Below are 461,373 nucleotides of genomic sequence, written 5' to 3'. Positions count from 1 at the left end.
TCCTTCATCTGCTGCAGGTTTGCCCGGATACACAGGGGCTTGCAGTCCACATGGAGAAATACCTGGCAGGAGGCGGCCAGGGGCTTTAAGCTGTCCATGATTTCCTGGAGAAGCACGCTGACTCTCACTTCGGAGAACACCACCTCGGCGTCCATGGATTCCAGCCGGGATATCATCAGGATATCGTTGATAAGCCCGGTCATTCCGGCTGCCTCCTTTTTGATTCTCTTTGCAAAATCCAGCTTCATGCCCTCATCCTGTATCATACCGCTCTCCAGCAGTTCCGCATAGCCCTGGATGGAGGTGATGGGAGTCTTGAGCTCATGGGATGCATTGCTGAAAAATTCCTGGCGTATCTGCTTTTCCTTTTCTATCTGGCTTAAATATTCCTTCACGTCCTTTGACATGTTCATAATGGTTTCGGCAATCACGTTGATTTCAGGGTACTGGCAGCTTTCAAACTGAAGCTCCGTGTAATCCCCCTTTACCTTCATCACTGCTTTTGAGATATTGCGCAGAGGCCTGGTGACCGATGACACAAAGCGCCGGGTGGTCACCACGGAGCAGGCCATGGCCATGAGGAAACTTAAAATGGCTGCCGGAAACAGCATGGGAAGGTATTCCTGCATGCCGGAGTAGGGAACGGCCAGCCGGAGTACCATGTCCGAATAATCAGACCGGCAGGCCACATAGAGCATGGTCTTTCTCAGAGTGGTGGAATAGCGCCTGGCATACCCCTCCCCGTGCTCCACGGCTGCCCGCACTTCCTCCCGTCCCAGGTGGTTGTCCAGGTACTCTGCGTCCGCGTCTGAATCCGTTACAACTGTACCGTCTGTCCTTATGAGGGTCACCCTGCTGGAATCCTGGTCCGTAAACGCCTCCAGCCGCTCCATCTGCTCCATCAGGTCCCTGTCATAATCCAGAATGCTGTCCACGGCCTTAATGGTGTAGGTCATATCATTTTTGGAATTTCTCAGCATCATCTCGCTGCTGGCAATATAAAAGATGACGCTGTTAATACACAGCGCCGCCAAAAGTACCAGGATAAATCGTTCCAATAATGCCTTACGCATATCTTCCTCCTTGGTTTCCTGTCATGTTGTCCCACCTTGTTTATTTCACCCGGCTGCCGCAGCCGGTCACTTCACCATACGGTAGCCCACGCCCCGGACTGTCTTGATACAGCCGCCTCCCTCTTCTCCCAGCTTCTGGCGAAGGGTGCGGATGTGCATGTCAAGGGTCCTGGTCTCTCCGTCGTACTCGTATCCCCATATGCGGTTGAGCAGTTCATCCCTGGTCACCACCCTGGACTGGTTTTCCAGCAGGTAGACCAGCAGTTCAAATTCCTTCAGGGTAAGCTCTGTCAGGCGGCCGCCGCTGGACACCTCCCTGGTCTTCCGGTTGACCTGGATGCTCTGGTAGGACAGCACATCCCGGTCTTCCTCCCGCTTCGTCCTGCGCAGCAGGCTGCGGATGCGGGCCGACAATTCCAGCACTCCAAAGGGCTTTACCATGTAATCATCTGCCCCGCAGTCCAGGCCCACCACCTTGTCAAGCTCCTTTTCCTTGGCGGTCAGAAGCATGATGGGCACATACTTAAGCTGCTCCGTATTCCTTACCTCCTTGATGGCCTCTGTCCCGTCCATCCCCGGAAGCATCCAGTCAAAGATTGCCAGGTCCGGCTTTTCCTCCCTCATTCTGGCCAGGCCTTCCTCTGCTGTCTCAAACCCCTCCGCTGCATAGCCAAAGCCCTCCAGGGCAATTTTCAACAGATTCCTGATGTTTTCGTCATCCTCTATAATATAAATCCGTTCCATTATCCAAATACCGCCTTTCCCGGCATACCAGCCTATGTAAACAGCATACCAGACAGAAGTAAAATCCACCTCATGGGAATGTAAAACTTGTGTAAAGCTTTTCCCGCTACAGGACTTCCTTATACACCCGCAGCACATTTTTATAGAACACAGCTTCTATTTCCGAGGCTGTAAAGCCCTCCTTTTCCATGGCATCCGCCAGCATGGGCAGTCTGCCGGCGTCCCTCATCTCCAGCGTTCCGCTGATTCCGTCAAAATCAGAGCCCAGTCCGATACAGCCAATGCCGCCAATATTCCTTATGTGCTTCATGTGCATAACCATGTCGGATATGCGGCTGACCGGTTCTTCCCCCGGTCCGAAATCCCGCAGGAAGGCGGTACAGTAATTGATGCCCATAACGCCTCCCCTCCCGGCCAGAGTACGTATCATGTGGTCTGTCAGATTCCTTGGATGGGAGGCAATGGCCCTGGCATTGGAATGGCTGGCCACAAGGGGCTTTCCGGTATGCCGGAACACATCCCATATGCCCGCGTCATTCAGGTGGGAGATATCAATCACCATCCCCAGGCGCTCCATTTCCTCCACAAAGGCGATTCCGGTATCCGTAAGACCATGCTCTGTATCCGGCGCCATCCTGAAGGTACCGTCCTCCCGGGTTATCCTGGCATTGGGATATGCCAGTTCGTTGGGATAGTTCCAGGTCAGTGTCATCATGCGCACCCCAAGCCGGTAAAAATCCCGCAGAAACGCGGTTTTGCCCTGGCAGGTTCCGCCTTCCTCCACCGTGATGAGGGCTGACATCTTTCCCTGCTCCCAGTTCCTGCGGATATCCTCATAGGACCTGACGATTCCTATGATATCCTCATGGGCCTCCATCTCCAGGTAAAAGGTGTCCAGAAGCTCCATGCAGTATTCAAAGGGCCTTCCCATGGCTTGTTCCAGATTGACATACAGGGCAAAATTCTGCAGCCCGTAATCCCCGGCCTGCATCTTTCTCAAATCCAGCATCAGCTGGTTTTCAAGTATGGATACCCTGCCTCCCTTCTTATGGTCCTTATAAATTTCCGCGATGGTATCGCAGTGCATATCCACAACCTTCATAACCCCTGTCCTCTTTCCTGTTCTTTTGTATTCCCAATTTATTCCCGCGCAGCCGGAAATATTCGGTTCCCCCACACTATGTTCCAGTCTATACTGATTGTCTGCTTCTGTCAATCGGCCGGATTTGCCCCTGAAAGGATTTCCCTTGCGCGGCTGATTGCATCGTCAATGCGGGGCGCTATGTTCTCCCTTCCGATTTCCCTGTCAAATCCCGCCTTCTCCATCACGGACATGGGCTGCTCGTTTACATGGGAGAGAATCATGGCAATGCGGGCCTTGCGGCACCTCTCATTCAGCTTCTTAAGGCTGTTCAGTGCAGTGGCATCCATGGCCGGAACACTCCTCATCCGCAGAATCAGCACCTTCTTGTCCGAATCCAGCGGAATCTGTCCGATTTTGTCCGCAGCGCCAAAGAACATGGGTCCGTTCACCTCAAACACCATGGCCTGTCTGGGCACCGGCTTCAGGTCAATGCGCTCCCCGTCCGTGCTCTCCTCGTAATCCTCTGCATATTTCCATCCGTATATGTCAGATACGTCCGCCATGCGTTTCATGAACAGCAGACAGGCAAGGGCCAGTCCCACGCCAATGGCCATGACCAGGTCAAACACAACGGTGAGGAAAAAGGTCAGCACCAGCACTGCGGTGTCGCTTTTGGGAGCAGTCCGCACCACATCGGCAAAGGAGCGCCACTCACTCATATTATAGGCCACCATAAACAGGATGGCTGCTATGGCAGGCATGGGTATCAGGGCGGCATAAGGCATGAGAAATACCAGAATCAGCATAAGCACAGCCGCATGGACCATGCCGGCCACCGGGCTGCGTCCCCCGTTCTTTATGTTGGCGGCTGTTCTCGCAATGGCGCCTGTGGCCGGAATGCCCCCAAAAAGCGCTGACGCCGCATTGCCCACTCCCTGGGCCACCAGCTCCATATTGGAATTATGCTTTCCGCCTATCATTCCGTCTGCCACCACGCAGGAAAGCAGGGACTCAATGGCTGCCAGCACAGCTATGGTAATGGCGTCCGGCATTACCTTCTGCACCAGACCAAAGCTGACAGCAGGCAGACGGAAGGCGGGCAGTCCGGAGGATATGGTATACAAATCCCCTATGGTGTTGACCTTAAGGTCCAATGCCTTTACAAGCACCGCTGCCGTGGCAACGGCAATCAGGGACGGCGGCACCTTTTTAAAGAACCTGGGCCACAGGATGAGAATCATCAAAGATACGGCTCCCACTGCCAGGGCCTGAGTGTTCAGGGTGCCTATGCAGGTGATGACCTGCATAAGCTTCTCCATGGTCTCCACCGGTGATTCCCGGAAGGTAAGTCCCAGAAAATCCTTAATCTGCCCGATGAAAATAGTCACTGCAATTCCGGTGGTAAATCCGGTGGTAATGGTATACGGAATGAACCGAATCAGGCTGCCCAGACGCAGGAAGCCCATGATAATGAGAATGAGGCCTGCCAGGATGGTGGCCACTGCCAGCCCTTCCATTCCGTTCTTTATGACGATACCTGCCACAATGGTGGCAAAGGCCGCTGTGGGTCCTGCTATCTGCACCTTGCTGCCGCCTAAAAACGAGATGACAAACCCGGCTATGATGGCTGTATAAAGCCCCTGTTCCGGTGTGACCCCTGAAGCCAGGGCCAGGGCAATGGACAGGGGAAGTGCAATGATGGCCACAATAACTCCTGATACTGCGTCTTTTGTGAATTGTTCCTTTGTGTACTGTTTCATGGACAGAAACAGCTGGGGTGTAAGCGTCTTCATTTTAACTTTATCCTTTTCGTGTTTATAAAATGTTAATACTTTTTTAATATAGCGAAAGGACGGCCCCATATCAATTGTTTTCCGCCATGTTTCCAATCTAATACAAAAGCAGCTGCCGGATTCAGTCCCGGCAGCTGTTCATCATTCGCTTCTCAGTGCGTCTATTGGGTTCAGATTAGCCGCGCGGCTGGCCGGCATATATCCGAACAGCAGCCCGATTCCAACGGATACGCTGAAGGATATGATAACGGCTGATAAGGTGGGGGTGGCCGACACTCCCACGGCAGCTCCCACCACGGTGGTGGCAACACAGCCCACCAGGATTCCGATAACGCCTCCCATGGAACTGGTCACCGCCGCCTCAATAACAAACTGCCGCATAATAGTTCCCTTATCCGCCCCCAGGGATTTGCGGATGCCGATTTCCCTTGTCCGTTCCGTCACTGATACCAGCATGATGTTCATGACGCCCACACCAGCCACCAGCAGGGAAATGCCCGCTATACCGCCTAACATGCCGCTCATCATGGCAATCTGCTCATTCAGGGAATCCAGCATCTCACTCATGGCCGTCACACGGTACAGGTCCTCATCCTTAAAGGTTTCGTACAGGAAATTCTTGATAACCGCAGTGCACTGGTCCGCCTTATTGGTGTCAAGAGCCGTGAATGTGTAGTTGTTAATGTTTGCATTTCTGGACATCTTCACAGCCACGCTGTAGGGAATCCACACAAAATCATCGGTTCCCCCGTCCTCCATGTTATCCTCGTCCTGTGCCTCCGCCACACCTATGATTTTAAAGGCGTAGCCGTCTATCTTAAGGGTCTGCCCAATGGCGTTCTGCGCACTGCCGTAAAGCTCATTTGCCACATACGCGCCTATGACGCACACCTTTTGCCGGGAGACAATATCCGAATAGGCGATGTTCCTGCCCGTCTCCAGGTCATAGGACTTGATTTCCAGATACTGTTCACTGCGGCCCGCCACGGATGTGGATGTCATGGATTCATCCCCGTATTTGATGGTGGAGGACAACGTCACATTGGGACTCAGTTCCCCGAACAGGTCTGTATGTTCCTCATAAAATGCATACATCCGGTCCACATCCAGGGAGCGGGAGGCCAGGTTGGTTACATTTACATTAATCTGGTTCACTCCCATACTGGCAAAGCTTTCCACCACGCTGCCCATATATCCGTTGACCAGACTTACCAGTATGATAACCGCGGCCACGCCGATGATGATTCCCAGCATGGTCAGGAATGAACGCATCTTGTTGCCCCAAATGCTTTTCAGGGCCAGCTTAAATGATTGCAGCATAGTCTTTTACATCTCCGTCAAAATTAATCTGCCCATCCTTTATCCTGACCACCCGCCTGGCTTCCATGGCAATGGCATTATCATGGGTAATCATCACAATGGTGTTTCCCTCCTCATTGAGCTGTTTGAGGAATCCCAGCACATCACGGCTGGTCTTGGAATCCAGGGCTCCGGTTGGTTCGTCAGCAAGTATCAGGGAAGGATTTCCGGCCAGGGCCCTGGCAATGGACACTCTCTGCTGCTGGCCGCCGGAGAGCTGGTTGGGCATGTTCTTCCATTTTTCCGTCAGCCCTACTTTTTCCAGGGAAGCCATGGCACGTTCCCTGCGCTCTGCATTCCCCACCCCTGCATACAGAAGAGGAAGCTCCACATTCTCCAGTATGTTAAGCTTGGGCAGCAGGTTGTACTGCTGAAAAATAAAACCAATCATCCTGTTGCGGATGCGCGCCAGCTGTTTGTCATCCATGATTCCCACATCCTCGCCTCCCAGAAGATATTCGCCGTCCGTGGGCACATCCAGAGCTCCTATGATGTTCATGAGGGTGGACTTGCCGCTTCCCGACTTGCCTACAATGGCCACAAACTCGCCCCGGTCTATCTTCAGGTTGATATCGTCGTTGGCCCGCACCTCTTCCCCTCCAAGATAATATATCTTATGGATATGTCTCAGCTCAATGAGAGCCTCTTCCTGACTGGTTTTGTCCATCTGCCACCAATTCCTCTCTGTCCTGTTCACGTCCCATTCAGGCCGGACTTACGTACGTAACGTTTTCTCCGCCTGACGGTTACCTGCCCGGTCTAACGGTTTCCTCCGGTCCCTCCGCGGTTTCCTCCCCCGCCGGACCCGCTGCGGTTTCCGCCGCCCATGTTTCCGCCTCCGCCGGGCGGACCGCCCATGCCGCCGTCCATCATCATCATGACGCTGCTGGTGCTGTTTTTGCTGGATTCAGACACATATACCACGTCGCCTTCCGAAAGGCCGCTTATGATTTCCACATATGTATCGCTTGCCAGACCTGTCTCCACCTTGACGGAACGGAATCCGGCAGGCACAGGTCCCTGCTGTTCAGTCACTGTGTCGTCCTTCACATAGACCTGGTTGCCTCTCATCAGCGCATCCACCGGTATGGCCAGCACATTATCCGCTTCCTCCAGGGTTATGACCCCGTCCACATTCATACCGGGCAGCAAATCCCCCATGTCATCCAGGGTAACGGTCACCGGATAGGTGCTTACCCCGTTGGAGTAGGTGCTCTCCAGGCTTACATTGGTCACTGTGCCTGAAAATGTCTGACCCTCAAAAGCGTCGGCCGCAACCTCCACCTTCTGGCCCACCTTTACCTTCTTGATATCCAGCTCATCTATGGACATCTCAAATGTCAGGCTGGACAAATCATAAATGGTGGCCAATACTGTGGTGCTGGAGCTGTTCTTGGTTATATTGTCTCCCACCTTAAAATTCTTTGTAATAACCTGACCGGAGATAGGCGCCTTTATGGTGTAATTATCATAGCTGTCCTGGGTGCTGTCCAACTTGTTCTGGGCCGACTCCACGCTCTCCTCCGCCTTGTCCAGCGCATCCTTGTAATTCTGAATCAGTTTATCCGCTGATTTATCTGTCATCTTAAATACAGGTGTTCCCCTGGTAACATAGTCGCCTACATTTACCAGAAGTGATTCCACCTCCACGCTGGCTGACAGGTCGGCATTCATGGTAGTGTCCACTGATGCCTCAAACACCCCATCCTCACTGCCTGTAAATTCCCCAATCCTGGCCGTGGCTTTCATGGATGTGGTCAAACCTCCGGGGTTCGGAACCAGTATGGTAACCACCCGCACCAGCCGTCCGCCTGTCAGGACGGTTTCCTGGTTTGCCACTGCCTTAACCGTTCCCGCCGCCTGTTCCCCCGTATCCGTCAGGGTGACTGCCGCAGGCATTCCGGCTCCTATAACAGCTGCTTCCCCGGATAAAAAAGGGATTCTTATTTCCATCACGTCATCGCTGTAAACGTCAGCCAGCTTGGTGTTGCCGCTCACCTTATCCCCGGGGCTGATATACAGTTCCTTGATATATCCTGTGTCGGTGGCTTTGTATGTGTTTCCGCTGTAATCACTCAGGGCGTCATTATAATCTTCCAGGGCATCCTCATAGGAGGACTGGGACCTGGCCAGGGAATTAACTGAGCTGGTCAGCTGGGACTCCATGCTGGACTTGTCAATTTCATAGAGCACCTGGTCCTTCTCCACCTGGTCTCCCTCTTCAAAGCCAGCGGACAATACCTCTCCTTCCACCATGGAAGTAATGCTGTATGTGTCTTTGGCCTTAAGGGTTCCCGATGAGGACAGTTCCGAGGTAATATCCCTGCGTTCCACCGCAGCCGTATTATGGGACTGTGCCTGGGCAGTGGCTGCCTTTGCCTTCATGCCTCTTAAGGTCATGGCCCCGGCGGCCCCGGCTCCCAGTATCAGCAGGAACACAACGGGCTTTACCCATTTTTTCTTTCCGTTTCCGCCCTTCCTTACCTGGGCAGCGGCTCCAGGCGCTGTATCTTTCTGAATTTTGCCCGGAGAGGGCTTTAAAAAGCGCAGGATGCCTTTCTTCTTCTCTTCCATACCGCACCTCACCCTTAATATTCTATGGCGTCAACTGCTGTGTAGCTGCTGCCGCTCTTATTGCATACCATGACCACTTCGTCTCCTACCTCTATGCTGCCATAGATGGAAAACAGGTATTGAAGCTCCGAGGAATTCAGGCTGATGGTGAGATATCCGTCCTCGTCAATTCCATCCTCCCCAAAATCACCGTCCGAATTGTCGTCATCAATCTCCAGGCGGATGGATGTGGGGGTCATCACGTCCGTGGACTTATAATAAATGTTCTTAACCTCGCCCTTTAACAGCACATAGGCGTTGTTGCCCTCCAGGTCATCGTCATCCCACCCCCTGGTGGTGTAGGCCCATATGGTCCTGGACTTTACATTGTAGTAGACAACGGCAAAGCCTGCATCCTGCTGGGATGTCTTCACTGCCTCCAGTGTGCTGGCTGTTCCGTTTAAAAACACATTGGCGTTTTCCGAACCGAAGGGCACGGACTGAATTACGCTGAAGCCCTTGCGCACCAGGATGGGTCCCTTGCGCTCATCATCCAGGATGGTAATGGGATTGATTTCCCCGTCAGAGTTAAGCTCGCAGTCCAGAACAGTCCCGTATATCTCGCTGCTGCCCTTTTTCTTAGTCTTCAGCAGGTTGTAGAATATGTTCATGCAGTCTGTCTGGTTCAGCACTTCCTCCGGCTGGCGGTTCACCTCCTCGTTCAGTTCCAGATAGTTGAATCTGGAAATGCGCGAGGATGCCAGGTCTCCGGTGAAATCCTCGTCTGAATAGCCCAGCATGGTCAGCAATGCCTTCACCGCGTCCTTATATGTAATGTATTCCTCCGGCTTAAAGAGCCCTCCCAGGAAACCGGTCATCCAGCCCTGGGACGCCGCTATGCGGATATAGACGGCATCCGGATGGGTGCCCGGCACATCCGCAAATACGGACACGCTGGAGGCAGGAAGGTTTTCCCGGTAGCTGGAGGCATTTACCAGCATCCTGGCAAAATCACCTCGGGTCACCTGTCCCGTGTAGTCCGTCACATTCAGAATGCCGGTCAGGTTCACCACCTGTTTTCTCATATCAAAGTTTGCGGATGATGTATTGGCCATAACGGTCATAGGCAGAGCTGAGGTCACTGCAGTAACAGCTGCCAGGGAACCGCATATGTAACGGCAGGCTGCATATGGTCTTTTCATTGCTTTTGCTCCTCTCAAATCAATGGTGTTATCCTTTATTTTTTAATACTCTATCACAGTAATGTGTTCATTTTGTGATAAGGGAACAAAATCAGCAACTAAAAAATGCCTGTGAACGCACAGATGAATTCCGGCTTTCCACAGACATATTTTCTGGTTTTCGTCATTGACAACTACATTAACGGGGCAATAAGGCGCATAAGACGTCCCAGCTTCTTCCCCATCCAACTGTAATTTTTGCAGTCCTCCATGGTGATAAGACTGCATTTTTTAAGTGTTTCCTCGAAATCCCGCTCCACGTCAAAAACCACCGGATTCCGGTAAATGTAGGCCGCGCATTCAAAATGCAGGTACAGGCTTCTGAAATCCAGATTAATGGTGCCAACCACCGCCTTCTCATCATCGCTGACAAATACCTTTGCATGGACAAATCCCGGGGTGTATTCGTAGATTTTCACGCCGGCCCGCGTCAAATCGGGATAATAGGTCCTGGCCAGCATGTAGGCATACTTCTTATCCGGTATATGGGGCATAATCAGCTTTACGTCAATGCCCCGCTTGGCAGCATAACTCAGGGCATTGACCATCTCATCGTCCAGAATCAGGTAGGGCGTCATAATATGGACATAATTCCTGGCCTGGTTCAGGATATCCAGATAGACCCGCTCTCCCACCTGCTCACGGTCCATGGGACTGTCCCCATAGGGCAGCACAAAGCCGGAATGGTCCGCGGCCAGGGGATGCTCATAGTCTGCGGGAACAGCGTATTTCCCATAATTCTCCGGCTGTTTTTCCGTCACGTTCCACATCTGCAGAAACATCATGGTAAAGCTCTGAACCGCATCTCCCTTCAGCATGATGGCCGTATCCTTCCAGTGACCGAACCGCACCTTGCGGTTAATGTACTCGTCCGCCAGGTTCACTCCGCCTGTAAAGGCCGTATGTCCGTCTATGACCACAATCTTCCTGTGGTCCCTGTTATTCTGATAGGTAGATAAGGTGGGCTTAATGGGCGAGAACATCTTGCAGCGGATGCCCTTTTTCTCCAGCACCCTGGGATAATGGTACGGCAGGAGCATAAGGCAGCACATACCGTCATACATGACCCTGACCTCCACTCCCTCCCTAACCTTCTCCTCCAGCACCTCCAGGATACTGTCCCACATGTATCCCCGCTCCACAATAAAATATTCCATGAAAATAAAGTGCCGGGCCCCCTTAAGCTCCCTCATGAGCGCCTCAAACTTATCCTCTCCCAGAGGAAAGTATTCCACATGGGTGTTGCCGTAGGCGGGATACCCTGCATGGTCCTTCATGTAGTCAATGAGGTGGCTGCTTCTCTTGCTGGCCTCCCTGATTCGCTCCTGGACCGCCTCATCCTGCCTGAGATAGGGAGCTGTGTCCCCTATGGTTTTCTTCAGGCGGCGGGCCAGAAGCTTTGTCTGGAACTGCATCTGCACAAAGATGTACAGCAGGACGCCAAACACCGGAATCACCAGAACCGGCACAATCCAGGCCAGCTTAAAGCTGGAGTTAATGGGTTCATTGAAAATATAGATGATGACAGCCGCACTCAGAAGGATGGATATGGCGTATACAATGTGCATGTACTCTTCCAGCCACCGGAAGGCTCCAAACAGAATTCCCACCTGTATGGCCATGAACAGAACCACAAAGGCCGTCCTTCCAAATATAATCCGGAATAATCCCCTTAGTTTCTTCATCCTGTCCCTTTTCTCCTCTCGCGTCGCTTAAAAACCCCTGGCAAAAAACCGGCCTCGGCCGGTGTGACTCACGAAAGCGTGTCAGAAAATTGCGTTCCGCCAGCTGTGCGTCCCACTTTGTGGGAAACGCCGGGAATGAATTTTCAAACACGCTCAGGGGTAATCCTTTGTCTTTATACGGCCGTTTCAGCCCTTTGTGTACCGGTGAAAATCTTACTGTCCAAATCAGCAATGGTCACTTTCTCTAAATATGCCTGACAGCACTGGTTCAGCTCTCCATAGAGCTCATCCATAATTCCTGCCATGCCTGACGATATGAGACAGGCCATGTGAGGATTGCCGCTTTTCCAGGAAGCAGCCACAAAGGGCGTATCCAGGGCCTCAGCCACCATGGACAGATTCACGTCCCTGCTGTCACGGTGGAACAGATAACCGCCGTCCACCCCTTCCTTTGTCTTCACAAGGTCCGCCTTCTTAAGCTTTGCCATGACCTTACGTATCCTGGCAGCATTGGTACAGACATTCTCTGCAAGTCCTTCGCTGGAATACACAGTCCCCTTGTGATTCAAAAAAACCAGCGCATGCACCGCAATGGTAAATTCACTTGTCACTTTTCCGATTCCCCTTTCCTACCTGTAACAGCCTGCTGCTGTCTTACCCTAAATCATACCATTTTTCACAGGAAAATGCACTTGTTTTTTCATATCATACATTATATCACAGCCTGTGCAGCGTCAACTCCCGCTGACCAGACCCAATCATGAGCCAAACGGAATGATTGCCTCCCCGGCCGTTCCTTCCGTTGTTCCCGCTGTCTGTCCTTCCTGATTGTTTTCTCCTGCATCTGCCTGGGGCTGGTCCCCTGCAGACGGCAGGGCAGCTGAATTATGCTGTATCTTAGCGGGCTTTGCTTTGTAGGTACTGGTGTAAAGAAAGGTTTCTTCCTCCACCTGACCGTCTTTTGTGAGAATGCGGTATGATTTCCAGACCGAGCCCGGCTGGGCCTGCTCCACTATCTTCTCTTCCCCGTATGCCAGTTCCGGGTTTTCCTCATAAACAGGCTCCGGCGGTTCCAGGTCCCTGACCTTTTCTGAACGCATGGAAATGCGTTCATTCTCTTCCAGCAAGGGCAGACCGACAATGGAAAGCTTCAGCTGTTTTCCGTCAAAGGACGCCCTAAGGCCAATGGCAGTGTCCTGGGTATTGACAAATTTAAGGTCGGGTCCTGCATAGCCGTCAAAACTAACCATGGCATCCTGTCCCCTATCAATATAACTGGGCGCAAAGCTGTGGAAATTCCGCTCCGTTGTCTTGTATCCTGAATTGATGATGGCATGGTACAGCGTGGTGGAAACCTGGCACACGCCGCCGCCCGGTTCCTCTATCAGGACACCATTCCTGTAGGCACCGGCGGGCTGGTAGCCCTTTTCGCTGGTGCGGTTGCCTGTGGCCAGGTTAAAGGAGAATTCCTCCCCGGGCTTTAACACCACACCGTCTATGGCATCTGATGCAAGACGGATGTTCTGGTTCCTGTTCTTATTATCCGTTGTGGTGGTGGTAAAGGTACCAATTACCTTGTACTGGTCCCTGGCCTGGGCAGCCGTCCGTTTGGGCGCTATGGAATCAAAGGCCGCCTGGATTTCCGTCCGGAACTCACCCTTTCTGGCTGCCTCCATCAGTTCCTCCACCAGCTGCTCCTGCTTCAGGCTGCGTCCATACTGTTCCTGGGTATAGCGGTAGGTCTTTGCGTCCTTGTCAAAGGATTCCATCTGGGAATCCGCCGCCCCCCTGTCCCATTTTTGGGCCAGCTCCGCTGCCTGTCCCGCAAATGCCTGTTCCAGACGGTCATAATCCAGCTCATAGCTCTGGGGCTTATCCCTATCCGCGTGTTCTATGGTTTCAAGTATTTTATCCAGCTGGGGACCTGTGAGGTCTTCCAGGGCAATGCTCTCTTCCCCATCCCGGACCTTCATATCCCAGCGGTATGCCTCCCTTATCTTGGATGCAGCCTGTTCCATGGTCAGTCCGTCCAGCTTTATATTTCCAACCGATACGTTTCCCAGACGTCCTGAATCCAAAGCTCCTGTCATTTCCGTGCTGCCCGGTGTTTCTATGCTTACCTGGGCTCCTTTGGCCTCCCGTCCCCTTTCCCTGATTCGTGCTGCTGCTCCGTAGATTATGACAGCCGCAGCCAGAGCTGACAGGAGCCATGCCTTACGGACCGTTACTCTTGTCCTTCTATGGTATTTTCTTCTTATGGCTCTGGCTCTGCTTCTGTTCATCTTTCTATCTCCGTTTTCCTTCCATTGTCTGTTCTATGATATTTTTCATCATGTCCTCGTTCAGCTGTCCGCTGGCGTATCCGAATACGTTTCCGTCCCTGTCAATCATAAACGTGGTGGGATAAGAATAGATGCCGTATGCGCTGAACAGCTCGCCCGTGGTATCCATGAGCACCGGATATGTGTATCCGTTTTCCTCCAGGAATTCTTTGATTCCCTCTTCCGATTTTTCATTGCCATATCCCGGTCCGGCCACCCCCAGTACAATAAGGGCGTCATCCCCTTCCGTATCATAGGTTTCGTATATTTTCTGTATATCCGGCATCTCTGCCCGGCAGGGCGGACACCATGTGGCCCAGAAATTTAAGAATATGGTCTTTCCCTTGTAATCTGACAGGGAATGGGTATTGCCGTACTGGTCCTTAAGCGTAAAATCAACGGCTGGAAGCACATCCTGTTCTCCGGCGCCGGACTGGTCCGTCCCATTTTCTTCCCCTGCATTTCCGTCTGCTGCATTGGCTTTATTTGTATCCGGTGTGTCAGACGGATTCACTGCACCTGCGGTCTTTTCTTCAGCGGTATCTGCTTCTTCTGCCCCATCTGCGGTTTTGGTTTGAGCCTTAATACCTTCTGTTTCAGATTCGCTGTCACCGGATTCGGACTCCGTATCAGCAGCCGCCGGGGTTTTGCCGCCCTTTCCCGGCTCCTGGCTGCCCTGGACCGAAGACTGGGACTGGAACCTGGAAAGGTATCCTGTCACTGCATTCATTCTTCCGGTAAACATCAGAAGGCCCATGAAAATCATCAGGATTCCTCCCACCTTCACCGTGTATTTCACCACATTGCCATGGGTCTTAAAGAATTCCAGCAGAGAAGTGGTGAACAATCCCACTGCAAGGAACGGCAGTACAAATCCCAGTGTATAAACTCCAATCAGGCCAAAGGCCAATGCCTTTGTACTGGCAGATGCCGCCATGAGAAGAACGCTTGCAAGGGCCGGTCCCACACAGGGCGTCCATGCAAAACTGAAGGTAAAGCCCATAACCAGGGCAGTCACCGGCGACATGGCCAGCATATCCAGCTTGAAAGGCAGCCTGTGCTCCTTTCCCATGGCTCCGCTCTTACCAAAAAATCCCAGTTGATAAAATCCAAAGAGCACCACCAGGATTCCTCCCACCCTGGCAAAGAAAAGCTGGTTGCTCTTAAAGAAGGTTCCCAGGGTGGAGAATCCCAGTCCCAGCAGGAAGAAGGCAAAGCTGACGCCGATGACAAAACAGAGCGTGTGAAGCATTACCTTGCTCCGTTCATAGTGCATGCGGCCGTCCTCACCGCGCTTCCCGGTACCGCCGGAGAGATACCCGATGTATAAGGGTATGAGGGGCAGGACGCAGGGAGAGAAAAAGCTGACCAGTCCCTGTATGAATACCGTCAGAACCGGTACGCTGATATCGAATGAAAATCCCATAGGTGTGTCTCCTTTTTATGTGTGATGTTTTGTGTCATATATTCTATCTTTTTTTGTGACATTGTCATACTGCAAATAAATCATTAAAGGCCTCGCTCATGGTCGGATGGGTGTAGATGGTATCCCTCAGCACCTGATATGGCACCTTTGCATCCATGGCAAGCTTAATCAGATTAATCATCTCATAGGATTCCTGGCAGAACAGGTGGGCTCCCAGAATTAGTCCTGTCTCCTCATCTATCACTGCCTTAAGCAGCCCGGCCGGCTGTTCCAGCACCTGGGCCTTTGGAATGGCTGCCGCCGCCAGTCTGGCTATCTTTACCTTATAACCCTTTTCCACTGCCTCTTTTTCACTTAATCCCACTCTGGAGAAAGGCGGAATCAGGAAAACACTGTAAGGCACAGCGCCTCTTTTCTTCAATGTGTAGCTTCCATCTCCCAGAACCTTGGACTTCACGATTCTGAAATCATCCAGGGAAATGTATGTAAACTGCAGTCCGCCCCTCACATCGCCCATGGCATAGATATGAGGCGCTGTGGTGGTCAGGGAATCATCCGTTACAATCCCGCCTCTGGGTCCTACCTGGACACCGGCTGCTTCCAGATTAAGTCCGGCTGTATTTGGCCTGCGCCCTGTGGCTACCAGGACAGCCTCGGCCTCCAGCTTCTGAACTTCCTTTCCTGTATCCACAACCACCAGGGCCCTTCCTTCGGCCTGTTCCAGCGCCTTTACCCTGACCCCGGTCATGACATGGATGCCTCTGGACTCCAGGGACTCCCTGACAGCTCCTGCAATTTCCTCATCCTCCCTGGGAAGGAATACATCTCCATCCTGAAGTATGGTCACTTTTGAGCCAAAACTTGCATATATGGAAGAAAATTCTACGCCTATGTAGCCGCCGCCGATGATAACCAGCCTGGCCGGCAGCCGGGTCAGGTTCAGAAGGCCTTCGCTGGTGTAAACATAGGGATTTCCTTTCAGTCCCTCGATGGGAGGTATGAAAGCGGATGAGCCTGTATTAATAAATATCTGCTCTCCTTCCACCTGGAAGGTCCTTCCGTCTTTCTCCACTTCCACCACATGAGGTGACTGGAAACTGGCGGTTCCATCAATCACTGTAATGTTGGGGCTGCTGTCCAGTTTCTGGTAATTCTTTCCCCGAAGCCGCGCTGTCAGGTCTTCCTTCTGCTCCATGGCTGCTTTATAGGCTGCGGCCTTCTCCTCAAAGGATCCGCCCTTGGCCGCTGCCAGCCCTGCCCTGTACACCAGTGATTTGGTAGGAATACAGCCCACATTAATACAGGTACCGCCATACATTTTTGAAGACCGCTCTATAAGCGCCACCTTTTTCCCGGCCGCCCCAAGAGCTCCTGCCATGGTCTTTCCGCCTTTTCCAAAGCCGATTATAACTGCATCGTATTTTGTCCTGTTCTCCTTCATATTCTCCTTCATCGCTATTCTCCTTATCTATATGTAATATCGTTTGTTACAGTTCATACTGTAACTATACATGATACAGTTATCTTTGTCAAGCATTTTATTTGACTTATTATCGGTTCATGTTACGGCTGATTGTATCCGGCAAAAAGTACTGGCCATCAGTAAACATCAACCTGCCGTTAAGCCATCCTCTTCTTGAAAAATGCAGACACAATATCCCAACTGCCAAAGGAGCTGTCCGCTTACATCGTTACTGCAAGCGGACAGCTCCCTTTCTGTCTGTCACATATGTTAGCCACACAAGGTTTTAAACCCTGCCGGACTCTGCTTTCTCAAACCTCTTAATCTTCCAACGCCTGGCGGATATCCTCAATAATATCATCGGCAGACTCCAGTCCAACGCTGAAACGAATCATGGACGGGTCCACGCCCGCCTCCACCAGCTGTTCATCCGTAAGCTGACGGTGGGTATGGCTGGCCGGATGAAGCACAGCTGTCCTGGAATCAGCCACATGGGTTTCAATGGAGCACAGCTTCAGCTTATCCATAAACACGGAAGCCGCCTGACGCCCGCCCTTTAAACCAAAGGAAATAACGCCGCAGGTGCCCTTCGGCATGTATTTTTGGGCCAGCTCATAATACTTATCCCCCGGAAGTCCCGGATATTTCACCCAGGCCACATCCTCCCTGGACTGAAGATAGGAAGCCACCTTAAATGCGCTCTCACAGTGTCTTGGCATCCTTAAATGAAGGGTTTCCAGGCCAATATTGATGAGAAATGCATTCTGCGGGGACTGGATGGAACCCAAATCCCTCATAAGCTGGGCTGTGGCCTTCTGGATATAGGCCAGCCTGCCAAATTTCCGGGTATACACAATGCCGTGATAAGACTCGTCAGGCTCTGTCAGACCTTTGAATTTGTCATGATGGGCCTCCCAGTCAAAGTTGCCGCTGTCCACAATACATCCGCCCACCGTAGCTGCATGGCCGTCGATGTATTTTGTGGTACTGTGCGTGACAATATCCGCCCCCCACTCAAAGGGACGGCAGTTAATGGGGGTTGCAAAGGTATTATCCACAATCAGAGGCACCCCATGACTGTGGGCAAGACGTGCAAACTTTTCAAAATCCAGCACGGTCAGGGCGGGGTTGGCAATGCTCTCCGCAAATACCACCTTAGTGTTTGGCCTGAATGCCTTTGCCAGTTCCTCCTCGTCTGCATCCGGATTCACCAGGGTGCACTCCACTCCCATTTTGGGGAAGGTAACAGTGAACAGATTGGTGGAACCGCCGTATATGGTGGAGGAGCTGATTACATGGTCTCCTGCCTGGCAGATATTAAGGATTGCATAAAATGTGGCTGCCTGACCTGAGGAAGTGAGCATGGCTCCCACGCCGCCCTCCAGCTGGCAGATTTTTGATGCCACTGCGTCATTGGTGGGGTTCGCCAGCCTGGTATAGAAATAACCGTTCTCCTCCAGGTCAAAAAGACGGCCCATCTGCTCGCTGGTTGTATACTTAAAAGTTGTGCTCTGGTAGATAGGAAGCTGTCTGGGCTCGCCGTTCTTCGGCTCCCATCCTCCCTGTAAACAGATTGTGTCTAATGATTGTCTGCTCATATTTCCTGTATCCTCCTTATGGTCAGGTTCTGAATGGTAATTTAGATGGTAATGAGATTGTATTCCTTATTGCCAAGTCCCAGCTTCACAGCGTGGTCAATGCAGGTCTCCCAGTTTGTATCCGGATGTGTATTGATGAAATGGTCATGGCTATGATGGTCCTGTTCCGCCAGGAAACTTCCGGCAAGCACGGGCTGGCGGTTTACCGCATCCACGCAGGCCATATCCAGGGCTACCGGGTCAAATGAGGCAAACATACCCACGTTAGGCACAATGGGGGCATCATTTTCCGAATGGCAGTCACAGTTGGGGGATACGTCCACCACCAGGCTCACATGGAAATTAGGGCGTCCCTTCAGCACTGCCAGGGAATATTCGGCAATCTTCCGGTTCAGGATATCATTGGCCTCATCACACATGGAATCCACTGCGTCTACGGGACAGGCGCCGATGCAGCGTCCGCATCCAACGCACTTGTTTGTGTCAATGGAAGCCTTGCGTTCCCGGACCGTGATGGCGCCGTGGGCGCAGTTTCTCTGACAGGCGCCGCATCCAATACATGTATCCGTATGTACAAACGGCTTGCCGGCATTGTGCATTTCCATCTTACCGGCTCGGGAGCCGCTGCCCATGCCCAGGTTCTTAAGGGTTCCGCCGAACCCGGTGGCCTCATGGCCCTTAAAATGGGTCATGGAAATGACGATATCCGCATCCATGATGGCCCGGCCAATCTTTGCTTCCTTTACATACTCTCCGTCAATGGGAACCAGGGCTTCATCCGTTCCCTTAAGGCCGTCGGCAATGATAATATGACATCCCGTGGTAAAGGGATTATAGCCATTTTCATAAGCAGCGTCCAGGTGGTCCAATGCATTCTTTCTCCGCCCTACGTAGAGGGTATTGCAGTCGGTCAGAAATACCCTGCCCTTCTGGGACCGGATTAAATCCACCAGAACCTTGGAATAGTTGGCACGCAGATAAGCCAGGTTTCCAGGTTCACCAAAGTGAATCTTGATTGCAGTGTATTTGTTGTTAAAGTCAATATCCATCATGCCGGCCTTTTTCACCAGTCTCTCCAGCTTCTGCAGGAGATTTTCCGTAAGTGTGGTCCTCATGTTGGTGTAATATACATTTGATACTGCCATGATGTCCTCCTTCTGATTCATTATCCCGTTTATTATACTTCAAACCCTCCATTTATTCAATCCTGTATGTGACGGCACCATGCCTAAATTTTCCTCAGCCAGCATTTCCTCCCGGTATTACAGATATTCTGCACATTACAAAAGACCCTGCACAAAGCAGGGCCGTTTATATGATTCCATGAATTTTAAATAACGTAACCGTCTAAATCCCTTTCTGCTTCTTGCGGTAAATCAGATAGGAGTACACACTTGGAATCAGGACCATTGCCATGAAAACAAGAAAGAACAAAGACGCCAGATGAAAAAAGCCCATAACCAGCATCAGTATGCCCCCTGCCGTCCATACATACCCTGCCATGCGGTGGGTTCTGTTCCAGTTATCTTCATCTGCCAGAGTCCATGGAAGCTTGATGCCCATAGTATAATTCTGCCTGCATTTGGGCAAATAATTGCCTGCCGCCACAAACATCAGTGCTATGGGGATGCTTACCAGACTGCCCACGTCAATGTCCATACCGATTCCGGACAGGACAATCACAAACTGGACCATTACGGCCAGCAGAACCACGAACCACCGCGAAATCTGTTTTAATTCCATGGAACGGTTGATATTCTCCCGTTTGGGGTCAATCCGGTAAATTACATTTACCATGGCTGCCATGAGAAGCATAAAGGCAGGTATGCCAAACGCCGCCATGTTGCGGCTGGAATAACCGTTGACCACATTGTCCGAACCCCAGTGGGTGGGAACCTGCTCCGGCAGGCGGTTATAAAACAGCAGGGAAATAAGAAAGGGCACAAAGGCCAGCATCCAGTATAATATATCCCACTTGGATATTTTTCTGTTAATCTTCTTCATGTTTGTCTTCCTCCATTAATGAATGCAGCCAGGAAAGGACTTCCTGGAATACGGTGGTATTCAGCTCATAATAAATATATTTTCCTGATTTCCGGTCCTCTATGAGACCTGCCTGCCTGAGTATGTTCAGGTGGTGGGAAATGGTGGCACCGGTTGTGTCAAAATGCTCCACAATCTGCCCCGCGGTCATGCTTCCCTGCTTTAACAGATTGAGTATCTCCCGGCGGGTGGGGTCGGACAGGGCCTTAAATGTATCACCAAAGGACATGGACGGCATGCCTCCTTTCGCTTTGCCTGATTTTGTACAGGGTAACTTGCTTATACAGAGTAACTTGCGGCACCGGTTCTTTATCTGGTGTATCATCATTTAGATATTTTTCTAAATATCTAAATGTATTATACCAAACCTTCTGATATATGTCAAGAAGGAGGAAAACATAATGCGTTCCGGTTATATATCCCGGGCATATGTTTTCCTCCCACGCTGTCAGCCCCAGCTGATAATCCAATGGATACAGGCTTTTGGGTTACTCTGTCTGGTTTTCCATCTCAACCGCCAGTTTCAGATTGGCTTTCTCATATTCATTAAAAAGGGTTGTATCAAAGGTATCGGCAGGACACTCACCTGAATACCATGTAAATGTACTGAAAAATTCATTCCAGAATTCATTCTTAAAAATATATCCATGACGGGCGTAAATTTCATTGCGGAACACCGGTATCAGCTCCGGCCTCCAGCTTATCTGCTGCATTTCTTCCATGGAATAATATCTGGTGCCGGAATCAAAGACAGGAGAATCATAGTTACCGGGAACTTCTCCCACAGGATATATGCCGGCTCCGCCTTGCTCCACTTCCTTTTTATAGGCCGATATAACATAATGCAGGGCCTCTGGCGTAGGGGCCTTGGCATCCGCCTTGCAGATACCAAGATAATCCCATATGATTTCGTTGGACAGGAACTGGTATCCCGACGATACCTTTTTCAGGGTCACAATGCTTTCCAGATTAAACTGGCTGTATCCGTCTGAAAGGCACCATATCCTGTATTTTCCGCTATCCGTCTCACCTCTGGCGCAAAAGAAGCTTCTCATGTTGGTATCGCCGTGTTCGGCATAATACCGGTCATACCGGGGCAGATAAACCCACTGAAGACCTGTTTTCATACGGTCAAGCGTCAGGCCGGTCTTCTCTGCCAGGAACGCGTCAATCTGTTCTGTTTCCAGCCTCACCATGTCCGTATAGAGCTCTGGCTGTCCAACGGTTTCCAGATACATATCCCGTTCATCCTCTGTAAGCTGGGGCTGTTCCAGGCCGGCGCCTGAATAAAACACTTCATCCAGGTTAATATATTCCGGACTCCGGTAATCAGACAAAAGAAATCCATAGTTGTCAGCCCGGTTCAGATATTCCTCAAAGCCGCGCAGCTCCTCTTGCGTCAGAGGACGCTTTGGCACGTCCGCCGCGGTCTGGTCCGCAGCACTGTCCGGCGGGCGGGAGTCTTCCTGGCTGACAGAGCCGGCCGTATGATTGTTTCCTGATGCTTCTGTATTATCCATGTCCCCGGTTTCTGTGCGGCATGCCGCCAGACCCAGCATGGCGGACAGCACGGTCAGGGCCAGCATACCCCTTAGACACCTGGCTGCCATGCATTTCTTTTTATTATATTTCATGTAAACCTGTCCTCCTCACTGTCTGAATCAGCGTCAGCCTGCCCCTGCTATTCCCTGACCCACGCCGCCTTGCAGGCCCGTTTTGCCTCATACATGGCATCATCCGCCTTCTTTAACAAAATGGCCGTCTCCATGCCGTCCTCCGGATAAAAAACGTATCCGGCTGAAAAACGAACCGGGATATGCTCCTTGTTTCCCAACTCCACCGTACATGTTTCCATGGCTTTTATGAGACTTAATTCGTATTCCATTAATTCCTCTTTTGAGGTGCATCCGTAAAGGAACAGGGCAAACTCATCCCCGCTGAGACGGGCTGCAATGCACTGACGGCTGCCGCAGCTTTTTAACAGGGCTGCTATGGCTGCCAGATACCGGTCCCCGTTTTCATGGCCGTACCTGTCATTGACCTGCTTCAGGTTGTCTGCATCGGCCATTAGCATCATGCCGCGGCCCAGTTTTTCCGGTTCCTCAAACAACTGTTCCATACGGCAGTAAAATGCCCTTCTGTTGTACATGCCTGTCAGAAGGTCAATGTCCCGTTCCCTCTCTATCTTTTTCTTTTCCCTGATGTCATCCGTGACATCCACTATCATGCCCAGCACGCTGTTCTCCCGTTCAAAGGATTCCAGACGGATATAACCCGGGGCAGTGCCCTCCAATTGATATATCCCGTTCTCCCGGTCCAGGGGATGATTCCTGAGTTCGCCCAGCTTCTCCTCAAACAGATGATGGTCTGCCAGAAGTTCTTCTGCTTCCTGCTCCTTTAGCCGGAGGATATCCGCCAGACGGGTGGTTGCCATAACACGCTTCATGTCGCGGTTGTATTCGTATACACCTATGGGTACTTTGGCCATTTCCAGAATGCGGGATATTTTGTTGGTGGTATCCAGCAGACTTTCCACCATTTTGTTTATCTGGAAGCTCAGTTCCCTGAATTCGGGCGTACTGTCCACCTCCACACGGGTGTCCAGGTTTCCTCCGGTTATTTTCCCCAGTTTCTTTTGGATGGAGGATATCCCTGTTAAGATATAATGGTCCATGTCCCTGGATATAAACAGAATCATCAGCAGCGATATGCCCATAAGGTATGCTGCTACCATCAGGGTGCTGCGGTTTACTTCCCGGTACAGGGATGCACTGGTTGACGACAGGCCCAGTATGGCGGAGCTGCTCCGTCCGAAGACGCAGTAGCTGTCTTCGCTGTTTATGACTGCCCTGACTCCCCGGTCGGTAATGGATAGCTGTTCTGGGTGAAGCCCGATTTCCTGGATTTGTTTTCCCACCAGGCTTTCGTCCGTGGACCCCAGGATGACGCTGCTTTCCGGGTCTATGGCGTATATGGTGGAATCCTTTTCTGAGGTCACCAGGGAAAATATGTAGGAAAGCTCGGTCCGCTTCATGGAATCTAAAACCGTTGTGGGCTCTAACCCTACCTGGATAATGCCCTTCCGGTCTTCACGCCAGACCGCTGCATACTGCATCAGCTTTCCTTCTGCCGTGTTGGGGGTTATATCCTGGCACATCTGAAGATGATAGTCCTTCAGCATGGGCAGGAAAAACTGCATCTGCCGGCCGGAGCTGAAGTTTAGGCCAAAGTATTTGGGTTCGGAACCAGCGTAGAGATTTCCCTGGGTGTCAAACAGGTGAAACTCGTCTACCTGCAGCAGGCGGGCTATCTTTTGCATCTCCTGCTGGTCTTTTGTAACCTGGGGACGGTCCTGTAGGATGTAGGCAATGGCTTTGGCGCGGATAAAGCATTGCTCTTTTAGGTTTTCTCTTTCTTTTTCCGCCTCGTTTTCGTTTTGGTCCAGGATTTGGCCAACCTGCCAGAACATTTCCCGGGCGCTGGTATACATTTCGTTTCGGGCGTTGTGGATTTCTACATAATAGTTGATAAGGAGAGTGATTAACATGGCTGTCAGGATTACCATACACAGACGCTTGCGGATAATTTGCTTCATTTACCGGCACCCTCCTTTTTCTTTGGGTTGATGGGTACATTATATTATGCCTTAAATTATAGGATAGCATATTTGGGGCGGGGGAACAAGAGGGTGGACAGGGATAATATAGGGATAATAAGCATACGGCAAAAAAGGCCCCGGGAAAGAGAAAGGTCTCTTCCCCGGGGCTTTTTCGGCCGCATATCTGCCCGGCTCATTGCTATAGCATTTTTTGCATCTCGTCCGCTACGAATTGTACTTTGGTTCCTACTATTACCTGTACAGAGGTCTTGCTTGGCCTCATGACGCCTGCTACGCCTGCGGATTTTATCTTTTTCTCATCTACTAATGTGTAATCTTTTATCTCTAATCTCAGTCTTGTAATGCAGTTATCCAATGATACGATATTTCCCTTGCCGCCTAATCCTTCTAATACAATGGCAGCCACCTTGGTGAAATCGTCGTTTGCCAGTACAGCTGACATTTCCGCATCTAAATCTTCTTTCTCACGTCCCGGTGTCGGAAGGTCGAATTTGGTGATAACAGCGCGGAATACTACGTAGTAAATAACTGCGAATACAACGCCCTGTACCAACAGCATGAATGGCTGGTTGGCCATTGGCAGCCTGCAGCTGAAGATGAAGTCAGTGACGCCTGCGCTGAAGCAGAAGCCTGCAGTCCAGTGGAATGCGGCTGCTACTGCTACGGAGATACCGGTCAGAACAGCGTGTACAAGGTACAGTCCGGGAGCCAGGAACATGAAGGAGAATTCCAGGGGCTCGGTTACGCCGGATACAAAGGATGCAACTGCGCCTGCAATCAGGATACCTGCTGCATACTGCTTCTTCTCCGGCTTTGCTGTCTGGTACATTGCAAATGCTGCAGCAGGAAGACCGAACATCATAACCGGGAAGAAACCTGCCTGGTACATACCGGTTACGCCCTTGATTCCGCCTTCTGCGAAGCCCCAGAACTTGTTGATGTCGGCAATGCCGGCAATATCAAACCAGAATACTGCGTTCAGTGCATGATGCAGTCCGGTGGGAATCAGGAGACGGTTTGCAAATGCATAGATACCAGCGCCTACAGGGCCAAGTCCCATGATGTGCTCGCCAACCCACACAAGGGCATTGAACAGTGCCGGCCATACAAAGTACAGGATGGCGGACTCTGCAACCATTACAAAGGAGGTAACGATGGGCACACAGCGCTTTCCTGAGAAGAAAGCCAGTGCGGTGGGCAGCTTTGCGCTGCTGAACTTATTGTAGCAGACAGATGCCGTGATACCGGAAATAATACCGATAAAAGCATTGTCAATCTTGGAGAAGGCCAGAGGTGCTTCCTCAACTCCCATCATAGTGGCAACAACGCCGCTGTTAAGTACAGTGGTAACGGTCAGGAAGGCAACCAGACCTGCAAGACCTGCTGCACCGTGCTGGTCCTTTGATAAACCGATTGCCACACCAACTGCAAACAGCATGGGCAGCTTGTCGATTACGGCGCTTCCAATCTTCACCAACGCAAAACCAATTACCTGGATAATACCGGTTACGTCACCGCCCTGCATGGTGGAAGGACACATGGCATAGCCGATACCCATCATAATAGCTGCAACCGGCAGAACGGCAACAGGAAGCATGATGGCCTTACCTAGTTTCTGCAAATACTTCATCATAACATAAATCCCCTTTCTTTTTTAGAGACTCCTTCTATACTTTTCCCGTAGGAGTACTCTGAATTACATTTTGATAAATACTCTATTCAAACCCGTTCCCGGGTTTAAATCACTGTTGTTTGTTTCCCGGACCAGCCTGCCGGCTGGTCCGCACCCGCATATCCAACGGACCGGACATCAGGCATCTGCGGACAGGACAGCCTCCACTTCCTTCATGGCGTCCTCTTCGTCCGGTCCTTCTATACGGAAGATGACCTCATCTCCAGCCACTGTATTCATGGCCATGATGCTCATGACATCCTTTCCGTCCGCCCTGCGGTCCCCGCAGATGATTTCCACGGAGGAGCTAACGCGCAGCATCCTGACCATAAGCATGGCGGCCGGTCTTGCGTGAAGCCCCATTTCGTCTTTTAAGATAAAGCTCCGCTCAATCAACTCATACCCACCTTTATTCGTTACAGTTTGATGATGGCGGTCTCCCCTGCCTTTGCTTCCATCCCGGACACACATTCCATCTTCGGGAACTGGGGCGTATTGCAGATGATGACCGGTGTGGTTACATCATAGCCGGCTTCCTTAATTTTATCTATATCAAAGTCCAGAAGAAGGTCGCCCTGCTTTACCTTATCTCCCGCAGCCACATGGGCCTCAAAATACTGTCCCTTAAGCTGTACCGTGTCCAGTCCGATATGGATAATCAGCTCTGCGCCGTTGTCCGTCTGCATGCTGATGGCGTGTTTTGTGTCAAATACCATGGTCACCAGTCCGTCTGCCGGCGCAACCACCCTGCCGTCTGCCGGCACGATTGCTGTTCCCTTGCCCAGAATCTCCTGGCTGAAGGTGGGGTCGGCTACCTGGCTCATGGGAATGGCTGTTCCGTTCACAGGCGCTGCAATTATCTTCTCTTCCTTTTCTTCTCCCCCGAATAACTTCTTAAATGTTCCAAACATCCTTACTGCTCTCCTTTCATGTCCACTCAGGGACCCTGCAAAAAAATTATTTAGTCCTGATACGTTTGATGTGCAGGGCCAGGTAAGCCACTTCCTCCTCTGTCACCTGATGCCCGTACTGCAGCTTGATGAGCGCCTGTATCTTCTGGCTGCAGGCATATTCCTCCGGATAGAGACGGTCGATGACCTCCTGGAATTCCAGGTTATCCAGATTCATATGCTCCCCTGTAAATACCCGCTGTGCCAGAAAGCGCAGATGAGTGATGAACCTCTCATAGCTGAGGGACTGCTCATCCAGCTCTATATTGAAATACTCCCTGACCACCTCCGATACCTGCTGTATCAGATTGGTGATTTTAATTGTATCACCCATGGGCGCATCATACTCTGCATTGACGATGTGCAGGGCAATGGAAGCTGCCTCGTCCACCGGGAGCTTTACTCCCAGGTCCCTTTCAATCATGGCAATGGCATATTCGCCAATCAGGTATTCCGCGTGGTAAAAGCTGCGGACCTCCCTGATTAAGGGATTGGAAAACATCATCTTTTGTTTGTAACGTTCCAGTGCAAAATTTATATGGTCCGTAAGGGTGATATACACATTTGGGTTAATGGGTCTGTTGAGGACCTCTTTGGCATAACTGATGATTTCTGCTGAAATCTGTACATGCTCCATGGGAAGATTCACAAGCAGTTCCTTAAACCTATCCATGGTGTTCTGACTCTCCAGGCGGAATATCTTCTCCACCTTCTCCTCATCAATAGGACTGCCTTCCTTTGCCTTAAAGCCAACGCCTCTTCCCATGACGATAATTTCCCTGCCCTCTTCATCGCAGGTACTCACTACATTATTATTAATTATTTTCGCTATTTTCATAATTGCTCCTGATGAAAACAAAAAAACCAACTTTGTTAAAGAGACCCATCTACGCGTACACGCGGGTACTCATCATCCCCTTAACAAACTTGGTTTTGCCTGCCGAACAGTAACAATCCTTATTAATTATTTAATTGTAACTTCCAAAGATTTACTTCACTAACAGCATCATAGCAAATCTTAAGATAAAAGTCAACAATATTTTATATAATTTTTATATTTACCCCCACTCCCCTTGTCACAATTCCCCACACAACCCTTGTCAGGACTTGACATACATGTAAATAATACCTGTGACAGCCAGATAAAACCAGGTGGCCGGGTTGGAAAACCAGGTGGTGAAAAAAGACAGCATCATATACATGGCAATCTGTGCATAAATCACATGGCCCGCAGGACATGTCATCTTCCGCCTGCGCCTTACCAGCCAATAGCATGCAGCCCCCAAAAGCCCGCCAAAAAGCACCATGCCAAAGACGCCGAAATCATAGTAGGCGTCATAGAACAGGGTAAGGGTGGTCAGCTCCTTTTTGGTCACAAAAAGCGGAAAGCTCACCAGGACCGGAAACAGGAACTTAAGGCCTGTCAGGGCCCAGACCGGAAACAGCATGCGGAGCCCAAAGCTGTGGGAGGCCAGCTGCTCCACCAGACAGTTGAAATTATCGTAGTTATTGGCAATATACATATAGGGCTGTGTAATAAAAATGGGCATGCGGCTGTTCTTCATCTCAAAAATGCCGTTCAGGTATTCCACGCTGTGGCTGCGCATAATGGTCAGCAACAGGTAGGCCGGAATCATGCAGGCCATCAGAACACCCACATAGACCAGGCTGAAGGTGCCGCTCATGGAAATATAGGTAAACGCAGCCATGCCCACTGCCAGTATCAGCTGGAACCTGGACACGCAGAGCACCGGTACGGCCAGGGACAGCACCACCAGAAGCAGTCCCAGCCAGAAGCCCTGGTCCCTGGTCAGTCCCCTTCCCCTGCGGGATATCATAAGGCTGTAAACCACAAACAGGCTGGGCACCAGCACACAGGACACCGTAAAATAGTGTACTCCGCTGACATGAAAATAGGAATAGGCATGGGGCACACCGTATGAAAACAGCGGCACAAAGCCCAGCTTCCACGCCTCAAAGAAAAAGGCGAGGAAGGACACGGCCACCAGCCCTGCCATGGAATGAAGCAGCCTCTTAGCCTGCAGCGGCGATTCAGCCGAGGCGTAAAAGCGGTAGACAGACTGCATGTCCGCAGCGCTCCAGCCGTCATATATCCGGTGCAGCACCTCAAAGGCAATCCAGAAAGCAGCCACAGCCAGGCCCAGGCAGACCCATGTCATGACGCTCCAATCCGTCTGAAGCCGGCTGAGCTTAAAGCAGGAAATGCCCTGTCCGCCCACAAAAAAGAGGCAGAAAAGCCCCCTCAAATGAATCAGGTTGCCTGTCTCCCTGTAATCCTTGCCATACAGCCACAAGGCTGCTGTAATTAAAACCAGCCCAGACAGCATATAAAAATGCTGCCGGGCCAATATAAAGCTTATGATATAACAAACCAGATAAACTGCCATTAATCCGTAACCTTCTCCACAAAATCTCTCATGTATTGTTCTATTTCTGCTGCTGTGGCAAAGCTCATGGCCTTGTCAGCCACTGCCTGGAGTTCCTCTGCACTGTACTGTGTAACCATCTTTCTGGCCTTCAGGATGGCGGACGCGCTCATGCTGAACTCGTTAAGTCCAAATGCCAGAAGCAGCGGAATCATCATTGGGTCGCTTGCTGCCTCGCCGCACATGCCTACCATTATGCCGGCCTCACGGCCGCAGGCAATGATATGCCGTATGCTTCTGAGCACTGCCGGGTTAAAGGTGGAATACAGATAGGACACCTTTTTATTGCCCCTGTCAACCGACATGGTGTACTGGGTCAAATCATTGGTGCCGATACTGAAAAAGTCCACTTCCTTTGCAAAGATATCTGCAATCAGGGAAGCTGCTGCTGTCTCCACCATGATGCCCACCTGGATGTCTTTGTTGTATGCAATGCCCTTTTCATCCAGTTCCTTCTTGATTTCCTCCACAAGAGCCTTAGCCTGACGGTACTCCTCAATACAGGTCACTAAGGGAACCATAATCCGGATGTTGCCGAATGCGCTTGCCCTTAAAAGCGCCCTCAGCTGCGGCTTATACACATCCTCCCTGCGATCCAGGCAGAAACGGATGGCCCGGTAGCCCAGGAATGGATTCTCGTCCTTTTCCAGGCCCATGTATGGAATCTCCTTGTCGCCTCCGATATCCAGTGTGCGGATGATAACAGGCTTGCCGTTCATGGCAGCAGCCACCTTCTTATAGGCCTCAAACTGTTCTTCCTCCGTAGGCATGGCACTCCGGTCCATGAACAGGAACTCAGTGCGGAACAGTCCGATACCCTCGCCGTCATACTGCAGTACCTTGTCCACGTCCTCAGGCTTTCCGATGTTAGCCACGATTTCCACCTGCACGCCGTCCTTGGTGACGGACGGTTTGCCGATATACTGCTCCAGCTCCTTCTTTTCCACCAGGAACTGCCTTCTCTTTTCCTCGTAATCAGCCATCACAGTCTGGTCCGGGTTCACATACACCTCACCGGTGCTGCCGTCCAGCACCACCTGGTCCCCGTCCTTCACGCCGTCCAGAAAGCCGGTGACAGCTACCACGGCCGGAATCTCCAGAGCCCTTGCCAGGATTGCGCTGTGGGAGGTCTTGCCGCCCAGCTCCGTGACAATACCGGTCACATTGGCCGGATTAATTCCGGCTGTCATGGACGGAGTCAGGTCCTTCGCAACAATAATACTACCCCCGGGCAGGGATGAGATGTCCACGGACTGGATTCCCATAAGCATCTGCTGCATACGTGTCTTGATGTCGCGCATGTCCGTTGCCCTCTGCTGCATCAGTTCGTCTCCCATGGAGGCAAACATATCCGCATACATATTGCACACATTCTCAATGGCAAACTCGGCGTTCACATTGTCGTTCCTTATGGAGTTCTCAATCTCGCCTGTCAGCATAGGGTCTGCCAGAAGCATCATATGCCCCTGCATGATTTCAGCTTCCTTCTCTCCCACTCTGGTTGCCAGGTCCTCAGCCAGCTTTTCCGTGGCTTTCATGGTTTCATCCAGCGCTCCCTTAAAACGCTGCACTTCCCCTTCCACATCGCTTACGGTCTGTCTGGCAATCACCAGTTCGGCCTCCTCCACAATCACTGCTTTTCCAATCCCGATTCCAGCAGAAGCGCTTGTTCCCTTGTACATACTCTTGTACCTCCTTATTAAAAATTCATTTATACTCACAACCTTTGGTTGCCGTCAATCTACTCTCCTAACCCGGCCTCCACAATACCAACCATGGCCTCCAGTGCTTCCTTCTCATCTGGCCCCTCGCAGACGAATTCAATCTCGTCTCCAGATTTCACGCAAGCTCCAAGGACGCTTAATACACTCTTGGCATTGGCCGTGGTGGTGCGCACCTTGAAGGATATTTTTGATTTATAGCGCAATGCCTCCTTGCAGAGGACTCCCGCCGGCCTCAGATGCAGGCCGGACGGATTCTTGATTACTGTTGTTTTGCTTACCATTATACCTCTCTCCTTGCTTTTTGTTACTGACCGGGTTCTGCCTTGGACGTGCTGGCAGGACCTTCTGATGTCTCACGTTCCGTCTCATCCCGGCTCTCATCCCCGCTGGCCGTGGTACTGTCGGCAGACGGTCCTTTTTCCGTCACCGTCACCTGGATGCGGTCGTAGCTGACCAGTTCATAGGCATCTCCCAGCTGGAAGGTAATCTCCCCGCTGTTCTCTCCCGGAACCATGTCCTCCACATCCATCTCAGCGCCTAATGCGGTAACCGAAAGCTGGTCCAGGTCTTCCTTCAGACCTCTGATAACCAGGTTCACAGAATCCCTGTCATACTGATATTCATAATCGCTGTGGGCTCCCACCCGCTTAATCTGGCTGGTCCTAAGCTCAAATGTCCTGCTTTCCAGAGCCTCCACCTTGATGACAACCTTCACCTCATTGGATGACTCGTCCGAAAGGGAAACACCCTCCGGCAGGTACTGGCTGATGTCGATGGTAACTTCCTTATCCCCTGTGGCTCCGTCCATATTCAGCTCAGAGCTTGGAATCGTAATGGAATTAATGCTGGCCAGGTCGGATTTCAGTCCGTTGACAGCCACTGAATTGCGGTTGCTCTCAATCCCCGTATACCGGTATCCGTCCGCAACCCTGCCCTCTGTCTCAAAATTCAGGACAAGGCTCTTGCGTTTCAGAATAGGCATTGTATAATCCACACTGGAACGGCTGAATGTGACGCGCTCATCGGTTGGTATCTCATTCCCATTGGCGTCAAAGCACACCACAGGAGCGCTGTCTGCCAGGTTGGAGTCTGCTCCGTCCACATCAATCACGATTCCCACCGCGCTGATTTGGCCCACCACAGACATGGGGCCGCTGACATAGATATAATTGGGTGAAACAGAAGGAATGCCCTTGTCGTATCCCTCGGCCACCTCCCCTACCACCTTTGGCGTGAGTTCAAAGGGCTTGCGCTGCAAATCCTCTGTCTTAACGCGGATAACCCCCGGCTTTGCCACCGGTGTCTCCAAAAGCCGCTTGTTGTTCTTGACCTCTATCTTCACCGGCACTGCGCCTGTGGGCTCATATATATCAGCCAGGTCAATATAGGCCCTGAAGTCAGATGAGCTGATGCCCGCCTTATCCAGTGTCCTTACACGGTAGCTGACCGTAACAGTCTCCTTATCCGTCAGAAGTTCATATGTCTTGCCGTTGGAGGTCAGGATGCCCTCGTTGACAATATCCAGCGGAACTTCCTTTGAATCCGAGTCTTCCGGGTTGTTGATGTTCACCACTGCCAGCCAGACAAAAAATGCCAGGAAGACAGAAAGTACTTTAAGCCCAATATTGTTAGACAGCTTTTTTTCCATTCTTCAGCCTTCCCTTCCATATTTTAAATCGGTTCAATGAAACAGTCTCCTCTTTGACATTGGAAAGTACCTTTTTGAGGCTTTCTGCATCTGGTATCCTGGACAGCATTCCTCCTTCTGCTACCGATACCCTTCCGGTTTCCTCCGACACCACGATGGTAATGCTGTCCGTGGCCTCGCTTACGCCCACAGCCGCCCTGTGGCGCGTGCCCAGGTCCTTGCTGATGCTCATGTTATCGGTCAGCGGCAGATAGCAGGTGGCAGCCGTGATGCGGTTGCCCCGTATAACCACCGCCCCGTCATGAAGGGGCGTGTTGTGTTCAAAAATATTAATAAGCAGCTGGCTGGTCACCAGCCCGTTAATCTCGATTCCCGTCCTCTCTATCTCCTTCAGGGAAGAACCCCGTTCAATCACCATCAGGGCGCCGGTCTTTACCTTGGCCATCTCAAAGGTGGCCCGGACCAGCTCGTTGATGGTCTTGTCGTTAAAACCCTGGTTATCCTTGCCCTCGTCAAAGGAAAAGAGATAGGACATATAATTGCGGCTTCCCAGCTGTTCCAGGGCCTTTCGCAGCTCAGGCTGGAATATGACCAGAAGGGCTGTCACCGCAATGGTGGTGGTATTCTCCAGAATCCACAATATGGTGGTCAGATGAAGCACGGCGGCAAACAGCACAAACACCAGGATAACCAGAAGTCCCTTTAACAGGTTCCAGGCCCTGGTGTTCTTAATCCACACCAGAAGTTCATAGACCAGAAAGGAAATAATCACGATTTCCAGAATATTTCCCACTGATATCCTTGGCAGCAGCGACAGCCAGGATGTCACCTTTACCAGCAGTTCCGCCATACTCTCACCTCCTTACGTTCACTTTTTTTCATTAATACGAGTTTCTCTCCCTTGTGCCGCGTTTATGGGTACTGATTTTCTGTACCTTCACATCCGGGGTGCTCACGGTCATCTTGGGCACCGCTTTCACATAATAATAATAGTCGTCGTCCTCAAACTGCACATATTCGGTCCTGGTATAATCCACGGACAGGACAAAAAAATTGAATACAGCCGCTATGGCTGCCGATAAAACCAGTCCCAGAATCATCTGTCCCACGGGAACAGATACCCCGAACACAAAATCCCCCACAAAAATGGCCAGAAGCTCCGCCACAGAGCCCGCCACAATGGCAACCACCCATGCATAATCCATGGACAGCCTGCGTATAAGGTACACCACGATGATGCCCACCGCACAGGTGGCAATCATAACCATCATGGTCTGGTTAAAGAGCACGGATTTGAGAATCTGGCTGTACTTCTGAACAATGTCCACAGAGCCGTCGCTGGCAGCCAGGATGCCTGCATTCTGCTTCACATATATGAGCAGGTAGTACAGGAACACGCCGCAGCCAACGGGAATCACGGAAGCCAGGCTTCCTCCCAGTCCCACCAGCAGGGGGACCACATAGGGAATCTTAAACAGGAAGGCAAGGGGCGTTAAAACCATCAGGTAACTGTCCCCGGGCTTGAATCCGTAATAGAGGATGGCAATGGTCAGTATCAGCACAATGGCAATCAGGGCCATCTCCAGCGAAACCGCGTATACATGGGCAATCATCAGACAGCCCGCCAGGAACACAATGGCTCCGTAGGGCAGAAATGCGCTGACCAGACAGACCGGAAGAATAACCAGAGGGCTTTTTAGCTTTGCCATATATCCGATATTCGTATTAAGGCTTATGACGGTGCAGAGCGCAAACAGGAAGCGCACCACCGGCTGTATTCCGTAACTGTAGCGGTTGTAAAATCGTTTCAGATGTTCTTTCCATAGCAGAAGACTTGTCATCGAACCCTTCCTCCTCTGTTGTCCTTGGTCCTGTCGGTCCTGTCTTTGTTGTCATATTTCTTGACCAGGTGTCTCAGTCTGGATGCATACATGGTCTGGGAACGCGACGCATAGTCGTATCTTCTGGAATATACAATCCAGGTCACCAACAGGTAAAATACCAGTCCCCCCACATAAAGGATTCCCCAGTTCCTGCCGCACTCCAGCAATTCTTCTATGCTCATGCCGCCCAGCAGCACGTCCAGTTTGTAGAGTATCCACAGAAGCAGAACCAGCAGATAGCAGAAGGTATAACCGAAAAAGGAGCGGAACATCTGTCCGCCGACATAATCCTTTTTAAAATAACGGTTAATGGGAAATATCTTCCTGCCCTCATTCTTTTCAAATATGGCCAGACCAGTCATATATCTGACCTTTTCTTCGTTCAGCATACAGGTACCTCTTACGCTTTTTCATAACATATCAATTTAGTATACCACAACTTTTTCAGATTTGCGACACTATAAATCAATTTTTATGATTTTGTAAGGAACTGGAATTCAGCTTAAGAAACCAGGGGAACCGGCGCCATCATACGCCCCCTTCCCCTGGGCGGCACTCCTATTTTCCCACCAGCACCATCACGGTCCTGGGACGAATCCTGAATCCTCCGCCCTCCAGGGGACCTGGAGCCGGCAGCTCCTCCCAGGTATCCGCGGCCACCTCCCATGCCATTGCGCCGGGAAGGGCCGGCAGCTCCACGTCCAGGGCCTCCCAGTATGCATTGGAAGCAATGTACACGGTCTGCGGGCCTTTTCCTTCCTCCTGTCCGGCAAACATGACTCCCACATATCGCTCATACTCCGCAAAGGAGCTGCACCAGGGCTTTACCCCGTGAAAGCTCACATCCGGAAAGCCGCAGGCCCCGCCGCTCACATTGGCCCGTACCAGACGGTGGGTCCTGCGGAACCGTATCATATATTGGAAAAACCGGAATATATCCTTATATTGCCCCAGCCTTCCCCAATCCAGCCAGGAAATCTCATTGTCCTGGCAATATGCATTGTTATTGCCGAACTGGGTGTTGCAGAACTCATCTCCTGCCAGGAACATGGGCGTTCCCCGGCTGCACATGAGAAGGGCGCACGCATTGCGCACCATGCGCCGTCTCAGTTTTTCCACCTGAGAATCCTCTGTCTCCCCTTCTGCGCCGCAGTTCCAGCTGTTGTTGTCATTGGCACCGTCCGTATTGTTCCATCCGTTTGGCTCATTGTGCTTTACATTATAGGAGAACAGGTCGTAAAGGGTAAATCCGTCATGGCAGGTAATAAAATTCACGGAAGCGTTCTTCCTGTCACGGTCCGCATAGATATCCCGGGAACCGGCGATGCGCAGGGCGGCTGCCTGGGCCATGCCCCCGTCTCCCTTGATATGGCGGCGCATGTCGTCCCTGTACCTGCCGTTCCACTCCGCCCACCGGTTCCAGGACGGGAAGGTGCCCACCTGGTAAAGTCCGTCTGCATCCCAGGCCTCGGCTATGAGCTTTACATCGCCCAGAATGGGGTCAAAGGCAAGGGCCTCAAGCAGGGGAGGCTTGCTCATGGGAGCGCCGTCCTGGCTGCGTCCCATAATGGAAGCCAGGTCAAAACGGAACCCGTCAATCCGGTAGGCCGTGACCCAGTAGCGCAGGCAGTTGACAATCATCTGCTGTACAATGGGGTGATTGCAGTTCATGGTATTGCCGCAGCCGCTGAAATTGTAGTAATATCCCTCAGGGGTCAGCAGATAATATATATTGTTGTCAAATCCCTTAAATGAGAAGAAAGGCCCGTCCTCATTCCCCTCCGCCGTGTGGTTGAACACCACGTCCAGGTAGACCTCAATCCCGTGCTGGTTGAACACCCGGATTAGTTTCTTAAGTTCATTCCCCTCCCGGTTGTACTCCGTTCCGGCAGTGTAGCTGGTGTTGGGCGAAAAGAAGCTTACTGTGTTGTATCCCCAGTAATTATAAAGCTTCCGGCCGTCCACCTCCCGGTAATCCTGCATCTCGTCGAATTCAAATACAGGCATCAGCTCCACCACGTTCACGCCCAGTTCCAGGAGATAAGGGAGCTTCTCCATCAATCCCTCAAAGGTTCCGGGATGAAGTACGGCCGAGGAGCCATGCATGGTAAATCCCCTGACATGCAGTTCGTAAATAATTAAATCCTCCATCGGGGTCAGGGGCTGTGCCATATCCGCCCAGTCAAAATCATCCCTGACCACCCTGGCCTTATAATGCTGGCAGCCCGGCAGCGGGTCCCCCCACCGGCTCTGTCCTGTCACCGCTTTGGCGTAGGGGTCCAGCAGATATCTGGTCTTGTCAAATATAAGCCCCTTTTCCGGTTCATAGGGGCCGTCCACCCGGTACGCATACTCAAATTCACCGATATCCAGCTGGAATACAATCATGGAATACACATTGCCGATGCGGTAATGCTTTGGAAAGGGAAGGACCGCGTAGGGCTCCTCCTCCGTCCGCCTGAACAGGAGCAGTTCAATGGACGTGGCCCCATGTGAGTACACCGTAAAGTTGACGCCTCCCGGTATGGCGGTAGCGCCGTTTATCTCATAGAACCCGGGCCTGACCGCATATCCTTCCACATAGTCCATGGGCACCAGGTGAACGGTGCGGGGCAGGGCCAGGTGGTCCAGGCAGTCCGGCCTTAAGGCCTTCTTATCCTTTTCCCTGCCCTTATCCTGTGTTTCGGTCTTTATACGGCTGGCCACATTCTTTCCCTTTTCCTCCATACATTCCTCCTATAAGCACCTGCTGTCAGACTGTTTCAGGCATTGTATTAACAATATACAACATCCCCGCCCATATTACAAGACTTGGAAAAGCCGCCGGACCCAATCTGGCCCGGCGGCTTTTCCCCTCCTGTCATTTTCTCCTCTGCGGAGTGCTGCCTCTGACAGTATTCCTTCTTAAATTTAATTCTGATACCTCTCCCATTTTATCTTTTCCATGGGCAGTTCATCCAGTTGATACGCAGGCGCCTCTGCCGCCGGCATTCCAAGGGCCAGGATGGCCTCCAGCCTGTAATGTTCCGGAAATCCCAGGCATTCCCTTACGTATTCCTCCGTGGTCTTTCCGTCCGCGTCCCTCAGCCTTCCCTGGACCCAGCAGCTGCCAATCCCCAGGCTGGATGCCATCAGATGCATGTTTGCCATGGCCACGGAACAATCCTCAATCCACACGTCCTGCTCCTTTTCATCGCCAATGACAACTATGGCGCACTGGGCCTGCCTGAGCATGCTCGCGCCTCCTGCCCTGCATCCGGAGAGAGTGTCCAGGGTCTGCCTGCTGCGCACGGCGATAAACTCCCAGGGACGTTTTGCCTTGCCAGACGCAGATAAAAGGCCTGCCTGCAGCACTTTTTTAAGGTCTTCCTCCGGAATCGCCTCATTGCTGTAGTTCCTGATGCTGCGCCTCTTCCTCATAATCTCTAATAAGTCCATGGTCCCTTCCTTTCTGCCGGTGCATACCGCGGCTCCGGCTTACAGCTTCATGTAAGCTTCCAGCACATCCTTCATATCGCAGACCATGCCGTAATCCGCAATATTGAATATCGGCGCGCTTTCATCCTGGTTGATTGCCACAAACAGCTTGGTGTCTTTTATGCCTTCCGTGTGCTGGATGGCTCCGGATACGCCCAGGGAGATGCAGACCTTGGGCCGTATGGTGAATCCGGTCTGTCCAATCTGGTGCTCAAATGGAATGAATCCGGTATCTGCCAGCGGCCTGGTGCCTCCGATTGCAGCTTCCAGCTTTTCGGCAAACTTTTTTAAGAGCGTAAAGTTTTCCTCGCTCTCAGCGCCGCGTCCGCCGACCACCACAACCTCTGCTGCCAGGATGCTGTCCGTATCGCTTAATGCAGGCGCGCTCGACATTACCTGAATCCCGGATTCCGGGAGGGCGATGTCTTTATAATATACAACATCCGCCCTTCTGCCCTCCTCCGCCTCATAGGGAGTGTACACGCCGGGCCTTACTGTCATCATCTGGGGATAGACCCCTTTCTTTGTCACAATGGTGACAAATACATTTTCCCCAAAGGAGGGCTTGTTCTGCTTGATGTAAAAGCTGCCGTCCTCCCTGGTGTCCACGGCTAATTCCGTGCAGTCCGCCGTCATACCGCAGCCCAGACGGGCAGCCACTCTGGAAAAGACGGAGCGGCCTGTGGGAGTGGCCGGAATCAGCACGCTGGAAGGTTCCATGCGTTTCAGCATTTCCGCCATCACCTGGCTTACCGCGTCATCCTGGAACAGGCAGTCCCTGTCTGTCTCCACCACATATATCTCATCAACCCCAAGCTGTTCCAGCTGGGCCACCAGGTTCTTACCGTCCCTGGCCAGGACAGCGGCCTGTATCTTTTCACCGGTGGTTTCCTTGATGCAATGGGCTGCGCGGACCAGTTCTGCCACAACGGGTTCTAAATTCCCATTATAATTTTCTGCAAAAACACAAATTCCGTTCGCCATCTATTCTTTTCCTTTCTCAATCTCAATCAGCTCCTTGAGTCTGGCCGCCAGCTCCTCCGGCGTGCCCGTAAGCATCCGGGCTTTTCTGGTGCTCTCAGGCTGGAATGAATCCGTTACCTCTGTGGGAGAGCCGGGAAGGCCAATCTCCTCCGCCGCCAGCTGAAGCTCTGCATTGGTATATACCTCCAGGGGCTTGTTCTTGGCCGCCCTCTTGGAGCGCAGGGTTGCCAGACGCGGCTCATTGCTTCCGAAGCATATGCTCACCAGGGCAGGCAGGGACGCCTTAATCTTCCACTCCATGCCCTGATACTTTTTCACAGCCGTGATACAGTCCTTGCCGCCCTCATCGTATAAGAGTCCCTGTACCTCAGCCACATGGGGGATGCCCATATATTCCGCCACCATGGCACCCACCTGTCCGGTGGCGCCGTCCGCAGACAGCGCACCGCTTAAGAGCAGGTCAAATGTTCCATATCTCTCAATGCTTTTTGCCAGCACCCTGGCCGTTGCAATGGTATCTCCTCCTGCAAGACACCGGTCCGTGATGAGGCAGCTCTCATCGCATCCCAGAGCCATGGCGTCCCGTAACGCCTTCTCAGCATCAGCCGGTCCCATGGTGAATACGGTCACCTTGCCGCCTGTCTGTTCCTTTAAAACCATGGCAGCCTCAATTGCGTTCAGGTCCGCAGGGTTAATCATGCCCTCTGAACTGGAACGAATCAGGGCATGGGTCACGGGGTCCACGGAAACATCATTGGAAACAGGAACCTGTTTTATAAGAACCGCTATATCCATATTTTCTCCTCTCCGCTGCCTTCTTATTTTAACAGACGCTCAAATGCCCAGTCTTCCAATAGCGGTGTCTTCTCCCCCCGCATAATGAATTTTGCAAGGTCCCTGCTGGCAGCCGGCGCCTCGATAACGCCGTTGCCGCCGTAACCGGTTGCCAGGATATAGCCCTCCACCGGCGTCTCGCCTAAAATGGGAAGGAAGTCCTTTGGCTCTGCACGGTATGACAGCCAGGATGATACCAGTCCGCTGTCCACAATGCCCGGCACCCTGCACTCCAGCTGGTCTAACAGGAAATCAATAAAGTAATCGTCGGTTCCGCCTGTGGCAGGAAGCTTGTCCGGATTCCACTGTCCCGCATGCATGGGATTGTTCAGGTCCATGGAAAGATGGGACTTGCAGATAAAGATATTGTCTCCTGCGCGGAGGGCGTAAAAGGCCGGATATTTCAGCACCGGGAAGGTATATCCTAATTTCTTTCCAGGAGGGCATAAAAAGAATGCTTCTGCCTTTGTATGCCAAATCGGCACGTCCATGCCCACCATCTCGCCGGTAAATTTGCTCCATGGACCGGTACAGTCCACCACATAGTCAAATTCGTATTCCTGGCCGTCGTTTGTCTTAAGGCCTTTAATCTTATTTCCTTCTTTCAGAACCTCCGTCACCTTCACGCCGGTCCTGATAACGCCGCCGTTCTTCTGCATCTTCTTTGCATAGGTATTGGAAATCATGGTTCCGTCAAAGTATCCGTCATCCTGTGTGTAGCCTGCGCCCAGGATATTGTCTGTGGAGATATCAGGAAGGATTTCCTTAATCCTGTCCTTGTCCGTTATGTACTCGCCTGTATAACCGGCTGCCTTTGCCAGCGCAATGCCGGTCTTAATGGTAGCCTCTACCTTCTCGTCGGTTGCAACCACCAGGGTTCCTGTCTTGTCAAACCCGGCAGAGCCCTTTTCCTCTGCTTCCATCTTCAGATATGACTCAAAACCATATAACCTTACGTCCCAGTATCTGTTTCTCAGCGAATCATCAAAGAGACATACGGTTCCTGCGGACTTGGCCGTGGAAGCCCCGCCAATGGTATCCTTCTCAAATACAATGACCTCAGCATTGTCATAAAGGCTCAGATGATATCCGAGACATGTTCCTGAAATACCTCCGCCAATAATACCAATTCTTTTCTTTTCCATAACATTACCTGCCTTTCACATTTTATTTTTATTGTTTTTTACAGTGCTTATAGATTGTCTGCGCGAAGGACTGTCTCCAGCAGCACCCTGCATCCCAGCCCAATATCCTTTCCCTCTGTAAACTCATGTCTGGAATGGCTGATTCCGCCCACGCTCGGAACAAATATCATTCCTGTGGGGAAAACCGTTGTCATGAGCAGCGAATCATGGAAGGCCCCGCTTGGGACTTTGGCATACGGAATATCCAGTTTCCTGACGGACGCCTCAACGGCATCCCTTACCCATTCCGTCATCGGCGCAGGCTCATGGTAGGAGAACCGGTTGAAGCTGTACTCCTCCCCCATCTCCCGGCAGATTTCATCCAGGCATTCCCTCAGTTTCTGCTCTATGGTCTCCATAATTTTTTCATCCTGGTCACGTATCTCCAGGTGGAAGCCGGCCTCCCCAGGAATTACATTCACGGAGTTGGGCACCACCTTCATGGTTCCCACGGTGGCAACTGTAAACGGATTGCCGTACATGGCCACTATCTCCGGAACCTGGGCCACGAATCTGGCGGCAGCCACCAGCGCATCCTTTCTGTCCTCCATCACCGTGCTTCCCGCATGGTTGGCCTCTCCCGTAACTTTGATTTCAAACCGGCTCACCCCTGCAATGGATGTAACCACGCCCACGGGAATCCGGTTCTTGTAAAGGGAGGCCCCCTGTTCCACATGAAGCTCCAGGAAACAGTGTACTGATTCAGCGGACCTCCTGGCATTTCCCAGGTCCGCCACCTTTAATCCGCAGGCCTTAAGCACATCCTCTCTGGACTGGCCGTACATGTCCTGGTCTTCCCCGCTGACGTGAAGGTCCTGGCCGCACATGGCGCCGCTTCCCAGCATACCGCTTCCGAACCGGAAGCCTTCCTCATCCGTAAATACCACAACCTCCAGGGGATGGCGCAGCTTTCTGCCGCTCTCAAGCAGCGTCTGGCACACCTCCAGTCCGGCCACGCAGCCCAGGGCCCCGTCATACCTTCCGCCGTCCGGCACCGTGTCCAGATGGGAGCCTGTCATAATAGCCGGCAGGTCCGGGTCCTCTCCCTCCAGTCTGGCAATCAGGTTTCCGGCTGCATCCATTCTTGATTCGATTCCCAGTTCCCGGAAATATCCTATAAAAGTCTCCCGTCCTTTCCTGTCCTCCGGCGAATAGGCCATACGGGTGAATGTCCCGTCTTCCTGGGCCCCGCATTGGTACAGTTCTTCCAGCCGGTTAAGAATCCTGTCTAAATTGATATCCATTTAACCCCTCCTTGCTTCCGATTGTTGGCAATCTTGTACACGCCCTATATTTCTTTTCTGTACTTCTTATCTATATTGCACATTATAGATAATATTTTAACGGATTACATCGGAGCAAACAGATAAAAATAGAGAGATAATTTATCTAGTCTGGATAAACTATCTCTCCTGCCTCTATATGAAGTCCTTGTTGTAATTCTCTATCATTTTATACACCACCAGACCAATCCGCACAGCCAGCACCTCGTTGGCATTGTCAAAATCAATTCCGGTTATTTTTTCTATCTTTTCAATGCGGTAGACAGCGGTCTTATAGTGCACGTAAAGGTCCTGGGCTGTCTTGGAAAGGTTCAGGTTCCGGTCCAGGTACGCCCTCAGGGTAATAATCAGGTCATCCCTCTGGGGCTTTTTATAGTTATAAAGCTTCTGAAGTCCCTCCGGCACATACTCCAGCAGCATGGACGGGTCGCTTAACTGGCACAGCAGCTTAAATATACCCAGGTCCGCAAACAGCATAATCTGGGGGCTGCCGTCCTCCGGCGTCTCTCCCGCCACATCCACAAACATAAATGCCTCGTTAGCCTCTTTAAAGCTCTCCGGAAGATTGATGATGCCGTCCACCACTCTCCCTGCCCCTGCCTTAATCTTGAGATACTTGTTATATCTAGCCACATCCCCCTGGACCTGTTCCGCTATCTTTTTAATGTTTTTGCGGTATTCTTCCTGGGTCTGTTCCCGGTCCACCTCCTGTATCACTACAATCTTATCAAGGTCGTTATGAATTTTAGCTTTGGATATACGGCTCCGGATTAAATCGCTCAATACATCGATATCCTTTACCTTTGCCTTAAAATCCCCTCTGGCCATGCTCTCGTTTGTCATTCCGAATACAATGACCCGGTAGCTGCCGTTGATGTCAACCCCCAGAAGGCTGGTATTCTTCTGAAGCTCTCCCATGGAATGTATTTTTCCGTTCAGAATATTGTGTATAATATCATTCTGGAACTTCTTCTCCAGTTCCGTCACCGCATACTGCCTGGAAAATTCAAACCGCAGGGCCGTGATGGCGCTCTCCGCGGCAATGCAGTCCATGGTCCCAAAGGGCTGGTTTAACTCTGTCACTACCAGGTATATCTTTTCCCGGAAACTCATCTTTACCTGAATCAGACATTGGGAAACCTCCCCTGTCTGTCTCATATAGGTGTAGTTTGAATAAGTACCCGGCTCAAAAGGCACTGCGTCCCTGCTGACAGCAAATTCCCTGGACGCCTGGTCCGTGGCTGCCAGACAGGACAGGTTCTGGTTGAAAACCGCCACCGGATTGCGAATCAGCTTTGACAGCACATCCAGTATCTCATCCACCCCTTTTCCCGTGGAATCAGGCGCAATGGCCAGGGCGGCGAAATTGTCATGGGTGGTCTTAAAATACTTAAGCCTGGTTACCTCCTCGTTGAACAGCCGTTCCATAATCAGGCTCATGATATCCCTGAAGGAAACCTCAAAAGGAACCTCCAGAACCGGGATGTCATGTTCCTCTGCAAAGGCAAACAGCAGCTCAATCTTGGTGTCTGCATTGTCCACCTCTCTGCCCCGCTTTAACACAAGGGCGCTGACGCTCTTTCTTGTCAGCTCGTTAATATATGTGCGGAATTCTTCTACCGTACAGGACCGGAATGCATACAAACCAGTCAGCAGAACCTCGCCTCCGTCAATAAACTTTACAATGTCCGGCGCCTCGATGATTGTCACGCCTTTGATTTCCCTGTCCAGTCCCCTGCTGCCTCCAAGTACCTTTATTTCCTTCATTTCATCTGTCAAAAGAAGTTCTCTTACCGTTAATCCCATCTTCATCCCCACCGCCTTTATTTGCCCGGTCAACGTTACCATTCATTATAACACGAACAGACACAGACGCATACAAGTATTCTTGCGCCTGTGTCTTTTCTATATTTATATGTTATGCCAAAACCTTTTCTTTCGCCAGCCTTTCCATGACCACCGCTGCCTTGGCCAGGTCGCTGTATCTGGTAAACTCAACCGGACAATGACTCCGTCCGTCCTTGCTCGGAACAAACAGCATGACCGTGGGAAGCACCTGCCCGATTTCCAGGGCATCATGGCCTGCGCCGCTTAACATGCGCCTGCAGCTGTAGCCCCGGCTCCTGCACTCTTCCTCCATCACGTCCAGCATTTCCTTTGAAAGCTCCACCGGTGTAATGGTCAGCTTATTCTCCATGTCAAAGCTGCCGCCGTACTCCTTTACAGCCCGTTCCAGGGCTTTTCTTATCCTGGCTGCAATGTCGTTTATGTTGTCGTTATTCCTGGAACGGATATCCACGGTAAACTCCGCTGTATCCGCCACAATGTTCATTCCCCCCGGTATGGTATTCACATATCCCACGGTGGCAACGGTTCCGTCCGCCTTTTCCCTGGCCCAGTCCGCGATTCTGGAGATAACCTTTGAAGCTGCGTCCACAGGGTCCATCCTCATATCCATGGGAGTGGTTCCCGCATGGTCGGCCCTGCCGTGTACGGTCACCATGTACCGCTGGATGCCCACAATACAGTCTACCAGCCCTATCTCGGTTCCTTCCGTGTCCAGGACCGGTCCCTGCTCAATATGCGCTTCCAGGAAGCAGCCAATCCTGCCCTTCTCCCAGACAGCCTCCCCAATCCGCTCCGGGTCCATCCCGTATTCCTTCATGGCTTCATAGATGGATATGCCGTCCTTATCCCGGAATTTCTTGGTGTATTCCACGTCCCGGTGCCCCAGGATGGCTCCTGAACCAAAGTATCCTGTTCCGAACCGGGTTCCCTCTTCATCGCAGAACCCTGCCACCACAAAATCCCTTTTGGGCCTGATTCCCTCCTCTGTCAGGAGACGGGCCACCTCAATGGCGCATATAACGCCCGCTATTCCGTCGTAATCCCCTCCGTTGTACACAGAGTCATAGTGGGAGCCCATCATGACGCAGGGAGCGTCAGGGTCTTCGCCCTGCAGTACCCCAAACACATTGCCGGCAGCGTCCTCCCGCACCTGCAGCCCGCTCTCTGTCATCAGCTCCTTCAGATACTCCACGGCCTGTCTGGCTTCTTTTGTGAACGGAAGTCTGGTGCAGCCGTTCCCCGGTGTTGCAGTATACTGTTTTAAATGCTCCAAATCCCTGGCAATTCTGCCTGTTATATCCTCAATTACCATTCCTATACCCTCTCTGTTCTTTTTTGGGAACGCCCTTCCATTCCCTCTATTTTATTTCTTTTGACTTCTTTCTGTCTATCACATATACCTTAAACGGCGAGTACAGCATGGCCGCTACCAGCAGGATAAACCCGGACAGGCACGACCCGTCTCCCGGCATCCTAAGCTCTGTCAGAATCAGGGCAAACGCCGCCAGGATGGCTGCAAAGGCCACGGTCAGCCTGCCCCCCTTTGTCTTAAAAAACTTCTCTGTCTCCATACAGTATCCTCTCTTTCCCCCTGTGCTGCCTGCGTGTCATGAGACAGCCACTGTCAGAAACACAATTATACCGATTGCCAGCGTCATAATGGTGGTGAAGGGAATGATTCTCTTCAGCACCTGTCCCTCGCTGCCCAGGATCCCCGCCGTGGTGGTCCCCAGGATGATATTGCTGGGGCTGATGGCGCTTCCGATGGAACCGCCCGCTGTCTGTGCTCCCAGGATTGGCGCCTGGTTCAGATGAAGCAGGCCGGCAGTGGTTACCTGGAATTCCCCGAAGAGAATATTGGATGACATATTGCTTCCGGTCATGAAGGACCCCACCATTCCCACCAGGGGAGCCAATATGACGTAGGTCTTGCCAAGAACCCTTGCAATTCCGTCCGCCAGCACGCTGGTCTGCCCGGTTCCTCCCATGATTTTGGACATGATGACCAGACCGATGATGGCGATTCCCGAAGGCATGGACATGGTTACGGAGCGCACAAACACACGCTTAACCCCTCCCGGCCGAATCCATCCGTGCCTTCCAAAATATACCAGTCCCGCAATGGATGACAGGAACAGGAACATGCTTGCATGGGTGAAGGGCCGCAAAGGCGAAAAAAGTTCCGATGCCTGGTTCACAAATCCATACCCGGTGGATGTCTCCGGAAAGGAAAATCCAATGGACACCTGGTTCAGCAGATGATTCACCGGAGGTACCACCAGCACCACCATGGTGACCGCGGTCAGCAGGATATAGGGCACAAAGGCCTGCACCAGCGTCATGTCAGCCGGCGCCCCGTCCGATGTCCCGGCCGCGTTCCTGCGGTCCATCAGCCGGCTGTCTTCCACGCTCCACTCCTGCCTGTACATCTTCATCCTGCCTATCAGGAACAGGGCCACCAGGGATACGCAGGCCGGAAGAAAGCAGGCAATGGTTGTATTAACCCTGGTCAGAAGCAGTTCTCCCCCGCCCTGAATCAGGGACAGGATGAGAAGGGCGGGAAGCCCTTTCTTTACAGCCTTTCCTTTTCCGTAAAACCAGCAAATCACCAGGCCAATCACCACATTCCACATCCAGATGAACACCCCTGCCCAGAAGGCTGCCGCCAGATAATCCGGTGTTCCGGGCACAAGTCCCGTGGACATGGCAAGGGCATCCCAGGCAGCTGCCAGGGTTCCGAAGGTATTGCCCCACGCCTGCCCCAATAAAGGTATGATGACCGCAAATACAGGAACCACGCCGATGCCCATGAGCAGGGGCGCTCCCACTGCCACCGGTACACCGAAGCCTGTGATTCCCTGGAGAAAGCTCTCCAGTATCCATCCCAGGGCCAGAACCATCAGAAGTTCGTTGGGCAGAAGCTTTCTCATCCCGTTGCGGATTACAAGAAAGGCACGGGCCTCATCCGCCACCTGGTACAGAAGAATGGCAGTCCATACAATCAGAAGGATAATCAGCGCGCTCCATATGCCTTTTGCGCTCTCGGCTGCCAGCAGCCTGATATCCGCTTTATAGAATACAATGCCGGTAACAATCGTGATGGCCAGTCCCACGGGGGCTGCTTCCGTAGCCCCCCACTGGAACCGGATCATTAACAGCAGCAGGACAATGATTGGCAGACATGCCATTATCCACATAAACAGATTTGTTGGTATGTTCATAATTTATCTCCCGCCTACTTATGTATTACTGTTCCTGTCCTTCCGGCAATTCCCTCCGCCGCCTTATCAAGCAGGGTTATCAGGGTACGCCTGCCTTCGCCTGACTGGGCAAAGCGGATGGCTGCCTCGATTTTTGGAAGCATGGACCCCTTGGCGAACTGTTCCTGGGCAATGTATTCCATTGCCTGGGCCACCGTAAGGTCGCTGAGCCACTCCTGGTTCTCCCTTCCGAAATTGATGGCCACCTTTTCCACGGCCGTCAGGATGATGAGGTAATCAGCCTCCAGCTCCGCTGCCAGCAGGCTGCTGGCATTGTCCTTGTCAATGACTGCGTTGACGCCTGAGAGCTTTCCGTTGTCATTGACCACCGGAATCCCTCCTCCTCCGCAGGTTATGACAATGTGGCCGGCATCCACCAGCGTCTCTATGGTTTTCAGCTCCCGGATTTTCATGGGCATGGGGGAAGCCACTGCAATGCGGTAGCCCCTTCCCGCGTCTTCCATGCAGGGAATCCCGTTTTCCATGTTCTTCTTTGCCTCTTCCTCAGTCAGGAACCGGCCGATTGGCTTGGTGGGATTGCGGAACGCTTCATCCTCCGGGTCCACCTCCACCTGGGACAGAATTGTGGATACCTTTACATCCATGTTTCTCTTGTACAGCTCGTATTTAATGGCATTCTGCAGGTCAATTCCGATATACCCCTGGCTCATGGCCACGCATGTAGGCAGCGGCGTTTCCTTATAATCCTCATAGCTGCAGGCCAGCCGGTCCATGGCATTTTGAATCATCCCCACCTGGGGGCCGTTGCCATGGGTGATAATCAGGTCCATGCCCTGCTGCACCAGGTCCACGATTACCTCAGCCGTCTTTGCCACTGCCTGCTTCTGTTCTTCTATATCCCTGCCCAGGGCGTTGCCGCCCAGAGCAATCACAACCCGTTTTTTATCCATAAGCCCTCTCCCTTATTTAGTCCTGACTCAGTCCAAAGAAAACCCCAATTTCTTTGCATATGCCGCAACAGCCTTTTCAAAGCAGGCCACCGGCGGGTGCACGGTGCCGGCTCCTATCTGGCCGTAGCCGGCCACCTTGTGGGCAATCCCCGTGTTGATAACCGGTGTAATGCCTTTTTCCACCACCAGTCTGGCATCGATTCCAAGGCAGGTCCCCTGGAAATTCCAGTTAGGTATAATGAAGTTGGGATTCCTGTCAATGGTTATCTCCGTCATCTCTGTGCTGGTGCGCAGCGCGTCCTCGTACCCGCCGGCTCCCACAAACCTGGTAACGGCCGGGGCGGCAATCATGGCCATTCCGCCTACGCCGAAGGTTTCCGTGATGGCGCTGTCTCCCATATCAGGACAGGCGTCCTCCCCGTCATACCCGGTAAAGTAAAGTCCCTGGGGCGTGTTGACCGGAGCCGTGAACCACTCATCCCCCATACCGCTGATACGGATACCGAATTCCACGCCGTTCCTGCACATGGCGGTGACAATGGTGCCGTCCGTAACCTGTCTTGCCGCGTCCATAACAGCCTTGCCTGTGGCCATCATGATATTTAAGAAGAACTGGTCTGTGTCGGCCAGGAATTTTATAACGTCGTAGCGGTCCTTCTCATCCATCTCCATCCTGGTGATTACCGGGCTCACCTCTTTCAGGAAGGCCAGGGAAGCCGCAATGTTCCTCTGATGGAATTCATCTCCCATGGCAATTGCCTTGGCCACAAGGGGATTCACATTCAATCCTCCCATGGAACGGATGGCCTTTCCAAGGGTTGGTCCCAGCACATCCCGCATCCACAGCAGACGGTCAACCACTTCTTTGGAATAGGCTCCGAATCTCAGCACCTTTCCTATGCCCTCGTTCATGGTACAGTAAGCCTCGTTGCCGTGGGTCTGGTTCTCAACCACAAACACAGGCATGTTGGCGGAGGTAATACCGCCCATGGGGCCCACGGCCTTTACATGGTGGCAGGGAATAAAGGTCACTTCCCCGGATGCAAGCAGCTTTCTTGCCTCCTCCTCCGTGCCGGCCCATCCCTCAAAGAGGACTGCACCCACGCAGGAGCCCTGTACCGGGTCCGGCATGTTTTCAAACCGGATGGGCGGCCCTGCATGGAGAATCACCTTGCCGTCATTCAGCTCCCGAATCACTGACCTGGCCGGCACCACATCCTTAATTACCGGCTGGCTGGCCACCACCCTGGCGATAACCGAGCGGTTGGCCTGGTCGATATCCGTCTCAGGACAGCTTCTAAGGAAATTCAGCATTTTTATAAGCTCCACATTGCCGCCTGCCGGAGGCGCCCAGTCATACTGAACCACGTCGCATCCAAAGTGTTCAATGACCTCAGCAAAGCTCTTAAGGCCCGCATTGATGACCCTTGGCTTCTGAGACAAAAGCTCCAGCAGTTTCCCGGACGCCTCTGTCTTCTCAATCCCGGCCACTTTCCTGGGACGGACAGCCTTTTCCGGCTCGTCAAAATCCAGGCCAATGGCGCGGACAGCCGTATGTACAGCCAGCTTATTGTTTTCGCACACAATGACGCCCGCTTCCTTCAGCGTATCCACAGCCTTGTCATAGCCCTGGAAGTCCCTTCTTGTTCCGCAGACAGTTGCCACGAAGAACAGCTTCCGTCCTTCTTCCTTTGCCCTATCCCGCAGACGGGTGATTGCCGGAAGAAGGGCTCCCGCCATATCCTCATGGGAACCGTAGCCCAGCATGATATCCAGAAGAATCACGCCTGTGGACGGGTCGTCGATGGCTTCCTGCATGCACTCAATGCGTTTGGCAGGGTCAATCATGGGGTGCGGCTTGCCCTGGGTGTATACATCGTCTCCCAAATCCACCACAATATGTCCGTCCGTCTTCAGCATAAAGCCTTCCGCCTTCTGGGGCGGCACCTTAAGGTTCAGGGCATCCTTAATCAGCATGGCTGCTTCCCCTGCCAGGGTGCCTCCTGAGTAATAGGCCTTGATGGTTTTCTTTTCCTCTGCCTTAAAGAAGCAGGAGCTGTCCGTCTCCACGGTTCCTTCCCCGATTTCCTGTCCCCTCACCAGTCCCACAGCCAGACGGGCCGCTTCATCCAGGGTATAGGCATGGTAGAAGTTTTCCTCATGGTACTCCGGCTTTTCACCCAGGAACAGGGTGACCACCGGCTTCTTAAAGCTGCTCAGGCGGTCGGAAATCCGGTCCCGCACCGCCTTTGCAGGCGGCTTGGATATGATAATCAGCACCTTTACGCTGTCATCCTGCTCCATGGCCTCAATCATATCCATCATGGTGATTCCGCCCACCTCAGTGGACAGGTCCCTTCCTCCGGTGCCAATGGCGTTTTTTACGCCCTCGCCCAGACGGTCTATAATCGTGGTCAGCTCCTGGATGCCGGTTCCCGACGCACCGATGATTCCGATGGGCCCCGGAGCCACATGGTTGGTAAATGCAATGGGAACGCCCTGGATGATGCCTGTGCCGCAGTCCGGCCCCATAACCGCCAGACCTTTTTCATGGGCCTTCTTTTTTAACTGAATCTCATCCTCCAGCGTCACATTGTCGCTGAACATAAACACGTTCATGCCCTCGTCCAATGCCCGGTCCGCCTCCAGCGCAGCGTAAGCGCCTGGTATGGAGATAACCGCAAGATTGGCATCCGCAAGCCTGCCCAGAGCCTTTTCCCAGGACCGCACTGCCTCTGCTCCCTTTTTATCCGACTCTGCAGTGGACTGCTTCTTGAAGAAGGCTTCCACTTCCTCCATGATTCCGTCCAGCAGTCCCTCGTCCTCCACATCGGCAACCACCACCATATCATTGGCTGATGCCTCCTCCAGCTCGCCGGTGCTGAGACCGCTCTGTCTGTATATGTCTTTATTGGCAGGCGTCGCCATCATGATGGAAACCTTCTTTACACCTTCTATGGCGGAAATCTGGTTGGTCAAAAGCATGAGGACAACAGAATCATGGTAACTCCCCTTTTTTACTATGGTTTTTAACATACGCTTCCCTTCTCCTTATTCGGCAAACCTGTTTTTGTGGTCGTACTTGTCAAAGTGTATATCATCGCTCTTCAGATACTCATAAATCTCATCCACAATCTCCACGCCGCCTGTGGCATAGGCTTTATCCCGCCTCATGACAGCGCGTTCTCCCGGATAGTAGACCTTTCCAAAGCCCTGGGCGGCCGGCATTTCTCCCAGCTCGTCAAGGGACTGGGACATGGACGCTTTAAACGCATCCAGGCCCACAAACCTGGACGGGTCCATGACAATGAACATCTGTCCCAGTTCCCTGCCCTTGGACAGGTCATGGTACATGGAGCTTACGTGCTTGCCGAAGGGAACCCCCAGGAGCACGCCGCAGAAGATGTCTACCATCATCATAAGCCCGTATCCCTTGGCGCCCTCAATGGGAACCAGGGCATTCACAAGGTTGGGGTCCGTAACCGGCCGGCCTTTCTCATCCACTGCCCAGGTATCCGGAATGGCTTCATGCCGGGAACGTTTATCCAGTATCTTGCCCCATGCCTGGACCGTGGTTGCCATATCAAAGACAACGGTCCTGTCGTCCGCCGTTGGAGCTGCAAAGGAGATTGGATTGGTTCCGTAATAAGGCTCTGTCCCTCCGTAGGGCACCGCCATTGGGTCTGACTGGCAGAATGCAATGGCCACCATGTTTTTCCTGGCTGCCATCTCCGTATAGTAGCCAATGGAACCGCTGTGGGATATATTGCGGATGCCCACCACGGCAACCCCTGCCTTTCCGGCCATCTCTATGGCTTTTTCCATGGCCAGGACCGATGCCACATACCCGCAGCCATTGTCCCCTTCAAAGACAGCGGAGCACGGCCCGGTCTCCTTCCATTCAAATTTGGGCTCAACCGTAATTCCGCCCTTGGCTATCCTCTCAGCGTAATACTCCACCCGCACGGCGCCGTGGGAGTGATAGCCTCTTTCATCAGACCAGGTAAGAATCTCTGCCGTCTTATCCGCATGGTCTTCCTTAAGCCCTGCCTGCATCAGTTTATTTTTCATTAACCCCTTTAATTCATCATGGGAAAGCTTCATATCTACACCCCGTTTATTTTCATTTTTCTTTACAGCTGTACGTCTCTGTTGCAATCCTTGGAGTAAATGTACGCAAAATCCTCTTCGCGTCCCACTGCGTAGCATGCCTGGGGGCAGTATGCATCCAGGAACATGTAATCTCCTGCTTTTACCGGCACCCAGTCGCTGTCGGCCCTGTACATGCCCTTGCCTGACAGGAAATACATTCCGTGCTCCTGAATATGAGTCTCGATATAGCCGTGGGATGCGCCCAGCTTGAATTTCAGGATGTGCATGTTCATGTCAAACCCGAAGTTGCCTGCTGCGGGAAGGAAATCCTTGATGTGGCAGTTCTCCATGCCCTCATACTCCACCCATGGAAGGTCATTGGCATTTCCCACCACGGTAAATGCACTGTACCCTTCGATTCTCTCGTATCTGCGCTTGTATACATACAGCTTTGCTTCCTTGCCGCTCTTGTTTTCAAAGGAAACCTTGTTGCTCTCCGGTGAGTAGATGTAACCGCCCTGGGTGAGGACTGCTTCCTTGTCTTCGTTCTTCACAGTCACTTCGCCGGACAGCACATAGAGGAATGTCTCCAGACCCTCGCCGCCGATTCCTGTGTTTTTTCCATTTTCCTTTACCGTAACCAGGTAATCCGCAAAGGTGGCTCCCATGGCCGGGGAGCCCAGAATGGTGACATCGCAGTTCTCATAACCGGGAATGCTGTTCTTAACCAGCCCGTCCGGCTCCAGCAGCACATAATTTTCCTTCTTGATTACGGAACGTGTTGTCAATAATTCCTCGCGGTATCCTATCTGTTCATTTAAATAACTCATTTCTACTTCCTCTCTTTCATTCTTTTTGGGCCGTTTCGGTCAGCTTTTTTATAATTACATTATTGCAAAACAGCCTCTTTATTTCAATTATCTAATTAGGCAAATCTTCCTATGATTTTTATCCATTTTATACCCTATTGCTAAATTTTTAACGCCCCTCTTTTTTGAGGTTCCGTGCTATAATATCTTTAGTTAAATTCAACTGTTGCCGAAAGGAGAAAACCATTATGCCGGAAAAGAAAGAGATAAGCCTGGACCATCCTTCTTATCCAAAGTATGCAACTATATATTCGGAAAGGGGCACGGAGGCAAAGGCCTCTGTCCTTTATTTCCACGGAGGCGGTCTGCTGTACGGACACCGGGAGGATTTGCCGGACCTCCACATCCGGACCCTGACCCATGCAGGATATATCATTATTTCCTACGATTATCCCCTTGCCCCCGCCGCAAAGCTGGATACCATAATAGGTGATGTATGTTCCTCCATCACCCATTACATCAATAATCCCGAACTGTACTGCGGCCAAAAGCTGCCCTTCTTCCTGTGGGGCCGTTCCGCCGGGGCATATCTCTGCCTTCTGGCCGCTGCCCGGGGAAACCTTCCCCAGGCTCCTGCGGGAATCCTCTCCTATTACGGATACGGATTCCTGTGTGATAACTGGTTTCAGACGCCCAGCGAATATTACAGGTCCCTTCCGGCTGTGGATGCCTCCTGCCTGGAACAGACAGGAGGCGTCCCTCACACCGCCGGAGCCCTGGACACCCACTACAGCATCTATGTATATGCAAGACAGGCAGGCGCCTGGCGTTCCCTTCTGTATGAAGGCCGGGAAAAATATTTCTATCTGGACTACACCCTGCGCGCCTGCACTGCACTGCCCTGTCCTCTTTTCTGCGCCCACAGTACGGGGGACACCGATGTGCCTTATGCAGAATTCCTGGAACTGTCAAACCGTTTCCATCCGCGGCAGTTCATTGCCTCCTGCGGCAGCCACGACTTTGACCGGGATGAGGGCAGCCCCTTTACGAAGCAGCTGCTGGATGAGACTCTGGCATTCCTGCATTCGAACATCAGCTCTCCCGGCTCTGGAAAATAGTCCCTGTACAAAAGGGCTTTGCGCTCTTCATGGTCTTCATCAGGAAGTAATATACCAGTCCTGTGGGAAGGAGACTCACATACCAGGACAGCTGGACTATGACCAGAGAGCAGAGGGAGCCGATGATGATGGCAATGATGGCCGCCCAGTTGACTCCCTTAAACACGCCCTGTTTGTCATACATTTGATTGATGTCCAGCTTCTTCCTCCGGAGAATATAGTAATCCACCGCCATCACTGCAAAGATGGGCCCCAGGAACGCGGAGTAAAACTGGGTAAACAGGCTCAAACCTGCGGCGGAATCATCGGTTACCAGCTTCCACGGCATACAGCAGGCAGAAAGTATTCCCACCAGTACAGTGGCGTGGGACCATTTCATGTGGAATGACTCCATCAGCACATAGGATGGGGGAACAATGTTGTTCAGCACGTTGGTGGTAACCTGGGCAAATGCGATAAACAGCAGTGTCACCACAGTGAGGAACTTGCTTCCCATGGTTGTTGAGAACACCACAACCGGGTCGCTGTTGCCGGTTGCCGCTGTCACAAGAAGGCCGATAAGTCCCATGAACAGCGTTACAGGCAGAATGGCTATGGTGTAGATGCTTCCGGTAAAGGCGGGCCCCACTTTTTCCTGCAAGTTGCGGGAATAATCGGATGCATTGATAATCATGGTGGAATAGATTCCCAGGAAGGAGGTGGTGGCTGCCCAGAAAGGCATGCCCCAGGTCCCCTTGATTCCGGAAAATACATCGTCAATCTCAGTTGCAAACTGTGTCCTGACCACATACAGCATGTAGGCCAGAATAGCAATGATAAAAACACAGGAAATATTTTCCAGCCACTTGATGCCTTCAAATCCCTTGATGGCCAGGGCAACCTGCAGCATGGTGAACAGGGCATAGACCAGGGGAAGGTTGCTGAATCCGAACAGGATGCTCAGACAGCTGTTGATGGCTCCTGCTCCCACCCAGCTCTGGAACCCGAACCAGATAATGGCGGGAATGCCTCTCAGCAGTCCGGGCACCTTGACCCCGGTGGTGCCAAAACTGCTTCTGAGCTGTATGGTATAGGGAATGCCGTATTTATGTCCGCAGTTGCCGATAACCACCAGCGCAACCGCAATGACCAGACATCCGATAACCATGGCCAGAATGGCCTGACCCACTGTCAGTGCTCCAATCAGGCCGGCGCCCATGGAAAAGGTGCCGATGGACACGCACCCTCCCATAAAGCTGGCCGCATAGGAAACAGGCCCCATAATACGTTTTTTCGCAGGCTGAAGGTCCGGGTCCACATTCTTAACCAGTTCCGGATTCAGATTCATATTTTCTACCATATTGCTTATACCTCCTCCTTTTCCACATAACAGGAACTCACTGAAGTCTCCTGACCAGGGTTCCCACGCCTTTTTCTGCTGTAATCCTTCCGTCCTCAGCCACAAGATTGCCGCGGATAATGGTGCATACAGGCAGCCCCTTTCCCTTCATCCCCACAAACGCGGAAATCCTGTTTACGTAGAGAAGGGAATCACTTGTAATCTCCCACTCTTTTTCCGGGTCCAGAATCACCAGGTCCGCATCAAATCCAGGGCGTATATCCCCCTTTCTGCCGTATATGCCAAATGCTTTGGCCGGGTTCAGGGCCATGGCCCTTGCAAGCACAGCCGGACTCAGTCCCCGCTTTGCGCAGCCCTCGCTGAAGGCAACCTGGAATCCGCTCTGGATACCGCTGATGCCTCCCCAGACATCAAATACATTCTCAATCTTATTGCCCAGAATCTCCTTGAATTTTTCATCATAGGAGCAGGGCGAGTGGTCGCTGGCTATGCCGCTGAAGGTTCCGTCCTCCACATAGGCCCACAGGCGGTCCACGTCCTCCCTGGAGCGCAGGGGAGGCGCGCATTTAAACAGGGGACCCTTTTCCAGCACATCCCGGTCCGTAAGGCTCAGATAATGGGAGCATGTCTCCGCCGTCACATCATAGCCCTCTTGCTGGGCCTCCTTTATCTTCTGCGCCACATCAGGGCTGCTCACATGGCAGATATGTAATTTGCATCCGGTTGCTTTGGCCAGCTCAATCATATCCACGGTTGCAACCATCTCCGCAATCACAGGCCTGGAATCCAGAAATCCCTGCCAGTCCATGCGCCCTTCCCGTTTCATCCTGGCTTCCTGCCATTTAATCATGGAAAAATCTTCGCAGTGAAAGCCGGCGCGGCCTCCGAATTGTTTGATTCGCTCCATGGCTTCATAGGCCTGCCCGTAGCTTAAGGAGCTGTAATCCGGCGACACAGGCCCTATGAATGACTTAAAGGCAACGCAGCCCTTCTCATGGAGTCCTTCCAGTTCGTCAAAATTATCCGGCACCAGACCGCCCCAGAAGCAGTAGTCCGCATATGCATTGCAGTCCACCTTTTCCACCTTCCGGTCAAAAATCTCCGCATTTGTCATGGCCGGCTCGTTCTGCAGAGGCATGTCGATAACCGTGGTGTAACCGCCCACCGCAGCAGCGGCAGTGCCGTGTTCGTAATCCTCCCTCCACTCATAGCCCGGGTCGTTGAGATGGGCGTGGGTGTCAATGGCTCCCGGAAATACATAGTTTCCTTTTGCGTCCACTACCCTTGCCGCCTCCGGCTCCTGGTCCGCAGCGAGTATGGCTGCAATCCTGCCGTCCTTTACACCGATATTCCCCTCCTCCACTGTCTCCGGGGTGACAATCCTTCCATTTTTCACTAACAAATCATACATAAGCTTTGCCTCCTGTTTACTTCTCCAAAGAAGTTCCTTTCCTGAAACGGCAGCAGGACGGCATGTGCTTCATGCATAGATAGTACACCAGTCCCGTGGGTATGGTTGCCGTGAAAAAGGAAACATCCACATTGATAAGTCCAATGACCGCGCCCACTGCTGTTGCTATGATGGCAGCCCAGTTAATGCCTGCATGTTCTCCATTGTCATCGTAGAGGTCATCCAGCGCCTCCCCTTCCATCCGGCCCCTGTGCAGGATATAATAATCCGTAATCAGCACAGCGAAAATCGGGCCGAAGAAAGCGGTATAAATTTTAACGAACAAATCCAGCCCTGCCGCGGAACTGTCATTGGTCAGAATCCAGGGACAGGTGCATACGGCCAGGATACCCACCAGGATAACGGCTGTCCTGTGCTTCATCTTAAACGCATCCATAAATGCATAGGCCGGCGGCACCACGTTGCTGGCCAGGTTGGTTGTCATCTGGGCAAACAGGATGAATCCAAGGGTTGCCACCAGCAGGACCTTATTGTGCACCATCTGGGAAAAGGCATTGATGGGATTGGCTATCCCTGTTGCGGTGGAAGCCATTGCGCCGATAAGCCCCAGAAGAACCGTGGTGGGAACCATGGCGATAAAGTAGGCAACGCCGCGTTTTCCCACGGAATAGCCGCCTTTCAGCTCCCTGGAATAGTCTCCCGCATTGAGCATGACCGTGGTGCTGTTGCCGAAGAATGCAATGATGGCAGCTACAAATGGCATTCCCCAGGACCCCTTTCTGCTGACCAGCTTATCGCCAATCACGCCGCCGTACTGGGTCACGCACACAAACAGCATGTAGAGCATGGCGCTGACAATAACCACGCCCCCGATATTCTCCACCCATTTAATTCCATGAAACCCCTTTACGGATAATATTATCTGTATCACCTGGAACAGCAGGAAGTACAGCACCACATTGTCATATCCGAATATAGCAATGGATATCTGGTTGATGGCGGAGCCGCCCAGCCAGGTCTGGAAGCCATACCACACAATAGCCGGAAGCCCACGAATCATCACAGGCACAATGTTTCCCTTTGTACCGTATGCGCTCTTAAGCTGGACCGCATAGGGCGCGCCTGATTTGTAGCTGAAACGGTCATTTGCACAGATGCCGATAACCAGTATGGTGGAACCAATCAGCACTGCCATAAATACCTGCATCAGGTTCAGCCCCTTGTCTAACTGGGCGGAACCCATGGTCAGCGTGCCGATGGAGATACATCCTCCCAGCCACAGCATCAGGTAGGACCCCCACCCCATGATGCGGTCCTTGTCCTGAATCGGCGCCAATGAATCTGATTGCTGTTTTACCTCATTCTTTACATCACTCATAATGTCACCCTTTACTTTCTTCTCCCTTTGTTAACAGCCCTGTACCGGAGTCACGTATTTTCCATAGCCCGAAGCGTCTTCCCTGAAGGTTCCCCCGGCCGCAACCGTCCGGCCGCGGATGATGGTGCACACAGGAGCGCCTTTCCCTTCCAGACCGTCGAAGCAGGACACATGCCCCTTGGTCAGCAGCTCTCTCTGATTGCATTTCCAGGCCTTCTCCGGGTCAACAATAACAATATCCCCGTCAAATCCCAGCTCAAAGGCCCCCTTACGGCCGTAAAGGCCGAATACCTTGGCCGGATTGTAATCCATCACCCTGGCAATCAGGGTGGGGCTTAAGCCCTTCCGGTTCACCACCATGTCAAACATCATGGGCAGGAAAAACTGAATGGAATTAAGGCCGCCCCATGCATGCCAGATATCCTTTGTGGCATTGTCCTTTTCCTCATCCGCAGCCGGCGAGTGGTCGCTGCCCACGCAGGACAGGGTGCCGTCCAGAACATAATCCCACAGCCGCTCCATGTCCTCCTTTCTGCGCATGGGCGGTGTGCACTTGGCCGGAGCGCCCTTCTCAAAGACAAAGTCCTCTGTAAACCCAAGATAGTGGGGACAGGTCTCAGCCGTAATGGGGAGCCCTTCATGGATGGCATCCTTAACCGCCTGCGCCACCATGGGATGGCTCACATGGCAGATATGCACCCTTCCCCCTGTGGCCCTGGCCATATCAATGACATTTTTGGTGGCAACATACTCGGTCCAGACATCATGGGCATCCAGGAAATCCCTGATTTTTTCTTCCCTTGTCCTTCCGGTTCTGGCCTTGGCCTCCTTTTCACGTTCCAGAACCTGGCCGAACTCCTCACAGTGGAAGCCGCACAGGGCTCCGTATGGTTTTAGGATTTCCAGCGCCTTTCTCACATTTCCCATGTTTACAGTGGGGAACAAATCGCCGTTGGGACAGGTAAATCCCTTAAATGCAGCCACGCCGCAGCGATGTAAATCCACCAGGTCGGCCATGTTGTTCTTCACCGAACCGGGCCGGCTGTCATAGTCACCCACAATACCTCCCCACAGGGCAAAATCCACATAGGAGTGCTTGCTGATGCGTCCCATCTTCAGGTCAAATATCTCCTTGTTCATCAAAGACGGTTCATTGTTCAGAGGCATGTCTATCAGGCAGGTGCAGCCCGCTGCTGCCGCCGCCCTGGAGCCGGTTTCAAAATCTTCCCTGTATTCAAATCCCGGTTCATTTAAATGGGCATGACAGTCAATGATTCCCGGGTATACGTAGCATCCCTTTGCATCAATCACTTCCTTTGCCTCCGTCTTTTCCCCCGGTGCAAGAAACGCGGAATAGACTCCGTCTTTCACTGCAATATCGGCTTCATAAATCCTGTCGGGGGTTACCAGCCTTCCGTTTGTTACCACTAAATCGTACATTTTACCCTCCTTACAAACTGTAAACCGTTGACCGTTTCAATACTTACGTTGTATTTTATTTGATACACAGTCATAAAACAATGACGAGAAAACGGGGAAAAATCCTATTTTTTTGTCTACCATGTATAAAAATTTCATATTTTGAAATTTGTTTTTGTGTTTTTTATAATAATCTGGTAAAATCTATTGTTGAGGCATTGTTACAAATGCATTAAACAACAAAAATAGCGTTTCCGCCATGGAGCGGAAACGCCATTATGTTAAAACCATTCTATTTTATTGTATATCTATTTAACACTGGGAGAAACCTGATGAGCCATGCAGTCACAGCCATTACCACATACGTGGAACAGCAATTGAGCCTGTATCCTTCCTGGACCGTCCACTCGGTCTACAAAAAAACAGTAAATATCCGGTCCGGAGAACAGCTTCTGGCTCTCCAGGCAGCCTCTTCGCCCATGTCCCCCATCAGCATGATAACGGACATGGATGCACAATGCTTTGAGGAGCTTCCTGTTCAGCCGGGGCAGCCGGTGTCCTTTACCGGCAGCCGGCTTCTCATATCCTCACCGGAACGCCCTGTAACCTTTCTGTACCGGCCCGGAAAAGTCCTCTGCACCCAATTAACCTCCCCTCCCGGGGAATTTCCCTGCAGAGAGCTTCTCACGCGGGTCCGCCAGGCCGTCGCCGGTTCACAGGCAGGCATATTCCGGCTGCTGTTCAGCGATGTCCGGGACGGCAGCGGGATAAAGGCAGGGGAAGAAGGCCGCCTCATTCTGACTGCGGCCCAAAACCATATCCGCCAATGCAGCATATGCCTGGAACAGGACATGTACCAGGCAGCGGCCCAAAACCTGGCAGGGCTTATAGGACTTGGAATAGGGCTTACGCCAAGCGGAGATGATTTTTTATGCGGAGTCCTGGCGGGACTCACCTATTGCGGAGAGGAAAACCATCCCTTTGCCCTGTGTCTTTGCCAAGAGATAGCAGCCCGCCGGTCTGACACCAATGATATCAGCCGCGCTTTTTTGGACTGCTCCGTACAGCGCCACTTCAGTCCGGCTGTCAGCAGCCTGATTGGCCTTCCTTCTTCCGAAACAATTCTGAACGTATTTTCGGGCATCGGGCATTCCTCCGGTATCGACACCTTATGCGGGATTGCATATGGGCTTTCCATGGGGAACTGCATATAGGCCGCGGCCGGCCTGTGCATGTATTACCGCCTTGTAAGGACAGAATCAATCAGGCCGTACTCCAACGCCTCACTGGCGCTCATGAAATTATCCCGTTCCGTATCCCTGGCGATTTCTTCCACGGAACGGCCTGTATTGGCCGCCAGGACCCGGTTCAGGCGCTGCCTGCTTTTCTGCATATAATCCGACATGATTTTGATGTCGCTGGCAGGGCCCTGGATTCCATTTCCATGGATGGCCGGCTGGTGTATCATGATTTCAGAATTAGGAAGGGCCATGCGCTTTCCATGGGTTCCGCCTGCCAGCAAAAAGGCCCCGAAGCTGGCTGCCAGCCCAAGGCAGATGGTTGACACATCGCATTTAATATACTGCATGGTGTCATAAACAGCCCAGCCCGCTGTCACGGAACCTCCCGGACTGTTGATATACAGCTGTATATCCTTGTCCGGGTCAGCGGATTCCAGAAACAGCATCTGGGCTATTATCAGGCTGGCCGACGTGTCATTCACATCCTCCCCCAGAAAAATAATCCGGTCCGACAGAAGCCTGGAATATATGTCATAGCTTCTCTCTCCTCTTCCCGTCTGTTCAATTACATAAGGTATGGTGCTCACGCCGCAATCCTCCCCGATAATTTTCCATACATTCCGGATACGGAAAAACAGGATATATTATGCATCTGTATCCGTTTCTTGGCAGGCACATGGATTCCCCGCTTTCTGTAGGTTCCCGGAGGACACCCATATACCTGCTTAAAAGCAAGGGAAAATGCCTGCTGGGACTGGTATCCCGCATCATAAGAAATCTGTGCGATGTCCATATCCGTATCCACCAGCTTCTCTGCCGCCAGGGTAAGCCTGCGCTCCTGCACATATTTATAAATCGTGCACCCGGTTTCTTCCATGAACATCCGGTTCAGATGGAACCTGGAATAACCTGCATGCTCTGCTATCTGCTCCAGGTTCAGTTCCTCCTTTAGATGTCCCTCAATATAATCAATAACCTTTCCCACTATATCCTTTTGTTGTTTCATTATGCCACCTCCTGGTCTGGTTCATTTTATTATAGCAGGAGAAATCCGGGTTGTCTTAATAAAAAGTGCGTTTATGCTGCCTTTTTTCCGCCAAAAAACCGGGGCAGGATTTTTAACTCCCGCCCCGGTCATTATCTGAAAACCATAGATTCAATTTAATACAGCTTTGCTCCCGCAGGAATCCTGTCATCCACCATCAGAAGATGCAGACGTTCCTGGCCCTCTTCATGATGAACCGCAGAAATCAGCATACCGCAGGAATCAATGCCCATCATTGGACGGGGAGGCAGGTTCGTAATAGCGATGGCTGTCTTTCCCACCAGTTCCTCGGGCTCATAATACTCATGGATTCCGCTTAAAATCACACGGTCCTCACCGCTTCCGTCGTCCAGCACAAACTTGAGAAGCTTCTTGCTCTTTGGCACTGCCGAGCACTCTTTTACCTTCACAGCCCTGTAGTCGGACTTTGCAAAGGTCTCAAAATCCACAAAATCCTTAAACAGTGGCTCTATCTCTACCTTTGAAAAATCAATATCCTTTACCGGCTCCACGGCCTGCGCAGCAGGTGCAGCCGCCTTTCCTTCCTTCTTGGAAGCATCGGAACCGCCCAGCGTCTTCATCGTTGGGAGCTTTTTCGCTCCTGCTGTAAAGAGCTGTAAGATGATTTACATTTCTTTAAATCATTACAATATTTTCTTTAGCAAGCTGTACTAAAATAACCAAATTCGCAGCCTTTTTTGGTCATATATTAGTCATATTAAATTTTTTTGGTCAATTGCCTAGCCCTCAAATCAGAGGACTCTTTTCTATATTATATTGTTGTTTCTAAAACACATCCATGTTCTTGGCAAGTTTCTCCAAAGCCTCTCTAGTAACCTCCGGATTTGCCTCCGCATAAATGTTCATGGTTGTGCTGACATCTGCATGTCCCATTACTTCTTGAATAACTTTTACATTGGTTTCGTTCTCACAAAACCTCGAAGCAAATGTATGTCTAAAAATGTGACATGAAAACCTGGGCAACATTATAGGTTCTCTCTTCTTTTTCTTTGCCTCTACCTCTTCTTCGGCATTGTGAGTATCAACGATTCTCTTGATTGCACGATTTACTGCCTGCGGATTATGTGGATTTCCAAACCGATTAGTAAATATAAAGTTTGTCATTCCATCAACCTCTGCAACACAAAAACCTTCTTCCTGCTGACGCTGATATTCAGACTTGAGCACTTCATACACCGGTCCCATCATTGGAATTGTCCTTATTCCTGCTTCTGTTTTAGGTTCTGAAACCCGAAACTCACACTTAAATGAATTGTCAGATCTTGTGTAATAAGTAAGACTATGGTTAATATTGATTGTTCGTTTCTTCATATCAACATCGTCCCATCTGATGCCTATTGCCTCACCGATTCTGCATCCAGTTCCAAGCAGAAATACAAAAAACGGATACCAATGGAAGAAAAACGGATTCTTTGCAACATAATCAATAAATTCTCTCTGTTGCTCTACTGTCAGTGCTCTTCGACTCTTTCTAGCACCACCGTTTCTTTTTTTCACCTCGGCATAAGCTCCATTTACAGGATTTCTTCTTATAATATCATCTCGTACTGCCAGCTCAAATGTAGGTCGCAATACAGTATTGATACTCTCCAAAGTATTTACCTGCAATCCCTTGTTCGTAATCAAATCCGTATAGAAAAATAAGACATCAGAATACTTCACATCCTTAATCTTTTTCTTTCCGAACGTATCCCTGATAAAATGATCCCATGTATATAAGTAATTTGCTTTTGTAGTGCTTCGCAACTCCGTCTTGGTAGAAATATATCTATCAAACAAAAAATTTACATCTGCACTTCCAGCAACATATACATTTAACCCGTCCATCTGGTCACGAACAAGTTCGTCTTCTTTCTGCCTAAGTGTTACAAGAGATTTCGCATATATCGTCCTTTGTTTTCCCAATGGATCAGTATAAATATATGAATACCTACCATCAGTTTTACGATAATGCTCTCCTTTTCGTAATACTCTTCCTTTACCATCTTTTCTACAAGCCATCTTTTCTCCTTTCTCAAAAAGAAAAGAGCCTGCATTACTTCTGGTCAGCCATTAGTTTCTCTAACACTGCCATTTTAACTACTTGCGTCATAGTCATGTTATGATTTTTGGTGTATTCAAGCAGCAATTCATGTTCTTCACCATTCAGTCTGATTGTAATCCTCTTATCAGCAGGATTTTCAGCCTTTGGTCGTCCCATCTTTGCCAATATATCACCTCCATCTGAACATAGTATACTTTATGTCAGACATAAAGTCAAGTATATTAATGCAAACTCTTTCATATTCTTTTCAATTTATTTGTAGAATTCCTCGTCTTCTATATGAAATGTCTCCAGATATTCATCAAGAATATCAAGGTTCACAAGCACCAGTCTATTCATCTTATAACATGCTTTCGCATCCTTAGCTAACTGCTGGAACTTTGATAAACTCATTGAGTACATCTCTGCACCCTCTGGATATCTGACAAATCTCTTGTTATTTGTTTTCTTCGTTCTGTTATCCATTTTGTTTCATCTCCAATTCCTCTAATACCATCTTGCGTGCTACAGGTAACAGATTAAGCTGCATTATCATCGCTCTATCCATTGCTTCCCTAATCTCCGATTCTCCCGGAATGTACCCCGACTTAAAACGGACACATCCCTTATTTAAAGTTTGAATATCCTCCGGCATAAAATCAGATCTGTTGCTCAATGAGTGCCCTCTTATTTCTGAAGGCTCAACTATCACATGCACAGGATTATCTTTCAGTTTTGATGATAATGGAACAACTGAAATCTGAGGTGCACCACCATGATTACTTGCATCACACGAGACTACAATTCCCGGTCTTATTCCCCCTTGCACACCATGCGGATTTCGACCAAAATCTGCATATACAACATCAAACTTTTTATATTTGTCATATCGTTTTTTATTCTTATTCATAATCTAAAACCCCCTTAACTGCATAGCCAGCCTGCCATCATCTACTGTAACAATAATTCCTCCGGCAGCCTGAACTTGCGCTACTTTTATAAATGCGTCAATAAGATTGTCTGTAATAACACTCATGTTTGCGACTATTACACCATCTACCTGCTTTTTTCTAATCTTATCCACAATCTGATGCCACTGTCTGTCCACATCATTCTGTGAAAATCCATGTCGGCGTTCAGTGCCAACAATCATGTATTCTTTATTTTTTACATACTCATGAATATATTTACTCTGCTTGTCCTCTAAGCGATCCACTATATCCAATGGTGCACTTACTGACAGATACTCTATACATTCAATCGTCTTTTTCTTTCTTCTCATAGCCAAACCTCCTATGAAACAAGCATCTCTGCATTATCAAGCATCTCGTTAAATATCTTTTGAAAATATGCCTTCCTGCTATAATCCATTAATTCCAACCTAGAGTCTATTGAATTTTCTTTCTTACCCTCTGCCACATTCAGGATTGTATTAGCATCTACTTTGAAATAATCAATTATCTTAAATAGATTTGTGATACTTAATGCACGTTCTCCATTCTCATACTTTTTGATAGTTGACTCACTAATACCAAGCTCAGCAGCAAGGGCTTCTTTTGTAAGATTTCTTTGGATTCGTAACGACTTAATCACGATTCCAACTTGATAACCATCATATTTCATCGCTATATCCTCCATCGTCCTTTGCCATTTCTCTTAACATCTCTACAGCTGCATCTTCTGTTTCATACTGACCAAGCCACTTCCCTCTCGAATCATGTACTACTGTTCCGAATGCAGTCTGCGTAAATCTGCAATCCTTCACAGCCGGGACTTGTTTGTCCCGACCGGAATGAATTTCTGTTGTCGATCTACCAAAGGACTCCTTTAGCATCCAAAGTCCTCTGCATGAGATACAGTAATTGGCACTGGACCGACTTCAAGAGAATAGAGCCATATGCCCATATCTGTGATGGTCTTCACAAATTCCTCCAGATCATAAATGTCATCGGTGATCTCATTCAGGCTTCTGACTACTACAACCTCAAAATCTTCCTCTTTAAGTGTTGCAAAGAAAGCATTCAGTGCTTCTCTGTCATAGTCCCTTGTCATTGAGCGATCACAATACGCATCATTTATTATTACTCCATTAGGTATTGCCTGATCACGCATACTTTCAACCATCTGGACTACATTGAGTTCCGCTCTGCGTGACTTTACAAATGCAATACCCTTTGCAAGCTCCTGATTATCTGTACCTTCGTTTCCTACTAAGTTAAAATCTCTTTTTTTCATTTTGTTATCTCCTTTACGATTTCGTATTGGAGAGTTTTGGCGCCTCCACTCTCGTGGTGTGCTGTATCTCAAGCACAAGTATATTGTAATCTGCCACACCTTAATTGCCGACCGTGTACAGGCGACAATTATGTCGTGTAAACACGACAATCACTTTTCAACTGACACGCTTTTCATTGCTTTCATCATTGCAAGACACTGTCTTATCTGCAATTCATCCATATCTGAAAGAACATCCATTGCCTCAGATAATAGTTCCGACTTTTCTTCATTCTTTCCATACATTATGAAATCAACAGATACACCAAGTACGATTGCTAGATTATCTAATGTCTGTGTCTTAAAATCTCCACCATTTTCAATCGCAGATAATGCTTGTCTGCCTATACCTACTCTATGAGCTAACTCATCCTGTGATAATCCTATCTCCTTTCTTCTATCAGCAATTCGTATTCCTCTCTCATAATCCTTTTCTCTTGTCTGTGCTTTACTGCTCATAAATCCTCCTTGCCGCCCTTGGAAACGAACAAGTCGGATTACCTTTACAGCACAAAAAGACGCACGAGGAAACCAGTATCATAAATACTGTTCGTTTCCCCTGCGTCTCTGGTGCTTCCATCTTTTGATGTGCCCTTATCAGGTGGGCTATAATTTAATTTTCAATCGTTATATTCTGAAAGTTCCATTCTCAGAATGTTCCTTCATCATTCCCTCGGAATACTTCTTGAGTATCATCACTCGCTTGCATCTGTCACACTTAATTCCAATATTCTGAAGTGCCACAGCGGAATCATCACCGCATACAAAATATTCCATCATTAACTTGTTGCATTTTTTACATCTAATTTCTATAACATTTTCTTTGTTCAATTCAGTTCGCTCCTTATTCATACAAAATCATCAATCTACAATTCTGTACTCGTAAAGGAAAGGGAAATCACCTTTGCAAGCCTTTTGCCGAGAGTTCCGATGAATGTCTGCACATTCCCCGGCTTTGCTGATCTAAAGCCAACTGATATGAATTGTGCTGTAAGCACACAATCACATCAGGCTCCGGCTCTTTCCATAAACCACATATTGTTATCTTCATAGAAAAGGAATATTTCCTTTCCATCTACCACGCAGGTATAACGCTCTCCAACGCCACCAGCCCTTGTACTGGCTGCTCTACGCTTGTCTTTTACTCGTGTAATCTCATACTTTCTGCCATCTTCCCATGTTATCTCTTTGGGAATGAGCAGTCCGTCCTTTGAAAACTCTGCAAGTACATCAACATATACCTTATTGCTCAATGTAATCACCTTCCTTACAAGATTGCTATTGCTCTGGAAGCATCCATCTTCCTTGCTATATAGCCTTTTTCTTCTAATATTTTCAGATGTGCATAAACACTTGAAGTCGATGCCACCCCTACCATCTTGCATATCTCCCTGATAGTAGGAGCATAGCCATTCACACGCTGATATTGCATAATGCTTTCATACACATTCTGCTGCTTCTCCGTCAATGGTGCTCTGTCTACCAGATTAATTCTTGCTGCTTCGCTCATGTTCCGCCTCCCTCTTCTTTACTCTATTGGCACTTCTCGTTGCTAACCTGAAAAGTACCCATGTGGATGTACTGTGTGTTCTTCTTTTGCATTGACTGCCGACAGAATCCTGTCCCGGTACATAAGCCCTCTCTGTATGCTGTAAAATCCAAATCTTCTGCGAATCTCATCCACAGCATTATCCATCTTCATCTGCTTTTCCCGTTTCTCCACACTTGAGAACAAATCTATCTGCTCCCAATAATTATCTGTTACCAGATCTGCACCTCTGACACCAACACTACGGATTGGTTTGCTCCAGTTATAGTTTTCCTTAAATATCTGATATGCGTATGCAGCTATTTCTCCGGTAATATTTGTCGCATGGTCAATCTTTTTATGACGGGTAAAAGAGAATAATTCATTATCCCTGACACTTATCTCAACCACTCTGCACCGGAATCCATTCTCACGAAGTCTTGCTGCAACACTCTCAGCCAGAATATAAAGAACAATCTTTACATCCTCATCGCATACTAAATCCTTTGGTGTCGTTGTGCTGTTTCCCACCGATTTGATTGGAGCGTGGGTATTCTCCAGCTTGACAGGTGAATCATCATAGCCATTAGCAAATGACCATAAGATACTGCCCATCTTTCCAAGGTGACTGTTAAGCACATCTTCATCTGTTCTTGCAAGATCACCTATGGTTTTAATACCAAATAATGCAAGCTTTCTGTTCGTACTTTTGCCAACGTATAGAAGATCTGCCACCGGAAGCGACCAAGCCTTCTGCTTAAACTCACTCTTATACATAGTAGTGATAGCATCCGGCTTCTTGTAGTCAGAACCCAGCTTTGCAAATATCTTATTGAAAGAAACACCAACACTCACTGTGATGCCAAGCTCTGACTTCATTCTCCTGCTGATTTCCTGTGCGATAAGCAATCCATCCCCTTTAAGGGAACTGCTTCCTGTCACATCAAGCCAGCACTCATCAATCCCATATGGTTCCTGTCTGTCCGTATATTCTGCATATATCTCATGAGCCATCCTTGAGAACCGAAGATATAAGTCCATTCTTGGTGATACAAATGTTATGTCCGGACAGACCTGCTTTGCCTGCCAGAGTGCCATTCCTGTTTTCACACCGTACTTCTTGGCAATATAGTCAGCTGTTAAGACAATCCCATGTCTTGCCTCCGGGTCTCCGCCTACTGCCAATGGCTTTCCTGCAAGCTCAGGATGATGCAAATGTTCAATCGAAGCATAACAACAGTTGATATCTGAATGAAGTATTACCCTGTCTCCCATCTGCATAACCTCCTGTATTTAATCAGTCTCTACCATAACCTTTAGTCCAAGTATATGAGTAATGTTTCTTACAGTGCATAGTATAACCCCAAGAATAATCGACTGTCAACGGACATATGTGTCCTTTTTCTCATTATATTGGATTTTTAGCTTGAATAATTGGTACTGTTGCTATATACTATGGAGTGAAAAGAGACATTAGAAATCAACAAAATGAAAGAAAAGAGGCGTATTTATGTACTCAATCGGAGAAATCATTTCATCATATAGAAAAAAGAAAGGCTTGCTCCAGCAGGATCTCGCTGATGAATTAGCTAAGGAAGGTGTTACCATTTCCTACAAAGCTATATCTAACTGGGAAAGAAATCTTGCTGAACCAAGCGTTACCATATTTTACAAGGTGTGTAGAATCCTTGGTATTACTAATATGTATGAAGCATATTTTGGAGTAAATCCTGCTGATCCTTTTTCATCACTTACTGATGAAGGCAGGGAAAAAGCTATGGATTATATTAATCTTCTCCATGCGTCCGGATTATATGAAAAGCAGACTGCCAAAATTATTCCGTTCCGCTGCATTGATATTTTTGAAAATGCTGTATCAGCCGGAACCGGTAACTTCCTTGTAGACGGACCAAAAGAGACTGTATGTATAGATGAATCTATCTTACCGGAAGATACTACTTTTGGTGTCCGTATCAGTGGCGACAGTATGGAGCCTGAGTTTTCTGATGGTCAGATTGCATGGGTATTACAACAGGAATCTGTTGCTAATGGAGAAATCGGCATCTTCGCTCTAAACGGAGAAGCCTACATCAAGAAATTGCAAAACGATAAAGACGGAATCTTCCTTATCTCGCTTAATGAAAAGTATGCACCTATCCCCGTCGGAGAAGATGATCGTTTAGATATATTTGGTAAGGTTCTCGGAAAATGTAATCCTGCTGATATTGCTAAGAGTTACAAATAAGACCAGTGCCAATTAATGCAAGTCCTTTTTATTGGACACATGTTCTTGCATAATTAACACTAAGAAATCAGAATCTGAAAGAAGGAATTTTTATGGCGGTTGTCAACAATATCAAAGAAATCCGTGAGCAGCGTGGCATCTACCAGGATGAACTTGCTGAAGCTACCGGATACTGTACCAAAACCATCGGTCGAATAGAACGTGGGGAAAGCACCCCATCCGCAGAGTTTATGCTGCGGATTTCAAAATACTTTAATATGATGGTGGAAGATGTCTTCCATGTAGAAGATTGAGCTGGGCACATGATACCCAGCTCTATTACTATCTACTTTCAACATAAATTTTAAAAAGCGACGATTTTCGCAATCGTCGTCAGACTGTTCCTGTTGGGCGGTCTGACTTTTTTAACGATAGTGCAAACATCGTCAGAATTTGTCTGCGGTCAGGTTGTATCATAGCGGCTCCCTCCAGTAAGCCGCCGTATCCGCCAGCGTCAGCACGTCATTCCCTTTGAGGGCAAAAGAAACGGCGCCCTGATCTTTCAAAACCGCCGATAGAGCATCACATTTCTAAAATGAGCGCACGAAATTATCTGCCCCAGTCAACGTTTTTTTTCTTTCCCCGGACGGGGCAGATAACTTATTATGCAGAGCAGAGCGGAGCCGATGTGCGCTAATCGGTTCCTTGTACTTTCTCCTTCAGCTTTCGGAAAGATGTATCACTGATGGCGTGTTCAATCCGGCAGGCGTCTTGTTCCGCTGTTTCCTGATCGACGCCAGCAGCGATAAACTGCTCCATAAAAAACAAATGGCGTTCATAGATTTTCTCGGCAATCTCCCGACCTATGACGGTCAGATGAAGGAACCCATCATCATCCATGGTCAGAAAACCTCCATTTTTCAAAACGCCTACCGCATGGCTGATACTCGGTTTGCTAAAGCCCATGTACCGGGCAAGGTCAATGGAGCGGACCATGCCTTGCTTCTTTTGGAGTATCAGCACAGCCTCCAGATAATCCTCCCCGGACGCATGAATCTTCATCGTAGCCTCCTTTTAGGCGGAAAGCTGCTGTTCTGCGTTCCACATGGCAGCGTACTTTCCATCCTTTGCTAACAATTCTTCGTGTGTACCAGCTTCGGTGATCCGACCATCGGAAACCACCAGAATCTGATCGGCATTTTTTACGATGGATAGGGTATGTGCGATCATCACCACGGTTTTTTTCTCTTTCAGTAGATTCGCAATCGCCTGCTTTACCGCCAATTCATTCTCAATGTCTAGGGAGGCCGTCGCCTCGTCAAGCAGCAGGATCGGGCTGTTTTTCAAAATGGCACGTGCTATGGAAAGGCGCTGGCGTTCGCCGCCGGACAGGAGATTTCCATTTTCCCCAATCGGCGTATCATAACCCCTCTCCATCTTGCGGATAAAGCCGTCACAGTTTGCCTCTCGGCAGGCCACTTCAATTTCTGCGTCCGTAGCATCCGGACGGGCATGGCGGATATTCTCCCGCACTGTATCATCAAACAGGAACACATCCTGGTCCACCATAGAAATCTGGTCTAATACCCGTTCCGCAGCTATATGATTGATCGGTCTGCCTCCTATGGAAATCGTGCCGCCAGATACTTCATAGTATTTTGCAATCAGGTTCAGGATGGTAGACTTGCCGGAGCCGGAATCCCCCACAATGGCGGTCAGCTTCTGATCCGGCACAGTAAAGGAAGCCTGTTTTAACACCGGTTCCCCAGGAACATAAGAAAAGTTCACATGGTCAAATACAATCTCATGGGAGGCTGCCTGTAGCGGCTCCATGCTGCCGGTTTCTTCCGGTTCCTTCATCACAGCCATGATTTTATTTTTCGAGATCATCAGATTCTTATAGCTGGTGAGGTCTACAAAAATGGAATTTGCCAGCTTCGCACAGAACAAAGGCAGCATACAAATCAAAAGATAGGACACGGTATCTAAAGTTCCGGCTGCCCAGGGGCCATAGGCCGTCCAGATCACAACCGGGCAGGACAGCCAGCTCAAAATACCAAATCCCGCACCTATCGGGAGAACCTTGGCTTCATACACAAAGCTGATCCTGCTAAACTCCTGCATGGCATGGATCACGGTTTTGTTTTTCAGACCGCCAACGCCATAGGCCCGGAAAGTCTGGATACCGGATACATACTCCACAATGCTGCTGACATTCTCTGCACAAATATCGTTCTTCTCTTTGCCATACTTCGCTACCTGCCGGAAAGAAAGCCACAATCCGGGGATCAAAAGCAGGTCGGCAATCAGGAGGATCAGCCCGGCTGGAAAGTAGATCGTCATCACAAAAACAATCAACATCAGCGACAGGGCAAAGCTCTTTGCAATGTCCCCGATCTTATGGGTCAGAATTTTTTCATAGTTATTTACATCACTGGTAATGGTGTTGATATAATCGCCTGTCTGCCCTTGTGTAAACCGGGAAAGCGGGATACGCTTGAGATGGTCGCCCATAAACAAGCGGATATTTTTACTGACTTTTGCGCCGCCGATCTGTGCTTTGGTATAGCCATAGCTGTATATCAAAATACGGAGCAGAAAGATAAATGCAATAACACCTGTCAGGACCAGTACACGGTTCATATCAAACTGACCGTCCCATAAAAACCGCATGACGGAATAAAGCAGCATAAACAGGCTACCAGAGAACAGTCCCTCCAGGACAGTCCCTGCAACGCCAATATAAAACTCCCGGTTCTTCTTCCATACGTTATTTGGATTCATTCTGCCCGCCTCCTTCCAGTTGATAAGTAATTCCCCTCGCTGTTTCGTAGTCCTCCCATGCTTTCCGATAATAAGCGTTCTCTTTCCGCACTTCCTCATGGGTACCGACGCTGGTGATCGTATGATTCTCTACCACCGCCACACGGTCGCACATTTTCAAGGCGCTCAGCCTGTGCGCTACCACAATGACCGTCCTGCCTTTGCAGAGGTTCTGAATGGCCTTATCAATTTCCATCTGATTTTCCGGGTCAGAGGCGCTTGTCGCTTCGTCCAGAATCAGGATGGGAGCATTTTTCAAGATCGCCCTTGCAATAGCAATCCGCTGTTTTTCCCCACCGGAGAAACGGGAGCCGAAGCTGCCTACCTTTGTGTCATAACCATCCGGCAGCGACATGATGAAGTCATCAATCTGCGCCTCCCTGGCGGCAGCCCGTACTTCCTCCAGGCTGGCGTCTGAACCCATGCGGATATTTTCCAGTACACTGTCACGGGTAAGGAATGTCTTTTGAAATACAATGGCAATATTCTTCAGGATGGTATCGTAGTTCAGTTCATTCACGTTGATCCCGCCGATCAGCACCTCCCCCTCCTGCACATCATAAAACCGGGAGATCAGTTCAATCACGGTACTCTTGCCCGCGCCGGACTGTCCCACAAGTGCCATGCGTTCCCCATCCCTGATCTTGAGGTTGACGCCTTGCAGGACATCCGTTTTCCCATCGTAGGAAAAACGCACATTCTTAAGCTCAATATCATGGTTTTCCGGGAAGTCCATTCCGCCTTCATAAACAGGAACGTCCAATATTTCTTTTGTTTTGGTAATGGCACCCAGGACATTCGCAAAGTTTGTCCCCAATTCCTGCAAAGGCCGGATCTCCGTCAGATACATGGAGCCGACATAGACGAACAGCAAAAATGCACTGGCCGCCAGGGAGCCTTTCAGAAAGAACATCCCGCCCAGGGGAACCATCAGCAACATCCCACATTCGATCAGAACCACAAAGGTTGCGTAAGGAGGCCCCATTCTCCGGGAGGTTTCATTCCACATGGCATTCTCTTCCTGGATCGCACCGGAAAATTTCTGGAACGATTTGCTCCCCATGTTGTACGCTTTAATCAGTTTCATACCGCTGATATACTCGATCATAACGGAATTGAGCGTTGTAATGGATCGGTTCGCCCGGTCCATCAAATCGTCCGTATTCCGAAACATAACCCCCATTACCACAACGGCCAAAATCAACGGCACCAGGGAAACCAGTGCCAATGGGATATTTACTGTCATCAAATAAATGAAAATTGCTACCGGCCCTACCATATAGCACACAAGGTCTGGAAGGTTATGGGCTAAAAACAACTCCAGCTTTTCAATATCTTCATTCAGAACCGTTTTAATATCCCCGGTCCGCCGCTCATTCAATGTACCAAGGGGGACTTTTGCCAGATGTTCCGCCACCATGCAGCGCACCTTGAACAAAGCACCGTAAGCACCTTTATGGGCCGCCACACCGGAACACCCGAATAAAACAAAGCGCAGGGCCACAGAAACGGAGATCATCATTACCGTCTGTACGACAAGCTCTTTTGTGCAGATATGCTGGAAAGCGGCATCAATCAGGCGATAAATCCCGATATACGGGACAATGATACACAGGCCGCTTGCCATGGCCAGCAGGATTGCCAGCAGCAGCCAGATTTTTTGCTCACCGGCCCATTGAAGCAGCAGTGCAATCCTGTTTTCTTTTTTCTGTTTCATCACTTCACATCTCCTTTCTCTCTGAAACAGAGAACAGTTCCCGGAGCTTTTGAAGGGAATCCATCACAACAGGGATGTCATCCGGCATTTCCCCTTCATCAAAATGCAGGACACGGGAGCAGGTACGGCAGACAAATTCAAAATCGTGGGTGACAATAAAAATGATTTTCCCCTGTTCGGATAACCGTTTTATCAGACCTGCTACCTGCGCCATGCTGTCAAAGTCCAGGCCGCTGGTGGGTTCATCGAACACCAGCAAATCTTTTCCACAGATCATGCTGACTGCCACAGCCACACGTTGCTTCTGTCCACCGGAAAGCGTGTTGGGATGGCGTTCCCGGTAGGCTGTAAGCCCCAATTCCTTCATGGTTTCCTCTACTAAATCTTGATCCGGGTTTCGGATTCCGAAGGAACATTCTGCCCCCACACTCTCCGCAAACAATTCATAGTTCACATCCTGCATAACCATATAAGAGCGTTTCAACCTCGCCTTGTGTTCCATCGGCTGGTCGTCCCAAAGGAACGCGCCTTCACAGTCTTTATGAAGCCCACACAGGGCGCGGGAAAACGTGGTCTTTCCGGCTCCATTATGACCGACCACCCCAATGACTTCCCCCTTTGCCGCAGAAAGAGCAATCTGGTGTAGAATCGTCCGTTTTTTATAGCGCAGAGTAACATCATGGAGTGCTAATGTGGGAGAGGAAACAGGCGGATGACTGGCCGGAGGGAGCACCCTTGCCAGATCAACCGCCCGCAGCCCCATGTGTTCCCGTTCGGTTTCGGGCAGCCGGAGAAATTCCTCCGGCGTGAAAATCCTTGCTATTTCTCCATCTTCCAGATAAACAATGCGATCTGCCAGCTCCATCAGATAATAGAGTCTGTGCTCCGCAATCAAAATGGTTTTCCCCTGGCTTTTTATCAGCCGCAGATGTTCTTTCAATTCCTGGATAGAAGCCATGTCCAGATTCGAGGATGGTTCGTCCAGCAGATAGATTTCCGGGTTCATGGCATAGACAGACGCAAACGCGATTTTCTGTTTCTCCCCACCGGACAATTCAAAAATATTGCGGTTCCGTAGCTTTTCAATATGCAAATCTTTTGTTGTCTGTTCTACCCGTTCCTCCAGTTCCTTTACCGGCCTGGCTTCATTTTCAATTCCAAACGCAATCTCACTGTCCGTATCCACATTGAAAAACTGCGTCCGGGGATTCTGAAAGACGGAGCCCACCTTTGCGGCGATCTGATACATGGGCAGGTTGCTGATTTCCTGTCCGTCCACCAGCACACGCCCTTGAAGTTCTCCCTGGTAAAATTGTGGAATCAGGCCGTTTACCAGCCTTGTGACCGTTGTTTTTCCACACCCGCTACGGCCACAGAACAAGACACATTCCCCGTCTGCAATTTTCAGGCTGATTCCATGCAGACCGCCATGCTCCTGTCCCTCATAAGAAAATGATACATTTTCAAATTCAATCACCCGGTCACACCTCCCCGCATACATAATTCAAAAATAAAGAAAGCAACAGCAATCAACATCGCCATCCAATCTGCAATCCCGCATTTTATCTGGACAAGGCAGGTCCGGGGATTGGGATTCTCAATCCCGCGAGTAACAGAGGCAATGGAAAGCTCGTCCGCTGCTTTGGAGGCCATCATCATCAGCGGCACATAAATACACTCTACCGTCATCCCCGGATGGGAAAGGAATCCGCCCAGGGAGGGCGATACATCCCGCATCCGCATGGCGTCCTTAACAAAATGCCAGTCCTCCTGGATAGTTGGAATATAGCGCAGCATGACCGCAAATGTAATGACAAATTTTTTCGGGGCATGGATGCGGTTCATGGCAGATAAAAACTCGCTGACTTTCGTTGTGGACAGGACAATCCCTGCCAGCATCCCACAAGCATAAACTTTATGGTACAGTCCAAGGAACGCAACAAACATGGTCCGTAGCGTCCCCGTCATGGCCGCCATGATCCAGACCGTCAGTACACAGACCACGGCATAAAAGCAAACCCCTTTTATGGAATATTTCCACTTTCCGCAAAGCACTCCCAATACAGCAATCAGCAGGACAAGTGCAAACTGATACGAAAGGGAAGGTGCGAACATGGAACACAGTACGCACATTAAAATAAGAAAGAGCTTGGCCCGCGGGTCAAGCCAAAGCCCTTTCTGGACGGTGTTACCCATCATGCTGTAATACCTGCTTTTTCAAACTGCTTCTTCAGCATTTTGCAGCCCACAAATGCACTGATAGAAGCTGTTACAAGGAGAGCGGCAAACATGGCAATAAAGATTCCCGCGTTTGCGGTCGCCTGCATGGTGTCGATATAGCTTTGCTCGGTTCCATTTCCCAACATGGTCTGTGCCCAGCCCTGGGGATCAGCGAAGAAAACAAGGTACGACCCTGTTCCGCCCAGGGAGAAAAGGATATAGGACAGGCTGTTGATTTTCTTGCTCTTGTACTGCTTTGTACCGGCGACAAAATCCGCTACGACGGCCATAATGAGATAGCCCAGCGCAAACGCCCAGTGCATACCGGTGACAAACCAGATGATGGCCATTATAACGCCCATGATCGTGATACTCCAGCGCTTATGTACTTTTGCGATCATCAGCAGATAAACCGGCCCGGCAAGCAGAGCACTCCCGGCGGGCATGAAAAAGGTCAGCATCGGGTTGGTAGCAAAAAAGACGCCACCCACCATGATGAATACGAACAAAAGTGCGGTGAAAATCCCTGTTGTTACTAAGTCCTTGACGGACAATCCTGCCTTTGCATTTACTTGATTACTCATATTTTTTCCTCCTGCTTCAAGAACGGTTGACCTACCGCCTGAAATCTGTTATATTATGATTAGTTGCTGCTAACCACGGTCTATATGATACTAACTTTCCGGGCGGTCTGCAATACGTTCCGGGCATCTTCGTCCTTTCATTGCAAAGCTCCGTCCAATCGTTTCAAAGGAGGCCGTCATTTGAACAATAGCATTATTGCGGATTACTATGAGCCGCTTTTAACAGATAACCATTTTATCCCGGTAGATAGCAATAACCGCTTCAATTCTGCCGGACAATGCTGGCGGTTATCGCCTGAATTTGGGGAAGGCCTTTACTGGGTCTATGCGAAAAAAGACCTGTACGACATTAAAATCCACGATTTCTATTTTCACGAAGATTTCTTCATGGAATTTAACCTGCCAGAAGCCTTAAGCATTACCCAGTATGAATCTATCTCCGGGGAGGAATTAAATCCCTATCGGCAGATGTCTGCCGGATGTATTAAAGCCTTTATCGGCGGTTATAAGCCATACAAGGCGCTGATCCACAAAAAAATCCCCATCCGTTCCATCGGTATCGAAGTCATGCCGGCATACTATGAGGATTATCTCCAAAAGCAATATCCAGGGGATTATATCAGCCCGCTTGCAGCTTTCCGGCAGATCGATCAGACAACAGATTTCCCAGCTATGGCTAAATTGCTCCATGAAGTAAAGGTCTACCGTGGGGATGGGATTGCCGCAGGATTATTCTATGAAGCGAAAGTAGCCGAGGCCGTATCTCTTGTCGTGGAAGAACAGAAAAAAATTCTGTCCCGTAAAGAGAAACGTTTGTCCGAGCAGGATGTGGCGCAACTGAAAAATGTGATTGCTTATCTCAATGACCACTATGCTTTTGATATTCCATTAGAACGTCTTGCAAAAATCGCCTGTATGGGAACCACTAAGCTGAAAACATCTTTTAAGCAGCTGCAAGGCTGCACGATCACAGAGTACATTCAACAGCGCCGCATGAGCCAGGCAGAGCATTTGCTGATCGATACGGATTTCACAATGGGACAGATTGCGGAAATGATCGGTTACTCTACTTCTAGCCGGTTTGCGGAATTATTTCGCAAGAGTACAGGCCTCCTGCCGATTGAATATCGGAAAATGGCTCAGCAAAAATAAATTCACAATGTAATGCCACGACAGATCACTCTACAACGGAGTTTCAGTCGTGGCATTTTTCTGCTTTTCTTTACGGATATAGCCATTTTCCCCTTTCCAAATTGTAGTATTAGTAGAGAGAAAAATAGAAGGTAAGGCTTGATAACAAGCACAGCAAGCGAGTACCCGCTTGCGATTTTTCGTATTTTCAGATCTCTTGACCGAAAATGAAAAATGTTTGTTGAGATAATCTCAAACTCTTATGAAGAATGGAGGCAGCGCATGGCGAACCGGAAACGGAATATCCAGATGAATTTTTATGTCACAGAGAATAAAAAACGGCTCATAGATGAGCGGATAAAACTGCTAGCCTCCCTATTCGATTGTCAATGTACTTGATGAAGGAGGAAAACTTGTCCTTCTTATTAACACTGACAAAAAAAGCAAAAAACAGGCGCATCAAATGAAACTTTATCAAAAATATTTTCCGAGCTGCTTTAAGCCACGGCGGATACTGTCTCGAACACGGCTTGAATCTACACCTTCTACTTCGGCAATTTCATTTACCGTCATTCCCAGATAGTATCGGGCATAAATTCGCTTTGCCTGTTTCTCCGGCAGCTTCATCACAGCGGCATAGACCTGCTCCTGAAACTGTTTTTCCTCCAGAAGCATCTCCGGTGTCTGCGGCTTCAACAGCACTGCATTTTCAATGCCATTCTCGCAATCCAGAGAATACTGTGCTTTATAACGATACATCTTTCGCTCATACGCAGCCTCCGCACGTTCAGCTGCTCGAATAGTCTCCATTACTTCCTCTGTCACATCTACAAAAAAGTCTGTTGTATAAACATCAGGATAAAGCTCCCGAAGGTTAATTTTCTTCATTATGTACCTCCATTTCGATTCACGGGTGATTGACGGGTGAATCGAATGGAGGTGGGGAACGGCAGCGACGTACTTCGGGAACTTTCCCGAAAAATCGACAGCAAAAAGCGCCAGCTCCACACAATGGGAAACTGGCGCAACAAGAACAGTCATTATTATGCTGAATCACATGGAACGATAATGCCGATGCAATGCTATACTTGCCCGGAGGAGGGGCAATGCTTTTTTTAATTGATGTAGATCATGGGAGCTTTGAAAAAGCAAAAGAGACACGGCAAATAACCTCCAAGCGGCTACCGTGTCCCTGCAAGTCGTCATTAGTTTGTGTAAACGCAAAGAAACGGCGGCTCTGAAATTGTCCTTCAAAACCGCCGATTGAGTTCAAACCTTAAAATAGCGCACGAAATTATCTGCCCCAGTCAACGGTTTTTTTCTTTCCCCGGACGGGGCAGATAACTTATTATGCAGAGCGGAGCCGGTGTGCGCTAATCGGTTCCCCGCATTTTTTCCTTTAACTTCTGAAAGGATGTATCACTGATTACATGTTCTATCCGGCAAGCGTCCTGCTCCGCCGTTTCTCTGTCTACGCCAGCAGCCACAAGCTGCTCCGTAAAGAATTGATGGCGTTCATAGATTTTCTCTGCCACCTCCCGGCCTATATCGGTCAGGTGGAGAAATCCATCCTCGTCCATTGTCAGAAAGCCGCCATCCCGCAGAACGCCCACCGCATGACTGATACTCGGCTTTGAAAAGCCCATGTGCCGAGCAAGATCAATGGAGCGGACCATGCCCTGCTTCTTTTGAAGAATCAGCACAGCCTCCAGATAATCCTCCCCGGACGCATGAATCTTCATCGGTTCCTCCTTTATGCAAGGCTCCAGCCGGAAGCCTTTTTACGGATATTTACAAAATCCTGATAAATCCCGGCTTTTGCCATAAGCTCGTCATGGGTTCCCTGTTCGCTGATCCGTCCATCAGAGATCACCAAAATCTGATCTGCCTGACGGATGGTATTCAGGCGGTGTGCAATCACAAGTAATGTTTTACCCTTTACCAGCTCATTGATTGCCTCCTGGATATAGCTTTCATTATCGGTATCAACACTTGCAGTCGCTTCATCCAGAATGACAATCGGTGCGTCCTTCAAAATGCATCGGGCGATAGAGATTCTTTGCTTTTCGCCGCCGGACAGAGTAGCGCCGCCTTCACCTATGACTGTCTGGAATCCATCTGGCAGCGCCATGATAAAATCATAGCAGCGGGCTTTTTTTGCAGCCTCATAGACTTCTTCCTCGGTAGCGTCCGGTTTACCCATGCTGATATTGTTGTAAATGGTATCCTGGAACAAGTACACCCTTTGGAAAACCATGCTGATCTGTTCCATCAGTTCGGCGAGAGGTATATCCCGAATATCTGTACCGCGGATTGTCACTTTGCCGGATTTCACATCCCACAGCCGCGCCAGAAGGTTCGCAATCGTGGATTTGCCACCGCCAGACGGTCCCACAAGTGCGGTCATGGTATTCTTCTGCATAGAGAAGCTGATGTTGTGCAGGACTTCCTTGTCCTGATAGGCGAAGCCCACATCGCTAAATTGTACTTCTGGCTGATCTGGCTGTGCCTGTGACAGAATATGTTGATTTCCGTTATCGGGAAGTTCGGGCTCGTCCAAAACAGCTTCAATGCGGTCTAATGCGGCATTCATCACGGTCAGTCGGGTTGCTTCTCCATAAAGAGCTTTCAGAGGTCCAAAGAGATCAAAGACAAACAGCAGCACGCCCAAAAGATAAGCCAGGGAGAGTACGCCTTCCTGATGTAAAAAAACGGATAAACCGAAGATAGCGGCAATACCCACGCCATAGAGAATGTTTAAGCCAGTGGTCCACGGTGTCATTTTCTGCTCAAACTTCGTATTGACATCCCTTGATTTTTTGAAGTTTTCCGTTAATTCGTCAGATTTTTCTCCGAGCAGATTGTAACTTTTGATAACCCCAATTCCTTCAGCAAAAGACAAGACCGCATCCGTCAAATTCTCGCTTTGGTTTTGACGCCCGACAGCCTCCTTGAAGGAAACCTTATTCATATATTTTGCAACCAGTGATGCCAGCAAGGTAATGATTACCGCAATCAGCCCAAGTCTCCAATCCAGTACGAACATAAAAACAGCTAAAACCAAAGTAGACAGCATATAGCTCATCATGTTGCCAATGGTACTCATAGAAACTTCCTCAATGAATACCATATCCGTACTGAGAACAGAGCTGATTTTGCCAATATTCCCCGATGTAAAGTAACCCATCGGCATTTTTCTTAAATGATTTCCCAACTCCATCCGTTTATCAGCAAAGATCATAAATCCAGCGGCACTTTGCAGACGGTCGCTCAAATAGTGAACCACTGTCTGAACCACTACAACAGCTAATAATCCAAGTCCGACAAACAGACAGGTCTTTCCAGTCAGCGTATTATCAGCAAACCCGGCCAAGACGATAAACGCCATGAAGATCGGCATTTTGGAGAGAATGGACTCGACAAATGCACATAGAAATGCAGCCTGAATACGGCTTTTATACCTCCCGGAGAGGTTCAGGATTCTTGAAATCAATGCAAACATTTATCTTCCCTCCTTTGCAGTAGATACTTTCCACTCGGTGCTGTCCTGAGCCGCTTTCCACAACTTTTGGTATTCTGGGCAAGCTTGAATCAACTCCTGATGTTTTCCGGTTGCCACCATCTTTCCGTGATCCATAACGCATATTTGATCTGCGTTCATTATAGCGGGAAGTTTGTGAGCGATAACTACCAAGGTTTTTCCCTCCACCAGCTCCGCAATAGCAGCCTCCATTTTTTCCTCATTTTCTGGATCAGCATAGGCCGTGGCCTCGTCAAGCACTACAATCGGGGCATCCTTCAATATTGCCCGCGCCAGGGAAATCCGCTGGCGCTGCCCCCCGGAAAGCATTTTCCCCGCATCGCCCGCCATGGAGTGAATACCTTGCGGCAGCTTTTCCAGAAACTCCATACACTGGGCTTTCTTCGCCGCCTGCATTACTTCCTCATCGGTAGCATCCAAACGTCCAAGACGGATATTTTCCAGCAGGGAGGTGTTAAACAGGTACTGATCCTGAGCCACATAGGAAATGCGGCTGTTCAATGTCTCCAGGCTCATATCACAAAGTTTCTGCCCGCCAATGGAAATGCTCCCTTTCTGCGGGTCATAGTAGTGGATCAACAGTTTTGCAAGGGTGCTCTTGCCAGAACCGGATTCACCAACTAGGGCAGTTTTTTGTCCTGCTTGTGCCACAAAGGTAATATCGTGGAGGACTTCGTTTTCCGCTATTATCGGTTTCCCATCTGGGCCAGGCTGTGTCGTCTGATACGCAAAGGAAACATGATCGTAAGAAATGTTAAAATCCTGTCCGTGGAAATCATCCTCAGCAGCTTGCAGCGGTGCCGTATTTAACATCTGTTCAAGTGCCGTGATCTTATAATTCAGATTCGGAATCGTCTCCATAAAGCCCAGTGCTTTCAGGAGAGGAATCCCAATGCTGAGGGAAAGGCAGAGGACTAAAATCAAATCAGGTAAAGTGCTTATGCCACAGAGAACAAACCATGCCCCAAGAGGCAAAGTCAGAATAACAGTGCAGGGCAGTAGACTTCCGTATATCGCCATCCAGGGCCAGGCGGCCTTATACCATGCCAAGGTATAATCCCGATAGTCCGTTACATCCTTGCGGAAGTTCTCGTAAGATTCACTCTCCCGGTTGAAAACCTTGACAACCTCCATACCATTGATGTACTCAATGATCGTGTTGTTCATTTTCTGTGCAGACTGATAGTAGGGACCCATGCGCTTCATTCCAACAGAGTACATAATGACCATGGAGAGCAGGCTGATCGGGATAGAGGCCAAAGACATAAGAGCCAGTTTCCAGTCCGCACAAAACATAGCAACATAAATCATCAGCGGGATCAGTAAATTTGCGATACCCTCCGGGACTGAATGAGCAAGGAGCAATTCCAAGCTGTCCACATCATCGACAAACAGCTTTTTGATTGTCCCTGTCCCTTTTTCCTCCACAATGCCAAGGGGAAGTTTCTCAAACTTCTTTTGCAGAGATACCCGCAGCCGGAACAATGTGTTATATGCTGCTTTATGAGAAATTGATAATCCCCATCCATAAAAAAACGCCTGCAAAACAAGACAGATCAAAACCCCTATAACACGGAATAAAACAAATTCTGTTTCAACAGAATCGCCAATAACCAATGGCGAAATGACCTGATAGGCCAGCACAAAAGGCAGGATGCCCATAAGAACGCTGACCAGTACGACAACCGTGGCCACATACATATTTTTCTTATATGGCCCTGCGTACTCAAAGATTTTTTTGAACATAAGCCCTCCTTATATTGAGCCGTACTGTCTGTGCTTCAAAAACAAGAGGCCGCCAAAGTAAAGCGGCCTCTTATCATTATCTTTCTGTCCAGTCAAGGCGGCCCTGACATTCATAATTTCTAAAATTCACTGGCGGATTCGGAAAAAATCCAAAACCTTTTTACTGCCGGATTCGTCCAATGGATAGCTTTCTTTTACTTGCCCTTTTTCCATATGGACTACATACGAACATCCCGCCATCACCAACTCCGGATCATGCGTAATAACAAGAAGCGTTTTGCCCTGATCCGCGAGTGACTTCAAACTCCGCGCAACTTCCCGCATATGTTTGAGATCAAGCCCGCTTGTTGGTTCGTCAAACACAATGATCTCCCGGTTACTCACAATGGCAGACGCAATCGCTACCCGCTGTTTTTGCCCGCCAGAAAGAGAAAGCGGGTGCCTGTCTTTATATTCCAGCAGATCAAACTGTTTAAGGACTTTATCCACAACAGTTTCATCCTTGTTGTCCATGCTCAGAAGCACTTCATCCGCCACGCTTTCGGTAAATAGCTGATGGCTGGTATCCTGCATTACCATGTAGCAATGTTTGAGCCGGGCTTTCCAATCAAGGGTTTTCCCGTCAACCTGCAAAAAGCCACACTTCTTTTCCAGTCCGCAAATACAGCGGGCCAGAGTAGATTTTCCAGCGCCATTCAGACCGATAATGGCAATCGTTTCTCCAACAGGCAGTTCTGCACTCGGAATATGGAGACTTTCCGGTTCCCGCTTTTTATACGCAAAGCAAAAATTTTGAAATTCCATATGTTTAGCTGTATGCGCCTGATACTGATTCGCAGGCTTCAACTTCGAGAGAGAAAACGGCCGCAGCCCCATTTCTTTTCGAGTGCCATCCGATAAGCTGTCAAATTCAGCAGGCGTGTATTCCCGTTCAATCTCCCCATCTTTTACATACAGCACACGATCTGCAAGATCGTGAAGGTAGTAGAGGCGGTGTTCTGCAATCAGAATTGTTTTGCCCTGCTTTTTCCAGAGGCTCAGGACCTGCCGCAGGTCATCAATAGCAGCCATATCCAAATTAGAAGATGGTTCGTCCAGGACCATAATTCCCGGCAGCAATACACTTGATGAAGCACAGGCTATTTTTTGCTTTTCGCCTCCGGACAGAGCAAACACGCTTCGCCCCATCAAATCTTCAATATGATAATCGGAAACTGTCCGGTCAATCCTTTTCAGGATATCCTCCTGAGGATAGCCTAAATTTTCACAAGCAAAGGCTAATTCACTATCCGTATCCACGTTGAAAAACTGACTTTTGGGATTCTGGAATACAGATCCCACCATAGCAGCCAATTCATAAAGCGGCGTATCTGATACGCTTTTTCCGTCCAGAAGGACATCGCCCTCTAAATTGCCCTCGTAATAATGAGGCACCAGCCCGTTTACCAAACGGGTAATCGTTGTTTTCCCACAGCCGGATTCTCCCGTGAGTAAAACAAATTCCCCTGTGTTTATGGTGAGATTGACATTTCTAATCCCTCCGCCGCTGGATTCTTCACCATAAGAAAAAGAAACATTTTGAAAATCTATCATGGCAAAATCCCTCCTGCGGAAATTATCGGGGAAGCAATCGCCCAAAACACTACAAAGCAACAAAACAAGATCAGAACCACATCGGCAAAATTGAATTTAAGCTGGCAAATGTTTGTGCGTTTGACAGGAGCGCCGAGGCCACGGGTAATTGCCGCAGCGGAAAGTTCCTCACCGATTTTCACGGAGCAGGTAATCATCGGGATCAGCTTATACTCCAATATTTTTGAAGATTTTTTCCCTCCAAGTTTAATCCCACGCATTTTCATAGCGTCACTGATTGCTTCTGACTCCTGAAAGACAGTTGGAAAGAAGCGGAACATGACCGTTAAGGGGATCGTCACTTCTTTAGGCATATGGATTCTTTCCATGCCGGAAATCAATTCACTGACCGTTGTTGTTTTCACTGCATAGGCAGCAATCGCAACACTGGGAAGGATTCGGCAGAAGAATCCGGTTGTAAACAGAACGAGGAAATTCAATATCCCCGTAAGGTGCGGCAAAACATAAATTTGAACAGCATAAAAAGCAGAAAACACAGCAATATAGCCCACAGCTTTTACACATTGCTTCGAGGTAAGCAGCAATATAGCCGGAACCGTACAAAGAGCAAGGCGGATCAGCCCCATAGCTTCTCCGCCTGTTCCGCCCATGACAAAAATGCTTATGATGAAGATGAGCAACAGTTTTGTACGCGGATCGAGCCGTAACCCTTGTTCTGTTTTTTTGCTGAGCAGAATTTCCCGCGCCATTATGCAATACCGGCACGCTGGAAGTGCTTTTTGCAAATGGCTTTCCCAATCATACCTCCGACAAGGCCAAACGCAAAGCAGGCAACCAGCAGAATAGGCGCAATCCACATAGGCATATATGTATTAAGGGTAGCTGCATATTCAGCGCCGTATCCTTCAGTCAACATTACCATATAGCTTTCACGGTTCAGGAAAATGGGAGCAAAGTTGCCAAACACCCAGATGCTGAACACACCGCAGGAAAGAACTGTACTCTTTGCACTTTTGTAGTCCGCCTTTTTCAGGATCACGTCGGCCAACAGGCCGCCAACGAGACCAGTTACCATGGTAAGATAGCCGTTGCCGAAGAACACCATGATTAGGCCAATCAGGAAACCCATGATTGCAGTCATCCCGAATTTTTTAGCCTTTGTAACATACAGCATATAGGGGATGCCGCCAATCAAAGGGCACAGCACCGCCATCAGCGGAATAAAAATGGGGATGAAGCCAAGCATCGCCACCAGCATAACAATCACGACATAGATGACGGTGTAGATGCCGATAGTAATTAAATCTTTTCCCTCAAGCCGGGAACTTTTTTTCTGGGAACTCATACCAGTATCCTCCTTATCTCTGAGAAAATGAAAATGTGGTGTGGTTAGCTTCTTCTAACCACACCACATATAATAACAATTTGCACCCACGATTCCAACCCAAAACCAATTTTATTCTACCCAAAATCAGTATTTTTGCGTTTATCCAATCGTAGCTTCTGCTTTATAGTTTTTCGGATTCACTCCGTATTTCCTTTTGAACGCCGCTGCGAAATTGCTCGCTTTTGAATATCCCACCAGTATAGCCACCTGGCTGACATTCAAATTACTTTCTAACAGCAGGCTTGCCGCCTTTTCTAACCGCTGGTCGATGACATACGCATGAACCGATGTTCCGAACAGGGAGGAAAAGCCCTTCGTCAATTTTGAAGTGCTGATATTGACCTGCCGCGCCAATTCCTCGCAGCTCGGAGCCAGGGCAAGCTGGCTGTCAATAATTCGCTTTGCCTCTATGATGGAATCTCGGTCACTTCTGGAAATTGCAACGTAGGTTGACGCGAGAATACTCAGCTCCAGGACCTCGCTCAAATATACCGATAGCAGCTCAAAGACCTTGCTTTCCAGAAACAGGTATCCCAACCCGCCACGATATTGCGTGAAGTCTTGCAGCTCCGCAAAAATGTGTTCCATATAGGGCGTGATATTCACCTTTGATATGCCGTCCAATAATTTTTTCCGATAGACCTCGATCTCACCAGCCTCAAAGTAGTCATTCAGAATCTTATAGAAATAGGATAGAGGTATTTTCACATTTTTGAAAAGGAAATCGCTCTTTTTAGAATAGCACATATATTCCATTTTCCCGTGGCCGCGATAAATACAGGATTCACCCTTTTGTATGCTGGCACTTTGCCGGTTGTCTGCAATATTCCAGGAAACACCGTCATTGAAGCAGAACAGCATTTGTATGTATTCTTCACTGCTCACTCCCTGCACGTTCATATCCGAAAAGTAATTCATTCTCCAGTCTGAAACAACTGCTCCCTGTTTCGTGACGATCTGCGAAATCTGACCGGTTCCCATGTCTGCCGGAATATCTATGGTGATCGTCTGCGGTGAATTAGAGAGCAGATCACGATAAAGATTATTCATGTATTGATTTGTCATGTATGAGCGCCCTCCTTATGGTTAGTCAATGCTAATCATAGTTTACAACACCAACCTGGAAAAGTCAATTTGTATTCCTTGTGTATACCGCAGAATCCATTTCACATCAAAACATCGTAGATACCACTTCAATGCTATTTCAAAAACGTAGTGGCAATTAATTTACGAATTATGCCTACTCATCGTACATTTTTATCCTTTTGCATTATTATTTCTTTGTTCTTATTATCATTTGCAGCATTATCTCTCAAATAATTTTCAAATGCATCTGCATTATACTGATACTCCTGCGGTTCAGCGACCATCGGTGAATATACAATCTCTGCTTCCACTCGCTCAGCTTCTGCCCTCTCCGGTTCCGTCTGTTCCTGCACCTTAGCATTCTCCATATGCTTTTCCTTATCAATCTGCACATTCATAGCCAGATTATCCAGCTTATCAATCGAAGCATCCAGATGAAGCTCCATTGTTACAAGCATCTTTTTCACGGCTTTCATAGGTGCAAGCACCGCCTTTGTAATGGGATGTTTCTGCTCTTTCTGTGAATAATCCACCTCCGGCTTGTCAGCAAAAGTGCGGAATGCATTGACTGCTGTCTGCCCTGCTTCACGAAATCCTTTTGCAAGAAGTGCTGTCTTTGCTATATCCTTATCCGTGGTCTTGATTGCACCTCTTACATTCTCTCGGATATCAAGAAGTTTTTTCTTAATTTCTAAGAACTCAGACACCCTGTATAATGCAGCTCTTCCCTTTGCCTTTGCTTCATCAACTATGCTCTTTGCTGTAGATTTGACCTGTGCTTTCACTTCCAATACCTGTGACTTTATCTGCTCACATCTGGCATTGAGTCGCTCCTGTGCTTCTGACAATGCCTTTTTAGCATTATTGACAAGGGTATCCTCATGCATTTCTTTAATCTGGTTCTGCATATTGGTGAGTTCTTCCGTCATGGAATCAATCTTTTTCTCCAGTCCATCCACATAGCTGCATATCTCAAATACATCGTTTGCCTGCTCTTTCATGGCATTCTTCTTTAATAAGTCGAGAAGTTCCCTTATAACCTCCTCATTGGTAAGTGTTTTTCCTGCTTCCATATCCATTCTGTTTCCTCCATTCTGTAAATGGGGCAGCCTTGGCCGCCCCTGTAACATGATTACCAATTATCGAAAGGGCGTTGCCTCTTTGTCCTTCTCTTTATCGGGATTGCCATGATGTTTCTCGGCACTCTCCCTCGCCTTTTCGTTGCTCTTATCCTTTGCTTTCTCATATTCAAAGATAATCTCATTGTAGAGTTTTTCCCTAAAATCCTTCGTGACCGGATAACAGACATCCTGGTAGATTGGCTTGCCCTGCTCATCCACCTGCTTTGTCTTATATGAGGGCATTGATACAAAGATTTTCTCTTTGCCCTGCACGATATTGATGTTATTTACGATGAAACTGTTTTCAAAATAAATACGTGCAAGTCCCTTGATGTTACTGCCTTCCCTCTCATAAGGTGTCACAGTTACGGAAAACTCAGGCATTTCCTGTGTTCTGTCCTGCTTCTGTATCTCCTCTTTCTCCGGTTCCTTGATTCTTGCATAAGCATCAAGGATATTGGTATAGAGTTCCTCTCGAAATTCTGCTGTGATAGGATTGCACACATCCTTATAGATTACGCCATTGCTTTCATCACGCTCATTGGAGCGGTATCTTGGCATGGATACGAAAAGTTCTCCTTTGTCCTTATTCTCAAGGATTGCGATATTGGTGATCTTAAATGAATCACCGAATACCACTGTTGCAAATCCTTTGATATTGCTGCCCTCTTTTGCCCTTACTTCGTTTACCTTAATTGAATACTTCATATGCTATTCCTCGCTTTCTTTTTGTTCTTTGTTTTGCTCCGGTATGATAAACTCACACCAAAGCTGTTCTATCTGTTCACAAGACAATCTGCCATTTAACCAGTTGCCAAGTGTAACGACCATTCCGTCCTGCTCATAGTAGAGCCACTCCTGTGTTTCAATGTTCCCCTCATACACGATGGTCACATCAAAATCAGGCATAAATAATCCTTCCTCTGCATCCCATACACAGGCTATTCCCTGTCTGAGTGTCAGATTCAGGCTTTCGACATACACAGACCAGCCGCTTACGACTATCTGAAATTCATCATCAATCTCTGCAATATCATCCTCGATGTCAATTAGCTCTTCCATTTCTGCTACTGTCTCTTCTATCTCTCCTAACCGGTATCTCTTATTCATCCATCACCGCCTCCTTATAAATGCATCTGACCACAAAACGCATGGTTCCTTTTTGGGAACAGGTAAAAAGAGTTAATTCTTTTTCTGTACCCTGTATCTTGATGCTGTTATCATACGGATTTACTATCTCTGTCTTTGTTACCTCATAGATATGCTTCAGCCCCTTTTTGTCGGTTATCATCACTTCATCGCCTATGGATATCTGACTTAGTGGTGTAAAAAATGCGCCATATCTGCTGCCGTTGTGACCGCACAATACACAGTTGCCACTCTCACCGATTCCTGCTGTTTCTTCTATATGACCAATCCCGGCATTAAGTACTTTACTTGTGGTTCCCTCCATTACCGGATACCTGATATCTAAGCCCGGTATCTCAATGATGCCGATAACACCGCCTTCTTTAAGAATGGCTTCATCCTCTTTACTAATGGAGGTTTGCTCTTCCTCCACATCTGTTTCTTCATCGTAATCATCCTCCAATGTCTGCTCAAATTCACTTATGAGCTGTTCTGTCTGTTTTTCTCCGGTTGCCCGCCAGAAAAAAGGGACTGCCATAATGGCAATCCCTGCTGTAATCAGTAGTCCTGCGACCACTTTTCTTATGCTCATATTATTCACTCTCCTATCGTGTTCTGCCCTCTCTGTCGGCTGAATAAGTGCCTTTATCCTCAGCTACAATTGCTGCAGCTTCCATCCTGTCATCTGCTTCTCTTTCTTCCTCCGGTCCGCTCAGGTCTGCATCCACAGCCTTTGCGTTCTCAAGGTCAAGCTGGGCATTCAGTTCACACTGTCTTGCCAGCTTTTCTTCCAGCTCCGTGCTGTATGCAAATGGCTTATCATACTCAGTCTTTGATGCTTCAAGGTCATTCTGGTACTGCTCAATCTTCTTTTCTAAGAAATCAATGTTCTCATGGAGTCCATTGAACAGGTTTTCAAGCTTCACCATACTGCCGACCGGACTGGTGGAAAGCTCTGCTTTATACTCTGTCTTTCCACGAAGCACCATATAATTGATGTCAAGGAAGTTCTTTTCCACAAGCAGCTCAAATCCATGGAATTTACCGATTGCAGTTGTCTCTCCGGTCTTACACTTGCTGATTGCTTCAAGCATCATGGTTCCACCATCCACACGCTCAGTATAAGTTGCTTTGCCTATGGTAATGGCAAATTCTGGATTATCAATCAGCTCCTTATCCCTTGCCTTTACATCCTCACGGACATTGGCAAGCTTTTCTGTTGCTGTCTTAATGAGCTTCGGGTACTTAATCATAAAGTTGTCCTGAAGTCCATATCTCTGATTGTCATAGGATGCCTTTAAGAGCTTTAATCTCTGGACATCATTGTCAATCTCCATCTTTTCCTTGATCAAAGGATTACCGGTGGCAACCGCCTTAATCTCTGCATAGGAAAGTGTTGCCTCGTCGATATCCTCGCAGCTTCGGCTTACCGCCTTGCTTGTCATTACCTGACTGATGAATCGCTGCTTATTCTCAACCAGCGACCAGTTGTATGCATCAAATGTTCCTTTGGTGACATATCTGTAGATTGCCACCTCTTCATTTTCGTTGCCCTGTCTGATACCTCGTCCTTCCCTCTGTTCAATGGAGGAAGGCTTCCAAGGACAGTCCACATGATGCATTGCAACAAGGTGTGTCTGCACATTGACACCTGTTCCACACTTATCTGTTGAACCGATAAGAACTTTCTTTTTACCTGTCCTCATCTCCTTAAAAAGTGCATCCCTCTGTGCATCTGTCTTGGCATCATGGATAAAAGCTATCTCATCTGCCGGAATACCATACTGGATAAGAGTTTCCTTCAGATAATCATAGATGGTAAAGTCCTTATCCGGTCCCGGTGTGCCGATGTCCGAAAAAATAAGCTGACAGCCTATATGACCGTTGGCATTTCCTTTCTCATATTCCTTCCAGACATTTTCTGCTACCTTATTGAGCTTTCCATCCTGATTGTTTGGTGCATCCTTATCAATCAGTCTTGCATCTGTTCCGAGAAGTCTTGCCTCATGGGTAATCTTCAGGAAGTTATCCACGCTTGGATCAACTCCACCGCCTCTGATACGCTCTGCTCTCACAACAAAGTCTTCCATGACCTGCTTTACATACCAGTCAGGCTCCGACTCCACAATAATAGGCTTACCGCCACGAAGAGCCGGTACATCAAGGTCAAGCATGTCTGCAGTCTGCACATCAGCTACTTCACGGAAGATATTCATAAGCTCCGGCAGATTCGTAAACTTATTGAATCTGCTCTTAAAACGGAATCCGCTTCCCTCTACTGTAAGCTCAAGTGCTGTTGTCACTTCACCAAAGTTCGCTGCCCATGAGTCAAAGTGATAAATCCCCATCTCTTCAAGTGCCGCTTTCTGTAAGTAAAGCTGCATGACATACATCTCACACATGGTATTGGATATCGGTGTACCTGTCGCAAATACAATGCCTCTGCCATCATTTATCTCTGATAGATACTGGCATTTAAGCTGCATATCCGTTGACTTCTTAGCTCCGCTACTGCTGATACCTGACACATTATTCATCTTGGAAAAAATTGCAAGGTTCTTAAAATTATGTGCCTCGTCTACCATGATAGAATCTACACCAAGCTCCTCAAAGGTAATGAGGTCATCCTTCCTGCTCTCATCAGATAGAGATTTCAGCTGTTCCTCCAGCTTTTTCTTCTGGCTTTCCATCTGTTTTACAGTCCATCGCTCTCCGTTACGCTCCTTCATCTCATCAATCGCATAGCTGATTTCATCAATCTGCTCGTTAAGCATTCTCTCCTTTCTCTCTGCTGAGATTGGAATTTTCTCAAACTGCGAGTGCGACATGATGATACAGTCATAGTCACCTGTTGCAATCCTTGATACGAACTGCTTCCTGCGGCTCTTTTCAAAATCACGCTCTGTGGCAACCAGGATATTTGCTGACGGATAAAGCCTTAAAAACTCTGATGCAGTCTGCCCGATAAGTGGCTTTGGAACAACCATGATTGTCTTATTGGCAAGTCCTAGTCTCTTCTGCTCCATGCAGGCAGCCATCATCTCAAAGGACTTTCCGGCACCGACACAGTGTGCAAGCAGTGTGTTTCCTCCAAGAAGGATTCTAGCCACTGCATTTTTCTGGTGTGGCTTTAACTCAATCGCCGGATTCATTCCCGGAAACTGTAAGTGACTTCCGTCATACTCACGCAGACGGATGTTATTGAATGTCTCGTTGTAATACTCCACATATTTCTGTCTTCGCTCCGGCTCTGCAAACAGCCATTCCTTGAACTTCTCCTTGATCATGTTCTGCTTTTCCCTTGCAAGCATTGTCTCATTCTTATTGACTTCGTAATGATATTTGCCATCTCCGTCATCAATCCTGTCCCTGACGGTTACAGTCTTTAGATTCAGCGTATCCTCAAAAATAGAATAAGCATCCATGCGGCTTGTACCATAAGTCTTAGTAGCTGCCACTGAATGCTTATCCATACTCTTATTCTCGATGAACCATTCCATGCTCATCTTATTTAAGTGTACCTGAATGCCTGTATTGTAAAACTGGCTTCTGACTGCTCTTGCACGCCTTGGTGTATTGAGAAGCTCATAGATAAACTGCTCATAATCAAGCGGCTCAATCCATGTCGTACCAATCTTTACATCAATATCCGAGGCTTCAATCCACTCCGGCTGCACCTTTTCAAGTGCTGCCACATTACCTGCAAATCTTTCTGCCTGCGGATTGCCTGTATCCGCTGCCATAGCCTTTGCTACACGAAGCTTGTCTCTCACATTGCCGGAAAGATACTCGTCTGCTGTCTCCCAGCCGATGTCCGGATTATTCTCGTTGTAGCGGTCGGGATTTAAGAAAATCAATCCATCCAGCTCTTCCACAAGAACTGCCCTTCTAAGCTCTGCCAAAGCATCATCACTTAGCGTTATCTCATCCGTTGCCTGTCCGGAATTTTCTGCAAGCTCTTCCTTTGCATTAGTAATATCCGGCTCATAGATAGAAAGCATATAGGCAAGATTTACATATCCAAATTCATTGACGGATACATTTAATGCTTCCACAGCAGTCTCAACCCTGTCTATGACAGTCTTTGCCTTAATCGTCTGCTTATAAAACATATCCGCTTTTTTCACCTCCCCGTCTTCATTTACTTCTTCAAGACTACAAAGAAGTGGGTAATCGCTGTCATCTCGAAATGCTATTCTGTTTGCTTTTGAAGTAATGGCTCCATACTGCTTTACGAAGGCATCATATTTTACATTAAGAAGTCTCTGCTTATCAGAAAGCTCCTCCTCGCTGCAGCCATCCATTTGGATATCAATCAGATCTCTTGTTATCTGTCTGATTTTATCAAGGCTTCTGATTCGCTCCTCGGCAGTCTGTGATACTTCTTTTCTTACCATCTCGGAATTTTCCCTGTAATAGAGCTTTCCTTCAAAAAATGTGTAAGTGTAGTTTCTCACATCCGGATCAGCAGGTATAACCTCCTCTGTCTGCTCCGCCTCATCTGACACTCTCTCAAAATCTGTAATCTGTGCTTTGATATTACTGATAGCTTTGTTTAATGCTTCATACATATTGAAGTTCTCGTCATTATTCACACAGACTGTATATCTGCTGTCCTGTCCATAAATCCTTGTATCATATTCCATAGACCCAAGCATCATTTCAGGATGTTCTGCAAAGTAAGAATTGACCGCTATGCCGTTTTCTGTCATACCAAGGTGCACCCAATCCGGCTCAATATCAATCTTTCGCTCCCTCTTCTGCAGAAACAGAATGTCTGTTGTCACCTCTGCTCCCGCATTTGTCTTGAATGCAGTATTAGGAAGCCTTACCGCTCCCACAAGCTCAGCCCTCTCTGCAAGGTACTTTCTGATGGTAGGATTGGCTTTATCAAGTGTTCCTTTCGTGGTAATCACCGCAACCATGCCTCCCGGTCTCACCTGATCGAGTGCTTTTGCCATGAAATAATCATGAATACGGAAATTATATTTGTTGTACTTTGGATCAAATACCTTGTAATCACCAAATGGCACATTTCCAACAACCACATCAAAGAAGTTATCCGGATATGTGGTATTCTCAAATCCTGTGATACTGATATTGGCATTCTGATAAAGCTGCTTTGCAATTCTTCCTGAAATGCTGTCAAGCTCCACCCCATACAGCTTACTTCTCTGCATAGGCGCCGGCATACTTCCAAAGAAGTTACCGATACCCATAGATGGCTCTAATACATTGCCGCCTCTGAAACCAAACTGGACAAGTGCCGAGTTCATGCACATGGCAATCTCCGGTGAAGTGTAAAAGGCATTGTTTACTGTTGCCCTAGCTGCACCGTATTCCTCATCAGATAAAAGGTCTTTCAGCTCTGCATATTCTTTGCTCCAGCCTGCGTTTTCCTCATCAAATGCCTGTGACAGTCCGCCCCATCCGACAAACTTCGACAGAACTTTCTGTTCCTCCGGTGTGGCAAGCCTGTTTTCTGATTCAATCTGCTTTAAAGTACGGATTGCATCCATATTCCACTGGTATCTGGTCTTGGGACCGCCTTTTTCCATTTCCCAGAGATTATAGTGGAAGTTGTGCTTCGTCTGCCCGGCAACATTCTTCTCATTTTCAAGACTTTCTACTTGCTGTACTGGTTCCTGCTTTGGTGTAAAATCTACAGTTTCCTGTGATTCTGTATCAGCCTGAATATCATCCACAGATACTGATACCACATCATCTGAAACTACATGTCCATTCTCATCAATCTTGGTTTCCCAGCCATTCGCTATTGCTCTTTTCCTGGTTTCAAGACGATTGGCTTTTACACTATCCTCGATATCAAAGAATCTCTTATAGACCGGATTCATCTTATCCCTGTCAGCCTTCTGCTTTGTCTCCTGATAATACTTCTTCTGGTCTTCTCCGCAGTAAAATGGCTGTTTTACCATATAGGATAAAATCTCGTATAACTCACGCCAGTCGAGAGCACCTTCCTTTCGCACACCATTCCTGTTCTTATAGCTGATCTTCACATATCCGCTTCTGATTGAGTACTCCACAAGACCATACTTATTGTTGGAATATGCTTTTCTTTCTGCATTATCTGTCCCTAATGCAATATCCCTGATAAGGTCAAGTTTATTGGGCATAAATGCAAAATCAGACTGCACCACATCCATAAGGAATGCCCTAAACGGAGTGTAGCAGCTGCAATCTGTTACAAGAATCTCCGCCGCATCACGCAGGTCTTCATCAAGCTCATCAATACGCTTGGCATAATCAATCGGTGTAATATACTGAAGCTCTGATGGATCTTTTTCAGTTGTTTCAGCTTCTATCTCTGCACCATATTCTGCATGTGTTACCATGCGGTCTTCATCGGCAGTTTCCTGTGGTGTCATGCCTTTTGCACTTACATAATCTCTGTTAGAAGCATAGCTCTCCGGCTCATCCGGTATTGCATAATCATCAATCTCTGATTCTGCCTCCTCCGGTTCCACTTCCCGGTATTCGGCATCAATGACCTCATCATCCTCACGGAGTCCGTCCATCGCAAGCTCATCAATACGAGGTGTCTCAGGCTGGTATTCCCCTGTAAGAATAAGGACACCAAGCTCTTTTTCGATATCTTTCCATGAAACATATCCTTCAACCTCTCCATCCTCATCTCGCCACTGAAAACGCAGTCCGTTCCCATGAAATGTGTCATATCCGTGCAGTCCCAGTCCGTCAACCGGCCAGCCTGCACCTCCCTGACCATATTCTGCTTTGATACGCTTTGCTCTGGTTCCTGCATCAATCTCTGTTTCAAAAATCTTGCATACCCTGCCCTTACCACCGATAAAACCTGTACCTCTCATAAGCACCTGTTTGATATACTCACTTGGTACTGTTGGAGACTTTTTGGGATTCAGGTAATTGTATTTACCTGCTAATGCAGCTTTTCTGTCCTGCTCGAACTGACGCATAAACTGATTATTATTTTCATCCTCAGTATGAATGGTGCCAATGCTTGCCTGCCCGTTCTGGTCGAAAAAAAAGGAAGCCTGTGTATATTCGGCTTCCTTACTAACACCCAATGAATTGATTTCATCAAGTTCCCTATTCAGTTCTGTATCATCTGATTCTAGTGGAATCGCATCACTATCTGATGGAGTACCACTTCCTCTGCCTGCATCTTCGCCTGCTCTCTTATCTTCCACATCTCCATTGTCGATGACGGATTCTGTGGCTTGTGCTTCGCCAGATACTGCATCTCCAGCTGGTCGTACAACTGGTTCGCTTCCTCCTCTACTGCTGCCATCTTCTCGTACATCTTCCCGAATCTCATCAGAGTCTTGTATCTTGCCGGCTCGTTCTCCTGAAGATAACTCATCGCCATCCTTCCGTACTTGCCCAGCTTCGTGAGATCCTCCGTCTCGTCCGGCATCTCTATCTGCGGATAAAGCAGTCCGTCCACTTCCTTGTAAGTCATTTTTTCTAACATATCCAATTCTCCTTTCGCTCTCGATTGCCTTTAAGTTACGACTAAATTCTCTAAGAACACTACAGGAGACATCGCATACAATGGAACCAAGACGGTAAATGATCTCTTCGTCTTTGATATTTACGATCTGACTAAAATCCTGTTCTTGCACAGATAAGTCAAATCCGCATCTCGTCCCTACAGCATACATGACACTTGCATATACAAGCTGCTCCATGTCCATTTCCTGCTGTAAGCCATTGCGTTTCTTACTTTCTTCCTTTATCACACTACCTGATAGCTGCATAAGCTCGGTCATTCGGTCTCCGAACTCTTCTTTTATTATAAGCCAAACATCTGTTCCTGTAAACTGTTTTAATATATTTTTTAGAGACTCCCTGTCGCTGTTATCGTACTGCTCAATCTGACCTTCTGACACAAGAAAATCCACATAATCCTTAAGATTTTCTCCCTCAAGGTCCCATGTCAGTTTGACATTCTTCCCTCCGGTATCACTGATATCAAAGATATATCTCATGCGTGGATTCAGTGCCCTTGACGGGAAGATGGCGCAGCCTTTCGCACCACGCTTTACATATCTTCCCACCTTTTTCCAGGTATCATAATCTGCCATGAGTGTGCTTTTTTCCGGAGGTCTCTGAGCTGTTACCATAACGATATTGTCAAATTCATAGCGGTATAACTGACCTGCGACCTTTAACACATCCTTCCAGTTCTTTTCTGATCTGGTGATGTTACCAATTTCAGAATCGTATATCGCTTTGACCTTCATATCAACGCCCATACCTTTGTCCTCCTCTACTTAAACATCTCTGCAAACAATCCCTTAAATTGCTTTAACTCATCCTTATCCAGCTCGATTGCAAATTCATTGTCGATTGCCTGTTTTTCGCATTTATCCTTTTTCTTTGCAATCTTACGCACCACACGAAGCAGTACATAGCACTCTTTTGACTTTACAATGCTCTGTTTAAAGGTCAGCTCATCCTCATCGACTGACTTCTGCGTCTGATAGATAATCTCTTTTAACTTATCATTGATACCATCTACTTCCTCAAGGGAAATAATAACGGATGCCTTAGAAGCACCCGATCTGTCCCACTCCTTATGAAGTTCCTTTACTAAAAACTCCATGTTCTTAATTACTGTTGTTGAATCACTTTTCATCTTGCTCTTCCTCCGTTTTCTTTTAATGAAGAAGGGAGCTGACCTTCGCTGATAGGCGCAAAATCAACTCCCTTCATGTCCTCTGCTCCAAGGACTATCTGCTCTGCATAATACATATCCATTGCCTTATTGATGGCATCGTCAATCGACTCTGCCTTTACTTTCTGTACTCGTGAAAGCACTTCTTTTATCTCAACATCAAATTCCTGTTCCATATGATATCGCCTCCTGTAAAAATCTCATCACCGGCTCTTTTCTTCCTTTACCTGTCTTTCCTTAAAGCCCTTATCGTACTTTCCATCTTCCAGCCTGTCGTAAAAACAATCCTCTTCAATCGTTCCGAAATCCTCATACATCTGGTGAAGGAAGTCATTCTGCAGCTTCTTTGGTACATCATCATCCTTTGACATATCCTGATAAAAATAGAACTTCTGCTTTAGCTTTGCCCTGTAATCATAGATATCCTCTATCTTTTCCGGTGTGCCATACTCTCTTTTATATGCCTTGAAATTCGTGGTTGAGAGTGTGGAACCAAGATAAATGCCATGCTCCCACGCTACCCCGATTGTGGTATTATCCTTTGAAGGCTTCTCTTCCTTCGGATAACGCTTATACTCTGTCGCACCAAGGGCGATTGTAAGAGAACCTGACTTCATATCCATCACCACAAGATTTCTTGGTGATAATGCTTCAAGCACCATGTAATCATGGTCATTGAAGTTATGGAATGTCTGTCCCCTTTCAAATAATCTGTCCACACTTTCATAATGCAGGTTAAAATCATCTACCCAGCCCTTATCGGTCATTCCAATCTCCTTAAGCTTTGCAACACATTCAGAAGAACTGGCTTCTTTATCAAACCGGAATTCCTTGGAATCGTTATAAAATCCCTGAAGAAAGTGTCCCAGCTGAATATCATCCAGACAGAATCTCGCAGATACCGTTACATTTGCTGCCCTGTAATACTCTGTGAAGTTATCTGCTTTACCAAGCGTCCTTCCAAGCTGCAACAAATTGTCTGCAAGCTCTGACATGTCATCAACTGCTATAAAACTCTTATAATCATCCAGAGTCATCAGCATATTTGTCTCTGTTCCCCTGTCGTTTTCTGTTACCAGTATCATATCTTTTAAATCCATTCTTACCTCCAGTCTCAGAGAGAGACTATGCCCTCTCTGCAAATTTCCTGTTATGGTCTTCCTATCACAACAATCTTTCCTGTGCTTGCCACATCCCGGTAAACCACACCAAGACTTTCATTAAGTGCCTCTACCACTTTGCCATTTCCGACATATACTGCCACATGGCTGATGTTCTTATATCTTCCATTGCTTGTAAAACTATAAAAGATAAGGTCTCCCGGCTGTAACTCATCAAAGGAGACTGTCTTTCCGGCTTCATCCAGTCCCTGTGCCTCCGCTGCCGCTGTGGTTGCACCGCCGAAACTAATATCCACGCCTGCATCCTTCCATGAATAATAGGCTAAGGAGCTGCAGTCATAATAGTTACCGCTGTCTCTTAAATCCTGACTATAAGGGAAGCCAACTCTGTGAAGTGCATAGGAGCAGACTGTTTTCTGCCTGCTGTCTGTAATTCCACTAAGGATGGCATTGATTTCATCCTCAGTCATGGAGCTTACTCCCGGACTTCCGCCTCCGCCGCCACTTCCGCTTCCGGCATATCCAAGCTGTCCCATAAACTCCGGACTCATGATCTGCTCAAGCATTTCCACCTGATCAGAATTAAATCCATAGACCGAAATCATATCTCTGTACGATTTCAGTGTGACATTCACATACAGAACCGACTTCGTGACAGTAGTTACATTACCGTCTGCATCTGTTTCTTCCACATCCTTTGTTCCTGTGCTTGTGGTGTATGAACACATATCATTTACTACTGCCTGCAGCCAGCCTTTTGAAATGTCATTCATGACTGTTGCAGTATCTCCGATACCATGCTTGACCATATAGACTGCCATGATGTCATAGTAATTGCTTGGGTTTTCTTCCATACCTTCATAATCCACATATACAAGCTCTCCAAGGTCATATCCGGTATGCTCATTCACTTTCGTATTCACATCCCGGTTAAACTCCTGCACATAAGCACTCGTTACTGTCTGCACGGTATCTCCTGATTCAAGTGGTGGCAGAAATAAAGCAAATGGAGAATTGTAAAGGATTGCTATCACCGCTATAACCGGAACAGCAATCATGGCAACTACAAGAACAAGTAACAACAGCACCAATCCGATAATCGGTGCAGCTGCCTTTACCCAGGTAATCGCTTTTCGCACAATCAGATCCTTTACCAGCTTTGCCACGCTATCCGTCTGATTCTCCTGTGCTTTCATCTTATCTAGAAAGAACTTTATCTTCCTGCTCCGGTTGGTCATCTTTTCATCCTTGACCTCTATGGACACACCTGCAGCATATCCGGCTGCCATGCCGATTGCAGTTCCTACTCCCGGTGCAACCGCTGTTCCTGCCGCTGTAGCAGCTGTCTTTGTAGCAGTTTTTGTTGCAACCTTGGCAGTAGTCTTTGCTGTTTCTTTTGCCGTCTCTTTAGCTACAGTCTTGGCAGTATCTTTGGCAGCTTTCTTTGCTGTCTTTTTTGCCAGCTTCTTTCCTGCCTCTACCTTCTTGATACGCTTCTTTGCCTCGGCTGCCGCCTTTTTCCTGAAAAGTGCAGCCCCCTTAGAAGCAGTTCCGGTAACAGGGCGGCTTGCTTCATATGCAAGATATGCTGCCTGCGATACCTCCTGCCCGCCTTCCATCTGCTCTGTTACTGCCCCGGCTGCAAGTGCACCTGTTCTTCCTGCAATGTGAAGATTGGTATTCTTGGTCTTGATTGAAGTTCCTGACTCTCTGATGTTACGCTTAAACTTAGAAAGACCTTTATCCTTAGCCTCCGACTGATGAATGGTACTCTTGCGATAGGACTTCTTTTTATCATCAGATACCTTTGCGCCGATAGTCTTAGGACCTCTCTCTACTGTATAGATGTTGCTGCCTTTAATCTTAGCTCCCTTTGGTTCGTGGGCATGAATCTTGGCTTTCTCCTTGGTGTGAATGATCATCGGCTTGTCATCCACTTTCTTTATCTTCAATGTTCTCACCTTCTTTCTCTCAAAATGCAAAACAGCCACCCAGCTTCCCGGATGGCTATGCTTTGAGGTCGCAAATTGCGACCTCTATCAACATTATTCGACATTGTTCTGCATTTCACGCTTCTTCTGTTCTGCAATCTTCTCATGAATGTTGGTATTATACAGCCTGTACAAATCTGTATCCTTACTAATCTGATTATCAAATGGAATCACCACAGAGCCACACTTGATAAGCCCCATTCCCGATGCGGTATTGGTTACAAATCTAAGCTGTGCCTCTGATACTCCAATAACCTCTGCCATCTTGGAACTGTCTGTATTCGCCTGCTTTAAAAGTGCCACAAACTCTGAGTTTGCAAGCATTGTAGTTGCTGTGTAATTCTGCAACAAATCGACGACATTCTGCGTGATACCGGTACAAAGACCTCCCTGCTTTCTTACCTTCTTCCAGAGCTGCTGCAAGTATTTTGCAGAATACTCGGAATTAAGCAGGACATGGAACTCATCAATATAGAGCCATGTTGCCTTGCCTCGCTTACCATTCTCAACAATTCTGTTCTGAATGGACTCCATCATAACAAGCATTGTGATAGGACTAAGCTCTGTACCTAAGTCCCTGATACCATATACTGTAAATCTGTTATCCACATCCACATTTGTCTGGTGATTGAAGATATTTAGGGAACCATTTACAAAAAGCTCTAGTGACAATGCAATGTCCTTTGCCTCGTCCTCCGGCTGTGCCATAAGGATATCGTAAAAATCACTCATCACCGGGATATACTTCTCTTTGCTTCTTGCAATATCGATATACAGCTTTCTCACACAGCGGTCAATGATTGACTTCTGTCTTGAATTTAAGCTGTCCCCGATACACTGCTCACAAAGTCCAAGCATGAACTCGCCTTTTTCTCTTACCATTCCCTTGGAATCATTCGGATCAAGGCTCCATACATCCATCTCCAGCGGATTCACATAGTTATCCGTGTAAGTAGACATATTTACTACAGTTCCACCATAGGTCTCAGCAATATCAAAGTATTCGTTCATTGGGTCTATGACGATTATCTCATCATCTCCCGACAAGAATACGCTGCCCATCTCCATCTTACAGAAGAAGGATTTACCGGAACCCGGCACTCCGAAAACGAAGCCATTTCCGTTGATAAGTTTCTTTCTGTTGCCGATATTCACATTCTTGCTGATCTGGTTGATACCATAGTAATTGCCTGTGCTGTCATTAAGCTCCTGCACATTGAATGGCATAAGCACCGCAAGTGACTGGGTAAGAAGGGTACGCATTGTCTCCACCTGTCTTACACCAATCGGAAGCGCTGTGTTGATTGCCTCCCTCTGCTTTAAGTAGTGTGTATCAATCGTGCAGCTGTTACGCTTTCCGATAGTCTCCACAGTCTCACATACACTCTCAAGCTCCTTCTTGCTTTCTGCCATAAGAATAATGGTAACTCCTACGAAGAAAAGGCACTGGTCATTCTCACGGACATCATCCATGATTTCCTCAATCTCCTTTTTCTCCGTTCTCTTTGCATATGAGATTTCCGTAGAAAAATCGTTATTCTTATTGCGGACTCTCTGCTGCTTAATGATATCCGACTCAATACCAAGGTATTTCTTCTGAAGCACCTTTGTAGTCAAATCCTTTGGCACAGGCACCACATCAATGCTCGTGATGGAATGAACCGGAAGGGAAGTAATCTCATTGATGAATCTGTCTGATAAACTGCTCGGATACTTTTTGATAAAAAGTGCCTTGCAGAATTTACTCTCATCCTCAAAATGGTCCGGGAAATATTTCACCATTCCATTACATAGATCATTTCTAAAATCTGCCCCGACCTTCTTAGCCTTTTTGATATTAAAATCAAAGCTGCCCTCATCTCCAAGATGATAATAGTCATAGAGCACTTTCAGTCTCTCATTGCCATTAAGTGGTACAATCTCTGCACCAAGCTCAATGAAAGCCTTGTGTATCGTTGCCTCAAGAGTTGCAAACTGTGCCTTTGCCTCCTCGAAGTTCTTTCTCTCAATCGTGATCGTCAGGTATCTCTCCTGCTCAATCCCCTGTCTGCCCTCAATAATCTTCTCTTCAATGATGTCATTGTAGATACTTCTATAATTATTGAAGCCATCGTTTTTCTCAGCAATCAGAACCTTATCACGGAGTTCATCCATGTTTTTGTTCTTATTGTTGATCGTAATCTTATAATTACAGTCCAGCGAATTTAAGAACTTACAGTATCTCTCGAAAATACCGATCTGCTCATCCTCGGTTGCTGTCGTGTAATTGATGTCCTGAAAGCGGTAGCATTTGGAATACTTATTTTTGCTTACTTCAAAAATGCCGTTTTCAGCCACCGCCATAATCTCTATGGTTTCCTGAATGGATTTAGGTGTCTTATACAAAGGCTCACTCGCCTTTTTCAGTAACTTAAATCCGTCTGTAAATAAACCCATGTCTCTAACCTCGCTTTCTTATAATGAAAGCCCGCCGGGAACTTCACCCTGCGGGCTGTGTTCCCGACCTTGCGGTCAGATACTATTCGTTTCTAATGCATTGCCTTATATGCTGCAATGCCTGCTACTGCCGCCACAATGACTGCGACAAGTCCAAGCAGCATGTTTCTCGTCTTTTTCTTCATTGCTTCAAACTCCTCCTGCTTCTTTACAGCCGAATCAGCTGTTACAGTCTCCGGTTCAGCCTTTCTGCCTTTCTTCTTTACCTGTTCATTCTGCTCTACTTCTAACTGCTTTATTGCAGGCTCTCCTTCTGTTGATACATAGGTAAGTGCCTTGTTTCCAAACATAAAATGCAGTTTCTTTCCCATATACTCGTAGAAATTCATCCCGTTAAAGGAATAGAATCCGCCAAGTGCAATCGGTGCCACACAGGGAATTGCCACATAAGCAGAACCCGTAAGACCGATATACTTGTAAAGAAGAAGGACGATACCGCCACCGACTACTACGCTTGCAATAGAAAATATAAGCTGCCTTGCAGTAAGTCCCATCGCAACCGATTCCTGATAGCGGTCAATATCCTTGTTTACTTCGATTACCATTGTCCCTGCCTCCTATCTTGATAAATCCTTTGTCTCCGGCTTTCTTGTCATTCCAATATTCGCCTCATACTTATCCATTCCATCCGGACACAGTTCTCTAAGCTTATCTACATTGAACAGATAAAGCGGATATTCGCAGAAACCACTCCTTTGCGTAAATCCTGTAAACTCTCCAAGGTCGTTATCTGTAATAAACTTTTCAATATCCGGCATGTCATTCACATTCAGATATCCGCAGTAATTTGGTGCTGCAACCGACAAATTCACAGTCACATCCCCAAAAGGTTCCTCATATCCATCTTCATTACACATAAGACCAATAAACATTGCCCTGTTATTCATATACTGCTGGATATCAAATGTCACCTGCGTTTCTCCGGTTATACTTGAATTATAAGTAACCTGTTTCTTTTCATTATCCATTTCTACCTCCTTCTATAATCCAAATGCCTTGCTTGTAAGTGTCTGTGCACCCTTCACGCTTCCAACAGTCATTGCTATCGTAAATGTCATTTCACACAGATATATAAGCGTCTGTGCCCAGTCAGCATAACTTCCTGTAAATGCCGGAAGCCCTGCATTGATAAATGCATTACATACCACAATCGCAAGTGCCATCGTTACTGCCTCAAACGCACACGAAAGAAAATATTTGCAGTAGGTAGCCATTGTATGACTGACCATTCTGTTTCCTGCCATCGTGGAGCAGGCAATCGCACCGAGCGGCACAATAATCAGTATCTTTAAGAACCTGAAATACACTGTGTAAATGATGAAAAATCCACAGATAATAATGATGATTGCAAGCAAAGCTGTAAGTATCAGCATTACTAGACTTTCACCAAATCCAAGTTCCTTAATGATATCTGCCTGTGTACTGTCAATAGCAAGCTGTGTCGTTGTCCCGGCAGATATAAGTCCTACCAGATTTCCTATGGAAGTAAAAAACGCTTTCATGATCGTGACATTATTTGCAACAAACCATTCTGCAAGTCCCAGTCGGATAAGCATACGAAATATAGACTCAAACCTCATCTCATCTTTTACATCTATGCTTTCCGAGCAGAAACCGATAACAAAGAACAGCACAACGAGGGATGAACCGACCGCTACAAAGACCGGCTCAATACCCTCAATAACTGCCCAAGGACCTCCGCCCTTGAAACTGACCGGTGACTGTCCAAGCATTGCAAAGACCAGGGATATCTGATTGTTCCAAAACCCAAACACCGCCTCAAGAAGTGCAAGGATCTTGTCTCCAAGCTTAAAAATATCCATACTTGTTATTCACCTCTTTCCTTTTACTAAAAGGGGAACTTTTTCCCCCATCTTAGAAGCCTAAGAATGTCAGTACTGTTGAAATACCAGCCATCATGACACCTGCTACAATTCCTTTCAGTGCAGAGTTCATGGTAGATGAATCCTGCTGCTGGTAGGCTTGTGCGAACTCCATAACATTCTTTGCAAGAATAATGACACCAACCGCACCAATGACTGCAATGATAAGTGTCTTTAAATTCTCAAGCGGCTGTGTTACTGCGGAAGTACCTGTACCTGCTGCAAAACAGGTAGTGCTCATAAGCATCACTCCCATAAGTGCTCCGGATAATGCCGGAACGAATCTCTTTTTTAAGTGAATGAATCTACTCTTCATGCCTTTCTCCTCCATCTGATTGTTGTTTGTTGTTGAAATAACCTGTTCTTTTCTCATGTTGTTTAATCTCCTTTTTTGAAGTGACAGAAGCGGAAAAAGCCAGAAAGGAATACACATATTCCAATCCGGCTAGCTTTCCGAACGGAATATATGCATTCCTTTCTGTCCTGTTGATAGTTACTCTATGATAATCAGGCAATGCCTGTTGTACTGGTTAATCGGGCTTTCCCCGATGCGTTTTTGCTGTGACCATCTCCTTTCAAGGTATGAAAAAAAGCACCTTAACCATATGGCTAAAGTGCTAATTTACTCTCAAATTTGCTTTATTCTAAAAGCATTCCATCAATTATTGCAAACTTTGTCTTAAATATAGATCTATTCTGGCAATATCGTAATATGACATCCTGTACATAAGGTCTTGTACAATAACTGTCTACCACAATCTGTTTATCTTCCTCTTTCTCTATCCTCTTAAATATGCCTTTTGCATTCCAATCCGTCTTTACAGCATCTACTAAATCATTACTCATCTCAAGATGTGATAAAATCGTGGAATTCAACTCGGTTTCTTTAATTTCAGATATTTGTCCATAGTCATTAAGTTGCTTCAATTCTCTCTTAATTGCCTCCGTGTAACTTGTCATATTATTATCTCCTATCAATAAGTATTCAGGTGTTACATCTAGTGCCTTTGCTAGTTGTAAAAGATTATACGCACTTGGCTCTTCATTGAGTCTACCTTGTTCATAACGTCGTATACTCTGAACAGATATATTTGTTATCTTACCCAGCTCTTCCTGTGTATAGTTTCGTATATTACGCAACTCTTTTAATCTATCTGCAAAAGTCTTTTCCGTATTCATCCTGTACCTCCAATATAAAATAATTTCTGTCTTTTGTAACTGCTCACATGTTAGTAGTCCAATAAGCTGAAGCATACCATGTGAGCAAATTATATCATATACTCTGTAATATATCTAAAAACATTACTGCTTCTTTCGATATGAACTCATCTTCTCCACAGTAACCTCCGGATAAAAGTAAGTAAGAATCGTTGCCTTCGGAACTCCTGCCGCAAGTGCCTTCTTCACTTCCTCTTTCTGCTCCGGTGTATATGACCAGTGCAGCATTCGGTTTGTGATTGTATCCTCCCACTTAGGCTTTTCCCTCTCAGGATTCCTTACAGGCTTAGTACCAGCACTTCCATTAGAAGAGTTAGCACATTCTGTAGTATCAGACTTCTGTGACTCATCGACATACTCAAGCTCATTTGCCTGCTCCCTGTCAATCTTTGCTTTCTGCTCTGCCTCATCCTGCATGGAGAATCTTCTGCTTAACTCCGCATCACCAAGCATCATAAACTGCTCATAGGTAAGAGAATCTATATACACATTCTCGCCCTTATCCCTCAGCTTTTCATAATACTTAACTGCCTTGTCTGAAAGAATCTCAAATGGCGGACCGATAAGATTATCTGCTCCTCTTATCTGATGAACATAAGGCTCTCCCTTGCCATCTGCTGTCTGGTTAAACATCGGATGATTGAATGGTATGAACTTATTATCCATGATAGGATCAAATCCTCTAATAAAGATAATGCACTTTTTGTTATCTAGTTTTCGGACTTCATCCGGTGTGAAAAGTTCTCGACCTAAAACATCATAATTTCTTGAAGAGCTTCCCTGTCTGCCCTTTGTCTCTCCACTTGACTTCTTATCAATCGTGCCTTTTCCAAGCAGCTCTGACACATACTTGTGCGTACTCTGCTCGTTTCCACCGAGATAGATGAAAGTATCGCAGTTGCCGGGAATTGTCTCCCAGGTATCTTTGAAAAGTGCCTTTAACTGGGCAAAGTTCTGAATGATAATAATACTTGAAATCTCACGGCTTCGCATTGTCGATAACAGGGAACAGAAGTCATCGGGCAATGCGACATTCGCAAATTCATCTAACATAAATGTCACATGGATTGGCAGCCTTCCACCACAATTAAAGTCTGCCTGATAGTACAATTCCTGAAATATCTGCGTATAAAGCATACCGATAATAAAGTTATAAGATTTGTCACTATCCGGGATTACACAAAAGAGTGCTGTCTTTGTCTCCCCATCTCCGTTTACACCAATACCGATATCGGACAGATTAAGCTCATCTTTGGAGAGTAATCGTAAAACCTGCTTATTTTCAAGAAATGCAAGTCTTGAGTTGGCACTGATGATAATGGAACGGACGGTATCTCCTGCACCTCTCATACATTTGTTGTACTGCTTGACTGCCAGATGATTGGCTCCGAGTGGGGAACTTTCCTCTAAAAACTTCATACGCACATCCAGCTTTGATGCCTTCCCCTGCTCTGTAACCTCTGCCTCTCCAAGAAGTTTAAGTACTGTCTCAAAGTTTCTCTTTGCCGGCTGTACCTCCAGCCACACATAATAAAAGATAGCCTGTAAGAACAATCCTTCCGCTTTTTCCCAAAACGGATCACTTGGTGTCGCTCCCTTTGGTGTCGTATTGCTGATAAGGTTTGTAATCAGCTTGACCACATCTGTTTCCTCTCTGATATAGGAAAATGGATTGTAACAGTCTGATTTATCCATCTCTAACAGATTAATGACTTTCAGGTTATATCCGTTATTTTTTAACATCTGCCCGCAGCTTCTAAGGATTTATAGCGATAGGTAAAGCTTTGATGTTATCTCCACCTTTTCCCCCGCTCTACACCGTACGTGAAACTTTCGCTTCATACGGCGTGCCATCGTGCTTTTGTAAATCATAGATTATCTATATTGATTGGTAACCATAGTTACGTCTGATTTTGTTCAGTCTATTTCTTTTTGATTCTTCTAGCTTCAGCTTTGCTAATTGGATTTTTGCTTCATTGATGTTGTCATTGAATATCAAATTAAAAACTCTTGGTTCTACAAATGCGATATTTCCATGCTTATTCGTTCCACCTTGAATCAGTGGTATTTTCCTTATGCATTTCATATCATTGGCATTTAATTTCTGACCTGTTATATAACAATTCCCTTGTTGAACTACAAATGCAGATATACGATTATCATTAAATTCAACAGATTCATTGGGGTCTCTGCCTCTTGCAAGTGCTTCAAATTCTAATTCAGTAACTTTTTCCAGATTGCTATGAATTTTCTCTCTTCCTTTAGCTGTGTAATTCGTTGTGTCTTGTGAGAAATTCATAGGACTTTTGTGACGTACCGCCGTAATAGGCAGTAATGTCTGTGAACCTATTTTTACAATCTTTGTTTCATCTCTGATTCCAGTTGCCTTTCGCTGAAATTCGATATCTGTTTCCCTAAATGGGACTGTTTTACTGATATCTCTTAGACGTATTCTAATGGTCGGTAAAAGAGCGTAACTCACATCCGTTAAGTTGTTATAAACATTTGTTGCAATACTGTAATAATTCTGTATACCTCTCACCGCTGAATTATAATTCTCTATGGCTATATATGAGGTATGCTTTTGGATGTTAATAATCTTAGCTTTCAGGTTAGTTTTGGCTTTCCTGATTGCCTTGTCGCTCATATCTGTTTTTGCAATAAATCCGTATCTTGTTTTCCCTTTTGGTACAACCTTAATCTTGAATCCTAAATATGTTGACGAGTTTTTCTTCATATTGATTACTTTGGATTTCTCTGGGCTGACATCTAGCTTCAACCTTGTTTTCAAGAAATCAACTGTAGCATAATACCATCTTTGAGCTTCATCATATGTCCTGCACATAATTTTAAAATCATCTGCATATCTGACTATGAATCCATCTTTTAAATTGGTGTAATTTCTTGCATAAGAATAAAAACTCTTTTTGGATTTGAATCTTTTTGGTTGGTATGTTTCCCATTGGTCACTTACCCACCAATCCAATTCATTCAACACTATCAAAGACAGTAGCGGACTAATAATGCCACCTTGTGGCGTTCCTTTCGTCGGAATTCCTTCTCCCTCTATCTCTGATTTTAGGATTTTGCTGATAATACAAATCAGCCTTTTATCTCTGATACCTAATGTCCATATCTGTTTTAATAACTTTCCGTGGTCAACGTTGTCGAAAAATCCTTTTATATCAACATCAACGCAATAGTAATGACGAAACATATTAACCATACTCACAGCTCTGCTAATTGCATGGTCTGCTCCTCTGTTAGGACGGAATCCATAGGAATGATTATGGAACTTTGGTTCACATATTGGCTCTAACACTTGCAGAATGCATTGTTGGACTAGCCTATCCCATATACAAGGAATTCCTAGAGGTCGCTTTTTATCACTACCTGGCTTTGGAATGAACACTCTTCTTACTGATTTTGGTTTAAAATCATCTAACATAGTTCTAACTGTATCAATGACTTCCTTATCTGTAAGAGTTTTAATATCTTCAATGGTTTTCCCATCAGTTCCAGCAGTATTACTACCACTGTTTGTTTTCAGATTACGATATGCTAAACGAATATTTTCTTCTGAACCGATAATCTCTAGTAACTTGTAAAAATTGTTACCATTTTTGCTAGCTGCGTATAGGGAATCGAATACTTTTTGCATATCATAGTATTCGTTATAACGTAGCTTGGCTTTCTTTAGCATGGTCTATATCCTCCAATCTAGGAGTGAGTACATCTCTTAGTCTTACACGAACCCATACCAATTCGATTTTGATTTACTAATTACACGACTAGAGGTCTTCCCTCCACCACTTATTATCATGGCTTCATAGGTACCATACCTCCGCTTTCACTGACATAATCTCCCTTATATCACTTGCGTGATTTTCCCGTTCGATACGCTTCACAGAAAGTAAATTCTCCACGTTGTCAGCTTCCAACGTTCCGAACACATTATCTTTAACATATTACCCTTAGGTTTCTTCTATGAGCCTGCTAGCTTGCCATTGCCTTTAACAATGCATGGACTTTCATAAAGGCGGAGTCTTACTCACCCACACTAGCGACACTATTTGTGTCACTATGCATTTCTACATAGTCCCGATATAGACCCGTACATTCGAAGATTCGTCAGAAGAGTTTGTCTGCTCCCCATTCTAACCATAGATAACTTATAGACCTCCGGCATATCAGACACACCGCCCACCTCTGGGTAGCTTTCGTCAGCCTAACTGTTACGGTGCCTTTCTGCCGACTTCACCGAGCTTCTTACATTTCAATGTTTACTCATTTTCATGCAAGTCGGAGGATTAAGGATGCCTTTCGAGGCGTTACCCTGTCATTCGACAATTCATGTGTTCAGTTCTCCAGTTGAACTGAATTCTATATAATTTATAATTCAGCGCAAACTGTGCCATTGCTTTTCACAACGGAACGTTGCGCACCTCCCTTTGGATCGGTACAGATAAAGGAACAGTTATGCGGCATCTGCATCAGATTCGGCTTTACTTCATAAAATGTTTTTCCTGCTCCGGAACCACCACAGATAAGGATATTTCCATTGAGCTTGAGTCTCCTGAAATCCAGCGACATCTTCACATTCTGGCTGAGTATCCGGTTGAAATTTTCATCCTTATCTGCAAGTATCTTGTTGACCTGCTTCGGATTTTCAAATCTTGCCGTACCAAATTCCTTACCGGGCATATAGTTTCTCTGACTGGTATAATACATGACAATAGCCATCGCATAGATACCTAATGCAATGGCTACTGCTTTTACTGTATTGGAATTGTAATAGTTGGCAAAGGGAACAGCACATACCTCATTGAATCTGTCCATAAATTCATTAAAGGCAATCCCTTCCGTCCACGCACCATTTATCAGATAACCAAGATACCCGGCTAACACTGCACCCACAAGAATGAATATCAGTGAAGGCTTTTTCTTTGTTGTCTGCATGGGCTGCTACCTCGCTTTCTTCGTGGTAACAGTTTTCTTCTGTGCTGTCTTTTTCTGCTGCTTCTGTACTTTCTCGTAACGCTCCCTGACAGATGACTCCACCTTGTCATAGTGAGTATAAAGCTCGGTTCCTTTCTGAGTTGTCACCACACGATTCTGCTCATCGTAAAGCTTATAATCCTTGGTTGAATCAAGGAAGGTAAGCATTGTCTTTCCACCATGAATCTCCATGATGTTTTCCTTACGGAGCCATACATATTTTGCCTCTTCTCCCCATGTGCCGGGAACTCTGGTCTTAACAGCATGGTCATTCTCTTCTATAATCAGCTTCTTGCTGATAGTCACATCTGACAGGTTCGCATTCTTTGATGCCGCAACCGCCCTCATTCTCTCAGCAAGGTCCTGATAGCCTCTGACACGGTTGATAAATGCATCCTTGTCCATCATGACTGTATGGGTGCCATCCTCATTCTTACTGCCAAGCACACCGATTGTCTCAAGCTGTCTGATAACACTTTCAGCCTGCTCACCATTGATACTGAAATTCTCCTTGACCTGATCCACACTGATAGCTTTCTTTTCCATTGCAAACATTCCGACCTTTTCGATCAGTCCGTCAATGGCAGAATTTACCTTATCCCCTTCTATCGTGTGGCTTTTCTCGTTTCCCTGCTGTTTCTTCAAAAAATCCATCAGCTTGCCAAGGGATTTTTCATCTCCATTCTTCAGATAATCGTCAAATGTGGCAATCTTGCCAAACTTGAGTTTCTGTATCATCATATTCACACGTGGAACTGCCTCTGTATGAAAGATTACCTCACTCAGTCCGTCTTTCCTGTTGCAGTCCGGAAGTACTGAATAGAGTATTCCATACTTCTTTGCCATCTTTTCAACCTTTTTCATATCTTCGGTATTAAACTGTAACACCTGTAAATCGCCACCTTTTAAGATCAGCTTTCTCATGGATGTCTTGCCAAGTGACTTTTCATAATCAAGCATCCCTTTTAAGAAATCTATTGCCTTCTGCATGGCAGCAATGCCGCCGCTTCCTACCTTCATGGCAATCTCAATGCCATCATAAGCTACACGGATGATCTGCACCGCTTCCTGAATCTCTTCTGCCATTATCGCACCTCCACTTTCTCTCTGACTGTTGTTTTAAGCGTTTCTGTCTCTGTAGTACGGATTTCCTCGGCTGATACATCAATACCATAAGCAGTCAAAATATCTGCCAGATGATTGATTGCTTTCTCCTCCTCGACACGATACATTTCAAGTGCCACAAGCAGGTTTTCCACCTGTTCCACCCATGCAGGCTTCATATCATATTTAGCCCTGTATGTGACCATAATCTCGTCCGACTCAGCCTTATCCGCTGAATGTGCCAAAGCTTCAATAAGAGAAATCGTGTCTTCCTTGCTGCCGCTTCTGAATGCGAACTGGACAACAAAGTTTTTCTCTTCCTCTGTAAATTGATGCTCCACACCATTCATCTCTGTTACTGCTTCATTTACTACTGCTAAATTCATAAGTTCCTCCTAATCTGCCATGCTGTTTTCAAGCACAGCAATCTCAATGATCTCCTTCATCTTTTCCGCTGAAATGTTGTTGTTTATAAGCTCTACAAGCTGTGACTCAGTAAGTCCCTTTTCTATTGCACTCTTAATCTGCACAAGCTGCGCCGGAACAAGGTCTCCCGATGCAACCAGCTTTACAATGTCTGCCCTTGACTTTTTCTTAAATGACAGTCTTGCAAAAAGGCTCACCACTCCGCTGTTGTTGCTCTTTCTCACACTTCTCTCAATCGGAAGTCTCTGCACCACATTTCCAGTACCATCAACTACCGGAATCTGATAATAGACCGGAATCCCGTTTGCCACAGCCTGCATATTCTGAGGAACTGCAACTGTATCAACCATCTTTTTATCTGCCTGTGATACGGACTGGCTTTCCTGCGGCTCTGCCTTACTTTCTGCTTCTTTTTTATTCTCTGTGGCAACACTTATGATCTTATCTTCCAATGACTCTATTCTGTCTCCCATACGCTTCATCTCCTTATCCTTTTTCTCAATATCATCCCTGAGTCTTGCAATCGTACTGCTTGCCTTATTCAGTTCATTCTGCTGACTGTTGATAAGAGCATCCTTATCCTGATTCTCCTTGACCAGACGCTCCCTGACTTCCTCGTCATCTTTGGACGTTTCTATTTCAGAAAGCTTCTTATTCAAGGCATCATACCTTTCATTCTGATGATTTATCTTTGCAACCACTTCATCCATCTGAGAAATAAGTGCTTTCACATACTCAGACTCTTCCGGAATCTGTTTCTTGACTTTATTCAGCTGTTCCAGAACTTCCTCATATAATCGTCGCATGGTAATAGGTTTTTCCCCTTTGTCCATAACCTCCTTAATTGTCTGAACAGGTACACCCTTTTCATAAAATTCAAGGGACACCTGCATCTGATGAACCGAATACTTGGTATTCTTGATAATATCAATCACATCTTTTGGAACATCCTTGTGCAGACATTCCGATAAAATCTTCATCTGTTCAATGTCGTATGACTTATTGAGATAAAGGCTGATCTCCTCCTCTTTCAGTCCATATTCATAATCACTTTTTACAAGAGCAATCGTATCTTCACTAAAATGCTTATTTCGGAGAAGCTGCAATTTTTTCTCGATTGCTATCGCACTAAGCGGTTCTCTGTTTTCTTCCATATATGCCTCCTAACTACTAAAAAAACAGCCTAACGTTCTGGCTGCTCTTTCCTGTCTCGTATTGTCTCTTTGTTGTACTGTGCATCTTTTCCATCTGATACGCTGTCTGGAATAAGACTCTTCCATATAGATTTACCAATATTCAACTCTTTGAATACTGCCCTTTCTTTTGCACATGCTTTGGAATACTCCTCTTTATAATGTTTACGCAGTGCTTCCACCTCTTCAAGGTTATATCCCTGTGATAAAAGCTTCTGTTTCAAAGTTTCCCATTGCAGATGCTCATCCGTAAAAAATTCATCTCCCTGGAGGAAAGACTTCTCAGCAGGTTCTAACTCTTTCATATCATCTGCTATATCAAAAAGTTCTCGACTTCTCTCCCTAGCCTTATAAATGCGGCTTTTCTCTGCTGAAACTTCTTTTCTTTTATCTGTCAATGAGCTGATTACACTGACAAGCTCCTCTGCTGAATGAATGTCATGATTTACAAGGAACAAATACTCCTCCTGCAGTTTATGCATCTTACGGATATCATCCTTATACTTCCATACCTGACTGTATGGCTTCTTTTTCAGCTTTCCTATCCGGTATAGCTTTGCATAGTATCTCTTTTGAAGCCCCGACATCTTTGCCCTTCGGTATCTTCTCACCTTACACTTACAAAGAACCGGTTGTACTTCTTTCTGCTGTTCCCGGTAAAATGAAATATCCTCTTTTTCTATCCTTTCCCGGATTACCTCATCAGAATACATGTCACCTAATGTCTTACATCTGCGAAATCTCGTCATTCCTTGTGGCTTTACCGCCAGATACTTTCCCTGCTTGACCTCATATCCTTTGTCAGATAACAGCTCCAGAAACTGCTCATAATTTCCTGCCTGCAGTATGCAGGAATCCAGGTCTCTCTTAATCATATCTGCCCATACAAAACTGCCTTCACGATATTCGCTCCAGTCCTTATAGCTTTCATGCTCTTTTTCCTTACTGCCATCATCAACATCAATGATCGAAAGACCATATTCCTGACACAGCTTATTCGTGATTGGCTGGATATACTTTGCCCAGTCTCCTTTTTCATAGCGATACTTTTTCCCATCCACAAAACTCACACTGTTAAATACAATGTGTGAATGAACATGTGCTGTATTATCATGCACCACATATACTGCCTCATATGATTTTCCAAGATACTCTTCCACGAATCTGCGGGTTATCTCAAATGCCGTATCAGGATTCACTTCATCTTCCTTAAATGAGAGAATGATATGATATCCCTGCCTTTTATCAACTTTTCCAAACTTCCGTTTTGTAGCTTTCATCTGTTCAAAAGCAGAATCGACCTGACAGTTGATTGCACCAACGAGCCTTCCATCCTGTGTTTTCTCCGGATTCATCACATAATCAAGAGATCTCTTCAGATGTTTTCCGTGAAAATGCCCACCACAATCCTTCATATTAAGGATTTTACTGATTGCCAATCTTTACCACCGCCTCATCTACCTTCTGATTCAGTTTTCGCATATAAGCTATCAGCTGTGTCTTATCTTCCTTGGAATACAGCCCGGCATTATTGTTAAATACTATCTGGTTGATATTTATTCCAATTCTGTTGACTTCATTAATGAGTTCCTTCAGAATCTTCCTTACTTCCGGATAATCATTTGGTTTCTGACTGATAAGAAGACGGATATACTCAGCCTCATTCATTCCATTATCACATGCCTTTTTTGCAAGCATCTTGGCTTCCTCTGGCATTAGTCTTAGTGTTTTCCTAATACAATGAACTTTATCTGCCATAGACTCACCTTCCTCTCTTACCCGTACTATAACCCTTAATTCCTTCTGCAACTGTCACCGCAGCTTTTTCCAAATCATCCCTGCTACTTAGATGGCTAATGAATGATTCCACCAAAGCAGCCGCCATTTCATCAATCTCCTTTGCATAACAGGTCTTTTCAAACAACCTGTCCAGCCTCTTTTCATCTGCTTTCAAACTGTCATACTTATCCTGAAACTCACTGTAATCTTTAAAATCCTTTGGATCATTCCTGTGTGCATCAGCATCAAGTATCAGTTCATAGTTCCATTCACAAACAGTATCTATAACATCATCTATCGGGTATGGTTCAATTTCACCATTCTCCTCAGCTACATCCTGTCTGTACATCTTCCCATCAGAATCTATGCCAATAGCATAATCATGACCTTCCATATAGTTAAGCAATATTGCAGCATCTTCTATCGAAGGGTTAAGTAAGATATCAAATGTGTCTGCCCAGGCAATCAGTTCTTCTGGTTTTGAAAATAGCGTAACTTCTGCATCCATTGCTTCCTTGCACCTCCTTATCCGTGTTTAGTAAATATTCACCAAAGCTCCAGTCTCCAGTTAGTCCCCGGCGACTGCTAGATACGCATTAGAGACATCTCTGTCCTAATGCCATCTAGTTAGGGAGAAAATCTCCCTAAAACCCTCTGTTTATGAAAGTGGGGGCGCTTTTTGCCCCCACTTTGCTACTTTGGGGGCGCTTTCTGCCCCCACTTTGCTATTTTGGGGGCGCTTTCTGCCCCCACTTTTATATTTACTTTCGTCCGGATTTTGTCGTGTCCAAATTGTGGGGGCACTTTTTGCCCCCACTTTGACATTTTGGGGGCGCTTTCTGCCCCCACTTTGCTGTTTTGGGGGCGCTTTCTGCCCCCACACATCAAAATCCGATTTCTCATGCCCTGACTGGTTCATCTGCTCTCTGATTCATCTTGTTCAGATTAAGCTTTGCCGCTACAAGCCACTCGTTGTAATCCTTATATCCGGCAGGTGGCGGACAGTCTTCTACCTCATATCCAAGCTCATAATACTTTCTCATAAGTTCAGCTGCTGCTTTTCTCCCCGGCTCATCTCCATCAAGGCAGAACCGGATTGAAGTAATCTGCGGATGTTCCCGAAGAAAAGTCTCAAGTGGGGCATCTGCAAGCATCCCAAGTGCCAGTTTATTCGATTCGTAATCTGTGAAAATATCCACATAACTCATAAGGTCGATTGCAGCCTCAAATACTACAAGCTCTGTACTGTTTTCATTTACCACATTAAATCCATAGTTCTTATCATTGCCTATGACATCACACTTGAATGGCTTGCCCTGCTTATCAAACACTCCACGCATACTTGCAAACCTTGTCACTCCATTCTTATCGTTTCCCTTGAAAACAACATTATGGTAATGCCTGCTCTCATAAATCAGTCTTTCTTTTAAAAACAGATCTATGACTGCCCTGCTGATTCCTCTCTCCTGATTCAGATATGAAATAAGATAGGAATTATCTCCTGCCGGTCCTGGTAGTACAAACGGCTTTCTCTCATCAGCCTGCTTTTTCGCTACCTGATGAACAAGAGGCTGCTTTACAGGCTTCTCAATTCTTCTGTACCCTGCAAAATCTAAAAGCCAGAACACAGCCTCTTTTACACTCATTCCACAAAATACCCGTAAGAAATCTATCTGTGAGCCGCCATTGTTGCCTTTGTCAAACTGCCTTGACCATCTGTACCAATGGCTTCTGTTATAGATACGGATGGAATCCATCTCCTTTAAAGTGTGGTATTTGCCAATCCTCTTTACTGTATACCCAAGGCTTTCAGCAACTGCACACAGGTCAACACTCTTTGCTATGGCAAGCTCTTCATCCGTAAATCTTCCATCCATGCTTTCACCTTGCCTTTCCCTGCTCTGCTACAAGCGGTGACTTGATATCAAGTGTCCGATAATCAGTGCTCAGGGTAATCTTAGGATTATCAATCATGCCTTTTTCCCTGAAACTGAAAAATTCACGATTGTCTCCACCAACTATGATATGGTCAATGAGCGGTATTCCCATCAACTCACACAGCTTGTTCATGCGGTCCGTCATCATCGTGTCTGCCTTGCTTGGGAATACGTTCCCGGATGGATGACAATGAATTAACATCATGCTTGCAGCATTGCTTAAGATACTTGATTTAAACAGTTCTCTCGGATGTGCCATTGCCTCATTTAAAGAGCCGACACTTGCAAAATGCACATTGATAGGTTTCAAATCTGACCTTAGATTGACCACACACACTACTTCCCTGTCAAACTGGCACATACAGTCTCCCATGACAGCAGCTATATCCGCCGGATTGTTAAAGGTGTGCTCCGAATAAATCGGAGCATCCTTTACAAGTCTTACCGAAACCACATCGAGCTTGAAGTCATTCTTCTTTGGCATCAGACACCGCCTCCTCTCCAAACTCGACACGGATAACAAAGTCACCTTTCTGGCTGTTTATGAGAGCAATGAGTTCTTCCATTGTAAGTTCCTGCTCCATAACTGCCTCCTATCTAGACTTTTCCTTCGCATCATATACAAGGGGAGGTTCTGCAACGATACCATCAAGCCTCTTGTTCGGTGTATCAGTTGCAAGGGTGAGTTTTCTTAAATCCTTATCATAGTGATATACCTGATTGGAAAGTCTCTCGTCCAAAGACACCTCCTGCATATTTACCTCGACTACCATCTGTGCAAGCATCTCAGGGCTTCCCATATCTGAAGATACTGCAATAACCTCATGCACGCTCGAAGGGAGAATATAAAGGTCACTCTCTAAACTCTCTGCCAGCTCATGAAGCTCATTCTCATAAAGCATGGATGCTGCACCATTGATACCCTTTTCATTGGAAATCACCCACATCGTCTGTTCCGGTGGGATCTCAGATATCATCATCTCTGCAATCTCCTGTGGCATCCCATCCCTTGCGAACATTTCTCTTATAATGTCATTCATGCTACGAACGACAGGCGGGAAGAGTCTTCTCGTGTTTTCCGCTGCACACTTAAAGAGCTGTTCCTCACTCATTCCAAGTCTTTTTGCAAATTCATTTGTAATTTTTGAACTCTGCACCGCATCCTTATCGGCACTGATAATCACCTTGTACACAATAGAAAGATCCTGGAACTCCCTGTGAGGCACCTGTTCCAAAAATGTTTTATTCTGCTCTGTATTGATGAGCTGGAATACAATCTTCTCGTTTGCATCCCTGATAATGCTGTCCACATCAACAACCGGAGCCTGCTCATATGCCCTTTCCATAAAGTCACATGCAGCCATAAGTGTTTCCTCAAGATCACTACAGTCCTGATACTTCTTATACATGTCATTGATATAAATCGTAGGCGAAATATTCCTTCCTTCTTCTCTTAAGATGATGCCATCAAGAGTCACATTCACCTTTTCCACGGGTTCTGCCACAAGCTCCATTCCTTTGAACTTCTCTGGCATATAATCCATAAACTTTTCTTTTACTACTTCCTTAAAAATCTCGTAATTCATCATATTACGGTTCCTCCTTAATCTAAATTGTCATATAAAATTCCTTCATCATCGGGATTATTGTGTTCTCTGTAACTGTTGTCTTCTTCGATTCCCCTATCAAAAATGGTATGAGATTTTCTTTTCTTTCTGTAATAATTCTTGAGAAACATGCACTTTCTACAGTTCTCACAGAATAATTCTTCTGGCGGAATACCAAGTGCCTTTGCAATCCTGTTCAACGTTCCCGTCTTTGGAACTCTTGAACCATTTTCGTATTGGGCAATTCTTACATCACCTCTATTTTCAAAACCACTTTTCTCGCCCAGTTCCCTGAGTGTCATTTTTTGTCGTTTTCTGTAATATCTGATTCTTTCTCCTACCACTGCTTGTCCTCCAAATCAAAAAAGCGGAGAACATAAGTCACTGGCTTACATTCCCCACAAGGTTAATTGTTACTGTTTATTCTTTTTCTTTCTTCCACGAAGTCCGACTCCAACACCTGTAATAAGTGCAAGTGCACCGATTCCAAGATAAAGAAGCGGATTTGCATTGTCGCCTGTCTGTGGAAGCTTAGGCTCTGTCGGTACATTGGCAAGCTTAAGAGTTGCTACAACAACATCCGGTGCATTGTCATCATATCGAAGAGTTACATCGTGAGCTGTTTCATCAAGGATATATCCGTCAGCTGCTTTTGTCTCAACTACTGTATAATGGATATCTTCCTTAAATGAACCATCCTCATTGTAAGTACAGATAGGAAGCTCCTTGCTCTCTGCATGACCATTCTTGTCAGTAGTGAGTGTATCAAGCACCTTTCCGTCCTTATCCCTTACTTCAAATACAACACCCTCGATCGGCTTTCCGGTTACTTTGTCAGTTTTCTCAATGACAATCTTACCGACTGCCTGCTCATCCTTCATGGATACCTTCTGGATTTCTGCTGTCTCCTTTACTTCAAAGGTTACATCACTTGCCACCTTATATCCATATGGTGCAGATTCCTCTCTGAGTGTGTACTTTCCGACAGGAAGTCTCTCAATCATATGAGTCTTTCCTGCCTCTGATGTCCAGCTCTCAACAAGCTTTCCATCAGCATCAATAACCGAAAGCTTTGCTCCAGGCAATTCTTTCTTGCCTGTGATATCAGTCTTTGAAATTTCTACCTTGATCGGTGCATTTTCAAATGCTGCCTTAAACTCGATAACCTTTACCTTATCTCCCTGATATGAAGCATCCACATCAAAAATCTTATCAGACTTCACATAGCCCTTTGGTGCCTCAATCTCTTTGACATAATACTGTCCAAGCGGAAGGTCAGAGGTAAATGTTACTTTGCCATCCTTTCCAGTAACACCTCTCTCAATCTGTGTATCTGCTTTGACAATGACTTTTCCATCTTTATTTACGATATCCTCTTTCGCAAATAAGCCGAATACTGCACCTTCAAGAGCATTCTTCGTCTCTGAATCAGTCTTTGTGACAGTAATCTGCACCTTCTGTCTCTCATTGGTTACATCCATTCCCGCAAATACAACCTTTGTATTCTGGTCGATATAAGAAAGGTCTGCATCAATCGGTGTATCATCCAGCACAAATCCATCTAATGTCTTTGTCTCTACAAGATAATACTTGCCAAGTGGAAGGTCATCAATTCTTGCAATGCCCTTATCGTTCGTAACAATGGTTGCTACCTTGTCACCAGCTTTGTGGTATACAGTTCCAAGTCCGTCTGCACTTACGATATCCTCTTTTGCATATACATCAAAGGTTACTCCTGCGAGACTATCCTTGAAGTAATTGAAAATGAAATCATACCAGTGTCCCTTCATAAGAGTGGTATCTGTTACAAACTCACCATCCTTGTTGATTACGATAGAACCTGTCGGAACCTCGTCCTTCATCTCGACATGCTGCACATCGCCTGTATCCTCTACTGTAAACTGAATATCGGTTGCTTTCAGGTATCCGTATGGAGCAAACTCCTCACGAAGTGTGTAAGTCTCTCCTACGACAAGTTTCTTGATCACATGTGCTTCCTTGGCATCAGATGTCCAAGTGTCTACCACATTTCCATCCTTATCAAGTACAGTAAGTGTTGCACCTGTAAGCTCTGCACCACTTGTGATATCTGTCTTTGTAAACTCAAAGGTTGTAGGAGTGTTTTTATACTCGCTGTTATATACAGCAGTCTTAACATCCTGTCCCTGATATTTTGTATCAAAGTTTACTGCTTCCTCATTTGTCACATATCCGGCTGGCTTTACAAGCTCCCTTGCAACATATTTTGCGAATGGATAATCCTTAACAAAAGCAATCTTTCCATTCTCATCAGATGTTGCCTTCTCAAGAAGTGTGCCTTTCTCGATAATAACTCTGCCATCAGCATTCTTGATATCCTCATCTGCATAAAGACCAAATACTGCACCTGCAATCGGTGTGTTATCTTCTGCATCAAGCTTAGTCACTGACATATCAAGCTTCTGTCTGTCATCTGAGAAAGTAAGGCTTTCCTTGATAACAGGTGTCTTATCATCCACATATGTGAATGTCACTTTCTGCTCATTCGGATTTAATACATATCCGTATGGAGCTTCCACTTCCACAACTCTGTACTGTCCAAGAGGAAGATTCTTAGCTGTTGCCTTTCCATCCTTACCTGTTGTAAGAGTTGTCACAAGGTCTCCCTTGCTGTAATACTTAATGCGGTTTCCGTCTGCATCCTTCTGGTTGTCTGCTGTGTAAATATCCTCGGCAGCATAAACTTTGAATTTTGCTCCGGCAAGTGAGCCTTCCTTATAAACAAACTCTTTCTCATATGAGCTTGCAAGAAGTCCACCCTTGAATCCGTCAAGTACCTCTCCCTTCTTTTCTACAGTCAGCTCTCCGACTGCAGGGGCATCGGAATATTCCACTGTGATGATGGCATCATTTGTATCACCATCTGTCTCAAATGCTGTGTCAGTATCAACAGAAATGTTGACATACTTATCATTTACAACATATCCAAATGGTGCAGACACTTCCTCAATGCGGTAGTTACCGATTTTAAGTGCTTCCGGTAAGATTAAATCTCCGTCCTCATCAGTAAAGAATGAAGTATGCTCTACCTTTGACGGATAAGTTGTGTACTGCTTTACATATTCGTTCTTATCAATATTAAAGATCTTAAACTCTGCGTTTGGTACAAGTACTGTCTGCTTTGTATCGGAATCCTTCTTGATTACACGAAGCTTTGCTGTAAACTCTCTGTCCAAGAAAACTCTCCATGTCTGAGGCTCTGTTGGATGATTCTCCTTTATCTTTACCTCAAATGGCTTGATTGTCTTCATGTTATGCGGAGTCTTTGATTCAACTACCACATAAGTTCCATAAGGAATTGCAATGGAAACTGCATGTCCCTTATCATCGGATGTGATTGTTGTTGCTCCGTTTTCCCCGATTACCACAGGAGTAGCCTTATCAAAGTCATAACTTCCATCTGCCTTTACGGATAAAGAAGATTTTAAGTATGCTGTGAACTCTGCACCTGCAAGCAGTCCTGCTTCAGTATCATCGCCATTGTCAGATACCTTGATAAGCTGGAATGGCTGCTTGATGACCTGCTCTGCTGAGGTTGTGCTTCTTGATACCTCTGCTACTAAGTCGCCCTCGTAGTCGCATACCACATCATGCTCCTCTTCGTCTAAGAGATACCCTTCTGATGGAGTAATCTCTTTTACATAATAGTTTCCAAGGTAAAGATTATTAACCTCTGCTTCGCCATTCTTATCTGTTGTAAGTGTTGCTACAAGGTCTCCTGCCTTGAATACGACTCCTGTTGCTCCGTCCGGATGCACGATATCGTTTCTCGCATAAAGACCATAAACTGCACCTTCAAGGCTTGCATCTCCCTGGGCTGCTGCCTTGCCTGATTCCTTGTCTACCTTGTAGATATGAATCTTTGCTGTGGTTCTGTCATTTACAAATGTGTAACTGAATGATGCCTTTGCCTGTGTTTCAGGTAATACATTGAAATTGAAGCTGTAAACATCTTTACTGTTTCTGATATACGCATATGGTGCCTGTGTCTCTTGGATATAATATCCGTTAGAGATTGGCAGATCCACGCTGTAGCTTGCCTTTCCGTCCTCACCTGTAGTTACTGTCTCAAGAGCTGTACCCTTTGTGACGATAACCTGTCCGGCATAGTTTTTGATGTCATTTCCGGCATAAAGTGTGTACTTGCCACCATCAAGAGGGTTCTCTGTGTCAGAGTCCTTCTTTACGACAGATACATCCGCTTTCTGTCTTGTATTCTCAATCGTAGTTGATTCATACTGTACTGTCACAGTCTGGTCCTTATACTCAACTGCTACTGTCTGAGGTGTGGTATTGATTGTATACCCGTCAATGCTCTTAATCTCAGTTACCACATAAGTTCCAAGATGAAGGTCAGATAATACCACCTGTCCGTCAGTTCCTGTTGTAAGGCTTTCTGCCACAACATCGCCAGCACTATACACCTTTGTACCATCTGCCTTATAGATATCTGCTCCGGCAGTTACCTTAAAGGTTGCTCCGGAAAGCTTCTTTTTCTCATAAGTGAAATTGCTTCCATTCCATGAGCTAAGCACCTCACCCTCTTTATAGATTGTGATTGCTCCAAGCTGCTCTTTATCTGTTGCAGAGATTCCCGTTGTCTGTCCTGCTTTTACAGTAAGTGTATGAACTGTACCGGAAAGGACATATCCCTTTGGTGCGGTAATCTCTTTTACATAATAAGTGCCTGCGACAAGTGCAGCTGACTTTGCATATCCGTTTCCATCTGTTGTCATGGTCTGTACTCTGTTTGTGCATCCGCTGTCAGAATAGATTCCATAGACTGCACCGGAAAGCTTCACTCCGCTTGACTCATCTGTCTTTGTAAGTTCACCATATCCGATGTTCTCTGTCTTGACCTTGATATATGCTTTGACAGGATCTGCTGTCGGTCTTTCAGAAATAAACTCCTGATATCCGCTCTTTCCTGTAAGCCAGAATACACAGCTTGATGTTGTCTCAACCTTGCCAGCATTGGATGTGAATGTTCCTGTTGTAGCTGTAGTATTCACGCTCATTGAAGAGATTGTAATACTGTTGCCATTCTTATCAACAGAATATCCGCTGATGCCAAAATCAAAATCCGATAAAACACCATTGCTGTCAGATAATGTTGTTTCAAATCTCTGACTTCCCTCATTCCACTTTAATTCATAAGTTGGTGCCTCACTGGTTCTGCGTGATGCAAAACTTGGAAGCGTTGCATTGTAGGAACTGCTGATATTGTCTCTGAGCCTCTCATAATAGCTGTATGAAGAATCAGGACTTGGTGCTGTGTTACAGAGCTTTCTTGCTGCTGAATCACCACTTCCAGTTCCAAAGATATCTGCTACAATAACCCATACCATTGCCTGTGTTGCGATATATTCATCACACTGGCTGTTGCTTGGTGCCGCCTTTTGTGTACTGTTAAACCCATAATAAAGGCAGTAACTTAAAAGCTTTCTCTGCTGTGCTGACATTGATGTGCTCGCATCATCGTAGCTGTTCATAAGCTGACCGCCATCTGCTCTTAATCCGAAATTCATACAATATGCAGAATTTCCGTCAAGAATTGAATACAGAATCTTGCCATGATTATATCCGGGCTTCAGCTCACTTACTTCTCCGGAATTTTTGACTGACGCATTCCAGAACGCAATATTTGCCTGCGGACTGGCTGCAAATGCTGTTGTTCCATTCGTAAAGAGTGTTCCAACCAGTGTGAGCATAGCCATAAATCCTGCCATAAAACGCTTTAGTTTCTGTTTCATGTGCTCTTTCCTCCTTAATTTACGCATAAAAAAGAAAGACATAAGTTTATGGCTTACATCTTTCTTCCTTCTGCTTCTATTCGTTTTTATTTATCTGTGACATCGAAACTCGTAATAGTCTGTGCCGCCTGTCGTGTAAACTCCATCATAACTGATGTAGAATACCGGATCTGTTTCCAAAAGTAACATACTTGCAATATATTCTGCGATTGCATCCTCAGATGATAACCGCTGTCCATCAATGGTACTTGCTTTGTTGAGGTCTGTCTCTACAAACACACTATAATAAGAGCCTTCCATACCATCGTAAGGATAATACTCATTGTACTCTTCCTGCGTGATACTGCCGTCATTCAAATGATTCTGTAAATTCTGCTGTGTGGTAATCATCCCTCCTGCCTGACACTTTGCTGTTGCAAGTGACACAACATTCTGTGGACTGTACGCCACGGATGCAGGCTGTGAATTGCTCACATTGTCTTTCGGACTGTCTGTAGTCTGACCACCATTACCTGCATTACTCTGATTTCCGCCAGCTTCCTCATTATCATTTACAGAAGCTTTCTGTTCCGGCTCGTCATTCTGCTTTGGCTTTTCTTCCTGCCTTGAAGCAGTTTCATTATCAGTGGACCGGTTATCTTCCTTATCAGTCTTCTCTTCTGAATCTTTAACCTCGGCAATATCTTTCTCTGTCTCTTCACTTCCAGCTTCGGTTGTGACCTCTGTGACAGCTTCCATTGCCATTGCTACTTCTTCAGTTGGCTTTACGCTTTCCGTTTGTTTCTCTGTCTGATTATCAGCCTTTTCCTTACCACCATTACAGGCAGCCATTGAAAAGACCAGTACTGCGGATAATAAGATAATACTTATCTTCTTCATAGTAATCACCCATCCCTTCTCCGCAAGAGGGACGGGCTTTGTGTTCCGTGCCATCCACCCTTGCGGTGAACTATTTATCTGTAATGCACGGGACACATAGGACTGTCCCGTATTCTGTGCATCTTAAACTCCTTTCATTATACCAGCTCTCTTATTTTAAAGAAATACTGCATAAGTCTTCTGTTTTTCTTGTAATTTAAGAATAAACCCTTTACCTGCATACGCTCACCTCCTCTCAGAATGTGCCCATTCTTACGAATGAAAGAAATATCCTTGCCACCATAGCGAATAGAAGAAGAATTATCCTGGCAAGTCCTAAGACCAGCTTCAACGCTCCAAGAATTATCCTTAATATCCACTTGAGTATCTCTAAAATTACTGTTCCTACGGCTCCCATAACTCTTCTCATAATAATCAGTCTCCTTTCGACATCCATCCCATTGCAAGTCCTGCAACATCTGCATCGTCCATAACATCTTCTGTAGGTTCTTGTGCTTCACTATTGGCTGCCTGCATTATTACCGGCTGACCAACATTCATCCCGGATATCACTCCGCCTAACAGCCTTATGACCTCTTTCCTAGCCTCATTGGTTGCTGCTTCAATGACTTCTTCCTTAATGTCATCAATATCTTCTGACCGGATATATTCAGCCCTCTCTTTTTCCTTCTTCTTGATAACAAAAGTTTCTTTTCCATAATTATCAATGTAAAACTGAATCGCATCTATAATGAACTGGTTCTTAGATTTGAAAATCTTCGGATCAAGGTTCTGAATCACATCATTGATTTTCACATGCTGAGGATTGCTCATGTTGAGGCGGACAGAAGTTTTTACTTCATATTCAAGTCTTCTTCCCATCATCTGCCTCCTTATGATAATCGCTTAGTGCTTTTAAGTCCCATTGTGGCAAGCTGCTCATATCCTCTTGCATTTGCCTTTACATCAAGGTTATAGGAAATGTTCTTAGCATCATGACTACCAAAATTCTTCATCACAACTGCCCCGCCTCCGACAAATACAATCGGTGTAGTCTTTAAGTTATACCCAAACTCACGGATTGAGTTATATACCTTATCAACAAAATCCTCTATCTCTGCCTTAATAATGGCAAAGTATTCATCATCAATATCTGACCTGCCATATCGCATGATGTTCTGTATCTCTGACTCGTCTACCTCTCCGTTAAGTTGTCTTACACACTGTTCATTGATAGAACGCATACAGGTAATAAGACCTTTTGGTATCGTCACACACTTTGATTCATCCGGTGACTTGTTGATTACCGGCATAATGTCGATTGTCCAGCTACCGATATCTACTATCAGCGTTTTCTTTGCCATTGTAGGAATCTTGTCCACTACTGCTGCATAACACTGAGGGAATACTGCCACATCATCAATTTCAATATAATACGGCTCATTCTCATATTTGAAGCTTACACGCTTATTCTTTGTCAGGTACTTAATAAAATCATTCTTCTCTGCTCCAAACCTTGTAAGTGGAAGTCCTACTGCAAGGAATACCTTTGCCTCTGCAAGACCTCTTCTTTTAAGTTCCTTAGCAACTGCTGCAAGAGTGAGAAGATAAAAGCTGTCATCTTCGACCTTTGTATCCTTTACTTCCTGCCTCACAGTTCCAACCTTATAGAACTTTCCTTCATACTCAAGTACATCGCCGAAAAGTGCCGGAGTTGTTGTAATCTCCTTAACTCCTGTAACAAATACCTGAGAGATTGTTTTCATCATTGACCAACCATGATCAATGCCGATTACTTCTAACTTGTTATTCATATGTTTTGCACATCCTTTCTTCTTAAACAGCCACTTGAACATCTTAACCACCTACTTTCCTATCAGCTTTCGCATACAAGGAAAACAATAACCATTCCCTTGATAATATGGACATCCGACACATTCCGTCGGAAGTTTCTGTTCTTTTTTCTTAGATGGTTTACAACATGTTCCATTGGCACATCTGTTGTTATGTCCCCAGAAGAATCTACAATGCATACAATCTTTTAATTCTCTTTCAAGCTTTTCTTCTGGAGATACAAACCTGCGTTTCTTATGCTTATCTCTTTTTTCAACTGTTCCCACCAGAGCTCTCCTCCCTTCCAAGGAGTGATTGCTCTCTTATCTGTTCCATTGTCCTGTCCGACTCTCCTGCCGTCCTAGCTAACGAATACAATACGATAAGAACAATAATTATTAATGCTATGCTAAATCCCATCACCACTTTATCCTCCTTCAAATTAGTTGCCATATAGACAGAATTTGAATTTGGAAGTGATATAGTCTACATGGCTATGCTTAACGCTAAGCATGTAGGTACACGCCAGTCTTCTAGACTCCTATATCGCCCCGTGTACAAAGAGGTGTTCTCACCTCCGGGAGTTACAGACGAGCCACAAAATGTGTTTCACGACGCCCTTCTGAATTATCAGAAGCACTATCTCCTCTTTTAGCCTTTTGAGGATAAGGACAAACTTCTCGCCCTCTGTGGTTGATTATCCTTACGCAACATGCCGGTCTACGCTTCGCTTCGGTCCGCGCAGAGCAGAGATCCACCGGATCTCTTGCGCCCTTTTACCAGATTTCCATCCAACTTCTCACCCTTCATCTTTCGATCCATCAGGCTACTAATATGATAGCTGTGACTTTCATCTTCCAGGTACATGCCCCGTAAATTTACTACCTACAGATACTCTGCAGTGCAAACTACTTTGCAAATCTGTAACTGATTATTAAATTGTTCATCCCAAGTTTTTCTTGGAATGTCCATATATTACATTAGTTTCTATAATGCCGAAAGTGACAATCACGGGTCTTTTTTATCAAAACAGGTACTATTGTGGTCTTTTTTATCTTCGCTTGACAATTTATTCCAAATATGTTTGGGCAATGGTCTTGTTGGTTCCTTAAATTTTTCCAAATACATCTCAAAGATATCAGTGTTAATCAACGCTGAATTTCCAACCTTATACACTGCCCCTGCTTCAGAAGCCAAAACCATAATCCTTGATTTACTTATGCCATAAATAATGGCACCCTCAGTAGCATTTACATATTTTTTCATAATGTCTTTTGTATCTGAATAGAACTTATATGAGTTACTCATTCAATTCACCTTCTTCCTGCCCATATAACGGCTCTTTCAAAGGTCTTGCAGGTTGTCTGAATTGCTCCATATAATTATCAAATATTTCCAAATTGATTAACACAGTCCCCCCTGTTCCCTCATTTATTTTATATGTTGCACCTGCTGCTCTAGCCAACTCGATAAATCTATGTCTGCCAATACTGTATATAATTGAAGCTTCTCCAATTCTCGCAAACTTTTTAATTATCTGCTTATTTGTTCCCGGCACTTTATATATGTGTTTCATAAACTCATCAAACCTTTCCTTTTTTACCAAATGAATACGGGTAAGCTTGTATAAAGAACTTGCAGCCTTAGCTATATATTCAGTTTCCTCAACACTAAATCCATATTCATAAGCCACCTCTTCGACCTTTATGTATCTTTTTATTACCTCCCCACCATGAAGATAAGCCCTAACATCTGGCTGTAATTGTGTTACCATCCTTTTCACCTACTTATAAAATTCATCATCAACTATATGGAATGTCTCAAGGTACTCATCAAATATTATTAAATTCACAAGTACTAACTGACCTAACTTATAGATTGCTTTGGCATCCTTAGCCATTTGCATAAACTTTGATACGCCCATATGATACATTTCTGCTCCTTCGCTATATCTTACAAACTTTGTATTACCATTCTTCTTAAATTCCTGATATGCCTTTGTGTGTTCCATGCTATTCTCCTTTCGGTATTTCAATTGTTCCTATAACGCAAAAAGAGGACATCTTCTAAATTTCTTTAGAAAATGTCCTCTAAGTAATACAATCTTTAATTTTTCAGACTAAGCAATCTGTACTAACCTGTACTAATCTTTTTTTGACTATGCCAAAAATTGGTCAAATCTTAGTCAAAACCCCTTGACCAACTATATATTTTAGTACATCCAAGTGCTGAAACCCTTGATTTTCCTGCATTCTTACTTATCAATAGACTTCATTGTTGGGAACAGCAGAACGTCCCTGATTGCCGGTGAATCCGTCAGCAGCATGACCATACGGTCAATACCGAATCCGATTCCTCCCGTAGGAGGCATACCTACCTCCAGGGCATTTAAGAAGTCCTCGTCCGTATGGTTGGCTTCCTCGTCCCCCTGGGCCAGAAGCTCTTCCTGGGCTTTGAACCGTTCTCTCTGGTCAATGGGGTCATTGATTTCAGAGTAAGCGTTTGCCATCTCCCAGCCGTTCATAAAGAACTCAAAGCGCTCCACATAATCCGGGTTGCCCGGCTTTTTCTTGGTCAGCGGGGAAATCTCCACCGGATGGTCCAGAACAAAGGTGGGCTGAACCAGGTGCTCCTCTGCAAACTCCTCAAAGAACAGGTTCAGGATATCGCCCTTCTTATGGCGTCCTTCGAACTCCACACCCTTTTCCTTGGCAGCGGCCCTTGCCTCCTCCAGGGTATGAATCTGGTCAAAATCAACTCCGGCATACTTCTTAACCGCATCCACCATGGTGATGCGGGCAAAGGGCTTGCCTAAATCCATCTCCACGCCCTTATAAGTAATGGTGGTGGTGCCCAGTACCTCCTGAGCCACAAAACGGTACAGCTTCTCGGTCAGGTCCATCATCCCGTTGTAATCCGTATAAGCCTGATACAGCTCCATCAGGGTGAATTCCGGGTTATGTCTGGTGTCCAGACCTTCGTTGCGGAACACACGCCCAATCTCATATACCCTCTCAAGCCCGCCTACAATCAGCCTCTTCAGATAAAGCTCCAGGGATATGCGGAGCTTTAAATCCTCGTCCAGGGCATTGAAGTGAGTCTCGAACGGCCTGGCGGCAGCGCCGCCTGCATTGGATACCAGCATAGGGGTCTCCACTTCCATGAAGCCCTGGCCGCCCAGATATTTCCGGATGGCTGCCAGAATCCTGGAACGCTTGATAAAGGTATCCTTTACCTCCGCATTCATGATTAAGTCCACGTAGCGCTGGCGGTAACGCATATCCGTATCCGTCAGGCCATGGAACTTCTCAGGAAGCACCTGGAGGCTCTTGGAAAGAAGGGTTACCTCCGTTGCATGAATGGATATCTCGCCTGTCTTGGTGGTAAAAGCAGTTCCCTTTACGCCCACGATATCGCCGATATCCATTTTCTTGAAATCCTTGTAAGGCTCCTCACCCACGCTGTCCCTGGCCACATAGACCTGGATGTTGCCTTTTAAATCCTGTACATTACAGAAAGAAGCCTTGCCCATGACGCGTTTGAACATCATACGGCCTGCAATGGCTGCTTCCTTCCCCTCCCACTGCTCATAGTTATCCTTGATATCCATGCTGTGGGCAGTCACATCATATTTTGTAATCTGGAAAGGGTCCTTTCCAGCTGCCTGAAGCTCCGCCAGCTTATCCCTGCGCGCCTTCAGCACATGATTTAAATCTGTATCTGCCTGATTAACCTTCTGCTGTTCTCCCACGTCCTTAGCTCCTTTGTGTCAGATTTATGAAACCCTCTGGATTTCCAGCACCTTATACTGGATATCCCCTGCCTGGGTTTCCACGTCTACGCAGTCACCCACTACCTTGCCAATCAGGGCGCGGCCTACCGGTGACTCGTTGCTTATCTTATTCTGCAGGCTGTTGGCCTCAGTGGAACCAACGATATAGAACTCCATCTCCTCGTCATACTCCACATCCAGAAGCTTTACCTTACACCCGATATTAATCTTATCCAGGTCGATTTCATCCTCTACCACGACCTCTGCATTCTTAAGAAGCTTCTCCAGTTCCTCGATACGCAGTTCAATGTCCCTCTGCTCATCCTTGGCCGCATCATACTCTGCATTCTCGGACAAATCACCCTGCTCTCTTGCTTCCTTAATTTTCTGCGCAACTTCTTTTCTCTTGACAACTTTCAGATTCTGCAGTTCATCTTCGTACTGTTTGAGTCCGGCATATGTCAAAATATGTTTCTTATCTGCCATCTTACCCGCTTCCTTCCTTACATTCTTAATTTATGTTGATTTCACTTGAGTATCATTCTTAATGTCCACACATTCTGAGTATTATATAGGAAAATGTGTCCATTGTCAAGATTGGATTTTCCTGTCCAGAAGCTCTATGAATCCCTCCAATGTCTCCACCTGGTTGATTTCATTCCTGAGCGTTGCTGAGTGGGGCATTCCTTTTGTATACCAGGCCATATGGCCTCTCATCTCCCGCATGGCAACCCCCTCCCCCTTGAACCGGACCAGCATGCGCCCGTGCCTCAGAATCATGGCCTTTATCTCAGCCATGGACGGACCGGGCAGAACCTGGCCGGTATCCAGATAGTGGTTAATCCGGCCGAACAGCCAGGGATTTCCCTTGGCTCCCCTGGCCACCATGATGCCGTCGCACCCTGTCTCCTTAAGCATCCTTCCGGCGTCCTCCGGCGTAAAGATATCCCCGTTTCCGATAACAGGTATCCTTACAGCCTCCTTTACCCGGCGGATGATGTCCCAGTCCGCCTTTCCGGAGTAGTACTGCTCCCTGGTGCGCCCATGGACAGCCACCGCAGCAACGCCGCAGCTTTCCGCCATTTTCGCAAATTCCACTGCATTGACAGAGAGGTCGTTGAATCCCTTGCGGAACTTCACGGTCACAGGCTTTTTTACGGCCTTCACCATGGCAGTCAGCACCTCCTGGGCGCGCCTGGGATTTTTCATCAGAGCGGAGCCTTCGCCGTTGTTGACGATTTTCGGCACAGGGCACCCCATGTTTACATCAATATAATCATAGGGCCCTTCCTCCAGCCTGGCTGCAATCTCCGCCATAATATCCGGCTCCGACCCAAAGAGCTGCACTGCCGCCGGCCGCTCGGCCGGGTCTATCTGAAGCAGCTCCCTGGTATTCCTGTTGTTGTACAGTATCGCCTTTGCGCTGACCATCTCAGTCACCACGCATCCGGCTCCCTGTTCCCGGCACAGCACCCGGAAGGGCAGGTCCGTGACGCCTGCCATGGGCGCCAGTATTACATTATTCTCAAGAACCGTATTTCCAATCCTCAGTTTCATTTAATCTTCCCCGTCATCCTCTATATCTATGTCCTCGCCCAGGAAAAATGTCCTGTAATACAGTTCCAGCGCTTCCAGCATTTCTTTTTTCTCTTCCTGGTACTGCTTGATTTTAAGGACGCTTCCTATCTCGTCAAAGAGATAATCCGTTTCCTCTGAGGTCACCCTGAATTCCAGGTTTCCTTTTTCGTCAAATTCCATGGTCAGCACGCCGCCCACATCCTCTGTATAGAGCACGCACATGATTTGGAGCTCATCCCTTATGGACTGGGGCAGGGATTTAAAATCCTGGTTAAAATAATATTTCTGTTCATAGGAATTGGCTCCGCAGAGCACTGTCGTATCCTTCATCTCATCTCTCCACAAAAGTCCGCTGCCTGTGACAGGCGGCGGACTTTCCATTCTATCATTGTTTATGTTCTCACATTCCCGGATTAACGAATCAGCATCTTGGCTATCTCGTACTGCTCTTCCGGGATGTCCTTTGTCATGTTCAGGGCTTCCTGGATATCGAAATCCACAAACTCACCGTGCTTATAGGCTACCAGGCGGTTGCTCTTGCCTGCGGCCAGAAGCTCTGCTGCCTTGGCGCCCATGATGGAGGCGTATACCCTGTCCTTGCAGGTAGGCGTTCCGCCGCGCTGCATGTGGCCCAGGATGGTGGCCCTTGTCTCAATGCCCGTGGCAGCCTCAATACGCTTTGCCATGGAGCCGGAATGGCCGATTCCCTCTGCATTGATGATGATGTTATGTTTCTTGCCACGTCTGCGGTTGTCGATAATCCGGTTAATCAGGGCCTGCTCATTGCCGTCGTAGCGCTCCGGCAGAAGGATGTCCTCCGCACCGTTTCCGATGCCGCACCACAGTGCGATGTATCCGGCGTTGCGCCCCATAACCTCCACGATGCTGCACCGCTCATGGGATGTGGATGTATCACGAATCTTATCAATTGCTTCCATGGCCGTGTTGACAGCCGTATCAAAACCAATGGTGTAATCGGTGCAGGCAATATCCAGGTCAATGGTTCCCGGAAGGCCGATTGTATTGATGCCCAGGGCGGACAGCTTTCCCGCGCCCCGGAAGGAACCGTCGCCTCCGATGACCACCATTCCGTCAATGCCATGCTTTCGGCAGATATCAGCGCCCTTCTGCTGGCCTTCCGCTGTGGTGAATTCCTTACATCTTGCCGTGTAAAGGATGGTACCGCCGCGGTTGATGATGTCAGACACGCTGGTGGACTCCATGTCCACGATTTCCTCCTCCAGCAGGCCTGCGTATCCACGCATGATGCCCTTTACCTTAAGGCCCTTATTGATAGCAGTCCTTACAACCGCGCGGATTGCCGCGTTCATTCCCGGCGCATCGCCTCCGCTGGTAAGTACTCCAATGGTTTTCACTGCCTTTGCCATAGCAATTTACCTCCTTGTATTAAGCACATGCAAATTCCGCCTGTGCTGACGTTGCTCTCAATCATTCATTCTCTCATCTATACCCAACGCTATTCTAATTCATTTTCCCCAGCTTTTCAAGACCTTTTTCTACGACTTTGACATTTTTTTCACCAAGTCCTTCTCCCAGGTCTTTCAAAAGTCCGGGCGTAACCTGGACATTCCAGTTGGCCGGAAGGACTTTCTTGGCCCTCTCCTTCTGGAGGTAAATGACCACCCGGTCCTTTCCCTCGCTGGACCGCAGGGAGGTAAGCAGACGCTGCTCCCCGGCCTGATACGTCTCCATATCCGGGAACTGGAGCCACAGCTCCTTAGGTATACTCTCAAAGGGAATCACCTGCTCGCACACCAGTTTTCCCACCGGGTCATCGCCAATGGATACCCTTCCTTTGATAAACAGCTTGGAGTCCTCGGTGAACAGTTCCCGGTTGGCCTCATAATCCCTTGGAAACACAATGACTTCCACAGGTCCCAGCAGGTCCTCCAGGGTGATAAATGCCATGAGCTGGTTGGTCCTGGTGGTCTTCACGGTCTTGCCTGCCACCAGCCCTCCTATCACTGCCCTGGATCCGTCCTCCACCCCGGCCTTGTCCGTCTCCTCATCCACAATAAACTGGGCGGAGGTGGCTGTTATATTCCTCCTCCATGTCTCCTCATAGTCGTCCAGAGGATGGCCGCTGATGTAAACTCCCAGTATTTCTTTCTCAAAAGCAAGAAGCTCATCCTTTGAGTATTCCCCCACATCGGGAAATGTAATCTGGAATTCATTCCTGTCTTCCTCACCAACAATGTCAAAAAGACTTAACTGACCCTCGAACATGGACTTTTTCTCCCTGGCCTTAACCTCCAGCATGGTGGGAGCCACGGCCATCTTCTGCCGTCTGGTGCCCGGCAGCGTATCCAGGGCGCCTGACTTGATGAAATTTTCCAGGGTCCTTTTGTTTACCTCCTTCATGCTCATACGCCCCACAAAATCCTCCATGGAACGGAAGGGACCGTTTTTCTCCCGCTCCGCCAGGATTACCTCTGTCACTGGTTTGCCCACGCTCTTGATGGCGGACAGGCCGTAGCGGATGGCGTCCCCTGACACGGAGAAACCGCTTTCTCCCTCATTGATATCCGGAGGCAGCACGGGAATGCCCATCATCCGGCGGCAGGTCAGCACATACTCGGAAAATTTACTTACATTATCCATGACCGATGTCATAAGGGCGGCCATGAATTCCCTGGGATAATAGTATTTCAGATAGGCCGTCTGGTAGGAAACCACTGCATAGGCGGCTGCGTGGGACTTGTTGAAGGCGTACTTTGCAAAGTCAATCATCTCGTCATAGATATGGTTTGCCGTCTGCTCGCTGATTCCATTGTCCACACAGCCCCTGACCCCTTCCTCCCGGTTGCCGTATACAAAGTTCCGGCGCTCCTTTTCCATGACAGACGTCTTTTTCTTGCTCATGGCGCGGCGCACCAGGTCGCTGCGTCCCATGGTGTATCCGGCCAAATCACGCACAATCTGCATAACCTGCTCCTGGTATACAATACAGCCGTAGGTGGGGCTTAATATGGGCTCCAGCTGAGGGCAGTCATAGGTGATGGAAGCCCTGTCGTTCTTTCCCTTCAGGTATTTGGGTATAAAGTCCATGGGGCCGGGGCGGTACAGGGAGATGCCTGCTATGATATCCTCCAGGTTCTCCGCCTTAAGCTCCTTCATAAAGCTTTTCATCCCCGCGCTTTCCAGCTGGAACACGCCCTCGGTCCTGCCTGTTCCGATGGATTCAAGTACCTTTTTATCGTCAAAGTCAATGTGGTCAATGTCAATGGATATGCCGTAGTCCTTCTCGGCCAGCCGCACCGCGTTCTGTATGACGGTAAGGGTCCGCAGGCCCAGGAAATCCATTTTCAGAAGTCCCAGCTCCTCGATGGTGGTCATGGTAAACTGGGTGGTGATGGTACCGTCAGAGGCCCTGGAAAGGGGTACAAACTCGTCAATGGACCTGCTGCCAATCACCACCCCGGCCGCATGCATGGAGGTATGCCTGGGCAGTCCCTCCAGACGTCTGGACATGTCGATGAGATAATGGACCTGCTCATCCTCATTGTAGGCCTTCTTAAGGTCCGGGTTCATGGTCAGGGCCTTGTCCAGCGTCATGCCCAGGTCCCCGGGAATCATCTTGGCGATGGTGTCGCACAGGGAATAGGGCAGGTCCAGCACACGCCCCACATCCCGGACAACGCCCTTTGCAGCCAGGGTACCAAAGGTTACAATCTGCACCACCTGGTCCTTGCCGTACTTGCGCACCACATAGTCGATTACCTCCTGACGCCGTTCGTAGCAGAAGTCAATGTCGATATCAGGCATGGACACACGCTCCGGGTTCAGGAAACGCTCAAAGAGAAGGTTGTAGCGCACCGGGTCTATGTTGGTGATTCCCAGCGTATAGGACACAATGCTTCCTGCTGCAGAGCCCCGCCCCGGCCCCACGATGATGTCCCGGGAGCGGGCGTAATTGATGAAATCCCACACAATCAGGAAGTAATCCACATATCCCATGGAACGGATAACTTCCAGCTCATAGTCCAGGCGGCTGCTCAGGGTGCCGTCATCATCCGGGTACCGCGTCTGAAAGCCCTCCCTGCACAGATGGTTTAAGTAGGTCCAGGAATCATAGCCCTCCGGAACTTCGTATTTCGGAAGCTTGGTAACCCCGAACTCAATCTCCACATTGCAGCGCTCCGCTATCATATGGGTATTTTCAATGGCCTCAGGCGCATAGGGAAACAGGGCCCGCATCTCGTCCTCTGATTTGCAGTAATACTGGCCTCCCTCATAGCGCATCCTGTCCTCATCCGCCACCTTCTTGCCGGTCTGGATGCACAGAAGGATGTCGTGGGCCTTCTCATCCTCGGCATAGGTGTAGTGGATATCGTTGGTTGCCACCAGCTTAAGGCCCGTATCCCTGCTCATGCGCATAAGGCCCTGGTTTACCAGCTTTTGGTCCGGCAGCCCGTGGTCCTGAAGCTCCAGGAAGAAATTGTCCTTTCCGAATATGTCCACATACCGGCCGGATGCCCTGACCGCCTCCTCATACATTCCCCTGGTCAGGTAGCGCTGCACCTCCCCTGCCAGACAGGCGCTGAGCGCAATGATTCCCTCGTGGTAGGTCCTTAAGACCTCGTAGTCCACCCTGGGTTTATAGTAAAATCCGTCCACGAATCCTTTGGACACAATTTTCATCAGGTTTTCATAGCCCCTGTTGTTCTCCGCCAGCAGCACAAGGTGGTAATACCGGTCCTCGCCGCTTACTGTCTCCCGGTCAAAGCGGGACCCCGGGGCCACATAGACCTCGCATCCCAGAATCGGCTTGATGCCGGCTTCCCTGGCTGCTTTATAAAAATCAATCACGCCATACATCACGCCATGGTCCGTGACAGCCATGCTGTCCATGCCAAGCTCCTTTGCCCTGGCTGTCAGCTCCTTGATTTTACAGGAGCCGTCCAGAAGGCTGTATTCCGTATGGACGTGCAAATGGGTAAATGCCATTCCCTATTCTCTCCTTATCGTTTCGGTATAAATTGCCGTTCGAGTAACAGTTTATCATAAATCCGGATAAAAGAAAAGAGAACCAGGCAAGTCCTGCCTGATTCCCATTATCTATCTCTCCAAACAAACGGACTGGTAGTTACTGGTTTTTCAGATACTTCTCAATTTCAGTTACAGCTGCCTCCTCATCCTTTCCGTCGGCTTCCACCAAGATGGATTCGCCCGCGGTCAGACAGAGAGTCATCATTCCCATGATGCTCTTGGCATTCACACGCTTTGCCTCTGCTTCCAGGTAAATCGCGCTTTCGTACTGACTGGCTACCTGCACCAACATAGCTGCCGGTCTTGCCTCAAGTCCTGATGCCAATTCAACTGTAATCAATTTCTTTACCATAATAATCCTCCTCATTCCTTTGAATGGTTCACAGCCCCTGATACGTTCCAATGGTCATGTTCCAATCTGGCCGCATCCTGACTGCCATTCCGGTGCCCGTACTGATTCGTACTTGATAAAACTATTGCAAACTTGATGTATTACGGTCCGGAAACTGCTGCCGCAGTTCTTCGGCCATAAGGCTTAACTTCCTCAAACGGTGGTTTACGCCTGATTTACCCACAGGCGGTTCCAGGGCCTCCCCCAATTCCTTTAAGGTTGCCTCCGGCCGTTCCAGCCGTATGCGGGCCATCTCCTGAAGGTTCTCAGGAAGACCCGAAAGACCGGCAACAGACTGGATGAAACGGATGTCCTCTATCTGTTTTACCGCAGCTGACACGGTCTTATTGATATTGGCAGTCTCGCAGTTGACCTGGCGGTTCACGCTGCCTCTCATCTCCTTGACAATGCGGATATTCTCCAGCTCCATAAGGGATACCGGGGCCTCCATCACGTTAAGGATGTCCACAATCTGGCTGCCCTCCTTGATATAGACTACATAGTACTTCTTTCTCAGCACTATCTTGGCCTCGATATCAAAAGTGGCGATGATGTTCTTAAGCTGCTCCGCCTTAGGTTCAGTGGGACACACGATTTCAAAGTGGTAGAACTTCTCCGGGGCGCTGATGGAGCCGGCCGCCAAAAAGGCGCCACGTATGAAAGCCCGTCTGCAGCAGGCATTCTGAAGCACCACATTCCGAATCAGGGAAAGGTTTTCGCCGATTTCCCCCTGGGAATTGATGAGTTTCACTGCCTGCAGGACCTTGAGGGCTTCCTCATGTTCCCTGACTGCTACGATGTATGTCATGCTCCGCCCGGGGTTCCCCCCTCTGCGAATCGAGACATCAGTTCTTATATTAAATGTTTTTTTCAATAATGTAAAGTACTTTCTTGCAACTGCCACATTTTCCGTATGGATTTCAATCCAAAAATGGTCTGAAGCCGATATCTTTACCCTTCCGCACAGGCTCAGGATTGCTGCTGTCTCTGCTATCTGGCAGTGGCGCGCCCCAGGCATCTGCCTGGACAGCTCGTCTTTTACGTTGGAAGAAAATGACATGTCTGCTACTTCCTTTTATTGTCTTTGTCGATGTCCCTGTGTTCTATTTTAATTCCATATTCAGCCTTGGCAGCCAGATAACCGTAGAGGGCCTTGGCAACCGTCACGGAACGGTGCTTGCCGCCGGTGCAGCCGATTGCCACCACCAGCTGGTTCTTTCCTTCTTTAATATAACCCGGCAGGAGGAAATCCACCATATCATAGAGCTTGTCCAAAAACTGCGCGCAGGCGCCTCCCTGCATCACATAATCCCGGATGACCTGGTCCTCCCCTGTCAGGGGGCGCAGCTCCTCCACATAATAGGGATTGGGCAGAAAACGCACGTCAAAGACCAGGTCCGCATCCTCCGGAATGCCGTACTTAAAGCCAAAGGATAAAACCGTGACAAACATGTTGCTGTACTCCTGGTGTTTCAGGAATATCTTTTCCAGCTCCTGCCGCAGCTCCCTGGTAAGGAGCTTGCTGGTATCAATGATGAAATCCGCGTCCTTCTTAAGGAAGGCCAGCTTGGCCCGTTCCTTTTCAATTCCCTTGTCCAGCCTGCCTGTCCCGGCCAGGGGGTGGCTGCGGCGCGTCTCCTTGTACCGCTTAATCAGGACCCCGTCATTGGCGTCCAGGAACAGTATCCGGTAATCCATCCCCAGTTCCTTCCATCCCCTGAATATAGCATCCAGCTGGTTCAGTTCCTCGCCGCTGCGGATATCTATGCCCAGGGCGGCCTGGCTGATGTCGCTGCCGGCCGCTGCCAGCTGGGCAAATTTATCTACCAGGGATATGGGCAGGTTATCCACACAGTAGAACCCCAAATCCTCCAGCATTTTCAGTGCAATTGTCTTGCCTGCCCCGGACATTCCGGTTACAATTACAAGCTTCATCCATCCACCTCGATTACGTATAATCGGCCTTGCGGTCAGAACTCGCCCCAGCGCTTGACTTCCATCTCAAGCTCCACGCCGGACTGTTCCATGACTGTTTTCCTGATATGCCCGCACAGGGCCATGACATCGGATGCAGTGGCGTTTCCGCCGTTGATTACAAAGCCGCAGTGCTTCTCCGATACCCTGGCTCCGCCCATGGCGTATCCCCTGAGACCGGCATCCTCTATGAGCTTTCCTGCAAAATATCCGCGGGGACGTTTGAAGGTGCTGCCTGCGCTGGGATATTCCAGGGGCTGTTTCTCCCTGCGCCTGTCTGCCAGTTCCTTCATCCGGGCCTCAATGTCTGCCCGGCTGCCCGGCTTCAGCTGAAAGGACGCCTCCAGCACCGTATATCCCCGGTCGGGAATACAGCTGGTGCGGTACCCCAGTTCCAGTTCATCCAGGGAGAGCTCCAGAACCTGTCCCTGATTCGTCATAACCCTGGCTGATTTGAGGATATCCTTCATCTCAGAACCATAGGCCCCTGCGTTCATCACCAGGGCGCCGCCTACGCTGCCGGGTATGCCTGCTGCAAATTCCATACCGGTCAGGCAGTGGTCCCGGGCGGCCCGGGCCGCCCGGGCCAGAAGTTCCCCTGCCCCTGCATGGATGACAGTTCCCTCTGTTCTGGCATGGGACCAGTTTCCTTCCATGGCAATGACCACGCCCTTGATTCCCTTATCGCTGACCAGGAGGTTGCTGCCATTTCCCAGCACCCTCCAGGGAATACCATGCTCATTGCAAAGGCAGATGACCTTTCCCAGCTCCTCTTCATTGCCGGGGCATACATAGGCCTCAGCCGGTCCCCCGATGCGGAAGGTGGTGTGACTGCTCATGGGTTCCATGAAGCGGCACACCGCCCCCTCTGATACAAGCACCTCTTTCAACATATGTTCCAGATTCAAAATACATTCCTCGCTTAAGACTTAATTTTCCTGGCCCTTTCCAAGATTGGCCTGTACCCGGTTGTACAGCTCCTGGGCTGCGTTGTAGCCCATCTTCTTCTGGCGGTAGTTGACAGCCGCGGACTCCACGATAATAGCCAGATTACGTCCCGGACGGATGGGAATGGTATGGCAGACCACCTGGTTGCCCAGGAATTCCGTATACTGGTCTTCCAGGCCCAGCCTGTCGTATTCCTTATCCTTGCTCCAGTCCTCCAGCTTGATAACCATGTCAATGGACTGGGTATCCTTAACGCTCTCCACACCGAACAGGGTCTTCACATCAATGATGCCGATGCCCCGCAGTTCAATGAAATGCTTGGTGATGTCAGGCGCGCTTCCAATCAGGGTGTCATCGCTGACCCGGCGTATCTCCACCACATCATCCGTCACCAGACGGTGTCCCCTCTTAATCAGTTCCAGGGCAGCCTCGCTCTTGCCGATGCCGCTTTCGCCCATAATCAGGACGCCCTCGCCGAATACGTCAATCAGCACGCCGTGAATGCTGATGCAGGGGGCCAGCTTCACATTGAGCCAGCGGATGATTTCTGCCATCAGAGCAGAGGTGGTCTTATCGGACACAAGGCAGGGAACGCCATAGTAGTTGCAGAATTCCAGCAGGTCCTCATCCGGCTCCTGGTCGCGGCTGAACACCAGACAGGGAATCTGGCTGGATGTGAGCTTATCGTACATCCGGCGCTTCTGTTCCTGGTCCATGGTATTAATATATGCCTGCTCCACGTATCCGATGATTTGAACCCGCTCTCTGTCAAAGTGGTCAAAAAATCCCGTAAGCTGCAGGGCCGGGCGGTTCACGTCCGGATGGGTCAGCACAATCTTGTCCGTGTCAATCTCCGGCGTGGTGTTTTTAAGCTTCATTTTCTCAATTAATTCCGATATGGTTACTCCATGCATGATGATACCCCCTTGACCTGGTTTTACTTCTCGTTTAACTTCTATCATACTATCATAATTTGATGCGGTTGTCATGTGTTTTTATCGCTGTCCTTCCAGATTCTGGAAGTCCGCTTCTGTCCCGTTCTCCGGGCCTGTGCTGGTGCCGGGCCGGTCATTATTCTGTGAAGGGGCCTGCCCGCTGGTCCGGGGGCTGCCCGTCTCCGGGTGGAAGAAGCGGTACACGGACTCAGCCGACCTGCGGTTCATCTGGGGCGTCTGCTCCAGGTCCTCCACGGAGGCGCTTCTCACTGCCTCTATATCCTTAAAATGGCGCATAAGGGCCTTGCGCCTGGCCGGTCCGATGCCGGGAATGTCATCCAGGATGGATTTCACCTGGCCCTTCCCCCTCAGGCTCCTGTGGTATTCAATGGCAAACCGGTGGGCCTCATCCTGGATTCTGGTGATAAGCCTGAATCCTTCGGAGTGACGGTCAATGGGCACCTCCACATTATTATAGTAGAGTCCCCTTGTTCTGTGGTTGTCATCCTTCACCATGCCGCACACAGGAATGGAAAGCCCCAGCTTATCAAGGACCTCCAGGGCTATGTTCACCTGGCCCCTGCCGCCGTCCATCATGATTAAATCCGGGAACCTGGTAAAGCTGCCAAGGCTTACGTCAGCCCCCTTTTCCTTCAGTTCCTCCGTCTCCCTCATGCCGTGGGAGAATCTGCGTGTCAGCACCTCATTCATGGATGCGTAGTCGTTGGGGCCCTGGACGGTCTTGATGCGGAATTTCCTGTAATCGCTGCGCTTGGGCCTGCCGTCCTCATATACCACCATGGAGCCCACGGATTCCACGCCGCTGGTATTGGAGATATCATATGCCTCCATGCGGCGGATTCCGCCAATGCCAATCAGCTCCCCAATCTGGTTCAGGGCTCCGATGGTGCGAAGTTCTTCTTTCTTAATCCGCTCCTTATCCTGGGACAGCACCAGGGCTGCATTCCTGGCCGCCAGCTCCACCAGCCGTTCCTTTTCTCCCTTTTTCGGAACCACCAGCCTGACCTTCTGCCCCCGTTTCGCAGACAGCCACTGGCTGATGACCTCCTCGTCCCCCAGAGGATGCTGGAGCCACAGCTCCCTTGGTATAAAGGGCGTACCCGCATAAAACTGCTTTACAAAGCTGTCCAGAATCTCGCCCTCATTTTCAGCCATGGCAGCCGATATATGGAAATGGTCCCTGCCTATCAGCTTGCCCTCCCGGATAAAGAACACCTGTACCACCGCGTCCTTCTCATCCCTGGCCATGGCCACAATATCCCGGTCCTCCATACCGCTGCTGGTAATCTTCTGTTTCTGCGCCACCTGCTTCACGCTGTTTAGCAGCTCCCTGTACTCAATGGCCCGCTCAAATTCCAGGCTGTCGGAGGCAGCCTGCATCTTTTCCTGAAGGCTCTTTATGAGAGGGTCGTATCTGCCGTTCAAAAAGTCCAGGGCCTGGCCGAAATTGGACTGGTATTCCTCCCTGGAAATATATCCCTGGCAGGGGGCGTCGCACTGCTTGATGTGGTAATTGAGGCACGGACGCTCCTTTCCCGTATCCTTTGGCAGGTTCCGGTTGCAGGTCCTGATCCGGTACAGCTTGTGTATTAAATCCAGCGTATCCTTCACGGCCCCCGCGCTGGTATAGGGACCAAAATAACGGCTTCTGCCGTCCTTTTTCATATCCCTGGCAAACAGGAGGCGGGGGAAATCCTCACCCATGGTTGCCTTGATATAGGGGTAGCTTTTATCGTCCTTCAGCATGGTGTTGTACCGCGGCCTGTGCTCCTTAATCAGGTTGCACTCCAGCACCAGGGCTTCCAGCTCGGAATCCGTCAGGATGTATTCAAACCATGCAATGTGGGACACCATCTGTTCAATCTTTGCCGTCTTATTCCTGCTGCTCTGGAAATACTGCCTGACACGGTTTTTCAGGCTGATGGCCTTGCCCACGTATATAATCTCATCCCTGTCATTATGCATAAGATAAACTCCCGGGCTGGCCGGGAGTTTCTTCAGTTCTTCCTCTAAATCAAACAATACCTTTCACCATCCCTTTCATATGGCTTTATGCCCCGCTGTCCTCTGCTTCTGCATTCTCTGTGCCTGCCTGCTCTGCCGCCGCATCCCCGGCGCCTGCATTCTCCGCAGCAGCTCCGGCCTGTTCTGCGGCAGCCCTGGACTGGGCTATGTGCTCATCCTCTTTGGCGGCCGCCTCCGGGGTCAGCAGTCCGCCGTAGTGATAGCTGACCCCTGCGTCCCAGAGAATCCACTCATCGTAGCCTGCATCGTAAACAGCCTGTATCTGCTGTCTCACCTGTTCATCGCCATATTTAATATAATGCTCCAGATAGGAGGCTGTAAAGTCCTGAAGCCACGGCCTTACCACGGCCTGGGGCGCGTCTTCCTTTGCAGATGCAGCCAGAAGCTCCCTGGAACCATTCAGTGCATTTAATATTGTATCATAAGGCTGGGTATCCGGATACTCTATTCCAAAATTTCCCGGCCCGTAATGGGATGGATAAATCATGGGACATATATAATCCAGCTGCTCCGCCATGTCCTCGTATTCCTGGCCCACGGCAGCCGCATCCTCCTCGCTGCGCATGATGGTGCCAAACACATCAGCAGAAACAAAGAGTCCCTCCTTTGCCAGCTCATCATGTGCATAGCTTATGAATTCCGTTATTGCCTGGGTCTTATCACGCCCCTGTGTATCTGCATCGTCAAATACAACATCGTTCATGGTCCTGTCCACTGCAAACCGGATGTAATCGAACTGAATCTCATCAAATCCTGTTTCACCTGCTTTTTTCCCCACCTCGACCAGATAATCCCAGACTTCCCTCTTATAAGGATTTACCCATGCAAGGCCCTTATTATCCCGGTAAATCCTGCCATCCGCCACATGAAGGCTCCACTCCGGCTTCTGCTCCGCCAAATAGGGGTCCCTGAAAGCCACCACCCTGGCAATGGTATAGATTCCATGCTCCTTAAGCTTTGCCATGAGCGCCGGCATGTCCTGGATAAAAACCTGGCACGCCCCAATGTCATCCACGGTTGGGGAATCCATGGCATAGGTAATCCTTCCCTGGTCATCCTTTACATCAATGACCACTGCATTGAGCTCCGTCCTGTCTATCTCCTCTATGATTTTATCCATCATATCGCCGGTGCCGGCCACATAGGCGGACACATAGATGCCCTTTACCTTCACCGGGTTCCTGGGCGGATATGAAGAAATGGTGATGACGTCTGAATCGGCCGCCTCAGCCTCTTTCGTCTCCTGCCCTTCCTGTCCGGCCTGCTGCTGCGCTTCAGACTGGGCGGCCCCGTTCCGTGACCTGGTCATCTCCTTTGCCGGTTCATACCGGGAACATCCTGTCAATGCTAGGATTAATATGCCCGCTGCTATCCACCTTTTCATACGTAACCTCTGTCTTTCTCAATTATCTTATGATTCCTGGAAAATACCATTTCCATTCTTAATCTATATCAAAAAGGCAAATGCCTGTAAGTTCAGTGAATCAGACATAAACATCCGTTCGTTCCCACTATGATACCATATTCTTCCTGTTTTGTATATAAAATATGACTTTTTTGTTACAAATTCATTAATTTCTCCCACTTTTTGTAAATCTATCCTATTCCTTCAGTCAATAAAAAACGCCCGGACAGCAGCTGTACGCCATTGTCCGGACGCGCACCGGCCGGCAGCCGGAACGTATTTTACCGTAATCCATGAATCACTTTGCCATGAATCAATTTACCATGAACCAAATATGCCTAGGCCTCTGCCAGGTGTCTCTGAAGAGCAGCCCTTACAGCTCCCTTGCCGGCAATCAGCTCGGCAAAAATGCTCTCCACATATTCGCCCAGTCCTGCCTCGTACAGGTCCACTCCGAATATCCTGGCGTCGCTTAATATAGGCTGCAGCACCTGGTGTACATTGCAGGCTTCTCCTACCTTAACGCCCTGAAGCTTCTTTGCCAGTTCCTCATACATGGGGTCCGGGCTTACGGTAAAGGCATTGCCCTCATCATCCACTCCTAACAGATAACGGCACCATCCGGCCTGAACCATGGGGATGAACTTAAGGGACTTCACATCCAGCTCAGGTCTTGCCATATACTCCTTGATAGTCTCTCCGAAACGGATGGACAGCTTCTGGGAGGTATCGCAGGCGATTCTCTGGGGCGTATCAGGCATGAATGGATTTGGAACACGAATCTGTAAAACTTCGTCAATGAACTTCTCAGGAGAAAGGATGCCCGGATTCGTAACCACAGGAAGTCCTTCCTTATATCCAATGATTTCCACCAGCTTCACCAGGTCCGCGTCCTTCATCTCCTCGCTGATTTTGGTATAGCCCAGAAGGCAGCCATATACAGCCAGGGTGGTGTGAAGCGGATTCAGGCAGGTGCATACCTTCATGCGCTCCACCTTTTCAACCGTATCCCTGGTAGTGAACATAACGCCTGCCTTTTCAAGCTGCGGACGTCCGTTGGGGAACGCATCCTCAATAACCAGGTATTCGGCCTCCTCTGCATTTACAAAAGGAGCCACATATGTGTTCTTGCTGGTGACAATGCTCTCTGTATCCGTGAAGCCGGCCTCCTCCAGCATTTTCTTTACGCTGTCATCCGGACGTGGGGTGATTTTATCAATCATGCTCCATGGGAAGGAAACCTTGGCCGGATTCTCAATGTACTCCAGGAATCCCTTATCAGCCCTGCCGTTCTCCGTCCACGCCTTTGCATAGGCATCCACAGCCGCATACAGCTTATCGCCGTTGTGGGAGCAGTTATCCATGCTTACCAGTGCCAGAGGAGCCGCCCCATGGGTATATCTCCAGTAGCACAGGGCTGCCAGCTTGCCGATATAGCTGTCTGCCAGCTCCGGGCCAGCCTCAAAATCAGCTGCTACGTCCGGGCGGAAGGAGCCGTCTGCCGAAGTAATGCTGTAGCCTTTTTCCGTGATGGTAAAGCTGACCATCTGCAGGGTAGTGCTGGCAAAGATATCCTTCAGCCGGTTCCAGTCAGCCTCATCCTGACGGTCCACGGTCAGGGATTCCGCAAGGCTTCCAATCACGGTCTTCTCAATGGTGCCATTGGCTTTCAGCGTAACCAGGAGGCTTAAATCATCCTGAGGCCTGTATGCCTTCTTGATGATTTCATAGTCATATCCTTCAGCCACAATGATACCGGTTTTTTCCACCCCATCGTTCAGCAGCTTCTGCTGACGCGCTGCCGGAAATGCGCGGAAGATATTGCCTGCACCGAAATGCACCCACTGCGGGCATTCCCTGGTAGCTGCCTTCATGGCTTCCCTGTCAAACTTCGGAAGTTCTATTCCCGCTGCTTCCCACTCTTCCTTATTTCTCAGTTCACTGTCTAATAAATGCATAACCATTCCCTCCTGTGTTCGTTGATTTCATGATTTAATATTACCACCCGGAGGGCGAATAATCCATATCCCTTTTTGTTCAATGCATTGCAAAACTTGCTGTCAGCATCGCCTGTTTTGTTAAAAACAATGGAGCCTGCATTTCACAGAGGGTTTCACACATTAAAAAAGACCAGCATCCGTGCCGGTCTCTCCTGATAATAACTGCTGAACTTCAAAAAATACTGCGTCGCTGCTGAATCACCGCTGATACTGTACCACCGCTGAAACATTGGAATTCTCTGTCTGGTCAAACAAATCATCCCCGTTAGCCGCCATTGCATTCACCAAAATCAGCGTCGCCGCAAGCATGGCCCATGCAAAGCCGCCCAGTACCTTCCTGACCTTCATTCTACTCTGCCTCCTGGATTCATAAGCCTGATAAATGAAAATTACATGCTTAGTTTCACTCCGTTATCCCATTATACAAACTTTCATGAAAAAAGCAAGTCCTTTTCCTCTTACACTGTCTTACATTTTCCTTAAAAGCCCTGTATTTCAACGTTCTTTCCTGCCTTAGAATTTTTTTCCAAAAGGGGGAAATAACCGGATTCCAGCGTTTATTAAATAGATTCTAAAGAAAATGAAGGGCAATGGGGCAATGGATTCTGTCCCTCTGATATCCATCCATCCCCTTCTCCCCTTACGGACAAATGGTATTTTTCACCTTTTTTGTAGGCATATTCTGCATATCCGGGAAATGAACCATTTTTTTAGGTAAACTAAAATTACCTTATTTTTCTAGTTACATAATATACACGTAAGAAAAGAGGATACACCGTGATTACATATGAACCTTTTTGGAACACGCTCAAGAATTCTGATGAATCCACCTACACCCTGATTTATAACCATAACCTGTCAAGCTCCACCATAGACAGGCTCCGGAAAAATAAACCTTTAAGCACCACGACGCTCAATGACCTCTGCCGCATCCTGGATTGCGATATCAATGACATCATATCCTATAAACGTTCTGAAAATGACCAGTTTCTTTAGAAGGGCTCCTTTCCCTTTTCTCCTTTTCACTGTGCGAGTCCCTTTTCAGGAAATACTCTGGACGGTATTATGAACCCATAGGAATTTCTGCTCCTGTTTATCACCCTTATTTTATAAACGGCTCCAAACGCTGTACCAGTACAGGTCCGCAAATCAATCCGTCCATTGCCTGCTCCGCTCTTAAAAAATATTCTGCAGACTTGTGACGTTCAAGGTCTTCCTCGCTTTCCCACCGTTCAATCCAGGCCGCAACACCGGATTCTTCCACACCAATCTCATAGCTGAGGCAGCCTGGCGCCCGGCGTGTCTCTTCCATCAATGCCAGAGCAATTTCCCGTAATTCGTTCATCTTACCGGCAGCAATACGGCAGCGGATGTGTAGACAAAACATAATCCTCCCTCCTTTATTCTTAATATTAAATACGGGCACAAGCAACAAAGTGATTCGGCGACACCTCACAAAGCGGAACATCATATTTCATGCAGTCTTCACAGACATTGGGGCAGCGCGCAGCAAAACGGCATCCGGGCTTTGGATTGATGGGACTGGTCACCTCCCCTTTGATTACCCGTCTGAGTCTGTCCTCCGGCAGGATACTCGGTTTGGGGATAGAGCTTAACAATGCCTTTGTATAGGAATGCATAGGATTATCAAACAGTTCCTTTGACGGCGCCCGTTCCACGCATTGCCCCAGATACATTACCATAATGTCATCGGATATATGCCTGACCACGCTCAGGTCATGGGTAATAAACATATATGTGAAACCTCGTTCCTCTTGTAAATCCATTAATAGATTTAATATCTGAGCCTGAATTGATACATCCAGGGCAGAAACAGGTTCGTCACAAACAATGAATTCCGGATTAACCGCCAAAGCACGGGCTATACCGATGCGCTGTCTGCGGCCGCCGTCCAGCTCATGGGGATATGTATTCACCAGACGCTGCGCCAGCCCCACTACATCCATCAGCTCATGTACTCTGGAATCCCGTTCACTCTTCGTTTCACAGGTTTTACACACAAGAAGGGCTTCCGCAATCAGTTCACTGACCGTCATCCTGGGATTTAAGGAAGCATAGGGGTCCTGGAAAATCAGCTGCATGTTTGACCGCATCGCGTCCATTTTCCGCCTGCTCAGCTTCGTTATATCTGAACCCCCATATATAATCCGTCCGCTGGTAGGTTCCAGCAGACGCAGGACAGCTCTTCCCAATGTTGACTTGCCGCAGCCTGACTCTCCAACCACGCCCAGTGTCTTCCCCCTTTCCACCCGGAAACTTACATTATCAACCGCGTGTACCATTCCCTTAGGACTTTTAAAATACTTTTTCAACTCAATCGCTTCAATTAAAGGTTCAGTCACTGCTTTTCCTCCTTCATCTGGTCAAAATCCGGCGTGTCATACATATGGCACCGAATCATGTGGGAACCAATCCAAACCGGGACCGGGGCCTGTTTCCGGCATTTTTCCATACGCCTCTGACAACGGTCGGCAAATGCACAGCCCCGGTGAATCTGCGTCGGGTCCGGCATCATACCTGGAATTGGACAAAGCCTGGGGCTGTCGCAGTTGAGGTCCGGAATGGAGCCGAACAGGCCGCTGGTATATGGATGATGTGCCTTACCAACAAAAAGATTGGCAGTGGTGCCCATCTCCACAATTTCTCCGGCATAAATGACAGCTACCCTGTCGCATGTCTGAGCTACCACACCCAAATCATGGGTGATAAGCATCATCGCAGTATTAAGCTTTTCCTTTAAATCACGCATCATCTCCAAAACCTGCGCCTGAATTGTCACATCCAGCGCCGTCGTAGGTTCATCCGCCAGAATCAGCTTAGGCCCGCAGACCAGAGCCATGGCGATGACCACACGCTGCTGCATTCCGCCAGAAAACTGGTGAGGGTATTCATGACGCCGCTCCGGACTGATTCCAACCATCTGAAGAACCTCATCCACCCGCTGATTCCGCTGCTCCTTTGACATTGAATCATCATGGATTTTCAAAACCTCTCCAATCTGCTCCCCAATACGGATCACCGGATTCAGGCTGGTCATCGAATCCTGAAATATCATGGCTATATCTTTTCCTCGTATTTGCCGCATTTCTGTCTGGGAGACTTTAGCCAGGTCTTTGCCCTCAAATAAAATCCTTCCCTGACAGATTTTCCCGATGCGCTCCGGCAGAAGACGCAGGATGCTCAGGGCCGCCGTTGTTTTCCCTGCTCCTGTCTCTCCCACAAGCCCAAACGTTTCGCCCCGGTTTACGCTGATGTCTAATCCCCTGACGGCGTGAACCACGCTCTCATCAGTGAAATAATCAACCGCCAGGTTTTGAATCTCAAGCAATTTGTCTTCCATAATCCCCTCTCCTCTCAGTTCTTTAATTTAGGGTCAAGCGCATCTCTAAGTCCGTCTCCCAGCAGATTGAGGGAGAGCACCGAAATAATAATCGCGCAGCCGGGAACCATAATAAGATAAGGATAATAGAGCATCAAATCCTTTGCCTCTGATAGCATTGCCCCCCATTCCGGTGTGGGAGACGGAACCCCCAATCCCAGATAGCTCAGAAAGGAGATATTTAGAATCGTTTTGGCCAGATTCAGCGTAGCCTGAACCACAATCGGTCCAAGAGCATTAGGAATAATATGTTTGACTATAATGCGCATATCCCTTGTTCCCAATGCCTTGCATGCTTCTATATACAGTGAATCCCGCTGTGTAATAATGGCGGAGCGGACAATTCTCGCAAACTGGGGCGTACTTGAAATCGCCATTGCGATTAAAAGATTCTGCGTCCCTGCCCCCAGAGCAGCCACAATAATCATCGCCATGAGAACGTGCGGTATAGCCAGGAATACATCCATAATCCTCATAATAAAGTTGTCTATTTTACCGCCGTAATAACCGGACACAGACCCCAATAAAATCCCTATTGTTACAGAAATAAAAATAGCCCCAAATCCAAGTGAAAGTGAAATGCGGGCACCATAGATAATCCGCGCGAAAAGGTCGCGTCCAAACTGGTCCGTGCCTAAAAGATGTCCGCTGCCAGGGGACAGCAGGCGCTCGGAGATGTTCTGTTCCAGGGCATCCACCTTATAATCCACCAGCAGAGGGGCGCAGAGTGCAATGAGAATAATAGCCGACAGTAAAAACAAGCCGAGCACAGCTGTTTTATTTTTGCGGAAGCGGTTCCATATCATCTGGATTTGACTTCTTTTTACAATCTGCTGCGCCGCAGTAATTTCGTTTGTCATATCAGTCTTCCTCTCAAGATTTTGCATACTGTGACCGGATTCTCGGGTCAATAAACGCATACAGTATATCTACCAACAAGTTCACAACACTGATTGAGATTGCAGCCAAAACCACAATGGTTACAACCGTCGGTGAATCTTTGCAGCGGACCGACGTAATCAGCAGGGTTCCCAATCCAGGTATTGAGAAAACGGACTCAGTAGCCATAGCTCCGCCCAGCATCCCTCCGAAATCCAGGCCAATCAGCGTAATTACCGGAAGCAAGGCATTTCTCAGCGCATGGTTCATGATAACAGAGCCTTCACTGGCCCCCTTGGCCCGGGCGGTTCTGATATAATCAGAACGTATTACCTCCAGCATGTTAGAGCGTGTCATGCGCAGCAGAGATGCCGTCATTGCAATAGCCGAGGTAATTGCCGGAAGAATAAAGTGTTTCCATGAGCCGATGCCGATAGATGGAAGCAGGCCCAGTTTAAGAGCAAATACTACCATCAGCATAAGGCCCAGCCAGAAGGTCGGCATGGATGTAATCAGCATGGACAGAACCGTTATCACACGGTCCGGGATACTGTACTGCTTAACTGCGGATATGATGCCAATGGGCACTGCCACGCACACCATAATAATCATTGCCCAAAATGCCAGATTAATCGTAACAGGAATTCTCGGCCCAATCTCCAGCCATAAATCACTTTTCGTGCGGTAGGATATGCCGAAATCGCCTCGTACCGCCCCCTTTATATAACGGAAATACTGAACCAGTATACTGTCATTCAGTCCCAGTTCTTCCCGCAGCTCCGCAATTTCTTCCTGGGTAGCGCTGGCTCCCAGGGAAGCACTGGCCGCATCACCGGGAGTCAAATCCATAATCAAAAAAATCAGAAACGATATGCCAATGATAATCGGAATCATCATCAGAAGTCTTTTTCCAATGAATCTATACATAGGTGCCTCCTCTTTGAAAAATACCCCCTGTCTGTCTATTTCCGAAATATGCCAGCAGGGAGTATCCTTTTTAAATTTCAATGCTGCCGGACTGGATATCCGGTCCCGGGCGGCTTACTCCCAATACCAGTCAATGGAATACATGATGGACATGGAGTTAGCCGTTACCCCCTTTAGGCTGGAATTGGCCACCACGTTGGTGTAATTGGCATATAAAGGAATATAGGGGGCCTCGTCCCGGATAATCCCGGCAAATTCCCTATATGCATTCTCCATTTCCTCTGCGCTGGAGGCATCCCGAGCCGCCTCCAGAAGCCTGTCAACCTCAGGATTATTATATTCTGCATAGTTTGTCTGTGTCTGAATCTGCTCTGAATGACATAACTGAGGCATAAATGTTGCGTTATCCTGGGCCAGCAGGGAGTACATATTTATATTCATTTGATAATCGTGTTTGGTATTAACCGATTCAACCATGGTGGCATAATCCGTCACATTTAAGTCTACCGTGATGCCTGCTTTTGCCAGCTGACCCTGAAGAACCTGGGCAATATTGTAATAAATTGGCCGTTCCTGGGTCGTGTGCAGGCTTATAGTCAGACCATCCGGATATCCGGCCTCATTCAGAAGAGTCTTTGCCTTCTCAATATCGTATGCAGTATCCTGGAAATCAGAGGGGGTACCCTTGGCATTCCAGGCCAGAATGTTGGTGGAAACAGAGCCGTATCCCTGCTCACATGCCGTCAGAAGCTCCTCCTTGTTGATGGCATGGCTGATGGCCTGGCGGACGCGGATATCGGAGAGCACCTCATCAGTTGTATTCAGAGCCAGATAGTAGGTTCCGGCTATCAGCTCGGAATACAGTGACAGTTTGTCATTGGATTCAATGTTCGCACGATGTATCTCATCTACACTGTACACCAAATCAACCTCCCCTGTCTCCAGGGCAATAATAGCCGCATTGCTGTCATTTACGACCTTATACACCAAATCCTTAAAGGCAGGCTTATCGCCCCAGTAATTATCATATCGCTCCAATACTATCTTATCGCCGGTGGTACGGGAAACAAACTTAAACGGCCCCGTGCCAATGGGTGTTTCCAGTAAATCCACATTGGGGTCTTCCGCCGTTGTCTTGTCCAGAATCAGGGAACCCCGCGGACTGAACAGGCATTCAAGCGCCGCGCTGTTCGGCTGGGAATAATGCAGGGCAACTGTGTAATCGTCTATTACCTCCACATCAGTCATATATAAGTAATATTTGGACATCCGTTTATTGGCCGCATACCGGTTCAGAGTATATTCGACATCCTCCGCCGTAAAGGCTTCACCGTTATGGAAGGTCACACCTTCCCGCAGCTTGAAAACAATTGTCAGCTGGTCATCAGAAATCGTATACTCGGTTGCCAGGCAGGGCACATAGTTACCTTCGCTGTCAATCGTCATCAGATTGTCATAGATATTCACAAAAATCTGTTTTCCTGTCAAATCCGTGGATAAATCCGGTACCAGTTCACTGGGTTCCGTAATACCTACAATCACTAAATCGCGTTTTTCTGAAGTTTCTGCAGCAACAGACGGCTCAGAAACGGTATTGGCCGCCGTACTTCCCCCGGAAGCGGCAGCTCCGGTGCCATTCCCCCCGCACCCGGATACCATTCCCAATATCAGGACTATTGTCAATAACTTACTGCTTCTTCTCATATTTTGTTCCTCCTCCCAAACTTTCATATTTTCCGCCGCTCCAATCGGCTGCTTTTAACGGTGGAAACTCCCGGCTTCTCCGGCATCAAAATGGGGGTTCCATTTTAAATACTTCCACAGGACCATCCATCAGTTCACCTGCTGCTCTGTCAAAGGACTGAAAATAGGTCTGCGACTCATGAATATCCACGCTTTCCTGATTTTTCCAGCGCTCAAAAAAGATAAACGTATCCGTCTTTCCAAGCTCTGGTCCCATATCGTAGCTGATATTGCCCTTTTCCAGGCGTGTTTGTTCCACGGAAGTCCTGGCCAGTTCCAGAAATCTATCCCCGCATCCATGTTTTATATGGAACCGGACCAATGTACATATCATTGTTTTTTCTCCTCCCAACCGTAGATTTTCGTGCCTGCCAGCACCTTTTCACACCGCGCCATCATCTCATCAATAATCGCAGCCACCGGCTTGATGGAGTCAATCATCGCAACTCCCTGTCCCGCCAGAATCGCACCCTCATTCTCAATATCACCTCCCACAAAGGCTTTTTTTGAGGAACCACTGGTCATCTGGTCAACCAGCACAGCCGCATCCCTTGGCCTGTACTCCGCCTCAGCCTCCAAAACACGTTTTGCCAGATTGTTGTATATCTGACGGCAGGGTGTGGCTGTGGTGGAACCGGTAATCACCGTATCCATATCCCCGGCAGAGAGCAATGCCTGCTTTGCCTCACTGCTGATATCCGCCTCCTCTGACGCAAGAAAACGCGTACCCATTTCCACTGCCTCCGCTCCCAAGCAAAAGGCAGCCGCCATACCCCGGCCATCTACAATTCCGCCGGAAGCTATAACCGGCGTCTCAGTTGCGGAGACAGCCATGGGAACGAGAATCATGGTGGACTGCGCTGTGTTAATACCACCGCCTTCCCAGCCCTTCACAATAACGGCATCCGCACCGGCCAGGCTCACGGTTTCCACGTCCTGTCTGGTAAATACCTTGGCAATAATCTTTAATCCCAGCTCATGCCATATAGTAAAATATTTTTTGGCAAATTCAAAATCCACATCCTGCAATGCATCCAGATGGATTACCGGCGGCTTCTCCTCACGAATCAGCTGGGTCAGCGCGTCCAGATTCTGGTCCTTTGCCAAAATAGCGTTGAAGCCAAAGGGCCTGTCCGTCATAACTTTTACCATGCGAATCTGCCGGCGGATAAAATCATAATCAGCAAACGCAACACCCAGAACGCCCAGGCCTCCTGCCTTCGACACAGCTCCAACCAGAGGTGCCGTTGCAGCCCACGCCATAGGGCCCTGAATAACCGGCTTTTCAATTCCCAATACTTTGCAAATTCGGTTTTCTCTCATCTCACATATCCTTTCTGCTGTTAACCGTAATCTCTCGATAGCTTTGTGTGATTTCCGTTATAGCTCTTTCCGCCGGCAAACGCTCCCCGCTGGAGCCGGAGGCATACCCCACCGCGTCTGTCCGTTCAATGGACGCACCGGCGGTCGCTGCATTGTAGAACGGGTTTCCATGGCTCAATACCATCACCTGCGGGTTGACAGCATGAGCAGCCTCACAAATCTGCTGGACCTTCTCAACCGCCGCATTCAGTCTTTCCTCCGGAGAGACTCCCTGAAATTCAGGTCCGTCATCCAGAATCATGGCGCCCACAGAGTCCGCTCCGGCATCCGCCATAGCTGCCGCTTCACCGGGTGAAACTGCCCATCCCAGTGTAAACATGCCGCGTCCACGGGCCTTTGCAATCAATGCAAGCTCCCGTGAGAAACCCAAACCCGACTGCTCCAGGCGCTTTGCAAACGCGTCTCCATAGATACCGGCAAATGGTTCATTCATCACACCGCAGCAGTTTACTGACTGCACGGCATCCAGAAGCCGTTCCAAGTCAACTGACGGGTCATGGGCTCCTAACCCTAGAATAATTGGGGTATCGCGTACCAGAGGCGCAATCTGTTCTGCGGCCTCCAGCGTAATCGCATTCGCATCGTAATAGGGCAGGGTAAAAATCATCGAAGGCAATCCTCGCATTCTCAAAACAGCGGTAGAATACACGGCAATCAGGTCCGCCCCTCCCCGCTCTCCGCTGACAGCGCTCAGGCCGCTGCCGCTGCCCAGCATCAAAATACTCTGATTCTGCCTGATGCGCTCCTGCAGCCGCCGAATCACCTGTTCTCGTTTATAATTGATGGACAAACGAATCACCTTTCCTCTGATTGTTTATTTTATTTCAAGGAAGCGGGACTTCCTTTAATGCCTGAACTGCTTGGCGTATTGGTATTTCAATGGGAATCCGCTCTACGCTGGAAGCGCCAAGAAAGCCTACGGATTCCGTGTGATTGTATATATATTGGGTATCCTCAGGGCTGGATATGGGTCCTCCATGGGCAAACACAATCGTATCCGGACTTTTCTCCCGCAACGCGGCAGTCATAGCATTGACACGGTCGGCGGCAGCCTCAAGCGGGAAATCTTCCGCGGAACGGCAGCCGATGCTTCCGCCCTTAGTCAGTCCCAAATGGACAATCATCACATCCAAATCCGCCTCCCCAATCAGACGGGCTGTATCCTCGTCATAGCAATAGGCCAGAGTATAAAGACCTGCCTTCTTTGCCAGAGTCAGGGTTTCAATTTCTTTTTTCACCCCCATTCCGGCAGCCTCCAACTGTCTGCGCACAATGCCATCCAGGCAGCCAGTGCCGGGAAAGTTCATGACAGCAGAAAATCCATAGAATTTCAGCAGTTCCAGAAATGGACGCATCTCACGGGTGGGGTCACTGCCGGATATTCCTGCAATAACAGGGGCCCGTTCAATTCTGGGCATCACCCGGCCAGCCAGCTCCAGCACTGCGTCATTGGCATTGCACAGCGCAATATCGCCGGAAGAGGAGGAATTGCCGTCCATACGCAGCATTCCGGAATTATAAATTCCAATCATATCCGCCCCGCCCAGTTCAGCATAACATCCGGACATCCCGGTGCCCGCCGCTGTAATAAGTACCGGATGACCAGTTGCCAGTACATCGGAAACAAGTGCTTTAACATCTTCTCTGGTATAATATCTGGACATTTTTCATCCCCCTATTCCAATTTAGTTAATGTTTGACTGCGAAGGCTCCGGACATAGGCCAGATTCGTATGACTGCCCTTCTGCCATCTGCCGGCCAGCATCTCGGTCAGCAATTCCGCCATAAGCTGCGAAAATTCCCTGTCATTGATATGACGGTCCACTATAAGGACCTCCAGATTCTGGTTTTCTCTATCCTTCAGCGTATTCTCCAGGCCGCGGCAGAATGAAATGCTTCTGGCCGACACCTCCGGTCTCTTTTCATCCCCAAGCCAGAGCACCCCCGGCTTCCCCTCCCCGTTGTCCTTACAATCGTTGGCGCACCATCCACGCATGGGAATACACAGTACCGCCGGCGCACAGGCCGGATTAATGCGGCGGGCAAATTCACACCCAATCTCGTATGCCTCCTGAGTATTGATTCCATAGTTAACCACGGAAGCGTTATGAATATACTTCCCCCGGGTTCCCGCTTCCTCAATTAAGTGCCGCGGTACAGGTTCGTCATCCTCAAACAGAAAGAAGTCTGCCCCTCCCAGGGATATTACCTGAGGAATTTTACAGTCCGCCGCACTGCACAGCCTGGACGGCCCCGCGGTATCGCGTGTGCCATAGAGGTCGGAAACCACCTCATGTGTGGTAATGTCCAGCACTCCGCAGAGAAGCCCCTCCCGAATCATGTCCTCAAACGACCTTCCTCCGGAGCCGGTGGCATGATGAATGATTACATCGTATCCATTTTTTTCCATGTACTGGGCAGCATTTACCACACAGGGAGTGGTGACGCCGAACATCATGCAGCCCACCAACGGCTTATTTTCCTCTGGGTCCGGTAATGGAGCTCCCGCCATTCCTACAATAGCGCCAGCTGCATTGCTCAGGATTTTGCGGGTAACCCGATTCAGTCCGGCTTCCGCAACAGAGTACATTACACAGATATCTCTAGTTCCGGCATATGAACGCAGCTGGCCGTTGATTGTGCTAAGCATCATTTTAGGAACGCCTATAGGTAATGCCCGCATTGCCGTGGCTGCAATTGTCGCGCCCATAGAGCCCCCGAAAGCTATAATGCCGTCGCACAAGCCTTCCTGATTCAAACGTACTACTGTCCGTGAAGCGGCCTCCGCCAATGCCTGGGCGCGGTGGCTGCGGTCCATCTGGTAAAACTGCTCCATTGGAAGGTCCACTGCCTTTAAAACCCGGGATAAACCGATATCAGCCCATCCAACCTCACCCCCCACACTCAATTCCAGAATGGCGGGACTGCCGCCGGCAGCCGCCACACGGCTTGCCAAATACTGTATCTCTCTGCCTTTGGTATCCAGAATTCCCGCTACAATAATATTCGGAGCTGTCATTGTGTTCCTCCGCTGCGGATTGTGGTCATTTTAAATCGCTGTGCAGCTTCCTTAATCGCTTCCTCCACCGGAAGCCGCTCAATGATGGAGCCGCCCAAAACTCCCACTGCCGGCGTTTCCTGGTAAAACCGCTTGGTGGAAGACGCAGATATCACCGGTCCTCCGTGGATAAGCACAAACATGGACTGTTCTTCCGCTTTAGCGGCCTTTGCCAATTCTTTAGTCAGTGTGATGGCCTCGTCTTCCGTATATGCAGATTCAATTCCGATGGTCCCGCCGGAGGTAACGCGGAAATCGCATACCAACACATCTGGTCCTGCCCGGCCAATCAGCCGTGCGCCGGCCGTATCATATGCATAGCCAACTGTAAAAAAGCCCATTTCCTGTGCCATATGCAGGACCTCTGCTTCCCGCATACCCCCCATCCCTGCATCCTCAAAGTCATTTCGTTCACGGTTGATGAAATATCCTGTAGAAGGGGAATTGGCCACAGCAGATACTCCCATCTGATGCAACGATTTCAGCAGGTAATGGGAATCAATTGTGGGGTCGCTTGCACTGATTCCTACACAAACAGGAATATTTTTTACATGAGGCATTATCTTTTTCGCCCTGGCCAGAACCTTCTCATTCGCATTGGCATAAGGCATAATCGCAGCAATAGAGGAAACAGCATCCACCCGAAACAGACCTGCTAAATCAATGCTAATCATATCCGCGCCGCCGGCTTCTGAAAATTTTGCTGTGATTCCCATTCCTACGTCCGCCACTACAATTGGCTGCTTCCGTTTTATACACTGCTCAAGATTCGCCCGGATTTCTGTTCTGCTAAACTGTACCGCCATCTCTTTTCTCCTTTTCTCTCGTTATTTTTCAGGATATCCAAAAGCTTTAAATGCCGCTCTGAGTTCCTGATACTGATTTGCTGCGTCCCCAGGTGACAGTCCGTCTACAACTGCCTGTACCGCCTGCCTCATGGCAGTCGCTCCTGCCGTGGGCCCCATCGGATGACCGTGTATTGCTCCTCCTGCCCCCAATATCATATCCATGCCGTTTTCCTGCACATAACGCCAGACAGTACCCGGATGGACACCGCCGCCAATGACCGGCATGCAGGGCCGTATACTGCGCAGCGGAAGCACCAGTTCATGAATCTGCCGTATATACTTTGAATATTCCAGAGGATATCCACCATAAGGAGTATTAACCACCTGCATATCAATACCGCTAAGACGCGGAAGACGCGCCGCCGCAATGGGACTGCTCATGCCGCTTTCTATTCCCTCATAAAACATTCCCGCACCTGCGCAATGTCCCAGTATAGGCACAGGACACTTTTCCGCAACCTCCTGGACAACGCTGTACCCTACAGCGGCAAAATTAATCATGATTGCCTGAGCCCCCGCATCCAGCACCGCATTCAGGTTATCCAACACTCTGCTGGCCCCATCGGTTATATTTACCGCATAGAGACTCTGTTTTCCGGTTTCCTCAAATGCGGCTTTGGAAGCTTTCTGATATGCTCTCACCCGGTCCGCCGGCCGGCTGAATACCGTGCTGCCCAACAATTCATCGTCTTTAATGATATCCAACCCACCCTTAGCCGCTTTATAGAATATCTCCGCCCCCTGTTTCGGTGTAATACCTGTACATGGCTTAATCATGCTGAGAAGCAGCGGTCTGCCATAAACTCCAGTTATACTTCGAATCCCCTCTATACCGAACTTGGGACCGCAAAAGGAATCCAGCATACGGTCCGTGAATTGCAGGTCAACCAGTTTAGCCTGGCTGGAAGTGGAGGCGTCATTGCCCAATAGCATTGTCAGCAGCCCAGGAAGCCCCTCACCGATGTTTTCACTCGGAAAGGCCAGTTGAATAAAATAACTGATTTCATCTTCCTTTCGCTGTGTGGAAAGCTCGCAGGGAGGGCAGTCCAGAATACGTATCACACGCCCCATATACCGTTCCTGCATCTCGTTCGTGATTCCAGGAATTTTAACCCAGGTACCAACAGTCTGGCCAACGGCAAATTTAGTCGCTTTACCCATCACATCTGTATCCCTTGACAGTTTCATGTAATAGGTTGCCAGAAGAAAATCCCTTAATTGTATTTCCTCCGGCAAACAAAATAACTGCATATCCAACATTAAATACCTCTGCTCCGAAACAATACCACGCTGTCCGGCCAAAGCACCGGCAGGCCGAAGCATGTTTCATCTTTTTTGTATCTGTCAATTTACTCCTTACAATTACAAGTTTACAAAATATCCAAAATATGTACAATATTGAAAAATTTTTCATTCACTTTATCCAAATTATCCATTCAAAATAACTTTTTATTTTATCTGCCATCATTTTTTTATCATCTGTATCCAACACAATTATTGTTATAATCTACCATGTAAAAACAACTGCAAAAAAGTTTCGTCTATGGAATAAAATGGAATTTAGGTATATTGACATATAGTCTAAATAACGACTATAATTTAACCAATAAAGGAAAGGGGTAATGCAATGGCGTCAAACTCATTTGAGCAATCACTGAATTTAATTATAAAAGCAGCTCATCTGCACTATATTCAATCGCTCTCCCAAAGTGAAATCGCAAAGCAATTGGATATCTCGGTTCCCACTGTATCCAGACTCATAAAAAAAGCCAAACAGCACGGTATAATAAAGTTCGTGATACCGGAAGCCTATTCCGAGTGCCTGATACTGGAAGATTTTCTCCGCAGCACACTGGACATTCGGGACGTTATTGTCTGCCCTGCACGGTCGGACACTGAAAACATAAAAAAGGATGTGGCTCTGGAAGGTGCCAGATATCTGCAGCGCCTAATCACAGAAAATGATACACTGGGCATCGCCTGGGGACGCACTATCCGGCTGCTTATCAATTATTTAAATCCATGCCTGAAAAAAAATGTCCCGTTTATTACTCTGCACGGAAGCATCACAGAAAGCGACGCAGAACTGGACCCGGCTGCGCTGTCAAATCGTATCGCCATGTCATTCGGAGGAGGCAGACATATGCTCTATTCAGAAGGACTGTTAAGTGATTGCACGGTTCTGGAAACACGCAAACAGGAGGTCCAGGTCAAAAAAGTCCTTGACTGTTTCAAAAAGTGCACAATCTCAGTCAGCGGGGCAGGCTCTTTTTATCCATTTCTGGATTCCCCAATTCCAAAAATGCTGACACCGGAGCAGATTAGTGAACTTGCATCCCTGGATGTTTACGGTGATTTGATGCTCCATTTCATCAACAAGGATGGAAATGAATGCAACAGTTCCCTGAAAAACAGCCATCTGGGAATTGATTTGGAAACCTACAAAAAAATCCCCACTAAAATCATCGTGGCCGCCGGAGCCTTTAAAGCCCGGACCATCAGAGCCTTTGTCAAAGGCGGATATGTAGATGTGCTGATTATCGACCAGACGCTGGCCCGGGAACTGACCCATCAGATTAAATCCGCAATAGACGCCGATTGAAAAATTTTTCTTTATTGTGTTCTCCCTTTTTTCCTCCTATAATGAGCTTGCATACAGCGCTGTATTACATACAATTTAAAGGATTTTAATGGGAGGTTCAAAATGGAAAACCAGAAACGGATTGTAGATGGTCCCAGCTTCGGTTACTCTCTGTTTGTCATGTCCGCCGTGTTTTTCAGCATTATGTACCCCGCACTGCGTTGGGGGGCAAAAATCAATGCGCTTTTCCTAATCGGCTGGGCTGTGGCCATACTGCTGTGTATCCCTGTGGGGGCTACCTATAGGGAACTGGAGGCCGGTCTGATTGTCAACTGTTCAAAGGCGATTGTACCAGCCATGATTGTGTTGTGTGTGGGCGCGCTGGTAGGAACCTGGAATGCAGCCGGAACCGTGCCTGTCATCATCAGTTTGGGGGTCCGGTCAATCTCACCACAATTTTTTCTTCCCACAGCATTTCTTCTATGCGTTATAACCACGCTAATCACCGGTACCTCCTGGGGAACCTTCGGTACTGCTGGTCTGGCGCTGGCTGGTATCGGTGTAAGTCTGAACATAGACCCGGTTGTTACGGCCGGCGCAGTCTGCGGGGGTTCATTTTTCGGGGATACAATCTCCCCTTTGTCTGACAGTCCAAACATAGCAGCCGCTGTGTCCGGTGTAAACCTTTTTACAGGTATCCGCCATCAGGCGAAGGTTACTATACCATCTGCTCTAATCTGCATGGCATTGTACTTTTTTGCCGGTTTTCAATACAGGGGCGGCGGCACGGACAATTCCCTGATTCGGACTGTTGTCTCCTGTATTGATGAAAATTTCAAAACCGGTATGGCTTCATTTCTTCCCATGCTTTTTGTCATTGTGCTTCTTGTTTTTAAAATGCCTTCCATACCTGCGATTTTAGGCGGCGGTATCTTTGGCGGGGTGGTAGCGTACCTGTATCAAGGCGTCTGCCCGGCAGATATTATCTCCTACTTTTGGAATGGTTATCGGATTGATACCGGTGTTGCATTTGTCGATACATTGCTCAATCGTGGCGGAATAACCAGCATGACCAACACGGCAATCATGTTCTTTTTTGCATTCGGCCTGTTCGGAATTCTGAATGCAGCCGGTATTGTAGATGCTTTTGTGAAACCGATTGTCAACCGCCTGCATTCCAAGCTTAGTCTGGTTGCTGCCACCGTGCTTATGTCTGTCTTAGGCACTCTGGTCGGAGCTTCAATGAATTTCGCCTATGCCTTTGCCGGAAATATCATGGCGCCAGTCTACGAAGCCCGCGGTCTGGAAAAAGAAAATTTGATGAGGGCACTGGGTGTGGGATGTACCGCTATGACAGTACTGATTCCCTGGAGCTTAAGCGCTGTTGTAGCCTCAGAATTTCTGGGTGTCACCACAACTCAGTTAATCCCTTATAATTTTTTTGTTTTTGTTACACCCGCTGTTCTGCTGCTGCGAACATGGTCTGGCAGCGATACAAAATGGACTTCTGAAACAATGGGAATTACACCTCATTCAGATAAATAATGCGGCAATTCCGTTTCCAGCCGTTCAAGCCTCAAAAAAAGCCCTGGAGGAAAATCCTCCAGGGCCGCCCGGCTTCACAGTTCCATAAAAAACCAATACCTCATATTTCCTCAATCAGTTCAATGCACACAGCATAACCTAACGGCTCCTTGACGCAATGGCAGAAGCCATGTCCACCACCGCCTCCTTTTTCTCCCTGGCATCATCCTCCCAAAGTTCATAGAACACCCCTTCCTGTTCCCAGGAAATCAGTATACCGTGGATATCGGAATTTTCCACTGTCTTTCGTATCGTCAGTACCACCGTGTCATTCTCTCCTGCCAGAATCTCACGCTGTTCCATCCCCTGCTGGTCCAACACATAATTTTCCGAAGGTCCTCCTGCTGCCTCCAGGGAAGCCCACGCAATGGCATCAGACTGTGTGGTTTCATCATGAAACAGAATCTGTATGGTATTATCATCCTGCTGAATGAAGGATGGGTCACTGCATAACCCCTGGTCTTCCGGCAGTTCCAGGCGCAGAACAGGGCCTTCTGCATCTTTCTGGTTCCGGGCGTTTTCCTGGTTCCGGGCGCTTTCTGATTTAAGTGTATGTTCCGATATGGTCTCATCCTTTGTCCCGCCTTCTCCCGGCATCTCCTGTCCCGGCGCCTTGCTTACATCTGTCCCCTGTACGGATGATTGGACGCTCCCGGTTCCCTGACCTGATGACCGGAGCGCCGCAGTCCCCTGCTCTGCTCCTGTGCCGGATGAACATGCGCTGAGATTAATGCCTGCCGCGGCGGCTATCATTGTAACATACAAAATAAATTTCTTTTTTCTCATATTGCAGCTCCTTGCATCTTTTTATCCCGTTCACCTACAGGATACCATATTTTCGCATTTCATGCTTTACTTTTTTCGCCACAGCGGCAATCTCATTCCCCACTCTTCCGCCCCCGGAATCCCGATATTAAAAGAGGCCGCCCGGAACCATTCCGGGCAGGCCCTGACATTCATCATACGAGCGCTGGCTTATTCATATATAAAACCATTTAATCCATAGACAATCCCATTTCCGGAACAATCTCCTTCCATCCGCATCCCCGGATGGGAACCATATACCCTTGTGGTAAAGACCTCCCGGCCTTCGTTTACAAATAGTTCCAGCGAAGTGGTGTCTGAAAAAATATGCAAATCCGTAAGCCGCTCCAGCCGGACGCTCCGTCTGGTCCTGCCGCTTCCGCTGCCTCCCATATCCAGGGTCAGCAGGCCATTTTCATAGGATAAGGTCACATCCTCTCTGACAGTCAGGCACATGTTATGGCAGGTTACAAAGGATATGCATCCTTCAAACACAAGCCCCGGCTCCACGCCCTTTGCAAGCTCCCCAAAATCGTAATCCCTTCTGTCCCTGCGAAGCTCCTGCATCTCCTCCAGAGGCTGCTGCAAAAGGCGCCCTTCCCTCATACGGAGCTGCCGCGGCATGGTAAGGGCATGCTGCCATCCGGCCTTCACCGTTGGATTGGTGTAATCCGCATCCGGAATCCCCATCCAGCCGATTAGAATACGCCGCCCCCTTTCATCCAGAAAGGTCTGGGGCGCATAGAAGTCAAATCCCCTGTCCACCATTCCAGGCAGCTGGGATTTCAGTTTGCAGGTATTTTCCCTGAAATCATAGTCCAGGCAGAAGACCGTACACTGATGCACATTCTGGTACTCTGTACCCATCGGCTTCACGCCCTGGGGACAGCAGACCAGACAGAGCTGCCCGTCCAGGGAGAACAAATCCGGACATTCCCACATATAGCCAAAGTCTTCGTCTGTAGTAATTCTATTAAAATACTCCCATTTTTTTAAATCCTTTGACCGGTACAGGAGGACCATTCCCTTGCTGTGCACATCCCTTGCCCCCAGTACCATATAATAAAACTCCCCTTCTTTATACACTTTAGGGTCCCTTATGTGGCAGCTCATGTCAGCCGGGTAATCGTCATGATTCATCACCAGTTCCTTGGCAGAAAAATGATATCCGTCCCGGCTGGTAATATGAATGGTGTTGCTCACCCGGCCGCCCATGATATAATCGTAATCATCCCGGTCAAACAGCTTCACATTGCCTGTGTAAAAATAGTGAATGGTTTTGTCCTCCACATAAGCTGAACCGGAATATACGCCATGGGCGTCCATGTCCTGGTCCGGAAAGAGAACCGGCTCCTCCTGTTTATAATGGATGAAATCCCGGGTGGTATAGTGACCCCAGAGCTTAATCTCCCCTGTAGGCTCAAAGGGTGTATACTGATAATAAATATGGTACAGTCCCTGAAACTGGCAGAGACCATTGGGGTCGTTCAGCCAGCCGGTTTCAGGCATCAGGTGGTAGGCCAGGCGGCTGTCATCCGCCTTGACCCTTTCCCTGTACTCCCTGTTCTCCCGGTACCATGCTTCATAATCCTCCCTGCGGACCTTTTCATATTTTTTCAAGCTTCTTCCTCCTTACCGCTGCCATGTTTATTCTGTCTTCACTGCCTTTACCGCCACATCTCCGGCATCTGCCTGTTCACCCGGATATACGGTCACATCCAGATTCCCGCCCTCAGGCAGAATCATCATAGTCTGGGGATTCATTCCCTTTTCCCGAATCAAGTCCAGGTCAGCGGCAATCAGTTTATCGCCTTTCTTAACCTTATCTCCCTGTGAGACAAAAGCCTCAAATCCCTGTCCATCCAGCTGCACTGTATTGATTCCGATATGGATGAGCACCTCCACACCTGTCTCAGATGTGATTCCCACTGCATGCTTTGTGGGAAACAGCAGGCTTACGGTACCATCGCACGGCGCACACACCATACCCTCCGCCGGGTTAATGGCCACGCCATTGCCCAGGGCCTTGGATGCAAAAACCGCATCCGCCGACTGCTCCACATCCAGGACCTGGCCTTTCATTGGAACGTAAAGCTCGGTAATGGTTTCCCGGCCCGCCGCTGCCTTCTGAACCGCTTCTCTTCCCTCAGTTTCTTTCCCTTCCGTTTCTCTTCCTTTTGTTTTACTTCCCGTCTTTTTCTCCGAACCGTCCTGCTGGTCAAGGGCAAACTTTTTCCAGAACACCATGGTAAGGGCAAAGGAAACGCCCATGGACAAAATGATTCCAATAGCAAAATTCATATAGTGGTCAGGCTTCATGGAGATAAAACCCGGAAGTCCTGCCGCGCCCAATGCCTGGGCCAGAGTCTTGGTGGCTGCCAGATAGGCGCTGCCTGCCGCTGAACCGGCCATGGCTGCATAAAATGGATACTTCAATTTCAATGTCACACCGAACATAGCCGGTTCCGTGATGCCTAACAGGGCAGAAATACCGGAGGCGGAACAGATGGATTTCATCTTATCATTCTTTGTCATGAGCAGCACTGCCAGAACAGCTGCTCCCTGGGCCACATTGTTCATGCTTGCAGTTGAGAAAATGAAGCTGCCGCCCGTATGGGCGCTGTCAGCCAGAAGCTGGGTCTCAATGGCAATAAAGCTGTGGTGCATACCGGTCATGGTAATGGGGGCATACGCAAACCCAAAGAGAGCTCCGCCCACAGGCCCCAGTGTATTGTACAGCCATGTGATGCCGGCAGCCAGCAGATTGCCGGCCTCCCTGAGCACAGGTCCCACGCAGATAAAGGTCAGGAAAGAGGTTACCAGGATGGATAAAAGAGGTGTTGTCAGGTTATCCAGCCAGGATGGCGTCACCTTGTGCAGCCGCTTTTCAATATTGGCAAGTATCCATGAAACAGCCAGAACAGGAAGTACAGTTCCCTGATATCCGATGGCAGCTATCTGAAAGCCGAAGATATCCCATACCGGCGGCTGTGCCAGACCAATCTGGTATGCATTCAGCAAATCCGGGTGGACCATAATCATGCCCATAGCAGCACCCAGGAACGCATTTCCGCCAAACTTCTTAGTGGCGCTGAAGCCAATGAGTACCGGCAGGAACGTAAAGGGAGCGTTTGCAAAGGTGTTGATGGCCGAAGCCAGTCCCTGCCACACGGGATACAGTTCAATAATGGACTGCCCGTTTATAAGCGGGGAGGTCAGCAGGTTGTTAAGTCCCATGAGAAGACCGCCTGCCACTATGGCCGGAATGATGGGCACGAAAATATCGCTGAGCATTTTAATAAAACGCTGGACCACATTCCCCTTTGCTTCTTCTTTTTCCTCCGGCTTTTCTTCCAATGCCCCCAGCTGCTTCTGTACTTCATCGCAGACCATATTCACCGTACCGGAACCAAATATAATCTGGAACTGGGATTGTGTGAGAAACACACCTTTTACCCCTTCCAGGTCGCTGATTGCCTCCTCGTCCCGCAGCTCATTGTCCCTGAGCTGGAAACGAAGTCTGGTGGCACAATGGGTAACTGACTTAATGTTGCTTTTTCCGCCTACGTACTGAATGACCAGGCTTGCTGTTTTTGCATAATCCATCCTATTACCTTCCCCTCTTCTCAACTATGTTTTCCTACACGTTTTGGTATCGGTTCCATACTTATATAATAAGACTTTAAGTCCCAAAAGTCAATATTTTATTGGCACCGGTTCCATTATTCAATGTAAAAAAATAGATTCGAAATTTGTGCACTTTTCACAATTTCTCTTCTATTTCTTCCTGTACACTCGAAACCCCTTTATTCTTTCACGCTCCCGCCTTCAATCATCCTGTAATCCACTATCTGTTTTTTTGGCACCGGTTCCTGGTGTATCATCTTCAGAATGGTCTCCGCCCCCAGATAGCCCAGACCGTAGGAGTCAAATCGCAGGGTTGTCAGTTCAGGCTTTAACAGGGTACTCTCGTCATATCCCCCGAAGCCTGCCACGGAAACATCCTCAGGAATCCTCAGCCCCCGCTCTCCCAGAACATGGTATGCCCCAAAAGCCAGGCGGTCCGTGGCGCATATGATTGCATCCACCGGGCCCTGGTCCAGGATTTCCTCTGCCATACGGATTCCGCTGGCGTAGCTGTAATCCCCGGTGGCCGTTACCACATCTTCCACGCCGCATCCATTCAGACCGTCCAGCACACCCTGCTTACGGTTGATACCCACAGCCACATCCAGAACGGATACTCCCATGTATCCAACCCGGACCGGGCCGGCCTTTCCCACACGGATTCCCATGGCTTTTCCCGCCCCGTAATCATCGTGGACAATGCAGATTCCCCCGTCATGGTCCTGGGCCAGCACCACCACAGGCACAGGACTTCCCTGAATCAGTTTTCTGTGCTCCTCTGTGATGGTAATGGCGCTCAGTATGATACCATCCACCTTCAGCGTAATCAGTCTCTGGATGTTCTTAAGTTCCAGGTCCACGCTGTGGTCTGAATCCTTAATCAGGGTTTCATATCCCTGCTCCCTCAGATAACGTCCAATGCTGGTCACCACCCGGCTGGAAACTTTGGAATTAAGGGTAGGAAGAACCACCCCAATCACATTGCTTTCCTTGGCCTTTAATCTGGCAAACGCATTGGGCTCATAGTTATACTCCCTTATGATTTCCTGAATCCGTTCCCTGGTGGATTCCTTTACACTGCCTCCGTTAAAATATCTGGATACCGTACTCTTGGTAACCCCTGCCATATTGGCGATATCATCCATGGTAATGTTTCTTGGTGACATTTCCATCCCTTCTCTTTCATTTGTTGTCAGTCCCGGGAATACGACAGACGCAGTCTCCCAGCATACCCTGTATATCGGGCATTCGGACAGCTGCGTCTGCTTACCTGCTATCTCTTAATTATTAGTATATCAAAATTGAGGCATTCTGTCCTCTGTTATCGCAAAAATACCCCGGTCTTTTTATATCGAACCTTTAAATAACCTGGCTTCCAAAGGGCATTAACGCCAGTTTCGCCAATTTGAACTGCTGAAGGCCAAAGGGTATGCCCACTATGGTAATGCAAAGCAGTACCCCGATAATGGCTGACTCAATGGCCAGCAAAAGACCGGAAACCAGCAGCCAGATAATATTAAGGAGCAGGGATGCCGCTCCCCCGCCGTAGACCACTTCCTTTCCAAAGGGAAAGAAGCTCAGACCTGCAAATTTAAAACACTGAAGCCCTACCGGTATTCCAATAATTGTTATACACCACAGGCAGCCTGTCAGCAGCCAGGATAAGCCGCTAATACATCCGCCGAATATAAACCACAATACATTTCCAAGGCATCCCATATACGTCACCTTCCCTCCTGTTCTGTTTCCAGGGTCTGCTGCATCTCCCGGAGACGTTTCCGTATGCCGCCCACCTGGCGTCTGGCCTCTCTTACCTGGTTCAGTGCATCCCCTATCTTGGACTGTACCATCCAGTCAGCTATGATACCGTCAAAAAAGTAATCGGCAAACGTCAGGAAACTCCCCACATCCATCTTCAAATCCCCGGTCAGGTTCACATCCAGCAGCTCTTTCTTTAGTCTGCGCAGATGTCCCCTTGCCACATTCATAGCTGCCTGGGCATCGTCCATACGGTTATGCTTGAACATGGTGCTAAAGAATCCTCCGCCCAGCATATCCCATATTCCCCAGCTGCTGGCCTTCTGCAGCTGCTCTTCCGCCTTTTGCAGGCTCATGGATGCCATATCCGCCGCCATTAAGGCCTCATTGATTTCTTCTTGTCTGCTTTTTCTCTCCATCCTGTTCTCCTTTCTGTGGTAAACAATACCTTGCATTTGTGCGGGGCAGGTATTACCGCCAGCTTTGCATCAGAGAAAAAAAGACCTTTACAGCGGCTGCCTGCCACAATAAAAGTCTTGCACATTTCATTTTATACGGGTGCCCATGGCACCGAGATGACGATTTAAAATCCACCTTCCGGTGGTTCGCTACTCCCTTTTATTGGGATAAATTATAGCATGCTGTATACTGAATGTCAAATAACATATGCTGAAGAATCTATTACGTTTTTCTTATCTGTATTTTCTTCCAGTCCGGACAGGAAGTCAGCGCCAGCTGGTTTTAATGTCTTGCCGAAACAGAATTCTGATTTTTTTGTGAATCACGGTACAGGAGCAGAATTTTAAGGTTTATTTCAGTTTCAGCTGTTAAGATGCAGGAAAGATGCAGGAACAGGAAATGCATTAAAAAAGGAGGTATGAATATGCATATGCTGAAAGGATTTTCCGCTTTTTTATCAGCCCTGCTGGTTCTGTCAGTGCCCACAACTTCGCTGGCTGCAACAGGAACAAAAATCAGCAGTGTATCACTTAAGATTTCTTCTGAAATTGAAGCCGGGGACAGCGGCAGCGATGTGACTGTCACCTCAAGCTCCAGCAAATTCAGCGTGGAGGACGTAGAAGTGACCAATGAACCGGATGATGAATGGGAAGACGGCGACAAGCCCAAAATCAAGATTACACTGGAGGCCGGCGATGATTACTACTTTGCATCCGGCTTTTCCAAAAGCAATGTGTCCACCAGCGGCGACGGCGGCACAGTCACCTCGGTAAGCCGCAGCAGCGGCACTCTGATTGTATATGTGACCCTGGATGCGCTGGAGGACGAAGACAGTGATTACGACCTGGATGTGTTTGAGCCGGAATGGGATGAAAGCAGCGGCATTGCCAGCTGGGGCGAAAGCGGGGATGCCAATAAATATGAAGTCCGACTTTACAGAGGCAGCAGCTCCGTGACTTCAGTCCTGACTACCTCCAATACCAGCTATGATTTTTCCAGCTACATTACAAAAAGCGGATACTATACCTTCAAAGTACGCGGTGTCTACAATTCCTCCAACAAAGGCAGCTGGGAGGAATCCGGCTCCTGGTATGTATCATCCGATGAAGCCGGTGAAATCAGTTCCGGCAGCTCCGCCGCCAACGGCTCCGGCCCCAGCAGCAGCGGAAACGGAGCCTGGCTCAGGGACGGCACGGGCTGGTGGTACTGTAATGCCGATAAAAGTTATACGGTCAGCAACTGGCAGTATATTGATGATACCTGGTATTACTTCAATGAATACGGATATATGGTCACCGGATGGGTGTATTGGAACAGCCAGTGGTATTACTGCAGCACCAGCGGAGCCATGCTGACCAATGGTACAACTCCGGATGGTTATTATGTGGGCAGCGATGGGGCCTGGATACAGTAAAAAAACTCATTCACATAAGGTAAATGAGTTTATTAATGCCAGATATAAACCGGTATAACAGCGGCCGTGAAAATTTGGACCTGTTGGCAAACGTCTGTTAATTGTTTGAAAACATATTCTAATTAATGAAAGGACGGAAAAGGCTGGTAAAAGAAGGGAGACGTACTACGTTTACCAGCCTGCTCGTTTTTGTATCTTATTCCATTTTACGTTTCCATTTTAGAACGGTAAATATCTCCTTTACCCCATGTACAGTGCAATTGCATGACCCTAATGCAATCTGCAGTGCCCCAAAATCTGGAAATCTCCCTATTCGATATCATCCTGAGGATATTTTTTTAATATCCAGAACTTCATCAATATATAATATGTTATTCCGCCTACGCCAAGTGCAACAAAAAGCGCATAGTCAGAAAAAATCAATCCCAAAATTATTGAAGGGATAAAGACTATTAAAGCCGCCGGATTATAATTTTTATAATAGGTATATTGTCCGCCCACCTTATATAGCTCTGTAACATTTATTTTTCTCTTCCGTATAAAATAATAATCACAGATTATAATACCGATTATCGGCCCTAACATACACGTTATAACCAAAAGAACTGTGTTGATTTGGTCTGCAAATACCCAGGGGCGGCAAACCAGACCAATTACGCCAGATATGATAACAGCCTTTGCAAATGTAAGTTTATGCGGGAAAATATTAAGCAGCACATAACCCGGAGGCAGGAGATTCTGCCCTGTATTTGATGATATCTGCGCAAACACAACAAATGATAAAAGAACTAATATCATGATAATAGGATTATCTGCGAAAACCGTTGTCATGACATTAATAGGATTCCATTCGCCAGTCGCAATTCCACTAACCATTCCAACAGCAGTAAATCCAACCATTGGAACAATTAATCCAATGAACTGAGACCACATACTGCCACTATTAAGTGACAAAAATGGAGTCTTATTTGTCACAGCGTTACCTACTGCTTTAGGACGTTTCATAAACCGGGTAAAGTCAGAAATATTAACTGCCATCGTAATCTGTACTCCAGCAAATGTCGTGATTGCAAGAAGCAAGCTCATACTGCCATTGCCAGGCTGATTAAAAATGTCCCAAGTAATATTATATTGGGTAATTAAATAATACAGAATATATCCTGTAGTAATAGTAAGTACCGGAGTTGCAACCCAATCAAACTTAGCAATTGCATTAATGCCTAAAGCCGTATTAAGAATTTGAGCTGCTCCAAAAAGGATAATGACGGCAGTAAGATTATCAAAACCAAATAAATATTTTAAAATTGCATTGATAGCTGCACTCCCCATCCAAGTCTGGAAGCCAAACCAGTAAATAGCTGGTATTGCTCGCACAATACCTGGAAAGTAAGCGCCACGATATCCGAATGGTGCCCTCATATATACGGAATATGGAATTCCATGTCGAAGTCCAATGTCCCCAGTCAAAACCAAAAAAAGCCATACAACAAGATTACCTACAGTAACACATATTAGAATTGTCAAAGGTGAGAGTGTTGGAAACATTTGTGCACCTGATATGAAAGAAACCAACTGTACATAAAACCCAACACACATCATCAGAAATGTAACTGAAGTAACATCCCTTTTACTATCTGTTGATGGAGCTAGTTCAGGATTATCTAAGTATAAGTTAGCCTCTTGATTAATTGTATCCTCTGTATTAACTTTCATATAAGTTCCCCCTTTCGTGTGACTTAAACCAGCAAATGCTTAATCCAAAATCGGCGCATGCCTTATAATCTCTTTTCCTGCTATCATCCCACTGTATACTCCGTTTTCAATTACAGATTTACCTCCTACAATCACATCAGTAAACTTACCCTTCATTTTCATACCTTCAAAGGGCGTATAATCTGTCATCATATGTAATTCAGATGTCGTCATAACATATTCAACCGAAGGATTAATCAATACAATATCTGCATCTGCACCGGGTGCTATAATTCCCTTATTTGGATATATACCCATTAATTTTGCTGATTTGGAAGAACATAAACGGACAAATTCATTCGCACTTATTCTCCCTTTGGAAACACCTTCTGAAAACATAACAGGACCTCTTGTTTCAATACCGGGGAGTCCATTTGGCATTTTAGGAAAAAAGTCCTTATATACCAGCTTCTGCTCTTTCGTATAAGCACTGTGGTCACTACTCACAATATCAGCCAGGCCATCATTAATCATTCCCCACATTTTCCTCACATCTTCTTTGCTACGTAACGGCGGACTACATACGAAATCCTGTCCATTTTCTCTGGAATAGGCTTCATCTGTTAATGTAAGATAATGAGGGCATAATTCAGTAAACACTGGCAGCCCCCTATTCTTTGCATATTCGATACTATTTCGAACCATAGAAGTTGTCATATGAACAAATAAAGTAGTAGCCCCAGATAATTCAATCATTGGTAATAGATTAGATACCTCCATCGCCTCTGATAATGGCGGCCTGCTCATCATGTGGTCATATGGAGTTGTCTTTCCATGTGAAATTTTCTCATCAATCAGTGCATCAATATATGGTGCACTTTCGGAATGAATCAATGCAATGCCATTATGCTTTTGCACTTCATTCAATACGCGGTGTATACCTATGGAAGGCAGCATAACTGACGATTTATATATGGAGAACATTTTTACTGATGGTATTCCGTCAGACAGCATATCAGATATGTCATGTATGGACTGTTCATTTGCCCTGGTAATTGCAGCATGAAAAGAATAGTTAACAGCACAATGGTCCTTTGCGAGATTCCTGGTATTTTCCATCGCTGTAAGTGGACGTTCATCACCAACTGGTATTGCAAACATTATAATAGATGTGGTACCTCCAAAAGCAGACGCAACAGTGGCATTTTCCATGGTATCTGTTGTTTTGAATTCTCCCATTTCCATATTGATATGTACATGAGAATCAACAAGACCTGGCACTACAAGTTTGCCGGAGGCATCAATGGTCTTTATCGAATCCGCAAAGTAACTGCTGTCACCAATTGCTATGATTTTCCCATCTTTTATAGCGATATCTCCATTAATAGTTGCATCTTCGTTAACAATACTTCCATTTTTAATAATTAAATCAAGCATATATACCCCTCCTGTTATTTTTGTCGACCGTCGACCGTCTACATCTTTAGGGTACATTATATTTCAGGCAAATTCAATATACAAAAACATTAAAGTTTTAACTATTTTTTGTACAATTATACCAAGTCATGATACAAAAATAGAGAATATCCCAAGAACATGGAGTGGTCCTTGGATATTCTCTATTAAACTTCTTAAATCAATTATTCTTGTACCCTATTCTTGTACTGACTTTTATAAAATTCATAATCATGAATGGCATGTTGTCTCATGCATTCTTCAGCTTTATCACCATCATGCTCACACAATGCATTGTAAATTAATGTATGGTCACTTATGTAGCTATCATCTTGGTGATACAAATAAAACTCATTAATCCTTGCAAGCGTAATTAATGCCATATTATTCTCGATATATCGTTGAATATGATGATGCTTGCAGGCATATATAATCAGCGCATGAAATTTGGAATTCAACTCAATAATTTTCTGATAATTCTCTTTTGTATGTTTTCCTTTAAGTTTTTCTGTCTGAACCAAGCAATCCTTCAGATTTTCCAGAGTACTGCCATCAATACGTTCTGCTGCCAATCTTGTCGCAAAAGGGTCCATTACAATCCTGCATTCATATGCCTCAATTGTAGTCTGGTAATCCATTGGATTTACAATAATCCCCCCATTGCTGGGTATAAGCAGTTCATCTGCGCAAAGCATCCTAAGTGCCTCGCGAATAGGACTTCTACTTATATGCATTTCCTTGGCCAACTGACTTTCTATAATTTTAGTACCACATTTAACTTCACCAAATATAATCTTTCTTTTAATATAGTCATATACTTGTTGATGCAATGCCTGGCTTCGAACAATACCCTCATCTCTGAATTCAAACATATTTATTTGGAAATTGGAGAAGTCATATTTCTCCAAAATCTTTCCTCCTACACATAACTATTTCGTTATTATATCGTGCTTACTAATAAAAAGCAAATTTAAATGATATCATTAATAAAGAATACCGGAATTAACATCCCCCACCTATTCTACTGTATATAAATATACCACCTATTGGCATTATAATCAATTATTTAAATTATCTTGCAGATAAGTATTGACGCCGGAATAATCTAAAGCCTTCCGGACTGCTTGGGAATGCCTCAGACAAAAAGACATATATACCAAAAATGCAACAGCTTACGTCATATAGAATGCACCTAATCCTATGAGTCATAAAGAGAATACTGCAAGAGGCAATTACCCATGATGCGGGCACACCGCTTGTAAACACCGTGTACCATGTATATATAATCAGTGCCATAGCAAAAATTTGATAGAAACCAGCAGACGCTTAACCATCAACCTTTGTCTATAACAGGGACTTTAAATTATATAAGAAAAAAGCAGCCTATTAGGCTACTTAAAAATCCAAAGCATTTTTATTTAATTATAATCGGGCAACTTTCCGGTAAGTTCTGGACAACTACAGTTAAGCGATATCCGAAAAAACCTTCTTGTTATATACTTAGTCAATGGAGCATACGGGATTCGAACCCGTGACCTCCACACTGCCAGTGTGGCACGCTCCCAGCTGCGCTAATGCCCCAACACTCGTAAATAATACCATAAATCCAGATGAAAATCAAGTACTATTTTTCCAATTATTCATACTTTTTGAAAACTTCTTGAAAATTGACAACCGCATAATAAAATGTTAAATCTGTCTCTTTTAATCCTTAAGGAACTTTATTCTTAATTTAGTTTCTGCTCAAACTTTAGTCACAATTTCCATGTATACTCTTTTTCATAACAAGGAATTACTCCTTTTGACATAGATTTCTCTCATACTCAGCCGGCATAATTCTATTATGCCGGCCCCTCTCATATTACGGTATATTCTGTACCTCTTTCACCCTATTTTCCTCATCCTATTTTTCTCACCGGCAGTCCCGGACCGCCTTCGCATCAAACGGTATCCATTCTCCGTAAACATTGGTTCCGGGCTGAGAAGGCAGAGATAAAATGACGATATTGTATATACAGACCCCTAATATAATAAAAACATTTACAATCGCCACGATAAAAAGGAGAAAATGGCCTGACGGACCCTGTATCTCATTCAAACCGCCTCCGTTATACACGCTGAGAGCTCTCAGCGCCAATCCATTTAGAAATACAATAGCAACCACTATATTTACCACAGTTGACGCCATTGTTACAAATACTATGGCGGCAACCTGCTTTCCGCTTCTGCCCGTATCATGATATCTTCTTACAGATGCCGAAATAAATGGAATAACGGAAACCAAACCAAATATATCGTAAAATAACCGGTTTGGAATAAAGGCAAGGCACAGGGCAATGATTATATACCCCAGAACCGCCCACCAATATCCGGCTCTTGATAACCGTCCTCTGAACCTTAAACCATTGCGGTACAGATTGATTAATGCCAAAACAATACGTTTCATTTTTATGTATCACATCCTTCTTATTTTTCACAACTCCAAGCCTGGCTTTCCTTTTACCTCGGACTGGCTGTTGCTACTTAAAGTATACGCCACCTGAAATTACAACGTCAATCTTTTTATGACATTTTATGGATACTGTTTCCCGAGTCTCCTCCGTGAATCCAATTTACCGGATAAAAAACAGAGCGCCCGCAAGCGCCCTGCATGATTTTATATGGAACATTATTCACAGCTCCAATCAATAACAATAACTGTGATATCGGGTCCTCAGGTATTCTCCCCTGCCCTGTCTGCCTCCTGACTGCCAGACCACGTTCCCCGGCAGGATACTTCCATTTTCCAGAAGCCACTTTGCATTGGCCCAATTGCTTGCCGTGGGTTCACGGTAGTAATTACCATCCCTGGTGCAGGAATACTGCCCCGGTGCAAATACAACTCCTTTGATGGTACCGGGAAACTGGGGATGATTCACCCGGTTCAATACCACGGAGCCCACCAGCAGCTGCTCCTCATCCGGGCAGTTCTGCGACTCTCCGCAGATTACATGAGCCAGTATATAAAGGTCCTCTTCTGAATAAGAAGGACGCCGTATCTCAATTCCTGACAGACATTTTGTTTCAATATATGCATGTCCTGCCTCTGTTGTTATCATTGACCAATCGCCGTATTCCCCCAAAACCTCAAAGGATGTATTCAGTAATGCCTGGTCCAAAACCACTGCCTCTGTGCTGGGTTCCTTATAAATATTGATTCCATCCTGATTAGCAAATTTGATTGTCTTATGGGCCGCATCCCGAAGGGCTGTCTTGAATTCATTCACCACACCCTGTGCGGCGAGTACCATATCTGTCCCCTTTTCTTCTGCCTGCGCTGTCATAGGCACTGCCAGTGATATGGTCAGGGCCATGGCTCCCAATATAACGATTCGTTTCATAATTTACTCCTTAAAATGTTTGAACTGCCCTGAGTCAGATACCCGCCAACTGCCCATGGTATTTATTCTCTATTATATTCTGTCCCAAATTTAGCAATCCAAACATATTTAAGGTAATGATTGGTAAAAAAAGACCGCCACATAGTGACGGCCCAGTTTATTCACGTATCAGCCACCGGCCTGCTTCCCGCAGTAATATATCCCTTTTGTTCTCCGTGACGCCTTCTGCCACCTGGTCTGCCAGCTTAGACAGCGTGTTTCCAATAGAGCTGTCCGGCGCATAACCAATCTGTATCAAATCACTTCCATCAATATCTAAATCCTTAATGTGAAACTGTCCGGCCTGCTCCATTGCCTCATCAAGAAGGGCCTCCAGACGGTTGATTCTGGCCAGCCGTTCAGACAGGCAGGCAGGATTCTGGCCGCTCACGTCACACCGGCGTACTTCAAGCAGCCGCCGGAACTGTTTTTCTCCCAACCGGTCCAGCCATGTCCTGATACTCCTTCGCTTTTCGTGAAGGTCAGCGTCATGGTATTTTACCAGTTCCACTACTGTATCAATGGTCTGCTCATCAAATTTCAGCCGTTTCATCACCAGATTGGTAATCCCGGCACTTACAGGTCCATGTCCGTAAAAATGCCCTCTTCCGTCTTCATCTTCCGTATAGCATTGGGGTTTTCCAATATCGTGAAACAATACGGTCAAGGCCACAATGGTGTCATCTCCTGCCGTTTTAAGCGCCTCTGCCGTATGCTTCCATACATCATATACATGGTAGGGATTATTCTGTTGAAATCCGCACATGGTTCTGAGTTCCGGTACCAGGGTAAACAGGATATCCTCCCAGTTATCCCCATTCAAAGTCTGGGCTTTTGTCAGCTCCCATCCTCTGTGTTCCAGTTCCCTTATGATGCAGGCCGCAGATACCGGCACATCATGATTACAATTCACCTTTTACCACCCTCTCATTTACGCTGGCTGCAAAATCATTGATTTTCCTGATATCCGGTTCTTCCGGCAAGGATGTGTTTTTCCGGGCATAATCCAGGCGCTTTTCATATTCATCCACCATCTCAAAAAACTCCGGCACAGGCTGCCTGTTTTCATCCAGATACCGGCCATTCCTTATATCCATAAGAAGGTCGTGTTCCTTTTCCCGATAAGTCACAATCTGTTCTTTCTCCAGGATATCCAGGCACATCATGTAAAGACGGATGAGATGCATCATATGCTTGCCCAGCTTACCATGGCCGATGGCATTCTGATTCCTCTTTCCCACCTTTGCATAGGATTTTACAATGCTTTGCATCTCTGACCACAGACATTTATAATCCCTCAGGGGATAATGCTTCAGCGTAATGTCCATAAATATCTCACTATCATATTCTTCCTGGACGGCTTTGTCAATATACAGCTTAATACTGTCCTCCGGCATATAAAAATACCGGTTCTTCCAGTCAAAGGAGGCATGCTCTATGGTTTTCAGTATGTGTCTCTCATTGTCCGCCTGTCCCACAAGGCGGGCAGCCTTGTTATCCAGCCTGCGCAGCTGTTGGTTTGCATATCCCCCAAAGGAATAGACCGCCCTTTTGGATAAGAATAAGTGGGCATGGTCCAAAAGCTCCCTGCCCACTGGCGATAGGTATAAATAATGTTCTTCTCTGCTGCCCAGCATTTCTATCGTATTCGGATTACAATTGGTCAGAAGGGGAATCAGCTTATGAAAGGCATAGATAGTGGTATCAGTATCCTGGTCTGTTACCTGCCCGAAATCCTCATGAATCAGGATTTCCCTCTTACTGTTCAGGGCGCACCCGCGAATATCAAGGTCGCTGGTATCTGTGCTGGTCCCGTAGGCATGGCTTCCTCCCAGTGTCAGCAGTATAACATGACGGCCCAGGTGCGCATCCGTTCTTAAAAAATCATATTCTTGGGTCTGCAGCCTCTCTTTTATTTGTCCTAAGGTCATACAATACTCCTTTTTAGTATCATTTATGCCATTATAGCAGGACTGGCGGATGAAAGCAAACCAATTACACCTATGGGACGGATGATATGTACTGACAGCAGCGAAATCACAGGTATCTGCTTGTTGTTAAAAGTGAAACGAGTACCCGCATCTGCACTCAATCTCACCTGTATTATAAATCTCACCCTTTAAGCGCTTTATATGGGCCTTTCTTCCACAGAGAGGACATACAAAATCCGCCTCACCGTATCCGTCTGTGTTCTGTAATGCCTGCAGGGATGCCCTTATGAAACAATATAGGTTTTCAATCGTCATCTCCTGTTCCAGGTTAATCCCGCAACCATTTTCCATTTGTATAAAACCACCTTTCTGTTTTATCATGATGTCAGGTATTCTTTGATACCCATTCTCTTATATAGCGGAAATCAGTCCGCCCTGGAATGGGTTTCTAATAACAGCCTTAAAAATCCTGTCTCTGAAAACTATGTCTGCAAAAAAGCTATGAGAACGCTTGCTGCAAGCCTGCCGGCACCGGCATCCCTTTCTTTGAAAAATCCAGGAAGGACACACTGTAAAATCCAATCTCTTCCTCGTCTGCCTCCCGGGCCTTATACCAGATATCCAGTGCCTTCTGAACCGTTATCTCTATATCATGGTAATAATAGAGGTTAGCACTGGTATGGGTCACAACATCTTCAATCAAAAGCCTGGCATCCTGGTTCTCAAATAACACTTCATTCAGATTGTCTTTTGTGATTTTCATATGGCTACCTCCTGTATTTTATGATTCTGCTTCAGAGATTGACTCCCTAAATTCCGTTTAAGAACATATGTTCTTTTATAATTCAATCATATCACAAACATATGTTCGTGTCAAGATTGAAAACAAAACTTAGGAATGTCCCACCGGAATCATGAATCAATCATACATGGCCAGCCATGCACATATATTGTAAAAACATAACATATGAGGCTTTTATGCAAACCATAACCCAACATATCCTGACAGACCAGATGGATTACCAGGATTCTATTGTGCTTAACTGTCAGATTCGTTACCCGCAATTTGATGCTTCCTGTAATCAGGAAGCCATACAGACCATAAACCAGTATTATGCCACACAGGCAGCCGAAAAAGGCAAATACTGCCGGACCGTATTGTATCCCCAAGCGGCCGAAGAAGCAAATTACAGCCGCGTCCGGAATTTTCCGTTCTTTCCATATGAATTTAATGTAAGTTATGTGGTAACTTATAACCAGGACTGTATTTTCAGTCTTTATACAGAGCAGTATACATTTACAGGAGGAGCTCATGGCTCCACACTGCGGACATCTGAGACATGGGATGCTGAGTATGGAAAACAATTAACACTCAGCGACTTTTATCAAGACAATCCCTCCTATATCCAGGATATCCAGAATTGGATTCAGTTTGAGATTTCGGAAAGGCTGAAAGCCAACCCCAGCACCTATTTTGACAATTACCCTGAACTCCTTCGCAATTCCTTTCATCCGGAAAATTTTTATCTGACACCAAGGGGGATTGTCATTTACTACCAGCAGTACGATATTGCCCCCTATTCCAGCGGCATACCGGAATTCCTGCTGCCATTTTCTTAACAGCTTACGGATAATCTCCGGAGAACTTCCGGAAGCCATGGCAATTCCATCTGCCTGTTGCTTAACCAGGTCCCCAGTGCTATAATTACATGACAGCGGGACGTTCAGTCCCAAAATCACTATACAGGAGGACCTGCCATGAATTTCACTTATCATCCAAATCAGATTGCCCTATATGATGAACAGGATAAACTGCTGGCTGAGGTAACATTTCCGGACACTGCTGATGGCGCAGCAGATATCAACCACACCTTTGTGGACGACTCTCTCCGCGGCCAGGGAATCGCCGGCAAACTGATGGAAGCACTGGCAGAGCATCTGCGCTCCCAGGACAAGAAAGCTGTTCTGACCTGTTCCTATGCTGTCAGATGGTTTGAAAAGCATCCGGAATACAAGGATTTAATCAAATAGCCCTTCATCCCTGCTGCCCTCTCCCATAGGGGCACATCAAAATCAAGCAATTAAAAAAACGGCATTGTTTTTTGTCTCTGCCGTTTTTTGATTGCACGTTATTCTTTATCATGTTCAGAAGCCGTCTCTAACTGCACACCGCCTCAAACCGCATGCGCTGCCTGATTTCCGGATACTTTACCCTGTCCACCTCAGAGAAAAACATTTCTGCCGGTCTGGCAAAGGTTCTGAACTCTCCGTACAGCGCCTGATAGATGACCAGAAGTTCTCCTGTCTCAGTATGGTGGGCCATATCCCTGACAACATAAAGGTAACGGTTGGTTTTCTTTTCCCCGGCAGATAAGGTCTCCCGCTTAAAATGCCTGACAATTGTGCCGGGGCCAATTCCTGTGTGTTCATTCTGCTTATTCATCCCTGTTCTCCTGTCATATATTATTGTTCTTTACTGCGGTCCCTTGTCAAATCATAGCTTTCTCCTATCATCCGCCTGATGTCCTCCTCCGGGACACTGCCATCCAGTATGACTGTATTCCAGTGCTTCTTATTCAAATGATATCCCGGACGCACACCGGAATATGCCTTGCGCCAGAACTCAATCCACTCAGGCGCGCATTTCAGATTAATGCAGACCTGACCCTCCCTTCTGTATATCCAGGCAAATACCCGCTTGTTGGACCGGTGGCGTATAACAGTCCACTCATGGTCCCGGAAGGGGTAGTCTTCATATACGTCTTTATAGGTAAGACAGTATGTAATCAAATCTTTTTTTGTTCTCATTTTCTCCTGCTCCTTAACCAATCATCCAGCCTCTCCCAGCCCTACATTCCTAAATTATATCAGATATAGATCTATAAAACCATACTCTGAAACACGGAGCGCAGAAATGGCCTCCTTCCTCCATTTCCGCGCACCGCATGTCCCAATCCTAATACCACCGCACCATAGGCAGCTCATTGTTTGCGCCCTTGCTCACCAGTATCTGGTGAAGGTCAATGACTCCATTGTGGAAGGTAGCTGCGCAGGAGCACAGATACAAATCCCACATCCGGACAAATTCCTCATCAAACATGTCCTTTATTTCCGATTCATGTTCCTTGAAATTCTTTTCCCAGCACAGCAATGTCCTGTTGTAATGGTTTCTCAGGTTCTCCACATCCAGGATATGGAAATCATGTTCTGCCATCAGGGAAATAATTTCCCTGAGGCTGGGAATAACCCCGCCCGGAAAGATATATTTCTTAATCCAGGGGTCACCTGCATGTTCCTTCTGGCTGCTGATGAAATGAAGGAGAAATACACCGCCCGGATTCAGCACCTTGTCCACGCAGTCCATAAACCTGCCGTAGTTTTCCCTGCCCACATGCTCCACCATTCCCACGCTGACCACGCGGTCAAATTTCATGCCGCTTTTCGGCAAATCCCTGTAATCCATGAGCTGCACATTTAGAAGATGCTCCAGTCCTTCCTCTTCTATGCGCTTTTTAAAGCCCTCATACTGCTCCGTACTCAGGGTGATGCCGGTTCCTCTGACTCCGTATTCCTTAGCGGCCCTGATTAGCAGAAATCCCCAGCCGCAGCCCACATCCAGAAGGCTCATGCCCTGTTTCAGCGCCAGCTTCTTCAGAATATAGTCCGTCTTGTTCACCTGGGCCTCATAGAGGCAATCATGTTCCGTCTTAAAATATCCGCAGGAATAATTCATGGTTTCGTCCAGCCACAGCTTATAAAAATCATTGCCGATATCATAGTGGGAAGAAACCTCCATCTGCTGGTTCTTCCTGGAATTAGAGGGATGAAGAAGTTTCCTCAGATGCAGGCTGTTCACGGAAAAACGGTCCATCTGCCCCAGGAAATGGTCCAGGGCCTCATACAGATTCCCCTCCACCTCCAGTTTGCCCTTCATATAGGCTTCTCCCAAGGCCAGGGAGGTGCTGTCCATCAGCTTCTTCACCGGTATGGTTTCCCTGATATCAACGGCAAACATGGGATTGCCGTGGCCTACCCGGTCTTCATGGTCCTTCCATTTTACCAAAAAGGGATAATCTGTAAATCGGTTCAGAAATTGAACCATTGCCTTCTCTTCTAACATACTGGTATCACACATCCTTTCTTCCAGTATTATCCCCTTCTGGAAACAGAATATACAAAACCCCGGGGAGCCTAAGCCCTCCGGGGTCCATATTTATCTATCAAATATTCAATTCTGACTTAGATTAGTCGTTGCCGTACAGTGTAACCAGCTTCTCTAAGTAAGCGTAGCGCTCCTTAGCTTCTGCCTCGTTACGTGCAAACAGCTCAGCTGCTCTCTCAGGATTCTTCATAGCCAGGGACATGTAACGAACCTCGCCCTTTAAGAAGTCCTGATAGGTCTCAAGCTTAGGAGCCTTGGAATCCAGACTGAACTTCTTCTCAGCTGCAGGATTGTAACGGAAGTTGTTCCAGTAACCGCACTCTACAGCCAGCTTCTCCTCTGTCTGAGCCTTGTCCATGCCCTTCTTGATACCATGGTTGATACATGGAGCGTATGCAATAATCAGGGATGGTCCCGGATAAGCCTCTGCCTCGGCAATTGCCTTAACAGTCTGAGCCATATCAGCGCCCATACAAATCTGTGCAACATACACATAACCATAGCTCATTGCAATGCTGGCCAGGTCTTTCTTCTTAACATCCTTGCCGCCTGCAGCGAACTGTGCAACAGCACCTGTCTTGGTAGCCTTGGAAGACTGGCCGCCTGTATTGGAGTAAACCTCAGTATCGTATACCATGATGTTGATGTCCTTACCGGATGCCAGCACGTGGTCTACACCGCCGAAGCCGATATCGTAAGCCCATCCGTCACCGCCGAATACCCACTGGGACTTCTTAGCCAGGAAATCTTTATTCTTAACAATATCTCTGCAAACATCGCAGTCAACGCCGTCCAGAACTGCAACCAGCTTATCGGTAGCAGTGCCGTTGAGAGCGCCGATGCCAAAGGTATCAAGCCATTCCTTGCAGGCAGCCTTCATCTCGTCGGTAGCCTTCTCGTTAGCCATTACGCTCTCAACCTTAGCCTTTAAGCCGTCTCTGATTGCGTTCTGAGCCAGTAACATACCGTAACCGAACTCAGCGTTATCCTCGAACAGGGAGTTGTCCCATGCAGGACCCTGGCCCTTGGCATTAACGGTGTAAGGTGTAGATGGTGAGGAGTTGCCCCAGATAGAGGAGCATCCTGTTGCGTTGGCAATATACATCCTGTCGCCGAACAGCTGGGTAATCAGTTTTGCATAAGGAGTCTCGCCGCATCCTGCGCAAGCGCCGGAGAATTCAAGCAGAGGCTGTCTGAACTGGCTGCCCTTAACGGTGTTCTCTTTGAACTTAGCCAGAACTTCTTCCTTGATAGGCAGGGACTGACCAAAGTCAAAGATAGCCTGCTCGCCAAGGTTAGCTTCAAGGCTTTCCATAACCAGAGCCTTGTTGCCCTTCATGCCTGGGCATACATTTGCACAGGAGCCGCATCCCGTACAATCCAGGGCAGAGATGGTCATGGCAAACTTGTAGCCGGCCATACCTGTCATATCCTTCATCTTCATGTCTGCAGGTGCCTTGGCAGCCTCGTCGGCAGTCATGGCAACCGGACGGATTACAGCGTGAGGACATACATATGCACAGAAGTTACACTGGATACAGTTGTCCGGATTCCATACAGGAACCTTAACAGCAATACCGCGCTTCTCGTATGCGGAGGAACCGGATGGTGTGGAACCGTCTGCGTACTCTGTAAATGCGGATACAGGCAGGGAATTTCCTTCCTGAGCGCTTACCTTTGTCTGAATGTTGTTAACAAAGTCAACTACATCCTTTCTTCCCTGGGTTACAACTGCATAGTCAAGACCCTCGTCTTCGCAGTTCTTCCAGCTGTCCGGAACCTCTACCTTGTGCATGCCCTTAGCGCCTGCATCGATAGCAGCCCAGTTCTTCTGAACAACATCCTCGCCCTTGCGGCCGTAGGTTGCCTTTGCAGCAGCCTTCATCAGCTCATTTGCCTTCTCAGCAGGGATGATGCCGGTCAGCTCGAAGAATGCGGACTGAAGAATGGTGTTGATACGTGTTGGGCCCATGCCGGTCTCAATACCAATCTTAACACCGTCGATGGTGTAGAAGTTGATGTTGTGGTCAGCGATGAACTTCTTAACCTGTCCTGGCAGATGCTTCTCAAGTCCTTCCATATCCCATGGGCAGTTCAACAGGAATGTACCGCCGTCAACCAGCTCCTGAACCATGTTGTACTTGCGTACATATGCAGGATTGTGGCAGGCAACGAAGTTAGCTGTACGGATTAAATAGGTGGACTTGATTGGGCTGTGTCCGAAACGCAGGTGGGACATGGTAACGCCGCCTGACTTCTTGGAGTCATAATCAAAGTATGCCTGTGCGTACATGTCTGTATTGTCACCGATAATCTTGATGGAGTTCTTGTTTGCACCAACCGTACCGTCAGCGCCCAGACCCCAGAACTTACAGTTTGTGGTTCCCTCAGGAGTGGTAACTAAAGGAGCGCCAATCTCTAAGGACAGGTTTGTAACGTCATCCACGATACCAACGGTAAACGGAGACTTGGTTGTGTTCTCGTAAACAGCTACAATCTGAGCAGGTGTGGTATCCTTGGAACCCAAGCCGTAACGTCCGGTCAGAATCTTAACCTGGTCAAACTTGCTTCCCTTAAGAGCAGCAACAACATCCAGGTACAGAGGCTCGCCGATGGCGCCTGGCTCTTTTGTTCTGTCTAATACGGAAATAACCTTAACGGTATCCGGAATAGCGTCAATCAGGGCCTGTACACAGAATGGCCTGTACAGACGAACCTTAACAACACCAACCTTCTGTCCCTGCTTTACCATGTAGTCAATGGTCTCCTCGATGGTGTCATTGACAGAACCCATGGAGATGATGATATGCTCAGCATCAGCAGCGCCGTAGTAGTTGAACAGCTTATAGTCAGTGCCAATCTTGGCATTAACCTTGTCCATATATTCCTGAACAATTGCAGGAAGAGCGTCATAGTATGGGTTGCAGGCTTCTCTTGCCTGGAAGAAGATGTCCGGATTCTGAGCGGAACCTCTCTGGCACGGATGATTTGGATTCAGTGCATGCTTGCGGAAAGCATCTACTGCGTCCATGTCAACCATTTCCTTTAAGTCCTCGTAATCCCAGGTCTCAATCTTCTGAATCTCATGGGATGTACGGAAACCGTCAAAGAAGTTGATGAATGGAACCTTGCCCTTGATGGATGCCATATGCGCAACAACAGTCAGGTCCATAACTTCCTGGACGCTGGACTCGCACAGCATGGCGCATCCGGTCTGGCGGCATGCGTAAACGTCGGAGTGGTCACCGAAAATAGATAATGCATGGCTTGCAAGAGCACGTGCAGATACATTGAATACGCCTGGCAGCTGCTCGCCTGCAATTTTATAAAGATTAGGAATCATCAGCAGAAGACCCTGTGATGCTGTGTAGGTGGTGGTCAGAGCACCTGCTGCCAGAGAACCATGTACAGCGCCTGCTGCACCAGCCTCAGACTGCATCTCTGTAATCTGCACTTCACGACCGAAGATATTGGTTCTTCCGTCAGTTGCCCATTCGTCTGTGGCTTCAGCCATAGGTGAGGATGGGGTAATCGGATAAATAGCCGCTACATCAGTAAATGCATATGACGCATGTGCTGCTGCATGGTTACCATCCATGGTTTTCATTTTTCTTGCCATTTTGATTTCCTCCTACAAATAGTGAATATGTAATGGTATACATGTAAGTCTGCCCCGGACCCTGGCATGTCATAAACACGCTTCGACCCTATGCAGACTGACCTGTCTACTATTATAGCAATTATTTAACAAATTGCAAATGCTTAATCGAAATTACGGCAAAAAATACAATGTCAATTTTCAAAAATATATAAAGTGCAACAAAAAAAGAGAAACCCTTGTTTAAGGTTCCTCTTCTTTTATCTGCTCATTTTATTCCGGTTTCAGCGGTGCAATCACCGGATTATCCCCGCCCGGCCCTGCTGCCGCAGTCTCGGAGGGCTGGGGCGCCTGGGTGGGATTAGGTGCTGCTGCAGGCGCCGTGGTGGGCGCTGCCGGCTGGGTCACTGTGCCTGGTCCGTTCTCCTGGGAACCGCTCCCGGAAGGTATGGCCGCCGTCTCATCTCCCGGAATATAGCCGTCCGGCATTCCGTCAATGATTGGCGTTGTGGTTTCTGTGGAAAGGGTGGTTTCCTCAGGCGCCAGCACCACGCCGGTGGTATTGCGGCGGATAACAGGGGCATGGCCCTTGTATGTGGTCTTATGGTCCTGCTCCCTGGAAATTTCCTTTCCATCCTTATATACTACCTTGTAAGTAATCCACCTGCTTCCCTTGCTGCCTGCGCTCTTCTGAATCTCAACTCCCGGCTCAAGGGTCTGGTCCTCCTCATAGGTAGGCGCCGGCGGGTCCAGCTCCTCCACTTTCTCGGATACCAAATCCAGCTTTGTTCCCTCCTCCAGAATGGGGATTCCGTAGATGGAAACCGTCATTTTCTGGTCAGCGTAGCTGGCCTTGATGCCGATAGAGGTACTGGATGTGTTCCTGAATCGGAAATCAGGCTGTTCCCAGCTCACCGTGGCATCCTGGCCCGGTGTGATATAGTTGGGTTCAAAGGTATGTGAACGCCGGAAGGTAATGCTCTCCTCTCCCAGGCCCGACCGGTAAACGGCATTGTACAGGGTGGTGGATACCTGGCATACGCCTCCGCCGATTTCCTGTACCACTTCCCCGTTGTTATAGGCTGCCGCTCCCTGGTACCCCTTTGCCTCTGTCCTCTGTCCCACTGCGCTGTTAAAGGAGAATTCCTCTCCCGGATGCACCACTGTGCCGTTCAGTGCCTCCGCAGCCAGCCTGATGTTGGTGTTTCGGGCCTTGTTGGCTGTTGTCTTGGTGGTAAAGGTGCTGATGGTTTTATACTTTTCCTTGGCAGCCGCCGCACTGATATCCGGCGCTGTCTCGCTTCCCGCAGCTGTGATGGAGGCATCGAACTTCTTGTCCTGCAGTGCTTTCAGTATGTCTGCCGCCAGCTTTTCCTGGTCAATGGCAAAACCATTCTCTTCCCCTGCAAACACAAAGGCGCCCTTTTCCTTGTCATAGCTGTCAATGGAACCGTTTTTGGCTTTTTTATTCCATTTGGCCGCGCAGCTTTCCGCCTCCTTGGCAGCAGCTTCCTCCAGCCCGTCCATGCTCAGTGTATAACTTTCAGCCGGTTCTCCGCTGTAGATTTCATCCAGCAGCGCATCCACCTTTTCCGCCGCAAGGTTCGTTACCTCGTATGTATCCCCGTCATAAGTAACCGTCATGCTCCATGGGTATTCCTTCAGGATTGCATTTCTGGCCTGGTTCTTGGACATACCGGTGATGGTGATTCCGTCTACCTTGACTTCCTTCATGATTTCCGTCTCAGTCGTTTCTTCCGTGGTATTATCCGGTTCGCTTCCCCCGGCTCCCCTGAACTTCATGGCCAGTGATACGCACGCAATTAAGATAATAAGGATGACGCCGGCTATGGCTATCTTCTTATAATCCGGCCCCTTCTTCCTTCTGTGAGGGCTGTTGCGTCTGGCTGTCTGGGCCGCATTCATCCTGCCGGCCTGTCCGGAACGGTAGGAATAAGAACTCCTTGAACCGCTTCCTGACGAACTGCTTCTGCCTGTGTTTCTGGACGTTCCCCGTCCCGTGCCTTTATCTGAACCCCTGCCCCGGCTTCTGCCTGCTGAGGAACTTCTTCTGCTCTGATTGTTCTCTAACTGATTCATTCTGTTCACCTGTCATCTCTGCCTATGGATTTATTCACAGATTGTAGTATAACATACTTTATGTAAAATGGAACCGTCTTTTTTGTTTTTTTCAGCCCAATTTTACTTATTGTGAATTTCATGTTACTATATATAAAGTAAGTATTATTAAATTATTAAAAATCAATTACAAGCCTTTTCAAGGTTTTTACATCCTATGATTCGGAGGTCACATCATGTCTTTTGTTGATTTACACGTCCACTCAAATGCATCCGACGGCACCCTGCCGCCGGAACAGGTGGCGCGCCTGGCCCATGAGGCCGGACTCTCTGCCATTGCGCTGACGGACCACGACACCACGGCCGGAGTTGCCAAAGCCATGGACGCAGGTAAGGAACTGGGGCTGGAAGTGGTGCCGGGCATCGAGGTGTCCAGCAGCTTTAGGGACCATGAAATCCATATTCTCGGACTTTTCGCGGACACGGCTTCCCCCTCCCTTCAGGCTGCCCTGAAGGAATTCCGCCTGCGCCGGGACCAGCGAAACCGGGAAATGCTGGAACGATTTGACGCCCACGGCATCCGCCTTACCGCCGAAGAACTGTGCGCAGGGAACCCCGACACGGTCATCACCAGGGCTCATGTGGCAAGGGCCCTTCTGGCAAAGGGTCTGGGCCCTGATTTGGACCATATTTTTAAAAAATATCTGAAATACGGAGGCCCCTACTGCCCTCCAAAAGAATTCCTTCCCCCGGAGGCAGTCATGGAAGCCCTGCTGGACAGCCATGCATTTGTGGCCCTTGCCCATCCCTTCCAATACAAACTGGGGGACAGGGCCACAGATGAACTTATCGCCTACCTGGCCGGTCTGGGCATGAAGGGCCTGGAGGTATACCATTCCTCCCACAACCGCCTGGAAAGCGCCAAGCTCCAGGTAATGGCCGCACGGCACGGTCTGCTTCCCACAGGCGGTTCCGATTTTCATGGAAGCAATAAACCAGATATTTCCATAGGGACAGGCCGGGGCGGCCTGCGGGTATCCTCCCTGCTGTTAGATGCGATAAAAAACACCCTTTAAACCCTGTATTTTTATGAAAAATCATAATTGCCCTTCCCCCGCCCTTCTGTTATAATCATATATGTTAAAAAATTAACCAGCCTTTTCCATTTCAGGAAAAAGCATACAAACACAGGAGGATATGCCATGAAGATTCAGAATATCACAGACGTAGAAAAGTTTTTCTCTGTCATTGACCAGTGCAAGGGAACTGTGGAGCTTGTATCTCCGGAAGGCGACCGCATCAATCTGAAGTCCAAATTAGCCCAGTATCTGTCTATGGCCACCATCTTCTCCAACGGATATATCAAGGAATTAGACCTGGTTGCTCATGAGAAGGAAGACATCGAGCGTTTAATCAAATATATGTATCAGGGAGAATAAGCCTAAGACAAAAGCCTGGAATGACAGGCAGGCGTTACAGCCAAGAGCAAAGCCCGGAACCGCATGGCGGCAGGTTCCGGGCTGTTTTGTTTTTCTGTATTAATATTGTTTTCTGTGTTAATATTATCATCCGGTCCTCTGACCCTATCCGCTTTTAATCCCGCTTCTCCCGGTCCGCATCCTCCTCACAGGCAGGGCCGCATCCTGACTCACAGGCAGGTATTTCCCCGCCCTTCTTACCAAGACGTCCGTTGACCCCGTCCCTCAAAAGGGCATACAGCACGGAGCACAGCGGAATAAATATAAGCATTCCCACAATACCCATCATACTTCCGCCCACAGTCACGGCTACCAGCACCCATATGGACGGGAGTCCCACTGAATTTCCCACCACATAGGGGTATATCAGGTTTCCCTCAATCTGCTGCAGCACAAAGAAGGTAATGGTGAAAATCAGGGCGTCCATGGGATTTACCATAAGCATCAGAAATACGCCCACTGCCAGTCCCACAAACGCACCGAAAATAGGAATCAGGGCCGTAAAAGCAATGAGTACCCCAATCAGCAGACCATAAGGCAGACGTATGAGGGTCAGCGCCACAAAAAACATGGTTCCCAGTATCACAGCCTCCACACACTGTCCTGTAAGAAAATTGGAAAAGGTGCGCTCTGTAAGGGCCGTGATATCCAGAATCCGCCCCACAACCGGTTCCGGCAGAAATGCCTCCAGCACCTTCTTCATCTGCCTGCTCAGAGTTTCCTTCTGCAAAAGAATATAGATTGCAAAGATAAAACCAATCAGGAAGGAGGATACGCCGCTGACAATGGACACAGCTGCCGAAAAAGTGGTATTCAGCATGGTACCTGCCCCGTTCTTTAAAAATGCAACCATGTTCTGGAACACTTCCTGCCAGTCCACTTCCATCTGGTTCATATATTCCAGTATCTGGGGATTGCTGGCAAAGATGCGTTCCGCCTCATCCCGTACCCCTGCAAAGAATACGGGGATGCTGCTCTGGAGATTCAAAAACGTCTTAACCAGCTGAGGCGCCACCACAAAAATGACCAGGAACAGGCCGCCAGTGACCAGTAAAATAGTCACCACCAGGCTGACAGGCCGCCTCAGCCTGCTGCCCTCTCCAAATACAGTCAGATGCCTCTCAATATTGCGCATGGGCACGTTTAAGATGAAGGCTATGGCCGCCCCCAGAATAAAAGGCCAGGCAATGTGCATCAATCCGGCTGCCACATCGAGCAGCCGCCTGTAATTGATACCCGCCACCACAACCACCACGGTAAAGACAATCAGTCCTCTGATTTTTTTAATTGTATCGCGATTTAATTCCATTATACCATCCTTTATATGTCTGTCTCTTCCAGGAACGCCGCCTCAATGGCTGCCCGCTCCGCCCGGAAGGTCCCCTGGGCCATAAGGCTGCTGCCTCCGCCCCTGCCGTTCAGACGGCTGTTCAGGGCTTTGCTGAGCGCCCGCATATCCATCCTGCTGCTGCCAAGGGCATAGTGATATTCCCCCTCCCTGTCGTTTCCGGAACAGACAGCAGCCACTCCCGCCTTGTTCTGTTCGTAGAGAAGGGTGGCATACTGGCGGACCTGGACCGGGTTTAAATCCTCCTCAAATACAATCAGGGGGTCTGTGCTCTCCCGGAACTGCGCTGCCTTCAGCGCCATCAGGCTGCTTCCCAGCTTTCCAATCCGGAACTCCCTGTCCTGGCTGTCGTTTTTAAGCTTCTCCACTGCATCCGGCACCTGGACCAGCTTGGCTGACAGCAGGTTGGAAATCCTGATTTCATCCTTCAGCCTGTCCCTGTAATCCAGCAGGGCCCTGCGGCCGCAAAGCATGGACAGGCGCACGCCGCCCTTGTAATGAATCATGGTCCTTATCTTAATGATGCCCACTTCTCCGGTGTTTTCTACATGTGTGCCGCAGCAGGCGCACACATCCCCGCCCGGCACCTCCACAATCCGCACCAGACCGGACAGCTCTTTCTTGCTTCTGTACTCCATAGTCCTGAGCTCGTCCCCAGTGGGATAAAGCACCTTTACAGGAACATTGGCATAAACCAGCTCATTGGCCTCGTCTTCCAGACGGTCCAGGTCCTCCGGCTCAAGAATGCCGTTAAAGTCCACTGTCACTTCCTCGGCTCCCATGTGGAAGCCTACATTATCGTAGCCAAAGCGCCTGTGCACCAGCCCGGACAGAATATGCTCCCCTGTGTGCAGCTGCATGTTGTCGTACCGGCGCTGCCAGTCGATTATCCCTTCTGCCAGGGTTCCCTCTTCTATGGGCTGCGCCAGTTCATGAATCACCTGGTCCCCCTTTTCATGGACGGACAGAACGGGAATCCCGTTTAAGGTTCCTGTATCATAGGGCTGTCCCCCTCCCTCCGGATAAAAACCAGTCTGGTTCAGAGTCGCAAGCCAGGTTCCCTTCCCGCTTTCCTCACAGTGTTCCACGGTACACATAAACGATTTTACATAGGGTATCTGGTAATATAATCTGCTTTTGTCCATTCTCAAAGCCTCTTTTCATTTTCATCTGCTGTCCCGGCCCGTGTCTTCCTTCCCTTGTCCGGAACCGGCGCGCGCAGTATCGCGTCCGCGGCACGGCCCCTGGCCTTATCATGCCTGCGTTGCAGCGCCTGCCGACATTATACTATATATACCATCCTTGTACCAACAAAAATTTTCTAAATTTTATCAAATTGTGGAAACATGAGCAAGCAGGGCCTCATATGATACAGTGTAATTAAACTTTATATGGAGGAACTAACATGAGTGATGTAGCAGCAACAAACTGCGGTTGTGACTGTGGATGTGGATGTGGAACAGGAGGCAGCGGATGCGGATGCAATATCATCTGGCTTATCCTGATTCTGTGCTGCTGTGGAGGCGGCGGTGGCTTCGGACATAGCGACTGCGGCGGCGGTTGTGGCTGTGGATGCAGCTGTGGAGGCGGATGCGGAGACTTTATCTGGCTCATCTTAATCCTGTGCTGCTGCGGCGGCGGTGGCGGCGGCTTCTGCTGCTAATTCCCACCTCTAAGAAATCCTTCACCAAAGAATCAAAGGAACAGGGAGTGCTTCATCACTCCCTGTTTTTTCTTGCAGGGAAGCCGGGCTTATTTGCCGGCCTCGCCTGCCTCCCCGGGTGAAAACGGACTTTTTGTGCCCCGGTTCTTTCCTCCATACCCCTTTCTTCCCTGTCTCTGTTTTAAGCACTCCTCATCTATTTCATATACTGCATTTCCATCTATAATCAAACGGCTGTACATGGATTTCACTCTCCTTCCATACTTATAATATATGCAGTGTCCATGCTTTGGCTCATTGCACCGGAAAATAAGTGGCATGTAACAGGCCCCTTCCGCATAAATTGGAATCAAAGAAAGAAAAGGCTGGTGGAAATACATGAATCCATCTGATGACTATAAACTGACCGACCTGGACTATCTCATAGGCGACCACCATCTGCAGATGATTAAGGCCTCCCTGCCCTACCTGGGCGTACCTGAGCAAAAGGCCATCTCCCTGTTTGTCAAGGCTCAGGAGCTGCGAAAGACAGTGGAACTCTTTGAGACAGAGGAGGTAGCGTCCATGGGCATCTGCTCCCTGGAGCGTCCTCAGGGAAACGGTTCCCTGCGGGACCTGCTGAAGGCCATCCGTCCATATGGAAATCCCATGGAACAGGATATGATTGACATGGCCGAAACCCTGATGGAAGGCCAGACTCCCATGGAACAGCTGCGCAGGTTCCTGACGCCGGAGCAGCAATCCCGTTTTGAAACCATGGAAATGATAGTCACTGCCATGCAGGCCATGGCCTAGTACGGCTCATCACTGAAACCCACTACAGAAAGGACTACATAATTATGGATAACAGCTGGAAACAGGACCCCAGGCTCAAGGCCATGAACAAAGATAAGCTGGCCATGCTCACTGAATTTGCGGAACGGATTGAGCACTCAGACAAGAGCAACATGATGGAGGCATTCATGGCCATCAACATGGAGGCCAGACAAAAAGGCGTACAGTTTAACGACAGGGAGACAGACTTATTAGTCAACATCCTCAGCGCCAGAATGCCTCCCTCTGAGAAAAAGAAAATTGATTTGTTGAAAATGCTTTCCAAAAAAATGGCAGGGCCGCGCTGATGCGCCCCTGCCTCTGCCTTATGGAAATTTCCATTATTTTAACCGTTCCATATCCGGGGCAATAACAATCTTAGTGCGCTCTGTGGCTGACTGTACCAGCTCCTTCGCCCTTTCCTGAGGCAGGCGGATACAGCCTGCGGAGCCGTTGTCCCGGGTTGCGGTAAAGCAATGAAGGAAAATAGCCGACCCCTTCCCTGGCTCGCAAGCTTCATTATAATCCAATGCCAGGGCATAATTATAGTAAGGGGAGGAAGCCGCCATGTTCTCTGCGGAATTCCAGTTCTTTGCAACCTGTGATGTATTGACCAGTTTGTTATAATACGGGCTGGCTGAATCATCCACCCAGTAATCGCCTTTCGTGATTTTATGGTAGGGAAGGGTGCTTCCCGGATTTTCCTTAAGACCAAAGGCCATGGTAAATCCGTATGTACCGGCAGGCGTGCTTCCATCTCCCTCAGCCTTCTGGTCTGTAATGCCGTTCCTGCCTGCGATACCGGCTTCCTTCCAGGCCATCTCCCAGTCTTCCCCTGACTTCTTATAATAATAGACATCTGCGCTGCATCCGCCGGTGCCCACTACCACCACCAGCTGGTCCGCATCCTTTGCCCCTTCCAGGTTCATGGGCTGTATGACTCCGTTCACCACTGCCGCCTTTGCCTCTGCTTCCTTTGTCTCCTCCGGCTCTGCTTCTGAAACAGCCTGTACTCCCGGCCCGCGGTCCGCCGGATTCAAAGCTGCCCCGGCTCCTGTGCCGCCCGCTGCAGCCAGGGCCGTAAGGCTGCCCGCAGCCGCCATAACTCCTGCCAGTACCAGCGCTGCCGCAGCCCTGCCTGTCTTTCCGTATATTCCGTTCTTTCTATATTCCCTGCTGTCTCCGCCTATTCCGCTCCTATGTCTCATCACTGCACCTCAATCTCATGTTTTATCCATTTCCTATTATAACCTGCAATAACAGCAAATGTTATTTCTTTTTTCTTACATTTCCCGGAACAGACAGCTGAATGGCCGCTGCCGCTGCCCCCATATATCCCATGCTTAATCCATTCACAGCCCATTCATAACCATGCGCAAAAACGCCTGCCCAGCCCATGGTGAATGGCTGTGCAGGCATTCTGTCATCCCCCGGAAATAAGGGAATTCTGTTTATTTACACACAATATTGATAATCTTTCCAGGCACATAGATTTCCTTTACCACATTGCCTGTCAGCTTTTCCTTAACAGCTTCCCTGCCTGCGGCAATGGCCTCTTCCTTGGAGCTGTCCGCACTGATGCTGATGACAGCGCGGGTCTTTCCGTTAATCTGGACAGCCACTTCAATCTCATCGTCCTTCATGGCTTCCTCATCGCATTCCGGCCACTGTGCATGGAACACGCTGTCGGTACCGCCTAACTGCTGCCACAGCTCCTCTCCGATATGGGGAGCAAACGGCGCCAGGAGAATCACGAATGTCTTAAGAGTCTCCCTGTCGATTCCGCCTTCCTTCCTGGCCAGCTCAATCAGCTTATTGTTGTACTCCATGAAACCGGAAATCACGGTGTTGAGACTGAACTGGTTGAAGCGGTATTCAATGTCATATACCAGCTTGTGGCGCAGCTTTATCATTTCCTTGGACGCCTTTACATCCTTGTCCCTGTTGTCCATTACCAGGTTCCAGAAACGGTTCAGGAAACGGGATACGCCCTCAATGCCCCGGTCATCCCACTCTGCATCCAGCTCCGGCGGTCCCACAAACAGCTCATAAAGACGCAGGGAGTCACAGCCGTAGTCTCTCACCAAATCATCGGGAGACACCACGTTGCCCTTGGATTTGCTCATCTTGATGCCGTTCTTTCCTGTAATCATGCCCTGGTTGAACAGCTTCTTGAAAGGCTCGTCAAAATCAATGGCGCCGATATCGCACAGGAACTTGGTGTAGAAACGTGAGTAAAGCAGATGGAGCACCGCGTGCTCCACGCCGCCGATATACATATCCACCGGAAGGTACTTGTCCGCCTTTTCCCTGGATACCAGTTCTTCCTTGTTGTGGCTGTCCACATAGCGCAGGAAGTACCAGGAAGAACCAGCCCACTGAGGCATGGTATTTGTCTCCCTCTTGGCCGGAGCGCCGCAGACCGGACAGGTGGTGTTTACCCATTCGTCAATACCGGCCAGAGGTGATTCGCCGGTTCCCGTAGGCTGATAGCTCTCCACCTCAGGAAGCCTTAAGGGCAGCTGGTCCTCAGGCACAGGCACGCAGCCGCACTTGGGGCAGTGAATGATGGGGATGGGCTCGCCCCAGTAACGCTGCCGTGAGAATACCCAGTCCCTCAGCTTATAATTGACTGTCTTGTGGCCAAATCCCTTTTCCTCTATCATGTGGGGTGCTTCCTTTTTAAGGACAGCTGACTCCATTCCGTTCCAGTCCCCGGAATTAATCATGATGCCGCTGGCCTCGGTATATGCCTCGGTCATGTTCTCGATTTCCCTGCCGTCCTTTGCAATTACCTGTACAATGGGCAGGCCGAACTTTTTGGCAAACTCAAAGTCCCTGTCATCGTGGGCAGGCACGCACATGATGGCGCCTGTACCGTAATCAGCCAGTACGTAATCGGACAGCCAGATAGGCGTCTTTGCACCATTCAGCGGGTTGACGGCATAGCTTCCGGTAAACACGCCGGTCTTATCCTTGGCCTGCATACGGTCCACATTGGAGCGCATGGAAGAATCAAAAATATATTTTTCCACTGCTTCCCTTGTCTCATCGGTTGCCAGACTCCTGGCCAGGGCGTGCTCCGGCGCCAGCACCATGAAGGTGGCACCGTAGAGGGTATCCGGCCTGGTGGTGTATACCGTAATCTTCTCATCACGTCCGTCAATAGGGAAATCCACCTCGGCTCCGTAGGATTTGCCAATCCAGTCAGTCTGCATCTTCTTGACCTTCTCAGGCCAGTCCAGCTTATCCAGGTCATTTAACAGGCGCTCAGCGTAAGCCGTAATCTTAAGCATCCACTGGCGCAGGTTCTTCTTGGTAACCGTGGTGCCGCAGCGCTCGCAGCAGCCATTGACCACTTCCTCGTTTGCCAGACCGGTCTTACAGGAGGGACACCAGTTAATGGGGAATTCCTTCTCATAGGCCAGGCCTTTTTTGAACATCTGTACAAAAATCCACTGGGTCCACTTGTAAAAATCCGGGTCCGTGGTGTTCACTTCCATATCCCAGTCATAAATCGCAGCAATCTGCTTAATCTGACGCTTGATATTCTTAATGTTTGCCTCTGTGGACTTAGCCGGATGGACGCCCATCTTGATTGCATAATTCTCAGCAGGAAGGCCGAATGCATCCCATCCCATGGGGTGGATGACATATTTGCCCTTTAACAGCTGATACCGGCTCCAGACATCTGAAATCACATATCCTCTCCAGTGTCCTACGTGAAGGCCGCTGCCTGAAGGGTATGGAAACATATCCAGACAGTAATACTTTTCCTTCCTGCCATCGTTCACATTGATGGGCTTCTCTTCCCAGTTCTCACGCCACTTTTTCTCAATGGCGCTGTGGTTGTACTGTGTTGCCATAATCTCATTCCTCCATTGGTTATCTAAGGGGATGATTCCCCTTTATCCAGACAGCATACCGGCCCCGCGTATTTTCCGGATGAAATACAAAAGCCCTGCGCCTCTACTGCTAGAGACGCAAGGCTATATATCCCCGCGCGGTACCACTCTGGTTCATGCTGTCTGACGCATGCACTTAATCCTCTTATAACGGTAAGGTCTCCGTCCTGTCCTACTAGTCCCCGGACCCCGGTTTCCGGCGGTCCATCCCCGTTGGGGCAGGCTACTCCAGGGCCAGTTCAACAACCATCCGTCACCGGCTCACACCAGCCGCCGGCTCTCTGCATCCATCCGGTTATCTACTCTTCCCTATCTGCGTATTTGCACTGACTCTTAATTTAACATATTTCCCAGACAGTGTCAACTGTTACCAGACAAAAAATCCCCTGCCGCAATCTCTGACCAGGCGGCCTTATAGGCTGTCTTGGAACGCTTTGTCTCCCTGGAACGTCTGGTTGGCCTGGCTGCCCTGGCCCATTTGGCCGGCGTCTCACGGCGGGAAGGCTTTGCCGGTCCCCCGATTCGGGCCTGGTCCGTAAACATGACGCAGTATCCGTCCAGGTCCCTGACCCATCCCTTTTCAAACCATCCATACTGGGCGCCCTCAAATCCATATACCGCATCCTCGTAAAGATAGGCCGCCGGTCTGCCGTCAAACAGGTAGATATGTTCCCTGTCACTGTCAATATATGCGGCAGGCATCCCATTTCTGTCATACAATGTCATACTTCCATTCTCCCTATTCATTTTCACTCACTGCACCTGTGTATGCTCACATTGGCTTCATTATACTACCGGGCTGTTTGAGATTCAATGTGTTTCTTAACGGAATTCTAACGGTCCCTTCTCTTGCCATTCCGTTTGTCCTTATGTTAAGCTAAAACATATGTGTTAACATAAATAACGGACAACAGGAGGTAATTTATTGAATCAGAAGCTAAAAGAAAAAATCACAGAATCCTTATCATCTGTGCTGCCCGTTACCTGCATTGTATTAATCCTTGGAATCACCATTGCACCCATTCCCCTGGACCCTCTGATGCTGTTTCTGGCGGGGGCTGCCTTCCTTATTATAGGCATGGGGTTCTTCACCCTTGGGGTGGACATGGCCATGATGCCCATTGGAGAAAAAGTAGGGGCGCAACTGGCCAAGGCAAAGAAGCTTCCGGTCATCGTCATTGCATGCATCATCATCGGGGCCATGGTAACAGTGGCTGAACCGGACCTGCAGGTCCTGGCCAGACAGACACCGGCCGTGCCGGACATGACGCTCATCCTTGCAGTTGCCGCAGGAGTCGGTTTCTTCCTGGCACTTGCATTCCTTCGCTCCCTCTTCGGCTGGAGCCTTTCCCACATCCTTCTGGTCTGCTACATCATTCTCTTCATCCTGGCCTTCTATATTCCGGGTGATTTTCTGGCTGTAGCCTTTGATTCCGGCGGAGTGACAACAGGTCCCATAACGGTCCCCTTCATCATGGCTTTGGGTGTTGGTCTTTCTTCTATCGGCCAGGGGAAAAATGCGGACAGCGACAGCTTTGGACTGGTATCCCTCTGTTCCATTGGTCCCATACTGTCCGTCATGATTCTGGGTCTTTTGTTCCAGTCATCTTCCGGCGCCTATGAGCCCATGACCATTCCTTCCATCAGCAATTCCCAGGACCTGTGGCTGGCTTTCCAGAGCGAACTGCCCGAATATGCAATGGAGGTATTTACGGCCCTGTTCCCCATCCTGGCATTTTTCCTGCTCTTTCAGGTGTTTTTCCTGAAAATGCGCAAACGCCAGGTAGTAAAGATTCTGGTGGGAATGCTGTATTCCTATATCGGGCTGACCCTGTTTCTCACAGGTGTAAACGTGGGCTTCATGCCCGCAGGAAGCTATCTTGGAAAACAGATGGCGTCCCTTCCCTATCGCTGGATACTGGTGCCTGTGGCCATGCTCATCGGTTTTTACATTGTCAAGGCAGAGCCTGCCGTACAGGTACTGAACAAGCAGGTGGCGGATGTAACCGGCGGCAGCATATCCGAGAAGACCATGATGACCGGACTGTCCATCGGCATGGCCCTGTCACTGGGGCTATCCCTGTTCCGGGTCATCACAGGGCTGCCTCTCATGGCCTTCCTTCTTCCCGGCTATGCCCTGGCCCTGGGTCTTTCCTTCGTGGTCCCCCCGGTCTTCACCTCCATTGCCTTTGACTCAGGAGGAGTTGCATCCGGTCCCATGACAGCCACCTTTCTTCTTCCCCTGTGCATGGGCGCCTGCGAAGCCCTGGGCGGCAATATCCTGACCGATGCCTTTGGCATCGTGGCCATGGTAGCCATGACACCTCTCATCATCATCCAGCTCATCGGCCTGTTTTATGAGCTGAAGACCCGCAGGGAAAAAGCTGTCTCCAGACATCCTGTGGTGGATATGAACCAGGAATTTATAAATTTAGAGGAGGAGCCTTATGAGCCATAACAGCATAAAGCTGGCAGCCGCCATCGTAAACCGGGGAGCCGGTAACAGGGCAGCTTCCATATTCCATACATACAACCATGAAATACTGCTGGCAGTCAGGGGACACGGTACAGCCAGCTCGGCCGTCATGGACTGTCTGGGGCTGGATGAGCCTGAAAAGGACCTGGTCCTGGGCCTGTCAACCCAGTCCGGTGCAGACCGTCTGCTCCATGCCCTTGGCAGGGAAATGGAATTCTACAAGCCTGGCCACGGCATCGCGTTCACCCTGTCCCTTACAGGCATCAGTCTCGCCGCCATGGACATCCTGAGCCGGCACAGAGACCAGGATGCCAAAAATAACGATACCGCAGAACACAAGGAGGATATCCCCATGGCAAATGCCCATTCCTATGAATTGATTGCTTCCGTTATCCACACCGACCTGGCCACGCCGGTCATGGAGGCTGCCAGAAAAGCTGGCTGCCAGGGCGGCACCCTGATAAAAGCCAGGGAAATAGGCACCGATGCCAGCAAAAAGCTGTTTGGCCTGACCCTTTCCCAGGAAAAAGCCATACTGCTGATTCTGACTCCCACCGACCTGAGACATCCCATACTAAAGGCCATATGTGAGACCGTGATGAAGGAAACCGGCGAACATGCAGTCGCAATTTCCCTGCCCGTGGATGCAGTGGAGGGACTGTCCAATTGATGATGGCAGAAAAAACCGCTTTCTTTTTAGGATGAATCCTTTATAATAATACTATCAAAGGAAAGCAGGTGCATCGCAATGTACATTGGTGATTTACATATCCACTCCCGCTACTCCAGGGCAACCAGCAAGGAACTTACGCCGGAGCACCTGGACTTATGGGCGGGTAAAAAGGGAATTAACATCCTGGGCACGGGAGACTTCACGCATCCGGCCTGGAGGGCGGAGCTGGCTGAAAAGCTGGAGCCTGCCGAGCCGGGACTTTATATACTTAAAAAGGAATATTCCTTACAGCGCCCGTCCATACCGGGCCAGAGCCGTCCCCGCTTTGTCATCAGCGGGGAAATCAGCTCCATTTACAAGAAAAACGGCCGTGTGCGCAAGGTACACAGCCTTATCCTCCTGCCCAGCCTGGAAGCGGCCGAAGTCCTTTCCAGGCGGCTGGAAGCCATCGGCAACATACATTCGGACGGACGCCCCATCCTTGGGCTGGACTGTCACGACCTTTTGGCCATAACACTGGAGGCATGCCCGGATGCCATCTATGTTCCGGCCCACATCTGGACCCCGCATTTTTCACTGTTCGGGGCATTTTCCGGTTTTGATACCATTGAAGAGTGCTATGAGGAGCTGACGCCCCAGATTCATGCCCTGGAGACAGGACTGTCCTCGGACCCGGCCATGAACTGGAGGCTGTCCGCCCTGGATTCCTTCCAGCTCATCTCCAACTCTGACGCCCACTCCCCTGCCAAGCTGGGCAGGGAGGCCAGCCTTTTTGACATTCCCATGTCCTATGCAGGGCTCTACGGCGCCATACAAAGGGGCGAGGGGCTTAAAGGCACCATTGAATTCTTTCCTGAAGAGGGAAAATATCACTTTGACGGCCACCGCAAATGCCATCTCTGCCTCAGTCCCTCCCAGGCCAGAGCATATAACGGCATATGCCCTGTCTGCGGCAGGAAGCTGACCACGGGAGTGCTGCACCGGATAGAGCAGCTGGCTGACCGGGACGAGGACTTTCTGCTGCCCCAGGGACGTCCCTTTGAGAACCTGGTGCCCCTTGGGGAGGTCATTGCTTCTTCCGTGGGTTCCTCTCCGTCCAGCGTAAAGGTTTCCAGGCAGTATGAGCACCTGCTGGAGGAGCTGGGCAATGAATTTTATATCCTGCGCCAGGCCCCCCTGGAGGACATCCGCCATGTGGCCGGTTCCCTGACAGCAGAGGGCATACGTCATCTCAGGGACGGCAGGGTCCAGTGGAGACCCGGCTATGACGGCGAATACGGGACCATGCGGCTGTTCCAGTCAGCCGAGCTTGACAATGTGGAGGGGCAGCTGTGTATGACCTTTGAGACAGCGGCTCCGGATTTACAGGAAACAGCGGGCCAAATCCAATCCGTTTCAGCGGTCCAGAACCAACCCGGCGCAATAATCCGGGATTTGCAGGATGATATAAACGGACTGCCAAATGCAGACACAGCTTCCTCCCGTGAAACAGCCGTCTCAAGCATACTGACTGTTTCTGCGGCCGCCCCTGTGCTGAACCAGGACCAGCAGCAGGCAGTGGAATCCGTATCGCCGGTAACAGCCGTCATAGCCGGTCCCGGAGCCGGCAAGACAAAAACACTGGTATCGCGTATTGAACATCTCATTGGAGAGCGTGGTGTAAAGCCTTCTGAGATTACAGCCGTGACCTTTACCAACAAGGCAGCGCAGGAGCTGACCCAGAGAATCCGCCAGGCACTGCCCGGCAAGCGCAGCCTGAACCAGATGCAGGTGGGCACCTTCCATTCCCTCTGCTACCGGCTGCTGGCCCAGGCCGGGATGGAGCTGTCCCTGGCAGACCAGGGCCAGGCAGAGGAATGCGCAGAGGAAACCATAGCCAGCCTGGAACTGGCCTGTACGTCCAGGCAGTTTCTCACAGCCATATCACTGCACAAGGCAGGGCTGTCCCCTGGGGAAGGCTCTGCTGGCATGCCGGAACATACAATGCAGGAATCCGCCTTTACTCTGACGCCGGAAGCAGAGGCCAGGTACAAGGAGGCCCTGGACAGCCGGAAGCTTATGGACTTTGACGACCTGCTGCTCAACATGCTGCAGCTCCTTGAGCAGGAGCAGAAAGCAGAATACAGGAAACAGCATTTTTCCTACCTGCTGGTGGATGAATTCCAGGACATAAATCCGGTCCAGTACCGGCTTATCAAGGCGTGGAATAAGGGCGGACGGGAACTTTTTGTCATCGGCGACCCGGACCAGTCCATTTATGGTTTCCGCGGTTCCGACAGCCAGTGCTTTAACCTTCTGGAACAGGATTTCCCGGGAACCAGCACCATACGGCTTTCCACGGGTTACCGCTCCACGCCGGAGATACTCTCTGCCGCCCTTCCCCTCATTTCCCGCAATCCGGGCGGTGAACGCAGACTTGGGGCTGTCCGCCCCCATGGCTGTCCGGTGCGGCTGGTGACAGCGGAAACCAGCCTGTCGGAGTCCATCTTCATTGCCAAGGAAATCAACCGCATGGTGGGCGGCATCGATATGCTGGACGCCCACAGCCAGACACCCGGCCCGGGGGACACAGCCAGAAGCTTTGCAGACATAGCCATCCTCTACCGCACCAATCATCAGGCCCGCCTGCTGGAACAATGCCTGCAAAAAGAAGGAATCCCTTACGTGGTGGCGGGAAGGGAGGATTATCTGGACAATCCGGCTGTCCAGGGTACCATCTCCTTTTTCAGCGCCCTGCTTAAGCCGTCCGGAATGGATGGCGATACGCTGCGGCTCTGCAGAAAACGCATTTCCCCTTCCGCTGATTACAGAGGTCTGGCAGAAGCTTTCCTGCCCAGGCTAAAAAAGGACAGGCCCTGGAAGCTTCTGGAGGACTGGATTTCATGCCTGGGACTGGGCACAGACAAGTCCATGGACACCTTTGTGTGCATGTCCTATTTTCACAAGACCATGGAGGATATGCTTAACACACTGGTCTTCGGACAGGCACACGACCTGAGGCGGAGCGGCCAGGACTCCTGCCCCTCCGATGCAGTGACCCTTATGACCCTGCATGCCTCCAAGGGGCTGGAATTCCCGGTAATCTTCCTCTATGGCTTAAAACAGGGAATCCTTCCCCTGAAAACCGGCAAGGGAACAGTGGACCTGGAGGAGGAACGGCGCCTTATGTATGTGGGCATGACAAGGGCCAGGGACGAATTGCTTCTCACCACCTCCGAGGAACCCTCCCTGTTCCTGGAGGAGCTTCCCAAAGAGGCCTGCCGCAGTGAAAAGGCCCAGGTTCCCGGCAGCGGAATGAAGCAGCTGAGCCTCTTTGATTTCATGTAAGCGCTTCTTTTCCTTTAAGGCAAAAAGACCTGATACACGCCGCATAATGGCTGCATCAGGTCTTTTTACATATTCACATGTATCAGGAAACCGGAATGGCAGTACCGGGCATCCTATCTCTCCGACATAGGCACATAATCCATATTGTCGCCTACATACTTGGTTGCAGGACGCATGATACGGCCGTCATACAACTTGTTCTCTATATTGTGGGCCACCCAGCCCACAACGCGGCTGCACACAAACAAAGGGGTGTACAAATCCCTTGGAATCCGCAGCATGCCGTATGCAAACCCGCTGTAGAAATCCACATTGGTAGGAAGGGCCTTGCCCTTGATTTCTTCCATGACTTCCTTGGCAATACGCTCAAAACGCATGTAGAAATCCAGCTCTTTTGTATGCTTCTGCTCCTTGGCCACCTCCATGCAGCAGGCCCTCAAAACCTCTGCACGCGGGTCGGACACCGTGTAAACCGCATGTCCAAAGCCATATACAAGGCCGGAACGGTCATAGAGCTCCCCGGCCATCAGCTTCTCCACTGCCTGGCGGATTTTCTTGTCGTCTGCATCATAGCCTCCGGTTTCCGCAAGCACGGCGTCCATCATCTCCGCCACCTTAATATTGGCGCCGCCGTGGCGCGGACCCTTAAGGGAACCGATACCGCCGCTTACAGTAGAATAAATGTCAGTGCCGGTGGATGCAATCACCACATTGGTAAAGGTGGAGTTGTTGCCGCCGCCGTGGTCCGCATGAAGCATGAGTATGGTATCCAAAAGGTTTGCTTCCTTGGACGTAAATTTCTGGTCCTTTCTCAGCAGGCTTAAGAAGTTCTCGGCTATGGAGTACTCCGGATTTGCATAATGGATAAACAGGCTTTCCCTGTCATAATAATGTACCTTGCTCTGGTAAGCATAGCAGGCGATGGAAGGAAGTTTAGCCAAAAGGTTGACGCCCTTGACCAGAGTCTGGTACACATCAATATTATCCGGGTCGTCGTCATAATTATACAGGGTAAGCACTGCATCCTGAAGCTTATTCATAAGATTCTTTCCCGGAAGACGCAGCAGGTTCATTTCCACGAACTCATCCGGAATGGTATAGCAGTGTCTCACCACATTGCAGAATTTCTCCAGTTCAGCCTTCTTTGGCAGATATCCGAACAGCAGAAGGAAGCAGGTCTCCTCATATCCGAAATGGCTTTCCCCTTTTCCCTTTACCAGGTCCAGGACATCCACGCCCCGGTAGAGAAGCCGTCCGGGGATAGCCTTGATTCCGCCTTCTGCTTCCTCATATCCCACAACGTCGGCCACCCTGGTAAGGCCTATCCGCACGCCGGTTCCGTCCTCATTCCTGAGGCCCTTCTTTACATTGTACTCTTTATACCATTTATTAGGGATATCCGTGTAATTCTGCGACTTCCCATAGAACTGTGCAAGAAAACTTTCCTTAACCATGTGCCTATACTCCTTTCTCAAACATCCCCATCAGTGTCTGCCCCTGTTATAATTAATCAGGCATCCGGCCTTAACGATTTCCCGTTCCTCAGCCGTCATATCCGCAATATATAAATCCAGGGTCCTTATGCTGCCGCCCTCTTTTCCCAGCACATAAGCCTTGATATTCTTTAAATCGCCGTCCAGGGCCTTCCTGATGCCCGGAACATAGATATAATCCCCCACCTCGAAGCAGGGCTCTTCCTCCATCTGGAAGGGAACCATGCCCCAGTTCATCACATTGGAACGGTAACGCTTGGTGGCGTACTCCCTGCAGATATTGGCCAGGCCGCCGATGACTCTCTGGCAGCTGGCTGCCTGCTCCCTGGCCGAGCCGTCGCCGGGCTTCACCGCGTAAATCATGCCGCCCACTTCCGTATCCTGGACCGTCACATTTTCATTTCCCTCAATGCCGTGAATGGCGTCAAACAGTTTTTCCAGAACAGGCTCCAGCTCCAGCTCCTTTGCCGCGCCTTCCTTTGTCCTGGCCTTTTCCAGTTTATCCACCTCCTTGGCCCTTCCCACATACTCCGGGTCCCTTCTGGACAGGGTGAATTCTGCCAGTCCCAGCGGGTTGGAACGGTAGGAGGAGGTTTCGCCGGAAGGAATCAGCTCATCCGTGGTGGTCACAGGGTCCATGATTTTGGAACATACCTTCAGGAGGATATTGTCTGCCAGCGGACTCATCTCCGGCCAGTCCTTAATATTCGGTCCATAGACCAGTTCCTTTTCCATGTCGCCTTTGTTGTATCCCATGTATACACGGTTCTTATAGGAAATGCCGTCGAATTCATACTCAGGCACACTGTCCCAGCCATCCAGCTCCCATGCGGAGGTAAGCTTTCCTCCGTTGGCCGCTGTGGCGGCAATGGAACGCGCATCCATCAGGGCAACAGCAGCCATCTGGCCGTTGCCTGGTTTGGAGCCTTCCCTGTTGGGGAAATTCCTGGTGGTATGGCGGATACTGAGACCGTTGTTGCACGGCGTATCGCCTGCGCCGAAGCAGGGTCCGCAGAAGGCAGTCCGTATGATGGCGCCTGCGTCCATCAGGTCGGACACAGCCCCCTTCTTCACCAGGTCAGCAAAAACAGGCTGTGAAGACGGATATACTGCCAGGGAGAATTCGTCGCAGCCGCAGTTCTTTCCCTTTAATACACGGGCTGCTTCCATCACGTTGGAATAGGTGCCTCCTGCACAGCCTGCAATGACTGCCTGCTGCACCATGAGCTGTCCCCCTTCAATTTTATCCCTCAGAGTAAAGGACGCCTTGCCGCCCGATACCTTGGCTGCTTCTGACTCCACCATGCCCAGTATGTCGTCCAGATTGGCCTTCAGGTCATCAATCTCGTATGTATTGCTGGGGTGGAAGGGAAGGGCTATCATGGGCTTTACCGTGGAAAGGTCCACATATACGCAGCCGTCATAGTAAGCCACATCCGCGGGAGCCAGCTCCTTATAATCGTCCTCCCTGTGGTGTTTGGCCAGATAGGCCCTGGTATCCTGGTCCGTCTTCCATATGGAGGAAAGGCAGGTGGTCTCCGTGGTCATAACATCCACGCCGTTGCGGTAATCCGTTGTCATGGAAGCCACGCCGGGGCCCACGAACTCCATTACCTTATTCTTTACATATCCGTTCTTAAACACAGCTCCAATGATAGCCAGGGCAATATCCTGGGGACCGGTTCCCGGCTGCGGGGCTCCGTCCAGATAAACTGCGATAACGCCCGGATATGCCACGTCATATGTATCCCTCAGAAGCTGCTTTACCAGCTCGCCGCCGCCTTCGCCTATGGCCATGGTTCCCAGGGCTCCGTAACGGGTATGGCTGTCGGAGCCAAGAATCATCCTGCCGCAGCCTGCCATCATCTCCCTCATGTACTGATGAATGACCGCAATATGTGGTGGAACATAGATTCCCCCGTATTTCTTCGCTGCGGACAGGCCGAACATGTGGTCATCCTCGTTGATGGTCCCGCCTACCGCACAAAGGGTGTTGTGGCAATTGGTCAATACATAAGGAATGGGGAACTTCTCCATGCCGGAAGCCTTGGCTGTCTGTACAATACCCACGAAGGTGATGTCGTGGGATGCCATGCTGTCAAACCGCAGCTTCAGATGTTCCATGTTACCGGATGTGTTGTGGGCCTCCAGAATGGAGTAGGCAATGGTCCCTTTCCTGGCAGATGCCTGGTCTGCATCCCTGCCGGTCAGTGCCTTTACCTTTCCGCTCTCTGATTCCGGTACAATTTCAGTGCCGTTAACCAGATAAATACCGCTGTCATACAATGATACCATTTCATTACCTCCTGGTGTCTGATTTTATGAAAAAGGGCTAGGCTGTGGATTTCCGCCTGCCCCCTTACATTCGTTGGTTATTACTATAAAACAAAATATTTGATTTGTCCAGCATTTTTATTGTAGTTGCCACAGCTTTTGCGTTGTGGTCTATGTTGACCCTGCCATGTCCGTCGCTGTCACATGCTAATACTTTATCACATCAAAGCATCCGTGTAAATCACCAATTTAATATAAACAGGCCGATGCATATGATAAAATACACAATCATCCCTATATTGAGAAAGGCTGTCTTAAATGCCCTGCCCTTTCCCAGGGGCCATTGTCCCGGATGGAAGGTAATCTGCCGGCGGTACACAATGATAAGGGTGATGGCGGCAATAAGGCAGGCCAGCATAAAAAACAGATATGCAAGTATCAGGATGGAGGAGCCTGCAGTAACCAGCCACCCCATATCAACTCCCAGGATATGCTCTATCTGCCGTATCATCCACGGCCCTCTGGTCAGTCCCTGGGCTCCCTTTGACAGCTCCACCGTGATAACGCCGCCTAACAGGTTAAACAGCATATGGAACCCAATGGTGTATCCCACCTTTCCCGTCTTTGCATACACATAGGCCCATAGAAGCCCTATGCCAAAGGCATAAAAGAACTGTGAAAAATTGCCGTGGGCCATGCCGAACATAAGGCCGGACATGATGACGGCTGCCTTCTGGCCGTATCCCAGCAGACGGTCCATGACCAGCTTCCTGAAAAAAAGCTCCTCCACCACAGGGGCCATAATAACCGTTGTCAGCAGATTGACCCATACGTTGGAATTGCGGATCAGCTGGTCCAGCTCTGCGGAATCCGGCCCTGAGGGCTGTAAAATCCCGACCAGCCTGCCCAGAATGTTTCCCGCCAGACCGATTCCCATTGCAATGACAAAGAAAGCCGCAAATCTGCCGAATCCCCACTGTTCCTTCTGAGGCGAACCGCACTTCGGCACCAGCTGAAGCAGTCCGGCCACCGCCGGAAAGGCCACCAGGTACATGGGCAGGGACGACATAAGCATCCGCCCCGTAAATCCGTAAAAATCAATGAAATCCCCCAGCAGGGAATTAAGCAGCCCCACCAAAAGTATGGCCACCACCTGGGCGGCCAGGGTGAGCAGCATGAAAGCTGCCGCCGCCAGCCCCACATGTGAAAACTGCTTTCTCTGGCGCCGCTCCATAGCTGCTGCCTGCTGGGAATCCGGCCCGTAAGGGTCCTGTATCTGCGGGTCCGGCCCCCAGGCCTTTTCCCGGTTTTCGTTATCGTATATCATAGGCAATATCCAGTCTCCTTTATCGGAACTTATACAGTACTGCTCTGGTTCTGCCGCCATACTGTACTGTGCAGGAACTGCCGGGGACAGTCCTTTTTAGTGTTGCAATTGCAACAAAAAAGTATTATGATATTAAATATCATACCATAAAAGATAGTAGGGTAAAAGAAACATGACAGAATATTTTCAGAAAAACCTATTTAAAGACATTTCCATTGACGAATATAAAAAACTTCTCAGCTGCCTGGATGGAAGGACAAAACAGTTCAAGGCAGGGGAGACCATATGTGATTACGATGAAGGTTTCCATGAAATCGGCATCATAGGGAAGGGCAGCGCCTCGGTGGTCCGCTACGAATACAACGGAGCCAGGACCATTCTGGAACGCCTGGGCCCCCAGGACATCTTCGGCCACCTTCTGTCCTGCGAAGGCAGCGAACATGCAGGTATCAGCGTTGTCTGCGACACCCCCTGTGACATCCTTTTCATCCGCTACGCCACTATCAGCTCTCCCTGCACCAAGTCCTGCTCCCACCACCACCAGCTGACCCAGAATCTGCTGGACCTGATTTCGGAGCGGGCCCTAAACCTGAGCCGCAGGGTGGAAGTCCTGTCCCAGCGCACCATCCGGGAAAAACTCATATGCTACTTTATGCAGCTGGCCGCCCAGACCAAGGCCTCCTCCTTCAGTCTGCCCTTTACCATGGTGGACCTGGCCGATTACCTTTCCATTGACCGCAGTGCCATGACCAGGGAACTGAAACGTATGAAGGAGGAAGGCCTGATTGAGATGGACAAGCGCTGTGTCCGCCTATTCCTTTAATGTTTTTTCAATCTGCCGGGCGCTCATGGGGCGCCCAAAATAAAATCCCTGTATATACTCCATTCCCAGCTCCCTTACAGCCTCATACTCCTCTCTTGTCTCCACTCCCTCCAGACACACCTTCCTGCCCACATCGTGGCACAGGTCTGTGATGGAGCGGATAAATGTGGCATTAAAAAGGTCTGAGGTGATTCCCTTTACAAATCCTTTGTCAATCTTCACCACATCCACCGGGATGTTTTTTAATGAAAACAGGGAAGAATACCCCACTCCGAAATCATCCATGGCAATCTTTACCCCAAGTTCCTTCATCTGAGCAATCATGCGGAGGGTATCCTCCTCCGCCTTAGCCAGGTATGTTTCGGTCAGTTCCATGATAAGCCCGGACGGCGCCAGATTGATTTCCTTCAAAGCTGCGCTGAGGCAGGATATAAAATCCCCCTGGGTAAGCTGGATATAGGACAGATTCACACTGATATGGAAATCCGGCCTCAAACGGCTCCATTCCAGGCACTGGACCATGGCATGGCGCAGTATCCACTGTCCCAGAGGAATAATCAGGCCGCTCTGCTCCATCAATGGGATGAACTCACCCGGAGACACATCCCCGTACTTGGCGCAGTGCCATCTGGCCAGTGCCTCGGCCCCGCGGAGCCTGCCTGTCAGGGTTTCCACCTGGGGCTGATATTGGATGGAAAACCCGGCAAATCCACGCTCCACGCTCTCCCGCAGAAGCTCCATCAGCTCCAGGCGCCGTTCTCTGCTGGCCAGGATATCCCTGGAAAATACGGTCATCCGGTTCTTTCCCATAATCTTGGAATATTCCAGGGAATAGTTGGCGCGTTTAAAGAGTTCCAGATAATTGCTTCCATCCTCCGGATAAGAAGCATATCCGGCCGACAGGGTGCAGAAATACTTCCTTCCGCCATACTCCTGCTGCTTACAGAAATTCTGCTGCAGCTTGTCAAATATCTGCAACGCTGCCTTTGCATCCCCGCCCAGAAGGAGGATGCCGAACTCGTCACCGTCCAGCCGGTAGAGCATGGCATTGTGTGGCAGCATGGACGCCACCTTTTGGGCCGTAATCCGAAGAACCTCGTCCCCAAAAGACCGGTCATACAGGTCATTGATATTCTTAAAGGAATCCATGTCCAGAACCATAAGGCCAATGGTATCCATGCATTTGCGGTCTACCAGGTATTTCTTGATATTTCCCTCAAATTCGTATTTGTTGTAAAGGCCGGTCATATGGTCAATCTGGTTTTTCTTGCCCAGGTTGCTGATCATGCCTGCAAATAACTCCGGCTGCCCGTTCTCATCCCTGAGCATCTTGCCCCTGCACCGCAGCCATACCCATTCCTGCCTCACATTCCTGGCCCGGTACTCTATGTTATGATACTCTTCCCTTCCGTCTGCAATGCTCTGATTGCTCTCTAAAAAATATGCCTCATCGTGGGGATGAATCAGCTGTCCCCAAAAGGCAGCCGCCTCCCTGACCACCTGGCCCGGCAGGCCGAACTCCTCCACCATGGCCTGGGGATACCGGAACACCCCGGTCTTCATATTTCCCACAAAAATATAATCGTCCGTACTGGCGGACAGTGCTTCGCAAAGGCGTCCGCCGTCATATTCAAAGGTTTCATCCTTGTCCCCGGATTCCTCTGCAAGCCTGCGCTTCGCCCGTTTTATGTGGTAGCCCCTCTTTTGTATGTACATCTGCTCATCAGCCCTGGAAATAATATCCTCCACAGAGCCCATATCCCCGGGATAGACTTCCGTGATTCCATAGCTGAAGGAGACATCGTACGCCTGAGTCAGGTGGCTTCGTTCCTGCCTGGCCCTGTTCAGAAACCGCCTCATGCTTTCGTCCGCCGCCTTTATGTCACGTCCGTAAAATACCATAACAAACTCGTCGCCGCTGAGACGGTACATAAAGTCCATCCTGCCAAGACACTCTTTGGCAATGGAGGCCACATACCGGAGCAGCCTGTCCCCTTCGCTGTGTCCGTATTTATCATTGACTGATTTCAGCTCATTGATATCATACAGCACCACGGTCACTATCTGATTCTCACGGCCGCCCTGATTCAGCGCCTCGATGAGACGTTCGCTTCCTCCCCGCCGGTTTAACATCCGTGTCAGCTCATCGGTGCGGGCTGTCTCTGAAATCAGGTCATATTCTGTCATGTCCACAGAATTCTGGACATGATATACCTTTCCCTTCCACTGAATCAGGCTGTCATAATTCCTGTATTTCCTGCCGGTCAGGGAATTCGTCTCACGCCAGACGCAGACTTTATCATCCTCCATCTGTTCCAGCTGCCTGATTCTGCAGTAAGGGCATCTCTCATCCATATCCTTTTGAAGTACCCTCCAGCAAATGCAGCCTTCAGGCGCCTTGAGTCCGAAGGTTTCCTTCATGGCCTTATTCATATAAAGGATTTCATCCGTTTCTGCATCCGTTATATAGAAATTGGTGTTCATCTGGTCCAAAACAGCTGCCAGGAATGTATCCTTAAATAAGTTTTGCTGTTCTTCCATCATTAAAAAATCCTCTTTACAGTATTTGAACGCTCTTCCCTTATTGTAAACTCTTTCCAGATGATACACAAGGGGTAAATCAAATAAAAGGCGCCTCTTCCCAGGTTTTATGAGGGAAGAAGCGCCGGCCTGCACCTTATTCTTCTATAACAGAAAACATATCTTTTCCAACTCCGCAGATAGGACAAACCCAGTCATCCGGAATATCCTCAAATGCAGTTCCAGGCTCAATCCCGCCGTCCGGGTCGCCTATCTCCGGGTCATATATCCATCCGCATGGGTCGCATAAATATTTCTTCATTATCATTTCCTCCTTGAATTAACACATTATTTATCTTGGTTTTGAATCATTTCCTTTGATGTCATTACTATATCATAACTATTCCTGTTTTTCTGTGACATTTGCAACATTTTTAACTATTTTTGATATAATATTTAATTTGCCACATTTTCCGGGAAACATGCATGGAAACAGCTGCCCAAAATAACCCGGGCAGCTGTGATATTTAATTTTATTCGCCGTCCTTAGCCGCGGCCCTGGCCTCTATCTCGCGCTTCTGCACATCACCGGGAGCCTGCTCATAGCGGCTGAATTCATAGGAATAATCGCCCAGACCGCCTGTCATGGAACGCAGGTCCGTATTATATCCAAAGAGCTCGGACATAGGGATATCAGCCTCAATGACCTGCTTGCCGTTGTGGTTGGAATTCATGCCCAGCACGCGGCCTCTTCTGCGGTTTAAGTCGCCCATGACATCACCGGTAAACTTATCCGGAACAGTGACCTTAAGGGAGGCAATGGGTTCCAGAAGCACTGGATTGGCTTCCATGAAGCCCTGCTTGAAGGCAAGGATGGTAGCCATCTTAAATGCCATCTCCGAGGAATCCACCGGATGATAAGAACCATCTAAAAGTGTAGCCTTTAAGCCTACCACCGGATAACCTGCCACCGGGCCCTTTAAGACGCATTCCTGCAGTCCCTTTTCAACAGCAGGGAAATAGTTCCTGGGTACGGAACCGCCGAATACCTTTTCCTCAAATACATATGGCGTCTCCAAATCGCCTGATGGCTCAAACTCCATAATAACGTCACCATACTGTCCGTGACCGCCGGACTGTTTCTTGTGCTTGCCCTGTACCTTTACTTTCTTGCGCAGGGTCTCGCGGAATGCGAACTTAGGCTGGCTTAAGGTCACATCAACCTTATAGCGGCTCTGCAGCTTGCTGATTACCACATCCAGCTGCTGGTCGCCGATACCGTATAACAGGGCCTGACGGTTCTCAGCGTCATTGACCACCTTAAGAGTCAGGTCTTCTTCCATCATCTTGGCCAGTGCTGTGGATACCTTATCATCCTCGCCCTTGTTCACGGCCTTATATGCCATGTATGTGTATGGAGTGGAGGTCTGGGGCTTATGGTATACGATGGGTGCTGTGCGCACGGCCATGGTATCGCCTGTCTGGGTCACGGTCAGCTTTGCAACGGCACCGATATCGCCTGCCCTCAGCTCCTGAACCTCAATCTGGTCCTTGCCCCGCAGGATGTAGAGCTTGCCAATCTTTTCCTCAGCATCCTTGTTTACATTGTACACAACCGTGTCGCCCTTAAGGGTTCCGGTACAGATTTTCATCAGTGAATACTTGCCGATGAATGGGTCCACAATGGTCTTAAACACTCTTGCGGACAGGGATACATCGTCGTTGTACTTGGCTGTAAAGCGCTCGCCGGTGGAAACATCCACGCCGATACACTCAAAATGGTCAGGTGACGGGAAGTATTTGTCAATGGCCTGCAGCAGAACCTTAAAGCCCTGGCAGTTAATGCCGGAACCCATCATGACAGGTACGATGTCCCCCTCAATTACATGGGTTCTAAGCGCTGTGGAAATCTCCTCCTGGGTAAACTCCTCTCCCAGGAAATAACGTTCCATATATTCTTCACTGGTCTCGGCAACAGCCTCGATAAGGGCATCCCTGGCAATAGTCAGGTTCTTCTGGACATAATCCGGAATCTCGCACTCTTCATAATCACTTAAATTAGTGAAACGGCGTCCGCCCATCTTTACCACATTGACGAAACCTACGAACTTTTCATTCTCACGGATTGGCAACTGGAACGGAGCAATCTTACGTCCGAACTTAGTTTCCAGCTTAACCACAAGCTCACGATAGCTGGCATGGTCATCGTCCATATTTGTGACGAAAATCAGCCTGGGCAGGTTGTACTTCTCGCACATCTCCCATGCCCTTTCTGTACCAGGTTCAATACCTGCCTTACAGTTGACAACAATAATGGCTGCATCGGCAACACTGATGGCCTCCTCAACCTCTCCTACAAAATCAAAAAATCCCGGCGTATCCAGAAGGTTAATCTTAATTGGCCCGTCCTCTCCCTCATATTCCAGAGGAATCAGGGTTGTGGAGATAGAAAACTGTCTCTTGATTTCTTCCTTGTCATAATCGCTGATGGTGTTTCCGTCCGGCACCTTGCCCATACGTTTTGTAACACCAGTCAGCAGCGCCAATGCTTCCGCAACGGTTGTCTTACCAGCGCCTCCATGTCCAAGTAATACAACGTTGCGGATTTGTTCAGTTCCATATACGTTCATAAACTTCCCTCCTGTTCATTAAATTTAAGCCTATGCGTATATTTTACTAAATTTTTCAGAATTTTTCAAGCATTTTATATGATTTGCACAACATTCTTTTGAGCTTTCCGGAGGAATATCTGCTTTTCCTTTTAAATAAAGGAATTCTGCCTGGTTTCCAAATCAATAATTCTCTTTTCTCAATTCAAAATAGCTCTGGGCGTATTTGCATACCGGACATACCTCCGGCGCCTTCTTTCCTATTACCAGATGTCCGCAGATACGGCACTCCCACATGGTTTCCTCCGCTTTCTCAAAGACCTGCTGCATCTCCACGTTGTGAAGCAGCCGGCGGTAGCGCTCCTCATGGGACTTCTCAATGGCTCCCACTCTCCTGAAAAGCTCTGCCATCTCAGGAAATCCCTCCTCGTCTGCGTCCTTTGCAAAGCGGTCGTACATGTCAGTCCATTCGTAATTCTCTCCCTCTGCGGCTGCAAGCAGGTTCTGGGCCGTGGTGCCCATATGTCCCAGTGCCTCGAACCAGAGCCTTGCATGCTCCTGCTCATTTCTGGCTGTCTTTAAGAAGATTTCCGCCAGCTGGTCATATCCTTCCCTCTGGGCAACCATTGCAAAATATGTATACTTGTTTCTGGCCTGGCTTTCCCCTGCAAATCCTTCCATCAGGTTTTTCTCTGTCTTTGTGCCTGCATATCTGCTGCCCGGATTCTCTGCCTTTTCCTCCAGCTTCTCAAATACGGAAGCCGGCTGACGGCATACGGGGCAGGTAAATCCTTCCGGAAGCTCTCCTTCGTGAATATATCCGCAGATTGTACAGCGGTATTTTACTGAACTGTTCATATTCTTTCCTCCTAAATCCTCACTTCTGTCTCTATATGCGGTGTGCAGCATCTGTTCCGCCAGACTGCTTAATGGTTTCTGGTAAAATTCTTTATAGAGTTCTATGATTTCCCGGTTTTCATGGCTTGTGCGGAGCTCCATCTCCCCATCCTTCCGGTAAAGGCCCTCAATCCGTTTCCTGCGCAGCTCATCGCCCTTTAACAAGGTACCCTTTGGCTGTCCGCCTCCTCCGATGCATCCTCCGGGACAGGTCATCACTTCGATGAAATGATATTCTTTGTCCCCCTCCTTCATCCTGTCCAGGAACTTTGAGGCTGCCTTAGTGCCGTAGATGACCGCTATGTTTAGTACCAGTCCGTTTATGGTCAGCTGCGCCTCTTTCACATCCTCCATTCCCCGCACCGGTTCCAGCCGGAAAAGGGATGAGGGCGCTTTCTCCCCGGTGATGTATGCATAGGCGGTGCGCAGTGCCGCCTCCATGACACCCCCTGTATTGCCGAAGATAACCCCGGCCCCGCTGGCCTCGCCCATCAGACGGTCAAAGGAAGAATCCTCCAGTGCGGCAAAATCAATGTTTTCCTCCTTTGCCCACTTTGCCAGTTCTCTGGTGGTAATTACATAGTCCATGTCCCGCATGCCTTCAATGCCCAGATACCTGGCAGCTGCATTCATTTCTTCCCGCCGGATTTCAAATTTCTTGGCAGCGCAGGGAGTGACGGCCACATTCACGATACTGGCGGGGTCAATGCCCATCTTTTTGGCAAAATATGTTTTAATGGTAGGTCCCTGCATTCCAATGGGACTTTTGGCAGTGGACAGGTGGGGCGTCATGTCCGGATAGTAGGTCTCCACATACTTAACCCAGGACGGGCAGCAGCTTGTAAACTGGGGCAGAGGCCTGTTTTTCTTTGTTATCCGCTCAATCAGCTCGCTGGCCTCCTCCACAATGGTCAAATCCGCTGCGAAATTGGTATCAAGCACATAGGAGGCTCCCAGCCTCCTGAGAAGCGCCACCATCTTTCCCTGGACAAAGCTTCCGTCCTCCATGTCAAATTCTTCTCCCAGTGCAACCCTTACAGAGGGAGAGGTGCTGAAAATCACAATCTTCTCCGGGTCGGAAACCGCTGCCTTTACATCCTGGTACTCATATGTTTCCGTAATGCTGGACACGGGACAGACATTGGCGCACTGGCCGCAGTTGATACAGACTGCCCGGCCTCCTGTCTGCTCCAGCCTGTAGGTTTTGTGGACTCCTATATAGTCCGTACAGATATCCCTGCACTGGCCGCATTTAATACAAAGGCTTTCGTCCCTGCATATGGACGGATTGTCTTTCTCAATGGGTACGCGCACATTCATTGGTAAATGATTCATTTGAACCTCCTGAAGTAATAAAGCATAGTTTATCGATAACAATAATCATTATTATTTTTATTTTACCATATATTTCTATTCTGTCAAGAAGTTTTTCTGCCATTGATTTACCAATTGCGTACACCCTGTATATGTAGAAAGCGGACCTTTTCATAAATATAAGAATCCAGAGGCCGCATGTATGCATCGTAACTGTGGGCTGCAACCAGAATCTCATCCCCGGCCACGTCAACAATCACAGGGCTGTGGTAATATCCGTTCTTATTGCCCAGCTGCACAATGTCACCCGGCTCCACGCCTCCTTTACCGGTCTCCGCCCCATAGGGGCCCACTGATTTATTTCCTGTGAGGAAATTGTAAAGATACCCGACCCCGGTCCAGCTGGGACTCCGGTTGGAACCGCTGCTGTAATACCACCCCATGGTCGGGGTATAGTTCATAACGCCGCTTCCGGCATAAATACACTGGGACGCAAAATTGGTGCAGTCCCCTCCCATATGTTCGAAATCCAAATACCGCGGATTCCTCCCCTTTGCCCACCGCTTTGCATACTGCAGCACGGCTTCGCGGTGATATCCCACTTCTTTTAGCATCTCATAATTCCTGTTCTGACTTTGTATTTGTTATCTATCATATGACAGCACCCGGTGGATTAAGCATCCTTTGTTGTTCAGGAATGATTCATCCGCACTTAAAAGCGTAAAAGTTTAACGTGATAAAGTATTGACATTTCCCACAGAGTCGCTTACACTATTACTGCATATGAATCATTCTGAAGAATTAAAACCATGGTCCATACAATTTTAGTATTTATAAATTCGCATAAGGAGTACTGAATTATGATTATCATCATGAAACCCAATGCTTCTGAGGAAGCAGTCAAAAAGGTAACAAGCCTCATTGAATCCAAGGGACTCACAGCCCATCTCTCCAAAGGTTCCCAGGTAACCATCGTAGGTGTCGTGGGCGACAAGACCAGGCTTTTGGACACCAACATTGAAATCAGCGAAGGCGTTGACAAGGTAGTCGCCGTCACGGAGTCCTATAAACTGGTCAATAAAAAATTCCATCCCGAGGACTCTGTGATTCCCGTGGGCAACACCCATATCGGCCCCGGCACCATGACGGTGATGGCAGGCCCCTGCGCCATTGAATCCCAGGACCAGCTGATGGAAACCGCATACGCCGTGAAAAAGGCAGGAGCCACCTTCCTGCGGGGCGGCGCCTACAAGCCCCGCACATCCCCCTACTCCTTCCAGGGCCTGGAGGAGGAAGGACTCAAATACATGAAGGCTGCCAGGGAAGCCACGGGACTGAATGTAATCTGCGAAGTCACCAGCGCCCATGCCATTGAATCGGCCGTGAACTATGTGGATATGCTCCAGATTGGGGCCAGGAACATGCAGAACTTCGAGCTGTTAAAGGAGGCTGGCAAATCCGGCATTCCCGTATTGTTAAAACGCGGATTGTGTGCTACCATTGACGAGTGGCTCAATGCAGCTGAGTACATTATCTCTGAGGGCAACCCCAACATCGTCCTGTGCGAACGGGGCATCCGCACTTACGAGACTTCCACCAGAAATACCCTGGACATCAGTGCTGTTCCTGTCATCCGCCGGAAGAGCCATCTGCCCATCATTGTGGACCCCAGCCACGCCACAGGCGTCAGGGCTTATGTGGAGCCTCTGGCAAAGGCAGCCATTGCAGTGGGTGCGGACGGCCTTATGATTGAAGTACACCCCTGCCCTGCCAAGGCGCTGTCTGATGGTCCCCAGTCCCTGACCTTTGACGCCTTTGAGCAGCTGATGAGGGATTTGGCTCCATATGCAGAGCTGTCCGGCCGGACCTTTGAGGCACGGTAACCAAACATTGCGGCACTCTCGTTTCAGGGAGTGCTTTTACATATGCCCGGTGCGCATCCCCTGCTTTCACGGCATCCTTTGATGATATATTAAATCCGGCGCATCCGGTCCCCGCATTTACAGGAGGAGATACCATTATGGAAAAAATGACCATGACTGATTCCACCATCGCATTCATCGGACTGGGGCTTATAGGCGGCTCCATTGCCCGGGCCATCAAGAAAACACGGCCGGATATCCGTATCATGGCCTATATGCGCTCCCGTTCCAGGCTGGAACAGGCCCGGGAAGAGGGAATCGTGGATGTGATTCTGGATGGGATTGATGAGAACCTGAGGGAATGTGACCTGATATTCCTCTGCACTCCGGTGGAGTACAATGCCGGCTATCTTTCCGCCATACGGCCTTACCTGAAGCAGGGAGCCCTGATTACGGACGTGGGCAGCACAAAATGCGGCATCCATGAGGAAATCAGGCGGCAGGGTCTGGAATACTGCTTTGTGGGCGGTCATCCCATGGCCGGCTCGGAAAAGACCGGCTATGAAAACTCCACGGACCATCTGCTGGAAAATGCCTACTACATCGTCACTCCTCCTGAGGGGACGGACCCTTCCAGCAAGGAGGGACTGAGTCCCAATGCCGGACGTATCGTGGCGGTGGCGGAGACCATCGGAGCCATTCCCCTTGTCCTGGATTACAGGGAACACGACAAGGTGGTGGCCGCCATCAGCCATCTCCCTCATCTGGTGGCTTCCAGCCTTGTGAACCTGATTAAGGACCACGACACTGCTGACGGAACCATGAAGCAGGTGGCTGCAGGCGGTTTTAAGGATATCACCCGGATTGCCTCCTCCTCCCCTGAGATGTGGGAGCAAATCTGTATGACCAATGTTGCCCCCATATCAGACATCCTGGAAGCATACATTGCGTCCCTGAATAAGGTGCTGGAGGAAATCAGGGAACATAAGGGCCAGGATATCTACAGGCTCTTTGAAACCTCACGGGATTACCGCAATTCCATTACAGACAGGGCCAAAGGTTCTGTGGAGCCATCCTATGAATTCACGGTGGATGTAAGCGATGAGGTGGGCGCCATTTCCACCATATCCGTGATTCTGGCTGCCAAGGGCATCAGCATTAAGAATATCGGTATCAACAACAACCGCGAACGCGGCGAGGGCGCATTGAAAATTGCCTTCTATGACGAGGCATCCATGGAAGCCGCATGGCAGAGGCTGGACAAATACAAATACGAGATGTTCCGTATGTAATCCGGATAGAAAGGTTAGGTAACAGATTATGGAATTTAAAAGAGCATCCCATTTAAAGGGCGAAGTCAGGGTTCCCGGAGACAAATCCATCTCCCACCGGGCCGTCATGTTCGGCTCCATTGCGGACGGACTTACGGAGATACACAATTTTCTCCAGGGGGCGGACTGCCTGTCCACCATTGCATGTTTTGAAAAAATGGGCATTGCCATAGAAAATAAAGGCGGCCGGGTACTGGTCCGCGGCCGCGGGATGCACGGACTCAAGGGGCCGCAGGATGTCCTGGACTGCGGGAACAGCGGCACCACCACCCGTCTCATATCCGGCATCCTCTGCGCCCAGGACTTTGACGTCACCCTGACTGGGGACGAGTCCATCTGCCGGCGTCCCATGAAGCGTATCATGGACCCTCTTTCCATGATGGGCGCCGACATCACCAGCGTAAGGGGCAATGGATGCGCTCCCCTGCTCATCAGAGGACGTCAGGTCCACGGCATCCGCTATGATTCCAGGGTGGCATCCGCCCAGGTCAAATCCGCCATTTTACTGGCTGGTTTATATGCAGACAGCCCCACCAGCGTAACTGAACCATATGTCTCCAGAAATCACTCAGAACTGATGCTGCGGCTCTTTGGCGCTGAGGTATCCACGGAAGGAACCACGGCTGTCATAAAGCCTGCCCGGGAGCTTCATGGCAATCAGGTCATGGTGCCGGGAGATATTTCCTCCGCTGCCTATTTCATCGCCGGAGGCCTTATGGTGCCCGGCTCGGAGATACTGATACGCAATGTGGGCATCAATCCCACCAGAGACGGAATTCTGCGTGTATGCCGTGATATGGGCGCGGATATTGAGTGTTTGAACGTCAGCAGGGGAACAGGGGAACCAACCGCTGATATCCTTGTACGCCACGGCAGTCTTCACGGAACCGTTATAGGCGGCGCCGTCATACCTGCCCTGATTGATGAACTGCCCGTCATTGCCGCCATGGCCTGCTTTGCAGAGGGAGAGACCGTTATCCGGGATGCAGGGGAGCTGAAGGTCAAGGAATCCAACCGGATTGCGGTCATGGTCCAGGGCCTGTCAGCCATGGGAGCCGATGTAACAGAGACAGAGGACGGTATGATTATCCGGGGCGGCCATCCTCTCCGCGGAGCTGTCATTGACAGCCGAGGGGACCACCGTATTGCCATGACCTTTGCAGTCACCGCACTGTGTGCAGAGGGCATTACAGAGATAAAGGACGCTGACTGTGTCAATATATCCTATCCCGGCTTTTACAGCGATTTAAAAAGGCTGACCCAGGAATAGGCAAAACCGCATCCATCCCGGAATGAAACAGGGATGGAGGCGGTTTTTGTTCTTCTGTTACTTTGCCATCTCGCAAAACTTTGTGCTGTGGTCCGCCACCACGATTTTAAGGAGCTTGATGTCGTTCTCCATGGCGGCCTGCTTCTGTTCTGACTCCTGATACCTTTTGGCAGCAGGCACATAGTTCTCAGCCAGAAGCTTAATATTGGGTATGAGCTGGTTTTCAATGATTCCGGCTGTCTGCTCCTGCTTCTCCCTGATATCTGTCACGTCCGCTTCTACACGGTCCATTCTCTCTGTCAGCGAGAGAACCTGTTCCTTCAGTATAGTAAGGTCTGCACTGATTGGCGCCAGTTTTACATCCAGTTTTTCATCCAGTTTCTGGTCCAGTTTTTGCTCCAGCTTTTGCTCCAGCTTTTCTTCCAGCTTAATTTCCAGCTTCTTTTCCAGTTTTTCCAATTTTTCATCCAGTTTCTCATCCAGTTTCTGATTCAGCTTCGTTTCCAGCTTCTCTTCCAGCTTAGTCTCCAGCTTCTCATCCAGCATACAGGATATGGCTGATAATAACTCTTCATGATTCAACGATTTCAACCTCCCTCTTTCTTTTTATTATAATCATTTTCCAGGTCCGGTTCAATATGTATCTCTGTTCGCAGCCCCATTTGCAGCCTCATTGGCTCCGCTGCCATTGGCATCTTCTTATAGGCATCACCTGTCTCTCCTGTGTAATTCTGAACATACGTTTACATGTGATTTCATCAGCCGAAACGGCCGGATAGAATAGTAACCTTGGTCTGCATACCGGAATGCAGCAGATTGCCGGAATATCCGAATATATCCGGCAGAAGTAAACTTACTATAGCAAAAAAGGAAACCCATGTCAAGACAGGATTTCCTCTTCTGCATCTCCTATATGTTCCGTTCTTTCTCTCCCCGGAGTTTCATTTACTGCTGCCCAAAACCAGGCAAACAGTAAAACCCGCACCGGCCGTAAAGCACACTCTGACACGTCCTACCCCAGCGCCACATCCAGTATCATCATCACCACAAATCCAACGGCAAATCCAATGGTTGCCACATTGGAGTGTTCGCCCTCTGCGGACTCCGGAATCAACTCCTCCACTACCACATATATCATGGCGCCTGCTGCAAAGGACAGGAAATACGGAAGAACCGGGCCCAAAAACTCGGCCAGCACCAGCATAAGGACAGCGCCTATGGGCTCCACCACCCCTGACAGCATACCGTAGACAAAGGCCTTTCCTTTCCCGGCAGCCTCCTTAAGGGGCAGGGATATAATGGCTCCCTCCGGGAAATTCTGTATGGCGATACCCACGGACAAGGCCAGGGCCCCTGCCATGGTGATGGTGCCGTTCTGTGACAGAAGACCTGCAAATGCAACGCCCACTGCCATTCCCTCCGGTATATTGTGGAGAGTTACTGCCAGCACCAGCATGGTGCTCTTTTTCCAGCTGCTCGCTGGTCCCTCCGGCTGGTCTGTGTCAATATGCAGATGCGGTATGATTTCATCCAGAAGAAGCAGGAAACCAATCCCCAGGAGAAAGCCCGCACCGGCCGGTATGAACGCCAGCTTGCCCATATGGCTGCTCATATCCATGGACGGAATCAGCAGGGACCAGACCGAAGCCGCCACCATAACCCCTGATGCAAATCCCAGAAATGCCTTCTGGACACTGGGCCTCAATGCATTTTTCAGAAAAAACACACAGGCCGCCCCTGCCGTTGTCCCGATAAAGGGAATCATGATTCCCGCAAATATACTGCTCATCTCAATACACCTCTGTCATTTCCTGAGCCCGGTCCTCCTTTTTACAGGAAGCCTTTGAGCTTCAGATAGTCTTTTATCAGCTGAATCATCTGGTCATAATCAATCCGGCTGGCATTGATGGGTAGGTCGTAATTCTCCATATCCATCCACTCCCTGCCGGTAAAATAGCGGTGATACTCTGTCCTCTCCTTGTCAATCCGCCTCATCCTGCGGAGGGCTTCCGCCTCATCCACCTTATCCACATCCATGACCCTGCGGATTCTGGTGACCGTATCCGCATACACAAAGATGCGCACCAGATTATCCATCTGGTCCTGGAGCACATAGTTGCCGCAGCGGCCTACGATGATGCAGGTTTCAGAGGCCGCCAGCCTGCGGATGACAGACGACTGGAAACGGAACAGGTTCTCCGGCGATGTGATGTTGGGGCCGGCCTTATCCGGCTCTGTCAGCTCAGGCTTCATACTGGTCACAATGCGGTACAGCAGGTTGTTTCCTGCCTTTTCGTCAGCCAGCCTGAAATACTGTTCGCCTATGGCGCTGGTCTCAGAGGTCATCTTAAGTATCTCTTCATCGTAAAAATGAATGCCCAGTTCCTCGGCCAGGCGTTTGCCTGTCAGCCGGCCGCCGCTGCCGTACTGGCGCTCAATGGTAATTACAAAATGCTTGTCATTCATAATGAATATCCCCCTTACTATACTATGTCTATATGGCACATCCCCATGGCGCTGAGGGCATTGTCGTGGCTCCGGGGAGTCACCCCTGCACAGCAGGCCCTGTCCACCTGTATGGAGGTATCGGGAACCGCCGCCTTAATCAGCATGGCATTGGATATGACACAGATATCCGTACACAGGCCGATGAGTTCCACAAAGTCATACTTCCCCCGGGCCACATAATCCGCCAGTTCCCTGCTTCCAAAGGTATGCTTCTCAAAGCGGATGCCCGGTTCATCCTTAAGCCCCGGTACCAGCTCCCAGCCCGGCGTGCCCTTGACACAATGGACAACGGGAAGCTTCTTTCCTTCCATGGTATCCATATAATCTTCAAAATGTGTATCCAGGGTAAATACCACCTCTTCCCCTGCATCCCGGTATGCCCTTACCTTATCCAGCACATGAGGGACAATGGCCTGGGCCTCAGGGCTTCCCAAAGCCCCGTCTACAAAATCCTTCTGCATATCCACCACCACAAGTAACCGGCTCATGGAACGTTCCTCCTTGTTTTTGAATGCAAACCATTCCTTTTCACACCTACAGTCTACCACATTTCATCAATCAATAAAAGTTCTTTTACACTTTTGTGCGACATTACATGACTTTATATGAATTTTCAAAACACTCTTGACAAATCTATTTTATTGTATTAAGATACGGGTTAATAAAATAAACCGCAGAGAAAGAGGAGTAAGCTATCAAAGCGTTAACACAGAGAGCCGCAGGCGGTGGGATTGCGGTATAGGGCTGGCAGCTGAATGGACTTTTGAGGGCGGTCTTGAAGGATTACAGTATCTGTAGGGACCGACGGATTCCGCAACCGTTATACATGCGGCGCATATGTTGGTATGTGTAAAGTGGACTTTTTAGTCAATTTGAGTGGCACCGCGGATTTCATTCGTCTCAATCGTAGCATAAGCTATGATTGGGACTTTTTTTATTCCGTCCTTATTTAAACGGCAGCCCTATCACAGGAAGTCCCTTATCCAACGGCTTTTTTATCATCCAAATAGAATGTTGAAAACAGGAGGAAACAAAATTATGAAAAAAACAATTGCAATGCTTTTAGCTGCAGCCTTAAGCGCATCCCTTTTAACAGGCTGTGTCACAACTTCCCAGAATACCACTGAGGCCCGGCCCTCAGAAACTGACGCCCAGGCCGGAACCGAAGGCAAGACCGCCCAGGACACACCGGCTGACGGTTCCTCCGCAGCTCCATCCTCCGCAGACCCATCCTCCGGCAGCACAGTCTCTTCTGACGGCTCCTCCTACACCATTGGCGTGGGACAGTTTGCTGAGCACGGCTCCCTGGACAACTGCCGGGAAGGCTTCATGGCCGGGCTGGCAGAGGAAGGAATCGAGGAGGGCAAAAACCTGATTGTGCTTTATGATAATTCCCAGGCAGACGGCGGTACGGCCAGCCAGATTGCAACAAATTTTGCCGGCAAGGGCGTGGACCTGATGTGCGGCATTGCCACCCCCATGGCACAGGCAGAATACGGCGTGGCCAAAAAATCCGGCATCCCGGTTATTTTCACCGCTGTAACCGACCCGGTGGCCGCAGAGCTGGCCAATGCAGACGGTACTCCGGTAGGCGAGATTACAGGCACCAGTGATAAGCTGCCTGTGGAGGCCCAGCTCAAGATGATTCGGGAGATTCTTCCGGAGGCCAAACATATCGGCATCATGTACACCACCAGCGAAGTGAATTCCGAATCCGCCATTGCAGAGTACAAAGCGCTGGCGCCCCAGTATGGTTTTGAAATCGTGGACACAGGCATCTCCTCTTCCGCCGACATTGCCCTGGCTGCCGATACCCTCATAAGCAAGGTGGACTGTATCACCAACCTGACCGACAACACGGTGGTTGCCTCTCTTCCCGTTATCCTGGATAAGGCAGCTGCCAAGAATATTCCTGTATTCGGCAGTGAGATTGAGCAGGTGAAGATTGGCTGTCTGGCCGCTATGGGACTGGACTACATTGAACTGGGCAAGCAGACAGGCAGGATGGCTGCCCAGGTGCTGCGGGGCGAGAAAAAAGCCAGTGAGATGAACTACGAAACCATCAAGGAAGCCGCCTTCTACGGCAATACGCAGGTAGCCGGGAATCTGGGCATCACTCTGCCGGAAGATTTGACAAAAAATGCAGCCGGGCTGTTCACTGAGATTGCCCAGTAAAGCCCTATCACCATTATCTGGAGGAACATCATGACAACGATTATTTTAGGTATCTTTGAAGAAGGCCTGGTGTACGCCATCATGGCCCTGGGCGTATACATCACCTACCGGATTCTGGATTTTCCGGACCTGTCCGTGGACGGGACCTTCCCTCTGGGAGCCGCCTTTACCGCTACCGGCATAGCAGGTGGTTTTATCCACCCGGCTGCAGCCCTTCCCCTCTCCTTTCTTTTGGGAGCCCTGGCCGGCTGCGTCACCGGACTCATCCATGTCAAGCTGAAGGTCCGCGACCTGCTGTCGGGAATCATTGTCATGACCGCCCTCTACTCCATTAACCTAAGGGTGGCGGGCAAATCCAACCTGCCTATTTTCAGCAAGGACACCATTTTCAGCAATCCCTGGCTGGAGCGCATTATTCCCCAGGCCCTTAAACCCTGCACCGTGACCATCATCCTTCTGGTAATTGTCCTCATCTGCAAGCTGCTCCTGGACGCTTACCTGAAAACCCGGTCCGGCTATCTTCTCCGGGCCGTGGGCGACAATGACCTGCTGGTCACCTCCCTGGCCAAGGACAAGGGCATGGTGAAAATCATCGGCCTGGCCATTGCCAATGGTTTTGCCGCCCTGGCAGGCAGCGTGTACTGCCAGCAGAAGGGATTTTTTGAAATTTCCACCGGCACCGGCACCATTGTCATCGGCCTGGCCAATGTCATCATAGGCACTCAGCTGTTCAAACGCTTCGGCTTTGTGAAGTCCACCACGGCCGTTATCATTGGTTCCATTATCTACAAGGCCTGTGTATCCCTGGCCCTGCTCCTGGGCGATTTAAGGCTTACCTTTGGAAGCATCACAGTGTCCTTCCCGGTGACAGCATCGGACTTAAAGCTGATTACATCCGTCCTGTTCCTTATCATCCTGGTGGCAAGCTCCTCCAGGGGAAAGAAGGTGAAGAGCCATGCTTGAGCTGAAGCATATCAATAAATATTACAATGCCGGTACAGTCAATGAAATGTGCCTGTTTGAGGATTTCAGCCTGACCATAAAGGACCATCAGTTCGTGTCCGTGGTGGGAAGCAACGGCTCCGGCAAGACATCCCTTTTAAACATTATCTGCGGCAGCATCCCCCTGGACGAGGGACAAATCATAATCGGAGGAAAGGATATCACCCGGATTCCTGAATACAAGCGTCAGCGCCGTATAGGACGCGTTTATCAGAATCCGGCCATGGGCACCTGTCCTACCATGACCATACTGGAGAACATGTCCCTGGCTGACAACAAGGGAAAGGCCTTCAACCTGAGACCGGGAACCAACCGGCAAAGGCTGGAATATTACCGCGAATCCCTCCGCTCCCTTGGGCTGGGCCTGGAGGATAAAATGGATGTGAAGGTGGGCGTCCTCTCCGGCGGGCAGCGCCAGGCCATGGCTCTTCTCATGTCCACCATGACTCCCATTGAGTTTCTGATTTTAGACGAGCACACTGCTGCCCTGGACCCCAAGACGGCTGAGACTATCATGGAACTGACCGGAAAGATTGTAAAGGAGAAGAAGCTGACCACCATCATGGTCACCCATAACCTGCGCTACGCCGTGGAGTATGGGGACCGCCTCCTGATGATGCATCAGGGCCGCGCCGTGGTAGACAAAGAAGATAAGGAAAAACAGGCGCTCTGTATTGACGACATTCTGGAAAAGTTCAATGAAATCAGCATTGAATGCGGAAATTAGACCGGAATAAAAGGGCTGATGCCCGGCTTGATTCATATGCCGGGCGTCAGCCCTTTTCCTGTCCTGCCGCTGTTCCGGCGGGATTTTAATTATTCTGCAAATAACATAATCTTGGAAGCTGTGTTCTCATCATCTGACCAGACCACGCATTTCCTCCCCTGGGTCAGGTCATCCAGGGTCACGATGTTCCTGGTAAGATAGGGGAAAATGTTGCAGTCGTCCGCCAGGGTGTACTCGGTTCCGTCCGCTGCTGTCAGCACGGATTTGGACGTGGACGCGTCCGTAACCATGGACTTGACCTCCACATAATCAGGCGCCTTGGCATCTGCCGGGAGATTGGTGAAAATCATAGTGGCATTGGTCATGGGCGGAAGGCTCATGGTCATGGCCGGCCCTATGTAGGCGTAAATGGTATCCCCGTCCTTCATATCCTCCAGGGCTGCCGGGAATCCTGTCATGGCATCCAGGATATAGGTCATATCGTCAGCCACGTTGAGAATGATTTCACCGCTGGTGCTCATGCCGGACTGATTGTCAATGGAAAGCCTGCCATCCTCCAGCTTTGTCACTGGTCCGTATATCCGGATGGACTGTGGTATCTCAGGCTGGCTCTCCTCCATGCTCTCAATGGCTCCGGTGACTGATTCCACTACCGTGGTGTCATTCACAATGGTTTCTTCCTTAGTCTCTTCAGCTGCCACGGAACTGCCGGTGGTTGTCTCGGCGTTGACGCTTGCCGAGCAGCCTGCTGCACCCAGGGCTATGGCTGCACAAATCCCTACTGCATATAAATGATATTTTCTCAATATAATCTTCTCCTTTTCATCGGCCCGCCGGAAGACGCCAGTCCGCCGGAAGGCACTTGTTATGTCTGTATGAGAAGTATATATCATTTACCGTCCATATCCAATAAAGGATTTCTTAATAATTCTGAATTTAGAATGAACCTTATGACGAATATTACAAAATGTTTACACAAATCCTTCTTAATCTTTGCCGGGTCTTTACCGAGCCATTTCACTCTGGGGGCCAGCCTGGTTGTGGGCCCGGATAATGGTTTCTATCTCTTCCAGGTTGGAGGACGGAAGGTCGCCGGGAATGGTATTTTTCACAGCAGCCGTGGCATTGCCGAAGGCTACTGCCCTGGCGCAGTCACCGCCCGAGCTGAGCAGTCCGTAAAGGGCCCCGGATATATAGGCGTCGCCGCTGCCAATCCGGTCCACCACCTCGATATCCCGGTATGGCTCCTCCTCAAAGTATTCATCCTTGGCAGCATCGTATATCAGGGAACCAAAGGTATGGCGCTTGGGACTGTGGACGATTCTCTGGGTGGAAGCCACGATGGAGATGGGGTATTCCTCGGTAAAGCTCTTCATCATCTCCCGGGCTGTTCCTGTCTTTAAGAAGGTAAGCCTGGCCGTGTCCTCGGAACAGAAGAAAATGTCCACATAGGGAAGGATTCGCAGGATACATTCCCTGGCCTGGTCCCCGGTCCACAGATTTCCCCTGAAATTCACGTCAAAGGATACCAGGGTGCCCGCTGCCTTGAACCGCTTAATCATCTCTATGGTAGTCTCGCGGATTTCTTCATTTAAAGCCAGGGTGATGCCTGTGGTATGGAAACATTTGGAAGCCGTGTAAACCTCCTCCGGTATCTCATCAATATCCAGCGAAAAAAAGGAGCTGTGGTTGCGGTCATAAATCACTTTTGGCTTTCTGGGATAAGCACCGTTCTCATAGTAGTAGATGCCAACCCTGGCTGCGGGGGACTGGTCATACATGAAGAAGTCGTCGCTGACCCCGAAGGAACGAATCTTGCCTTTCATAAAGCTTCCTATATCATGGGCCGGAAGTTTGGATATAACGCCTGTGTGAAGTCCCAGAAGGGCAGCCCCCACTGCCACGTTCAGTTCTGCCCCGCCCACCTGCTTGACAAAGGTGTCGCCTCTGGACAGACGCTCGTTATCCGGGGGTGAAAGCCTGAGAAGCACCTGTCCCAGTGTAAGAAGGTCGAAATTCCTGCCGTTTGTCTCTACCATATCATATCTCCTTTTCATATAAGAAACCATATAAGAAACGGCTAATACCTCTGAAAAGGATTAGCCGTCTCTGATTGTCTGATTGTCAATATCCTGGTCTATCTCTGAACACGGCCTGAACCGTCGCCGCCGGCCAGATTCTCAACATCTGCCCTGGTCACCAGGTTGAAGTCTCCGGGAATGGTGTGCTTTAATGCGGATGCAGCTACTGCATACTCCAGGGCTGCCTTCATGTCCTTGCCGTCCACCAGGCCGCAGATTAAACCTGCTGCAAAGGAGTCGCCGCCGCCTACACGGTCAACGATTGGTGTAATGTGGTACTTTCTGGAGTGATAGAACTCACGTGTCTTTCCATCCATGATGCATGCGGACCAGCCGTTGTCGGAAGCGCTGTGGCTCTCGCGCAGGGAGCTGATGATGTACTTAAAGCCGAACTTGTCAGCCATCTGGTTGAAAATGTCAACATATCCGGCCAGCTCCAGCTCTCCGGAGGTAACATCGGTGTTGCCCGGCTTGAAGCCCAGAACCTTCTCTGCATCTTCTTCGTTGCCAATGCATACATCCACGTACTGCATCAGATTGGTCATGACCTTCTGTGCCTTTTCAGAGGACCACAGTTTCTTACGGAAGTTTAAGTCAACAGACACAGTCACATTGTGTGCCTTGGCTGCCTTTAATGCTGCCTCGGTGAGTTCGATGGCCGCATCGCTGACAGCTGGTGTGATTCCGGTAAAGTGGAACCAGTCAGCATCTGCAAAAATTTCATCAAAGTTAAACTGGTCAGCTGTTGCTGTGGAGATGGAGCTGTGGGCACGGTCGTAAACAACGTTGGAAGCCCTCATGGCAGAGCCTGTCTCCAGGAAGTAGATGCCCAGTCTCTCGCCGCTTCTGGCAATGTGCTTTGTACCCACATTATACTTTCTCAGTGCAGCCACTGCGCACTCTCCAATGGGGTTAGCCGGCACTGCGGTGATGAATTCAGCCTCATGGCCGTAGTTTGCAAGAGAAACTGCCACGTTTGCCTCGCCGCCGCCGTAGTTGATGTCGAACTCGTCTGCCTGGATGAACTTCTCATTGTTTGGGGTGGATAATCTTAACATGATTTCGCCCATGGTAACAATCTTTGCCATTGTATGATTCTCCTTTAATCTCTAATCTCTTCTTACATGATATATGAAATGATGCTTACGGTACGGTTTAATCTATGCCCTTGCTGCTGCAACTGCTGCAACGAACTCCTGTGCCTTGGCTGTAACGGCTGCAAAGTCACCTGTCTTGGCGCCCTTTGTCAGGCTGCTTCCTGTTCCGACTGCGTAAGCGCCGGCCTTAATCCACTTGTCAACATTGTCAACGTCAACGCCGCCGGACGGCATGAACTCACCCTGAGGAAGGGGTCCCTTGAAGGAGCTGATAGCTGCCGGTCCCACAATATTGCCTGGGAAAATCTTGATGATGTCACAGCCGGCTTCCATAGCGGTAATGGCCTCGGTTGGGGTCATGACGCCTGGCAGCATGGGAACTCTGTAGCGGTTGCACAGACGGATGGTATCTACGTTAAGGCCCGGGCTTACAATGTAGTTGGCGCCGGCCAGAATGCAGGCTCTTGCTGTCTCAGGATCCAGTACGGTACCTGCGCCGATTACAATCTTGTCATTGCCTTTATACTTCTCAGCCATCAGTTTGATGAAGCCAACCGGGTCTCCGTCATCCATGGTCATGGTAAGCTCGATGAAGTTGATTCCGCCTGCAATGATGGCGTCAACTACCTTCTCACCCTGCTCATAGTTCTTTGCGCGAACAACAGCAACCAGACAGTCTTCTTTCATTCTTGCTAAAACTTGTTCTTTCTTCATCTTCATTCTCCTTCTCTTTAAATTCGCATATGCGAATCGGTTTCATAATTACGATTTGTATACTTAAATTCTAATCGCTGTCTCATGATTTGTCAACAGCAAAACTGGTAAAAATATAAGTTTATTTTCCTATACATGCCTTATATATCCCAACAGCCGTGACAGCTGGGCGCCCTTGTCGCTTACCAGGCGTCCCAGGGCGTCATAATCCTCTGTGGGTTTATACAGACTGGAGACGCTGATGGCTCCCATTACATTACCATCCTGCCCAAATACGGGTGCTCCTACACATTCCATGTGTTCTTCCAGTTCCCTGGCATCAAAGGCGTATCCCTTTTCCCGCACAAACTCCAGCTCTTTCTCAAATGCTTCCCGGGTGCAGATTGTCCTGTCCGTGTGTTTCTTAAAGCTGATGCGGGACAATACACCGTCCCGGTCCTCTTCCTCGGTGTAGGCCATTATGGCCTTTCCCAGGGATGTGCAGTAAATGGGATTCTTGGTTCCCACGGTGGCCGTGGTAATGATGGGGTTCTCCGGTTCAAACTTGCAGATATATACAATGGAATCGTCGGAACGGACTCCAAAGAACACAGTTTTCCCCACCTCCCTGGCAAAGGCCTTGAGCACCGGGTCAATGGTGCTGATGAAATCCAGGTTGTTCGTATAATTGATTCCAATCCGGTAGGCTGTCAGGCCGATGGTATATCTCTGCTTCTGCTCCCTTGCCACATGAATCATGCCGGTCTGTACCAGGGTGGTCACAATATCGTAAGCGCTGGTCTTAGGCATGTCCAGCTTTGCGCATATCTCATCCAGGGTAATGCCGTCCGGTTTTTTTGACACCAGTTTCAGTATCTCCACGGTGCGCAGCGTGGTTCTGTTTAGTTTCATGGACACCTCCTGCTCAATCATTCGCATATACATCTCATATCCGTATATACGATATCTAATACTCAGTATACCTCAGACCGGCAGGAGATGCAAGAAGAATTTACATGAAAAAAAGTACCATTTAATGGTCACATGCACACTGTTTTTCCTACAGAGTCACACCTTGTTTGAAAATAGCCATATCATGGAATCCGGCCTCCTCTGACTTGACCTTCCTGCCGGACGCAACAGACAGCACATAGTTAAGCAGCTCCTCTGCCAGCTCTTCCTTGGTCATATCCTCCACCATGCGGCCTGCGTTAAAGTCAATCCAGTTATCCTTATGGCCGGCAAGTCTGGAGTTGCTGGATATCTTGACCGTAGGAACCGGTGATGCAAAGGGGGTTCCCCTTCCGGTTGTAAAGAGCACGATGTGGGCGCCCGACACAGCCAGTGCCGTGGAGGCCACCAGGTCATTGCCAGGGGCGCTTAAAAGGTTCAGACCCTTTACCTTCACCGGCTCGCCGTATTCCAGCACTCCCCTGACAAGGGCGCTTCCCGACTTCTGGGTACACCCCAGGGACTTGTCCTCCAGGGTGGAGATGCCTCCCTTTTTATTGCCTGGGGAAGGGTTTTCATAGATGGTCTGGTTGTGGCTGGTAAAATAATTCTTAAAATTATTAATCAGGTCAACGGTCTTCTCAAACAGCTCCGGAGTGGCGCAGCGGTTCATGAGAAGGGTTTCCGCACCGAACATCTCAGGCACCTCCGTCAGAATGGTGGTTCCGCCCTTGCTTACCAGCAAATCGGAAAACGCGCCTACCACGGGATTGGCCGTGATGCCGGACAGTCCGTCGGAGCCGCCGCACTTCATACCGATGATGAGCTCGCTGGCATCTATCTTTTCCCTGGAAAATGCGCCTGCATAGGCTGCCAGCTCCTTAAGAAGGCCCATGGCAGTCTCCATCTCATCCTCCACATCCTGACACTGAAGGAACTTCACGCGGTCCTCGTCGTACGCTCCGATATAGTCCATGAGCACTGGAATATTGCTGTTCTCGCACCCCAGTCCAAGCACCAGCACGCCGCCGGCGTTGGGATGGTGAATCATGTCCGCCAGCACCTTTCTGGTGTTCTCCTGGTCGTCCCCCATCTGGGAACATCCGTAGGGATGGGGAAATGCAATCACATCCTCCACATTGCCGCCCACCAGCTGTCTGGCCTGGCTCTCAAGAGCCTTGGCAATGGAGTTGACACAGCCTACCGTGGGGATAATCCATATCTCGTTGCGGATGCCTGCCTTTCCGTCCGGCCTGCGGTACCCCTCAAAATATGCGTGTTCCGTAGGAGCCACATCATTTTCCTGGGGATTATAATCATAAGTAAGCACGTCTCCCAGGGCCGTCTTCACATTGTGGACATGGACCCAGGCTCCTGCTTCTATGTCCTCTTTCGCGTAACCGATTCGGAAGCCGTACTTCACCACTTCCTCCCCGGCCTTTATGGGCCTTAAGGCAAACTTGTGTCCCTGGGGTATATCCTCCCGGAGGCAGACCTCTGCACCTGCCTTACCCATTGTCTCACCCTTTGCAAGGGGACGCAGCGCAACCGCTACATTGTCGTTTTCATGAATTTTTACAATATCCTGCATGGCCATTCATTCTCCTATCATCTTTGTTTTCTTTGATTCTGCGTGCCTGTTCTGGTATGCTGTTTCGTGGTTTATTTTTGTAAGTGCTTACAATTATTCTACTCATTTTCCGGTCAGAAGTCAATAAAAAAATAGAAAAGTATTGCATTATCTACGCGGAATATGTATAATGTACTTAGCTTGTAAGCGCTTACAGAATGTGAGGTTAGTTTATGAATATATATGATGTTTCTGAACATGCGGGGGTATCCATCGCCACTGTGTCCAGAGTACTCAATGGAAATCCCAATGTCAGTGAAAAGACCAGAGAAAAGGTCTTGAAAGTTATGGACGAGTTGGGTTATACTCCTAATGTGTTCGCCAGAGGCCTGGGACTGAATACCATGCAGACCATCGGAATCATGTGTTCCGATTCGTCGGACCCATACCTGGCGGGCGCCATTTACTATCTGGAACGCGGACTCCGCTCCCACGGTTACGACGCCATCCTCTGCTGCACCGGCTATGACCTGGACGCCAAGCAGAAGTATTTTGATTTGCTGCGTTCCAAGCGGGTGGATGCCATCATCCTGGCCGGTTCCAAGTTTGTGGAGATGCGGGCCAAGGATAACGCCTATATCATTGAGGCTGCTTCCGACCTTCCCATCATGCTGGTCAACGGCTTTCTGGAAGGTGAGAATATCTACAGCACGGTCTGCGACGACCGCGCGGCCGTGTACGGCGCTGTCAGCCAGCTGCTCTCCTCGGGACGCAGGCGTATCCTGTATGTGTACACCAGCTATTCCTACAGCGGAGTCAATAAACTGGAGGGATACAAGGACGCCCTGAAGGAAAAGGGTATTGCGCCCTGCAGCGAACTCATCCGCCAGTGTCCCAAGGATATAGAGGCCGCCAGGGACCTGCTGCTGTCCCTTCGTAACGAGGGATTGGAATTCGATGCAGTGGTCACCTCCGATGATTCCCTGGCCGTGGGCGCTGTGAAATATGCCCACACAGCCGGCATCTCCATTCCCGATGAGCTGAGCATTATCGGTTATAACAACTCCCTGCTGGCCCGGTGTACGGACCCGGAGATTACATCCATTGACAGCAAGGTGGAAGCACTCTGCACCACCACCATCAACACTCTTATGGGGGTTTTCAGCGGTGTTAATGTGCCCAGCAGGACCACAATCGCCTCTGATTTAATAAAAAGGAAAACCACAAATTTTTAATTCTTAAGGAGGAATATCACACATGAAACAATTTATGGACAAGGATTTCTTATTATCAACGGATATGGCCAGGACACTGTACCATGATTTTGCAGAGAATATGCCGATACTGGACTATCACTGTCACATCAATCCCCAGGAAATCTATGAGGACCGCAAGTTTGACACCATCACCCAGGTATGGCTGGGCGGCGACCATTACAAATGGCGTCAGATGCGTTCCAACGGCGTGGACGAAAAGTATGTAACCGGCGACAGCACGGACAGGGAAAAATTCCAGGCCTGGGCTGAGACCCTGCCAAAGCTCATCGGCAACCCGCTGTACCACTGGAGCCATCTGGAGCTGAGAAAGTATTTCGGATACCAGGGCTACTTAAACGGCGATACTGCGGAGGAGGTATGGAACCTGTGCAACTCCAGGCTGCAGGAGGATTCCATGACCGTCCGCAACCTGATAAAGCAGTCAGGCGTGACCCTGATTTGCACCACGGACGACCCGGTGGACTCCCTGGAATGGCATAAGAAGATTGCAGAGGATGACACCTTCGACGTACAGGTGCTTCCGGCCTGGAGACCTGACAAGGCTATGAACGTTGAGAAGCCAACCTTTGGCGCTTACATGGCGCAGCTCTCCCAGGTCAGCGGCGTCCAGATTACTGATTTTGCGTCCTTAAAGGAAGCCCTTAAGAAGCGCATGGCATTCTTTACATCCATGGGATGCTGCGTATCCGACCATGCTCTGGAGTACGTAATGTACGCGCCTGCCACTGACGCTGAGGTGGACGCCATCCTTGCCAAGGGGTTAAAGGGCGAGACCGTATCCAAGGAAGAGGAGCTGAAGTTCAAGACAGCCTTTATGCTGTTCGTTGCCCGGGAGTACAATGCCATGGGATGGATTATGCAGATTCATTATGGCTGCAAGAGGGACAACAATGGCTACATGTTCGAGAAGCTGGGAGCTGATACCGGATTTGACTGTATCAACAACTATGCTCCAAGTGCGCAGATGGCTGATTTCTTAAATGCACTGAGCACCAACAACGAGATTCCAAAGACCATCCTGTACTCCCTGAATCCCAACGACAACGCTTCCATCGGAACCATTATCGGCTGCTTCCAGGAGAAATTCCCGGGCAAGATTCAGCAGGGCTCCGCATGGTGGTTCAATGACCACAAGATTGGCATGACCGAGCAGATGACATCCCTGGCCAACTTAGGATGCCTGGGCAACTTCATCGGTATGCTGACAGACTCCAGAAGTTTCCTGTCCTACACCAGGCATGAGTACTTCCGCCGCATCCTCTGCAGCCTGATTGGCGGCTGGGTAGAAAACGGCGAGTATCCCGCTGACATGACGGCCCTGGAGGAAATCATAAAGGGTATCTGCTACAACAACTCCGTGAAATATTTCGGATTTAAGCTGGATGAAGTGAACTAAATATTATCTTTGATAACAGCACAGGGAACTGCCCATGGTATCGGGCAGTCCCCTGTTTTTGATTTCCGCCTGTGTCTTCATACTGCGGAAGCAGCCTTTCCCCTTCTTGCAAACTGCAGAAAGGCAGTCACCAGACCGCTGACGCAGAGCATTGCGTAAAAGCTGATTCCACGGCTTAAGAGCATCACGGAAAAGCTCTGTCCTGCCCCCAAAAGGGTGCGGTACAGCGCAAGGAAACCGCCCTCTGAAGCCCCCACGGAGCCGGGAAGGGGAACTGCTGTTACCGCCAGGCTCAATATGGCCTGGAGAGCCAGGAATTGTTCTGCTGCCGCGGATATGCCCAGGGCCCGGCAGGCACAGTACGGCACCATATAAAGGGCAGTCAGCTGAAGGGCTCCATGTATGAACATCCTGACCACCACCAGGGGATACTGCCGCAGGTAGGCGCCTCCCCTGCTGTACTCGTCAATCAGGCCCTCCACCTTCTGCACCGCCCTCTTCCTGTTCTTAATGATTCCAGTCCTGCACAGCCCTCCCACCATAAACAGCATTGTTTTCTCCGCCAGAAGGCCGTTGAGGATGATTAACAGGATAAGGCCTGAACAGAATCCATTTACCAGCACCCCGAAAATCAGAAGCAGCCTTATGATTCTGCCCTGTCCCATGACAAAGGTCAGATTGGTTCCAATCATGATGCACCCGTAAACCAGCACCGTCATCTGATACGCCGCGGCCGTGGCCAGAAGGGAAAATGAACTGTGGGCAGCTCCAAAGCCATCCCTCACCATATAGTAAAGCTGCATGGGCTGTCCCCCTGTGGCAGAAGGAGTAATGGCGCTGAAGTAAAAATCCGCAAATGCATAGGACAGGGACCGCCAGTAGGGAACCTTTTTCCGGAAGGTCCTCATTAAAAGCCTGATATTGGCCGCCTCACAATTGACAAAGAGGAACATGCAGGCAAAACCCAGGCATACAAACCGGATATCCGCCCTCATGAATGTACTGCCCAGGGTCTGGACGGAGTGACTGCCCAGCAGCACATGGAAGGTTAACCAGGCCAGGGCAGCCACCAGACAGAGCCCTATGGACATTTCCTTCCAGTTCATCTTTTTCTGCTCCATTCCCTGTTCCTCCTTTCCCATCATTCTCCCGGTATAAGCTGTGTCTATTATACCGTCCAATTCTTAAAAACTTATGATTATTTTCTGAATGTTTTTGTATTTTTTACCGCACTTGCGTATAAAGGACAAAAAGACCGCTGCACAACGGGATTCATCTCCCTCTGTACAACGGTCCTGCTGCTCTTTCAGCCTGCCTCATCCTCTATTTGAGACGCACCACATGCTGACAGTATATATACATATTTTTGATTTTCTTGGCCTGCTGCCCATCATCTCCCAGTACAATGGGCTGCGTTCCCGTAGGGGTGATATAAAGCTTGAATGCAATGGCATCCTGCCCAATCTTCATGGACCTTACAGGCATGTATTGGAAATTGCCATGTTCGATTCCCAGATATTCATACATGCTGTGCTCCAAATCAGGATTAGCAAACACCCGCACCACATCTGATTCCCCTTTCATGTCGATGATTGCCCTGGCCTCCTCAAATTTAATGTTGGTAAAGCGGTAATCACCATTACCAATGATGTAGGCCAGCGTGCCGTTATCCAGTAACAGTAAAGGATCCGTCTGCGCCATCTAAAAACCCCCTTTTCAAAATGCCTTTTTATTTGTCTTATATTAATCATAATGCCTTATATGGGGAATGTCAATATAATCAGAAAATTATCAATATTGTTTGTCAATTAACTATCAATTAATCGGATTTTCCGAATACTGTTTCTATTCATTCGTTTCCTTTTCATAAAAACATATTCTAAATGCAAAAAAGATTACAGGATTCTCTCCCATAATCTTCTCTTTCCTCATGTCCAAACAATGTATGTGAGCAGGACGATAAGCCGGGTTATGTCATTGGATGGCCATCTATCTAGGACTGCCGTCGCCGGCAGCCTCAAGCAACCTACCCGGAAGCTGACGGGCAGCCATATGCTTCCTGTTCGGTCTTGCTTCGAGTGGGGTTTACATGTGCCCCGCCTGTTACCAGACGGGCGGTAGTCTCTTACACTGCCCTTCCACCCTTACCTTTTAGGCCGAAGCCTGAAAGGCGGTACATTTCTGTTGCACTGTCCCTGGAGTCGCCTCCGCCAGACGTTATCTGGCACCCTGCCCTGTGAAGCCCGGACTTTCCTCTCCCGCGGCCTTGCGGTATCGCGGCAGCGGCCATCTGTCCTACTCACAACGTGTATTAGTCTAACACAGAATCACGGGTTTGTCCAGAGGAACCCTGCTGCTTTTCCCTGTATTCCGACGGCGGGCAGCCTGTGTATTTCTTAAAGGCAGTGCTGAAATAGGGAATGTTGCTGTAACCGGTCATCATGGCAATCTCATAAATCTTGCGGTTGGGGTCCCGCATCAGCTCCTTTGCCTTTTCCATGCGCAGCTTCAGAAGGTAATCCGTAAAGGACACCCCTGTCTCGCTCTTAAAGGAGGTGCTGAACCTGGCGCTGCTCAGACCGGCGGCTGCGGCCGCATCCTCCAGGGACAGGGCGGGACTGCTGTAGCATTCCTCCATATAGCCCAGCGCCTTTACCACCGGCCTGGAATATGCGCCGGATTTCTGGCTGCCCGCATACTCGCAGATACGCCTCAGGTTCTCCCCCAGCACCCGGATGGCCTTTCCAATGGTCTCGCACCCAATCAGTTTCTTATACTCCTCCACCGGATTCTCAAACACCAGCTCCGGGCTTATGCCTGCATTTCCCAGTTCCTTAAGGACCGCGCTGTACAGGCTGCTGACCATGAACTGCATATAGATATAAGAATCCATCCCTGTCTGCATAAGCAGCGCCTCCAGCTCTCCCATGCGCTTTTCCAGCAGTTTCACATTGCCGCTTTTTACCGGGGTGATAAGGTCGATATCCAGTATGGGCGACGGGTCATTCTCCTTTCCCTCCCCTTTGATATCCTGAAAGCGCAGATTCTGGTTATCCCCTCTGATGTATTTTAATTTCAGGGCCTCATGCGCCTCCTGATAACATTGGTCCAGCAGCCGGATACCCCGCAGCACATTGCTCTGGGCACTGGTCAGGCTCAGGCCCTGCTCTGAAAACATCTGCCTGGTACGGCTTAGATAGAGACCTGCCCGCATTTCCACCGTCATCCTGGTGGGGGCAATCACTGCTATTTCACAGCGGTTCTCCCTCTGCATCAGAACATAGGCGCCCTGTTCCCTCATATGGCCTGCCGCTGCTGCCATAAGCCCGCCCTTGTCCTGGGATTCAAAGATAAGGACCATGCAGTGGTCATGCTCCATCTCCATTAACGGACCGCTGTCGCTTACCTCGTACATCAGCAGCTTGCGCAGTAAATCTTCCCTGTCCTCAAAGGAATCCTTTTTAGCCTCGTCATACCGCCTGACGCAGTCTGAGGCAAGATGGGTCAGCTCCTCCATGTTGATGGGCTTGGTGAGATAATCCTGGACTCCCAGCTTAAGGGCCCTTCTGGCATATTCAAAATCATCATAACCGCTGAACACGATTGCCATGAGGCCCGGATTCAGCCTCTTCCCTTCCTCTATGAGCTGCAGTCCGTCCACATGGGGCATTCGGATGTCTGTCATGAGAAGCTCCGGCCGCTGTTCCCTGAGCAGCGCCAGACCTTCCTTTCCGTTACCGGCTGTTCCCACCAGCTCTATGCCCAGGGATGCCCAGTCAATGACGCTGCACAAACCCTTTAATATAATCTCATCGTCATCACAGATAATTGCTCTCATCTGACGCCTCCCCCTTTTTCCCAATCCGCAGGGTCACCACGGTCCCCTCGCCCCTGGCTGACTCTATGGACACCCCATATTTCCTGCCGTATACTATCTTAATCTTGTCGTTCACATTGCGCACCCCATAGCCGGTGCCCTGCTGGTCCGAGGATATGGTATCCAGCTCCTGGTTCAGACGTCTGCAGGCGTCCTCATCCATGCCCAGGCCCGTATCCTGCACCTGTAATATGACATCCCCTTCCTGCGGGAAAATATGGATATAAATATACCCTTTCTCCTCCATGGGCTTGATTCCGTGGTAAATGGCATTCTCCACCACTGGCTGCAATATAAGCTTGGGCGTCCTGCATGACAGCACGGAGGGGTCCACATTGATGTCATAGTCGAATTTCTCCTGATACCGCCGGTGCTGGATGCTCAGATAGCTCTTTATGTGCTTTACCTCTTCCTCCACGGTGATGATGTCACGCCCCTTGCTGAGGCTTATCTTGAAAAAGTCTGTCAGGGCTGTCAGCATCTCAATGCTCTCCTCCACCTGCTGCATCCTCAGGGACCAGATAATGGAATCCAGGGTGTTGTACAGGAAGTGGGGATTAATCTGAGCCTGCAGGGCCTTTAGCTCCTCCCGCCTCAGCTTCTCCTGTTCCCGGTATATGGCGTCAATCAGGTTCTTCATCTCACCGGTCATATGGTTAAAGGAATCATACAGCACCCCGATTTCATCCCTCCGCTCTGTCTCAACCGATGTATCCAGGTTGCCGGAGCACACCTGTTCCATGGCTTTTACCAGCGTAAACAGGGGTCTGGTAACTGAATCAGCCACCCTCTCGGACAGTATCATGGATATGGCCGCTGCCAGGGCCAGAAGCATAATCATGAGCACCTTGATATATTCCACGGACCGGGTAATGGATGCCTTTGGTATGACGCCCACGATTTTCCAGTCCGTCTGGTTCAGGGTCTGGTAGACCACCAGCTGCCTCTTGTCCTTCAGCACATGGGACACGCCGTATTCCGGTATTTCACTTAAATTGTCCTCCACCATCCGGCGCGCCTTCTCAACTCCCTCCCGGTCCTTCCAGGGTCCTTCTCCTGCTGTCAGGTTCATAATCCGGTTCCGTTCATCCATCAGAAACACATCCCCTGTGCCGCTGACCGCCCTGGCTGCAATGTCTGACAGCTTGTCGGAGTCAATATCCGCCAGGACCACCCCCTTGGTCCGTCCCGTGGCCTTGTCAATGAATGGAATTCCCATGGATACATAGGATGTGTATGGCGTGCTGACCACATAGGAATTTTCATGGGGCGGAAACCACTGGGCCTGTCCCGTGGCATGGATGATGCGGTACCAGTCCGTGTCCCTGGGGTCCGACACCAGGAAGGATGATGAATTGCTCTTATAACGTCCCCCATTGTCCCCCAGCACATATACGCCGAAAATGTCCCGGTTATAGGAGGGAAGCACCATCAGTTCCATGCTTCCCTCCAAATCGTAGGAATACATCTCCTTTATGGAACGGAACTGGCGCCGTATAAGCTTCTGCATACTGATATTGTCGTTCATGGCGGAACAGACCTGATAGGTCTGGAGGAACAGTTCATTGATGTCCTGGCAGGCATTGCCCACCATCTGGACCGTGGTGGCCTCTGCCTCCTTAAGGATTCTGGATGAGGTCATGTAGTAGTGAAGGGCGCCGGTAAGAATGACAATGCCTGTGGAGGAAGCAGCAAAAGAAAGTATCATCTTCTCCTTTAACATAAGACGTACTCCCAGGTTCCGGCAGGCCCCAAAACCTGTCCCTTTATTCAGATATGCCTTTATGGTTTCCCTAATACGCATCTTCAAACAATTCCTCCGCATTATCCACGGTGTATTCCCGGTGCTTTACCATGGTCTGGCGGTCCGGCTTTTCTCCCCTCCGGTGCCTGTTTATGATGTCAAATACCGCATCCCCGTATTCCGGACTGCTTTTTACCGTGGCCAGGTACTCCCGGGCAATAATGGCCTTAAACACATCCTGTATGCCGCCGATAGACACAATGACCACGTCCCTGCCCGGTTCCATGCCCGCCAGCTTAAGGGCCTGAAGGACCCCCAGACCGTCCTCATCGCTCTGGGCAAATACCGCATTAAAATCAATGTCCTGGTCGGCAATGACGGACTCCGTCACCTTCTGGGCCGTGAGCCGGTTGCCGCTGCTCTCCACACGTTTGGAAATATACAGGTTGGAGTGCTCCCTTATGCCGTGCATGAAGCCCATGTACCGTTCCCAATCCATGGCCGAGGTTTTTTCTCCCTGAATAACCATGGTATGGCAAGGCTCAATGCCGAAATGCCGGGCCAGTATATCCGCGCACAGCTCTCCCTCTGCATAGTAATCCGAAGCAACATAGCCCAGAACGTAATCTTCCCGGTCATACTCCGGCTCCATCTCCACATCCTGCTCTGCCAGTATCACCGGCACTCCCCTCTGCCTGGCCTCCAGAAGCACCTGGTCATAGCCCTTCCTGGCGCTGGGAATCAGGATAAGGTAATCAATGCCCGAATCCAGAAGCCTGTATATATCCTCAATCTGCCACTCCAGGCTCTCCTCCTCCGGCGCATGGTAAATCAGCTGTGCCCCTCTCCGCCTGGCCGCCTCCTTAAAGCTCTTAATCTGAGCTGTCTTCCAGGGAGTAAGGGGCTCTGCCTGGGATAATCCCACCCGCAGGCCCTCATGCTCTGTCTCCTGTACAGCCGGAACAAACCATCTGTCCTTTACCAGCCATAAAAGGCATGCAAGCATCACTGCAAAGCACGCCGCAATCATTTTCTTTCTCATATATCACTGCCCCTGTCTCATTTGAATCCTATTATACCAGAAAAGTGTATGAATAGACAGCGAAGTTAATATGAAAGGCATCCATTCACCCGGATAAGACAAGGCTGCCGGAACATACTCTGTCCGGCAGCCTTCCCTGGATATGTAATCCTGTTTTAATAGAACAGATTCACCAGCCCGGTGGAGAACATTGGCACATAGGCCATCAGCAGCATGCAGATGAACAGCATGACATAGAAGGGAATGGACTCCTTGATGAACTCCTTTATCTTACACCTGGTGATGCCGCAGGTGACGAATATCAGAGCACCCATGGGCGGTGTCACGCCGCCGCAGGCCATTGTGAAGATGTAGACCATGGCAAAATGGATGGGGTCGATGCCGTAAGCCTCGGCCACCGGGGCCAGAAGGGGAACCAGCACAATGAGGGCTGCATTTCCCTCAATGAACATGCCCACCACGATGAGGAACAGGATAATGACAAAGAGGAACAGGTATTTATTGTTGATGGTTCCCAGCACCAGGGCCGTAAACTGCTGGGGAATCTGCTCCCTGGTGAGAATCCAGGCAAAGGCGGAGGCGCCGCCCACAATCAGCATGATGGATGCCGTGGTTGCCACGGTTTCCTTAAGGCCTGTGCGGATATCCTTAAGCTTCAGTTCCTTATACACCACCCCCAGAATCAGGGAATAGACAATGGCCACTGCTCCTGCCTCTGTAGGGGTAAAAATTCCCATACGGATGCCGCCGATGATGATAACAGGAAGGCACAGAGGGAGAAAGGCGCTGGCAATCTCAGGGGCTGCCTGCTTCATGGTCAGACGCTCGGTGCGCATGGGTACATAGCCCCTTTTCCTGGAAATGAAGTGCACCAGAATCATCATTGCAACGCACAGAAGCACGCCGGGACCGATTCCTGCAATAAACAGCTTGCCAATGGAAAGATTGGCAATGGAGCCGTAAAGAATCATGGCAATTCCCGGAGGAATCAAAGGCGTAATCATGGATGACATGGCTGTCACCACGGTTGAGAACTGCCTGGAATAGCCGTGATGCTCCATCTCAGGCACCAGCATCTTTGCCTCCATGGCTGCGTCTGCCAGATTGCTTCCCGACAGGCCGCCCATCAGAGTGGACAGAAGTACATTTACCTGGGCCAGACCGCCGGTCATGCGCCCGGTCATTACATTACAGAATCCCATAACACGCTTGGTCACGCCGGAGTAGTTCATGAACACCCCTGCGCAGATAAAAAACGGGATAGCCAGAAGAGGAATACTCTCCACGCCTGCCAGGACCCTCTGGCCCAGTATCTTTGTAAAAGGGCCTCCTGTCAGGTAAAAATAAGCCATGGAACCGGAAAGGATGGAGATAAACACCGGAACCTTCAGAAACAGCAGCACCAGCAGAACTGCAGTCGATATCATGATAATACTTGTCTCCATCATTTACGCTTCCTCCCTTTTTCCGGTTAAGTCCCTGTATGTATTCAGGCATACCTGCACCGCCATGGTAAGGCACCCTATGGGCAGCGGCGCATAGATAAGGCTGTAGGGAATCTTCAGAATGTTGGTCACACGGTCATAGCGGACCATCTGCATAATATAGCGGACTCCCTGATATCCCACATAGCAGAGGATGATGACTGCTGCCGCTGCAATGAACACGCTCAGTATTTTCTGAAGCTTTTCCGGGAATATTTCCACTATCACGTCAATGGCAGCATGGTTCCCGCATACAAAGGCATACCTGCCTCCCAGGAACACCACCCAGATGATAAGGGCCAGCTGCACTTCCTCCTGCCATACAAATGGGTCTCCCAGGCAATAGCGCATTATGACCCCAAAGAAGGTGATTCCCACCAGAAGCACCAGGGCCCCGCAGGCTGCCAGCACATCCGCGTTGCAAAGCAGGTTCTTTATCTTATTATCTGATTTCATATTTACTTACCCCTTTCCCCGTACATTTAATCCTGCCTGCCAATAATGGCCTTCATTTCTTCAATCAGTCCCTCTGACCACATGGCCTTAATCTGCGGGTCCTCATAAAATGACTGGCCTGCTGCCTTAAAATCCTCTGGCGTCAGCTCGCTTACGGTCACACCTGCTGCCTTTAATGCTTCCAGCGCTTCCTCGTCCGCTTTCTCTAACTGTTCACTGTTGAATACTCCGGCCTGGTCGCCGCATTCCATCAGAATCTTCTGCTGTTCCTCTGTCAGCGTATGGAAGAAATCTGCTCCCATAATCCAGCAGGTCATGTCGTATGTGTGGGCGTCCAGCACCAGGTTCTTGGCCACCTCCTGATAGGCGCCGTTTAAAATAACCGGAAGGGGATTTTCAGCCCCGTCTATGGTTCCCTGCTGCAGGGCCGTATAGATGTCGCTCATGGCCATGGGCGTGGGCGTTGCTCCCAGCGACTCAAATACCTTTATCAGTATGGTCTGGTTGGGTACGCGGATTTTCCTGCCTTTTAAATCGCTGACCGCGTTCACCGGCTTCTTAGTGATGGTATGGCGGATTCCGTATCTCCATGTGGTCAGTATCTTTAAGCCCACATTCTGCTCCAGCTCCTCTGCCTTGCCTGCAAACCAGCTGCTGTCCACCACCTTTTCCAGGTCCTCCCACCCCTCAAACAGGTAGGGAGCAAAGAGAACTCCAAAATCCTGGATTCCCCTGTCCTGGAAAAAAGGTCCGTTGGCCAGGGTGACCACACAGTCGCCGTTGACGGCCTGGTCAATGATATTGTCCTTGCTTCCCAGCTGGCTGGAAGGATACAGGTCCACCCTCATGGTTCCCCCGCTCTGTTCCTCCACCAGCTCCTTCCACTCATGGCAGGCCAGGTCAATGGGTTCCCCCGGATTGTTCTCATAGCCAATCATGATACGGACCTTTTTGCCGCTGCCGTCTGCCGTCTGGCTGCTGTCCGCCTGGCCGCCGCAGCCTGCCAGGGATAAGGCCAATGTGCAGCTTACCAGTAATGCCAGTACCTTTTTCATTTCTTCCCCTCCTGATTCTTATCCTGGGTGGCACCGCCACCGGATGTTTGTTTCCTTGTCTTTTATGCCCTTATTATATACTTTGGACCAGTGTGTTGTACATTCACTCTCATTCCCTTTTCTTTTAAAATCTTTCCCTCATGAAATAAAAACAGAAAATACCGCAGAAATCAGCACAAAAAAAAGACCGTTTCCCATGCAGTACTGTAAGGAAACGGTCTGTCTCATCTCAATGCCGCCTGTGCGGCCATCATACGTTCAGACAGCTCCCGCCTATGAACTCCCTGAGGATGGAATTCTTGGGTATGTCCTCGCTGCTGACACCGATAAAATAGTCCAGGAATTTAAGGAGCCGTTTAGCCTCCAGCCATTCCTCACTGTCCTTAGGAATGGCAAAGAGCAGGGGCTGGGCGTACTGCTTCAGCACTGCCAGCTCATAGACCAGGGCGGAATTGAACATGGCGTCCGCCTCCTCCTGGAAGGGAAAGATGTTCTCCTCCTCGCCCTTGCGCACCGAGGGCCACATGCGTATGGTTTCCTGCGCCGAGGAACCTCTTGTCCTGGCGTCCCGCACCATCCGTCTCAGGAGACGTCCGTCGGTGGTGGGTATGCGGTTGTGTTCGTCGATGTTGAGCTGGGTCAGCGCGCTGATGTATATCTTGAATTTACTGTCGGCCGGAAGGGTGTAGGAGAGCCGGTCATTCAGGCAGTGGATTCCCTCTATAACCAGAATATCTCCCTCCCCCAGCTGAAGGAAGTTTCCCTTATACTCCCTGATTCCCTTTTTAAAGTTATAGTAGGGAAGCTCCACCCGCCTTCCTTCCAGAAGACCGGTCATGTCCCGGTTAAACAGCTCCACGTCCAGGCATTCCAGAATCTCATAGTTGTAATTGCCGTGTTCATCCCTTGGACTGTCCACCCGGTTTACAAAATAGTTATCCACTGCAATGGGATGGGGCTTTAGGCCAATGGCCTCCAGCTGGACCGACAGGCGGTGGGAAAATGTGGTTTTGCCGGATGATGAGGGTCCTGCTATCATCACAAAGCGGGCGTTCTTCCTGGCCGATATCTGGGCTGCTATCTCTGCAATCTTCTTCTCCTGAAGCGCTTCCTGTATCAGAATCAGGTGGGACATATCCCCCTTTGCAATCCTGTCGTTCAGGGCGCCCACCGTCTCCAGGTCCATGCGCCTGCCCCATTCAGTGGATTCAGCCAGGGTGGCAAACAGCTTATCGCTGGGCGTAAACCGGTGAAGAATGTCCGGCGTATTCCGGTCAGGCATTACCATCACAAATCCGTAGTGGTAAGGAATCAGGTCAAAATGCTTGATGTAGCCTGTATTCTGGACCATATACCCGTAGTAGTAGTCCTCAAACCCGTCAATGCTGTAGATATTGACCCTGGATACCATGCGGTAACGGAACAGCCTGGCCTTGTCATACATACCCAGCTTCTCAAACAGCTCAATGGCGTCATCTGTGGACACGCTGCGCTTCATGATGGGAATCTTCCGTTCCACATACTCCCTCATCTTGGCCTTTACCGCATCCAGGAATTCCTGGTCCAGAACAAAGTTTCCCCTGGCCTCCACGAAAAATCCCCTGCCGATGGAAAAGTCAATCATCAGCTTTTCCACATTGCCGGCGCCTGCAACGCTGTAGAACGCCTTCAGCATCATAAGGGACGCGCTCCTCTGATAGGCAGACATGCCCGGCTTATCCTTTGCAGTGACAAAGGAAAGCTCACAGTCCTTCACCTGCTTATGCAGCTCCTGGAGCTTTCCGTTTACCCGCACCAGCAGGATATCGTATTCATACTCCTTCTGGTGTTCCCGGGCCGCCTCCAGCCAGGTGGCGCCCTCCGGGTATTCCTTTGTGATGCCGTTTATCTTAACCAGTGCCATTCCATCTACCTCCCTCAATTTACAGAATCTGTTTCTCCGGTCACACAATCATGGCAGGCCATTGGGGCGGCGCCTGCTCCAGTTCCACCTGGTTCCCCAGATTCTTCCTGAGAAACTCTGCCATATAGGGGATAAAAATATGCTCCAGGCCGTAGTGGCCTCCGTCGATAATGGCCATGCCCCTGGCTGCCGCGTCTATCCCCTGGTGGTGGCTGATATCCCCTGTCACAAGGACCTGGGCCCCCCAGGCCAGAGCTCCCTCAATCTCGCTCCCCCCTGCGCCGGGGCATACGGATACACGGGAAATCCGCTGCTCCATTAGGCTTTCCCCGTATACAAGGGCAAAGGGAAGGCCGAACACATCCTTGACACGGGACGCCAGCTCCCTTACAGTCACTTCCTCCCTCAGGAATCCGTTCTTGCCGATGCCGTAAGAAACAGTGCCCTCCGGTCCATCCATTTCCCCCAGGTTCTCTAACGGTATGCAGTCCGTCAGGCCCAGCCGCTCTGCGGCCAAATCAGCCATACAGCCCGGAGCCGCATCAAAGTTGGTATGCATGGCATAACAGGAAATATCTGCCTGTATCAGCTTCACCAGCCTTCTGGTGATGAAGTTCTGGTCATTTACCTTTTTGATGGCCTTAAATATCAGGGGATGATGGGTCAGCAGCATGTCCGCACCCCAAGCCACGGCCTCCTCCACCACCTTGTCCGTTGCGTCCAGGGCAATGTATATCTTCTTTACATCCTTATCGCTCCTGCCCGCCAGAAGACCGGGATTATCCCAGTCACAGGCGCAGTCCTCGGGCGCCAGTTTCCTGCAAACCTCCATGATTTCACTGCATTTCATCTTGTGCCTCCTTAATCCAGGCCAGTTCCTCCTGCCTGCTTTTTCTGGCCCCTGCCCTGGCTTCTGTCTCGGAAATCCCATCTGTCTCCTGCAGGGATTCCAGGATTTTCTCAATCCTGGCCTTCTCCCTGCCCAGGTATTCCCTCAGGGTCCCGTCCTTTTTGCCAATCAGTATCCTGCCGTAAAGGTAATGGGCCTGGCTTTCATACTCCATAAAGCCCCTTTTCACGCTCATCACCGTATAATATTTTCCCTCGTCCTTTACCATGGCTTCGTCCTCAATGGCAAATCCATGGCCTGCCAGATAACGCCTTACCTTATCCAAATCCGACTGGGGCGAGAGAACGTAATGGTTTACGCTGTCCCACACATGGCGCCCCTGGTCCAGGATTTTCATTATCAGTTCCCCTCCCATGCCCGCTATGATAACCGTGTCAGCCTCTCCGGGCTTAAGCTCTTTCAGGCCGTCGCTGAGCCTTGTGCGGATAGGACAGACCGTCCGTGAGCCGCAGTCCTTCCTCTCCTGGTCCGTATTTTCTTTGCTCTTTCCCTGTTTCTGCGCCCAGGCTTCATATTCCCTTATATGGGCCCGGGCTCGCTCCAGGGGACCGGGTCTTACATCCATGGCCAGGGCAGAGGCAATCCGCCCTGTCTGTGCCAGGTACACGGGTATATATCCATGGTCCGTGCCCACATCGGCAATGGAGCTTCCCTGATGCACAAAGCCGGCAACGGTCAAAAGACGGGCCGACAGCTTCACGGTTCCCGCCTGTTCTTTTTTATCTCTTGTCTCTAACTTATCACTATTCATCCAGATAATCCTTTAACTTTTTACTTCTGCTGGGATGGCGCAGTTTGCGCAGGGCCTTTGCCTCTATCTGGCGTATACGCTCCCTGGTGACACTAAACTGCTTTCCCACCTCCTCCAGCGTCCTGGGACGTCCGTCGTCCAGGCCGAACCGGAGGCGCAGCACCTTCTGCTCCCGCTCCGTCAGGGTCAGCAGCACTTCCATCAGCTGTTCGTGAAGAAGGGTAAAGGCTGCCGCATCCTGGGGCACCAGCACATTGTCGTCCTGTATGAAATCTCCCAGATGGCTGTCCTCCTCCTCGCCGATAGGCGTCTCCAGGGACACAGGCTCCTGGGACATCTTCATAATTTCAGATACCCGTTCCACCGGCAGGTCCACTCTGGCTGCTATCTCCTCCGTGGTGGGCTCCCTGCCCAGCTCCTGCAGCAGCTGGCGTGAGGTGCGCACCAGACGGTTGATGGTCTCCACCATGTGAACCGGAATCCGTATGGTCCTGGCCTGGTCCGCAATGGCCCTGGTGATGGCCTGGCGAATCCACCAGGTGGCGTAGGTACTGAACTTATACCCCTTGGTATAGTCAAATTTCTCCACTGCCTTGATGAGCCCAAGGTTTCCTTCCTGAATCAGGTCTAAAAACTGCATTCCCCTGCCCACATACCGCTTGGCAATGCTGACCACCAGGCGCAGGTTGGACTCTGCCAGGCGCTTCCTGGCCTCCGGGTCGCCCAGCTCCATCTTCTTGGCCAGCTCCACCTCATCCTCCATGCCCAGAAGGGGAATCTTACCAATCTCCTTCAGATACATACGCACAGGGTCCTCCAGGCTGACGCCCTCGGGAACCGACAGATCCAGGTGCTCCACATCGATTTCTTCCTCTTCATCCAGCTCCATCTCCTCCTCGATGAAAAGGTCCGGGTCCAGCTCTTCCTCTATCCCCATGCGGATGACATCCACCTTATTCTGGTCCAGGAACTCAAACAGCCTGTCCAACTGCTGTGCTGCCGGCGGTTCCTGACCAAAATAATCCATGACCTCCTGGTATTCCAATACGTTTTTCTTTTTCTTGGCTTCCTCCAGAAGTCCTGCCAGTTTCTCCTCAAACACGTCCGTCCCTTCCATAACTTGGTCCATCCTTCCTATGAAATGCTGTTAATCCAGGGAGATGTGCAGCTGCTTCAGGGCTGCCTGCTGCCTTATAATCTCCTGTAACTGGGTTATATCCTTTGCATTGCGGCTGGCCACATCCAGGCTGTTCTTCCTGACCTTCATCACAGTCTCCGAAAATGCCTTCTTTTGTTCTTCATTGTTCAGGGATTCCTTTAAACTGGCATTAAACAGGGCCGCCACCTCCTTGTACTGGTCCTCATCATTGATAAACCGGCTGAGTATGGCTGCTGGGTTTAATTTTCCCTCCCTGTGTCCGTCAAATACCATCTGTGCCACCTGATGATACAAATCCTCCACAAAATCATCTGCTGTTATGATGCCCTCTATCTTCTCAAACAGGGCCGGTGTCTCTATGAGCCAGGTCAGAAGCAGTCTCTGGGAACGGCGGATTCCATCCTCCTTATCCGGCCGCCTGGGTTTGCGGCTGCCCGAAAGCCCGTTTCCGGAATATCCGCCTCCTGGGTATCCGTTTCCCCCGTCCTCCTGGTGTCCATGGCCGGCAAAACGGCCTGTCTCCTGGCTGTATCCCTCTTCCTCTGCATCCTTTGATACCACGCGGCCGGAATGGCTCAGGCTCTCGCCGGCCTTAAGGCCCATGGACATGCCCATGCGGTTTACCAGGCCTCGCAGCTCATCCGCCGGAATCATCTGCTCCCTGGCCACTGCCTGGAGATAGTTTTCCCTCTCCAGGGCCTCGCCAAACTGAAGCAGCTTCCTTGCCGTCTCCTGATAAAACCTGGTCTTCTGCTCCGGGTCATCCATCTCATATCCCCTCCGCAGCACATCCACCTCAAAGAGGAAGCTGTTCTTAGCCTCCTTAATCCTCTGGCGGAATGCATCCGCCCCCATGTTCTTGATAAACTCGTCCGGGTCCTTATAGGGCTTCATGTTCAGCACCTTGATGGACATCCCCACTTCCTTTAAAATGGGAATGGCTCTCAGCGCCGCCTTCACCCCGGCCCCGTCGCTGTCATAGGTAAGGATTACCTGGTCCGTATACCGTTTCAGCACATTGGCGTGCTGGCTGGTAAAGGCAGTGCCCAGGGACGCCACTGCATTGGTAAAGCCTGCCTGGTGCAGGGATATGACGTCCAGGTAGCCTTCGCAAATCAATAGATAGCCTTCCCTGGAAAGCCTGGCATAATTCAGGCCGTATAGGTTGCGGCTCTTGTCAAACAGCTTTGTCTCCGGGGAATTCAGGTATTTTGGCTCCCCGTCTCCCATGACGCGGCCCCCAAAGCCAATGACACGGTTGTTCACATCCATAATGGGGAACATGACGCGGTTCCAGAACTTGTCCCTTCCTCCCCGCTCCTCCAGCGTCACCAGGCCGGTGTCCTTGAGGAAACTGTCCTCGTAGCCCTTTCCTTTCAGGTAGCGGTACAAATCATCGCTGGTCTTATTGGAATATCCCAGTCCGAAGCGGACCATGGTTTCATCCGCCAAACCTCTTTTGAGGTGGAAATAATCATAGGCCGGCTTGCCCTGGGGCTGTTTCATCTGATAATAGAAATAGTTGGCAGCCAGCTTGTTCACCTCTAAAAGCCTGGCCCTCAGCTCCGCCTGCTCCCGTGCTTCGCGGCTGTACTCCATCTTTGGCAGGTTCACTCCGGACCTGTCCGCCAGGGACTGGAGCGCCTCCTGGAAGGTAAAATTTTCATATTCCATCAGAAAGGTGATGACATTCCCACCTGCCCCGCATCCAAAGCAGTAATACATCTGCTTCCCCGGCGATACGGAAAAGGACGGGGACTTCTCATTGTGGAAGGGGCACAGACCAAAGTAGTTGGCCCCCTTTTTCTGCAGTTTCACGTATCCTGAAATCACGTCCACGATGTCATTCTTCATTCTCACTTCTTCTATGACTTCATCGGGATAGTACATGCAATAATCTCCCTTCTGTATCTTTATAATGTGTATCTTTACGGCACAGGCTGTTTAACCCCAGCCCGCCGCGGCCCGGAACCGGCCGGTCCGGCCCGTCAGTACACGTTCCACCGCTTCGGAACAAATAATTCCTCAAACTGGTCAATGGCATAGATGTCGCTCATACCGGCAATGTAATCGCACACCACCCGGGACTTCTTCTCCCCCTTATTGACCATAAGAAGCACATACTCCACCGGCAGCTTATCCACATGCCCCATATAGTACTCATAGAGCTGGGTAATCATGTTCTGGGCCTTTCCCTCCTCTGCCTTGGGTATATCATTCTTGTACACATTGTCAAACATCCATTTGCGCAGGCCCTGCATGGCCTCCTCCATTCCCTCCGACATGGTGATGGCCGGTTTGTCCATGCTGTTCAGTATGATGTCGTGAATCATGTTGTTGAGCCGTTCCCGGACACTGTGGCCCAGCACATCGGTATACACCCTGGGCAGCTCATGCTCCGTGAACATCCTGGCGCGGATGGCGTCGTCTATGTCGTGGTTGATATAGGCAATCTTATCCGACAGCCGGACAATAGAGCCCTCCAGGGTGGATGGGTGGCCGGAGGTCCTGTGGTTGCGTATGCCGTCCCGTACCTCCCAGGTCAGGTTCAGTCCCTTCCCGTCCTTTTCCAGCACCTCCACAATGCGCACGCTCTGCTCATAGTGGGTAAAGCCGTCCTCGCATATCTGATTCAGTATGTATTCGCCGGAATGGCCAAAGGGCGTATGGCCCAGGTCATGGCCCAGGGCAATGGCCTCTGTCAGGCTTTCGTTGAGCCGCAGGGTCTTGGCAATGGTGCGGGCAATCTGGGACACCTCCAGGGTATGGGTAAGCCTGGTTCTGTAGTGGTCCCCCTCAGGCGCCAGGAACACCTGGGTCTTGTGCTTCAGCCGCCGGAATGCCTTGGAGTGCAGGATGCGGTCCCTGTCCCGCTGGTACTCAGGCCGCATATCGCACAGTTCCTCCGGCTTGTCCCGTCCCCTGGTCCTGCTGCTAAGGGACGCAAAGGGACTCATGTACGATTCTTCCAATGCCTCCAGTGACTCCCTGATATTCATCCATCCACTCCCTATCTCTATTATTATATTGTCGGATTCATGTTTTTACTACAAAAATTTCAAATATTGCGTAAGCAAAAGAGCATCAGGCCTGTAAACAGCTGCCTAATGCTCACATTATATCATAAATTCTAACTATTTCCTAGTGGATGTGTCACAGGTCATAGAAGCAATGCCCTACACCGGCAGACTGTCCCTCACGCACAGGGTGCCGTACCCCAGCCTTTCATTGGGCCACACATCATACCCCGGCAGATGCCTGGCGCCTCTGGTAAAATACGCCTTTACCTTCTCGCCGTAAAGAAAGGGGTCGTTTCCCTGCAGAATGCCCCACTGCATCAGCAGGGCCGCGCTGCCCGTGACAAAGGGGGCCGCAAAGGAGGTCCCTGTCACCGCCTCGTATCCGCCGCCCCTTCTGGCTGTGACAATATCCACTCCCGGAGCTGCCAAATCCGGCTTTACCTGCCCTGTCTGGCGGGTGAAGCCGCGTCCGGAAAAATCCGCATAGGCGCGGTAGGAGTCATCGTAGGCTCCCACGGATATCACATTGGCCGCAGTGGAGGGAATGGTCAGGGTGGTTTCCGGCACCGGCCTTAAGAAACGGGTGGACGGGTTCAGGATTCCCCTGGAAGGCAGCCACATATCGTACTGTCCGGTCACAATCCGCTCCGGCGTCAGGCGGAAGGTCCATATTCCGCTGTCCAGATAATCCCTGACAGGCAGGAAATCAAAGTATACCTCCTGGGCCCGGCTGAAGGGACTGGGCTTACCATAATAAATCAGTATCTGTGTTCCGCCGTAACGCAGCGTCTGGGGCCCCAGGCGGCTGTCAATGGGCCCTATCATCTCCCCTGAGGGCGTAATCAGACGGATGGAAAACTGGTCCACATAGGACTTCCACAGCTGTACCCCCATCCCTGTCTCATAAGGTGCAATGGACAGCTCCGCATTTTCCTCCTGTCCCATAACCAGCCTGCCTGCCCTGTGCCCTGCCCCGGTTCCCTCATTTCCCGTGCCGGCCACAATGACGTTCCTCCCAATGTTTGACATGTCGTCAATGAATGTTTCCAGCAGACTGGTCCCGTCGTGGGAGCCGTAGGTATTTCCAAAGCTCAGATTTACGGCCAGGGGCCGGTTCATGTCCAGGGCCCGCCGTACCACCAAATCCAGGGCCTTCATCAGCTGGGTGGTCCGCGGAAAGCTGTCCGTCAGGGGCGTTCCCAATTTCACCACCATAATCTCGCTCTCATAGGCAACCCCCCGGTATACGCCGTTCCCCTCCCTGCCGTTGCCGGCCGCTATGGCCGCCACTGCTGTGCCGTGTCCGCTGGGGTCTGTGGAGGGAACCAGGGCCAGGGCAGAGGACCGGCTTCCGGTTTCTAGGGCTGCATTGATTTCCTCCCTGGTGTAAATACGGTCCCTGTCCTGGTCTGCCAGCAGGCCGATGCGGGTGGTCCCGTCCGGGTTCCTGAAATCCGGATGAAAGTAATCAATGCCGGAGTCAATAACCGCCACCAGCACGCCCCTTCCCGTAAGGCCGGACTCCAGGCCGCTTATGACGCCTGCTCCCGCCCCGCCGGCCCCTGCCCCGGTGCTGGTCTGAATCGTACTCAGACAGGAGGCTGCCCTTGCCATGTTGCTGGCAAAGAACAGCCTCTTTGGTTTCTCAATGTATACAATTTCCTCCATGCTGCTGACCTGTTCCATAAGACTCTCCGGCACTACCAGGACCGCATATCCCGCCGCCAGTTCATCCACCCGTATGCCTGTGTCCCGGAGGGACGCAAGGGAACCATTGTACCTGACAATAAGCTCCCAGGTTTTCTCCTCAGGGTCATACCCCACATTCAGGTTCACTGATTTCAGCCGTTCCTCCTCCGTGGCATCCAGGGCCAGGTTCAGCAGATTTTCCCGTTTCTGATTCTCCATATGGGCGCACCTCCTCTACCCATATATGTATTCCTATCCGCGCACAATAGAATAAATACTGGCAAATCCAGTCAGGGTGACAACTGCCACCAGAATTGGGGTGAGGAACCGTATACAGAATATCCAAAGCTTTTTAAGCCTGAAGGTGACTCCGTTTTTCTCCACTTCATCCACCAGATACTGGGGATTCCATTTCCATCCAATGAAATAGCACATGGCCAGGCCCCCAAATGGAAGGAGGATGTTGTCCGTAACCATTCCCACAAAATCAAACACACTGTAATTCAGTACGGTCACATCCCCCAGAACACCGAAGGACAGGGCGCTGGGCACCCCTGTCAGGAAAATCAGGACACCCAGGATGACCGTAGCCTTTTTCCTGGTCCACTTAAGGCTGTCCACTGCGAAGGAAACCACCACCTCCAACAGGGCAATGGCGCTGGTCACAGCAGCAAACAGCACCAGTGCAAAAAACAGGATTGCAAAGAACGTCCCCCCTTTAATAGAGGAAAATACTTTGGGAAGCGTGCCGAATATAAGGCCGGGTCCCTGTCCCGGCTCCAGTCCAAAGGAAAACACGGCCGGAAATATGGCTATGCCTGCCATCACCGCAATGATGGTGTCAAGTCCCGCCACGCTGGCGCAGCTTCTGGGTATGTCTTCCTTATCCCCCAGATAGCTTCCGTAGGTAATGGTGATTCCCATACAAAGGCTCAGGGAGTAGAACACCTGCCCCAGGGCCGCGCTGACCGCCTTCATGTTAAAGGCCGCGCTGCTGGGAATGAAGATGAACTTAAGGCCCAGGGCAGCATCCGGCAGGGTTACGCTCCTCACAATAATTACAATCAGCAGCAGGAAAAGCAGGGGCATCATGATTCGGCTGACATTCTCAATGCCGCTGATGCCGTGATAACAGACAGCCGTTGTCATAAACAGGAACAGGAAATGCCAGAACACCGGCTCCACCGGGGCGCTGATAAACGCCGTAAAATCCTCCGGGGCGTGGAAGGTGGTTCCATAACTCACAATATACTTAATAATCCAGCCCCCGATAACGCTGTAATAGGACAGAATCAGAAAGGCTGCCGCCACTCCGAATACCCCGGCTATCCTGGCATTGGGATGGATATCCCCGTATGCCTGCACAGGGTCGTGCCGGGTCTTTCTGCCCAGGGACATCTCCAGCATCATCACCGGCACGCCCAGGATGCAGATGAAAAATAAGTATACCACCAGAAAGGAAGCCCCTCCGTTGCGTCCCATGAGATAGGGGAACTTCCACAGGTTCCCCAGTCCTATGGCAGCCCCGGCGGTTGCCATAATAAATCCAAGTTTACTTGCCCATTGATTTTTTGTCTTCATACCAGTACCTTTCCATGTCTCTTTTTAATGAATATGAATATCAGCCCGCTGACTCCCATGAGGATGGGATAAAAACAATAGGGAATGATTTCAAAGGGCGTCAGCCCTGTGAGGCTGGCTGCCGCCAGAAGCTGCGCGCCGTAAGGAATCAGTCCCTGTCCCATGGAGCTGAACATGTCCAGAAGGGAGGCGGAACGCCGGGGCGTCACGCCGAAATCATCGCTGATTTCCTTTGCTATGGGGCCTGCCATGACAATGGCCACCGTATTGTTGGCCGTGCACATATCCACCAGCAGGGCCAGGGCAGCGATTCCAAGCTCCCCTCCCCTTTCCCCGCTGATTCTCTTCCTGATGAACGAAAGGATAAAGGCAATGCCTCCGTACTCCTTTACCAGGGCAACGATGCAGGCCACAATCACAGATATCACCGTGATGTCATACATGCCTGTCACACCCAGGCCCACATGGGTGAACATTTCCCCCAGTCCAAAGGCTCCCGTGGCCACTCCTGCTATCAGGGACAGCACCGTGCCTGCCATGAGGACCAGAAATACGTTCACCCCTGCCAGCGCGCCAATGAGCACCACCAGATAGGGCACCACCCGGAACAGGTTGTAATCAAGGCTGCCCTGCATCTGAAACGAGGCATCCTTTCCCAGGACCAGGAACAAAAGAACCGTTACAATGGCGGCCGGCAGCACGATGAGGAAATTCTCCCTGAACTTATCCTTCATCTCGCATCCCTGTGTCTTTACCGCTGCTATGGTGGTATCGCTAATCATGGACAGGTTATCCCCGAACATGGCCCCGCCCACCACGGCCCCTGCACAGACAGCCATGGAAAACCCTGTTTTCTGGCTGATTCCCACTGCAATGGGCGCCAGGGCCGTGATGGTGCCAACGGATGTTCCCATGGAAATGGAGATAAAGCACCCAATCAGAAACAGCCCTGCCACTGCCACGTTGGAAGGCAGGATGGAAAGCCCCAGGTTAACCGTGGAATCCACGCCGCCCGCTGCCTTCACAGCTCCCGTAAAGGCGCCTGCCGCCAGGAATATAAGGCACATGGTAATGATATTTTCATCCCCTACCCCCTGGGCGGCCAGCCTTATCTTTTCCGAAAAGCCCAGCTCCCGGTTCTGCGCAAAGGCCGCTAAAAGTGCAATCAAAAAGGCCACAATGGCCGGCATGCTGTAAAAATCCCCGGTGATGAACCCGGAGCCCAAGAAAATCAGCAGAAATACCAGAATAGGCAGAAGGGCAGCAGCCCTTCCCTCACGATTTTCCCCCATGATTTTATCCCCCTGTATCATAATAATGCTGCTGTACCGCCCCATCATCTGCGCCGGTACATACGCAAGCTGCGGCCTGTTGGGCCGCAGCAGCTTCTCTTGCATGTTGGATTGTTCTGTCTGACTATTTCAAGAAGCCATTGACAATCTGGGCTTCCGCCTCTTCCTCCGTAAGGCCCAGGGTCATAAGCTTCACAATCTGCTCCCCTGCAATCTTGCCTATGGCTGCCTCATGAATCAGGGCAGCGTCAATGTTGTTGGCAATCAATCCGGGAATTGCCAATATCCTGGCATCGTCCATGATGATGGCGTCGCACTCCGTATGTCCGCTGCACTTGGCATTGCCCACGATTTTGGAATTAAAGGTCTGCCTGGAGGTATCCTTTGCAACAGAACGGGACACCACATCCGCGCTGGAATCCTCCCCGTTCAGGTTTACAATGTAAGTACTCTCTGCATTCTGGCTGCCATGGGTCAGGAGACGCTCACGCACAATGAGCTTGGCTCCTGCCGCCAGCTCCGCGGAATTGGTCCTGTTGGTGGAGTCCACACCCTCAATCTGGACCATCTCCATCTCCATGTAGCTGTTTTCCTCCATGTAGACCTCTGTGCCCGGATTCAGGATGCGCCTGCCGTTGCCGTCGCCCTCTCCGTAGTGCTTTTCCACGTATTTGACCCTGGCGTTCTTTCCCACAAAAAAGCGGTGGATTCCGTCATGCTCTGAATCCTGGTCCCCGCAGTTATGGATACCGCAGCCCGCCACGATGACCACATCCGAATCCTCACCGATAAAGAAATCGTTATATACCATTTCCTTTAATCCGCTGGCGCTGACCACCACGGGAATGTGTATGCTCTCGTTCCTGGTGCCTGGTTTGATTCGTATGTCAATGCCCGGCTTATCTGTCTTTGTAACAATGTCTATATTGGCCGTTGTATTACGGCCGGCTGTCTGGCCGTTGGCCCTTATATTATAGGCCCCCTCCGGAACACCGTGAAGGTCGGCCACTTCCATTAATATTCTCTCCTGGATGCTGTCTGCCATATCGCTCACTCCTCCCCTCACTGCGCTGTCTCATAAAATTTACTGCAGGCATCCACCGCGGACGCAGTGCCCATGATTTGCGGCATAATTTCATCCCTGGTCCCCTGGTTCACTACCTTGCCGTCCGCAATCACCACAATCTCATCCGCAATGTTGAGAATCCGCTCCTGGTGGGATATAATCAGGATGGAGCCGTTGGTATTCTGCCTCATGCGCTCAAACACCTGAATCAGATTCTGGAAGCTCCACAAATCAATGCCTGCCTCCGGCTCGTCAAACACGGAAAGCCTGGAAGCCCTGGCAATGACAGTGGCAATCTCGATTCTCTTGAGCTCGCCGCCGGACAGGCTGGCATTGACCTCGCGGCTGATATAGTCCTTGGCGCAGAGCCCCACCTCGGACAGGTATTGACAGGCCTCCGATACCGTCAGCTTCTTCCTGGCTGCCAGGCGGAGCAAATCAATTACCTGCACGCCCTTAAAACGGACCGGCTGCTGGAACGCAAAGCTGATACCCAGGTTGGCCCTGTCCGTAATGCTCATATCTGTTATATCCTGCCCGTCAAAGAGGATGCGTCCTCCTGTGGGGCGTTCAATTCCCATGATTAATTTAGCCGTGGTGGACTTACCGCCGCCGTTGGGGCCTGTTATGACCACAAACTTACCGTCGTCCACTGTAAAGCTTATATCTTTGATGATTCCTATTTCTCCTTTTTCATCATTCACATCAAAGGAGAGATTCTCTAAAGTAAGCATGATGTTCCTTCCTCTCTTCTTTTCTTTCACACACTGTACTGCTTATTTTAAGCCACAACTTACAGTATATACCATTTCCTACTAAATTACTATCAAAACTTTACCTCTTATGGTGGAATTTGTCTGTTGCAAATGCATCATATTCAGTCATACTCCGAAAAGTAACGGAGAACGCAAAAACAGGAAGCCATTCAGCTTCCTGTTCCATGAACCAGTGCAGAAGATGGGAGTCGAACCCACAAGGTATTACTACCACACGGACCTGAACCGTGCGCGTCTGCCAATTCCGCCACTTCTGCGTTACGCTGCTCTCGCAAGCAACGTAGGTTATTATAAAGGATGATTTATGATTTGTCAATCATTTTTCGGCAAAATTTTTCAAAAAAGACATTCATTGGCAAAGGTCTTGAAAAATAATAGCCCTGGCCGGACTCGCAGCCCATTTCCTGCAGCATCTTAAGCTCCTCCTTTGTCTCAATTCCCTCGCACAAAGAAGTGAATCCCATCTTGTTGGTCATCTGGATGAGCTGGCCCAGGAACTCTCTCCCCCTGCCTGTCTTTGTGCAGGACTGGACAAAACCGCAGTCCAGCTTAATCACATCCGTGGGAATGTCAGCCATCATGTTCATGATGGAGTAACCTGACCCAAAGTCATCGATAGAGGTGGTGAATCCCTCATCCTGCAGGGTTTTCATCACATGGAAGGTGCGGGCGGAATCACTGAGAAAGGCTGTCTCCGTCAGTTCAAATTCCAGATATCTGTGGTCCAGGCCGTAAAACTGGGTAATCTCCAGAATCTGGGGTATCAGCTGCTCCGATGCAATGTCCACGCTTGATAGGTTGACGGATATGGGAAGGGGCTCCCCTCCCCCTTCCATCCATCGGCTCAGCTGGCAGCAGACCGTCTTAAATACATAGGTATCCACCTGGGTGATAAAACCATTCTTTTCAAACAAGGGAATGAAATCTCCCGGCGGGAAAATTCTTCCATCCTCATGCTGCCAGCGCACCAGGGCCTCTGCACCGATAAACCCCAAATCATCCAGTCCCACCTTGGGCTGCAGATAAACCTTGAATTCCCCGTGCTTCAGCGCGTATTCCATGCGGTTGATGATTTCATTTTCCCGGTAGCTGCTGTCAAAGGGACCGTCGTTAAATACCACGGAGGTGGAGCGGATGATGTAGTCCACTGATTTTCTGGCAATGGTGGCCCTGTCCACCGCAGTCTCTATCTCCCGGCAGTCCTTTTCGATAAAATAAATGCCCGAACGAATCATCAGATTGATGTTGGAATAGATTTCATTCTCCATACGGCAGAATTCATTGTTCAGGCTCTGCACCAGTTTCACAAAGTCATTGCGTCCCCTCCTGCACGCGCCAAAGCTCAGGAACTGGTCTGCGCTGACGCGGGTGTAGCAGTTGGTCTCCAGACCGTTCTGGGTCAGCATGTCCCCAAACATGCGCAGGATATTATCGCCCTGGGTATAACCGATGGCCTCGTTGATAAACTTAAAGCCCTTGATATCGCTGGCCACCAGCACATACTCTTCTTTTCCTTCATCCATAAGCAGCTGGCATGACTCCTTGAACCGGTCATACCGCATCAGGCCCGTAAGGGCATCGTGATTCCTGTAATACTCTGCCTCCTGCTTTGCTTCGATTAACATGGATGTGTTCTTGATGCCCGAGGCAACGATGCGGGCCATCTCTGAGACAGCCGTGCACTCAGACTGGCTCCACTCCCTCTCCTTCTCCGTGTTCACCAGAAGTATCATGCCGCTGTACCTGCCCTCTATGAATATGCCTGCCGACAGCATGGTCTGAGCTCCGGCCCTGTCCAGAATCCGCTTCAGGCCCGTGTTGTACGTCCCATATTCCCTGCGCCTCAGGACAGCAATGCCGTTCCCGTCATATAGATGATAACAGATGTAAAATTCTTCCCTGCGGAAGCTGTCCGTAGGGTCATACAGGAATGCGGTCCTGCCGTCCGCCCACTGGTATGCGGATTGTTTCCCATGGGCTCCCTCCCCGTTCATGTACAGGACAATGCGGTTCAGCCGGAACCGGTTGCCCACAAATCCCATGAGTATATGGATGGACTCCTCAAAGGTGGCGGATTTTTCAAACACCTCCAGGGCCACGGCTGTAGTGGTCTTATCCTCCAGACTGCTCTGCTCCCGGCGCTTTGCCTCCCTGGCCTGCTTCAGGTAATCGTAAGAAATGCTGCTTTTCTCTTTGTCCTCCACAGCTTCGTAGAAAAGGATTCCTCCCTTTCCGGACGTCTTGACCTGGTGCAGGGCCTGGTCAGCCTTTACAATGATATCGGAAAAAGTTGTCTCGCCCTCTCCGGCCAGGCGTACGCCAATGCTGCAGCTGATTCGTTCCTGCCCACGGCCGGAATCCGCCAGTATGCTGCCTATTTCCCTTTGCATGGTGCTGCCCACCATGGCTGCATCTTCCCGGTCCGTATTTTTTAAAAGTACAAGGAACTCATCCCCTCCGAAGCGGGCAATCAAATCCCCCTCCCGGCAGGCCCGTTTCAGGCTGTTGGCCACATTCATCAGCACCACATTGCCAAAGAGCTTTCCTTTGTTCTCATTGATTTTCTTGAAATCATCCATGTCCAGGATGAACAGGGCTGTGGAGCCCGGCGCCGGCCCTGTCTCAAAATACTGCTCCGCCTTTTCCTGGAATGCTCCAGCTGTCAGCAGATTGGTCAGGGCGTCAAAGGCTCCCCTGCTGCTGCCCCTTACCTTTCCGGATGTCTCCTCCAGCACATTCTCCAGGGTTGTAAGCCGCTGCTTCAGGATTCTCTGTGCCCTGTCCTTTATGAGGAAAATCCCTATGACCCTGGCAACATAGGTCAGCACCTCAATCTGTTCCCGGCTCCACTGGCGGTTTTCCCTGCACTCGTCAAACCCCACAAAGCCCACCATCCGGCCGGAATCATAGATTCCGCACTGTAAAAGGGAACGGATGCCCTGCGGCTTTAACACCTCCCTCTGATTCCTGGGGAGATGGTCGATATCCATACAAAAGAACACTCCGTCCTCCCCGAAATTCTCCCTGTATCCAAAGGCGCTCCACTCGTAGGACATGTTCTGGAGCTTGTGAATCTGGGGCTCTATGCCCTCGTTGCACCATTCAAAGGTGTTATCCATGGCCAGACCGTCCGGACGGTCCTCAAAGATATAGGCCCTGCTGACATTGAACTGGAGTCCGATGATTCTCAGTATGGTGTTGATGGCCTCCCTCAGGTCTGTGGACTCGTACAATGCCTTGAACACATAGTGAATTACCTTGTTGGCCACAAAGTAGCGGCCGTTTTCAGAATCAATGACAGTGCCGTCCGTAAATCTTCCCTGGCCCTGTTTTCCGCCGTCCGCCGGCCTTAAGGAAGAATCGTAGACCACACAGCGGCCCTTGCCCCAGTTTTTTCCCGCATAAAGAGCCATGTCCGCCTTCATGAACAGCTGTTCGTAGGTGGCGCCGTCCTTTGGATACACAGCTGCCCCGATGCTGCAGCCCAGCCTGATTCCGCTTTTCTTCACAGAGGGGAGACATGCAATGTCCTCTATGAGCTGCCTCCCCCATTTCATGATTCCTTCCCTGCCTGAAAGCTGCTTTGAAAATACCACAAACTCGTCCCCGCCAATCCTGCCCACCGTGTCCTGGCTGTCAACGCTTCCCGCTATGCACCTGGCTGTCTCGGTCAGGATGCTGTCCCCGAAGAGATGCCCTTTTGTGTCGTTAATCTCTTTAAAATTATCCAGGTCAATGACCATCAGGGCTCCGTCCCTGGTTCCGCCCTGTCCCTGCATGTACTGGTTGACGGACTCTACAGCAGCCTCACGGTTGAACAGTCCTGTGAGGGAATCCCGCATGGACTTTTCCCAGTATTCCTGCTTCTGGTTTTGGGCCTCCGTATCATCCACCATCACGGCGTATATCCATGTATTGCCTTTCGCATCCTCCACCATGCGGCCGCGGCAGTCCACCCAGCAGATGCCTCTGTCTCTGGAACGGATCCTGAACTGTACCTTCATGATTTCCTTTTTCAGCAGCAGCTGTTCCAGACACGCCTCCAGAACCCTGTCGTAATCCCTGTCGTCCATCATTCCCCTCAGGGTCCCTCCGGTCAGCTCCTTCAGTTCTTTTGTGTCTGCACAGCCAAAAAGGCACAGAAGCTCATGGTTAACCATATCCACCCTTCTGTCCCCGTCCGCACGGCAGCGGAAAAAACCTGCAGGCATGGAATCCTTCAGCAGGGTCATCTGCTCATCCGTATGTATGTGTTCCATCGTTTGTTCCTCAGTTTTCATAGACCCATGCCTCCGCATCTGCGTGTTAAAATGTGTATGTTTTAATTATACTTCATTTTCCAAAGACTTACAATAAGAAGGACTCCTGGAAAGCCGGGGAAAAGCAGGCAAAAAACAGCTGCCGGCAGTTGCAATCCATCCTGCCGGCAGTTATCTTTCCATATCTTATTCTGTTTGATATGTCCTCTTAAGCCCTGAGTTCAATTCCCAGTCCCTTTAGACCGTTGAGTATCTTGTTCATCACAGCTGTAACTTCCTTTTCCTCCAGGGTGTGGTCCTTGGCCCGGAAGGTAATGGAATATGCCACTGACTTGTGGCCTGCCAGTACCTGGGCTCCCTCGTACACGTCAAAGAGCTTGTAGCTTTCCAGAACCTTTCCGCCTCTCTGCTCAATCACGTCCTCAATCTGTCCCACCAGGATATCCTTTGGCACCACCATGCTTAAGTCCCTGGTCACAGCCGGGAACCTGGCTATGCCGGTATACTTGCGGTCAAAGGTGGTGAAGTCCATGATGGACGGCATATCGATAACCGCAATGTAAGCCCTGTCGCCAATCTTATAGTTATCAGCCACATCCGGGTGCACCTCGCCCAGAAAGCCTACCACAGTGCCGTCATACAGGATATCGGCCTTTCTTCCGGGATGAAGGTAAGGATGTTCTGCATTGGGATTGTAATGGGGCTTTTTGTGCATTCCGGCCTTTTCAAAGAACTCTTCCACCACGCCCTTCATGGTGAAGAAGTCGCCGTCCCCATACATTCCCAGGGTAAACTGCATACGCTCGTCAGGAAGCTCGGTCAGAGGCAGGGACTTGGGACGGTACACATTGGCCAGCTCGTACAGACGCACGTCCTTGTTGCGGCGGTTGTAATTGGTGGACAGGGATGCCAGCATACCGTTTAAGGACGTGGTGCGCATGACGCTGAAATCCTCTCCCAGGGGGTTGGATATCTCCACCGTATTCCTCAGGGCGCTGTCCTCAGGAATCAGCATTTTGTCAAATACCCTGGGACTCTCAAAGGAATAGGTCATACCCTGCGAAAATCCGCAGAAGCTTGCTATCTCCCTGGCAACCTCCTCTATCTGAAGCTTGTAGGAGAGCTTTCCCGTGGTGGCTTCGCCGGACGGCAGTGTGGTGGGAATCTTGTCATAGCCATAGAATCTGGCCACTTCCTCCGCCAAATCAGCCATGCGCTCCAGGTCCTGGCGCCAGGTAGGTGCAATGACCTCCTTTGTCCCGGGGTCATAGCCCAGTTCAATGGTCTTAAAGTAGGAAAGCATGGTTTCCTCCGGGATGTCCGTGCCTAAAAGCCTGTTAATCTTAGCCGCGTCAAAGGGAATGCGCCTGCAGGTCCTCTTCTCAGGATACAGGTCAATGATGCCGCCCACAACCTCTCCTGCCCCCAGCTCCTCGATAAGCTGGCAGGCCCTGTTCACTGCTTCCTCCGCCGTGTTGGGGTCCAGTCCCTTCTCATACTTTCCGGATGCATCCGTGCGCAGCCCCACCTTCTTGGCCGACAGACGGATGTTGGTGCCGTTAAAGCAGGCTGACTCAAATACCATGGTCTGCACATTGTCCGTGATTTTTGAGTTCTCTCCTCCCATGATACCGGCAATGCCCACTTCCTTTTCCCCGTCATTTATCATGAGGATGGTGGAATCCAGCTTTCTCTCCTGGCCGTCCAGTGTCTGGAACACATCCCCGTCCCTGGCGCATTTCACTATGATTTCATGGCCGGCCAGCTGGTCATAGTCAAAGGCATGCATGGGCTGTCCATACTCTTCCATGACATAGTTGGTGATGTCCACAATATTGTTGATGGGCCGGATGCCACTGGCAGCCAGACGGCGCTGCATCCACTGCGGTGAGGGCGCAAGCTTTATATTCTTTACCATCCTGGCGCAGTAACGGGGACACAGCTCGCTGTTCTCCACCCGCACCTTCAGGAAGTCGCGGATGTCCTCGCTGTTGCCGGTGGGAGTGACCACCGGCGCTTTGAACGCTTTTCCAAAGGTGGCGGCAGCCTCCCTGGCTATGCCAATCACACTGTAGCAGTCCACGCGGTTGGAAGTGATTTCATACTCGAACACCACATCCCTGAGTCCCATGATTTCCACTGCGTCCGAGCCCGGTACGCTGTCCTTGGGCAGGATGTAAATTCCGCTCTCAGGGGCATCCGGGTACATATCCCTGCTGGTTCCCAGCTCCTCCACGGAACACATCATGCCGCAGGACTCCACGCCTCTTAACTTGCCCTGCTTAATCCTGATTCCTTCTTCAGGAAGGGCGCCTCCGTCGTGGCCCCCTGCCACGCGTCCGCCGTCCAGAACCACGGGCACCTTTTCACGTACGGATTCCTCCGTGATATTAGGGGCGCCTGTGACAATCTGCACCGGCTCTGCCGCACCCACATTGACCTGGCATACCACCAGTTTATCTGCATCCGGATGGCGCTTAACGTCAAGTATCTCTCCGGCAACGATTTTTTCCAGGTTCTTATCCAGACATGTATAACCTTCTACCTTGGTTCCTGTCAGGGTCATGGCATCCGTGTATTCCTGGGCCGTGACATCCAAATCAGGGACATATGCTTTTATCCATGATAATGCTGTGTTCATGTGTTCTCTCTCCTTCTATGCTTTGAATGTTTATCAGGACACGTGGTCTTAGAACTGCTTCAGGAAACGGATGTCGTTCTCATACAGCAGACGCATGTCATCAATTTCATACTTAAGCAGGGCAATACGCTCCAGTCCCACGCCGAATGCAAATCCGGAATACTCGTCCGGGTCAATGCCGCACATCTCCAGCACATGGGGATGTACCATACCGCATCCAAGAATCTCTATCCAGCCCGACCCCTTACAGAACCGGCATCCTGAACCGCCGCATTTAAAGCAGGTCACATCCACCTCGGCGCTGGGCTCCGTAAACGGGAAATGATGGGGACGGAACTTTACCTTTGTGTCAGGCCCGAACAGCTCCCTGGCAAATTCCGCCAGAGTACCCTTAAGGTCTGAAAAGGTGATGTTCCTGTCAATCACAAGGCCCTCAATCTGATGGAAAGAAGGAGAGTGGGTGGCATCCACCTCGTCGGAACGGAACACCCGGCCCGGCGCAATCATGCGGATGGGAAGCCTGCCCTTTTCCATGGTACGCACCTGTACCGGGGATGTCTGGCTGCGCAGCAGGATATTTTCATTGATGTAGAAGGTATCCTGCTCGTCCCTGGCCGGATGGCCCTTGGGAATGTTCAGCTTCTCAAAGTTGTACCTGTCGTACTCCACCTCAGGGCCTTCCACCACCTCATATCCCATGCCCACGAAAATGCGCTCCACCTCTTCCAGGGCAATGGTGTTGGGATGGCTGTGCCCCACATTGTTCTTCTTGGCCGGAAGGGTGACGTCGATAACCTCCCTTTTCAGCTGTTCCTCCCTGGCTTTCTTAGCCAGGGCAGTCCTGGCCTCCTCCAGTCTTCCCTCGATAAGTCCCCGGACATCATTGACCATCTGGCCCACCTTCGGCCTGTCCTCAGGGGCAACATCCTTCATGCTCTTTAACAGGTTCGTCAGCTCTCCCTTCTTACCCAGATAAGACACGCGGATGTCATTCAGTCTCTCCAGCGCTTCAGAAGATTCAATCTGCTTAAGCGCCTCTTCTTTGATTTTCTCTAACTGCTCTTTCATGGCTTCTCCTTTTCTTTGTAACAAGATAGAATCCTGCTCCCGGGATTGTCCGCCTGCAGCAGGCCCTCTTTCGGGCCGCAATCCCCGGGCAGCATTTTTGTTTCACCGGACCCATGTTCCGGGAAACAAAAAAGCCCCGTCTCTTCATCACTGAAGGGACGAGGCTGTAAACTCGCGGTACCACCCTGCTTCCTGTATCCTCCCAGGCTCTACGCCCGGACCATACAGACACTTGATGCACGTAACGTGTGCCTGCGTCACAGACTACCGGAATCCCTCCACTGATTGGTGAAAACATCCTTTTGCCTGTGCGGCTCCGGTGGGAATTTCAACCGTCTATCTGAACCCGGGCAGGCTTTCAGCCGGTGGCCTCCCCTCTCTGATGGAAAATAAACGTCTACTATGCACCTTCATCGCTTTTCTGATTATCAAATCTAACCTACATTCTAGTCACATTTTCTGAAAATGTCAAGCGGAAAGCCAGAAAATCACATTTGACTTTGAAAAAAAGAAGGGGTAAAGTTATATCAAGGGACCTTTTTACCCCAGGTCCCTCCAAAATCCCTTACAAAAGAAAGGCATACCCATATGATTCACCGTTATGAAACACCCTGCATGGACCTGCAGCAGATTCATCAGTCCGGCCAGTGCTTCCGCATGGTTCCTCTGCCGGAACATACATATCCTTCCGGCGCAGTGAACGGCTACCGGCTCACCAGCGGTCTCCGCGTCCTGCGCGCCTGGCAGGAAGAATCTTACACCTGCCTGGACTGCCCCCATGAGGACCTTTCCTTCTGGCTGTCCTATCTGGACATGGACCGGGACTACCAGGCTGTCATCGCTTCCATTGACAGGGAAAATACCTACCTTCTGGCAGCGGCCATGAGCGGGGCAGGCATCCGCATTCTGCGCCAGGACCCATGGGAAATGATTATCACCTTTGTGATTTCCCAGCAAAAGACAATTCCAAACATACGCCAGCTGGTGGAGGCCCTCAGCAGCCGGTACGGCACCCCTCTGGCGGAGGAAGATGCCCTTGGGACGCTTCTTTCCCCGGCCTTCTCCTTCCCAACTCCCGGTCAGCTCTCCCTTGCTTCCCTGGAGGATTTGATGGGGCTTAAGCTGGGCTACCGGGCAAAGTACATCCACAGGCTCTGCCAGGACGCGGTTTCAGGCAGGCTGGACCTTTCCCATCTGGCATCCCTGGACTATAAGGATGCCATGGAGTATCTCACAGGCTTTTACGGAATCGGCAAAAAGGTGGCCAACTGCGTATGCCTCTTCGGCCTCCACCATATAGATGCCTTTCCCGTGGACACATGGATTGAAAAAATCCTGACGGAACAGTATTTTGACCCCAAAAAATACCGCCGCATCCCCAAAAACCATCTCTGCGAAACAATCGTAAAGGATGTGTTCGGGCGATACAGCGGCTGTGCCGGCATCATGCAGCAGTATATTTTCTATTATGAACGCAGTGTCAGGCAGGGAAGGGAATAATCTGCGGACCTGTGCATTTGACCGGCATCATCCGGCCTGCGTTCCCCCGGCCTGCCTCAGCTGGCCGGCTTCATCCGGCCTGCGTCACTCCATAAGCCGTCCCATGGAAGGCCGCAGGCGTCCCGCCACCGTCACTGCCAGGATACAGAGTATATAGTCCGGAATCATGGTAGGCAGGCAGTAGACCGCAAAAATTGCTCCCCAGCCCACCGTGTTGGGGGTCACCACCACAAAGTGGGTGATGAAGTAAAAGTAAAGAATTCCCATCCCATAGTAAATCACATAGCCCACCGTGGCGGAGAACAGCCAGGCTCCCGGCTTTGAGGCGTGCATCCACTCGCACAGCTTTCCCATCGCATAGGCTGCCAGGGCAAATCCCAGCAGGAACCCAAAAGTGGGCCGTATCAGATAAGAGGGCCCGCCGCCCCGGGCAAAAACAGGGATTCCCACCAGCCCAATCAAAAGATAGGTGGCCACACTGAGGAAGGCCCTTCTGGAGCCCAGAAGCAGACCGGCCAGAAGCACGAAAAACCACTGAAGGGTAAAATTCATGGTATCCGCCCCCACCGGTATCACAATCTTGATAAAGGCCCCCACTGCTGTCAGTGCCGTGAACAGCCCGCAGACCGTCAGATCCCTTGCCATCCCGTGCCGCTGTACCATTGTATGGCTTCCTGTGCCGTTTCCCTGTCTCATGTATTCCACTCCTTCTGTCTTATAAAAATCTTCCTGTCAGGCAAATCACATCATGCCCAGGTCAAATATCTTCCATTTTTCCCGCAGTCCAGACTCCCTGCCCACTGCAAAATCCCTGGTAAATTCGCCGTCCCCCCATTGGGGACCTCTCTCCAGAGCCTTTGGTGACCATCTCTGGGCAAAGGAGACACGGACCACCTTGTACCCCTCATATCCGCAGGATGCCGCCAGCTGGTCATAATGTTCCTTCTGGTCCGCGTATGCCTCCTGAGGCAGTGTCTCAAATCCATGGACAATATATTCCTGTATATAATAACCGTCCTTAAAATCCATGTCCTCCTGGTCAAAATTCAGGGCCTCCAGCTGATTCTGGGGAAACAGCCTTTTACACATATCAAACTGTCCCAGACCCCTATACTTAAAATACCAGGCAGCTGTCATCTGGGGCATGTCCGACGGCATGGACTCAAACTTCACATGTCTTGGAAGTGTCTCATCCTGTACCGTATATTCACTTACCAGCTCTTCTCCGCCCTTTGCCTTGTTGGCCGCAGCCACCCCGAACATGATAACCAGACAGAGCAGGGTCAGACCGCAGATTCTGACAGCCTGGGGCGATATATTCCGTTTACTCATATCATGCGTCCTTTCATAGCCGTTCAGCACCGTGCCTGGGACATTTCCCTGTGTTCCATGCAGCACTTCCTGATTCCCTCTGAGGTATTGAAGAACCGGATACCGTGGGACCTTATCTTGTCCGTATTCATGGTCAGGTTCCTGGGACAGGAGGCAAACCGTTCTTCATTGCGCTTCAGTATGCTGCCGGAATCACTGCCCGCCAGTTCCCTGAGGAACAGTCTGGCCGTGTCAAAGGTGCTGTAACGGTTCTCACTGCCGAAGTTGTACACGCCTCCGGGCAGCTCCATGGCTTCCTCCATATGGCGCACCACTTCCCACACATAGGTGACTCCCCTGTAATCATGGACAGGAAACTCCACCTCCTGCCGTTCCTTCAGAGCATCCATCAGCTTCTGTAAAAGCCCCTGGCCTGCCACCCTTCCCCTGGACGGGGCGTCATACATCCATGTAAGCCTGAGGGCCACTGCATTGGGCAGATACGTAAACATGGAATCCTCCGCCCGCTTCTTGTCCCTTCCATACACATTTCCCGGCTTTCCTTCACTGCCCTCGCGGTTGGGCTCCAGGGAGTGGGATGTATTGTAAATCTGGTCGGAACTGGTAAATATCATCCGGCTGCCGGCATTCCTGCACGCCTTGGCCAGGTTGACGGTTCCCCGTACATTCACTTTTTCTGAGAGGATTGGATTTCTTTCACAGGCGCCTGTGTTGGAAATTGCCGCACAGTGCAGGACATAATCCGGCCGGATGGCCTTTACAAAGGCGGAAACAGCCACAAAATCCTCAATATCCAGCTCCCTGTGTGTCACCCCCACTGCCTCATATCCGTTTCTGCCACTAAAATATTCACAAATCCTGGAACCGAGAAATCCCCCGGCCCCGGTAATCAATAAGCGTCTTTTCATTCTGTCCATATACCTTTCTGCAGATATGATAACATTATAGCCTACTAATTCTTACAATTCTTTACGGATTTCTTAATATTTTATCGGGCTCTTTTTTAATATGGCAGATTCTCCTGGAAAATCATCTCATATTTTGTGTTGTATTCCTCTTCCAGAAGGCTTCTGTCCCCGTATTCCGCCTCCCCCATCTGGTTATCATAGGGGTCGTTCCTCAAATGGACCATGGGCGGTTCAAACTCATGTCCGAACTCCCTGGCTGCCGGAAGGCGGAAGGGGTCCAGATTGCCAAAGTAAAAATCCCACCTCTGCGTCTCCCCCTCCCGGTAAGCCGCCCCGCCGAAGGAACAGTCCGCATAGCGCCAGCCATGGGATTCTGTATAAAACTGCGCCCAGTCGTGGCAGCTGATTTCAAAGGGTGATGTATAAAGACCTGCCTGCCATCTGGCAGGAATACCAACCGCGCGGCACAGGGTGATGAACAGCAGCGCCTGCACTCCGCAGTCTCCCTTCATGGATGATGCAGCATACTGGGGGATGTCAGTCAGGGTAAAATAACTGCGCACATAGGAATACATCACATGGGTGGTAATATAGTCGTATATTCGTCTGGCCTTCCTCAAGGGGTCCTGTTCCTCACCCGCTATCCCGGCTGCCAGTTCCCGGATAAAAGGGGTGAAACGGATATGGGGCTGCTGCTGAACCAGCCAGGCCTCCGGCGTTTCAGCAGAACCATTTTTCCGACAGGACTCTGCGCCCCGTTCTGAGCCAGGTTCCGGCCCGCCATGTTTAAGGCTTTCACAGGAGAAATCCAGATACGTTTCCTGATTCTCAAAGGAAAACTCCACCGAATATTCCTGTCCCTTCCTGTGTTTTGTATGGAAGCAGATGGTACGCTGAAAGGCATCCGCCCGCGCAATGGTATATTCCCAATTTTCAGCTTCCCTTCCCCCGATTCTGACGCTGTGGACGTTCACGTTCTTTATCTGGGCATATTCAATGGGAAGCGGAAGATAGACCTTGATTTCCTCCCCTGCCCGCTCTGCCTCCTCCCGGATTGCAAGGGTCCCGCGTATGCGGAATCTGCATCCCGCGCCTCCCTGCTCTTTCATGGCGGCAATGGTCCTGTTAAGCAGCGCAAAGTTCTCTGCCTTGGAACGGACCAGTTCCCGGTCCAGGGCCCGGTTCTCATATTCCTTTCTGGTCTTTAACACATTTCTCAGGAAACTGCTTCGGAAGCGGACCTCTCCGTCCACGTAAATCCAATCCGCTGCATCCTCCTCCCACAGGGTTTCCAGCTCGCTGTCCTCAAAATCCCTTACATTATCCCGCAGCATGGCCAAAGCCTCACTCCATGTATAGGGGTATTGTTCCGGCATCCGCTTAAGAATCTCTCTTTCAATCATAAGCCGCTTTTTTAAGACCAATGGAATGTCTCTTTTCAGCCTGTTGTCTATAATCCTGGCAGCCCTGTCAAATTCCCCTCTCCACTTAAGCTTTTCTATGTCTTCCGGCAGCGGAACCGCCAGCGTCCCAAAATAACTGTTATCCATCTGATTCTCCCTCTCCTTTTTACCTGTCACGGCCATTTTCCCAGCCTCCCCCATCCTCCCTGCCGCAGCATTTCCCCTGCTGCAGCATCCTGTCTGTCATTACCCTTTTTTGTCCGTTGCACAATACCGGGCATGGACGTAAAAGCCCGGACAGACTCTGGTGCTGCCTGTCCGGGCTCATGGTAATACGTATCTATTTGAAAATACCCTTTTTCTTAGGTTTCTCTTCCTCCTGGGAAGCGACGCCGTTCATTGCGTCGTCAAACCGCCTTAAGGCTTCCTTCTGGGCCTGGGTCATACGCTCCGGAACCTGTACCACCAGGGTAACATAGTGGTCGCCCCTGACATTGCGGCTGCGCAGAGAAGGAACACCCTTGCCCTTTAGCCGCACCTTGGTATCTGTCTGGGTGCCGGGCCTTACATCGTACTCCACCTCGCCGTCCACGGTCTTTATGCGAATCGGGCCTCCCAGCGCTGCCCGCGCAAAGGATATAGGCACTGTGGAATAAATGCTGGTATCCTGGCGCTTGAAAATCGGATGCTGGGAGACAACCGCCTCCACCAGCAAATCCCCCCGCTCGCCGCCGCCTGTGCCGGGCTCGCCGCCCCCTGCCAGACGCACGCACTGGCCGTTGTCAATGCCTGCGGGTATGGATACCTTGAATTTCTTGCGCACGGTCTTATATCCCGTACCGTAACAATCAGAACACTTTTCCTTGATGACCTGTCCGGTGCCGTTACAGTCCGGACATGTCTGTACATTCTGCACGGTCCCGAAAAAGGACTGCTGGGTGTACATGATTTTGCCCTTTCCATTACACTTTGCACAGGTCTGGGGGGAGGTTCCTGCCTTTGCGCCTGTGCCGTGACAGCTGGCGCAGGTTTCCTTGAAGTTAATCTCAATCTCTTTATCACAGCCAAATACGGCTTCCTCAAATGTAATCCTGACCGAAGTCTTTATGTTGGCGCCCCGTGAAGGCCCGCTTCTGGCCCTGGAGGACCTGCCGCCGCCGAAAATATCACCAAAGATATCGCCGAAGATATCACCCATATCCCCGCCAAAGTCAAAGCCGCCGAAGCCGCCGCCAAAGCCGCCTGCCCCAGCACCGCCCTGTTCAAATGCAGCATGGCCGAACTGGTCGTACTGCTGACGTTTCTGAGGGTCGCTTAACACGCTGTATGCCTCGGAAGCCTCTTTGAACTTGGCCTCTGCCTCCTTATCGCCTGGGTTGGCATCGGGGTGGTATTTCTTGGCAAGTTTCCTGTATGCTTTTTTCAATGCATCCTCATCTGCATCTTTGGGAACGCCCAGAACTTCATAGTAATCTCTCTTACTCTCTGCCATGTTGTTTACCTCTTAATCTATCTGAACGCCGCAAAACCAGCCCTGGCGGGCAGGTTTCAAAAGCACTCTTTATCAGCCACAAAGGGGGTAGTGGCCGGTTTCCCGGCTCCTAAGCCCCCTGTTTGTTTTATACGGATTTACTTCCTTACGCCTATACTTCCTTGAAATCAGCGTCTACAACGTCGTCTGCGCCTGCTGCACTGTTTCCTGCGCCGCCCATGTCAGGGCCTGCCTGGCCTGCTGCGCCGGATGCCTGAGCCTGCTCATATACCTTTGCAAACAGCTTCTGCGCGCTGTTCATCAGCTTCTCTCTGCCAGCCTTGATATCCTCTACCTGGGCATCAGTCATCTCTTCCAGCGGAGCGCGGTTGATGGCTTCCTTCAGGGCATTTAAGTCTGCTTCCACTTCTGCCTTGTCTCCTGGAGCAATCTTATCCCCAACCTCTTCCAGGGCCTTCTCGGTCTGGAATACCATGGAATCCGCATCGTTCCTTGCATCGATGGATTCCTTGCGCTTCTTATCCTGTGCCTCGTATTCAGCTGCTTCCTTTACTGCCTTATCAATATCGTCGTCTGACATGTTGGAGCCGGACGTGATGGTGATGTGCTGCTCCTTGCCTGTTCCCAAATCCTTTGCGGAAACATTCACAATGCCGTTGGCATCAATATCAAAGGTAACCTCAATCTGCGGAATACCTCTTCTTGCAGGCGGGATTCCATCCAGACGGAACTGTCCCAGTGTCTTGTTATCCCTTGCGAACTGGCGCTCGCCCTGTACCACGTGGATATCCACTGCAGTCTGGTTGTCGGCTGCGGTTGAGAAAATCTGGCTCTTCTTGGTAGGAATGGTGGTATTCCTCTCAATCAGCCTGGTAGCCACGCCGCCCATAGTCTCGATGGACAGGGAAAGAGGCGTTACATCCAGAAGAAGGATGTCTCCTGCACCTGCATCGCCGGCCAGCTTGCCGCCCTGGATGGCAGCGCCGATAGCCACGCACTCATCCGGGTTCAGGGATTTGCTTGGTTCCTTGCCTGTCAGCTGTTTTACCTTTTCCTGTGCAGCTATCATACGTGTGGAACCGCCTACCAGCAGTACCTTGCCCAGCTCAGAAGCCGTGATGCCCGCATCCTTAAGTGCGTTCTGCACCGGGATGGCGGTACGCTCTACCAGGTCATGGGTCAGCTCATCAAACTTAGCCCTGGTCAGGTTCATATCCAGATGCTTCGGTCCCTCGGCAGTTGCAGTGATGAAGGGCAGGTTGATATTGGTGGTGGTAGCTGTGGACAGCTCCTTCTTAGCCTTCTCAGCAGCTTCCTTCAGTCTCTGAAGGGCCATCTTGTCGCCCGACAGGTCCACGCCCTCAGCCTTCTTAAACTCGGAAATCATCCAGTTTGTAATTGCATTGTCAAAATCATCGCCGCCCAGACGTGTGTCGCCGTTGGTGGACAGAACCTCGATGACGCCGTCGCCGATTTCAATGATAGAAACATCAAAGGTACCGCCGCCTAAGTCGTATACCATGATTTTCTGCTCTTTTTCATTGTCAAGTCCGTAAGCCAGGGCTGCTGCCGTAGGCTCGTTGATGATACGCTTTACGTCCAGGCCTGCAATCTTGCCTGCATCCTTGGTGGCCTGACGCTGCGCGTCGTTAAAGTATGCCGGAACCGTGATAACTGCCTCTGTCACAGTCTCTCCCAGATAGCTCTCTGCATCTGCTTTCAGCTTCTGCAGAATCATAGCGGAAATCTCCTGTGGTGTGTACTTCTTTCCGTCAATGTCTACCCTGTAGTCCGTGCCCATGTGACGCTTGATGGAAGAGATGGTCTTATCTGCGTTGGTAACAGCCTGACGCTTTGCAGGTTCGCCAATCAGCCTTTCTCCTGTCTTAGTGAATGCCACTACGGATGGTGTTGTCCTTACGCCCTCCGCATTGGCAATAACAGTTGGTTTTCCGCCTTCCATAACAGCCACACAGCTGTTTGTCGTACCTAAGTCAATACCGATAATCTTGCTCATAGTCTTTTCCTCCTGATTATTTTTAGTGGGGTATATTTATAATGATTGGGATATGTCAATTTGCCACTTTTACCATACTGTGTCTTACCACGCTGTCCCTGTACATGTAACCCTTCTGCAATTCCTCCGCCACAATGTTCTCTCCCAGGCTGTCGTCATCCACGTGCATCACTGCATTGTGGAAGTTAGGGTCAAACTCCCGGCCTACTGCTTCAATGGCTTTTACGCCTGCTTCCTCCAGCGTTTTGCTCAACTGCTTATATATCTTCTCCATGCCCTCTGCAAGGGGTGTTCCCTTTGCATCCTCAGGCACAGTTGCCAGGCCTCTCTCAAAATTGTCGATGACGGGAAGGATTCTCTCTATGATGTCCTTTGCCCCCATCTCATACATGGAGGACTTTTCCTTGTCCGTCCTCTTGCGGAAATTCTCAAATTCCGCCATCTGGCGCTTCACCCGGTCGGTGAGCTCTTCTATCTTCTCATCCCTGGGGTCCTTTTTCTTTTTAAAGAATCCCTTTTTTTCTTCCTTTTCACCAGCAGGCGCTTCCTCTGTACCTTCCTCTGTTTCCTCCGGGGTACAGCCTTCTGCCGGCTCTCCGGCATTAGGGGCATCTTCTGTTTCCTGCTCTGTCTTCAGGGCCTCATCTTCCTTTTTTAACTCTTCGTCCTTCATATCTTCACTCACAGCTTATCACCTTTCATCTTTTTTAAATGCTGTATCCAGCTGATTCATCAGATTGCGCAGTGTCCCAAGGACCTTTTCATAGTCCATACGCTTGGGTCCTATGATACCGATGGTTCCTCTCAGGCCTCCTCCCAAATCATAATTGGCAGTGACCACACTGCAGTCCTTCATGGACTGCACCGGGCTCTCGTCACCGATATAAACCTGAATGCCCGCTTCTTCCTCTGTGCCGGAATTGACCTCCGCCACAAATTCCTGCAGCACTTCCTTATGTTCCAGTGTGTCAATGAGCTGGCTGGCCTTGCCGCCGTCCGAAAGCTCAGGGTACTTGAAAATGTTGGTGGCTCCGCTGGTATAAATCTGCAGGTCCTCTTCCCCTGCCTTGATGGCCTCCGCCACCTCATTCAGCACCAGGTCCACCACCTGGCTGTGGTTGCCTGCATCGCCCTTCAGCTTGCTGATAACATCCAGATTGATTTCCTCAATGGTCAGTCCGTTGAGGCTGCTGTTCAGCAGGATGTTCAGGTTCAGAAGCTCCTCATCACTCAGTTCGTCCGTGATATCAATCATGGTGTTCTTAATGATGTTGCCTTCCACCACCACGACCACCAGCAGCTTGTGCTTCTCCATTTTGGAAAGCTGGATGAACTTGAGCTTTGTCTTGTGATAACTGGGGCCGCTTATCATGGTGGCATAGTTGGTATTGGCAGCCAGCACCTGGGCCATCTTCTTAAGGACCAGCTCCAGCTTATCAACCTTCTGGACCATCATTTCCTTGAACTCAGTTACCTCGCTCTCCTTATCCAGCATAATCTGGTCCACATAGAACCGGTACCCTTTATCGGAAGGAATCCGCCCTGCCGAGGTATGGGGCTGTACAATATACCCCATCTCTTCCAGGTCTGACATCTCATTGCGGACGGTGGCAGAGCTGAGCTTCAAGTCTGAATACTTGGAAATGGTCCTGGAGCCAACGGGCTCCCCGGTTTCCAGATATGTCTTGATGATGGCCTTCAGTATAGTGACCTTCCTGTCGTCCAGGAGTGCATCCAATGGCATCTGCTCACCTTCCTTTCTGAAATTATTAGCACTCGACGTTTAGGAGTGCTAACATCTACATTCCATAATATATTCCTTCTGGCGCCATTTGTCAAGAGATAAAAGCAAATTCTTTTCATATTATTTGTGTCTTCCATTCTCCCCCCGGCACATCATGTGCCATTTCCTTTTCGTATCAACTAGATAATGGATTTCACCCTCCACTTTTTACATAAATATACCAATTTTGCGGCATATTCTCTCCACATTTTATACTCTTGTAACACTTGCTTAATTATTTCAACTTGACAAGTAACATTTTTGTAATATAATGAAGGTACAACTTTATAAGACATATAAAACCATAACAATGTCATAAGATTGCGAGGTAGTTGTATGCATTACATTAAGAAAACCCTTCTGGCAGCAGCCATGGCTGCATTCAGCCTCACGGTGGCTTTTCCGGCATTTGCCGATGAACCGGTGGGGACGGATGTAACCGTAGTGGATGCCGGTACATCAGATACGCCCGAGGACACAGCCCAGGATGTCCAGGAATCCCAGGAAACCTCCGGTTCACGGGAATCCAAAGGCCACAGGGCCGCTGTTGTGAATGAAGACGAATACATCGCCCAGGGACCGGGCGCCCAAAAGGAAGAGAAGGAAGAGGCTCCGGCTCCCAGTGAGACATCGCTGGGACGTTTCACCATCACTGGATACTGCGGCTGTGAACAGTGTTCCGGCGGTCATAACCTTACCTATTCTGGAGCGGTTCCAACTCCCAATCACACGATTTCTGCTGATTTGAACTATTTTCCTCTTGGCACTAAGCTGAAGATTGACGGCATTGTCTACACAGTGGAGGACAAAGGCTCTTCTGTGAACGGTAATATTCTGGATATTTTTTACGGCTCCCATGAGGAAGCCCTGGCCAAGGGTACATATACTGCAGAGGTATTCCTAGTGCAGGATTGATTCATAATGTGAGAATAATGATACCAGGCAAATGAGCCTGGTATTTTTTTTGCCCTTCTCCTTAAAAACAGATCCGGGCCAGAAATAATTACCAAAATACGGCTATATTTGCAGGAAATGGCCTTATTTCCATATTTTTCCTTGACAAGAGGAAAAAAATATGGTAAAAACTTGTTTATTGCTCATATATTACAAAAGTATTACATATTATTTATTAATGTATTAAAAATCTTTTTCTAATTATTACTTGAGCAATAGGAGGTATTACACCATGAAATTAAGACACTTACTGACCGGAGCTATCCTTACTGTCAGCCTGCTTGCGGCCACTGCCATCACAGCCCTTGCAGCAGCGCCAAAAGGAAGGTTCGAAACAGTGAACAGCACCACCATCAGCGGCTGGGCTTACAACAGCAGTACCCCTGATGATGCGCTTAACGTAAGGATATCCATCAAAGATAAGAATACAGGCGAGGAAGTTTTTTCCCAGAGGATGACGGCCGGGGAATACAGCGACGAGCTTTACGGCAGCGGCAAAGGCAACGGATGCCACGCCTTCAACCTTAACATGGACTGGAGCACCCTGCCCGACGGCGTCTATCTGGTAGAAGGCTATGTGGGAGACAGTGATTTTTCCAATCCCAGGACCTATACCAACGGCAATCCCGAAGCCAGGGAAGCAGCCCCTGCAGCCACAGCTCAGAACCTGGTTCCCCTGGGCGTGTTCAAGACAACAGGCTATTGTCCGTGCAGGGCCTGTTCCGAGGGCTGGGGACGCCATACCTGCACCGGTGCAGTGGCCACGGCAGGCCACACCATTGCAGTGGACCCCAGGGTGATTCCCTACGGCTCCAAGGTTATGATTAACGGCGTCGTCTATACGGCGGAGGACCGGGGCGGAGCTGTCAGAGGCAACCACATTGATATTTTCTTCAATACCCATGCCGAGACACGCCAGCACGGCACACAGAACGCAGAGGTCTATCTGGTGCAGTCATAAGGCATATGTTCCGGATTTTATTTTCCAACGAAGCAAAAAGAACACCCCGGCAAAGCCTTCAGGGCCCAGCCGGGTTGTTCTTTTTTATATTCTTTTTTATATTCTCTTTTATATTCTCTTTTCTGTTTCCGCTTAATCCGCCGGAATCACTGGTTTTCCGTGCACTCCCTCAATTCTGTTCCCTGGTAGAAAAAGTCCAGTATCTGTTTGTATCCCTTTCCTGTCTTTGCCATGCCCTGGGCGCCGTTCTGGCTCATGCCGACGCCGTGTCCGAAACCGCCCCCATATATATGGAAAGAAATACTCCCGTCCTCCCCTGTTCTCTTTTCAATGGCAATGAATGCACTGGGCAGGGCGGCTGTTCCCGTCATGGTTCCCCCGTCCTTTTTGGTGATGGTCAGGGACGGATTTCCCAGCGCAGAACGGATGGCGGACTGCCCCTTGATGGTTACGGTACCGCCGGTGCCTGTGACCGTCAGCTCATCTGCTATGCCTCCCGGCCCCCGGTCCGTTATGGTCATGTCCTGTACCTGACCGGCTCCGCTAATCTGGGACGAAGCAATGTCAGCCGGAAGGTCTGTCTGCCAGCGGAACATGGGATAAGAAGTATCAAAGGCAATCACGTCCTCCCTCTTGATATAGGATTCAAAACCCTGGTTGTCTTCCTTACCCAGGCTCCGCCCTCCCTCTTTCACTTCCACTGCCCTCAGGTAGGGATATTTCCCGCTGTCAGTCCCCCATACGCCTGCATCCGCAGTACGGCCGCAGGAGGTGGAAAAGTAGAACGCCTCAATAGGCTTATCCCCGTAGAACAGCATCTTTCCGTATGTCTCCTTCACAGCCTGGGTGGACTTATCGTCAGCCTTGGTATTATTGTAGACCTGGAAATTCGTACTGTCATCCACATGGGCGCCGTACTGGCTGTAGGTGTTGCCCTGTATCTGCCGGTAGGCATAGGTCCTGGCGCACACAGCCTGGGCTTTCAGCGCCTCCTTCTCATAGGACGGCGGCATCTCGCTGGGCACTACCTTTGTCAGATAATCCTCCAGATACAAATCATTGACCAGCACCAGGCCCTCCGGCGTCCCCTTGATTTCCAGACTTCCGCTGTAAACCGGCGTGCCCTGGCTCCGTTCAATGGAACGGATGGTAATGGCCTCCGGCTCATCCGGTGTGATAATCATGCGCCCATACTCCAGGTAAGGGCTGTCAGGGCCCACTGATAGCTGCGTGCCGGCCTCCAGGCGCTCTCCCACCATCTTTCCCTTGGCATTCTCATATTCCAAATCAGCACCGCATCCCAGCACCAAATCAGCAGAGGCATGGAACACACGTTTAAATCCAGTATCCATTAGGAGGACGCGGATGGTCTTGGCATCAAATTCCCGCTCCAGAAGGGCTGCGCACAGCTGTCCGTCCGCCGCCACAAATTCCTGCAGGTTATAGCCAACCAGTATGTCCGAAGCCTTCAGCACCTTAAAATCCCCATATACCTTATATACATGGAAATTGGGAGCCAGAGGAATCTCCCCATAGCCTTCTATCTCAATGGCGCCCTCTGTCACGGACAGGACCTTACCGCTCAGACGGTCCCTTTTCATGGTTATCCTGACCAGCTTGCCGTCCTCCATGTGGAGGTCAGCCAGGTTGCCGGCCATCTCCTCCTCCCCGCCAAGCTTGGCGCTCACCGGGAACTCGCGGTAGGCCGTGCCCAGATACGCCTTAAAATGCCGGCCGTCGCTTTCAGCCAGCCATACATTCTCATAGACCACGTTCCTGGACACCAGGCCCGAGGTAATCATCTCCCCGTTCCTGGCCAGAAACCGTATCTCACAGTCCAGGAACGCGTCCAGTGCAAGTCCCTGGAACCCGAAGTTGCCGGCCGTGGTATAGGCCGTCCAGCTCTCGGCCTGGTCAAGGTTGGACGGGGTGCCGTAGAGCACAGCCTCTATCTCCTCCACCTTTCCCTCCGGGTCCGTCTCCTTCAGGATGGAATCATACAGTTTCCACCAGTCCTCCTCGGGATATGCCTGGCCGCGGTTATTCCTGGTGGAGCCGGCCTGGAGCTTCAGCTTGCCGGACACCTGGCCGGCCATGTATGCAGCCTCTGCGTATGTAAGATATCCCTGGGCCGAGGACAGGGAAGCAGGCGTAAGCTCCGGGTCCAGACAGCCTTCATCATAGAGATAATCCATGTATTTGACAAACCAGTTGTCCTTTTCTTTTGCTGAAAAATGGGAGGTTCCCCGTTCCTTCGCCCTCTTCTCACACTCTTCCTTGTCCGTAAGGGCCAGAGCCATGGCCTTAAACGCCTGGGCCCTTATGATTCCGTCCCTGGGCGGCTCCATCTTCACGATTATCACCATCAGCGTGACCACTACCAGTATCACGCCGCTTACCCATGCAATCATTCTGTTCTTCATATTCGGTCCAACTCCTGTAAACGAAGTAAAGCAGCGGGGTAACCGCTGCTTTTATCATGTGTAACCCCAGAATGCCGTCTCTTACTTATTGACGCCTAGCAATGCTAGGTGGGCAACCTCACTTAAACATCTGCCTTCCACTCGACGGAGGCCTGACATCCGCTTAAAAATATTGGAATCCCTTTTGTCTAATGTAGGTTCAAAATTGGTAAGAGTATCGAACACCCCAGGAAATTACAGTTCCACTTCTTTTATCTGGTGTTATTATACCCCAAATACTTTCGTTTTTCAAGTTGATTTTTCTGAACATTTATGGAATTTTTTCCTCTATGGTCCCTCTTTCCACACCTGTGTCGGAAACCCTTGCAAATATAAGGGGCTCCGGCTCCGGCATCTGGTTTCCCAGGATGCAGGAGGCCAGGAATTTCTCTGCTGCCGGTCCAAAAAGTTCTTCGCGGGAAGCGTAAAGGACAGCCATGGTTTCTCCCGGCTCCACCCTGTCACCGTACTTTTTCCTCAGAAGGATGCCTGCGCTGTAGTCAATGGAATCCTCCTTTTTATTTCTGCCAGCTCCCAGCATCACGGATGCCACCCCGATTCCCTCAGTATCCATATGGGTGATATAACCGGACCCCGAAGCCTTTACCTCCCGGGACAGGGGAGCCTTTTCAAAAAGTCCCGGATTATCCACATACCTGCCATCTCCGCCCTGGCTCTCAACCATGGACCTAAGGCATGCAAGGGCGCTTCCGTCCTCCACGGACTGCCTGGCAAGCTGCCTGCACTGCCCCATATCACCCCTGCCTGCCATGTGAAGCATATTTGCAGCCAGTTCCAGACATACACCGGTCAAATCATCCGGCCCATGGCCCTTCAGGGTCTCAATGGCCTCCTCCATCTCCAGGGAGTTGCCGATGGCATGGCCCAGGGGCACATCCATGTTGGTTATGAGGGCGCAACAGCGCCGGCCGGCCAGGGTCCCGATGGAAACCATCTCCCGTGCCAGGCTGATGGAGTCCTCCAGGGTTTTCATAAAGGCGCCGCTTCCCGTCTTTACATCCAGAACAATGCAGTCGCTGCCGGCCGCCAGCTTCTTGCTCATAATGGACGAGGCAATCAGGGGAATGCTGTCCACAGTGGCGGTCACGTCCCTCAGGGCATAAAGCTTCTTGTCTGCCGGCACCAGATTTCCTGACTGGCCAATAAGGGCCAGTCCGTTTTCGTTGACAATGCGGAAGAACTCCTCCCTTGGTATGGCAGTCTTAAATCCCGGAATGCTCTCCAGCTTATCCACGGTACCGCCTGTGTGCCCCAGGCCGCGGCCGCTCATTTTAGCCACCTTGACGCCGCAGGCAGCCACAATAGGACCCGCCACCAGGGTGGTCTTATCCCCCACGCCGCCGGTGCTGTGCTTATCCGCCTTGATTCCCTCAATGGGCGACAAATCCACCATATCCCCGGAATGGGCCATCTCCAGGGTCAGGTCTGTTATCTCCCGGTCATCCATACCCTTAAAGTAAATAGCCATCAGCATAGCCGACATCTGATAATCGGGAATGTCCCCGGCCACGAATCCCTCCACCATATATGCAATTTCCTCTGCGGAAAGGGAACCGCCCCGTTTCTTTTTTTCTATCAGGTCATACATTCTCATATTATGCACCTCCCAGGTGGTCCGGTCCAAAGCTCTCCGGAAGCAGCTGGGCCAGGGTATATTCCCTGTACTCCTGCACGCTTTTAGCCAGGATGATACGGAATGCATCCGGATGGCAGAACTCACGCATCACCTGCCTGCAAACACCGCAGGGCGGACAGTAATCCTCCGCCTTCCCGCCGGGGCCTCCGCATATGACAATGGCTTCAAATTCCCGTTCCCCCTCGCTCACCGCCTTTGCAAAAGCGCACCGCTCCGCGCAGATGCCGGGGCTGTAGGCTGCATTCTCAATGTTGTTGCCCGTGTACACCTTCCCATCCCTGCACAGCAGGGCTGCCGATACATGGAAATGGGAATAAGGCGCATAGGAGCGCCCAAGACCGTCCAAGGCGGTCTGTATCAATACGTCTCTCTCCATATTACCCCTCCTCCTTCCGCCCGGGCCGGCCCCGGACGCTGCCGCGGTTTGGTCCCTGTACGGATGTTCTTCTTCCATTATAATATAAGCCTGACCCTTAAACAAGGGAAACAAACTGCCCCTCCACATAGCCTCTCAAATCCTCCGGAGACAGGGTGACCTGCACGCCTCTCTGTCCTGCGCTGACCATGATGGTGTCGAAAAGCTGGGCCATTTCTTCTATATAAGTAGGGAAATGCTTTTTCATGCCGATGGGGGAACACCCGCCGCGGATGTAGCCCGTGATTCCCAGCATATCCTTTACATGAATCATCTCCACCTTCTTCTCCCCTGCAGCCCTGGCCGCCTTCTTAAGGTCCAGTTCCTCGTCCACAGGAATACAGCACACCAGGTATCCCCTTTTTTCTCCCTTCAGCACCAGGGTCTTATACATCCGGTCGTGGTCCACCCCCATAAGGTCTGCGGCATGACTGCCGGAAAGGTCGTTCTCATCCACCTCATAGGTACCTGTATCATAAGCTATATTTGCCGCATCCAGAAGGCGCATCACATTTGTCTTAATCATATACAACACTCCTTTTCACCGGCCCGCTGTTTCACCCGGACCATATTCCAGGAATATCATACCCTTTTTTCCATTGTCCGTCAATCCGCCCCGGACAGGCGGCGTCACAGCAAACCTTCCCTCCTCCAAAGAGGAAGCCAAAGAATATATCATGGAGTATTCACAAATCAAAATTATGCGGTTATAATGGGAAATAAATACGCAGAGGACAGGAAAGGAAATCTCATATATGGAAAAGAATGATATCATTATCATACATGGAACCGATTACAAGAACATGGCCAGGCGTGTCCTGGAACAGGCGGACGTGGCGGCGGATATTGGCGATGTAAACAAAAAGGTGGCGTTAAAGCCCAATCTGGTAACTGCAAAGGCGCCCTCCAGCGGAGCCACCACCCACGGGGAGCTGCTGGCCGGCGTCATAGAATATCTCCAGGAGCACGGCTTTCAAAATATCACCATCATGGAGGGCTCCTGGGTGGGCGACCACACGGAGGACGCCTTCCAGGCCGCAGGATACCATCAGGTGTGCAGGCAGTATGGCGTGCCCTTCGTGGACCTGCAGCGGGATACCTGGAAGGAATACGATGCCGGAGGAATGAAAATCAAGCTGTGCGACAAGGCTGCGGCCGTTGATTACATGATTAACATGCCTGTGCTGAAGGGACACTGCCAGACCACGGTGACCTGTGCCCTGAAAAACAATAAGGGCGTGATTCCCAACTCGGAAAAACGCCGTTTCCACACCCTGGGGCTTCACAAACCCATTGCCCATCTCAGCACCATTGCCCGCAATGACTTTATCCTGGTAGACAATATCTGCGGTGACTTGGATTTTGAGGAAGGCGGCAATCCGGTGGTCATGAACCGTGTGCTGGGTTTTAAGGACCCGGTGCTCTGCGATGCCTTTGTATGCGACTGCATGGGGTACTCCGTGGACGATGTGCCTTACATAACCATGGCCAGGGACCTGGGCGTGGGCAGCACGGATACGGCCGGCGCCAACATGATTTACCTGAACAGGGCAACAGAGGCTGACAGCAAATTCCGCATGACAAGACGCGTACAGCACCTGGCTGCCTACACTGCCCCGGAAGATGCGTGCAGCGCATGCTACGGTTCCCTTATATACGCCCTGGACCGTCTGAATGACATGGGACGCCTGAGGAAGGGCCTGCCCCCCGTATGCATCGGCCAGGGCTACAAGGGACAGGAGGGCTCCATCGGCGTGGGACAGTGTACCTCCTGCTTTGCCAAAACCCTGGGCGGCTGCCCGCCAAAGGCAGCGGATATCGTGGACTTTCTGAACAGCCAGTGGAAATAGGAAGGACCTTTTTCCGGCTGTGTCCGGGTCTAAATCCCCCGTTCCCTGAGCCAGGCCATGATATGGGCCCCATATGCCTTTTCCCTCTTGAGAAGGGTAAAATGGTCCGCTCCCTTGACGAACACCACCTTTGAGTCGGGTATCTGCTCCCCCATCCACAGAGAATGGCGGGGACGGATCATATCCCTGCGGCCTGTCAGAATCAGGACAGGCGCCTGGATGCAGGACAGCTTATCCTTGTCCAGCCTGGGCCATCTGGCCATAAGGCCGAACAGCTGGCGGCTTTTCACCGCCTTTTCCCTGACGCCCCGGGGCATGGGTATCTTCTCCAGACCGTGCCACAGGGCGTATTTTAATTTCACCTCCATCAGGGAGGCAGCGCTCATACCTCCCGGCAGGGCATTGCCGCTGACCGCCACCACAGCCGATACACGTCCGGGATAACTGCTGGCTGTCTCCAGGGCCACGTTCGCCCCGTCGCTGAATCCCAGTATCACTGCCCTGGGCACATGGAGGAATTCCATGACCTGGACCACATCTGCGGCCATATCCGGTATGGTCAGCTCTCCTCTTACGGCATCCCCCTTCATCCGGGAGGCCCCATGGCCCCTGCTGTCCATGAGTATCACCCTGTAATACCGGCTCATGAGTTCAGACAGCCTGGAAAATATCTCATGGCTTTCCCCGTTGCCGTGGAGCATAATAAGGGGTACGCCCTGCCCCATTTCCTTATAATAAAGGGAGGCAAAACTGTTGTCCACATATCCTTCCTTCATTGGCTTTGTCTCCTTTCTGTTGACCTTCACCATATCACACCTCCGGTAAAATGTAAATACAGGCACAGCCCGGCAGATAAAAGTCCTGCCGGGCTGTGGTCATGCAGGTCCCTGGGACCTGCTCTTATCTTCTGTTAGTATTCGCTTTTTCCACGTGAATATTCTTTCCTTTAATCTTAGCGTGGGCCATGGCCTTCAGCACATCGTCCGCATAGCGTCCGGGCACATCCACAAAGGTATACCCGTCATACATGTCAATGCTTCCCACCATGCGTCCCGGAATACCGGACTCACCTGCAACTGCTCCCAGAATATCCCCTGGGGTGATTCTCTGGGCCTTGCCGATGTTGATGAACAGTCTTGCCATCTTCTCATCACCCTCGCCCAGCACGTAATCCACGGCAGCGCGGTCTGTGGCTCCCTTGCGGCGGTTTCCGTAGGAGCTGCGCTCACGGCCTCTGCCGCGGCTGCTGCCACGTCCAAAGCTGTCCAGCTCATCCAGGGAACGGGCGGTTTCAAAGCTGTCGATGATGTCTTCGCTCTCATCTCCCATGCTCATCTTGAGAAGGGCAGCAGCCAAATCCATGGAGGTATAATCCTCCTCCATAAGCTTCTTCTCAATGATGTTCACCATCTTGGTCAGGTCTGTGTCATTCAGCACATCCAGCACCTGGTCCAGAATCTTCTCCACCTTGATTTCCGTAATATCGTTTAGAGACGGAATGGCCTGGGGAATGATTTTTGTCTTGCAGTAGCGCTGGATGTCCCTGAGCTTATAAACCTCCTTGCCCATGACAAGGCTGAATGCCTTTCCTTCCCTTCCCGCCCTGCCGGTACGGCCGATGCGGTGCACATAGTACTCGTCGTCCTGGGGAATGTCATAATTAAACACGGCTTCCACATCCCCTACGTCTATACCTCTTGCAGCCACATCCGTGGCCACCAGAATGTCGGTGCGGCCGTTGCGGAAGCTGTCCATGACACGGTCACGCTGGACCTGCTTCAAATCTCCGTGAAGGCCCTCCGCAAAGTAGCCTCTTCCCTGAAGCTCCTGTACCAGGTCATCCACCTGGCGCTTTGTATTGCAGAACACAATGGAAAGCTTGGGCGCATACATATCCAGCAGACGGCTCATGACCTCCACCTTGTTCTTTGGTTTAACCTCATAGTAATACTGGGTTACCTTGGGCACGGTCAGTTCCTTCTTAATGACGCGGACCGTCACCGGGTCCTTCTGGAACTTCCTGGCAATCTCGGCAATGGCCTGGGGCATGGTGGCTGAAAACATCAGGGTCTGGCGCTCCTCTGGCAGCTGGCTTAAAATAGTCTCCATATCCTCCAGGAATCCCATGTTCAGCATCTCATCTGCTTCGTCCAGCACCACGGTGAGGACATGGTCCGCTTTTATGGTCTTTCTTCTCATATGGTCCATGACACGGCCCGGAGTTCCCACGATGACCTGGGTTCCGTCCTTTAAGGAGCGAATCTGCTTTACGATGTCCTGTCCGCCGTATATAGGCAGAACCTTCACTCCGTGCATGAACTTTGCAAAACGGCGCATCTCCTCCGCCACCTGGATGGCCAGCTCCCTGGTAGGAAGCAGGACAATGGCCTGAAGCTTCTTTACCTTCGGGTCCACTTTCTGAAGAAGAGGCAGACCGAAGGCGGCTGTTTTGCCTGTTCCGGTCTGTGCCTGGCCTATCATATCGCGGCCTTCCATGGCTACCGGAATGGCCTGAGCCTGAATCGGTGATGCCTCTTCAAATCCCATCTCTGTGATGGCGCGGATAATCCGCTCGTCTAATTGTAACTCGTCAAACTTAACTGTCTCCATATAATGTTAATATCCTTTCTTCCTCTGCCGTCCCATACAAAAGAGCCCTCGGCAGGCCGCCCTGTGCATATCCCATGCACCGCAATTTATTAGTTTCTTCGTGAAACGAAGTCCTCCACGCGAACAAAAAAACGAGGGGGTAAACAGGCACGTCTCGGGCCTTTCATCCTCTCGCTTCGTACGGTTATTAACTATAACAGATATAAAAGTTGGTGTCAATGGAGGGTGTATAGATTTTTATCCCAATTTCAGGGCTGGTTCCCGTGAAAATGCCGGAATAAAGTTTTTTTCATGGCCCAGTCCTGTTTTTTTCATGAATTTGCCAGATATACCGGGGTTAAAATCATGTATTTTCACACAATTTCACATCTGATTCAGGGCCTTGCGTATCTGAGGAAGCATTTTCCTGGTGTGTTCGTATCCCCGCTCCATGCATCCTCCCATCTGTTCAAAGGTCAGAAGCCCTGCCCCGGAGCTTAAGGGAGGCCTCAGCAAAAGCACCTCCCCGGTGGAGGCGCACTCCTTCAGACGGCTGCTCATAATGGAAAAGGAGTGTGAAGCCACCTCCATGACGGAACGGTCCGAAGGCGCCTCGTAGTCCCCTCCGATGTCCACCGCCAGCACATCCCGGATACCCGCGGCCTGCAGAAGATTCACCGGCAGATTGTCCGTCACGCCTCCGTCCACCAGAAGGTACCGTCCCATTTTCCTTGGAGCGAATATGGCGGGCACGCTGGCTCCGGCCATCATGGCTTCGCACAGATATCCGTCCCACTCCCATGTCACATGCTCCGCCTCCCGCACCTGGTCGCTGTCGGTAAAACAGATGGTATTCCCGCTGACCAGGTCCACTGCCGGTATAACCACTTTAAGCACAGCCTGGTCCATCTGCTTTTGTCCGGTCAGGCTGAAAAAATAATCCAGCAGCTTATCCCCCTTAATGAGGCCTGACAGGCTTACGCCCTTTCCCGCCAGCAGCTGAGGCACAAAACCCAGCAGGCCGCCGAAATCCGGGTCCAGATAATCCCCTCCGTGCTTCTCCAGATGAAGCACGGCCTGCTCCATCCGGGCGACCGGCATCCCGGAGGCAAAAAGACCTGCCACGATTCCGCCTGCGCTGGCGCCGGCCACCGCTTCAGGGCGCAGTCCTGCCTCATCCAGGGCTTTTAGCACCCCCACATGGGCTGCCCCCCTGGTCCCGCCGCCTGCCAGTGCCAATCCGTATCCCACAAAAAATCCCTCCATCCTATCCTGCAAAAACGCCGCGCTGTAATAGGTACATATGCGCCGCCATAACCGGATATGACAGAGGGAAATCACCTGGCCGGAGTCTGTTCTCAGACCCGGACCTTCAATACAATCTTACGCACCTTACAGGGGCTGCCCGCAATGCATCTGGGCTTGTGGGCATCCTCAGGAGCCACCACGGCGCAGTCACCGGCCTTCAGAAGGACGGAACCGCCCTGCTCCGGTTCCTGAAAGAACACGATATCGTCCGCTTCATTGTACGGCGTTTCCTCCTGGAGCCCTGCCCGCTTTGTGTAGCCGAACTGCTCCTGGCCCTCCACCACATACTGTATATCGAAATACAGATTGTGGGACTCGTACCTGCAGGTATCTGCCGGCATAGTGGTATACTCCTGCACCGAGGCAAACACCTCATCCCCGTCAATATCAACACGGCCCAGGGGCAGCGCCTTTAAATCCGTATTTCTCAGGAACTCATAGCCTTTTTTGAATTTTTCCTCCAGGTAATCGTATTTCTGGATTAAATCAATACTTGTAGTCAGCATGTCAACCTTCCTTTCCTTCGCCCTTTCCGGCAAACGCCGCGATTTCTTCGTAGAGGGCCGTGGCCGCCTCTTTGTCATAGCCGTACATCATCAGCACATCCAGGACATAGGGGGTGCAGGTGATTCCTGTCAGGCAGCGGGCAAACTCCATGCCTGCAATCTCTCCCAGGCACAATATCCGGGAACGGTTGGAAAATGGTTTCCTCCACAGCTCCACCTTTTCTGTCTGGGTAAATATGGAATCCTTTTTCCTGTACTCTGTCACATGGAACAGCTCATGGGCCAGCAGCACATCCTCCACTGCAATGTTACCCAAAATCCCTTCCAGCTTTTCTTCCTGAATCAGCTTCTGAGCCCGCCCGGCGCTGTCCATGAATATGGTAATGGAATCCGGTTCCTGATACTGGGCAAATATCACATGTCCGCCTCCCCCCGGCACCCTGGGCGCGGAAACCTTAAGGCCCATTTGCGAGGCAATGTCCCAGACATCTGTTCCTCCGGGAAGCAGCCGTGCCTCGCTGCGCCCGCACTGTGCCGCCCTGAAGCCGTATGCCAGCTTCTGTTCCCTGGAAAATTTCCCCTCCAGGGGGTCCCTGGACCAGGCATAGAGGTACCAGGCTGTCTCATCCAGTGACAACAGGTGTTCCACCATGGAATACAGGGACCGTTCCCTTGAGGGAGCCGCCATCTGCTCCGCCATAGCCCTTTGCTCCCCTGCCATTTCCCTGCTGTTTCCCAAAAATGCCCGAAACAGTTTTCTGCCGTCCTCTCTCTTCATGAAAAAACCTCCTCCGTGCCTGCCCCCTTCTATTCTACAACTGATTCTTCGCTCCGACAATCACAATATCTTCCGAGGGGTCCACCATCTGCATTTCCACGTCCATGAGCATGAGAATCTGCTCCAGCTCGCCGGTGCCGTTAAAGTCCATGACCCTGGCTCCCACACACAGATAATAGTCGGGCCGCAGGATGGCGTCCGCCTTGAAAATGGCCATCTCCTCCCACATCCTGGATACAATGCTCCGGTAGGAGGACGCTTTGGCAAGGACCACCTCCCCGTCCGTCCTCTGTACCTTGATGAAGCCCTTCTTATCCAGGATACGGAGGGGCTTGCGGCCCCTGCTGTCCATGTTATAGACATAGAAGTTAGGCGTCTGTCCCACCAGACTCAGTTTTCCCGGCTCAGCCCTTAAATCCTCTGCCGCCAGGTTCCTGGCCTCCTCCTCCGTGCACTCCTTAAGAAGGTCCGTTGTCTTGACCTCCGTGGAGCCCAGGGCAATGGCAGTGAGCTTGGAGGTCTGCGGGTCAATCTCAATATGGACCTCCACGGAGCCGGGGGCCGCCCCGCTCTCCACCGCCTTGTCAACCGCCTCCCGCTTGATGCTTCTGATATCTTCCGGCGTGGGGTTCGGAACCACCCGTTCCACCACGTCACGGACCATGGCCAGGGCCACTCCGATGGAGGAAATGACTTCTGCATTCTCAGGCACGCTGTATTTAATATTCATTTTGTTGGCGCAGAACCCTATGAGGGATGTAGCGCCGCCGCCCACTCCCACCAGAGATATCTGGTCGTGTTCCAGACGGTACTTGTCTGCCAGTTCCATGATGATGGGTTCTATCTTCTCATAGGCCCTGGTAAGTATCTGGGCAGCCACATCCTCCACCGTGGTGTGCAGGTAATCCGCAATGGGCTGCATGGCTTTCCTGGCTGCATTTACATTGCCGTAGGAAAAGTCCCTGGGCGTCACCAGCCCCAGCACATTGGCCGCGCAGCTGTTGGTGATGGTAACGCGCCTGCCGTTCTTTAAGCGGATAGCCACGTAATCCTCCGGGTCCCCTTCCTTCGGAGAAAAGAATTCCAGCTGTGGCTCCACGATTTCATCCTCATCCGTAAACACAGCGTAATCCAGTCCTGCAATATGGGCGGAACGGGGGCCCACATCGTGGACGCCGCTCTTGTTCACCCGAATCATGCTTCCGCCGGCAACCCCCAGCACCCGCACATCCAGGGAGCTGATGTAAGTCCTGTGTCCGCCCACCACGGAATAGTCAATGGCGGGACGTCCGTTCTTGATGACGCCGATATTGGTGGTGGTGCCTCCCACCTCAAAGTACACGCCATTGGATGCCCTTAAATACATGAGGGAGCCCATGACGCTGGCAGCCGGGCCGGAAAGCATGGTCAGCACCGGGCGCTTCTTCATCTCGTTGATTTCCATAACGCCGCCGTCCCCCCGCATAATCATAAGGGGCACTTCCACACCGGCTCCCCGCACACTCTCCTCCGTGGAGTTGGCTGTATTCAGCATTTTAGGCAGAATACTGGCATTGATGGCCGCTGTCCTGGTCCGCCTGGTCAGCCCGTAAAGCTTGGTGATATCTGAGGCAACAGTAGTCTCCATACCCATTTCATCGTGGGCAATCTCGAACACGAACTGCTCCCCGGCAATATCGTCCACTCCGTAGGCGTCTGACGCCACCAGCACCTGGGCGCCCTCCGCCTTCAGCTCCTCCACTGCCTTTCTGACTGTATTTTCGTCCTCTTCGACGTCGCTCAGATAGCGGTTCTTAATCTTTATGCTCCTGCCGGAGCCCAGGTCGATATCCTTTAGCCGGGTCTGGTGCTTTGCCAGGAAGCCCTCCATTCCCTTAGGCCCCATGCCCAGCACGCCCACGCAGGCCACATCTCCCTCAATCAGGGCGTTGGTGGCCTGGGTGGTGCTGTGGGCCACAAAAATAACGTCCTCAGGGGCAATATCATTTTCCTGTAAGCAGTTCCGGAACGCCTTCACCACGCCGGCCGCCACGCCGTACCTGTCATCATGTGTGGTCTTGACAGAAGATTTTCCTATGATTTCATGTGTGGCGTTGTCAATCGCAACCGCCTTTGTATGGGTTCCTCCAACGTCGATTCCCATTCTCACCAGTCTGTTTCCCATGTTTCTTCTCCTCCCGTTAACCAAACATGATAAATGTAATAACCTGCAGGATGCAGCAGATAATCCATCCGCACACCACGCTCATCTTTAAGAATTCCTTGGTAGATACCTTTGCGTAACTGATGCCCCATACAATCCATGACTGGGTGATGCAGCAGGACACGTTCATGACCGTTGTGGCGGCAATCATCAGAGGCGCCAGGAAAGCCACCTCAAAGCCAACTCCCTTTAAGATACCCAGGGTGGCTGCTCCGCAGCCGTAAAGGGTGAAGGGTCCTCTGAACATGCCAAGAGGCGCCAGCACACAGAAGATAACGGTGATGAACAGGGTGCTGTGAGGGATAATATTTCCCAGCAGCGCATTAAAATACGGGATGCATAGTTCAGCCGCCTTGTTGAACATGGGAACCACCAGCAAAAAGCCTACCAGCGGAGCCGTGTCCACCACGCCGTCAAAGAAGTCCTTGTTAAAGGTCCGGCAGGCGCCCCGGAAGCTTTTCAGCCTTCCGCATACAAACAGCGCATAGAAGCCGCCAATCAGGAAGCCCATGATAATCGGCACCTTGAATGCAATCAGAAGGAACACCGGAATAAAGGGTGTCAGCAGGGACGGCGTGGGAGCAAAGTCCAGTTTCTGGCGCACCGGCCTTCTGGCTGCCCAGGAGTGCACGGATTTCTTCCTCATACAGAACAGAATCAGGACAATGGTGAATACCAGCTGTACCGCCAGTGCAATGCCGCCCCATTTTACATACTGCTCATAGGGGTACAGGACCTTGCCCTCCCCGTCCAGGAAGAATGCAGTGTACTGTCCGAAGAGTACCGGATTCAGGAACATGCCCGCGCCTATGCTCAGCATGAATGATACCACGGACAGCACCTTCGGGATTCCCAGGGACATGAAGATGGGAAGGATGATGACGCCGATGGCTACCACTGCGCCTGCGCCGAACAGGGAGGAAAATATGGCAGCCGTGACAATGCAAAGGAGAATACAGGTAATGGCAGGCTTGTCGCCCCCCAGCTCCGTGGTCTTGCGGATAAGAGTGGCTGCAATGCCAGTCTCCAGCAGCACCCTGCCGAACCAGGCGCCGAATACCACATTCACCAGCACGGAGCCCCAGCCCTCGGGACCGCTCTGGAACACCTTTGAAAATGCCTGTATCCATGTAATCCGGATGCTGTCCCCATTGGCTGCGATAAAATCAGGATTGGACGCCAGAAGGTTGCCGGTCATGGGAAGTATGGTCCAGAGAATGGCCATGACAAGCATTCCCATCATCAGGTTGCCGCCCCTGGCCGCGTAAACGGCCAGGCCAAAGAACGATGCTAAAATCAATATTCCTATGATATATTCCATGAGTTAAATCTCCCCTCTATCTTGCTCTCTTATCTCCGCCCTTTACCGTTCCAGGCTGTTCAGCTTTTCCCACACCTCGTCGATAACCGGGATTCCGTCCCTTGTATTGTTCTCCCTGGTAATGAGCTCCAGTTCTCCCGGGTAATATACTTCCCCGCCTTCCTTAACCGGCTCAGAGGACTTGATGTCTGCCAGGATTTCGTCCACTATGGCGTCCGTTTCCTCCGGCGTGTTGAATCTGGACGGGTCAATGGCTATCATGACCTGGCTCAGCCCCACCTCATCGCCAAAGGTGCCAATCCTGCTTACGGAATTGCCCTTTGTCAGGACCGTTGCTATCAGGTCCAGGGCAATGGAAATGCCGCTGCCCTTCCAGTATCCCATGGGGAGCACCCTCCATGTCTTCTCAATCTCAGCCGGGTCAGTGGTCAGGTTTCCCTGGGTGTCATAGCCGCCGGGAACCGGAAGCTGCTGCCCCTTAAGCTTTGCCTCCTCAATCTTTCCGTAGGAGAACTGGGATACCGCGCAGTCAATGACAGCGTGTTTTCCATTGCTTCTGGGAATGGACATGATAAAGGGATTGTTGCCGATTTTTCTGTCCTTACCGCCCCATGCAGGCATGTTTGGCATGGTGTTGGACCAGCAGATACCGATGCACCCTTTGTCCGCTGCCTGCCATCCATAGCTGCCGCCGCGCATCCAGTGGTTATTATTTCCAAGAGCCACAACTCCCACGCCGTGCTCTCCGGCCAGTTCCACAGCCCGGTCCATGGCCAGCTTTGCATTAAGCGGGCCGAACCCCCTGTGTCCGTTCCAGCGCTCTATGGCGCCCATGGAGGTTTCACAGGTTGCGATGGCGCCGGAATCAATCTCTCCCTTATCCAGATACTCCACCACCCTTGGGAAACGGTTTACACCGTGGGAATATACGCCGTCCAGACTGTTGTTCGCAAATACGGTAGCTGCATCCTCAGCATGCTTTCCCGAAAAACCTCTGCTCTCCAGAATTCCCTGGAACTTTTTTAATAAATCCTCATACTGCACTCTCATGGCTCTCTCTCCTTTTATGTTAGCTTTCTCCTTTTTGAGAAAGCGCTTTCTCATGACATCATTATAGCATTAAAGGGTTTTGTGTCAATATATAAGTGCATAATCTTTTCATTTTTATTTAATATGTACTATTTTTATTTGGTTTTTTGTGCATTTTTCACCTGTTGTTTCCGTGTTTATAAAAGCGTTTTCTTATTTTTGTAAAATAAAAAGAAGCTGGCGCAAACTTTCTTTGTCTTTACCAACTTCTTTTCGCAAAAAGCGCTTTCTTCATCTTGGGACACACGCGGAAATTACTTTCCGTTTTCTGACCCGCAAAATTCTCCTGACCCTGTTTCATATCCCGGAGCGGGTCTGAACATCCATTCCCTGCTTCTGCCCCGGGAAAATCCCCGTGGGCTTCATCCCTCAGAGCAGCGCAGACCCCCGCACCACCAGCTCCGGCTGGATGGCCACGCTTGTGGCTGACTCCTTTCCCTCCATCCTGTCCCGGAGCAGGGAAGCGCACATTCCGCCCAAAAGCTCAGGCTTGTTGTCCAGGGTGGCCAGCTCAGGCTCACATATCCTGGAATCCGGCGAATTATTGCAGCCGGTTACAGCTATATCCTCCGGCACACGGTACCCTCTTTCCTTAAATTCCTTCATAAGTCCTATGGCCGTGATGTCCTCACCACATATCACCCCGTTGACAGGCCTGCCTGTGGAGAGTATCTTTCGGGCGGCGTCCCTGCCCCCTTCCAGGCTGCTCTCCTCCACAATCACCACCCGGTCGTTTCCGTCAGGCACGTCCCGCAGCTTCATGGCCTCCAGAAATCCCTGCCTCTTTGCCCTGCCGCTGTCCGTGGCAATGTCAAAGACATAGAATAAATCCATGCGCCCATGGTCAAACATATAATCCGATGCCATGCGGATGGCCTTGGTATCATCCACCAGAACCGAATAAAAATTAGGCAGCTTCACCTGCCCGTTGGCAATGACCACCGGTGTATCCTTTATCTTTGCCGTAATCTCCGGGTACTTTATCAGTTCATTGAACACAGAGCCAATGAGCACAATACCGTCTGTCTGCTTCTCCGATAGTATCTCAAAATACCGGTCGCACTCCTGTATGGACCCGCCTGTATTGCAAACCGAAACATTGTACCCCAGATTACTGAATTCCTGTTCAATCACATATATCATCCTGGCGTAGTGCGTCACCCGCACATCCACTGTCAGGATGGCAATATTCTTCATGGTCTTGGAAACCATGCCCCTGGCTATGGCGCTGGGCTTATAATCATACTTTTTAAGTACTGCCTCCACCCTGTCCCTTATCTTTGGATTCACATTCCCTTTATTGTTAAGCACCCTTGAAACCGTGGAAATGGATGTCCCTGCCTCGGCTGCAATGTCATAAATGTTCATTCCCTCACCCCTCTTAATCCTCAACACGCCTGTATTTTCACACCCTGCTCTGCTTCCGTTTTTTCGTGAAAGCCCTTTCTCTATATTGTAATGGACTTTTCCGGATTTTGCAAGGTAAAGGTTGTTTAAAAAATTTTCAATGAGACAAGGAACAAAAACAGCGGGCCGCATTTCTCCGTATAGGATTCTGCGTCCCACTGCTGTTTTCCAGTGCCCATAGAGCCTGTCCGAGCATCCAATCCCGTCATCTGACGGCAAACAATTTCAGATACGCCCTAAAACTGCACAACATCCTTTATCTCATCCGCCCGCTCCACATGCTCGGCATAGAGGACCGGACCCTCACCGTGATAATCCTTCTGGTATTCAATGCCTATTTTTGCCCGGACTTTAACCCACTGCTTGGTCTTGTACTCCTCTGCTCCGGGCCATTTGCACATAAACCCCAGAAATGTCATGTCCGCCTCGCAGCATGTCATGGCCATGCGGCCGGGCACAAACTGGCCCTTGGGGAATTTCGGGGATTTAAGGACCATGGCGGTAAATTCCACCACCTTATCCTTGTAGCGCTCCGGCTGGTCCATACAGTCAATGTACCAGATGCCGTAATCCTCCGGCTTAATCTCAATCACATCCGCGCCCAGGTCATAGGGAAGATCCTCTTCCAGGGTGGCCTGCTCGATTTCCCCTTCCTTGTCCTCCAGGACAATCTCGCTTTCCCGGCTCATGGCCCGTATGGTCCTGCGGTAAGCGGTCAGCTTGTCGTCCGGAATCCCGTCGCACCGGTTCATGATAACCAGCTCCGACCCCCGCAGCATTGCCCCCAGAAGAGGCTTCATGTTCTGTACATAGAGCTCAAAGGTAGAGCCGTCAATAATGGTAATCTGCTGATAGATGGTCCAGTCCTCCGGCAGCTTTAAATCGTCCTGGTTCCACATGCCGTTCCACTCCATCAGCACACGTTCCGGCTGATAGACAACCTCCAGTTCATTGAGATACCGGGGCGTCAGCTTTTCCATGTCATCCACAAACACAACTTCCGTCTTATTCTTCTTTAACTTTTTCTCGTCATACTCCGTATCCCCTTCCTCACACACAATGAGAAGGGTCTTGCCCTCTGTTTTAAAATAATCCTGCTGCATGGTAAAATCCAGGAACTGGGTCTTACCGGCCTCCAGGAAGCCATTGATTAAAAACAAGGGCATAATATCGTCTTCTATCTCATATGCCATGTCTGTTTCCCCTTATCCAATCAGCCTCTGCCAAATACGCTGTTCAGCTCTTCCTCTTTCAGGCTGGCGCCAATCACGCACACCTTGCCTGTGTAATCCGGCCTGCCCCCGCGGATTTCATACTGCTCCGGCACCAGGTCAAAATACAGCCACTCGCCGGGATTCTCTGTGGGAAGCATTCCCTTGGCCCTTAACACATCCCCAAACTCCTTGGTGGAAGAAAGGCGTTTCAGCACATCCTCCAGCTGTTCATGGGTCACAGGAACAATGGTTTCAATTCCCCAGCTGGTAAATACTTCGTCTGCATGATGGTGGTGATGGCCGTGGTGGTCATGACCGCAGCCGCAGCCATCATGATGATGGTGGTCGTGGCCTTCACCGTCATGGTCATGGTGGTGCTCATGGCACTCCCCGTCATGGTCATGGTGATAATGCTCATGGCATTCCCCGTCATGGTCATGGTGGTGCTCATGGCATTCCCCGTCATGGTCATGGTGATGCTCATGGCACTCCTCATCATGGTCATGATGGTGGTGCTCATGGCATTCCCCGTCATGGTCATGATGCTCATGGCACTCCTCATCATGGCGGCGGCTCTCCCGCACCTCTGCCAGAAGGTCGTCCAGCATGGTATCCTTCTTCTCAATGATTTCCAGAAGCTGGCTTCCCCCAAGCTGGTCCAGAGGAGTGGTGATGATGACGGCGTTGGCGTTCTTCTCCCGAATCATATCCACATCCTTCTGTATCCTGGAGGCATCGGTAATATCCGTACGGCTCAGTACAATGGTTCCTGCGTTCTCTATCTGGTTATTAAAGAATTCGCCGAAATTCTTCATGTACATCTTACATTTAGCCGCATCCACAATGGTCACAGCGCTGTTCAGCTCCACATCCATGTCGGCCGACACATCAATGACCGCCTTCATTACATCCGACAGCTTGCCCACGCCGGAAGGCTCGATGATGATACGCTCCGGCTTGTACTGCGTCAGTACCTCAGCCAGGGATGCACCGAAATCACCTACCAGGGAGCAGCAGATGCAGCCCGAATTCATCTCGCGGATTTCAATGCCTGAATCCTTCAGAAAACCGCCGTCAATTCCAATCTCACCAAACTCATTCTCAATCAGGACAACCTGTTCCCCGGCAATGGCCTCCTCCAGGAGCTTTTTAATGAATGTAGTCTTGCCTGCTCCCAGGAATCCGGAAATAATATCAATCTTTGTCATTTTATTCTTTCCCTCTTTCTCAATATCCGAAGCCCTGCCGCTGCCAAAAGGCAGGACAGGGCCCTGGTTTAAAAGCCTTTCAATTGAATATTGTTGCACATCCGGGGAATAAAGTCAAGACATATGGCCTCTTTCGCCCTTTCCTTTCTCCTTTTCTTTCCCCATATCCTGCCAAAAGTATTCTGAATAAAACAACCTTGTTTTACAGATACACATGGTTTCCTGTTCAAATCACCGTTTAAAAGCAGGGCGCCTTCCTGGCCCTGACAGCCTGCTCAAAAGCATATGCCGCCTGAATCAGCAGCGGCTCGGTAAAGGGACGTCCCACAAAGGTGATTCCAAAGGGCATGTTGTCATCCCCATAACCGGCCGGTACAATGATTGAGGGATAGCCGGAAATAGGTGAGGAATCTGTAATTCCGGGACATACCAGCAAACAAAGGTAAAGGATACCCTCAAATATTTCCTTTCTAAACCTCCAGATACATATGCATGGGGTAAGAAAGATACTCCACATCCTCCAGCTTCTCCACTGTAATATATCCAGCAGGCGCATTTAAAATGGTAGGAATACGGTTCACGACAGTGGCGCAGGTGTGCTCCACGGTAGCCGGCTTCTGTACAAAGAAGGTGGTATCGGGTTCGCCTATGATTTTCCAGTCGCACAAATCGCCGTCATCCGGACCGTATACCTTGCCGATGCACTGTGTCTCAATCACAGGCCCCTGGAAGGTTTCGGTGGTTACCACTGCGCTCATGCCGATGCAGTTTCCCTTGGGTATGGTCATTCCCATGGTCTGGGAATACAGGTCTGTCGGGTAGAAATAAGGCACACATTTCTGGGACTGGGACTTGATGGTCCAGCCCATCTTATTGCACAGCGCCTCATTGGAATTCCAGACATAACAGGGTTCCAGTGTCTCCGGATGCGCAATCCGGGCCTCGAATTCCTCCGGCGTAAGTCCCACTCCATGGGCCTTTGCAAGGGCCAGGCCGTAATCCTCCACATTATAGCTGGTGGCTCCCTCAATCTTATCAATGCGGTGTACGCCGCCTGCCACGCAGCCAATCATGTTAATCCAGAAAATATCCTGCATGCCGGCACCCACGATGGTACAGCCAGTCTCCTTGGCCAGCTTATCCAGCTTGTTGGTGATGGCCGGGGATGTGGTCCACGGATAGATGGCTTCCTCACAGGTGGTCACCACGTCGATTCCTCTGGACACGCACTTCTCAAAATGGGGATATACGTCCGTCATAAAGCTGAAGAGGGTGACCACTGCAATGTCGGCGTCGCACTCGTCCAGGACAGCATCGGCATCGTCCCGTATCACTACGCCCAGCTTTGTGCCAAGCCCTGCAAAATCACCTACATCCATTCCCACCACAGCCGGATTCACGTCGATTGCCCCGACAATCTCAGCGCCCTTTTCATAAAGGTAACGCAGGATGTACTTTGCCATCTTGCCGCAGCCATACTGTACCACTCGGATTTTTTCGCAATTCATCATGATTCTTAAACCCCTTTCCTGAAAATAAGTAACGTGTTATTAGCTTCTGTTAATAGTATAAAGCTTATACATGGTATCAGGTCAAGGGTTATTTTTTCTGAAAGATACCGGCACCTGCAGGCGCAGGAACATGCCTCTTTCCTGCATATCCATGGGCACCTCCGCCACCACCTCGCAGATGTAGTCGCCTGTCGCCTGATAGTCCTTTGCCTTTATTTCCTCTACCAGGCGGCCCATGTATTCCTTTTCTTTTTCAAAGCCATTGCAGTAAATGCACAGGTATGTGCTGGCCGGTATCTCCGTAATCAGGCTGTCGTTTACAAAGCCCCGGTCCACCAGCACAAATATCTCGGTGGAATAGTACCTTCCCTCCAGCAGATGTTCCCTGCGCATCATGGTGCCTGCATTGTAAAAATAGATGGGGGACAGCTGGTTGGCAATCAGGTTCTCCTTTAAATCCCTCAGTATTTTCTCATACACGTCTATGTCGTAATCGTAGAAATTCACTCCGGAATCCGTCATATAGGTCAGCCTCCGGGGTATGTATTCCAGCACAATGGTTCCGTCCGGAGGCGCATTTTCATACCATTCATAGCTTTCCAGCGTACGCTCTATGGCCCTTCTCTGGTACATCAGCTCCCTGGACCTTAATTCCAGTTCCTCCAGGTTACGGTACAGGATTGTTTTGAACATGTCCAGCTCAAAATGCGTCATCTGTTCCTTGATGTCCTTTAAGGACATGCCCAGGGCCTTCATGTGCTGAATCATGTCCAGCTGGGCGCTCTGGCGGATATCATAATACCGGTATCCGTTTTCCGCATCCCGGTACATGGGTGAGAACAGTCCCGCCCTGTCATACAGCCTTAGCGTCTGTTCTGACAGTCCGTTAAGCCGGGCCATCTGTCCTATTGACAGTTCTTTCACAGCATGCGCCTCCCTTTTGTTATGTATTATCTCCAATTATAGTATGATTTCCAAGACCCATATAGCATAATTATACTAAAAAAACCTTATACCGGCAACAATGTTTCCTCTGTCTTATTGAAAATTCGTCTTACTTTTAACACTCCGAAACAGCCCTTTCCTGCTGCATTCTGCTGCCGTACCATTGTCTCCCATTAAAAAAAGCCGGAGAAACCGGCTGCCTGTCACAGCGCAGGCAGCCATTCCTCCGGCCCAATTATATCCTGGACTCATCATACGGCTTATACATTCTTTGTAAGATGCTTTACAATTTTCTCCGCATCCTCCTGTTTTCCAATGACCATCAGATGGGTGTCCCCCGCTATGACATGGTCTGCACCGGGCATGAACCGCATGTGGCCGTCCGGGTTCTTTACTGCAATAACCGATATGCCGTACAGCCGGCGGATGTCGGATTCTTTTATGCTCTTTCCCACCCACTGGGGAAGGGGCTTGATTTCATAGATGGAAATACCGTCCGCCAGCTCCGTATAATCAAACACATTATTGGCGCTGTAGCGCACCGCCGCCTTTTCAGCCACATCCCTGTCGGGATAGACCACCTCGTCCGCCCCGTTCTTTAACAGCAGCCTGGCGTGAATGTTGCGGTTCGCCTTGCTGACCACATATTTTGCCCCTATCTCCTTAATCAGGCTGGTGACCTCCAGGCTGTTCTGGAAATTATTTCCAATGCAGACGAAACAGATATCGAAATTGCCGATTCCCAGGCTTTTAAGCACAGCCTCATTGGTGCAGTCGCCAATCTTTGCGCTGACCACATAGGGCAGAACAGGCTCCAGCTTTTCCTCCGATATGTCCACTGCCATGATTTGATTGTCATGCTTGGCCAGGTTCTCGCACAGGTGCTGGCCGAACCTTCCGATTCCGATAACAAGAATTGATTTCATCTCTAATACCCCTCTCTATCCTATGGTAATCCGCTCTGCCGGCAGCTGCACATGTGGCTTGCGGTTGGACCTGGTAAAGGCCAGGGCAAAGGACAAGCTTCCGATTCGTCCGCAGTACATCAGCAGTATGATAACAATCCGCGAAAATGAATTCAGGCTTCTGGTGACGCCCGTGCTCATTCCCGAGGTGCCTATGGCTGAACATGTCTCAAAAAACACATCCGACATGGGCAGGTTCTGGGACACCATAATGGCTATGGTGGCTGCCAGCATCAGTCCCAAGTTGATAGTCAGGATACAGGCAGACTGTCTGATGGACTCGTCCTCCAGCCTTCTCCCGAAAATCTCCACCCCGTATGTCTGGCGGATATTGGAGTGGACGTAGAGCAGAAGCACGGCCAGGGTGCTGGTCTTGATTCCGCCGGCCGTGGAGCCCGGGCTTCCTCCGATAAACATGAGAATGGCTGACAGGAACTTGCTGCCGTCTGTAAGGGCCGCCGTGTCCACATTGTTGAATCCCGCTGTTCTGGGAGTGACTGCGCTGAAGAAGCAGGCCAGGAAACGCTCAGAACCATTCATCCCCACCAGAATATGATTGCGCTCCATCAGGTAAAAAAGTATGGTGCTGGTCACCAGAAGGATGGCCGTTGTCACCAGCACGATTTTAGTGTGAAGCATATAATGGCGGAAATCCAGTTTCTTTCTGGACAAATCGTCCCAGACAATGAATCCGATGCCGCCTGTGATTATCAGGAAGGATATGGTTCCAATGACCACCCAGTCTCCCTGGTAATTGCAAAGGGAAACATACTGGCTGGTATGACCCATCAGGTCAAAACCCGCATTGCAGAAGGCGGACACAGAGTGGAATATACCATACCAGGTACCGTGGACCAGGCCGTACTCCGGAATGAACCGGCATGCCAGTATAACGGCCCCGGCTCCCTCAAACACAGCTGTGCCGATGATGATTTTCTTAGCCAGCTTCACCATGCCGCCAATCTGCAGGGTGTTGACGCTTTCCTGCATAAGCCCCCGTTCCTTAAGCCCGATTTTCCTTCTCAGCACAATGGACAAAAAGATGCCGATGCTTATGAATCCCAGACCGCCCAGCTGAATCAGCACCAGCAGCACCATCTGGCCGAACAGGCTCCACTGGGTCCAGGTATCCGCCACCACCAGCCCTGTCACGCAGGAAGCGCTGGTAGCTGTAAAAAGGCAGTTGAGAAAAGGCTCGCTCTGCCCGTCCCTGCTGGCAATGGGAAGCATCAGAAGCAGACTTCCTGTCATAATGATTAAGAAAAACCCATAGGCAATAAACTGGGTCTGTGATATATGTTTTTTTAATCGGTAATGTTTTGGTTTTTTTTCAAACAGCTTCTCATTCATGTTCCCCTCATTTTAATCCCGCACGTTATTTTTATGGTAAATGCATGTTGTTTTTATGGTAAATCCTTCCGCATAAAGAGCATTTTAGCACTTCCGCCCCCAACTGTCTACTGCAAAACAGGAAACAACCGCCTGCAGCAGCTGTAAACGGACGCCGGCAGGAAACCGCCGGAAAATATCATCCTCTCAGGCGGCCCAGGGACTGCCATGCCATGAACAGCAGGAAGGCGCACAGGTTTACCACCACCACACTGGCTCCTGCCGGTATGGAAAACTGGTAGGATGCCACCATACCTGCAAAAAAGCAGGCCAGGGACAGAATACCGGAGGACACCATAACGCCCCCAAAGCTTTTGAATACCCGCATGGAGGAAAGGCAGGGAAATATCACAAGGCTGGAGATAAGCATGGCCCCCATCATCCGCATTCCCAGCACAATGGTCACTGCCGTCAGAACAGCTATGATGATATTGTAACGGCCCACATTAACCCCGGTTGCCTTGGCAAAATTCTCATCAAACGTAACAGCAAATATACGGTTGTAGCATATCACAAACAACCCCAAAACCACCAGGGACAGAACCACGCTGAGCACCACATCCTCCCTGCTCATGGCCAGGATGCTTCCGAACATATAGCTGCTCACATCCGTGGTCATGCCCGTGGTCAGGGAGGTGACGATGATGCCCAGGGCCAGGGCGCTGGCCGATATAAGGGCAATGGCTGCATCGCTTTTAATCCGGCTGTTCTCTGTAATCCGCAGCAGGAAAAAGGCTGCCAGGACCACCACGGGAATGGATATCTTAAGGGGGGACCAGCCCATGGCCAGAGCAATGGAAAGTGCTCCGAAGGACACATGGGACAGCCCGTCTCCAATCATGGAATACCGCCTGAGCACCAGGCTCACCCCCAGCAGGGAGGCGCACAGGGAAACCATCATGCCGCCTGCAAGGGCCCTTACCAAAAACGGATAGGAAAGCATTTCACGTATCAGATTCATGATTTCTCCTCCTTGTGCATGTGCAGCTTCACTGTATGGCATCCGGCTGTGGGCTTGCATCTGCCCTGCTCCTTCTCATGGAAGAAATGGCCGGCTGCCTGGCTGTTCATATAGTCGTGTGCAGGCCCGTAGAACAGTACCCGCTTTTGCAGGTGGAGTATCTTGTTGGCCTCCTCCACTGCATTTCTCAAATCATGGGACACCATGAGAATGGCCACTTTATCCTCCCGGTTCAGCCTCCGCAGCATGGCATAAAACTCCTGGATGGCCGTTGGGTCCAGCCCTGTAATGGGCTCGTCCAGTATCAGAAGGGAGCTGGTGGCGCACAGCGCCCTTGCTATGAGCACCCTCTGCTGCTGCCCGCCGGACAGTTCCCGGTAGCACTGCTTTCTGAGAGGCGTGATGCCCAGCTTCTCCATGTTCCTGTCCGCAATCTCTTTCTCTTTTTTAGAATAAAAAGGAAGCATGCCCCTGCGGTTTAAGCAGCCGCTTAAGACAACCTCCAGGACCGTGGCAGGAAAATCCTTCTGGGCAGCTGTCTGCTGGGGCAGATAGCCGATACCGGTCCGTTTCAGTTCATCTGCCGTTATAAGCCTGCCGCCGGTGGGCTTAATCAAGCCCAGAAGCCCCTTCATCAGGGTACTCTTTCCGGAACCGTTCTCACCCACAATGCACAGATAATCCCCCGGGTCCACTTCCATATTTACATCGATTACAGCATCCTGGTTATCGTATCCGAAATCCACATGCCGGCATTCAATTAAAGGTGACATATTTTTCCTCTTTTACATTGGTTATTCCAGTCCACAGCTCATTCCAATGGCGGTTTAATCCAGCCCCAGCCGCAGGTTCTCCACATTCTGCCTCATAAGCTGGAGATAGGTAACGCCCTCGTCGAACTGCTTTCTGGTAACGTTGTGGCAGGAATGAAGGAGAAGGGGCACTGCCCCTGTTTCCTCCCGGATGATTTCCGCTGTCCTGTGGCTGGAAAGCTCCAGGTAATAGACGGCCGGAATCCGGTCCTGTTTTACCTTGTCAATCAGATAGGCTATGGTCCTGGCGCTGGGCTCCGTGTCCCCGCTGCACCCTGAAAAGGCAGCCCGGTAGGAAAGGCCGTATTCATCCGCGAAATAGCGGAAGGGAAACTTGTCAGCCACCACAATCATACGGAGACGCCCGTCCTTTACAACCTGCCTGAACTGGCTGTCCAGGTCCTTAAGCTCCTTCAGATATGCCTGGGTATTGGCGCTGTAGCGGCTCTCCCCCTGAGGGTCCGCCTCCGCAAGGGCCTGGCTTATGATTTTCACGATGGCCTGGGCATTGACAGGGGATGTCCATATATGCTCATCGTATTCGATGTGCATCTCATGGCCGTCCTCTGTTTCCTCATGGTCATCCTTCTCTCCTATACGGCCGTCCTCCCCATGGCGGTGTTCTTCCTCCTCCATGCCTTCCACATGCTCCTCCTCCACCACATCCACATAGTCCATCATGGTCAGGACCTTCATGTGGCTGGTGTCCAGAGAACCCAGAACCTTCTCCACCCACTGCTCCATCTCGCCGCCGTTGCAGACCAGCACATCCGCCTCCTGCATGGCAATCATGTCAGCGGGCGTGGGTTCAAAGGAATGGCTGTCCATGCCCGCCGGCACCACCAGCTTAAGCTTTACCCGGTCGCCTGCAATCTGCCGTACGAAATCATAATAGGGAAAGATGGTGGTTACCACGCACAGGCGGTCATCCGTTCCCTCCTGGCCGGCTGCCGGCGCTTTTCCCGGTTCAGGCGGCCTCTGTGCGGCAGCGCATCCCCATATACTCATAACCATTGCCGCGGCTCCAAGCACGGCCATGAGCCACGTAATCCCCCTGTATCTTAAGGGTATCCTTTTATTCAATTCCATTCACATCCTTTATATACCGGAGGACCTGGGACGGCTGGTCTGCAATCAGCACCGGATGGAAGGCCATAAGCTCCTCCCTGGTCCTGAATCCCCAGGTCACGCCCACTGTATCCACCTTTGCATTGTCCCCTGTCTCCATGTCCGTGTTGGTATCTCCCAGATAGAGGATTTCCCCCTTTGCAAGACCCAGTTCCCCAGCTATGGCCCATATGCCGTCAGGGCAGGGTTTCTTTTTGATTCCCTTATCCTCCCTCTCGCCGTAGACCAGGTCAAAATAACCGCTTCCAAACACGCCTTCCACATTGTCCAGCGTCCTGGGATGGGGCTTATTGGACAGTACGGCAATAAAAATACCATGTGACTTTAGGAACTCCAAAAGCTCCCTGATTCCCTGATAGGCCTCCACGCGGTACATGCAGCATTTCCGGAAAACGTCCTGATACCGCTCCACTGCTTCCTCATAATGGGTCAGCTCCGTATCCCCGCAGGCAATGAGGGAGCGCTCCAATAGCTTCTTATAACCGTCCCCCACATAGAGCCGGCTCTCCTCCACGCTGATTTCGCGCATGTTCCAATAACTCAGGGTATCGTTTACAGACTTCTGGATGGCATAGATGGAATTCACCAGGGTGCCGTCCAGGTCGAATATACAGCATTTATACATTATACTTACCATTCCTTTCCAAGGATATACGCAAATCCGTCTTGACACAACCTACATCATAGCACAGTTCCATCTGTTTTTCCACTGCATTTGACACCGCACCCCTGGCATGCTATACTTTTTTCAACACGAAACAGCTTAATTTTCCCACCCTAAAAGGAGCAAACCATGACAAATTCCTATATGATTACCTGCTGTTCCACAGCTGATTTGCCTGAGTCCTATCTGGCAGAGAGAGGCATCCCCTACTCCTGCTTTCATTTCCGGATGAACGGCATGGAATACGACGACGACCTGGGTAAGTCCATTCCCATTGAGGATTTTTACGAGAATATACGCCAGGGCGCCATGCCCACCACATCCCAGGTAAATCCGGAACAATACGAGGCCATGTTTGAACCCATATTAAAAGAAGGAAAGGATATCATCCATATGACCCTCTCCTCCGGCATATCCGGCACCTATAATTCCGCTGTCATTGCCAGAGATGAAATGCTGGAGCGCTATCCGGACCGGCGGATTACCGTCATTGACTCCTGCTGCGCCTCCGCGGGCTACGGACTGCTGGTGGACACGGCCTGGGAGAAGATGCAGGCAGGCGCAGAATACCAGGAACTTGCGTCCTGGATTGAGGAACATAAAAAAAGAGTCCATCATTGGTTCTTCACCTCTGATTTGACCCATTTAAGACGGGGCGGACGCATATCAGCTTCCGCTGCTTTCTTTGGAAATATGCTCAATATATGTCCCCTTATGAATGTAAATGTGGAGGGCAGGCTGATTCCCCGGGACAAGTACAGAGGCAAAAAACGCGTCATCCGGGAAATGGTGGAGCGGATGAAGCTTCACGCGGAGCAGGGCCCTGCCTATGACGGCAAATGCTTTCTGTCCCAGTCCTCCTGCCCCGAGGATGCCAGGGCAGTGGCCGGCCTGGTGGAAGAAACCTTTCCTCATTTAAACGGAAAGGTCTTTATCGTGGATATCGGCACAGTCATCGGTTCCCATACAGGCCCCGGCACCGTATGCCTGGTCTTCTGGGGAGACGCCAGAACCGTCTGAGGCCGGTTTGAAAACCGCTCCGGATTCCTGTTCCTAAGCCTTCTGCTCTTTTACGGACATCACATACAGGGCGGCGAAACCGGCTGCCCCGGCCAGCAGACTGGCTGCCAGGTCCGTTCCCGCGGGGATGCCGGGAAAAAGTTCCGGCAGGGAGCCGAACATAAAGCCCAGGATAATCAGGTAGGTGGGCTGGGGATGGCGCAGCATCAGCCGTTCCAGCACCTTGGTGGTCAGGAAAATGCCTCCCAGCACGCCTGCCCCAAGGGGTATCAGTGGAAGGATGTTAAGAGCGCTGATGTTTCCTATGATGGTTTCATAGAGTCCCAGCATGTAGAGCATCTGCGATACGCTGATTCCCGGCAGTACCAGTCCCACCGCTATGATGAATCCCCCGGCCAGCTGAAGAAGCAGGGCCCCCGGCCCGAAACTCCCGTCCGGCGTAAAAAGCCCTGAGGGAATCAGCGCCAGAACCACCACTCCAAGAATGCCTATGACCGGATAGGCAACTGCGCCCAGGTCAAACCTTTTCACGCCTGCTTCCCTGTATATCATGGGAACGCCTCCGGCCACCGCACCCAGGAAGAAAAAACGCAGCGGCACATCGGCTCTGGTGGTGAACAGATAGCTGATGAATCGTGAAAACAGCACCATCCCGATTCCTGCTCCCAGGACGAACTTAAGCAGAAAGGCCATACTCTTTGCCGGTTCCTTAAAAAAGGAGCTGATGGACGAAATCAGCCGGTCATAGAGCCCCATAATCATAGCCATGGAACCTCCGCTTACTCCGGGAACCGTCATGGTTCCCCCAATCCACATTCCTTTTAATATGATGTTCATATTGTCTTTATTCATTGGATATGCTCCTTTTCACCCTCTGTGACCTTACTGCCATTCACCCCTTCCGGGACAGCAGTAACGATATTCTACCCTATACAGCCCAAAAAGTGAATTAATTTTCTGTATATATTTATGACCGGATACAGCCTATTATAGCCCCGGACATGAAAATAATCCCGGAGGACAGGCTCATACGCCGTTCTCCGGGATTTATTTTATGAGGAATATGATTATGTGGCAATGAATGGATATACGGAACCGATGTACTTAATGAATGCATCTAATTAATATACTTCAACAAAGTACTTAGTTGATGCCGCACTGGGAATTTCCAGGCATCATGCTGACGCCCATCTGTGACAGCATGGAATTCAGGTCCTGGCCGCCTCTCTGGTACTGTACTGCCTGGGGACAATTTCCCGTATTGTGAAGTGCTGCATTGCAGTCATTTATATTTGCCATATTGGTGCCGCATGCAGAACCCAGCATTGCAGCAAGTGCCATAGATGAAACTGATAACATAGTATGTCCTCGCTTTCTTTCAGATATTACAAATCTGTTTCTTTTTTGTTACAAAACTATACTATCATATTTTGGAGGCTCTGTGTCTGGGAGTTATTGGGAAAAATACGGTTTTTGTCTTTTTTTGCGGATTTTTCATGCTCTTTGGTAATAATTCCTTCATTCCTCTCATATATTATCAGTATTATGTAATTGATACAAATGGAACAGAGGTTGTATATACTATGTTAGAATATGTAAAAAAGAATTTATCCCGCACCTTTCCCCCGCCGGACCGCAGCATGGTTTGCCGGTGTGCAGATGAAATATATGATACAGTGCAGACCATGAACATCAGCCAGACTTTGAATTATTCCATCCTTTTAATTATCATGGAACTGTTCAGCCTGATGACATATCTGGCCATTGACGTTGCAGGAAGGGCTTTCTCCATGCTCACTTTCACTATCCTGCTGTTCCTCCTGTTCATCGCCCTCAACATCCTGTACTGCGAATACCTGTTAAAGCAGGAACGGACCTGTTCCACAAGACGCAGGCTGAAACACCATACATACCTTTTTACCGCCATATTTGCCCTGTACTGCATTGTGGTAAACCATATTAATCTTCAGAGCCGTCTGACTGCGGAGAGCGTGCTCATGTTTTATATTTATATTGCTGCCGGGCCCATTTACTCCCTTCCCGAAGCCCTGGCCGCGGTACTGGCCACTGCCCTGGCCGCCATTCCGGTTTTCCGGGCCCACCACGTACCTCTGCCCCTGTATTCCAACCTGTTCCTTTACAGCTTCATCAGCCTGTTCCTGTCCCAGATGCGCTGCCGCATCATTGTCAGCAACCTGCAGATGGTAAGAAAAGCCAGGGATGAACAAATCTGCCTTCAGGAACGGGCCGACAAGGACCCGCTGACCCGGCTGTTCAACCGGAACGGTTATTCCCTCCGGCTGGAGGAACTGATTCCCTATAACATACGTCTGAAAATACCCGTGGCTGTTATCATGATAGATATCGACTATTTCAAACAGTACAATGACACCTATGGCCACATGCAGGGAGACGAATGCCTGAAGAAGGTGGCCGCTGCCCTGTCCGGCAGCATCCATCAGGAAAATGACCTGATTTGCCGGTTCGGCGGAGAGGAGTTCCAGATACTGCTCTGCGACATCCTTCCCTCTGACGCCATAAAGGTAGGGGACCGTCTGAGGAAATCCGTTTCTGATATGAAGATTCCTGCAGCCAACCGCAGCGCCTCCCCCTTTGTGACCATCAGCGTGGGAATCGTGAGCACGGTCCTCACCTCCATGGATGATTACCATAAGCTGGTGCGGGCAGCGGACGACGAACTTTACTATGCCAAAAGCCATGGAAAGAACATGATTTCATTCTGCGAACTGAATCCTGCCCCCAGCTCTGACTTATCCTTAGAGGACAAGCTGGAGCATGCAAAGCTCATATATGACAGCAGCCCGTTCCCCTTTGCCATCATACAGATTCAGGTAAAGGACCAACAGGCCTGTGATTTTTCATATGTGTATGTAAATGAAGCCTGCGCCCGCCTGGAATGCCGTTCCAGAAACAGCCTGTACCGCAAAAGCTTCCTGAGCCACTACCCGGACGCCGACACCCGCCGCCTTCCCGCCTACTATGCGACAGCCATGAACGGCGGACGCCAGATATTTTACGATTTCAGCCCGGAGCGCAGCAAGTACCTTAAGATAGAATGCTTTCAATTCCACCAGGGCTACTGCGGCTGCCTCATTGAGGATGTGACGGACCAGCACTACTTTGAGCTGTACGGCAACAATGAGCTGGGGCTCCTGAACCAGGTGGTAAACGGCGGCATCCTGCTGACCAGCTATCAGGCCGAATCCCCGGAAGTCATTTACATGAATTCCAGGCTGCTTCATGCCCTTGGCTACTGCAGCCTTTCCGAGTACAAGCTGTTATACGGAGGCTCCCTGTCCTTTCTGGACCAGCTGCATCCGGACGACATCCATACCTTCCAGGAAACCATGACCGTGTTTTCCACGGATGACACGGTACGCAGCTGCATCATACGAATCCGCCAAAAAAACGGCGCCTGGCTGTGGTTCATGCTCAGGGGCAAACTCATTATTGACGAACACAAAAATCCCCTCAACCTGTTCACTGTATACCATATTACCCGGCAGCTGAAACAGCTGGGCAAGATGGTTCCTCAGGTGGATGGGGATTCCCGTGTAAGTCTGTGAAGCCGTCTGTTTCCAGGGCTCTGTTCTAAGCGCCCAGGACCTGCTCCGCGAAATTGACAGATGCCATGGCATCCCTGCAATAGGCGTCGGCGCCTATGGTTCTGGCATAATCCTCCGTCAGCACGGCGCCGCCCACCATCACCTTCACGGTTTTGGATGCAGCCCTTAACTGGCGGATGGTCTCCTCCATGCTGGGCACGGTGGTGGTCATCAGGGCGCTTAAGCCCACCAGGGCCACACGGCGCTCCACGGCCTCTTTTACAATGGCCTCCGGCGGCACATCCCTGCCCAGGTCAATGACGTCATAGCTGTAATTCTCCAGCAGCACCTTCACGATGTTCTTGCCAATATCATGAATATCGCCTTTCACCGTTGCCAGGATAATGGTTCCCTTCTTTTCCTGTGCCTGCCCGCTTTTGTCCATGGCTTCCTTAATGACCTCAAAGGCAGCCTTGGCAGCTTCCGCACTCATGAGAAGCTGGGGCAGGAACACAGTACCCTTCTCAAATCCCTTTCCCACCCGGTCCAGGGCCGGTATCATCTCACTGTTGATGATATCCAGGGGCTCCCGTTCCTTTAACAGGGCGGTCACCGCATTGTGTGCGCCTTCCTTTAATCCTCTCTCAATGGCGGCGGCCAGGGCCGGTCCCTGGCCGCCATCTCCTGTGCCGGAATCAGCAGACAGCTTTGTCCCGTCCTGGCTGCCGCCCCTTCCAATGGTCTGGCCCAGGCCTGCACTCTGGCCGCTGTACACACTGATATACCGGCCGCACTGGGGGTCCCGGTCCATAAGGGCATTAAAGCTGTAGTAAGCCCGCATCATGGCCTCGGAGTTGGGATTTATGATGGCCGCGCTCAAACCGCATTCCATGGCCATGGTAAAGAATGCAGCATTGATGATTTCCCTCTGGGGCAGTCCGAAGGATATGTTGGATACTCCCAGCACGGTTCCCACCCCCAGCTCATCCCGGATGCGCCTCAGCGTTTCCAGCGTGGTAAGGGCCCCCTTGCTGTCGGAGCTGACCGTCATGCAGAGCCCGTCCAGAATGATATCCTCCGGTCCGATTCCATACTCTGCCGCCCGGTCTAAGATTTTCCTTGCCACAGCCAGACGCCCCTCCGCTGTATCAGGAATGCCGGACTCGTCCAGACACAGGCCCACTGCCACGCCGCCGTATTTTGCCATCAGAGGGAATACGCGGGTCATGGACTCCTCCTTGCCGTTGACCGAGTTAATCAGCGGTTTCCCATTGTATATACGCATGGCCCGTTCCATGGCTTCCATGTCGGAGGTGTCAATCTGCAGGGGCAGGTCGATGATGGCCTGAAGTTCCCTTACAGCCTCCTCCATCATGGAGGGCTCATGGATTTCAGGCAGTCCCACGTTCACATCCAGCACATCCGCACCATTGTCCTGCTGGCTGACGCCCTCCTTGAGGATGTATTCCAGGTTGTGGTCCCGCAGGGCCTGCTTGAACCTGGACTTGCCGGTGGGATTGATGCGCTCCCCAATAATGATTGTCTTTTGCCCAACGGTCACTGCCTTTGCATAGGAGGACACCACGGTGCGGTGTTTTTTCTCCGGCCACGCCACAGGTATGTCCCTGCAGCGTTCTGTCATCAGGCGTATATGCTCCGGGGTGGTTCCGCAGCATCCTCCCACGATGACAGCCCCCATGGATACGATTTCCTCCATGACAAGGGCAAATCCCTCTGCATCTATATCATATACCGTCCTGCCGTTCTCGCTTCTGGGTAGTCCTGCATTGGGATTTACCAGCACGGGAAGGGATGAGACCTTCAGGATTTCTTCCAGGATTCCCTTCATCTGCACTGGTCCCAGTCCGCAGTTAATACCCAGGGCATCCACTCTCAGACCTTCTAGCAGGGCCACGGTGGACTCCACGTTTCCGCCGGTCAGGAGCTTTCCCTTTTCATCAAATATCACGGTGGCGAACACGGGCAGCCGTTCCCCTGTGTCCGGCCTGAATCCGGCCTCCCTGGCTGCCAGAACAGCTGCTTTCAGCTCATAGCTGTCGCTCATGGTCTCAATCAGTACCAGGTCCGCTCCTGCCAGGGCGCCGATGGATACCACCTCTTTATAGAGGTCCACTGCGTTCTCAAATTCCAGGTCTCCCAGGGGCTTTAGCAGGTGTCCGGTGGGGCCCAGGTCCAGGGCCACGTATCCATGGCCGGCCTCTTCCACAGCAGCTCTCGCATTCTCCACTGCAGCTGTCACAATGGCTTCCAGGTTATCCTTGAATTTAAGCCTGTTGGCGCCGAAGGTATTGGTTGTCATGATGTCGGCTCCGGCCTCCAGGTAGGACCGGTGTATGGATGTAAGCACATCCCGGTGGGTCAGGTTCCACAGTTCAGGAAGTTCACCTGGTTTCAGGCCCTGGGCCTGGAGCAGGCTTCCCATTCCGCCGTCACAGAACAGGCGGCGCTCTTTCATCTCTTCTAATATTCTCATCGTCATCCTCTGCAAGCCCTCTTAACTGTTTAGGATATCATGAACCAGGGCATCCACCTGCTCCTGGCTGGTAATCCAGCTGGTGCAGAGGCGGATGGCTGTATGGCTCTCATCCACCCTTCCCTGGTTGGTGTAGCTGTACTTATCCTTCCACGCCTCCAGCAGACTATCCGGCAGGATGGGGAATACCTGGTTAGTGGTGTTTTCCACCAGGAAAGGATAACCCTTCCCGGCACAGGCGCTGCGAATCTTGTCCGCCAGCCTGTCCGCATGGGCTCCCAGCTCAAAATACAGGCCGTCCCGTAAAAGCTCCCCAAACTGGATGCCCAGAAGACGCCCCTTTGCCAGCATGCCGCCCCGCTGTTTGATGTGATAGCGGAAATCCGCCTTCAGCTCATTGTTCAGTATGACCACAGCCTCCCCGAACAGGGCCCCTACCTTGGTTCCGCCGATATAGAATACGTCGCAGGAAGCTGCCAAGGCCTTAAGGTCCAGGTCGTTTCCCTCTGCAGCCAGACCATAAGCCAGGCGGGCGCCGTCCACAAACAGGTACAGGCCGTACTTCCTGCACACCCCATACAGGCTCTCCATCTCAGCCTTGGTATATATGGTGCCCAGCTCCGTGGGATTGGAGACATAGACCATCTTCGGCTGCACTGTGTGTTCAAAGCTCTCGTCCTGAATATGGGACTGGTACAGTTCCTCCACCTGGGCTGCCGTAATCTTACCGTCCTCAGAGGGCAGGGCCAGCACCTTGTGTCCGGTGGCTTCTATGGAGCCTGTCTCATGTACATTGATGTGAGCCGTGACAGCTCCCACCACCCCCTGATGGGAGCGCAGGGCTGATGCAATGACCGTCATATTGGCCTGGGTGCCTCCTACCAGGAAATGGACCGCTGCATCCTCCTGTCCGCAGAGTCTGCGGATGATATCTGCCGCCTCAGTACAGTAATGGTCCTCCCCGTATCCCGGCGTCTGCTCCAGGTTGGTTTCAGCCAGTTTCTTAAGTATGCGCTCATGGGCGCCTTCGCTGTAATCACAGTTAAAACGAATCATAGTGTTATTCCCCTTTTTCTTTTTATATTGATAGTTCCCCGGTCTGCCTCCGGTAGGGGCAGTCCGTCTTTGCGCAGGCTTCGCAGCCTTTTACATCGCAGCGGTATGGTTTCCTGCTGGCTCCCATGACAGCGGACACAGATTTGGAGGGCATCATGAGAAGGCTGTCAGTCAGCTTGATGCCGATGCGTTTTCCTGCCTCCAGGGCGTCCAGAAGCATTCCCTGGCATTCCAGCGGGAAATCGCCGTACCCCGGACTGAACCTTGGCCGCAGATAACGGCCCTTTGCCTCGTATTCCGCCTTCAGGGCAGTGCATATCTGGTCGCAGTACTCCTCAATCATGGCTGCCGCAGCTGCCTGCATAACCACAGCCCGGCTCATCTGGAGGCGGCTGTACTTCTGAATCAGATGGTCTGCCCCGCAGCCAAGGGTGGCCGCAAACACAATAATCTGGTCACAGTCCTTCAGATTCACCCACAGATTCCTGCTTCTGGCCATAAAACATCCCCCGTCAATCCGGTAATCCTCCCCCAGCGCCAGAGGATATTCCCGGTACAGATGCCTGGGCGTGGCTGCTTCCCACAATTGTGTCATGCACTGCTCCACCATGGCCGCAACCGCCCCGTCCGGCTCCTGTCCCCTGTAGCCCAGATAGCGGAGGACCTCTTTCCTGTCTACGTCACGTATATCCATATGCTCTTTCTCCTGCTCTGTATGCGGCCTATAAAATTTCCGACAGGTTGTCCTTTATCTTCATTGCCACATCCGGCTTATTCATGGAATATACATGGATGCCGTTGACTCCGTTGGCAATAAGGTCGATAATCTGGTCCGTTGCATAGGCAATTCCTGCCTGCTTCATGGCAGCCGGATTGTCCCCGAACCGGTCCACAATGGACATGAACCTGGAGGGCAGATAGGTACCCGACATCTGGGTAATACGCCGGATTTGATTTGCATTGGTCACAGGCATGATTCCCGCAATCACCGGCACCTGGATTCCCTTTTCGCGTATTCGGTACAGGTAACTGTAGAGAATGCTGTTGTCAAAGAACATCTGGGTGGTGACAAAGTCACATCCCGCCTCCACCTTCTGCTTCAGGTAATCCATATCTATGGATTTGTTGGCTGATTCCACATGGCCTTCCGGGTAGCACGCTGCTCCTATGCAGAAATCGCCGGCCTTCTTGATTTCCCGTATCAGTTCGGAGGCATAGTGGTACTCCCTGGGCGTGCTGCCGTCCTGTGGGATATCCCCCCGCAGGGCCAGCACATTTTCAATGCCATGGTCCTTTAATTCACCCAGCACATGGTGCACCTTCTCCCTGGTGGATGACACACAGGTAAGATGGGCCAGAGGCGTCACCCCGTATTCCTCCTTGATAGTGGAGGCGATTCCCACCGTATAATCGCTGGTTCCCCCTCCCGCCCCGTATGTAACACTCATGAACGAGGGCTTTAGCTTTGCAATCTTGGCAGCCGCCCTCTCCACGGAATCATATGCATCCTCTGTCTTTGGGGGAAACACCTCAAAGGAGAGGGTGGGCTTTCCTTCTGCCAGTATATCGCGTATTTTCATATCTTCCTTCCCTTCCTCTTCCATCATCCAAAAAAGCTCCGGCACCCCAAAGATTACAGGATTGCCGGAGCAAGCATTTACATTTCTACGGTCACTTTCTTCAGATGCCAGATATCCTTCACATACTCCTCAATGGTACGGTCGGATGTAAACTTTCCGCAGTTGGCCGTGTTAAGGATGGCTGCCCTGGCCCACCATGCCTGGTCCCTGTAAGCCTTATCCACCCTCTGGTGCGCTTCGGCATAGGAGCGGAAGTCCTTGAGTATGAAATAGGTATCGGCCCGGTCGCTGCTCTTGGTATTCAGAAGGGAGTTATAGATATCCCTGAACAGCTCCGGGTTATCCGGTGCATAGTAGCCGTTAATCAGCTGCATGAGTACCCGGCGGATTTCCTGGTCATTGTTAAAGATATCCATGGGGTAATAGCCGCCGTTGTTCTCGTAGTTTATAACCTCGTCAGAGGACATGCCGAAGATGAATGCATTGTCCATGCCCACTTCCTCCACGATTTCCACGTTGGCGCCGTCCATGGTTCCCAGAGTAAGGGCGCCGTTGAGCATGAATTTCATGTTGCTGGTGCCGGACGCCTCCTTGCTGGCCGTGGATATCTGCTCGCTGACATCCGCCGCAGCAAAGATAAGCTCTGCATTGGAAACCCGGTAGTCCTCAATGAACACCACTTTAATCTTACCGTTAATGGATTTGTCGTTGTTGATGACATCCGCCACGGAGTTAATGAGCTTGATGGTCAGCTTAGCCCGCTTGTAGCCTGCGGCTGCCTTGGCGCCGAAGATAAAGGTCCTGGGAATCATATCCATATCAGGATTATCCTTCAGCTGGTTGTACAGATACATCACATGGAGGATGTTCATCAGCTGGCGCTTATATTCGTGAAGCCTCTTGACCTGCACGTCGAAAATGGAGCGCGGGTCCACGTCAATACCGTTGTACTCTTTGATGTACCTGGCGAGGCGCAGCTTGTTCTGGTACTTGATGTTCATGAACTCAAACTGGCACTTCTCATCCTCTGCAAAGAGCTCCAGCTTCTTGATATGGGGAAGGTCGGTAATCCATTCATCGCCTATCTTGGAAGTGACCCAGTCCGCCAGAAGGGGGTTGCCGTGAAGCAGGAACCGTCTCTGGGTTATGCCGTTTGTCTTGTTGTTGAACTTCTCCGGCATCATCTCATAGAAGTCTTTTAACTCCTGGTTCTTGAGGATTTCCGTGTGGAGCCTTGCAACGCCGTTGACGGAAAAACTGGCTGCAATGGCCATATACGCCATCTTAACCTGGCCGTCATAGATAATGGACATCTTGCGCAGCTTTTCCTGGTTGCCGGGATACATGGTCTGAATCTGGTTCTGGAACCTGCGGTTGATTTCCTCCACAATCTGGTAGATTCTGGGCAGAAGCCGTGAGAACAGCTCGATGGGCCACTTCTCCAGTGCCTCTGACATAATGGTGTGGTTTGTATAGGCACAGGTCCTGGTGGTCACCTCCCACGCCTCATCCCATGTAAGCCCCTCCTCATCCAGAAGAATGCGCATCAATTCGGGAATGGTAACCGTCGGGTGGGTATCGTTCAGCTGGAATACTACCTTTTCGTAGAATTTCCTGATGTCATCGTGTTTCTCCTTATACTTCCTGACCGCCCTCTGGACGCTGGCGGAAATAAAGAAATACTGCTGCTTCAGGCGCAGCTCCTTGCCCGCGTAGTGGTTGTCATTGGGGTAAAGGACCTCCACAATGGTCTTGGCCAGGTTCTCCTGCTCCACAGCCTTCTGGTAATCTCCCCTGTCAAAGGAATCCAGGTTGAAGGTGTTAATGGGTTCCGCATCCCAGATGCGAAGGGTATTTACCACATTGTTGCCGTATCCGATAACAGGCAGGTCATAGGGCACTGCGCGGACAGACTGGTATCCGTCCTGTACAAAATGGTTTACGCCGCCCTGGTTTTCTATACGCACATAACCGCCGAATTTGACCTCAGTGGCATACTCCGGCCTGCGGATTTCAAATGGGTTGCCGTCCTTTAACCAGTTGTCAGGCACTTCTACCTGGTAACCGTTCTCAATCTTCTGCTTGAACATGCCGTAACGGTAACGGATGCCGCAGCCATAGGCCGGATATCCCAGGGTTGCCAGCGAATCCAGGAAGCAAGCCGCCAGACGTCCCAGACCGCCGTTTCCAAGGGCTGCATCCGGCTCCTGGTCCTCAATCACGTTCAAATCAAATCCCAGCTCATCCAGGGCTTCCTTAATCTCATCCCTGGCGCAGATATTGATGATGTTATTGCCCAGGGCACGGCCCATGAGGAACTCCATGGACAGGTAGTATACTGTCTTAACGTCCTTTTTCTCATATTCCTTGTGGGTGGCAATCCATTCGTCGATGATGACATCCTTCACAGCATAGGCCACTGCCTGGAATACCTGCTGGGGAGTCGCTTCATCAATGGTCCTTCGGAACATGTTCTTTACGTTGTCCACCACGCTGCGCTTGAACGTTTCCTTATCAAATCCTTTATTCATCGGCCATTATCCTCCTGATTTCACTTCCGTTTTCTATACTGAACTATTGTATGTAAATCATTCCCAAATTATCAGATGGGGCGGGGTTTTATAAGCCCCGCCTCACAATCTTACCATTATTTCATGGTCTTTTCAACACCGAGCATCACATTTTCGCCGTTAATGTTCCACTCTTTGACAAAGCCAGACATGGCGCCGATGTTAATATGGTCCGCCATGACCTCTGTCTTAATCTCGTCCGCATGCGTCTTAATCAGCTCCGCAATCCGGTCATTTCCATCCTGGTACACGCTGATGTGGTCCATTACCTCAAATCCGGCTTCCTTGCGCATGGTCTGAATCTTGCTGATAAGCTCCCTCACAAAGCCTTCCTCAATCAGTTCCGGAGTCAGGTTTGTATCCAGCACAACCGTCACATAGTTGTCCTCCTCTGTCACATAGCCGTCCTTCTGGGAAACATCAATCAGCAGGTCGTCCTTTGTCAGCACCACCTCCTGGCCGCCAAAGTCAAAGGTAAGCTGTCCCTTCTCATTCAGGGTGTCCATGGCAACGCTGCCGTCAATATCGGTCAGGGTCTGGCGAATCTGGTTCAGCAGCTTGCCGTACCTTGGCCCTACTGTCTTTAACTGGGGCTTAAAGGTGTAAGAAGTGAATTCCCTTACATCGTCAGAGAAAATCACCTGCTTCACATTCAGCTCTTCCTCAATAATTTGCACGTAGAATCTTGACAGCTCATGGTCGGCCTTCACATACATCCCGGCAATGGGCTGGCGGTTCTTGATATTGGCCGCATTCCTGGCAGCGCGTCCCATGACAACCACCTTCAGCACCTCGTCCATGTCGGATTCCAGCTCTGCATCAATCCAGGCATCATTCACCTCAGGGAAATCGCACAGGTGTACGCTTTCAGGCGCATCTGCATCCACTTTCCTCACAATGTTCTGATAAATCTGCTCTGTCATGAACGGAATCATGGGTGCTGCTGCCTTTGCAACGGTCACCAGGGCTGTGTACAGGGTCATGAATGCGTTAATCTTATCCTGCTCCATTCCCTTTGCCCAGAAACGCTCACGGCTTCTGCGCACATACCAGTTGCTTAAGTCATCCACAAACTCCTGGAGGGACCTGGCCGCCTCGGGAATCTGGTAATTCATCAGGCTGTTATCCACGGTCTTTACCATGGAGTTCATCTTGGACAGCATCCAGCGGTCCATAACCGGAAGCTTGTCGTATTCCAGGTTATATCTGGTCGGGTCAAAATTGTCAATGTTGGCATACAGCACCCAGAATGCATAGGTATTCCAAAGGGTGCCCATAAACTTGCGCTGTCCCTCGGTCACCGCCTTATCCTGGTAGCGCTTTGGAAGCCAGGGAGCGCTGCAGGTGTAGAAGAACCAGCGGATGGCGTCTGCGCCGTGGGCTGCCAGGGTATCGAAGGGGTCCACCGCATTGCCCTTGGACTTGCTCATCTTCTGTCCGTTCTCATCCAGCACAAGGCCCATGACAACCACATTTTCATAAGGCGCCTTGTTGAACAGCAGTGTGGACTCTGCCAGCAGGGAATAGAACCATCCCCTGGTCTGGTCCACTGCCTCGGAGATAAACTGGGCCGGGAACTGGGACTCGAACAATTCCTTGTTCTCAAACGGATAATGGTGCTGCGCAAAGGGCATTGCACCGGAGTCAAACCAGCAGTCAATAACCTCAGGCACGCGCTTCATGGGCTTGCCGCACTTGGGGCACCTGATGTTCACCGCATCAATGTATGGGCGGTGAAGCTCGATTTCATCCGGACAGTTGTCGGATAAGCTCTTTAATTCCTCAATGCTTCCAATGGAGTGCTGGTGTCCGCACTCACACTCCCAGATATTGAGAGGGGTGCCCCAGTAACGGTTCCTGGAAATGCCCCAGTCCTGGATGTTCTCCAGCCAGTCTCCAAAACGGCCCTTGCCGATGGAATCCGGCACCCAGTTAATGGTGTTGTTGTTGCGGATTAAGTCCTCCTTCACAGCCGTCATCTTGATGAACCAGGACTCTCTTGCATAGTAAATGAGAGGGGTTCCGCAGCGCCAGCAGTGAGGATAGCTGTGCTCAAAGCTGGGAGCTGAAAGAAGCAGTCCCCTGGACTCCAAATCCTTTAATACCATGGGGTCCGCATCCTTCACAAAGGTGCCTGCAAAGGGAGTTTCCGCCGTCATATCGCCCTTGGCGTCCACCAGCTGTACAAAGGGCAGGTCGTACTTGCGGCCCACATTTGCATCGTCCTCACCAAAGGCAGGTGCAATGTGTACGATACCGGTACCGTCTGTCAGTGTTACATAGTCAGCGCATACCATGTAGTATGCTTTTTTGTGCTGCTTCTCGCACAGGGGGACAGAGCAGTCATAGAGAGGCTCATATTCCTTGAACTCCAGGTCCCTGCCCTTGTAGGTTTCCAGCACCTCATAGTCCTCGCCCAGCACAGTATCTGCCAGTGCCTGGGCAATATAGTAGGTATAGCCGTCGCCTGTCTTGACCTTTACATAGTCTTCCTTGGGGTTCACGCACAGGGCCAGGTTGCTGGGAAGGGTCCAGGGGGTGGTGGTCCATGCCAGGATGTAGGCGTCCTCCCCCTTTGCCTTGAAGCGGGCAATGGCAGAGCGCTCCTTTACATCCTTATACCCCTGAGCCACCTCATGGGAGGACAGGGGGGTGCCGCAGCGGGGACAGTAGGGAACCACCTTAAACCCCTTGTACAAAAGGCCCTTGTCCCAAATCTGCTTAAGAGCCCACCACTCGGACTCGATAAAGCTGTTGTCATAGGTTACATAGGGATTGTCCATGTCGGCCCAGAAACCAACGGTGTTGGAGAAATCCTCCCACATGCCCTTGTACTTCCAGACGCTTTCCTTACATTCCTTGATGAACGGCTCCAGACCGTACTGCTCTATCTGCTCCTTGCCGTCCAGCCCCAGCTTTTTCTCAACCTCCAGCTCCACCGGCAGGCCGTGGGTATCCCATCCGGCCTTTCTCGGCACCATATAGCCCTTCATGGCCCTGTATCTGGGAATCATGTCCTTGATGACTCGTGTTTCCACATGGCCGATATGGGGCTTGCCGTTGGCTGTGGGCGGACCGTCATAAAATACATAAGGCTTGCAGCCCTCTCTCATCCTGATGCTCTTTTCAAAGATGTGCTCTGCTTCCCAGAACTTCTCCACTTCTTTTTCCCGTTCCACAAACTTAAGGTCTGTGGGGACTTTGTCATACATAGCGTCTTCCTCCGTTCCTGTCATTCATGATAGATTTTTATTCTGGTATGTGAAAAAGATTGTATATCCTCCTATGAAGCAAAAAAGCTTCCGTCCCGAACAGGACGAAAGCCATAAGCTGCTTCGTTTAACCACCTATTACTGCATACCATCATATGAGTTCCCTTAACGCGGGAAACGCGTCCCGGCCTATCATGCGCTGCTACTGCATTCTTTCAGCCGGACAGCTCCGGAGTGATTTTCAGTTCTGCATTACTTGCACCGGCTTCCACCTCCCCCGGCTCTCTGTGGCGTTCCTGCAGGCCTACTGTCTCCATCTAAGCCTTTTTCATTTAACTTCTTTATTATAATAACACATGTGTAAAATGTCAACCGTGTATCTGATTTTCGTTTATTTTAGGGCGATTGTCTGTTTTGGCATGATTGTTATTTTTTTGTCATTTCATTTGCCTTTTCCAGAATATGTGTTATACTACTAACCAATATTACTGCACAGCCGTCAAAATCCTGCCGAACCGCATATCCTGCGTACAGCACACCGGCTGCGCCCAGGGAGGAACCTATATGGAGCAGAGAAATCTTACCTTACTCACGGACCTGTATGAATTAACCATGATGCAGGGGTATTTTAAAGAAAAGGACGCCAACGAAACCGTTGTATTCGACATGTTTTACAGGACCAATCCCCATGGCAACGGCTTTGCCATCTGTGCAGGATTACAGCAGGTCATCGAATACATTGAAGACCTGCATTTTGAGGACAGCGACATTGAATACCTGGGAAGCCTGGGCATGTTTGACCAGGACTTCCTGAACTATCTCCGCGAATTCCGTTTTACAGGCGATATATACGCCATCCCTGAGGGAACCGTGGTATTCCCCAGGGAACCTCTTGTGAAGGTCATTGCTCCCATCATGCAGGCCCAGCTCATTGAGACAGCCCTGCTCAATATCATCAATCACCAGAGCCTTATTGCCACCAAGACAGAGCGCATTGTCTATGCGGCCAAGGGCGACGGCGTCATGGAATTCGGACTGCGCAGGGCCCAGGGACCGGATGCCGGCACCTACGGCGCAAGGGCAGCCATGATAGCGGGATGCATCGGCACCTCCAATGTGCTCTGCGGCAAGATGTTTGACGTTCCTGTCAAGGGAACCCATGCCCACAGCTGGATTATGAGTTTTCCGGACGAGCTGACCGCTTTCCGCACCTATGCCAAGCTCTATCCTTCCGCCTGCATCCTGCTGGTGGATACCTACGATACCCTGGGTTCCGGTATTCCCAATGCCATCCAGGTCTTTAAGGAGATGAGGGAGGCCGGCATTCCCCTTACCTTCTACGGAATCCGGCTGGACAGCGGCGATTTGGCCTACCTGTCCAAAAAAGCCAAGAAGATGCTGACCGAGGCAGGTTTCCCGGACGCAGTGATTTCCGCCTCCAACGACCTGGACGAAAACCTGATTAATTCCCTGAAGATGCAGGGTGCCGCCATTAATTCCTGGGGTGTGGGCACCAACCTGATTACCGCCAAGGACTGCCCATCCTTTGGCGGAGTATACAAACTGGCTGCTGTCCTGGACAAGGCCACAGGCCAGTTTGTTCCCAAAATCAAGCTGTCTGAAAATGCCGAGAAAATCACCAATCCCGGCAACAAGACCATACAAAGGATTTACAACAAGGCCACCGGCAAAATAATCGCTGATTTGATTTGCCTGGTGGGCGAGGAATTCAACACCAGCAATTCCCTTCTTCTCTTTGACCCCCTGGAGACATGGAAGAAGACCATGCTGGCGCCGGACAGCTACACCATGCGCGAGCTGATGGTTCCCATTTTCCTGGACGGAACCTGCGTGTACCGGTCGCCAAAGGTAATGGAAATCCAGGCTTACTGCAGAAAGGAGCTGGATACCCTGTGGGATGAATCCAAACGTCTCATCAATCCCCACACAGTCCATGTGGACCTGTCCAATGAACTGTGGCACACAAAAAACCAGCTGCTGGATTCCTTCCACAGAAAATAAGCAGGAAAAAACCTGCAAGCTTCCAACAGGCAGGACTACAAAAGGCCAAAACCGTCTTCCCCTCACAGCGGGGCGCGGTTTTGGCCTTTATGGTTTTGGCCTTTATGGTTCCGGTACTCTTAAATCCCTCCGTCCACCAAAAGGGGAAGGACATTCTGGGGAAGGTCGTATATAACCATATCAGCCTTCTCATCCAGCGGCCTGGGCACACGGTGGATGATTACCATCTTCTTTCCCTGGAAATACCGTATGTAGTTGCTGTAAACCTCAGAGCGCAGGCTGGTTCCCAGCACCAGCAGCACTTCGGCTCTGGCTATCTCCTCCGTGGTGCGGCTCATGATGCGGCTGTCCACCATCTCACCGTACAGGGACGTCCCCGGACGTATCATGGCCCCGCAGTTCCTGCAGTGGGGAACATGGCTGGAGTCCCTGATTTCCTCCATGGAATACAGACGGCCGCAGTGGGGACACCTGTTCTTATAAATGCTTCCGTGCAGATAAATCACATTTTTGCACCCTACCTGCTCCGGCAAATCAAATATATTGGTGGTGACAATGCAGTGAAGCCTGTCCTCTTCCTCCATCCTGGCCAGCGCCCTTACAGACGGAGTCATGTTGGGAATCTTTTTCAGTATCTCCTCACGGTAAAAGTCGTAGAAACGTTCCGGCCTTCTGGACAGACAGGAGATATGAAACAGCTCCTCCGGGGATTCCGAATATTTCTGTTCAATCTCATACGCCCTTCCTTCCTGCTTAAGCCCCAGAATGCCTCCCTCTTCCATCATCCCGGAACCGCAGATGGCAACCGTATAACGGCTGTCTGCCAGTATCTGCTTCAGGAGTTCCAGTGTCTTTTCACCAATCATACCCGCTCAGTCCTCCTCTTGTTCTGATTGCTTCAGCACGCGTTTTTAACCCCCGCGCCCTGGCATCATTATACCGCAAATTCCCCCGCCTTACCACAGGAATCCGCGGAAACTGTAAGCGCTATACCTTTTAAACGCGGCGTTTTCTGTCGAAACAGGCAGAACTGATTTAAACCAGGTCATTGAAGCAGATGGCTCCGTACGGACGGATGCTCATTTTATAGGCGCTCCCCTCCCCTGTGCACTTCTCGATGTAATGTATGAACTCCTCCACCAGCTCATTGGGCAGCACCGCCATGATGACGCCGGCAAAGCCGCCGCCATGAACCCTGCAGGCCCCTCTCTGCTTCTCTGCTATGAACAGCTCCGTAAGGGCAAGGGTGACCGTGATTCCCTGCTCCTGGTAATTGCTGTTGGTAAAACAGTTCTGGAGCCATTTCCAGGAGGAATTGCCGGATGCCGTTATATTGTTTAAGAAGTCCTGGAAACGGTTCTCCTTAAGGGCAAGCACCTCTGCCTCCACCCGCTTGTTCTCCTCAAAGAAATGCAGGGCGCGCAGCACAGAGCGGTCCCCGGCAAACTGCCGCACCTCTGCCAGGCTGTCAATGACCTGTTTCTCAGACACCTGGGACAATACCTCTTTTCCAAAGTATTGGGCCACCTTCTTCATTTCAGCCGGAACCGAGGAATAGTCTGCACTCAGGTCAGCATGGCCCTTGCCGGTCTGCACGATAATCAGGCTGTGGTCCTGGGAACCGAAGTCAAAGTCTATCTTCTCCACCTTAGGCGTCAGAGGCTCCATAAAATCAATGGTGATAAGTCCTCCCACAGCACAGGCCATCTGGTCCAGCAGGCCGGATGCCTTGTCCCAGTAGTTGTTTTCTGCGAACTTGCCGATATGGGCATAGGCCACAGTGCTCATGCGGCCCTCGTTGAAAAATGTGTTCAGCATGGAGCACAGCAGCATCTCAAAGGATGCGGATGAACTGACACCGGCAGCACTTATGACGTTGCTGGTAATATATGCGTTGAAACCTCCCACGCTGTAGCCGGAATCCTTAAAGCCCTGGAGAAGGCCCTTAACCAGGTCCACGGTTCCCGCCTTTTTCTCACTGGGTTCCAGATGGTTCAAATCAATGGTAAAATCCTGATTATATGTCTCGCTGACAATATGTACCTGATTGGATGCATTCTTTCCCGCTGCCCCCACACAGTCCAGGTTTATGCTGCCTGCCAAAACCTTGCCGTGGTTATGGTCCGTATGGTTGCCGCTGATTTCCGTTCTGCCCGGTGATGAGAACAGCATCACATCCCCTTCCCGGCCAAACATTTTCCCGTATCCGGCCAGCAAATCCTCATAGCGCTTCACATTGGCTTCTGCCCCGTCTTCCCCGTAGAGCTGCGCCATAAGCGCCCTGGCGCTGTCGCCCTGCAGCAGTTTTACCGTCTCATTTACATTCATGACTTACCTCTCCTATCTTTTCTGAAACTTCTGAATCCAGTTTATCACACATGGGGAGGAAACAACAATACAATATTCTCCTGTCTTCATACGTTTTTTTAAATAGGGATGACATCCGGCAGTTATTGCTGTTATAATCTCTTAATAACATCATTCAGAAAGCAGGTACTCACAATGGAATGGAACGGCAAACCTTATCACTCCCTGGACTATGAACTGAAACAGCAGTTCGGCCGGAAAATCTATAAGCTGTCCCTGGACGGAGGCATGACCTGTCCCAACCGGGACGGCACACTGGGAACAGGAGGATGCATTTTCTGCAGCGAAGGAGGGTCCGGCGATTTTGCAGCGCCCAGACATACATCTGTCTCACAGCAGATAGAGGAAGCCATGGCACAGGTGAAGCGGAAGATGCCGGACAGTCCGCAGGGTTCCTACATCGCCTATTTCCAGTCCTATACCAACACGTATGCGCCCCTGCCGTATCTGAAGCAATTGTTTGGGGAGGCTGTCTCCCACCCCTCCATAGCTGCCCTGTCCATCGGCACCAGGCCGGACTGCCTGGGACCTGAAACGGTTGGCCTGTTAAAGGAATTAAACCGTGTGAAACCAGTATGGGTGGAGCTGGGTCTGCAGACCATCCATGATTCCACTGCTGCCTTTATCCGCCGCGGATACGGCCTGCCGGTGTTTGAGGATGCCCTTGTCCGCCTTAAGGAAGCCGGGCTGACCGTCATTGTCCACGTCATCTTAGGGCTGCCCGGAGAAACCAGGGGCATGATGGCGGGGACCGTGGATTACCTGGCCCAAAGCCCCATAGACGGCATCAAGCTTCAGCTTCTCCACATTTTAAAAGGGACTGACCTGGCAGCGTACTGCCAAACCAATCCCTTTCCCATATTCACCATGGAGAAATACATTGATTTTGTCATAGACTGTGTGGAACGCCTGCCTCCCGGGCTGACCATCCACCGTCTGACGGGAGACGGACCAAAATCCCTTCTCCTGGCCCCCCTGTGGAGCGGAAACAAACGGATGGTGCTGAACACCCTCCACCGGCGTTTTAAAGAGCGGGACACCTGGCAGGGAAAATATTATGTCCCGGATTCCCCTGACAGGGTCCGCCTTTACTCTCCCGGTATTACAAGTCCATCCTCCCCCACTGTCACGCCGTAGGAAATGGATGTAATATACTGGTAAAAACCATTTTTTTCCCCTTCATCCGCCAGCATCCTGGTATATCCCCCTGAGGATGTGCCGGGAACCAGGCGGAGCGCAGCGTCCGTCCCGTCCCATTCCACCTTCAGAAGGGCTGTCTTCGGAATGCTGCTTCCGAACACAAAATTACCCAGGCTGTACACAATGGGCTTTCCCTTGTAGTACTCCAGCCCCTGAAGTACATGGGGATGACTCCCTATAACCAAATCGGCACCTGCGTCTATATACTGCTGTCCCAGGGTTCTCTGATATTCCTGGGGCCGCTCATCACGTTCAATTCCCCAATGCACATACACCACCAGGTAATCGCACTCCTCCCTGGCTTTTTTAATTTCCTCTAAAAGCAGGGACGGGTCATAGGTGGTCAGCATGCCCGGTCCCTTGGAAGTGGCGTTCCATGAGCCCTCAGGTATGACCCTGGAAGCTCCCAGGAAACCAATCCTGCGTCCCTTGGCCTCCATAAATACCGGCCTTTTGGCCTCCTCCAGGCTGGCTCCTGCCCCCACCCGCGCAATTCCGGCGTCATCCAGGGTGCTGCATGTATCCAGCAGGGCATCCGTGCCGAAATCCAGGGCATGATTGTTGGCCAATGTCACAATGTCTATGCCCAGCTCCTGAAACATGGAGACTTTTTCCGGCGGAAGGCGGAAGGTAAACTGCTTATCCGCAGCAGCCGTGCCCCGGCTGCTGAAGGGAAATTCCTCATTCACCATGAAAATGTCGCTTTCATCAATCACCTGGCGGAATCCGCTGTCCACCACCCCGCCTATACCGCCTGCCTTCCGGTATGCGTTCAGCACATGGTCCGACAAAAGGATATCACCTGCGAATACCAGCTGCAGGGGAGAGGCATTGTCTGCTGTTCCGGTTCCTGTGCCCTGCCCTTCTTCGCCATTTGGAGCTGCAGATGAACCGCTGTCCGTTGTACCCTGACTGTCCCTGCCCGGGCCGTCTTCCTGATTTGGGACGCTGTCTGTTCCTGCGTCCCCCTGACCGGCTCCGCCTGTTCCCGCATCACTTGTCTTGTTTCCGCCCGTTCCTCTTCCGTCCGGCCCTTCTCCGTCCGGCGTCATCCCTCCGGCCATTCCAACGCCTTCTGAGGCGCCTACCATCTCAGCCCTTACATATTTGTCCTGTCCTGAGTGCCATATGAAATATCCCGTAATACCGGCTAGCAGCAGCCCTAGTAATAAGGCTGCTGCCACAATACATCCTGTTCGCTTCATAAATCCTCTCCTGCCGGACATCAGACTGCCAGCACAATTCCTCCGTCATTGGCATATACAGTTGCCACGCCAGCTGCATTGGTAACCACAATCTTCTTAAATCCTATTCTCTTGGCCAGCTCTTCCTTTACATATTCAGCCCGTTCAGGGTTATTCACATGGCAGACCACCGCAATCTTGCTGGCTGCGTCCGCCACTTCCTTTACCGCAATGTCGCACATTCTCTGAAGGGCCTTATTCATTCCCCTGGCCTGGTCCAGCTTGATGATGGTTCCCGTATCCGCTCCCATCACAGGCTTGATGTTCAGGGCTGTGGCGAAAAACGCCTGCAGGCCTGACAGGCGGCCGTTCTTGCGAAGTGTATCCAGGCTCTCCAGTACAAAATAAGTATTCATGCCGTCCCTGTATGCCAGGGCCTTCTCCACCACCTGGTCAAATTCCAGTCCGGAATCGCACAGATTCTGGATAAACAGGGCAATGTTCAGTTCCCCGGAGGATGCGGACAGGGAGTCAATGACAGCCACCTTCTTGGCCTGCTCCTCCATACCCTTTTCAGCCATCTCCTCCTCGTACAGCTTCTTTGCCACTGCCGCCGAATTATAACTTCCGCTGAGGTGGCTGGACAGGGTGATGACAAACACAGCATCAGCCTCTGCTTCCTCAAATGCCGCCTTAAACGTCTCAGGCGACGGACATGCTGTCTTTGGGCACTCCGGGCATGCCTTCACCATCTCTATAAACCGCTTCTGGTCAAAAGTCTCATCATCCACTACCTGGGCACTGCCTACCTGCAGTGTCAGCGGAATCATCTGAAATCTGGAATCCTTCTTCATATCCTCTGTTAAATCAAGACAACTATCCCCGATAATCTTATAGGTCATAATAATGTCCTCCGGTTTTTCTTATCCATGCAGTTTCACATGTAGTATTCATTACTACTTATTATAACAGTATGGATGGTAAAATGCAATGCTTATGTGTTTCCAGTTTTATGGAGTTTTTTTGTGGGGAGGAGGGACGCGGACAGTATGAGGATATCGCGTTCGTGGGAGAGGACGGGCGGGGGAGGGATGCGCGGGCTGCGGGGTAAGAAGGTCTAAGGCCCTGGGAATCTGCTAAAAGCAAGGCCAAAGCTGCCCAAACTCGCTCCGCTCAAACAGCTGTGCAGCTTTGGCCTTAACACAGATTTCCACGGCCTAAGTCCTTCTAAACCCCTGTAGATGCACATCCCTCCCCCGCCCGTCCTCTCCCACCCGCCAGGTTTTCTCCGTCCGCTGACACTTCCTTCCATAAAATGAGAAATGAGTTGGCTTTGGGATTATTATGATGAAAAAAAGAGGAACAGAGGGCTGAAAATGATGGTTTTCCGGTCCTCTGTTCCTTTTTGCTTTGTATGCTTCATTTTACGTACATTATTTTACGTGCATTATTTTATGTACTTTGCTTTTTCATCCTGCGGCTCAGTGAGCCTGCTCTATGGCTGACAGAATCTGGTCAACGGTGGCCTGGCGTTCGCCGGTGTATTCGATGGAGATTTCCATGAGCTTGCCGTCTATCTGACGGAAGTAGGTGTCCTCATGGTCTGTGGTGCCGTCGCTGTTCTGGCTGGTGGTCTTTATGTATTTGTATTCATAGCCGCCCATGTTTACTGTGCCGGTGCTGTCCACGGCGTAATCGTAGTAGCCGGCGTATTCGGCGAGCCATTCCAGATAACGGTCTAACTGCTGGGTGGAATCAGTGTAGTCTATGGTAAGCAGGTAGCCGCTTCCCTCATCGTACCAGTAGTACATGTTTTCACCTGCCTCCAGGGGATAGCTGTAATAGCTTCCGTCGCCCAGCATCAGCTCTGCTGCCTCAGGAAACTTCATAAGCAGGTTGGCCCAGCGGTTGGTGTAGGTCTTTCCTGATATGGTGCCTGTCTCGTAGGCTGCGGCCGGACGCTGGCTTCCCTCCACCATGTAGCCCTGGGCGTCAAAGGTGTATTGGCTGCCGTCTATGGTCTTGGTCAGGCTGGTCACCATGTGGCCGAATTCATCCACATACTTCCATCTTCCGTTTTCTTCAATCCAGGCTTTATACATGATTTGGCCGCTGCCGTCCAGACGGTATGTAAGGCCGTTCTCATCCAGAGCCCATTCGTTGGTTCCGTATGTGCCGTCTCCGTGGAGATATTGCCATCCGCCGGCTTCCGTATAGCTCCATCCGCCTCCTGCGTATGGCTGCATCTGGCTTAAGAGCAGGGCTGCGGTTCCTGCCTGGTCGCCGGAGTAAATCTGGACCAGCATATAACAGTTTCCGCCAATCTCCCTCATGTAGATGTCCAGGAACATGCTGTTGGCCAGCTCCGCCATGTAGGCGTCATACTCCTGTTTTTCCTCCGGGGTCATGTCATAACCGCCAATCCAGGCAGACATGTACTGGGCCATCAGGGCTCCGTAATTAATCTTGATGGAGTAATAGCCAGCTCCTGCTATGCCTGCCGCTCCTGTGGATACATAGGAGCCGTAGGATACGTCCTGGCCCAGTATCTGCAGCATTTCCTGCATGATGCCCTCCAGGCTCTCTCCTTCCAGGTCCGCCACTATGCCTGCCGTGGCAAGAAAACTCTCCTTTTCTTCGTCAATGGACGCTGCGATGAAATCAATCTTCACCCCGTCCTCTTCCATATAGGACAGATAATCCAGTCCCAGGTTTCCCCCGTATCTCCCCACCTCGTAACCGGCCGGGAATGTGGCCTCAAATCCTGCCATGCTGCTTCTCACTGTGCTGCCCTCAATGGAACTGAGCCCTGTGGGAAGCGCCCAGGCTGTCATCGCGCCTGCGGCAGTCAGCACTGTGCTCAGCAGCACTGCCATGAAACGTTTACCTCTCATACGCCCCTTCTCCCTTCTTCATACTATAAGATATTTCCAGTATAACCGATTTAGAATGCCCGTGCAATGCAAAAAGGGACTGGTTTCAAAAGTTCCCTCCTGAAACCAGCCTCCCTTGTCTTTGTAACGTTTCTTCTGAATGCACCTGTAATCTTCAGGCTTATTCTGCTTTTTCGCCGGCCATAATCATCATGATTTCATTGCTGCGGCTTACAAATGCCGTCATGCGCTCCGGTGCCAGGGGACCGTGGCTTAAGCTTGCCAGGTCATACAGCTGTTCGCAGATTTTAGATGTATTGGCGTCTTCCTTGTGTCCCAGCACATACTGTACCAGAGGATGGTTGGCGTTAAGCACCAGGGTTTCCCCTGTTCCTCCGAACATGCCCATGTCCATGCCTCCCATGCTGTACATTTTCATCATATCCTGCATACGGCGGGTATCCTCGGATACGGTAATCATGGAAGCCACGCCCGCATTCTTCATCTTCTCCACCTTGATGTCCAGCTTGTCATTATTCAGGGCTTTCTTAAATACTTCTGTCAGCTCCTCGGATGTCTTCTTGAACTCCTCGTCGTCTTCCTTTACCTCTTCTTTGAATGCAGCGTTAAGGTCCGTATCAATGCGCAGGAACTTAAGGCCTTCCTTCTTCTGCTCCACATGGGAAATGAATGGGCTGTCAATGGCGGCAGGCATGATGACTGCGTCGATTCCCTCTTCCTTAAACATGTTGATGTACTGGCTCTGTTCCTTTTCATTGGTTACATAGAAAATGGTATTCTCATGTTTTTCCTTGTTTTCATCCAGACAGTCCTGAAGAGTCAGGTATTTGCCTTCCAGGTTCTTGTACAGGATGAAATCGCCCATCTTTTCAGCAAACTTCTCATCCTTGATATAGCCGAACTTGATAAAGGGCGCAATGTCATCCCAGTATTTCTCATAATTTTCCCTGTCTGTCTTACACATGCCGGACAGCTTGTCCGCCACCTTCTTCGTGATGTAATCCGATATCTTCTTTACAAAGCCGTCATTCTGAAGGGCGCTTCTGGACACGTTAAGCGGCAGGTCCGGACAGTCGATAACACCCTTTAAGAGCATCAGGAACTCAGGAATAACTTCTTTGATATTATCTGCAATAAATACCTGGCTGTTGTACAGCTTAATGGTTCCCTCCAGGCTGTCGTACTCCATATTGATTTTCGGGAAGTACAGAATGCCCTTTAAGTTAAATGGATAATCCATGTTCAGGTGAATCCAGAACAGCGGTTCCTTGTAATCCCTGAACACCTTGCGGTAAAAGCTCTTATAATCCTCCTCAGTGCATTCGTTGGGATGCTTGTTCCACAGAGGGTTGGTATCATTCAAAGCCACGGGACGCTTGTTGATTTTATATTTTTCCCTGGAAGGCTCAATTTCCACAATCTCCTTGGTGCCGTCTTCCTTTTCCTTCTCCTCAGTCCTGGCCGGCTCAATGACCGTCTCAACAACCGTGTCCTTGTCCGTCAGCTCGTCCTTCTCAATGGTTTCATACTGAGGCTCTGCTGTCTCATTGTCCAGGAAAATATTCACAGGCATAAATGCGCAGTACTTCTCGATGACTTCTCTTGCCCTGTACTCGTTGCAGAACTCAGTGCTGTCCTCGTTCAGATATAAGGTGATGGTGGTTCCCACCTCAGCCTTATCCCCTTCCTCCATCTCAAAATCAATGCCGCCCTCTGATTCCCAGTGAACCGGCTTTGCATCCTTCTGATAGGACAGGGAGTCGATGGTTACTTTATCGGCAACCATGAACGCAGAGTAAAAGCCCAGTCCGAAATGACCGATAATCTGGTCCTCATTGGCCTTGTCCTTGTACTTCTCCATGAAATCCTGGACACCGGAAAATGCAATCTGGTTGATATACTTGTCAATCTCTTCTTCGGTCATGCCAAGTCCATTGTCTGTAATCTTGATGGTCTTGTCATTGGGATTCACGGACACCTGGATTTTATACTCCAAATCCTCGGGTCTTTCGTACTCTCCCATAAGCTCCAGCTTCTTAAGCTTGGTAATGGCATCGCTGCCGTTACTAATCAGCTCCCTGTAGAAAATGTCATGGTCAGAGTACAGCCATTTCTTGATTACCGGAAAAATGTTCTCACTTGTAATTGATAAACTGCCTTTCTTTGCCATCTTTCATCCGCCTCTTTCTTATATAATAATAGTTCTTCATGTTTTGCAATGTTTACTCACAAACTACATTTTAGTACGAGACGCATGAAATGTCAATAAAAAATTAGCACTCATTTTTGTTGAGTGCTAATAATTTGACTGTTTTACCTCTTTATGGGAGAAAATCCCTGATTTTTTTGCTTTTGGAAGGATTGCGAAGCTTCCTGAGAGCCGCTGTCTCAATCTGGCGGATGCGCTCCCTGGTTACGTTAAACCGTTTCCCCACTTCCTCCAGGGTCAGGGGATGTCCTGTTTCCAGGCCAAAGCGCAGAATAATGACCTCGCGCTCCCTGGGGTTCAGTCCCTGAAGCATACTGTCAATCTCTTCCCGCAGAAGAAAGCTCTCCGCCTTATCCTCTGTGGAGGCGTTGGCATCGTCCGCCACAAAATCTCCCAGATTGGAGCCTTCCTCATCACCTACCGGTGTTTCCAGGGATACGGTATCCCCCGAAGCCTGAATCAGCTCAGCCACCCGCTTCTCGGACAGGTTCACTTCCTCAGCCACTTCCTCCATGGACGGCTCACGCCCCAGCTTCACAGACAGGCTGCGCTGCGCCCGGCGGATTTTATTCACCGCCTCCACCATATGGACCGGAAGGCGGATGGTCCTGGACTGGTCTGCCAGGGACCGGGTGATGGACTGCTTCACCCACCAGGTGGCATAGGTACTGAGCCGGTAGCCCTTGGCATAATCAAATTTCTCCACGGCTTTCATTAACCCCAGGTTTCCCTCCTGGACCAGGTCCAGAAAACTCATGCCTCTTCCCGTATACCGTTTGGCAATGCTGACCACCAGACGCAGGTTGGCTTCCACCAGCTTGCGTCCTGCTTCCGCATCGCCTTCCGACTTACGTCTTGCAAGGTCTGATTCCTCCTCCGGAGTGAGCAGTGGTATGGAGCCGATTTCTTTTAAGTATTCACGGATAGGGTCTGCTGTGGACACGCCTTCCAAAAGCTGTTCCTGTCCATATCCGTCGTATTCTTCCTCTTCATCCTCTTCCCCGCCGGCCCCCATGCTGCCGCTGTCCGGCATCTCATCCGGGTCCAGGCGGTCCCTTCCCCAACGGAACTCCTCCTGAACCAGAGACGGCTGTTCCAGCCCTGCATCATCATCTAAAAGGAAGTCCCCTTCCGGCAAATCCTCTTCCGGTTCCTCAGGAGCCTGAATGTGGACGCCTCTGCGCTCCAGCTTCAGGTAGACGTCCTCCATTTCCTCCGGTGTCATCTGCACATCCCGGAAATGGTCCAGTACCTGGGTCATCTCCAAGCGCCCTTCCCTGGAAGCCGCCTCACTGACCAGCTGCTCCAGCCTCTTAGACAATTCCATTTTATCCATTTGTTATCCTCCCCCTTCTCCTGGGACATACTAAATACAGGTACTGTATTGCGTAAATCCCACTTTGACACAGGGGGGCTTACGCAGCACAGTACCGTTATTGGGTCTGCCGGCACGTTAGGTACATACTATCTCATGGGAACGCATGAACTTGGCCACTGACTTATCCCACTCGTTTTCAAGCGTCTTGTCCATGGTGAAAAAGTTCAGAGAAGTTCCCGTCACACAATATAATGCTCCGTCTTCGTAACGGATATTCAGATAAAGTCCCTGTATCTGGTCACCGCTCATCCCGCTTCCGGATGCGGATGCGAATTTCTCTGTGTCCGAAGGAGGAAGCAGCAGGACAATATGGAAGCTCCCCGGCAGCTTTTTGCCTTTAATCAGTGAAAAGCATACAGGGCGGAGCACTTTCCAGGAAGAAAAGGCTTCAATCCGGTTATCCTTAAGCTCCTCGTCCGTATAATATCCCTGCCTGATGTGTCCGTCGATGGTAAAATTGTTATAGGTGACAATGTTTACTTCCTTAACCAGGAAGCTGTCAAAGTCTTCCTTCAGGAACAGTTTGGATGTAAATGTCTTTACATCCTCTACTTTTAATGCAATCATAACCTTCTCCTGCCCTGGGCTGCACCACAGGTTTCCAAATTCTTACTCAATTATACAGTTTTTGACTATTGACGTCAAATAGAAACTGTGTGGATTTTTCTGATATTATCAGTAAGTGTCTCTGGCGGTTTTACGGCGGGATACGCACTGGCTTGCGGCGGGTTTACGGCGGGTTTACGGCGGGATACTGGGGCTTTAGGCGGGTTTTAGGCGGGTTTTAGGTGGCTTTCCGGCTGCTGTTTTCTGCGGTATGCCTTTGGTGGGATTGGTATGCGGCGGGAGGTTATGGTCCAAGATACTCTGATATTGTCTGAGATGTTCTGATTGCTCTACTCTAACATATTCTTCCGCTTTTTCATAGTGTCTGGATATCGACTATATCCAGTCCAGCGGGCTTCTCGCCAGAACGGCGCTCTATCTCCTCTTTTATAACCTGACTCCGGATAATCCGCTGAAACAGATTATCCGGTTCTCTCTGTTCCTTAGTTTCGGTACTGTTTCTTTGTGTATGGCGGGAGGGGAGGATAAGAGGGATGCCGTTGTCAAATATGCTTTGTCGCTTTCATGAGTCCGCAGTGCTGCCATCTTGAATCCGCTGCGCTCCTTCAAGATGGACGGCTGGCGCCGTATGCATAGGGACGCGAAAGGCGGGGAAGGTAAGCGAGCTTGCCTTCCCCGCCTTTCGCGTCCCTATGCGCACTGCTTGTAGCTAGGCCAGGTTTGTATACCCCATCATATCCCTGTCTACGGCTTTGGCGGCTTCCCGGCCTTCTTGTATGGCCCATACCACCAGGGACTGGCCACGGTGCATGTCGCCGGCTGTGAATACCTGGTCTGCGCTGGTGCGGTAGGCTCCTGGTTCTGTGGCTACATTGGTCCTGGCGTCCAGGTCTGCTCCGAAGGCTTCCGCTACATAGGACTGGGCGCCTGTGAAGCCGGCGGCTATGAGTACCAGGTCGGCGGGAAGTTCGCGCTCGCTGCCTTCCACGGCTGCCATAACAGTACGGCCGGTTTCCTCGTCTTTCCTGGGTTCCAGGCTGATGATGACGGCCTTGCACACCCTGCCTTCCCCATCCTTTATGAATTCCTTCACGGTGGTCTGGTACTGCCTGGGGTCTGAACCGAATACGCTTATGGCTTCCTCCTGGCCGTAATCTGTCTTGTGGATTCTGGGCCATTCCGGCCAGGTGTTGTTCTCCGCCCGTTCCGCGGGCGGCTTGGGCATCATCTCCAGCTGGGTGACTGAGGCGCAGCCGTGCCGGATGGATGTGCCTACACAGTCGTTTCCAGTGTCCCCGCCCCCGATTACCAGCACATGCTTATCCTTTGCCGATATAAAGCCTCCATCCTCCAGTCCGGAATCCAACAGGCTTTTGGTGGTTGCCTTCAGAAAATCCACTGCAAAGTAAATGCCTGCGCTGTCCCTGCCCGGCACATCGATATCCCTTGGGTTGGAAGCCCCGCAGGCCAGGATGATGCGGTCAAATTCCTTCCGGATTTTATTGACCCTGTAATTCCTTCCCACATCTGCTCCCGTCACAAAGACAACGCCTTCCCTCTTCATCACATCCGCCTTGCGGTCAATGACCCATTTTTCCAGCTTCATATTGGGGATGCCGTACATTAACAGACCTCCCACACGGTCGCTCCGCTCAAACACGGTGACGCTGTGCCCCCGTTTGTTCAGCTGGTCCGCAGCAGCCAGCCCGGCGGGGCCTGAGCCTATGACAGCCACCCGTTTGCCGGTGCGGATGGAGGGCGGATTGGGAAGGGCATATCCGCTTTCATATGCCTTTTCAATGATGGCCCTCTCGTTTTCCCTGACAGTTACCGCATCCCCGTACAGGCTGCAGGTACAGGCCGCCTCGCAGGGCGCAGGGCATACCCTGGAGGTGAACTCCGGGAAGCTGTTGGTTTTCTTAAGCCTGAAGTATGCCTGTTTCCAGTTTCCGTTATATACCAGGTCATTCCATTCCGGCACCAGGTTATGCAGGGGGCATCCGCTGACCATCCCGCCAATCATCATGCCGGACTGGCAAAAGGGCACGCCGCAGTCCATACACCTGGCTCCCTGGCGCCGCTGCTCCTGTTCGCTTAAGGGTGTATGGAACTCATTCCAGTTTTTTATCCGTTCCTTGGGAGCCGCCCCCCTTCCCGTTTCTCTCTCATATTCTAAAAATCCTGTTGCTTTACCCATGGTGTTCTGCCTCCTTAACCTCTTAGATTGGCGTAAAATGCCTCAATCTGCGCCTGTTCGCTGTTCAGTCCCTTTTCCTCCATCTGCACAATGGCATTCATCATGCGCCGGTAATCATGGGGAACAACCTTCTTGAACCTGGGCAGGTATTGGCTGAAATGGTCCAGAATCCGCCTGCCTTTCAGAGAGTTGGTGCAGGCCACATGTTCTTCAATCAGGCCTTTCAGTTCCAATACATCATACTTGTTAGTCACCTCCTCAAAGGATACCAGCTCCTTGTTGAGACGCTTGTAAAAACTGCGGTCCTCGTCCAGCACATAGGCGATGCCTCCGCTCATGCCGGCTCCGAAGTTCTTGCCCGTGGCGCCCAGCACCACCACGCAGCCGCCTGTCATGTACTCACAGCCGTGGTCCCCCACGCCCTCCGCCACAGCGGTAGCGCCTGAGTTGCGGACGCAGAAGCGTTCACCTGCGATTCCGTTTATGAAAGCCTTTCCGCTGGTGGCTCCATACAGGGCCACATTGCCGATTATGATATTATCCTCGGCTTTAAACGGCACGCCTTTTGGGGGATACACCACCAGTCTGCCGCCGGAAAGTCCCTTGCCGAAATAATCATTGGAATCACCTGCCAGCTCCAGGGTCAACCCCCTTGGGATAAACGCTCCAAAGCTCTGTCCGCCGCTTCCGCTGCAGCTGACGGTAAATGTATCATCCGGCAGACCTTCCGGGTATTTTCTGGTTATCTCAGAGCCAAATATGGTTCCCAGGGTCCGGTTTACATTGGACACCTCCACCTGCAGACTCTTTTTCTGGCCGCTGGCAAGGGCGCTTTTGAATTTCCGCAAAAACACCTGCTCATCCATGGTGTCCTCCAGCTGGAAATCAAACGCCTGTTTTCCGTTGTAGCCGGCCACCCTCTGGCCTTCATAGGGGTTATCCAGTATTCTGCTTAAATCCACCCCGCCGGCCCGGCCAGAGGGAAGGTCCTCCCGTCTCTTAAGAAGGTCCGTGCGGCCCACCAGCTCATCCAGGGTGCGCACGCCCAGCCTTGCCATGTATTCCCGCAGCTCCTCTGCTATGAATTCCATGAAGTTCACCACATACTCCGGTTTTCCTCTGAAGCGTTTCCTCAGTTCCGGATTCTGGGTGGCAATGCCCATGGGACAGGTGTCCAGATTGCAGACACGCATCATCACACAGCCCAGAGTCACCAGGGGCGCCGTGGCAAATCCGAATTCTTCCGCTCCCAGCATACAGGCCATGGCCACGTCCCTTCCGGTCATAAGCTTTCCGTCTGTCTCCAGTATCACCTTGTCCCGAAGCCCGTTCATAATCAGGGTCTGATGGGCCTCCGCCACTCCCAGCTCCCACGGAAGGCCTGCATTGTAAATGGAATTCCTGGGCGCTGCCCCTGTTCCTCCGTCATAGGCTGAAATCAGGATTACCTGGGCGCCCGCTTTGGCCACGCCCGCAGCCACAGTGCCCACCCCGGCCTCTGATACCAGCTTGACGGATATCCTGGCCCTGGTATTGGAATTTTTTAAATCATATATGAGCTGGGCCAGGTCCTCAATGGAATAGATGTCATGATGGGGCGGCGGCGATATAAGGCTGACGCCTGTGGTGGAATGCCTGGTCTTTGCCACCCACGGATAAACCTTGCCCCCGGGCAGCTGGCCCCCTTCCCCCGGCTTTGCACCCTGGGCCATCTTTATCTGAATCTCCTGGGCGCTTACCAGATAGCGGCTGGTGACTCCGAAGCGGCCGGAAGCCACCTGCTTGATGGCGGAACAGCGGTTGTTCCCCCCGGGTCCAGGAACCAGGCGGTCCAGGCTCTCGCCGCCCTCCCCTGTATTGGATTTACCGTGAATCCGGTTCATGGCAATGGCAAGGCATTCATGTGCCTCCTGGGAGATAGAGCCGTAGGACATGGCCCCTGTCTTAAACCTCCTTACAATGGATTCCACGCTTTCCACCTGGTCCAGGGGAATGCCTCCGTCCTCAGGGAAATTAAAATCCATCAGGGAGCGCAGGTGGTACAACTTATCCTCCCGGTCAACCTGGGCCGTATATTGTTTGAAGATGTCATAACTGCCTGTTCTGGCCGCCTCCTGGAGAAGGTGGATGGTCAGCGGATTATAAAGGTGGTCCTCCTCGCCGGAGCGTGACTTGTGGCTGCCCACGCTTTCCAGGGTCAAATCCACATCCAGACCTAGAGGGTCAAAGGCAGCGGAGTGAAGCACATCCACGTCATTGGCTATGTCCTTTAAGGTAATGCCGCCCACCCGGCTCACCGTATCCGTAAAATATTTATCCACCACATCCTTTGAGATGCCGATGGCCTCAAAAATCTGGGCTCCCTGGTAGGACTGGATGGTGGAGATGCCCATTTTAGAGGCAATCTTCACAATGCCGTGGAGCACAGCCAGGTCGTAGTCGCAGACAGCCGCGTAATAGTCCTTATCCAGCATACCGGAGGCAATCAGGGAGCGGATGGACTCATGGGCCAGATAGGGATTGACGGCACAGGCCCCGTAACCCAGCAGGGCAGCAAAATGGTGAACCTCCCTTGGCTCGCCGCTCTCCAGTATCAGGGCCACGCCGGTGCGCTTCTTGGTCCTTACCAGGTACTGCTGTAGAGCCGACACAGCCAGCAGGGATGGAATGGGCACATGGTTTTCATCAATATCCCTGTCTGAGAGAATGATGATGTTGGCGCCGTCCTTGTGGGCCCGGTCCACTTCCAGAAACAGACGGTCAATGGCCTTTTCCAGGGATGTATTCTTGTAGTAGGTAATGGGAATTACCTCCACCTTGAAACCAGGCTTTTTCATATTTTTGATTTTAAGCAAATCAGTCTCTGTCAGGATAGGGTTCTCCACTTTCAGGATTTTGCAGTTCTCCGCTGTCTCCTCCAGTATGTTGCCCTCCTCCCCCACATAGACTGTGGTGGAGGTCACGATTTCCTCCCGGATGGCATCAATGGGCGGATTGGTCACCTGGGCAAAGAGCTGCTTAAAGTAGTTGAACAGGGGCTGGTGCTTCTTTGACAGTACAGCCAGGGGACTGTCCACGCCCATGGCGGACACGGCCTCCGCACCGTTCAGGGCCATGGGGAGAATCATGGTCTTATACTGTTCATAGGTGTAGCCATATGTTTTCTGAAGCCTCAGCCGTTCCTCGTCCTTCATGGCAGGGATGCCTTTGTTGGGCACCGGAAGGTCCTTTATATTGAACAGGTTGGAATCCAGCCATTCCCCGTATGGGTTGCGGGATGCATAGCAGTGCTTAAGCTCATCGTCACCAATAAGCCTTCCCTGCTTTGTGTCCACCAGCAGCATTTTTCCGGGGCGCAGGCGGTCCTTTTTCACCACCTTTTTCTGGTCTATGTCAATGGCCCCCACCTCAGAGGCCAGTATCATATAGCCGTCCTCTGTTATGTAATACCGGGAGGGACGCAGACCGTTCCGGTCCAGCACAGCCCCCACCACGTCGCCGTCCGTAAACAGAATGGAGGCCGGTCCGTCCCACGGCTCCATCATGGTGGCGTAATAGCGGTAAAAATCCTTGATTTCACTGTCCATATACTTGTCATTTTCCCAGGGAGCAGGAATGGTGACCATGACAGCCAGGGGCAGTTCCATGCCGCTCATGACCATGAATTCCAGGGCATTGTCCAGCATGGCTGAATCTGAGCCTTCCTGGTTTATGATGGGCAGCACCTTGTGCATGTCGTATCTGAAATACTCTGATTCCATGTTCTCCTCCCGGGCCACCATCTTATCCACATTGCCGCGGATGGTATTGATTTCACCGTTATGGACAATCAAGCGGTAGGGATGGGCCCTCATCCAGCTGGGATTGGTGTTGGTGCTGAATCTGGAATGGACAATGGCAATGGCCGACTGGTAGTCTTCATCCTGAAGGTCCAAAAAAAACATTCTCAGCTCACCCACCAGAAACATCCCCTTATACACAATGGTCCTGCTGCTCAGGGATACCACATAGGTGTCCTCGTTGCTCTGTTCAAATACGCGGCGGGCAATGTAAAGCTTTCTGTCAAAATCCAGACCGGCCTTCATCCCTGCGGGTTTGCCCACAAAACCCTGGGCAATATAGGGCATCACGTCCACGGCCTTCCTGCCGAGAATCCCGGGGGCAGTGGGGACCACCCTCCATCCCAGGAAGGTCATGCCCTCCTTGCGCACAATGATTTCAAACATCTTCATGGCCTGGCTGCGAATCAGTTCATCCTGGGGGAAAAAGAACATGCCCACGCCATACTCCCTCTCCTTTCCTATCTGGAAGCCCAGGGATTCTGTTGCCTTCTTAAAAAATCCGTGGGAAATCTGAAGCATGATTCCCACGCCGTCCCCTGTCTTGCCCTCGGCATCCTTTCCTGCCCTGTGTTCCAGATTCTCAACGATATGAAGGGCCTGGTCCACTGTATGGTGGCTCCTGACGCCTTTTATATTGGCCACGGCGCCAATGCCACAGTTGTCATGCTCAAAACGCGGTTCATACAGCCCGGGCTGTTTCTGTTTGGATTCCATAAATCTTTCTTCCTTTCTTTGCATAAATGGGGGGATTTTATAAACTAATTCGGAACCAAAAAAGGCGGCACCTGTCTCTAGGTACCGCCTGCGGTCATTCTTAGTGAATTCAATTTAATTATGCTCCTGCAAAGGCAGATTACATCTCGCCTAATCCGCTCTCAATGGCCTCGGTCAGGGTCTTCATAGCCTCTTCCTCGTCCTCGCCATCACAAATCAGGTTAATCTCAGTGCCGCACTTAATTCCGGCTGCCATCACGTTCAGAACGCTCTTAGCAACAATCTTCTTCTCCCCACATTCAATTGTGATGTCGCTCTTGAACTTCATAGCTGTCTGTGAAAGAACTCCTGCTGGTCTTAAGTGTAATCCGGATGGATTTACAACCGTTAATGTTTTGCTAATCATAATACACTCTCCTTATTCACTATTTTGTACTCTCGGACACTGCCGACGCCCATGTCCCTTATGAAAGATTCTATTACATCTGACTTCTTATGTCAAGTTAATCGGACAAATCCTAAGCAACTTTTTCACAATGTACGTCATGCCTGACCACGTCTTTTTTCCGCCTCTGCCCGGGAGTAGACACAGCCGCAGTAATCCTGCCTGTACAGTCCGTACAAGGTGGAAAGCTCCACGGAGCGCTTATAACCACTGCGTTTTTTAAAGTCGGAAACAAGATATGGCACACCGTATTCCAGGGCCAGCCTGTTTCCTATTTCATTGAGCCACGCGGCATTCTTCAACGGGCTGATGGAAAGGGTGGTGGTAAAATAATCATAGCCGCCTGCCCTGGCGGTATCCGCGGCCTGGCGGAGCCGCAGCTCATAACACCGCCGGCACCGTTCTCCTCCCTCCGGGTCCTTCTCATGGCCCCTGGCAGCAGAGAAGAATTCCTCCGGTTCATAGCTGCCCGCCATGAACCTGACCGGCCTTGAAAGCTTCATTTCCTGTATCAGCCGTTCCTGCTCCTTCACCCTGGCCTCATACTCTGCCGGAGGAAATATATTGGGGTTGTAATAATACACCGTTATATCAAAATATTGGCTCAGGTATTCCAGCACATAGCTGCTGCAGGGCGCGCAGCAGCTGTGCAGCAGCAGCCTGGGAATGCGTCTCTCTCCCTGCAGCCCCTCTATAATCCGGTCCAATTCCCTCTGGAAGTTGCGCTTCTGTCCTGGCTGTGTCATTTCCTTACCGTCCTTTCCTGCGCCGGGCCATGCCCGGACGATTCCCATATTTCTGCCTGCCAAAAAGAGAGGCCGCCCGTTTACGGCCTCTCTTCATGACTCGCCCATAATTCCTTCACCATGACACCATGACAGGGACTTTCTGAAAGCCCCTGCACAGCTAGATTTACAGGAAATCCCTGATTCGTTTGCTTCTCACCGGATTGCGCAGCTTTCTGAGAGCCTTGGCTTCAATCTGACGGATGCGCTCCCTGGTTACATTGAATTCCTTGCCCACTTCCTCCAATGTACGGGGATGGCCGTCCTCCAGTCCAAACCGCAGCACAATAACCTGGCGCTCCCTCTCCTTAAGATCTCCCAAAAGAGCGTCAATGTGTTCCCGCAGCATCACGGATTCCACATTGCCTTCCGGAGTCACCACATTGTTGTCCGCCACGAAATCGCCCAGGTTGGAGTCATCCTCCTCGCCAATGGGTGTTTCAAGGGAGGCTGGCTCCCTGGCAATCTGCATGATTTCCATGACCTTATCTTCCGTCATATCAAGAGCCTCTGCCAGTTCTGTTACGGAAGGTTCATAGCCCAGCTCCAGCGTCAGCTTTCTCTGCATCTTGGACATCTTGTTGATGGTCTCTACCATATGCACTGGTACTCGGATTGTCCTCGCCTGGTCCGCCAAAGCCCTTGTAACGGACTGGCGAATCCACCATGTAGCATATGTACTTAGTTTGTAACCCTTTGTATAGTCAAACTTTTCCACGCCCTTAATCAGTCCTAAATTGCCCTCCTGTACCAGGTCCAGGAAACTCATTCCCCTGCCTGTATAGCGCTTTGCAATGCTGACTACAAGACGCAGGTTGGCCTCGATTAACCTCTCTTTTGCAAACTCATCGCCATCAGCCTTACGCTGGGCCAGTTCCAACTCTTCGTCTGCCGTAAGAAGGGGCACGGTGCCAATTTCTTTGAGATACATGCGGACCGGGTCCTCTGTTCCGATTCCCTCTAACAGGTCCACTGCATCCAGGTCGATTTCTTCCTCTTCTGCATCTTTAATGAAGCTGTCATCGTCTAAATCCAGGTCTAAATCAATGTCATCAAGCAGAACAGTGTCCTCGGTAAGCATCGCTTCGTCCAGTACCGGGACCACGTCAATGTTGCGGCCCTCCAGGTAACTGTAAATTTGGTCCATCTGTTCCGGTGACAGATTATCCCCGGTAAAAAAATCATTAATCTCCCCTGCATCCAATGTGTTGTGTTTGGTTTTTGCATGTTCGACCAGCTTTTCCAGCTTCTTTAAAAAATCGTCCTTTTCCACTGATAAACGTCCTTTCGCTTAAAGGTAAATGTGGAAACTCCCACAACTTATCATTATATACCATCGGAAACCTTATTTCAACAATTTTCGACATTATTTTTTATTCCTGTTTTTGAATCATCCCTGTTTCCGCCTTTATTCCTCTTCCGGATGATTCCGCAGCAGAATCTGTATGTTTTCCCTGATATTTCCAATGGTAACCTCTGTCCTGGAGCCGCCGTACTCACCGTCCAGCACCCAGTCCACTTCCTGTTCCGAAGTAAGGCGTATGGACGAGGTCTTAAACTTATACACGTACTCATTGGGTTCTTCCCTGAGAAACATGTAGGAGATGATATTGCTCAAATCCACCGGCGTTCTTGGCATCCGGATGAGCAGCACCTCGAAAAGACCGTCGTTAAGGGCCACGGACTGGTTCACCAGTCCCTTAAACCCGCCTACGCTGATGGTATTGGTCACCATACCAAAGGCAAAATCCTCCTCCAGCACCTGCCCGTCCCATTCCACTTTCATGTGATAGGGCTTCAGCCCTGCCAGGCTCTTTACTCCCTCCAGCATATATGCCTGGTGTCCCAGCAGATTTTTCCTGTCCTGGGATGTCACATAGGACACCTCCGTGAAAGCCCCAAAGGCCGCAATATACATGAAATTCCTGTCTTCACAGAAGGTTCCCGTGTCAATGGCAAAGGGAGTTCCCTCCACAATATCCCAGGCAGCCAGCGGCATGCGCTTGGGTATTCCCAGACTGGTGGCAAAGTCATTGGTGGAGCCGGCAGGAATATAGCCAAGGAGCGGCATTTTCTTAAGCTTCATCATTCCGGATACGGTTTCATTGAGGGTGCCGTCACCGCCGCTGCACACCACCACATCCACCTTCTTACCCAGTCGGGCCACCACTTCCATGGCATCCCTCTGCTTCTGGGTTACGTGGACACGCAGCTCATACCCGGCCTTGGTGAAAATGTCCAGTATTTCCATCAGCTGTCCCTTAATCTGTTCCTTACCGGAACGGGGATTGAATACAAACAACATTTTTTTCATCCTGCATTCCTCCCTTTCAGTGTAACCATTTTTGTCAATCTTATCCAATCAGCTTTGTATATGCATTAAATGCATTGGGCAAAGCGTAGGTGTGCTCCAGTTCTTCCCTTGAAACCATGAAACAGGATAAGGGTTCCTCTGCCTTTTTAAGAACTACCCTGTACCCGGTCATGTGCCATTCCACATGAGAAAATACATGCTTTGCCTCCGGCAGCGGCTCCACTGACTCCACCTCCATCCCTTCAATTCCCAGCACCTTGGGCACCTCTGCCGCAGATGCCTTTCCCTCTATATTGGGAAGCTCGTAAAGGGAGGCCAGCAGCCCCCTGGGAGGGCGCTTGCGTATAGCCACCTTGTCCTGGTATTCTATGATAAAAACGGTCCGTTCCTCTATCTTCCTCGCCTTATTGGGAGATTTATACGGAATTTCCTTCCACCAGCCATTCTTTCCGGTAAGGCAGACCGAAGCCAGGGGGCACTGGCCGCATCTGGGCTCACCTCCCGGTATGCACACCAGGGCTCCTATTTCAATGAGCCCCTGATTGTAATGGCTGGCCTCATTCTTCGGCATCACATCCTTAAGCTCTGCCTCAATGCCGGCCTTCACAGAAGCTTTCTTTATATCCTCCCTGTCCCCAAGAACCCTGGAAATAACACGGAGCACATTGCCGTCCACGGCCGGCAGCGCAGCTCCATAGGCAATGGAGGCAATGGCTCCTGCTGTGTAGCTTCCGATTCCCGGCAGACGAATCAGTTCATCAAAGGATGCAGGAAGGCAGCCGCCGTATTCTGACATAATCATCCGGGCCGCTGCCTTTAAATTTCTGGCCCGGTTGTAATATCCCAGGCCCTCCCACATCTTCATGAGATAATCGTCCTCTGCCTGCGCCAGATGGGCCACAGTGGGGAACGCTTCCATAAAACGCTCAAAATAGGGTTTGACCGCCTCCACCCTGGTCTGCTGCAGCATGATTTCTGAAATCCACACCCGGTATGGCTTTGGGTCGTCCCTCCATGGAAGGGAACGGGCCCTGGAGGAATACCAGGCCAGCAGAGGACGTTCCATGGCGCAAAGCCGTTCCCTCCGGTCCAGGGGCACCTCCTCCCGCTCCAGTACCTGAAGGCGGTCATACAAATGTCCTGTATCATACATATCCATATATACCTCTTACCGATACCTCTCCTGAAATGACGGCTGATACGTTTCCGTCCTCCTGTCTGACCAGAAGGCTGCCTTCATCATCAATTCCCAGGGCCCTGCCTTTATACTGTCCCCTGGGGTCCAGCACCAGGACTTCCCGGTCCTTATTCACAAGGGCCTTATTATAGTCATCCTTAAGCCCTGACATATTGCTTGTCTTCATAAAGATATCATAATAATATTCAAAACTGTCTGCCACCGCCGCAATGACGGGACTTCGCTTGATATTCCTGCCCGCCTCCAGCTTAAGGGAGGTGGCCTTGTCCCTGATTTCCTCCGGAAAATCGTCTATATTCACATTGATTCCGATTCCGGGAATCACATAGCGGATGCATTCCACTTCCGTGCTCATCTCCGTGAGGATTCCGCATATTTTTTTTCCATTGAGCACTGCATCGTTGGGCCACTTAATCATGGCCTCCAGCCCCGTGCTCTCCTTCACTCCCTTTACCACTGCCAGCCCCGCAATAAGGGTCAGCATGGAGGCGCTCATGGGGGCCATGGACGGCCTGAGCACCATGCTCATCCAGATGCCTGTGCCTGCCGGGGAAACCCAGCTTCTGCCTCTCCGGCCCTTTCCGGCTGTCTGGCGGTCAGCCACCACCAGCGTGCCGTGGGGCGCCCCCTCTTCTGCCAGTTTTCTGGCCCTTATGTTGGTGGAATCCGTTTCATCAAAATATTCCAGCCTGGTCCCAATCCATTGCGTGTGAAGCATGGATGCAAGCTCAGCCTGGGTAATGACGTCAGCACCTTCCACAAGACGGTACCCCCTGTTCCGGACCGCCTCTATGATATATCCCTCTTCCTTCAGTTCACCTACAGCCTTCCAGACAGCAGTGCGGGAAACTCCCAGCATCCCGCACAGCTGCTGTCCGGACAGGTAATCCCCGGTGCTTTTAAGCATCCGCAAAATTTCTGCCTTCATATACCGCTCCTCTATGCCCAGATACTGATGGCGCTTAAGATGCCAAGGACCATAAGTCCTGCCGCCAAAGCCAGCTGCAGGATACTGGCGCCAAACTTCTTCTTGTCCCTTCCCCTGGTCTTAAGCTCAAATATTCCGTTTACCGCGTTTAACAAGGCTGCCAGTAAAAACACCAGAGGGAAAAGCATATGATTTCCCTCCGGATTGATAAATGACAGCACAGCCAGGATTACAATGGCAATCCCAAGTATGAGGTGTACCATGTCCAGGAATACCCCGGAATGGCGCTCACTCCGTCCTCTCTGTCCCTGCATATATTATGATTCTCCTAACGTTGCAAGCATGACTGCTTTGATGGTATGCATCCGGTTCTCAGCCTCGTCGAACACAACTGACTGACCGGACTCGAATACTTCGTCTGTTACTTCCAGCTCGGATACATGGAAACGTTCTCCCATCTCCCTGCCAATCCTGGTCTTAAGGTCATGGAAAGAGGGCAGGCAGTGCAGGAAAATGGCCTTGGGGCCAGCCTGGTCCATGACAGCCTTTGTCACCTTATATGGGGTCAGGTCCTTAATTCTCTCCTCCCATACCTCATCAGGCTCACCCATGGATACCCACACATCCGTATCAATGATATCCGCTCCCCTGACAGCTTCCTCCACATCCTCAGTGAGGGTGACAGAACCGCCGCTGGCCGCCGCATAGGCCTGGCATTCCTCGACCAGCGTTGCATCCGGGAAATACTTAGCCGGAGCGCAGGCCACAAAATGCATGCCCATCTTTGTGCAGGCAATCATCAGGGAGTTACCCATATTATAGCGCGCATCTCCCATATACACAAGCTTTAAGCCCTTTAAACATCCCAAATGCTCGCGGATAGTCAGAAGGTCTGCCAGCATCTGGGTGGGATGGTCCTCATTGGTCAGTCCGTTCCACACAGGTACACCGGCATACTTTGCCAGCTCCTCCACGATTTCCTGTCCAAAACCGCGGTACTCAATACCCTCGTACATTCTTCCCAAAACCCTTGCCGTATCCGCAATGCTTTCCTTCTTTCCAATCTGTGACCCTGACGGGTCCAGATAGGTGGTGCCCATGCCCAAATCGTGGGCAGCCACCTCAAAGGCGCACCGCGTCCTGGTACTGGTCTTTTCAAAAATAAGGGCCACATTCTTTCCGCGCAGGGAATCCACCAGCACTCCTTTTTTCTTCTTATCCTTCAGGTCCGCCGCCAAATCCAGCAGGTATGTAATCTCCTCCGGTGTATAATCTTTCAGCGTCAAAAAATGTCTTCCTTTTAAATTCATAGCATCCTCCCTATTCCACCACCCATGTCCTGCCATGTCTGCGGCTTGATTTTTTTGCAATAAATAACCATGCATTCATATTTCATAACGCATAGTTATTTATATTTATGCATCTTTATGCATAATATACTACACCTGAGTGCCGCTGTCAAGTACCGGTATCATGGCTTTTAATGCCGCGGTACCCGCTTTTTTGTGTATCAGGCGCAGCAGCTCCTCCACTGTATAAATTTTAAAACGGCTGATACGGTACTGTTTTGCCAAATCCTCCAGTATAGACAGGTACAAATCCTTGTAGTCCCACCCCTCCTTCAGCTTCAGTTCCTTTGCCAGCCGCGGGAATATCTGCTCTGTGAAAATGCGGTACCCGGGGTATGCGGGAATGGATTCCCGGGACAAAACAGCCTGGTCCAAAGGCGCCTGGGTTAAGGGGGCCTGCATGGGTATTTCCCGCCCGTTTTTCGTCTCCCCTTCATCTTTCCTCTCCTGCTCCATATAAGAAAGAAGGGTCTGCATCTCCGACATCATCTTATCAAAATAATATGGCTCGCCTTCCGGCGCGTCAATATAATAGACACGTCCTGCCAGTCCGTAGAGCATGCGTTTGCCGTCAAAATATCCCAGCAGCATGTTTCTTCTGGCCCTGCGTCTGTCAAACTCCAGAAGGCCTCCCAAATCCCTCCTGGGCGCCACATGGTACAGGGTTACTCCCTCCGGCACTTCCAGTTTCTTTTCCGTATCCACCCCATAGCCATATATCCTCAGGACAATCACGTCCTTATATCCTCTGTCCAGAAGTACATCCACCGGCACATTATTGATTCCTCCGCCATCCATATAATACTTACCGCCCAGCCGTTCCTGGCGGAAGCCAATCAGATAGGCGCTGGCCATGAGCAGGTCAGCCATCCCGCCTTCCGGAGCCTCCTTTACATTGGCAATAAGGGGATGCCGGTCGGAAATGGAGTATGTTACCACATAGAGTTCCCTGTCTGAATTTCGTATCTTTTCCTCATCCACCACATCATCAATCAAAGCCCTGAGCGGAGCGATATCAAATCCGCCGTCTCTCAGAACACGTATGGCTCCGGTTATTAATTCTCCCACATTAAGGGATGCAAGGCTGGAAATATTCTTAAGGCTGAATTTTCTCAGACGGTCCATAAGTTCATCATCCACATCCATAACCCTGGAATAGCTGATATTCTCCCATATGCGCTCTGCCTTTTCAAAGTCATCCATACAAATGAGGGCGCCGTTCAGGGCGCCGACGGAAGTACCCGCCGCGCCTTTTATCCTGATGCCTGCTTCCCGGAGCGCGCGCCAGGCGCCTATCTGATAGGCGCCTTTGGCCCCGCCCCCCTCCAGGACAATTCCATATTCCTTACTCAAATCCAGCTGAAGCTTAATGATGTCCACCTGCCCTTTCCCGTCTGCCCAGTATAAATGCCAGGGGACGTATCAGAATAAGCGTGAGGAATGATACCGCCACAAACACTGCCAGCTGCGCCTCCATGGGCAGCCCTGCCAGAGCTGCCGCAAATCCGCCTATGGCTCCGGCTGCAAACCACAGGGAAGTCAGGCAGCCAAAAGCCAGTTCCAAACCCAGAAAGACTAAAAATGATACAAGCCATCCAACTGATAACATAATCCCTTTCTCCTTTCTGTGGACAGGACGGGCCAGCAGTTACCGCCGGCGGTTTCTCCTCTGCCTGGCAGTCTCAAACATAAGAACAGATGCTGCAATGGCCGCGTTCAGGGACTCCACCTTACCCTCCATGGGTATCTTCACCAGGCAGTCTGCCAGCGAGGTGGTTTCCTCCGTGAGACCGTTGGCCTCATTTCCAATTAAAAAGCCCACATTGTCAGTATAATCTTCCTGGTCATAATTATTCATACCTTTCAGATGAGCCGCAAAAAGGCGTACCCCCCTGTTTTTCATCATTCTGCAGGCTTCCTGCAGGTCATCCACATACACAAACGGCATTCTGAATATAGACCCCATCGTGGAGCGGATGACCTTTGGATTATACAAATCCGCAGTATCATGATTCATGACAATCCCGGTGATTCCCGCGCCCTCTCCGGCACGGATAACGGTTCCCAGATTTCCCGGGTCCTGTATGGTTTCCAGGACCATGATGGCAAGAGGTCTGCCGTCTGCGGGCTTTAAAATGTCCTCCATGGTATAACGCTTCTGTCTCACCACGGCCAGCACTCCCTGGGGAGTCTGTGTATCCGCCATCACATTCATGACCACATCACTGACTGTCTCCGGACGGAACTTTTCCATCCATTTCCTGTTGTTTCCGTCTCCTGCGAAGCTCTCTGTAACATACAGGGCATCCACATCCTCCGGTTTCAGTTCCCGGCACATCCTGAGACCTTCCACCACATACATATTCTCTTCCCGCCGGGCCTTTGCTTTGCTTCTCAGGCTCACAACACGCTTGACCTGCTTGTTCGATGTACTGTTAATCATCTGTATCCATTCTCCTGACCCTGCTTATTTAATGCCTTCCAGCTCCTCCAGCCACAGCCTGCCTGATGCATCACTGGGCATTCTTAAATCTCCCCTGGGAGAAACCGCCACCGAACCCACCTTCGGTCCGTCCGGAAGGCAGGAACGCTTAAACTGCTGGCTGAAGAAACGTCTGTAAAACACCTTCAGCCACTTAAGTATGGTTTCCCTGTCATACCGGGACTTAAATGCCTGGAGGGCCAGACGGAAAATCTTGGACGGGGCATATCCATACCGGAGTATATAGTAGAGATAAAAATCATGAAGCTCATAGGGCCCCACTAAATCCTCTGTTTTCTGGGAAATCCTGCCATCCTCCGGAGGCAGCAGTTCCGGGCTGACAGGTGTATCCAGCACGTCAAGGAGTACATCGGCCAGTTCCTTTTCATTGCAGGTATCCGCATAGTAGCGGACCAGATGACGGACCAGTGTCTTGGGAACCGACCCATTGACTCCATACATGGACATATGGTCTCCATTGTAGGTAGCCCATCCCAAAGCCAGCTCAGACATGTCGCCGGTCCCGATTACCATGCCTCCCGCCTCATTGGCAATATCCATGAGGACCTGGGTTCTTTCCCTGGCCTGGCTGTTCTCATAGGTCACATCATGCTTGTCCGTATCATGGCCGATATCCTCAAAATGACGGGTCACAGCCTCCCTGATTGGAATCTCCCGAAGCTCTGCACCCACCTTTTTCGCCAGGGTGCAGGCATTGTTGTAAGTCCTGTCCGTGGTCCCGAAACAGGGCATGGTTATACAATGTATGCCGGACCGGGGTATCTTAAGACTGTCAAACGCCCTCACGGTCACCAGCAGGGCCAGCGTGGAATCAAGTCCTCCGGACAGCCCAATCACCGCATCATGGCATCCCGTGTGTTCCAGACGCTTCTTAAGTCCCATGGCCTGAATGGAAAGAATCTCCTCACAGCGCCTGCTGCGCTGCCTCTCATCCCTGGGTACAAAGGGGGCCGGGTCCACAAACCGGAGCACATCCCCGCCTGCCTGGAAAGCCCCATAAGCCAGGACATCCTGACTCTCTGCGCAGTCCTCCAAATCCGCATCAAAGCTGAATTCCACAGTCAGATACCCGCCTTCCTCCCTGGCCGCCGCAGGGTCCGGGAAGGTACTCATGCGCCTGCGCTCACTGTCCAGCCGTTCCAAATCCATATCAGCACAAATGCTCTCGTTGATAAACCGTCTGGACTCCACCAGGCAGGTTCCGTTTTCAGCAATGATATTCTGGCCTCCAAACACCAAATCCTGGGTGGATTCCCCCTCCCCTGCATTGGCATAGATATATCCGCACACCAGCCTGGCTGACTGGCTGCAAATCAGCTCATGGCGGTACATGTCCTTACCTGTTGTCTCATCGCTGGCAGAACAGTTCACTACCACCGTTGCCCCGGCCAGGGCATGTCTGATGCTGGGCGGGCACGGCACCCACACATCCTCGCATATTTCAGCCGCAACCGTAAGCCCCTGCATGGTCTTACACTTAAACAGGAGATTCGTGCCCATGGGGACCCTGGCCCCATTCCAGTCAATCATGACTGCGCGTTCATTGCCCGGGCAAAAATTCCTGGCCTCATAAAACTCCGAATAATTAGGCAGGTTTCTCTTGGGCACCACGCCCAGAAGCCTCCCTTTATGGACAGCCGCAGCCGCATTGTAAAGCTTCCCATCCCGCTCCCAGGGAAGTCCCAGAAACACCAGGATATCCTTACCGTCCGTAAACCGGACAATGCGGTCCAGCTCCTCCCTTGCCTTCCTGAGCAGCGGCCTCTGTCCAAACAGGTCAGCACATGTATAAGCCGTAAGGCAAAGCTCCGGAAACACCATAAGCTTCACACCCCTGCTGTGTCCCTGACCAATCAAATCCATAATCTGCTGTGCATTATATTGCGGGTCAGCCACCCTGACCTTCGGCGTGGCAGCTGCAACCCGTAAAAATCCATCTTTCATGTCTGGCCTCCATCGAAAATAATTGTTTTGATTTAATATACCACAGATTGGAAGAAAAATATAGGGAGGAATTGGGCAGGGATTGAGGACGGGCAAACGGGCTGACACTCCCTCGCCTTCCCAAAACTCCCCATTTACATCCCCCTGATTCTATTATACAATCAATAAAACAAATAAAATGCAGGAGTTGTTTCTATATGATAAATGAATTTTCCAGAACTGAAATGCTCATAGGCGAGGACGGAATAAAGATTCTTAAGGAATCCACTGTGGCTGTTTTCGGGGTGGGCGGGGTTGGGTCCCATGCCGTGGAGGCACTGGCCAGATGCGGGGTGGGACGTCTGGTGCTTGTGGACAACGATACTGTCTCCCTTACAAATATTAACAGGCAGAGCATTGCGCTCCACAGTACCATGGGACAGTTTAAGACCCGGGTCATGAAGGATAAGATTGCAGATATCTGTCCTGATACCCAGGTCATTACCTTTGAGGAATTCGTCCTTCCTGATAATATGGACAACCTTTTTGAACAAATAAAACACCGGATGGGTCCAGCCGGCTCTGTTGATTATATCCTGGATGCCATTGATACGGTGACAGCCAAACTGGCTCTGGCGGATTTTGCGGCCTCACACGGCATCCGAATGATTGCTTCCATGGGGACCGGCAACAAGCTGCATCCAGAACTGTTCCGGATATCCGATATCTTCCAGACCTCTGTGTGTCCTCTCTGCAAGGTAATGCGAAAGGAACTTAAGGCCAGGAATATTTCCTCTCTGAAAGTCTGCTGGTCGCCGGAACAGCCTCTTACGCCGGGCCGGACAGCTGAGGATACCGGGTGCCGCCGCGCCACTCCGGGAAGCATTTCCTTTGTGCCGCCTGTGGCAGGCCTGATAATAGCCGGAGAAATCATAAGGGATATCTGCGCCCTTTCATAGCCTCAGATATCCCTGTGTCCGATTTATGATTGCTTCATTCCCTACTCCATGGGAGCCCGGTAAAACCTGCCCACAAACTGCTGTGTCCTCAGCACATTGATAATGATATGCTCATCCGCTTCCTGCATGATGTGGATGGCATTGTTTACCTCATAAGCGGATATAACCGTGTTTAACAGGTACATTTTCTTTTTGCTGTACCCTCCCATGGCTTCCACACAGGACATTCCATGACGGAAATGGCTGATATAGGCATCCACCACCTCCCGGCCCTTTATGGTGGTGGCCTGGAGGGTGACCAGCTCGTAGCGGTGGTGGAAGGCGGAAATCATGCGGGTTGAGATAAACTGGAAGATAATAGAGTATCCTGCGTGCTTCCAGCCAAAAATAGCTCCGTAAAAACAGTACATCACTGCATTTCCGAAAAACACATAGGACCAGATGGAATGCCCTGTGCGGTTGGATACAAACAAGGCGATAAAGTCAGTGCCTCCGGTGGATGCATTCCCCCTGAGTGCAATGACGATTGCGCTTCCAAAAATAACGCCTCCAAATATAACATTCAGCACCTCATCCGTGAAAATAGGGCTGAAATCAAATATCTGCAGGAAAATACTGCTCAGGAATACCTGGACCAGGGAAAAAACGGTAAAACGGATGCTGATTCCCTTACAGCAGAGAAACGCCACCGGAATATTCAGCAAAAGCATGGTGACCTGCATGGGAATATTAAGTCCCTTCAATTCTCCCAGCCGTTCCACAAGCATGGCCATGCCTGTGAATCCGCCGGATATAATACCGGCGGGACGCACAAAAACCTGCAGTGCATAGGACTGAATAAGGGCGGACACAAGCACTGCAGCCACCGTGATGCCAATCCTTACCCGTCTGTCTTTCTTCCATTGATTGATAAAATCAGAGATTCTCAGAATCTGTCCCATAGGGTACTTCGCTCCTGTTTCATATAGTCATCATATCACATAATTATCCTTCATGCTTTTCTGCCATTGAACCAAATCCTCCAATGTATATTTATCCACTACCCCGCTGATGGCCTCATCCAGTTCACGCCACAGCCGAAGGGTCACACAGTCCATCTGTCTGGTACAGGGATTCTCATCGCCGCTTAAACAGTCCACCGGAGCCAGACTGCCTTCCGTGATTCTCAGAATAGAACCCACTGTATAGTCCGAGGACGGCCTGGCCAGGTAATATCCTCCCTGGTTTCCCCTGATGCTGCGCACATAACCCGCCCTGGATAAGATGGAAATAATCTGCTCCAGGTATTTACCGGAGATACCCTGGCGGTTGGCAATATCCTTTATTTTAACAGGCTCGCCGTCTCCGTGAATGGCTAAATCCACCATGGTGCGGAGGGCATAACGGCCTTTTGTCGATACAAGCATGTATGTTCACGTCCTTTATCTTAAATTTTATCCTGTCATGAGTATATCATACTATTCCTGTAGGAAATATGTCAATAGTAAGTTATTGTCCCTGCCAGGTCTGCCTGAAAGCTTTATGAATAGAGTGCACCATTTTCGGGAAAATAATATGGAAACCGAGAAAAATTGCAGGGCTGATTCCATGCGGCCAGCCTGCTGACCACTGAGAACGGAGGATTTTCATGAAGAATGAACCGGTATTCCTGACAGACAAAAACCATAACATTGTGTTGGAGGCCCTTTCACCGGCGCCCAATGCAGCTCTCCCTGATTCCTGCAAACCCTTTGAAATCCTGGAGCCTACAACCTCTGAGGGTGCGGCGGAAAAGCATCTTCCGGTAGTGGAACAGGAAGGACTCCACGTAACGGTCAAGGTAGGAAACATTTTCCATCCCATGGGGCAGGAGCACAGCATTGGATGGGTATGCCTTGTGACAAAAGCCGGCTGCATCATGCGTGTTCCCTTAACCCCTGATTGCGAGCCAGTGGCATGCTTCACCCTGGAAGATGGCGACAGGCCCGCCGCAGCCTATGCTTACTGCAATCTTCACGGACTGTGGAAAACATCGCTCTGATATTCCCGTCTGATACATCCGGGTGTGATGCTCCCCGGTGTGATGCTCCCAACCTGTTCCTGAACTGCTAGCGGGCTGTACCGGGACGAAGAGACTGATAACCTCTGCATCTTCAGAGGCGGATTGCCGGACACATCACGACAAAAATTCTGACAAAAAAATGAGAGCCGCCCTTCCCCCACAGAAGGCAGCTCTCAGTCACGTTCAAAAACCGTCACACTATTAGTTTATCTGGCATCCCCATACCAAACAAAAACCTGTAAGGCACTCCTTTGTGCTTCTTACATGGACACTATACCACTGCTCCCATGATTTGTCAATCATCTTTGTGCATATTAGTGAATTCCCTTACCCTGTAAACAAGTTTTTATATAAAATTCTTCCACCTGTGCGCGGTTCAAAGACAAATGTCCCCTGTATATTTATCTTTCATCGGTACATACTAACTTAAGCCAGAATTTTTATCTGAAGTCACACAGAAAGGAAGAAACCATGGAATTTTCCCAAAATTTAAAGGACAATATTACTTACCTTCACAAAAAGCTGAATGTACAGACGAATTTTGACGTGGTATACCGCGTTGTCCATATCGGCGGCCGGGAAGCATGCCTTTATTTCATAGATGGTTTTACAAAGGACGATTCCCTGTTGAAAATACTGCAGGTGTTTTCCACCATCAAACCTGAGGATATGCCTGAGGACGCCCACGGCTTCTCCAAACAGTATGTTCCTTACGGAGAGATTGGACTGCTTGCCAATGACCAGGATATGACGGTCCAGCTGTTATCCGGCGTATCCTGTCTCTTTATTGACGGCTACGATAAATGTATTACCATTGACTGCCGTACCTATCCTTCCCGCGGTGTCAGTGAGCCGGAAAAAGATAAGGTTATGCGGGGCTCCAGGGATGGTTTTGTTGAAACCCTGATTTTTAATACAGCCCTGATTCGCCGCAGAATCCGGGACCCCAGACTCACCATGGAAATCACGTCCGCCGGCGAGAGCTCCCACACCGATATTGCCATCTGTTATATGGAGAACCGGGTGGATAAACAGCTCCTGGATAAAATCAAAAAACGGATTCAGAATCTAAAGGTAGATGCATTGACCATGAATCAGGAAAGCCTGGCGGAATGCCTCTTTCCCTATAAATGGTTCAACCCTTTTCCCAAATTCAAGTTTTCAGAACGTCCGGACACAGCGGCTGCTTCTATTTTAGAAGGAAACATCATTATCCTGGTGGATAACTCTCCGTCTGCCATGATACTTCCTTCCTCTGTTTTTGATATCATCGAAGAGGCAGATGATTACTACTTTCCTCCCATTACAGGCACCTACCTGCGTCTGTCCAGGATGACCATATCCCTGCTGTCCCTGCTCCTGACCCCCACATGGCTTCTGTTCATGCAGAATACGGAGCTTATACCGGACTGGCTGGCTTTTATCCGGCTGTCAGACCCGCTTAACGTACCTTTAATCTGGCAGCTTCTCATACTGGAATTTGCCATTGACGGCCTGCGGCTGGCTGCTGTCAATACCCCCAATATGCTGACCACTCCCCTCAGTGTTATAGCCGGTATTGTTCTGGGAGAATACGCAGTAAAATCCGGATGGTTCAACAGTGAAACCATGCTGTACATGGCATTTGTAACCATCGCCAATTACTCCCAGGCCAGCTTTGAATTGGGTTACGCCATGAAATTCATGCGTATCATTATTTTGATACTGACAGCCATCCTGAATATTTGGGGATTTGTCATCGGAGTCATTCTGTCTGCCTGCGCTATCATATTCAACCGGACAATTGCCGGCAAGAGTTATATTTATCCGCTGATTCCCTTCAGCCTGTCGGAATTAAAGAAGCGTTTTCTCAGAGGACGGCTGCCCCATACAGAGAAGTAGTTGTATTTTTTTCCTGCGGGAAACATGGTGAAGAAACAGAGAACCGGCTTTTGGCCGGTTCTGTTTCCTAACTCATATTAGAATACATATCAAAATAGGCTGCTGCATCTTCTTTCGACAATGAAAAACGTTTCTCCAGCTTGTTTAAAATGATTTCCTTGTCTTTTCCCTCTTCCAGGTTATCTTCTATCATGGCTTTGATGCCCTGTGACAGTCCCTGCTCTAATCCCTGCTCTAATCCCTGCAATAATCCCTGCTCCAGTCCTTGGGACATCCCATTCTGAACCGCCTCCTGCGCCAGTTTCTTATAATAGCTGCGCATCGTAGCCTCATCGCTGGCTGCTTTCAGGCGCTGCAGGTACAGATAACGCAGTTCTTTGTCAGCATTCAGGCGTTCCAGTTCCTCTACTGCTTCCTTCATATAACGGTTTCTCTTTGCCATGTCTTTAAGCACCTCCCAGTCACGGGCGGATATAAGCTTTGCCCAGTGGTATACCTCTGTTTGCTTTTCTTCTTCACTGCAGGAATCTAATTTATTTAAGTATAGCACACGCAGACTGATTTTGTCACTATAGACTCTCCCTGTTCTGTCATCCCTGAGCCGTATAACTGAATAAAAATGTGTTGTGCTGCTCAGCGGAAATCCCAGAATGCTTATATGTACGCACTCCTCAAGGGCATCATAATTCTGGCCTTTTAAAAAATCTTCCGCATACATACGGCTGAGGTAGAACAGGCTTCGCTCCTCCCAATATGGATGGGACAGAACCTGAATTTCTATATTGATTTTTTTGGAATGATTCAGATGTACCTTGACATCCAGTATCCCTTCCCGGTCTTGTGCATATTCCCCGTGCAGAAATGTGTCAGGAAATTCCAAACTTATTATTTCCTTTTCAGGAATATCCAGCAGGCTGCTCAAAAGCCCTGTCAGCGCAATTTTATTGCGGAAGGTCTTCTTAAAAGCAAAATCATTGGTCAGACAGATATCCAGGGGCCTGCCGCTGTCCGCCAGCTGCTTTAGCTGCAAATCCACTTTCTTTTTACCTTCCTTAAAAAACCGTATGATGCGCCCTCTGCGCCATTTTACCATAGGCATAACCCTCCCTGACCTTTTATTTTATGAGACACCATTGGAATTCCCGGCAGATACGCCAGTCCCGGGCAGAAAATAACGGATTTCCCGCCGGGCAAGACTCTTATATAGATTGCTTGGAAACAATCTGATTGGTTCAGTATACCATATAACGGACCTGTTTTCAATAATCCCCGGCCTTTTGACACCTCTTCTCTTGCCACCTCAGCATATAAAAAACAGCGCCGGCCTCCCTCCATTCTCAAGAAGGGGAATAACCGGCGCTGCCAATCTCTATTTTAATTCATAAGGTTTTAAATACAGATATTAAATCTTATCCGCATTCCTGAACAGGGTATGGCCGTTTGCGTTCTTCACCAGACCTGATACATCCGGCTTTGCCAGGACAACGGCGTTCAGATAATACAGAGGTATAATAGGCATCTCATCCATCAGAATGGCCTCTGCCTCCTTAAATATCTCCATACGCCTGCTGTTATCTGCCAGGTTGCGGCATTCCTCTATCATGCTGTCATATTTCATGGCATTGTCCCCGCTCCAGCGGTTCTGGTTGTAGGCCCGGGCCTGGGTAAAGCAGTTCAGGTTTGTGTCCGGGTCCAGGTAGTCACCGGTCCATCCGTCAAAGCATACATCAAAGTTTCCGGCCTTCTGCTCATCCCAGTAGACCTTTGACTCAAAGGTAACAATATCTGCCTGTACGCCAAGATTATCCTTCCACATGGACTGGATTACCTGGGCAATGTCCTTGTTCTCTTTTGTGTTGGTGACAATAAAGGTCAGGGTTGGGAATCCCTCTCCGTTGGGATATCCTGCATCTGCCATGAGCTGCTTTGCAGCCTCCACATCCTCTTTGATTAAATCACCAGATACGGTGCGGAAGTCATCAGCGGAACCTTCATAGGGTATCCCATAAGGTACAAATCCGTAGGCTGGTTCCGGTTTGGACGGAACAATGGACTCGCAGATTGTCCTGCGGTCGATTGCCATGGCCAGGGCCCTTCTCACATCCGGATTGGACAGATACTCCCTGGAACAGTTAAAATCATAATATCTTGTTCCAATCTTGTCATATCCTTTCAGTTCTTCCGTGTTCCCATACTGGTCAATGGCCTGGGAGGTCACCAGGTTATCGCCCATGGCATCAATCTCACCTGCATTGTATGCGGATAAGGCTGACTCGGGAGACTGGATGATAACGATTTCCACCCCGTCCAGTTTAACGGAATCGGCAGCATAGTAATTAGGGTTTTTCTTCAGCACATAGCTGCTCTGGGGATTTATCTTTTCCAGGGTAAATGCACCGTTGCACACATAGGTATCCGCGGACTTGGTCCAGGGCTCCTTTCCCTCCACCACATCCTGCTTTACCGGGAAAAAGTTGCTGGACGCGGTCAGATAGAGAAAATACGGCGTGGGTGCCTTCAGGGTCACTTCCAGGGTTTTATCGTCCAGGGCCTTCACCCCAACATCCTGGGCAGAGCCTCCCTGGGTGTTATATTCTTCTCCGCCCTTCAGATAGTGCAGTTCCCATGCTGCGGGGGAAGCCGTATCCGGATTCAGGACGCGTTTCCAGGAATATTCAAAATCCCCTGCCGTCAAATCGCTTCCATCCGACCATTTAAGACCGTCCTTCAATGTAAAGGTATAGGTCAGTCCGTCACCGCTTACCTTGTATGTGTCGCACATGGCATTGCTCAGGCTTCCGTCTGCCTCCAGCTGGAACAGGCCGCAGAACATATTCTGCAGAAAGGTGGATGACGTACTGTAGTTATTCATGGTGGGGTCCAGGGTTTCCGGTTCTTCCATCACTGCATAGGTAAGGATTTTCCCTCCCTTGTCTGAATCAGACCCGGCATCCGCCGAGGCTTCCGTACCGGCATCTGTTCCCGCCGGACTGTTTTGTGTTCCGCCGCAGCCGTACAGGGCGGCGGCCAGGGCCGCACACAGCAACAGGCTTAATTTTTTCTTCATAAATTTCCTCCTTTTTCCAGGATTCCCGTTAAGCAGAATCCAATACAGGAAATTATACCTGTATCCCATACGGAAAGTCAATACATGAGAAACAGTTTGGCGGCCTTCTTCTCCCGGCATCTCTTCCCCTGTCCGCAGTACCAGTCCTCCCGTATACAGCCGGCAGTACATACCGGCATTGGACTGCCGGGATATCAGGGCGCACAAATATAACAGGACCGGCAGCACACCGGACTGCGCCGGGGATTTCCCCGACTTTCTTAAAAACCGCATTTACAACCTGGATTTTCCTGCTATAATTGGTAGGGGTGTCTTATCCCAATTCACATTCTGAGAGGTTATCATGAAGCACAATTCACATCAATTTCATTGCGGACTGAAAGATGGGGTTCCCATCGGGCTGGGATATCTGGCCGTGTCCTTTACATTCGGAATCATGGCAAGGGGGGCCGGGCTTACCACCCTCCAGTCCGTTATTATGTCCTTTACAAACCTGACAAGCGCAGGACAGTTTGCAGCCCTGGGAATCATACAGGCCGGGGCTCCCTTCATGGAAATGGCAGCGGCCCAGCTCATCATCAATCTGCGCTACTGCCTTATGTCCTGCTCCCTGTCCCAGAAGCTGGACCCGGATGCGCCCTTCTTCCACCGTTTCTTTATGTCCTATGGGGTTACGGACGAGATATTCGGCGTATCCGTATGCCGCCCGGGCTGGCTGAGTCCCTTTTACAGCTATGGGCTTATCTGCGTTGCCGTGCCCGGCTGGACCCTTGGCACACTGCTGGGAGCTGTTTCCGGCGAGCTGCTTCCGGCACGGCTCTTAAACGCCCTGAACGTGGCACTGTATGGAATGTTCCTGGCCGTGGTGATTCCTCCTGCCAAGACAAGCAGGATTCTCACCGGCGTCATCCTTGCCTCCATGGGCTTAAGTCTTGTGTTTGCCCATGCACCCATTCTGTCCGGCCTGTCCTCGGGTTTTAAAATCATCCTGCTGACCATCCTGATTGCCGGTGCGGCAGCCATCCTGTTCCCTGTAAAGGAGGATAATGAACATGAATCCTAAAGTATACCTGTACATCCTTGTAATGGCAGGCGTGACCTACCTGATTCGTCTCCTTCCGCTGACCCTGATTAAGAAGGAAATCAAGAACGCATATATAAAGTCCTTTCTTTATTACGTACCCTATGTCACCCTGTCCGTCATGACCTTTCCTGCCATACTCCACGCCACTGCATCTGTGTGGTCCGGCGCAGCAGCGCTGGCAGTGGCTGTCCTTTTGGCCTGGAAGGGAAAGAGCCTGTTTAAGGTATCCCTGGCCGCATGCGCCATGGTGTTTCTGCTGGAGTTCGTCCTCCTGCCATGACCATTGCCTACAGCGACAATCCGCCTCTTGCCCTGGCCCGTCTGTCCATTACGGACTGGATGACCGGAACCATAAATATTGCCACGATTCCCCCTGCATAACCGTTATTATACAGGTTCATGCCTCCATACACGATTCCCACGTTAAGGGCCACGGAGGAATGCAGATAACCTGCCACGATTCCGGCCACCACGCCGAATTCCCCTGCCACCGGCGCAAGGGTGGTGGAGAACAAAAGGGCCAGCATGGGGGACGGCTGATAAATATTCCAGGTTTTGGTGAAGCTGGCCAGATATACTCCCATCATCACCGGTGCAATATTGCGAAGATGTTTTCCCGTGGCACCAAAACCGACAATGGTAAAAATGCCGCATATGGTAGGTCCGTTCAGCTGGCCTCCCACTGCCAGCACGAAATAGGTGGCGAACAGCCCGTTGACCCCCATATTGAACACAGTGCTGGCTCCGCCCTCATCTCTCAGATAATCGGTTCCGCCGATGCCGTAGGATTTGATAATTCTCTTGTAGGATTCCCATATGCCCTTTCCCCTCACCGCAACCCCGCATACAATCATGCCTCCAAACAGCACGGACAGCACGATTCCAAATACCTCATTGTTCCCTGTGGACCAGATAAGCCTGGATTCTATCTCCACCCCAAAGGATTTAAGCACCGACACGATGACCGTGGCTATGATGCCGGAGGCAAATCCCACATTGTACAGGGAGTATCCTTTGTGGGCAAAATGCACATGGGTGGAAAGGGGCGGAAGCACAAAGCCTATAATCAGCCCCACGGCCAGGGCAACGGCCATCCGCATCACCACCGGCAGGTTGCCCACCTGCATCATCTGGGTAATGATTGGCGACAGGCTGGTGCCGTACAGGCCAATGTAAATATACCTGCGCATGGATGTCTTGTGGTACCGGGCGTACAGGTACACACCGGCCAGAATGGCCCATATGTTAAGCAGGTTCTTGCCGAACAGCGAGAACCCGAACATCAGGCAGCTGGATGTGATGGTGTGGCCGTCCATGTCCATGCCCATGAAGTAGATAATGCCAATGCTCATAAGTGTCAGGGCGCCGGCATTGATGAGGGCAGCCCCCACGCCGCCCACAACAAAATAATCCGTTATCAGGAAATCCGGTTCTTTTATCAGGCGCACGATTCCCGGGCCGATTTCCTGGATTGGCTGCAAAAACAGCCCAATGACCATAAAATAAACAGGGAGCAGCGACAACAGAAAAAACTTCTGCTTCCTGGTCAGGGATTTCAGTTCATGGAATTGCTCCAAATGTTTCATAAATACCTCCCGATTCACATTCTTTTTCTATCATAACTGATAGACCCCCTGTTGGCAAAGACATTTTTTACTTCTATTGGTAAATTTATTATCAAACACGGCGGACAGCCTTTTCAGAATAAGGCCGTCCGCCGTGCATTTTCTTTTTGTCTATTTACTGAATATCACAAACCGGTTGTCCCTCAACATCTTCACAAATTTAGCCAGCCGTTCATACAGAGGCTCGGCCTGTTCACCGAATTCTTCCCTGACCAGCGCTCCGATGTCAATGATATTCCTGCTCCCGTCCATCTGTTTCCAGACAAAGCTTCCGAACCGGTCCAGCTTCACATGGCTCACTTTGGGCGTGACCCACAGCTTCTGGGCCAGCCTGTCAAAGATTCCCTTGTGCACCATATCCACGGTCACCATACCCTGGTCATCCTCTTTCCATGCAAACTCCGGGTTTCTGGCCGGTACCTTTTCCAGATAGTTCTGGTCTTTTCTCTTACTGAAGCCCAATGCAAACCTTCCTTTCATCTTCCTCTTTTACAAACATGCAGAGGGAGCCGGAGCGCGGCAAAAAAACAATTTTCAGACGCGCTCCGTAATACCCGGCCCCATGCACGGGAAAATAACACCGCACCGCTTATTTCCTGTTATCCTTATGCCAGATGGTAAACTTGCACATGGTAAGCATCAGCAGCGCAAATACAATGAGAGATACAATCTTCGCAGCCGGACTCACAAGGAAAGCACCGAATCCGTTTTCCATAGCGGACAGGTTAACGAAATCACCCAGATTCGCGCCCCTTGTACTTGCAAACGGGATAATGGCAAATACAGCCAGAAGGATTCCTACCAGGCCCTCTCCCGCAATCATGCCTGATGTATAGAGCACACCCCGGTCAATGGCCTCTTTCTTATCCTCTTCCCTGGTATATTTACGCTTTTCATACCAGTGGCGAATCAGTCCTCCCACCATGATGGCAGCAGTGGTCCTGAGGGGCAGGTATAAACCTACCGCTACCGGCATTACCGGAATCCCAAGGATTTCAATGACAACTGCAATGGCCGCGCCTGCCAGAATCATGTTCCATGGAAGGTTGCCGTCCATAACGCCCTCCACCACGGTCTTCATAATCATGGCCTGGGGAGCCGGAAGCTCTGCCGACCCGTAGCCCCATGCCTGGTTCAGAAGGTAAAGCACGCCTCCGATTGCAATGGCAGAGGAAACCACGCCAATCAGCTCGCCCATCTGCTGGTTCTTAGGCGTGGAGCCTACCAGATAGCCGGTCTTTAAATCCTGGGAGGTATCTCCCGCAATGGCTGCAATGACGCAGATAACACCACCGATGGAGATAACACCCATCATGCTCTCATGGGTAGCGCCGGACACGGCCTTGAGCACCAGTGCAGACACCAGCAGCGTGGCAATGGCCATACCGGAAACCGGATTGTTGGAGGAACCAACCAGTCCCACCAGACGTGAGGACACGGCTGCAAACAGGAAACCGAACACGGCAATCAGCAGCGCACCCACAAAATTCACAGGAACCGCCGGAACCAGCCATATGATTACCACGGCAATGAGTACGCCTATAAGCACCACATTCATGGGGATGTCCTTATCCGTACGCAGGGTGGAAACCTGGCGTCCGCCCTTTAAGTCACGCATGGCATCCCGGAAGGTATTTACAATCATGGGAAGGGACTTAACCAGGCTTATGATGCCTGCCGCCGCAACGGCGCCGGCGCCGATGTAGCGGATATAAGAGCCCCACATAGCCTGGCTGCTCATCTCGCTAACCAGCACGTCAGACGGGGCAAAGGGCGCTGTAAGCCCGCTTCCGAACAGCTTGATAATGGGCATCAGAATCAGCCATGATATGATGCCTCCCGAAAACATATAGGAAGAAATCTTAGAACCGCAGATGTAGCCTACTCCGGCCAGGGCCGGAAGAACGGAAATACCCACGCCTCCGCCATATTTGCGGATATCATAGTCCACATCGCTGGGAAACAGCTTCAGGCCGTCGGCCACAAACTTATACAAGGCTGCAATTCCCATTCCGGCAAATACTACGCCGGCCTTGGAACCGCCCTGCTCTCCTGCAATCAGTACCTCGGCGCATGCCTGGCCCTCCGGATAGGGAAGCACGCCATGCTCCTTGACAATCAGTGCCTGACGCAGCGGAATCATGAACAGGACGCCCAAAACCCCTCCGCACAGCGCAATCAATGCAATCTCCACCAGGGAAGGCGCTCCCTCCCCCCACTCGCTCATCCACATAAACAGGGCGGGCAGGGTAAAGATGGCGCCTGCTGCCACAGACTCACCTGCAGAGCCAATGGTCTGCACCATGTTGTTTTCCAGAATGGAATCCCTTCTGAGGATTACCCGGATAACGCCCATGGAGATAACGGCCGCAGGTATGGATGCGGACACGGTCATACCGACGCGAAGGCCCAGATATGCATTGGCGGCGCCAAAGAGAACGGCCAGCAGGATACCCAGAACCACGGAAACCGCGGTGACCTCCGGAACCACCTTGTGGGCCGGTATAAATGGTTTAAAGCCATTTTCATCTTTCATGTATCTATCGCTCCTTTCGTATTAACCGCATAAAAACCAAATATTTTGGCTCCTACGCGAGATACAAGCCTACCCTGCCGAAACAGGGCGGCTTGTATCTTATCTCCGCAATTATAACATTCTTCAGAAAAAATTTCCACATATTTTGTGTAAATGGTAAGAATTGCATCAATTTTTTTAATTATTCCTTCATTTTTATCAAATAAAACGGCCCCAAAACCTTACAAAACAAAGTATTTTCTCTGTTTTGCAGTTCGGGGCCGGAAAAAATTTCCGAAATCCATTATTTTTCACAATCAAACACAAGTCCCCAGGAAGCCCTGATTTCATCCATCAGACCAAGGATGTCCAGGGTATCCTCCTTCTTAAGCACATCGCTGGACGACATGCCCAGACGGACGCACCGGTTCACCTCCTGTATCTGATATTCAAATCCATTTACCTCAAAGGGAAAATCCAGGACATATTCCTCCCCTTTCATGGGCCGGATGACCAGCCGTTCAGCCTTCTGGTAATCCGGCAGGTAAATGGAGCCCCCGGAGCCGAACACGGCTGCTTCCCTTGGCATATCCATGCCGATGGAGGCGGTGGCCGCCGCCCTGGCGCCTCCCGGATAGCGCAGAAGAATCGTACTGTAATCATCGGTGCCGAATTCATTCAGATGGTGCTCTGATGTAAAATGTTCCGGCGGCACATCTCCCATGACCATGCGCAGGAATCCCAGGTTATAGATTCCCACATCCAGAAGCGCGCCTCCGCCCAGACCGGAATCAAACTTGCGCGCCTTTCTTGCTCCTCCGGCCACAAAGCCGTAATCGCATCTGGCAAAGCCCACCTGGCCTATGACTCCTTCCCGTATCAGCTCCTGCATCTTTTTCAGGGCCGGAAGATGGCGGATCCAGAACGCTTCCATGATAAACAGCCCCTTTTCCTCTGCTGCGGCAAACAGCCGTTCCCCATCCTTTACATTGGTGGTAAATGGTTTTTCACATAACACATGCTTTCCCGCTTCAAGGCATGCCATGCAGTTTTCATAGTGCATGTTGTTGGGGGTAGCCACATAGACCGCATCCACCTCAGGGTCCCTGAGAAGTTCCTCATAGGAACCATATGCCCTGGAAATCCCGTATTTTTTTCCGAATGCCTCTGCCTTTTCCACGGAACGGGACCCGCAGGCCGCCAGGCGGTCCTCACCCTTCATTCCATTTACTGTGTCAGCGAACTTTGCCGCGATGGTACCAGTTGCCAAAATTGCCCAATTCATATGATATGCCTCCAATCGTTTTTTTCCTCTGATTCTGTATTAAAATGTTCTGATACGCTTCATCTATGGCTTCATCTTACGCTTCTTCCTGTACATGTAAGAATCCGCCCTGGCCAGCGTACTCTCCAGGCTTACATCCTTGCACGGGTCAAAGAAAGCATAGCCTGCCGCAATGCCCGCAGGGAACACATTCCCTGCGCTGTAAGCCTTCACCTCCGCCTCCATGGCCTGGATTCCCCGTGTCACCTGTTCCTGTCCCATGCCGTCCAGCTGAACCACAAACTCATCCCCGCCAATACGGAACAGGGGCGCGCCGGGAAATGCTTCCCGTATAATGCCGGCGGACCTGCGGATGTATTCGTCTCCCTTGTCATGACCGAAGCGGTCGTTGACCCCCTTCAGGTCGTTGAGGTCGCACATGAGAAAACCGCTGCCCGGCATCTCCTCCGGATGGCTTCTCTTGTGCTGCAGCATATGTTCATAGGCCAGACGGTTCCCCACGCCTGTAAGTCCGTCCCTGTCGCGCTCCACCTTCAGAGCCTTTGTCTCAAGGATTTCATCCGTCACATCCTCTACCACGCAGCGCACAGAATGGGCGGCCGTCTTACATGTTATCTTAATCCACCGGGAACCTTCCCCGGTATCCATCTTCACCACGCCGGGCCCTCCGTCGCTGTAAGGAACAAGGCCCTTTAGGTACCCTATGAATTCGTCCTTATCCCTGGAAAACAGGCGCTCCTGCTCCTTTGTAAGCCTTAAAAGCCTGGGAATCTGGCTGGTCATAAGCACCTTGGATGACCGGCCTGACAGCTCGAAGGCTCCCACCGGCAGTTCAGACAGCTCAATGAGCTTTGCATGCCTGGCAAACCACTGGCTGGTAAACACGGCAATCATAAGGCCTGCCGCCAGGGAAAGGACCAGGGAATACCCCAGTATCTGTCCAATCCTGCGGGGAAACTGCAGAAGCACCGGCTCCTCCATAAGGCCCACCAGATACCACTCTTCTCCTTCAAACGGGGTATTATGGTAGTACATCCCCATCTGGTTCACACAGGCTGCTATCCGCCCGTCCTCCTGCCCGGTTCTTACGCTGTTCAGCAGGCTATATATGGAATTTTCCTTATCTTTAAGTTCCAGGCCAAGCCTGTCGTTCCGGCCAACCAGCTGTTTCTGGAGAGCGCCATAGGTAACCGCTGCCTCCATATCCTCCTGCCCGGACCGGTATCCCATGACATAACCATAGGAATCCCCTGTCTGGAGTTCAGATGCAGGCAGGAACCGGTACAGGTAACTTACGGATATCTCCACTCCAAAGACAGCCCGCACCCTGCCGTCCTGACCGAACAGAGGCACGGAATAGGTAATTACATCCTCATCCCCCTCATTGACCTGAAAGGGAGGATTCCAGTATCCCAGCCATTTGGAACGGCCGTTTTCCACTGCTGCATCCCAGGGTTTGCGGAAGAAATCACGGTTTTCCTCATTTACCTCCAACCGGAAATTCCAGTTTGCCGTGGTGGCAATCTTCATCTTCTCAGCTACATTCCACGGGCCGATGAGCATATACAGGTTTTCATTCTGGCTGCTGTTGCGGTCCGGGTTATTATTCCTGAAATACAGGGCAGCCAGGGAACCGTCCGTCTCCCCCTCATCCGGCAGAATCAGGAACGCGCCCGTGGTCTTTGTATCATACAGGGCAGCCAGCACCTCCGGCGCCAGCGCCTCCAGGATACGGTCCGGCTGTCCCTGATACTCCATCCCGTCCGGACTGTCAAAATACCGGCTTATGTTGTCCGTATGATGGCTGAAATTAGTCCAGACATTCTTCATCTGGTTTTCCAGATTATTCCTGCGTCCCTTTACCTTTTCCGCAAATATACGGTATTGGTTGGCCTCTGCCTGTTCCATGACTCCCCCTGCCACCATGAAGGACACCAGAAGGACACTCTGCAGCACCATGGATACCACAAACGCTATCGTCAGCTTGAACGCTATGGATTTACTTCTGAATTTTCTGTCCATCTGTCTTACCAGCCATTTCCTTTAGAAGTGTTTCATACCAACTGTCAAAATGCCCGTCGTCCAGCAGCTCCCGTTCCACAGACTCCCTGCTCTCTCCCTTTTCCATCCGCCGCCTCAGGGTTTCCAAATCCGTGTTTATCCGGTTCTCCAGAGACACAGAAAATATCTGGTCCATATCATAGGAGCCCAGGAAGGTTTCCCGGACATAGACATTGTGGTTTTCCAGCGCTTTAAGGGAGGCCCGGATGCTCTGCTCCACTGCCTGGGCATTGTCCTGGCTTTCCACCTGGGCTACCAGGTCCGATACGGATTCCAGCGCCTTTTTCTGCACAGGCAGATATCCTGTAGCCACGGCAAAACGTATATTCTGCTCCGGCTGCGTGAACCATTTAAGGAACCGGACCGATGCCTGCTGGTGGCTCTCATCCGAAGCAAATACCGCCATATTTGCCCCTCTCTGCCCCATATAAGGCGTACCGCCCTGAAAAACAGGATAGGCATAGCTCCCGCAGGAAATCGGATGGGACTGCTTCTCATCCTCAATCACCACCTGGGGGAAGAAACCGGCGCCAGCCGAGGAACCGATATAAGCCATCAAACGCCCGCTTTTTATGCCGTCCTGGTTATAGGTCCTGCTCTCATACCAGCCCTTTATATGAGGTACATAGTAAGCATCCCATACCCGCCTGGCAGTCTCCCTGGAATAATTGAATTCAGGCCCGTCCTGCGTCCGGCAGATGCCTTCCCCCAGCTGGGCGGCTGACAGCGCGGCAAAATCATTGAACGCATTCATGCCCAGGAACGGACTCCCGCCGGACCATTCATAATACATGCCCGCGGCCTGAGCCAGCCCCTCCCAGGTCTTAAGCATCTCTTTGCCTGCGCCTGTATCCCCGGCAAATGCCTCCCAGTCCGTCTCGTTGAGATAAAGAATTTCCGTGGATTTTGCCACCGGAACCATCCGGTGCATGCCGTCCCCTCCCCAGACGCCTTCCGCCAGGAACTCAGGCCGGTAAGCGTCCAGTTCATCTTCCGAAAAATAGCCGTCCAAACGGACCAGGGGAGCTATCCCGTCCAGCCTGTAGGCGCTGTCCGGGTAGGATGCAAATATATCCGGCAGCGGTTCTGAGCCAATGACATGGCTGGCCGATGCGTACAGCACATCGTCCAGTTCATTGCTGGAGCCGTATCCAACCGGCTCCACTATGATTCCCTGCTCCATGCCAACCGTCTCGTTAAACTCCATAACCAAATCATCAAACGCGCTTTTGGCCACTGCGTTATAGGAATGCCAGAGCACTACCACCGTGGGCTTTCCTGTGTCTTCCTTTTTTCTTTCCCCGGCCCTGCATCCGCTAATCCCCAAAAGGGCGGCCATGACAGCCGCCGATATATATACACATAGTCTGCGATTCATAAAGAAGTTCCTCCCTTGGCAGTCCTCCCTTGGCAGACACAGACGCCGCCACGTTCCAAACATACCTCACCTTAAGTATAACACGCTGGACAGCCTGCTGTCTATTCTGGATGTATGAAAAATGACAGGGCGAAAGCGTCAGGGCCTAAAAACAGAACCTTAAAAACAGGACCTGGTTCTGCGTTGAATCTGCATACAGGTCCTGCTGTTTAAACAGCACTTACAAGTATTCCCTTTTCTTTTATTCTGCCTGTTTCAATGCATCTGACACAGCCTCCATGATTCCCCTGGAAGAATTGGTTGCCCCGGATACACTGTCTGTCTCTGTTGTCTGTCTGCGTATGATGGACTTGACCACCTTATTCTCAGCCGCTTCATAGATGCCCGCTGTCTCGCTGTGCTCTGTCAGGTCAATGGAGTCCTCGATTCCGTCCGCCTTCTCTGATATGCAAGGACAATATAAGAAAAAAATAGGAAAGCCGGAAAATATAGGGAACCCATACAAGGAAATCAGACAGGCATTAGGCGCACAAAGGAAGAGGCAGGACCGAACAGCCCTGCCTCTTTCTCTTTATGCTTCTCTGCCCGAATGTGAGTAAAATGTAATCAGATACAGACCACACAAACCCACCAGCGCATAGATGATCCTGGTTACCCAGGAAGCTGTTCCGAAAATCCATGAAACCAGGTTGAAATTAAAGAATCCTACCAGCCCCCAGTTCACAGCCCCAATCAGGGCGATTGTAAGAGCGGTATAATCCAATGCCTTATTTCCCATTGCATGCTACCTCCTTGTCATGAGCATTTCGTGCCTGTTCTCCAGCCACTTATGCAGCTTGCTATACGCTGGTAGTATGTCCCGGTTTGTGGAATTCCATACATTTTTTGCTTTTTTATCATAATTTGCTTCTAAAACACGGTTCCTGTTTCCTGCCGGGGATAGCTGCTGCGCCAAAGCGTGTCTTTGAATTCAGTCCTGGCCGTCCTCAGCGGCCGCTTCCCGCATCTGCCGCATTACCTCCTCCGGAAGTATATCATACAGACGGTTCCGCTTCAGCTGCGGCTGTTCCAGATACTCCTCTCTCAGCATGCCGTTTACCCGCTCCAGCTCCTCCTTCAGTTCCCTGGCCGATATAAGACGGCATCCCTGGCCCAGGATAATGACCTGCTCCACTCCATCCGAGGTTGCCACGGACACGTCAAACCTGCGGGCATTTTCATGGGCAAACTTTTCAATATACTGGTCTGCTGTCTCGGCCTCCTTTGTGTAGACCACCTGGATATTGTGGTATGCAGAAACCTCCGTGGCATGGCCCGCCACACGGTAGGCGTCAAATACCACCATCAGACAGCATTTGCGTATGGCCTGATAGTTGCACAGCAAATCCATAAGCCGGCCCCTTGCGCCGTCCAGATTGTCCTGGGCCAGCTCCCGCAGCTCCTCCCAGGCAAACATAATATTATAGCCATCCACCAGAAGATATTCCTCCCTGGCTTCCTTTTTCTGGCGGGCCGCTTCCCCAGGGGGTCCGTAGGTACGTGTCACCGGAGCGCTGTAGCCGCCGGCAGGCCTGCTTCCCCGGTTCTTTCCCGGATACCCCCTGCGGGCCGCAGATTTATCCCGGCTGTTGGAATAAAAAGTGCGCTCCAGTATGGCGTCAATCTCATCCGTACCCAGCCAGATTTCCCCGGATTCTCCCTGTCCGGCAGAGGATTTGCCCGGATTCCTAAAGGAAGGAGGATTTCCCTTGCCCTCCATTCCTTCCCCATCCGGGGATTCCATAACCAGACCGCTGTCCACATGCATATACTCCTTCACCTGGTCCCAGCTAACCACAAATCCGGCCCCATGGGCGCAGAACACGGAACCTGTGGGATTGTCTGCATCACGCTCCGGATCATAGGCGGTCTGGTCAATTATCTCCTGGCTGTTATGGCACGGCTCATATCCTTTCAGCGTACATGCCAGTCTACCGTGTCCCCTGGTGTAGGACATCACCTCTGCCTGATACCCCCGCATGGCTGCAACCGGCGCTTTTCCCGCCAGAACAGCCTGTCCCTGTCTGTTTTCCTCGATGGTGCAGGTTCCGCACCGCTTCTCGATATCAATCATGGCCCGTCCGATGGATGCCTCTGGCACCTCCAGCCGGAAGGAATACCACGGTTCCAGCAGGATACAGGACGCCTCCATAAGCCCCTGGCGCAGGGCCCGGTAAGTGGCCTGCCTGAAATCCCCGCCTTCCGTGTGCTTATTATGGGCCCTGCCCGCCACAAGTGTGATTTTCATATCCGTTATTGGCGCCCCGGTCAGGACGCCCCGGTGCACCTTTTCCTCCAGATGGGTAAGCACCAGACGCTGCCAGTTCCTGTCCAGGTCATCCTCGCTGCATCTGGTCTCAAACTGAAGCCCGCTTCCTCTCTCTCCCGGTTCCATCAGAAGGTGGACTTCCGCATAATGGCGCAGAGGCTCAAAATGCCCCACCCCTTCCACCGGGCCTGCAATGGTTTCCTTATACACAATATTCCCTGTGCCGAATTCAACCTGAATGCCGTAGCGCTCTTCAATCAGGCTCTTTAACACTTCTATCTGCACTTCTCCCATAAGCTGCATGGAAATCTCTTTCAGTTCCTCATTCCATACCACCCGCAGCATCGGGTCTTCCTCCTCCAGCTGGCGGAACTTTGGCAGCATCACGGCCCCGTCGCAGCCCTCAGGCAGCTGTACCCGGTAATTCAGCACCGGCTCCAGCACCGGCAGCATGGAGTCCTTCCCTGCCCCCAGTCCCTGCCCCGGATAGGTCCTGGTAAGACCGGAGACAGCACATATGGTTCCTGCCTCTGCCTCAGGCACTGCTTCGTACCGGTCCCCGGAATAGACCCGAATCTGGTTTACCTTTTCCTGCCAGACCTCCGACGGCTTTTCCATATTTCTGTTGGAAATAAGTTCCTTTACCTTAAGGCTTCCTCCTGTAATCTTAAGGTGGGTCAGACGGTTTCCCTGGTCATCCCTGGAAATCTTGTATACCCTGGCTTCAAATTCCTCCGGATATTCCGGTGGGCAGGCCCACCTGCAGATTCCGTTTAACAGCTCCTCCACCCCTGTCAGCTTAAGGGCGGAACCAAAGAAGCACGGGAACAGCCTGCGCTCCCGAATCAGGCGGCGTATGTCCTCTTCCTCCACATCCCCTGTTTCCAGATAATGTTCCAGCAGATTCTCATCGCACATGGCAGCGTGTTCCATGAATTCCTCTGTGCCGGCCCCGGCGAAATCCACACACCCGTCATCCAGACGTTTCTGCAGTTCCTTCATCCGCTGGTCCCGGTCCGTGCCGGGCTGGTCCATTTTATTGACAAAGAGGAATACCGGTATCCTGTATTTAGCCAGCAGCCGCCACAGGGTTATGGTATGGCTCTGTACGCCGTCCGCGCCGCTTATAACCAGAATGGCATAATCCAGCACCTGAAGCGTCCGCTCCATTTCCGCGGAAAAATCCACGTGGCCCGGCGTATCCAACAGCGTAAGGGGCCGGCCCTCCCAGGTCAGGGCCGCCTGCTTTGAGAAAATAGTGATGCCCCTGGCCCTCTCCAGGGCATAGGTATCCAGAAAGGCGTCCTTATTATCCACCCTTCCCATTTTCCGTATGCTTCCCGCCAGATACAAAAGCGCTTCCGATAATGTAGTTTTCCCGGCATCCACATGGGCCAGGATTCCCAGTACCATTGATTTCATGTCCAGTCTCTCTTCCTGATGTCTTATTTCCCTTAACATGGACGTACGTCCACCGTATTGTCATTGAGGGTTGTTGCTGCTCCTATGTCGGACAGCCGCTCATGGTGGAGGGCATTAACCAGAAGTCCGTTCTTTGTAAAGGTCCTGTCGTAAACGCCCTCAGAAACAACTGTTCCTTCCGCCACCAGGGGCGTGATTTTTGCGGTAAACTCCACCTCCGCCAGCTCATTGAAGGCCACAACGGGACTGCCGTCCGCAATTTTCCTTGATGCCGCATCCCTGGGATGGAGCATCAGCGCCATGGGGCCCCTGCCCGACTTCAGGTCCTTTCTGTCCAGAAAAACCGAATTTAACGTATATGCGCTGGGCGCCGCCACCAGCCTGAGGGGATAGGTCCCCCCATGGCTCTTAATATACCTGGGCATTGCCTCTTCCAGCCGTTCATTGACAATCATCATTTTACCGGCAGGCGTCCTGAAGCATCCATGGTCCGCGTAGGCTGTGGATATGACGCCCCCGTCCCTTAATACGCGCCGGTCCTCCTCGGAAATGCAGGACAGACCTTCCATGGGATGGGAAAGCAGTTCCCCGGCCATCTCCTCCTCTGTCCTCTTAAAGTATTCTTCCTCATATCCCATTGCCCGGGCCAGCAGGCAAAACGTATTCCAATTGCTCCTGCACTGCCCGGCCGGTTCGATGATTTTCCCGGCCGTCCCAAAGGTGCAGTATCCGTAGGCCATATACACATCTGTCTGTTCCACAGAAAATGTGGCGGGCAGAATAATATCCGCATACATGGCTGTGTCTGTCATGAACCGCTCATGGACAACCGTAAACAAATCAGGGCGCCTCAGGCCCTCCAGGATACCCTTCTGGCAGCAGACAGAGGCCACCGGATTGCTGCCGTAAACATAGAAGCTGCGTATGGGCCTGCCTCCCCTGATTCCTGTAAGAGCCGATGCAATCTCATTGATATTGACCCTGCGTCCCGGTTCCTTCCTGAAATCCGGCCTGGTGACCAGACGGCTGTCCACATATGGACCTGCCCCCGGATTGCAGCCGCATAAGCCGCCTCCCGGACGTCCCCATGCGCCTGTATACGCGGACAGGATGGTGATAAGCCGCACGGTCATACCCCCGTTGCCATAGCGCGAGGGACCACTTCCCAGTATGACAGCCGGAGCATGGGCCGAGGCGTATTCCCTGGCAAGGTCGGCAATCACCTCTGCCGGGATTCCTGTTTCCTCCTGCGCCCAGGCAGGCGTACAGGCGCCGAGGGTATTCCTAAAGGCCTCATACCCTTCTGTCCGATGGGTAAGAAAATCCCTGTCCGCCAGGTTTTCTTCCTCCATCACATGCATCATGGCCAGGGCCAGAGCTCCGTCGGTGCCAGGACGAATCAGTATGGTCTGGTCACTGTAGGCTCCCATGTCTGCTGCGCAGGATTCTATGAGCACCACCCTTTTTCCCTGTCTGCGGGCCTGGACCAGCGCCGGCATGGACTGAAGCCTGGTAGCCTTCATATTGCTCCCCCATACCAGATAAAAATCGCTGTCCAAAAGCTCCCTTGGGTCCAGGCAGCCGGTCTGGCCCATAACAGCCTCATAGCCTGCGCCCTTGGCAGAAGAACATAATGTCCTGACCATATCGCAGGCTCCCATCCGGTTGAAAAAGGCATCCCCGCATTTGCGCTGTATGACGCTCATAACCCCCGAATAATACATGGGCAGGATGGCATCTTTGCCGTCTTCCTCCAGAATGCGTCTCCATCTGCCGGCAATCTCCTCAACCGCCTCATCCCAGGTCACGGGTTCAAACCTTCCCTCTCCCTTTTCCCCCACCCGTTTCATAGGGGTGAGGATACGTTCAGGCGAATGGACGGACTGCTCGTAGTGCTGCATTTTTCTGCAGATAAGCCCCTTTGAAGCCGGATGGTCCGGGTCGCCTTTCACACTGAGAATCCGTGTTCCATCCGTTTCCGCCAACAGACCGCAGGATGTGGGGCAGTCGTAGGGGCAGATTGTCTTTTTTATATATAATGCCATCTTATGTCGCTCCCTCTGTCACTGCGCCCGATGCATAGCCATGGTATGACACGGCTTGGTCCTGCCTTAGTCCGGCATATTTCCTCCGTATAGCCGGGCGCTGTTATCTGATATTAAGTATAGCCAGCAAACCCTTTCCCGTCAAACTAATTTTCTGTCCCCTCCAGTCCCCTGCTGCCTTCGGGATTCACCTGTACTGAACAGTGCTTCACCTGTGGAAATCTCTTTTCTATGCTGTCGTGGACCTCCTTTGCAATCGCGAAGGCCTGTTCCAGCATAAGGCTTTTGTCTGCTTCAATCTCCAGGTCCACGTATATCCTGGAGCCGAAAAGCCTGGTCTTCATGGAGACCACACATTCCACGCCCCTGATATCCAGCACCACCCGTTCTATGTCCTTAACCGTCTCTTCATCACACGCCTTATCCACCATCTTATCCATGGAATCCCTGAACACATCCAGGGCTGCCTTGACTATGAAGATACAGATGATGAAACTGGCCAGCGGGTCCATGACCGGCATTCCCATTCTTGCTCCCAGTATACCGATGAAGGCTCCCACTGAAGACAGTGCGTCGCTGCGGTGGTGCCATGCGTCCGCCATCAAGGCTCCTGATTTTAATTTCCTGGCAGCAGCCCTGGTATACCAGAACATCCATTCCTTTACCACTATGGATATGACTGCCGCCCCCAGGGCCAGGACACCCGGAACAGCCCTAATCTTTTCCGGTCCTGAGCCAATGGATTCCACAGCGCTCACCCCAATGGCGATTCCCGTTGCAAACAATACAGCTGACAGCAAAAGGGCCGCCACGCACTCCATCCGTTCATGGCCATAAGGATGTTCCCTGTCTGACTTTCTGGAGGCCATGGTAATTCCGGCCATGACTATGAATGTGCTGAACACATCCGAGGCAGTATGGACCCCGTCCGATATCATGGCTCCGGAGTGGGCCAGGATACCCGCCCCTACCTTGAATACCGAAAGTACCACATTGATGCCGATGCTGACACAGGATACCTGCATGGCCAGTCCGGTACCGGCCATTTGATTTTCATTCTGTGTCTGACCGCCTTTATCCGGGTCCTTTATCTCTGGTTTATTCCTATATTTCATTCTGGTCCAAATTTTAAATTCTGCCCTGCTCCCATTTCCGGCAGAAGTCCTTTTTATGCCCTTCCCCATATATCCGCCTCCCATACCATCCATTCCTTTCATATGTTCTAAAATATATTTGAAAAATCATTGCGCCTGTCATAAAGTCCCATTTCATGAGAAAAAACGCCTGAGGGACAATGTAAGTAAACCACTGTCCCACAGACGTTCCTGTCTGCTGCCGCTGTCTGCGGCCCGGCTCCCAAAGCAGTTTTCTGCTTCCGGCCTGCTCAGTTTGTACTGTCGTTTGGATATGCAGTGCAAAGAGTTTTATTCGGCAGGCCTTAATGAACCTGTTACCAATATGATATGAACCGCTGTATATGTATGTGAACATAAACCCAGAAAAACATACAAAAACGCCTGCATACAGTCCAAAGGGACTGGTGCAGGCGTTTTTTACATAGATAGTTCCGTATTACAGCAAACGCTTCCTAAGCGATGCTCCATCCTCCGCGCTCAGGTAAGCCGGCGCAATGTCAAAGACAGTCTTGCAGCCGGATTGTCCCTCCCTGCCCAGGCGGTATGCAGCCCTGGCATAGGCCACGATAACGGATGCCGTAAATTCCGGGTTGGAATCCAGCTTTAAGCTGTATTCAATTACATGGCTGTTCTCATCATTCCAGCCGGTCCTGCCGGTGCGGATAACAAAACCTCCGTGGGGAATCCCGGCATGGTCCCGTATCAGTTCTTCCTGGCTGATGAAGTGCACCGTGGTGTCATAGTCGGCAAAATAATTTGGCATGGTGACAATGGCTTCCTCAATGGCCTTTAAATCAGCGCCTTCCTCCGCCACCACAAAGCACTCCCTGGTGTGTTTCTGCCTGGTGGTCAGCTCCGGAGCCGCACCGCTTCTCACGGCCGCAAGGGCATCCTCCACCGGAATGGTATACTGCCTTGCATCCTTCACGCCTTTAATTCTGCGGATTGCATCGGAATGGCCCTGGCTCACGCCCTTGCCCCAGAACGTATAGTCGCTGCCTCCCGGCAGGATGGCATTGGCATAGAGCCGGTTAAGGGAAAACATGCCCGGGTCCCAGCCAGCGGATATGATTCCCACATGACCGCTTTCCCGTGCAGCTTTGTCCACTGCCTCAAAATGCCCGGGGATATTGGCGTGGGTGTCAAAGCTGTCTATCACATTGAAGTGAGCTGCCATTTCCGGGGTCTGCTGCGGAAGGTCCGTGGCGCTTCCTCCGCAGAGAATCATCACGTCAATCTCGTCCTTCATGGACAAAACTTCCTCTGCCGGATATACCTTGGCCCCTTCCGTCAATATGCTGAGGCTGTCCGGATTCCTTCTGGTGAACACTGCCTTTAGCTCCATGTCCGGATTGTGCTTAATGGCGCACTCCACACCCTTTCCAAGGTTTCCATAGCCTAAGATTCCAACTCTGATTGCCATACTTTCATTCTCCTTTGTAACGTAAACGTGTGGGTTTTTGGTTTTTGTAAATTATACTACAGCCTTCTTTTATTGGCAAATCATTTTTTTATCACTGCCCCCTGGAGATGTGCGCCTACCTGCGCTTTTTCCTGTGGAGACAAACGGCTCCGCAGCCAATCACCGCAGCAGCCAGGACAGCGCCTGCATACCGCTTTAATCCGGATGTGCCGGAATCCTCCCGGTCCTGTATTTCCTCCTGGGGCGGGTCCTGCTCCCTGTCCATGTCCCCGTTTCCTTCCAGGGACAGACCGGCTGTTTCCGCCTCCGTCACGCCGGCCTCTGTCACATTTACAGACCCACTGCCGTCATCCCTATCCCGCCAGCTGCGGGCCTGCGAAGGCGTGGCCTCCCTGAGCAGGTTCCCATGTGCCTGTCCGTCACCAGCTCCCCTGTCTTTCGTATCCGGGTTGTAATACGGCGTATAGGATTCCCTTCTGCGCCCTCCCCTGCCTCTTACCGGGGCCTCAGGCGCATCGGACTCCTCCTCCGCGCCGGACTGGGTGTGGGAAGAATTTCCTCCGTATGAACTGCCGTATCCCCCATATCCGCCGGAACCGCTGCCGTAGCCTCCTCCGTATCCGCTGCCATAACCATAGCTGTCCCCGCCGTACACAAAGGTAAGGCCCTGTCCGACTGACTCGGGTATGGCTATCTTTACCTTATCCGTCTCATAGCTCCCGCCGGGCCACTCAATCCTGGCCTTCACATAAAAGGAGCTGTCCCCTGACTGGAACCGGTAGATAAGATAGCCGTCCTCCACAATGCCGGTATTCAGCGTGTTTCCGGTTTCCTTCAGGAAATTCTCGTACTCCACTGTCTCCTGCCCGCTTTGCGGCGATGCGGCCGTTACCTTGTTTTTTTCCTTTGTCCAGGAATGTCCGCTTTCACTGCGCAGTATGTACAGTCCATTGATATCGGAAGGCAGGTTCTTAAATTCCAGCCTGGCAGAGCCGCTGCCGTCTGAACCAATGTTCAAAAGGACCGCCTCTGTCAGCTGGGGCTGTGTGCCTGTGTTTTCCGGGTGGGTCTGGCTCTCATCAGGAGGGACCGGCTCCGGCGGGTCTGTGCGCTCATCCCGGATATCAGTTTGCTTAAGTCCTGTAAATTCCTTGCCTTCCTCCCATATCAGCATTCCCTGATTCCGCAGGATGACAGCCGGTTCATTGGCAGCCTCCCGCTGCATCTGTCCGCGCTTCAGGGTCAGGCAGCCTTCTCCATCAACCAATATCAGGTTTTTGCTCCCGGTTATACGCAGATTGGGATTGTCGATAACAACACCTGTCTGGGTCAGGTTTTTAGGCGCCAGGATTCTTATGGGGCCCTCAGGTATCCGGATTTCAATGGGACCCGGATTCTGCTGTCCCTCCGGCAGCCCCAGGGTGACAGATTTGGTGACTGCCATGTTCTTGGGCAGGACTCCTATGCTGCTCCCTCCCGACAAACGGCCCTCGTACCATTGCCTCAGCTCGTCTTCATTGGCAAGATTCACCAGTACCTCTCCTGTCTCCGGGTCAGTATCCGCCCGGGAATCCCGCGTTTCGGCATAGGCTGTAAAGGCGGTCAGCCCCGTCATGTCCAAAACACCTGCCGCATCTGTCATCCCCGGCAGCTCACACATTCCCCACAGCAGCCACACCAGGACAGCCAGCCCTGCAATCCGTGTTCCACGCTTTCCCCCCGTGTCTCTGTTCATTCTCTTCATCCTTCCAGTTCCTTTCACACCGTATCACGCAGGGAGCAGTTCATCCTCCAGCAGAATACCAATCCTTCCGTTGGACGACAGTATGTCCGAAGGCCCGGACACATCCACCGTATTTCCGGCAAAGGTGGTCACCCTTCCCCCAGCCTCTTGAATCAGCAGCATACCGGCCGCAAAATCCCATGGATTCAGATAACGCTCAAAATATGCGTCCAGCCTGCCGCAGGCCACATAGGCCAGGTCCACTGCCGCGGACCCGGTGCGCCTGATATCGGAGCACTTGAGGAATACGCGCTTGAAATCCTCAAAATTCCGGTCTGCCAGATCATGTTTATATGGACTGGTGCCAATGGAAATCAGGCTCTGTCCCAAATCCCGGATAGGACTGACATGGATGGGGGTTCCGTTGAGGTATGCCCCCTTGCCCCGCTTTGCCAGAAACAGTTCATCTGTATAGGGCTGGTATATGATTCCCAGCTCCAGCTGCCCCCTGTCGCAGAGGGCCAGTGAAAGGGCGCTGCACCTGAAATCATGAATCAGGTTGGTGGTCCCGTCCACCGGGTCCAGTATCCAAACTGCCTCTGAAAAGTCAATGTCCCTGTTATCCTTCTCCTCCCCCATGAACTGCACCTGGGGATACATGTCAAAAAGTCCGCTGCGCATCCGTTCCTGGACCTGGAAATCAACCTGGGTCACAAAATCCGCCGCCCCTTTTACCGTTATCCGGGAAGCCCTCTCATGGTCCATAAACAGCGGCTTCACTGATTTAACCAATTCCAGGACCCTGTCTGTCTCTATCTTCATATGTATTTTACCTCCTGCCGCCCCATATACCGGGGCGTATAACACATTATACCACAGATGCAGCCGTTATGACATATCTTCATACTCCATGAGCGGCCAATCCCGTTCAATGTAAAACATATCGTCCATCAGCAGCCAGTTGGCCCTGAAAAACCGCATGAGCTGCCAGTACCCCGCCCCGTACAGGTTGAATTCCTTAATCAGGTCAAACTTTGCCCTGATGCTTCTGACATCCTCATACCACACCTCATGCTGGATGCCATACTGCCAGTACCGGAAGTAGGGCGACATGGCAGTCTCGTCAAACCGTATATCCACTCCAAAGTCCACTGCCAGCTTCACTGCCTCCAGGGTTCCCAGGGACCTGGCCCTGGTAACACCCCGTTCAAAGGGAAGGGGCCAGTCATAGCCGTAGTTAGGTATACCCAGTATGATTTTCTCAGGCGGAATCTCAGTCACTGCATACTCCACCACCTTTCTGACCATATTGATAGGCGCCACAGCCATGGGAGGTCCCTGGCTGTACCCCCACTCATAGGTCATCAGCATAACATGGTTGGCTGCCTCCCCCAGCAGCCGGTAATCAATTCCCTCGTAGAGAAGTCCTCTCTGCTGGGCCGAAGTCTTCGGCGCAAGGGCCACCGTAACCGTATAGCCGAATATATTGAGGACCTGGGTGGTCCTGCGCACAAAATCAGCATACTCCACCCGGTCTTCCGCCAGCACATACTCAAAATCAATGTCCAGCCCTTCGTATCCCTTCTCCTGCATAATGCGTCCCAGCTCCCAGATAAGGCGCTGCTGGTTTTCCTGGATTCTCACCAGGGCTGACACCAGATTATTGTTAAAACGCCCGTCCTCCCCCAGAGGCGTCAGGGTCAGCATGGGCCGGACCCCCCATTGCAGCGCCCTTTCTATCACCCACGCATCATCCTCCATGGGAAGGACCAGATTCCCGTCCTCCGTAAAACCATAGGAAAATATATTGATGGCGCTCAGATAGGGCAGGGTGTCCTCCAATACCCCGCTGTCTATAAAGGGATATGCATAACCGCTGGAAAACAGGGGCCTCCTCCCCTCCCCTGTCTCCCCGTCGGAAATATAAAGAGCCTGGCCAACGGCCAGGCGGTATGGATATTCTATCTGATTTGCCCAAATAAGGGTTTCTGCTGGAATCCCCTGTGAATCTGCGATGGAGTCAACACTGTCTCCCTGTTTCACTACATATATTTTCATGCACTTTATTCCTGATTATGAATTTATACAATATATGCAGCACTGCTGCTCTTTAATCCACCAGTCTCTTTGCCATCCACTTCCCGCTCCTTACACGCAGGAAGGAAAACAATGCTCCGATGGCCCAGCCTGTGGGTATGGACCACCATATTGCGCTGGCTCCGATAAAATGCGCCAGCAGATAGGCGATGGCCACTCTTGAAAACAGGTTCACAACAGAACTGAGCATGAACGCTCCCATGTCGCCGGCCCCACGCAGCAGTCCGTTGCTGACAAACAGGGCTCCCATCAGTATGTAAAACACGGATACGGTCTTCATATAGCTGAGTCCGTAGCTCATAGCGCTGCCCTCAGCCCCCTGTTTCAGGAAAAGTCCCAGAAGCTGCGGTCCGAACAGGAAAATAATGCTGGTAATGATAAGTGAAAATATCACCACCATAAACATGCTGGCCTTGTATCCCTGTTTCACGCGGTCCATCTTCCTGGCGCCGATGTTCTGGGCCGCATAGCTGGACATTGCATTGGAAAAGTTCATATTGGGCATCATGGCCAGGGTATCAATCTTGGTGGCAGCCGTATAACCGGCCACAAACACCTTTCCGTAGGAATTTACCAGACCCTGCATCAGCATCATGCTGATGGAAACAATGGACTGCTGGAGCATGGACGGCACTCCTACCTTGGCAATGCGCTCAGCTGAGGACATGTCGAAAAAGGTAAATGCTTTTCCTCTGTCCTCCTCCTCATTCTCCATCTTCCTCAGACGGGCAATCAATACAAAAAAGGAAAACACAGCACACATTCCCTGGGCAATAAGGGTTGCCCAGGCCACCCCTGGCACCCCCATGTTAAACCGGATGACAAACAGCAGGTCCAGGACAATGTTGGTCAGTGCGGAAACCATGAGAAACTTTAAAGGTGTCTGGCTGTCGCCCAGTGCATTGTATATACCGTTCAGTGAGTTATACAGAAACAGGAAAACAGCTCCCCCAAAATATATCCTCAGATAGGCAAGGGAATCAGCCATAATATCCGGGTCTGTTCCCAGGAGTTTCAGAAGAGGTCCTGCAATGATTTCCCCGATACCCATGATAATAAGTCCGATAACTCCCAGGGATATAAGGGCAGTGGAGACAGTTATCTTCATTTCACGTATCTTGCCGGCCCCGAAGAACTGGGAAATGACAACCGTACATCCCATGGACAGACCCGCTGCAATGGCCACGGAAAGAAATACCACAGGGAAGGAGGACCCGACGGCTGCCAGCGCATCCTCTCCCACAAACCGTCCCACCACCATGGAGTCCACCATGTTGTAGAGCTGCTGGAACAGATTTCCCACTACCATGGGCATTGCAAAGAAAAACAGCAATTTAAGGGGTTTGCCCTCAGTCAGATTGTTTACCATATATACATTCTCCTACTCTGTGTTTATATTCAATTGCATTTTCAGCAATCCGGCGCAGATAGTCCTGCTGCTGCCTGCGCTCTTCCTCTGTGAAGCCTGCATAACAAATCTCATCCCATCTGCCGGATATGCAGTGTATCTCTTCCAGGACCTGGTTTCCCCTGTCCGTCAGGCTTACAAACTTCTGCCTTTTATTTTTCTCATTGATATGGCGCCGCACCAGTCCCTTGTCTTCCAGTTCAGACAGATTTCTGGCAATCCTGCCCTTATCCAGGTCAAAATGGGCGCCAACCTCCTCCTGGGTGCACTGGTTGTCCTGGAGGAACATGATGATTTTCCCCTCCAGGGGCTGCAGTCCGAACTGCTCCAGTTCTCTTCGGATAAACCAGAGCTCACAGCGCCGGTATATTCCCGTATATTGATTCATTCCGCTCTCCCTGCCATATCTATTGTATTATGCAACTGTTGCATCAGTCAACTATTATACACAGCAACTGCGGTTTTGTCAACCGGCTGTATCCTTCCCTCCGGCTGCCCCCTTCCCTCCGGCTGTACGGCCGGCTTTAAACAGTTTTCCTTTTAAGCTGATTGTGGTATGATATATGCATAGTGCCGTCCGGCCCGGTGAAGCACCTGAGCCGCACGCCAGAAAGGACTGAAATTCGTGAAAAGACCGCTGAAAAAAAGCCCGCGCCAGCTGGAATGGAGGGCGCTGGAGAAAAGGGAGGAGCGTTTTATAGCCGCAGCACGGCGCCAAAAGGAACCGGTGCTGAACCAAAAACTGGAACGCTTTGTACCGGAAAAGCTGGAAGCTGCCCTGAACCTGGCATTTTATAAAGCCTTTGAACTGATATTCAACCGCGGGACTTCGGTTATCGAAAAAACATACCGGAAACAGGACATGGAAAATACCTATAAAATCAATGCTTACGCCGCAGAACTAAAGGAAACCAGAAAGGCCATGAAGGCATTTTCCAGGGAAGCAGGCAAAAACAAGGTTAAGAACCTGGCGGCAGCCGGCGCCGGAGGAATCGGCCTGGGCGTCCTGGGCATCGGACTTCCCGATATTCCGCTGTTCACAGGCATGGTCCTGAAAAGCATCTATGAAACAGCCATAAGCTATGGCTTTCCGTATGACACGGAAGAGGAGCAATGTTATATACTAAAGCTGATTTCCACAGCCCTGTCCAGAGGTGACACGGCCCAATCCGGCGGCCGGAGTCTGGATGCCATGGGGCGCTGTATACGCGACGGGGACTCCCTGACCGGAACAACAGCCGGCCAGGAGGACCCCGGGGGCCTGTCCGCAGGACCTGTATTCCCCGATATATCCTCCCTCCGCTGCCATCTGATGCAGCAGGCATCCAATGCCCTGTCCTCTGAGCTTCTGTACATGAAATTCTTACAGGGAATCCCCATTGCGGGAATCATAGGAGGCGTATATGACGCTGTTTACCTCAAACGGATAGCGGATTATGCGGATATAAAATACAGGCGCCGATTTCTGGAAAAGAGAGAACCGCATTTCTGAAAACAGTGAACCATATATCTGAAACCGGCAAACCATATGTTTAATTTGCAAATGCCGGAAATTTATGGTAAAATATAGATAAATTTCAGAAGAAAGCGGGGGTATCAATTATGGATAAGGAAGTTTTAAGTTTCGTCGTTGAAAAAACACACGCATTAATGGATGCAGCATCATGCAACAAAGAGACAAAAGCATCAGCCCAAACCTGGCTGGATGCAGTGGGAACTGAAAATGAGGCAGCCGCAACAAAAACATACATTGCGGAACTGGAAGCAGATATCATGCCCATTGACGGCCTGATTGGTTTTGCGGAATCAGATATGGGTGCCCAGGTTTTCGGAGCAGATAAAGCCAAGGACGTGGCTGCCCATGCAAGGGAAATCAAGGCCGCAGGGGCAAAGTACTGTGATTGTCCCGCCTGTGCGGCAGTAGAGGCAATTCTTGAAAAGAAGGATGCTATTCTTAAATAGGAATCATGTTTCAGATATGCTGTTTATTAAACAGGTATCCGTCAGAAATGACGGGTACCTGTTTTTGTTCTTTTATCATTCTCATCTTTTACAGCCAACAGAAGCTTACCGGTTGACATTCCGACACGTGTGTCGTATGCTACAAAAAAGACACACATGTCGGAAAGTAACCCCCAAAAAAGGAGATACGGTTCTATGGGCAAAAAAGGGGACAAAACAAGGGAAAACATACGGAACGCGGCGCTGCCTTTATTTGTCCGAAAGGGATTTAAGGACGTTACGATGAAAGACATCTGTGAAGCAGCAGGTCTTAGCCGCGGCGGTTTATATATGCACTACGGAAGTACCGGACAGGTGTTTTCCGACATCATAAACAAACTTATGTCTGGCCTTAAAAACCAGGTTGCCGTGAAAATGGAACAGGGTATGTCCGCAACTGTGATATTGGACAAATTGTTAGGGCGTTACCAGTCCGAGATGCTGGACAGAAGCGGTTCGTTGGGACTTGCTTTCTATGAGTATTACAGCAGCATTCCATTGTCAGACGACAACGCCATGCTGAAGCAGTATTATAGTTCAAAAGCAATGCTTTGCAGCCTGATTGACTATGGTATTAACAAAGGCGAGTTTAAGCAGGCCAATGTAAATGCTGTTGCGGATTTGCTGCTGTTCTCTTACCAGGGCGTACGTATGTTGAGCAGTGTCATGCCGCTGGACGATGACAGAATACCCATTGGCATGGTTAGCGAAATCAGGGGGATGTTAGTTAAATGAGAAATTCTGCAGGGAGGTAACTACAGATGAAGCTGAAAATTGCAGGAAGCGGAGGACATTGCTGTTGCCTGTGACAGGCAGGGCATTTCCAGGATTGAATATCTCTCCATCTCCCATAAAGACCCCGACCATACTAGGGGAATGCATATTGTGGAGCCCTTGGGTTATGATTGCATTGCTGACAAAGGAACGCCCATACAATTCATTGCCCTGCCCGAGGTTGTAGACGATATCAATGCCTGGAACGGCGACGGCCTGTATTACTATGAAAATATTCTCAACTGTATTTCAATCAACCGGACAAATCATGTCAAAATAGGAACCATAGAATTGCACCTGGTAAATAATAAAACCCATCGTGGCAATATGACATTTTATGTTATAACAGAAGGAGCAAAAAAGGTTATTTACGCCTGCTGCGATGTGAAACCATTTGTCCCCAGCCCGTTATACTTTGACGCGGATATTTTAATCATCGGGCTCGTCTCGGACGACGGCATACTTAAGGATGGTTCAAAGCTTGATTCAGCGCCCTTCAGAGATGATATGTTTACCCTGGATGAGATAATGGAAATCAAACGCTTATACAGAATAAAGCGCATTATCATCACTCATATTGATGAATACTGGGGCAAATCCTATGCTTATTACCAGAAATTTGAAAAAAGCCTGGACAATATATCCTTTGCCTATGATGGTATGGAGATTGTCCTGTAGGACGGCAGGACGGACCATCGTGTGACAGAGGCGGACTTATTCCTCAAACGTCCCCTTCATGATAACCTCCTTATCCCACACAGCCTTCCTGCCTCCTGCCATGACATGGAGAATATCCATGGAATCGTCGTACACCACAAAATCAGCGTCAGCGCCTTCCGCCACGGTTCCCTTAACCCCGGTCATTCCCAGCATCCTGGCAGGATTCTTTGTCAGGAGATTCAGCACCTTTTCCAGACTGGCTCCCCGCTCGCACACCAGCACCTTCAGCTGCTCATGAAGGCACTTGGGAGATGCATAGGTAAGTCCGATGCACTCCATCTTATCATTGAACCTGGGAGCGCTTCCGTATGCATCGCTGGACATGGTCATGTTAAGGCCCTCCGGGTCCTGTTTGAAATAGTTCATAATCTGGTCAGCCGTCTCCTCCAGCTCCTCCCTTGTAAGTCCTGCCGTCATATCTATGGTTCCGCCCCGCTTCACAAATTCCAGGCCCTGTTCAAACAGCTCCGGAGTGCGCCCCATATGGGTGGGAAGAAATTTCTGAATCGGCACATCGCTGTTGTCAACTGCATAGAACAGCGGGTCCAGCATGGCTTTTCCGCTTCCCATATGGATGGTGACATATCCGCAGCTGCCGGAGAGCATACCGGCCCTCCGTGCCTGGGTGGCCAGGGAAATCAGCTGTTCCCCCGTCAGGTTGGAACTTCTGTGGTCGCTCATAGCGATTTTCACGCCCACCATCAGGTCAATGAGGGCTATATCCCGCTCCACGCTTCCTGTGATGGTAGGCGACGGGTATCCGTATGCCCCGGTCAGGATTCGGCAGGTGATTCCCTCCTCATTGAAAGCCCTTGCCTTTGCCAGAAGGTTCTCCAGACTTCTGGTAATCCCGTCCGTTCCCAAAAGTCCCACCACCGTGGTGATGCCGCTTCGGACCAGCACGCTGAGGCTTGCCTCCGGCACCCTGGTGGCCGGTCCGCTCTCGCCGCCTCCGCCTGTTATGTGGACATGGATGTCCATGTAACCCGGCGTCAGGATATGCCCCTTCAGGTCTGCCTTTTCCACTTCCTCTATCTGGTCGTATTCATCTATGTGGTCCGCTATTCTGGCAATCCGGTTTCCTTCTATCAGAATATCCTTTCTCCCCAGATGCTCCGGAGCATAAACATCTCCCTGTTTCAGTACTTTCATTGATTCAATTCCTCTCTTTCAGCAAAATCATGACAGCTTTACAGCAGTATACATGTGCCTATTATATTATCAATACGCAAAAAAAGAAAGTGCCTGTTAATGGTTACAGACACTTTTCATGAAATTTGCGAAACCCTGCCCGGGCTTCCTCCACCGCGCGAATCAGGTTGTCCTGGGACTTTTCCAGGGCATCAAACTGTTCCTTTTCTTCATCCGTCATATTTCTGGCATCCCCCTCCTGTTTCAGGGCATCCCACAATCCTGCGGCCGGCTCCATGTTTCTGGTCACGCCGCATGTACAGGCGCCGAATCCCGGAACACACTGTCTCAGCCCGTCCGCAACCACACCTGCAAAAAGTACTGCCCCGTACTCATTGGTGTGGGTCATGTCCCCGGGATGGAAATAACCCTTGCTCTCCTCAAAACCCTTTTCCTGATAGAACCCTGTGGAATACCTGTGCAGGTCAATGACAGGCACTCCCTGTTCCTTTCCAATGGATGCCGTTTCCACGGCATACTCCTCCAGCAGGTCCAGATAACGGCTGCCGCCTTCCAGCCAGGTATTTCTTCCAAGGGGAGTCACCAGCACGGGAACGCCCTGTTTCTCCCTTATCTCATCCAGAAACCTGCACAGATTCTCCCTGTATCCCAGTGAGGGCTGCAGATACCACTGCTTTTGGTCATTGTGGGCAAACTGGAACATGCAGACATCCCCCGGCCTTATTTCCCTGCGGATGATATCCATATGCCCCTCTTTCCGGAAGGTTTCCGTGGAAAGCCCGCAGTGTGCCTGGTTATCCACTGCCCAGGTACCGCCCACATAGGCGGTCAGGGCCTGGCCCCAGGATGCAAAGCAGGCTCCCGGATGATAGGGGACCTCACTGATTTGGTCTGCCACAGTGGAATCCCCTGCCAGATACACGGTCTTCACCCCGGCCGGGACAGGGCTAACCTTTATGTCCCAGCCTCCCAGGTTCTCCGGATTCCGGCATGCGGCTGTCACAAAGACCTTCCTCATGGCACAGGGGACACTGTGGTATCTGGGAATGATATCGCCTGCATGGACGTATACCCGCACCTTAAGCCGTTCTCCGGCTGACAGGCTTCCATAGTAACACAGGTTCTTTCTGCCTGCGAACAGAAACAGTTCATCCGTTTCCCGGACAGCCTCAAGGGCAATATCCACCTGATAAACTCCCTCCCGGTCCAGGTCCTCATAAAAGCTGGCCAGCCCGTATTCCCGGGTGTAGGAAGGCAGTTCCGGGTCAAAACCGCTTAAAATCTCCGGTATGTTCCTCATTCGTTTGGAGCTGATTTCCCTCCAGTCAAATCTCCTCAAGGTTCACTCCTCCTTTTCGTTTGCAGCAGCAGGTCCGGCGCCCCCTGGTCTGAATAACAGTGCGTGCGGTACCCGCTGCCTAATCCAGGTGCAGCAAAGCCTCTGCCAGCGCCAGTATGGTCAGGGACTGTCCATACGCCATGGGCGCAATCAGTATGTTCTTATAGTGGTCAGCGTCATATCCCATTCCGGTGCCTCCGGACACATTGAGCACGGTTCCGTCCCTGTCAATGTTATCCAAAATGGCTTTCACTGCCTTCCATGCACAGGGCAGATAGGAATCATCCAGGATTCCGTAGCGGATTCCCTTAAGGATTCCCGCTGTGATGGCGGCGCTGCCCGAAACCTCCTCATAGCTGTCCCGGTCGGTCAGCACCGTGTGCCACAGCCCGCTTTTGCCCTGAAGCCCCTTCAGAGCCTCTGCCTGAGCCTTATATGCATCCACCACAAACTCCTTTACCCCGGCATTCATGGTCCCCTTAAACATATCAATGTAATCCAGTATCCCCAAGGTAAACCAGCTGTTTCCCCTGCACCAGAAGATGCCGCCGAAATTATTCCTTTCATTGAAGGTCCATCCGTGGTAAAACAGCCCTGTCTCCTTGTCGCACAGATACTTGATGTGCATCAGCACCTGGTGGATGGACTCATCAATCCATGCCTGGTTCCGGTATTTCTGCCCCATTCGGTTGAGAAACAGCACTGTCATGAAAATGGTGTCAATCCACATCTCATTTTCATTGAGCCTCACTCCCTGACGGTCCCCGTTGGCGCTGGTTACATGCTGGAATCCTCTTTCCCTTGTTCTGGGCAGGCAGTTCATGAGCCAGTCCGCCCATGTAAGGCAGAGCGCTTCAAATTCCTGGTCGTGGTAATACTCGTTAAGCTCCGCCAATGTGAGAAGGGGTGTGGTGGTATTGATGTTTTTGGATGGAAGTCCTTCCTTTATATTGTCCTTAAACCACTGGTACAGGAATTCCTTATAATCCTCATTCTTCCGTGCCTGCATGATTCTCAGCAGCCCGTACAGCCCCACGCCCTGGGGCCAGTCCCATTCCCGGATTCCGAAATCCCGTTTAAAGAAGCCAATGGCCTCCCCTCCTTCAGCCAGTTCCTCCCTGTTCTCAGGTCCGCCCAGGTTCATGAGCTTTTCAATGACCCGGTCCAGCTTTTCCTGGATTAGGCTCTTATCTATGTTCCACACACGGTCTGCCTGCTGTATTTCTTCCCTGCTCTTCACTCCGTCCATACTCCTCATTTCATCCTCGCTCCTCTTTTCATTTTCGCTCCTTCTTTCGTCCCCGCTCCTTATTTAATATCCCTGCGCTTTCTGCTCTTATTTCAGCAATCCCAGGACGCCGGGCAGCCACAGACTGAATCCCGGCACAAAGGTAATGAACATCAATGCAGCCACAATGGCTCCAAAGAAGGGGAGCAGTTTCTTCATTACGTCCTCCACCTGCAGTCTGGCAACGCTGCATCCCACAAAGAGAACATTTCCAACCGGCGGCGTAATGGTGCCGATGGACAGGTTCATGACAATCATGACTCCGAACTGGATGGGGTCCATTCCCAGGCTCTTTACAATGGGAAGGAAAATAGGTGTGAATATGAGCAGGGCCGGAGCCATGTCCATAAAGGTTCCCACAATCAGCAGTGTTATATTGATAATCAGCAGAATGACAATCCGGTTATCGGAAATCCCCAGCAGCAGCTTACTGATAGCCTGGGGCAATCCTGTAAAGGACAGGACAAAGGACAGCACGGAGGATGCTCCGATAATCAGCATGACGATGGTGGTCATAACCGCTGTGTCCACCAGTATCCTGGGCATATCCTTTATCTTAATGCTCTTATATACGAATACCGATAAAAGGAAGGCATATACAACGGCCACACCCGATGCCTCGGTGGGGGTGAAATAACCGGAAAGGATGCCGCCGATTATGATAACAATAAGGAACAGGCTGGGAATGGCCTCCCATACGGTCTTTACAACGATGGCTGCCGTCATCTTGTCCCGCTTCATCACATATCCGTGCTTTGCGCCGTAGACACAGGCCACTGCCATGCACAGGGCTGCCCACAAAAGTCCCGGCACCCAGCCTGCCATGAGTAATGCTGCAACAGAGACACCTCCGCTGGCAGCGGAATACACGATAAAGGAGGCAGTGGGCGGAATCAGCTGGCCCACAGGCGCGGTGGCAATATTCACGGCCGCTGAAAAACCCTTGTCATATCCCTGCTCCTCCTCCAGGGGCAGCATGACGCCTCCGATGGCGGTTGCCGCTGCAATGCCCGAGCCTGATATGGAACCGAACATGGCGTTGCCCGCTATGTTGGTCATGGCCAGGGAGCCGGGAACCCTGCCCAGAAAAAGCATGGCCAGGTTAATCAGCCGCTTGGCAATACCGCCGCTGCTCATAAGCAGTCCCGCCAGCACAAAGAAGGGCACGGCCAAAAGGGTAAAGCTGTCGATTCCGCTGACAATCTTCTGGGCAGAGACAAACATGCCGAAACCAGGTGTCAGGAACATGATGATGGTCAGCAGTGACGCTGAAATGATGCTGAATGATACCGGTACGCTCATGGCCAGCATGAGAAAGAATACCAGGACCAGAACAATGGCTGCCTGAATTTCCATACTATTTCTCCTCCTTTAAATCTTTTGTAAACACGATGAGACGCTGCACGCAGTATAATACCATCAGAACGCCGCTTATGGGCACACATATGTAATATACCTGCATGGGAAGCTGCATGGCCGGAGATATCTGGCCTGCCGAGTTAAGGGTCACCATAAAGCCTCCCGCTATCATCACAAAGATACTGATGAACAGGACCAGGAATTCGATTCCTATCTTTGTCCTGGTCAGGTTCTTTGGCTTAAACGTCCTGGTAATCAGGTTGATGGACAGATGGCTATCCCTGCCGTAGGCATAAGGCACCCCCAGCATGGTAAGCCATATGAGCATGTATCTTAAAAGTTCTTCCGTGTATTTGCTGGGATTGTGCAGCAGGAAGCGGGTAATTACCTGCCAGAAGCATCCCGCCACCATAAGCGCCACCAGAATGGCCAGCACGGTTTCCAGAAACCGGTTCAATATTTTCATCATCTTGCTTTCCCCCTTTTACTCTGCGTACTTCTGGATATCGTCATACAGGGCTTTATAACTCCCGCCCTTGGCACAGAATTTGTCATGGATGGGCTGTACCGCCTGTATGAACGCAGTCTTGTCTATATCCCTGTAAATGTGCACGCCGTTGGATTCAGCCTCCGCAACGGCCTCATCCATCATGCCGTTATAGAGCTGCTTGAAGTTCTCATTGGTCTGTTCAAATCCTTTTACCAGATAATCCTGCTGTTGTGCTGTCATGCGGTTCCAGGTCTTGGTACTGATGATATAAATATCCGGCGAATACTGGTGCTCCGTATATGTATAGGATTTTACCAAATCCTGATGTCCGTCCACGGTGAGCACCAGCTCCGTATTCTCCGCGCCGTCCACAATGCCCTGCTGAAGGGACGCATAAGTCTCCCCTCCCGCCATGGGCACCGGGGTTCCACCCATGGCCTCAATCATGTCCATAGAGGTAGTGTTGGGCATGGAGCGTATCTTCTTGCCTTTTAATACAGAAGGTTCAACACAGGGCTTGTCCTCCTTCAGATAAAAGTTCCTGGCCCCGTTGGCATAGTAACCAATGGCTATATAACCCTCGTCCTCCGTGGACATGAACAGCTCCTTTACCTTCTCCGACTTCTGCATGGCGTCGTAATAATGCTGCTGTCCGTTAAAAAGATATGGAACAGCGAAAATGGAGTATTCCTCCTTAAACTGCCCCAGGGTGTTGGAGCTTACCTTGGCCATGTCCAGGATTCCCGCTTTCACCATCTCAATGATGTCCTTCTCGGTCCCCAGGACACCGCTGGGATAAATCTGCACCTCCATATTCATGGAAGCGTCCTCTGCCGCAATATCCGATATCAGGGCAATGGAATCCGCTATCTCAGAGCCCGCCGCCTGGTTGTGGGCCAGCCTGATTACCAGCTTGTCGCTGGCCTTTGCACTTGTCACCTGGAAAAAGGTCACACATATGACGGCCACGCTTAAAACCGCTGCCGCTATACCGATTGTTTTCCTGCAAGATTTCATGTTCTCTCTCCTTTTCATACGCAGTTCACCATCTGCAATAAGTACAGATAATCCCATGGGCTGATGCATATCTTCTGTACTCTTGTTTGACTAGATTGTATCATATACCGAGGGCTGTTTCTTATTCCGTGTTGCAGTCTTTTAACATTTTTCAAACAATATTGCTCTCATCTGTTGACAGGTACAGCCTGATTGATTACAACTATACTATACATGGATGCACAGGAACAGGAGGATAGGCCAGACATATGGAAAAGGTGACATTTTACGGAGAGATTGAGGGGATTTCCCTGGAGCAAATGGTCCGCTACGGCAAGTTCGACATGCGGGTAAAGCATTTCCACAACCAATACGAGATTTTTTACATCATAGAAGGGGAGCGTCTTTTTTTCTTCAACAACAGGGAATACGTGGCCCGCTCCGGGGACCTGATTCTGGTGGACACCAACCTGATTCACATGACAAAGTCCGTGACAGCAGAGGACACCGGCCATAACCGCGTCATCCTGTACGTTGCCTATGACCGGATGCAGTCCTTTGACCAGAGGTACCCTTCCCTGCAGTTGGTGCGGTTCTTTCATGAGCACTACGGGGTCTACCACCTGGATAAGGAGCAGCAGGCCCTGTTCCTTAACTTTTACCGCAACCTGCGCATTGCCATGACTGAAAAGGCCCGCAATTACAAGATTGGCATTGAATTGGAAACCCTTACGTGGCTCTTTAAGATAACTTCCTATGTGTCAAAGCAGGAGGGCGCCAGCCCCCATTCCTCCGACCACCCCAAATACCGCACGGCCTACGCCATAGCCGACTATCTTTCCGAAAACTGCGAGCAGAATATTTCCCTGGAGGAGCTGGCCGCCCACTTCTATCTCAGCAAATATTATGTGTGCCGCACCTTTAAGGAGATTACGGGATACACGGTCACGGAGTACACCAACATACACCGCATACGCAGGGCCAAGCGCCTGCTGGAGGAAACAGATATGAGCATCTCCGGGATTGCCCATGAGCTGGGTTATGAAAGCCTGACCTACTTCGAACGGATGTTCAAATCCTTCATGACCATTTCCCCTCTCAAATACCGCAAAACCCTGAACACAGTGACCTATACCAATGAGCTGACCACGGATTTCGAGGAGGACACGGAGCAGCTTTCTTCCAGCCGGTAGAGCTGCCGGCAAATCCGGAGGGTAATCTCCTGCCGGCCATCTCCCGCCGGAAGCCGCACTCTGCAGTCCCATTTTTACCACAACATTGTATGATTGCTGTTGTACACCAAAAGAGGAGGCATTCCCCTTCCCGGGAATGTCCCCTCTTTTTTCCGCCATCTTATTTTCTTTTTATCAGCTTCCTGTTTTTTACCGCCTATTTCTCATACAGGAATTTTTCAGGCAGGTTCACATGGAAATCCACTGCCAGATTCTTAAAATCCCGGGGTGTGATGGTCTGAAGCTTGTCCGGGCGGATGCTTAACACCTTTACCAGGATTTCAGCCGACTTCTCAATGGTATGCATCAGGCCAAAGGTCAAATCAAAGTCCTCCCCTGCACAGAACAGGCCGTGGTGGGCCCATACGGCTGCGTCGTACTCCTCCATCAGTCTGCTGGTGGCCACGGCAATGTCGCGTCCGCCGGGCACCATCCAGCCCACCACGCCCACGCCTGAGGGGAATACCACGGGGCACTCCGTGGCCATTTCCCACAGTTCCCTGGTAAACACCTCATCTGTCAGGGGCAGGACAAAGGTCAGGGCAATGATATTGGCAGGATGGGCATGGTAAATCACCCTGTATCTGCCCTCTGTAGCCTTCATCTTCACCTCATGGTTCATCAGATGGGTGGGCAGCTCGCTGGTGGGCCTTCCGCCCTTAACCAGTCCCCAGCAGATACGGTAGTTCTCCCCTGCCTGGTCCACCTCCAGGATACAGCAGTTGGACTCCGGTTCCAGAATCATGTTGCGCATGAATTTGCCGCTTCCTGACACCATAAAATACTCCCCTGCCAGGGCAGGTACGCTGGTGCCGATGGACTGCCACTCCCCGTCATAGGAAAGCTCCTCCTTCACGGACTCCACTTCCTCCGGCTTGATGCGGTAGCTTAAGTTGCCGCCGTTTCTCTCATGCCAGTTCTGGTTAAATCCGTCATCACACACACGTATGAAGCCTTTTGCAAAAGCTGTGTCTAATACTTTCATCCTCTATTCCTCACAATCATTATTTTTTCAATCTGTCAGCTGCGCTTTAAGAGTACTTCCTTCTCATAGGATTCTGCTTCCCTAAACCACTGTTCCTTCACCGGCACCTGGTTTATCCGGCAGAAATAATCCCACACATCCCCAAATGGATATGTCTTAAGCTCTTCCTGCTCCATCATGAGCTCCGTGAACCTGCGCTCCTCCTGAAGCTTTGCAAGCTTCTCATTCGGCATAAGCAGGGCATATAAAAGGGCTTTCTGCATGTTTCTCATACCCACCACCCATGCGCAGACACGGTTGATGCTGGCGTCGAAAAAGTCCAGGGCCAGAAGCACCCTGCCGGGGTCGTTCCTGACAATCTCCTTAGCAATCTCCCTTGTCTCGTCGTCAAAGAGCACCACATGGTCGCTGTCCCAGCGCACGGGGCGGCTTACGTGAAGGGCAATCTTGTCTGAAAACAGCAGCATGGAGGAAATCTTATCGGATATCATTTCCGTGGGATGGAAGTGGCCGCTGTCCAGCAGGCACATGATGCCCCTGGAGGCAGCATAGTTCATGTAAAACTCATGGGAGCCAACGGTACAGCTCTCCATACCAATGCCGAACACCTTGGATTCCACTGCAATAAGCACCTTGCTCTTATCGTAATCCATGGCCAGAATCTGGTCCAGGGAATCCTTCAGCCTGGCCCTTGGACTGGTGCGGTCAGCCGGTACATCCTTGAATCCGTCGGGAATCCAGATGTTCATGGCGCAGGGACTTCCCAGCTCCTGAGCAAAGTACTGGGAAATGCGCACACAGGCCTTGCAGTGGTCAATCCAGAACCTCCTGATTTCAGGGTCCTCGCTGGACAGGGTGGCGTTCTCAGCCTTTGGATGGGAGAACATGGTAGGGTTGAAGTCCAGTCCCAGCCCTCTCTCCTTTGCAAATTCCACCCATTTCGTGAAATGCTTTGGCTCCAGTGCGTCGCGGTCCGCCTTTTCCCCGTTCTGGAAAATGGCATAGCTGGCGTGAAGATTGATTCTGTGCTTTCCCGGAATCAGGCTCAATGCCTTGTCAATATCCGCCATAAGCTCCTGGGGATTTCTGGCCTTTCCAGGATAGTTTCCCGTTGCCTGGATGCCGCCGGACAGACTGTCCGCACCCTCAAATCCCATGACGTCATCCCCCTGCCAGCAGTGCATGGAAATGGGAATGTTCCTGAGCTGCTCCACTGCCGCGTCCGCGTCAACGCCTAATCCGGCGTAGATTTCTTTTGCTGATTCATATCTTTCCTGTATGTCCATGGTATTCTCCTTTTCACCATCAAATTTTAATCCAAATGAAATACCGGTACAAAGTCAACGCATACCGGGCTGTTGTCCGCATGGGTCTCCATGATGTCGGCCATATAGTCCCACCACCTGCGGTTAACGGGCGTATCTGCTGACCGGTCCCAGAGTTCCTCGTCCTCCACTTCCAGGTACCCGTAGAGCACATGGTTCTCCCTGTCCAGAAAAATGCTGTAATTATGTCCGCCGTACTGGTGTATCATTTCTTTCATCTCAGGCCACAGTTCATTGTGCCGCCTCTCATATTCCTCTGCCATTCCCGGATTGAGGAACATCTTAAATCCTTTTCTGACCATACGGTCCCCTCCCCTCACAAAACCATTTCATCAAGGTTCATATGTTTTAATTTCAAATGAGCGGAATATACTGTCCCTGGCATCCTCAAGGTCCCGGTACTCATTCCCCTCTATCATCTGCACTGCCAGGTTCCCAATGGCCGTGGCCTCGGCCGGGCCTGCATATACAGTTTTTCCTGTGGCCTTTGCTGTCAGGCGGTTCAGGTAGTCTGCATTGGCTCCGCCTCCAACAATGTGGATGCAGTCATAGCCCGCGCCTGTAAGACTCTCGATTTCCCGGCAGCAGATGCGGTAGCAGTCCGCCAAGCTGTTATAAATCACGGCCGCCATCTCCCACTTGGTCTCAGGCACCTGCTGTCCCGTCTCCTCACAGTATGCCTTTACCGCGCCGCACATGCTCTCAGGAGCCAGGAAACGGCTGTCATTACAGTCCACAATGGAGGAAATGGTTTCGCGGGAAGCCCTCTGGCATATTTCGCCAAAGGAATAATCCTCCCCAGCTTCCTTCCATTCCTTTCTCACGGACTGAATCATCCACAGCCCCATGATATTCTTAAGGAAACGGTACCTGTACTCATATCCGCCCTCGTTGGTAAAGTTGGCCTCCATGCTCACCTTCCGGCAGTCAGCCTCCCTAAGCTCCGTCCCCATTAGGGACCAGGTTCCTGAGCTGATATAGAGCACATGGTCCCGGTTGGAAGGCACGGCCGCCACAGCGGAGCCAGTATCATGGGTGGCCGGAAGCACCACCTGGCAATCCAGGCCCGTCTCCCTCTGTATCTCCCCGCTGAGTCTTCCCACCACGGTTCCCGGCATGGACAATTCACCGAAAAGCTTCCGGGGATATCCCAGTGTCTCAATCAATTCCCTGTCCCAGGTGCGTTGGGAGGGATTTACCAGCTGGGTGGTGGTGGCATTGGTGTACTCCTGCTTCTTTACCCCGGTCAAAAGGTAGTTTAAGTAATCCGGCACCATGAGGAAACTTTCCGCCCCGGAAAGAATTTCCGGCTGTTGTTCCTTCACTGCCATCAGCTGGTAAATGGTGTTGAAAATCTGCTTCTGGATGCCGGTCCTTTGGTACAGCTCCTCCCTGGAAATCCGCTCATATACCTTTAAATCCATTCCCTCGGTACGCCTGTCCCTGTAGCCGGCTGTTTTGCCCAGCACATGTCCCTGTTTGTCCAAAAGGACAAAGTCCACGGCCCAGGTGTCGATGCCCATGCTCACCGGGTTGATTCCCAGTTTTTTACATTCTTTCATTCCGGCCTTGATTTCCTCAAAAAGCCGGCTGAGATTCCAGCACAGGGTTCCGTCCTCCATTTCCATGCCATTGGAAAAACGGTAGATTTCCCGAAGGTTCATCGTTCCGTTCTCCATCCACCCCAGGATGTGCCGCCCGCTGGATGCCCCTATGTCCACTGCAAGATAATAACGGTTCACTGTCATACCTCCTCGTCTGTTATCACCATCATATATCAGAAAGAACAAAAAAATAAGAACGGCATTTATAAAAAAATGCGTCCTTATTTGCACTTAAACACTGTTTTGGACCGGCAGCCTTGTGCAGCCCGGACCTTCTATCCGTTCCTTCTGTACTCCCTGGGTGACATTCCGTAATAGGTCCTGAATATACGGTAAAAGTAGCTGGTATTGTCATAGCCCACGGCAAAGCTTACATCCGCCACCGGCATACGCGTGCTGTGCAGGAGAAACGCGGCCTGGTTCAGCCGCTTAATCTGCAGCAATTCCTTGTAATTGCGGCCCAGCAAACGGTTGATGGCCCGGCTGAGCCAGTACACGTCATATCCCATCAGGGCTGCCAGTTCAGTCAGACTGCCCTCCCTGTAATGCTCGTCTATGTAGCGCAGGACCTGGAGGGTGAGCTGCTGCTCAAAGGATTGTTCGCTGTCCCGGTTCACCCGGATTCGCCCTGTATAATGCATGAGATGCTGCAGCAGCAGGCCCATGGTGGTCTGGTTCATGGACTGCATTCCCTCCCGTTCATGCATAAGGGACCACACCAGATTCTCCACCAGGTTCTGGACCGGAAGCACGTCCGCTATCTGGAAGTGAAGGTAACGTCCGTATCTGGTATCATCACAGAGACATCCCACAATAAAGTTCCGCAGCAGGTTCTCCTCCTCCCCCATCATGCGGAAGGCCGTGTCAAAAAATTCCGGAAGAATGATGAAGTTCACCGCTATATCTTCCCGGCCCGCAGGCTGGATTTCCTGGACAGCATGCTGGTTCAGGAACAGCAGTTCCCCTTCCTTTAGCTTCAGTTCCCTGCCGTCCACCACATGAGTCGTCTCCCCGCGGCACATGTAAATCACTTCCACATAGTTGTGTGTGTGCTCCGGAAAATGTACGAAGCGGGTGTGGGGCCGGATGGTAATGAGCCTGCCTGCCTCCAGAAGCTTGTCACTGTCAATGACCATGTCCTCCCGGTCCATGTACAGGGTCCTGTCAATATCCGGACTGCCTTCCAGTATCTTCTTTTCTTCTTCCGTAATGACGCTTAAGCTCTGAATCAGCTCCTGGTTCATAAAAATCCCCTTCCCCTGTATCATACGGTTGCCCGGCTGAGGAGAATGTCAGCCAGATGCTGGAAATACCTCACCAGAACGTCCTTTATGACTGAGCACTCTCTCTTTCGGACAGCATTTCCTAACTGCTGCAGGAGAACCAGCCTTTCGCTTTGTATAAAAGGCAGTTTCAAAAGGACATATGATAAATAGCCCTCCTGAAGCTTTTTGAGCATCTGCTGCAAATATGGGTTTTCAAGCAGTTCACCGACCAGCCAGTGGTATTCCAATTCCAGTTCCCTTCCTCTGTCCTCTCTGCCCTGCTCCAATATCTTTATGGTTTCCTCAATATGATTTACCAGCACCTGAGCCGCCGGTTCATCCAGCATACCAAGCATTTCAGACTCCACCACAGCCATAATTCGAAATGACTCCAACACCTGGGTCCGCTTCATGCGGGACACACAGACATGGCGGTTGCGCATCCTCGTCAGAAATCCTTCCTGGGTAAGGGCCTGTAATGCCTCCCTCACAGGCATTCTGGATACCCCTAATTTTTCTGCCACATCTTCCTGAGTCAATTCTTCTCCCGGCTTCAAATCGCCGGAAAGAATCTGTTCCCGTAAAATCTGGACCACAAGGTCCTTGGTCTGAATATTCTGGATGCTTTTCATTTATTTCCTCACTTCATTTGTAATTGAGATGAATCCCCCTCCATATTTTAGCGCCTCCTTAAGCCTCTGTCAATTGCCATACATCACCGTGGTTACCGTTCCAATATGGCCGCCACTTCATCTCCTACCTGGGAGGTGGTTGAACTTCCTCCCATATCCGGCGTAAGTATCCGGCCCTCACACATGATTGTCTCTACTGCATCCAGGACCTTCTGAGCCCATTCACTGTATCCGAAAAACTCCAGCATCTGGCTGGCAGACCATATGGAAGCAAGAGGATTTGCGATATTTTGGCCTGCGATATCAGGCGCCGACCCATGAATCGGTTCAAACATGGAAGGAAATCTATGTTCAGGATTCAAATTGGCGCCTGCCGCCAGTCCCAGTCCTCCTGCAATTGCTGCGCCAAGGTCTGTGAGTATATCCCCAAACAGATTGGATGTCACCACCACCTCAAAGCGCTTTGGGTCCCTGACCATGAACATACTGGCCGCATCCACCAGATAAGAATAGGTTTTGACATCCGGATACTCAAGTCCCACCTCCTTAAATATCTGGTCCCAGAAAACCATGGAATAATTAAGGGCATTCCCCTTGCTTATGCTTGTCAGCGTCTTACCCTTTTCCCTCGCCAGATTATAGGCATAGCGGATGACCCGTTCACATCCAAAACGTGAGAATACGCTGTTTTGAATCACTACTTCATTAGGTTTCCCCTTATAGAGCCAGCTTCCGCTGCCTGCATATTCACCCTCGCTGTTCTCCCGCACAAATATCATGTCAATATCTTCCCGTTTCGCATCCTTCAGAGGGCAGGGCGCTCCCTTCAGCAGCACCACCGGCCGAAGATTGATATACTGGTCAAAACTTTTACGTATATTCAGAAGCAGGTCCCACAGAGAGATATGGTCCGGTACCCCGGGCGCTCCCACAGCCCCTAAATATATGGCATCAAAATCCTTCAGAATATCAATCCCGTTCTCATCCATCATCCTTCCATGTTCAAGATAATACTCACACCCCCATGGAAATTGTGTGAACTCAAAAGAAAAACCTCCGTCCAGACAGGCTGTCTTTTTAAGAATCTTAATCCCTTCTGCCAACACCTCCGGTCCTATCCCGTCTCCTGGTATGACTGCAATTTTATGTACCTTCATATAATTTATCTGCAACTCCTTCCTCAAATCAGATTCAGGCTTTTTAATACATAAAGCCCGATTGTCAATGTCAGTGCACATCCGCGGGTCGTAATCATCACTGTGTTCGAAGTAAGGTCACCATCATACCCCATATTTTTAGCCATGACAAAAGGACCAAAGGTAGTGGCCGAACCCATTCTTCTTCCTGCCCGGCCTCATCATCTCCAGAATCACCACAGCCATGATATTATATAAGGGAACACAGCCGATTATCATTAATGGGGCCATGCTTGAACTGCCATATATATTGTGCACAAAAGCAATTCCCAGCAAAGCCGCACTGCTGCGGTAGGATGCCTGTATGAATTCACCTCTTATCCCCCTGTCCTTCAGAATCAAGGATACCGGCATGGCAATCAATATACTGGTTATGGCAGCCCCAAAACAAAAGCCAATGAATTTCCCGTCCCAGACCTCCAGAAAATCAGCTCCTGAAAGGTCTCTCCACAGGACTGCAGGCAGGGAGGCATTAAATACAAATTGGTTAATCTTATCTGCAAAATCCCGTGCCAGTACACCAGTCTTCCTGAATGCCATCCCCAGCAGCACAAGTAAAAAAACCGGAACCGTTGCATTTAATGCAAATATAAGATGCTCCATATTACTCTACCTGGAATATTGTATCCATCTGGGTACCGTCACGCCCCATAACCTTTGCCACGGTTCTGGAAGTCTTATGTTCAATGCACCGTGGAATTCCATTCATCTTCTCAGCCAATGCCTTCCATTCATGTATATCCGCCACCGGAATGCCTGCCCCTGCAAAACGTTTCAGCAAATCCGCGCGGCGCGGATTCACGCATACGCCATACTGGGTCACCAGAACGTCCACCGAGGAACCTGGCGTCGATATGCAGTCCACCTTATCCACAACAAGCGGCATCCTGGCACGGCTGAGAGGCGCCACGATAATGGTCATCCTGGCACATTCCGCTACATCTGTATGGCCGCCTGAGCCTCCTATGATATAACCGTTTGAATCCGTATGTACATTGACATTAAACCGGGTATCAATCTGGGTCGCCCCCAGCACCACCACATCCAGGGACGAGGCCGCCGTACTTTTAGCAGTGGGACTTGCATACTGGCTGGCAGTTATCTCCATATGATTTTGGTTATCCCTGATGGATTCCACTGCCCTCAAATCAAAGCACTGTACATCCTGTATTGCCTCAAAGCAGCCTGCCTCCAGCATATCCACTATATATCCTGTAATCCCCCCCAGGCAGTAGCTTCCCTTTATACCCTGTTTCAGCATAATATCCTTCAGGAATCCCGCCACTGCAAGCGAGGCGCCGCCTGCACCTGTCTGGAATGAAAACCCGTTCTTTAATAAACCGGATGCCTCTATGGCCTTTGCCGCGTAATCCGCAATTTTCAGTGCAATGGGGTCCTTGGGCAGTCTGGTGGTTCCTGAAACAATTCCTGCCGGGTCACCAATGGCATCCACCTTCACCACATAGTCCACATATTCCTCTGGGATGGAACGCCTGGTCAGGGGATACGGTACAAGATAATCCGTGATGATGACCACCTTATCAGCATATGCGGCATCCGCAAATGCATATCCCAGCGAACCGCAGGCCGACTTGCCGATTGTACCGGTACAGTTCCCTCTGTCATCCGATGCGGGAGTTCCCAGAAAGGCTATATCAATCCGGGACTCACCCGACTGGATTACACTGGGCCTTGAACCGTGGGTCCGGAATATAACCGGCGTTTCAAGGACTCCCTGTGAGACTGCCTTTCCCACCACAGGTCCTATATAATCAGTCTCCAGTGCAGTGACCACGCCGTGTTCCATATGTTTTATCAGAGGGGCATGGCTGTCATGGATGGAACTGGCATTGATTTTCAGATTCCTGATTCCCATGTCCGCAATCTCTTCCATCACCATATTCAAGATGAAATCCCCTCCCCGGAAATGATGATGAAAGGATATGCACATTCCATCCTTCAGTCCGCACCGTTCAATTGCCTCCCTCAGGCTTGACACTAATTTACTCAAAATAATTCACCCCCTCCAGCTCAGACGCTGCTTCCAGTACAAGCCTTGCCCTCTGTACAATCGGAGCGTCAATCATCTTCCCTCTCAGGGAAATTGCGCCTTTTCCCTGGCGTTTGGCTTCTCCGATGGCTTCAAATACCTCCCTTGCGTAGCGTATCTCCTTCTCCCCCGGGCTGAAGATGCGGTTTACATCCTCCACATGGCGGGGATTGATAACCGCCTTACCTGTATAGCCCAGCCCCTTGGCCAACCTGGCATCTTTTCTGAGCCCCTCCATATCTTCCACATCCGTAAACGGGGTATCATATGCCTCTATGCCGGCAGCCCTGGCTGCACACACCAGACGGCCCCTGGCATACAGGATTTCCTTTCCTTCCTTTGTCCGTTCACATCTTAAATCCGCGGTCAAATCCTCCGCCCCCAGGTAAAGGGCTTCCATCCGCGGTGATGCGGCCGCTATCTCATAGGCATGTTCAATCCCCATGGCTGTTTCCAGCAGCGGTATCAGCTTAATCTTACCCGCATCCATTCCGTTTTTCTCTTCTATTTCAGTGATTTTCCGGTCCAGCTTTCTGATGTAATCCCCATCACTGACCTTAGTTGGCATGATAACTGCAGGCCTGAGAGGCACCATCTCTTGAAGGTCCTCCTCCCAGTAAGGCGTATCCAGTGCATTGATTCGGACAATGATTTCACATCTGCCGAAATCAAGGGAACCCAGAGCTGACTTCACCAGAATCCTGGCAGCGTCCTTCTGGTCAGGCGCCACCGCATCTTCCAAATCAAATATAATGCTGTCCGCTCCCAAAAGACCGCCGTTCACAATCATATTGGGATTATTTCCCGGTAAGAATAGCATAGTACGTCTCATATAGCCTCCTCCTTTGACGCCCTGCGAAGAGCCGTCTCAACCCTGGCCCGGATTGTGCAGTCCAGTGCGCCGTGGTCATTGGCCTGAATGAAAGCTGCCTCTGCTTCCAGTGACTTGGCCACTTCCCGGATTGTCCTTATGATATCGTCCCCAAACTGCTGGTACACCGAAGATTGAAGTTCAATATGTATGCCGTGCTCAGCCGGCTGGACAACTACCATGATATCGCTGGATTCCAGTGTACCCGCTACGGCATTTTTATTAATTACCATGTCTCTTCCCCTTTTTTCTGTGCTATCTTATATTGGATACAAAATAATAGTTAAAATATAGTTCCATACACTACAACGTATGGAACTCCTTCTTAATCAACCGGATAACCTGGCCCACTTCTTCTCTTGCCTCTTTCCCCAACGGCTGATTTGGCGCAATGGGATTTCCCACGGGGAACCCTTGAAGCTCCAGGCCTGCTTTTACGCAGGCAGCCAGATTATATTTCTGAAAAACACGGTTCACTTCCCACATGGTTCTCTGCAGCCTGAATGCTTCGTCCCAGCGTTTCCGAGCGCATAATTCATACAGCATGACGCTCTCCTTTGGCAGCAGGCAGGCAGGACCGGCCATCCATCCGGCCCCGCCAAGCATCATGACAAATACAGGAACATGGGCGGATGCACTGAATATCTTCAAATCGTTTCCAACTATATTAGACAATTGAAGAAGTCTCCCGGTATTGCCGGATGCATCCTTATAGTAATTAATATTTGATATTTGGGACAGTTTTTTCAGCGTGGGAATCTCAATCTCAAAACCTGTAAACTTAGGGTTATTGTATACGACTACCTGGCAGGACACTGCTCCTGCAATGCCTGCAAAATAGCCGTATATCCCATCCTGCTTTAATGGGAAATACACGTTCAGGATTCCCAGGATTCCATCCACTCCCAGCCGTTCAAATTCAGAGGCCTGAAATGCGGCATCCCTGTTTGTGGAAGCCGCAACCCCGGCAACCACAGGCACCCTGTGGGCCGCGGCTTCCACCACAATTCTGACAATTTCCCTGCGCTGTTCCCAGTCCAGGTAAAAGAACTCCCCGGTGCTTCCCAAAGGGGTAAGTCCATGAACGCCGCATGCAATGAGATGGTCCACCAGATTGCGAAGTACCTGTTCCTTTACGTTCCCGTCCTCGTCCACGGGTGATACAAGATATGGGAATATCCCTTTCCACTGTGTAAATGCCATGATTCTCCCTGCTCTCCCATTATTTTATGAAATGTACTTCCTGGCAGATTCTCCCGTAAACCTTGTCCTTTTTCTCGTTAAACCTTACCTTGTTCTCTTCAAAAAGATTCCGTCCATATGTGTCAATGGATACAATGAGGGGACCAAACTCCCTGACCCTGCATGTCCAAAGAGTCTCCGGCATTCCCAAATCCAGCCACTCAGCCTGCTCGATTTCTTCCACGCTGTCAGCTGCCACCACTGCACAGCCCGCAGGAAATACACAGTGCAGGGCTTTATATTCTTTACACCCTTCCTCTGTTCCCTTACCCATGCCGCCCTTTCCCACTACAAGGCGCACGCCTGTTTCCCGGATGAATTCCTTCTCAAACTTCTCCATGCGCATGCTGGTGGTGGGTCCCACCGAAACCATTTCATACCGGCCTTCCTCCAGGGGGCGTATGATTGGACCGGCATGCAGGATGGCTCCGCCCTCCAGATTCACGGGCAGTTTCCGTCCGCCTTCAATAAGACGCCTGTGGGCAACATCGCGGCAGGTGGTTATATGTCCTGTGAGATATATAATATCACCTATATGAATATCCTCCAAATCTTCCGCCTTTATTGGCGTGGTTAATATTTTTTTAGCCATTACAGAGTCACCCCCTTATGAGAAATGATGGTATACTTCAAATCCTTATCAAAGATAATATGTCCCTTCCTGTGGGACCAGCATCCCACGTTTACTGCCACGCCTATGGTGGATGGATGCCTGGCCGTGTTTTCAATATGTACGCCCATCACGGACATTTTGCCTGATACCCCCTGGGGCCCCAGACCGATTTCATTGATGCCATCCTCCAGAAGTTTTTCCAGCTTAGCCGCCCTCTCATTTGGATTTCTGGTTCCCAGAGGTCTGAACAGCGCCTTTTTTGACAGTAAGGCAGCGGTTTCCACTGAAGTTGCCACACCCACACCCACCAGCAAAGGCGGGCAGGCATTTAATCCGTAACTGGTCATCACATCCAGCACGAATTTCGTGACCCCCTCATATCCCTGACCCGGCATAAGGACCATGGCCTTGCCGGGCAGGGAACAGCCGCCGCCGGCCATATAGGAATAAATCTCGCAGGTATCGCATTCCGGAACAATCTCCCAAAATATGGTAGGGGTCCCCGTTCCAACATTCTTACCCGTATTATATTCGTCAAATGTCTCCACGCTGTTGTGACGCAGGGGTGCGTCAAATGTTGCCCTGACCGTCGCCTCCTTAAGAAGCGTTTCCACGAAATCAATCAGAGGAAACCTGGTGCCGCATTTCACAAGATACTGCAGGACCCCTGTATCCTGACAGCAGGGGCGGTCCAAAAGAACTGCCAGTTCCTGGTTTCTGAACATGGTGTCATAGATGGTCTTGGGCAATTCTCCTGTCTCCAGCGCCCTGAGCTCCTTCAGTTTTTCCGTCACATCATCAGGCAGCACCTTTCCGCTGTACCCCACGAATTTCGCCATGATATCTGTCATATATTCCACGGCCTCTGTCTTTGTCATCATTTCCTCCCCTCCTTTCATGCCTGCTCTACCTTCATATAATCTTTGACACTGTCAATAATTGGGGCCATGCATTCTTCCTTGCGGGAAGCATAAAATTTCTTGTTGTCCACAAACATGTTATTTCCCTCTGTGTCAATGGATACAATCAGAGGACCAAACTCCTTGATTTTCATCACCCACAGACATTCCGGCATCCCCAGTTCCCGCCAGTATACATTCTTTATTTCTTCCACATGTGCTGCCGCGGATACGGCGCATCCTCCCGGGTATACGCAATGGATTGCCCCATATTTCTTACATGCCTCAGAGGTTTTTTCACCCATTCCTCCCTTTCCCACCTGGATTTTGACCCCTGTAAGGCGGATAAAATCAGCTGCGTCTGCCTCCATCCGGATGGAAGAGGTAGGGCCGATGGAAATCATGGTGTTCTTTCCCGGTTCTTCCCTGATAATAGGTCCTGCATGCATGATGGCGCCCCCGGTAAAATCATAGGGACAGGCAAGTCCCTCATGAACCACACGGTGATGGACGTCATCACGCCCTGTTACCAGCTCTCCCGACAGATAGATGATGTCTCCTGTTCTCAAATCTTTAATATCCTCGGTAGTAACCGGTGTAGTCAATATCTTTTTCATAGCGTTACCCCCTTATATGTCGGCATCTCATAAGACAAATCATTGTGGAATCGGATTACGCCCCGGCGGTGGGCATAACATGCCACATTCACGCCGATGGCAATGGTGGCTGTATGGCGCGCAGATGATTCTATATGTACCTCCATGGCAGCACAGTTTCCCCTAAGGCCCTGAGCCCCGATTCCCAGCTTGTTAAGTCCTTCCAGCAAATCCGTTTCCAGCTTTGCTCCCTTTGGGTGAGGATGGCTTGTGCCAAGCGGTCTCAGATAAGCTTTCTTGGACAAAAGAGCTGCATTCTCGGCATTATGTCCCAGACCCACGCCCACAATCAGGGGAGGACATGCATTGATGCCCAGGTCGGACACAGCATCAAACACATACCTGATGATGGCTGCGTAACCGTCAGAGGGCTTGAACACCTGGGAACGCCCCGGCAGACAGCAGCCGCCGCCTGCAAAATACGTTATGATTTCCAGGTCATCATTATCCGGTACAATGTCCCAGTTAATCCATGGCATCCTTTCTCCTGTGTTGTCATTGGTGTTCCTCTCCTCAAAATAATTCACTGTGTTCTGACGCAGGGGAGCACTGTACGTTGCATTATGTGTGGCCTTTCTCAGGCTTTCCGCTACCATATCCTGATATGCGAATCCCGTTCCCATCTTAATGTAGAAATGCAGGAGTCCTGTATCCTGACAGCATGGCCGGCTAAGTTTTTCTGCCATATCCAGGTTTTCAAAATACGCATTATAAATCACTTTCTGGATATCATTATCTTCCTTTTCCCCGCACTCCTTCAACTTCGCATACACGTCATCGGGAAGCCGCTTGCTGCTCATTGCAATGAATTTCTCCATGATGTCCGTAAACTTTTGCTTTGCATCTTCGTGTGTCATAGTCCTATACCTCACTCTGTTTTATCCTAATATGTTAACCAGGGTCATGCTGATTGGCTCTATGTATGTGATTGCCAGTAAAGATATAATCAGGGCAATCAAATAGGGCATGATGGCCTTTACCAACGCTTCAAATTTAATGTCCGCTATATTACATGCCACGTACAGACAGTTGCCTACCGGAGGAGTAATCATACCGATTGCCATGTTCACGATAAATACGATACCTACCATATACGGATTCACGCCCACACTTGTAAGCACCGGCAGAAGAATCGGCGTCAGAAGCGCGATTGCTGCGGATGAATTGAGAAAACAGCCCGCAATCAGGACCACGATATTAAACAGGAACAGCAGGACATATTTATTGGTGGTAAAAGACAGAAGGGATGCCGCGATGGCCTGTGGTATCCTGGCCATGGTAAGTACATATCCAAAGGTGGAGACAGTCGCCATAATCAGCATGATGACCGAAGCTGCCACGGCTGAATTACACACCACCTTTGGAATATCACGCCACTTAAGTTCCTTATATACAAATAATCCCACCACCATCCCATATACGGCTGCCACTGCTCCGGCCTCTGTAGGAGTAAAAATGCCGCTGTATATTCCTCCCAGAATAATGACTGGCATAATCAGGGCCCACATACTGTCCAGGCATATATGCAGTACTTCCTTGGGGCTCTTCTTCTCCTTTATTACAGGTACGTTGTTCTTCTTCGCATACAGGTACGCCACCACCATCATTGCCAGTCCCATCAAAAGGCCCGGACCCACACCTGCCAGAAACAGGGTGCTGACTGATGTATTAGCCAGAACACAGTATGTAACCATGGGTATGCTGGGAGGTATTACCTGTCCCACGGTTCCCGCAGCCGCCACCGTCGCGGCCGCAAAGGTTTTCTCATAGCCGCTGTCCTTCATCTCGGGAACCATGATTCCTCCGATGGCTGCCGTAGTAGCCGGACATGAACCGGATATGGCTGCAAAAAACATGGATGCCCCAATGGCCACCATGGCCAGTCCGCCTGTAATTCGGCTGAAGATTAAATTTACAAATGTAACCAGCTTCTTGGAAATCCCCCCTTCACCCATCATGTTTCCTGCCAGGATGAAAAAGGGAATTGCCATAAGCGGGAAGGAGTTGATTCCATTAAACATGGACTGGGCCGTTACAATCAAAGATGAATTCAGACCTGTCAAGATTGCAATCACCGCTGCTAGGCCAAGAGCCACAGCAATGGGAACTCCCAGAAACATGAGTACGAAAAAGCTTCCGAATAACAACCCTGTCATGAGGCGTCCTCCCTCCTCTCTCTCTTCAGTATTTCAAAGATATGTAAGAAATAGCTTACTGCCATTCCAAGACATCCCAGCATCATTCCCAGATAGACAAAGGCCATGGGAAGCTTTAGTGCAGGCGATGTCTGGGCGCTGAGTTTATCCCATTGAGCACAGCAGTAATATAGCACCATGATGAAAAATCCAATGGATATCAAATCACAGAGCACCTTCATCCCCTTCCTTACCGTTTCCGGAAACAGGTTCTGAATCAGTTCAACCCCTATATGCTGGCCCTTTCTTGCTCCCACATAACCAGCAATAAAGGTCATCCAGATGAACAGGAACCTGGCCCCCTCCTCAGACCAGGCCAGAGGGGATTTAAACACGTACCTGGCCAGCACCTGGACAAATATGAAAAGCGTCATGCCGCCCAGTATCAATGCCGAGAACGCCTCCATAATCTTGTCCACCACATGGACTACTCTGCCCACACAATTCCCCATGAAATCACACTCCTCCTATTTAACAGCTGCCTGAATTTCCTCAATCAGGGTTCCATACTGGTCTTTAAATGCCTCGTACACCGGCTGGACAGCTGTCTTGAACGTACTCATGTCATCCACTACGTTCACATTGACGCCTGCATCCTTTATCTGCTGAAGCTCCTGGTCCGCACTGTCTATGGCCAGCTTCCTCTGGTACTCAGCTGCTTCCTGGGCCGCCTCCAGCAGCGCTTTCTGGTCGTCTCCGCTAAAGGAATTGAATTTATCCAGACTCATAATCAGCGGCTCTGCCGTGAAAATATGATGGGTCACGGAATAGTAGTCATTTACTTCGTTATATTTGTTATTGACAAAGATGGCGGATGGATTCTCCTGACCGTCAACCGTCTTTAGCTGCATGGCTGTGAACACCTCAGATACGGCCATTGGTGTGGGAACCGCGCCCAATGTCTCAAATGTTTTCAGGAATACCTGGCTTTCAGGAACACGAATTTTCAGTCCCTTCAAATCCTCCGGTCCAGTTATGGGCTTAACAGAATTGCTGATGTCTCTGAATCCGTTGTACATCCAGCATAATATCTTAAAGCCTTTGGCCTCAGCCGCTGCCCTCAGCTCATCGCCTACGTCTCCATCCAGAACCGTAAACGCCTGGTCCGCATTCTCAAACAGGAACGGAAGATTCAGAACACCTATCTCAGGTACAAAATTCTCGGCAGACATGGTAGACTCCAGGGCAATATCAAGCGTTCCCATCTGTACAAACTCAATTGACTTTGCACCGGAAGCAATCTGGGATGCGGGATAAACCTCCACTGCAATCCTGCCGCCTGTTTTCTCTGAAACCAGTTCTGCGAAACGCTCGGAACCATACTGGTAAGGATGGGTGGTCGCCCCCACATGATTCAGTGATAATGTAACCTCCGCCTTACCGGCTGGTGCTGTTTCCTTCTCCTGTGATTCTGCCGGTGCTGCTTCAGACGCCTGCTTTGTCCCCTCTGTAGCCGCTGCTGTTGACTGCTGTGCTGTCTGTCCCCCGCATGCCGACAGACCTGCTGCCATGGCTGCTGCCAAAATCAGACTTACTAAGTGTTTTCCCTTCTTCATTGCTTTTCCTCCTTTTTATACATTAATAGCCCCAAAAATTGGATACAAACCTTAAATATATGTTATATCAAATAATGTATCCAATATTTATGTATAAATTATATTAGTATTATGCACAAATGTCAATACCTCTCATCACATTTTTACAGCAAATCTCACAATTCCCTGTTATTCCTCATACTTTGACAGTGTATCCCTCAGACTCCGCATCATATGGTCATGCATCTTTTGTCTGGCTTCCTCTTTATTTCTCATCTCAATCGCCTTCACAATTTCCTTGTGCTCCCCAAATGACACTAAAGCATTATCCTTAAGGCTGGTATTTCTGGCCAGAGAATTAGATATGAAAAGCGTCTTCAGGATTCCTTCCATTCTCTCATTATCAGCCAAAATCCAGATTGCTTCATGTAAATCGTAATTTGAATCGGCGTAATCCTGATAGCGCTCCTCTTCAATGACCTGTTCCATTTTTTTTAAATGGCCGCTCAGGGCGGTCATATCCTCTGCCTCACAGGCCATGGCAGCTGCTTCGCTTTCCAGTATTGCACGCGTCACATAATAATCAGTGACATATTTACGGTCAATCCCCACCACAACTGCCTCCTTATGAGGCATCAGCTGCACCAGGCCTTCCCGTTCCAGGCTCTGTAGGGCCTCCCTGATTGGGGTAACGGAAACTCCCAACCGGGCTGACAAATCGCTTAAAACCAGCCTCTCTCCTGCCTTTAACTCGCTTGTAAGTATTGCCTCCCTGAGAGAATTAACCACCTGCTCCCTGGCAGACCACATTTTGATAGGACTTATATTTTTCATATATACTGTATACAGGTCTCCCTGCATACCTCCTTTCAGGTTCTTATATAGATAGGATTATTTTGTATCCATTATTTGATGATTATAACAGTTATACGTGAATAACGCAACCTTCTGCTCCCCTCCCCCTAGGGATGTTCTCCGCCGCAGTGTTTTCCGTTCATCTTCAAAAACTCCTCCATCCCATCCGCCGGCAGGGGCTTCGAATAATAATATCCCTGTATCTGCTCCACCCCAATATCCTCCACCAGCTGTCTCTGGCTTTCCGTCTCCACTCCCTCGGCAATCACGGTCATTCCAAGGTCCCTGAAGGCATGCACCAGATGCTTTATGGTCATGGCTGATGTGGGGTTATCTATGGAAGCCCATACCAGACTTTTATCCAGTTTGATGGTACCGAACGGGATACGGATAACGGTGGCGATATTGGAATACCCGGTCCCAAAATCATCCAGTCCCATTTCAATCCCGTGCTTCCTCATCTCAAGGGCAAAATCCGTTACCACCTGCGGATTCTCAGCAAGCGTACTTTCCGTGAATTCAATTTTAATGGCAGACATGGGTGTGCCGTTGCGCTGGATGATTTCCAGTACTTTCCGGGCCAAATCCGGCTGTGAAAACTGAATGGCGGAAAAATTCACATGGATGGCCTCCATGGGCAGTCCTTTTTCTATGAGCCGGTTAATGTATTTACAGACCTGGTCAAGAATCACATATGTAAGTTCAATAATAAGACCTGTCTCCTCTGCAATGGGTATAAATTCATTGGGATAGACCGGTCCTATGGACGTGTGGTTCATACGCATCAGAGATTCCGCATACCGGAACTCCCTGGTCCCCACAGAGTAGATGGGCTGGTAATACATTTCCACGATGTGATTGGCAAGCTGCCCCTTCAGTATTCTGATGATTTTCTTTCTCCGCTCCAGTTTTTCCAGCATATCCTGGTCACAGTAACAAACCTGTCCATATCTGCCCGTCTTTGCCTGTGACACCGCATATTCAATGGAACTGACCGCTGCCTCCAATGTCTTCACATACTCTGAACGGCGGATAACTCCCATGACGGCCGGAAGCTTAAACTGGTAGTCCTGGTTCTGCCACGGCTGTTTCATACGGGCCCCTATGTCATGGACACACTGACGTATACGTTCCCCGCCCTCATTAATGAATAAAAGCGCAAACTCATCACCGCTGTACCGGTAGACATTTTCCTTTGGCCCCACACTGCACAAAAAGGCACATACCTGCCTTAAGAAGGCATCTCCTCCATGCTGGCCGCATACATTGTTAATCTGCCTGAAATCCCGTATGGATACCACCAGCAGCGTAAAGTCTTTATCCGGATACCTTCTCAGAAGGAGGTCCAGCATGTTGAGCAGTTCCTGACGGTTGGGCACATTGGTGAGATAATCCAGGGAAATCTGACGGTTCTGAAGATGCAGGTAGATAATCAGCAATGCGCAGGTGGCAGCAGAACCGGACAAAATAATATCCGGATACATCTGCTGAAAAAGAATTACCAGAACAGCCAATACAGGAAATGCAGCCAATATATGATAAATATGGCTGTCTATGGAACGCCGGTTCCTGACGGCAACAACAATGCAGCCAGCGCAATACGCATAAAAAATAAGATAGGTCAAAAAAATCAGGCTGCCCTGTTCATACCCCTGATTCACAGTAATATCGAAGAGACATTTTGTGAAACAATTGGACAGCACCAGCAAGGTATAGATGGCCCCGGGGATTCCGCCCAACAGAAGCATGCGGTAAAGCTGGGGCTTTTCTTCGTATATAATGGAAATCACATAAAGATAATACACCAGTCCCATAAGAGGCGTCAGTATGAAATACACGGTAGTGACTGACCAGGTGACCCAGACCGGCACCGGTATATAGCCGCACAGCATAAAGGTGGACAGAATGTTGCTAAACATGGCTGCAAAGGTAACGGTCAGGCACCCCTGGAACATTCTGTTCTTCAGGCTTGGCAGATGGCTGCCCTTCCTGGAATACACCCATATGATTCCCAGGATAACCAATGATATTGTTTCCGGAGCTATGTTCCACCTCACCCTTATATACCTGCCGTTTCCCACCTTTCCCCCGCTGTATAAAGCTCCTCTTCCATTTCCCTTTTCTCAACGTATACAAGGTGTCATCATTTCTTAATCATATACCATATTCCTGTTTACATCAATAACTTATATGGAAAATATTTCTTTATTCTTCAGCTTTTGGTTTCCGCCTCTGTGTCCGGGTTGCCGGATTTCATACCGGCCTTCCATCATCCGGCCGGGTGCAAAACATATGGATACCGTGGGAAGCCTTCACTTCTTCTCCCATGCCTGACAACGGAAAAAAGTTCCCGTCTGACATTGCTGCCGGGAACTTTTTCATGACTTTATGTACTGTTCTTAACTTACCTATTATTATCCTGTCTTTGGTTTAATCTTGACGTTTTATTCATCCGTCTTTCATTTTACCTTTAAAATTCGTAAGGCGGATTTCCGGAAAAATCAGCAATCACACCATGGGGATTCTCCAGATAAAATACCACAAAAATCGGATTGTCGGCCGTATTATACTGGCCCTTAACAATTGGATTGGCCATGCAGGCTTCCTTTACCTCCATATTGTTTTCAAAGACAGCCTTACCGTGAAGACGCAGCCACGCATAGGAGGCATCCGAAACAGATATCTCTACTTCCGGGTTGGCCTGCATGTCCTTGTATACTTCCTTCTGGTTATTGGTGCAGAACCACAGCTTTCCATCCTTTTCAAAACAGAACATGAACGGACGGCACTTTGCCTTTCCATCCCTTCCCACGGTTCCCAGATACTGCACAGGGTTTGCCTGTAAAAAATCAACTACTTTATTCATGATAAGTTCCACCCTTCCTCTTATTTGTTTATACCTGTATTATAAAATACAGACTGCATGCTCACAAGAACGCACTTTAAAGTGGGATAGGTACCTTACAGTGCCATAGTATAATAAAGATACTGTCATTTTACAATTTTTTTAAGGTATTCTAATACTTTTTGTTGAAAAATCCCAATAACTCTGCTACAATCCCATTAAGAAGAACTTATCTTAACCAAATTTAGGAGGGTATTATGGAACAAATGTTATTCTTAGTCCCGGTAGTGGGGCTGCTGGGACTCCTGTTTGCCATCATTTTAAGGCAGCAGGTCATCAAGGAGGACCCGGGTACGGACAAGATGCGTGAGATTGCCGACGCAATCGCAGAGGGCGCCAACGCGTTTCTGGCATCCGAATACCGTATTCTTGTCATCTTTGTAGCTGTGTTATTCTTTGTTATTGGTCTTGGAACACGGAACTGGATTACAGCCGGATGTTTCCTTGTGGGAAGCGGATTTTCCACCATGGCCGGATATCTGGGCATGAACGCCGCCATCCGTGCCAACAGCCGTACGGCTAACGCCGCCCGCACATCCGGTATGCACCGGGCGCTGGCCCTTGCATTCTCCGGCGGAAGCGTTATGGGAATGGCCGTGGTAGGTTTAGGCCTGCTGGGCGTAGGTGTGCTCTACATACTTACAAGGGACGTATCTGTTTTATCCGGATTCAGCCTGGGTGCTTCTTCCATCGCACTTTTTGCCCGTGTGGGAGGAGGCATTTACACCAAGGCAGCCGATGTTGGCGCTGACCTGGTAGGTAAGGTTGAGGCCGGCATCCCCGAGGACGACCCGCGTAACCCTGCTGTTATTGCAGACAACGTAGGCGATAATGTAGGCGATGTGGCCGGCATGGGAGCCGACCTGTTTGAATCCTATGTAGGTTCCCTGATTTCAGCCCTGACACTGGGCCTTGTGTTCTATCAGGAAGCCGGCATTGTTTTCCCGCTGATGCTTTCAGCATGCGGTATTATTGCCGCCATCATAGGCGCTCTGTTAGTCAAGAGCATCGGTAACTCCGACCCGCACAAGGCATTAAAAACCGGCGAGTACAGCGCAACCGCACTGGTAGTGGTCTGCTCCCTTGTCCTCAGCCGTATGTTTTTCGGCAACTTCATGGCAGCTTTTACCATCATTACCGGCTTATTGGTGGGCGTGCTGATTGGTGCCGTCACCGAAGTATATACATCCGGCGACTACCGCTTTGTGAAGAAGATTGCCAAGCAGTCTGAAACCGGCTCCGCCACCACTATTATCAGCGGCCTTGCAGTGGGAATGCAGTCAACAGCCATCCCCATCCTGCTGGTATGCGTAGGTGTTCTGATTTCCAACAAGCTTATGGGACTCTACGGAATTGCCCTGGCAGCCGTAGGCATGCTGTCCACCACAGGAATCACCGTAGCTATTGATGCTTACGGACCCATTGCCGACAATGCAGGCGGAATCGCAGAGATGGCCAGCCTTGACAAGTCTGTCAGGGATATTACCGACAAACTGGACTCTGTGGGCAATACAACTGCTGCTATCGGCAAAGGCTTTGCCATCGGCTCCGCAGCCCTTACAGCACTGGCTCTGTTTGTCTCCTACGCCGAGGCTGTAAAGCTCACTACCATTGACATCCTCAATGCCCATGTCATTGTAGGACTTTTCATTGGCGGTATGCTCACCTTCCTCTTCTCAGCCATGACCATGGAATCCGTATCCAAGGCAGCGCATCAGATGATTGAGGAAGTACGCCGTCAGTTCAGGGAAAAACCCGGCATCCTTAAGGGAACAGACCGCCCTGACTACGCTTCCTGTGTATCCATCTCCACCAAAGCAGCTCTTCGCGAGATGTTCCTGCCGGGTCTGATGGCAGTACTGGCGCCTCTGGCAACCGGCCTTATACTGGGTCCGTCCGCTCTTGGCGGACTTCTGACCGGAGCCCTTGTAACCGGCGTATTGATGGCCATCTTCATGTCCAACTCCGGCGGAGCCTGGGATAACGCAAAGAAATACATCGAAGAAGGAAATCACGGCGGCAAAGGCAGTGATTCACACAAAGCCGCTGTAGTGGGCGATACCGTAGGCGACCCGTTTAAAGATACCTCAGGTCCTTCCATCAATATTCTTATTAAGCTGATGACCATTGTATCTCTGGTGTTTGCTCCTCTGTTCCTGCAGTTTGGAGGATTGATTTAACCAAAAAAATAACCGTTTTACGGCTGTATAAACAGTTAATGGGAAGGAAAATCCATGTTCTGGATTGTCCTTCCCATTGTTTTGCTTATAAAATATTGCTGAAAGGCCGCACCAGGCGAAAACCTCCCCTCAATCCACTCCCATCACTCATCAAAAATACTCACGATTTCCCCATCCAAAATCCGGTTCATGTTCTTTACAGCACAGAAATTACCGCACATGGAACAGGTGTCCTCCTTTTCCGGCTTGGCTGATTCCCGGTATCTCCTGGCTTTTTCCGGGTCAATGGCCAGCTCAAACATGCGCTCCCAATCCAGATTCTTCCGGGCTGTGCTCATTTCGCGGTCCCACTGTGCCGCCCCTCTGATACCCTTTGCAATATCCGCTGCATGGGCAGCAATCTTGGATGCCATGATGCCCTCCCTGACATCGTCCAGGTCCGGCAGCCTCAGATGTTCAGCCGGCGTCACATAACAGAGAAAGGATGCACCGGCAGCAGCAGCCAGAGCACCGCCTATAGCCGCAGTGATATGGTCATATCCCGGCGCAATATCTGTCACCAGAGGACCGAGGACATAAAAGGGGGCACCCTGACAGATGGTCTGCTGTATTTTCATATTGGCCTGAATCTGGTCCAGGGGCATGTGTCCCGGTCCTTCTATAATGACCTGCACATTTTTCTCCCATGCCCTTCTGGTCAGCTCTCCCAGAGTTACCAGTTCCTCAATCTGGGAAATATCCGAGGCATCCTCAATACAACCGGGCCGGCAGGCATCTCCCAGGCTCAGGGTCACGTCATAAGCCTGGCAGATATCCAGTATCTCGTCAAAATGCTCATAAAAAGGATTTTCCTCCCCTGTCATTTCCATCCAGGCAAATATAATGGAACCGCCCCTGGAAACAATGTTGGTAAGACGCCGCGCCCTCTTGAAGCGCTCTGATGTCTGCCGGTTGATTCCCACATGGATGGTCATAAAATCCACCCCATCCTCCGCATGCATCTTTACAATGTCCAGCCACTCCTGGGATGTAATCTCCTTCAGCGGCTTGTGGTAATAGACCACTGCATCGTAGATGGGAACCGTGCCGATGATTGCAGGGCACTGGGAAGTCAGCATTCTCCTGAATGTGCGGGTATCCCCCCATGAGCTCAGGTCCATGATGGACTCAGCCCCCATTTTTACTGCGTTGTTTACCTTCTGTAATTCCATGTCCAGGTCTTTGCAGTCCCTTGACGTGCCAAGGTTCACGTTGATTTTTGTCTTAAGCCCGGACCCGATTCCGTTTGGCTCCAGACAGGTATGTAGCCGGTTGGCAGGTACAGCCGCCTTGCCCTCTGCCACCAGCTGCATCAGCTCTGCAGGCTCAAACCGTTCTTTTTCCGCCACCTTTTTCAGTTCTTCTGTCAAAATCCCTTTCCTGGCCGCGTCCATCTGCGTGGTATAATCCATCTCTTCCTCCTCTTTGCCCTGGCAGGCAGGCGGATAAAATAAGGTTCAAACATGTCCCATTAAACATTGATTCGCTTCCCGCTGTATGTCCGGCCCGGTTCCCGTGTGCATGTACACTCCTGCAATGTGCCGCCGGACCGTATATCCCCCGGAGCGTGTACCGCCGGACATGCTTCAGGCTGCAAAAAAGGCCCATACCCGTAAGGAATGGACCAATCATATTATGCAGACTTATGCATACTCCATATTTCCCTACGTTGGCATTATCCAAATCAGGTTTAATAGGTCGAAGTTCGATTACTTCCTCTCAGCCTGCTCCACAAGCTCCCTGTTGTAATATATTGAATACAGCAGCTTCCCTACTCTATCCGAAAGACATTTCTGCCTTACTCTGTAAGTTTATACGGAAAACAACGGCTTGTCAACCATTATTCCCAAATGCATCCGGGAGAGCGCCCATACCGGACAGGAAACTGATGCCGGCAATGACTCCCCTCCCCCAGCCTGCCACAAACCGGTAACGCTACTGCTAACATCCTGCGAATCCCGTCATGCCAAGCCCTGACACAATCTCATCCGCCAGTCCGTCCAGGGCCTTCACCACCTCGTCTATCTGTTCCGGCTTCATGTTGTCAATATGGAACCCTCCGGTACAGACCACCACCCTGCCGGTTGCCCTGCACAGTTTCTCTGCCAGCCTCCGGCACAGGGCCTCATCCTTGTGGCCTGTCAGGTTCAGTACGGATGACGTTGCGCTTATGGTTCCGTCGCCTGTCAGGGACGGCCTTGGCACTGCCTGGACCGTGCATCCGATATGGGGCTTATCCCCGCCCTGGATGCATGCCAGGATATCCTCCCCTAAAAAAGCAGCACCTGCCTCCATATAAGAACAGGACAATTCCTTTCGTCCCACTATAATCCACTCCATCTGCGGTACTCCTTTCCCTCTATTCCAAACGGCTCCAGCAGCTTGGAGGCAATATGATAAATCATCTGGTCCATATGTTCCGGCCTGTGATAAAAGGTCATCATAGGAGGAATGATTCTCACGCCGGGCATCAAGGAAAGCTCATGCATATTCCTTAAATGAATGGGACTTAACGGAGTCTCCCTGGCTGCCAGAACTAGTGTCCTCTGCTCCTTGATGGTTACGTCCGCTGCACGCAGAATCAGGTTCTCCGCATATCCTGCGCGGATTCCGGCAATGGTTTTCATGCTGCACGGCACAACCAGCATTCCTGCTGTGGCAAAGGAACCGCTGGCGGGCCCGGCTCCAATCTGGTCCGGTTGCAGCACATGGTCCGCCAGTGCCTCCACCTGCTCCACGGACAGATTCGTTTCCTGGCCCAGCGTAAGCACAGCACTGTCACTCATAATCAGATAGGACTCATATTCCGGCTGTTCCCCTATAAGCTCCAGGCATTTCACCAGGACGGGCATTCCGCTTGCGCCTGTGGCCCCGACTATAATCCTCTTTCCCATATGCGTCTCCTGTTATCTCCCCGGCTGCTTCACCCATGCAGACGGGTCTAATTCCATAAACCTGGCCCTCACAAATCGGTCCTTCTGGTCAAAGGGGACCGTACAGTCAAAAATGGTCTTGCATGCAATGCCATGATCCCTTATGCTTGGGGAAAACCTGGGGTCATTGGACGGGTCCAGAGGATGGCATCTCACCCCCGGAATGGTGATGGTATCCACATCTCCCTGGAACCGTGTATTCATGGCCCAGAGTACGTCGTTCATATCAAAACAGTCCACATCCTCATCCACCAGGAAAATATGCTTAAGTTCGCTGAAAGCGGAAAACGCCAGAAGAGCTGCCTGCCTCTGTCTGCCTTCATCACTGGCTACAGATTTTTTAAACTGGAGCACTGCCATGTATTTCCCTCCCCCGGCGGAACAGCAGTATACATTCTGAAGCCTTCCCGGCATGGCCTTTTCCACCATACCAAATATGCTGGCCTCCGTTGGTATGCCGGCCATGGACACATGCTCCTCGCTGGGTCCTATACAGGTCTGCATGATGGGGCGCTCCCTGTGGGTGACGGCCTTGACCTTGATAAGCCAGCACTGGTCGCTGGCCGGTCCCGTGTAACCGGGAAACTCCGGCATGGCAAAGCCTGTATGGCTGTTCTGGTCCTCCTTAATTCTCACACCAGGAATGACCTCGCCCTCAATAACATATTCTGCATTGGCTATGGCCATCTCATCCACGGTCAGGCATCTGCACAGTTCCACCGGCTCTCCCCGCAGCGCTCCTGCCACTGACAATTCATCATACCCCAAAGGCGTGGTGGGCGGCTCAAAACAGGAACCAATCTCAATGGCCGGGTCCACGCCAATGCTGATGGAAATAGGCAGCCTGCGTCCCAGCTCCTCCGCTCTCTCCGCCATAGCGCCGATATGCCTGGCGCCCGGTGTAAAGAAAATAGACAGCTCATCCTTTCCCTGAATACAGAGCCTGTGGATGGTAACATCGTGGGCGCCTGTATCCGGGTGGGCTGCATAACACATTCCAAGCGTAATATACGGGCCTGCGTCATAGGGCGTGTTGGTTGGCGCCGGAACCAGCTTATACAGGTCAAACCCAGGTTCATCCGCCCGGTGCACCACCTGCTGGCAGACAGGCTCACTCTGACACATCACAGGCGGAACCGGCTTCTCCACACTGCGGCACAGCATCTTACCCAAATCCTCCGGCTTGCAGTCCAAAAGGGCTGCCACACGTTTCCTGCTGGCCAGCACACCAATGGCAACGCTGGCATCCGGATGTCCCTTTACATTGTGAAAAATCATGGCAGGGCCTTCCCTGGTAGGCCGTTTTACCGTACCTCCTGCTCCTACATACCGGTACACACCTGATAATTGAGCCATGGGCTCTACTTCCACATCTGTCTCCAGAAGCTGCCCCGGCAGCTCTGCCAATAATTCCAGCGCGCTTCTTAAATCCCTGACTTTCTTTGACATATCAAAATCCCCTCTCCGGCTTATCCTGTCATCCGCCTTTTTTATTTTTTCAGCATTGGCTGGGATATTTCATGCATTGATAATCCATCCATGTCATTCCACCCCTGCGGTTCTGCTGTTACTCTATTTCACATCTTACTTGAAAAAGCCTGGAGAATCAATTCATCTTATGGTATAATTGTTTCCAAAATGGAATGAATCAACAAGCCAGCCGGAACATAAGGGAAACAGGTGCAAACCTTAATATGCCGTCCCCTATGTACCAGAAAGGAACGGACGACAGATATGACCTTTGAACAACTGGATTATTTTATTGCGGCCGCCCAGTGCGGCACCTTTTTAGACGCCGCGGAAACACTGCACATCAGCCAGTCCGCCCTGTCCAAACAAATTATGAAGCTGGAAAAGGAGCTGGATATCCAGCTTTGGGACAGAAGCCGGCGCTCCGCTGTCCTGACAGAGGCAGGGCGCATGTTTTACCAGGAAGCCCTGAACCTGTCAGGGGAATACAAAAAAGCCCTCCTTCGAATCAGTGAATTCAAGGAACAATCAAGTCAGAAGCTGTCCATCGGTACTCTTCCTATCCTGTCCCAGTACCATCTCACAGCCATGCTGAAGGATTTTGCAGACAGTCATCCGCAAATCCATCTCATGCTGGAGGAAGTTGAGGAACATGACCTGCTCAGGGGATTTTCCAACAATGCCTATGACTTCATCATCACCCGCAGCAATATGCTGGACAACAAAAACCATACCTTCCGGACGCTGGCAGAAGACAGGCTGGTTGCAATCCTTCCCGAAAACCACAGACTGGCCGGAAGGCCTGTCATTTCCCTGGATGATATTGCAGGGGAGGGATTCATACTAATGCATACCTACACGTCCATCTATGATTTCTGCATGGACCTGTTCCGTGAAGCAGGAATCCGGCCTCATCTGCTCCGCACGGCACGCATGGAATCCATCATCAGCGCCGTGGCTGTCCGTGAAGGCATCAGCCTGCTGCCGGAAGAAAATTTCAGGCTGTTCCAGTACCGGGACATTGTCTCTGTTCCCATTGATACTCCCCGCACGCTGTCCATCGGCATAGCCGGCAAAAAGCAGGGCCGGATATCATCCGCCATGGCCGAATTCCTCCGTTACGCCGACGGATATATACGATAATCCTGAGCCCTGCCAGTACCCTGCGCATCTGCCCTGCCGGTACCCTGCGCATCTGACCTTCCGCTGTCTATCTGTCTACTCCTGAACTACGGCCCACATGCGGACAGGCAGCCCTGTCGCCCCCTCAATGGGAGGAAATACGGCAAACACAATGGCTCCGGCCGCAGGCACCTGGTCCAGATTGCACATAACCTCCACCTGCAGCTTGCCCTTGTCCAGCAGATAGCGCTCGCAGGCCAGGTCCCCTGACCGGGCTGCCAGCACCGAGGCATCGGTGTCCAGGGTTTCATGCCCATTGGCGGCCGCATTCCGCACCTCATAGATATATCTCAGCGCCTCCATGGACCACCCCGGAAAATGCTCTCCGCCCTCCTGGTCATAATTGGAGATGGCATCCATATCCGGCCAGCGTCCGCTCCATCCGGTATACAGGGCCACAAACGCTCCATCCGGTATATCCCCGTACTCAGCCTCAAATTTCTTGATGTCCTCCACGGACACGGCGTATTCCGCATTTTCCTTCACCTTTTCAGAGATATCAATGACTACCAGCGGGAAAACCATGTCCCTGACGCCGTACTGCTCCGATAATGCCTTCCCTTTGATAAAATGTCCCGGAAAATCAATGTGTGTACCGAACTGCCCGGGAAATTTGAAGGTCTGAATCAGGCATTCCAGTTCATTTCCCCAGTCATATACGGTTTTTGACAGTTCCACTGCCCCCTCCGGAATCCCTCCCCAGTACGGGCTGTCGTTGTTAAGCGGATGGGACAGCTCGACCCAGCGGTATGTTTTTAGCCTCTTTAAATCTTCCCATAACTGATACATATTCCGGTTCCTCCTGTGGTATTTTGTAATTCCAATGATTTCATTATAACCTGTACCCCGGGCCATTACAAGAAAAACAGGGTTCCGGATTGGAGTATATGATTCCCGCACAGGGTTATGCCAACCTATTGCTCCAATCTCATAATCAGCCGTTCCAGCACGGTTCTGACAGCCGCCGGGTCCTTCCGCCCCGGCGGCACTCTGCGCCATCCCTGTTCCAGGGTGGTATAGGCTGCGCCGCAGAGTGTGGGTTCCCGGCACAGTCTGAATCCCTCACAGTCCATCTGGACCATCCAGGATGTGCCTCTGCACCAGCAGTTCATGGCCGGAAGCCGGATGTCATCATCCTCCGCCGCCAGAAACAAGCGGTAAGAGGGAAACGCATCCATACGCAGGGCTAATTCCCTGAGTCCTCTTGCATAATGGGCCGGCGAGACAACCACCTGTTTTTTTCCCAGAAGGGACAGACTGGTGCTGACAAAACATGTATCGGCCCTGTGCTCCATCTCACCCAGCTGCAGAATCTGGATAAATTCTCCCTGTCCGCCTGTCAGCTGGCTCTCCACCAGGTCCCGCAGCAGTCTGTTGATTTCTCTTAACCAGGAAGCCGCCGTGCCCGCTATCCCATTATCCCTCAGTATATCATCAAACAGCTGCTCCCCTGCACTCATGAAGGCCGGCGCCGGAAGATAGGAAAACAGTGTCTCTCCCGCACGTCCCTGCTCCCGCAGCATCCTGGCTGCTTCCGCGCCCAGCCCCATGGAAAGACTGTCAAACATGGGACGGCAGCTGGTAAGGACCATTTCCACCACATTCCTGTGCTGAAGTATGGAATATGCATCTGTATAGACAGTGGCGGAGGTCTGTTCCGGGGACATGGACATGCCTGCAATGCTCATGGCGTGTTCCAAAATAAAGAAGGAAAACCAGTAAATATTCTCATCATAATACTGATGGTAAAACCACCTGGCATTGCGGTGAAATATAAGAGGGCTACACAGCTGAAAAAACGCCACGAACTTGTCAACCGATATGGAAAAATGCAGGGCCGCCTTGAAAACGAATCCCCGGTCCAGCAGCCGCACCATCCTGCTCACCCATTCCCTGGCATAGGCAGTGTCCTCCAGCAGCCATCCGGTCTGCTCCGAATCCACATAAAACAGCTCTCCCGGCGTCTCCATGGCCTCTGCAATCTCCAGAAGGTCGGAGATGGCCTGGCGCCTGCCCTCCCCGCTGGTGTATATGGCAATCTCCGCTGTGCAGAGTGCTTCGGCGCGGATGGTAAATGCCTTTGGCACGGTAAAATGCCGGTCATTCAGTACGCGGCAAAGCAGTTCTGCTGTTCCGGACGGCGTGCCCTCTTCTGATATGCTCCCCCCTTCCTCCTTCCCGGCTTCTCCCTTTGGCTCCTCCAGAGGCACCAGGGAGCGAAGCGCATCTGCCAGGGCCATGGGGTTCTGCTCCAGCAGCATACTGCACACCTCTTTAAAGTAAACGGATTTGGCGCTGAGCCGTCTGCTTCCGCTGCGCCATTTGCTCACAAGGCTGGCGTCCACGTGAAGCCTTCTGGCCAGGGACGCTGTGGACAGTCCCAGACGGTCCATCAGGTATCCCAGGGTGGATAATTTTCGTTCTGTCATGGAATCCTCCTCTCCGAAAACATCTGTCCGCCCCTCCAAACCGCTGACAGACAGCTGTCATGGTACCAGTACTGACAAAGAGGCCAAACCTCTTTTCAAACAGAAAAACCATTGTTATACTATAGACATATCAGCAAGATGCACAAAAGTCAAGAAATAATTAGAATGTTATTAGTTAAAATAACAATCTTTTTAATAGGTCTGGTCCGGAACAGACCTGGCAATCAGAACAACAAAACTGTATATCAAAGAAAGGGGTACACTATCCATGGCAGAGAATAAGGATTATAAATATGTAGACCACTATGATTTCAATGAGGAACTTCTGAAACAGGCATTTGCCGAGGCCCGCAAGATTTACAAGGAGCGCGGCTTCATGCGCAGGATGGGCTTTGGCAAGGCTCCCGCCATTACCACCGTGGATATGGCCAGGGCCTGGATGAGCGAGGGACATCCGTTCACCTGCGACCACTCCGAAGAGGTCTGCGCCAATGCCTTAAAGGTACTGGAAGCCGGCCGCAAGTCAGGCGTTCCCATCTTCCATACCACCACAGGATACATAGGCAAACAGCAGTGGGACCTTCCCCGCTGGGATGAGAAGATACCCATGAGTGCCCTGGATATCAATTCAGAATGGCTGGAAATCGACCCCAAGCTGAAACCGCGTCCGGAGGAGCCGGTCATCCATAAAAAATATGCTTCCAACTTCTTTGGAACCCATCTGGCCCAGACCCTTAATTTCCTGGGTGTGGACACGGTCATCGTTATGGGCGCCACCTCCTGTGCCTGCGTACGGCATACGGTCATGGACTCCACCGGATACGGCTTTAAGACCATTGTTCCGGAAGGCACTGTGGGCGACCGCGTTCCGGGCGTAATTGAATGGAACCTGTTTGACATGGAAGCCAAGTTCGCTGATGTGCTGCCGGTGGAAGAAGTCGTCAAATATCTGGAAGGAATCGATTCCAGTGTTTACACCAAGCACGAACGTCTGCTGGATTAATATTTAACCTGCCGGGCTAAGTTTTTCTAAATATGATACGCCGGTCCCCATGGTCCGGAATCGGCGTATCATAGGTCCATGAAAGGAGCTTATATGAGCCTTCTAATAAAAAATGGAACCATACTGACCGCCGCCAGTGAATTTACAGGTGATATCTATATCGAAGGGGAAACCATCTGCCAAATCGGGACGAATCTGAATGTAAACGCCAGCCAGACCATTGATGCTTCCGGAAAATACGTGATGCCGGGAGGCGTGGATGAACATGTACACTACGGTTCCTTTGGCGGACGCCTCTTTGAGACAGCCGAAGCAGCGGCGGCAGGCGGCACCACCACCATTGTGGATTTTGCCCCCCAGGAAAAAGACGTGCCTCTTCTGGACGCCATCAGGCGGCAGGCAGCCAAAGCAGAACACACCTCATCTGTGGACTTTGCATTCCATGCAGTCATCATGGACCCAAAGGAATCCGTATTTGAGGAAGTCAGGCATCTGCCGGAAGTGGGCGTGGCCACGCTGAAGCTTTTTATGGCATACAAAGGCACTGCATTTTACTGTGACGACGAAGCCATACTGAGCGCCATGATGAATGCAAAGGAGGCAGGCGTCACCATGATGGTCCACGCTGAAAATGCAGACATCATAACCATTCTGACCCGTTATTACCTCAGCCAGGGCAAAACTGCCCCGGTTTACCACTACTATGCCCGTCCTCCCATTGCAGAGGAGGAAGCCACGGGCAGGGCCATTGCCCTGGCAAAGACAGCGGACTGTCCTCTTTTCGTGGTTCATGTCAGCATACGTGAGGCCATGGAAGCCATCAGGGAAGCCCACAACGCAGGGTGGCCCATTTTCGGGGAAACCTGCACCCATTACCTGACCCTGACCACGGACTGCCTGGATAAACCGGGCTTTGAGGGCGCCAAATACATCTGCTCCCCGCCGCTGCGTCCCCAGGAACACGTGGATGCCCTGTGGCAGGCCGTGCGCGAGGGCTGGCTGACCGCGGTGGGGTCCGACCACTGCGCCCTGGACGGAGGATACGAGGGTGCAAAGAAAAAAGGCACCAATTTTTCCAATGTTCCCAACGGATGTCCCGGTGTGCAGGACCGGCTGGCGCTGCTGTGGACCTACGGCGTCTGCACAGGGAAGATTACCCGACAAAAGTTTGTGGAGCTGTTCGCCACCAATCCCGCCAAAGTGGTGGGTCTGCCCAACAAGGGAGAACTGCGTATAGGCGCTGATGCCGATGTGGTAATCTTTGACCCTGACTGGAAGGGAACCATCACCAACAAAGACAGCCTTCACGGCATTGACTATGAACCATTTGAAGGCTTTGAAATCCAGGGCCGGCCGGAGCAGGTCTTCCTGCGCGGCCGTCTGGCAGCCGAGAACGGCAGATTTGTAGGCCAACCCGGCATGGGGCGCTGGCAGAAATGCAAGCCCTATGGCCTGTGTTACGACTACTATCACAAATAAGCGTCCCCGCATATATCCATATGCATAAAAGGTGCGGCAGTATCACAGAAATTCCATGTGATGCTGCCGCACCCTTTTACAGCTCATTCCTTATTTCTTCTTCGGTTTCCTGTGAAGCTTCAGCTCAATGCCCTGTTCTCCTGCCTTTTCCCGTAAAAATCCCTCTGCCTGTTTTGCCTTTTCCTTTACGGACATCCCCTCCTCCTCTTCCAGCGCCAGAGCCTTCATCACATCCTTTATATCCTGCAGAGACAGCAGATTGACCGCCTGGCAGAAAAGGGTCTTCTTCCGCCCGTCATTATAATTCTCCAGCAATGTCTCCAGCTGTCGGGCCTTTTCCATCTGCTCCATATTATAACGCTCCACGCCCATTGTCTCCGCCCGTTTCATATCCCTAAACCGGTTGCGGTGTGTGATGAGGGAGTCAAATTCATCAATCCCTTCATATTTTTCACACGGAAAATCATGACACTGCCAGCAGTACTCAACTCCCGGATGCTGTAAGCTGCACCTTGCGATTGCACATGGCTGGTTGCCCTGTCCGCCACCTTTCCTGTTAATAATACGTTAAATCCCCGTTAAAATATTGTTAATACAATTATGGTTCAACAACAATAATTTACTCTTAAATATTAAAATTATCCAGTGATTATACACAATTTTGTCGATATAATAAAACCAGTTACATGTTCTGCAGACATTGACATAAGCAAATAAAGAGAGGGATTGGAAATGGTGAGTAATTTACTGAAAAAGCTTGGAATCGCAGCCGTGGCCGGTGCTGTCATGGTTTCGGCTTCCGGATGCAGCTCTGTCTCCTCAGGCAAACGGATTATCCGGGTGTCCCACGCACAGTCGGAAACCCATCCTGAGCACCTGGGGATGCTGGCATTTAAGGAATATGTGGAAGAACGTCTGGGCGACAAGTATGAGGTCCAGATATTTCCCAACGAAATACTGGGTTCTGCCCAGAAGGCAATCGAGCTTACACAAACAGGAGCAATTGACTTTGTAATCGCAGGTACGGCAAATCTGGAGACATTTGCGGATGTCTATGAGATTTTCAGCATGCCCTATCTGTTTGACTCCGAGCAGGTCTACCGGTCCGTAATGGAAGACACGGATTATATGGAGCATATATACAAATCCACGGACGAGGCCGGTTTCAGGGTGGTAACCTGGTACAATGCGGGAACACGAAATTTTTACGCCAAGACACCCATTAATACCCCCGAGGATTTAAAGGGTAAAAAAATACGTGTACAGCAGAGCCCGGCCAGTGTGGATATGGTCAACGCCTTTGGCGCGGCCGCTGCGCCCATGGGCTTTGGCGAGGTATATACAGCCATTCAGCAGGGCGTCATAGACGGAGCTGAGAACAATGAGCTGGCCCTGACCAACAACAAGCACGGTGAAGTAGCCAAGTACTATACATACAACAGACATCAGATGGTCCCTGACATGCTGGTTGCCAACCTTAAATTCCTGAACGGCTTAAGTCCTGAGGAATTCAAGGTATTCAAGGAGGCTGCGGCCCTTTCCACAGAGGTGGAATTAGTGGAATGGGATAAAAGCATAGAGGAGGCAAAGCAGATTGCAGCCAATGATATGGGCGTAACCTTCATCGACACGGATGTGGAGGCCTTCAAGGCAAAGGTACTGCCCCTGCACCAGAAAATGCTGGAAAACAACCCGAAAATCCGGGAATTTTACGAATATATCCAGACAGTCAATGATTCCATGAAAGGAGGCGCCTAAACCATGGACAAAATGCATAAAGTAAGGGCAGCCATCATGAAGATGCTGGGTGTGGTCATAACCCTCCTGTTCATCCTTATGACCCTGGTGGGCACCTATCAGATTGTGACGCGTTATTTCTTCAACCGGCCCAGCACCATATCCGAGGAGCTTCTCACCTACTCCTTTACCTGGATGTCGCTTCTGGCCTCCGCCTATGTATTCGGCAAAAGGGACCACATGAGGATGGGCTTCATGGCGGACAAGCTGACCGGCCCGGCCCGCCGGTATCTGGAGGTTTTCATAGATGCACTCAGCTTCTTTTTTGCAGCCATAGTCATGGTATACGGCGGTATCTCCATCACCAGGCTGACTATGATACAGATTACGGCGTCCCTGCGTATCTCTATGGGATGGATTTACATCATTGTTCCCATTGCAGGCCTGCTGATTATGATATTCAGCGCCATGAATGCAGTGGATATGCTGCACAAAGATTTCAGTGAACCAGGGGAGGCAAAGGTATGAGTATAGCAGTATTTTGTGGTCTTGTGATTTTCGTTCTGCTGGCAGTGATGCTGCTGGCAGGTGTTCCCATCGCCATTGCCCTGGCGGTATCCTCCATCTGCGCCATTCTTCCGGTGCTGAACCTGGGGGCTTCCGTACTCACGGGCGCACAGCGGATTTTCTCAGGCATCTCCGTATTCAGCCTGCTGGCCATTCCCTTTTTTATCCTGGCCGGCAATATCATGAACAAGGGAGGCATTGCCATCCGCCTCATCAATTTTGCCAAGCTGTTTACCGGCAATATTCCCGGAGCCCTGGCCCACACCAACGCAGTGGCCAACATGCTCTTTGGAGCCATCTCCGGTTCCGGTACAGCTGCTGCTTCTGCCATGGGTTCCATTATCGGCCCGATTGAGGAGGAAGAGGGGTATGACAGGGACTTTTCCGCGGCAGCCAACATTGCCACAGCTCCCACCGGTCTTCTGATTCCTCCCAGCAATGTAATGATTACCTTTTCCCTTGTCAGCGGAGGCACCTCCGTGGCAGCCCTTTTCATGGCGGGCTATATTCCGGGCATACTCTGGGGCCTTGCATGCATGGTGGTCATTTACTTCTTTGCCAGAAAGAGAGGATACCGCAGCACCAAACGTTATACCGGCTCTGAGAAGGTAAAAGTATTCTTCCAGGCCATACCGTGCCTGTTCATGATTATCGTGGTCATCGGCGGCATCATTTCCGGTATTTTCACCGCCACCGAGGGAAGCGTGGTAGCCGTGGTATACAGCATGGTCCTGTCCATCTTCTTCTACAAATCCATCAGGTTCAGCGAGCTTCCCAGGATTTTCCTGGACAGCGCCGAGATGACAGGCATCATCATCTTCCTTATCGGCGTATCCAGCATCATGAGCTGGGTCATGGCCTTTACCGGCATTCCCACCGCTGTATCGGAAGCCATGCTGGGAATCAGCACCAACCGCTACGTGATACTGTTCATCATCAACATCCTGCTGCTGATTGTGGGAACCTTTATGGACATGACGCCTGCCTGCCTTATCTTTACCCCTATTTTTCTTCCTATCTGCCAGGCGCTGGGCATGAACACCATCCACTTTGGCATCATGATGATATTCAACCTGTGCATCGGCACCATCACGCCCCCTGTGGGTACTACCCTTTTCGTGGGCGTAAAGGTGGGAAAGACTAAGATAGAACAGGTAATCCGCCCCCTGCTCTACTACTTTGGCGCCATTTTCATCGTGCTGATGCTGGTATCCTATATACCGCAGCTGTCACTGTGGCTGCCAGGGCTTATGGGTTATGTATAAATGCGATTAGATGCATAAAGGAATGGCAGGGCTGTGATACGATACCACAGCCCTGCCATTCTTTTTATCCTGATAAACCTCAGGCTTACACCCTCTTTAACCTTTTATCCTCCAGATGGGATACTATCACTGCACAGGCAGCATCCCCTGTTATATTTACCGTGGTACGTCCCATGTCAAACAGACGGTCAATACCTGCCACAAGGGCAATGCCCTCCACAGGAAGCCCTACGCTCTGAAGCACCATGGCCAGCATAATCATACCTGAGCCAGGTACGCCGGCCGTTCCGATGGAGGCCAGGACAGCGGTCAGTATAATGACAATCTGCTGGGACAGGGTCAGGTTAATGCCGTAGCAGGAGGCAATGAACACAGCGCACACACCCTGGTAAATGGCGGTTCCGTCCATATTGATGGTGGCGCCCAGGGGAAGCACAAAGCTGGCAACCTCCTTTTTAGCCCCTAACTTCTCCGCACACTCCAGATTAAGAGGAAGGGCGCCCACAGAGGATGCGCTGGAAAATGCCATTATCATGGCCGGAGCCATACCCTTGAAAAACGTAAGCGGACCAATGCCTGCCAGGGTTTTCACGGTCAGTGAATATACCAGAGAAGCATGGAGTATGTACCCGATATAAGCCACCAGAAGCACAAAGGCCAGGCTGCCCAGTATCTGAGGTCCGTTGGCAGCCACCACAGGCGTAATCAGGCAGAACACGCCGATGGGACTCAGCTTGATGATAAAGGACATAACCGCGATGGACACTTCATTGGCGCTCTCCACGAAGTTGCCAAACACCTCGCCTTTCTTTCCAGCCACAATGGTTCCAAAGCCAAAGAGCAGGGCCACTACGATTACCTGAAGCATGGATGCCTCGGCCATGGGCTGGATGATGTTGCTTGGAAAAATGCCAATCAGGGTCTGGATGAAACTGGGAGTCTCTGTGGCAGTGTACTCCAGGGAACTGGTGGACAGCACCGGAAACCCCTTCTTGAACAGGTTTGCCACCACCAGTCCCAGGGTAACTGCAAAAAAGGTAGTGCCCATATAATAAATGACGGTCTTGCCTCCAATGCTTCCCACCTTCTTAATATCCTTCATGGAAATAACACCGTTCATGATAGAGAACAAGACAATGGGGACAACGATGAATTTCAGCAGGTTCAGAAACAGGGTTCCAAAGGGCTTAATGTAAATCTCTGCAATGTCCGGCCGGCTCATCAACAGCATACCTGCCACAATACCTAATGCCAATCCGGTGAAAATCCATAGTGCAAGTGGTTTCTTTTTCATACGCACAATTCCCCTTTTTTAGTATTTTTGCATAAATGCAATTCTAATTATAACACATTCTTAGCGCCATTACTACTAAATACCAAAAAAGTAAAAAATTAACAATCCCAGGCGTTGTTTATATAATGAACGTCAAACTCAGCCACCCTGTATTCCTGTATACCATGGACAAAAAGCGGTTCATGGTCCAGGTATGCCTGCAAAGCGTCTGCATCCTCCACCCTCATAATGGATATGCCGCCGCTCATATCTGCCTTCAGACCGGACATGAAGGTCATTCCCCGCTCCATCGCTGCCCGGGTATAGGCCATATGCTCGTTCATGATGCCGTCCGTCATCCTGCCGGCGTCTATTATATTTCCTTCCACTAAAAAATACTTCATACTTTTTGTCTCCTGTTCTGTTTTTAATTGTTCCTTCCTGGCTCAAACTTATTTATAAAAAGAAAATAAGGCATACATTCTTTGACTGATATGTTATACTATAAAAATCAAAGTATCTGAAAAGGAGGGTTGCCGGCTTATGCTTAATCCTATCGTTACCGCTGCATAGCAAAGGCTGCTGCAGCTGTACCATAATCCAGTCATGATGGAACATGGCCTTACATAGCCTTTGCTTTCCCGCTTAAAATAAATCACAGGAGAGCAACATGAGCTATCAAAAAGCGGACCGTATCCTGCCCCGCGAACTGCTGGAGCAAGTACAGGAATACGTGGACGGCGCGCTGATATATATACCGAAGACAGCCGGAAATAAAAAGTGCTGGGGCGAGGGGACATCCACCCGCGAAGAGCTCCGTCTTCGGAATCAACAGATTTACAGTGATTATCTGTCCGGCGCAAGTACGGACGAGCTGTCCTCCCTATACTGTCTGTCAGTTAAAAGCATACAGAGAATCATAGGACAGGAAAAGAAAGGCAAATAGACAGAGCAACCCGGACCGATGCGAATCAATCGTATCGGTCCGGGCTTTTTATATCCCATCTTTCCATTGCATGTCTCAACTTTATTTATCAAAAAAGGATGAGGTTGGTATCAGCCTGCCCGGATGATACACTTGTTACTGCACCGGATATCAGGCGGTATTCCAAAGACACAGGAAAGGATATTTACATGAAAGATATCAAATGGACCATACGGTACGACAGGCCTCCTGCACCGCTAAGGTATTGTAAAAAATGCAATACCAGGCAGGAATTCGTAAGCTCCGGACAATTCCGGGTCAATGCCCAGGGGAAATACCTGGACATCTGGCTGATTTATAAATGTTCCTGCTGCAGCTCCACCTGGAACGCAGCCATCTATTCCCGCATAACCCCCGGAAGCCTTCCTCCCGGACTGCTCTCCCGCTTTCACGAGAACGACCCCTCCCTGGTCTTAAAATACTCCATGGACACTGTTTTTCTCCGTCAAAACGGCGCCTCAATACGGCTTCCCCTATACCACGCAGAAGGTGAGGTCTTCGGTCTGGACGGTCCGGTCGCCGTCACTCTATGGATTGATAACCCGTACCCGCTTCCCATACGGGTCCACACTATCTTAAAAGACAGGCTGCACCTGTCACAGCGCAGCCTGGACCTTCTGGCTGACAGCGGCAGGATTCGGTGTGACGATGGCCGGGAACTGAAAAAAAGCAGGACTGAAAGCCATATAAAGCTTATCATCACCGGTGTTTCAGTTCCCTGAGTATACCTTCTGCATCCAGACCGGAACACATACGGCCGTCCACCATGACATTTGGCGCCTTTCTGCAGTTTTTCAGGCAGTTCCTGGTCCTGAGACAGACGGCACCGTCTTCCGATATACCGCTTTTTCCCACGCCCAGTCTCTTTTTCAGTTCATCCAGGACTGCCAGACTGCCCTTTGCAGCGCAGTTTCTGCCGGTACAGAGTACAATCTCATGGGCATAGGGAGCTGTCTTTAAACTGGGATACCGCTTACATATGGCCTGTATCATGGATTCCCGGACCCCGGCAGCCTCAGCTGCCTGCTCCAGCACAAAAGGGCTGATACAGCCATAAACCTCCTGCAGCTCCCTCAGCAGCTCCACTATAGTCTCCTGTGAGGAGCGCTCCGGCAGCCCCCGGTAATAATCCAGAATCTCCCTCATCCGTTCATCCTGTCCAACGTCTATACTGCCGTCACGGCAATCACCGCCTCTGTGATAACCGCTGTCATGGCAATCAGCGCCGCCCCGGGCGTCATTTTCATTTATCTCCATACGCAAAAACCTCGCTTCCAGTATATCATTGGGCTTTTGGGACGGATTTTATTCACAGAAACCAGTTTTTATGCATCTTTCAACTTCAATCCCCCAGATAATAGATAGCGGTAAAGTGTCCTCTTGCATTGTAACAGAGACGGTTGCCCATCAGCTGCCTGCCGATAATCCGACCGGTTTCCTGGTCCCCCGGACCGCTGAAAATATCCCGCTGGTGCTGCGAAGCCCTCAGAAGTTCGGTATCTGCTCCTGCGACAGCCCCCTTAAGGATATAGATATCTCCCCGGTAAACCGGCTTCATCACGGTATCCCGGCTGGTCTGCCACAGGTGGTATTCACCGGTATTGTAATCCAGCCGGATTCCTGTACCGGTCCCCTGTCCTTCTTCCTCCTCCTTACCCCGGAGCAGGAACCCATAAGACGTATCTTCCTGGCTGGGATTCAGCGTCAGTATCTGGCTTCTGCCTGTAAGCTCATCCAGCGTCACCTCCGCCTGGCCGCCCTTCATGACAGTCTGAAGCTGCTCCCTGGTAATGGAGGCCGGAACCAATATTTCCCCCGGCACAACATGGTATGCTCCCATATCCCTGGCAAGGGTCAGGTCAACGCTCAGCCCCGTCTCGTCATACTGTCCCAGGTAAGACAGATAGGGAGCCGGAGGAAGGTCCTCCAACCCATACTGCCTCTGTCCGTCCAGCTTATCCCTGTCCGTGTCATTTTCCATTTTCTGTATCAGGGAAATGTTCCCGGCCTCCACATCCGACAGAGTGGAATCAGAAAAAGCGTCAGGGGCAATGACTCCCCTGTACCATCTTTTTTCAGAAAAATACCGGCTCAGCACGTCGGATTTAAACTGCCTGCCGTTAGCTGCATATATCTCATTCCGAAGAAGCCACAAATCCTCTGTTGGCCACAGGCATAGGTCTGCCCTGGACAAATAGCGGGAAAACACATCCGGAAAAGTCAGACTGTCCTCAAACAGATAATAATCCCCTGCCAGTCCTCCCTCCCCCTTCACCGAAATACGGGGGTCCGAAGAATCATCCAGGGCAAATACAATGGTATAGGTAAGGGCAGGAACCCGCGGTACCTCCTCCATGGTTTCCGGAGTTATCACATATGTCTTTTTTCCCTGCTCCGTCAGGATTTCAGCGCTTCTCAAGCTGTCATAATAGCTGGTGTGCATCTCATCCGGCAGGGTGAACACGCATTGCAGGCGTTCTGATTCCCAGCCATCCTCCGTGATTCCAAAGGATAGGCCGCACCGTATGTCTCCCGCCTTAAAGAAACGGCCGGTTATAAGCTGGTTTCCGGTTTCCAGGTTCTGTACCGCCCTGACAGCGGTTCCCTTTTTTTCCGTTCCTGCCTCATCTTCCGGCCCTGCTTTCCCTGCCGGACCCGCACCGCCTGCGTCCTCCTGCGCACTGTTTCCCCCGTTCCCGGACCCCCGGGGAAATCCCTGTGCCGGTTCCATGTCCTGACGGTGTTCAGAAGAACTGGCAGCCTGTTCCCGGGCGGTTCCGGCGTCCTCCGTATTTGTCTGCCCTGTATCCTTCATCCGGCAGGATGTCAAAACCAGCATGGCCATGGCGGCCCATCCTGCCCTGTATATCTGTTTCCTAATCACGTAAACCCATCCCTTCCATTAATTCGGACCGGATATATCCATCATCTCGTCCCACCGGTTCTGCCTCTTCCAGTCCAGACAGTCGGACAGGGCTCCCCGGAGCAGTTCAATGGAAACCGGTTTTGCCAGATGTCCGTTCATACCGGACAAGCGGGCGCGTTTTACATCCTCAGCAAAGGCGTCTGCTGTCATGGCTATAATGGGAAGCTCCCATATCCGTTCCATTCCGGAACCGCGTATCTCCCTGGTTGCCTCATACCCGTTCATCACAGGCATCTGGACATCCATGAATACCATATCATAATATAGGGCCGGGTGGGAACACACTGCCTCCACTGCCTGGCGGCCATTTTCAGCCATCTCCACCCTGGCTCCCAGAAGTTCCAGCATCTCCGATGCAATCTGCCGGTTCAGTTCATTGTCCTCCACCAGCAGGACCCTCAAGCCCTGGAAGGAAATCTCCGGCCCTGAAGCAGCAGGCTGGGCTGTCTCCTGCGCATCTCCGCACTTATTCAGGCACAGGATAATGGTAAACCGGGACCCCTTCCCGTACTCACTCTCTACCTGGATGTCCCCGTCCATCATGGATACCAGATTCTTTACAATGGTCATGCCCAGTCCGGTTCCTGCCACCTTGCTGGTTCTGCTGTCGTCAGCCCTGCTGAAGGGTTCAAATATATGCTTTATATATTCAGGCTTCATGCCCACTCCCGTATCCTCGATGATGAAACGGTAGGTTCCCACCAGCTGTTCTTCCTTTTTCAGCTCACATACAGAAAAGGTGATTCTTCCCCCTTCACGGGTATATTTTGAAGCATTTTCCAGGATATTCACCAGCACCTGCTTGATGCGCCTGGCATCCCCCATAACCAGCGGCTCAAAGGTTTCGTCTATCTCCACCCGGAATTCCTGATGTCTGCTTTCCATGGATATCCGCACCATCTCCGCTGCATCCCTGGCCAATGCACGCAAATCCAGGGGATTCTCTGCCAGCTCCATGACACCGCTTTCAATCTTGCTTACGTCCAGGATTTCGTTAATCAATCCCAGCAGATGGGAACCCGATGAGGCGATTTTGTTCAGGTAATCCCTCTGTTTTTCCTCATCCCCAATGTGCAGCTGCGCCAGCTCGGTCATGCCTATGATGGCGTTCATGGGTGTGCGGATATCGTGGCTCATGCGGGAAAGGAAATCGCTCTTTGCCTGATTTGCTTTCTCCGCCTTCTTAAGGGCATCTTCCAGCAGCAGCTTTGCCTGCCGTTCCTTTTCCAGGGACTCCTGCTGTATCCTGCGCTCTTCGTCAATGTTCCTGGACAGGGTAATCTCAATCAGGTCGTGTGTATACGGGCTGTCCACCTTCACCACCTGGGTAAAATTCCAGTGGTAGATTCCATCCTCCCCCATGTGGGGAACCTCCATGGACAGAATGCGCTCCCCCCTTCGGAACCGTTCAGTCAGATTCTTCCGGTCAAACTTGCAGGTGAATTCCTCCCGGTAGTCCGGGTGGACCGTTCCCAGTTCAAAGGCAATCAGGTCGTCAAAACAGCCCTGGGCCGCAGGCTCTTTCACCGGAAAACGCTGGTATTCCATCATGTGGTAGGTATTTTGCGTCAGGTTCACTGCAATCAGCATCTGGTAGGCTGCCTTGGCCGCCGTGGCCAGCTGGCTTATCTCCACGTTCCGTTCCTGCTCCAGCAGGTATTCTTCCTGGACATCCCGGAATACCAGGACGCACCAGCACTCATCCTCCTGATTTCCAATTCTGGCCGCTGTAAACTCCACCATTCGGTATGTACCGCTGGTAGTCCTGCGGCGCAGCCTCTTGGAAATCTGTTTTTTCCCCTCTGTAAACATGCGGAGCATGGACTCTCTGGAAAAGTTTTCATTAAAGCAGTCCAGGTCGTCCGGGTGCAGCGCTTTCCGGGCGTACTTGCGGTTCTCCGAGCCAAAATCCCCCTGTTCCGGTATATCGTCCCACACCACATCCTTCTGGCAGCTCACATAGTAATCCCTGGTCAGGTTGGCAATGATGCACTCGTCAAACACAGTCACCAGGCTGCCGGCATACATCTGCCGGATTTTCTGGAACCCCTGCTCCTCCTCAAAGTTCAGACGGTGTGGCGTTGCAGTAATCACCACGGCAGGAAGGCTGCCTTCCCAGTTGATTCGGTTGGCAGTGACATCAACGGTTGATTTAAGGAGAGGGTCATAGCAGACCATATGGTTGGACCCTTTATCCCCCAGCCCATTAAGGGGACATCTGGCGCACAGCTCCGGCCATACTTCATGACACCGGACTCCCAGGGCAGCCCTGCCGCGTCCCGTTCTCCGGCACCGCTCATTAAAATATAACAGCCGGTGGGATTCCTCCTCAATGACATATACGCTGGTTTCTGTCAGTGAATCCAGCAGGTTCATCAGGTTTTCAGCTGTCATGGCACCCCTCCTGTCTCCTATTAATTGCTTACTTCCATCAAATCCGCCCGAAGCTTTTCAGCCCTCTTAAACTGTCCGCGGACATTCTCATACATCTGTCCGTAGTCATCCCTGTCCTCTCCGGTCCGCAGGGGCTCCACAATGCTGCACACGGCATCGTAAAGAGGCTTCAGCCCCATGTTGCCCGTAACCCCTTTCAGGGTATGGGCCGCCTCAAAGGCAGCCGTCATGTCCCCCTGCTCCAGTGCATTTCCCAGTTTACTCAGGTTTTCATCCTGAAACAGCATTCCCAGGAACTTCATATACATTTTCCTGTTGCCCATGAACCGCCCCAGGGTACCCTGGTAATCTGCCCCGTAGGCCTCAAATATTCTTTGAAAATCGTCCATCTTCTTATGCTTCCTTTCCATATATGAAATCGTACAGAGTATGGTACATCCGCTCCGGCTCTATGGGCTTGGCCAGATGGGCATTCATCCCCGCGGCCTTGCTCTTCTCAATATCATCATCAAATGCATTGGCTGTCATAGCTATGATGGGAATGGTGCCCGCATCCGCATTGCTCAGATGGCGGATGTTGGTGGCAGCCGTCAACCCGTCCATCAGGGGCATCCGTATATCCATCAGAATGGCATCGTAGTATCCCTTATCTGATTTGCTGAAAAGCTCCAGGGCGCGCAGCCCGTTTTCAGCCGTATCCACCTTGAATCCCTTGCTCTCCAGAAGCATCATGGCAACCTCTGTGTTAATCTGGTTATCCTCCACCAGCAGCACATGTTTTCCGGTAAAATCATAATCATTTCCCTCCGGCTGCTGCGCCTGCTGCTCCTTCTCGCCCAGGGCCCTTGAAAAGGCCGACACAAGGGAGGACTTGAACATGGGCTTGCTCATCAGCAGATTGACGCCCGCCAGCTTTGCCTCATGCTCAATGGAAATCCAGTCATAGGCAGTCATGATGATGATGGTCACCTCCGGCCCCACAATGCCGCGTATTCGTCTGGCTGTCTCAATCCCATCCATTCCAGGCATTTTCCAGTCAATCAGTATCATGTCAAAATACCGGCCTTCATCCCAGAGCTTCTTTACCCGGTCGATTGCCTTGCGTCCGCTGTCCACCCACTCTGCCTTGATTCCCATTTCGTGAAGAGTCACAACCGCGCTCTCGCACACAGCCACATCATCATCCACCACCAGGGTTTTCAGATGGGAGAAATTATAATCCTGTTTTTTCTGGTTGTGCCTGATTTTCTCTTCCTCTGTGATTCCCAGCTTAACATCCACTGTAAACTCCGTGCCGATTCCTTTGATGGAACGGACCGTAATCTTTCCGTCCATCATATCCACGATATTTTTGGAAATGGCCAGCCCCAGCCCGGTTCCTCCGTACAGGGAGGTGGTTCCTGTGGATTCCTGCGAAAAAGGCTCAAATATATGGGGCAGAAATTCCTCGCTCATGCCCACCCCCGTATCATTTACAATGAATCGCAGCGAGGCATCGTTTTTGGTTTTCCTGCGCTGGGATGCTGAAAAAGTGACCTTGCCTCCCTCCTGGGTGAACTTGATGGCATTGCTCAGTATATTGATGAGCACCTGCTGCAGCTTCATGGCATCGCCTATATAGTAATCATCCAGAACCGGGTCCACGATGCATTCATAATCTACCCCCTTGGCATCCGCCTGGGAGTAACAGATGGAATTTATGCCGTTGATAAACTCCTCCGTTGGAATCTTCTCACTCTTCAGCAGCATCTTGCCGCTCTCAATCCGGCTCATATCCAGGATATCATTAATCAATGATAAGAGGAAACGGGAGGAAATGCCAATCTTGGATATACAGTCCTCCACCTGCTCGTCGTCTCCTATGGACTGGGCTGCAATGGTGCTCATTCCGATGATGGCGTTCATGGGGGTCCTGATTTCATGGCTCATCCGCGAAAGGAAATCGCTTTTGGCTGCATTGGCCTGTTCCGCCGCCACCAGGGCGGCTGCCAGCTCCTCCTTCTGCCGCTGTTCCTTGAGGACCACATCCGTCACATCGGTGCGGGCCACACAAACCCGCTCCAGCTCCCTGCTGATATAAAATACGCGGAACCGCTTAACCCGCGTCTCACCGGTTATATCCCGCATTTCCACGATGAACGTATAGGCATCCCTTTGAGCCAGCTGTGACTTCATGTAATCGTAGTCCAGCTTTTGAAGGTATTCCTTCCTGGCCGCCCCGTCCATATAACGGCTGGAAATGGAGCGTATCTCCGCCTGGAACCGGCTGCGGTCCCGCAGCATGGTATCTATATTAGTCTCATCCACAAGGATGGTCCGGTACGCCATGTCGCGCAGGATGTCCACCTCTGTTATGCTCTCATAATCCAGCTCAGCGATTCGCTTGAGAAGCTGTTCCTGCATCTTTTTCTCTGTCACATCCTGGGTATAAAAGAAAATAATAATATGGCCTGTTTCCGGATTCTGGCAGGAATGCATGTTGGTGCTTTCCCAGAAAGCAATGCCGCTGTTGTTTCTGCGCAGGAACTCAAAGCGGTAATCCACCTTGCCCACTGCATAATCAGACAGCACCCGCTCCCGTTCGAGGCAGCGCCTGATACCGTCTCCATACACCGGGTCCACGGCAGAAGCTGCCAGATTCTCGATGGTGGCCTCGTAGGTATCCCCTACCTTTGCAATGGATGTATCAGCTGTTGACAGGTAGGATTCCAGCCGTCCGGTGGTTACGTTGATGCTTCCCTGTATGCTCCCGTCCGATGAGGACAGTTCCGCAAAATAGGAAAGCTCCTCCTCGTACATCTCCTTAATCCGGTCGCGCATCTGCTTTTCCTCGGTTATGTCCATGCACACCGACATGATGGCGGGACGGTTATCTTCCGACATCATCCGCCTGCCCATGTCGTGGACCCAGATATAGGAACCGTCCTTTTTCCGCATCCGGTATTCCACCACATACTCCTCTGACTGTTCCAGCTGGACTGCCACCAGACGGTCCACCCGGTTCCTGTCATCCGGATGCATACAGTTTGAAATCATTCCTCCAACATCCGATACAAATTCCGCTTCATCCTCATAGCCCAGATAATCCAGCATCCTGCGGTTGATAAAATAAAACGGAAAACCGTCCTCTATGTATCCGCCCATCATTCCCCCGGGCAGGGAGTCATTTAACAGCTCCTGGCGCAGCCTGCTGGTGTGTTCTATGACCAGGGTCTGGGGATAATGCTCTGCGTCCCTCTGGCTGCTGGCCGGCTCTGCCACATGAAAGCTTTTGACCAGCCATGCGCCTCCTGACTCCACCAGGGTAAAAAAAGCCTTCAGATACCAGGTGTATTTGGAATTCCTGAGCGTCAAATCCGCCGATACATTGTATACACCATCAGCAACAGGCTGTTCACAGACAGGGGACAGTACACAGTCAAACGGCTCCGGTATCTCCCGTATATCCTGGGCAAGATAGCCTGCCATCTGCTCTTTTCCATTGGCCAGTTCATCAGCTCCCGTGCCTGCAAACCCCACATCCTCTGTCATGAATGCAAGAGTTCCCTGTGCATCGCGCTGTACAAACCAGGTGCGGCAGAACTCCCGGAGCGTCTCCCCGGGCGTCATCTGTCTCTTCATATATTTTGTCCTCCCCCCAAAGTCAATCTCTGTCCGGGCCAGGATGCCCGTTCCCGCGGCGTCTTTATATGGATAGCCCGCAGTACCCGCCGTCTCAGACTCCTCTGTGAATGGGGCCTTCCTGCAAAATCATCCGCTCCCAGCTCAAGGGCTCTGTCCTCCATAGACTCGTCCTGAGGACCAGTGGCAATGACCGGCACCGCCGGCGCCATTTTTTCCCTCTGCAATACCTCCAGCACGGAAAAGCCGTCTGTCCCCGAAAGGGTCAGGCTGAGAATCACAGCTGCCAGCCTGTTTCCAAAATCAGAGATACAACCAAGGGCAGCCTTGCCGTCTCCTGCCTCCACCACCCGGAAACCGCCTTCAAAGGTTTCCCTTACCGACCTGCGGTAGCCTGCATCTTCATCCGCAACCAGAAGAACCGGAAAGGGCTGAGGCTCCCGGGCGTCTTCCTCACCCATTTTCCCCTGGTCCATGGCCGTATGCCCGTTCCTGAACAGCTCCTCAAATTCAGCCATAGGCATGGGACGGGCAAAGTAGTATCCCTGCACATAGTCGCAGTCCGCCTTTTTAAGACGCTCCAGCTGCTGCCTTGTTTCCACGCCCTCCGCTACCACGCTCAGGTCCATCCACCGCGCCAGCTCCATAATAAAGTGAAGGATTCCGCCGTCTCCCGGACGTTCGGTCTCATCCTGGATGAACTTCATGTCCAGCTTCAGAATGTCCACCGGCATCTTGCCCAGCATATTGAGGGAGGAATACCCGCTTCCGAAATCATCCATCTCAATGACAAAACCCAGTTCCCGCAGATATCCAACTGTCTCGATGACCTGCTCCGGGTTTTCCGTATAAGCGCTTTCCGTTATCTCCAGATGAAGCCGTGACGGCGGCAGTCTGTATTTCTGCACGATTCCCAGCAGCATGTCCGCCAGGTCCCGGTGATAGATGTCCGCCCTGGACACATTGACCGAGACAGGGATGGGCGGATATCCTTTGTCGTCCCACTCCCTGAGAACAGATGCGGTCCGTTCCCACACATACTGGTCCAGCTTTGTGATAAAGCCGTTCCGCTCAAACAGGGGGATGAATTCTCCGGGGGACTGGAATCCCCACTCAGGGTGATTCCAACGCACCAGGGCCTCTGCCCCTGAAAGCCTGTGGTCCTTAATCCTGTACTTGGGCTGCAGGTAGACCTCAAACTGTTTCTTTGAAAGGGCCGGCTCCATACTGTCTGTTATGGCCTGCTCCCGCAGAAGACGGTTGCGCAGCTGGTCATCATAGGCTGCAAAATAGGTTCCATACCGTTCCTTGATGCTGCGGGCAGCCAAAAGGGCCCGGTCGCACATCTGCTCAACCGATACACTCCGGTCAGCCACCTGGTAAATCCCCCACTTCATCACCACATTTCTGGCATTGGGAAGGGTATTTACCCGGGCATTGCACCGGATAAACAGCTCGTCCGTGTAATCCCACCGCCGTTCCAGCAGACAGGCAAACTGGTCCGCATGAAAATGGCCGCAGATTCCCTGTTTTCCCGCCACCCTTTTATAAAGCCTGCCAATCTCAATCAGCAGGTTGTCCCCGGCAGGAATTCCGAATATATCATTAATCAGCTTAAAATTCACGATATCGGAGCAGATGATATCATACTCCCTGTCAGGATGCTGCACCAGGGTTTCCCTTACGCGCTGGTAAAAGAACTCCTTGCTGTAGAGCCCGGTAAGGCTGTCATACTGCACCAGGTTAATCATGGCGGCTGTTTCCCTCAGATGGATGATGCTGGCCACCCTGTGGAGAATGACCTGGGCCTTGTAAGGCTTTGCAACAAAATCAGCAGCGCCGTGTGACAGCGCCGCAACCTCATCAGATTCGCTGTCGCTCTGGGTCGTTACGATTACCGGAATGGATGAAAAGGAAGAATCCGCCTTGATATGAGAGAGAAATGTGTACCCGTCCATGACAGGCATGACGATGTCCAGTAAAATAAGAGAAACCATCTCCCCATATTCCTTCAGGACGGACAATGCTTCCAGTCCATTGCCTGCTTCCAGCACCTTGTATCGGGATGACAGGATTTCCCTTAATATCATTCGGTTTATTTCATTATCTTCCACGACTAAAATTTTCTTCTGTGAAATCATGGTTTCATACCCTTGCCCGGCATTCAGCTGCCGATGAAACTGCTAATCCATCCGGCAAAACCAGGCACCCTCTTTATTTCCTTCTATATATATCGTGGATTTACCAAAACAGACATTCTTTTGACAAATTTCCAATGGTTTAAATATAACAAAAACAGGGGGAAATTGCAATAGGACACCATATAAACTGAATCATATGAGCATGCACCTTTAAAATGATTCCGCTGACGCTTTTGTGTATATTGCACAATACAGGGCGCATATTTTTCACAATTATTGCCATAGACTAAAACTTTTTTAGGTACTATAATTCTTTTTAAGATAACAATTTAACATTTCTTTTGCCAATATGTATATCCTGGGGATTGGCCCAGAGTCTCTACCAACTACCGCAAAGAGTTGGCTACATATCTTAATGTAGCCAGCTCTTTTTTTCTGTTTGTGTAAAGATTCGCACCAAAATTGGCAGGAAAAGTAAGGAGGAAATCAAAAAATGAATATTGTTGGGCAGCAAGTAAAACGTGTTGATGCTTACGGGAAGGTGACCGGGGAGGCCAAGTACACCGCGGACCTGGAGCCAAGAGACATCCTGCACGGTAAGGTCGTGCACTCTGCCATCGCCAATGGCCTGGTGAAAAGCTTTGATTTGACAGAGGCCTATCAGGTGCCTGGTGTGGTGAAGATTGTCACGTGCTTCGATGTTCCCGACTGCCAGTTTCCAACGGCAGGCCATCCATGGAGCGTGGAAAAGAAACATCAGGATATCTGCGACAGGAAAATCCTGAACCAGAGGGTCCGCCTGTACGGGGACGACATTGCGGCTGTCATCGCAGAGGATGAAGTGGCTGCGGCCCGGGCAGCCCGCCTGATTAAAGTGGAATATAAGGAATATGCCCCCATTGTCACTGTGGAGGCAGCCATGGCAGAGGACGCCACGCCCCTGCACCCGGACCTCAGGAAGGACAATGTAATCGTGCACTCCCACATGACCATGGGGGACAGCGGTTTTACCTATGAGGACGGATGTAGGAAAGCTGAGTCAGATTACAGCCCGGAGGAAATCATATCCCTGGAAGCAGAATACGATACCCCGAGGATTTCACACTGCCACATTGAGCTGCCTGTCTCATGGGCCTATGTGGACACCAACGGCAAGATAACCGTGGTATCCTCCACCCAGATTCCCCACATCGTCAGGCGCTGTACGGCCCAGGCCCTGGGCGTGCCCATCGGAAGGGTCCGCATCATAAAGCCTTACATCGGCGGCGGCTTCGGCAACAAGCAGGACGTGCTCTATGAACCCCTAAACGCATTCCTGACCATGTCTGTGGGGGGACGGCCTGTCAGGCTGGAAATCAGCCGTGAGGAAACCATCTCCGGTACCCGTACCCGCCATGCCATCAAGGGAAAATGCAGGGGCCTGGTAACAAAGGACGGACGCATCCTGGCCAGGAAGCTGGAGGCCTATGCCAACAACGGTGCCTATGCCTCCCATGGCCACGCCATCTGCGCCAACTGCGGAAATGTGTTCAAGGACCTTTACAGGGATGAACTGGGCACTGAGGTGGACTGCTTCACCGTTTATACCTCCTCTCCCACGGCCGGGGCCATGAGGGCTTACGGCATTCCCCAGGCAGCCTGGTTCGCGGAATGTCTCACCGACGACCTGGCGGATGCCATCGGGATGGATCCCTGTGAGTTCAGATTGAAAAACTGCATGGAGGACGGGTTCGTGGACCCAGCCAACGGCATTACCTTCCATTCCTACGGTCTGAAGAAATGCATCGAGGAAGGACGCAGGCACATCCGCTGGGATGAAAAATGGAACGCCTACCGTAACCAGACCGGCCCGGTCAGGAAAGGCGTTGGCATGGCTATCTTCTGCTACAAGACAGGCGTACACCCCATCTCCCTGGAGACAGCTTCCGCCCGCATGGTACTCAACCAGGACGGTTCCATGCAGCTGTGCATGGGGGCCACGGAAATCGGTCAGGGAGCCGACACCGTATTCACCCAGATGGCCTCCCAGACAACGGGTATCGCTTTTGATAAGGTTTACATCGTATCCACCCAGGACACGGATGTCACCCCCTTTGACACAGGAGCCTATGCATCCCGCCAGACCTATGTATCCGGCATGGCCTGCAAAAAATGCGGCGAGGAATTCCGACTTAAAATACTGGAATACGCAGCCTACATGCTGAGTCATGATGTCAGCGACCTGTCTAAAACCGTGTATGCCGACCAGGTAAAGGCAGCGGCTGCCCTGCTCCGGGACACGCTGGGGCTTGGGGAAGGGGAACTGGTATCTCCGGATATGCTGGACATAGAGGACAGCAAAATTGTGGTAAGCGGCGGGGCGCCGGTGCTCTTTGACCTGTCCGTGGTTGCTGACACCGCCTTTTATTCCCTGGACCGCTCCGTACATATCACCGCCGAGGTCACCAACCAGTGCAGGGACAACACCTTTTCCTCCGGCTGCTGCTTCGTGGAAATCGAGGTGGACATTCCACTTGGACTGGTGACGGTAAAGGATATCATCAATGTCCATGACTCCGGCGTGCTCATCAATCCCCTGACCGCGCGGGCCCAGGTCCACGGCGGCATGAGCATGGGACTGGGTTACGGACTTTCGGAGGAGCTGCTGGTGGATGAAAAGACAGGCAGGCCCTTAAACAATAACCTGCTGGACTACAAGATTCCCACTGCCATGGATACGCCGGACTTAAATGTGGCATTCATTGAGCTGGAGGACCCGACCGGCCCTTACGGAAACAAATCCCTGGGCGAGCCTCCGGCCATCCCGGTAGCCCCGGCCATTCGAAATGCCATTTTAAACGCCACCGGAGTTCACATGGATGTAACTCCCATGACCGCCCAGCGGCTCATCGAAAAATTCAAAGAAAAAGGTCTGATATAAGGAGAAGGTTATGTTTGACATTAAATCATTTTATGAGGCCAAGGATGTGGCTGACGCCATTAAAGCCCTGGTAAACGATTCTGACGCTGAAATCATAAGCGGCGGCACGGATGTCCTGATTCGTGTCAGGGAAGGAAAGGATGCCGGAAAATCCGTTGTATCCATCCATAATATAGAAGCATTAAAGGGAGTCCGCCTTCTTGAGGACGGCAGCCTGTGGATAGGGGCAGGTACTGCATTTTCCCATATCACCAACGACCCTCTGATACAGAAATACATACCCATGCTGGGGGATGCCGTGGACATGGTGGGCGGACCTCAGATACGCAACACCGGAACCATCGGAGGCAATATCTGCAACGGCGCCACCTCGGCCGACTCCGCTTCCACCATGTGGACCCTGGAGGCAGAGGTCCTGCTGGAGGGACCTGATGGCAGGCGCAGCGTGCCGGTCTGCGAATTCTATACCGGTCCCGGCCGCACGGTCCGTGAACGCACGGAGGTCTGCACCGGTTTCCTGATACCCAGGGACAGCTTTGAGGGCTGGAGCGGCCATTACATCAAGTACGGCAAGAGAAAGGCCATGGAAATTGCCACCCTGGGCTGCGCGGTCCGGGTAAAGCTGAGCCAGGACAAGGAACGGATTGAGGATGTCAGGCTGGGATACGGCGTGGCCGGTCCCACTCCCCTGCGCTGCCGCAAAGCGGAAAATGGTTTAAAGGGACACGCAGTCAATGACAGCGGAGCCATCCTGGCTTTTGGCAAGGCTGCCCTGGAAGAAGTGAACCCGCGTTCCTCATGGAGGGCGTCAAAGGAGTTCCGTCTGCAGCTGATTGAAGAATTATCCAAACGTGCCCTGACAGAGGCAATAAAAAAAGCAGGAGGTGCAGTCAATGCTTAAGATTGTACACATGAAGGTAAATGGTAAAGAAGTGGAACTGGCTGTGGATGAAAGGGAATCCCTGTTGGATACCCTGCGCCAGCGCCTGGGGCTTACATCTGTGAAAAAGGGCTGCGAGGTCGGGGAATGCGGCGCCTGTACCGTACTGGTAAACGGAGAAGCCATAGACAGCTGTATCTATATGACCCTGTGGGCCGAGGGGAAAAGCATCATGACAGTGGAAGGCTTAAAGGGGCCCAACGGGGAATTGTCCCCCATTCAGAAGGCTTTCATCGAGGAAGCCGCCGTACAGTGCGGCTTCTGTACGCCCGGCCTTATCATGAGCGCGGTAGAAATCGTTGGAACCGGAAAAAAATACAACCGGGAAGAGCTTAAGAAGCTGATATCCGGGCATCTGTGCAGATGCACCGGCTATGAGAACATTCTCAACGCCATGGAGCGTATTGTGGAGGAGGTATACCAGGTCAGCCACAAAACCAGCGGAAACGATTAATTATCATTTAATAGGGGGAACCAATCATGAACAGCAATACCAATTGCAGCATCAGCAACATATACAGACTGGAAGGCAGGGTGCCCATTGCCAAGGCCATCCCCTTCGGCCTGCAGCACATCCTGGCCATGTTCGTCTCCAACCTTGCGCCCATTACCATCATAGCAGGGGCTGCCCAGCCTGCCCTGAGCCAGGCCCAGACAGCCGTCCTGCTTCAGAATGCCATGTTCGTGGCAGGAATCGCCACCATGATTCAGCTGTATCCCATCTGGCGGATTGGCTCTAAGCTGCCTGTTGTCATGGGGGTCAGTTTTACCTTTGTCACAGTTCTCAGCACCATTGCCGCCAACTACGGTTATCCGGCCGTGGTGGGAGCCGTGCTCATAGGCGGTATCTTTGAGGGTACCCTGGGACTTCTGGCCAAATACTGGCGCAGAATCATCACGCCGGTGGTGGCTGCCTCCGTGGTTACAGCCATCGGATTTTCCCTTTTCACAGTGGGAGCCAGGTCCTTTGGCGGCGGATATGCAGACGACTTCGGCTCTGCCCAGAACCTGATACTGGGTACCATCACCCTGCTGACCTGCCTTCTGTGGAACATCTTTGCCAAAGGTTATTTAAAACAGCTGTCCGTACTGGCCGGCCTGATTGTAGGGTATGTCATTGCCATCTTCCTAGGGAAAGTGGATTTAAGCCTGATTATGTCCGGCGGAATCATTTCTTTCCCCCACCTACTTCCATTTATGCCTGAGTTCCACGCAGGGGCCATTATCTCCGCCTGCATCATCTTCCTGGTGTCCGCCGCAGAGACCATAGGTGATACCTCGGCCCTGGTTTCAGGCGGCCTGAACCGTGAAATCACGGGCAGGGAAATATCCGGCTCCCTGGCCTGCGACGGCTATGCATCCGCCCTCTCCACCATATTCGGATGTCCTCCCGTCACCTCCTTTTCCCAGAATGTGGGACTGGTAGCCATGACAAAGGTAGTCAATCGGTTCACCATCATGACGGGAGCGGCCTGTATGATTCTGGCCGGACTCCTTCCTCCCGTGGGGAATTTCTTTGCCTCCCTGCCCCAGGCAGTGCTGGGAGGATGCACCATCATGATGTTCGGCACCATCCTTACCTCCGGTGTGCAGATGATTGCAAAATGCGGCTTTTCCCAGAGGAACATTGTCATTGTCTCCCTCTCTCTGGCAGTGGGCATCGGCTTTACAACTGCCAGCGAAATCGGAATCTGGGACATCTTCCCAGAACTGGTCCAGTCCGTATTTTCAGCCAATGTGGTGGCCGTTGTATTTGTTGTCTCTGTATTTTTAAGTCTTGTGCTTCCAAAGGATATGGATATAAAAACCCTGGAAGGGTAACTCTTTCCTTTCCTGCATGGGCTGCTGCTAAGCAAATGAGAAATCATTTACGGAGCAGCAGCTTCTTTTTGCCCTCAACCATGGTAAGGCTGCAGTATTTTCCCCCTTTTACATGTATGACACACTTCCCCGGCAGCTGCATCAAGCAGCCCCAACATTTTTGTATCCTGTTTTGCCGATATCGTTATTCTTTTTCAAGTATAACGATATTATACAATACTTTATGCAACATGTCACCTACTTTTTTTATATTATCCGGCATTGGCAAATATACTGGGCACTTTTTAGTGTAATTCTATATTTTCCAACATTTTTTTAATTATTTTGCATAAATCACTGTCATTCCCTTCCAATATATGGTACAATCTGTATAAATATTCAACACCAATCAGGGGGAAATATTATGGCTAAAGAAATGATTGCAATGCTTCTTGCCGGCGGCCAGGGCTCCCGTCTCTATGCTCTGACCCAAAAACTGGCAAAACCCGCGGTTCCTTTCGGCGGTAAATACCGCATCATCGACTTTCCGCTTTCAAACTGTGTGAATTCCGGAATCGATACAGTGGGCATCCTGACCCAGTACCAGCCTCTGGTACTGAACGAGTACATCGGCAATGGACAGCCCTGGGACCTGGACCGTCTTTACGGCGGTGTTCACGTACTCCCGCCTTACCAGAAAGCATCCGGCTCAGACTGGTACAAAGGCACGGCCAATGCCATTTATCAGAATATCTCCTTTATTGAACGGTACGACCCGCAGTACGTAATCATCCTGTCAGGCGACCAGATTTGCAAACAGGACTACAGCGACTTCCTTAAATTCCACAAGGAAAAGGGAGCGGAATTCAGTGTGGCCGTCATGGAAGTGCCCTGGGAGGAGGCATCCCGCTTCGGACTCATGGTGGCTGACAGCGACGACCGTATCACCGAGTTCCAGGAAAAGCCCAAGAATCCAAAGTCCAATCTGGCTTCCATGGGCATCTACATATTCAACTGGGATATTCTCAGACAGTACCTGGTTGAGGACGAGGCTGACCCGGACTCCGAGAATGACTTCGGCAACAACATCATTCCCAACCTGCTGCGCGACGGACGCAGCATGTATGCTTATCATTTCAACGGATACTGGAAGGATGTGGGGACTATCTCTTCCCTCTGGGAAGCCAACATGGAGGTCCTGGACCCGGAACACAGCGGAATCAACCTCTTTGATGAAAACTGGAAGATTTACAGCCGCAACAGCGGTATGACCGGACATAAGATTAGCAGCGACGCCGTGGTGGAGAATTCCATGATTACAGACGGATGCCGTGTAAACGGACAGGTCCGCCACTCCATTCTTTTCTCAGGCGTAAAGGTAGAGGCCGGGGCACAGGTGGAGGATGCGGTTGTCATGGGCGGCACCACCATCCAATCAGGAGCCGTTGTAAAACACTGTATTGTGGCTGAAAACGTGGTGGTTGGAGAAAATGCCGTGGTTGGAGCCATGCCGTCCGGCGATGAAAAGGGCGTGGCCACCATTGGTCCCGGCATTGAAATCGGGTCCGGTGCAAAGATTGGCCCCAGTGCCATGGTTAAGAATAATGTAAAAGGCGGTGAAGAACAATGGTAAATTCCAATGCAAATGCCCTGGGCATCCTTTTCCCTA

398 protein-coding genes, 2 tRNA genes, 2 other RNA genes, 1 pseudogene, 3 riboswitches and 3 other annotated features (2 of these 409 running past the window's edge) are annotated in these 461,373 nt (G+C 50.3%); of the genes and pseudogenes, 61 read left to right on the top strand and 342 right to left on the bottom strand.

Annotated elements, in window-relative coordinates; genetic code table 11:
* The 44 genes from FGS84_RS03220 to allE all read right to left on the bottom strand — a co-directional run.
* Positions 1-1,073, bottom strand: the 5' portion of a protein-coding gene (locus tag FGS84_RS03220) for an ATP-binding protein (protein WP_138306211.1). Its footprint begins 325 nt before the window's first position; only the first 1,073 of its 1,398 coding nucleotides appear in the window; its start codon is at positions 1,071-1,073; the stop codon falls past the left edge of the window.
* A 66-nt stretch (positions 1,074-1,139) separates the two neighbouring features.
* Positions 1,140-1,820 (bottom strand): response regulator transcription factor, encoded by a 681-nt coding sequence (locus FGS84_RS03215; protein WP_347563776.1) that lies wholly within the window; start codon positions 1,818-1,820, stop codon positions 1,140-1,142.
* Positions 1,821-1,923: 103 nt separating this feature from the next.
* Complete coding sequence (locus tag FGS84_RS03210; RefSeq protein WP_138306209.1) at positions 1,924-2,919, bottom strand: dipeptidase; 996 nt, start codon at positions 2,917-2,919, stop codon at positions 1,924-1,926.
* Between the two features lie 110 nt (positions 2,920-3,029).
* Positions 3,030-4,694: a SulP family inorganic anion transporter gene (locus tag FGS84_RS03205; RefSeq protein ID WP_138306208.1), complete on the bottom strand. Its 1,665-nt coding sequence runs from the start codon at positions 4,692-4,694 to the stop codon at positions 3,030-3,032.
* Between the two features lie 141 nt (positions 4,695-4,835).
* Positions 4,836-6,014 (bottom strand): ABC transporter permease, encoded by a 1,179-nt coding sequence (locus FGS84_RS03200; protein WP_138306207.1) that lies wholly within the window; start codon positions 6,012-6,014, stop codon positions 4,836-4,838.
* Positions 5,998-6,720, bottom strand: coding sequence for an ABC transporter ATP-binding protein (locus tag FGS84_RS03195; protein ID WP_138306206.1), 723 nt, complete (start codon positions 6,718-6,720; stop codon positions 5,998-6,000). The genes FGS84_RS03200 and FGS84_RS03195 overlap by 17 nt, the downstream gene beginning before the upstream one ends.
* 92 nt (positions 6,721-6,812) lie before the next feature.
* Complete coding sequence (locus FGS84_RS03190) at positions 6,813-8,627, bottom strand: HlyD family efflux transporter periplasmic adaptor subunit (protein WP_138306205.1); 1,815 nt, start codon at positions 8,625-8,627, stop codon at positions 6,813-6,815.
* Between the two features lie 14 nt (positions 8,628-8,641).
* Positions 8,642-9,808 (bottom strand): S-layer homology domain-containing protein, encoded by a 1,167-nt coding sequence (locus FGS84_RS03185; RefSeq protein ID WP_138306204.1) that lies wholly within the window; start codon positions 9,806-9,808, stop codon positions 8,642-8,644.
* A gap of 173 nt (positions 9,809-9,981) precedes the next feature.
* Positions 9,982-11,532: a cardiolipin synthase gene (gene cls / locus FGS84_RS03180; RefSeq protein WP_138306203.1), complete on the bottom strand. Its 1,551-nt coding sequence runs from the start codon at positions 11,530-11,532 to the stop codon at positions 9,982-9,984.
* A gap of 173 nt (positions 11,533-11,705) precedes the next feature.
* Complete coding sequence (locus tag FGS84_RS03175; RefSeq protein WP_138306202.1) at positions 11,706-12,143, bottom strand: Rrf2 family transcriptional regulator; 438 nt, start codon at positions 12,141-12,143, stop codon at positions 11,706-11,708.
* Positions 12,144-12,290: 147 nt separating this feature from the next.
* Complete coding sequence (locus FGS84_RS03170) at positions 12,291-13,814, bottom strand: VanW family protein (protein ID WP_138306201.1); 1,524 nt, start codon at positions 13,812-13,814, stop codon at positions 12,291-12,293.
* 4 nt (positions 13,815-13,818) lie between these two features.
* On the bottom strand, positions 13,819-15,279 hold the full coding sequence (locus FGS84_RS03165) for a cytochrome c biogenesis protein CcdA (RefSeq protein ID WP_138306200.1): 1,461 nt from the start codon (positions 15,277-15,279) through the stop codon (positions 13,819-13,821).
* A gap of 64 nt (positions 15,280-15,343) precedes the next feature.
* The gene (locus tag FGS84_RS03160) at positions 15,344-16,732 is read right to left on the bottom strand and encodes an FAD-dependent oxidoreductase (RefSeq protein WP_138306199.1); all 1,389 of its coding nucleotides are present in this window, start codon (positions 16,730-16,732) and stop codon (positions 15,344-15,346) included.
* A gap of 329 nt (positions 16,733-17,061) precedes the next feature.
* On the bottom strand, positions 17,062-18,339 hold the full coding sequence (locus FGS84_RS03155; protein WP_138306198.1) for an aminotransferase class I/II-fold pyridoxal phosphate-dependent enzyme: 1,278 nt from the start codon (positions 18,337-18,339) through the stop codon (positions 17,062-17,064).
* A gap of 41 nt (positions 18,340-18,380) precedes the next feature.
* Positions 18,381-19,484 (bottom strand): DUF362 domain-containing protein, encoded by a 1,104-nt coding sequence (locus FGS84_RS03150; RefSeq protein WP_138306197.1) that lies wholly within the window; start codon positions 19,482-19,484, stop codon positions 18,381-18,383.
* 202 nt (positions 19,485-19,686) lie between these two features.
* Positions 19,687-20,343 carry an SdpI family protein gene (locus tag FGS84_RS03145; protein ID WP_138306196.1) on the bottom strand — a complete coding sequence of 219 codons (657 nt, stop codon included), beginning with the start codon at positions 20,341-20,343 and terminating at the stop codon, positions 19,687-19,689.
* Positions 20,330-20,611, bottom strand: a complete 282-nt coding sequence (locus FGS84_RS03140) for an autorepressor SdpR family transcription factor (RefSeq protein ID WP_138306195.1) — start codon at positions 20,609-20,611, stop codon at positions 20,330-20,332. Before FGS84_RS03140 ends, FGS84_RS03145 begins: the two co-directional genes overlap by 14 nt.
* A 259-nt stretch (positions 20,612-20,870) precedes the next feature.
* A complete protein-coding gene (locus FGS84_RS03135; protein ID WP_138306194.1) occupies positions 20,871-22,016 on the bottom strand; it encodes a YARHG domain-containing protein in 1,146 nt (381 codons plus the stop codon).
* A gap of 47 nt (positions 22,017-22,063) precedes the next feature.
* On the bottom strand, positions 22,064-23,977 hold the full coding sequence (locus tag FGS84_RS03130) for a diguanylate cyclase (protein WP_138306193.1): 1,914 nt from the start codon (positions 23,975-23,977) through the stop codon (positions 22,064-22,066).
* A gap of 202 nt (positions 23,978-24,179) precedes the next feature.
* On the bottom strand, positions 24,180-25,634 hold the full coding sequence (gene nagE / locus FGS84_RS03125) for an N-acetylglucosamine-specific PTS transporter subunit IIBC (protein WP_138306192.1): 1,455 nt from the start codon (positions 25,632-25,634) through the stop codon (positions 24,180-24,182).
* 177 nt (positions 25,635-25,811) lie between these two features.
* On the bottom strand, positions 25,812-26,069 hold the full coding sequence (locus tag FGS84_RS03120) for an HPr family phosphocarrier protein (RefSeq protein WP_138306191.1): 258 nt from the start codon (positions 26,067-26,069) through the stop codon (positions 25,812-25,814).
* A gap of 20 nt (positions 26,070-26,089) precedes the next feature.
* Positions 26,090-26,584, bottom strand: coding sequence for a PTS glucose transporter subunit IIA (locus tag FGS84_RS03115; protein WP_138306190.1), 495 nt, complete (start codon positions 26,582-26,584; stop codon positions 26,090-26,092).
* 46 nt (positions 26,585-26,630) lie between these two features.
* Complete coding sequence (locus FGS84_RS03110) at positions 26,631-27,461, bottom strand: PRD domain-containing protein (RefSeq protein WP_138306189.1); 831 nt, start codon at positions 27,459-27,461, stop codon at positions 26,631-26,633.
* Between the two features lie 262 nt (positions 27,462-27,723).
* Positions 27,724-29,031: an O-antigen polymerase gene (locus FGS84_RS03105; protein ID WP_138306188.1), complete on the bottom strand. Its 1,308-nt coding sequence runs from the start codon at positions 29,029-29,031 to the stop codon at positions 27,724-27,726.
* On the bottom strand, positions 29,031-30,752 hold the full coding sequence (ptsP, locus tag FGS84_RS03100; RefSeq protein WP_138306187.1) for a phosphoenolpyruvate--protein phosphotransferase: 1,722 nt from the start codon (positions 30,750-30,752) through the stop codon (positions 29,031-29,033). Before ptsP ends, FGS84_RS03105 begins: the two co-directional genes overlap by 1 nt.
* A 59-nt stretch (positions 30,753-30,811) precedes the next feature.
* Entirely contained in the window at positions 30,812-31,075 is a 264-nt protein-coding gene (locus FGS84_RS03095) for an HPr family phosphocarrier protein (RefSeq protein WP_002583469.1), read from the bottom strand.
* A 23-nt stretch (positions 31,076-31,098) separates the two neighbouring features.
* Positions 31,099-32,442, bottom strand: coding sequence for a CdaR family protein (locus FGS84_RS03090; protein WP_138306186.1), 1,344 nt, complete (start codon positions 32,440-32,442; stop codon positions 31,099-31,101).
* Positions 32,423-33,292, bottom strand: a complete 870-nt coding sequence (gene cdaA / locus FGS84_RS03085) for a diadenylate cyclase CdaA (RefSeq protein ID WP_138306185.1) — start codon at positions 33,290-33,292, stop codon at positions 32,423-32,425. Before cdaA ends, FGS84_RS03090 begins: the two co-directional genes overlap by 20 nt.
* Positions 33,293-33,323: 31 nt before the next feature.
* Positions 33,324-34,283, bottom strand: coding sequence for an ABC transporter permease (locus FGS84_RS03080; protein WP_138306184.1), 960 nt, complete (start codon positions 34,281-34,283; stop codon positions 33,324-33,326).
* Positions 34,280-34,714 (bottom strand): hypothetical protein, encoded by a 435-nt coding sequence (locus tag FGS84_RS03075; RefSeq protein WP_138306183.1) that lies wholly within the window; start codon positions 34,712-34,714, stop codon positions 34,280-34,282. Before FGS84_RS03075 ends, FGS84_RS03080 begins: the two co-directional genes overlap by 4 nt.
* A gap of 169 nt (positions 34,715-34,883) precedes the next feature.
* Positions 34,884-36,914, bottom strand: a complete 2,031-nt coding sequence (locus tag FGS84_RS03070) for an alpha-amylase family glycosyl hydrolase (protein WP_347563775.1) — start codon at positions 36,912-36,914, stop codon at positions 34,884-34,886.
* Positions 36,915-37,235: 321 nt separating this feature from the next.
* On the bottom strand, positions 37,236-37,763 hold the full coding sequence (locus FGS84_RS03065; RefSeq protein ID WP_138306181.1) for a nitroreductase family protein: 528 nt from the start codon (positions 37,761-37,763) through the stop codon (positions 37,236-37,238).
* A 39-nt stretch (positions 37,764-37,802) separates the two neighbouring features.
* Positions 37,803-38,786 carry an electron transfer flavoprotein subunit alpha/FixB family protein gene (locus FGS84_RS03060; RefSeq protein WP_138306180.1) on the bottom strand — a complete coding sequence of 328 codons (984 nt, stop codon included), beginning with the start codon at positions 38,784-38,786 and terminating at the stop codon, positions 37,803-37,805.
* Entirely contained in the window at positions 38,787-39,581 is a 795-nt protein-coding gene (locus tag FGS84_RS03055) for an electron transfer flavoprotein subunit beta/FixA family protein (RefSeq protein WP_138306179.1), read from the bottom strand.
* Between the two features lie 23 nt (positions 39,582-39,604).
* Entirely contained in the window at positions 39,605-40,765 is a 1,161-nt protein-coding gene (locus FGS84_RS03050) for an FAD-dependent oxidoreductase (protein WP_138306178.1), read from the bottom strand.
* A 47-nt stretch (positions 40,766-40,812) separates the two neighbouring features.
* On the bottom strand, positions 40,813-42,048 hold the full coding sequence (locus FGS84_RS03045; RefSeq protein ID WP_138306177.1) for a Zn-dependent hydrolase: 1,236 nt from the start codon (positions 42,046-42,048) through the stop codon (positions 40,813-40,815).
* A 174-nt stretch (positions 42,049-42,222) separates the two neighbouring features.
* Positions 42,223-43,899: a PucR family transcriptional regulator ligand-binding domain-containing protein gene (locus FGS84_RS03040; protein ID WP_330640948.1), complete on the bottom strand. Its 1,677-nt coding sequence runs from the start codon at positions 43,897-43,899 to the stop codon at positions 42,223-42,225.
* Between the two features lie 106 nt (positions 43,900-44,005).
* Positions 44,006-45,247 (bottom strand): M20 family metallo-hydrolase, encoded by a 1,242-nt coding sequence (locus FGS84_RS03035; protein ID WP_138306175.1) that lies wholly within the window; start codon positions 45,245-45,247, stop codon positions 44,006-44,008.
* A gap of 46 nt (positions 45,248-45,293) precedes the next feature.
* Positions 45,294-45,506: a hypothetical protein gene (locus FGS84_RS03030; RefSeq protein ID WP_138306174.1), complete on the bottom strand. Its 213-nt coding sequence runs from the start codon at positions 45,504-45,506 to the stop codon at positions 45,294-45,296.
* A gap of 36 nt (positions 45,507-45,542) precedes the next feature.
* The gene (locus tag FGS84_RS03025) at positions 45,543-47,156 is read right to left on the bottom strand and encodes an L-lactate permease (protein WP_138306173.1); all 1,614 of its coding nucleotides are present in this window, start codon (positions 47,154-47,156) and stop codon (positions 45,543-45,545) included.
* A 14-nt stretch (positions 47,157-47,170) separates the two neighbouring features.
* The gene (arcC, locus tag FGS84_RS03020) at positions 47,171-48,106 is read right to left on the bottom strand and encodes a carbamate kinase (protein ID WP_138306172.1); all 936 of its coding nucleotides are present in this window, start codon (positions 48,104-48,106) and stop codon (positions 47,171-47,173) included.
* Positions 48,107-48,133: 27 nt separating this feature from the next.
* Positions 48,134-51,142 carry a DUF1116 domain-containing protein gene (fdrA, locus tag FGS84_RS03015; protein WP_138306171.1) on the bottom strand — a complete coding sequence of 1,003 codons (3,009 nt, stop codon included), beginning with the start codon at positions 51,140-51,142 and terminating at the stop codon, positions 48,134-48,136.
* Positions 51,143-51,157: 15 nt separating this feature from the next.
* Positions 51,158-52,210 carry an ureidoglycolate dehydrogenase gene (gene allD / locus FGS84_RS03010; protein WP_138306170.1) on the bottom strand — a complete coding sequence of 351 codons (1,053 nt, stop codon included), beginning with the start codon at positions 52,208-52,210 and terminating at the stop codon, positions 51,158-51,160.
* Positions 52,211-52,239: 29 nt separating this feature from the next.
* The gene (gene allE / locus FGS84_RS03005; protein WP_138306169.1) at positions 52,240-53,028 is read right to left on the bottom strand and encodes a (S)-ureidoglycine aminohydrolase; all 789 of its coding nucleotides are present in this window, start codon (positions 53,026-53,028) and stop codon (positions 52,240-52,242) included.
* 227 nt (positions 53,029-53,255) lie between these two features.
* On the opposite strand from allE, the gene FGS84_RS03000 reads away from it, so the two are divergent.
* The gene (locus FGS84_RS03000; protein WP_138306168.1) at positions 53,256-54,125 is read left to right on the top strand and encodes an alpha/beta hydrolase; all 870 of its coding nucleotides are present in this window, start codon (positions 53,256-53,258) and stop codon (positions 54,123-54,125) included.
* On the opposite strand, the gene FGS84_RS02995 is transcribed toward FGS84_RS03000, so the two are convergent.
* From FGS84_RS02995 to allB (FGS84_RS02980), 4 genes are read right to left on the bottom strand one after another with little or no spacing between them, the layout of a single operon-like run.
* Positions 54,100-55,464, bottom strand: coding sequence for an NCS1 family transporter (locus FGS84_RS02995; RefSeq protein ID WP_207739818.1), 1,365 nt, complete (start codon positions 55,462-55,464; stop codon positions 54,100-54,102). The genes FGS84_RS03000 and FGS84_RS02995 overlap by 26 nt on opposite strands.
* A 37-nt stretch (positions 55,465-55,501) precedes the next feature.
* Entirely contained in the window at positions 55,502-56,875 is a 1,374-nt protein-coding gene (gene allB, locus FGS84_RS02990; RefSeq protein WP_138306167.1) for an allantoinase AllB, read from the bottom strand.
* A 16-nt stretch (positions 56,876-56,891) separates the two neighbouring features.
* On the bottom strand, positions 56,892-58,253 hold the full coding sequence (locus FGS84_RS02985; RefSeq protein ID WP_138306166.1) for an NCS1 family transporter: 1,362 nt from the start codon (positions 58,251-58,253) through the stop codon (positions 56,892-56,894).
* A gap of 30 nt (positions 58,254-58,283) precedes the next feature.
* Entirely contained in the window at positions 58,284-59,693 is a 1,410-nt protein-coding gene (gene allB, locus FGS84_RS02980) for an allantoinase AllB (protein WP_138306165.1), read from the bottom strand.
* A 311-nt stretch (positions 59,694-60,004) separates the two neighbouring features.
* Between allB (FGS84_RS02980) and FGS84_RS02975 the strand changes: the two genes are divergently transcribed.
* The gene (locus tag FGS84_RS02975; protein WP_138306164.1) at positions 60,005-60,886 is read left to right on the top strand and encodes a DUF2877 domain-containing protein; all 882 of its coding nucleotides are present in this window, start codon (positions 60,005-60,007) and stop codon (positions 60,884-60,886) included.
* Between the two features lie 23 nt (positions 60,887-60,909).
* On the opposite strand, the gene FGS84_RS02970 is transcribed toward FGS84_RS02975, so the two are convergent.
* From FGS84_RS02970 to dinB, 16 genes and pseudogenes are all read right to left on the bottom strand, one after another.
* Positions 60,910-61,500 carry an ATP-dependent Clp protease proteolytic subunit gene (locus tag FGS84_RS02970; RefSeq protein ID WP_138306163.1) on the bottom strand — a complete coding sequence of 197 codons (591 nt, stop codon included), beginning with the start codon at positions 61,498-61,500 and terminating at the stop codon, positions 60,910-60,912.
* Entirely contained in the window at positions 61,497-61,919 is a 423-nt protein-coding gene (locus tag FGS84_RS02965; protein ID WP_138306162.1) for an AraC family transcriptional regulator, read from the bottom strand. Before FGS84_RS02965 ends, FGS84_RS02970 begins: the two co-directional genes overlap by 4 nt.
* Before the next feature lie 155 nt (positions 61,920-62,074).
* Positions 62,075-62,545 (bottom strand): annotated as a pseudogene (locus tag FGS84_RS02960) (lysine--tRNA ligase); the annotation flags it as partial.
* 199 nt (positions 62,546-62,744) lie between these two features.
* The gene (locus FGS84_RS02955; protein ID WP_117477966.1) at positions 62,745-63,980 is read right to left on the bottom strand and encodes a site-specific integrase; all 1,236 of its coding nucleotides are present in this window, start codon (positions 63,978-63,980) and stop codon (positions 62,745-62,747) included.
* Positions 63,981-64,014: 34 nt separating this feature from the next.
* Positions 64,015-64,179, bottom strand: coding sequence for a DUF6290 family protein (locus tag FGS84_RS02950; protein WP_227081569.1), 165 nt, complete (start codon positions 64,177-64,179; stop codon positions 64,015-64,017).
* Between the two features lie 96 nt (positions 64,180-64,275).
* Entirely contained in the window at positions 64,276-64,488 is a 213-nt protein-coding gene (locus FGS84_RS02945) for a DUF6462 family protein (RefSeq protein ID WP_015567913.1), read from the bottom strand.
* Positions 64,481-64,912 (bottom strand): type II toxin-antitoxin system PemK/MazF family toxin, encoded by a 432-nt coding sequence (locus FGS84_RS02940; protein ID WP_138304152.1) that lies wholly within the window; start codon positions 64,910-64,912, stop codon positions 64,481-64,483. The genes FGS84_RS02945 and FGS84_RS02940 overlap by 8 nt, the downstream gene beginning before the upstream one ends.
* Positions 64,913-64,915: 3 nt before the next feature.
* On the bottom strand, positions 64,916-65,284 hold the full coding sequence (locus FGS84_RS02935) for a recombinase family protein (RefSeq protein ID WP_138304154.1): 369 nt from the start codon (positions 65,282-65,284) through the stop codon (positions 64,916-64,918).
* A gap of 11 nt (positions 65,285-65,295) precedes the next feature.
* Complete coding sequence (locus tag FGS84_RS02930) at positions 65,296-65,625, bottom strand: helix-turn-helix transcriptional regulator (protein WP_158564467.1); 330 nt, start codon at positions 65,623-65,625, stop codon at positions 65,296-65,298.
* Positions 65,615-65,767, bottom strand: coding sequence for a hypothetical protein (locus tag FGS84_RS02925; protein ID WP_243129821.1), 153 nt, complete (start codon positions 65,765-65,767; stop codon positions 65,615-65,617). The genes FGS84_RS02930 and FGS84_RS02925 overlap by 11 nt, the downstream gene beginning before the upstream one ends.
* 62 nt (positions 65,768-65,829) lie before the next feature.
* Entirely contained in the window at positions 65,830-66,237 is a 408-nt protein-coding gene (locus FGS84_RS02920) for a recombinase family protein (RefSeq protein WP_008395282.1), read from the bottom strand.
* Positions 66,238-66,387: 150 nt separating this feature from the next.
* A complete protein-coding gene (locus FGS84_RS02915; protein WP_008395283.1) occupies positions 66,388-66,735 on the bottom strand; it encodes a helix-turn-helix transcriptional regulator in 348 nt (115 codons plus the stop codon).
* A 168-nt stretch (positions 66,736-66,903) separates the two neighbouring features.
* On the bottom strand, positions 66,904-67,107 hold the full coding sequence (locus FGS84_RS02910; RefSeq protein WP_226801081.1) for a hypothetical protein: 204 nt from the start codon (positions 67,105-67,107) through the stop codon (positions 66,904-66,906).
* Positions 67,108-67,283: 176 nt separating this feature from the next.
* Positions 67,284-67,538: a hypothetical protein gene (locus FGS84_RS02905; RefSeq protein WP_004611568.1), complete on the bottom strand. Its 255-nt coding sequence runs from the start codon at positions 67,536-67,538 to the stop codon at positions 67,284-67,286.
* A 5-nt stretch (positions 67,539-67,543) separates the two neighbouring features.
* Entirely contained in the window at positions 67,544-67,786 is a 243-nt protein-coding gene (locus FGS84_RS02900; protein WP_077326115.1) for a LexA repressor, read from the bottom strand.
* Between the two features lie 42 nt (positions 67,787-67,828).
* Positions 67,829-69,079: a DNA polymerase IV gene (dinB, locus tag FGS84_RS02895; protein ID WP_138304158.1), complete on the bottom strand. Its 1,251-nt coding sequence runs from the start codon at positions 69,077-69,079 to the stop codon at positions 67,829-67,831.
* 235 nt (positions 69,080-69,314) lie between these two features.
* Between dinB and FGS84_RS02890 the strand changes: the two genes are divergently transcribed.
* Both FGS84_RS02890 and FGS84_RS02885 read left to right on the top strand, forming a co-directional pair.
* The gene (locus FGS84_RS02890; protein WP_138304159.1) at positions 69,315-70,049 is read left to right on the top strand and encodes a S24 family peptidase; all 735 of its coding nucleotides are present in this window, start codon (positions 69,315-69,317) and stop codon (positions 70,047-70,049) included.
* 92 nt (positions 70,050-70,141) lie between these two features.
* Positions 70,142-70,342, top strand: a complete 201-nt coding sequence (locus tag FGS84_RS02885) for a helix-turn-helix transcriptional regulator (RefSeq protein WP_008395289.1) — start codon at positions 70,142-70,144, stop codon at positions 70,340-70,342.
* A gap of 379 nt (positions 70,343-70,721) precedes the next feature.
* Here FGS84_RS02885 and FGS84_RS02880 read toward each other — a convergent pair whose 3' ends face one another.
* From FGS84_RS02880 to FGS84_RS02855, 6 genes are read right to left on the bottom strand one after another with little or no spacing between them, the layout of a single operon-like run.
* On the bottom strand, positions 70,722-71,090 hold the full coding sequence (locus FGS84_RS02880) for a metal-dependent transcriptional regulator (RefSeq protein WP_138304161.1): 369 nt from the start codon (positions 71,088-71,090) through the stop codon (positions 70,722-70,724).
* A gap of 12 nt (positions 71,091-71,102) precedes the next feature.
* Positions 71,103-72,812 carry an ABC transporter ATP-binding protein gene (locus FGS84_RS02875; protein ID WP_117908549.1) on the bottom strand — a complete coding sequence of 570 codons (1,710 nt, stop codon included), beginning with the start codon at positions 72,810-72,812 and terminating at the stop codon, positions 71,103-71,105.
* On the bottom strand, positions 72,799-74,568 hold the full coding sequence (locus FGS84_RS02870) for an ABC transporter ATP-binding protein (RefSeq protein WP_138304163.1): 1,770 nt from the start codon (positions 74,566-74,568) through the stop codon (positions 72,799-72,801). Before FGS84_RS02870 ends, FGS84_RS02875 begins: the two co-directional genes overlap by 14 nt.
* Positions 74,569-74,572: 4 nt before the next feature.
* Positions 74,573-76,045 carry an energy-coupling factor ABC transporter ATP-binding protein gene (locus FGS84_RS02865; protein ID WP_118711467.1) on the bottom strand — a complete coding sequence of 491 codons (1,473 nt, stop codon included), beginning with the start codon at positions 76,043-76,045 and terminating at the stop codon, positions 74,573-74,575.
* Positions 76,042-76,767, bottom strand: a complete 726-nt coding sequence (locus FGS84_RS02860; protein WP_117485010.1) for an energy-coupling factor transporter transmembrane component T — start codon at positions 76,765-76,767, stop codon at positions 76,042-76,044. The genes FGS84_RS02865 and FGS84_RS02860 overlap by 4 nt, the downstream gene beginning before the upstream one ends.
* Positions 76,764-77,372: an MptD family putative ECF transporter S component gene (locus FGS84_RS02855; protein ID WP_008395298.1), complete on the bottom strand. Its 609-nt coding sequence runs from the start codon at positions 77,370-77,372 to the stop codon at positions 76,764-76,766. The genes FGS84_RS02860 and FGS84_RS02855 overlap by 4 nt, the downstream gene beginning before the upstream one ends.
* Before the next feature lie 180 nt (positions 77,373-77,552).
* On the opposite strand from FGS84_RS02855, the gene FGS84_RS02850 reads away from it, so the two are divergent.
* Entirely contained in the window at positions 77,553-78,524 is a 972-nt protein-coding gene (locus FGS84_RS02850) for an AraC family transcriptional regulator (RefSeq protein ID WP_138304165.1), read from the top strand.
* A gap of 453 nt (positions 78,525-78,977) precedes the next feature.
* Here FGS84_RS02850 and FGS84_RS02840 read toward each other — a convergent pair whose 3' ends face one another.
* From FGS84_RS02840 to FGS84_RS30700, 61 genes are all read right to left on the bottom strand, one after another.
* The gene (locus FGS84_RS02840; RefSeq protein ID WP_044930365.1) at positions 78,978-79,391 is read right to left on the bottom strand and encodes a sigma-70 family RNA polymerase sigma factor; all 414 of its coding nucleotides are present in this window, start codon (positions 79,389-79,391) and stop codon (positions 78,978-78,980) included.
* 485 nt (positions 79,392-79,876) lie between these two features.
* Positions 79,877-80,245 carry a metal-dependent transcriptional regulator gene (locus FGS84_RS02830; RefSeq protein ID WP_008395306.1) on the bottom strand — a complete coding sequence of 123 codons (369 nt, stop codon included), beginning with the start codon at positions 80,243-80,245 and terminating at the stop codon, positions 79,877-79,879.
* Between the two features lie 11 nt (positions 80,246-80,256).
* On the bottom strand, positions 80,257-82,005 hold the full coding sequence (locus FGS84_RS02825; RefSeq protein WP_055941747.1) for an ABC transporter ATP-binding protein: 1,749 nt from the start codon (positions 82,003-82,005) through the stop codon (positions 80,257-80,259).
* Positions 82,006-83,790, bottom strand: a complete 1,785-nt coding sequence (locus FGS84_RS02820) for an ABC transporter ATP-binding protein (RefSeq protein ID WP_138304167.1) — start codon at positions 83,788-83,790, stop codon at positions 82,006-82,008.
* 126 nt (positions 83,791-83,916) lie between these two features.
* Entirely contained in the window at positions 83,917-85,383 is a 1,467-nt protein-coding gene (locus tag FGS84_RS02815) for an energy-coupling factor ABC transporter ATP-binding protein (RefSeq protein ID WP_138304170.1), read from the bottom strand.
* Positions 85,380-86,132, bottom strand: coding sequence for an energy-coupling factor transporter transmembrane component T (locus FGS84_RS02810; protein WP_008395312.1), 753 nt, complete (start codon positions 86,130-86,132; stop codon positions 85,380-85,382). Before FGS84_RS02810 ends, FGS84_RS02815 begins: the two co-directional genes overlap by 4 nt.
* Positions 86,132-86,728: an MptD family putative ECF transporter S component gene (locus FGS84_RS02805; protein ID WP_138304171.1), complete on the bottom strand. Its 597-nt coding sequence runs from the start codon at positions 86,726-86,728 to the stop codon at positions 86,132-86,134. The genes FGS84_RS02810 and FGS84_RS02805 overlap by 1 nt, the downstream gene beginning before the upstream one ends.
* Positions 86,729-86,869: 141 nt before the next feature.
* Entirely contained in the window at positions 86,870-87,835 is a 966-nt protein-coding gene (locus FGS84_RS02800) for an AraC family transcriptional regulator (protein WP_138304174.1), read from the bottom strand.
* 179 nt (positions 87,836-88,014) lie between these two features.
* On the bottom strand, positions 88,015-88,935 hold the full coding sequence (locus FGS84_RS02795) for a DUF6674 family protein (RefSeq protein ID WP_138304176.1): 921 nt from the start codon (positions 88,933-88,935) through the stop codon (positions 88,015-88,017).
* 60 nt (positions 88,936-88,995) lie between these two features.
* Entirely contained in the window at positions 88,996-89,685 is a 690-nt protein-coding gene (locus tag FGS84_RS02790) for a SpoVG family protein (RefSeq protein ID WP_138304178.1), read from the bottom strand.
* Positions 89,686-89,688: 3 nt separating this feature from the next.
* On the bottom strand, positions 89,689-90,087 hold the full coding sequence (locus tag FGS84_RS02785; RefSeq protein WP_138304180.1) for a hypothetical protein: 399 nt from the start codon (positions 90,085-90,087) through the stop codon (positions 89,689-89,691).
* Positions 90,080-90,697, bottom strand: a complete 618-nt coding sequence (locus FGS84_RS02780) for a class D sortase (protein WP_138304182.1) — start codon at positions 90,695-90,697, stop codon at positions 90,080-90,082. Before FGS84_RS02780 ends, FGS84_RS02785 begins: the two co-directional genes overlap by 8 nt.
* Before the next feature lie 13 nt (positions 90,698-90,710).
* Positions 90,711-98,363, bottom strand: a complete 7,653-nt coding sequence (locus FGS84_RS31935) for a helicase-related protein (RefSeq protein ID WP_138304184.1) — start codon at positions 98,361-98,363, stop codon at positions 90,711-90,713.
* A 14-nt stretch (positions 98,364-98,377) separates the two neighbouring features.
* Positions 98,378-98,746 carry a hypothetical protein gene (locus FGS84_RS02770; RefSeq protein WP_118177418.1) on the bottom strand — a complete coding sequence of 123 codons (369 nt, stop codon included), beginning with the start codon at positions 98,744-98,746 and terminating at the stop codon, positions 98,378-98,380.
* The gene (locus FGS84_RS02765) at positions 98,743-98,961 is read right to left on the bottom strand and encodes a DpnD/PcfM family protein (RefSeq protein WP_118177419.1); all 219 of its coding nucleotides are present in this window, start codon (positions 98,959-98,961) and stop codon (positions 98,743-98,745) included. The genes FGS84_RS02770 and FGS84_RS02765 overlap by 4 nt, the downstream gene beginning before the upstream one ends.
* Positions 98,962-98,988: 27 nt before the next feature.
* Positions 98,989-99,885 carry a hypothetical protein gene (locus FGS84_RS02760; protein ID WP_118177420.1) on the bottom strand — a complete coding sequence of 299 codons (897 nt, stop codon included), beginning with the start codon at positions 99,883-99,885 and terminating at the stop codon, positions 98,989-98,991.
* A 50-nt stretch (positions 99,886-99,935) separates the two neighbouring features.
* Positions 99,936-101,867 carry an NlpC/P60 family protein gene (locus FGS84_RS02755; RefSeq protein ID WP_347563770.1) on the bottom strand — a complete coding sequence of 644 codons (1,932 nt, stop codon included), beginning with the start codon at positions 101,865-101,867 and terminating at the stop codon, positions 99,936-99,938.
* 84 nt (positions 101,868-101,951) lie between these two features.
* Positions 101,952-104,333 carry a VirB4-like conjugal transfer ATPase, CD1110 family gene (locus FGS84_RS02750; protein ID WP_138304186.1) on the bottom strand — a complete coding sequence of 794 codons (2,382 nt, stop codon included), beginning with the start codon at positions 104,331-104,333 and terminating at the stop codon, positions 101,952-101,954.
* A gap of 92 nt (positions 104,334-104,425) precedes the next feature.
* Positions 104,426-104,938, bottom strand: coding sequence for a PrgI family protein (locus tag FGS84_RS02745; protein WP_015516979.1), 513 nt, complete (start codon positions 104,936-104,938; stop codon positions 104,426-104,428).
* 12 nt (positions 104,939-104,950) lie between these two features.
* Positions 104,951-105,361, bottom strand: coding sequence for a DUF4313 domain-containing protein (locus tag FGS84_RS02740; protein ID WP_006858871.1), 411 nt, complete (start codon positions 105,359-105,361; stop codon positions 104,951-104,953).
* Between the two features lie 12 nt (positions 105,362-105,373).
* Positions 105,374-106,216 (bottom strand): hypothetical protein, encoded by an 843-nt coding sequence (locus FGS84_RS02735; RefSeq protein WP_118177415.1) that lies wholly within the window; start codon positions 106,214-106,216, stop codon positions 105,374-105,376.
* A gap of 52 nt (positions 106,217-106,268) precedes the next feature.
* On the bottom strand, positions 106,269-106,649 hold the full coding sequence (locus FGS84_RS02730) for a hypothetical protein (RefSeq protein ID WP_040894197.1): 381 nt from the start codon (positions 106,647-106,649) through the stop codon (positions 106,269-106,271).
* Between the two features lie 266 nt (positions 106,650-106,915).
* Positions 106,916-107,455, bottom strand: coding sequence for a helix-turn-helix domain-containing protein (locus FGS84_RS02725; protein WP_227701393.1), 540 nt, complete (start codon positions 107,453-107,455; stop codon positions 106,916-106,918).
* A gap of 123 nt (positions 107,456-107,578) precedes the next feature.
* Positions 107,579-109,237, bottom strand: a complete 1,659-nt coding sequence (locus FGS84_RS02720) for a VirD4-like conjugal transfer protein, CD1115 family (RefSeq protein WP_138304188.1) — start codon at positions 109,235-109,237, stop codon at positions 107,579-107,581.
* 136 nt (positions 109,238-109,373) lie between these two features.
* Complete coding sequence (gene ltrA, locus FGS84_RS02715; RefSeq protein ID WP_138304190.1) at positions 109,374-111,197, bottom strand: group II intron reverse transcriptase/maturase; 1,824 nt, start codon at positions 111,195-111,197, stop codon at positions 109,374-109,376.
* 689 nt (positions 111,198-111,886) lie between these two features.
* Entirely contained in the window at positions 111,887-112,453 is a 567-nt protein-coding gene (locus FGS84_RS02710) for a type IV secretory system conjugative DNA transfer family protein (protein ID WP_138304192.1), read from the bottom strand.
* Positions 112,454-112,459: 6 nt separating this feature from the next.
* Entirely contained in the window at positions 112,460-113,578 is a 1,119-nt protein-coding gene (locus tag FGS84_RS02705) for a PcfB family protein (protein ID WP_055068873.1), read from the bottom strand.
* Positions 113,578-113,982, bottom strand: a complete 405-nt coding sequence (locus tag FGS84_RS02700) for a hypothetical protein (RefSeq protein ID WP_055068874.1) — start codon at positions 113,980-113,982, stop codon at positions 113,578-113,580. The genes FGS84_RS02705 and FGS84_RS02700 overlap by 1 nt, the downstream gene beginning before the upstream one ends.
* 9 nt (positions 113,983-113,991) lie before the next feature.
* The gene (locus FGS84_RS02695; RefSeq protein WP_138304194.1) at positions 113,992-115,176 is read right to left on the bottom strand and encodes a hypothetical protein; all 1,185 of its coding nucleotides are present in this window, start codon (positions 115,174-115,176) and stop codon (positions 113,992-113,994) included.
* 29 nt (positions 115,177-115,205) lie between these two features.
* The gene (locus FGS84_RS02690; protein WP_243129816.1) at positions 115,206-116,654 is read right to left on the bottom strand and encodes a relaxase/mobilization nuclease domain-containing protein; all 1,449 of its coding nucleotides are present in this window, start codon (positions 116,652-116,654) and stop codon (positions 115,206-115,208) included.
* Positions 116,641-116,973 (bottom strand): plasmid mobilization relaxosome protein MobC, encoded by a 333-nt coding sequence (gene mobC / locus FGS84_RS02685; protein ID WP_005340557.1) that lies wholly within the window; start codon positions 116,971-116,973, stop codon positions 116,641-116,643. Before mobC ends, FGS84_RS02690 begins: the two co-directional genes overlap by 14 nt.
* A gap of 4 nt (positions 116,974-116,977) precedes the next feature.
* On the bottom strand, positions 116,978-117,502 hold the full coding sequence (locus tag FGS84_RS02680; RefSeq protein ID WP_117992291.1) for a multidrug transporter: 525 nt from the start codon (positions 117,500-117,502) through the stop codon (positions 116,978-116,980).
* Positions 117,503-117,893: 391 nt separating this feature from the next.
* Positions 117,894-118,871, bottom strand: coding sequence for a DUF3991 and TOPRIM domain-containing protein (locus tag FGS84_RS02670; protein WP_138304198.1), 978 nt, complete (start codon positions 118,869-118,871; stop codon positions 117,894-117,896).
* A gap of 4 nt (positions 118,872-118,875) precedes the next feature.
* Complete coding sequence (locus FGS84_RS02665; RefSeq protein ID WP_004611525.1) at positions 118,876-119,415, bottom strand: JAB domain-containing protein; 540 nt, start codon at positions 119,413-119,415, stop codon at positions 118,876-118,878.
* Positions 119,416-119,524: 109 nt separating this feature from the next.
* The gene (locus tag FGS84_RS02660) at positions 119,525-120,520 is read right to left on the bottom strand and encodes a DUF5688 family protein (protein WP_138304200.1); all 996 of its coding nucleotides are present in this window, start codon (positions 120,518-120,520) and stop codon (positions 119,525-119,527) included.
* A gap of 14 nt (positions 120,521-120,534) precedes the next feature.
* Complete coding sequence (locus FGS84_RS02655; RefSeq protein WP_138304201.1) at positions 120,535-120,882, bottom strand: helix-turn-helix transcriptional regulator; 348 nt, start codon at positions 120,880-120,882, stop codon at positions 120,535-120,537.
* Positions 120,883-120,951: 69 nt separating this feature from the next.
* Positions 120,952-126,330, bottom strand: a complete 5,379-nt coding sequence (locus FGS84_RS02650) for a SpaA isopeptide-forming pilin-related protein (RefSeq protein WP_171024764.1) — start codon at positions 126,328-126,330, stop codon at positions 120,952-120,954.
* Between the two features lie 90 nt (positions 126,331-126,420).
* Positions 126,421-127,209: a hypothetical protein gene (locus FGS84_RS02645; protein ID WP_243129814.1), complete on the bottom strand. Its 789-nt coding sequence runs from the start codon at positions 127,207-127,209 to the stop codon at positions 126,421-126,423.
* A gap of 235 nt (positions 127,210-127,444) precedes the next feature.
* On the bottom strand, positions 127,445-127,618 hold the full coding sequence (locus tag FGS84_RS02640; RefSeq protein WP_015516967.1) for a hypothetical protein: 174 nt from the start codon (positions 127,616-127,618) through the stop codon (positions 127,445-127,447).
* Positions 127,619-127,623: 5 nt separating this feature from the next.
* On the bottom strand, positions 127,624-128,073 hold the full coding sequence (locus tag FGS84_RS02635) for a hypothetical protein (protein WP_004611520.1): 450 nt from the start codon (positions 128,071-128,073) through the stop codon (positions 127,624-127,626).
* An 8-nt stretch (positions 128,074-128,081) separates the two neighbouring features.
* Complete coding sequence (locus FGS84_RS02630; protein ID WP_044912152.1) at positions 128,082-129,002, bottom strand: ParM/StbA family protein; 921 nt, start codon at positions 129,000-129,002, stop codon at positions 128,082-128,084.
* A 51-nt stretch (positions 129,003-129,053) separates the two neighbouring features.
* Positions 129,054-129,308: a hypothetical protein gene (locus FGS84_RS02625; protein WP_004611518.1), complete on the bottom strand. Its 255-nt coding sequence runs from the start codon at positions 129,306-129,308 to the stop codon at positions 129,054-129,056.
* Positions 129,295-129,444: a hypothetical protein gene (locus tag FGS84_RS02620; protein WP_227081570.1), complete on the bottom strand. Its 150-nt coding sequence runs from the start codon at positions 129,442-129,444 to the stop codon at positions 129,295-129,297. The genes FGS84_RS02625 and FGS84_RS02620 overlap by 14 nt, the downstream gene beginning before the upstream one ends.
* A 585-nt stretch (positions 129,445-130,029) precedes the next feature.
* Positions 130,030-130,329: a DUF6462 family protein gene (locus tag FGS84_RS02615; protein WP_022377866.1), complete on the bottom strand. Its 300-nt coding sequence runs from the start codon at positions 130,327-130,329 to the stop codon at positions 130,030-130,032.
* Entirely contained in the window at positions 130,322-130,795 is a 474-nt protein-coding gene (locus tag FGS84_RS02610; protein WP_118279460.1) for a DUF6462 family protein, read from the bottom strand. Before FGS84_RS02610 ends, FGS84_RS02615 begins: the two co-directional genes overlap by 8 nt.
* A 9-nt stretch (positions 130,796-130,804) precedes the next feature.
* On the bottom strand, positions 130,805-131,032 hold the full coding sequence (locus FGS84_RS02605) for a DUF6462 family protein (RefSeq protein WP_138304206.1): 228 nt from the start codon (positions 131,030-131,032) through the stop codon (positions 130,805-130,807).
* A 243-nt stretch (positions 131,033-131,275) separates the two neighbouring features.
* On the bottom strand, positions 131,276-132,772 hold the full coding sequence (gene lysS / locus FGS84_RS02600; protein WP_138306160.1) for a lysine--tRNA ligase: 1,497 nt from the start codon (positions 132,770-132,772) through the stop codon (positions 131,276-131,278).
* Positions 132,773-132,796: 24 nt separating this feature from the next.
* Positions 132,797-133,279, bottom strand: coding sequence for a transcription elongation factor GreA (greA, locus tag FGS84_RS02595; RefSeq protein ID WP_002574940.1), 483 nt, complete (start codon positions 133,277-133,279; stop codon positions 132,797-132,799).
* Positions 133,280-133,384: 105 nt separating this feature from the next.
* The gene (gene dusB, locus FGS84_RS02590) at positions 133,385-134,350 is read right to left on the bottom strand and encodes a tRNA dihydrouridine synthase DusB (RefSeq protein WP_138306159.1); all 966 of its coding nucleotides are present in this window, start codon (positions 134,348-134,350) and stop codon (positions 133,385-133,387) included.
* Positions 134,351-134,701, bottom strand: coding sequence for a DUF6145 family protein (locus FGS84_RS02585; protein WP_002587783.1), 351 nt, complete (start codon positions 134,699-134,701; stop codon positions 134,351-134,353).
* 83 nt (positions 134,702-134,784) lie between these two features.
* A complete protein-coding gene (pfkA, locus tag FGS84_RS02580) occupies positions 134,785-135,759 on the bottom strand; it encodes a 6-phosphofructokinase (protein ID WP_138306158.1) in 975 nt (324 codons plus the stop codon).
* Between the two features lie 94 nt (positions 135,760-135,853).
* Positions 135,854-139,339 carry a DNA polymerase III subunit alpha gene (locus FGS84_RS02575; RefSeq protein WP_138306157.1) on the bottom strand — a complete coding sequence of 1,162 codons (3,486 nt, stop codon included), beginning with the start codon at positions 139,337-139,339 and terminating at the stop codon, positions 135,854-135,856.
* A gap of 139 nt (positions 139,340-139,478) precedes the next feature.
* Positions 139,479-139,733, bottom strand: a complete 255-nt coding sequence (locus FGS84_RS02570; RefSeq protein WP_002564619.1) for an HPr family phosphocarrier protein — start codon at positions 139,731-139,733, stop codon at positions 139,479-139,481.
* A 121-nt stretch (positions 139,734-139,854) separates the two neighbouring features.
* Positions 139,855-140,832, bottom strand: a complete 978-nt coding sequence (whiA, locus tag FGS84_RS02565) for a DNA-binding protein WhiA (protein WP_138306156.1) — start codon at positions 140,830-140,832, stop codon at positions 139,855-139,857.
* A 5-nt stretch (positions 140,833-140,837) separates the two neighbouring features.
* Positions 140,838-141,707, bottom strand: a complete 870-nt coding sequence (gene rapZ, locus FGS84_RS02560) for an RNase adapter RapZ (protein ID WP_138306155.1) — start codon at positions 141,705-141,707, stop codon at positions 140,838-140,840.
* Between the two features lie 35 nt (positions 141,708-141,742).
* Entirely contained in the window at positions 141,743-142,639 is an 897-nt protein-coding gene (gene murB, locus FGS84_RS02555) for a UDP-N-acetylmuramate dehydrogenase (protein WP_347563769.1), read from the bottom strand.
* Between the two features lie 36 nt (positions 142,640-142,675).
* Complete coding sequence (gene hprK / locus FGS84_RS02550; RefSeq protein ID WP_138306153.1) at positions 142,676-143,608, bottom strand: HPr(Ser) kinase/phosphatase; 933 nt, start codon at positions 143,606-143,608, stop codon at positions 142,676-142,678.
* Positions 143,609-143,689: 81 nt separating this feature from the next.
* Positions 143,690-145,672 carry an excinuclease ABC subunit UvrC gene (uvrC, locus tag FGS84_RS02545; protein WP_138306152.1) on the bottom strand — a complete coding sequence of 661 codons (1,983 nt, stop codon included), beginning with the start codon at positions 145,670-145,672 and terminating at the stop codon, positions 143,690-143,692.
* Positions 145,673-145,700: 28 nt separating this feature from the next.
* Positions 145,701-147,059 carry a putative glycoside hydrolase gene (locus tag FGS84_RS02540; protein WP_227146603.1) on the bottom strand — a complete coding sequence of 453 codons (1,359 nt, stop codon included), beginning with the start codon at positions 147,057-147,059 and terminating at the stop codon, positions 145,701-145,703.
* 359 nt (positions 147,060-147,418) lie between these two features.
* Entirely contained in the window at positions 147,419-149,038 is a 1,620-nt protein-coding gene (locus tag FGS84_RS02535) for a mannitol dehydrogenase family protein (protein WP_138306151.1), read from the bottom strand.
* A gap of 240 nt (positions 149,039-149,278) precedes the next feature.
* Complete coding sequence (locus FGS84_RS30700; protein ID WP_171042525.1) at positions 149,279-149,428, bottom strand: hypothetical protein; 150 nt, start codon at positions 149,426-149,428, stop codon at positions 149,279-149,281.
* Between the two features lie 429 nt (positions 149,429-149,857).
* On the opposite strand from FGS84_RS30700, the gene FGS84_RS02525 reads away from it, so the two are divergent.
* Positions 149,858-150,076 (top strand): helix-turn-helix transcriptional regulator, encoded by a 219-nt coding sequence (locus tag FGS84_RS02525; protein ID WP_002587772.1) that lies wholly within the window; start codon positions 149,858-149,860, stop codon positions 150,074-150,076.
* Between the two features lie 106 nt (positions 150,077-150,182).
* Here the strand turns inward: FGS84_RS02525 and FGS84_RS02520 are convergent, their stop codons facing one another.
* From FGS84_RS02520 to FGS84_RS02460, 13 genes are all read right to left on the bottom strand, one after another.
* Positions 150,183-150,467: a putative quinol monooxygenase gene (locus FGS84_RS02520; RefSeq protein WP_171042524.1), complete on the bottom strand. Its 285-nt coding sequence runs from the start codon at positions 150,465-150,467 to the stop codon at positions 150,183-150,185.
* A 25-nt stretch (positions 150,468-150,492) separates the two neighbouring features.
* The gene (locus FGS84_RS02515) at positions 150,493-151,443 is read right to left on the bottom strand and encodes an oligopeptide/dipeptide ABC transporter ATP-binding protein (RefSeq protein ID WP_243129812.1); all 951 of its coding nucleotides are present in this window, start codon (positions 151,441-151,443) and stop codon (positions 150,493-150,495) included.
* Positions 151,440-152,441, bottom strand: coding sequence for an ABC transporter ATP-binding protein (locus FGS84_RS02510; RefSeq protein WP_138306149.1), 1,002 nt, complete (start codon positions 152,439-152,441; stop codon positions 151,440-151,442). The genes FGS84_RS02515 and FGS84_RS02510 overlap by 4 nt, the downstream gene beginning before the upstream one ends.
* Before the next feature lie 14 nt (positions 152,442-152,455).
* Positions 152,456-153,340: an ABC transporter permease gene (locus FGS84_RS02505; protein ID WP_138306148.1), complete on the bottom strand. Its 885-nt coding sequence runs from the start codon at positions 153,338-153,340 to the stop codon at positions 152,456-152,458.
* Between the two features lie 13 nt (positions 153,341-153,353).
* On the bottom strand, positions 153,354-154,286 hold the full coding sequence (locus FGS84_RS02500; protein WP_138306147.1) for an ABC transporter permease: 933 nt from the start codon (positions 154,284-154,286) through the stop codon (positions 153,354-153,356).
* Positions 154,287-154,400: 114 nt separating this feature from the next.
* Positions 154,401-155,990, bottom strand: coding sequence for an ABC transporter substrate-binding protein (locus FGS84_RS02495; protein ID WP_171042523.1), 1,590 nt, complete (start codon positions 155,988-155,990; stop codon positions 154,401-154,403).
* An 85-nt stretch (positions 155,991-156,075) separates the two neighbouring features.
* The gene (locus tag FGS84_RS02490) at positions 156,076-156,363 is read right to left on the bottom strand and encodes a putative quinol monooxygenase (RefSeq protein WP_138306145.1); all 288 of its coding nucleotides are present in this window, start codon (positions 156,361-156,363) and stop codon (positions 156,076-156,078) included.
* Complete coding sequence (locus FGS84_RS02485; protein ID WP_138306144.1) at positions 156,360-157,352, bottom strand: nitronate monooxygenase; 993 nt, start codon at positions 157,350-157,352, stop codon at positions 156,360-156,362. The genes FGS84_RS02490 and FGS84_RS02485 overlap by 4 nt, the downstream gene beginning before the upstream one ends.
* A gap of 1 nt (position 157,353) precedes the next feature.
* Positions 157,354-158,202 (bottom strand): phosphoenolpyruvate hydrolase family protein, encoded by an 849-nt coding sequence (locus tag FGS84_RS02480; protein ID WP_171042522.1) that lies wholly within the window; start codon positions 158,200-158,202, stop codon positions 157,354-157,356.
* A 34-nt stretch (positions 158,203-158,236) separates the two neighbouring features.
* A complete protein-coding gene (locus tag FGS84_RS02475) occupies positions 158,237-159,076 on the bottom strand; it encodes a phosphoenolpyruvate hydrolase family protein (protein ID WP_138306142.1) in 840 nt (279 codons plus the stop codon).
* Positions 159,077-159,087: 11 nt separating this feature from the next.
* Entirely contained in the window at positions 159,088-160,431 is a 1,344-nt protein-coding gene (locus FGS84_RS02470; RefSeq protein WP_138306141.1) for a Tm-1-like ATP-binding domain-containing protein, read from the bottom strand.
* Positions 160,428-161,276 (bottom strand): phosphoenolpyruvate hydrolase family protein, encoded by an 849-nt coding sequence (locus tag FGS84_RS02465; protein ID WP_138306140.1) that lies wholly within the window; start codon positions 161,274-161,276, stop codon positions 160,428-160,430. The genes FGS84_RS02470 and FGS84_RS02465 overlap by 4 nt, the downstream gene beginning before the upstream one ends.
* A 21-nt stretch (positions 161,277-161,297) precedes the next feature.
* Entirely contained in the window at positions 161,298-162,569 is a 1,272-nt protein-coding gene (locus FGS84_RS02460) for a RuBisCO large subunit C-terminal-like domain-containing protein (protein WP_279232794.1), read from the bottom strand.
* Between the two features lie 376 nt (positions 162,570-162,945).
* On the opposite strand from FGS84_RS02460, the gene FGS84_RS02455 reads away from it, so the two are divergent.
* Positions 162,946-163,920, top strand: coding sequence for a sugar-binding domain-containing protein (locus tag FGS84_RS02455; protein WP_138306139.1), 975 nt, complete (start codon positions 162,946-162,948; stop codon positions 163,918-163,920).
* A 102-nt stretch (positions 163,921-164,022) separates the two neighbouring features.
* Positions 164,023-165,444 (top strand): Na+/H+ antiporter NhaC family protein, encoded by a 1,422-nt coding sequence (locus tag FGS84_RS02450; RefSeq protein WP_138306138.1) that lies wholly within the window; start codon positions 164,023-164,025, stop codon positions 165,442-165,444.
* Positions 165,445-165,582: 138 nt separating this feature from the next.
* Here the strand turns inward: FGS84_RS02450 and FGS84_RS02445 are convergent, their stop codons facing one another.
* From FGS84_RS02445 to FGS84_RS02420, 6 genes are all read right to left on the bottom strand, one after another.
* Positions 165,583-166,269 (bottom strand): hypothetical protein, encoded by a 687-nt coding sequence (locus tag FGS84_RS02445; protein WP_138306137.1) that lies wholly within the window; start codon positions 166,267-166,269, stop codon positions 165,583-165,585.
* 189 nt (positions 166,270-166,458) lie between these two features.
* A complete protein-coding gene (locus FGS84_RS02440) occupies positions 166,459-167,907 on the bottom strand; it encodes a glycoside hydrolase family 32 protein (RefSeq protein ID WP_138306136.1) in 1,449 nt (482 codons plus the stop codon).
* A gap of 27 nt (positions 167,908-167,934) precedes the next feature.
* The gene (locus tag FGS84_RS02435; RefSeq protein ID WP_138306135.1) at positions 167,935-169,893 is read right to left on the bottom strand and encodes a sucrose-specific PTS transporter subunit IIBC; all 1,959 of its coding nucleotides are present in this window, start codon (positions 169,891-169,893) and stop codon (positions 167,935-167,937) included.
* A 200-nt stretch (positions 169,894-170,093) separates the two neighbouring features.
* The gene (locus tag FGS84_RS02430) at positions 170,094-171,080 is read right to left on the bottom strand and encodes a LacI family DNA-binding transcriptional regulator (RefSeq protein WP_138306134.1); all 987 of its coding nucleotides are present in this window, start codon (positions 171,078-171,080) and stop codon (positions 170,094-170,096) included.
* A 193-nt stretch (positions 171,081-171,273) separates the two neighbouring features.
* Positions 171,274-171,633 carry a YccF domain-containing protein gene (locus FGS84_RS02425; RefSeq protein ID WP_138306245.1) on the bottom strand — a complete coding sequence of 120 codons (360 nt, stop codon included), beginning with the start codon at positions 171,631-171,633 and terminating at the stop codon, positions 171,274-171,276.
* 5 nt (positions 171,634-171,638) lie between these two features.
* On the bottom strand, positions 171,639-172,091 hold the full coding sequence (locus tag FGS84_RS02420; RefSeq protein WP_138306133.1) for a hypothetical protein: 453 nt from the start codon (positions 172,089-172,091) through the stop codon (positions 171,639-171,641).
* 464 nt (positions 172,092-172,555) lie between these two features.
* Between FGS84_RS02420 and FGS84_RS02415 the strand changes: the two genes are divergently transcribed.
* Entirely contained in the window at positions 172,556-173,545 is a 990-nt protein-coding gene (locus tag FGS84_RS02415; protein WP_138306132.1) for a hypothetical protein, read from the top strand.
* A gap of 309 nt (positions 173,546-173,854) precedes the next feature.
* Here FGS84_RS02415 and FGS84_RS02410 read toward each other — a convergent pair whose 3' ends face one another.
* From FGS84_RS02410 to FGS84_RS02365, 10 genes are all read right to left on the bottom strand, one after another.
* Positions 173,855-175,258, bottom strand: coding sequence for a cytosine permease (locus tag FGS84_RS02410; RefSeq protein WP_138306131.1), 1,404 nt, complete (start codon positions 175,256-175,258; stop codon positions 173,855-173,857).
* A gap of 39 nt (positions 175,259-175,297) precedes the next feature.
* Positions 175,298-176,674 (bottom strand): dihydropyrimidinase, encoded by a 1,377-nt coding sequence (gene hydA, locus FGS84_RS02405; RefSeq protein ID WP_171042521.1) that lies wholly within the window; start codon positions 176,672-176,674, stop codon positions 175,298-175,300.
* Positions 176,675-176,877: 203 nt separating this feature from the next.
* Positions 176,878-177,600, bottom strand: coding sequence for a GntR family transcriptional regulator (locus FGS84_RS02400; protein ID WP_138306129.1), 723 nt, complete (start codon positions 177,598-177,600; stop codon positions 176,878-176,880).
* Positions 177,601-178,200: 600 nt separating this feature from the next.
* A tRNA-Ala gene (locus FGS84_RS02395) sits at positions 178,201-178,273 on the bottom strand.
* A gap of 331 nt (positions 178,274-178,604) precedes the next feature.
* Entirely contained in the window at positions 178,605-179,138 is a 534-nt protein-coding gene (locus FGS84_RS02390; protein ID WP_138306128.1) for a DUF805 domain-containing protein, read from the bottom strand.
* 238 nt (positions 179,139-179,376) lie between these two features.
* A complete protein-coding gene (locus FGS84_RS02385) occupies positions 179,377-180,072 on the bottom strand; it encodes a cell wall hydrolase (RefSeq protein ID WP_138306127.1) in 696 nt (231 codons plus the stop codon).
* A gap of 157 nt (positions 180,073-180,229) precedes the next feature.
* Positions 180,230-181,024: an HD domain-containing protein gene (locus FGS84_RS02380; protein WP_138306126.1), complete on the bottom strand. Its 795-nt coding sequence runs from the start codon at positions 181,022-181,024 to the stop codon at positions 180,230-180,232.
* The gene (locus FGS84_RS02375; protein WP_138306125.1) at positions 181,014-182,042 is read right to left on the bottom strand and encodes a nucleotidyltransferase domain-containing protein; all 1,029 of its coding nucleotides are present in this window, start codon (positions 182,040-182,042) and stop codon (positions 181,014-181,016) included. The genes FGS84_RS02380 and FGS84_RS02375 overlap by 11 nt, the downstream gene beginning before the upstream one ends.
* A gap of 126 nt (positions 182,043-182,168) precedes the next feature.
* Positions 182,169-182,393, bottom strand: a complete 225-nt coding sequence (locus tag FGS84_RS02370; RefSeq protein WP_138306124.1) for a hypothetical protein — start codon at positions 182,391-182,393, stop codon at positions 182,169-182,171.
* A gap of 148 nt (positions 182,394-182,541) precedes the next feature.
* Positions 182,542-182,805, bottom strand: a complete 264-nt coding sequence (locus tag FGS84_RS02365) for a hypothetical protein (protein WP_138306123.1) — start codon at positions 182,803-182,805, stop codon at positions 182,542-182,544.
* Between the two features lie 215 nt (positions 182,806-183,020).
* Between FGS84_RS02365 and FGS84_RS02360 the strand changes: the two genes are divergently transcribed.
* Both FGS84_RS02360 and FGS84_RS02355 read left to right on the top strand, forming a co-directional pair.
* Positions 183,021-183,662, top strand: coding sequence for a DUF3298 and DUF4163 domain-containing protein (locus FGS84_RS02360; RefSeq protein WP_138306122.1), 642 nt, complete (start codon positions 183,021-183,023; stop codon positions 183,660-183,662).
* A 138-nt stretch (positions 183,663-183,800) separates the two neighbouring features.
* The gene (locus FGS84_RS02355; protein ID WP_138306121.1) at positions 183,801-184,073 is read left to right on the top strand and encodes a GNAT family N-acetyltransferase; all 273 of its coding nucleotides are present in this window, start codon (positions 183,801-183,803) and stop codon (positions 184,071-184,073) included.
* A 127-nt stretch (positions 184,074-184,200) separates the two neighbouring features.
* Here the strand turns inward: FGS84_RS02355 and FGS84_RS02350 are convergent, their stop codons facing one another.
* The 5 genes from FGS84_RS02350 to FGS84_RS02330 all read right to left on the bottom strand — a co-directional run bounded on the left by FGS84_RS02350 (position 184,201) and on the right by FGS84_RS02330 (position 191,902).
* On the bottom strand, positions 184,201-184,485 hold the full coding sequence (locus FGS84_RS02350; protein WP_138306120.1) for a DUF1653 domain-containing protein: 285 nt from the start codon (positions 184,483-184,485) through the stop codon (positions 184,201-184,203).
* Between the two features lie 20 nt (positions 184,486-184,505).
* Entirely contained in the window at positions 184,506-184,850 is a 345-nt protein-coding gene (locus FGS84_RS02345) for an MmcQ/YjbR family DNA-binding protein (RefSeq protein WP_138306119.1), read from the bottom strand.
* Between the two features lie 148 nt (positions 184,851-184,998).
* Positions 184,999-186,177: a cyclopropane-fatty-acyl-phospholipid synthase family protein gene (locus tag FGS84_RS02340; protein ID WP_138306118.1), complete on the bottom strand. Its 1,179-nt coding sequence runs from the start codon at positions 186,175-186,177 to the stop codon at positions 184,999-185,001.
* 109 nt (positions 186,178-186,286) lie between these two features.
* Positions 186,287-189,823 carry a pyruvate:ferredoxin (flavodoxin) oxidoreductase gene (gene nifJ, locus FGS84_RS02335; protein ID WP_138306117.1) on the bottom strand — a complete coding sequence of 1,179 codons (3,537 nt, stop codon included), beginning with the start codon at positions 189,821-189,823 and terminating at the stop codon, positions 186,287-186,289.
* Positions 189,824-190,075: 252 nt separating this feature from the next.
* A complete protein-coding gene (locus FGS84_RS02330; RefSeq protein WP_138306116.1) occupies positions 190,076-191,902 on the bottom strand; it encodes a VanW family protein in 1,827 nt (608 codons plus the stop codon).
* Positions 191,903-192,117: 215 nt separating this feature from the next.
* Here FGS84_RS02330 and FGS84_RS02325 point away from each other — a divergent pair, with 215 nt between their 5' ends.
* The gene (locus tag FGS84_RS02325; protein WP_138306115.1) at positions 192,118-192,957 is read left to right on the top strand and encodes a PHP domain-containing protein; all 840 of its coding nucleotides are present in this window, start codon (positions 192,118-192,120) and stop codon (positions 192,955-192,957) included.
* Positions 192,958-193,083: 126 nt separating this feature from the next.
* Positions 193,084-193,320 carry a hypothetical protein gene (locus FGS84_RS02320; RefSeq protein WP_002587734.1) on the top strand — a complete coding sequence of 79 codons (237 nt, stop codon included), beginning with the start codon at positions 193,084-193,086 and terminating at the stop codon, positions 193,318-193,320.
* Between the two features lie 154 nt (positions 193,321-193,474).
* Here the strand turns inward: FGS84_RS02320 and FGS84_RS02315 are convergent, their stop codons facing one another.
* Positions 193,475-194,668, bottom strand: coding sequence for an AI-2E family transporter (locus tag FGS84_RS02315; RefSeq protein ID WP_138306114.1), 1,194 nt, complete (start codon positions 194,666-194,668; stop codon positions 193,475-193,477).
* Positions 194,669-194,679: 11 nt separating this feature from the next.
* Entirely contained in the window at positions 194,680-195,852 is a 1,173-nt protein-coding gene (locus FGS84_RS02310) for a DHHA1 domain-containing protein (protein ID WP_138306113.1), read from the bottom strand.
* A 260-nt stretch (positions 195,853-196,112) separates the two neighbouring features.
* Here FGS84_RS02310 and FGS84_RS02305 point away from each other — a divergent pair, with 260 nt between their 5' ends.
* A complete protein-coding gene (locus tag FGS84_RS02305) occupies positions 196,113-196,370 on the top strand; it encodes a hypothetical protein (protein ID WP_138306112.1) in 258 nt (85 codons plus the stop codon).
* Positions 196,371-196,459: 89 nt separating this feature from the next.
* On the opposite strand, the gene FGS84_RS02300 is transcribed toward FGS84_RS02305, so the two are convergent.
* Positions 196,460-196,612, bottom strand: coding sequence for a hypothetical protein (locus FGS84_RS02300; RefSeq protein WP_171042520.1), 153 nt, complete (start codon positions 196,610-196,612; stop codon positions 196,460-196,462).
* Between the two features lie 136 nt (positions 196,613-196,748).
* Here FGS84_RS02300 and FGS84_RS02295 point away from each other — a divergent pair, with 136 nt between their 5' ends.
* On the top strand, positions 196,749-197,165 hold the full coding sequence (locus FGS84_RS02295) for a hypothetical protein (protein WP_138306110.1): 417 nt from the start codon (positions 196,749-196,751) through the stop codon (positions 197,163-197,165).
* A 44-nt stretch (positions 197,166-197,209) separates the two neighbouring features.
* Entirely contained in the window at positions 197,210-197,491 is a 282-nt protein-coding gene (locus tag FGS84_RS02290) for a hypothetical protein (protein WP_138306109.1), read from the top strand.
* 33 nt (positions 197,492-197,524) lie between these two features.
* Here the strand turns inward: FGS84_RS02290 and FGS84_RS02285 are convergent, their stop codons facing one another.
* From FGS84_RS02285 to FGS84_RS02275, 4 genes are all read right to left on the bottom strand, one after another.
* Positions 197,525-198,391 (bottom strand): L,D-transpeptidase family protein, encoded by an 867-nt coding sequence (locus FGS84_RS02285; protein WP_138306108.1) that lies wholly within the window; start codon positions 198,389-198,391, stop codon positions 197,525-197,527.
* Between the two features lie 61 nt (positions 198,392-198,452).
* Entirely contained in the window at positions 198,453-198,602 is a 150-nt protein-coding gene (locus FGS84_RS30695) for a hypothetical protein (RefSeq protein ID WP_171042519.1), read from the bottom strand.
* A 32-nt stretch (positions 198,603-198,634) separates the two neighbouring features.
* On the bottom strand, positions 198,635-201,049 hold the full coding sequence (gene leuS, locus FGS84_RS02280) for a leucine--tRNA ligase (RefSeq protein ID WP_138306107.1): 2,415 nt from the start codon (positions 201,047-201,049) through the stop codon (positions 198,635-198,637).
* Between the two features lie 108 nt (positions 201,050-201,157).
* Positions 201,158-201,413 (bottom strand) — a binding site (T-box leader).
* Positions 201,414-201,448: 35 nt separating this feature from the next.
* On the bottom strand, positions 201,449-201,814 hold the full coding sequence (locus tag FGS84_RS02275) for a 4-fold beta flower protein (RefSeq protein ID WP_138306106.1): 366 nt from the start codon (positions 201,812-201,814) through the stop codon (positions 201,449-201,451).
* Between the two features lie 199 nt (positions 201,815-202,013).
* Between FGS84_RS02275 and FGS84_RS02270 the strand changes: the two genes are divergently transcribed.
* The 3 genes from FGS84_RS02270 (at position 202,014) to FGS84_RS02260 (ending at position 207,564) form a co-directional block, all read left to right on the top strand.
* Entirely contained in the window at positions 202,014-203,546 is a 1,533-nt protein-coding gene (locus FGS84_RS02270; protein WP_138306105.1) for a DUF1538 domain-containing protein, read from the top strand.
* Complete coding sequence (locus tag FGS84_RS02265; RefSeq protein ID WP_138306104.1) at positions 203,536-204,234, top strand: hypothetical protein; 699 nt, start codon at positions 203,536-203,538, stop codon at positions 204,232-204,234. Before FGS84_RS02270 ends, FGS84_RS02265 begins: the two co-directional genes overlap by 11 nt.
* Positions 204,235-204,312: 78 nt before the next feature.
* The gene (locus tag FGS84_RS02260; RefSeq protein ID WP_138306103.1) at positions 204,313-207,564 is read left to right on the top strand and encodes a UvrD-helicase domain-containing protein; all 3,252 of its coding nucleotides are present in this window, start codon (positions 204,313-204,315) and stop codon (positions 207,562-207,564) included.
* A 113-nt stretch (positions 207,565-207,677) separates the two neighbouring features.
* Here FGS84_RS02260 and FGS84_RS02255 read toward each other — a convergent pair whose 3' ends face one another.
* The 3 genes from FGS84_RS02255 to FGS84_RS02245 all read right to left on the bottom strand — a co-directional run bounded on the left by FGS84_RS02255 (position 207,678) and on the right by FGS84_RS02245 (position 212,658).
* Entirely contained in the window at positions 207,678-209,018 is a 1,341-nt protein-coding gene (locus FGS84_RS02255; RefSeq protein WP_138306102.1) for a citrate synthase, read from the bottom strand.
* A 30-nt stretch (positions 209,019-209,048) separates the two neighbouring features.
* Positions 209,049-211,352 carry a hydratase gene (locus tag FGS84_RS02250; RefSeq protein WP_138306101.1) on the bottom strand — a complete coding sequence of 768 codons (2,304 nt, stop codon included), beginning with the start codon at positions 211,350-211,352 and terminating at the stop codon, positions 209,049-209,051.
* A 220-nt stretch (positions 211,353-211,572) separates the two neighbouring features.
* Positions 211,573-212,658: a type II CAAX endopeptidase family protein gene (locus FGS84_RS02245; RefSeq protein ID WP_138306100.1), complete on the bottom strand. Its 1,086-nt coding sequence runs from the start codon at positions 212,656-212,658 to the stop codon at positions 211,573-211,575.
* A gap of 172 nt (positions 212,659-212,830) precedes the next feature.
* On the opposite strand from FGS84_RS02245, the gene FGS84_RS02240 reads away from it, so the two are divergent.
* Positions 212,831-213,481: a Crp/Fnr family transcriptional regulator gene (locus FGS84_RS02240; protein WP_138306099.1), complete on the top strand. Its 651-nt coding sequence runs from the start codon at positions 212,831-212,833 to the stop codon at positions 213,479-213,481.
* Here FGS84_RS02240 and FGS84_RS02235 read toward each other — a convergent pair.
* From FGS84_RS02235 to FGS84_RS02215, 5 genes are all read right to left on the bottom strand, one after another.
* Entirely contained in the window at positions 213,470-216,025 is a 2,556-nt protein-coding gene (locus tag FGS84_RS02235; RefSeq protein WP_347563768.1) for an EAL domain-containing protein, read from the bottom strand. The genes FGS84_RS02240 and FGS84_RS02235 overlap by 12 nt on opposite strands.
* 133 nt (positions 216,026-216,158) lie before the next feature.
* Entirely contained in the window at positions 216,159-216,323 is a 165-nt protein-coding gene (gene rd / locus FGS84_RS02230; protein WP_138306098.1) for a rubredoxin, read from the bottom strand.
* Positions 216,324-216,534: 211 nt separating this feature from the next.
* The gene (locus tag FGS84_RS02225; RefSeq protein ID WP_138306097.1) at positions 216,535-218,631 is read right to left on the bottom strand and encodes an elongation factor G; all 2,097 of its coding nucleotides are present in this window, start codon (positions 218,629-218,631) and stop codon (positions 216,535-216,537) included.
* A gap of 162 nt (positions 218,632-218,793) precedes the next feature.
* Positions 218,794-220,842 carry a rubrerythrin gene (gene rbr / locus FGS84_RS02220; RefSeq protein WP_138306096.1) on the bottom strand — a complete coding sequence of 683 codons (2,049 nt, stop codon included), beginning with the start codon at positions 220,840-220,842 and terminating at the stop codon, positions 218,794-218,796.
* 107 nt (positions 220,843-220,949) lie between these two features.
* Positions 220,950-221,435: an amidase domain-containing protein gene (locus FGS84_RS02215; RefSeq protein WP_138306095.1), complete on the bottom strand. Its 486-nt coding sequence runs from the start codon at positions 221,433-221,435 to the stop codon at positions 220,950-220,952.
* A 246-nt stretch (positions 221,436-221,681) separates the two neighbouring features.
* Here FGS84_RS02215 and aroF point away from each other — a divergent pair, with 246 nt between their 5' ends.
* From aroF to aroA, 3 genes are all read left to right on the top strand, one after another.
* Positions 221,682-222,704: a 3-deoxy-7-phosphoheptulonate synthase gene (gene aroF / locus FGS84_RS02210; RefSeq protein WP_138306094.1), complete on the top strand. Its 1,023-nt coding sequence runs from the start codon at positions 221,682-221,684 to the stop codon at positions 222,702-222,704.
* A gap of 152 nt (positions 222,705-222,856) precedes the next feature.
* A complete protein-coding gene (locus FGS84_RS02205; protein ID WP_347563774.1) occupies positions 222,857-223,975 on the top strand; it encodes a prephenate dehydrogenase in 1,119 nt (372 codons plus the stop codon).
* A gap of 28 nt (positions 223,976-224,003) precedes the next feature.
* Positions 224,004-225,284 carry a 3-phosphoshikimate 1-carboxyvinyltransferase gene (gene aroA / locus FGS84_RS02200; protein WP_138306092.1) on the top strand — a complete coding sequence of 427 codons (1,281 nt, stop codon included), beginning with the start codon at positions 224,004-224,006 and terminating at the stop codon, positions 225,282-225,284.
* 57 nt (positions 225,285-225,341) lie between these two features.
* Here aroA and FGS84_RS02195 read toward each other — a convergent pair whose 3' ends face one another.
* The 4 genes from FGS84_RS02195 to FGS84_RS02180 form a co-directional block, all read right to left on the bottom strand.
* Positions 225,342-225,866, bottom strand: coding sequence for a hypothetical protein (locus FGS84_RS02195; RefSeq protein ID WP_171042518.1), 525 nt, complete (start codon positions 225,864-225,866; stop codon positions 225,342-225,344).
* Positions 225,867-226,296: 430 nt separating this feature from the next.
* A complete protein-coding gene (locus FGS84_RS02190) occupies positions 226,297-227,073 on the bottom strand; it encodes a ZIP family metal transporter (protein WP_138306091.1) in 777 nt (258 codons plus the stop codon).
* A gap of 41 nt (positions 227,074-227,114) precedes the next feature.
* Positions 227,115-227,750 carry a cytidylate kinase-like family protein gene (locus FGS84_RS02185; protein ID WP_138306090.1) on the bottom strand — a complete coding sequence of 212 codons (636 nt, stop codon included), beginning with the start codon at positions 227,748-227,750 and terminating at the stop codon, positions 227,115-227,117.
* Positions 227,751-227,767: 17 nt separating this feature from the next.
* Positions 227,768-228,280 (bottom strand): isochorismatase family cysteine hydrolase, encoded by a 513-nt coding sequence (locus tag FGS84_RS02180; protein WP_138306089.1) that lies wholly within the window; start codon positions 228,278-228,280, stop codon positions 227,768-227,770.
* Between the two features lie 177 nt (positions 228,281-228,457).
* Positions 228,458-228,698, top strand: a binding site (T-box leader).
* 132 nt (positions 228,699-228,830) lie between these two features.
* On the opposite strand from FGS84_RS02180, the gene FGS84_RS02175 reads away from it, so the two are divergent.
* Genes FGS84_RS02175 through FGS84_RS02165 form a run of 3 tightly spaced genes read left to right on the top strand, consistent with a single transcriptional unit; the run spans position 228,831 to position 231,696 of the window.
* Positions 228,831-229,967: an ABC transporter substrate-binding protein gene (locus FGS84_RS02175; RefSeq protein ID WP_138306088.1), complete on the top strand. Its 1,137-nt coding sequence runs from the start codon at positions 228,831-228,833 to the stop codon at positions 229,965-229,967.
* 30 nt (positions 229,968-229,997) lie between these two features.
* On the top strand, positions 229,998-230,930 hold the full coding sequence (locus FGS84_RS02170; protein ID WP_138306087.1) for an ABC transporter permease: 933 nt from the start codon (positions 229,998-230,000) through the stop codon (positions 230,928-230,930).
* Positions 230,923-231,696, top strand: a complete 774-nt coding sequence (locus FGS84_RS02165) for an ATP-binding cassette domain-containing protein (RefSeq protein ID WP_138306086.1) — start codon at positions 230,923-230,925, stop codon at positions 231,694-231,696. Before FGS84_RS02170 ends, FGS84_RS02165 begins: the two co-directional genes overlap by 8 nt.
* 89 nt (positions 231,697-231,785) lie before the next feature.
* On the opposite strand, the gene FGS84_RS02160 is transcribed toward FGS84_RS02165, so the two are convergent.
* The 6 genes from FGS84_RS02160 to FGS84_RS02135 form a co-directional block, all read right to left on the bottom strand.
* A complete protein-coding gene (locus FGS84_RS02160) occupies positions 231,786-232,502 on the bottom strand; it encodes a hypothetical protein (RefSeq protein ID WP_347563767.1) in 717 nt (238 codons plus the stop codon).
* A gap of 198 nt (positions 232,503-232,700) precedes the next feature.
* Complete coding sequence (locus FGS84_RS02155) at positions 232,701-233,735, bottom strand: sugar kinase (RefSeq protein WP_138306085.1); 1,035 nt, start codon at positions 233,733-233,735, stop codon at positions 232,701-232,703.
* Between the two features lie 98 nt (positions 233,736-233,833).
* Positions 233,834-234,865: a sugar kinase gene (locus FGS84_RS02150; RefSeq protein WP_002564686.1), complete on the bottom strand. Its 1,032-nt coding sequence runs from the start codon at positions 234,863-234,865 to the stop codon at positions 233,834-233,836.
* A 72-nt stretch (positions 234,866-234,937) separates the two neighbouring features.
* Positions 234,938-235,588, bottom strand: coding sequence for a bifunctional 2-keto-4-hydroxyglutarate aldolase/2-keto-3-deoxy-6-phosphogluconate aldolase (locus tag FGS84_RS02145; protein ID WP_002593416.1), 651 nt, complete (start codon positions 235,586-235,588; stop codon positions 234,938-234,940).
* Positions 235,589-235,717: 129 nt separating this feature from the next.
* Positions 235,718-236,479: an IclR family transcriptional regulator gene (locus FGS84_RS02140; protein ID WP_138306084.1), complete on the bottom strand. Its 762-nt coding sequence runs from the start codon at positions 236,477-236,479 to the stop codon at positions 235,718-235,720.
* A gap of 148 nt (positions 236,480-236,627) precedes the next feature.
* Complete coding sequence (locus tag FGS84_RS02135) at positions 236,628-238,109, bottom strand: altronate dehydratase family protein (RefSeq protein ID WP_138306083.1); 1,482 nt, start codon at positions 238,107-238,109, stop codon at positions 236,628-236,630.
* A 212-nt stretch (positions 238,110-238,321) separates the two neighbouring features.
* Between FGS84_RS02135 and FGS84_RS02130 the strand changes: the two genes are divergently transcribed.
* Entirely contained in the window at positions 238,322-239,323 is a 1,002-nt protein-coding gene (locus FGS84_RS02130; protein ID WP_138306082.1) for a LacI family DNA-binding transcriptional regulator, read from the top strand.
* Positions 239,324-239,345: 22 nt separating this feature from the next.
* Positions 239,346-240,761: a glucuronate isomerase gene (gene uxaC / locus FGS84_RS02125; RefSeq protein WP_138306081.1), complete on the top strand. Its 1,416-nt coding sequence runs from the start codon at positions 239,346-239,348 to the stop codon at positions 240,759-240,761.
* A 77-nt stretch (positions 240,762-240,838) separates the two neighbouring features.
* Here the strand turns inward: uxaC and FGS84_RS02120 are convergent, their stop codons facing one another.
* The 24 genes from FGS84_RS02120 to pheS form a co-directional block, all read right to left on the bottom strand.
* A complete protein-coding gene (locus FGS84_RS02120) occupies positions 240,839-241,882 on the bottom strand; it encodes a lysylphosphatidylglycerol synthase transmembrane domain-containing protein (RefSeq protein WP_138306080.1) in 1,044 nt (347 codons plus the stop codon).
* A 202-nt stretch (positions 241,883-242,084) separates the two neighbouring features.
* Positions 242,085-242,462, bottom strand: coding sequence for a hypothetical protein (locus tag FGS84_RS02115; protein WP_138306079.1), 378 nt, complete (start codon positions 242,460-242,462; stop codon positions 242,085-242,087).
* A gap of 243 nt (positions 242,463-242,705) precedes the next feature.
* Positions 242,706-243,063, bottom strand: an RNA gene (gene rnpB, locus FGS84_RS02110) — RNase P RNA component class A.
* A gap of 9 nt (positions 243,064-243,072) precedes the next feature.
* Complete coding sequence (locus tag FGS84_RS02105; protein ID WP_138306078.1) at positions 243,073-244,599, bottom strand: response regulator; 1,527 nt, start codon at positions 244,597-244,599, stop codon at positions 243,073-243,075.
* Entirely contained in the window at positions 244,580-246,442 is a 1,863-nt protein-coding gene (locus FGS84_RS02100) for a sensor histidine kinase (protein WP_138306242.1), read from the bottom strand. Before FGS84_RS02100 ends, FGS84_RS02105 begins: the two co-directional genes overlap by 20 nt.
* On the bottom strand, positions 246,432-247,424 hold the full coding sequence (locus FGS84_RS02095; protein ID WP_138306077.1) for an ABC transporter substrate-binding protein: 993 nt from the start codon (positions 247,422-247,424) through the stop codon (positions 246,432-246,434). Before FGS84_RS02095 ends, FGS84_RS02100 begins: the two co-directional genes overlap by 11 nt.
* A gap of 155 nt (positions 247,425-247,579) precedes the next feature.
* Complete coding sequence (locus FGS84_RS02090) at positions 247,580-248,872, bottom strand: TRAP transporter large permease (protein ID WP_347563766.1); 1,293 nt, start codon at positions 248,870-248,872, stop codon at positions 247,580-247,582.
* Positions 248,873-249,364 carry a TRAP transporter small permease gene (locus FGS84_RS02085; protein WP_138306076.1) on the bottom strand — a complete coding sequence of 164 codons (492 nt, stop codon included), beginning with the start codon at positions 249,362-249,364 and terminating at the stop codon, positions 248,873-248,875.
* 26 nt (positions 249,365-249,390) lie between these two features.
* On the bottom strand, positions 249,391-250,419 hold the full coding sequence (locus FGS84_RS02080; RefSeq protein WP_138306075.1) for a C4-dicarboxylate TRAP transporter substrate-binding protein: 1,029 nt from the start codon (positions 250,417-250,419) through the stop codon (positions 249,391-249,393).
* Between the two features lie 250 nt (positions 250,420-250,669).
* Complete coding sequence (locus tag FGS84_RS02075; RefSeq protein WP_138306074.1) at positions 250,670-252,322, bottom strand: nucleoside kinase; 1,653 nt, start codon at positions 252,320-252,322, stop codon at positions 250,670-250,672.
* Positions 252,323-252,362: 40 nt separating this feature from the next.
* A complete protein-coding gene (locus FGS84_RS02070; protein ID WP_138306073.1) occupies positions 252,363-253,172 on the bottom strand; it encodes a Nif3-like dinuclear metal center hexameric protein in 810 nt (269 codons plus the stop codon).
* A complete protein-coding gene (locus tag FGS84_RS02065) occupies positions 253,159-253,983 on the bottom strand; it encodes a class I SAM-dependent methyltransferase (RefSeq protein WP_138306072.1) in 825 nt (274 codons plus the stop codon). Before FGS84_RS02065 ends, FGS84_RS02070 begins: the two co-directional genes overlap by 14 nt.
* Complete coding sequence (rpoD, locus tag FGS84_RS02060; protein WP_138306071.1) at positions 253,976-255,100, bottom strand: RNA polymerase sigma factor RpoD; 1,125 nt, start codon at positions 255,098-255,100, stop codon at positions 253,976-253,978. Before rpoD (FGS84_RS02060) ends, FGS84_RS02065 begins: the two co-directional genes overlap by 8 nt.
* Positions 255,101-255,130: 30 nt before the next feature.
* On the bottom strand, positions 255,131-257,032 hold the full coding sequence (gene dnaG / locus FGS84_RS02055; protein ID WP_138306070.1) for a DNA primase: 1,902 nt from the start codon (positions 257,030-257,032) through the stop codon (positions 255,131-255,133).
* 98 nt (positions 257,033-257,130) lie between these two features.
* Positions 257,131-258,141, bottom strand: coding sequence for a deoxyguanosinetriphosphate triphosphohydrolase (locus tag FGS84_RS02050; RefSeq protein WP_138306069.1), 1,011 nt, complete (start codon positions 258,139-258,141; stop codon positions 257,131-257,133).
* Between the two features lie 177 nt (positions 258,142-258,318).
* Entirely contained in the window at positions 258,319-260,070 is a 1,752-nt protein-coding gene (locus FGS84_RS02045) for a S8 family peptidase (protein ID WP_138306068.1), read from the bottom strand.
* Between the two features lie 33 nt (positions 260,071-260,103).
* A complete protein-coding gene (locus FGS84_RS02040) occupies positions 260,104-261,432 on the bottom strand; it encodes a sodium-dependent transporter (protein WP_138306067.1) in 1,329 nt (442 codons plus the stop codon).
* Positions 261,429-262,745 carry a Na+/H+ antiporter NhaC family protein gene (locus FGS84_RS02035; RefSeq protein ID WP_347563773.1) on the bottom strand — a complete coding sequence of 439 codons (1,317 nt, stop codon included), beginning with the start codon at positions 262,743-262,745 and terminating at the stop codon, positions 261,429-261,431. The genes FGS84_RS02040 and FGS84_RS02035 overlap by 4 nt, the downstream gene beginning before the upstream one ends.
* Before the next feature lie 103 nt (positions 262,746-262,848).
* Positions 262,849-263,769 (bottom strand): SufD family Fe-S cluster assembly protein, encoded by a 921-nt coding sequence (locus FGS84_RS02030; protein WP_138306066.1) that lies wholly within the window; start codon positions 263,767-263,769, stop codon positions 262,849-262,851.
* Positions 263,770-263,786: 17 nt separating this feature from the next.
* Positions 263,787-264,524: an ATP-binding cassette domain-containing protein gene (locus FGS84_RS02025; protein ID WP_138306065.1), complete on the bottom strand. Its 738-nt coding sequence runs from the start codon at positions 264,522-264,524 to the stop codon at positions 263,787-263,789.
* Positions 264,525-264,739: 215 nt separating this feature from the next.
* Positions 264,740-264,823, bottom strand: a tRNA-Leu gene (locus tag FGS84_RS02020).
* A 45-nt stretch (positions 264,824-264,868) separates the two neighbouring features.
* Entirely contained in the window at positions 264,869-268,825 is a 3,957-nt protein-coding gene (locus FGS84_RS02015; RefSeq protein WP_243129809.1) for a diguanylate cyclase, read from the bottom strand.
* A gap of 208 nt (positions 268,826-269,033) precedes the next feature.
* Positions 269,034-271,466, bottom strand: a complete 2,433-nt coding sequence (gene pheT / locus FGS84_RS02010; protein WP_138306063.1) for a phenylalanine--tRNA ligase subunit beta — start codon at positions 271,464-271,466, stop codon at positions 269,034-269,036.
* Positions 271,467-271,514: 48 nt separating this feature from the next.
* The gene (pheS, locus tag FGS84_RS02005; protein WP_138306062.1) at positions 271,515-272,534 is read right to left on the bottom strand and encodes a phenylalanine--tRNA ligase subunit alpha; all 1,020 of its coding nucleotides are present in this window, start codon (positions 272,532-272,534) and stop codon (positions 271,515-271,517) included.
* A 151-nt stretch (positions 272,535-272,685) separates the two neighbouring features.
* Positions 272,686-272,957, bottom strand: a binding site (T-box leader).
* Positions 272,958-273,122: 165 nt separating this feature from the next.
* On the opposite strand from pheS, the gene FGS84_RS02000 reads away from it, so the two are divergent.
* Positions 273,123-274,034: a DNA glycosylase gene (locus tag FGS84_RS02000; protein ID WP_138306061.1), complete on the top strand. Its 912-nt coding sequence runs from the start codon at positions 273,123-273,125 to the stop codon at positions 274,032-274,034.
* 84 nt (positions 274,035-274,118) lie between these two features.
* Here FGS84_RS02000 and FGS84_RS01995 read toward each other — a convergent pair whose 3' ends face one another.
* The 8 genes from FGS84_RS01995 to hrcA all read right to left on the bottom strand — a co-directional run bounded on the left by FGS84_RS01995 (position 274,119) and on the right by hrcA (position 282,930).
* Positions 274,119-274,730 carry a biotin transporter BioY gene (locus FGS84_RS01995; protein WP_138306060.1) on the bottom strand — a complete coding sequence of 204 codons (612 nt, stop codon included), beginning with the start codon at positions 274,728-274,730 and terminating at the stop codon, positions 274,119-274,121.
* A 45-nt stretch (positions 274,731-274,775) separates the two neighbouring features.
* Positions 274,776-275,366: a hypothetical protein gene (locus tag FGS84_RS01990; protein ID WP_138306059.1), complete on the bottom strand. Its 591-nt coding sequence runs from the start codon at positions 275,364-275,366 to the stop codon at positions 274,776-274,778.
* 23 nt (positions 275,367-275,389) lie between these two features.
* Positions 275,390-276,274: a sugar nucleotide-binding protein gene (locus FGS84_RS01985; RefSeq protein WP_138306239.1), complete on the bottom strand. Its 885-nt coding sequence runs from the start codon at positions 276,272-276,274 to the stop codon at positions 275,390-275,392.
* Positions 276,275-276,369: 95 nt separating this feature from the next.
* On the bottom strand, positions 276,370-277,860 hold the full coding sequence (locus FGS84_RS01980; protein ID WP_347563765.1) for a transglutaminase-like domain-containing protein: 1,491 nt from the start codon (positions 277,858-277,860) through the stop codon (positions 276,370-276,372).
* Positions 277,861-278,017: 157 nt separating this feature from the next.
* Positions 278,018-279,169 carry a molecular chaperone DnaJ gene (gene dnaJ, locus FGS84_RS01975; RefSeq protein WP_138306058.1) on the bottom strand — a complete coding sequence of 384 codons (1,152 nt, stop codon included), beginning with the start codon at positions 279,167-279,169 and terminating at the stop codon, positions 278,018-278,020.
* 151 nt (positions 279,170-279,320) lie between these two features.
* Positions 279,321-281,186, bottom strand: a complete 1,866-nt coding sequence (gene dnaK, locus FGS84_RS01970; RefSeq protein ID WP_138306057.1) for a molecular chaperone DnaK — start codon at positions 281,184-281,186, stop codon at positions 279,321-279,323.
* Positions 281,187-281,241: 55 nt separating this feature from the next.
* Positions 281,242-281,871 carry a nucleotide exchange factor GrpE gene (grpE, locus tag FGS84_RS01965; protein WP_347563764.1) on the bottom strand — a complete coding sequence of 210 codons (630 nt, stop codon included), beginning with the start codon at positions 281,869-281,871 and terminating at the stop codon, positions 281,242-281,244.
* A 6-nt stretch (positions 281,872-281,877) separates the two neighbouring features.
* On the bottom strand, positions 281,878-282,930 hold the full coding sequence (hrcA, locus tag FGS84_RS01960; RefSeq protein WP_138306056.1) for a heat-inducible transcriptional repressor HrcA: 1,053 nt from the start codon (positions 282,928-282,930) through the stop codon (positions 281,878-281,880).
* A gap of 375 nt (positions 282,931-283,305) precedes the next feature.
* Here hrcA and FGS84_RS01955 point away from each other — a divergent pair, with 375 nt between their 5' ends.
* Positions 283,306-283,884, top strand: coding sequence for a 3D domain-containing protein (locus FGS84_RS01955; protein WP_138306055.1), 579 nt, complete (start codon positions 283,306-283,308; stop codon positions 283,882-283,884).
* A 271-nt stretch (positions 283,885-284,155) separates the two neighbouring features.
* Complete coding sequence (locus FGS84_RS01950; RefSeq protein ID WP_138306054.1) at positions 284,156-284,884, top strand: 3D domain-containing protein; 729 nt, start codon at positions 284,156-284,158, stop codon at positions 284,882-284,884.
* 146 nt (positions 284,885-285,030) lie between these two features.
* On the opposite strand, the gene FGS84_RS01945 is transcribed toward FGS84_RS01950, so the two are convergent.
* The 6 genes from FGS84_RS01945 to FGS84_RS31170 form a co-directional block, all read right to left on the bottom strand.
* On the bottom strand, positions 285,031-287,307 hold the full coding sequence (locus FGS84_RS01945; protein WP_138306053.1) for a SpoIID/LytB domain-containing protein: 2,277 nt from the start codon (positions 287,305-287,307) through the stop codon (positions 285,031-285,033).
* A 59-nt stretch (positions 287,308-287,366) separates the two neighbouring features.
* Positions 287,367-287,543: non-coding RNA, 6S RNA (gene ssrS, locus FGS84_RS01940), on the bottom strand.
* 74 nt (positions 287,544-287,617) lie between these two features.
* Positions 287,618-288,961: a pyrimidine-nucleoside phosphorylase gene (locus FGS84_RS01935; RefSeq protein ID WP_138306052.1), complete on the bottom strand. Its 1,344-nt coding sequence runs from the start codon at positions 288,959-288,961 to the stop codon at positions 287,618-287,620.
* A 1-nt stretch (position 288,962) separates the two neighbouring features.
* Complete coding sequence (gene cdd, locus FGS84_RS01930) at positions 288,963-289,379, bottom strand: cytidine deaminase (protein ID WP_138306051.1); 417 nt, start codon at positions 289,377-289,379, stop codon at positions 288,963-288,965.
* Between the two features lie 97 nt (positions 289,380-289,476).
* Positions 289,477-289,944: a Cys-tRNA(Pro) deacylase gene (gene ybaK, locus FGS84_RS01925; RefSeq protein WP_138306050.1), complete on the bottom strand. Its 468-nt coding sequence runs from the start codon at positions 289,942-289,944 to the stop codon at positions 289,477-289,479.
* A gap of 15 nt (positions 289,945-289,959) precedes the next feature.
* Positions 289,960-290,097 carry a hypothetical protein gene (locus tag FGS84_RS31170; protein WP_207671108.1) on the bottom strand — a complete coding sequence of 46 codons (138 nt, stop codon included), beginning with the start codon at positions 290,095-290,097 and terminating at the stop codon, positions 289,960-289,962.
* Positions 290,098-290,173: 76 nt separating this feature from the next.
* On the opposite strand from FGS84_RS31170, the gene FGS84_RS01920 reads away from it, so the two are divergent.
* Positions 290,174-291,268, top strand: coding sequence for a DUF362 domain-containing protein (locus tag FGS84_RS01920; protein ID WP_138306049.1), 1,095 nt, complete (start codon positions 290,174-290,176; stop codon positions 291,266-291,268).
* A gap of 29 nt (positions 291,269-291,297) precedes the next feature.
* Here FGS84_RS01920 and FGS84_RS01915 read toward each other — a convergent pair whose 3' ends face one another.
* The 20 genes from FGS84_RS01915 to FGS84_RS01820 form a co-directional block, all read right to left on the bottom strand.
* Positions 291,298-292,077: an alpha/beta hydrolase gene (locus FGS84_RS01915; RefSeq protein ID WP_138306048.1), complete on the bottom strand. Its 780-nt coding sequence runs from the start codon at positions 292,075-292,077 to the stop codon at positions 291,298-291,300.
* Between the two features lie 91 nt (positions 292,078-292,168).
* A complete protein-coding gene (locus FGS84_RS01910) occupies positions 292,169-293,878 on the bottom strand; it encodes a DEAD/DEAH box helicase (protein WP_138306047.1) in 1,710 nt (569 codons plus the stop codon).
* 363 nt (positions 293,879-294,241) lie between these two features.
* Positions 294,242-295,108, bottom strand: coding sequence for a patatin-like phospholipase family protein (locus tag FGS84_RS01905; RefSeq protein WP_138306046.1), 867 nt, complete (start codon positions 295,106-295,108; stop codon positions 294,242-294,244).
* A gap of 107 nt (positions 295,109-295,215) precedes the next feature.
* The gene (locus FGS84_RS01900; RefSeq protein ID WP_138306045.1) at positions 295,216-295,671 is read right to left on the bottom strand and encodes a YhcH/YjgK/YiaL family protein; all 456 of its coding nucleotides are present in this window, start codon (positions 295,669-295,671) and stop codon (positions 295,216-295,218) included.
* Position 295,672: 1 nt separating this feature from the next.
* Positions 295,673-296,449, bottom strand: coding sequence for a hypothetical protein (locus FGS84_RS01895; RefSeq protein WP_138306044.1), 777 nt, complete (start codon positions 296,447-296,449; stop codon positions 295,673-295,675).
* A 34-nt stretch (positions 296,450-296,483) separates the two neighbouring features.
* Positions 296,484-298,613: a hydantoinase/oxoprolinase family protein gene (locus FGS84_RS01890; protein ID WP_138306043.1), complete on the bottom strand. Its 2,130-nt coding sequence runs from the start codon at positions 298,611-298,613 to the stop codon at positions 296,484-296,486.
* Positions 298,614-298,629: 16 nt separating this feature from the next.
* Positions 298,630-299,973: a citrate transporter gene (locus tag FGS84_RS01885; protein ID WP_138306042.1), complete on the bottom strand. Its 1,344-nt coding sequence runs from the start codon at positions 299,971-299,973 to the stop codon at positions 298,630-298,632.
* Between the two features lie 42 nt (positions 299,974-300,015).
* Positions 300,016-301,023 (bottom strand): 3-dehydro-L-gulonate 2-dehydrogenase, encoded by a 1,008-nt coding sequence (gene yiaK / locus FGS84_RS01880; RefSeq protein WP_138306041.1) that lies wholly within the window; start codon positions 301,021-301,023, stop codon positions 300,016-300,018.
* 408 nt (positions 301,024-301,431) lie between these two features.
* Positions 301,432-302,430, bottom strand: coding sequence for a LacI family DNA-binding transcriptional regulator (locus FGS84_RS01875; protein WP_138306040.1), 999 nt, complete (start codon positions 302,428-302,430; stop codon positions 301,432-301,434).
* A 275-nt stretch (positions 302,431-302,705) separates the two neighbouring features.
* Positions 302,706-303,662 (bottom strand): GTP-binding protein, encoded by a 957-nt coding sequence (locus FGS84_RS01870; protein WP_138306039.1) that lies wholly within the window; start codon positions 303,660-303,662, stop codon positions 302,706-302,708.
* Between the two features lie 20 nt (positions 303,663-303,682).
* Positions 303,683-304,891, bottom strand: a complete 1,209-nt coding sequence (locus FGS84_RS01865; RefSeq protein ID WP_138306038.1) for a CobW family GTP-binding protein — start codon at positions 304,889-304,891, stop codon at positions 303,683-303,685.
* A gap of 238 nt (positions 304,892-305,129) precedes the next feature.
* Complete coding sequence (locus FGS84_RS01860) at positions 305,130-305,327, bottom strand: hypothetical protein (RefSeq protein ID WP_138306037.1); 198 nt, start codon at positions 305,325-305,327, stop codon at positions 305,130-305,132.
* A 34-nt stretch (positions 305,328-305,361) separates the two neighbouring features.
* Positions 305,362-306,399: a dihydrodipicolinate reductase gene (locus tag FGS84_RS01855; RefSeq protein ID WP_347563772.1), complete on the bottom strand. Its 1,038-nt coding sequence runs from the start codon at positions 306,397-306,399 to the stop codon at positions 305,362-305,364.
* An 84-nt stretch (positions 306,400-306,483) separates the two neighbouring features.
* Entirely contained in the window at positions 306,484-307,326 is an 843-nt protein-coding gene (locus FGS84_RS01850) for a MerR family transcriptional regulator (protein ID WP_138306035.1), read from the bottom strand.
* A 281-nt stretch (positions 307,327-307,607) separates the two neighbouring features.
* Positions 307,608-308,273 (bottom strand): TrkA family potassium uptake protein, encoded by a 666-nt coding sequence (locus FGS84_RS01845; RefSeq protein ID WP_138306034.1) that lies wholly within the window; start codon positions 308,271-308,273, stop codon positions 307,608-307,610.
* A gap of 15 nt (positions 308,274-308,288) precedes the next feature.
* The gene (locus FGS84_RS01840; protein ID WP_138306033.1) at positions 308,289-309,662 is read right to left on the bottom strand and encodes a TrkH family potassium uptake protein; all 1,374 of its coding nucleotides are present in this window, start codon (positions 309,660-309,662) and stop codon (positions 308,289-308,291) included.
* A gap of 178 nt (positions 309,663-309,840) precedes the next feature.
* A complete protein-coding gene (locus FGS84_RS01835) occupies positions 309,841-310,662 on the bottom strand; it encodes a metal ABC transporter permease (protein ID WP_138306032.1) in 822 nt (273 codons plus the stop codon).
* Positions 310,659-311,435 (bottom strand): metal ABC transporter ATP-binding protein, encoded by a 777-nt coding sequence (locus tag FGS84_RS01830; RefSeq protein WP_138306031.1) that lies wholly within the window; start codon positions 311,433-311,435, stop codon positions 310,659-310,661. Before FGS84_RS01830 ends, FGS84_RS01835 begins: the two co-directional genes overlap by 4 nt.
* Positions 311,436-311,489: 54 nt before the next feature.
* Entirely contained in the window at positions 311,490-312,563 is a 1,074-nt protein-coding gene (locus tag FGS84_RS01825; protein ID WP_138306030.1) for a metal ABC transporter substrate-binding protein, read from the bottom strand.
* The gene (locus FGS84_RS01820; protein WP_347563763.1) at positions 312,550-313,239 is read right to left on the bottom strand and encodes an HAD family hydrolase; all 690 of its coding nucleotides are present in this window, start codon (positions 313,237-313,239) and stop codon (positions 312,550-312,552) included. Before FGS84_RS01820 ends, FGS84_RS01825 begins: the two co-directional genes overlap by 14 nt.
* Before the next feature lie 156 nt (positions 313,240-313,395).
* Here FGS84_RS01820 and FGS84_RS01815 point away from each other — a divergent pair, with 156 nt between their 5' ends.
* Positions 313,396-314,286 carry a DegV family protein gene (locus tag FGS84_RS01815; RefSeq protein WP_138306028.1) on the top strand — a complete coding sequence of 297 codons (891 nt, stop codon included), beginning with the start codon at positions 313,396-313,398 and terminating at the stop codon, positions 314,284-314,286.
* A gap of 33 nt (positions 314,287-314,319) precedes the next feature.
* On the opposite strand, the gene FGS84_RS01810 is transcribed toward FGS84_RS01815, so the two are convergent.
* Both FGS84_RS01810 and FGS84_RS01805 read right to left on the bottom strand, forming a co-directional pair.
* Positions 314,320-315,138 carry a DUF368 domain-containing protein gene (locus tag FGS84_RS01810; RefSeq protein ID WP_138306027.1) on the bottom strand — a complete coding sequence of 273 codons (819 nt, stop codon included), beginning with the start codon at positions 315,136-315,138 and terminating at the stop codon, positions 314,320-314,322.
* 291 nt (positions 315,139-315,429) lie between these two features.
* Complete coding sequence (locus FGS84_RS01805) at positions 315,430-315,627, bottom strand: hypothetical protein (RefSeq protein WP_243129802.1); 198 nt, start codon at positions 315,625-315,627, stop codon at positions 315,430-315,432.
* Positions 315,628-315,869: 242 nt separating this feature from the next.
* Here FGS84_RS01805 and FGS84_RS01800 point away from each other — a divergent pair, with 242 nt between their 5' ends.
* Entirely contained in the window at positions 315,870-317,873 is a 2,004-nt protein-coding gene (locus FGS84_RS01800; protein WP_138306025.1) for a diguanylate cyclase, read from the top strand.
* A gap of 25 nt (positions 317,874-317,898) precedes the next feature.
* Here FGS84_RS01800 and FGS84_RS01795 read toward each other — a convergent pair whose 3' ends face one another.
* From FGS84_RS01795 to ileS, 6 genes are all read right to left on the bottom strand, one after another.
* Complete coding sequence (locus FGS84_RS01795) at positions 317,899-320,346, bottom strand: homocysteine S-methyltransferase family protein (protein WP_138306024.1); 2,448 nt, start codon at positions 320,344-320,346, stop codon at positions 317,899-317,901.
* A 21-nt stretch (positions 320,347-320,367) separates the two neighbouring features.
* Positions 320,368-321,402 (bottom strand): aminotransferase class I/II-fold pyridoxal phosphate-dependent enzyme, encoded by a 1,035-nt coding sequence (locus FGS84_RS01790; RefSeq protein WP_138306023.1) that lies wholly within the window; start codon positions 321,400-321,402, stop codon positions 320,368-320,370.
* A gap of 22 nt (positions 321,403-321,424) precedes the next feature.
* A complete protein-coding gene (locus FGS84_RS01785) occupies positions 321,425-322,096 on the bottom strand; it encodes a vitamin B12 dependent-methionine synthase activation domain-containing protein (RefSeq protein ID WP_138306022.1) in 672 nt (223 codons plus the stop codon).
* Between the two features lie 28 nt (positions 322,097-322,124).
* The gene (metF, locus tag FGS84_RS01780) at positions 322,125-322,982 is read right to left on the bottom strand and encodes a methylenetetrahydrofolate reductase [NAD(P)H] (protein WP_138306236.1); all 858 of its coding nucleotides are present in this window, start codon (positions 322,980-322,982) and stop codon (positions 322,125-322,127) included.
* 77 nt (positions 322,983-323,059) lie between these two features.
* Positions 323,060-325,513 (bottom strand): glycogen/starch/alpha-glucan phosphorylase, encoded by a 2,454-nt coding sequence (locus FGS84_RS01775; protein ID WP_138306021.1) that lies wholly within the window; start codon positions 325,511-325,513, stop codon positions 323,060-323,062.
* Between the two features lie 116 nt (positions 325,514-325,629).
* A complete protein-coding gene (gene ileS / locus FGS84_RS01770) occupies positions 325,630-328,764 on the bottom strand; it encodes an isoleucine--tRNA ligase (RefSeq protein WP_138306020.1) in 3,135 nt (1,044 codons plus the stop codon).
* 564 nt (positions 328,765-329,328) lie between these two features.
* Between ileS and FGS84_RS01765 the strand changes: the two genes are divergently transcribed.
* On the top strand, positions 329,329-330,786 hold the full coding sequence (locus FGS84_RS01765; RefSeq protein WP_138306019.1) for a nicotinate phosphoribosyltransferase: 1,458 nt from the start codon (positions 329,329-329,331) through the stop codon (positions 330,784-330,786).
* A 119-nt stretch (positions 330,787-330,905) separates the two neighbouring features.
* Here the strand turns inward: FGS84_RS01765 and FGS84_RS01760 are convergent, their stop codons facing one another.
* Positions 330,906-331,652, bottom strand: coding sequence for a Sir2 family NAD-dependent protein deacetylase (locus FGS84_RS01760; protein ID WP_138306018.1), 747 nt, complete (start codon positions 331,650-331,652; stop codon positions 330,906-330,908).
* Between the two features lie 169 nt (positions 331,653-331,821).
* Positions 331,822-333,114, bottom strand: coding sequence for a galactokinase family protein (locus FGS84_RS01755; protein WP_138306017.1), 1,293 nt, complete (start codon positions 333,112-333,114; stop codon positions 331,822-331,824).
* 174 nt (positions 333,115-333,288) lie between these two features.
* Here FGS84_RS01755 and FGS84_RS01750 point away from each other — a divergent pair, with 174 nt between their 5' ends.
* Positions 333,289-334,290, top strand: coding sequence for a TIGR01212 family radical SAM protein (locus FGS84_RS01750; protein WP_138306016.1), 1,002 nt, complete (start codon positions 333,289-333,291; stop codon positions 334,288-334,290).
* On the opposite strand, the gene FGS84_RS01745 is transcribed toward FGS84_RS01750, so the two are convergent.
* From FGS84_RS01745 to FGS84_RS01650, 20 genes are all read right to left on the bottom strand, one after another.
* Positions 334,242-335,558 carry a CapA family protein gene (locus FGS84_RS01745; protein WP_138306015.1) on the bottom strand — a complete coding sequence of 439 codons (1,317 nt, stop codon included), beginning with the start codon at positions 335,556-335,558 and terminating at the stop codon, positions 334,242-334,244. The two genes, FGS84_RS01750 and FGS84_RS01745, sit on opposite strands and share 49 nt — an antisense overlap.
* Before the next feature lie 20 nt (positions 335,559-335,578).
* A complete protein-coding gene (locus FGS84_RS01740; protein ID WP_138306014.1) occupies positions 335,579-336,439 on the bottom strand; it encodes a DegV family protein in 861 nt (286 codons plus the stop codon).
* Between the two features lie 579 nt (positions 336,440-337,018).
* Positions 337,019-338,431, bottom strand: coding sequence for a hypothetical protein (locus FGS84_RS01735; RefSeq protein ID WP_138306013.1), 1,413 nt, complete (start codon positions 338,429-338,431; stop codon positions 337,019-337,021).
* A 160-nt stretch (positions 338,432-338,591) separates the two neighbouring features.
* The gene (gene htpG, locus FGS84_RS01730) at positions 338,592-340,601 is read right to left on the bottom strand and encodes a molecular chaperone HtpG (RefSeq protein ID WP_138306012.1); all 2,010 of its coding nucleotides are present in this window, start codon (positions 340,599-340,601) and stop codon (positions 338,592-338,594) included.
* Positions 340,602-340,752: 151 nt separating this feature from the next.
* Positions 340,753-341,976: a sigma-70 family RNA polymerase sigma factor gene (locus FGS84_RS01725; RefSeq protein WP_138306011.1), complete on the bottom strand. Its 1,224-nt coding sequence runs from the start codon at positions 341,974-341,976 to the stop codon at positions 340,753-340,755.
* A gap of 117 nt (positions 341,977-342,093) precedes the next feature.
* A complete protein-coding gene (locus tag FGS84_RS01720; protein WP_138306010.1) occupies positions 342,094-342,585 on the bottom strand; it encodes a DUF5721 family protein in 492 nt (163 codons plus the stop codon).
* A 709-nt stretch (positions 342,586-343,294) separates the two neighbouring features.
* On the bottom strand, positions 343,295-344,782 hold the full coding sequence (locus tag FGS84_RS01715; RefSeq protein WP_138306009.1) for a glutamate synthase subunit beta: 1,488 nt from the start codon (positions 344,780-344,782) through the stop codon (positions 343,295-343,297).
* A 14-nt stretch (positions 344,783-344,796) separates the two neighbouring features.
* Entirely contained in the window at positions 344,797-349,338 is a 4,542-nt protein-coding gene (gltB, locus tag FGS84_RS01710; protein WP_138306008.1) for a glutamate synthase large subunit, read from the bottom strand.
* A gap of 139 nt (positions 349,339-349,477) precedes the next feature.
* On the bottom strand, positions 349,478-349,744 hold the full coding sequence (locus tag FGS84_RS01705) for an HPr family phosphocarrier protein (protein ID WP_002564783.1): 267 nt from the start codon (positions 349,742-349,744) through the stop codon (positions 349,478-349,480).
* Between the two features lie 137 nt (positions 349,745-349,881).
* On the bottom strand, positions 349,882-350,529 hold the full coding sequence (locus FGS84_RS01700) for an epoxyqueuosine reductase QueH (RefSeq protein WP_138306235.1): 648 nt from the start codon (positions 350,527-350,529) through the stop codon (positions 349,882-349,884).
* A gap of 166 nt (positions 350,530-350,695) precedes the next feature.
* Positions 350,696-351,841, bottom strand: a complete 1,146-nt coding sequence (gene rpoD / locus FGS84_RS01695) for an RNA polymerase sigma factor RpoD (RefSeq protein ID WP_138306007.1) — start codon at positions 351,839-351,841, stop codon at positions 350,696-350,698.
* A gap of 135 nt (positions 351,842-351,976) precedes the next feature.
* Entirely contained in the window at positions 351,977-352,882 is a 906-nt protein-coding gene (locus tag FGS84_RS01690) for a YegS/Rv2252/BmrU family lipid kinase (RefSeq protein WP_138306006.1), read from the bottom strand.
* 40 nt (positions 352,883-352,922) lie between these two features.
* Entirely contained in the window at positions 352,923-354,041 is a 1,119-nt protein-coding gene (gene mutY, locus FGS84_RS01685; protein WP_138306005.1) for an A/G-specific adenine glycosylase, read from the bottom strand.
* The gene (locus FGS84_RS01680; protein WP_138306004.1) at positions 354,028-355,008 is read right to left on the bottom strand and encodes a biotin--[acetyl-CoA-carboxylase] ligase; all 981 of its coding nucleotides are present in this window, start codon (positions 355,006-355,008) and stop codon (positions 354,028-354,030) included. The genes mutY and FGS84_RS01680 overlap by 14 nt, the downstream gene beginning before the upstream one ends.
* An 11-nt stretch (positions 355,009-355,019) precedes the next feature.
* Positions 355,020-355,322, bottom strand: a complete 303-nt coding sequence (locus FGS84_RS01675) for a DUF6637 family protein (RefSeq protein ID WP_002587606.1) — start codon at positions 355,320-355,322, stop codon at positions 355,020-355,022.
* Positions 355,323-355,325: 3 nt separating this feature from the next.
* Positions 355,326-356,318: an ornithine carbamoyltransferase gene (argF, locus tag FGS84_RS01670; RefSeq protein WP_138306003.1), complete on the bottom strand. Its 993-nt coding sequence runs from the start codon at positions 356,316-356,318 to the stop codon at positions 355,326-355,328.
* Positions 356,319-356,447: 129 nt separating this feature from the next.
* On the bottom strand, positions 356,448-357,737 hold the full coding sequence (locus tag FGS84_RS01665; RefSeq protein WP_138306002.1) for a patatin-like phospholipase family protein: 1,290 nt from the start codon (positions 357,735-357,737) through the stop codon (positions 356,448-356,450).
* A complete protein-coding gene (locus FGS84_RS01660) occupies positions 357,724-357,966 on the bottom strand; it encodes a hypothetical protein (RefSeq protein ID WP_138306001.1) in 243 nt (80 codons plus the stop codon). Before FGS84_RS01660 ends, FGS84_RS01665 begins: the two co-directional genes overlap by 14 nt.
* Before the next feature lie 39 nt (positions 357,967-358,005).
* On the bottom strand, positions 358,006-358,800 hold the full coding sequence (locus FGS84_RS01655; RefSeq protein ID WP_138306000.1) for an RNA methyltransferase: 795 nt from the start codon (positions 358,798-358,800) through the stop codon (positions 358,006-358,008).
* A gap of 24 nt (positions 358,801-358,824) precedes the next feature.
* Positions 358,825-360,804 (bottom strand): NAD(+) synthase, encoded by a 1,980-nt coding sequence (locus FGS84_RS01650; RefSeq protein ID WP_138305999.1) that lies wholly within the window; start codon positions 360,802-360,804, stop codon positions 358,825-358,827.
* Positions 360,805-361,001: 197 nt separating this feature from the next.
* Here FGS84_RS01650 and FGS84_RS01645 point away from each other — a divergent pair, with 197 nt between their 5' ends.
* On the top strand, positions 361,002-361,742 hold the full coding sequence (locus FGS84_RS01645; RefSeq protein WP_138305998.1) for a tRNA threonylcarbamoyladenosine dehydratase: 741 nt from the start codon (positions 361,002-361,004) through the stop codon (positions 361,740-361,742).
* Between the two features lie 41 nt (positions 361,743-361,783).
* On the opposite strand, the gene FGS84_RS01640 is transcribed toward FGS84_RS01645, so the two are convergent.
* Positions 361,784-362,683 (bottom strand): YitT family protein, encoded by a 900-nt coding sequence (locus FGS84_RS01640; protein WP_138305997.1) that lies wholly within the window; start codon positions 362,681-362,683, stop codon positions 361,784-361,786.
* A gap of 30 nt (positions 362,684-362,713) precedes the next feature.
* Positions 362,714-363,148, bottom strand: coding sequence for an RrF2 family transcriptional regulator (locus FGS84_RS01635; RefSeq protein ID WP_138305996.1), 435 nt, complete (start codon positions 363,146-363,148; stop codon positions 362,714-362,716).
* Between the two features lie 221 nt (positions 363,149-363,369).
* On the opposite strand from FGS84_RS01635, the gene FGS84_RS01630 reads away from it, so the two are divergent.
* Both FGS84_RS01630 and FGS84_RS01625 read left to right on the top strand, forming a co-directional pair.
* Positions 363,370-363,762 (top strand): desulfoferrodoxin family protein, encoded by a 393-nt coding sequence (locus FGS84_RS01630; RefSeq protein ID WP_138305995.1) that lies wholly within the window; start codon positions 363,370-363,372, stop codon positions 363,760-363,762.
* A gap of 492 nt (positions 363,763-364,254) precedes the next feature.
* Positions 364,255-365,664 carry a spore germination protein gene (locus FGS84_RS01625; RefSeq protein WP_138305994.1) on the top strand — a complete coding sequence of 470 codons (1,410 nt, stop codon included), beginning with the start codon at positions 364,255-364,257 and terminating at the stop codon, positions 365,662-365,664.
* A 67-nt stretch (positions 365,665-365,731) separates the two neighbouring features.
* Here the strand turns inward: FGS84_RS01625 and FGS84_RS01620 are convergent, their stop codons facing one another.
* Together FGS84_RS01620 and FGS84_RS01615 are read right to left on the bottom strand one after the other, a co-directional pair.
* Positions 365,732-366,757, bottom strand: coding sequence for an Rpn family recombination-promoting nuclease/putative transposase (locus FGS84_RS01620; protein WP_138305993.1), 1,026 nt, complete (start codon positions 366,755-366,757; stop codon positions 365,732-365,734).
* A gap of 309 nt (positions 366,758-367,066) precedes the next feature.
* A complete protein-coding gene (locus FGS84_RS01615; RefSeq protein ID WP_138305992.1) occupies positions 367,067-368,731 on the bottom strand; it encodes a peptide ABC transporter substrate-binding protein in 1,665 nt (554 codons plus the stop codon).
* A gap of 343 nt (positions 368,732-369,074) precedes the next feature.
* On the opposite strand from FGS84_RS01615, the gene FGS84_RS01610 reads away from it, so the two are divergent.
* Together FGS84_RS01610 and FGS84_RS01605 are read left to right on the top strand one after the other, a co-directional pair.
* Positions 369,075-369,794 carry an AzlC family ABC transporter permease gene (locus FGS84_RS01610; RefSeq protein WP_138305991.1) on the top strand — a complete coding sequence of 240 codons (720 nt, stop codon included), beginning with the start codon at positions 369,075-369,077 and terminating at the stop codon, positions 369,792-369,794.
* A complete protein-coding gene (locus tag FGS84_RS01605; protein ID WP_138305990.1) occupies positions 369,784-370,095 on the top strand; it encodes an AzlD domain-containing protein in 312 nt (103 codons plus the stop codon). Before FGS84_RS01610 ends, FGS84_RS01605 begins: the two co-directional genes overlap by 11 nt.
* A gap of 7 nt (positions 370,096-370,102) precedes the next feature.
* Here the strand turns inward: FGS84_RS01605 and FGS84_RS01600 are convergent, their stop codons facing one another.
* The 17 genes from FGS84_RS01600 to FGS84_RS01520 all read right to left on the bottom strand — a co-directional run bounded on the left by FGS84_RS01600 (position 370,103) and on the right by FGS84_RS01520 (position 392,629).
* Positions 370,103-371,401 carry a DUF1576 domain-containing protein gene (locus tag FGS84_RS01600; protein WP_138305989.1) on the bottom strand — a complete coding sequence of 433 codons (1,299 nt, stop codon included), beginning with the start codon at positions 371,399-371,401 and terminating at the stop codon, positions 370,103-370,105.
* A gap of 150 nt (positions 371,402-371,551) precedes the next feature.
* Positions 371,552-371,920, bottom strand: coding sequence for a PqqD family protein (locus tag FGS84_RS01595; RefSeq protein WP_138305988.1), 369 nt, complete (start codon positions 371,918-371,920; stop codon positions 371,552-371,554).
* Between the two features lie 109 nt (positions 371,921-372,029).
* Positions 372,030-373,976: an oligopeptide transporter, OPT family gene (locus FGS84_RS01590; protein WP_138305987.1), complete on the bottom strand. Its 1,947-nt coding sequence runs from the start codon at positions 373,974-373,976 to the stop codon at positions 372,030-372,032.
* Positions 373,977-374,259: 283 nt separating this feature from the next.
* On the bottom strand, positions 374,260-375,240 hold the full coding sequence (locus FGS84_RS01585; protein WP_138305986.1) for a Gfo/Idh/MocA family oxidoreductase: 981 nt from the start codon (positions 375,238-375,240) through the stop codon (positions 374,260-374,262).
* 63 nt (positions 375,241-375,303) lie between these two features.
* Positions 375,304-377,262, bottom strand: coding sequence for a diguanylate cyclase (locus FGS84_RS01580; protein WP_138305985.1), 1,959 nt, complete (start codon positions 377,260-377,262; stop codon positions 375,304-375,306).
* Positions 377,240-378,679, bottom strand: a complete 1,440-nt coding sequence (locus FGS84_RS01575) for an extracellular solute-binding protein (RefSeq protein ID WP_138305984.1) — start codon at positions 378,677-378,679, stop codon at positions 377,240-377,242. The genes FGS84_RS01580 and FGS84_RS01575 overlap by 23 nt, the downstream gene beginning before the upstream one ends.
* A gap of 241 nt (positions 378,680-378,920) precedes the next feature.
* Positions 378,921-379,184 (bottom strand): FMN-binding protein, encoded by a 264-nt coding sequence (locus FGS84_RS01570; protein WP_227146192.1) that lies wholly within the window; start codon positions 379,182-379,184, stop codon positions 378,921-378,923.
* Between the two features lie 66 nt (positions 379,185-379,250).
* Positions 379,251-379,457 carry a DUF378 domain-containing protein gene (locus tag FGS84_RS01565; protein ID WP_002564818.1) on the bottom strand — a complete coding sequence of 69 codons (207 nt, stop codon included), beginning with the start codon at positions 379,455-379,457 and terminating at the stop codon, positions 379,251-379,253.
* A gap of 192 nt (positions 379,458-379,649) precedes the next feature.
* Entirely contained in the window at positions 379,650-382,409 is a 2,760-nt protein-coding gene (locus FGS84_RS01560) for a translation factor GTPase family protein (RefSeq protein ID WP_330640966.1), read from the bottom strand.
* 32 nt (positions 382,410-382,441) lie between these two features.
* Complete coding sequence (locus FGS84_RS01555; protein WP_138305981.1) at positions 382,442-384,454, bottom strand: molybdopterin-dependent oxidoreductase; 2,013 nt, start codon at positions 384,452-384,454, stop codon at positions 382,442-382,444.
* Positions 384,455-384,600: 146 nt separating this feature from the next.
* The gene (locus FGS84_RS01550) at positions 384,601-385,569 is read right to left on the bottom strand and encodes a cation diffusion facilitator family transporter (RefSeq protein ID WP_347563762.1); all 969 of its coding nucleotides are present in this window, start codon (positions 385,567-385,569) and stop codon (positions 384,601-384,603) included.
* Positions 385,570-385,760: 191 nt separating this feature from the next.
* A riboswitch (NiCo riboswitch) is annotated at positions 385,761-385,852 on the bottom strand.
* A 174-nt stretch (positions 385,853-386,026) separates the two neighbouring features.
* Positions 386,027-387,013, bottom strand: coding sequence for a diaminopimelate dehydrogenase (locus FGS84_RS01545; protein WP_138305980.1), 987 nt, complete (start codon positions 387,011-387,013; stop codon positions 386,027-386,029).
* 115 nt (positions 387,014-387,128) lie between these two features.
* Positions 387,129-388,748, bottom strand: coding sequence for a hypothetical protein (locus FGS84_RS01540; RefSeq protein ID WP_138305979.1), 1,620 nt, complete (start codon positions 388,746-388,748; stop codon positions 387,129-387,131).
* Positions 388,749-388,781: 33 nt separating this feature from the next.
* Positions 388,782-389,558 carry an inositol monophosphatase family protein gene (locus FGS84_RS01535; protein WP_138305978.1) on the bottom strand — a complete coding sequence of 259 codons (777 nt, stop codon included), beginning with the start codon at positions 389,556-389,558 and terminating at the stop codon, positions 388,782-388,784.
* Between the two features lie 66 nt (positions 389,559-389,624).
* A complete protein-coding gene (locus FGS84_RS01530) occupies positions 389,625-390,794 on the bottom strand; it encodes a glycosyl hydrolase family 18 protein (protein ID WP_138305977.1) in 1,170 nt (389 codons plus the stop codon).
* A gap of 52 nt (positions 390,795-390,846) precedes the next feature.
* Positions 390,847-392,202, bottom strand: a complete 1,356-nt coding sequence (locus FGS84_RS01525) for an MATE family efflux transporter (RefSeq protein ID WP_138305976.1) — start codon at positions 392,200-392,202, stop codon at positions 390,847-390,849.
* Positions 392,183-392,629, bottom strand: a complete 447-nt coding sequence (locus tag FGS84_RS01520) for a MarR family winged helix-turn-helix transcriptional regulator (RefSeq protein WP_138305975.1) — start codon at positions 392,627-392,629, stop codon at positions 392,183-392,185. The genes FGS84_RS01525 and FGS84_RS01520 overlap by 20 nt, the downstream gene beginning before the upstream one ends.
* Positions 392,630-392,866: 237 nt before the next feature.
* Between FGS84_RS01520 and FGS84_RS01515 the strand changes: the two genes are divergently transcribed.
* From FGS84_RS01515 to FGS84_RS01500, 4 genes are all read left to right on the top strand, one after another.
* A complete protein-coding gene (locus FGS84_RS01515; RefSeq protein WP_138305974.1) occupies positions 392,867-393,733 on the top strand; it encodes an EcsC family protein in 867 nt (288 codons plus the stop codon).
* Between the two features lie 110 nt (positions 393,734-393,843).
* Entirely contained in the window at positions 393,844-394,203 is a 360-nt protein-coding gene (locus FGS84_RS01510; protein WP_138305973.1) for a molecular chaperone Hsp90, read from the top strand.
* A gap of 195 nt (positions 394,204-394,398) precedes the next feature.
* Entirely contained in the window at positions 394,399-394,977 is a 579-nt protein-coding gene (locus tag FGS84_RS01505; protein WP_138305972.1) for a TetR/AcrR family transcriptional regulator, read from the top strand.
* A gap of 39 nt (positions 394,978-395,016) precedes the next feature.
* Entirely contained in the window at positions 395,017-395,694 is a 678-nt protein-coding gene (locus tag FGS84_RS01500; protein ID WP_138305971.1) for an MBL fold metallo-hydrolase, read from the top strand.
* Between the two features lie 36 nt (positions 395,695-395,730).
* On the opposite strand, the gene iadA is transcribed toward FGS84_RS01500, so the two are convergent.
* From iadA to dctP, 6 genes are all read right to left on the bottom strand, one after another.
* Positions 395,731-396,888 (bottom strand): beta-aspartyl-peptidase, encoded by a 1,158-nt coding sequence (gene iadA, locus FGS84_RS01495; RefSeq protein WP_138305970.1) that lies wholly within the window; start codon positions 396,886-396,888, stop codon positions 395,731-395,733.
* 103 nt (positions 396,889-396,991) lie between these two features.
* Positions 396,992-398,227: a rhamnogalacturonan acetylesterase gene (locus tag FGS84_RS01490; protein WP_138305969.1), complete on the bottom strand. Its 1,236-nt coding sequence runs from the start codon at positions 398,225-398,227 to the stop codon at positions 396,992-396,994.
* A gap of 79 nt (positions 398,228-398,306) precedes the next feature.
* On the bottom strand, positions 398,307-399,371 hold the full coding sequence (locus FGS84_RS01485; protein WP_171042529.1) for a glycoside hydrolase family 88 protein: 1,065 nt from the start codon (positions 399,369-399,371) through the stop codon (positions 398,307-398,309).
* Between the two features lie 192 nt (positions 399,372-399,563).
* Complete coding sequence (locus FGS84_RS01480) at positions 399,564-400,871, bottom strand: TRAP transporter large permease (protein ID WP_138305968.1); 1,308 nt, start codon at positions 400,869-400,871, stop codon at positions 399,564-399,566.
* A gap of 1 nt (position 400,872) precedes the next feature.
* Positions 400,873-401,343, bottom strand: a complete 471-nt coding sequence (locus FGS84_RS01475; RefSeq protein WP_138305967.1) for a TRAP transporter small permease — start codon at positions 401,341-401,343, stop codon at positions 400,873-400,875.
* A 15-nt stretch (positions 401,344-401,358) separates the two neighbouring features.
* Positions 401,359-402,381 carry a TRAP transporter substrate-binding protein DctP gene (gene dctP / locus FGS84_RS01470; protein WP_138305966.1) on the bottom strand — a complete coding sequence of 341 codons (1,023 nt, stop codon included), beginning with the start codon at positions 402,379-402,381 and terminating at the stop codon, positions 401,359-401,361.
* Positions 402,382-402,629: 248 nt separating this feature from the next.
* On the opposite strand from dctP, the gene FGS84_RS01465 reads away from it, so the two are divergent.
* Positions 402,630-403,553 carry an AraC family transcriptional regulator gene (locus FGS84_RS01465; protein ID WP_138305965.1) on the top strand — a complete coding sequence of 308 codons (924 nt, stop codon included), beginning with the start codon at positions 402,630-402,632 and terminating at the stop codon, positions 403,551-403,553.
* Between the two features lie 196 nt (positions 403,554-403,749).
* On the opposite strand, the gene rhaD is transcribed toward FGS84_RS01465, so the two are convergent.
* The 22 genes from rhaD to FGS84_RS01355 form a co-directional block, all read right to left on the bottom strand.
* A complete protein-coding gene (rhaD, locus tag FGS84_RS01460; protein WP_138305964.1) occupies positions 403,750-404,577 on the bottom strand; it encodes a rhamnulose-1-phosphate aldolase in 828 nt (275 codons plus the stop codon).
* A 35-nt stretch (positions 404,578-404,612) separates the two neighbouring features.
* On the bottom strand, positions 404,613-405,863 hold the full coding sequence (locus FGS84_RS01455) for an L-rhamnose isomerase (protein ID WP_138305963.1): 1,251 nt from the start codon (positions 405,861-405,863) through the stop codon (positions 404,613-404,615).
* Between the two features lie 26 nt (positions 405,864-405,889).
* Complete coding sequence (gene rhaM / locus FGS84_RS01450) at positions 405,890-406,204, bottom strand: L-rhamnose mutarotase (protein WP_138305962.1); 315 nt, start codon at positions 406,202-406,204, stop codon at positions 405,890-405,892.
* A 30-nt stretch (positions 406,205-406,234) separates the two neighbouring features.
* Positions 406,235-407,650, bottom strand: a complete 1,416-nt coding sequence (gene rhaB, locus FGS84_RS01445) for a rhamnulokinase (RefSeq protein WP_207739814.1) — start codon at positions 407,648-407,650, stop codon at positions 406,235-406,237.
* A 131-nt stretch (positions 407,651-407,781) separates the two neighbouring features.
* On the bottom strand, positions 407,782-408,750 hold the full coding sequence (locus FGS84_RS01440) for an AraC family transcriptional regulator (RefSeq protein ID WP_138305960.1): 969 nt from the start codon (positions 408,748-408,750) through the stop codon (positions 407,782-407,784).
* 20 nt (positions 408,751-408,770) lie between these two features.
* The gene (locus FGS84_RS01435) at positions 408,771-409,403 is read right to left on the bottom strand and encodes a GntR family transcriptional regulator (protein WP_138305959.1); all 633 of its coding nucleotides are present in this window, start codon (positions 409,401-409,403) and stop codon (positions 408,771-408,773) included.
* 92 nt (positions 409,404-409,495) lie between these two features.
* The gene (locus tag FGS84_RS01430) at positions 409,496-410,560 is read right to left on the bottom strand and encodes a tartrate dehydrogenase (RefSeq protein WP_138305958.1); all 1,065 of its coding nucleotides are present in this window, start codon (positions 410,558-410,560) and stop codon (positions 409,496-409,498) included.
* Between the two features lie 138 nt (positions 410,561-410,698).
* Positions 410,699-411,202, bottom strand: coding sequence for an AEC family transporter (locus FGS84_RS01425; RefSeq protein ID WP_347563761.1), 504 nt, complete (start codon positions 411,200-411,202; stop codon positions 410,699-410,701).
* Between the two features lies 1 nt (position 411,203).
* On the bottom strand, positions 411,204-412,610 hold the full coding sequence (citF, locus tag FGS84_RS01420; protein ID WP_138305957.1) for a citrate lyase subunit alpha: 1,407 nt from the start codon (positions 412,608-412,610) through the stop codon (positions 411,204-411,206).
* The gene (locus tag FGS84_RS01415) at positions 412,603-413,481 is read right to left on the bottom strand and encodes an aldolase/citrate lyase family protein (protein WP_138305956.1); all 879 of its coding nucleotides are present in this window, start codon (positions 413,479-413,481) and stop codon (positions 412,603-412,605) included. Before FGS84_RS01415 ends, citF begins: the two co-directional genes overlap by 8 nt.
* Positions 413,478-413,753, bottom strand: a complete 276-nt coding sequence (gene citD, locus FGS84_RS01410; RefSeq protein ID WP_138305955.1) for a citrate lyase acyl carrier protein — start codon at positions 413,751-413,753, stop codon at positions 413,478-413,480. Before citD ends, FGS84_RS01415 begins: the two co-directional genes overlap by 4 nt.
* 70 nt (positions 413,754-413,823) lie before the next feature.
* On the bottom strand, positions 413,824-414,723 hold the full coding sequence (locus FGS84_RS01405; RefSeq protein ID WP_138305954.1) for a dihydrodipicolinate synthase family protein: 900 nt from the start codon (positions 414,721-414,723) through the stop codon (positions 413,824-413,826).
* A gap of 19 nt (positions 414,724-414,742) precedes the next feature.
* Complete coding sequence (ttdB, locus tag FGS84_RS01400) at positions 414,743-415,354, bottom strand: L(+)-tartrate dehydratase subunit beta (RefSeq protein WP_138305953.1); 612 nt, start codon at positions 415,352-415,354, stop codon at positions 414,743-414,745.
* Positions 415,354-416,256: a L(+)-tartrate dehydratase subunit alpha gene (gene ttdA, locus FGS84_RS01395; protein WP_347563760.1), complete on the bottom strand. Its 903-nt coding sequence runs from the start codon at positions 416,254-416,256 to the stop codon at positions 415,354-415,356. The genes ttdB (FGS84_RS01400) and ttdA (FGS84_RS01395) overlap by 1 nt, the downstream gene beginning before the upstream one ends.
* A 14-nt stretch (positions 416,257-416,270) precedes the next feature.
* Positions 416,271-416,891 carry a L(+)-tartrate dehydratase subunit beta gene (gene ttdB, locus FGS84_RS01390; RefSeq protein WP_138305952.1) on the bottom strand — a complete coding sequence of 207 codons (621 nt, stop codon included), beginning with the start codon at positions 416,889-416,891 and terminating at the stop codon, positions 416,271-416,273.
* A complete protein-coding gene (ttdA, locus tag FGS84_RS01385) occupies positions 416,888-417,787 on the bottom strand; it encodes a L(+)-tartrate dehydratase subunit alpha (RefSeq protein ID WP_138305951.1) in 900 nt (299 codons plus the stop codon). The genes ttdB (FGS84_RS01390) and ttdA (FGS84_RS01385) overlap by 4 nt, the downstream gene beginning before the upstream one ends.
* Positions 417,788-417,808: 21 nt before the next feature.
* Positions 417,809-419,086, bottom strand: coding sequence for a TRAP transporter large permease (locus FGS84_RS01380; RefSeq protein WP_138305950.1), 1,278 nt, complete (start codon positions 419,084-419,086; stop codon positions 417,809-417,811).
* On the bottom strand, positions 419,083-419,577 hold the full coding sequence (locus FGS84_RS01375; RefSeq protein WP_138305949.1) for a TRAP transporter small permease: 495 nt from the start codon (positions 419,575-419,577) through the stop codon (positions 419,083-419,085). The genes FGS84_RS01380 and FGS84_RS01375 overlap by 4 nt, the downstream gene beginning before the upstream one ends.
* 15 nt (positions 419,578-419,592) lie before the next feature.
* The gene (locus FGS84_RS01370; protein ID WP_138305948.1) at positions 419,593-420,681 is read right to left on the bottom strand and encodes a TRAP transporter substrate-binding protein; all 1,089 of its coding nucleotides are present in this window, start codon (positions 420,679-420,681) and stop codon (positions 419,593-419,595) included.
* Positions 420,682-420,849: 168 nt separating this feature from the next.
* Positions 420,850-421,494 carry a GntR family transcriptional regulator gene (locus FGS84_RS01365; RefSeq protein WP_240305518.1) on the bottom strand — a complete coding sequence of 215 codons (645 nt, stop codon included), beginning with the start codon at positions 421,492-421,494 and terminating at the stop codon, positions 420,850-420,852.
* Positions 421,495-421,622: 128 nt separating this feature from the next.
* Positions 421,623-423,572 carry a bifunctional diguanylate cyclase/phosphodiesterase gene (locus FGS84_RS01360; RefSeq protein ID WP_347563759.1) on the bottom strand — a complete coding sequence of 650 codons (1,950 nt, stop codon included), beginning with the start codon at positions 423,570-423,572 and terminating at the stop codon, positions 421,623-421,625.
* A gap of 413 nt (positions 423,573-423,985) precedes the next feature.
* Positions 423,986-424,381, bottom strand: a complete 396-nt coding sequence (locus FGS84_RS01355) for a pyridoxamine 5'-phosphate oxidase family protein (RefSeq protein WP_138305945.1) — start codon at positions 424,379-424,381, stop codon at positions 423,986-423,988.
* Positions 424,382-424,617: 236 nt separating this feature from the next.
* Here FGS84_RS01355 and FGS84_RS01350 point away from each other — a divergent pair, with 236 nt between their 5' ends.
* Positions 424,618-426,600, top strand: coding sequence for a sodium-translocating pyrophosphatase (locus tag FGS84_RS01350; protein WP_138305944.1), 1,983 nt, complete (start codon positions 424,618-424,620; stop codon positions 426,598-426,600).
* A 143-nt stretch (positions 426,601-426,743) separates the two neighbouring features.
* Here the strand turns inward: FGS84_RS01350 and thiC are convergent, their stop codons facing one another.
* From thiC to FGS84_RS01330, 4 genes are all read right to left on the bottom strand, one after another.
* On the bottom strand, positions 426,744-428,051 hold the full coding sequence (gene thiC, locus FGS84_RS01345) for a phosphomethylpyrimidine synthase ThiC (protein WP_138305943.1): 1,308 nt from the start codon (positions 428,049-428,051) through the stop codon (positions 426,744-426,746).
* Positions 428,052-428,282: 231 nt separating this feature from the next.
* Positions 428,283-428,392: riboswitch (TPP riboswitch) on the bottom strand.
* A 188-nt stretch (positions 428,393-428,580) separates the two neighbouring features.
* The gene (locus tag FGS84_RS01340) at positions 428,581-428,979 is read right to left on the bottom strand and encodes a hypothetical protein (protein ID WP_138305942.1); all 399 of its coding nucleotides are present in this window, start codon (positions 428,977-428,979) and stop codon (positions 428,581-428,583) included.
* On the bottom strand, positions 428,964-429,533 hold the full coding sequence (locus tag FGS84_RS01335; RefSeq protein ID WP_138305941.1) for a UbiX family flavin prenyltransferase: 570 nt from the start codon (positions 429,531-429,533) through the stop codon (positions 428,964-428,966). Before FGS84_RS01335 ends, FGS84_RS01340 begins: the two co-directional genes overlap by 16 nt.
* A gap of 12 nt (positions 429,534-429,545) precedes the next feature.
* Positions 429,546-431,021, bottom strand: coding sequence for a UbiD family decarboxylase (locus FGS84_RS01330; protein WP_138305940.1), 1,476 nt, complete (start codon positions 431,019-431,021; stop codon positions 429,546-429,548).
* Between the two features lie 285 nt (positions 431,022-431,306).
* On the opposite strand from FGS84_RS01330, the gene FGS84_RS01325 reads away from it, so the two are divergent.
* On the top strand, positions 431,307-432,185 hold the full coding sequence (locus FGS84_RS01325; protein ID WP_138305939.1) for a LysR family transcriptional regulator: 879 nt from the start codon (positions 431,307-431,309) through the stop codon (positions 432,183-432,185).
* Positions 432,186-432,260: 75 nt separating this feature from the next.
* On the opposite strand, the gene FGS84_RS01320 is transcribed toward FGS84_RS01325, so the two are convergent.
* Together FGS84_RS01320 and FGS84_RS01315 are read right to left on the bottom strand one after the other, a co-directional pair.
* Positions 432,261-433,013 (bottom strand): cyclase family protein, encoded by a 753-nt coding sequence (locus FGS84_RS01320; protein WP_138305938.1) that lies wholly within the window; start codon positions 433,011-433,013, stop codon positions 432,261-432,263.
* 125 nt (positions 433,014-433,138) lie between these two features.
* Positions 433,139-434,653 carry a hypothetical protein gene (locus tag FGS84_RS01315; protein WP_138305937.1) on the bottom strand — a complete coding sequence of 505 codons (1,515 nt, stop codon included), beginning with the start codon at positions 434,651-434,653 and terminating at the stop codon, positions 433,139-433,141.
* Positions 434,654-434,921: 268 nt separating this feature from the next.
* Here FGS84_RS01315 and FGS84_RS01310 point away from each other — a divergent pair, with 268 nt between their 5' ends.
* Together FGS84_RS01310 and hydA (FGS84_RS01305) are read left to right on the top strand one after the other, a co-directional pair.
* Positions 434,922-435,656 carry an isochorismatase family protein gene (locus FGS84_RS01310; RefSeq protein ID WP_138305936.1) on the top strand — a complete coding sequence of 245 codons (735 nt, stop codon included), beginning with the start codon at positions 434,922-434,924 and terminating at the stop codon, positions 435,654-435,656.
* Positions 435,657-435,749: 93 nt separating this feature from the next.
* Positions 435,750-437,135, top strand: coding sequence for a dihydropyrimidinase (gene hydA, locus FGS84_RS01305; RefSeq protein WP_138305935.1), 1,386 nt, complete (start codon positions 435,750-435,752; stop codon positions 437,133-437,135).
* Between the two features lie 90 nt (positions 437,136-437,225).
* On the opposite strand, the gene FGS84_RS31350 is transcribed toward hydA (FGS84_RS01305), so the two are convergent.
* The gene (locus FGS84_RS31350; RefSeq protein WP_227146188.1) at positions 437,226-437,525 is read right to left on the bottom strand and encodes a hypothetical protein; all 300 of its coding nucleotides are present in this window, start codon (positions 437,523-437,525) and stop codon (positions 437,226-437,228) included.
* A gap of 342 nt (positions 437,526-437,867) precedes the next feature.
* Between FGS84_RS31350 and FGS84_RS01295 the strand changes: the two genes are divergently transcribed.
* Genes FGS84_RS01295 through FGS84_RS01285 form a run of 3 tightly spaced genes read left to right on the top strand, consistent with a single transcriptional unit; the run spans position 437,868 to position 440,704 of the window.
* Complete coding sequence (locus FGS84_RS01295) at positions 437,868-438,893, top strand: TRAP transporter substrate-binding protein (protein WP_138305933.1); 1,026 nt, start codon at positions 437,868-437,870, stop codon at positions 438,891-438,893.
* Positions 438,894-438,896: 3 nt separating this feature from the next.
* Entirely contained in the window at positions 438,897-439,400 is a 504-nt protein-coding gene (locus FGS84_RS01290) for a TRAP transporter small permease (RefSeq protein WP_138305932.1), read from the top strand.
* Positions 439,397-440,704, top strand: coding sequence for a TRAP transporter large permease (locus tag FGS84_RS01285; RefSeq protein WP_138305931.1), 1,308 nt, complete (start codon positions 439,397-439,399; stop codon positions 440,702-440,704). The genes FGS84_RS01290 and FGS84_RS01285 overlap by 4 nt, the downstream gene beginning before the upstream one ends.
* A gap of 85 nt (positions 440,705-440,789) precedes the next feature.
* Here FGS84_RS01285 and FGS84_RS01280 read toward each other — a convergent pair whose 3' ends face one another.
* Both FGS84_RS01280 and FGS84_RS01275 read right to left on the bottom strand, forming a co-directional pair.
* Positions 440,790-441,998, bottom strand: coding sequence for a dicarboxylate/amino acid:cation symporter (locus tag FGS84_RS01280; protein WP_138305930.1), 1,209 nt, complete (start codon positions 441,996-441,998; stop codon positions 440,790-440,792).
* 98 nt (positions 441,999-442,096) lie between these two features.
* On the bottom strand, positions 442,097-442,381 hold the full coding sequence (locus FGS84_RS01275; RefSeq protein ID WP_138305929.1) for a YciI family protein: 285 nt from the start codon (positions 442,379-442,381) through the stop codon (positions 442,097-442,099).
* A 266-nt stretch (positions 442,382-442,647) separates the two neighbouring features.
* On the opposite strand from FGS84_RS01275, the gene FGS84_RS01270 reads away from it, so the two are divergent.
* Together FGS84_RS01270 and FGS84_RS01265 are read left to right on the top strand one after the other, a co-directional pair.
* On the top strand, positions 442,648-442,923 hold the full coding sequence (locus FGS84_RS01270) for a CD3324 family protein (RefSeq protein ID WP_138305928.1): 276 nt from the start codon (positions 442,648-442,650) through the stop codon (positions 442,921-442,923).
* A gap of 188 nt (positions 442,924-443,111) precedes the next feature.
* On the top strand, positions 443,112-443,684 hold the full coding sequence (locus tag FGS84_RS01265; protein WP_138305927.1) for a DUF1062 domain-containing protein: 573 nt from the start codon (positions 443,112-443,114) through the stop codon (positions 443,682-443,684).
* Here FGS84_RS01265 and FGS84_RS01260 read toward each other — a convergent pair.
* The 6 genes from FGS84_RS01260 to FGS84_RS01235 form a co-directional block, all read right to left on the bottom strand.
* Positions 443,662-444,219 carry an NAD(P)H-dependent oxidoreductase subunit E gene (locus FGS84_RS01260; protein WP_330640975.1) on the bottom strand — a complete coding sequence of 186 codons (558 nt, stop codon included), beginning with the start codon at positions 444,217-444,219 and terminating at the stop codon, positions 443,662-443,664. The genes FGS84_RS01265 and FGS84_RS01260 overlap by 23 nt on opposite strands.
* Positions 444,220-444,304: 85 nt before the next feature.
* A complete protein-coding gene (locus tag FGS84_RS01255) occupies positions 444,305-445,846 on the bottom strand; it encodes a DUF4454 domain-containing protein (RefSeq protein ID WP_243129801.1) in 1,542 nt (513 codons plus the stop codon).
* Between the two features lie 18 nt (positions 445,847-445,864).
* Complete coding sequence (locus FGS84_RS01250) at positions 445,865-448,282, bottom strand: ATP-binding protein (RefSeq protein ID WP_138305926.1); 2,418 nt, start codon at positions 448,280-448,282, stop codon at positions 445,865-445,867.
* 20 nt (positions 448,283-448,302) lie between these two features.
* Positions 448,303-448,692: an Hpt domain-containing protein gene (locus FGS84_RS01245; protein ID WP_347563758.1), complete on the bottom strand. Its 390-nt coding sequence runs from the start codon at positions 448,690-448,692 to the stop codon at positions 448,303-448,305.
* A complete protein-coding gene (locus FGS84_RS01240; protein ID WP_138305924.1) occupies positions 448,676-451,903 on the bottom strand; it encodes a response regulator in 3,228 nt (1,075 codons plus the stop codon). The genes FGS84_RS01245 and FGS84_RS01240 overlap by 17 nt, the downstream gene beginning before the upstream one ends.
* Positions 451,900-454,044: an EAL domain-containing protein gene (locus FGS84_RS01235; RefSeq protein WP_138305923.1), complete on the bottom strand. Its 2,145-nt coding sequence runs from the start codon at positions 454,042-454,044 to the stop codon at positions 451,900-451,902. The genes FGS84_RS01240 and FGS84_RS01235 overlap by 4 nt, the downstream gene beginning before the upstream one ends.
* 329 nt (positions 454,045-454,373) lie before the next feature.
* Positions 454,374-454,470, top strand: a riboswitch (purine riboswitch).
* Between the two features lie 67 nt (positions 454,471-454,537).
* Between FGS84_RS01235 and xdhA the strand changes: the two genes are divergently transcribed.
* From xdhA to glgD, 6 genes are all read left to right on the top strand, one after another.
* Positions 454,538-456,964 carry a xanthine dehydrogenase subunit XdhA gene (gene xdhA / locus FGS84_RS01230; RefSeq protein ID WP_138305922.1) on the top strand — a complete coding sequence of 809 codons (2,427 nt, stop codon included), beginning with the start codon at positions 454,538-454,540 and terminating at the stop codon, positions 456,962-456,964.
* A 10-nt stretch (positions 456,965-456,974) separates the two neighbouring features.
* Positions 456,975-457,865: a xanthine dehydrogenase subunit XdhB gene (gene xdhB / locus FGS84_RS01225; protein WP_138305921.1), complete on the top strand. Its 891-nt coding sequence runs from the start codon at positions 456,975-456,977 to the stop codon at positions 457,863-457,865.
* Positions 457,858-458,358 carry a xanthine dehydrogenase subunit XdhC gene (gene xdhC / locus FGS84_RS01220; protein WP_138305920.1) on the top strand — a complete coding sequence of 167 codons (501 nt, stop codon included), beginning with the start codon at positions 457,858-457,860 and terminating at the stop codon, positions 458,356-458,358. The genes xdhB and xdhC overlap by 8 nt, the downstream gene beginning before the upstream one ends.
* Before the next feature lie 26 nt (positions 458,359-458,384).
* The gene (locus tag FGS84_RS01215; RefSeq protein ID WP_138305919.1) at positions 458,385-459,725 is read left to right on the top strand and encodes a nucleobase:cation symporter-2 family protein; all 1,341 of its coding nucleotides are present in this window, start codon (positions 458,385-458,387) and stop codon (positions 459,723-459,725) included.
* A 403-nt stretch (positions 459,726-460,128) separates the two neighbouring features.
* Positions 460,129-461,337, top strand: a complete 1,209-nt coding sequence (locus tag FGS84_RS01210) for a glucose-1-phosphate adenylyltransferase (protein ID WP_138305918.1) — start codon at positions 460,129-460,131, stop codon at positions 461,335-461,337.
* Positions 461,331-461,373, top strand: the start of a protein-coding gene (glgD, locus tag FGS84_RS01205; RefSeq protein ID WP_138305917.1) for a glucose-1-phosphate adenylyltransferase subunit GlgD. It continues 1,103 nt past the right edge of the window; 43 of the gene's 1,146 nt are visible here — the first part of the coding sequence; its start codon is at positions 461,331-461,333; the stop codon falls past the right edge of the window. Before FGS84_RS01210 ends, glgD begins: the two co-directional genes overlap by 7 nt.

The sequence above is a fragment of the Clostridium sp. 1001271st1 H5 genome, assembly GCF_005845215.1.
GTDB lineage: Bacteria > Bacillota > Clostridia > Lachnospirales > Lachnospiraceae > Enterocloster.
Note: the sequence above shows the minus strand (reverse complement) of the source record. Positions and strands in the feature narration are given on the sequence as shown.

Coding starts and splice junctions, on each gene's coding strand:
- FGS84_RS02375 (WP_138306125.1), bottom strand. CDS start 182,042: ATGACCTTAGGACAAATAAAAGAGAGGCTGCAGACCCAAGAATATGAT.
- FGS84_RS03095 (WP_002583469.1), bottom strand. CDS start 31,075: ATGGTAAGCAAAACAACAGTAATCAAGAATCCGTCCGGCCTGCATCTG.
- FGS84_RS01365 (WP_240305518.1), bottom strand. CDS start 421,494: ATGAAAAATATAAGTCCTATCAAAATGTGGTCTGCCAGGGAGCAGGTG.
- FGS84_RS02370 (WP_138306124.1), bottom strand. CDS start 182,393: ATGGAAAATGGTTGCGGGATTAACCTGGAACAGGAGATGACGATTGAA.
- FGS84_RS02075 (WP_138306074.1), bottom strand. CDS start 252,322: ATGGCACTGGTTAAGATAAACGGCATCACAAAGGAATACCCGGAGGGC.
- FGS84_RS02500 (WP_138306147.1), bottom strand. CDS start 154,286: ATGTATAGATTCATTGGAAAAAGACTTCTGATGATGATTCCGATTATC.
- FGS84_RS02385 (WP_138306127.1), bottom strand. CDS start 180,072: ATGAAACGAATCGTTATATTGGGAGCCATGGCCCTGACCATATCACTG.
- FGS84_RS02790 (WP_138304178.1), bottom strand. CDS start 89,685: ATGAAGTATTCAATTAAGGTAAACGAAGTAAGGGCAAAAGAGGGCAGC.
- yiaK (WP_138306041.1), bottom strand. CDS start 301,023: ATGAGAGTGCAGTATGAGGATTTATTAAAAAAGTTCCAGGGAATTCTG.
- FGS84_RS02535 (WP_138306151.1), bottom strand. CDS start 149,038: ATGCATTTATTAGACAGTGAACTGAGAAATAAGGAAGAGTGGGAAGCA.
- FGS84_RS02030 (WP_138306066.1), bottom strand. CDS start 263,769: ATGGCAGACAGCATCCAGGAGAGAATATTAATGGAAGTGGCCGACCTT.
- metF (WP_138306236.1), bottom strand. CDS start 322,982: ATGAAAATACGCGATATACTGGCAGAAGGAAAGCCCACCCTCTCCTTT.
- FGS84_RS02145 (WP_002593416.1), bottom strand. CDS start 235,588: ATGAAGAAAGAACAAGTTTTAGCAAGAATGAAAGAAGACTGTCTGGTT.
- FGS84_RS03210 (WP_138306209.1), bottom strand. CDS start 2,919: ATGAAGGTTGTGGATATGCACTGCGATACCATCGCGGAAATTTATAAG.
- FGS84_RS02050 (WP_138306069.1), bottom strand. CDS start 258,141: ATGAATATCAGGGAGTCACTGGAGGCATTGGAAGAATCGTACATGAGT.
- FGS84_RS01425 (WP_347563761.1), bottom strand. CDS start 411,202: ATGGAGCATCTTATATTTGCATTAAATGCAACGGTTCCGGTTTTTTTA.
- FGS84_RS02350 (WP_138306120.1), bottom strand. CDS start 184,485: ATGAATAAGCAGAATGAACACACAGGAATTGGCCCCGGCACAATTGTC.
- FGS84_RS02120 (WP_138306080.1), bottom strand. CDS start 241,882: ATGGAGCAGAAAAAGATGAACTGGAAGGAAATGTCCATAGGGCTCTGT.
- FGS84_RS02420 (WP_138306133.1), bottom strand. CDS start 172,091: ATGGAGAGAAAAAGCAGACAAGAAGAAATCAATGAGGCCTTAATGGCG.
- FGS84_RS02285 (WP_138306108.1), bottom strand. CDS start 198,391: ATGAGACATAGGAGCGGAATAGGCGGAGACAGCAGGGAATATAGAAAG.
- FGS84_RS01480 (WP_138305968.1), bottom strand. CDS start 400,871: ATGGAAATTCAGGCAGCCATTGTTCTGGTCCTGGTATTCTTTCTCATG.
- cls (WP_138306203.1), bottom strand. CDS start 11,532: ATGAAGAAACTAAGGGGATTATTCCGGATTATATTTGGAAGGACGGCC.
- FGS84_RS02495 (WP_171042523.1), bottom strand. CDS start 155,990: ATGAGAAGAAGCAGTAAGTTATTGACAATAGTCCTGATATTGGGAATG.
- FGS84_RS02650 (WP_171024764.1), bottom strand. CDS start 126,330: ATGAAACAGAAACTAAAGCGTTTTATGGCAGGATTTATGGCTATGCTC.
- FGS84_RS01590 (WP_138305987.1), bottom strand. CDS start 373,976: ATGAAAGATGAAAATGGCTTTAAACCATTTATACCGGCCCACAAGGTG.
- FGS84_RS03130 (WP_138306193.1), bottom strand. CDS start 23,977: ATGAAGCAAATTATCCGCAAGCGTCTGTGTATGGTAATCCTGACAGCC.
- FGS84_RS02725 (WP_227701393.1), bottom strand. CDS start 107,455: ATGAATACGGAAAAGACTTTTGCAGATAGATTAAAAGAGTTGCGTAAT.
- rhaM (WP_138305962.1), bottom strand. CDS start 406,204: ATGGTCAGAAAAGGATTTAAGATGTTCCTCAATCCGGGAATGGCAGAG.
- FGS84_RS02810 (WP_008395312.1), bottom strand. CDS start 86,132: ATGGCGCGGGAAATTCTGCTCAGCAAAAAAACAGAACAAGGGTTACGG.
- FGS84_RS01270 (WP_138305928.1), top strand. CDS start 442,648: ATGAGCTATCAAAAAGCGGACCGTATCCTGCCCCGCGAACTGCTGGAG.
- FGS84_RS03025 (WP_138306173.1), bottom strand. CDS start 47,156: ATGAACATACCAACAAATCTGTTTATGTGGATAATGGCATGTCTGCCA.
- thiC (WP_138305943.1), bottom strand. CDS start 428,051: ATGGATTATACCACGCAGATGGACGCGGCCAGGAAAGGGATTTTGACA.
- FGS84_RS01760 (WP_138306018.1), bottom strand. CDS start 331,652: ATGATTGGTGAAAAGACACTGGAACTCCTGAAGCAGATACTGGCAGAC.
- FGS84_RS03055 (WP_138306179.1), bottom strand. CDS start 39,581: ATGGATATAGCGGTTCTTATAAAACAGGTTCCTGTTTCCAATGATGTT.
- FGS84_RS01875 (WP_138306040.1), bottom strand. CDS start 302,430: ATGAACATTTATGACATTGCAGCCGAGGCAGGGACATCCATTTCCACG.
- FGS84_RS02340 (WP_138306118.1), bottom strand. CDS start 186,177: ATGTGTGATACCAGTATGTTAGAAGAGAAGGCAATGGTTCAATTTCTG.
- dnaJ (WP_138306058.1), bottom strand. CDS start 279,169: ATGGCAGAGAGTAAGAGAGATTACTATGAAGTTCTGGGCGTTCCCAAA.
- FGS84_RS02085 (WP_138306076.1), bottom strand. CDS start 249,364: ATGAAATCAGATAATAAGATAAAGAACCTGCTTTGCAACGCGGATGTG.
- ptsP (WP_138306187.1), bottom strand. CDS start 30,752: ATGTACAAGGGAACAAGCGCTTCTGCTGGAATCGGGATTGGAAAAGCA.
- aroA (WP_138306092.1), top strand. CDS start 224,004: ATGGAATTTAAAAGAGCATCCCATTTAAAGGGCGAAGTCAGGGTTCCC.
- FGS84_RS03000 (WP_138306168.1), top strand. CDS start 53,256: ATGCCGGAAAAGAAAGAGATAAGCCTGGACCATCCTTCTTATCCAAAG.
- FGS84_RS02635 (WP_004611520.1), bottom strand. CDS start 128,073: ATGATGGGAAGAAGACTTGAATATGAAGTAAAAACTTCTGTCCGCCTC.
- FGS84_RS02945 (WP_015567913.1), bottom strand. CDS start 64,488: ATGGATAACAGAACGAAGAAAACAAATAACAAGAGATTTGTCAGATAT.
- dnaG (WP_138306070.1), bottom strand. CDS start 257,032: ATGTACTATCCCGATGAAGTCATAGAAGAAGTGAGAATGAAGAATGAC.
- FGS84_RS02490 (WP_138306145.1), bottom strand. CDS start 156,363: ATGATATGTACATTGGTCCGGTTCCATATAAAACATGGATGCGGGGAT.
- FGS84_RS02170 (WP_138306087.1), top strand. CDS start 229,998: ATGACAACGATTATTTTAGGTATCTTTGAAGAAGGCCTGGTGTACGCC.
- FGS84_RS01910 (WP_138306047.1), bottom strand. CDS start 293,878: ATGGAGACAGTTAAGTTTGACGAGTTACAATTAGACGAGCGGATTATC.
- FGS84_RS01920 (WP_138306049.1), top strand. CDS start 290,174: ATGGAAAAGAATGATATCATTATCATACATGGAACCGATTACAAGAAC.
- FGS84_RS02445 (WP_138306137.1), bottom strand. CDS start 166,269: ATGAGAAAAAAGAAATTTATTTTGTATGTTACAATGATAGCCGCCGCG.
- dctP (WP_138305966.1), bottom strand. CDS start 402,381: ATGAAATCTTGCAGGAAAACAATCGGTATAGCGGCAGCGGTTTTAAGC.
- FGS84_RS01280 (WP_138305930.1), bottom strand. CDS start 441,998: ATGAAAAAGAAACCACTTGCACTATGGATTTTCACCGGATTGGCATTA.
- FGS84_RS01355 (WP_138305945.1), bottom strand. CDS start 424,381: ATGAATAAAGTAGTTGATTTTTTACAGGCAAACCCTGTGCAGTATCTG.
- citD (WP_138305955.1), bottom strand. CDS start 413,753: ATGGTAATTAATAAAAATGCCGTAGCGGGTACACTGGAATCCAGCGAT.
- FGS84_RS02615 (WP_022377866.1), bottom strand. CDS start 130,329: ATGAGTAACTCATATAAGTTCTATTCAGATACAAAAGACATTATGAAA.
- FGS84_RS01890 (WP_138306043.1), bottom strand. CDS start 298,613: ATGGGAAACAGACTGGTGAGAATGGGAATCGACGTTGGAGGAACCCAT.
- FGS84_RS03110 (WP_138306189.1), bottom strand. CDS start 27,461: ATGAAAATAGCGAAAATAATTAATAATAATGTAGTGAGTACCTGCGAT.
- FGS84_RS01540 (WP_138305979.1), bottom strand. CDS start 388,748: ATGAACAGAGACACGGGGGGAAAGCGTGGAACACGGATTGCAGGGCTG.
- FGS84_RS02800 (WP_138304174.1), bottom strand. CDS start 87,835: ATGACAAATCAATACATGAATAATCTTTATCGTGATCTGCTCTCTAAT.
- FGS84_RS02605 (WP_138304206.1), bottom strand. CDS start 131,032: ATGGAACACACAAAGGCATATCAGGAATTTAAGAAGAATGGTAATACA.
- FGS84_RS02155 (WP_138306085.1), bottom strand. CDS start 233,735: ATGGTAGAGACAAACGGCAGGAATTTCGACCTTCTTACACTGGGACAG.
- FGS84_RS01605 (WP_138305990.1), top strand. CDS start 369,784: ATGAATCCTAAAGTATACCTGTACATCCTTGTAATGGCAGGCGTGACC.
- FGS84_RS01660 (WP_138306001.1), bottom strand. CDS start 357,966: ATGTTATCAGTTGGATGGCTTGTATCATTTTTAGTCTTTCTGGGTTTG.
- FGS84_RS02610 (WP_118279460.1), bottom strand. CDS start 130,795: ATGGTAACACAATTACAGCCAGATGTTAGGGCTTATCTTCATGGTGGG.
- rpoD (WP_138306071.1), bottom strand. CDS start 255,100: ATGGAAGGGACGGACGTGTTTGAGGAGAAACTGGCAGGACTTCTGGAG.
- FGS84_RS02520 (WP_171042524.1), bottom strand. CDS start 150,467: ATGTTTTGTCTACACATCCGCTGCCGTATTGCTGCCGGTAAGATGAAC.
- FGS84_RS01465 (WP_138305965.1), top strand. CDS start 402,630: ATGGAAAAGGTGACATTTTACGGAGAGATTGAGGGGATTTCCCTGGAG.
- FGS84_RS03165 (WP_138306200.1), bottom strand. CDS start 15,279: ATGGGATTTTCATTCGATATCAGCGTACCGGTTCTGACGGTATTCATA.
- FGS84_RS01945 (WP_138306053.1), bottom strand. CDS start 287,307: ATGAAGAACAGAATGATTGCATGGGTAAGCGGCGTGATACTGGTAGTG.
- FGS84_RS02315 (WP_138306114.1), bottom strand. CDS start 194,668: ATGGAATTAAATCGCGATACAATTAAAAAAATCAGAGGACTGATTGTC.
- FGS84_RS01370 (WP_138305948.1), bottom strand. CDS start 420,681: ATGAAGAAGGGAAAACACTTAGTAAGTCTGATTTTGGCAGCAGCCATG.
- FGS84_RS03185 (WP_138306204.1), bottom strand. CDS start 9,808: ATGAAAAGACCATATGCAGCCTGCCGTTACATATGCGGTTCCCTGGCA.
- xdhA (WP_138305922.1), top strand. CDS start 454,538: ATGAATATTGTTGGGCAGCAAGTAAAACGTGTTGATGCTTACGGGAAG.
- FGS84_RS03205 (WP_138306208.1), bottom strand. CDS start 4,694: ATGAAGACGCTTACACCCCAGCTGTTTCTGTCCATGAAACAGTACACA.
- FGS84_RS02265 (WP_138306104.1), top strand. CDS start 203,536: ATGAGCCATAACAGCATAAAGCTGGCAGCCGCCATCGTAAACCGGGGA.
- FGS84_RS01535 (WP_138305978.1), bottom strand. CDS start 389,558: ATGAAGATAGAGACAGACAGGGTCCTGGAATTGGTTAAATCAGTGAAG.
- FGS84_RS31170 (WP_207671108.1), bottom strand. CDS start 290,097: ATGATATATTCTTTGGCTTCCTCTTTGGAGGAGGGAAGGTTTGCTGTG.
- FGS84_RS03135 (WP_138306194.1), bottom strand. CDS start 22,016: ATGAAATATAATAAAAAGAAATGCATGGCAGCCAGGTGTCTAAGGGGT.
- FGS84_RS01640 (WP_138305997.1), bottom strand. CDS start 362,683: ATGGGACAGATTCTGAGAATCTCTGATTTTATCAATCAATGGAAGAAA.
- FGS84_RS02185 (WP_138306090.1), bottom strand. CDS start 227,750: ATGAATGACAAGCATTTTGTAATTACCATTGAGCGCCAGTACGGCAGC.
- FGS84_RS02710 (WP_138304192.1), bottom strand. CDS start 112,453: ATGCAGACAACAAAGAAAAAGCCTTCACTGATATTCATTCTTGTGGGT.
- FGS84_RS02700 (WP_055068874.1), bottom strand. CDS start 113,982: ATGAATTTAGCAGTAGTAAATGAAGCAGTAACAGAGATGAATGGTGTG.
- FGS84_RS03040 (WP_330640948.1), bottom strand. CDS start 43,899: ATGAAGATGGGATTAACGGTAAGAGAACTTCTTTTGACAGATGAAATG.
- FGS84_RS02860 (WP_117485010.1), bottom strand. CDS start 76,767: ATGATGGGTAACACCGTCCAGAAAGGGCTTTGGCTTGACCCGCGGGCC.
- FGS84_RS02745 (WP_015516979.1), bottom strand. CDS start 104,938: ATGGTAATCGAAGTAAACAAGGATATTGACCGCTATCAGGAATCGGTT.
- FGS84_RS03160 (WP_138306199.1), bottom strand. CDS start 16,732: ATGAAGGAGAATATGAAGGAGAACAGGACAAAATACGATGCAGTTATA.
- FGS84_RS01690 (WP_138306006.1), bottom strand. CDS start 352,882: ATGAAAAAAATGTTGTTTGTATTCAATCCCCGTTCCGGTAAGGAACAG.
- FGS84_RS02785 (WP_138304180.1), bottom strand. CDS start 90,087: ATGAATAAGAGATACCGGTTAGGAGAGATAGAAGAGACAGTAGCAGAA.
- FGS84_RS01745 (WP_138306015.1), bottom strand. CDS start 335,558: ATGAAGCGAACAGGATGTATTGTGGCAGCAGCCTTATTACTAGGGCTG.
- FGS84_RS01415 (WP_138305956.1), bottom strand. CDS start 413,481: ATGAGACGTACTATGCTATTCTTACCGGGAAATAATCCCAATATGATT.
- FGS84_RS01985 (WP_138306239.1), bottom strand. CDS start 276,274: ATGAAAAGACGCTTATTGATTACCGGGGCCGGGGGATTTCTCGGTTCC.
- FGS84_RS02470 (WP_138306141.1), bottom strand. CDS start 160,431: ATGACAGCTCCGAATATTATTGTAGCGGGAATTCTGGATACCAAAGGC.
- FGS84_RS02455 (WP_138306139.1), top strand. CDS start 162,946: ATGGCGTCAAACTCATTTGAGCAATCACTGAATTTAATTATAAAAGCA.
- FGS84_RS02665 (WP_004611525.1), bottom strand. CDS start 119,415: ATGCCAAAGAAGAATGACTTCAAGCTCGATGTGGTTTCGGTAAGACTT.
- hrcA (WP_138306056.1), bottom strand. CDS start 282,930: ATGCCATTGGATGCACTCCTGGACGACAGGAAGGTCACTATACTGAAG.
- FGS84_RS01600 (WP_138305989.1), bottom strand. CDS start 371,401: ATGAAACATTTGGAGCAATTCCATGAACTGAAATCCCTGACCAGGAAG.
- FGS84_RS02485 (WP_138306144.1), bottom strand. CDS start 157,352: ATGAGAGAAAACCGAATTTGCAAAGTATTGGGAATTGAAAAGCCGGTT.
- FGS84_RS01380 (WP_138305950.1), bottom strand. CDS start 419,086: ATGACAGGGTTGTTATTCGGAAGCTTTTTCGTACTCATGTTTCTGGGA.
- FGS84_RS01335 (WP_138305941.1), bottom strand. CDS start 429,533: ATGGGAAAGAGGATTATAGTCGGGGCCACAGGCGCAAGCGGAATGCCC.
- FGS84_RS02660 (WP_138304200.1), bottom strand. CDS start 120,520: ATGATGAATTACGAGATTTTTAAGGAAGTAGTAAAAGAAAAGTTTATG.
- aroF (WP_138306094.1), top strand. CDS start 221,682: ATGATTATCATCATGAAACCCAATGCTTCTGAGGAAGCAGTCAAAAAG.
- FGS84_RS03115 (WP_138306190.1), bottom strand. CDS start 26,584: ATGTTTGGAACATTTAAGAAGTTATTCGGGGGAGAAGAAAAGGAAGAG.
- FGS84_RS01435 (WP_138305959.1), bottom strand. CDS start 409,403: ATGAAAAGCATCCAGAATATTCAGACCAAGGACCTTGTGGTCCAGATT.
- FGS84_RS02955 (WP_117477966.1), bottom strand. CDS start 63,980: ATGGCTTGTAGAAAAGATGGTAAAGGAAGAGTATTACGAAAAGGAGAG.
- FGS84_RS01955 (WP_138306055.1), top strand. CDS start 283,306: ATGCATTACATTAAGAAAACCCTTCTGGCAGCAGCCATGGCTGCATTC.
- FGS84_RS02365 (WP_138306123.1), bottom strand. CDS start 182,805: ATGAAAATCACAAAAGACAATCTGAATGAAGTGTTATTTGAGAACCAG.
- FGS84_RS02540 (WP_227146603.1), bottom strand. CDS start 147,059: ATGAAAAGGTGGATAGCAGCGGGCATATTAATCCTAGCATTGACAGGA.
- ttdA (WP_347563760.1), bottom strand. CDS start 416,256: ATGATGACAAAGACAGAGGCCGTGGAATATATGACAGATATCATGGCG.
- FGS84_RS02735 (WP_118177415.1), bottom strand. CDS start 106,216: ATGGATATTTTTAAGCTTGGAGACAAGATCCTTGCACTTCTTGAGGCG.
- FGS84_RS02175 (WP_138306088.1), top strand. CDS start 228,831: ATGAAAAAAACAATTGCAATGCTTTTAGCTGCAGCCTTAAGCGCATCC.
- FGS84_RS02780 (WP_138304182.1), bottom strand. CDS start 90,697: ATGAGCATAAGAAAAGTGGTCGCAGGACTACTGATTACAGCAGGGATT.
- FGS84_RS02295 (WP_138306110.1), top strand. CDS start 196,749: ATGAATCCATCTGATGACTATAAACTGACCGACCTGGACTATCTCATA.
- FGS84_RS02770 (WP_118177418.1), bottom strand. CDS start 98,746: ATGAAAAGTGATTCAACAACAGTAATTAAGAACATGGAGTTTTTAGTA.
- FGS84_RS02645 (WP_243129814.1), bottom strand. CDS start 127,209: ATGAAGAAGATAAGTATTATCTTATTATCCGCAGTACTGGTCTTTTCA.
- mobC (WP_005340557.1), bottom strand. CDS start 116,973: ATGGCAGATAAAGTTCATTGTATTAGGAAAACACTAAGACTAATGCCA.
- FGS84_RS01800 (WP_138306025.1), top strand. CDS start 315,870: ATGTTAGAATATGTAAAAAAGAATTTATCCCGCACCTTTCCCCCGCCG.
- cdaA (WP_138306185.1), bottom strand. CDS start 33,292: ATGGCGGAACTGCTGGTAAAGGTGACATCCTGGCTGTCGCTGCTGCCA.
- FGS84_RS01575 (WP_138305984.1), bottom strand. CDS start 378,679: ATGAATCGCAGACTATGTGTATATATATCGGCGGCTGTCATGGCCGCC.
- FGS84_RS02215 (WP_138306095.1), bottom strand. CDS start 221,435: ATGCTAAAAGAAGTGGGATATCACCGCGAAGCCGTGCTGCAGTATGCA.
- FGS84_RS01900 (WP_138306045.1), bottom strand. CDS start 295,671: ATGCTGACTACAAGTATTGATTTAATCCAGAAATACGATTACCTGGAG.
- argF (WP_138306003.1), bottom strand. CDS start 356,318: ATGAATTTAAAAGGAAGACATTTTTTGACGCTGAAAGATTATACACCG.
- FGS84_RS01290 (WP_138305932.1), top strand. CDS start 438,897: ATGGACAAAATGCATAAAGTAAGGGCAGCCATCATGAAGATGCTGGGT.
- FGS84_RS01720 (WP_138306010.1), bottom strand. CDS start 342,585: ATGATTGCATTAAAAGTAGAGGATGTAAAGACATTTACATCCAAACTG.
- FGS84_RS02900 (WP_077326115.1), bottom strand. CDS start 67,786: ATGAGCGAAGCAGCAAGAATTAATCTGGTAGACAGAGCACCATTGACG.
- FGS84_RS02415 (WP_138306132.1), top strand. CDS start 172,556: ATGCATATGCTGAAAGGATTTTCCGCTTTTTTATCAGCCCTGCTGGTT.
- FGS84_RS01795 (WP_138306024.1), bottom strand. CDS start 320,346: ATGAGAATATTAGAAGAGATGAAAGAGCGCCGCCTGTTCTGTGACGGC.
- FGS84_RS02930 (WP_158564467.1), bottom strand. CDS start 65,625: ATGAAATATGATGGTTATCAAGTTGGAATCGTGATTAAGTCGTTACGA.
- hydA (WP_171042521.1), bottom strand. CDS start 176,674: ATGCTTGATTTAATTATTAAAAATGGAAGTATTGTTAACGAAGATGCA.
- FGS84_RS01635 (WP_138305996.1), bottom strand. CDS start 363,148: ATGCTTGTATCGACAAAAGGCCGTTATGCCCTCCGCACCATGGTGGAT.
- FGS84_RS01755 (WP_138306017.1), bottom strand. CDS start 333,114: ATGAATGTAAATGAGACGGTAAAACTGCTGCAGGGCGACAGCGCCAGG.
- rbr (WP_138306096.1), bottom strand. CDS start 220,842: ATGAATCATTTACCAATGAATGTGCGCGTACCCATTGAGAAAGACAAT.
- FGS84_RS30695 (WP_171042519.1), bottom strand. CDS start 198,602: ATGCCTGCACAGCCATTCACCATGGGCTGGGCAGGCGTTTTTGCGCAT.
- FGS84_RS01855 (WP_347563772.1), bottom strand. CDS start 306,399: ATGAATTGCGAAAAAATCCGAGTGGTACAGTATGGCTGCGGCAAGATG.
- FGS84_RS01580 (WP_138305985.1), bottom strand. CDS start 377,262: ATGGACAGAAAATTCAGAAGTAAATCCATAGCGTTCAAGCTGACGATA.
- FGS84_RS02320 (WP_002587734.1), top strand. CDS start 193,084: ATGAAGATTCAGAATATCACAGACGTAGAAAAGTTTTTCTCTGTCATT.
- FGS84_RS03170 (WP_138306201.1), bottom strand. CDS start 13,814: ATGAACAGAAGCAGAGCCAGAGCCATAAGAAGAAAATACCATAGAAGG.
- FGS84_RS01805 (WP_243129802.1), bottom strand. CDS start 315,627: ATGGCACTTGCTGCAATGCTGGGTTCTGCATGCGGCACCAATATGGCA.
- FGS84_RS01250 (WP_138305926.1), bottom strand. CDS start 448,282: ATGACAGCTGAAAACCTGATGAACCTGCTGGATTCACTGACAGAAACC.
- FGS84_RS01510 (WP_138305973.1), top strand. CDS start 393,844: ATGGATAAGGAAGTTTTAAGTTTCGTCGTTGAAAAAACACACGCATTA.
- FGS84_RS01315 (WP_138305937.1), bottom strand. CDS start 434,653: ATGACAGAACGAAAATTATCCACCCTGGGATACCTGATGGACCGTCTG.
- FGS84_RS01550 (WP_347563762.1), bottom strand. CDS start 385,569: ATGAAATATAGGAATAAACCAGAGATAAAGGACCCGGATAAAGGCGGT.
- FGS84_RS02300 (WP_171042520.1), bottom strand. CDS start 196,612: ATGTACAGCCGTTTGATTATAGATGGAAATGCAGTATATGAAATAGAT.
- FGS84_RS02325 (WP_138306115.1), top strand. CDS start 192,118: ATGTCTTTTGTTGATTTACACGTCCACTCAAATGCATCCGACGGCACC.
- FGS84_RS01375 (WP_138305949.1), bottom strand. CDS start 419,577: ATGGGGAATTGTGTGGGCAGAGTAGTCCATGTGGTGGACAAGATTATG.
- FGS84_RS02165 (WP_138306086.1), top strand. CDS start 230,923: ATGCTTGAGCTGAAGCATATCAATAAATATTACAATGCCGGTACAGTC.
- FGS84_RS02040 (WP_138306067.1), bottom strand. CDS start 261,432: ATGAAGACAAAAAATCAATGGGCAAGTAAACTTGGATTTATTATGGCA.
- FGS84_RS01870 (WP_138306039.1), bottom strand. CDS start 303,662: ATGGCATATGAGATAGAAGACGATATTATGCCCTTGTTTTTAATCAAT.
- FGS84_RS01700 (WP_138306235.1), bottom strand. CDS start 350,529: ATGACACAGCCAGGACAGAAGCGCAACTTCCAGAGGGAATTGGACCGG.
- FGS84_RS02080 (WP_138306075.1), bottom strand. CDS start 250,419: ATGAAAAAGGTACTGGCATTACTGGTAAGCTGCACATTGGCCTTATCC.
- FGS84_RS02095 (WP_138306077.1), bottom strand. CDS start 247,424: ATGAGAAAGAAAATGATTGCGGCGTGCTTTGCAGTGATGCTTGCATGC.
- FGS84_RS31935 (WP_138304184.1), bottom strand. CDS start 98,363: ATGGGCGTTGATATGAAGGTCAAAGCGATATACGATTCTGAAATTGGT.
- FGS84_RS01735 (WP_138306013.1), bottom strand. CDS start 338,431: ATGAGAGGTAAACGTTTCATGGCAGTGCTGCTGAGCACAGTGCTGACT.
- FGS84_RS01235 (WP_138305923.1), bottom strand. CDS start 454,044: ATGATTTCACAGAAGAAAATTTTAGTCGTGGAAGATAATGAAATAAAC.
- FGS84_RS01585 (WP_138305986.1), bottom strand. CDS start 375,240: ATGAATTGGGCAATTTTGGCAACTGGTACCATCGCGGCAAAGTTCGCT.
- iadA (WP_138305970.1), bottom strand. CDS start 396,888: ATGAAAGTACTGAAACAGGGAGATGTTTATGCTCCGGAGCATCTGGGG.
- FGS84_RS02760 (WP_118177420.1), bottom strand. CDS start 99,885: ATGGATTTAAAAGATATGATACTGGTAACAGAAAACGACAGGGGAACA.
- FGS84_RS02425 (WP_138306245.1), bottom strand. CDS start 171,633: ATGGGATGCCTTGGAAATGTATTGTGGTTTATATTCGGCGGATGTATT.
- FGS84_RS02330 (WP_138306116.1), bottom strand. CDS start 191,902: ATGAATCAGTTAGAGAACAATCAGAGCAGAAGAAGTTCCTCAGCAGGC.
- FGS84_RS01240 (WP_138305924.1), bottom strand. CDS start 451,903: ATGAAGAGACAGATGACGCCCGGGGAGACGCTCCGGGAGTTCTGCCGC.
- FGS84_RS02885 (WP_008395289.1), top strand. CDS start 70,142: ATGGCGGTTGTCAACAATATCAAAGAAATCCGTGAGCAGCGTGGCATC.
- FGS84_RS02255 (WP_138306102.1), bottom strand. CDS start 209,018: ATGGTTAAGGAAAGTTTTCTTGCACAGTTCTATGGGAAGTCGCAGAAT.
- FGS84_RS01705 (WP_002564783.1), bottom strand. CDS start 349,744: ATGATTAGCAAAACATTAACGGTTGTAAATCCATCCGGATTACACTTA.
- FGS84_RS01295 (WP_138305933.1), top strand. CDS start 437,868: ATGGTGAGTAATTTACTGAAAAAGCTTGGAATCGCAGCCGTGGCCGGT.
- FGS84_RS02435 (WP_138306135.1), bottom strand. CDS start 169,893: ATGGATTATGCAAAAACAGCAAGCCTGGTCATTCAGTACGTAGGCGGA.
- FGS84_RS31350 (WP_227146188.1), bottom strand. CDS start 437,525: ATGAAACGGGCGGAGACAATGGGCGTGGAGCGTTATAATATGGAGCAG.
- FGS84_RS01485 (WP_171042529.1), bottom strand. CDS start 399,371: ATGAACCTGGGCGGACCTGAGAACAGGGAGGAACTGGCTGAAGGAGGG.
- FGS84_RS01545 (WP_138305980.1), bottom strand. CDS start 387,013: ATGGCAATCAGAGTTGGAATCTTAGGCTATGGAAACCTTGGAAAGGGT.
- FGS84_RS01405 (WP_138305954.1), bottom strand. CDS start 414,723: ATGGCATTTACACAGTGGAAAGGGATATTCCCATATCTTGTATCACCC.
- FGS84_RS02130 (WP_138306082.1), top strand. CDS start 238,322: ATGAATATATATGATGTTTCTGAACATGCGGGGGTATCCATCGCCACT.
- FGS84_RS02820 (WP_138304167.1), bottom strand. CDS start 83,790: ATGTTCAAAAAAATCTTTGAGTACGCAGGGCCATATAAGAAAAATATG.
- FGS84_RS03045 (WP_138306177.1), bottom strand. CDS start 42,048: ATGGATATCAATTTAGACAGGATTCTTAACCGGCTGGAAGAACTGTAC.
- whiA (WP_138306156.1), bottom strand. CDS start 140,832: ATGTCATTTTCTTCCAACGTAAAAGACGAGCTGTCCAGGCAGATGCCT.
- FGS84_RS01350 (WP_138305944.1), top strand. CDS start 424,618: ATGGAACAAATGTTATTCTTAGTCCCGGTAGTGGGGCTGCTGGGACTC.
- FGS84_RS03140 (WP_138306195.1), bottom strand. CDS start 20,611: ATGTCCTTTGGTGATACATTTAAGGCCCTGTCCGACCCCACCCGCCGG.
- allD (WP_138306170.1), bottom strand. CDS start 52,210: ATGAAGCTTTCCCATGATGAATTAAAGGGGTTAATGAAAAATAAACTG.
- FGS84_RS02825 (WP_055941747.1), bottom strand. CDS start 82,005: ATGTTTGCATTGATTTCAAGAATCCTGAACCTCTCCGGGAGGTATAAA.
- FGS84_RS01320 (WP_138305938.1), bottom strand. CDS start 433,013: ATGTATCAGTTATGGGAAGATTTAAAGAGGCTAAAAACATACCGCTGG.
- FGS84_RS01560 (WP_330640966.1), bottom strand. CDS start 382,409: ATGAAATCAATGGTACTGGGAATCCTGGCCCATGTGGATGCCGGGAAA.
- xdhB (WP_138305921.1), top strand. CDS start 456,975: ATGTTTGACATTAAATCATTTTATGAGGCCAAGGATGTGGCTGACGCC.
- rapZ (WP_138306155.1), bottom strand. CDS start 141,707: ATGAAGCTTGTAATTGTAACCGGAATGTCCGGGGCAGGCAAGACAATT.
- FGS84_RS02205 (WP_347563774.1), top strand. CDS start 222,857: ATGACTGATTCCACCATCGCATTCATCGGACTGGGGCTTATAGGCGGC.
- htpG (WP_138306012.1), bottom strand. CDS start 340,601: ATGGCAAAGAAAGGCAGTTTATCAATTACAAGTGAGAACATTTTTCCG.
- FGS84_RS02705 (WP_055068873.1), bottom strand. CDS start 113,578: ATGGCAGAAGAGATTCAGGAAGCGGTGCAGATCATCCGTGTAGCTTAT.
- FGS84_RS01475 (WP_138305967.1), bottom strand. CDS start 401,343: ATGATGAAAATATTGAACCGGTTTCTGGAAACCGTGCTGGCCATTCTG.
- FGS84_RS01310 (WP_138305936.1), top strand. CDS start 434,922: ATGGCAGAGAATAAGGATTATAAATATGTAGACCACTATGATTTCAAT.
- FGS84_RS02870 (WP_138304163.1), bottom strand. CDS start 74,568: ATGAAACAGAAAAAAGAAAACAGGATTGCACTGCTGCTTCAATGGGCC.
- FGS84_RS01210 (WP_138305918.1), top strand. CDS start 460,129: ATGGCTAAAGAAATGATTGCAATGCTTCTTGCCGGCGGCCAGGGCTCC.
- xdhC (WP_138305920.1), top strand. CDS start 457,858: ATGCTTAAGATTGTACACATGAAGGTAAATGGTAAAGAAGTGGAACTG.
- hydA (WP_138305935.1), top strand. CDS start 435,750: ATGAGCCTTCTAATAAAAAATGGAACCATACTGACCGCCGCCAGTGAA.
- FGS84_RS01285 (WP_138305931.1), top strand. CDS start 439,397: ATGAGTATAGCAGTATTTTGTGGTCTTGTGATTTTCGTTCTGCTGGCA.
- ttdB (WP_138305953.1), bottom strand. CDS start 415,354: ATGGCTAAAAAAATATTAACCACGCCAATAAAGGCGGAAGATTTGGAG.
- FGS84_RS01835 (WP_138306032.1), bottom strand. CDS start 310,662: ATGAATCTGATACGTGAAATGCTTTCCTATCCGTTTTTGGTAAGGGCC.
- FGS84_RS02940 (WP_138304152.1), bottom strand. CDS start 64,912: ATGAATAAGAATAAAAAACGATATGACAAATATAAAAAGTTTGATGTT.
- rhaD (WP_138305964.1), bottom strand. CDS start 404,577: ATGAAAGTATTAGACACAGCTTTTGCAAAAGGCTTCATACGTGTGTGT.
- FGS84_RS02630 (WP_044912152.1), bottom strand. CDS start 129,002: ATGAATAACAAGTTAGAAGTAATCGGCATTGATCATGGTTGGTCAATG.
- fdrA (WP_138306171.1), bottom strand. CDS start 51,142: ATGTTAAAAACCATAGTAAAAAAGGGGAGTTACCATGATTCTGTTGTC.
- FGS84_RS03105 (WP_138306188.1), bottom strand. CDS start 29,031: ATGGCAGTTTATCTGGTTTGTTATATCATAAGCTTTATATTGGCCCGG.
- FGS84_RS02730 (WP_040894197.1), bottom strand. CDS start 106,649: ATGAGAAAAGAACAGGTTATTTCAACAACAAACAACAATCAGATGGAG.
- FGS84_RS01565 (WP_002564818.1), bottom strand. CDS start 379,457: ATGGGAAATAAGGCATTGGATTATACCGCTCTTACAATCGCCCTGATT.
- FGS84_RS02355 (WP_138306121.1), top strand. CDS start 183,801: ATGAATTTCACTTATCATCCAAATCAGATTGCCCTATATGATGAACAG.
- FGS84_RS02570 (WP_002564619.1), bottom strand. CDS start 139,733: ATGGTAAAGAAATTGATTACAGTTGAATTGGCATCAGGACTTGAGGCA.
- FGS84_RS01995 (WP_138306060.1), bottom strand. CDS start 274,730: ATGAGACAGGGAAACGGCACAGGAAGCCATACAATGGTACAGCGGCAC.
- FGS84_RS03080 (WP_138306184.1), bottom strand. CDS start 34,283: ATGACAAGTCTTCTGCTATGGAAAGAACATCTGAAACGATTTTACAAC.
- FGS84_RS02510 (WP_138306149.1), bottom strand. CDS start 152,441: ATGGAAGACAAATTGCTTGAGATTCAAAACCTGGCGGTTGATTATTTC.
- FGS84_RS02880 (WP_138304161.1), bottom strand. CDS start 71,090: ATGAAGATTCATGCGTCCGGGGAGGATTATCTGGAGGCTGTGCTGATA.
- FGS84_RS02090 (WP_347563766.1), bottom strand. CDS start 248,872: ATGATGGAGACAAGTATTATCATGATATCGACTGCAGTTCTGCTGGTG.
- FGS84_RS01505 (WP_138305972.1), top strand. CDS start 394,399: ATGGGCAAAAAAGGGGACAAAACAAGGGAAAACATACGGAACGCGGCG.
- FGS84_RS01840 (WP_138306033.1), bottom strand. CDS start 309,662: ATGAATGAGAAGCTGTTTGAAAAAAAACCAAAACATTACCGATTAAAA.
- greA (WP_002574940.1), bottom strand. CDS start 133,279: ATGGCAGATAAGAAACATATTTTGACATATGCCGGACTCAAACAGTAC.
- FGS84_RS01215 (WP_138305919.1), top strand. CDS start 458,385: ATGAACAGCAATACCAATTGCAGCATCAGCAACATATACAGACTGGAA.
- FGS84_RS02065 (WP_138306072.1), bottom strand. CDS start 253,983: ATGAATAGTGATAAGTTAGAGACAAGAGATAAAAAAGAACAGGCGGGA.
- FGS84_RS02640 (WP_015516967.1), bottom strand. CDS start 127,618: ATGAGAAGAGTTATGGGAGCCGTAGGAACAGTAATTTTAGAGATACTC.
- FGS84_RS01740 (WP_138306014.1), bottom strand. CDS start 336,439: ATGACCTATAAGATTATCGGGGATAGTTGTCTTGATTTAACAGAGGAT.
- FGS84_RS01525 (WP_138305976.1), bottom strand. CDS start 392,202: ATGGTAAACAATCTGACTGAGGGCAAACCCCTTAAATTGCTGTTTTTC.
- FGS84_RS02575 (WP_138306157.1), bottom strand. CDS start 139,339: ATGGCATTTACCCATTTGCACGTCCATACGGAATACAGCCTTCTGGAC.
- FGS84_RS01845 (WP_138306034.1), bottom strand. CDS start 308,273: ATGAAATCAATTCTTGTTATCGGAATCGGAAGGTTCGGCCAGCACCTG.
- FGS84_RS02765 (WP_118177419.1), bottom strand. CDS start 98,961: ATGGAACAGGAATTTGATGTTGAGATAAAAGAAGTGCTTTCACGAGTA.
- FGS84_RS02695 (WP_138304194.1), bottom strand. CDS start 115,176: ATGGAAGAAAACAGAGAACCGCTTAGTGCGATAGCAATCGAGAAAAAA.
- FGS84_RS02235 (WP_347563768.1), bottom strand. CDS start 216,025: ATGATGGAAGAACAGCAAAACTTATTTAAGGATACATTCCTGGCAGCT.
- FGS84_RS02105 (WP_138306078.1), bottom strand. CDS start 244,599: ATGAGAGCAATTATCTGTGATGACGATGAGATTATATTAAAGGGTTTG.
- FGS84_RS02680 (WP_117992291.1), bottom strand. CDS start 117,502: ATGGATGCAGAAGTTACGCTATTTTCAAAACCAGAAGAACTGATTGCC.
- FGS84_RS01990 (WP_138306059.1), bottom strand. CDS start 275,366: ATGAGTAAACGGAATATATCGCCCCAGGCTGTCAGAATCTGCGGTCTG.
- FGS84_RS01830 (WP_138306031.1), bottom strand. CDS start 311,435: ATGTCACCTTTAATTGAATGCCGGCATGTGGATTTCGGATACGATAAC.
- FGS84_RS01815 (WP_138306028.1), top strand. CDS start 313,396: ATGACAAATTCCTATATGATTACCTGCTGTTCCACAGCTGATTTGCCT.
- FGS84_RS02410 (WP_138306131.1), bottom strand. CDS start 175,258: ATGAAAGTTAATACAGAGGATACAATTAATCAAGAGGCTAACTTATAC.
- allB (WP_138306167.1), bottom strand. CDS start 56,875: ATGTATGATTTGTTAGTGAAAAATGGAAGGATTGTCACCCCGGAGACA.
- dusB (WP_138306159.1), bottom strand. CDS start 134,350: ATGAAACTGAGGATTGGAAATACGGTTCTTGAGAATAATGTAATACTG.
- FGS84_RS03145 (WP_138306196.1), bottom strand. CDS start 20,343: ATGAAGAAGATTAACAGAAAAATATCCAAGTGGGATATATTATACTGG.
- FGS84_RS03150 (WP_138306197.1), bottom strand. CDS start 19,484: ATGGCAGTATCAAATGTATATTACACCAACATGAGGACCACACTTACG.
- ttdB (WP_138305952.1), bottom strand. CDS start 416,891: ATGAAAAAGATATTGACTACACCGGTTACTACCGAGGATATTAAAGAT.
- FGS84_RS02950 (WP_227081569.1), bottom strand. CDS start 64,179: ATGGGACGACCAAAGGCTGAAAATCCTGCTGATAAGAGGATTACAATC.
- FGS84_RS02115 (WP_138306079.1), bottom strand. CDS start 242,462: ATGGCGCAGACGGATCCTTTACTGTTACTGGATAACGGCACGCTGGCC.
- FGS84_RS01915 (WP_138306048.1), bottom strand. CDS start 292,077: ATGGTGAAGGTCAACAGAAAGGAGACAAAGCCAATGAAGGAAGGATAT.
- FGS84_RS01260 (WP_330640975.1), bottom strand. CDS start 444,219: ATGGAGATAAATGAAAATGACGCCCGGGGCGGCGCTGATTGCCATGAC.
- FGS84_RS02805 (WP_138304171.1), bottom strand. CDS start 86,728: ATGAGTTCCCAGAAAAAAAGTTCCCGGCTTGAGGGAAAAGATTTAATT.
- FGS84_RS02795 (WP_138304176.1), bottom strand. CDS start 88,935: ATGGATATGGAAGCAGGAAAAACACTTACCAATGAGGAGGTTATAAGG.
- FGS84_RS03155 (WP_138306198.1), bottom strand. CDS start 18,339: ATGAGCAGACAATCATTAGACACAATCTGTTTACAGGGAGGATGGGAG.
- FGS84_RS01325 (WP_138305939.1), top strand. CDS start 431,307: ATGACCTTTGAACAACTGGATTATTTTATTGCGGCCGCCCAGTGCGGC.
- FGS84_RS01655 (WP_138306000.1), bottom strand. CDS start 358,800: ATGATTAACAGTACATCGAACAAGCAGGTCAAGCGTGTTGTGAGCCTG.
- FGS84_RS02100 (WP_138306242.1), bottom strand. CDS start 246,442: ATGCGTATTAGGGAAACCATAAAGGCATATCTGAATAAAGGGACAGGT.
- mutY (WP_138306005.1), bottom strand. CDS start 354,041: ATGGATATGTATGATACAGGACATTTGTATGACCGCCTTCAGGTACTG.
- FGS84_RS01680 (WP_138306004.1), bottom strand. CDS start 355,008: ATGAAGGCAGAAATTTTGCGGATGCTTAAAAGCACCGGGGATTACCTG.
- FGS84_RS02070 (WP_138306073.1), bottom strand. CDS start 253,172: ATGAAATGCAGTGAAATCATGGAGGTTTGCAGGAAACTGGCGCCCGAG.
- FGS84_RS03195 (WP_138306206.1), bottom strand. CDS start 6,720: ATGGACAAAACCAGTCAGGAAGAGGCTCTCATTGAGCTGAGACATATC.
- FGS84_RS02360 (WP_138306122.1), top strand. CDS start 183,021: ATGCAAACCATAACCCAACATATCCTGACAGACCAGATGGATTACCAG.
- FGS84_RS01650 (WP_138305999.1), bottom strand. CDS start 360,804: ATGAAAGATGGATTTTTACGGGTTGCAGCTGCCACGCCGAAGGTCAGG.
- nagE (WP_138306192.1), bottom strand. CDS start 25,634: ATGATGAAGTATTTGCAGAAACTAGGTAAGGCCATCATGCTTCCTGTT.
- FGS84_RS01330 (WP_138305940.1), bottom strand. CDS start 431,021: ATGTCAAAGAAAGTCAGGGATTTAAGAAGCGCGCTGGAATTATTGGCA.
- FGS84_RS02815 (WP_138304170.1), bottom strand. CDS start 85,383: ATGATAGATTTTCAAAATGTTTCTTTTTCTTATGGTGAAGAATCCAGC.
- FGS84_RS01610 (WP_138305991.1), top strand. CDS start 369,075: ATGAAGCACAATTCACATCAATTTCATTGCGGACTGAAAGATGGGGTT.
- FGS84_RS02310 (WP_138306113.1), bottom strand. CDS start 195,852: ATGGACAAAAGCAGATTATATTACCAGATACCCTATGTAAAATCGTTT.
- nifJ (WP_138306117.1), bottom strand. CDS start 189,823: ATGGCAAGAAAAATGAAAACCATGGATGGTAACCATGCAGCAGCACAT.
- FGS84_RS02305 (WP_138306112.1), top strand. CDS start 196,113: ATGAGTGATGTAGCAGCAACAAACTGCGGTTGTGACTGTGGATGTGGA.
- FGS84_RS03090 (WP_138306186.1), bottom strand. CDS start 32,442: ATGGAAAAAAAGCTGTCTAACAATATTGGGCTTAAAGTACTTTCTGTC.
- FGS84_RS03030 (WP_138306174.1), bottom strand. CDS start 45,506: ATGGAGACAGAGAAGTTTTTTAAGACAAAGGGGGGCAGGCTGACCGTG.
- FGS84_RS01595 (WP_138305988.1), bottom strand. CDS start 371,920: ATGAAAGGAAGGTTTGCATTGGGCTTCAGTAAGAGAAAAGACCAGAAC.
- FGS84_RS01895 (WP_138306044.1), bottom strand. CDS start 296,449: ATGAAGAGAGAGGACGGCAGAAAACTGTTTCGGGCATTTTTGGGAAAC.
- FGS84_RS01885 (WP_138306042.1), bottom strand. CDS start 299,973: ATGGAATATATCATAGGAATATTGATTTTAGCATCGTTCTTTGGCCTG.
- FGS84_RS02750 (WP_138304186.1), bottom strand. CDS start 104,333: ATGGGTTTATTTACAGACGGATTTAAGTTACTGAAAAAGGCGAGTGAG.
- FGS84_RS02245 (WP_138306100.1), bottom strand. CDS start 212,658: ATGATATACGATAACGAAAACCGGGAAAAGGCCTGGGGGCCGGACCCG.
- FGS84_RS02430 (WP_138306134.1), bottom strand. CDS start 171,080: ATGTCACCAAGAAACATTACCATGGATGATATCGCCAATATGGCAGGG.
- FGS84_RS01615 (WP_138305992.1), bottom strand. CDS start 368,731: ATGAAGAAAAAATTAAGCCTGTTGCTGTGTGCGGCCCTGGCCGCCGCC.
- ttdA (WP_138305951.1), bottom strand. CDS start 417,787: ATGACACACGAAGATGCAAAGCAAAAGTTTACGGACATCATGGAGAAA.
- FGS84_RS03200 (WP_138306207.1), bottom strand. CDS start 6,014: ATGCTGCAATCATTTAAGCTGGCCCTGAAAAGCATTTGGGGCAACAAG.
- FGS84_RS30700 (WP_171042525.1), bottom strand. CDS start 149,428: ATGAAGGTCAGGAAGGTACTGGGCGGCTTTGCATGGGCCATGCTTGCG.
- FGS84_RS02585 (WP_002587783.1), bottom strand. CDS start 134,701: ATGAAGGATACGACAGTGCTCTGCGGAGCCAATTCCTATGAACAGAAA.
- FGS84_RS01715 (WP_138306009.1), bottom strand. CDS start 344,782: ATGGGTAAAGCAACAGGATTTTTAGAATATGAGAGAGAAACGGGAAGG.
- FGS84_RS03190 (WP_138306205.1), bottom strand. CDS start 8,627: ATGGAAGAGAAGAAGAAAGGCATCCTGCGCTTTTTAAAGCCCTCTCCG.
- FGS84_RS03075 (WP_138306183.1), bottom strand. CDS start 34,714: ATGCTGAACGAAGAAAAGGTCAGATATATGACTGGTCTGGCCATATTT.
- FGS84_RS01520 (WP_138305975.1), bottom strand. CDS start 392,629: ATGAATCAATATACGGGAATATACCGGCGCTGTGAGCTCTGGTTTATC.
- FGS84_RS01675 (WP_002587606.1), bottom strand. CDS start 355,322: ATGCAGGGACAGAGAGGACGGAGTGAGCGCCATTCCGGGGTATTCCTG.
- FGS84_RS01245 (WP_347563758.1), bottom strand. CDS start 448,692: ATGGAAAGGAAGCATAAGAAGATGGACGATTTTCAAAGAATATTTGAG.
- allB (WP_138306165.1), bottom strand. CDS start 59,693: ATGTACGATTTAGTGGTAACAAACGGAAGGCTGGTAACCCCCGACAGG.
- FGS84_RS02240 (WP_138306099.1), top strand. CDS start 212,831: ATGACAGAATATTTTCAGAAAAACCTATTTAAAGACATTTCCATTGAC.
- FGS84_RS02935 (WP_138304154.1), bottom strand. CDS start 65,284: ATGAGAAGAAAGAAAAAGACGATTGAATGTATAGAGTATCTGTCAGTA.
- FGS84_RS01725 (WP_138306011.1), bottom strand. CDS start 341,976: ATGGATAAAATGGAATTGTCTAAGAGGCTGGAGCAGCTGGTCAGTGAG.
- pheS (WP_138306062.1), bottom strand. CDS start 272,534: ATGAAAGAGCAGTTAGAGAAAATCAAAGAAGAGGCGCTTAAGCAGATT.
- FGS84_RS02140 (WP_138306084.1), bottom strand. CDS start 236,479: ATGAAACTAAACAGAACCACGCTGCGCACCGTGGAGATACTGAAACTG.
- FGS84_RS02290 (WP_138306109.1), top strand. CDS start 197,210: ATGGATAACAGCTGGAAACAGGACCCCAGGCTCAAGGCCATGAACAAA.
- allE (WP_138306169.1), bottom strand. CDS start 53,028: ATGAGTTATTTAAATGAACAGATAGGATACCGCGAGGAATTATTGACA.
- FGS84_RS02275 (WP_138306106.1), bottom strand. CDS start 201,814: ATGACATTGTATGACAGAAATGGGATGCCTGCCGCATATATTGACAGT.
- FGS84_RS02855 (WP_008395298.1), bottom strand. CDS start 77,372: ATGAGTAATCAAGTAAATGCAAAGGCAGGATTGTCCGTCAAGGACTTA.
- FGS84_RS02985 (WP_138306166.1), bottom strand. CDS start 58,253: ATGAGTGATGTAAAGAATGAGGTAAAACAGCAATCAGATTCATTGGCG.
- FGS84_RS01765 (WP_138306019.1), top strand. CDS start 329,329: ATGGAGCAGAGAAATCTTACCTTACTCACGGACCTGTATGAATTAACC.
- FGS84_RS01455 (WP_138305963.1), bottom strand. CDS start 405,863: ATGGACATACAGGAAAGATATGAATCAGCAAAAGAAATCTACGCCGGA.
- FGS84_RS02345 (WP_138306119.1), bottom strand. CDS start 184,850: ATGAGAACAAAAAAAGATTTGATTACATACTGTCTTACCTATAAAGAC.
- FGS84_RS02260 (WP_138306103.1), top strand. CDS start 204,313: ATGTACATTGGTGATTTACATATCCACTCCCGCTACTCCAGGGCAACC.
- FGS84_RS02190 (WP_138306091.1), bottom strand. CDS start 227,073: ATGAGCAGTATATTTGCGGGAATCATGATTCCCTTTATCGGGACAACG.
- FGS84_RS01530 (WP_138305977.1), bottom strand. CDS start 390,794: ATGAAAATATATGTAGTGAAACAGGGAGACAGTGTTGACTCCATCGCA.
- FGS84_RS02720 (WP_138304188.1), bottom strand. CDS start 109,237: ATGTTAAAAAATAACGGATATAACCTGAAAGTCATTAATCTGTTAGAG.
- FGS84_RS01865 (WP_138306038.1), bottom strand. CDS start 304,891: ATGACAAAGATTGATATTATTTCCGGATTCCTGGGAGCAGGCAAGACT.
- FGS84_RS02135 (WP_138306083.1), bottom strand. CDS start 238,109: ATGCAGGATATTGTAAAAATTCATGAAAACGACAATGTAGCGGTTGCG.
- FGS84_RS02450 (WP_138306138.1), top strand. CDS start 164,023: ATGGAAAACCAGAAACGGATTGTAGATGGTCCCAGCTTCGGTTACTCT.
- ileS (WP_138306020.1), bottom strand. CDS start 328,764: ATGTATGACAAAGTCCCCACAGACCTTAAGTTTGTGGAACGGGAAAAA.
- murB (WP_347563769.1), bottom strand. CDS start 142,639: ATGTTGAAAGAGGTGCTTGTATCAGAGGGGGCGGTGTGCCGCTTCATG.
- FGS84_RS01980 (WP_347563765.1), bottom strand. CDS start 277,860: ATGGCCGTGACAGGTAAAAAGGAGAGGGAGAATCAGATGGATAACAGT.
- FGS84_RS01430 (WP_138305958.1), bottom strand. CDS start 410,560: ATGAAGGTACATAAAATTGCAGTCATACCAGGAGACGGGATAGGACCG.
- FGS84_RS01950 (WP_138306054.1), top strand. CDS start 284,156: ATGAAATTAAGACACTTACTGACCGGAGCTATCCTTACTGTCAGCCTG.
- FGS84_RS01625 (WP_138305994.1), top strand. CDS start 364,255: ATGGAATTTTCCCAAAATTTAAAGGACAATATTACTTACCTTCACAAA.
- FGS84_RS03050 (WP_138306178.1), bottom strand. CDS start 40,765: ATGGAAAAGAAAAGAATTGGTATTATTGGCGGAGGTATTTCAGGAACA.
- FGS84_RS01620 (WP_138305993.1), bottom strand. CDS start 366,757: ATGGTAAAATGGCGCAGAGGGCGCATCATACGGTTTTTTAAGGAAGGT.
- FGS84_RS01275 (WP_138305929.1), bottom strand. CDS start 442,381: ATGAAGTATTTTTTAGTGGAAGGAAATATAATAGACGCCGGCAGGATG.
- FGS84_RS02830 (WP_008395306.1), bottom strand. CDS start 80,245: ATGAAGATTCATGCGTCCGGGGAGGATTATCTGGAGGCTGTGCTGATT.
- FGS84_RS01785 (WP_138306022.1), bottom strand. CDS start 322,096: ATGGATATACGTGACGTAGACAGGAAAGAGGTCCTCCGCTATCTGGGC.
- FGS84_RS02965 (WP_138306162.1), bottom strand. CDS start 61,919: ATGAAACAACAAAAGGATATAGTGGGAAAGGTTATTGATTATATTGAG.
- FGS84_RS02875 (WP_117908549.1), bottom strand. CDS start 72,812: ATGAATCCAAATAACGTATGGAAGAAGAACCGGGAGTTTTATATTGGC.
- FGS84_RS01265 (WP_138305927.1), top strand. CDS start 443,112: ATGAAAGATATCAAATGGACCATACGGTACGACAGGCCTCCTGCACCG.
- FGS84_RS02150 (WP_002564686.1), bottom strand. CDS start 234,865: ATGGCAAAGATTGTTACCATGGGCGAAATCATGTTAAGATTATCCACC.
- FGS84_RS03070 (WP_347563775.1), bottom strand. CDS start 36,914: ATGGACTATGTGGAAGGATATGCGGTCAGGCCCGGGTTCTATGAGATA.
- FGS84_RS01820 (WP_347563763.1), bottom strand. CDS start 313,239: ATGGTAAGTATAATGTATAAATGCTGTATATTCGACCTGGACGGCACC.
- FGS84_RS02390 (WP_138306128.1), bottom strand. CDS start 179,138: ATGAAACGTATTGTTTTGGCATTAATCAATCTGTACCGCAATGGTTTA.
- FGS84_RS02045 (WP_138306068.1), bottom strand. CDS start 260,070: ATGGAGAATCAGAAACGGGAAAATCTGCTGAACCTGGCCCTGGATGCC.
- FGS84_RS03065 (WP_138306181.1), bottom strand. CDS start 37,763: ATGGACTTATTAGAGATTATGAGGAAGAGGCGCAGCATCAGGAACTAC.
- FGS84_RS02000 (WP_138306061.1), top strand. CDS start 273,123: ATGATTCACCGTTATGAAACACCCTGCATGGACCTGCAGCAGATTCAT.
- ltrA (WP_138304190.1), bottom strand. CDS start 111,197: ATGCTAAAGAAAGCCAAGCTACGTTATAACGAATACTATGATATGCAA.
- FGS84_RS02035 (WP_347563773.1), bottom strand. CDS start 262,745: ATGATACAGGGGGATAAAATCATGGGGGAAAATCGTGAGGGAAGGGCT.
- FGS84_RS02740 (WP_006858871.1), bottom strand. CDS start 105,361: ATGGATAATGAAAAGAAACAGGTTACTTATAATTCAAGTATAACCGGA.
- FGS84_RS02975 (WP_138306164.1), top strand. CDS start 60,005: ATGAGCCATGCAGTCACAGCCATTACCACATACGTGGAACAGCAATTG.
- FGS84_RS02920 (WP_008395282.1), bottom strand. CDS start 66,237: ATGAAAAAAAGAGATTTTAACTTAGTAGGAAACGAAGGTACAGATAAT.
- pfkA (WP_138306158.1), bottom strand. CDS start 135,759: ATGGCAAAGGCAGTGAAAACCATTGGAGTACTTACCAGCGGAGGCGAT.
- FGS84_RS02670 (WP_138304198.1), bottom strand. CDS start 118,871: ATGGATGGAAGATTTACGGATGAAGAGCTTGCCATAGCAAAGAGTGTT.
- FGS84_RS01935 (WP_138306052.1), bottom strand. CDS start 288,961: ATGAGAATGTATGACCTGATAGAAAAAAAGAAACGGGGCGGTTCCCTT.
- FGS84_RS02250 (WP_138306101.1), bottom strand. CDS start 211,352: ATGGTATCATTGTATGACAGCGGTATTTATCTGGTTAACGGCACTGAA.
- FGS84_RS02915 (WP_008395283.1), bottom strand. CDS start 66,735: ATGAGCAGTAAAGCACAGACAAGAGAAAAGGATTATGAGAGAGGAATA.
- FGS84_RS01825 (WP_138306030.1), bottom strand. CDS start 312,563: ATGGAATTGAATAAAAGGATACCCTTAAGATACAGGGGGATTACGTGG.
- FGS84_RS02015 (WP_243129809.1), bottom strand. CDS start 268,825: ATGGAACACATACATACGGATGAGCAGATGACCCTGCTGAAGGATTCC.
- FGS84_RS02180 (WP_138306089.1), bottom strand. CDS start 228,280: ATGAGCCGGTTACTTGTGGTGGTGGATATGCAGAAGGATTTTGTAGAC.
- FGS84_RS01440 (WP_138305960.1), bottom strand. CDS start 408,750: ATGAACCAGGAGCTGATTCAGAGCTTAAGCGTCATTACGGAAGAAGAA.
- uxaC (WP_138306081.1), top strand. CDS start 239,346: ATGAAACAATTTATGGACAAGGATTTCTTATTATCAACGGATATGGCC.
- FGS84_RS01790 (WP_138306023.1), bottom strand. CDS start 321,402: ATGATTCGTTTTAACTGTGATTACAGCGAAGGCGCCCATGAGCGCATA.
- FGS84_RS03060 (WP_138306180.1), bottom strand. CDS start 38,786: ATGGCGAACGGAATTTGTGTTTTTGCAGAAAATTATAATGGGAATTTA.
- FGS84_RS02465 (WP_138306140.1), bottom strand. CDS start 161,276: ATGGCGGTACAGTTTAGCAGAACAGAAATCCGGGCGAATCTTGAGCAG.
- FGS84_RS02840 (WP_044930365.1), bottom strand. CDS start 79,391: ATGAAGAAAATTAACCTTCGGGAGCTTTATCCTGATGTTTATACAACA.
- FGS84_RS01630 (WP_138305995.1), top strand. CDS start 363,370: ATGAAGAATGAACCGGTATTCCTGACAGACAAAAACCATAACATTGTG.
- dnaK (WP_138306057.1), bottom strand. CDS start 281,186: ATGAGCAAGATTATCGGTATTGACTTAGGTACGACAAACAGCTGTGTG.
- FGS84_RS01775 (WP_138306021.1), bottom strand. CDS start 325,513: ATGAATAAAGGATTTGATAAGGAAACGTTCAAGCGCAGCGTGGTGGAC.
- FGS84_RS01645 (WP_138305998.1), top strand. CDS start 361,002: ATGATAAATGAATTTTCCAGAACTGAAATGCTCATAGGCGAGGACGGA.
- gltB (WP_138306008.1), bottom strand. CDS start 349,338: ATGGAATCCAAACAGAAACAGCCCGGGCTGTATGAACCGCGTTTTGAG.
- cdd (WP_138306051.1), bottom strand. CDS start 289,379: ATGGAGAGAGACGTATTGATACAGACCGCCTTGGACGGTCTTGGGCGC.
- FGS84_RS02890 (WP_138304159.1), top strand. CDS start 69,315: ATGTACTCAATCGGAGAAATCATTTCATCATATAGAAAAAAGAAAGGC.
- FGS84_RS02025 (WP_138306065.1), bottom strand. CDS start 264,524: ATGCTTACTTTAGAGAATCTCTCCTTTGATGTGAATGATGAAAAAGGA.
- ybaK (WP_138306050.1), bottom strand. CDS start 289,944: ATGATTAAGACAAATGTGATGCGCCTTCTGGATGCGGCAAATATAGCT.
- arcC (WP_138306172.1), bottom strand. CDS start 48,106: ATGGATAAAAAACGGGTTGTGATTGCTCTGGGCGGCAACGCCCTGGGC.
- FGS84_RS01750 (WP_138306016.1), top strand. CDS start 333,289: ATGGAATGGAACGGCAAACCTTATCACTCCCTGGACTATGAACTGAAA.
- FGS84_RS02460 (WP_279232794.1), bottom strand. CDS start 162,569: ATGCAGTTATTTTGTTTGCCGGAGGAAATACAATTAAGGGATTTTCTT.
- FGS84_RS02995 (WP_207739818.1), bottom strand. CDS start 55,464: ATGGTAGAAAATATGAATCTGAATCCGGAACTGGTTAAGAATGTGGAC.
- dinB (WP_138304158.1), bottom strand. CDS start 69,079: ATGGGAGACAGGGTAATACTTCATTCAGATATCAACTGTTGTTATGCT.
- FGS84_RS02475 (WP_138306142.1), bottom strand. CDS start 159,076: ATGTCCAGATATTATACCAGAGAAGATGTTAAAGCACTTGTTTCCGAT.
- FGS84_RS01340 (WP_138305942.1), bottom strand. CDS start 428,979: ATGGAGTGGATTATAGTGGGACGAAAGGAATTGTCCTGTTCTTATATG.
- rhaB (WP_207739814.1), bottom strand. CDS start 407,650: ATGACAGTGAACCGTTATTATCTTGCAGTGGACATAGGGGCATCCAGC.
- rd (WP_138306098.1), bottom strand. CDS start 216,323: ATGAAGAAATATTTATGCGACCCATGCGGATGGATATATGACCCGGAG.
- leuS (WP_138306107.1), bottom strand. CDS start 201,049: ATGGCAACACAGTACAACCACAGCGCCATTGAGAAAAAGTGGCGTGAG.
- FGS84_RS01810 (WP_138306027.1), bottom strand. CDS start 315,138: ATGAATAAAGACAATATGAACATCATATTAAAAGGAATGTGGATTGGG.
- pheT (WP_138306063.1), bottom strand. CDS start 271,466: ATGAACACAGCATTATCATGGATAAAAGCATATGTCCCTGATTTGGAT.
- FGS84_RS01555 (WP_138305981.1), bottom strand. CDS start 384,454: ATGGCATTATATATAAAAAAGACAATCTGCCCCTACGACTGCCCCACA.
- FGS84_RS02505 (WP_138306148.1), bottom strand. CDS start 153,340: ATGACAAACGAAATTACTGCGGCGCAGCAGATTGTAAAAAGAAGTCAA.
- hprK (WP_138306153.1), bottom strand. CDS start 143,608: ATGCATGGAGTAACCATATCGGAATTAATTGAGAAAATGAAGCTTAAA.
- FGS84_RS03035 (WP_138306175.1), bottom strand. CDS start 45,247: ATGGTAATTGAGGATATAACAGGCAGAATTGCCAGGGATTTGGAGCAT.
- FGS84_RS02225 (WP_138306097.1), bottom strand. CDS start 218,631: ATGAACGTATATGGAACTGAACAAATCCGCAACGTTGTATTACTTGGA.